395 protein-coding genes, 7 tRNA genes, 3 rRNA genes, 8 pseudogenes and 4 riboswitches (2 of these 417 only partly in view) are annotated in these 461,373 nt (G+C 64.9%); of the genes and pseudogenes, 243 read left to right on the top strand and 170 right to left on the bottom strand.

The window, feature by feature from the left end:
- A protein-coding gene (locus MUN23_RS05160) for a tyrosine-type recombinase/integrase (protein WP_248762592.1) crosses the window boundary here: on the top strand, positions 1-29 show its end. It extends 1,105 nt beyond the left edge of the window; 29 of the gene's 1,134 nt are visible here — the last part of the coding sequence; its start codon lies off the left edge, out of view; its stop codon occupies positions 27-29.
- 61 nt (positions 30-90) lie between these two features.
- On the opposite strand, the gene MUN23_RS05155 is transcribed toward MUN23_RS05160, so the two are convergent.
- Positions 91-180 (bottom strand) — tRNA-Ser (locus MUN23_RS05155).
- A gap of 236 nt (positions 181-416) precedes the next feature.
- Here MUN23_RS05155 and MUN23_RS05150 point away from each other — a divergent pair.
- The 5 genes from MUN23_RS05150 to MUN23_RS05130 all read left to right on the top strand — a co-directional run bounded on the left by MUN23_RS05150 (position 417) and on the right by MUN23_RS05130 (position 6,153).
- A complete protein-coding gene (locus MUN23_RS05150; protein WP_248762585.1) occupies positions 417-1,961 on the top strand; it encodes an HNH endonuclease signature motif containing protein in 1,545 nt (514 codons plus the stop codon).
- Between the two features lie 201 nt (positions 1,962-2,162).
- The gene (locus tag MUN23_RS05145) at positions 2,163-3,194 is read left to right on the top strand and encodes a zinc-binding alcohol dehydrogenase (RefSeq protein WP_248762583.1); all 1,032 of its coding nucleotides are present in this window, start codon (positions 2,163-2,165) and stop codon (positions 3,192-3,194) included.
- A 3-nt stretch (positions 3,195-3,197) separates the two neighbouring features.
- Positions 3,198-3,593, top strand: coding sequence for a 6-carboxytetrahydropterin synthase (locus tag MUN23_RS05140; RefSeq protein ID WP_248762581.1), 396 nt, complete (start codon positions 3,198-3,200; stop codon positions 3,591-3,593).
- A gap of 4 nt (positions 3,594-3,597) precedes the next feature.
- On the top strand, positions 3,598-4,851 hold the full coding sequence (locus MUN23_RS05135; RefSeq protein WP_248762579.1) for a glycosyltransferase family 4 protein: 1,254 nt from the start codon (positions 3,598-3,600) through the stop codon (positions 4,849-4,851).
- Positions 4,852-4,854: 3 nt separating this feature from the next.
- Complete coding sequence (locus tag MUN23_RS05130) at positions 4,855-6,153, top strand: DNA glycosylase AlkZ-like family protein (protein ID WP_248762577.1); 1,299 nt, start codon at positions 4,855-4,857, stop codon at positions 6,151-6,153.
- Between the two features lie 60 nt (positions 6,154-6,213).
- Here MUN23_RS05130 and tadA read toward each other — a convergent pair whose 3' ends face one another.
- Positions 6,214-6,720, bottom strand: a complete 507-nt coding sequence (tadA, locus tag MUN23_RS05125) for a tRNA adenosine(34) deaminase TadA (RefSeq protein WP_248762564.1) — start codon at positions 6,718-6,720, stop codon at positions 6,214-6,216.
- A gap of 123 nt (positions 6,721-6,843) precedes the next feature.
- On the opposite strand from tadA, the gene MUN23_RS05120 reads away from it, so the two are divergent.
- The 4 genes from MUN23_RS05120 (at position 6,844) to MUN23_RS05105 (ending at position 9,443) form a co-directional block, all read left to right on the top strand.
- Complete coding sequence (locus tag MUN23_RS05120; RefSeq protein ID WP_248763997.1) at positions 6,844-7,536, top strand: phosphatase PAP2 family protein; 693 nt, start codon at positions 6,844-6,846, stop codon at positions 7,534-7,536.
- Between the two features lie 42 nt (positions 7,537-7,578).
- On the top strand, positions 7,579-8,214 hold the full coding sequence (gene upp, locus MUN23_RS05115; protein ID WP_056342624.1) for a uracil phosphoribosyltransferase: 636 nt from the start codon (positions 7,579-7,581) through the stop codon (positions 8,212-8,214).
- Positions 8,215-8,276: 62 nt separating this feature from the next.
- The gene (locus tag MUN23_RS05110) at positions 8,277-8,651 is read left to right on the top strand and encodes a VOC family protein (protein WP_248762562.1); all 375 of its coding nucleotides are present in this window, start codon (positions 8,277-8,279) and stop codon (positions 8,649-8,651) included.
- A gap of 75 nt (positions 8,652-8,726) precedes the next feature.
- Positions 8,727-9,443, top strand: coding sequence for an HAD-IA family hydrolase (locus MUN23_RS05105; protein WP_248762560.1), 717 nt, complete (start codon positions 8,727-8,729; stop codon positions 9,441-9,443).
- A 70-nt stretch (positions 9,444-9,513) separates the two neighbouring features.
- Here MUN23_RS05105 and MUN23_RS05100 read toward each other — a convergent pair whose 3' ends face one another.
- The 4 genes from MUN23_RS05100 to MUN23_RS05085 form a co-directional block, all read right to left on the bottom strand.
- Complete coding sequence (locus tag MUN23_RS05100; RefSeq protein ID WP_248762516.1) at positions 9,514-10,248, bottom strand: hypothetical protein; 735 nt, start codon at positions 10,246-10,248, stop codon at positions 9,514-9,516.
- A gap of 5 nt (positions 10,249-10,253) precedes the next feature.
- Positions 10,254-10,430: riboswitch (cyclic di-AMP (ydaO/yuaA leader) on the bottom strand.
- A 76-nt stretch (positions 10,431-10,506) separates the two neighbouring features.
- Positions 10,507-12,060: a cell wall metabolism sensor histidine kinase WalK gene (locus MUN23_RS05095; RefSeq protein ID WP_248762509.1), complete on the bottom strand. Its 1,554-nt coding sequence runs from the start codon at positions 12,058-12,060 to the stop codon at positions 10,507-10,509.
- Positions 12,061-12,067: 7 nt separating this feature from the next.
- Complete coding sequence (locus tag MUN23_RS05090) at positions 12,068-12,808, bottom strand: response regulator transcription factor (RefSeq protein ID WP_248762502.1); 741 nt, start codon at positions 12,806-12,808, stop codon at positions 12,068-12,070.
- Between the two features lie 291 nt (positions 12,809-13,099).
- Positions 13,100-13,429 carry a hypothetical protein gene (locus MUN23_RS05085; protein WP_248762494.1) on the bottom strand — a complete coding sequence of 110 codons (330 nt, stop codon included), beginning with the start codon at positions 13,427-13,429 and terminating at the stop codon, positions 13,100-13,102.
- Between MUN23_RS05085 and MUN23_RS05080 the strand changes: the two genes are divergently transcribed.
- Together MUN23_RS05080 and MUN23_RS05075 are read left to right on the top strand one after the other, a co-directional pair.
- On the top strand, positions 13,428-14,294 hold the full coding sequence (locus MUN23_RS05080; RefSeq protein ID WP_248762486.1) for a winged helix-turn-helix domain-containing protein: 867 nt from the start codon (positions 13,428-13,430) through the stop codon (positions 14,292-14,294). The genes MUN23_RS05085 and MUN23_RS05080 overlap by 2 nt on opposite strands.
- 182 nt (positions 14,295-14,476) lie before the next feature.
- Positions 14,477-15,004 (top strand): histidine phosphatase family protein, encoded by a 528-nt coding sequence (locus MUN23_RS05075; protein ID WP_056342603.1) that lies wholly within the window; start codon positions 14,477-14,479, stop codon positions 15,002-15,004.
- Here the strand turns inward: MUN23_RS05075 and MUN23_RS05070 are convergent.
- On the bottom strand, positions 14,982-15,926 hold the full coding sequence (locus MUN23_RS05070; protein ID WP_248762473.1) for a LysR family transcriptional regulator: 945 nt from the start codon (positions 15,924-15,926) through the stop codon (positions 14,982-14,984). The two genes, MUN23_RS05075 and MUN23_RS05070, sit on opposite strands and share 23 nt — an antisense overlap.
- 72 nt (positions 15,927-15,998) lie before the next feature.
- Here MUN23_RS05070 and MUN23_RS05065 point away from each other — a divergent pair, with 72 nt between their 5' ends.
- Positions 15,999-17,027: an EamA family transporter gene (locus MUN23_RS05065; RefSeq protein WP_248762467.1), complete on the top strand. Its 1,029-nt coding sequence runs from the start codon at positions 15,999-16,001 to the stop codon at positions 17,025-17,027.
- 544 nt (positions 17,028-17,571) lie between these two features.
- Here the strand turns inward: MUN23_RS05065 and MUN23_RS05060 are convergent.
- The 5 genes from MUN23_RS05060 to MUN23_RS05040 all read right to left on the bottom strand — a co-directional run bounded on the left by MUN23_RS05060 (position 17,572) and on the right by MUN23_RS05040 (position 22,908).
- The gene (locus tag MUN23_RS05060) at positions 17,572-18,186 is read right to left on the bottom strand and encodes a TetR/AcrR family transcriptional regulator (protein ID WP_248763996.1); all 615 of its coding nucleotides are present in this window, start codon (positions 18,184-18,186) and stop codon (positions 17,572-17,574) included.
- A gap of 128 nt (positions 18,187-18,314) precedes the next feature.
- Entirely contained in the window at positions 18,315-20,351 is a 2,037-nt protein-coding gene (locus MUN23_RS05055; RefSeq protein WP_248762461.1) for a YhgE/Pip family protein, read from the bottom strand.
- Positions 20,348-21,055: an ABC transporter ATP-binding protein gene (locus MUN23_RS05050; RefSeq protein ID WP_248762459.1), complete on the bottom strand. Its 708-nt coding sequence runs from the start codon at positions 21,053-21,055 to the stop codon at positions 20,348-20,350. Before MUN23_RS05050 ends, MUN23_RS05055 begins: the two co-directional genes overlap by 4 nt.
- Before the next feature lie 139 nt (positions 21,056-21,194).
- Complete coding sequence (locus MUN23_RS05045; RefSeq protein ID WP_248762451.1) at positions 21,195-22,709, bottom strand: NAD(P)/FAD-dependent oxidoreductase; 1,515 nt, start codon at positions 22,707-22,709, stop codon at positions 21,195-21,197.
- A 125-nt stretch (positions 22,710-22,834) separates the two neighbouring features.
- Positions 22,835-22,908, bottom strand: a tRNA-Arg gene (locus tag MUN23_RS05040).
- 276 nt (positions 22,909-23,184) lie between these two features.
- Between MUN23_RS05040 and MUN23_RS05035 the strand changes: the two genes are divergently transcribed.
- Positions 23,185-25,011 (top strand): phosphoenolpyruvate carboxykinase (GTP), encoded by a 1,827-nt coding sequence (locus MUN23_RS05035; protein WP_248762444.1) that lies wholly within the window; start codon positions 23,185-23,187, stop codon positions 25,009-25,011.
- Between the two features lie 184 nt (positions 25,012-25,195).
- On the opposite strand, the gene MUN23_RS05030 is transcribed toward MUN23_RS05035, so the two are convergent.
- The 4 genes from MUN23_RS05030 to MUN23_RS05015 form a co-directional block, all read right to left on the bottom strand.
- Positions 25,196-26,356: a globin domain-containing protein gene (locus MUN23_RS05030; protein WP_248762442.1), complete on the bottom strand. Its 1,161-nt coding sequence runs from the start codon at positions 26,354-26,356 to the stop codon at positions 25,196-25,198.
- Positions 26,357-26,495: 139 nt separating this feature from the next.
- A complete protein-coding gene (locus MUN23_RS05025) occupies positions 26,496-26,945 on the bottom strand; it encodes an Rrf2 family transcriptional regulator (RefSeq protein ID WP_248762430.1) in 450 nt (149 codons plus the stop codon).
- Between the two features lie 17 nt (positions 26,946-26,962).
- Entirely contained in the window at positions 26,963-27,472 is a 510-nt protein-coding gene (locus MUN23_RS05020; RefSeq protein ID WP_248762428.1) for a hypothetical protein, read from the bottom strand.
- On the bottom strand, positions 27,459-28,877 hold the full coding sequence (locus tag MUN23_RS05015; protein ID WP_248762426.1) for a phosphomannomutase/phosphoglucomutase: 1,419 nt from the start codon (positions 28,875-28,877) through the stop codon (positions 27,459-27,461). The genes MUN23_RS05020 and MUN23_RS05015 overlap by 14 nt, the downstream gene beginning before the upstream one ends.
- A gap of 96 nt (positions 28,878-28,973) precedes the next feature.
- Here MUN23_RS05015 and MUN23_RS05010 point away from each other — a divergent pair, with 96 nt between their 5' ends.
- Positions 28,974-31,154 carry an ATP-dependent DNA helicase RecQ gene (locus MUN23_RS05010; RefSeq protein ID WP_248762425.1) on the top strand — a complete coding sequence of 727 codons (2,181 nt, stop codon included), beginning with the start codon at positions 28,974-28,976 and terminating at the stop codon, positions 31,152-31,154.
- Here MUN23_RS05010 and MUN23_RS05005 read toward each other — a convergent pair.
- The 3 genes from MUN23_RS05005 to MUN23_RS04995 form a co-directional block, all read right to left on the bottom strand.
- Positions 31,078-32,559, bottom strand: coding sequence for an MFS transporter (locus MUN23_RS05005; RefSeq protein ID WP_248762406.1), 1,482 nt, complete (start codon positions 32,557-32,559; stop codon positions 31,078-31,080). The genes MUN23_RS05010 and MUN23_RS05005 overlap by 77 nt on opposite strands.
- Before the next feature lie 249 nt (positions 32,560-32,808).
- A tRNA-Ser gene (locus tag MUN23_RS05000) sits at positions 32,809-32,896 on the bottom strand.
- 135 nt (positions 32,897-33,031) lie between these two features.
- Positions 33,032-35,302, bottom strand: coding sequence for a prolyl oligopeptidase family protein (locus MUN23_RS04995; RefSeq protein ID WP_248762396.1), 2,271 nt, complete (start codon positions 35,300-35,302; stop codon positions 33,032-33,034).
- Positions 35,303-35,376: 74 nt separating this feature from the next.
- Between MUN23_RS04995 and MUN23_RS04990 the strand changes: the two genes are divergently transcribed.
- The 6 genes from MUN23_RS04990 (at position 35,377) to MUN23_RS04965 (ending at position 43,055) form a co-directional block, all read left to right on the top strand.
- A complete protein-coding gene (locus tag MUN23_RS04990; protein WP_248762394.1) occupies positions 35,377-37,365 on the top strand; it encodes an FAD/NAD(P)-binding domain-containing protein in 1,989 nt (662 codons plus the stop codon).
- Between the two features lie 391 nt (positions 37,366-37,756).
- Positions 37,757-38,875 carry an ABC transporter substrate-binding protein gene (locus MUN23_RS04985; RefSeq protein ID WP_248762393.1) on the top strand — a complete coding sequence of 373 codons (1,119 nt, stop codon included), beginning with the start codon at positions 37,757-37,759 and terminating at the stop codon, positions 38,873-38,875.
- 3 nt (positions 38,876-38,878) lie between these two features.
- Positions 38,879-39,763, top strand: a complete 885-nt coding sequence (locus tag MUN23_RS04980; RefSeq protein ID WP_248762392.1) for an ABC transporter ATP-binding protein — start codon at positions 38,879-38,881, stop codon at positions 39,761-39,763.
- Positions 39,763-40,686: an ABC transporter permease gene (locus MUN23_RS04975; RefSeq protein ID WP_248762391.1), complete on the top strand. Its 924-nt coding sequence runs from the start codon at positions 39,763-39,765 to the stop codon at positions 40,684-40,686. The genes MUN23_RS04980 and MUN23_RS04975 overlap by 1 nt, the downstream gene beginning before the upstream one ends.
- A gap of 60 nt (positions 40,687-40,746) precedes the next feature.
- Positions 40,747-41,706, top strand: a complete 960-nt coding sequence (locus MUN23_RS04970; RefSeq protein ID WP_248762389.1) for a TauD/TfdA family dioxygenase — start codon at positions 40,747-40,749, stop codon at positions 41,704-41,706.
- Positions 41,703-43,055: an LLM class flavin-dependent oxidoreductase gene (locus MUN23_RS04965; RefSeq protein ID WP_371875981.1), complete on the top strand. Its 1,353-nt coding sequence runs from the start codon at positions 41,703-41,705 to the stop codon at positions 43,053-43,055. Before MUN23_RS04970 ends, MUN23_RS04965 begins: the two co-directional genes overlap by 4 nt.
- 87 nt (positions 43,056-43,142) lie before the next feature.
- Here the strand turns inward: MUN23_RS04965 and MUN23_RS04960 are convergent.
- The 3 genes and pseudogenes from MUN23_RS04960 to MUN23_RS04950 form a co-directional block, all read right to left on the bottom strand.
- A pseudogene (locus MUN23_RS04960) lies at positions 43,143-47,689 on the bottom strand (ExeM/NucH family extracellular endonuclease).
- A gap of 237 nt (positions 47,690-47,926) precedes the next feature.
- Complete coding sequence (locus tag MUN23_RS04955) at positions 47,927-48,694, bottom strand: VOC family protein (RefSeq protein WP_248762388.1); 768 nt, start codon at positions 48,692-48,694, stop codon at positions 47,927-47,929.
- A 148-nt stretch (positions 48,695-48,842) separates the two neighbouring features.
- Positions 48,843-48,930, bottom strand: a tRNA-Ser gene (locus MUN23_RS04950).
- A 109-nt stretch (positions 48,931-49,039) separates the two neighbouring features.
- Here MUN23_RS04950 and MUN23_RS04945 point away from each other — a divergent pair.
- From MUN23_RS04945 to MUN23_RS04905, 9 genes are all read left to right on the top strand, one after another.
- A complete protein-coding gene (locus tag MUN23_RS04945; protein WP_248762387.1) occupies positions 49,040-50,023 on the top strand; it encodes an NAD(P)H-quinone oxidoreductase in 984 nt (327 codons plus the stop codon).
- A 121-nt stretch (positions 50,024-50,144) separates the two neighbouring features.
- On the top strand, positions 50,145-50,756 hold the full coding sequence (locus tag MUN23_RS04940) for a PadR family transcriptional regulator (RefSeq protein ID WP_248762386.1): 612 nt from the start codon (positions 50,145-50,147) through the stop codon (positions 50,754-50,756).
- Entirely contained in the window at positions 50,753-51,490 is a 738-nt protein-coding gene (locus MUN23_RS04935; protein ID WP_104063317.1) for an ABC transporter ATP-binding protein, read from the top strand. Before MUN23_RS04940 ends, MUN23_RS04935 begins: the two co-directional genes overlap by 4 nt.
- A 1-nt stretch (position 51,491) precedes the next feature.
- The gene (locus tag MUN23_RS04930) at positions 51,492-54,389 is read left to right on the top strand and encodes a hypothetical protein (protein ID WP_248762385.1); all 2,898 of its coding nucleotides are present in this window, start codon (positions 51,492-51,494) and stop codon (positions 54,387-54,389) included.
- 139 nt (positions 54,390-54,528) lie between these two features.
- A complete protein-coding gene (locus MUN23_RS04925; protein ID WP_248762384.1) occupies positions 54,529-54,813 on the top strand; it encodes a DUF1540 domain-containing protein in 285 nt (94 codons plus the stop codon).
- Positions 54,814-55,013: 200 nt separating this feature from the next.
- A complete protein-coding gene (locus tag MUN23_RS04920) occupies positions 55,014-57,317 on the top strand; it encodes a carbon starvation CstA family protein (RefSeq protein WP_248762383.1) in 2,304 nt (767 codons plus the stop codon).
- Complete coding sequence (locus MUN23_RS04915; protein ID WP_248762382.1) at positions 57,314-57,517, top strand: YbdD/YjiX family protein; 204 nt, start codon at positions 57,314-57,316, stop codon at positions 57,515-57,517. Before MUN23_RS04920 ends, MUN23_RS04915 begins: the two co-directional genes overlap by 4 nt.
- A 99-nt stretch (positions 57,518-57,616) precedes the next feature.
- A complete protein-coding gene (locus MUN23_RS04910; protein ID WP_248762381.1) occupies positions 57,617-58,309 on the top strand; it encodes a bacterial proteasome activator family protein in 693 nt (230 codons plus the stop codon).
- A gap of 8 nt (positions 58,310-58,317) precedes the next feature.
- Entirely contained in the window at positions 58,318-58,797 is a 480-nt protein-coding gene (locus MUN23_RS04905) for a hypothetical protein (protein WP_058930047.1), read from the top strand.
- Between the two features lie 20 nt (positions 58,798-58,817).
- Here the strand turns inward: MUN23_RS04905 and MUN23_RS04900 are convergent, their stop codons facing one another.
- Positions 58,818-59,003 (bottom strand): hypothetical protein, encoded by a 186-nt coding sequence (locus MUN23_RS04900; protein ID WP_058930046.1) that lies wholly within the window; start codon positions 59,001-59,003, stop codon positions 58,818-58,820.
- A gap of 36 nt (positions 59,004-59,039) precedes the next feature.
- Complete coding sequence (locus MUN23_RS04895) at positions 59,040-60,023, bottom strand: hypothetical protein (protein WP_248762380.1); 984 nt, start codon at positions 60,021-60,023, stop codon at positions 59,040-59,042.
- 63 nt (positions 60,024-60,086) lie between these two features.
- On the opposite strand from MUN23_RS04895, the gene MUN23_RS04890 reads away from it, so the two are divergent.
- The 5 genes from MUN23_RS04890 to lepB all read left to right on the top strand — a co-directional run bounded on the left by MUN23_RS04890 (position 60,087) and on the right by lepB (position 64,090).
- On the top strand, positions 60,087-60,578 hold the full coding sequence (locus MUN23_RS04890) for a hypothetical protein (RefSeq protein WP_248762379.1): 492 nt from the start codon (positions 60,087-60,089) through the stop codon (positions 60,576-60,578).
- Positions 60,579-60,727: 149 nt separating this feature from the next.
- A complete protein-coding gene (locus MUN23_RS04885) occupies positions 60,728-61,249 on the top strand; it encodes an Hpt domain-containing protein (protein WP_248762378.1) in 522 nt (173 codons plus the stop codon).
- A 34-nt stretch (positions 61,250-61,283) separates the two neighbouring features.
- Positions 61,284-61,796, top strand: coding sequence for a hypothetical protein (locus MUN23_RS04880; RefSeq protein WP_248762377.1), 513 nt, complete (start codon positions 61,284-61,286; stop codon positions 61,794-61,796).
- A gap of 126 nt (positions 61,797-61,922) precedes the next feature.
- Entirely contained in the window at positions 61,923-63,533 is a 1,611-nt protein-coding gene (locus MUN23_RS04875; protein WP_248762376.1) for a multicopper oxidase family protein, read from the top strand.
- Between the two features lie 65 nt (positions 63,534-63,598).
- Positions 63,599-64,090: a signal peptidase I gene (gene lepB / locus MUN23_RS04870; protein WP_256468745.1), complete on the top strand. Its 492-nt coding sequence runs from the start codon at positions 63,599-63,601 to the stop codon at positions 64,088-64,090.
- Between the two features lie 761 nt (positions 64,091-64,851).
- On the opposite strand, the gene MUN23_RS04865 is transcribed toward lepB, so the two are convergent.
- The 4 genes from MUN23_RS04865 to MUN23_RS04850 form a co-directional block, all read right to left on the bottom strand.
- Entirely contained in the window at positions 64,852-69,870 is a 5,019-nt protein-coding gene (locus MUN23_RS04865) for a peroxidase family protein (protein ID WP_248762373.1), read from the bottom strand.
- Between the two features lie 114 nt (positions 69,871-69,984).
- Positions 69,985-70,428: a hypothetical protein gene (locus MUN23_RS04860; RefSeq protein WP_248762372.1), complete on the bottom strand. Its 444-nt coding sequence runs from the start codon at positions 70,426-70,428 to the stop codon at positions 69,985-69,987.
- Between the two features lie 78 nt (positions 70,429-70,506).
- Complete coding sequence (locus tag MUN23_RS04855; protein ID WP_248762371.1) at positions 70,507-71,205, bottom strand: response regulator transcription factor; 699 nt, start codon at positions 71,203-71,205, stop codon at positions 70,507-70,509.
- The gene (locus tag MUN23_RS04850) at positions 71,202-72,674 is read right to left on the bottom strand and encodes a HAMP domain-containing sensor histidine kinase (protein ID WP_248762370.1); all 1,473 of its coding nucleotides are present in this window, start codon (positions 72,672-72,674) and stop codon (positions 71,202-71,204) included. The genes MUN23_RS04855 and MUN23_RS04850 overlap by 4 nt, the downstream gene beginning before the upstream one ends.
- Positions 72,675-73,288: 614 nt before the next feature.
- Between MUN23_RS04850 and MUN23_RS04845 the strand changes: the two genes are divergently transcribed.
- Both MUN23_RS04845 and MUN23_RS04840 read left to right on the top strand, forming a co-directional pair.
- Complete coding sequence (locus MUN23_RS04845) at positions 73,289-74,461, top strand: response regulator (protein WP_248762369.1); 1,173 nt, start codon at positions 73,289-73,291, stop codon at positions 74,459-74,461.
- 2 nt (positions 74,462-74,463) lie between these two features.
- A complete protein-coding gene (locus tag MUN23_RS04840) occupies positions 74,464-75,876 on the top strand; it encodes a sensor histidine kinase (RefSeq protein ID WP_248762368.1) in 1,413 nt (470 codons plus the stop codon).
- A gap of 265 nt (positions 75,877-76,141) precedes the next feature.
- Here the strand turns inward: MUN23_RS04840 and MUN23_RS04835 are convergent, their stop codons facing one another.
- Positions 76,142-78,319: a fibronectin type III domain-containing protein gene (locus MUN23_RS04835; protein WP_248762367.1), complete on the bottom strand. Its 2,178-nt coding sequence runs from the start codon at positions 78,317-78,319 to the stop codon at positions 76,142-76,144.
- Positions 78,320-78,758: 439 nt separating this feature from the next.
- Between MUN23_RS04835 and MUN23_RS04830 the strand changes: the two genes are divergently transcribed.
- Complete coding sequence (locus MUN23_RS04830; protein WP_248762366.1) at positions 78,759-78,902, top strand: hypothetical protein; 144 nt, start codon at positions 78,759-78,761, stop codon at positions 78,900-78,902.
- A gap of 515 nt (positions 78,903-79,417) precedes the next feature.
- Here MUN23_RS04830 and MUN23_RS04825 read toward each other — a convergent pair.
- From MUN23_RS04825 to tmk, 4 genes are all read right to left on the bottom strand, one after another.
- Positions 79,418-79,490 (bottom strand) — tRNA-Thr (locus tag MUN23_RS04825).
- Between the two features lie 108 nt (positions 79,491-79,598).
- Positions 79,599-81,164 (bottom strand): alpha/beta hydrolase, encoded by a 1,566-nt coding sequence (locus MUN23_RS04820; RefSeq protein ID WP_248762365.1) that lies wholly within the window; start codon positions 81,162-81,164, stop codon positions 79,599-79,601.
- A 21-nt stretch (positions 81,165-81,185) separates the two neighbouring features.
- Positions 81,186-82,328: a DNA polymerase III subunit delta' gene (locus tag MUN23_RS04815; RefSeq protein WP_248762363.1), complete on the bottom strand. Its 1,143-nt coding sequence runs from the start codon at positions 82,326-82,328 to the stop codon at positions 81,186-81,188.
- Positions 82,325-82,981, bottom strand: coding sequence for a dTMP kinase (gene tmk / locus MUN23_RS04810; protein ID WP_248762362.1), 657 nt, complete (start codon positions 82,979-82,981; stop codon positions 82,325-82,327). Before tmk ends, MUN23_RS04815 begins: the two co-directional genes overlap by 4 nt.
- Before the next feature lie 53 nt (positions 82,982-83,034).
- Here tmk and MUN23_RS04805 point away from each other — a divergent pair, with 53 nt between their 5' ends.
- Positions 83,035-84,225, top strand: a complete 1,191-nt coding sequence (locus tag MUN23_RS04805; RefSeq protein WP_248762361.1) for a PLP-dependent aspartate aminotransferase family protein — start codon at positions 83,035-83,037, stop codon at positions 84,223-84,225.
- 9 nt (positions 84,226-84,234) lie between these two features.
- Positions 84,235-84,585: a DUF2516 family protein gene (locus MUN23_RS04800; RefSeq protein WP_248762360.1), complete on the top strand. Its 351-nt coding sequence runs from the start codon at positions 84,235-84,237 to the stop codon at positions 84,583-84,585.
- A 60-nt stretch (positions 84,586-84,645) separates the two neighbouring features.
- Here the strand turns inward: MUN23_RS04800 and MUN23_RS04795 are convergent, their stop codons facing one another.
- Entirely contained in the window at positions 84,646-85,470 is an 825-nt protein-coding gene (locus MUN23_RS04795; RefSeq protein WP_248762359.1) for a class I SAM-dependent methyltransferase, read from the bottom strand.
- 78 nt (positions 85,471-85,548) lie between these two features.
- Here MUN23_RS04795 and MUN23_RS04790 point away from each other — a divergent pair, with 78 nt between their 5' ends.
- Positions 85,549-86,295: a phosphoglyceromutase gene (locus tag MUN23_RS04790; protein ID WP_248762358.1), complete on the top strand. Its 747-nt coding sequence runs from the start codon at positions 85,549-85,551 to the stop codon at positions 86,293-86,295.
- Positions 86,296-86,371: 76 nt separating this feature from the next.
- Here the strand turns inward: MUN23_RS04790 and phoU are convergent, their stop codons facing one another.
- Complete coding sequence (phoU, locus tag MUN23_RS04785; RefSeq protein ID WP_056342485.1) at positions 86,372-87,025, bottom strand: phosphate signaling complex protein PhoU; 654 nt, start codon at positions 87,023-87,025, stop codon at positions 86,372-86,374.
- A gap of 202 nt (positions 87,026-87,227) precedes the next feature.
- Between phoU and MUN23_RS04780 the strand changes: the two genes are divergently transcribed.
- The gene (locus MUN23_RS04780; protein WP_248763994.1) at positions 87,228-88,436 is read left to right on the top strand and encodes a cell wall metabolism sensor histidine kinase WalK; all 1,209 of its coding nucleotides are present in this window, start codon (positions 87,228-87,230) and stop codon (positions 88,434-88,436) included.
- Positions 88,433-89,113, top strand: coding sequence for a response regulator transcription factor (locus tag MUN23_RS04775; protein ID WP_056342479.1), 681 nt, complete (start codon positions 88,433-88,435; stop codon positions 89,111-89,113). Before MUN23_RS04780 ends, MUN23_RS04775 begins: the two co-directional genes overlap by 4 nt.
- A gap of 104 nt (positions 89,114-89,217) precedes the next feature.
- On the opposite strand, the gene MUN23_RS04770 is transcribed toward MUN23_RS04775, so the two are convergent.
- Positions 89,218-89,763 (bottom strand): hypothetical protein, encoded by a 546-nt coding sequence (locus MUN23_RS04770; protein ID WP_248763993.1) that lies wholly within the window; start codon positions 89,761-89,763, stop codon positions 89,218-89,220.
- Positions 89,764-90,033: 270 nt separating this feature from the next.
- Here MUN23_RS04770 and MUN23_RS04765 point away from each other — a divergent pair, with 270 nt between their 5' ends.
- The 8 genes from MUN23_RS04765 to MUN23_RS04730 all read left to right on the top strand — a co-directional run bounded on the left by MUN23_RS04765 (position 90,034) and on the right by MUN23_RS04730 (position 97,804).
- A complete protein-coding gene (locus MUN23_RS04765; protein WP_026266570.1) occupies positions 90,034-90,516 on the top strand; it encodes a CarD family transcriptional regulator in 483 nt (160 codons plus the stop codon).
- 148 nt (positions 90,517-90,664) lie between these two features.
- Positions 90,665-91,471: a 2-C-methyl-D-erythritol 4-phosphate cytidylyltransferase gene (gene ispD / locus MUN23_RS04760; protein WP_248762357.1), complete on the top strand. Its 807-nt coding sequence runs from the start codon at positions 90,665-90,667 to the stop codon at positions 91,469-91,471.
- A 2-nt stretch (positions 91,472-91,473) separates the two neighbouring features.
- The gene (gene ispF, locus MUN23_RS04755) at positions 91,474-91,971 is read left to right on the top strand and encodes a 2-C-methyl-D-erythritol 2,4-cyclodiphosphate synthase (RefSeq protein WP_248762356.1); all 498 of its coding nucleotides are present in this window, start codon (positions 91,474-91,476) and stop codon (positions 91,969-91,971) included.
- Between the two features lie 85 nt (positions 91,972-92,056).
- On the top strand, positions 92,057-93,514 hold the full coding sequence (gene cysS / locus MUN23_RS04750; RefSeq protein ID WP_248762355.1) for a cysteine--tRNA ligase: 1,458 nt from the start codon (positions 92,057-92,059) through the stop codon (positions 93,512-93,514).
- 69 nt (positions 93,515-93,583) lie between these two features.
- The gene (gene rlmB / locus MUN23_RS04745; protein WP_248762354.1) at positions 93,584-94,573 is read left to right on the top strand and encodes a 23S rRNA (guanosine(2251)-2'-O)-methyltransferase RlmB; all 990 of its coding nucleotides are present in this window, start codon (positions 93,584-93,586) and stop codon (positions 94,571-94,573) included.
- A 250-nt stretch (positions 94,574-94,823) separates the two neighbouring features.
- Positions 94,824-96,935 (top strand): glycogen debranching protein GlgX, encoded by a 2,112-nt coding sequence (gene glgX / locus MUN23_RS04740; RefSeq protein WP_248762353.1) that lies wholly within the window; start codon positions 94,824-94,826, stop codon positions 96,933-96,935.
- Between the two features lie 18 nt (positions 96,936-96,953).
- Positions 96,954-97,439 carry a ribonuclease domain-containing protein gene (locus tag MUN23_RS04735; protein ID WP_248762352.1) on the top strand — a complete coding sequence of 162 codons (486 nt, stop codon included), beginning with the start codon at positions 96,954-96,956 and terminating at the stop codon, positions 97,437-97,439.
- A gap of 8 nt (positions 97,440-97,447) precedes the next feature.
- Positions 97,448-97,804 (top strand): barstar family protein, encoded by a 357-nt coding sequence (locus MUN23_RS04730; RefSeq protein ID WP_248762351.1) that lies wholly within the window; start codon positions 97,448-97,450, stop codon positions 97,802-97,804.
- A 56-nt stretch (positions 97,805-97,860) separates the two neighbouring features.
- Here the strand turns inward: MUN23_RS04730 and glgP are convergent, their stop codons facing one another.
- Complete coding sequence (gene glgP / locus MUN23_RS04725; protein WP_248762350.1) at positions 97,861-100,479, bottom strand: alpha-glucan family phosphorylase; 2,619 nt, start codon at positions 100,477-100,479, stop codon at positions 97,861-97,863.
- A gap of 152 nt (positions 100,480-100,631) precedes the next feature.
- On the opposite strand from glgP, the gene MUN23_RS04720 reads away from it, so the two are divergent.
- The 10 genes and pseudogenes from MUN23_RS04720 to MUN23_RS04675 all read left to right on the top strand — a co-directional run bounded on the left by MUN23_RS04720 (position 100,632) and on the right by MUN23_RS04675 (position 117,393).
- On the top strand, positions 100,632-102,713 hold the full coding sequence (locus MUN23_RS04720; RefSeq protein ID WP_305886579.1) for an alpha-1,4-glucan--maltose-1-phosphate maltosyltransferase: 2,082 nt from the start codon (positions 100,632-100,634) through the stop codon (positions 102,711-102,713).
- Positions 102,710-104,506: a maltose alpha-D-glucosyltransferase gene (gene treS / locus MUN23_RS04715; protein WP_058930028.1), complete on the top strand. Its 1,797-nt coding sequence runs from the start codon at positions 102,710-102,712 to the stop codon at positions 104,504-104,506. The genes MUN23_RS04720 and treS overlap by 4 nt, the downstream gene beginning before the upstream one ends.
- A 1-nt stretch (position 104,507) precedes the next feature.
- Entirely contained in the window at positions 104,508-108,215 is a 3,708-nt protein-coding gene (locus tag MUN23_RS04710) for a 1,4-alpha-glucan branching enzyme (protein ID WP_248762348.1), read from the top strand.
- Between the two features lie 465 nt (positions 108,216-108,680).
- Positions 108,681-110,206: ribosomal RNA gene (locus tag MUN23_RS04705) — 16S ribosomal RNA — on the top strand.
- Between the two features lie 61 nt (positions 110,207-110,267).
- Entirely contained in the window at positions 110,268-110,732 is a 465-nt protein-coding gene (locus tag MUN23_RS04700) for a hypothetical protein (protein ID WP_248761709.1), read from the top strand.
- Between the two features lie 22 nt (positions 110,733-110,754).
- Positions 110,755-113,890 (top strand): 23S ribosomal RNA (locus MUN23_RS04695).
- A gap of 233 nt (positions 113,891-114,123) precedes the next feature.
- A 5S ribosomal RNA gene (gene rrf, locus MUN23_RS04690) occupies positions 114,124-114,240 on the top strand.
- The 16S, 23S and 5S rRNA genes sit together here, the layout of an rRNA operon.
- Positions 114,241-114,451: 211 nt before the next feature.
- A pseudogene (locus tag MUN23_RS04685) lies at positions 114,452-114,817 on the top strand (hypothetical protein); the annotation flags it as partial.
- Positions 114,818-114,966: 149 nt separating this feature from the next.
- Positions 114,967-117,225, top strand: coding sequence for a putative transposase (locus tag MUN23_RS04680; protein ID WP_248762124.1), 2,259 nt, complete (start codon positions 114,967-114,969; stop codon positions 117,223-117,225).
- 21 nt (positions 117,226-117,246) lie between these two features.
- Positions 117,247-117,393 carry a hypothetical protein gene (locus MUN23_RS04675; protein ID WP_248764189.1) on the top strand — a complete coding sequence of 49 codons (147 nt, stop codon included), beginning with the start codon at positions 117,247-117,249 and terminating at the stop codon, positions 117,391-117,393.
- 66 nt (positions 117,394-117,459) lie between these two features.
- Here the strand turns inward: MUN23_RS04675 and MUN23_RS04670 are convergent, their stop codons facing one another.
- Positions 117,460-118,506, bottom strand: a complete 1,047-nt coding sequence (locus MUN23_RS04670; protein ID WP_248762347.1) for a LacI family DNA-binding transcriptional regulator — start codon at positions 118,504-118,506, stop codon at positions 117,460-117,462.
- On the bottom strand, positions 118,506-120,266 hold the full coding sequence (locus MUN23_RS04665) for a glycoside hydrolase family 13 protein (RefSeq protein WP_248762346.1): 1,761 nt from the start codon (positions 120,264-120,266) through the stop codon (positions 118,506-118,508). The genes MUN23_RS04670 and MUN23_RS04665 overlap by 1 nt, the downstream gene beginning before the upstream one ends.
- A 201-nt stretch (positions 120,267-120,467) precedes the next feature.
- Here MUN23_RS04665 and MUN23_RS04660 point away from each other — a divergent pair, with 201 nt between their 5' ends.
- The gene (locus MUN23_RS04660; protein ID WP_248762345.1) at positions 120,468-121,838 is read left to right on the top strand and encodes an FAD-binding oxidoreductase; all 1,371 of its coding nucleotides are present in this window, start codon (positions 120,468-120,470) and stop codon (positions 121,836-121,838) included.
- Positions 121,839-121,890: 52 nt separating this feature from the next.
- On the opposite strand, the gene MUN23_RS04655 is transcribed toward MUN23_RS04660, so the two are convergent.
- From MUN23_RS04655 to MUN23_RS04640, 4 genes are all read right to left on the bottom strand, one after another.
- Complete coding sequence (locus tag MUN23_RS04655) at positions 121,891-123,312, bottom strand: DUF4032 domain-containing protein (protein WP_248762344.1); 1,422 nt, start codon at positions 123,310-123,312, stop codon at positions 121,891-121,893.
- Between the two features lie 173 nt (positions 123,313-123,485).
- Complete coding sequence (locus tag MUN23_RS04650) at positions 123,486-124,568, bottom strand: ABC transporter ATP-binding protein (RefSeq protein ID WP_056346563.1); 1,083 nt, start codon at positions 124,566-124,568, stop codon at positions 123,486-123,488.
- Positions 124,569-124,803: 235 nt separating this feature from the next.
- Complete coding sequence (gene otsB / locus MUN23_RS04645; protein ID WP_248762343.1) at positions 124,804-125,634, bottom strand: trehalose-phosphatase; 831 nt, start codon at positions 125,632-125,634, stop codon at positions 124,804-124,806.
- Positions 125,624-127,126 (bottom strand): trehalose-6-phosphate synthase, encoded by a 1,503-nt coding sequence (locus tag MUN23_RS04640; RefSeq protein WP_305886578.1) that lies wholly within the window; start codon positions 127,124-127,126, stop codon positions 125,624-125,626. The genes otsB and MUN23_RS04640 overlap by 11 nt, the downstream gene beginning before the upstream one ends.
- 179 nt (positions 127,127-127,305) lie before the next feature.
- On the opposite strand from MUN23_RS04640, the gene MUN23_RS04635 reads away from it, so the two are divergent.
- Complete coding sequence (locus MUN23_RS04635) at positions 127,306-128,196, top strand: thioredoxin domain-containing protein (protein ID WP_248762341.1); 891 nt, start codon at positions 127,306-127,308, stop codon at positions 128,194-128,196.
- A 151-nt stretch (positions 128,197-128,347) separates the two neighbouring features.
- Positions 128,348-128,424: transfer RNA gene (locus tag MUN23_RS04630), tRNA-Thr, on the top strand.
- Positions 128,425-129,058: 634 nt separating this feature from the next.
- Here the strand turns inward: MUN23_RS04630 and MUN23_RS04625 are convergent.
- The 4 genes from MUN23_RS04625 to MUN23_RS04610 are packed head-to-tail and all read right to left on the bottom strand — an operon-like array spanning position 129,059 to position 133,958.
- Positions 129,059-130,426 (bottom strand): MFS transporter, encoded by a 1,368-nt coding sequence (locus MUN23_RS04625; protein ID WP_248762340.1) that lies wholly within the window; start codon positions 130,424-130,426, stop codon positions 129,059-129,061.
- Between the two features lie 60 nt (positions 130,427-130,486).
- On the bottom strand, positions 130,487-131,761 hold the full coding sequence (locus tag MUN23_RS04620) for a M20 family metallo-hydrolase (protein ID WP_248762339.1): 1,275 nt from the start codon (positions 131,759-131,761) through the stop codon (positions 130,487-130,489).
- A 2-nt stretch (positions 131,762-131,763) separates the two neighbouring features.
- A complete protein-coding gene (locus MUN23_RS04615) occupies positions 131,764-132,570 on the bottom strand; it encodes an IclR family transcriptional regulator (protein WP_248762338.1) in 807 nt (268 codons plus the stop codon).
- Between the two features lie 2 nt (positions 132,571-132,572).
- Entirely contained in the window at positions 132,573-133,958 is a 1,386-nt protein-coding gene (locus MUN23_RS04610) for a dihydroorotase family protein (protein WP_248762337.1), read from the bottom strand.
- Positions 133,959-134,540: 582 nt separating this feature from the next.
- On the opposite strand from MUN23_RS04610, the gene MUN23_RS04605 reads away from it, so the two are divergent.
- From MUN23_RS04605 to MUN23_RS04555, 11 genes are all read left to right on the top strand, one after another.
- Positions 134,541-135,688 (top strand): IS3 family transposase gene (locus MUN23_RS04605; protein ID WP_248762336.1). Its coding sequence is split into 2 segments (ribosomal slippage): positions 134,541-134,814 and positions 134,814-135,688, totalling 1,149 coding nucleotides; the frame shifts between segments, so codons are not numbered across the junction.
- 451 nt (positions 135,689-136,139) lie between these two features.
- Positions 136,140-137,321, top strand: coding sequence for a Fic family protein (locus tag MUN23_RS04600; protein ID WP_248762335.1), 1,182 nt, complete (start codon positions 136,140-136,142; stop codon positions 137,319-137,321).
- A 1,289-nt stretch (positions 137,322-138,610) separates the two neighbouring features.
- Positions 138,611-140,626, top strand: coding sequence for a hypothetical protein (locus tag MUN23_RS04595; protein ID WP_248762334.1), 2,016 nt, complete (start codon positions 138,611-138,613; stop codon positions 140,624-140,626).
- A 1,680-nt stretch (positions 140,627-142,306) separates the two neighbouring features.
- Positions 142,307-146,410, top strand: coding sequence for a family 43 glycosylhydrolase (locus tag MUN23_RS04590; protein ID WP_248762332.1), 4,104 nt, complete (start codon positions 142,307-142,309; stop codon positions 146,408-146,410).
- A gap of 104 nt (positions 146,411-146,514) precedes the next feature.
- The gene (locus MUN23_RS04585) at positions 146,515-146,742 is read left to right on the top strand and encodes a hypothetical protein (protein WP_248762331.1); all 228 of its coding nucleotides are present in this window, start codon (positions 146,515-146,517) and stop codon (positions 146,740-146,742) included.
- Between the two features lie 72 nt (positions 146,743-146,814).
- Positions 146,815-148,425, top strand: coding sequence for a hypothetical protein (locus MUN23_RS04580; RefSeq protein WP_248762330.1), 1,611 nt, complete (start codon positions 146,815-146,817; stop codon positions 148,423-148,425).
- Between the two features lie 88 nt (positions 148,426-148,513).
- On the top strand, positions 148,514-148,975 hold the full coding sequence (locus MUN23_RS04575) for a hypothetical protein (protein WP_248762329.1): 462 nt from the start codon (positions 148,514-148,516) through the stop codon (positions 148,973-148,975).
- Between the two features lie 24 nt (positions 148,976-148,999).
- Positions 149,000-150,073 (top strand): hypothetical protein, encoded by a 1,074-nt coding sequence (locus MUN23_RS04570; RefSeq protein WP_248762328.1) that lies wholly within the window; start codon positions 149,000-149,002, stop codon positions 150,071-150,073.
- Positions 150,074-150,316: 243 nt separating this feature from the next.
- Complete coding sequence (locus tag MUN23_RS04565; protein WP_248762327.1) at positions 150,317-151,633, top strand: ABC transporter substrate-binding protein; 1,317 nt, start codon at positions 150,317-150,319, stop codon at positions 151,631-151,633.
- A gap of 114 nt (positions 151,634-151,747) precedes the next feature.
- Positions 151,748-152,758 (top strand): carbohydrate ABC transporter permease, encoded by a 1,011-nt coding sequence (locus MUN23_RS04560; protein ID WP_248762326.1) that lies wholly within the window; start codon positions 151,748-151,750, stop codon positions 152,756-152,758.
- Positions 152,755-153,657: a carbohydrate ABC transporter permease gene (locus tag MUN23_RS04555; RefSeq protein WP_248762325.1), complete on the top strand. Its 903-nt coding sequence runs from the start codon at positions 152,755-152,757 to the stop codon at positions 153,655-153,657. Before MUN23_RS04560 ends, MUN23_RS04555 begins: the two co-directional genes overlap by 4 nt.
- 80 nt (positions 153,658-153,737) lie before the next feature.
- On the opposite strand, the gene MUN23_RS04550 is transcribed toward MUN23_RS04555, so the two are convergent.
- Positions 153,738-154,826 carry a LacI family DNA-binding transcriptional regulator gene (locus MUN23_RS04550; RefSeq protein WP_371876029.1) on the bottom strand — a complete coding sequence of 363 codons (1,089 nt, stop codon included), beginning with the start codon at positions 154,824-154,826 and terminating at the stop codon, positions 153,738-153,740.
- 69 nt (positions 154,827-154,895) lie between these two features.
- Here MUN23_RS04550 and MUN23_RS04545 point away from each other — a divergent pair, with 69 nt between their 5' ends.
- From MUN23_RS04545 to MUN23_RS04510, 9 genes and pseudogenes are all read left to right on the top strand, one after another.
- The gene (locus tag MUN23_RS04545; RefSeq protein WP_248762321.1) at positions 154,896-155,813 is read left to right on the top strand and encodes a carbohydrate ABC transporter permease; all 918 of its coding nucleotides are present in this window, start codon (positions 154,896-154,898) and stop codon (positions 155,811-155,813) included.
- Positions 155,814-155,815: 2 nt separating this feature from the next.
- The gene (locus MUN23_RS04540; RefSeq protein ID WP_371875980.1) at positions 155,816-156,769 is read left to right on the top strand and encodes a carbohydrate ABC transporter permease; all 954 of its coding nucleotides are present in this window, start codon (positions 155,816-155,818) and stop codon (positions 156,767-156,769) included.
- Between the two features lie 92 nt (positions 156,770-156,861).
- Positions 156,862-158,217 (top strand): ABC transporter substrate-binding protein, encoded by a 1,356-nt coding sequence (locus MUN23_RS04535; protein WP_248762320.1) that lies wholly within the window; start codon positions 156,862-156,864, stop codon positions 158,215-158,217.
- 75 nt (positions 158,218-158,292) lie between these two features.
- Positions 158,293-160,062, top strand: coding sequence for a beta-galactosidase family protein (locus tag MUN23_RS04530; RefSeq protein WP_248762319.1), 1,770 nt, complete (start codon positions 158,293-158,295; stop codon positions 160,060-160,062).
- A pseudogene (locus MUN23_RS23590) lies at positions 160,037-160,549 on the top strand (hypothetical protein); the annotation flags it as partial. The gene MUN23_RS04530 and the pseudogene MUN23_RS23590, both read left to right, overlap by 26 nt.
- Positions 160,550-160,595: 46 nt before the next feature.
- Positions 160,596-161,081: a hypothetical protein gene (locus MUN23_RS04525; protein WP_248762318.1), complete on the top strand. Its 486-nt coding sequence runs from the start codon at positions 160,596-160,598 to the stop codon at positions 161,079-161,081.
- A 2-nt stretch (positions 161,082-161,083) separates the two neighbouring features.
- Entirely contained in the window at positions 161,084-162,058 is a 975-nt protein-coding gene (gene galE / locus MUN23_RS04520; RefSeq protein ID WP_248762317.1) for a UDP-glucose 4-epimerase GalE, read from the top strand.
- A 35-nt stretch (positions 162,059-162,093) separates the two neighbouring features.
- Positions 162,094-162,309, top strand: a complete 216-nt coding sequence (locus MUN23_RS04515; protein WP_248762316.1) for a hypothetical protein — start codon at positions 162,094-162,096, stop codon at positions 162,307-162,309.
- Between the two features lie 3 nt (positions 162,310-162,312).
- On the top strand, positions 162,313-162,942 hold the full coding sequence (locus tag MUN23_RS04510; RefSeq protein WP_371875979.1) for a DUF1349 domain-containing protein: 630 nt from the start codon (positions 162,313-162,315) through the stop codon (positions 162,940-162,942).
- 93 nt (positions 162,943-163,035) lie between these two features.
- Here the strand turns inward: MUN23_RS04510 and MUN23_RS04505 are convergent, their stop codons facing one another.
- Positions 163,036-164,592: an alkaline phosphatase family protein gene (locus tag MUN23_RS04505; RefSeq protein ID WP_248762314.1), complete on the bottom strand. Its 1,557-nt coding sequence runs from the start codon at positions 164,590-164,592 to the stop codon at positions 163,036-163,038.
- A 563-nt stretch (positions 164,593-165,155) separates the two neighbouring features.
- On the opposite strand from MUN23_RS04505, the gene MUN23_RS04500 reads away from it, so the two are divergent.
- Together MUN23_RS04500 and MUN23_RS04495 are read left to right on the top strand one after the other, a co-directional pair.
- Entirely contained in the window at positions 165,156-165,476 is a 321-nt protein-coding gene (locus MUN23_RS04500; RefSeq protein ID WP_058930002.1) for a GYD domain-containing protein, read from the top strand.
- 186 nt (positions 165,477-165,662) lie between these two features.
- The gene (locus MUN23_RS04495) at positions 165,663-166,889 is read left to right on the top strand and encodes a glycosyl hydrolase (protein WP_248762313.1); all 1,227 of its coding nucleotides are present in this window, start codon (positions 165,663-165,665) and stop codon (positions 166,887-166,889) included.
- Between the two features lie 8 nt (positions 166,890-166,897).
- Here the strand turns inward: MUN23_RS04495 and MUN23_RS04490 are convergent, their stop codons facing one another.
- Both MUN23_RS04490 and MUN23_RS04485 read right to left on the bottom strand, forming a co-directional pair.
- A complete protein-coding gene (locus tag MUN23_RS04490) occupies positions 166,898-167,059 on the bottom strand; it encodes an LPXTG cell wall anchor domain-containing protein (protein ID WP_248762312.1) in 162 nt (53 codons plus the stop codon).
- 11 nt (positions 167,060-167,070) lie between these two features.
- Positions 167,071-168,165, bottom strand: coding sequence for a glycosyltransferase family 2 protein (locus tag MUN23_RS04485; RefSeq protein ID WP_248762311.1), 1,095 nt, complete (start codon positions 168,163-168,165; stop codon positions 167,071-167,073).
- Positions 168,166-168,405: 240 nt separating this feature from the next.
- Here MUN23_RS04485 and MUN23_RS04480 point away from each other — a divergent pair, with 240 nt between their 5' ends.
- Both MUN23_RS04480 and MUN23_RS04475 read left to right on the top strand, forming a co-directional pair.
- A complete protein-coding gene (locus tag MUN23_RS04480; RefSeq protein ID WP_248762310.1) occupies positions 168,406-168,708 on the top strand; it encodes a DUF4193 domain-containing protein in 303 nt (100 codons plus the stop codon).
- A 236-nt stretch (positions 168,709-168,944) separates the two neighbouring features.
- The gene (locus MUN23_RS04475) at positions 168,945-169,493 is read left to right on the top strand and encodes a hypothetical protein (RefSeq protein ID WP_111909547.1); all 549 of its coding nucleotides are present in this window, start codon (positions 168,945-168,947) and stop codon (positions 169,491-169,493) included.
- A gap of 112 nt (positions 169,494-169,605) precedes the next feature.
- On the opposite strand, the gene MUN23_RS04470 is transcribed toward MUN23_RS04475, so the two are convergent.
- The 3 genes from MUN23_RS04470 to MUN23_RS04460 are packed head-to-tail and all read right to left on the bottom strand — an operon-like array spanning position 169,606 to position 173,295.
- Complete coding sequence (locus tag MUN23_RS04470; RefSeq protein WP_248762309.1) at positions 169,606-171,168, bottom strand: APC family permease; 1,563 nt, start codon at positions 171,166-171,168, stop codon at positions 169,606-169,608.
- Between the two features lie 13 nt (positions 171,169-171,181).
- The gene (locus MUN23_RS04465) at positions 171,182-172,207 is read right to left on the bottom strand and encodes an agmatine/peptidylarginine deiminase (protein ID WP_248762308.1); all 1,026 of its coding nucleotides are present in this window, start codon (positions 172,205-172,207) and stop codon (positions 171,182-171,184) included.
- A complete protein-coding gene (locus MUN23_RS04460) occupies positions 172,204-173,295 on the bottom strand; it encodes a nitrilase-related carbon-nitrogen hydrolase (RefSeq protein ID WP_248762306.1) in 1,092 nt (363 codons plus the stop codon). Before MUN23_RS04460 ends, MUN23_RS04465 begins: the two co-directional genes overlap by 4 nt.
- 212 nt (positions 173,296-173,507) lie before the next feature.
- Between MUN23_RS04460 and MUN23_RS04455 the strand changes: the two genes are divergently transcribed.
- Complete coding sequence (locus MUN23_RS04455) at positions 173,508-173,987, top strand: Dps family protein (protein WP_248762304.1); 480 nt, start codon at positions 173,508-173,510, stop codon at positions 173,985-173,987.
- A gap of 95 nt (positions 173,988-174,082) precedes the next feature.
- On the opposite strand, the gene MUN23_RS04450 is transcribed toward MUN23_RS04455, so the two are convergent.
- Positions 174,083-175,669, bottom strand: a complete 1,587-nt coding sequence (locus MUN23_RS04450; RefSeq protein WP_248762303.1) for an MFS transporter — start codon at positions 175,667-175,669, stop codon at positions 174,083-174,085.
- Between the two features lie 66 nt (positions 175,670-175,735).
- Here MUN23_RS04450 and MUN23_RS04445 point away from each other — a divergent pair, with 66 nt between their 5' ends.
- The 5 genes from MUN23_RS04445 (at position 175,736) to MUN23_RS04425 (ending at position 183,858) form a co-directional block, all read left to right on the top strand.
- A complete protein-coding gene (locus MUN23_RS04445; protein ID WP_248762302.1) occupies positions 175,736-176,275 on the top strand; it encodes a TetR/AcrR family transcriptional regulator in 540 nt (179 codons plus the stop codon).
- Positions 176,276-176,368: 93 nt separating this feature from the next.
- Positions 176,369-176,466, top strand: a riboswitch (glycine riboswitch).
- 186 nt (positions 176,467-176,652) lie between these two features.
- Positions 176,653-179,529 (top strand): aminomethyl-transferring glycine dehydrogenase, encoded by a 2,877-nt coding sequence (gene gcvP, locus MUN23_RS04440; protein ID WP_371875978.1) that lies wholly within the window; start codon positions 176,653-176,655, stop codon positions 179,527-179,529.
- Between the two features lie 325 nt (positions 179,530-179,854).
- Positions 179,855-180,928 (top strand): peptidoglycan bridge formation glycyltransferase FemA/FemB family protein, encoded by a 1,074-nt coding sequence (locus MUN23_RS04435; protein WP_248762300.1) that lies wholly within the window; start codon positions 179,855-179,857, stop codon positions 180,926-180,928.
- A gap of 86 nt (positions 180,929-181,014) precedes the next feature.
- On the top strand, positions 181,015-182,331 hold the full coding sequence (locus MUN23_RS04430) for a peptidoglycan bridge formation glycyltransferase FemA/FemB family protein (RefSeq protein WP_248762299.1): 1,317 nt from the start codon (positions 181,015-181,017) through the stop codon (positions 182,329-182,331).
- Positions 182,332-182,370: 39 nt separating this feature from the next.
- Positions 182,371-183,858, top strand: a complete 1,488-nt coding sequence (locus MUN23_RS04425) for a threonine/serine exporter ThrE family protein (RefSeq protein WP_248762298.1) — start codon at positions 182,371-182,373, stop codon at positions 183,856-183,858.
- A 26-nt stretch (positions 183,859-183,884) separates the two neighbouring features.
- Here the strand turns inward: MUN23_RS04425 and MUN23_RS04420 are convergent, their stop codons facing one another.
- Both MUN23_RS04420 and MUN23_RS04415 read right to left on the bottom strand, forming a co-directional pair.
- On the bottom strand, positions 183,885-184,724 hold the full coding sequence (locus tag MUN23_RS04420) for a siderophore-interacting protein (RefSeq protein ID WP_248762297.1): 840 nt from the start codon (positions 184,722-184,724) through the stop codon (positions 183,885-183,887).
- A gap of 14 nt (positions 184,725-184,738) precedes the next feature.
- On the bottom strand, positions 184,739-185,509 hold the full coding sequence (locus MUN23_RS04415; RefSeq protein ID WP_248762296.1) for a uracil-DNA glycosylase: 771 nt from the start codon (positions 185,507-185,509) through the stop codon (positions 184,739-184,741).
- Positions 185,510-185,642: 133 nt separating this feature from the next.
- Between MUN23_RS04415 and MUN23_RS04410 the strand changes: the two genes are divergently transcribed.
- The 6 genes from MUN23_RS04410 to MUN23_RS04385 all read left to right on the top strand — a co-directional run bounded on the left by MUN23_RS04410 (position 185,643) and on the right by MUN23_RS04385 (position 191,461).
- Positions 185,643-185,972: a DUF3263 domain-containing protein gene (locus MUN23_RS04410; protein WP_058929987.1), complete on the top strand. Its 330-nt coding sequence runs from the start codon at positions 185,643-185,645 to the stop codon at positions 185,970-185,972.
- A 51-nt stretch (positions 185,973-186,023) separates the two neighbouring features.
- Complete coding sequence (locus MUN23_RS04405) at positions 186,024-186,641, top strand: LytR C-terminal domain-containing protein (protein ID WP_248762295.1); 618 nt, start codon at positions 186,024-186,026, stop codon at positions 186,639-186,641.
- 158 nt (positions 186,642-186,799) lie between these two features.
- Complete coding sequence (locus MUN23_RS04400) at positions 186,800-187,006, top strand: cold-shock protein (RefSeq protein ID WP_141139551.1); 207 nt, start codon at positions 186,800-186,802, stop codon at positions 187,004-187,006.
- On the top strand, positions 187,003-188,283 hold the full coding sequence (locus tag MUN23_RS04395; RefSeq protein WP_248762294.1) for an ABC transporter substrate-binding protein: 1,281 nt from the start codon (positions 187,003-187,005) through the stop codon (positions 188,281-188,283). The genes MUN23_RS04400 and MUN23_RS04395 overlap by 4 nt, the downstream gene beginning before the upstream one ends.
- Before the next feature lie 291 nt (positions 188,284-188,574).
- On the top strand, positions 188,575-190,203 hold the full coding sequence (gene groL / locus MUN23_RS04390) for a chaperonin GroEL (protein ID WP_248762293.1): 1,629 nt from the start codon (positions 188,575-188,577) through the stop codon (positions 190,201-190,203).
- Positions 190,204-190,402: 199 nt separating this feature from the next.
- Complete coding sequence (locus MUN23_RS04385) at positions 190,403-191,461, top strand: ribonuclease HI family protein (protein WP_248762292.1); 1,059 nt, start codon at positions 190,403-190,405, stop codon at positions 191,459-191,461.
- 20 nt (positions 191,462-191,481) lie between these two features.
- Here the strand turns inward: MUN23_RS04385 and MUN23_RS04380 are convergent, their stop codons facing one another.
- From MUN23_RS04380 to MUN23_RS04355, 6 genes are all read right to left on the bottom strand, one after another.
- Positions 191,482-191,769 (bottom strand): WXG100 family type VII secretion target, encoded by a 288-nt coding sequence (locus tag MUN23_RS04380; RefSeq protein ID WP_248762291.1) that lies wholly within the window; start codon positions 191,767-191,769, stop codon positions 191,482-191,484.
- A 109-nt stretch (positions 191,770-191,878) separates the two neighbouring features.
- On the bottom strand, positions 191,879-193,429 hold the full coding sequence (locus tag MUN23_RS04375; protein WP_248762289.1) for a HAMP domain-containing sensor histidine kinase: 1,551 nt from the start codon (positions 193,427-193,429) through the stop codon (positions 191,879-191,881).
- A 2-nt stretch (positions 193,430-193,431) separates the two neighbouring features.
- Complete coding sequence (locus MUN23_RS04370; protein ID WP_056346636.1) at positions 193,432-194,145, bottom strand: response regulator transcription factor; 714 nt, start codon at positions 194,143-194,145, stop codon at positions 193,432-193,434.
- Between the two features lie 114 nt (positions 194,146-194,259).
- Complete coding sequence (locus MUN23_RS04365; RefSeq protein WP_248762287.1) at positions 194,260-195,903, bottom strand: DNA repair helicase XPB; 1,644 nt, start codon at positions 195,901-195,903, stop codon at positions 194,260-194,262.
- 13 nt (positions 195,904-195,916) lie between these two features.
- A complete protein-coding gene (locus MUN23_RS04360; RefSeq protein ID WP_248762286.1) occupies positions 195,917-198,406 on the bottom strand; it encodes a helicase-associated domain-containing protein in 2,490 nt (829 codons plus the stop codon).
- A 10-nt stretch (positions 198,407-198,416) separates the two neighbouring features.
- The gene (locus MUN23_RS04355) at positions 198,417-198,650 is read right to left on the bottom strand and encodes a hypothetical protein (RefSeq protein WP_058932785.1); all 234 of its coding nucleotides are present in this window, start codon (positions 198,648-198,650) and stop codon (positions 198,417-198,419) included.
- Positions 198,651-198,896: 246 nt separating this feature from the next.
- On the opposite strand from MUN23_RS04355, the gene MUN23_RS04350 reads away from it, so the two are divergent.
- The 3 genes from MUN23_RS04350 to MUN23_RS04340 are packed head-to-tail and all read left to right on the top strand — an operon-like array spanning position 198,897 to position 201,188.
- Entirely contained in the window at positions 198,897-199,280 is a 384-nt protein-coding gene (locus MUN23_RS04350) for a cold-shock protein (protein ID WP_056347308.1), read from the top strand.
- Between the two features lie 9 nt (positions 199,281-199,289).
- Positions 199,290-199,844 carry a DUF3027 domain-containing protein gene (locus tag MUN23_RS04345; RefSeq protein ID WP_248762285.1) on the top strand — a complete coding sequence of 185 codons (555 nt, stop codon included), beginning with the start codon at positions 199,290-199,292 and terminating at the stop codon, positions 199,842-199,844.
- A gap of 45 nt (positions 199,845-199,889) precedes the next feature.
- Positions 199,890-201,188 (top strand): MFS transporter, encoded by a 1,299-nt coding sequence (locus tag MUN23_RS04340; protein WP_248762284.1) that lies wholly within the window; start codon positions 199,890-199,892, stop codon positions 201,186-201,188.
- An 86-nt stretch (positions 201,189-201,274) separates the two neighbouring features.
- Here the strand turns inward: MUN23_RS04340 and serC are convergent, their stop codons facing one another.
- On the bottom strand, positions 201,275-202,405 hold the full coding sequence (serC, locus tag MUN23_RS04335) for a phosphoserine transaminase (RefSeq protein ID WP_248762283.1): 1,131 nt from the start codon (positions 202,403-202,405) through the stop codon (positions 201,275-201,277).
- A gap of 275 nt (positions 202,406-202,680) precedes the next feature.
- On the opposite strand from serC, the gene MUN23_RS04330 reads away from it, so the two are divergent.
- From MUN23_RS04330 to MUN23_RS04285, 10 genes are all read left to right on the top strand, one after another.
- On the top strand, positions 202,681-203,376 hold the full coding sequence (locus MUN23_RS04330; RefSeq protein ID WP_058929975.1) for a metal-dependent transcriptional regulator: 696 nt from the start codon (positions 202,681-202,683) through the stop codon (positions 203,374-203,376).
- A gap of 141 nt (positions 203,377-203,517) precedes the next feature.
- Positions 203,518-203,761: riboswitch (cyclic di-AMP (ydaO/yuaA leader) on the top strand.
- Between the two features lie 3 nt (positions 203,762-203,764).
- Positions 203,765-204,589 carry a M23 family metallopeptidase gene (locus MUN23_RS04325; RefSeq protein ID WP_248762282.1) on the top strand — a complete coding sequence of 275 codons (825 nt, stop codon included), beginning with the start codon at positions 203,765-203,767 and terminating at the stop codon, positions 204,587-204,589.
- Positions 204,590-204,737: 148 nt separating this feature from the next.
- Positions 204,738-204,900, top strand: a riboswitch (cyclic di-AMP (ydaO/yuaA leader).
- A gap of 70 nt (positions 204,901-204,970) precedes the next feature.
- Complete coding sequence (locus MUN23_RS04320; protein WP_141141965.1) at positions 204,971-205,645, top strand: C40 family peptidase; 675 nt, start codon at positions 204,971-204,973, stop codon at positions 205,643-205,645.
- 171 nt (positions 205,646-205,816) lie between these two features.
- Positions 205,817-206,554 (top strand): C40 family peptidase, encoded by a 738-nt coding sequence (locus MUN23_RS04315; protein WP_248762281.1) that lies wholly within the window; start codon positions 205,817-205,819, stop codon positions 206,552-206,554.
- 236 nt (positions 206,555-206,790) lie between these two features.
- Positions 206,791-207,291, top strand: coding sequence for an HNH endonuclease (locus tag MUN23_RS04310; protein WP_248762280.1), 501 nt, complete (start codon positions 206,791-206,793; stop codon positions 207,289-207,291).
- 77 nt (positions 207,292-207,368) lie between these two features.
- Positions 207,369-208,079, top strand: coding sequence for a molybdenum cofactor guanylyltransferase (locus tag MUN23_RS04305; RefSeq protein WP_248762279.1), 711 nt, complete (start codon positions 207,369-207,371; stop codon positions 208,077-208,079).
- Entirely contained in the window at positions 208,076-208,369 is a 294-nt protein-coding gene (locus tag MUN23_RS04300; protein ID WP_056346664.1) for a DUF6457 domain-containing protein, read from the top strand. Before MUN23_RS04305 ends, MUN23_RS04300 begins: the two co-directional genes overlap by 4 nt.
- Complete coding sequence (locus MUN23_RS04295; protein ID WP_371875977.1) at positions 208,335-209,771, top strand: molybdopterin molybdotransferase MoeA; 1,437 nt, start codon at positions 208,335-208,337, stop codon at positions 209,769-209,771. Before MUN23_RS04300 ends, MUN23_RS04295 begins: the two co-directional genes overlap by 35 nt.
- Before the next feature lie 126 nt (positions 209,772-209,897).
- Positions 209,898-210,845, top strand: a complete 948-nt coding sequence (gene fdhD, locus MUN23_RS04290) for a formate dehydrogenase accessory sulfurtransferase FdhD (protein ID WP_248762277.1) — start codon at positions 209,898-209,900, stop codon at positions 210,843-210,845.
- Positions 210,846-210,982: 137 nt separating this feature from the next.
- Positions 210,983-214,018, top strand: coding sequence for a glycoside hydrolase family 38 C-terminal domain-containing protein (locus MUN23_RS04285; protein WP_248762276.1), 3,036 nt, complete (start codon positions 210,983-210,985; stop codon positions 214,016-214,018).
- Positions 214,019-214,265: 247 nt separating this feature from the next.
- On the opposite strand, the gene MUN23_RS04280 is transcribed toward MUN23_RS04285, so the two are convergent.
- Both MUN23_RS04280 and MUN23_RS04275 read right to left on the bottom strand, forming a co-directional pair.
- Positions 214,266-215,003 (bottom strand): hypothetical protein, encoded by a 738-nt coding sequence (locus tag MUN23_RS04280; protein WP_248762275.1) that lies wholly within the window; start codon positions 215,001-215,003, stop codon positions 214,266-214,268.
- The gene (locus MUN23_RS04275) at positions 215,000-215,758 is read right to left on the bottom strand and encodes a hypothetical protein (RefSeq protein ID WP_248762274.1); all 759 of its coding nucleotides are present in this window, start codon (positions 215,756-215,758) and stop codon (positions 215,000-215,002) included. The genes MUN23_RS04280 and MUN23_RS04275 overlap by 4 nt, the downstream gene beginning before the upstream one ends.
- A 252-nt stretch (positions 215,759-216,010) precedes the next feature.
- Here MUN23_RS04275 and MUN23_RS04270 point away from each other — a divergent pair, with 252 nt between their 5' ends.
- Together MUN23_RS04270 and MUN23_RS04265 are read left to right on the top strand one after the other, a co-directional pair.
- Positions 216,011-217,675, top strand: a complete 1,665-nt coding sequence (locus MUN23_RS04270; protein ID WP_248762273.1) for an ABC-F family ATP-binding cassette domain-containing protein — start codon at positions 216,011-216,013, stop codon at positions 217,673-217,675.
- Positions 217,672-219,585 (top strand): ABC transporter ATP-binding protein, encoded by a 1,914-nt coding sequence (locus MUN23_RS04265; protein ID WP_248762272.1) that lies wholly within the window; start codon positions 217,672-217,674, stop codon positions 219,583-219,585. The genes MUN23_RS04270 and MUN23_RS04265 overlap by 4 nt, the downstream gene beginning before the upstream one ends.
- Positions 219,586-219,668: 83 nt before the next feature.
- Here the strand turns inward: MUN23_RS04265 and MUN23_RS04260 are convergent, their stop codons facing one another.
- From MUN23_RS04260 to MUN23_RS04250, 3 genes are all read right to left on the bottom strand, one after another.
- Entirely contained in the window at positions 219,669-220,088 is a 420-nt protein-coding gene (locus MUN23_RS04260; RefSeq protein ID WP_248762271.1) for an NUDIX domain-containing protein, read from the bottom strand.
- Positions 220,089-220,135: 47 nt separating this feature from the next.
- A complete protein-coding gene (locus MUN23_RS04255) occupies positions 220,136-220,612 on the bottom strand; it encodes a DUF6314 family protein (RefSeq protein WP_248762270.1) in 477 nt (158 codons plus the stop codon).
- Position 220,613: 1 nt separating this feature from the next.
- A tRNA-Arg gene (locus tag MUN23_RS04250) sits at positions 220,614-220,686 on the bottom strand.
- Between the two features lie 83 nt (positions 220,687-220,769).
- Here MUN23_RS04250 and MUN23_RS04245 point away from each other — a divergent pair.
- Positions 220,770-221,537, top strand: a complete 768-nt coding sequence (locus MUN23_RS04245; RefSeq protein ID WP_248762269.1) for a DUF998 domain-containing protein — start codon at positions 220,770-220,772, stop codon at positions 221,535-221,537.
- Here MUN23_RS04245 and MUN23_RS04240 read toward each other — a convergent pair.
- Positions 221,534-222,160, bottom strand: a complete 627-nt coding sequence (locus MUN23_RS04240; protein WP_248762268.1) for a hypothetical protein — start codon at positions 222,158-222,160, stop codon at positions 221,534-221,536. The two genes, MUN23_RS04245 and MUN23_RS04240, sit on opposite strands and share 4 nt — an antisense overlap.
- Before the next feature lie 32 nt (positions 222,161-222,192).
- Here MUN23_RS04240 and MUN23_RS04235 point away from each other — a divergent pair, with 32 nt between their 5' ends.
- From MUN23_RS04235 to MUN23_RS04205, 7 genes are all read left to right on the top strand, one after another.
- Positions 222,193-223,038 (top strand): inositol monophosphatase family protein, encoded by an 846-nt coding sequence (locus MUN23_RS04235; RefSeq protein WP_248762267.1) that lies wholly within the window; start codon positions 222,193-222,195, stop codon positions 223,036-223,038.
- A gap of 98 nt (positions 223,039-223,136) precedes the next feature.
- Complete coding sequence (gene pcrA / locus MUN23_RS04230) at positions 223,137-225,704, top strand: DNA helicase PcrA (protein WP_248762265.1); 2,568 nt, start codon at positions 223,137-223,139, stop codon at positions 225,702-225,704.
- 118 nt (positions 225,705-225,822) lie between these two features.
- Positions 225,823-227,178: a glycosyltransferase gene (locus MUN23_RS04225; protein ID WP_248762264.1), complete on the top strand. Its 1,356-nt coding sequence runs from the start codon at positions 225,823-225,825 to the stop codon at positions 227,176-227,178.
- 18 nt (positions 227,179-227,196) lie between these two features.
- Positions 227,197-227,904 carry a hypothetical protein gene (locus MUN23_RS04220; protein ID WP_248762262.1) on the top strand — a complete coding sequence of 236 codons (708 nt, stop codon included), beginning with the start codon at positions 227,197-227,199 and terminating at the stop codon, positions 227,902-227,904.
- Between the two features lie 222 nt (positions 227,905-228,126).
- Positions 228,127-229,296: an ADP-forming succinate--CoA ligase subunit beta gene (gene sucC, locus MUN23_RS04215; RefSeq protein ID WP_104062812.1), complete on the top strand. Its 1,170-nt coding sequence runs from the start codon at positions 228,127-228,129 to the stop codon at positions 229,294-229,296.
- Between the two features lie 11 nt (positions 229,297-229,307).
- Complete coding sequence (gene sucD / locus MUN23_RS04210) at positions 229,308-230,210, top strand: succinate--CoA ligase subunit alpha (protein ID WP_248762261.1); 903 nt, start codon at positions 229,308-229,310, stop codon at positions 230,208-230,210.
- 220 nt (positions 230,211-230,430) lie between these two features.
- Complete coding sequence (locus tag MUN23_RS04205; protein WP_248762260.1) at positions 230,431-232,320, top strand: glycerophosphodiester phosphodiesterase family protein; 1,890 nt, start codon at positions 230,431-230,433, stop codon at positions 232,318-232,320.
- Between the two features lie 84 nt (positions 232,321-232,404).
- Here the strand turns inward: MUN23_RS04205 and MUN23_RS04200 are convergent, their stop codons facing one another.
- Positions 232,405-232,854 carry a MarR family winged helix-turn-helix transcriptional regulator gene (locus MUN23_RS04200; RefSeq protein WP_248762259.1) on the bottom strand — a complete coding sequence of 150 codons (450 nt, stop codon included), beginning with the start codon at positions 232,852-232,854 and terminating at the stop codon, positions 232,405-232,407.
- Positions 232,855-233,023: 169 nt separating this feature from the next.
- Here MUN23_RS04200 and MUN23_RS04195 point away from each other — a divergent pair, with 169 nt between their 5' ends.
- Together MUN23_RS04195 and MUN23_RS04190 are read left to right on the top strand one after the other, a co-directional pair.
- On the top strand, positions 233,024-234,256 hold the full coding sequence (locus MUN23_RS04195) for an MFS transporter (protein ID WP_248762258.1): 1,233 nt from the start codon (positions 233,024-233,026) through the stop codon (positions 234,254-234,256).
- Between the two features lie 40 nt (positions 234,257-234,296).
- A complete protein-coding gene (locus tag MUN23_RS04190; protein ID WP_248762257.1) occupies positions 234,297-235,142 on the top strand; it encodes an aldo/keto reductase in 846 nt (281 codons plus the stop codon).
- 108 nt (positions 235,143-235,250) lie between these two features.
- On the opposite strand, the gene MUN23_RS04185 is transcribed toward MUN23_RS04190, so the two are convergent.
- Positions 235,251-235,733, bottom strand: coding sequence for an SRPBCC family protein (locus MUN23_RS04185; RefSeq protein WP_248762256.1), 483 nt, complete (start codon positions 235,731-235,733; stop codon positions 235,251-235,253).
- Positions 235,730-236,089 (bottom strand): helix-turn-helix transcriptional regulator, encoded by a 360-nt coding sequence (locus tag MUN23_RS04180; protein ID WP_248763989.1) that lies wholly within the window; start codon positions 236,087-236,089, stop codon positions 235,730-235,732. Before MUN23_RS04180 ends, MUN23_RS04185 begins: the two co-directional genes overlap by 4 nt.
- Before the next feature lie 171 nt (positions 236,090-236,260).
- Between MUN23_RS04180 and MUN23_RS04175 the strand changes: the two genes are divergently transcribed.
- From MUN23_RS04175 to MUN23_RS04135, 9 genes are all read left to right on the top strand, one after another.
- Positions 236,261-236,665, top strand: coding sequence for a tautomerase family protein (locus tag MUN23_RS04175; RefSeq protein WP_248763988.1), 405 nt, complete (start codon positions 236,261-236,263; stop codon positions 236,663-236,665).
- Between the two features lie 187 nt (positions 236,666-236,852).
- Positions 236,853-237,887, top strand: a complete 1,035-nt coding sequence (iolC, locus tag MUN23_RS04170) for a 5-dehydro-2-deoxygluconokinase (protein WP_248762254.1) — start codon at positions 236,853-236,855, stop codon at positions 237,885-237,887.
- Positions 237,884-238,807, top strand: coding sequence for a deoxyribose-phosphate aldolase (locus MUN23_RS04165; RefSeq protein ID WP_248762253.1), 924 nt, complete (start codon positions 237,884-237,886; stop codon positions 238,805-238,807). The genes iolC and MUN23_RS04165 overlap by 4 nt, the downstream gene beginning before the upstream one ends.
- 19 nt (positions 238,808-238,826) lie before the next feature.
- Complete coding sequence (gene iolD / locus MUN23_RS04160) at positions 238,827-240,755, top strand: 3D-(3,5/4)-trihydroxycyclohexane-1,2-dione acylhydrolase (decyclizing) (protein ID WP_248763987.1); 1,929 nt, start codon at positions 238,827-238,829, stop codon at positions 240,753-240,755.
- A 34-nt stretch (positions 240,756-240,789) separates the two neighbouring features.
- Entirely contained in the window at positions 240,790-242,301 is a 1,512-nt protein-coding gene (locus MUN23_RS04155) for a CoA-acylating methylmalonate-semialdehyde dehydrogenase (protein ID WP_248762252.1), read from the top strand.
- Between the two features lie 72 nt (positions 242,302-242,373).
- Positions 242,374-243,285, top strand: coding sequence for a sugar phosphate isomerase/epimerase (locus tag MUN23_RS04150; RefSeq protein ID WP_248762251.1), 912 nt, complete (start codon positions 242,374-242,376; stop codon positions 243,283-243,285).
- Between the two features lie 38 nt (positions 243,286-243,323).
- A complete protein-coding gene (locus MUN23_RS04145) occupies positions 243,324-244,337 on the top strand; it encodes a Gfo/Idh/MocA family protein (RefSeq protein WP_248762250.1) in 1,014 nt (337 codons plus the stop codon).
- A 98-nt stretch (positions 244,338-244,435) separates the two neighbouring features.
- A complete protein-coding gene (locus MUN23_RS04140) occupies positions 244,436-245,308 on the top strand; it encodes a sugar phosphate isomerase/epimerase (RefSeq protein WP_248762249.1) in 873 nt (290 codons plus the stop codon).
- A 32-nt stretch (positions 245,309-245,340) separates the two neighbouring features.
- On the top strand, positions 245,341-246,783 hold the full coding sequence (locus MUN23_RS04135; protein WP_256468689.1) for a sugar porter family MFS transporter: 1,443 nt from the start codon (positions 245,341-245,343) through the stop codon (positions 246,781-246,783).
- A gap of 84 nt (positions 246,784-246,867) precedes the next feature.
- On the opposite strand, the gene MUN23_RS04130 is transcribed toward MUN23_RS04135, so the two are convergent.
- The 3 genes from MUN23_RS04130 to MUN23_RS04120 form a co-directional block, all read right to left on the bottom strand.
- Positions 246,868-247,890 (bottom strand): Gfo/Idh/MocA family oxidoreductase, encoded by a 1,023-nt coding sequence (locus MUN23_RS04130; RefSeq protein ID WP_248762248.1) that lies wholly within the window; start codon positions 247,888-247,890, stop codon positions 246,868-246,870.
- Positions 247,891-248,008: 118 nt separating this feature from the next.
- The gene (locus MUN23_RS04125; RefSeq protein ID WP_248762247.1) at positions 248,009-249,028 is read right to left on the bottom strand and encodes a sugar phosphate isomerase/epimerase; all 1,020 of its coding nucleotides are present in this window, start codon (positions 249,026-249,028) and stop codon (positions 248,009-248,011) included.
- Positions 249,025-250,212, bottom strand: coding sequence for a Gfo/Idh/MocA family protein (locus tag MUN23_RS04120; RefSeq protein ID WP_248762246.1), 1,188 nt, complete (start codon positions 250,210-250,212; stop codon positions 249,025-249,027). Before MUN23_RS04120 ends, MUN23_RS04125 begins: the two co-directional genes overlap by 4 nt.
- A 154-nt stretch (positions 250,213-250,366) precedes the next feature.
- Here MUN23_RS04120 and MUN23_RS04115 point away from each other — a divergent pair, with 154 nt between their 5' ends.
- The 7 genes from MUN23_RS04115 (at position 250,367) to MUN23_RS04085 (ending at position 257,487) form a co-directional block, all read left to right on the top strand.
- Positions 250,367-251,377 (top strand): LacI family DNA-binding transcriptional regulator, encoded by a 1,011-nt coding sequence (locus MUN23_RS04115; protein WP_248762245.1) that lies wholly within the window; start codon positions 250,367-250,369, stop codon positions 251,375-251,377.
- A gap of 149 nt (positions 251,378-251,526) precedes the next feature.
- Complete coding sequence (locus MUN23_RS04110; protein ID WP_248762244.1) at positions 251,527-252,519, top strand: substrate-binding domain-containing protein; 993 nt, start codon at positions 251,527-251,529, stop codon at positions 252,517-252,519.
- 52 nt (positions 252,520-252,571) lie between these two features.
- Positions 252,572-253,621, top strand: coding sequence for an ABC transporter permease (locus MUN23_RS04105; RefSeq protein ID WP_248762243.1), 1,050 nt, complete (start codon positions 252,572-252,574; stop codon positions 253,619-253,621).
- 12 nt (positions 253,622-253,633) lie between these two features.
- Entirely contained in the window at positions 253,634-254,551 is a 918-nt protein-coding gene (locus tag MUN23_RS04100) for an ATP-binding cassette domain-containing protein (protein WP_248762242.1), read from the top strand.
- A gap of 31 nt (positions 254,552-254,582) precedes the next feature.
- The gene (locus tag MUN23_RS04095) at positions 254,583-255,671 is read left to right on the top strand and encodes a Gfo/Idh/MocA family oxidoreductase (RefSeq protein WP_248762241.1); all 1,089 of its coding nucleotides are present in this window, start codon (positions 254,583-254,585) and stop codon (positions 255,669-255,671) included.
- Complete coding sequence (locus MUN23_RS04090; RefSeq protein WP_248762240.1) at positions 255,671-256,456, top strand: TIM barrel protein; 786 nt, start codon at positions 255,671-255,673, stop codon at positions 256,454-256,456. The genes MUN23_RS04095 and MUN23_RS04090 overlap by 1 nt, the downstream gene beginning before the upstream one ends.
- A complete protein-coding gene (locus MUN23_RS04085) occupies positions 256,453-257,487 on the top strand; it encodes a Gfo/Idh/MocA family oxidoreductase (protein WP_248762239.1) in 1,035 nt (344 codons plus the stop codon). Before MUN23_RS04090 ends, MUN23_RS04085 begins: the two co-directional genes overlap by 4 nt.
- 78 nt (positions 257,488-257,565) lie before the next feature.
- On the opposite strand, the gene iolB is transcribed toward MUN23_RS04085, so the two are convergent.
- Together iolB and MUN23_RS04075 are read right to left on the bottom strand one after the other, a co-directional pair.
- On the bottom strand, positions 257,566-258,459 hold the full coding sequence (iolB, locus tag MUN23_RS04080) for a 5-deoxy-glucuronate isomerase (RefSeq protein ID WP_248762238.1): 894 nt from the start codon (positions 258,457-258,459) through the stop codon (positions 257,566-257,568).
- A 16-nt stretch (positions 258,460-258,475) separates the two neighbouring features.
- A complete protein-coding gene (locus MUN23_RS04075; protein ID WP_058929925.1) occupies positions 258,476-259,216 on the bottom strand; it encodes a GntR family transcriptional regulator in 741 nt (246 codons plus the stop codon).
- Positions 259,217-259,400: 184 nt separating this feature from the next.
- Between MUN23_RS04075 and MUN23_RS04070 the strand changes: the two genes are divergently transcribed.
- From MUN23_RS04070 to MUN23_RS04050, 5 genes are all read left to right on the top strand, one after another.
- Positions 259,401-259,907 (top strand): SRPBCC family protein, encoded by a 507-nt coding sequence (locus tag MUN23_RS04070; protein ID WP_248762237.1) that lies wholly within the window; start codon positions 259,401-259,403, stop codon positions 259,905-259,907.
- A gap of 110 nt (positions 259,908-260,017) precedes the next feature.
- Positions 260,018-260,725 (top strand): FadR/GntR family transcriptional regulator, encoded by a 708-nt coding sequence (locus MUN23_RS04065; RefSeq protein ID WP_248762236.1) that lies wholly within the window; start codon positions 260,018-260,020, stop codon positions 260,723-260,725.
- 200 nt (positions 260,726-260,925) lie between these two features.
- Entirely contained in the window at positions 260,926-262,311 is a 1,386-nt protein-coding gene (locus MUN23_RS04060; RefSeq protein WP_248762235.1) for an MFS transporter, read from the top strand.
- 26 nt (positions 262,312-262,337) lie between these two features.
- The gene (locus MUN23_RS04055; RefSeq protein ID WP_248762234.1) at positions 262,338-263,111 is read left to right on the top strand and encodes an SDR family NAD(P)-dependent oxidoreductase; all 774 of its coding nucleotides are present in this window, start codon (positions 262,338-262,340) and stop codon (positions 263,109-263,111) included.
- A 105-nt stretch (positions 263,112-263,216) separates the two neighbouring features.
- On the top strand, positions 263,217-264,350 hold the full coding sequence (locus MUN23_RS04050) for an LOG family protein (protein WP_248762233.1): 1,134 nt from the start codon (positions 263,217-263,219) through the stop codon (positions 264,348-264,350).
- A 39-nt stretch (positions 264,351-264,389) separates the two neighbouring features.
- Here the strand turns inward: MUN23_RS04050 and MUN23_RS04045 are convergent, their stop codons facing one another.
- Positions 264,390-265,568 (bottom strand): VIT1/CCC1 transporter family protein, encoded by a 1,179-nt coding sequence (locus MUN23_RS04045; protein WP_371875976.1) that lies wholly within the window; start codon positions 265,566-265,568, stop codon positions 264,390-264,392.
- A 229-nt stretch (positions 265,569-265,797) separates the two neighbouring features.
- On the opposite strand from MUN23_RS04045, the gene MUN23_RS04040 reads away from it, so the two are divergent.
- On the top strand, positions 265,798-266,022 hold the full coding sequence (locus tag MUN23_RS04040) for a hypothetical protein (protein WP_248762231.1): 225 nt from the start codon (positions 265,798-265,800) through the stop codon (positions 266,020-266,022).
- A 135-nt stretch (positions 266,023-266,157) separates the two neighbouring features.
- Here MUN23_RS04040 and MUN23_RS04035 read toward each other — a convergent pair whose 3' ends face one another.
- Positions 266,158-267,699, bottom strand: a complete 1,542-nt coding sequence (locus MUN23_RS04035) for a sodium:solute symporter (protein ID WP_248762230.1) — start codon at positions 267,697-267,699, stop codon at positions 266,158-266,160.
- A gap of 284 nt (positions 267,700-267,983) precedes the next feature.
- On the opposite strand from MUN23_RS04035, the gene MUN23_RS04030 reads away from it, so the two are divergent.
- From MUN23_RS04030 to MUN23_RS03980, 11 genes are all read left to right on the top strand, one after another.
- Positions 267,984-268,559, top strand: coding sequence for a helix-turn-helix domain-containing protein (locus MUN23_RS04030; protein ID WP_058929916.1), 576 nt, complete (start codon positions 267,984-267,986; stop codon positions 268,557-268,559).
- A 172-nt stretch (positions 268,560-268,731) separates the two neighbouring features.
- A complete protein-coding gene (speB, locus tag MUN23_RS04025; RefSeq protein ID WP_248763985.1) occupies positions 268,732-269,796 on the top strand; it encodes an agmatinase in 1,065 nt (354 codons plus the stop codon).
- Positions 269,797-269,801: 5 nt separating this feature from the next.
- On the top strand, positions 269,802-271,496 hold the full coding sequence (locus MUN23_RS04020) for a thiamine pyrophosphate-binding protein (protein WP_248762229.1): 1,695 nt from the start codon (positions 269,802-269,804) through the stop codon (positions 271,494-271,496).
- A gap of 186 nt (positions 271,497-271,682) precedes the next feature.
- On the top strand, positions 271,683-272,189 hold the full coding sequence (locus MUN23_RS04015; RefSeq protein ID WP_248762228.1) for a MarR family winged helix-turn-helix transcriptional regulator: 507 nt from the start codon (positions 271,683-271,685) through the stop codon (positions 272,187-272,189).
- 1 nt (position 272,190) lies between these two features.
- Complete coding sequence (locus MUN23_RS04010; RefSeq protein WP_248762227.1) at positions 272,191-273,810, top strand: MFS transporter; 1,620 nt, start codon at positions 272,191-272,193, stop codon at positions 273,808-273,810.
- 231 nt (positions 273,811-274,041) lie between these two features.
- A complete protein-coding gene (locus tag MUN23_RS04005) occupies positions 274,042-275,775 on the top strand; it encodes an ABC transporter ATP-binding protein (protein ID WP_248762226.1) in 1,734 nt (577 codons plus the stop codon).
- Positions 275,772-277,856 (top strand): ABC transporter ATP-binding protein, encoded by a 2,085-nt coding sequence (locus MUN23_RS04000; RefSeq protein ID WP_371875975.1) that lies wholly within the window; start codon positions 275,772-275,774, stop codon positions 277,854-277,856. Before MUN23_RS04005 ends, MUN23_RS04000 begins: the two co-directional genes overlap by 4 nt.
- A gap of 47 nt (positions 277,857-277,903) precedes the next feature.
- Positions 277,904-278,320: a thioesterase family protein gene (locus MUN23_RS03995; protein ID WP_248762225.1), complete on the top strand. Its 417-nt coding sequence runs from the start codon at positions 277,904-277,906 to the stop codon at positions 278,318-278,320.
- Positions 278,321-278,451: 131 nt separating this feature from the next.
- On the top strand, positions 278,452-278,703 hold the full coding sequence (locus tag MUN23_RS03990) for a PLDc N-terminal domain-containing protein (RefSeq protein WP_141139620.1): 252 nt from the start codon (positions 278,452-278,454) through the stop codon (positions 278,701-278,703).
- Positions 278,704-278,772: 69 nt separating this feature from the next.
- On the top strand, positions 278,773-281,019 hold the full coding sequence (locus tag MUN23_RS03985; protein WP_248762224.1) for an McrB family protein: 2,247 nt from the start codon (positions 278,773-278,775) through the stop codon (positions 281,017-281,019).
- Positions 281,020-281,140: 121 nt separating this feature from the next.
- Positions 281,141-282,343 (top strand): McrC family protein, encoded by a 1,203-nt coding sequence (locus MUN23_RS03980; RefSeq protein WP_248763983.1) that lies wholly within the window; start codon positions 281,141-281,143, stop codon positions 282,341-282,343.
- Here the strand turns inward: MUN23_RS03980 and MUN23_RS03975 are convergent.
- Positions 282,340-283,995: a cell wall metabolism sensor histidine kinase WalK gene (locus tag MUN23_RS03975; RefSeq protein ID WP_248762223.1), complete on the bottom strand. Its 1,656-nt coding sequence runs from the start codon at positions 283,993-283,995 to the stop codon at positions 282,340-282,342. The genes MUN23_RS03980 and MUN23_RS03975 overlap by 4 nt on opposite strands.
- Positions 283,996-284,095: 100 nt before the next feature.
- Here MUN23_RS03975 and MUN23_RS03970 point away from each other — a divergent pair, with 100 nt between their 5' ends.
- Positions 284,096-284,866 carry a response regulator transcription factor gene (locus tag MUN23_RS03970; protein WP_248762222.1) on the top strand — a complete coding sequence of 257 codons (771 nt, stop codon included), beginning with the start codon at positions 284,096-284,098 and terminating at the stop codon, positions 284,864-284,866.
- Here MUN23_RS03970 and MUN23_RS03965 read toward each other — a convergent pair.
- The 3 genes from MUN23_RS03965 to MUN23_RS03955 form a co-directional block, all read right to left on the bottom strand.
- Entirely contained in the window at positions 284,839-285,249 is a 411-nt protein-coding gene (locus tag MUN23_RS03965; protein WP_248762220.1) for an Hpt domain-containing protein, read from the bottom strand. The two genes, MUN23_RS03970 and MUN23_RS03965, sit on opposite strands and share 28 nt — an antisense overlap.
- 249 nt (positions 285,250-285,498) lie before the next feature.
- Entirely contained in the window at positions 285,499-285,927 is a 429-nt protein-coding gene (locus tag MUN23_RS03960; RefSeq protein ID WP_248762218.1) for a very short patch repair endonuclease, read from the bottom strand.
- A 19-nt stretch (positions 285,928-285,946) separates the two neighbouring features.
- Entirely contained in the window at positions 285,947-286,381 is a 435-nt protein-coding gene (locus MUN23_RS03955; protein ID WP_248762217.1) for a pyridoxamine 5'-phosphate oxidase family protein, read from the bottom strand.
- Between the two features lie 233 nt (positions 286,382-286,614).
- Between MUN23_RS03955 and MUN23_RS03950 the strand changes: the two genes are divergently transcribed.
- The 3 genes from MUN23_RS03950 to MUN23_RS03940 all read left to right on the top strand — a co-directional run bounded on the left by MUN23_RS03950 (position 286,615) and on the right by MUN23_RS03940 (position 289,463).
- Positions 286,615-287,271 (top strand): DUF6318 family protein, encoded by a 657-nt coding sequence (locus MUN23_RS03950; RefSeq protein WP_248762216.1) that lies wholly within the window; start codon positions 286,615-286,617, stop codon positions 287,269-287,271.
- Between the two features lie 515 nt (positions 287,272-287,786).
- Complete coding sequence (locus MUN23_RS03945) at positions 287,787-288,239, top strand: PKD domain-containing protein (protein ID WP_248762215.1); 453 nt, start codon at positions 287,787-287,789, stop codon at positions 288,237-288,239.
- Between the two features lie 153 nt (positions 288,240-288,392).
- Positions 288,393-289,463, top strand: coding sequence for an alkene reductase (locus tag MUN23_RS03940; RefSeq protein ID WP_248762214.1), 1,071 nt, complete (start codon positions 288,393-288,395; stop codon positions 289,461-289,463).
- Positions 289,464-289,682: 219 nt separating this feature from the next.
- Here the strand turns inward: MUN23_RS03940 and MUN23_RS03935 are convergent, their stop codons facing one another.
- The gene (locus tag MUN23_RS03935) at positions 289,683-289,979 is read right to left on the bottom strand and encodes a hypothetical protein (RefSeq protein WP_056346782.1); all 297 of its coding nucleotides are present in this window, start codon (positions 289,977-289,979) and stop codon (positions 289,683-289,685) included.
- Positions 289,980-290,116: 137 nt separating this feature from the next.
- Between MUN23_RS03935 and MUN23_RS03930 the strand changes: the two genes are divergently transcribed.
- Entirely contained in the window at positions 290,117-292,615 is a 2,499-nt protein-coding gene (locus MUN23_RS03930) for a Tex family protein (protein WP_248762213.1), read from the top strand.
- Positions 292,616-292,728: 113 nt separating this feature from the next.
- A complete protein-coding gene (locus MUN23_RS03925) occupies positions 292,729-294,471 on the top strand; it encodes a phosphodiester glycosidase family protein (RefSeq protein WP_248762212.1) in 1,743 nt (580 codons plus the stop codon).
- Positions 294,472-294,586: 115 nt separating this feature from the next.
- Here MUN23_RS03925 and MUN23_RS23445 read toward each other — a convergent pair whose 3' ends face one another.
- Genes MUN23_RS23445 through MUN23_RS03915 form a run of 3 tightly spaced genes read right to left on the bottom strand, consistent with a single transcriptional unit; the run spans position 294,587 to position 296,543 of the window.
- Entirely contained in the window at positions 294,587-294,721 is a 135-nt protein-coding gene (locus MUN23_RS23445) for a hypothetical protein (RefSeq protein WP_256468758.1), read from the bottom strand.
- A gap of 42 nt (positions 294,722-294,763) precedes the next feature.
- On the bottom strand, positions 294,764-295,624 hold the full coding sequence (locus MUN23_RS03920) for an SDR family oxidoreductase (protein WP_248762210.1): 861 nt from the start codon (positions 295,622-295,624) through the stop codon (positions 294,764-294,766).
- A gap of 4 nt (positions 295,625-295,628) precedes the next feature.
- Complete coding sequence (locus tag MUN23_RS03915) at positions 295,629-296,543, bottom strand: MSMEG_6728 family protein (protein ID WP_248762209.1); 915 nt, start codon at positions 296,541-296,543, stop codon at positions 295,629-295,631.
- A gap of 190 nt (positions 296,544-296,733) precedes the next feature.
- Here MUN23_RS03915 and MUN23_RS03910 point away from each other — a divergent pair, with 190 nt between their 5' ends.
- The gene (locus MUN23_RS03910; RefSeq protein WP_248762208.1) at positions 296,734-297,336 is read left to right on the top strand and encodes a hypothetical protein; all 603 of its coding nucleotides are present in this window, start codon (positions 296,734-296,736) and stop codon (positions 297,334-297,336) included.
- Positions 297,337-297,488: 152 nt separating this feature from the next.
- On the opposite strand, the gene MUN23_RS03905 is transcribed toward MUN23_RS03910, so the two are convergent.
- Positions 297,489-298,163 carry a transglycosylase family protein gene (locus MUN23_RS03905; protein WP_248762207.1) on the bottom strand — a complete coding sequence of 225 codons (675 nt, stop codon included), beginning with the start codon at positions 298,161-298,163 and terminating at the stop codon, positions 297,489-297,491.
- Positions 298,164-298,454: 291 nt separating this feature from the next.
- On the opposite strand from MUN23_RS03905, the gene MUN23_RS03900 reads away from it, so the two are divergent.
- From MUN23_RS03900 to MUN23_RS03885, 4 genes are all read left to right on the top strand, one after another.
- The gene (locus MUN23_RS03900; protein ID WP_248762206.1) at positions 298,455-299,540 is read left to right on the top strand and encodes an adenosine deaminase; all 1,086 of its coding nucleotides are present in this window, start codon (positions 298,455-298,457) and stop codon (positions 299,538-299,540) included.
- A 240-nt stretch (positions 299,541-299,780) separates the two neighbouring features.
- The gene (locus tag MUN23_RS03895) at positions 299,781-300,680 is read left to right on the top strand and encodes a glycosidase (protein ID WP_248762205.1); all 900 of its coding nucleotides are present in this window, start codon (positions 299,781-299,783) and stop codon (positions 300,678-300,680) included.
- Between the two features lie 158 nt (positions 300,681-300,838).
- Complete coding sequence (locus MUN23_RS03890; RefSeq protein WP_248762204.1) at positions 300,839-301,384, top strand: YceI family protein; 546 nt, start codon at positions 300,839-300,841, stop codon at positions 301,382-301,384.
- A 5-nt stretch (positions 301,385-301,389) separates the two neighbouring features.
- Positions 301,390-301,749 (top strand): acylphosphatase, encoded by a 360-nt coding sequence (locus MUN23_RS03885; protein ID WP_371875974.1) that lies wholly within the window; start codon positions 301,390-301,392, stop codon positions 301,747-301,749.
- On the opposite strand, the pseudogene MUN23_RS03880 reads toward MUN23_RS03885, so the two are convergent.
- The 3 genes and pseudogenes from MUN23_RS03880 to MUN23_RS03870 all read right to left on the bottom strand — a co-directional run bounded on the left by MUN23_RS03880 (position 301,736) and on the right by MUN23_RS03870 (position 307,992).
- Positions 301,736-302,921, bottom strand: a pseudogene (locus MUN23_RS03880) (MFS transporter). The gene MUN23_RS03885 and the pseudogene MUN23_RS03880 sit on opposite strands and share 14 nt — an antisense overlap.
- Before the next feature lie 41 nt (positions 302,922-302,962).
- Entirely contained in the window at positions 302,963-306,637 is a 3,675-nt protein-coding gene (locus tag MUN23_RS03875) for a TM0106 family RecB-like putative nuclease (protein ID WP_248763981.1), read from the bottom strand.
- A gap of 158 nt (positions 306,638-306,795) precedes the next feature.
- Positions 306,796-307,992 carry a TerC family protein gene (locus MUN23_RS03870; RefSeq protein WP_248762202.1) on the bottom strand — a complete coding sequence of 399 codons (1,197 nt, stop codon included), beginning with the start codon at positions 307,990-307,992 and terminating at the stop codon, positions 306,796-306,798.
- 138 nt (positions 307,993-308,130) lie between these two features.
- Here MUN23_RS03870 and MUN23_RS03865 point away from each other — a divergent pair, with 138 nt between their 5' ends.
- Positions 308,131-310,440, top strand: a complete 2,310-nt coding sequence (locus MUN23_RS03865; RefSeq protein WP_248762201.1) for an FdhF/YdeP family oxidoreductase — start codon at positions 308,131-308,133, stop codon at positions 310,438-310,440.
- 33 nt (positions 310,441-310,473) lie between these two features.
- On the opposite strand, the gene MUN23_RS03860 is transcribed toward MUN23_RS03865, so the two are convergent.
- Positions 310,474-310,803: a DUF6457 domain-containing protein gene (locus MUN23_RS03860; RefSeq protein WP_248762200.1), complete on the bottom strand. Its 330-nt coding sequence runs from the start codon at positions 310,801-310,803 to the stop codon at positions 310,474-310,476.
- A gap of 211 nt (positions 310,804-311,014) precedes the next feature.
- Here MUN23_RS03860 and MUN23_RS03855 point away from each other — a divergent pair, with 211 nt between their 5' ends.
- The 3 genes from MUN23_RS03855 to MUN23_RS03845 all read left to right on the top strand — a co-directional run bounded on the left by MUN23_RS03855 (position 311,015) and on the right by MUN23_RS03845 (position 312,936).
- The gene (locus MUN23_RS03855; RefSeq protein ID WP_248762199.1) at positions 311,015-312,205 is read left to right on the top strand and encodes a serine hydrolase; all 1,191 of its coding nucleotides are present in this window, start codon (positions 311,015-311,017) and stop codon (positions 312,203-312,205) included.
- Between the two features lie 67 nt (positions 312,206-312,272).
- Positions 312,273-312,626: a GNAT family N-acetyltransferase gene (locus MUN23_RS03850; protein WP_248762198.1), complete on the top strand. Its 354-nt coding sequence runs from the start codon at positions 312,273-312,275 to the stop codon at positions 312,624-312,626.
- 94 nt (positions 312,627-312,720) lie between these two features.
- Positions 312,721-312,936 carry a hypothetical protein gene (locus MUN23_RS03845; RefSeq protein WP_248762197.1) on the top strand — a complete coding sequence of 72 codons (216 nt, stop codon included), beginning with the start codon at positions 312,721-312,723 and terminating at the stop codon, positions 312,934-312,936.
- Positions 312,937-313,013: 77 nt separating this feature from the next.
- Here the strand turns inward: MUN23_RS03845 and MUN23_RS03840 are convergent, their stop codons facing one another.
- Complete coding sequence (locus MUN23_RS03840; RefSeq protein WP_248762196.1) at positions 313,014-314,198, bottom strand: metallophosphoesterase family protein; 1,185 nt, start codon at positions 314,196-314,198, stop codon at positions 313,014-313,016.
- A 144-nt stretch (positions 314,199-314,342) separates the two neighbouring features.
- On the opposite strand from MUN23_RS03840, the gene MUN23_RS03835 reads away from it, so the two are divergent.
- Positions 314,343-314,810: an SRPBCC family protein gene (locus MUN23_RS03835; protein WP_248762195.1), complete on the top strand. Its 468-nt coding sequence runs from the start codon at positions 314,343-314,345 to the stop codon at positions 314,808-314,810.
- A 33-nt stretch (positions 314,811-314,843) separates the two neighbouring features.
- Here MUN23_RS03835 and MUN23_RS03830 read toward each other — a convergent pair whose 3' ends face one another.
- Positions 314,844-315,341 carry a DinB family protein gene (locus MUN23_RS03830; RefSeq protein WP_248762194.1) on the bottom strand — a complete coding sequence of 166 codons (498 nt, stop codon included), beginning with the start codon at positions 315,339-315,341 and terminating at the stop codon, positions 314,844-314,846.
- A gap of 117 nt (positions 315,342-315,458) precedes the next feature.
- Here MUN23_RS03830 and MUN23_RS03825 point away from each other — a divergent pair, with 117 nt between their 5' ends.
- Complete coding sequence (locus MUN23_RS03825; protein WP_248762193.1) at positions 315,459-315,782, top strand: hypothetical protein; 324 nt, start codon at positions 315,459-315,461, stop codon at positions 315,780-315,782.
- 73 nt (positions 315,783-315,855) lie between these two features.
- Here MUN23_RS03825 and MUN23_RS03820 read toward each other — a convergent pair whose 3' ends face one another.
- Genes MUN23_RS03820 through MUN23_RS03810 form a run of 3 tightly spaced genes read right to left on the bottom strand, consistent with a single transcriptional unit; the run spans position 315,856 to position 318,988 of the window.
- Positions 315,856-317,364, bottom strand: coding sequence for a tripartite tricarboxylate transporter permease (locus tag MUN23_RS03820; RefSeq protein ID WP_248762192.1), 1,509 nt, complete (start codon positions 317,362-317,364; stop codon positions 315,856-315,858).
- Positions 317,364-318,011 carry a tripartite tricarboxylate transporter TctB family protein gene (locus MUN23_RS03815; RefSeq protein ID WP_248762191.1) on the bottom strand — a complete coding sequence of 216 codons (648 nt, stop codon included), beginning with the start codon at positions 318,009-318,011 and terminating at the stop codon, positions 317,364-317,366. The genes MUN23_RS03820 and MUN23_RS03815 overlap by 1 nt, the downstream gene beginning before the upstream one ends.
- A complete protein-coding gene (locus MUN23_RS03810; RefSeq protein WP_248762190.1) occupies positions 318,008-318,988 on the bottom strand; it encodes a tripartite tricarboxylate transporter substrate binding protein in 981 nt (326 codons plus the stop codon). Before MUN23_RS03810 ends, MUN23_RS03815 begins: the two co-directional genes overlap by 4 nt.
- 196 nt (positions 318,989-319,184) lie before the next feature.
- Here MUN23_RS03810 and tcuA point away from each other — a divergent pair, with 196 nt between their 5' ends.
- Positions 319,185-320,678 carry an FAD-dependent tricarballylate dehydrogenase TcuA gene (gene tcuA, locus MUN23_RS03805; protein WP_248762188.1) on the top strand — a complete coding sequence of 498 codons (1,494 nt, stop codon included), beginning with the start codon at positions 319,185-319,187 and terminating at the stop codon, positions 320,676-320,678.
- A 51-nt stretch (positions 320,679-320,729) separates the two neighbouring features.
- A complete protein-coding gene (locus tag MUN23_RS03800; protein WP_248762186.1) occupies positions 320,730-321,419 on the top strand; it encodes a GntR family transcriptional regulator in 690 nt (229 codons plus the stop codon).
- A gap of 5 nt (positions 321,420-321,424) precedes the next feature.
- Here the strand turns inward: MUN23_RS03800 and MUN23_RS03795 are convergent, their stop codons facing one another.
- Positions 321,425-321,742, bottom strand: coding sequence for a hypothetical protein (locus MUN23_RS03795; RefSeq protein ID WP_141139649.1), 318 nt, complete (start codon positions 321,740-321,742; stop codon positions 321,425-321,427).
- Positions 321,743-321,877: 135 nt separating this feature from the next.
- Between MUN23_RS03795 and MUN23_RS03790 the strand changes: the two genes are divergently transcribed.
- Positions 321,878-323,065, top strand: a complete 1,188-nt coding sequence (locus MUN23_RS03790; RefSeq protein WP_371875902.1) for an IS30 family transposase — start codon at positions 321,878-321,880, stop codon at positions 323,063-323,065.
- Here the strand turns inward: MUN23_RS03790 and MUN23_RS03785 are convergent.
- Positions 322,951-324,249 carry a glutamate--cysteine ligase gene (locus tag MUN23_RS03785; protein WP_248762185.1) on the bottom strand — a complete coding sequence of 433 codons (1,299 nt, stop codon included), beginning with the start codon at positions 324,247-324,249 and terminating at the stop codon, positions 322,951-322,953. The genes MUN23_RS03790 and MUN23_RS03785 overlap by 115 nt on opposite strands.
- A 314-nt stretch (positions 324,250-324,563) precedes the next feature.
- Here MUN23_RS03785 and MUN23_RS03780 point away from each other — a divergent pair, with 314 nt between their 5' ends.
- Positions 324,564-324,944 carry a VOC family protein gene (locus MUN23_RS03780; protein WP_248762184.1) on the top strand — a complete coding sequence of 127 codons (381 nt, stop codon included), beginning with the start codon at positions 324,564-324,566 and terminating at the stop codon, positions 324,942-324,944.
- A gap of 113 nt (positions 324,945-325,057) precedes the next feature.
- On the top strand, positions 325,058-325,402 hold the full coding sequence (locus MUN23_RS03775) for an iron chaperone (protein WP_248762183.1): 345 nt from the start codon (positions 325,058-325,060) through the stop codon (positions 325,400-325,402).
- A gap of 12 nt (positions 325,403-325,414) precedes the next feature.
- Here MUN23_RS03775 and MUN23_RS03770 read toward each other — a convergent pair whose 3' ends face one another.
- Complete coding sequence (locus MUN23_RS03770; RefSeq protein WP_248762182.1) at positions 325,415-325,849, bottom strand: nuclear transport factor 2 family protein; 435 nt, start codon at positions 325,847-325,849, stop codon at positions 325,415-325,417.
- 157 nt (positions 325,850-326,006) lie between these two features.
- Here MUN23_RS03770 and MUN23_RS03765 point away from each other — a divergent pair, with 157 nt between their 5' ends.
- From MUN23_RS03765 to MUN23_RS03715, 11 genes are all read left to right on the top strand, one after another.
- The gene (locus tag MUN23_RS03765) at positions 326,007-326,894 is read left to right on the top strand and encodes an alpha/beta fold hydrolase (protein WP_248762181.1); all 888 of its coding nucleotides are present in this window, start codon (positions 326,007-326,009) and stop codon (positions 326,892-326,894) included.
- 13 nt (positions 326,895-326,907) lie between these two features.
- Positions 326,908-327,414: a GNAT family N-acetyltransferase gene (locus MUN23_RS03760; RefSeq protein ID WP_248762180.1), complete on the top strand. Its 507-nt coding sequence runs from the start codon at positions 326,908-326,910 to the stop codon at positions 327,412-327,414.
- A 2-nt stretch (positions 327,415-327,416) separates the two neighbouring features.
- Entirely contained in the window at positions 327,417-328,154 is a 738-nt protein-coding gene (locus tag MUN23_RS03755; protein ID WP_248762179.1) for a hypothetical protein, read from the top strand.
- 126 nt (positions 328,155-328,280) lie between these two features.
- Positions 328,281-329,471 carry a serine hydrolase gene (locus MUN23_RS03750; RefSeq protein ID WP_248762178.1) on the top strand — a complete coding sequence of 397 codons (1,191 nt, stop codon included), beginning with the start codon at positions 328,281-328,283 and terminating at the stop codon, positions 329,469-329,471.
- Positions 329,472-329,557: 86 nt separating this feature from the next.
- Entirely contained in the window at positions 329,558-329,893 is a 336-nt protein-coding gene (locus tag MUN23_RS03745) for a cupin domain-containing protein (RefSeq protein ID WP_248762177.1), read from the top strand.
- Between the two features lie 45 nt (positions 329,894-329,938).
- Positions 329,939-330,886, top strand: a complete 948-nt coding sequence (locus MUN23_RS03740; RefSeq protein ID WP_248762176.1) for a 2-hydroxyacid dehydrogenase — start codon at positions 329,939-329,941, stop codon at positions 330,884-330,886.
- Between the two features lie 281 nt (positions 330,887-331,167).
- Positions 331,168-332,070 carry an ABC transporter substrate-binding protein gene (locus MUN23_RS03735; protein ID WP_248762175.1) on the top strand — a complete coding sequence of 301 codons (903 nt, stop codon included), beginning with the start codon at positions 331,168-331,170 and terminating at the stop codon, positions 332,068-332,070.
- 6 nt (positions 332,071-332,076) lie between these two features.
- The gene (locus MUN23_RS03730) at positions 332,077-333,060 is read left to right on the top strand and encodes an amino acid ABC transporter permease (RefSeq protein WP_371875973.1); all 984 of its coding nucleotides are present in this window, start codon (positions 332,077-332,079) and stop codon (positions 333,058-333,060) included.
- Positions 333,057-333,824, top strand: coding sequence for an amino acid ABC transporter ATP-binding protein (locus MUN23_RS03725; RefSeq protein ID WP_058929857.1), 768 nt, complete (start codon positions 333,057-333,059; stop codon positions 333,822-333,824). The genes MUN23_RS03730 and MUN23_RS03725 overlap by 4 nt, the downstream gene beginning before the upstream one ends.
- A gap of 99 nt (positions 333,825-333,923) precedes the next feature.
- Positions 333,924-335,249, top strand: coding sequence for a hypothetical protein (locus MUN23_RS03720; protein WP_248762174.1), 1,326 nt, complete (start codon positions 333,924-333,926; stop codon positions 335,247-335,249).
- A gap of 57 nt (positions 335,250-335,306) precedes the next feature.
- Positions 335,307-335,573, top strand: a complete 267-nt coding sequence (locus MUN23_RS03715) for an iron chelate uptake ABC transporter family permease subunit (protein ID WP_256468688.1) — start codon at positions 335,307-335,309, stop codon at positions 335,571-335,573.
- 193 nt (positions 335,574-335,766) lie between these two features.
- Here MUN23_RS03715 and MUN23_RS03710 read toward each other — a convergent pair whose 3' ends face one another.
- Together MUN23_RS03710 and MUN23_RS03705 are read right to left on the bottom strand one after the other, a co-directional pair.
- A complete protein-coding gene (locus MUN23_RS03710; protein WP_248762172.1) occupies positions 335,767-336,657 on the bottom strand; it encodes a potassium channel family protein in 891 nt (296 codons plus the stop codon).
- A 109-nt stretch (positions 336,658-336,766) separates the two neighbouring features.
- Complete coding sequence (locus MUN23_RS03705) at positions 336,767-337,156, bottom strand: MerR family transcriptional regulator (RefSeq protein WP_248762170.1); 390 nt, start codon at positions 337,154-337,156, stop codon at positions 336,767-336,769.
- Positions 337,157-337,230: 74 nt separating this feature from the next.
- Here MUN23_RS03705 and MUN23_RS03700 point away from each other — a divergent pair, with 74 nt between their 5' ends.
- Positions 337,231-338,421, top strand: a complete 1,191-nt coding sequence (locus tag MUN23_RS03700; RefSeq protein WP_248762168.1) for an MFS transporter — start codon at positions 337,231-337,233, stop codon at positions 338,419-338,421.
- Positions 338,422-338,484: 63 nt separating this feature from the next.
- Here the strand turns inward: MUN23_RS03700 and MUN23_RS03695 are convergent, their stop codons facing one another.
- A complete protein-coding gene (locus MUN23_RS03695) occupies positions 338,485-338,730 on the bottom strand; it encodes a dihydrofolate reductase family protein (protein WP_371875972.1) in 246 nt (81 codons plus the stop codon).
- Here MUN23_RS03695 and MUN23_RS23585 point away from each other — a divergent pair.
- Positions 338,686-338,979, top strand: a complete 294-nt coding sequence (locus MUN23_RS23585; protein ID WP_371875971.1) for a hypothetical protein — start codon at positions 338,686-338,688, stop codon at positions 338,977-338,979. The genes MUN23_RS03695 and MUN23_RS23585 overlap by 45 nt on opposite strands.
- Here MUN23_RS23585 and MUN23_RS03690 read toward each other — a convergent pair.
- The gene (locus MUN23_RS03690) at positions 338,918-339,301 is read right to left on the bottom strand and encodes a hypothetical protein (RefSeq protein WP_248762167.1); all 384 of its coding nucleotides are present in this window, start codon (positions 339,299-339,301) and stop codon (positions 338,918-338,920) included. The two genes, MUN23_RS23585 and MUN23_RS03690, sit on opposite strands and share 62 nt — an antisense overlap.
- Positions 339,302-339,473: 172 nt before the next feature.
- Here MUN23_RS03690 and MUN23_RS03685 point away from each other — a divergent pair, with 172 nt between their 5' ends.
- Positions 339,474-340,367, top strand: a complete 894-nt coding sequence (locus tag MUN23_RS03685) for a hypothetical protein (protein WP_248762166.1) — start codon at positions 339,474-339,476, stop codon at positions 340,365-340,367.
- 28 nt (positions 340,368-340,395) lie between these two features.
- Here the strand turns inward: MUN23_RS03685 and MUN23_RS03680 are convergent, their stop codons facing one another.
- The 7 genes from MUN23_RS03680 to MUN23_RS03650 form a co-directional block, all read right to left on the bottom strand.
- Positions 340,396-341,157: a cation diffusion facilitator family transporter gene (locus MUN23_RS03680; RefSeq protein ID WP_248762165.1), complete on the bottom strand. Its 762-nt coding sequence runs from the start codon at positions 341,155-341,157 to the stop codon at positions 340,396-340,398.
- Entirely contained in the window at positions 341,154-341,480 is a 327-nt protein-coding gene (locus MUN23_RS03675; RefSeq protein ID WP_248762164.1) for a helix-turn-helix transcriptional regulator, read from the bottom strand. The genes MUN23_RS03680 and MUN23_RS03675 overlap by 4 nt, the downstream gene beginning before the upstream one ends.
- Before the next feature lie 263 nt (positions 341,481-341,743).
- Complete coding sequence (locus MUN23_RS03670; protein WP_248762163.1) at positions 341,744-342,079, bottom strand: hypothetical protein; 336 nt, start codon at positions 342,077-342,079, stop codon at positions 341,744-341,746.
- 43 nt (positions 342,080-342,122) lie between these two features.
- Positions 342,123-343,103 (bottom strand): TIGR03086 family metal-binding protein, encoded by a 981-nt coding sequence (locus MUN23_RS03665; protein ID WP_248762162.1) that lies wholly within the window; start codon positions 343,101-343,103, stop codon positions 342,123-342,125.
- 31 nt (positions 343,104-343,134) lie between these two features.
- Positions 343,135-343,488, bottom strand: coding sequence for a helix-turn-helix transcriptional regulator (locus MUN23_RS03660; protein WP_248762161.1), 354 nt, complete (start codon positions 343,486-343,488; stop codon positions 343,135-343,137).
- A 94-nt stretch (positions 343,489-343,582) separates the two neighbouring features.
- Positions 343,583-344,182: a dihydrofolate reductase family protein gene (locus tag MUN23_RS03655; protein ID WP_248762159.1), complete on the bottom strand. Its 600-nt coding sequence runs from the start codon at positions 344,180-344,182 to the stop codon at positions 343,583-343,585.
- 21 nt (positions 344,183-344,203) lie between these two features.
- A complete protein-coding gene (locus MUN23_RS03650) occupies positions 344,204-346,888 on the bottom strand; it encodes a PEP/pyruvate-binding domain-containing protein (RefSeq protein WP_248762158.1) in 2,685 nt (894 codons plus the stop codon).
- A gap of 141 nt (positions 346,889-347,029) precedes the next feature.
- Between MUN23_RS03650 and MUN23_RS03645 the strand changes: the two genes are divergently transcribed.
- Positions 347,030-347,173, top strand: coding sequence for a hypothetical protein (locus MUN23_RS03645; protein WP_156380336.1), 144 nt, complete (start codon positions 347,030-347,032; stop codon positions 347,171-347,173).
- Between the two features lie 400 nt (positions 347,174-347,573).
- Here the strand turns inward: MUN23_RS03645 and MUN23_RS03640 are convergent, their stop codons facing one another.
- A complete protein-coding gene (locus tag MUN23_RS03640; protein ID WP_248762157.1) occupies positions 347,574-348,272 on the bottom strand; it encodes a DUF2306 domain-containing protein in 699 nt (232 codons plus the stop codon).
- A gap of 575 nt (positions 348,273-348,847) precedes the next feature.
- On the opposite strand from MUN23_RS03640, the gene MUN23_RS03635 reads away from it, so the two are divergent.
- The 3 genes from MUN23_RS03635 to MUN23_RS03625 are packed head-to-tail and all read left to right on the top strand — an operon-like array spanning position 348,848 to position 351,095.
- Positions 348,848-350,107: a DUF1524 domain-containing protein gene (locus MUN23_RS03635; protein ID WP_248762156.1), complete on the top strand. Its 1,260-nt coding sequence runs from the start codon at positions 348,848-348,850 to the stop codon at positions 350,105-350,107.
- 48 nt (positions 350,108-350,155) lie between these two features.
- Positions 350,156-350,839, top strand: coding sequence for an excalibur calcium-binding domain-containing protein (locus MUN23_RS03630; RefSeq protein WP_248762155.1), 684 nt, complete (start codon positions 350,156-350,158; stop codon positions 350,837-350,839).
- 16 nt (positions 350,840-350,855) lie between these two features.
- A complete protein-coding gene (locus tag MUN23_RS03625) occupies positions 350,856-351,095 on the top strand; it encodes a hypothetical protein (protein ID WP_248762154.1) in 240 nt (79 codons plus the stop codon).
- Here MUN23_RS03625 and MUN23_RS03620 read toward each other — a convergent pair.
- The 3 genes from MUN23_RS03620 to MUN23_RS03610 all read right to left on the bottom strand — a co-directional run bounded on the left by MUN23_RS03620 (position 351,092) and on the right by MUN23_RS03610 (position 354,461).
- Positions 351,092-352,681 carry a serine hydrolase gene (locus MUN23_RS03620; RefSeq protein ID WP_248762152.1) on the bottom strand — a complete coding sequence of 530 codons (1,590 nt, stop codon included), beginning with the start codon at positions 352,679-352,681 and terminating at the stop codon, positions 351,092-351,094. The genes MUN23_RS03625 and MUN23_RS03620 overlap by 4 nt on opposite strands.
- Before the next feature lie 109 nt (positions 352,682-352,790).
- Positions 352,791-353,666 (bottom strand): ribokinase, encoded by an 876-nt coding sequence (locus tag MUN23_RS03615; protein ID WP_248762151.1) that lies wholly within the window; start codon positions 353,664-353,666, stop codon positions 352,791-352,793.
- A gap of 21 nt (positions 353,667-353,687) precedes the next feature.
- Entirely contained in the window at positions 353,688-354,461 is a 774-nt protein-coding gene (locus MUN23_RS03610; protein ID WP_248763979.1) for a GntR family transcriptional regulator, read from the bottom strand.
- Positions 354,462-354,596: 135 nt separating this feature from the next.
- Between MUN23_RS03610 and MUN23_RS03605 the strand changes: the two genes are divergently transcribed.
- The 7 genes from MUN23_RS03605 (at position 354,597) to MUN23_RS03575 (ending at position 361,877) form a co-directional block, all read left to right on the top strand.
- Positions 354,597-356,069 (top strand): MFS transporter, encoded by a 1,473-nt coding sequence (locus MUN23_RS03605; RefSeq protein ID WP_248762150.1) that lies wholly within the window; start codon positions 354,597-354,599, stop codon positions 356,067-356,069.
- Between the two features lie 78 nt (positions 356,070-356,147).
- Complete coding sequence (locus MUN23_RS03600) at positions 356,148-357,149, top strand: nucleoside hydrolase (protein ID WP_248762149.1); 1,002 nt, start codon at positions 356,148-356,150, stop codon at positions 357,147-357,149.
- A 340-nt stretch (positions 357,150-357,489) separates the two neighbouring features.
- Positions 357,490-358,590 carry a class I SAM-dependent methyltransferase gene (locus MUN23_RS03595; protein WP_248763978.1) on the top strand — a complete coding sequence of 367 codons (1,101 nt, stop codon included), beginning with the start codon at positions 357,490-357,492 and terminating at the stop codon, positions 358,588-358,590.
- Between the two features lie 330 nt (positions 358,591-358,920).
- Entirely contained in the window at positions 358,921-360,420 is a 1,500-nt protein-coding gene (locus MUN23_RS03590; protein WP_248762148.1) for an MFS transporter, read from the top strand.
- 185 nt (positions 360,421-360,605) lie between these two features.
- Positions 360,606-360,863 (top strand): helix-turn-helix transcriptional regulator, encoded by a 258-nt coding sequence (locus MUN23_RS03585; RefSeq protein WP_248762147.1) that lies wholly within the window; start codon positions 360,606-360,608, stop codon positions 360,861-360,863.
- Positions 360,860-361,045, top strand: coding sequence for a hypothetical protein (locus MUN23_RS03580; protein ID WP_248762146.1), 186 nt, complete (start codon positions 360,860-360,862; stop codon positions 361,043-361,045). The genes MUN23_RS03585 and MUN23_RS03580 overlap by 4 nt, the downstream gene beginning before the upstream one ends.
- Positions 360,975-361,877 carry a HipA domain-containing protein gene (locus tag MUN23_RS03575; protein WP_256468687.1) on the top strand — a complete coding sequence of 301 codons (903 nt, stop codon included), beginning with the start codon at positions 360,975-360,977 and terminating at the stop codon, positions 361,875-361,877. The genes MUN23_RS03580 and MUN23_RS03575 overlap by 71 nt, the downstream gene beginning before the upstream one ends.
- Positions 361,878-361,907: 30 nt before the next feature.
- On the opposite strand, the gene MUN23_RS03570 is transcribed toward MUN23_RS03575, so the two are convergent.
- Positions 361,908-362,663 (bottom strand): metalloregulator ArsR/SmtB family transcription factor, encoded by a 756-nt coding sequence (locus MUN23_RS03570; RefSeq protein WP_058932765.1) that lies wholly within the window; start codon positions 362,661-362,663, stop codon positions 361,908-361,910.
- Positions 362,664-362,780: 117 nt separating this feature from the next.
- On the opposite strand from MUN23_RS03570, the gene MUN23_RS03565 reads away from it, so the two are divergent.
- Together MUN23_RS03565 and MUN23_RS03560 are read left to right on the top strand one after the other, a co-directional pair.
- Positions 362,781-363,452, top strand: coding sequence for a hypothetical protein (locus MUN23_RS03565; RefSeq protein WP_248762144.1), 672 nt, complete (start codon positions 362,781-362,783; stop codon positions 363,450-363,452).
- A gap of 39 nt (positions 363,453-363,491) precedes the next feature.
- Complete coding sequence (locus tag MUN23_RS03560; RefSeq protein ID WP_248762143.1) at positions 363,492-364,856, top strand: MFS transporter; 1,365 nt, start codon at positions 363,492-363,494, stop codon at positions 364,854-364,856.
- A 171-nt stretch (positions 364,857-365,027) separates the two neighbouring features.
- Here MUN23_RS03560 and MUN23_RS03555 read toward each other — a convergent pair whose 3' ends face one another.
- The 7 genes and pseudogenes from MUN23_RS03555 to MUN23_RS03525 all read right to left on the bottom strand — a co-directional run.
- Entirely contained in the window at positions 365,028-365,588 is a 561-nt protein-coding gene (locus tag MUN23_RS03555) for a hypothetical protein (protein WP_248762142.1), read from the bottom strand.
- A gap of 2 nt (positions 365,589-365,590) precedes the next feature.
- A complete protein-coding gene (locus tag MUN23_RS03550) occupies positions 365,591-366,157 on the bottom strand; it encodes a hypothetical protein (protein ID WP_248762141.1) in 567 nt (188 codons plus the stop codon).
- A 4-nt stretch (positions 366,158-366,161) separates the two neighbouring features.
- On the bottom strand, positions 366,162-366,818 hold the full coding sequence (locus tag MUN23_RS03545) for a DUF6308 family protein (RefSeq protein WP_248762140.1): 657 nt from the start codon (positions 366,816-366,818) through the stop codon (positions 366,162-366,164).
- Between the two features lie 108 nt (positions 366,819-366,926).
- Positions 366,927-367,103 carry a hypothetical protein gene (locus tag MUN23_RS03540; protein ID WP_167349818.1) on the bottom strand — a complete coding sequence of 59 codons (177 nt, stop codon included), beginning with the start codon at positions 367,101-367,103 and terminating at the stop codon, positions 366,927-366,929.
- Positions 367,104-367,690: 587 nt separating this feature from the next.
- Complete coding sequence (locus MUN23_RS03535; protein ID WP_248762139.1) at positions 367,691-368,647, bottom strand: lipid kinase; 957 nt, start codon at positions 368,645-368,647, stop codon at positions 367,691-367,693.
- 236 nt (positions 368,648-368,883) lie between these two features.
- A complete protein-coding gene (locus MUN23_RS03530; protein WP_248762137.1) occupies positions 368,884-369,780 on the bottom strand; it encodes a ketopantoate reductase family protein in 897 nt (298 codons plus the stop codon).
- A gap of 166 nt (positions 369,781-369,946) precedes the next feature.
- Positions 369,947-370,394 (bottom strand): annotated as a pseudogene (locus MUN23_RS03525) (thiamine pyrophosphate-dependent enzyme); the annotation flags it as partial.
- A 268-nt stretch (positions 370,395-370,662) separates the two neighbouring features.
- On the opposite strand from MUN23_RS03525, the gene MUN23_RS03520 reads away from it, so the two are divergent.
- Positions 370,663-370,950, top strand: coding sequence for a hypothetical protein (locus MUN23_RS03520; protein ID WP_248762135.1), 288 nt, complete (start codon positions 370,663-370,665; stop codon positions 370,948-370,950).
- A 105-nt stretch (positions 370,951-371,055) separates the two neighbouring features.
- On the opposite strand, the gene MUN23_RS03515 is transcribed toward MUN23_RS03520, so the two are convergent.
- Positions 371,056-372,729, bottom strand: coding sequence for a thiamine pyrophosphate-binding protein (locus tag MUN23_RS03515; RefSeq protein ID WP_248762134.1), 1,674 nt, complete (start codon positions 372,727-372,729; stop codon positions 371,056-371,058).
- A 119-nt stretch (positions 372,730-372,848) separates the two neighbouring features.
- Positions 372,849-373,352, bottom strand: coding sequence for an Lrp/AsnC family transcriptional regulator (locus MUN23_RS03510; protein ID WP_248762133.1), 504 nt, complete (start codon positions 373,350-373,352; stop codon positions 372,849-372,851).
- 93 nt (positions 373,353-373,445) lie between these two features.
- Here MUN23_RS03510 and hisC point away from each other — a divergent pair, with 93 nt between their 5' ends.
- The 4 genes from hisC (at position 373,446) to MUN23_RS03490 (ending at position 377,591) form a co-directional block, all read left to right on the top strand.
- Positions 373,446-374,543: a histidinol-phosphate transaminase gene (gene hisC / locus MUN23_RS03505; RefSeq protein WP_248762132.1), complete on the top strand. Its 1,098-nt coding sequence runs from the start codon at positions 373,446-373,448 to the stop codon at positions 374,541-374,543.
- A 52-nt stretch (positions 374,544-374,595) separates the two neighbouring features.
- Positions 374,596-376,008, top strand: a complete 1,413-nt coding sequence (locus tag MUN23_RS03500; protein WP_248762131.1) for an amino acid permease — start codon at positions 374,596-374,598, stop codon at positions 376,006-376,008.
- A gap of 609 nt (positions 376,009-376,617) precedes the next feature.
- A complete protein-coding gene (locus MUN23_RS03495; protein ID WP_248762130.1) occupies positions 376,618-377,124 on the top strand; it encodes a hypothetical protein in 507 nt (168 codons plus the stop codon).
- Positions 377,121-377,591: a hypothetical protein gene (locus tag MUN23_RS03490; RefSeq protein WP_248762129.1), complete on the top strand. Its 471-nt coding sequence runs from the start codon at positions 377,121-377,123 to the stop codon at positions 377,589-377,591. The genes MUN23_RS03495 and MUN23_RS03490 overlap by 4 nt, the downstream gene beginning before the upstream one ends.
- Before the next feature lie 571 nt (positions 377,592-378,162).
- Here the strand turns inward: MUN23_RS03490 and MUN23_RS03485 are convergent.
- Both MUN23_RS03485 and MUN23_RS03480 read right to left on the bottom strand, forming a co-directional pair.
- A complete protein-coding gene (locus MUN23_RS03485; RefSeq protein ID WP_248762127.1) occupies positions 378,163-378,750 on the bottom strand; it encodes a hypothetical protein in 588 nt (195 codons plus the stop codon).
- 19 nt (positions 378,751-378,769) lie between these two features.
- Entirely contained in the window at positions 378,770-379,690 is a 921-nt protein-coding gene (locus MUN23_RS03480) for a hypothetical protein (protein WP_248762126.1), read from the bottom strand.
- Between the two features lie 299 nt (positions 379,691-379,989).
- Between MUN23_RS03480 and MUN23_RS03475 the strand changes: the two genes are divergently transcribed.
- Positions 379,990-382,395 (top strand): DEAD/DEAH box helicase family protein, encoded by a 2,406-nt coding sequence (locus MUN23_RS03475; RefSeq protein WP_248762125.1) that lies wholly within the window; start codon positions 379,990-379,992, stop codon positions 382,393-382,395.
- 16 nt (positions 382,396-382,411) lie between these two features.
- Here the strand turns inward: MUN23_RS03475 and MUN23_RS03470 are convergent, their stop codons facing one another.
- Positions 382,412-384,670: a putative transposase gene (locus MUN23_RS03470; protein WP_248762124.1), complete on the bottom strand. Its 2,259-nt coding sequence runs from the start codon at positions 384,668-384,670 to the stop codon at positions 382,412-382,414.
- Between the two features lie 157 nt (positions 384,671-384,827).
- Between MUN23_RS03470 and MUN23_RS03465 the strand changes: the two genes are divergently transcribed.
- The 6 genes from MUN23_RS03465 (at position 384,828) to MUN23_RS03440 (ending at position 391,904) form a co-directional block, all read left to right on the top strand.
- Entirely contained in the window at positions 384,828-385,595 is a 768-nt protein-coding gene (locus tag MUN23_RS03465) for a DUF3427 domain-containing protein (protein WP_248762123.1), read from the top strand.
- Positions 385,596-385,863: 268 nt separating this feature from the next.
- Positions 385,864-386,184: a nucleotide pyrophosphohydrolase gene (locus MUN23_RS03460; RefSeq protein ID WP_248762122.1), complete on the top strand. Its 321-nt coding sequence runs from the start codon at positions 385,864-385,866 to the stop codon at positions 386,182-386,184.
- Between the two features lie 40 nt (positions 386,185-386,224).
- Positions 386,225-387,922 (top strand): DNA/RNA helicase domain-containing protein, encoded by a 1,698-nt coding sequence (locus MUN23_RS03455; protein WP_371875970.1) that lies wholly within the window; start codon positions 386,225-386,227, stop codon positions 387,920-387,922.
- A gap of 1,063 nt (positions 387,923-388,985) precedes the next feature.
- Complete coding sequence (locus tag MUN23_RS03450; protein ID WP_248762120.1) at positions 388,986-389,918, top strand: HNH endonuclease; 933 nt, start codon at positions 388,986-388,988, stop codon at positions 389,916-389,918.
- Between the two features lie 131 nt (positions 389,919-390,049).
- Complete coding sequence (locus tag MUN23_RS03445) at positions 390,050-390,760, top strand: hypothetical protein (protein WP_248762119.1); 711 nt, start codon at positions 390,050-390,052, stop codon at positions 390,758-390,760.
- 46 nt (positions 390,761-390,806) lie between these two features.
- On the top strand, positions 390,807-391,904 hold the full coding sequence (locus MUN23_RS03440; RefSeq protein ID WP_248762118.1) for an XRE family transcriptional regulator: 1,098 nt from the start codon (positions 390,807-390,809) through the stop codon (positions 391,902-391,904).
- Between the two features lie 447 nt (positions 391,905-392,351).
- Here MUN23_RS03440 and MUN23_RS03435 read toward each other — a convergent pair whose 3' ends face one another.
- Positions 392,352-393,509, bottom strand: coding sequence for a DNA sulfur modification protein DndB (locus MUN23_RS03435; RefSeq protein ID WP_248762117.1), 1,158 nt, complete (start codon positions 393,507-393,509; stop codon positions 392,352-392,354).
- Between the two features lie 590 nt (positions 393,510-394,099).
- Positions 394,100-395,380, bottom strand: a complete 1,281-nt coding sequence (locus MUN23_RS03430; RefSeq protein ID WP_248762116.1) for a GAF domain-containing protein — start codon at positions 395,378-395,380, stop codon at positions 394,100-394,102.
- 296 nt (positions 395,381-395,676) lie between these two features.
- On the opposite strand from MUN23_RS03430, the gene MUN23_RS03425 reads away from it, so the two are divergent.
- The 6 genes from MUN23_RS03425 (at position 395,677) to MUN23_RS03390 (ending at position 402,091) form a co-directional block, all read left to right on the top strand.
- Positions 395,677-396,276, top strand: coding sequence for an OB-fold putative lipoprotein (locus MUN23_RS03425; RefSeq protein ID WP_248762115.1), 600 nt, complete (start codon positions 395,677-395,679; stop codon positions 396,274-396,276).
- Between the two features lie 650 nt (positions 396,277-396,926).
- Positions 396,927-397,940 carry a PASTA domain-containing protein gene (locus MUN23_RS03415; RefSeq protein ID WP_248762114.1) on the top strand — a complete coding sequence of 338 codons (1,014 nt, stop codon included), beginning with the start codon at positions 396,927-396,929 and terminating at the stop codon, positions 397,938-397,940.
- Positions 397,941-398,500: 560 nt separating this feature from the next.
- Positions 398,501-399,877 (top strand): hypothetical protein, encoded by a 1,377-nt coding sequence (locus MUN23_RS03405; protein WP_248762113.1) that lies wholly within the window; start codon positions 398,501-398,503, stop codon positions 399,875-399,877.
- 400 nt (positions 399,878-400,277) lie between these two features.
- Positions 400,278-401,015, top strand: a complete 738-nt coding sequence (locus tag MUN23_RS03400; protein WP_248762111.1) for a hypothetical protein — start codon at positions 400,278-400,280, stop codon at positions 401,013-401,015.
- Positions 401,016-401,075: 60 nt separating this feature from the next.
- The gene (locus tag MUN23_RS03395; protein ID WP_248762110.1) at positions 401,076-401,258 is read left to right on the top strand and encodes a hypothetical protein; all 183 of its coding nucleotides are present in this window, start codon (positions 401,076-401,078) and stop codon (positions 401,256-401,258) included.
- Positions 401,259-401,632: 374 nt separating this feature from the next.
- Complete coding sequence (locus tag MUN23_RS03390) at positions 401,633-402,091, top strand: DUF2231 domain-containing protein (RefSeq protein WP_248762108.1); 459 nt, start codon at positions 401,633-401,635, stop codon at positions 402,089-402,091.
- A 118-nt stretch (positions 402,092-402,209) separates the two neighbouring features.
- On the opposite strand, the gene MUN23_RS03385 is transcribed toward MUN23_RS03390, so the two are convergent.
- Positions 402,210-402,914 (bottom strand): hypothetical protein, encoded by a 705-nt coding sequence (locus tag MUN23_RS03385; RefSeq protein WP_248762107.1) that lies wholly within the window; start codon positions 402,912-402,914, stop codon positions 402,210-402,212.
- Positions 402,915-403,072: 158 nt separating this feature from the next.
- Here MUN23_RS03385 and MUN23_RS03380 point away from each other — a divergent pair, with 158 nt between their 5' ends.
- Positions 403,073-404,311: a S8 family peptidase gene (locus tag MUN23_RS03380; protein ID WP_248762106.1), complete on the top strand. Its 1,239-nt coding sequence runs from the start codon at positions 403,073-403,075 to the stop codon at positions 404,309-404,311.
- Between the two features lie 145 nt (positions 404,312-404,456).
- Here MUN23_RS03380 and MUN23_RS03375 read toward each other — a convergent pair whose 3' ends face one another.
- Positions 404,457-405,032 carry a hypothetical protein gene (locus tag MUN23_RS03375; protein WP_248762105.1) on the bottom strand — a complete coding sequence of 192 codons (576 nt, stop codon included), beginning with the start codon at positions 405,030-405,032 and terminating at the stop codon, positions 404,457-404,459.
- A gap of 2 nt (positions 405,033-405,034) precedes the next feature.
- On the bottom strand, positions 405,035-405,748 hold the full coding sequence (locus MUN23_RS03370; protein ID WP_248762104.1) for a hypothetical protein: 714 nt from the start codon (positions 405,746-405,748) through the stop codon (positions 405,035-405,037).
- Positions 405,749-405,950: 202 nt separating this feature from the next.
- Here MUN23_RS03370 and MUN23_RS23580 point away from each other — a divergent pair, with 202 nt between their 5' ends.
- Positions 405,951-406,091 (top strand): type II toxin-antitoxin system PemK/MazF family toxin, encoded by a 141-nt coding sequence (locus MUN23_RS23580; protein WP_371875969.1) that lies wholly within the window; start codon positions 405,951-405,953, stop codon positions 406,089-406,091.
- A 35-nt stretch (positions 406,092-406,126) separates the two neighbouring features.
- Here the strand turns inward: MUN23_RS23580 and MUN23_RS03365 are convergent, their stop codons facing one another.
- The 7 genes and pseudogenes from MUN23_RS03365 to MUN23_RS03340 form a co-directional block, all read right to left on the bottom strand.
- Entirely contained in the window at positions 406,127-406,540 is a 414-nt protein-coding gene (locus MUN23_RS03365) for an HNH endonuclease (RefSeq protein WP_248762103.1), read from the bottom strand.
- A 185-nt stretch (positions 406,541-406,725) separates the two neighbouring features.
- Positions 406,726-407,361 carry a hypothetical protein gene (locus tag MUN23_RS03360; RefSeq protein WP_248762102.1) on the bottom strand — a complete coding sequence of 212 codons (636 nt, stop codon included), beginning with the start codon at positions 407,359-407,361 and terminating at the stop codon, positions 406,726-406,728.
- Between the two features lie 377 nt (positions 407,362-407,738).
- A complete protein-coding gene (locus tag MUN23_RS03355) occupies positions 407,739-409,382 on the bottom strand; it encodes an Ig-like domain-containing protein (RefSeq protein ID WP_248762101.1) in 1,644 nt (547 codons plus the stop codon).
- A 127-nt stretch (positions 409,383-409,509) separates the two neighbouring features.
- A pseudogene (locus MUN23_RS23575) lies at positions 409,510-409,677 on the bottom strand (hypothetical protein); the annotation flags it as partial.
- Between the two features lie 91 nt (positions 409,678-409,768).
- Positions 409,769-411,496 (bottom strand): annotated as a pseudogene (locus tag MUN23_RS23570) (PKD domain-containing protein); the annotation flags it as partial.
- A 1,345-nt stretch (positions 411,497-412,841) separates the two neighbouring features.
- Positions 412,842-413,783 (bottom strand): hypothetical protein, encoded by a 942-nt coding sequence (locus MUN23_RS03345; protein WP_248762099.1) that lies wholly within the window; start codon positions 413,781-413,783, stop codon positions 412,842-412,844.
- A 49-nt stretch (positions 413,784-413,832) separates the two neighbouring features.
- On the bottom strand, positions 413,833-415,161 hold the full coding sequence (locus MUN23_RS03340) for a DUF4241 domain-containing protein (protein WP_248762098.1): 1,329 nt from the start codon (positions 415,159-415,161) through the stop codon (positions 413,833-413,835).
- 225 nt (positions 415,162-415,386) lie between these two features.
- Between MUN23_RS03340 and MUN23_RS03335 the strand changes: the two genes are divergently transcribed.
- Positions 415,387-416,124 carry a hypothetical protein gene (locus MUN23_RS03335; protein WP_248762097.1) on the top strand — a complete coding sequence of 246 codons (738 nt, stop codon included), beginning with the start codon at positions 415,387-415,389 and terminating at the stop codon, positions 416,122-416,124.
- 88 nt (positions 416,125-416,212) lie between these two features.
- Here MUN23_RS03335 and MUN23_RS03330 read toward each other — a convergent pair whose 3' ends face one another.
- Together MUN23_RS03330 and MUN23_RS03325 are read right to left on the bottom strand one after the other, a co-directional pair.
- A complete protein-coding gene (locus MUN23_RS03330; RefSeq protein ID WP_248762096.1) occupies positions 416,213-417,799 on the bottom strand; it encodes an alkaline phosphatase in 1,587 nt (528 codons plus the stop codon).
- A 92-nt stretch (positions 417,800-417,891) separates the two neighbouring features.
- Positions 417,892-418,278 carry a hypothetical protein gene (locus MUN23_RS03325; RefSeq protein ID WP_248762095.1) on the bottom strand — a complete coding sequence of 129 codons (387 nt, stop codon included), beginning with the start codon at positions 418,276-418,278 and terminating at the stop codon, positions 417,892-417,894.
- 265 nt (positions 418,279-418,543) lie between these two features.
- Between MUN23_RS03325 and MUN23_RS03320 the strand changes: the two genes are divergently transcribed.
- Both MUN23_RS03320 and MUN23_RS03315 read left to right on the top strand, forming a co-directional pair.
- The gene (locus MUN23_RS03320) at positions 418,544-418,801 is read left to right on the top strand and encodes a hypothetical protein (RefSeq protein WP_248762094.1); all 258 of its coding nucleotides are present in this window, start codon (positions 418,544-418,546) and stop codon (positions 418,799-418,801) included.
- A gap of 263 nt (positions 418,802-419,064) precedes the next feature.
- Entirely contained in the window at positions 419,065-419,247 is a 183-nt protein-coding gene (locus tag MUN23_RS03315; protein ID WP_371875968.1) for a YegP family protein, read from the top strand.
- Positions 419,248-419,446: 199 nt separating this feature from the next.
- On the opposite strand, the pseudogene MUN23_RS03310 reads toward MUN23_RS03315, so the two are convergent.
- The 9 genes and pseudogenes from MUN23_RS03310 to MUN23_RS03270 form a co-directional block, all read right to left on the bottom strand.
- Positions 419,447-420,112: pseudogene (locus MUN23_RS03310) on the bottom strand (DeoR/GlpR family DNA-binding transcription regulator); the annotation flags it as partial.
- Positions 420,113-420,301: 189 nt separating this feature from the next.
- Positions 420,302-420,781 (bottom strand): SRPBCC family protein, encoded by a 480-nt coding sequence (locus tag MUN23_RS03305; RefSeq protein ID WP_248762093.1) that lies wholly within the window; start codon positions 420,779-420,781, stop codon positions 420,302-420,304.
- Positions 420,778-421,119: a helix-turn-helix transcriptional regulator gene (locus tag MUN23_RS03300; protein WP_248762092.1), complete on the bottom strand. Its 342-nt coding sequence runs from the start codon at positions 421,117-421,119 to the stop codon at positions 420,778-420,780. The genes MUN23_RS03305 and MUN23_RS03300 overlap by 4 nt, the downstream gene beginning before the upstream one ends.
- A gap of 492 nt (positions 421,120-421,611) precedes the next feature.
- A complete protein-coding gene (locus MUN23_RS03295) occupies positions 421,612-422,154 on the bottom strand; it encodes a DUF6036 family nucleotidyltransferase (protein ID WP_248762091.1) in 543 nt (180 codons plus the stop codon).
- Positions 422,144-422,689 carry a hypothetical protein gene (locus MUN23_RS03290; RefSeq protein ID WP_248762090.1) on the bottom strand — a complete coding sequence of 182 codons (546 nt, stop codon included), beginning with the start codon at positions 422,687-422,689 and terminating at the stop codon, positions 422,144-422,146. The genes MUN23_RS03295 and MUN23_RS03290 overlap by 11 nt, the downstream gene beginning before the upstream one ends.
- A 73-nt stretch (positions 422,690-422,762) precedes the next feature.
- On the bottom strand, positions 422,763-423,542 hold the full coding sequence (locus MUN23_RS03285) for a DeoR/GlpR family DNA-binding transcription regulator (protein ID WP_248762089.1): 780 nt from the start codon (positions 423,540-423,542) through the stop codon (positions 422,763-422,765).
- 169 nt (positions 423,543-423,711) lie between these two features.
- The gene (gene pdxA, locus MUN23_RS03280; RefSeq protein WP_248762088.1) at positions 423,712-424,716 is read right to left on the bottom strand and encodes a 4-hydroxythreonine-4-phosphate dehydrogenase PdxA; all 1,005 of its coding nucleotides are present in this window, start codon (positions 424,714-424,716) and stop codon (positions 423,712-423,714) included.
- Positions 424,716-425,921 carry a four-carbon acid sugar kinase family protein gene (locus MUN23_RS03275; protein WP_248762087.1) on the bottom strand — a complete coding sequence of 402 codons (1,206 nt, stop codon included), beginning with the start codon at positions 425,919-425,921 and terminating at the stop codon, positions 424,716-424,718. The genes pdxA and MUN23_RS03275 overlap by 1 nt, the downstream gene beginning before the upstream one ends.
- 11 nt (positions 425,922-425,932) lie before the next feature.
- Complete coding sequence (locus MUN23_RS03270; protein ID WP_248762086.1) at positions 425,933-426,922, bottom strand: 2-keto-3-deoxygluconate permease; 990 nt, start codon at positions 426,920-426,922, stop codon at positions 425,933-425,935.
- Positions 426,923-427,379: 457 nt separating this feature from the next.
- Between MUN23_RS03270 and MUN23_RS03265 the strand changes: the two genes are divergently transcribed.
- Positions 427,380-427,652 carry a type II toxin-antitoxin system PemK/MazF family toxin gene (locus tag MUN23_RS03265; protein ID WP_248762085.1) on the top strand — a complete coding sequence of 91 codons (273 nt, stop codon included), beginning with the start codon at positions 427,380-427,382 and terminating at the stop codon, positions 427,650-427,652.
- A 38-nt stretch (positions 427,653-427,690) separates the two neighbouring features.
- Here MUN23_RS03265 and MUN23_RS03260 read toward each other — a convergent pair whose 3' ends face one another.
- Positions 427,691-429,037 carry a diguanylate cyclase domain-containing protein gene (locus tag MUN23_RS03260; RefSeq protein ID WP_248762084.1) on the bottom strand — a complete coding sequence of 449 codons (1,347 nt, stop codon included), beginning with the start codon at positions 429,035-429,037 and terminating at the stop codon, positions 427,691-427,693.
- A gap of 247 nt (positions 429,038-429,284) precedes the next feature.
- Between MUN23_RS03260 and MUN23_RS03255 the strand changes: the two genes are divergently transcribed.
- A complete protein-coding gene (locus MUN23_RS03255; RefSeq protein WP_248762083.1) occupies positions 429,285-429,476 on the top strand; it encodes a hypothetical protein in 192 nt (63 codons plus the stop codon).
- Positions 429,477-429,567: 91 nt separating this feature from the next.
- On the opposite strand, the gene MUN23_RS03250 is transcribed toward MUN23_RS03255, so the two are convergent.
- The 8 genes from MUN23_RS03250 to MUN23_RS03215 all read right to left on the bottom strand — a co-directional run bounded on the left by MUN23_RS03250 (position 429,568) and on the right by MUN23_RS03215 (position 438,760).
- Positions 429,568-429,918: a hypothetical protein gene (locus MUN23_RS03250; protein ID WP_248762082.1), complete on the bottom strand. Its 351-nt coding sequence runs from the start codon at positions 429,916-429,918 to the stop codon at positions 429,568-429,570.
- A 425-nt stretch (positions 429,919-430,343) separates the two neighbouring features.
- Complete coding sequence (locus MUN23_RS03245) at positions 430,344-431,621, bottom strand: Wadjet anti-phage system protein JetD domain-containing protein (protein ID WP_248762080.1); 1,278 nt, start codon at positions 431,619-431,621, stop codon at positions 430,344-430,346.
- The gene (locus tag MUN23_RS03240; protein WP_248762079.1) at positions 431,611-435,036 is read right to left on the bottom strand and encodes an ATP-binding protein; all 3,426 of its coding nucleotides are present in this window, start codon (positions 435,034-435,036) and stop codon (positions 431,611-431,613) included. Before MUN23_RS03240 ends, MUN23_RS03245 begins: the two co-directional genes overlap by 11 nt.
- A complete protein-coding gene (locus MUN23_RS03235) occupies positions 435,033-435,656 on the bottom strand; it encodes a DUF4194 domain-containing protein (protein WP_248762078.1) in 624 nt (207 codons plus the stop codon). The genes MUN23_RS03240 and MUN23_RS03235 overlap by 4 nt, the downstream gene beginning before the upstream one ends.
- The gene (locus MUN23_RS03230) at positions 435,653-437,095 is read right to left on the bottom strand and encodes a DUF3375 domain-containing protein (protein ID WP_248762077.1); all 1,443 of its coding nucleotides are present in this window, start codon (positions 437,093-437,095) and stop codon (positions 435,653-435,655) included. The genes MUN23_RS03235 and MUN23_RS03230 overlap by 4 nt, the downstream gene beginning before the upstream one ends.
- A gap of 128 nt (positions 437,096-437,223) precedes the next feature.
- Complete coding sequence (locus MUN23_RS03225) at positions 437,224-437,616, bottom strand: type II toxin-antitoxin system VapC family toxin (protein WP_248762076.1); 393 nt, start codon at positions 437,614-437,616, stop codon at positions 437,224-437,226.
- Positions 437,613-437,879, bottom strand: coding sequence for a type II toxin-antitoxin system Phd/YefM family antitoxin (locus MUN23_RS03220; RefSeq protein ID WP_141139769.1), 267 nt, complete (start codon positions 437,877-437,879; stop codon positions 437,613-437,615). The genes MUN23_RS03225 and MUN23_RS03220 overlap by 4 nt, the downstream gene beginning before the upstream one ends.
- 98 nt (positions 437,880-437,977) lie before the next feature.
- Positions 437,978-438,760, bottom strand: coding sequence for an alpha/beta fold hydrolase (locus MUN23_RS03215; RefSeq protein WP_248762075.1), 783 nt, complete (start codon positions 438,758-438,760; stop codon positions 437,978-437,980).
- Between the two features lie 165 nt (positions 438,761-438,925).
- On the opposite strand from MUN23_RS03215, the gene MUN23_RS03210 reads away from it, so the two are divergent.
- The 5 genes from MUN23_RS03210 to MUN23_RS03190 all read left to right on the top strand — a co-directional run bounded on the left by MUN23_RS03210 (position 438,926) and on the right by MUN23_RS03190 (position 442,800).
- Positions 438,926-439,663, top strand: coding sequence for a hypothetical protein (locus tag MUN23_RS03210; protein WP_248762074.1), 738 nt, complete (start codon positions 438,926-438,928; stop codon positions 439,661-439,663).
- Positions 439,554-440,144: a hypothetical protein gene (locus MUN23_RS03205; RefSeq protein ID WP_248762073.1), complete on the top strand. Its 591-nt coding sequence runs from the start codon at positions 439,554-439,556 to the stop codon at positions 440,142-440,144. The genes MUN23_RS03210 and MUN23_RS03205 overlap by 110 nt, the downstream gene beginning before the upstream one ends.
- 295 nt (positions 440,145-440,439) lie before the next feature.
- A complete protein-coding gene (locus tag MUN23_RS03200; protein WP_024365339.1) occupies positions 440,440-440,643 on the top strand; it encodes a cold-shock protein in 204 nt (67 codons plus the stop codon).
- A 193-nt stretch (positions 440,644-440,836) separates the two neighbouring features.
- Positions 440,837-441,517 carry a hypothetical protein gene (locus MUN23_RS03195; RefSeq protein WP_248762072.1) on the top strand — a complete coding sequence of 227 codons (681 nt, stop codon included), beginning with the start codon at positions 440,837-440,839 and terminating at the stop codon, positions 441,515-441,517.
- Positions 441,518-441,552: 35 nt separating this feature from the next.
- On the top strand, positions 441,553-442,800 hold the full coding sequence (locus MUN23_RS03190; protein ID WP_248762071.1) for a plasmid pRiA4b ORF-3 family protein: 1,248 nt from the start codon (positions 441,553-441,555) through the stop codon (positions 442,798-442,800).
- Positions 442,801-442,872: 72 nt separating this feature from the next.
- Here MUN23_RS03190 and ctaD read toward each other — a convergent pair whose 3' ends face one another.
- Together ctaD and MUN23_RS03180 are read right to left on the bottom strand one after the other, a co-directional pair.
- The gene (gene ctaD / locus MUN23_RS03185) at positions 442,873-444,627 is read right to left on the bottom strand and encodes a cytochrome c oxidase subunit I (protein ID WP_248762070.1); all 1,755 of its coding nucleotides are present in this window, start codon (positions 444,625-444,627) and stop codon (positions 442,873-442,875) included.
- 94 nt (positions 444,628-444,721) lie between these two features.
- Entirely contained in the window at positions 444,722-445,456 is a 735-nt protein-coding gene (locus tag MUN23_RS03180) for a FadR/GntR family transcriptional regulator (RefSeq protein WP_248762069.1), read from the bottom strand.
- A gap of 191 nt (positions 445,457-445,647) precedes the next feature.
- Between MUN23_RS03180 and MUN23_RS03175 the strand changes: the two genes are divergently transcribed.
- A complete protein-coding gene (locus MUN23_RS03175) occupies positions 445,648-446,211 on the top strand; it encodes a gluconokinase (RefSeq protein ID WP_248762068.1) in 564 nt (187 codons plus the stop codon).
- 94 nt (positions 446,212-446,305) lie between these two features.
- The gene (locus tag MUN23_RS03170) at positions 446,306-447,709 is read left to right on the top strand and encodes a GntP family permease (RefSeq protein WP_248762067.1); all 1,404 of its coding nucleotides are present in this window, start codon (positions 446,306-446,308) and stop codon (positions 447,707-447,709) included.
- Positions 447,710-447,803: 94 nt separating this feature from the next.
- Here MUN23_RS03170 and MUN23_RS03165 read toward each other — a convergent pair whose 3' ends face one another.
- Complete coding sequence (locus MUN23_RS03165; protein ID WP_248762066.1) at positions 447,804-448,181, bottom strand: TfoX/Sxy family protein; 378 nt, start codon at positions 448,179-448,181, stop codon at positions 447,804-447,806.
- 139 nt (positions 448,182-448,320) lie between these two features.
- Here MUN23_RS03165 and MUN23_RS03160 point away from each other — a divergent pair, with 139 nt between their 5' ends.
- Complete coding sequence (locus MUN23_RS03160; protein ID WP_248762064.1) at positions 448,321-449,139, top strand: SDR family NAD(P)-dependent oxidoreductase; 819 nt, start codon at positions 448,321-448,323, stop codon at positions 449,137-449,139.
- A 32-nt stretch (positions 449,140-449,171) separates the two neighbouring features.
- Here MUN23_RS03160 and MUN23_RS03155 read toward each other — a convergent pair whose 3' ends face one another.
- Positions 449,172-449,801 (bottom strand): FMN-binding negative transcriptional regulator, encoded by a 630-nt coding sequence (locus MUN23_RS03155; RefSeq protein ID WP_248762062.1) that lies wholly within the window; start codon positions 449,799-449,801, stop codon positions 449,172-449,174.
- A 4-nt stretch (positions 449,802-449,805) separates the two neighbouring features.
- Positions 449,806-450,798 carry a DMT family transporter gene (locus MUN23_RS03150; RefSeq protein WP_248762061.1) on the bottom strand — a complete coding sequence of 331 codons (993 nt, stop codon included), beginning with the start codon at positions 450,796-450,798 and terminating at the stop codon, positions 449,806-449,808.
- Here MUN23_RS03150 and MUN23_RS03145 point away from each other — a divergent pair.
- Complete coding sequence (locus MUN23_RS03145) at positions 450,797-452,209, top strand: PLP-dependent aminotransferase family protein (RefSeq protein WP_248762060.1); 1,413 nt, start codon at positions 450,797-450,799, stop codon at positions 452,207-452,209. The two genes, MUN23_RS03150 and MUN23_RS03145, sit on opposite strands and share 2 nt — an antisense overlap.
- Positions 452,210-452,212: 3 nt before the next feature.
- Here MUN23_RS03145 and MUN23_RS03140 read toward each other — a convergent pair whose 3' ends face one another.
- Positions 452,213-452,737, bottom strand: a complete 525-nt coding sequence (locus MUN23_RS03140) for a hypothetical protein (protein ID WP_248762059.1) — start codon at positions 452,735-452,737, stop codon at positions 452,213-452,215.
- Positions 452,738-452,999: 262 nt separating this feature from the next.
- On the opposite strand from MUN23_RS03140, the gene MUN23_RS03135 reads away from it, so the two are divergent.
- Positions 453,000-455,882, top strand: coding sequence for a BTAD domain-containing putative transcriptional regulator (locus tag MUN23_RS03135; protein ID WP_248762058.1), 2,883 nt, complete (start codon positions 453,000-453,002; stop codon positions 455,880-455,882).
- Between the two features lie 4 nt (positions 455,883-455,886).
- Here MUN23_RS03135 and MUN23_RS03130 read toward each other — a convergent pair whose 3' ends face one another.
- Positions 455,887-456,438: a dihydrofolate reductase family protein gene (locus tag MUN23_RS03130; RefSeq protein ID WP_248762057.1), complete on the bottom strand. Its 552-nt coding sequence runs from the start codon at positions 456,436-456,438 to the stop codon at positions 455,887-455,889.
- A 245-nt stretch (positions 456,439-456,683) separates the two neighbouring features.
- Here MUN23_RS03130 and MUN23_RS03125 point away from each other — a divergent pair, with 245 nt between their 5' ends.
- Positions 456,684-457,226, top strand: a complete 543-nt coding sequence (locus MUN23_RS03125) for a hypothetical protein (RefSeq protein ID WP_248762056.1) — start codon at positions 456,684-456,686, stop codon at positions 457,224-457,226.
- A gap of 30 nt (positions 457,227-457,256) precedes the next feature.
- Here MUN23_RS03125 and MUN23_RS03120 read toward each other — a convergent pair whose 3' ends face one another.
- Together MUN23_RS03120 and MUN23_RS03115 are read right to left on the bottom strand one after the other, a co-directional pair.
- On the bottom strand, positions 457,257-458,165 hold the full coding sequence (locus tag MUN23_RS03120; protein WP_248762055.1) for a diguanylate cyclase: 909 nt from the start codon (positions 458,163-458,165) through the stop codon (positions 457,257-457,259).
- On the bottom strand, positions 458,162-461,373 hold the 3' portion of the coding sequence (locus MUN23_RS03115; RefSeq protein WP_248762054.1) for a response regulator. The gene runs 325 nt beyond the window's last position; 3,212 of the gene's 3,537 nt are visible here — the last part of the coding sequence; its start codon lies off the right edge, out of view; the stop codon is at positions 458,162-458,164. Before MUN23_RS03115 ends, MUN23_RS03120 begins: the two co-directional genes overlap by 4 nt.

The following is a 461,373-nucleotide window of genomic DNA, read 5'->3' as shown; positions in this document are numbered from 1 at the left end:
ATGTGCCCAAAATGTGCCCACCGGCCTAGTTTTGAGAAAGCGAAAGGCCCTGATTCCCTTGCAAACAAAGGGAATCAGGGCCTTGCCAATTGGCGGTGACGGTGGGATTTGAACCCACGTTGGCTTTGACACCAAACAACATTTCGAGTGTTGCACCTTCGGCCGCTCGGACACGTCACCAACCTGAATAGGTTACCGGAGCATACCGCCCATCCACAAAACGGCAGGCATTCCGCCCCCGGATGGTGCAAAGGGACAGCTAAGCCCAGTCCAGCGCCCGCGCGACACTTGAGGCTCTCAACTGCAGTGTCGCGGCTGGCGGTTCGGGTGGCAACCTTGAGGTCGGGTGATCAGGGTTATGCACATAGCCCTTCAGCCTCGCCGTTATTGTCACACCCTCCGGGGATGATTTGAGTATGGATAGCAGAGCAGCGGTGGCGACGGCGGAGGCCCTTTCGGTGTCCTTCGCTGAGCTGGCGGTTGTGCTCCGTGAGGCTGTCGAAGCCCCGGGCCAGTGTGCTGACCCGATGCATCGGAGGGCCGAGCTCGCGCTGCGGACGCTGGCTGCCGTGGCCTGCGGGGAGGCGACGATGGCGGCCCTGAAAGTCCAGGCGGTCGCCGACTATGACGACGCTGCCCAAGCGCTGGCGGGTCCGGCCACGTCACCTGAGGACAACACCGGGCAAGAGATGGCCGTGGTCGCGGAGGTCGCGTGCGTGCTCACGGTGAGCGAACGGTCCGCTGGGGCGCTGTTGGCCGAGGCCCACCAACTCACCACCAGGCTGCCCCTGACCTTATCCGCGCTGCAGGCCGGGCAGATTTCCTGGCAGCACGCGAGGGTCATGGTCGACGAAACCACCAATCTTGACCGGCCGGCCGCTGCGGCGTTGGAGGCGCATTTCCTGGACCCCTTCGTCGTAAATCCGGCACGTGGGGGCCCGGTCGGTGAGCTCATCCCCGGCCGGTTCCGGCACAAGGCCCGGACGTGGCGGGAACGCCACCACCCGGTCAGCATCGAAAAGCGCCACATCAAGAGCGCAGCCGACCGGCGCCTGGAGTATGCCCCGGACCGTGATGGTATGGCCTGGCTCAGCGCGTATCTGCCCGCCGATCAGGCCGCGGGGATCTGGGACCGCACCACCGCCGCCGCGAGAGCGCTCCAAGGACCTCATGAGGACCGGACGCTCAGCCAGATCCGTGCCGACACCGTCGCCATCTGGCTCCTCGGCGGAACCGGTGACCGGGCAGATATCGACGGCGGCAGCGTGGCTGCTGGTGTTCCATCGCCGAGGGCGCAGGTTCTTGTCACCGTCCCGGTCCTCTCGCTGCTGGGTGTCACGGACGAGCCCGCCATGCTCGACGGATACGGGCCGATCCCACCATCCATGGCCCGCCAACTGATCGCCGACGGCGCCGAGTCCTTCCACAGCGTCCTGGTCGACCCGCGCGACGGTGCACCGCTCGAGATCGGGCGGACCAGCTACCGAGTGACGAAAGCCCAACGCCAATGGCTGCGAATGCGGGACGGGAAATGCCCGTTCCCCGGCTGCAGCAACCACTCCCTCGACAATGAAGCAGACCACGTCCTCGCCTGGGCCCGCGGCGGCGCCACCGGGATATCAAATCTCGGTCAGCCCTGTCACAAACACCACAGACTAAGACACACCACAGGCTGGAAACCAATGGGCGCCACCAAGAATGAACCGCCCGGCTGGATATCACCCACCGGACGCCACTACCAAAGCGAACACCCCGACTGGGAACCACCCCAGTGGCCAAAACCCTGGCCGAATGGTCCTGTTCCGGGGCCTCATCGGTCCGACCTTCATCTACCTGGCAATGAGCTGCCCGACTGTGGGCTGCCATCGGACGACATATTCCCAGACGACACGCCGCCCGACGGACCCGTGCCCGAAGACCCCTACCCGAACTGGGACTTCACTGCCCACAGCACTGTCTGACCGCCAGCCCCATGCGGCGGCAGGGCCGCCTTTGGTCTGAGGCAGAGTCGGGGCGGACAGAACAGGGCTGCCTCCCATCAACCGTGCGAACCATCAACGGCGCGAACGGACAGTTAGGGCCCCGATTCCAAGGGCTCCAAGTGTCCGTTCGCGCCGGGTGGGTGTCGCGGAGAGCGCCCGCGGACTAGATTCATAAGCAAGATGACCAAGTCACGCAAAGAAGCGCAGGCGACCGCATACTGGACCACGGGCCCGGAACACGGCGAGCTCCGCAACGAGGCACTGCCCGCTCCCGGGCCCGGCGAAGCCTTGGTCCGCACACTGTATTCAGGCATCAGCAAGGGCACGGAAATTGTGGTGCACAAAGGCTCCGTCCCGCCCCGCGTGGCTGCGGAAATGCGCGCCCCGCACCAGGAGGGTACCTTCCCGTCGCCCGTGAAGTTCGGATATCTCTCCGTGGGCGTCGTGGAGGAGGGGCCCGAAGGCTGGGCGAGCCAGAAAGTCTTCTGCCTCAATCCGCATCAGGACCGCTACGTCATTTCCACTGACGCCCTCACCAGGATTCCCGACGGCGTCCCCGCCCGCCGAGCCGTCCTCACCGGCACCGTGGAAACCGCCGTCAACGCCCTCTGGGAAGCCGGACCGAGGCTGGGGGACCGGATCGCCGTCGTCGGCGCGGGTCTGGTGGGTGGCATGGTGGCGACACTGCTGCGGACTTTCCCGCTGGCCCGCCTGCAACTCGTGGACGTGGACCCGGAACGGAAGCAGTTGGCGGACAGGCTCGGCGTGGAGTTCACCCGCCCGGATGATGCCAAACCCGACTGCGACATCGTGTTCCACTGCTCCGCTTCCCAGGAAGGCCTCGAACGCAGCCTGCAGCTGGCTGGCGATGAGGGGGAGATCATCGAGATGTCCTGGTATGCCAACCGCAAGGTCACGCTGCCGCTGGGTGAAGACTTTCACGCACGCAGACTCTCCATCCGGGCCAGCCAGGTGGGCGTGGTTGCCCGGGCACGGCGGCACCGCCGGACCACGGCCGAGCGCCTGGAATTGGCAGTTGAGCTCCTCAAGGACCCCATCTTCGATGCCTTCCTCACCGGCGCCTCGCCATTCACGGACCTGCCGGCCGTGGTGCAGAACCTCGCCGATGGCACGCTCGAAGCCCTGTGCTATGTGATCGAATACCCCAACGCAGACAGCCCCGCGGAAGCCGACCCCAAGGACAGGAAGTAGCAAGTGTTCAGCCTGACCGTCCGACGCCACTTTATGATCGCCCACAGCCTGCCGAGGGAGGCATTTGGCCCGGCCCAGGCCCTCCACGGGGCGACGTTCGTGGCGGAGGTGACGTTCCGCCGTCGTGCGCTGAACCAGGACTCGATCGTCCTGGACATCGGGGCCGCCGGCAGCATCATCGAGGACGTGCTGTCCGGCCTCAACTATAAAAACCTGGACGAGCACCCGGACTTCGATGGCAAGCTCAGCACCACCGAGGCGCTCGCGGAATACATCGCCCACGCCGTCGCAGCCAAGCTCACGGATGACGACGACGGCCGCGAGCTCGCGGGGATCGACGTCACCCTGCGCGAAAATCCGGACGCGTGGGCCACCTACACCCTCGACCTGTCCGCCTGATCCCATGTTGGTCAGGTTCCTGGTCCCCGCCAACATCCGCCACAGCTCCGGCGGCAATGTCTACAACGCACGGCTCACCCAAGGTCTGAGATCGTTGGGGGTTGCCGTGGAGATGCTGGCGGTGGACGGTTCGTGGCCTGACGCCAGCGCTAGGGACCGACGGCGGCTGGGCGGCCTGCTGGGCGCCTGGGACCCAAGGCCGGACTCACCGCAGGCGGACATCACCCCGGAAACGGTCACCCTCGTGGACGGGCTGATTGCGTGCGGTGCGCCTGACGAACTGGAGTACGCCGCGGCCGCCGGACAACACACGTGGGTCCTTCAACACATGCCTTCGCCCAGCCACCCCGACGGCGAAGGGCGGGCACTGCGGGCGGCCGCCGGAGTGATCTGCGCCAGTTCGTCCGCAGCGGCCTCGGCGGCAGAAAAGCACGGGCTCCGCGCCAGCCCGGTTGCCCTGCCCGGGACGGACCCTGCACCCGTGGCGTCGGGTTCGGACCCGCCCCACATCATTGCGGTGGCCGCGCTGCTGCCCAACAAGGACCAGCTGCTGACCGTGGCCGCGCTGGCCCGGCTCCGGGACCTCGCCTGGACAGCGTCCCTGGTGGGAACGGACGACGCCGATCCCGCCTATGCGGCACAGGTCCGGGCAGCCATTGCCTCCTCTGGAATGGAGGACAGGGTGCGCGTGACCGGCCAGCTCGCCGGGACCGAACTGGCGAACGAATGGAACCGGACAGACCTGAGCCTTCTCGTGTCGCGGGCCGAAGCCTTTGGGCTTGTGGTGACGGAATCGCTGGCCCACGGCATTCCCGTCATCGTGCGGGAGGGAACCGGCGCCGTGGACGCGTTGGGCCTCGCCGGGAGACTCGCCGGAAGACTTGCCGGCAGGCTCGCGGGAAGACCGGACGGCGAGCGTGGTGGTGAACGTGATGGCGGGACATATGCGGTGCCAGGTGCCGCCGTCGGACTCGCCGGACCCGAAGGCGACGCACCTCGTGGCAACGGACCTGAAGACCACCACGCGGACGTGCTCGCTGCCGTGATCCGGCAGTGGCTGGTGGACGAATCCCTCCGCGCCGGCTGGCGTGACGCTGCTCTGGCGGCGCGGGAGCAGCTGCCCGGCTGGGACTCCACCGCCCGGAACGTCCTGGAAATCCTCGGCACGCCTGCCAAAACGCCTGGTGAAGAATCGCCCGCTGAAGAAATCTCCGCCGAGGGGATGCCTACCGCTGCGCGTACGGCCGGTGGACAATAAGCCATGACCACGCTCCCGACGTCCGCCGCCGTATTGACCCCCCAAGCTGTGATCCCCCAAGCCGTGACCCCACAATCCTTCAGCCAAGATGCCCCGAGCCAAGATGCCCCGGATCCGCAGGTGCTCACTCCGGAGCTCCTCAGGGCATGGGCCTGGCACAAGCAGGGCCTCGACGGCACACTCCAGGGCGCGGATGCCGCCGACGTGTTTCGCAGAGCGGGCTGGGCCCGTTCCGTCGGCGGCGCCAACCCGTACCTCACGCTCTTTGCCCGCGCGGGCACTAGCCGTGCGCGGGCGGATGCCGACGTCCTGTCGCTGAAAATCCATGAGCTGCCCACCGCCCGCGGCTGCACCTATGTGCTGGGACAGGATGACTTTGCGTGGGGCCTCCAGATCGGCCGGGACGCCGCCGTGGCGCCGTTCCGTGTGCTGGCAAGAATGGGCGTCGAGCGCGGCGAGATCACGCTGCTGGAGGAGGAGATCCTCCACGCCCTCGCCGAGGCCGGCAACCCGCTGGATCCCAAACAGCTCAAGGATCTCCTGGGCGATTCGGTCCGGAACCTCGGCGAGGAGGGCAAAAAGAAGGGCGCGGCCACCACGTTGCCCACGGCCTTGGGCCTCCTCCAGGCGGACGGCCGGATCCGGCGCGTGCCCGCCAACGGCCGGCTGGATCAGCAGCGCTACGCCTACACACTGTGGGGGCTGCCGCCCACCGCCATGGACGACGACGCCGCCCGCAGCCTCCTGCTGCAGCGCTATCTCGGCTGGACTGGCGGCGCCACGGTCAAGCAGTCGCAATGGTTCACCGGGTTCACTCTGGCCCACACCAAGGCGGCGTTGGCCGCCACTGGGGCGGTGGAGGTTCCCACCGCCAACGGTGAGGTGCTGCGGATGATGCCCGACGACGTCGGGCGGCTTGCGTTGTTCGAGGCGCCGGCGGAGGAACAGATTCAGCTGCTGGCCGGCACGGATTCGTTGGTCCTGCTCCGCAGGAACTCGGGGGATCTGTTTGCCGAGCAGCACAAGGGTAAGCAGGTCCTGGGGTCCACGTTGGCGTTGCAGGCTGACTTGCAGGATCATCCCATCTTCGACCGCGGCCGGATCATCGGGCTGTGGCAATACGATCCAGGGAAATCACGGATTGCCTATTGGCTCTTTGAAGGGGCCACGCCCGTAGTATCCCGGCGCATCGCCGAGGTAGAGGCCTGGATCCGGGATGAGCTGGGGGACTTCCGCTCGTTCAGCCTGGACTCGCCGGCCTCGCGCCAGGACAGGATCGGCGCCCTGGATGCCGCAGGCTGAGAGTCGTGCAGGCAGGTGAGAGCGCTACAGCAGGCCCGAGACGAATTGCAGCCCCCTACGCTACAGCTGGCTCCGGTGCGCTGCGAAGAAGTCCCTGAGGACCGCTCCGCACTCCTCTTCCCTGACGCCGCCGTAGACCTCAACCCAGTGGTTGAGCCGGCGCTCGCGGAGGATATCGAACACCGAGCCCGCCGCTCCGGCTTTCTCATCCCAGGCCCCGAAGACCACGCGGGGAATCCTGGCCAGGACCACCGCGCCGGCGCACATGGCGCACGGCTCCAGAGTCACCACGAGCGTGCAGTCGGCCAGCCGCCAGCCGTCCCCGGTGCCGCCGTCGAGTTTGGACAAGGCACGCAACCGGTCAGCCGCCTGCCGGATGGCCACCACCTCCGCGTGGGCAGTGGGGTCTCCCAGCTCTTCCCGCTGGTTCCGTCCGGAACCCAGCACGGCGCCGTCGGGCCCAATCACCACGGCGCCGATGGGCACGTCCTCCGTGGCCAGCGCGCGCCGGGCTTCGTCCAGGGCAAGACCCATCCATTCGAGGTGGTTCGTTTCTGCGGCGACCATGGCTCAATGATAGTTTCGAAGGATATCCAGCCTGCAAAGCATTAACGCCGGGGAGGCATAGTGGACACGTTCAGTGGCCGTCTGGGCAAATGGTTCAAACCGTACGCCGCCCTGTGGATCACCATGCTGGTGGGCGGTGCCTTGGTGGTCACCATGGCGCTCCTGGGTGCCGAGGTCTACGACAATGTGGTGGATAAAGAGGGGCTGGCCGCCCTGGACCTGCCCGCGCTGGAGCTGTCCCAGGGCTTGCGAAACCCCGCACTGGATGCCGGGGTAACGGCTTTTACCAACATCGGCGGGGGCATCGGCATGCCCATCCTGGCAAGCATCCTGACGGGCTGGCTCACGTTCCTGAGCCGGACGTGGCGCCCCATCGTCCTGGTGGGCGGCGCCGCGGCCGTCTCCACGCTGGCAACCACGGTGGGCAAGCGGCTGGTGGGCCGCAACCGTCCGGACCACTCCGAAGCGGTCCCGCCGTACGAGACTTCGCCGTCCTTCCCCAGCGGCCACACCCTGAACACGACGGTGGTGATCGGTGTCCTGGTGTACGTCATGTGCCTCCAGTTCGAGATGCTGTGGGCGCGCATCACGGCGATCACCGCAGGGGTGATCTTTATCATCGCGATGGGCCTCAGCAGGGTGTTCCTGGGCCACCACTGGCTGACGGATGTCATGGCCGGCTGGTTCCTTGGCCTTGCCTGGGTGGGCATGGTGATCCTGGCGCACCGGCTGTTCCACGTGCTGCGGAAACGCGAGCACGCGGGCCCGGCCCCCACGTTCGAACACCCCGCCCTGCGGGACGATCCGTCGAGCTGATTCCCGGCCGGACGCTGCCCGCGCGGGTGATAGTTTTGACGCATGCGCACTCTCGTTGTGGACCACCCGCTGGTCGCCCATAAGCTCACCGTCCTGCGGGACAAGAACACTCCGTCACCGGTCTTCCGGCAGCTGACGGAAGAGCTGGTGACCCTCCTGGCCTACGAAGCCACCCGTGAGGTCCGCACCCAGCCGGTCACCATCGAGACGCCGGTCAGCACCACAGTGGGCACCGCTTTCACCAAGCCCACGCCTCTGGTGGTTCCCATCCTGCGCGCCGGGCTCGGCATGCTTGAGGGCATGACCAAGCTGGTCCCCACCGCTGAGGTGGGCTTCCTGGGCATGGCCCGCGATGAGGAAACCCTGGACATCATCACCTACGCGGAGCGGCTCCCGGAGGACCTGACGGACCGGCAGATCTTTGTGCTGGATCCCATGCTTGCCACCGGCGGAACACTGCGCGAAGCCATCAAGTTCCTGTTCAAGCGCGGCGCCTCCGACGTCACGTGCATTTGCCTCCTGGCCGCGCCGGAAGGCCTGGCAAAGCTCGAAGAGGAACTGGCCGAGGCCAATGTGACCATCGTGCTGGCCTCCATTGACGAACGGCTCGACGAGAAGTCCTACATCGTTCCCGGGCTGGGCGACGCCGGCGACCGCCTGTACGGCATCGCCGGCTAATTCTGGGCTGCTTCGGATTTCAGGTCTTCCGCTTTTCTGCCGGCGCCGTTAGCCTGTGGCGCATGGACTGGAAACTTGAACTCGTTTTTGTGCCCGTATCCGACGTGGACCGCGCCAAGGATTTCTACGTCAACAAAGTTGGATTCAACCCGGATTTCGACGAGCGGCCCATGGATGGCATCCGCTTCGTCCAGCTGACCCCGCCGGGATCCGCCTGCTCCATTTGTATTGGCGAGGGCCTCAATGACGCCCCTCCGGGTACGGCCCCAAGCCTGCAGATGGTGGTCAGCGACATCCAGGCTGCCCACGACCACCTCAAGGGCAACGGTGTGGAGGTCAGCGACATAGACATCCAGGACTGGGGGCACTTCGTCTATTTCGCCGATCCCGACGGCAACAAGTGGGCGGTGCAGTACATCCCGAGCCGTGACGCCTAAGGGCGTGATGCCTCGGATCGTAACGCCTAAGCCCGTGACACCTAAGCCGGTAACGCCTAAGGCAAAATAGGCAGCATGAACATCCCCACACCTGCCGCCACACGAACACCGGCTACACAAACGCTGACCTGCCGTGCCGTTCTTTTCGATATGGACGGCACACTGGTGGACTCCACGGCAGTGGTCGAAGAGGTCTGGGGAGAATTCGCGGCCCGGTACGGCCTGGACATCGCCGAAATCCTGCGCACTTCGCACGGCGTCCAGGCTGCCGATACCGTGCGCCGGTTCGCGCCGGAGGGAGCCGACGTCGTGGCGCTCACTGCGGAACTCGGCGCGATGGAACGGGTGCGGACTGCCGGTATCGTCGCGTTGCCGGGGGCTGCCCGCCTGCTTCGCAGCCTCCCGGCCCAGGCAGTTGCCCTGGTGACCTCAGCGGACAGGACCCTCGCGGACATCCGCATGCACGCCGCCGGACTGGCCATGCCGGCCACGGCCGTGACGGCGGACCTGGTCACACGGGGCAAGCCGCACCCGGAAGGCTATCTGATGGCCGCCGGTCTGCTGGGCGTCAATTCGGAGGACGCCGTGGTATTCGAGGATGCGCCCGCAGGAATCGCTGCAGGTGTTGCCGCAGGTATCCGTACGGTGGCGGTGGGTCCCAACACGGGCGAGCTGCCGGCAGGCGTGCTGCATGTCGCGGATTACCGTGCCGTGACCGCCTCCGTGGAAACGGACGCCGCGGGACGGCAGCTCATTTCTTTCCGGCTTGACGCCGGCGGATCACTTTCGTGATCCGCCACTTGTGATCCGCCGGCGCGGCGTGCAGCTCAGCGACGCCAACCGCCGGCGCCGCTCAGTCGGCCTAGTACCAGTTGTGCGACAGGTGGAAGTTCAGCGCGCCGCACGGTGACTGGTAGCGCTCCTGGATGTAGTTCAGGCCCCAGTTGATCTGCGTGCGGTAGTTGGTGACGTAGTCCGCGCCGGCGCTCGCCATCTTCTCAGCGGGCAATGACTGGACGATGCCGTACGCGCCGCTGCTGGCGTTGGTGGCCGTGGTGGTCCATTCGGATTCCTTGGTCCACAGCGTCTGCAGGCACTGCATCTGGTCAGCGGACCAGCCGTACGTCGCCAGCTGCCCGGCAGCGTAGGCCTGCGCTCCTGCGGGGTCGTTGACGGCCACAACAGGCGCGGGTGCAGGTTCCGGGGCCGGAGCAGGAGTGGCAGCGGGTTCGGGTGCCGGGGCGGGTGCCGGATCGGCGGCCTGGGGCGCGACGTTGATTTCAGCCGGAGCCGCTTCCGGAGTGGCCGGGGCCTGGATCTCAGCCGCTTCGAAGCTGAGCTTCGACTGGGCGTTCTCTTCTTCGGCGGCCTGGTTGGCGCTGGCCGCAAGCGAGGCCGACTCGGAAGCGTGTGCTGCGGCGCTTACACCGACCAACAGGGCGCACGCGGTGGCGAACACCGCGACGCGCTGGCCCACGGAGGGAATCCGGGCGGCCCTGGAGAGTGGGGACATAGCTGCGCCGAAGCGGGTCTGCTTGCGGTGGCTATTGGACTTGTTGTCGCCCTGCGGGCGCGGTTCTACCTTGAATTCAGACATGATGGATCGCCTCTCACACCTGCGGAGTTAGCTGTCGGGTTCGGATGAGGGCATCCGGCCACACGGCACAATCACGTGTTGGCTTAACCCCAAAGGGCACCTGGTGCCCGGGACGGTGGGTCCCCCGCCTCTGCCTCTGAAAACGGAATCCGGGAAGCGGCAGAGCTTGGCGTCATCCGGATATGCGGCCCAAACGGGAACCACACCATATCGACGGTACCGGAGCTGGCGGCTTAAGTCACATTTAGGTAACGAGAATCACGACGGCGGTGTGTCGCCTTGCTGTGCCCGGGTGTCTGATGATGATGCCAGGATGCCGGTCGGGAAAAGCAGCGCGAACTCTGTCCGCCCGGCCCGCGATGTCACTTCCACGCTCCCGCCGTGGGCCTCCATGATCGACTGGACAATGGACAGGCCCAGGCCGCTGGTGCCTTCGGACGCCCCGGCGCCCGAGGCCGGTGCCGTACCCTTGCGCGCCGCGTCTGCGCGGGCAAACCGGGAGAAAACGTGGTCCACGAATTCCGCAGGGATGCCCCCGCCGTCGTCCGTTACCGTCACCGCTGCGCCGCCATTGGCAGACTTCGTGACAGCGGTGACCACCGTGGTCCCCGGCTGCGTGTGCTTGCGCGCATTGGAGAGCAGGTTGACAAGCACCTGACGCAGTTGGGACGCATCACCCGTGATGGCGAGCGGCTCGTCAGGCAGTTCAAGGCGCCAGTGGTGGTCCGGGGCGATGACCTTCTCGTCACTGACGGTTTCGATCACGAGTTGTGTGAGGTCTACTTCGCTGAGCTTCAGGGGCTGGCCCTCATCGAGCCGGGCAAGTAGGAGCAGATCCTCCACCAGGGTGGTCATGCGTTCGGACTGGCTTTGGACCCGGGCCAGGGATTTCCGGCCGTCCGGCGTGAAGTCCTCGGTCATCCGCATCAGCTCCGTGTACCCGCGGATGGCGGTCAGCGGGGTGCGCAGCTCATGGGAAGCGTCGGCAACGAACTGCCGCACCTTGGTCTCGCTCCGCTGCCGCGCCTCGAGTGCGTTGGCGACGTTGTCCAGCATCAGATTGAGGGCGTGCCCTACGCTGCCCACTTCGGTTCCGGGATTGGAGTTCGACGGCGGGACGCGCACCGCGAGTGCCACCTCGCCCGCGTCCAGCGGGAGCCGGGCCACCCGGGTTGCAACCTCGGAAAGCTGCTCGAGCGGCTTCATGGTGCGCCGGATCAGCACGGTTCCCGCCAGTCCGATCAGCGCCAGGCCGCCCAAGGAGACAAAAACAAAGGTCCACACCAGCGATGCCAGCGTGCTCTCCTTGGCGGCGAGCGGAAGGCCCGTGACAAGGACATCGCCGTAGCCGGTTTGCACGGCCACAATCCGGTAATCCCCGTTGGACAGCGAGCGGTTCACGGGAAGGCCGTTCTGCGCCAGCGCCAGCAGGGTCTGCTTGTCTTCGGCGTCGAGGGGTAGGCGCGTGGTGTCCGAGTCCAGGAAACCGCCGCTGGGGATCTGGCCGTTCAGGATCCGCGCATTCAGCGTTCCCACGCTCTGTCCGCGGGAGTCAAGCGGGTCCGGCCTGCCGTTGAATCCGCCCAGGGGCGGGCGGCCCGGATCGTTCGACCGTTTGGCGGCCTGGCTCAGCTGTTCATCCAGCTGCCCGGTGAGAAAGGAATCCATGGAGGCGTAACTGAACAGCCCCACGGCTCCGCAGATGGCCACCAGCAGGGCCATGGCCAACAGGATCAGCCGTGTGCGCAGATGCCAGGTGTTCGGTTTCAGCAAGCTCCGGGCAGGTGCTGGAGTTAGTCGCGGCGAGGACATGGAAGTGTTACTCGGCCGGCTTGATGACGTAGCCGGCGCCCCGCACGGTATGGATCATGGGTGGGTGCACTGCATCAACTTTCTTGCGCAGGTAGGAGATGTAGAGCTCCACGATGTTGGCCTGGCCGCCGAAGTCATAGTTCCAGACGCGGTCCAGGATCTGGGCCTTGCTGATCACGCGTTTGGGGTTCTCCATGAGGTACCGGAGCAGTTCGAACTGGGTGGCCGTGAGCTGGAGGTTGTCGCCTGCACGGGTCACTTCGCGGGTGTCGATGTTGAGGACAAGATCGCCCACCACAAGTTCGGCAGTGTCCATCGCGGCAACGCCGGAGCGCTGGACCAGGCGGTGCAGTCGCAACAGGACCTCTTCCATGCTGAACGGCTTGGTTACGTAGTCGTCCCCGCCGGCCGCCAGGCCCACGATCCTGTCCTGGACAGCGTCCTTGGCAGTCAGGAAAAGCGCAGGTACCTCGGGCGCGAAGGCGCGGATCCTGCCCAGCAGCTCAACGCCGTCGAACCCTGGCAGCATCACGTCCAGCACCAGGACGTCCGGGCGGAACTCCTTGGCAAGCTTGACGGCCTCCGGGCCGTCCGAAGCCACGGCAACAGACCAGCCGGCCATGCGCAGCCCCATGCTCATGAGCTCGGAAAGGCTGGGTTCGTCGTCAACCACCAGGGCGCGGATGGGGGAGCCGTCCGGGTGGGTCAGTTGGGGAAGGTTGTTGGTCATGGAGTGCGAAGTGGCCATGGGACAACTCTCCGATCATTCGGTTAGCCCGCGCTATGGGGTTCCTGTGCGCACGCTGTGAATCCCAGCCTAGCGAGCTGGATGGGCGATCTGGGTGGCCGGGCGGGACGCCGACAATCCGCACGCGGCCGCCTTCTCCGTTGGACAGGCGGCAAAACCCGGCAGGGAATCTCGGCAAGTCATTGGCCGGTGAATTTCAAGGTCTTGGTATGGCGAAAGGGCGAACATTGTTCGCCGGAGAAGCCCATTTGCGCACCTTTGGCGGACAGCAACTCCTATTTTGCCGCCAAATCAGAATGGTGATCTGTAACACAAATACGCATTTTGTCTCAGTATGCGGAACGTTGCACCCATTGTTACTTGCAAGTTTTCATTGTTACGTTGCACACTTTCAATTGTGAACAAGAACTCAACAGCACCTGCAGCCGCAGAATATTGGCCCAGCACATCCGCTGCTGCCGACATGCGCTGTTGTCGAATGCACGCCTGATCTTCAGACCCCACGAAGTTCTTAGGCATTCGCCCCCAGCCCAGCGTAGGGCGCCATCCCCAGATTTCATTGCGGGGACAACCAGCATTCGAGCCGCGATGACGGCCATTCACATTGAGGTAAGCATTCATGTCAGTTGCATCCGGATACGTCCACATCTCCGTCCGTAACGCAGGCAAGGCCGGCCAGGCTTCCGGCCTCCGCCAGGGGTTCGGTGCCCGACCGGCGTTCGCCCCGGCTGCCCCCGGAGCCAGCTTTCCTGCCCCCGGCTACGCACCCCAGGGCTACAACCCCAGTTCCTACGGCCAGCTCCGCGCCGTCCAGCCTGCCGAAGCCGCGCCGCTGACCGCGCCCACTCCGGTGATCGCGGGACCCAACAATGTCCGCCCGGTCGCAAGTGACACCGTGGCCCGCGGATTTGTCCTTTACATGGGCATCGACGAGGAGACCGCAGCGGCTGCCGGAACCTCCATTGCCAAACTTGCCCAGGAAATCCGCGCTTACGCGCAGTCACTCGTGACCAGTGCCGAAAGCTACGCGGCCGTGGCCGTGGCGCCGGCCGGCACCCCCGGTTCCGCGCTCGACGTCGTCCGTTCCACCTTTGGTGACCCCACCGTGAACGCGCAGAAGCGCACCGAGACTGCCAGGCTGCAGCAGCCCCAGGACCCGCGCCCGTCCGGCGTCCTGATCGATCTTGCCCGCCGCGAAGTCCACCTTGACGGCGAATCCCTGAACCTGACCTTCAAGGAATTCGAACTCCTGAACTACCTGGTGGAAAACGGCACCCGCACGGTTGGCCGCGATGAACTGCTTGAGGGCCTGTGGCGCAACGCCGAGGAAGTCCCCAACGAGCGCACCATCGACGTCCACATCCGCCGCCTCCGCTCCAAGCTGGGCCGCCTCGCCAACACCGTCCGTACCGTCCGCGGCCAGGGCTACCGCTTCTACGAGCACCCCGAAGTGATTGTCTGGGCCGCTCCGGAATACTCGATCTAGTCCTTCAGCGACGCACGAAAGCGGTATTTCGCCGTGCCTTAGACACCTCCTTCGTTCCTCAGTCGGCGATGCGGCACTACGCGAAATGCCGCTTTTGTGCGTCAGGGCTCGCGGGTGTTGGCCTCCACGGCTAAATGTTCGGCGGCGGGGCGACTTACTTGTGTGGGCGTTAGGCTTGGGGGATGAGCGACCACCACATCAAACGCCTGGTGATCATGCGGCACGCCAAGTCCGACTGGCCCGGCGGCGTGGCGGATCATGAGCGGCCGCTGGAGGAACGGGGACACCGCGAGGCGCCCCTGGCCGGCAAGTGGCTGGTCAAACACGGCATCCTTCCGGACTTCATTCTGTGTTCCAGTGCGCTCCGCACCCGCCAGACCTGCACTTGGGTGTGCTCAGAACTGGGGGATAAGGCCCCGACGCCGAAACTTGAGGACGGACTCTACGCCGCCTCTGCGCTGCGGATGCTCGCCGTGGTCAACCACGTGCCTGACACCGTCACCACCCTGATGCTCATCTCGCACATGCCTGGCGTCCAGGACCTCGCCATGCACCTGGCCTCACGCGACTCAAACCACGACGCCTACATGGACGCCGCCACCCGCTACCCCACCAGCGCCCTCACGGTGCTGGAAACGGAAAAATCCTGGGCCGAGCTGGATGGGCAGGACGCCCGGCTGACCAAGTTCAAGGTCCCGCGAGCCCACTGACCCCACGGGATCCGCTGACCCCACGGGACCCGGCGACCTCCCGCAGCAGTCCGGCGACGTGCTGGATGCCCGGGCTGGCCGCCATGGTGCGGCGGTACACGATGCCCACCTGACTGACCTGCGTGGGGTTGACCAGGGGCAGGCCGACGACGTCCGCAGGCAGCGCGGGCCGGCCGAGGCGGGGGACCAGCGCCACCACGGCTCCCTGCTCCACCAGTGCGATGTGGGTTGCGAAGTCTGGATCGTAGACCCTAATGTCCGGCACCCGGCCAAGGTCGGCGAAGATCCTCAGTAGGGCCTCGTTGCAGATGGCTCCGTGCGGCGTGCTGATCCAGCGCTCGTCCACCAGATCCGCCGGTTCCACCTGGCCGCGTCCTGCCAGGAGATGGTCGCGGTGCACCAGGACGTCCGCTACGTCCTCGCACAACCACTCGAGTTTCATGTGCTCCGGTATGACCAGCGGGACGGAGTTCCAGTTGTGGACCACACCCAGGTCCGCCTCCCCGTTGGCCACCCGCGCCACGGCTTCCCGCGGGTCCTCGGCCAGCACGCTGAGGTCCAGGTCCGCTCCGGACGAGGCCAGCCGTCCCAGCAGCGGCCCCACGAGGCCCCTGCAGGCCGTGGAAAAGGCAACAACCTTGAGGTGCCCGGTAGGTTTGGCCGGATCCGCCAACAGGGTGGATTCCAGTTCCTCGAGCTCCGATAGGATGCGCCGGCCGTACGCTGCCAGCGTGAGCCCCCGCTCGGTCAGCAGCACGCCACGGCCGCGGCGCTCCAGGACGGGGAATCCGGTCTGTTTCTCCAGCTTCTTGATCTGCTGGGAGACTGCCGACGGACTGAAGCCAATTACCTCCGACGCCGCTATGACCGAACCGTGCTGTTCAATCGCCGCCAGGGCCCGCAGTGAGCCGATCTCAATCATGAAGCAAACGTACATGATTCGACGCAGAATTCAACGCTGGTGCTTCATCTGCCGGTCTGTAAGAGTGGGACCGTGAATCTCCGACACTCCCTCCTTGCTGCCTTGGTCGCCGTCCTCTGGGGCCTGAACTTCGTGGCCATCGACTTCGGCCTGCATGCGAACGGCCGTGAGGTTCCCCCGCTGCTGTTTGTGGCCATGCGCTTCCTCCTGGTGGTCTTCCCCTGGATCTTCTTCATCAGGAAGCCCGACGTCAGCTGGAAGGCGATCATCGGCGTCGGCGCCTTTATGAGCGCGGGCCAGTTCGGCCTCCTCTACCTGGCCATGGCACTGGGCATGCCGGCAGGCCTCGCCTCCCTGGTCCTCCAGGCGCAGGTGCTGCTCACCGTCCTCCTGGCCGCCGGGTTCCTGCGCGAGCGCCCCAGCCGGAGCCAACTGGCCGGCGTCGTTCTCGGCGTTGCGGGGCTGGCCGTGGTGGCCGTCGGCCGCAGTGCCGTGGCACCGGTGCTCCCGCTCATCATCGTCCTGGGAGCCGCGCTGTCCTGGGCGGCCGGTAACGTCGTTGCGCGGAAGGCCAAGGCCGCCTCCGGGCTGGGGCTGGTGGTCTGGTCCGGCGCAGTGGTGCCCGGGCCCCTCGCGGGACTGTCGCTGCTGGTGGACGGCCCGGATGCGGTGTTCGGCACGCTGGCAGACCTCCAGCCGGCCACGATCCTGAGCGCGCTGTACACGGCCATTTTCGCGTCGCTGGTGGGGTACGGGATCTGGAACCGGCTCCTGGCCAGCTATCCGTCGTCGGCCGTGGTCCCCTTTACGCTGCTGGTTCCCGTGGTGGGCATGAGCGCGGCCTGGCTGGCGTTGGGGGAGGTACCGACGCCGGCGGAACTGGCTGGCGGGTTGCTCCTCCTGGGCGGGGTGGCGACTGCCGTGCTCGCCGGCCGAGGCCGGCAGGTTCTGCGGCTGGGTCAGCGGCGGGGCGCCGGTTTGCCGCCCGTCTTGGTGCCCGGTTTGGGTGCCGGTTTGCGGACCGGGGAGGCGGACGACGACGGCCGCTTGGCTGCCGAGGCTGGCATCCGGGCGGGCGCGCGGGAGCCTGACGCACGCTGACCGGTGGCGGCAGCCCGGGGTGCCGCGCCCCGGGTCGCGGTGGCTCCGGTTGCCGGGCGCCGCGCAGCAGGGCGGCCAGTGCCGGAAGTGGGCCGCCGCTTGGCTGGCGAGGGCCTCCGTTTGGCAGTCCCCAACCGCCTGCCCGCCGGCCAGACTGCGCCAAGGAACAGGACCGCTAGCGTGGCCACCGCTGAGGCCCCACCCCAGTAGAAGTAGTTGTCCGGATCCCCGGTGGGGAGCGGTGTGCCGAAGATCGACGACTGCTCGGCGAAAGCCAGCTCCCAAGTGCTGACGAAGGCAAGGGAGAAGGCAAAGGTGAGGCTGGATCCCACAGCGGTGGCCACCAATACAAAGTGGCGCCCGCGAGCCAGGACCTCCGCCACGGCCGCAACATAGGCCAGCGCAACCAGGCCCAGGAACGTGACCATCACGGCCTCTTCCAGGGTGATGGCGGTGAGCACCAGCATGCCCAACGCGGCGACGGCCGCGATCACGGCGAACTTCCCGCTGTTACCCATGTGGCGCATGTGTCCAATCATCCCTGCTACTTCACGACATAGCCGCGCATGATTGCCATGATTGCTGCAACGCTTTGGTCACGGGTGCGTTCCGGGTTGTAGGTCTGCCGGTCAAGCCCCACCACAAAGCAGGCGCCAAAGATCGCCGTTTCGAGGCTGCCCCGCGAGACCGTTTCGTCCACCGGATAGACGGCAGCCACGTTCTCTATGGCCGCGCCGATGACCGCCAGGAGTTCAGACCGGAGCACCGCGAAAGTGTCCCGCCATTCGCTGGGAGTCCGCCAGTTTTCGCTCACCCACAAACGGGCGAATGACGGGTAATCGTCCATAAAATCCATGGCCTGGCCGATCATTGCCTCCATGGCCACCAATGGATCAGCCCCGGGCTGCCCGGCCTCGCTAAGCAGGCGTGTCTTCAGGATGTCCACGCCGTGCCGCAGCAGCTGCGCGATCAGGTCCGACTTGCTGCCGAAGTTGTAGTAGACAGTGCCCTTGGAGACGCCCGCCGCCGCGGCGATCTCGTCCACAGTGACACCCGCTGCGCCACGCTGGCCGATCAGCTCCATAGACGCGTCGAAGAGCTTCTGCCGGGTGGCATTGGTCCGGGCCGGGCGGAGTTTCTTCTCGGCGGGACCGTGCATGGCGGGATCGTGCCCCACGGGATCATGCACGGCCGGATCATGCACCCCAGGATCGTGCCCAACGGGATCAGGCACTCCAGGACCGTGCACGCCAGGATCGTGCACCCCAGATCCCGGCGCGGGCGGGCTCATACCGTGATCTCCGGTTTGAGCGTTTTGAGGGTCCAGTACTTGTGCTTCCGGACAGCAAACGTGGACATCGCCGCGCCCAGCAACGTGTAGCCGAGCAGCCCCAGGACAGTGGGCACGATCCCGGACAGGTCCGCGCCGTAGATGAGGTGCCGCATGCCCGTGACCACGTAGCCCATGGGCAGGATTTCGTGGACAACATGGAGCGGCTGCGGGGTGGTCTGCCAGGGGAACGTGCCGCCCGAGGACACCAGCTGGAGCACCAGCAGGATCAGCACCACCAGCTTGCCCGGTGACCCCAGCAGCGCCACGATGCCTTGGATGATGGCGCTGAAGGCCATGGCCGCGGCTAGCATAAACAGCCACATCAGCACCGGATGCGCGGGGTTGAGGCCCAGCGCCAGATTCACCACGAGGGTCAGCAGGCTCGCCTGCACCACCGAAACGGCCAGGAACGGAAGCCAGCCGCCGACGGCGATTTTCCAGGCCGGGGCGTTCGACGCCAGGGCCCGCTGGGTGATGGGCCGCATCGCCTGGACCAGCATAAAGATGCCGATCCACAAGGCTAGCGTCAGGAAGAACGGTGCCAGCCCCGCGCCGTAGGAGTCCGCCTTTGCCTGCGAGACGTTGCTGACCGCAACGGGATCGGCAATCACCTCGGAGAGGCTGCTCTTCTGCGAATCGTCCGGGTTGGGCACCTGCCCGGCGCCCTTGGAAATTTCGTCGGTCAGCGTCCGTGAGCCGTCAGCGGCGGTGCCGGCCCCGGCTTCCAGCTGCCCCGCACCGGCGTCGAGGGTTTGCGCCCCTTCCGCGAGGCGTCCGGCGCCGTCGAGCGCAGTCTGCTCTCCGGTGGCCAGCGTGGCCGCCCCGGTGTGGAGCTGGTCGGCGCCACCGGAAGCCTGAACAACGGCGTCCTTCAGCGCGGGGGTGGCCGTGGCCAGCTGGGCTGCGCCGACGCTCACGGCTTCGGAGCCGTCCGCGAGCTTCTGGATCTGGGTGGCGTCGGTCTGGATCCGGGTCTTCGCCGCGGCCACGGGGCTGGAGGCTGCCACCGTATCGAAGTCGGCCAGGATTTTGTCTGCCTGCACCTGGGTGATCACTTCGGAGGCGACCAGGCGGGCATTCGATTCGATCACGCGCGTCCGGAGTCCCTGGTCCGCGGCATCGAGTTGGGTGACTACGTCCTGGACCTTGGTGTTCAGCTGCGCGTTCCCCGCGGCCACCTGTGCCGCGCCGCTGGCCAGGGTCCGGGTGTCCGTGGGCAGGGTGGCGGTCTTGTCCTTCAGGACGGAGAGCCCGCCGCTGAGCTGCCCGGCGCCGTCGGTCAGCTGATTGGCTCCGTCACGCAGTTTCAGCTGCCCGTTGTACAGCTCGCCGGCTCCCGCGCTGAGCTCGCTGGTGCCCGTATGCAGGGTGACCGTCCCGTCGCGGAGGGTGGCCACGCCGTCCGCCAACTGCCCGGCGCCGTCTGCGGCCTTGAGCATCTGGGCGTGGATGGTGCCGAACCCGGTGAGCAGCTGGTTCGCCGTCTCTTCGCCCACTTCCTTGGCCACCGTTGTGTGCACCGCGGTGGTCAGCTTGTCCACGATGGTGCTCAGCAGGTAGTTGTTGGCATCGTTGGTGGTGACATTCAGCATCGCCTGGCTGGCCGAATCGAAGCTGCCGGGTGAGACGAGGTTCGTGGAGAATTCTGCCGGGATTTTCAGTGCAAACGCGTACTTGCCGCTGCTGACCCCTGCGTCGGCCTCGGCCGCCGAGGGGACCGCCTGCCAGTTGAAGACGTTCCCCTCCACCAGACCGTCCGCCACCTTCTTGCCCGCCTGGAGCTCGGTCCCGTCGCTGGACGTGGCGCCGGCGTCTTCAACCACCAGGGCGGCCTCGATCTGGTTCAGATTCCCATAGGGATTCCAGTTGGCGTACAGATACACGGCCCCGTACAGGAGCGGCACCATGATCAGGGCCAGGATGGTCAGCTTCGGCAGCAACCCACCGGTCATCCGCTTGAGTTCGGAACGGGCCAGCCGCAGCACGGTCACTTGGCATCCTCGGTTTCGAGTAAGAGGGATTCGGTTTCTTCGTCTGTGATCGGCGCCGCACCGGGCGCTTCGTCCACGTCCGGGACGGCGTTGCCGATCACTGTGGCCGGTCCGGTCCACCCTGCCGGGAGGGCAGCAACGGTGACGACGACGGCGAGCGGCCGGCCGGCGTCGTACGCCAGCTCCTCAAGCCGCGGGAGCCAGTCCGCAGCGTGGGCACCGTGCCTGTCGGGGGAGTCCACCACCAAAAGGTCCGTGTGCGGGTTGGCGAGGGCCAGGGCCGTCAGCAGTTCAATGCGCCGATCCGGCGCCAGCTGCTCCGTCCACAGGCCCGCGATGTCCTCGAAACTGTTGACTTTGAGCCAGGGCTTGCTCAGCAGCGCGCCCCGGTAGCGGCGGGGGATCAGGGCGAGGTCCTCGGTGACAAGGTCCCGGACACTGAGGTGCTGCTCGGGCTCATTCACGTTGGGGGAATCCACCAGGGCGCTCGCGAGGCGGAGGAATTTGGTGCGTTCGTTGGCGTCCCAGGACATCCGGCCGCCAGTGGGTTTCATACGCCCGCTGATGGTCAGGGCAAGGGCTGTCCGCTGGTCCTGGCGTTCGGCGGTGACGAGGAGGAGCTCACCCCGGCCGACCCGCAGAGAGGTGGGCGGAAGCAAATCGTCGCGCCGGCCCTTCACAAGGAGCTGCTGTACGGAGAGCAAAAATGGCCTTTCGACGGTGTATGTCCACCTCCAGCCTAACTGAACTGACTGGTCAGTTCAAATAGTGCGGGAGGAGAAGGCGCGGGTGGAGTAGACGCGGGTGGAATAGACCAGCGCCTCGCAGGCACTTGGGCCCCTCCTACAAGCCGTACTTCTCCAGGAGCCGCAGCCACACCTCGCTGACCGTGGGAAACGATGGCACCGCATGCCACAGCCGCTCCAGCGGGACCTCGCCCACCACTGCGATGGTGGCCGCGTGCAGCAGTTCGCCCACGTCCGGGCCCGCGAAGGTGGCGCCGAGCAGGACCCGCCGGTCCTCGTCGACCACCAGTTGCGCCCAGCCTTCGTAGTGTTCCGAATGCAGGGACGAACCCGACACTTGGATGGGCAGCTCCACGGACGACACGTTGTAGCCGTCCCGCTTTGCCTGCTCCACCGAGCGCCCAACGGCCGCCAGTTCGGGATCGGTGAACACCACGTTCGGGACAGCATGCTGGTTGGCGGTCTGGGCGTACCGGCTCCAGGCCGCGGGGACGCCGCTGAGCTCGCCCTTGGCTCGGGACGCGATCGCGTCGCCGGTGGCCCTGGCCTCGTATTTGCCCTGGTGCGTGAAGAAGTTTCTTCCTGCGGCGTCGCCAACAGCGTAAAGCCAGGGATTCTCGCCTTCCTCACCCTTCTCGCTCGGGGTACCCGCCGTGCCCGGGACGTCCGGGAGGCCCTGGACTAGTCCAGTGGAGTCGGTGGTGAGCTTCAGCGGCTGCCCGTCCTGCGCCTCGAAACCCAGCCTTTCCAGACCGAGGCCTTCGAGGGCGGGATGCCGGCCTGTTGAAACGAGGACCTTGTCCGCAATGACGGTGGTGCGGCCGTCCGCCGTCGGGTCCTGAAGTGTGAGGGTGAACGTGCCGTCGTCGTTTTCCCTGACACTTTCGGTGGACGTGTTGAGGCGGACCGCCACGCCGTCCGCGCGCAGCCCCGCGACCACAAGCTTGCTGGCCTCTGCGGGGAACGTGCCCAGCAGGCCGCTCCTGGCCACCAGCGTCACGTCCGAGCCCAGGCGTGCGAATGCCTGCGCCAGTTCGCTGCCCGCGACACCCCCGCCGATTACAGCCAGGCGCTCCGGCACCTCGTGGGCCGAGGTGGCTTCGCGTGTGCCCCAGACCTGCAGATCCGCCAACCCGTCGATGGGAGGTGTGGTGGGTGTGGAGCCGGTGGCGAGTACGACGGCGTGACGCGCCTTGAGTTGGTAAGTGTTGCCGTCCAGCCCGGCTACTTCAACGGTGCGCGGCTCGGTGATCCAGCCGTGGCCACGGATCAGCTCAATCCCGGTATTTTCCAACCACTTCACCTGGCTGTCGTCCTGCCAGTTTGCGGTGAAATAGTCCCGGCGCTTCAGGACTGCCGCTGCATCCAGTGTCAGCGTGACGGCTTCCGCTGCGCCGGGTACCGTCTGTGCGCCGTGCAGGGCTGTGCCGGGGCGGAGCAGGGCTTTGGATGGCATGCAGGCCCAATATGAGCATTCGCCGCCCACCAGTTCGGCTTCAACAAGGACAGCCGTCAGGCCGCCCTGGACCACCCGGTCGGCGACGTTTTCCCCCACGGCACCAGCGCCGATCACAATGACATCGAATTCACGTTGCAGCGTTTCAGGCGTCATTCGTCCAGCCTACGCCCGCCTCGTGGGAGGCGGGGAGCGCCGTCGTCGTCAATCAGGTGACTGCAGAACTGCGTAACTTAACGACAAAAGGCCCGTACCGGCGAACCGATACGGGCCTTTCTCTGTGCGCCCAGAGGGATTCGAACCCCCGGCCTTCTGTTCCGTAGACAGACGCTCTATCCAGCTGAGCTATGGGCGCATTTTGTGTTTCGCAGAGTTTCTTGCTCCCCGAACCTCGAATTACTTTACGCGAGGGTGGCCCGGAGTACCAAATCGAGAGGCATGTAATCTAGCTGACTAGACCGGTCTAGGTGACCTTCGTCACTTAAATGCAACCGTTTGTGCGCGGTTTTCCTTGAATTTGCGCGGTTTTCGGCTCCAACGATCACGAACGTGCACCGCTGACCTCCCATGACGCCCTTGGGCGGCCAATAGCATTTAGTCCACACCGATGACCCCGAGGAAGGGAACCGCAATGGGCGATCTCGCACGACTGCCGCTGCTTGAGAAAGCACCCACCACGCATGCTGGCCTGCTGGCATGGGTCGAAGAGGTTGCTGGACTCACGCAGCCGGACCGGATCCACTGGGTTGACGGTACCGAAGTGGAAAACACGCGTCTTACCGATGAACTCGTCGCGGCAGGAACGCTGACGCGCCTGAACCAGGAGCTCTTCCCCAACTCTTTCGCTGCATTCTCTGATCCCGCGGACGTAGCCCGTGTGGAAGAGCAGACCTTCATCTGCTCCGAGAAGGAGCACGACGCCGGCTTCACCAATAACTGGATGGCCCCGGTCGAGATGAAGGAAAAGCTGCGTGGGCTGTTTGCCGGCTCCATGCGCGGGCGCACCATGTACGTCATCCCGTTCGTCATGGGCCATCTGGATGCCGAAGATCCCAAGTTCGGCGTGGAGATCACCGACAGTGCCTACGTTGTTGCCTCGATGCGCATCATGGCCCGCATCGGCACCGACGTGCTGAACCGCATCACCGAGACCAACGCATTCTTCGTGCCGGCCCTGCACTCCCTGGGTGCGCCGCTCGAAGCAGGCCAGGCGGACGTGCCTTGGCCGTGCAACACGGACAAGTGGATCGTGCACTTCCCCGAGGAGCGCTCCATCTGGTCCTTCGGCTCCGGCTACGGCGGAAACGCGCTCCTGGGCAAGAAGTGCTACGCCCTGCGCATCGCTTCCGTCATGGCCCGCGACGAGGGCTGGCTGGCCGAGCACATGCTCATCCTGAAGCTGACCTCGCCCGAGCAGAAGACGTACTACGTCTCGGCTGCCTTCCCCTCCGCCTGCGGCAAGACCAACCTCGCGCTGCTCGATCCCACCATCGAAGGCTGGAAGGTGGAGACGCTCGGTGACGACATCACCTGGATGCGTTTCGGCAAGGAAGGCGAGCTCCGCGCCGTCAACCCCGAGGCGGGCCTCTTCGGCGTGGCTCCGGGCACCGGCTGGGGCACCAACCCCAACGCGATGCGCGCCATCGCCAAGGGCAACAGCATCTTCACCAACGTTGCACTGACCGACGACGGCGGCGTGTGGTGGGAGGGCATGACTGAGGACGTGCCTGCTCACCTGACCGATTGGCAGGGCAACTCCTGGACCTCGGATTCGGACAAGCCCGCAGCCCACCCGAACTCGCGCTTCTGCACGCCGATCGACCAGATCGACATGCTGGCCGAGGAGTACAACAACCCCGACGGCGTGGAGCTTTCCGCCATCCTGTTCGGCGGCCGGCGCAAGACCACCATCCCCCTGGTGACCGAGGCCCGCAGCTGGTCAAACGGCATCTTCATGGGTTCCACACTGTCCTCCGAGACCACTGCCGCGGCAGCCGGGGCGGTGGGCGTGGTTCGCCGCGATCCTATGGCCATGCTGCCGTTCATGGGCTACGACGCTGGCGACTACCTCAACCACTGGGTGAACCTGTCCGCCAAGGGCAACCCGGAGCGCCTGCCCAAGATCTTCCTGGTCAACTGGTTCCGCCGCACGGCCGAGGGTGGCTTTGCCTGGCCTGGCTTCGGCGACAACGCCCGTGTCCTCAAGTGGGCCATCGAGCGCCTGGAAGGCAAGGCGGACGCCGTCGAGACGCCGATCGGCTTTGTTCCCACCGGCGAATCCATCGACCTCAAGGGCCTGGACATGACGCCCGCCCAGGTCGAGGAAGCTGTCCGCGTTGACCCGGCCGAATGGGCCGCCGAGCTCGCGTCCATCGAGGAATGGTACGCCAACTTCGGCGATTCCCTCCCCGAGGCGCTGCAGTCCGAGCTTGCCGGCCTGAAGGCCCGCCTGGGCTAAACGTTCCAGAAAGTACGACGGCGGCCCCGCACCTTTGCAAGAAAGGTGCGGGGCCGCCGTCGTCCCCACCGGCCCCTAGCCTCGCAAGCTCGGCCAGGGAACCCTCCCCGCTACCTCCCCAATCTCGCAAGCTCGATTGGGGCCCCTCGGTAGCGTGGGCCCAGGCGTGGGCCCACCAATTGATTCAGCTGGCCAGCCAGATGTCCGGCCCGAAGACCTCGTAGTGGATGCGAGTGGCCGGGATGCCGGCGTTGATGGCCTCGTTGCGGATGTGCTTCATAAACGGCAGCGGTCCGCAAAGGTACAGCGACGCGTTGGCCGGCAGGTCCACTTCGCGCAGGGACATGAAACCCTCGTTGGCCCCGTCGTGTGGCTCTTCGAGCCACAGCTGGAGGTCGGCACCCGCCAGGCGTTCGACGTCGTCCGTCATCTGACCGCGCAGCGCCCAGCTGTTCAGGGTGCTTTCCGCGTGCAGCACCAGCACCTGCCGGTCGGAGCCCGACTCGGCGAGGGAGCGCAGGATCGACGCCGTCGGCGTGCAGCCGATGCCGGCCGAAGCCAGGACCACCGGACCGTCGCCGTCCTTGAGGGTGATCTCGCCGTACGGGTTGGAGATCTCCAGGATGTCGCCAACCTCGACGGCGTTGTGCAGCACGGGGGAGACCTCGCCGCCGTCGTCGAGCTTGGTGGTGAAGCTGCGGCTGGTGCCTGCATCGCCCGAAAGTGAGTACTGCCGGACCTGGCGCAGGCCGTCCGGCAGCTGGACCTTGACGCTGACGTACTGACCCGGCAGGGCAGCCGTGACGGGGGTATCGTCAGCGGGTTCGAGGGTGAAGGTCATGGAGCCGATGCCGGCAGGGATCTTGGCGGCGACCTTCCACGGGGTCCACATCTTGCTGTTGGCCTGTGCTGCGTAGAGGCCCTTTTCAAGCTTGATCAGGGCGTCGGCCATCAGCCAATAGACTTCGGTCCAGGCCTCGGCGATCTCCGGGGTGATGACCTCGGCCAGGTCCTCCGCGATGGCCGCGAAGAGGTGTTCGTAGACCACCTGGTACTGGGGCTCGGTGATGCCGAGCGACGCGTGCCGGTGGGCGATGCGGGAAAGCACGGTTTCGGGGAGGGTGCCCGGGTTGTTGACCAGGTGCGTGGCGAAAGCGGCGATGCTTCCGGCCAACGCCTGCTGCTGGTTGCCCGAGCGCTGGTTGGAGCGGCTGAACAGGCCATCCAACAGTTCCGGGTGGGCCGCGAACAGCCGTGCGTAGAACTTGGGAGTGATGGCGCCGATCCGGGAACCGACGAGCGGCAGTGTGGCCTCAATGACGGGGCGGGATTTGTCCGAGAGCATATGTACTCCTGCGATAGGGGACCGGGCTTTCGTCCGGTCAATGTGAATACTTACATTTGAAATGCGTATATTCGTACTTCAAGTTCTACACCCCGTAGAAGTTGAGATCAAATCGGTGGAGATGCGGGCGCGGCGCGGGCTATAGGCCGGGGCGCAGGCCGATCAGCTGGAAGACGGGTGCCATCTGCCGCGAGCCGGGAAGTTCGGCCACAACCACTCCATCAAGTTCCCGGTAAAACGCTTCACGGGCGCGGGCCAGCGCGGCGCGAAGCCTGCATTCATGGATCAGCGGGCATTCGCGGCCCGGCGCGATGCAGTCGGCGGCGTCCGTCCGGGTGTCCAGGTCCCGCAGGACCTGGCCCACCGTTGCCCGGCGGCCAACGGAGCTGAGCCGGGATCCGCCCGACCTGCCGCGCTCTACCTCGATCAGGCCCAGGCTGCGCAGCCTGGCCATCGCCTTGCTGACGTGGTTGTACGGCGTGCCCACGGCATCGGCGATGTTCTGCGTGGTCAGGAGGGTGGCCCCGGGCGCGGCGGCCAGAACCATCAGCGCCCGGAGGCTGACGTCTGCAAAGGCGTTGATTTTCATGGCAACCGGGGTGCGGTCTAGTCCACCCAGACCGTGGGTTCGCTGGTGTCAGCGGCGAGCTGGCCAAACTCCCATTCGTGGGTCCCGGTGTTGGCGGCGTAGGGGAGGACCGCGGCGAAAACGGATCCGTCGCGGTGTTCAGCAGCTACATGGATGGCATCTGTTTCTTCCTCGACCAGGAGGATGTCGCAGACAATTGCGGCCGCCCGGAAATCAGCACGGTTCTGACGGAGCAGTTCGGTGAGGTCGCTGATCATCGTGTCGGCGTCGAAGTCACCGTCAGAGCCGTCCTGGGCATCAGCCGGCGTGACAGCCACCAGCCGGACCTCGCCGTCATTCTCCACCACCAGTGCGAACGGCAGGAAGCCGCCGTTTCGCTCGAGCTGTTCCTGGGCTGCGCCGACGCCTGTGCCCAGCAGGTTCTCCAGGTCCGTGGCCGAGGCCTCCGGAACGGAATCCCGCCACGAAGCCACCGCAGCCGGGCCGTCCGTGGCTTCGTGGGCCACTTCCGGCTTAGCGCCGGACATTGGACAGCACGCGGTCGCGGACGCTTTCCATCAGGGTCCGGTCCGTTGCTTCCACGTTCAGGCGGAGGAAGGGCTCCGTGTTGGACGGGCGCAGGTTGAACCAGAAGCTGCCGTCATTTGCCGTGAAGGTGCTGCCGTCCATGGTGTCCACGGTGATGTCCTCGGCGGCAAAGTCTGCGCTGACGCGCTCCACGGCTCCCGCCTTGTCCTCGATTTCCGAGTTGATCTCGCCGGAAGAGACATAGGGCTCGTACTCGCGGCCGAGCTCGGACAGCGGACCGTCCTGCTCGCCGAGGGCTGCAAGCACGTGCATCGCCGCGAGCATCCCGGTGTCTGCATTCCAGAAGTCGCGGAAGTAGAAGTGGGCAGAGTGCTCGCCGCCGAACACAGCACCTTCCTCAGCCATGACTGCCTTGATGAACGAGTGGCCCACACGCGTGCGGACGGCGCGGCCGCCGTCGTGCTCTACCAGTTCCGGCACCGCACGGGAGGTGAGCAGATTGTGGATGACGGTGGGCGTGGCCTCGCCCTGCGCCTGGGCGCGGGCGATTTCGCGGCGTGCCACCATACCGGTGATGGCCGACGGCGAGACGGGCTCGCCCTTTTCGTCGATGACGAAGCAGCGGTCGGCGTCGCCGTCGAATGCCACGCCGATGTCCGCACCGTGCTGAACGACGGCGGCCTGCAGGTCGCGGAGGTTCTCCGGCTCGAGGGGGTTGGCCGGGTGGTTCGGGAAGGAACCGTCCAGTTCGAAGTACAGGGGAATGATCTCGAAGGGCAGCTTGGGCAGCAGGGCGTCGCCCAGCACCGCCGGGGTGGTGAGGCCGGCCATGCCGTTGCCTGCGTCCACAACCACCTTGAGCGGCCGGGAACCGGAGAGGTCCACCAGCTGGCGGAGGTACTCGGAGTAGTCCTTCAGGACGTCGTGGACGCCGATCAGGCCGCGCTTGGGGGCTGCCGGGATGGAGCCTTCGTTGAGGTATTTCTCGGCCAGGGCCTGGATCTCTTTGAGGCCAGATTCGGAGGAGATGGGCTGCGCGCCGGCCTTCGACATCTTGATGCCGTTGTATTCGGCAGGGTTGTGGCTGGCGGTGAACGTGGCGCCGGCGGCGTTGAGGGAGCCACAGGCGAAGTAGAGCTCATCGGTGGAGATCAGGTCAAGGAGCTTCACGTCGGCGCCGCGGGTGGCTGCGCCGTCAGCGAAAGCCTTGGCAAACTCGGGGGAGGAGGGACGCATGTCGCCGCCTACCAGGATCGTCTGGCCCTCCAGTTCCAGGACGTCAACGAACGCGGCGCCCACGGCTTCGACGATTTCAGCGGTGATGGATTCACCCACGATGCCCCGGACGTCGTAGGCCTTGAAGGATGCCGAGAGGTCAAAAGTCTTTGTCTGTTCGCTAGTCACGGGTTTTATCTTACGTGGAGCCGCGGACGTTCATGGTTGTCCACATACGGCAGTCCCGGCTTTTTGGGTGTGGGTGGGGGCTGGGATACTGAATCAATGGTCGATACCCAGAACGCCGCCCTTCTTTCCGTTTCCCCTGAGTTGCCGTCCGACACAAAAAGCCAGGCACTGGAGGTTCTCCGCGAACTCGTGGGGCATCCGGCGGCGGATTTCCATGACGGACAGTTTGAGGCGATTGAAGCACTGGTCGACGGCGGCCGGCGGGCTTTGGTGGTCCAGCGCACCGGTTGGGGAAAATCGGCCGTGTACTTTGTGGCGTCCCTGCTGCTCCGGCGCCGCGGCGCCGGACCCACCCTGATCGTTTCGCCGCTGCTCGCCCTGATGCGGGACCAGGTGGCTGCCGCCGCCCGCGCCGGAGTGCGTGCCGTGGCCATCAACTCGGCGAACCAGCTGGACTGGGACACCGTCCGGGAACAGCTCGCTGCCGATGAAGTCGACGTGCTGCTGGTTTCGCCGGAACGGCTCACCAACCCGTCCTTCCGCGAGAACCAGCTGCCGGAGCTCATCCGGCGGACAGGCCTGCTGGTGATTGACGAGGCACACTGTATTTCGGACTGGGGCCACGACTTCCGGCCGGACTACCGCCGGATCGCTGACCTGATCACCCAGCTGCCGGAGTCCGTGCCTGTCCTGGCCACCACCGCTACAGCCAACTCGCGCGTGGTCCACGACATCGAGGAACAGCTGGGCGCCGGCGTCCTCACCATCCGCGGAACCCTTGGCCGGGATTCCCTGCGCCTGGGTGTTCTGACCCTCCCGAATTCCCGCGAACGGCTGGGCTGGCTCCTGACGCACCTTGCCGATCTGCCCGGCAGCGGCATCATCTACACGCTTACAGTCTCCGCCGCGGAGGACACCGCCCGGCTTCTCGCCGAAGCCGGGCACACAGTTCAGGCCTACACCGGCAGAACCGATCCCGCGGACCGGGAGCGCGCAGAGCAGATGCTCAAGGACAACCAGGTCAAGGCTCTGGTGGCCACCTCGGCGCTCGGCATGGGCTTCGACAAACCGGACCTTGGCTTCGTCGTCCACCTCGGGGCACCGTCCTCCCCGGTGGCGTACTACCAGCAGGTGGGCCGCGCGGGCCGTGGCGCGGCGAACGCAGATGTGCTGTTGCTGCCGGGTTCTGAAGACCGGGATATCTGGCAGTACTTCGCCACCGCCTCCATGCCGTCCGAGGAGAAAGCCACAGCGGTGCTGACAGCGTTGGCTGAAGCCGGAACTGCCGTGTCAACGGTGGCGTTGGAGGCCCGGGTGGATCTCCGCCGCACCCCGCTGGAGCTGCTGTTGAAGGTCCTGGCCGTGGATGGCGCCGTGGAACGTGTTGGCGGCGGGTGGCGTTCCACCGGCCAGCCCTGGATCTACGATGCCGAGCGTTACCGCCGGATCGCCGAGGCCAGGGTGGACGAGCAGGACTCCATGGTGATCTACCAGGACACCGCAGGGTGCCGGATGGAATACATCACCTCGGTCCTCGATGACGAGACGGCGCATGCCTGCGGGAAGTGCGATAACTGCGCGGGCCGCTGGTTCCGGGCCGACATCGCCGAGGACGCCACGGCAGCGGCGGGTCAGACCCTCACCCGCGCCGGCGGTGTCCTGGAGGCACGACTGCAGTGGCCCAGCGGCATGGACCGCCTGGGCGTTCCGGTCAAGGGCAAGATCAAGCCTGACGAAGGACTGGCGGACGGCCGCGTGCTGGCCAGGCTTACCGATCTCGGCTGGGGCGGGGCGCTGCGGGAACTCTTTGCGGCCGGCGCCGCAGACCGTCCGGTGGATCCTGCCATGCTCCAGGCCTGTGTCCAGGTCCTGCGGGAATGGGCTACCGGTGACGGCCGGAACCCGGGCTGGAGCGGTGCAGGACGGCCGGCCGCGATCGTCAGCATGCCTTCCCGGAGCAAGCCTGAACTCGTCCGCTCCCTTGCCCAGGGAATTTCGGAAATCGGCAGGATCCCTTACCTCGGCGAGCTGGACCTGGGCCACGGCGGACCCACTGGAAGCCGTGGCGGCAACAGCGCGTACCGGTTGGCCGGTGTTTGGGACCGCGTCATGGTGGGCCCGGAGTTGGAGGCCGCCATGGCAACACTTGGCGGGCAGGGCGTGATGCTGATCGACGACCTCGTGGACAGCCGTTGGACCGTTACCGTGGCTGGACGCGCCCTGCGCCAGGCGGGGGCGGGGGCTGTTCTTCCGCTCGTGCTTGCCCAGGCCGGCTGACCTCCGCGCCGGCCTGCCGGTGCAGTGACAGGCTGTCCGCCGTACTGAAGAGCATCAGGACGGCCATGGTGAGGAAGGCTCCGCGGAAGGGGCCAGCGTGATCTGCTGGGAAGGCCGCCACGCCGTCGAAAACCCGGATCAGCAGGGCGCCAACGGCGATGCCGGCGCCCGCGGCGAGCTGCACCAGGGTCGCCGACACGGAGTTGGCCGAGGTCAGCTGGGAGGGTGCAATGTCCGCGTACTGCACCGACGCGTAGGCGGAGAAGCCAATGGAGCGGAAGGCCCCGCTGCACACCAGCAGGGCGAATATCAGGGCCTGTGGCGTGTCCGGCGTGAGCAGGGCGCACAGTGCGAAGGTCACAGCCGATGCCAGGGAGCCGAAGACCAGCATGGCCCGGAAACCGAAACGTCGGATCAGCGGCGTGGTGGCCGGTTTGATGCCGATGTTGCCGATGAACACGGCCGCCACCATAATTCCGGCGTGCAGCGGTGACCAGCCGAAACCGGTCTGGAACATCAGGGGCAGGAGGAACGGCACCGAACTGATGGTCAAGCGGTAGACGAACCCGCCGGTGGCCATGGCCCGGAAGGTGCGGGTGGAAAAAACACTGAGATCGAACAGAGGGTTCTTGGCCCGCCTCATCCACAGCACGGCGGCCGCGAGGGCGCATACCCCTGCAACCGCGCCGATAGCTGCCCATGGCCCGTCGGGGTGGGCGGTGGCCAGTTCCAGGCCAACCACCAGGGCACCTACGCCGGTGGTGGTGAGGAGCAGGCCCAGCCAGTCGAGCTGGCGGGCGCTGTCTCCGGCGCCGGCTGGTACCAGACTGAGTGCCGCGATGAAGGCGGCTGCGCCCAACGGCAGGTTGATGAGGAAGATCCAGTGCCACGACAGGTAGGTGGTCAAGGCGCCGCCCACCAGCGGTGCCAGTACGGGCGCCAGCAGCGCGGGCCACACCAGGAAGGCCGTGGCGCGCAGGAGCTCCGATTTGGGTGTGCCGCGCAGGACCAGGAGTGTGCCGACCGGAACCATCATGGCCCCGCCGGCGCCCTGCAGGATCCGGCTCAGCGTCAGCACGGTCAGGTCGGGGCTGACGGCGCAGGCCAATGAGGCGAGTGTGAAGAGGGCAATCGCGAAGCAGAATACCTTGCAGGCCCCCACGCGTTCGGCAAGCCAGCCGCTGAGCGGGATTCCCATGGCCACGGTCATGAGGTAGGCCGTCATGGTGATGTTTACGTCGGCGGCCGGAACACCAAAGTCGCTGGCGATGTTGGGGATGGCCGTGGTGAGGATGGTGCCGTCCAGGAACTCCATAAAGAATGTGGCAGCCACCAGTAGCGCCAGGCGGGGATTCCACGCCTGGCTTGTGCTGGTTTCCTCGCCCCGGGAATTGCTTACTGCCATTCCACCATCCTGCCACCGCCTGCACTCGTGGAGCCTTGTGCGTCCGCACCCCGGACCGCCAGCCCAGCCCACCCCACACCGGCCGGCTTCCGCCCGCGCCACACGCCCGGCTCCCGCCCATGTAGGTAGCAGTAACTGTCGTTATGAGCGCTCATGACGACAGTTACTGCTACCTAGTTCGGGTTTGGTGGCATCAAAGCACTTCCCATGGGAACGCAAAAGGCCCCGGTCCAGGACCGGGGCCAAACGCGGAGACGGGGGGATTTGAACCCCCGGTGGAGTTGTGCCCCACACTTCATTAGCAGTGAAGCCCATTCGGCCGCTCTGGCACGTCTCCAATGGCTATTACTAGCCCACCAAGGATACGCAGAACGGGGCACGCAGTGCAAAACGGCCACTGAACGCCTAGCTCAGCCCCGGCGCCCTGCCCCACGGTATGCTTCGCGCCGGGCCCAGGAACAGTGCCCTACGCTCAACCGCCTGCCAGCGTCCGCCATAGGAAGTGCTGGCTGCGGGCCTGTAGCGCGGCGGCCTGCCGGTTGTCCGAAGCTCCGGCGTGCCCGCCTTCCAGCGCTTCGTGGAACCAGACATTCGGGATGCCCATCGCCTGCATCCGGGCGGCCATTTTGCGGGCCTGGACCGGTCCCACCCTGTCATCCGACGTGGCCGTCCAGATGAATGTTTCGGGGTACTCCACGCCGTCCTTGAGCAGGTGGTACGGGGAGAAGGTCTTGATGTACTCCCATTCCGCCGCCACGTCCGGGTCGCCGTATTCTGCGATCCAGGAGTGCCCGGCGGAGAGCTTGGTGTAGCGCCTCATGTCGAGCAGCGGAACGCCGCAGGAGATAGCCCCGAAAAGTTCCGGGTAGGTGGTGAGCATGTTGCCCACCAGCAGTCCGCCGTTGGAACCGCCGACGCAGCCAAGCCGTTCCCGGGAGGTGACGCCACGGTGGACGAGGTGCTGCGCCACGGCGGCAAAGTCCTCGAAGGCGCGGTGCCGGTTTTCCTTGAGCGCGGCCCGGTGCCAGGACGGCCCGTATTCGCCGCCGCCCCGGATGTTGGCCACCACGTAGACACCGCCGCGGGAGTGCGCGGCCTCGCCGGGCCCGCCGGAGGTGGCGGTCCTGCGTTCCAGCCAAGCCCTGCCGACGGTTCCGCTGTACGCAGGGGTCCGGGAGACTTCGAAGCCGCCGTAGCCTGAGAGCTGCGTGGGGTTCTGCCCGTCCAGGACAAGGTCCCGCGAGGCCACCTGGAAGTAGGGGACGCGGGTGCCGTCTGCGGAGACGGCGAAGTGCTGCTGCACCTCGTACTGGTCGTCATTAAAGAACGACGGCGACGCCTTGACTGCCGCATGGCTGCTCACCACGCCAGCCGTCCCGGCAACGTCCCCGCCGGAGCCAGCGGTCCCGGCAGGATCCCGCGTGAGGCTTCCGCGCATCAGCGTGCTGGGGGTGGTGAATCCGGTGGCGACCAGCCAGAAGTCGTCGCCCGCACCGCCGCCGGCCGGTCCCTCATCTTCGTCGTCCACCGCGTAGGCGTTGACGTCGTGCAGCGGCGGGCAGGCATCCAGCAGCGACGAAGCCCAGGCGCCGCCGTCGGCCGCGCCCCCGTTGGCCGTACGCCCGTCGGCCGCAATGCCGGGAACAGAGGGATCCAGCACGCGGATCTCGGACGAGACGTCCCGCAACAGGTTCAGCAGCAGGAAATTCCGCGTCCAGCTCCACGACTGCAGCGAAGTGTGCGCATCCGGCGTAAACAGCACCAAGAGATCCCGCGCCCCGGCAAGGTAGTCCTCGAATTTCGCGGCCAACAAGGACCCGGCGGGGTACGTGTTGCCCTCAACGGACCAGTCCTGCTGCGGCCGGAACAGGAGCCATTCGCGGTGCGCGCTGAGGTTCACGTCTGTCGGCGCGTCGATCTCGAGCCAGGCGTCGTCCCAGCGGATGAACGTGCTGCGGTTGTAGAAATCGATGTAGTCCACGGCGAACGTGCGCTCAAAACCGGGAGTGGAATCGTGCGCCACCACGGCCATCATGTGGTCCTCCGGCACCTCAAAAAGCCGGGCAGCCGCGGAGAGGGCCTCGCCACGCCGCAGGGTGACAGCCGTCCGGGCGTACGAGGAGGCGGTCCGCGGCAGGTCCCCGGCCGTGGAGGCGACCAGCAGCGTGTCCGCGTCCAGCCACGAGACGTTCCCCTTCGCCGTCGGCAGGTCGAAGCCGCCGTCGGCCGGGTCAACAAAGGTGCGGGTCCCGACGTCGAACTCGCGGTAGCGGTTGGCGTCGCCGCCGTCGGGGGAGAGGGCCAGCAGCGCGAGGCGGTACGGCTCTCCCGCGGCGGGGCGCAGGAACGTGGCGCCGTGGAAGACCCACTCCTCACCTTCGGCGGCGGCGAGGGCATCCACGTCCAGCAGGACATCCCAGTCAGGGGAGTCCGTCAGGTAGCTTTCCCAGGTGGTGCGGCGCCACAGCCCCTTCGGGTTCGCCTGGTCCTTCCAGAAGTTGTAGTACCGCTCGCCGCGCTTGCCCACCATGGCGATCCGGTCCGTGGAGTCCAGCACCTCCAGGATGCTCCCTTCCAGGCCCACGTAATCGGCGTCCTCCAAAAGGTCCTCGGTGCGGGCGTTCTGCTCCCGGACCCAGGCAAGCGGTGCCTCGCCGTAGATCTCCTCCAGCCAGACGTTCTCATCAGTGGGTTCGGGGGCGGGCGATGAACCGGGCGCTTGATCAGCTGCAGTGGTGGTCATGCGCCCCATCCAAACAACATTTTTGCGCCGCAAGCAAGTCAAGTGCCTTGGGCTCATGCCGATACTCTGGATGCTTGGGTAAATCGAAGAGCATCCGGGCCGCCATCATCGGCGCCGGACCGCGGGGAACGAGTGTGCTGGAGCGTTTGCTCGCACACGCCGCCGCGTACGCCGCTGCCCACTCCGGCCCCGCATCCCTCCATATCGACGTCATCGACCCCTATCCGGCGGGTCCGGGGCACGTGTGGCAGCCAGGCCAGTCCCGGCTGTACCTTATGAACACCCAGTCCTTTTATCCCACCGTCATCCCTGAAGACCCCCGGCTGGCGCCGCCCGTCGCGGGCACCACGTTCGACCGCTGGCGGGCCCGGCAGCAGCGTGAGCCGATGCCGGCCCTGACGCTGGACGAGCGGTCCGAACTGGCTGCCTTGGGAACGCGGGACTTCCCCAGCCGGGCGCTGTACGGCCGCTACCTGCGCTGCACGCTCGACGAGCTGACGGCAAAACTGCCCGACGGCGTCACCGTCTGTTTCCACGAAACGACGGCCGTGTCGGTGCGCCCGTCGCGCGACGGAACGGCGGGGACACTGGGGGAGAGTGCCGCAGGCGGGACAGCCCCCAGTACGTTCGACGTCGGACTCGCCGGCGGCGGTTCGGTCACGGTCGATTCCGTGGTCCTGGCCCTGGGGCACCTTGCATCCCGGCTGAACCCGGAACAGCGGGAACTCCAGGCATCGGCCGCACAGCTGGGCCTGAGCTACTTCCCGCCGGCCGTCCCGGCGGACGTCGACTGGGCCGCGGTTCCGGCCGGCGAACCGGTCCTGGTCCGGGGGATGGGGCTGAACTTCTTCGACGCGATGGGCCAGCTCACGGAGGGCCGCGGCGGAAAGTTCATCGACGCCGGAACCCGGCTCGAGTATCAGCCGTCCGGCCAGGAACCGCTGATCATTGCCGCCTCCCGCCGCGGCACCCCGTACCGGGCCAAGGCCGCACTTGCCGGCTACTACCCGGCGTCGGTCACCCTGCGGTACCTGACCGATGCCGCGCTGGAACGGTTCGCGGCCACCGGGATCCGCCCGGGCTTCGACCATGATCTCTGGCCCCTGCTGCACCGCGACACCCTCTGGGCCTACTACTCCACCCTGGTGCGCTCGCAGCCCGCGGCCGTCCCCGACGCAGCCGAGTTCCTGCCCGCGCTGGATGAGGCGCTGCGCCCGCATGCCCACAGCGCCGCCAACTGGGAGGCCGCGGTGGAGAGTGTCCTGGCAGTGCACGTCGGGCCGCGGCACCGGCTGGATCTGCGGGGCCTCGCGTCTCCCTTGGCGGGCAGGTCCTTCGGATCGCGTGCTGAACTGGATGCCGCCGTCGTCGAGTACCTGCTCGATGACGCCCGCCGCTCCGCACTGGGCGAGGAGGATCCGGTGAAGATGGCCATCGGCGCGCTGCATCACGGGCGTGCGGTGCTGAAAACGGCAGTGGCCGACGGCGGCATCACGGATGAATCCTGGGTGGCCGGCCTGCGTGGCTGGTTTGAGTCGTTTGTGGAGGGCCTGGCCAGCGGACCGCCTGCGCTGCGCTCCGAACAACTGGCTGCCCTGGCGCGCGCCGGCGTGGTCAGTTTCGTGGGGCCGGACCCCCGGTTCAGTGTGGACCGCCGGTCAGGCCGCTTTACCGCCGTCTCGCCCTGGGTGAACGGTCCGCCGGTGGCGGCGAAGACCATGGTGGAGGCCCTCGCGCCGGCCAACCGCGTCTCTGCGAACGACTCACCGCTCCTGGAACAGCTTCTTGCGGACGGGATGGTGCGGCCCCGGCTGATGATGACGGCGGAAGGTGCGCCGGTGCAGGCCACCGGGCTGGACGTGGCGCCGCACCCGTACCGGCCGGTGGCGGCCAACGGCTCGGTCACCGATGGTCTCTACGTGCTGGGCCTGCAGCTTTCGGCCACCCAGTGGGGCACGGCCATCGCCGCGGAAGCGCTCCAGCCGGGCGGCGCCACGTACGCCAGCGGGCAGCGGACGCTCCGCGACGCGGACGAAATCGCACAGGGGATCCTCGGACACTGAGGATCCCGCCGCAGCGAAATATTCGTCCTCGCGTCCCTGGGTTTTTGTCCAGATAACGTCCCCTGAGCGTGCGGCAACGCCGATTATGTGGACAAAAACCCGGAGAATGTTAAGCCGCCGTGTCCTGGCGTTGCGGTTGATGACTTCGCGCAGCCTCGGTCCCGACGATCCCTGACGCAGTGTTGCGCCCTGTTGTGGAGGATGACGCGGCGTTGCCTCGTACGTCCGGATTGCCCCGTGCTACGCCCCATGGACGCCCGTGACCTGCGGTTTCCTCGTGTGAATGCCGCCCTTTTACCGCCCTTCCATCTCTGTTCTAGTGGTTGCCACAAGCCAGCCGGCCCGGACCCGCATCACCGGTTCCACACCTCCAGCGCAGAAAGATTCAGCCATGAGATTCCGAAAGCCATCCGCACGAACCGCCCCCGCTGCAGGCAGGGCTGCAGTCCCTGCTGCAAGGAAGGCAGCAGGCACTGTGGCCGCAGCCGCCGCAGCCATGGCGCTCTCGCTGGTGCTGACGGGTTGTGGCGGCGCAGCGACAGCCCAGTCCGGGGGCAGCGGCGCCGGCACCGAAGTGAAGACCATCCGCTACCAGGGTTCGCCCAACACCGTGGCGCTGGTGGAAGTGGCGGAGGACCTCGGCTACCTGGGCGACATCAAGCTCGAGTGGGTCAGCAACACCACCAGCGGGCCGCAGAGCATCCAGTCCGTGGCCACCGACCAGACCGACATCGGGGGAGCTTTCACCGGCGCCGTCATCAAGCTCATCGAAGCCGGCGCGCCCGTCCAGGCCGTCATCAACTACTACGGCGAGGACAAGGAAACGTTCACCGGCTACTACGTGGAAGAGGGCAGTCCCATCAAGACGGCCCGGGACCTGATCGGCAAAAAAGTCGCCGTGAACACCCTGGGCGCGCACCACGAAGCGATCATCAACACCCACCTGAAGAACAGCGGACTGACCCCGGACGAGATCAAGCAGGTCCAGCTGGTGGTGGTGCCGCCGAACGAAACCGAAGTGGCCCTCCGCAAGAAGCAGGTCGACGTCGGCACACTCGGCGGGGTGCTCCAGGACCGTGCGCTTGCCGAAGGCGGCGTACGGGCCCTGTTCACCGACGTCGGCGTGATCGGCGGCCCGTTCGACGCCGGCCAGTACGTCCTCCGCAAGGATTTCCTGGCCAAGAATCCGGAAACCAGCCGCACGTTGGTCACCGGAATCGCCAAGGCCATCGAGTGGGAGCGCACCACGCCGCGGGAGCAGGTGATCGCCAAGTTCGAGGAAATCATCACCAAGCGCGGCCGCAACGAGAGCACGGAGACGCTGAAGTACTGGAAGAGCGTGGGAGTGGCATCGCCGGGCGGCCGGCTCCAGGACCAGGACTTCACGCGCTGGTCCGATTACCTGAAGTCCGCCGGAATCATCACCGGCGACCTGGACACCAAGAAGCTCTACACCAATGAGTTCAACCTGCTGGAAACCCCGGCACCGGCAGCAACCTCGAAAGGATAGAAGATGACACCCAAGATCAGTCTCAGGAACGTCACCAAGGAATTCACTGTCCGGCCGGGCAAAGGGGCCGGCAGGAACGCCGGGACGGAAGCATCGGTCCTCACCGCGCTGGATGACCTCAGCCTGGACGTGGCCGCCGGTGAGTTCCTCACCCTGGTGGGCCCCAGCGGCTCCGGCAAGACCACGCTCCTGGATCTGCTGGCCGGCCTTTCCCGCCCCACCTCGGGAAAGGTCATGGTGGACGGCAAGGAAGTGACGGGGCCCGGCCAGGACAGGGCGGTTGTCTTCCAGCAGTACGCGCTGTTCCCCTGGCGTACGGCCTCGGCCAACGTCTCGATCGGCCTCGAGAACACGGGCCTGTCCAAGAAGGAACGGGCGGCGAAGGCCAGCGAATTCCTCGATCTGGTGGGCCTTGCCGGGTTCGAGGACCGCTATCCGCATGAACTGTCCGGCGGTATGAAGCAGCGCGTGGCCATTGCCAGAAGCCTCGCCTATGAGCCGGACGTTCTGCTGATGGACGAGCCCTTCGCCGCCCTGGACGCCCAGACCCGCGAACAGCTCCAGGACGAGCTCCTGCGGATCTGGAAGGCCACGGGTAAAACCATCGTCTTCATCACTCACGGGATCGACGAAGCGGTCTACCTCGGCCAGCGGGTGGCGGTGCTCAGCGCCCGCCCCGGCCGGCTCAAGGAAATAGTGGACATCAACATCCCCGACCGCGACGGCGACGCGGACATCCGCTCGCATCCGGCCTTTGTGGAACACCGGCACCGGGTCTGGTCCCTGCTGCATGACGAAGTCCGCCTGGCCCAGGACTCCGGCCACCGGAAGATCCTCCCGGACGGCACCGCCCCCGATGAACAACCCCTCGAAAGGAGTGCGGCCTGATGAGCACTGTGTTGACCCGACCGCAAGAGGCGGCTGCCGCCGTCGACCCTTCCCTAAAGCCCGGAGCCACGCAGCCCGGGACCTCCGGACCGTCCGGCCCGGAACGGGGGCAACGCCCGACGCCGGCAGCCAGGCTGGGTGCCGCAGCCCGCCTCGCGGGGCGAGCCGGGTGGAAATCGCTCGCCGTCATCCTGTTCCTCGCACTGTGGGAAGTGGGTCCGCTGTTCCTGGCCAGCCCGGCCACCCGGGTCTTCCTGCCGCCGCTGCACGAAGTCCTGGCGGCCGGAGCCAGGCTCCTGGAGAACGGCCAGCTCCAAAGCCACCTCCAGGCCAGCCTGACCCGTTCGGTGTCCGGGTTCGGCATCGCCGTGGTGTCCGCCGTCGTCCTGGGACTCCTGATTGCCTGGTACGGCTGGCTGAATTCGTTCCTCAACCCGCTGCTGGAGCTTTTCCGCAACACGGCAACCCTGGCTCTGCTGCCGGTGTTCACCCTGCTGCTGGGCATCGGGGAGGAATCGAAGATCACCATCGTGGCCTACGCCGCGTTCTTCCCGGTCCTGCTGAACACCATCGCCGGCGTCCGGACCGTGGACCCGCTGCTGATCCGGGCCGCGAAATCCCTGGGGCTGAACAGCTTCCGGCTCTTCCAGAAGGTGATCCTGCCGTCTGCGGTCCCCACGATCTTCACCGGCATCAGGATGGCCGGGACCTCCTCCATCCTGGTGCTCATCGCCGCCGAGATGGTGGGCGCCAAAGCCGGCCTGGGCTACCTGATCGTCAACGCGCAGAGCAGCTTCCTGATCCCGGACATGTACGCCGGCATCCTGACCGTCTCCGTCGTGGGACTGCTGGTCAACACCGTCCTCGTGGCACTGGAACGGCACTTCTCCCGCTGGCGCACTGCCGTCGGCTCCGACACCTGACCACTCCGCGCCTCAACCAATAAGCACCTAACTGCCCCTTCTGAACTGCAAAGGAACACCATGACCGTCATCACCGAAACCAAGCTCCAGTTCACCAAGCTCAGCTCCCGCATCGGCGCCGAAATCCGCGGCCTGGACCTCAGTGCAGACCTGTCGCCGGACACCGTGGCGCAGCTCCGGGACGCCTTGAACACGCACAAGGCCCTGGTCTTCCGGGAAGCGAACATCCGCACCGACGAGGACCAGGTGCGTTTCGCCAGCCGCTTCGGCCCGCTCACCAAGGCCCACCCCACGGTGGCCTCCGTGGACGGAAAGCCCGCGGTCCTGCCCGTGGACAGCGAAAACGGCAGTGCCAACAACTGGCACACCGACGTCACCTTTGTGGTGAACCCGCCGCAGGCCTCCACCCTGCGCAGCATCACCCTGCCGGGCTACGGCGGGGAAACCCTGATCGCGTCCTCGGCCGGGGCCTACCAGGACCTGCCGGAGGAGCTGCGGAACTTCGCCGACACCCTCTGGGCCATCCACACCAACGACTACGACTACTCCGTGCCCAAGAACCTGGAACACGCCAACGCAGACGAACGCCGCAAGGAGTTCACCCGGATCCACTTCGAATCCGCCCACCCCGTGGTGCGGGTCCACCCACTGACCGGCGAGCGCGGATTGTTCATTGGGGGCTTCGCGCAGCGGCTGCGGATCGTCGGCCTGTCCAACACGGAGTCCAAGGACATCCTGCGCCTCCTGCAGGCCTACATCACCCGCCCGGAGAACGTGGTGCGCGTGAACTGGGAACCGGACCAGCTGGTGCTGTTCGACAACCGCATCACCCAGCACTACGCCCCGGACAACTACGACGGCCAGCCCCGCCAGCTCAACCGCGTGACCATCGCCGGCGATCTTCCCCGCGGCGTGGACGGACGCAGGAGCACCTCCATCAAGGGCGACTCGTCCGCCTACTCCGAGACCGTCGTCGTTCCTGAAGCAGTTGCCCGCGATGCAGCCGGGGTTCGCGCGTGAGTGCCACGGTTGGCGGCGCCAGGCAGCTGCACCTGAACGCCTTCCTGATGAGCACCGGCCACCACGAGGCGTCGTGGCGGCTGCCGGAGAGCAACAGCTTCGCTGGCACGGACGTGGCCCACTTCCAGCGGCTGGCCCAGACGGCGGAGCGCGGCAAGCTGGACTCGATCTTTTTCGCCGATTCCCCGGTGCTGCACGGAAACGTGGCCCAGCGGCCCTACGGCAGCCTCGAACCCACTGTATTGCTAGCCGCCATTGCTGCCGTCACCGAGCGGATCGGGCTGATCGCCACCGCCTCGACGACGTACAACGAGCCGTACAACCTGGCGCGGCGCTTCGCCTCCGTGGACCACATCAGCGGCGGCAGGGCGGGCTGGAACGTGGTGACCACGGCGGGAGACGCGGCCGCCAGGAACTTCTCCCTCGCCGGCCAGCCGGCCCACTCGCAGCGGTACGAGCGGGCAGCTGAATTCCTGGATGTAGCCAAGAAGCTCTGGGACAGCTGGGAAGACGACGCCGTGGTGGCGGACAAGGACGCCGGCGTGTGGGCTGACAGTTCGCGCGTGCATCCGGTAGACCACCAGGGCCCGCATTTCCAGGTGGAGGGCGGCCTGGATGTGCCCAGGTCCGTCCAGGGGCACCCGGTGATTGTGCAGGCCGGGTCGTCCGAGAACGGCAAGGACTTCGCGGCGCGGCACGCGGAGGCGGTCTTCACGGCCCACCAGACGCTGGCGGATGCCCAGGACTTTTACGCCGACCTGAAAAGACGGACGACGGCGGCGGGCAGGGACCCGCAGTCCATCAAGATCCTGCCGGGCATCGTTCCCGTCATCGGCGCTACGGAGGCGGAGGCCCTCAAACTGGAGCGGGAACTGGACGAGCTGATCCTGCCGGAGCACGCGGTGCGGCAGCTGGCCAACCTGCTGCGCGTCCCGCCGGAATCCCTGAAACTGGACGGCCAGCTGCCGGCCGACCTCCCGTCGGAGGACGAGATCGAGGGTGCCAAGAGCCGTTACACCTTGATTGTGAACCTCGCCCGCAGCGAACACCTAACTGTCCGGCAGCTCATCGGGCGGCTTGGCGGGGGCCGCGGGCACCGTACCTTCGCAGGAACACCGGAGCAGGTGGCGGATGCCATCCAGCACTGGTTCCAGTCCGGTGCCGCGGACGGCTTCAACATCATGCCGCCCGTGCTGCCCTCCGGCCTGGACATCTTTGTGGACCAGGTGGTTCCCATCCTCCAGGACCGCGGGCTGTTCCGGCGCGAATACACCGGGCGTACGCTCCGCGAGCACTTTGGCCTGGCCGTCCCGGCCAACTCCTTTGAACGGGTGCCGCAGCCCGCCTGACACTCAGGCTGATGCAGAAACGCAAAAGTGCCCCTCCCCAACTGGTTCAGTCGGGGAGGGGCACCTCTGTTTAACGCTTGCCTGCTGCTAGCCGCGCAGGCACTGCTGGTACTGGATCCAGGCAACGCCGTATCGGATCCACCCCAGGACGTCGTACCACTTGGTGGGCGGTACCGGTGCCGTGCAGACCGGCGGAACGGGTCCGCTGGCAGCGACCTGGACAGCAGCCTTCACCACGGTGCCGGACTCGGCGGCCGTGAGCGTCAGGGTTCCGGTCCCCGCAGCAGCGCCAGCAGGAACGGCGAGATTCACGGCGGCAGCGCCCGCCGAAACCGGCACCGTGCCAAGATCCGTCACAGTCCCGGCGCTGTCGGTGAACACCGCAGCCAGCGACGTATTCACCGGGCTGCCCAGCGAGGTGAGGTCCAGTTTGGAAACCGCCAGCGTGATGGCATCCCCGGCCTTGACCTCGGCTGCAGTCGTGTTCACTGCGGCCACCGTCCGCCGGGCGAAGTCCGGCGACACGGGGTTGTGCGCCTGCAGGTACCTGATCCGGGCGTCCCGGTCCACCAGACCCGAATCCTTGGTGCCGGCGCCGTCCTTGAAGACCCGGAAGTTGTCGCCACCGGTGGCAAGGAAGCTGAACGTTCCGATCCGGTAGGACTTCGCCGGATCGAGCAGGGCACCGGCCACGCGGATGGAGGTGATCCGGTCACCGGCGGCGCGGGTGGCGTCGTAGGTGTAGTTGACGTTCCTGGACAGGCCCAGTTGCTGGTAGGCGCGGCTGGGGACCGTGCCGTCGGCGTTGGTCTGCCACTGCTGCTCCAGGAGTGCCTTGAACTGCGTGCCCGTCAGGGACGTGGTCCACAGGTTGTTCACAAACGGCAGGACCGAGTTGGCCTCCGCGTAGGTGATGGTGCCGTCCGGGGCGTAGTACAGCTCGTTGCGGAGGCCGCCGGGATTGACGACGCCGATTTCCGCGGCACCAAGCTCAGCCGGCTGGAGCGACGCCAACAGTGAGTCGGCCACCAGGTTGCCCAGCGTCGATTCGCTGGCACGGTCATCGCGCTTGGCAGGTCCGCCGGCAGGGTCCGCGGTGAACGCCGTGGTGATATCAGCGGTCAGCGCACCCACCGGCTGGTTGCCGATCGCGGCGGCGTCCGCCAGGGCTTTCTTCACAATGGCATCAACCGCTGCAACCCGCGGGTAAGCGGCTACGAGGCCGGCGGCGGCATCCGTGGTCCGCCTGACGTTCCCGGCCTTCGACGCGGTGACTTCCTTGGTGGCCGTATCCACCGTGAGCTGGATCTGGCCGATGTTCTCGCCGTAATTGCCGGTCTGGACAATTGGGCGGGTCTTGCCATCGGCGCCGGGGACCGGTGCGTTCCAGGCGTATTCCTTGTGCGTGTGGCCGGTGAAGATGGCGTCCACGTCGGCCGAGGTTTCGGTGACCAGCCTCGCGAACGGGCCGCCCGCTGCCACTTCCTGCTCGAGGGTGGCGCCGTCCGGCGTCCCGGACCCGGCGCCGTCGTGGTTTTCCGCGATGATCACGTCGGCGAGGTTCTCCGCCGTGATCTTGGCAGCCACGCGGTTGATGGCGTCCACGGGATCGCCGAAGTCAAGATCGGCGATGCCGGCGGGCGTCACCAGCGACGGGACTTCCTGGGTGACCGTGCCGATGACGGCAACCTTCACGCCATCCATGTCCAGCACCGTGTACTCCGGCAGGACCGGTTCGGTGGTTCCCTTTTTATAGACGTTCGCCCCGAGCAGCGGGAACGTGGCGTTGGTGCCGCCGGCGATGACGCGGTCGCGCAGGTCCGCCCAGCCGCCGTCGAACTCGTGGTTGCCCACGGCGGAAGCGTCCAGCTCCAGCGCGTTCAGCACGTCGATGGTGGGCTGGTCCTTGGCAACGGCCGAGGCGAACAGCGATGCCCCGATGTTGTCGCCCGCGGACAGGAAGGCCGTGGCCCCGGGTGCGGCGGCGCGCAGCTTCTCGATGGTGCCGGCAAACAGCACCGTGTTGGTGTCGATGCGGCCGTGGAAATCGTTGATGCCCAGGAAGTTCAGCTCAACGCTGGCCGGCGTGACCGGGCCGGCAGGCAGGTCCAGGCCCACCACCACGGGATCGTGGTCGCTGGCGCGGAACTGTTCCGGCGCATAGTAGTTGGTCACATTGTTGTTATACCTGCTGTACTCCAGCGCCACGGACTCCACGGAGTTGATGTTCCAGATGTCCGCGCCCGTGACCACTGCATCAGCGCCCGGGGAGGCCAGGATGTGGTCCAGCGAACCCACCAGGCCGCCGAAAAGGTAGGAGTGCTTCGCGGAGCCGTCCGCGTTCTTCGCCTTGCCGTCCTGGTTGACGTAGCCGGCGTCCGCGAAGACATTCATCGGGTCTTCCTGGGCGTAGGAGTTGAAGTCGCCGATCAGGAAAACCTTGTCCGTGCCCTTGGCTGCCTGCAGGCCGGTGGCGAAGTCCAGGAGCGACTTGGCCTGGGCGGTGCGGGCGAGGTTGGAAGCACCCTGGCCCTTGTCCGTGTCATCCGGCGTTGCTGCCGAACCCTTGGACTTGAAGTGGTTGGCGATGGCGATGAACTTTTTGTCGTCGCCGGCGCCCACCGGCTTGAACACCTGGGCCAGCGGCTTGCGGGCGTTGGCGAAGGCGACGGTGTCGTTGTGGATGATGGATTCTTCCACGGGTTCGGCTGCGGCCTTCTTGAAAATGAACGCGGTGCGGATCATGTCCTCGTCAGCCAGCGGGGGAGCGTTGGCGGGTGTCCGCACGTAGTCCCAGATGCCGGGGGTCGCGATGTTGAGGGCGTCCACCAGTTTGGCCAGGGCGTCGTCGCGATCCTTCCCGAACTGGGCGGAATTTTCAATTTCCATGAGGGACACCACGTCGGCGCCGGTCTTGGTGATCGCGGCGACGATCTTGTGCTGCTGGCGGAGAAAGTTCTCCGCGTTTGCTGCGCCGCGGGCGTCGCAGCCGCCCTGGACCGTGATGGGGTTGCCGTCGCGGTCCTTGTAGAAGGAACAGCCGGTGAGGGCGTCGCCCGTGGTGGGGAAGTAGTTCAGCACGTTGAAGGAGGCGATCTTCAGGTTGCCGCCCACGCTGGCGGGAGCTTCGGTGCGGGTGGCGCCGAAACTGGCCGGCTGGACCGTGCCCTTGTTGGCCTCGGTGAGATGGGTCAGCGGCTGGAACTTCCATGCGTTGTTGGCGTAGCTGAGCACCACGTTGGTAGCGAACGTCACCGGCGAGCCCACGCGGACCGGGTCCGTGGCCGTCAGGTACGGCAGCACCTGGGCCTTGGTGGTGGCGTCCTTGAGGAAGTTGGTGGTGGCGCCGTCGTCGAGCTTGATGCCGCGGGCTGCGTTGTCCGCCACGGCGGCCTGGTATTCGGCCGAGCCGTAGCGCGCGACGGCGGTGGGCTGCACCAGCGTGGTGGTCCCGCCCGAAAGGCCGATTTCGCCGTACTGGTTCAGCGAGTAGTTGTCGGTGACGGTGACCGGCCCTTGCGGTGCCAGCAGCATGCCCTCGAGCGCTCCCGGAAGGATTCGGCCGCCGGGAGCGTGAAGGCGGTGGCCTTCACTTCGGGGGTGGCGTCAGTGAGCTTGGCCAGCCCTGCGGCGTCCGCCAAGCTGACCTGGGTCATGCCGAAGAACTCGGAAACCGTGCCGGTGACCTCCACAAAGTCGCCGATCTGCACAGAGCCAGCAGTGGCCGGGGAGTAGACAAAAACAGCGTCCGACGCCGTGTGGCTGGCCGGGGTGAGGTCGCCGCCGGTTCCGGGGGTCTGGACGTAGTAGCCGGCGAAACCGCCGGTGGGGAAGGCCGCAGTGACTTTGCCGCGCGTTGTGACGGCAGTGCCGGCCAGCGGACTGGCGGTCCCGGTGCCCTGGATTTCGGCGATTGTTTTGGTGCCGGGCACCGGTGTCGGCGTTGGGTCGGGGTCCGGCGTGGGGTCAGGGGGCACTGTGCCGCCGGCCGCCGTCGGGGTTATCGCCGCGCTGAGCGCGAAGTCAGCGAGGTTGCTGTTGCTGTCTGCACCGGCGGCGCGGTTCAGACTTTTGACGTCGGTGTTGACCGCCGGTGACTTCGCGGCCTGGGTTTCGAACGTGTTGGAGGTGCCGTAGCCCAGCAGATCGGCGACGTTGGCGGGTTCAATGACGGATCCGGTGGCAAGCGCGACGGCGGTGGCCTGCTTTGCGAGCACGATGGTTCCGTTTTGACCCTGGAAGTTCAGGTTGGTGGCCACGACATCGGGGGCGGGCAGGTCTGCGCCGGCTGTGCCGTTGCTGCCGCCCTTGATGAGGTAGTGGCCCTTGGCAGGGATGGAACCGGTGAGGGCAGCCACGCTGGTGGGCGCCGCAGTTCCCGTGCCTGAACGGTACTGGACGGACCAGCCGGCCAGGGAGAACGCGGCGTCGGAGGTGTTGTAGAGCTCAACGAACTTACTCTTGTACGCTGCGCCGGCACTGCCGCCGCTCAGGTAGGCCTCGTTGATGACAACGGGTGAAGTGCCGGCTGGAGCTGCGTCGACGGCGAAGGCGGGGACCGCTGCCAACGGAGTGGCGATAAGCCCCGCAAACACCGCTGTTCCCAGCGCTAATTTCCAAGGTGAATGGTGCATCCGCTCTACTTTCATAGGGGCGTCCCGGTGGGGGCCCGATGGAGTGTGTCCGGGTTGTACCTACGGACAGTGTCCGGACTCCACGTTTGATCAGGTGGTGTCCGGCACAGCAACGCAGCGCCGCATGAACGCAGGGTTGATGGTGTGTGCATTTGGCGAAACGTCCGTGGGGCAAAACAATACCGGCCGGTAGCTTTAATGAAAGCTGCCGGCCGGTATTTCGTCGAAGGAATTTACTTATGCGATGATCTTGAACATGGCTCCGGTGGGGTCGGCCAGCGACGCGAGCCGGCCGAACGGAGAGTCCTCCGGCCCGTCAATGACGATGGCTCCGAGCGAAACGGCCTTCTCAATCGAAGCGTCCGCATCTTCGACGTTGAAGTAGACCTGCCAGTTGGACGGAACGTCAGCCGGCAGATACCCGGAGGCGTCCATGATGCCGGCCTTGGCGGAGTCCCCGGCGCCCAGGGTGGTGTACCGGAAGTCCGGTGCATCGCTCATAACATCCGTATCCCAGCCGAACACCTCCTCGTAGAACTTCACGGCGGCGTCGTAGTCCTTGGTGTGGAGCTCGTGCCATGCCGCAGCGCCGGGCTCGGCTACGAGCTCATATCCCTTCATCTCGCGCGGCTGCCATACGCCGATGGCCGCGCCGGCGGCGTCGCCGAAGATGGCCATGTGGCCCTGTTCCGGAACATCCATGGGCGGCATGTAGACCTGGCCGCCGTTGGCCGCGACGGCGGACGCGGTGGCCTCGGCGTCGTCCGAGCGCAGGTACGTGGACCAGACGTCAGGCATGCCGGCCTGGTCCTCATCCTTTTGCATGAGCCCGGCCACGGTCTTGCCGTTCTTCCGTGCGGTGGTGTAGCCGCCGTACTTCTCCTCGTCGCCGGTCTCGTACTCCCAGCCGAAGAGTTCGCCGTAGAACTCGCGGGCTTTGGTGATGTCTGAGGTCATGAGGTCGATCCAGCAGGGTGCGCCGGGGGTGATCTCGGGTGCAGGCATGATGAGCTCTTTCTGTCGATGGGTGGCAACAGGAACGACCCTATGTCCGGGCTCCGACAGTTTCAATGGTTTCGCCCTGGCGGCCCATGGGCCGGTTAAACGAAGAAGCCCCGGTCCGCCATCATGTGGCGTACCGGGGTTCCATTCGCGGAAGGTAAGAGATTCGAACTCTTGGTACGGGGTTACCGCACACTAGTTTTCAAGACTAGCTCCTTCGGCCGCTCGGACAACCTTCCCTAACGAGTAGTGTTTCATAGGCAGTTGGCTGCAACAAAACAGAGTCTGCCGTGCGTCCGGTGCACACTGGTTCTGGGGCACGAATCAGCTAGAAAACGGGAGTTCTCCATGAAAGCCGTCTACATTGCAGAACCCGGTGGTCCGGAGGTTCTGGAGGTCCGCGAAGTGGACGCGCCGGTGCCCGGGCAGGGCGAGGTGTTGATCGACGTTGTCGCCGCCGGCCTGAACCGGGCGGACGTGCAGCAGCGCAGGGGCTTCTACCCGCCGCCGCCCGGCGCGTCCGAGATCCCCGGGCTGGAAGTGTCCGGGCGGATCGCCGGCTTCGGTCCCGGCGTCACCAAGGCATTCTCCGTCGGTGACAAGGTGGTGGCGCTGCTGGCCGGCGGAGGCTATGCGGAGCAGGTTGCGGTGCCGGCGGAGCAGGTCCTGCGGATTCCCGACGGCGTTGATGTGGTCACCGCTGCGTCGCTGCCGGAAGTCGCAGCCACGGTCTACTCCAACCTGATCATGACGGCGCAGCTGCAGGCCGGCGAGACGGTCCTGATCCACGGCGCCACCGGCGGGATCGGCACCATGGCCATCCAGCTGGCCAAGGCCTTCGGAGCCAGAGTGGCCACCACCGCAGGAACAGCGGAAAAGGTGGGGACCGCGAAGGCTTTCCTGGGCGCGGACATCGCCATCAACTACACCGAAGAGGACTTTCCCGAAAGCCTGCGGCGGCAGAACGGCGGGAAGGGGGCCGACGTGATCCTCGACGTCGTCGGTGCCAAATACCTGGCGCAGAACGTTGATGCGCTCGCAGACTACGGCCGGCTCATTGTCATCGGCCTGCAGGGCGGGGCCAAGGGTGAGCTGGATCTTGGCCAGCTCCTGCGGAAGCGCGCGGCAGTGGTTGCCACGGCCCTGAGGCCACGCCCGGTGGCGGAAAAGGGCGCCATCATGAACGCCGTGCGCGAATCCGTGTGGCCCCTCATCACGGACGGCCGGATCCGCCCGCTGGTGGCCAAGACCTTCCCGCTGGACCAGGCCGCGGCCGCCCACCGCTACTTCGACAGCGGCGACCATGTGGGCAAAATCCTGCTTGTTATGTAACCGGGGTAGATACTGAGTATTGCTTTGCGCCGCGGACTGGGCTAGCCTCACTCTATACGCGGTATGCACGGGTCCTGGGGGTCCGTGCATACCCGACGCTGACGCCACCGCTAGGAGCATCATGTCCATCCGCCACAGCCTCCTTGCCCTGCTGCAGGACCAGCCGCGTTACGGCTACCAGCTCAGGGTTGAGTTCGAGAACCGCACCGGGTCCACCTGGCCCCTGAACATCGGGCAGGTGTACACCACGCTGGACAGGCTGGAACGCGACGGCCTGGTCAGCAATGACGGCAGTGACGGCGAAGGCCACGTGGTCTACAGCATCACCGCCGCCGGCACGGCGGAAGTGCAGAACTGGTTTGCCGCCCCCGTGGAGCGCAACAATCCGCCCCGGAACGAGCTGGCCATCAAGCTGGCGCTCGCGGTCACGCTGCCGGGCGTGGATGTGCAGGCCATCATCCAGGCCCAGCGCGTAGCGTCCATCCGGGCGCTGCAGGACTACACCAAGGCCCGCCGCGACACGGCCGCCAACCAGCGGGCGGCAGATACGGCCTGGCTGCTTGTGCTGGATTCGCTGATCTTCCAGACGGAAGCGGAGGTCCGCTGGCTGGATCTTTGCGAGGCTCGGATGCTGCAGCAGGCGCAGACCGCGGGCCAGGCCACCTCACGTAAATCGTCCAACGGGGTCACTGTGGAAGAGGCTGCCCCGCTCATCGCGGATATGCGCCGATGAGCGTCCAGGGGCCGCAGCAGGTCCTGGAGCTCGCCAAGGTCAGCAGGACGTTCGGTGAAGGCGCGACGGCGGTCGCCGCGCTGCGCGAGGTCGACCTCAGTATCAGAGCCGGCGAGTTCGTCGCCGTGATGGGTCCGTCAGGCTCCGGGAAATCCTCCCTCCTGGCGCTGGCCGGGGGACTTGACCGGCCGACGTCAGGCGGTGTCTTTGTGGAATCAACACCACTGGGCGGGCTGGGACTTAACGAACTCGCCCGGTTGCGCCGCCGCGCCGTCGGCTATGTCTTCCAGGACTTCAACCTGGTCCCCACCCTGACGGCTGCCGAGAATGTGGCGCTGCCGCTGGAGCTGGACGGGACGGCCACCCGGAAGGCCCAACGCCAGGCCCTCGATGCGCTGCGGCAGGTGGGCATCCCGGAACTCGCGGACCGCTTTATGGACCAGATGTCCGGCGGACAGCAGCAGCGCGTGGCCATCGCGCGGGCCATCGTGGGCGACCGCCGGCTGATCCTGGCCGACGAACCCACGGGAGCCCTGGATTCCACCACCGGCCACGGCGTGATGGAAGTGCTCCGCGGACGTGCCGATGCGGGTGCGGCCGTGATGCTGGTGACCCATGAGGCCCGGCATGCCGCGTGGGCTGACCGCGTGGTGTTCCTCCGGGACGGCCGGATCGTGGACCAGGCAGCGGCCATGCACGATCCCGCCATGCTCCTCACACAGGCCGGCCACTGACGTGGCACTCACCCTCGCACCGGCGCCCGGCGGGCGCCGGCAGGCTTTCCGCGTCGCCGTGCGGATGGCGCGGCGCGATATCCGCCGCCACAAAGGGCGCTCCCTGCTGATCATCCTGCTGATCATGCTCCCCGTGGCCGCAATGACGGGGGCGGTCACCCTGGTCCAGAGCACCCAGGAAACCGCCGCCGAGCGCGTGCAGTACGAGCTCGGCACCACGCAGGCGCGGTTTCGACCCATGCCTATGGCCAACGGGGTCATGGTCCAGCACCCCGTCGAAGAGCTGCAGATCACCACGAGCGACTGGGCCAACAACCCGGACTTCACGCCGACTGATCCGCAGGACGCGATTCCGGCAGGCTACGACGTCCTCACGGAATCCACCCTCGACCTCACCGCCGAGTCGGGGGCGGCGCACGTGCGTGTGGTGGGCCGGGCAGTGGACGCCATCGCGCCGGCATTTGCCGGAAAATACACGCTGCTGGACGGCAGAGCCCCAGGGTCTGACGCCGAGATGCTGGTGTCACCCGGGCTGCTGAAGCGGTTCGGACTGGGACTGGGGGAGGAACTGACGACGTCGGCCGGGACGTTTGTTGCGGTCGGAACCCTCCGCGATGCGGGCTATTCGGACAGCAACTCCATCGTTTACCTCAAGCCCGGGCAGGGCGACGTAAGTATTCCGGTTTCGTCACCTTCCGCGGCTCCGGCCGCTGCGGCGGCAACCGTCACGTCCACCATGTACTACCTGGTGGGCTCCAAGCCGGTGACCTGGAGCCAGATCCTGGCGGCCAACGCCGTGGGAGTCACCGTGCTGTCCAGGTCCGTGGTGCTGAATCCCCCGTCCCAAGACGAACGCTGGCCGGAAGGCGCAGGGACCTCGTCCAGCGAGTCGATCCCGCTCGCCACCTACGCGGCCGGGGCGCTCCTGGGCGCCCTCGCACTGCTGGAGGTGGGCCTGCTGGCGGGAGCCGCGTTTGCCGTGGGCGCCAAGGGGCAGGTCCGGGAGCTGGCCCTGCTCGCCGCGACCGGGGCCGAAAGCCCCACTATCCGCTCGGTGGTGATGGCGGCTGGCCTGTGGCTCGGCGGCCTTGGCGTGGCGGCCGGCGCCGCGGTGGGACTGGTAGCCGCCGCCGGGGTGGTGATCGTGGCACGCCTGAACGGATCGGTCCGTTTCCCGGGCTTCCATCCGGACGCTTTGTTGACGGTCCTGGTGATGGTCATGGGCTACGCGGCGTGCTTGCTGGCTGCCTTGGCCCCGGCACGGCAGGTGGCGCGCCAGGCCGTTCTGGGCGCGCTCAAATCTGGGCGGGCCCCGGCATCGGCCGGCAGGAAGTCCACCGTGGTGGGTGCTGTCCTGCTGGGCGTGGCCGCCGTGGCACTTGCCGTCGGCACGTGGCTCGCCGTCAGCAGCGAAGACCCCGACGTGTTCAGCTCAAGGACTCCAGTGATTGTCTGGTTCCTGATGGGCGGGGCGGTAGTGGGTGTTGCATCCTTGGTTCTCCTGACCGGCAAGGTAGTAGCATTCCTGGCCAAGCGTGCCGGACGCCTTCCGCTGGCCGCACGCATGGCCGCCCGGGACTCTTCGCGGAACCGCAGCCGGACTGTTCCTGCCGTTGCCGCCGTCCTTGCCGCGGCCACCCTGGCCAGTGCCGGCATGGTGCTGGCCGCCAGCCAGCAGGCGAACGAGCAGAAAAACCACTACTGGTCCGCGTTGCAGAACCAGGCGGTCCTGCCTTTGTTCGTGTGGCAGCCTTCCCTGGCTGACGGAACAGTGCCGGACCCGGTACGGATTGACCCTGCTGCGGTGGCGTCCGCCTTGGATGGGGCGGTGGACACCGTCGAATGGACCAGTGTCCTGCGCACGGCCAGCACCCGGAACTGCGATATGCGGCCGGAACTGGCCGACGCGTCACCCGCCCAGACGCCGACCGCGAGCTGCCTGCAATATTCGTTGGCCACACCGGAAGGCAACGCGTGTCCCGTGACGGCCGGCGGCCGTGTCCTGGCTCCGGAGGATTGGCGCTGCCAGGGAGCCATGCGTCCCTACGAGTCGCAGGGAAGTGTTAAATCCATCATCGTCGGAACTGCCGATGACGTGGAAAGGCTGTTCGGAACAGTGCCTACGGCCGAAGCCCGCGACGTGCTGGCGGCCGGTGGAATGGTGGTGACCAACCCTGTGTTCGTCCGTGACGGGCAGGCGTCCCTGGTGGCGCAGGACATGCGGAAGCCCGCTCCGGTCAATCCGGCCACGGGTGTCTTCCAGGGCTACGTGGAGACGGGGCGGACGGCGGTTGCTGCGGCCGTGCTGGAGCCGGCAGTTAAGGTGCAGTACTACGGCGTGGTGTCCCCGGAAGCTGCCGCGGCGGCCGGGATGCGCGTGGATGGCAGCTCTCTGCTGGTTCAGTTCAGCGCCTATCCTGATGCCGCCCAGATGGACAAAATGTCCGGAGCGCTTGGCACAATCTACAAGGACCGCTACGGGACTCCGCTTGTGGAGCGCGGACCTGCGCAGGACGACTCGCTGATCCTCTGGTCCATCGTGGGCCTGGGAGCGCTGATCACCCTCAGCGCAGCAGGGATCACCACGGGTCTGTCCATGGCGGACTCCCGGAAGGACCACGTGACCCTTGCCGGAGTGGGCGCCGCCCCACGGTTACGGAAGGCGCTCGCAGGTTCGCAGGCACTGATGACGGCGGGTCTCGGAACCGTGTTGGGCAGTGTTGCCGGGATAGTGCCGGCGGTGCTGATGGTGACCGCAACCGGGATGGGGCGGACCGCCGTCGTGCCCTGGCCCCAGCTCGTGGCGCTGCTGATCGCGGTGCCGCTCACAGGTGCGGCCCTGGCGTGGCTGTTTACCCGGGCCAGCCTTCCGGTGTCCCGCCGGGAGGTGGGTACCTGAGGGGTCTGCCGGGGCAGCTGAGCGGGGGAGCACCGGAATTAGGTCACACAGTTGGGTCTTTTTGATTGGGTCCAACAGGCCTACGGTGGGACCCAGGACGCCGTCCGTCCCGGACGGCCGAAGTACGGAGGAACCTCTTATGACAACACATGTTGCCGATTGCAGTGTTACCCGTTGCTCGTTTAATGACCACGAAGGCTGTACGGCCCACGCCATCACGGTTGGCGGAAGCAAAGACCACGCCAGCTGCGCCACGTTTATCGACACCGGCACACACGGCGGGCTGCCCAAGGTCCTGGCGGATGTCGGAGCCTGCCAGCGCTCCGAGTGCATCCACAACGACCACCTGATGTGCAACGCCTCCGAAGTCCATGTGGGCCCCGGCGCTGACAACGCGGACTGCCTCACTTACGCACACGCGTAGCCACGGCTCCCGCCCGGGATTAGTCACCAAGGCCTCCGTCCAGGAAACCCTGAACGGGGGCTTTTGTGCGCTCGGCGCCTCCCGCCCGCCGTTCACCGCAATGACACACGGCGCGGGCAGAATGCCGCCTCCTCGTTGGTGCGGCGTTGGTAGGGTGCCTTTGAGCAACTCACTGAAGCACCAATTCTCAAGGAGGAGACATGGCCAGCAGGCCTGACGAACCGGTACGTGCAGGGAAAGGAAGCGGCCCATTGACCGCGGATCCGAAGCTTCCGCCAACGGCAGTGGATGAGGCCGTCCGCGAGGCTGAGGACAAGAAATGGACCCCGGCCAAGATCGCCCTGTGGGCAGCCATCGCACTGCTGGGCGGCGTCGCCTGGTTCATGCTGGCCATCGTCCGGGGTGAAACCGTCAATGCGATCTGGTTCGTTTTTGCCTCGGTCTGTACCTACCTGATCGGTTACCGCTTCTACTCCAAGGTGATCGAACGCCTCATCACCAAGCCGGATGACCGCCGCGCCACGCCGGCGGAATACAAGGCTGACGGCAAGGACTATGTCCGCACGGACCGCAACGTGCTGTTCGGCCACCACTTCGCCGCCATCGCGGGTGCCGGCCCGCTGGTCGGACCCATCATCGCGGCCCAGATGGGCTACCTCCCCGGCACCATCTGGATCATCATCGGCGTTGTGCTCGCAGGTGCCGTCCAGGACTACCTGGTGATGTTCTTCTCCATGCGCCGCGGCGGCCGTTCCCTCGGCCAGATGGCCCGCGAAGAACTGGGCGTCATCGGCGGCACGGCAGCACTGATCGCCACGCTGCTCATCATGGTGATCATCGTGGCGATCCTCGCGCTCGTCGTCGTTAACGCCCTGGGCGAAAGCCCGTGGGGCGTGTTCTCGGTGGGTATGACCATCCCGATTGCGCTGTTTATGGGCGTCTACCTGCGCTACATCCGGCCGGGCAAGATCATGGAAGTCTCCCTGATCGGCTTTGTGCTGCTGATGGCCGCCATCATCGGCGGCGGCCTGGTGGCGGAGACCGAATGGGGCTCCGCGTTCTTCACCCTGGACAAGGTGACCATTGCCTGGGGCCTCATTGTCTACGGCTTCATCGCCGCGATCCTTCCGGTCTGGCTGCTCCTGGCCCCCCGCGATTACCTCTCCACGTTTATGAAGATCGGCGTGATCGTGATGCTGGCACTGGCCATCATCGTGGTCCGCCCGGAGATCACTGTCCCGGCCTTCAGCGAGTTCGCCAGCAGGGACAACGGGCCGGTCTTCCCCGGTGCCCTGTTCCCGTTCCTGTTTGTCACCATTGCCTGCGGGGCGCTATCCGGCTTCCATGCCCTGATCTCCTCGGGCACTACCCCGAAACTGATCGAGAAGGAACGCCAGACCCGCTTCATCGGGTACGGCGGCATGCTGATGGAGTCGTTTGTGGCCATCATGGCGCTGGTCGCGGCCATCTCCATCGACCGCGGGCTCTACTTCGCCATGAACGCCCCGGCCGCCCTGACCGGCGGCACGGTGGAAACCGCGGCCGCCTGGGTCAACAGCCTTGGCCTGTCCGGGGTCAACGTCAGCCCGGCCATGCTCGCGGAGACGGCAGCCAACGTCGGGGAGCAAAGCATTGTGTCCCGGACCGGCGGCGCGCCCACACTTGCCGTGGGCCTCGCCCACATCATGCAGCAGTTCATCGGCGGCACGGCCCTGATGGCGTTCTGGTACCACTTCGCCATCATGTTCGAGGCGCTGTTTATCCTCACCGCAGTGGACGCCGGTACACGCGTGGCGCGCTTTATGCTGCAGGATTCCATCGGCAACTTCATCCCGAAGTTCAAGGAGCACTCGTGGCGTCCGGGAGCCTGGCTGTGCACCGCCGTTATGGTGGCCGCCTGGGGTGCCGTGCTGCTCATGGGCGTGACCGATCCGCTGGGTGGCATCAACACGCTGTTCCCGTTGTTCGGCATCGCCAACCAGCTGCTGGCCGCGATCGCGCTGTCCGTGTGCCTGGCCATCGTCGCCAAGCGGGGGAGCTTCAAATACCTCTGGATCGTGGCTGTACCGCTGGCGTTCGCCGCCGTGGTGACTATCACCGCGAGCTATCAGAAGATCTTCTCGTCCACGCCGGCCGTCGGCTACTTTGCCAACAATGCCGCCTTCAGCAAGGCGCTCGCCGACGGCAAGACGGAGTTCGGCTCAGCCAAGAGTGTTGTCGCTATGGAAGCCGTGGTGCGCAACACCGCGATCCAGGGCTGGCTGTCCGTCATCTTTGTGGTGCTCAGCATTATCGTCATCGCCATGGCACTGGTGGCCACCATCAAGGCCTTCCGCAATCATTCCGCTGGGTTGCCGAACGTTGACAACGAGGACGAGGCCCGGCCCTCGAAGGTCTTCGCGCCCGCCGGGCTGATCCCCACACCCGCGGAACGTGAGCTGGAGGCCGAGTGGAACAAGCTGCCGGCCGATTTGCGCTTCGAAAGGGCAGGTCACCACAAATGAGCACCGGTCTGGCCGCGGTGGCAACAGGGTTCCGGGGTTTCGCCCGGTACCTCGGCGGCGTGCTCGGTGCTGATGCGTACGCCAAGTACCTGGACCACCACCACGCCGCCGGACATGGGGAGCCACCGCTGACGGAACGCGAGTTCTGGCGGGACCGGACGGACCGCCAGGACTCCAACCCGCAGGGCCGGTGCTGCTGACGCTGACGGCCGGCCAGCCTTCGTCGGCTGGCCGGCTTCATCTGCCGGGCCGCTTCATCGACTGGGCTGTCCGTCCTCCGCTCGTGAGAGTATGAACGCATGAGCGATCCGACAGACACTCAGCCTGATGATGTCCCCGTTGAGGGCAGGACCCTCGACAACGGCGAAACGGCCGTGCCGGCTGCGGCCAGCCCGGCTGGAGCCGGCACTGGCCCCGGTGCTGCTGGCCCGGTCACAACCGGCCCGGCGGCGTCGAGCACGTCACTCGGGGGCAAGGCCAAGGGCAGCAACCTGCAGGACCTTGTGGACGAGCCTGCGAAAGTCATGCGGATCGGCACCATGATCCGGCAGCTCCTGGCGGAGGTTAAGTCGGCTCCACTGGACGACGCCGCGCGCGAACGCCTGGCCGAGATCCACGAACGTTCCATCAAGGAGCTGGAGGACGGGCTGGCACCGGAGCTCGTTGAAGAACTGGAACGGATCAGCCTGCCCTTCCCGGAGAACACCACACCGTCCGACGCCGAGCTTCGGATCGCCCAGGCGCAGCTGGTGGGGTGGCTGGAAGGCCTCTTCCACGGGATCCAGACGGCCATCGCCGCCCAGCACGCCGCACGGGAGCAGGCCGCCTCGCAGCTGCACCTGAAGCAGCTTCCGCCGGGCACCATGATCGCCCCTGGTGTGGTTATCGGGGAGAACGGCGAGCCGCAGAGGGCCGCTGCCGGCCAGCATTCCGGTCCGGTGCCGTCAGGCCGGCCGGAGGACCCGGACCGCGGTCCCGGCCAGTACCTCTAGGTTCCTGCGTGGGATTCTTTACTGCCGCCCGCCAAGGGCGCAAGGACGATGCTGAGCTGGGCAAGGGCCTTTGGCGCCGCGCCCACGATCGTTTCCACCGTGGCCTGGACCGCTATCACCAGGTCCTCGAAGGTGTCGAAGACGAGCAGCTTTATGCGGAACTGGTGGAAGTCGCGAACGAGCTGGCGGGGCTTCTGGAACGTGTCCGTGTTGTCTGCGTCGAGGCCCAGCGACGTTCGCCCAGCGAGGGGCTGGACATTCCTGGGGACCTGGCCGGTGTGCACCGGTCGCTGTCGAAGGCAGGCAATTCACTGGCCACCACTGCCGAGGCAGCCGCCATGCTGCGGCTCGCCGTCGGTCCCGTCCCCGTGGGGGCGGCCTCGGTGCGCCGCCGCGCGGAATCAGTCTTTGAGCAGGTGGCCGACGCCGAACGCCGGCTCGCCGAGGATGCCGCCGCCGGCGGCCAGCCCGAAAGCCGTTCCGGCTGAGCGGTATTTCCGGCTGAGCCTCAGGCGGCGATCCTGGCCTGCCCCACGGCAACAGCGTCAATGACGGCCCACGATTCCTCGGTGCCGCAGTTCCGGCTGGCGAAACGCTCGGCTTCCCTCAGTGAGTCGAAGATTTCACTGCGGATCCGGCCACAATCGGCGTCGAAGTACGTGACGTGAAATTCCTGTGCAAGTTGGTTTTCCATAAATCCAGTCTGCAACCGGGGTCTGACAATAACCGTTCATGAGTCCCGCGTGTTGCCCAGGCGTAGCACGCGCTCCTGCGCGAGCATGGCCGAACGTTTGGCCTTATCGGCTGCCCGGGCCGCCTGCTTGGCTTCGGCGGCCGCCGTGCCCAGGTTTTTCCTGGCGCTGTCCAGCCGCTCCTCCGCGGCCTTGAGCCGGTCGCGGAGCTCACGTGTTTCGCGGGTCAGGTCCGCGACTTCGGCCTCCGTGTCCGCCAGTTGACTTTGCCGGTCCGCGGCCAGCCGGGCGAACTCCTCTTCGGCTGCCGTGGCCTCGCCCAAGGCAGCCTTGGCTTTCTCCAGCGCCGAGGGGGACGCCGGCCGCGGAGTCTCCCGGACAGCCTTGAGCCGCGGCTGGTCCGCTGGTCTGCGCGTGCCGGGTTCCGCCGTCGTCCGTTCTTCTTCTTCCGGCACGGTGGCCGGTGGCTGTTTGGGACGGCCCAGCGGCGTGGCGCGCGGCACCGCTACGGCCCCGGGCACCGCCACGGCCCCATCGAGATCAACCGTGTCCACGCCGTCGGCGGACAGCGCCTGGACCAGCAGTCCGCTCTGGACGGCGGCAGTGGCACCTTCGTCGGCGGTCATCGCCTGCAGGGTCCGCTCGACGTCGGCGGCGATGGTGGCGCTGATGCTGCGCCCCTGGCGTTCAGCAACAGCGCGGGCGGTGTCGACGGCGGTCCCCAGCAGGGTGCGGCGCTCCCGCGCCAGTTCCCGGAGGGCGGCGGCGTCGAGGGATGCCTGGGCCGACCGCATGCGTTGGCCGAGCTCGGAAAGCTGCGCGAGCACTCCTGGCTCATGGATGGCCAGCATGTTGACGGCCCAGGCCGCCGCTGACGGTTTTGGCAAGGCCTTGACGGCAGCCGGGAGCTCCTTCCCGGAACCGGCGGCTGCCTTGGCTGCGGCGGTCCGGGCAGCCACAAACTCCTCGAAAGGCAGGGCATACAGTTCGAACGCGATAGCCGTCAGCGCCTTGTCATCCATGCTCGCCATCATAGGGGGCGGGCTCCTGAGCCGAAGGGCATGTATGCCGCCTAGACTGGCCGCATGAGAAGAGTGTGGGGGCTCCTTGTCCGGCCGGCCGTTCTGATGTTGGCAGTCTGCATCCCGGTTGCCGGCTGCTCGAACGTCTGTCCGGCCATCGGGTGGGTCAACTCCATCACGGTTGAACTGGCGGGTGGCGTCTCGCGTGTGGATACCGTGCAGCTGTGCGCCGATGGCGCTTGTTCGGAGTTGCGACCGGAGCCTGGGACGGCAGCACCGCGCATTGTCATGACAACACCGCTGGATGCCAGGGCCTCGCCCACTCCGGAAGCCCAGCCGACCATGGCCCCGTTCTACGCTGAAAGGATCGACGCCGATACCTGGCGGTTCACCGTCAGCATGAGCTCCCCTGACCACGTGACCGCTAAAGCACTGTCTGCCACGGGCGAGGTCCTCGCCGAGAAGGAAGCCGACCTGGACTGGAAGCGGGTGGGCGTGTCGGCCCAGTGCGGCGGTCCCGTGGAAGCTTCGCCGGTGGAGCTTACGGTGCCCTAGAAAACAACGAAGCGGCGAGGGCGCCAGGCCAGTCCCTTGAGCGGCCGGGCCAGGTACACACCAGGCGTGCGGTCGACGTTGGACCACGCTAGGAAACCACAAGCCGGCCTGCAGGGTTCCCCCAACATCCACTCCGTACTGTCCGAAGCATGATTACTACCACCCCACATTACGAGATGGGTTGCTGCCAGGCAGGCGGGACATCACCCTCGACCAACCTCGACGAATCTGCGCAGCCCCTCTTGGACCATAAAGTGCTGGACAAGTTGCGCGAAGACCTCCACGAGTTCGAAGTGTGGAGAGTGTTTGTGCAGAACTTCATCACGGCTTTGCCTCTGAGGATCGAAAGTCTGCGTCTGGCGTTGACTACCGGGGATACGGTTGGCGCCATGGATGCGGTCCTCAGCCTCAAAAGCGCCAGCCAGATGGTGGGCGCCGGCCGCCTCGCGACCCTTGCCCACGGCCTTGAGGTGGCCCAACGTGAAGGTATCTGCGTCGCTGCTCCGTCTGTTGTCCTGCCCCGGCTCGCGGTGGACCATCTACAGCGAATCAAACAACGTGCCGTACAAACTTCCTTCGTTCTCGAGGCTCACCTCCACACAGCTAGGCGACCGCGGACGATCTTCGTTCCAACGCTGACCCTATCGGCTGGCTGTCCTGCCGGCTCCTAGGGATTCCCTAGGAGCCGGCAGGAGACTGGCCGGTATGGCATCGACAGCATTGCACAAGCGCACGAAGGTACTTGTTCCGGCAATTTTGCTAACCATCGTGGGGACCCTGATCGCCAGCATCCTGATGGCCGCGCCACGGACGCCCCCTGCCATGTTGGGCGCATCAGCCAGCCTCAACGGCGGACTCGCACGAATCCACGGAGTAATTCCTACCGAGGTCGACGGCTGGGTGCCCCCCGTCCAGTCCTCGGAGCTCGCCAGTCCACCCGGGGAAGAACTCCATCGCGTCCGCATACTGCTGGAGCTGACTGCAATGGACCAGGACGGCCTGGCTTTCGACCCGACCCAGTACGCCGTCTCAGCCCTGGGCACAGGGGAGTGGAAAGCGGTCTGGTTTTCACCTGCTCCTGCGGAGGCACGGCAAGGGGAAAGCATCAACGCCACGCTCGTGTTCGAGCTGCCGGACCGTGCCATCGATCTGACCCTGGAACTGCCCGGGGGACCCGGACTGTCCCTAGGCGCCGGACACCACCGGGGCGGCAAATAGCATGTCCGTTAGTTTCTGGGGATTTACAGACGCTTTCAGGGTTTCTCCAAGAATTGGGGAACCCTGCGCAGGAAATCTCCAAGCCGGTTACGGCACAGTCGGGGTACTGAACAAGGGAGAACGGCCATGTCAATTTCACGCCGCCAGGTTTTGTTGATCGGCGGACTCGGAGCCCTCGGAGCAAGCGCTGCCATGCTGCCGACGGGATCTGTGGAGGCCAAGTCTGCGAGCCGGCTCAGTGACAGTGAGATGCCGCGGCCATTCCAGGTCCCCTTCGTCCAGGCTCCCGTCCTTGAGCCGTATGCCACAGGCATGGATCCCACGGACGGCTTGCCCGTCAATTACTACCGGGTGACGGAGAAGGCCGCCATGGCAAGTATCCTGCCGCGGCTGAGCACACCCATCCTCGGCTACAACGGGTTGTTCCCGGGGCCGACGATCAGCCTGGACCAGGGCACAAAAGCCGTCGTGAGGGTTCGCAACAAGCTGCCGGCCAAGCATGCGCTGGACGGGCACGGCCTTTCCACGTCCACCCACCTGCATGGGTCCGCGTCGCTGCCGCAATATGACGGCTACGCCAGTGACATCACCCACCCGGGCTTCTACAAGGACTATAACTACCCCAACTTCCAGCCGGCCCGCACGCTGTGGTATCACGACCATGGCGTCCACTTCACGGCCCTGAACGCCTATTCCGGGCTCGCGGCGCAGTACCACCTGCACGATCCCATCGAACGGCAGCTGCTCCCGCAGGGCCGCTACGACGTCGCGGTGACCGTCAGTGATGCCATGTTCGCCGCGAACGGGTCCCTGGGCTATGACGACAACAGCCACTCGGGCCTCTGGGGGGACGTGATCCTGGTCAATGGAAAGCCCTGGCCCGTCATGAAGGTGCAGAAGCGCGTGTACCGCTTCCGGATCCTCAACGCTTCGATCTCCCGCTCCCTTCGGCCCGCGCTCAACACCGGCGATCCCCTGGTAGTGGTCGGCACCGATGGCGGCCTGGTCCCGGTGGCACAGAGCGTGGCGAACTACCGCCACGCCGGGTCGGAGCGCTACGAAGTCCTCATCGATTTCCGGAAGTACAAGACGGGGCAGCGGATCGAACTCCGGAATCTGTCCAACAAGAACAACGTGGACTACGACTACACCAACAGGATCATGGCGTTCGATGTCACGGATGAGCCGGTGGACACCTCGGACCCGACCTGGAACCGGATCCCCACCACGCTGGTCGGCAGCGAGCCCATGTCGCTGACCACAGGGCAATCCGTGAAAACACGCAGGTTCCGGGTCAAGCGGAACGACACCACCAACATGTGGACCATCAACGAAGACAGCTGGCAGGACGTCATCGCCAGCGGTTACAAAAGAGTCGTTGCTGAGCCCGCACTCAATTCGGTGGAAATTTGGGAAATCGAGAACAAGTCGGGCGGCTGGTTCCACCCGCTTCATATCCACCTGGTGGATTTCCAGATCCTCAGCCGCAACGGAAGGGCGCCCTTCGCCTACGAGCGTGGCCCGAAGGACGTGGTCTACGTCGGTGAGGACGAGACCGTCCGGCTCCTGATGAAGTTCACCCCCCACAAGGGCGTCTACATGATGCACTGTCACAACCTGCCGCACGAGGACCACGACATGATGGTCCAGTTCCGGGTGGGCCTGAAGCAGACCGACGTGGACCCCTACGATCCCATGACAGCGGCCAAGGCTGGATGGGACGACGAGAAGGATTGAAGACTGCACAAGTAGCGCGCCACGGCAGGCGGCGGCTCCCGGGCCGCCGCCTGCCGTGGCTAAAGGTGCGGTCGGATAACGGGCCGTGGCCCCGCCTCCTTGTGGTCGCGCTGATACCTGGCCTGGTGGTACTTGCCGCCCGCGCATGGGTGGTGGAACCTGTGATTGTTTCGTCGGACAGCATGGTGCCGACCATTTCCACGGGAGCCGTCGTGCTCCTCTACAAGCCGGCTGCCGCTTCGGGCCGGATCCGGAACGGCGTAGTGGTTGCCTTCACCAGCCCACTGGACGGCCACACAGCTATCAAGCGGGTCATAGCCGGGGAGGGGCAGACCGTTGCCATCCGCGATTCGGAACTGTACGTCGACGACGTCGCCGTGCCAGAGCCTTTTGTAGACCACAGCCGCATCGACGGCACCTACTTCGGGCCTGTGAAGGTGCCCGCGGGAAGGGTCTTTGTGCTGGGCGATAATCGCGGTGTGTCTATCGACTCCAGGGACTTCGGGGCCGTGCCTTTGACGGCGATCCAAGGCACTCTGTTGACGGGCCAGAAGTAGGGTTCAAGTGTCCACGCGGTGGCGCCGCCACCGGCGCGGAAGAGCCTGCGCCGCCACCGGCGCGGAAGAGCCTGCGCGGTCACCGGGCCAGGGCGAACTTGCGGAAACCTTGGTAACGGGGAGCGGTCCGGAATTTACGACGTCGGCCCTGCGGCGAAGGTGGCGACCTTCCGGGACGAATGTGCCGGACGCTTCCCGCAAGGTGGAGCCGAGGAGGCTCCGCCGCGAACCGTTAGGCTCAGCCACGGTCGCCATTGGCCGCGTCGATGAACGTGGACAACGTCCTTACCTCGGTCGGCATCAGGAAAACCTCAAAAGGCTTGATCTGGCCCGCAATGTCAAGGGTTAGAGTGAAGCCCTCAGACCCAACGCTTGGACGGGCGGACCAATGCTCGAGGAGTGGCGCCAGGTCCCGGCCCATGAGGACATTGCGCCCTTCCATGTCCCAGGGGGAGCCGGCTTCGATCAACGCTCTGTGCTCAGCACAGACGAAGGCCTCGTGATAACCAGCAGCTGCGTTTTGGCTACCTGCCATGAAGGCGGAGCCGGGATTCGTACACCGAAGGACTGAGCAAGTAAACATGCTGCGACGGTACTCAGTGGATGCTGGGGGAACCCTGTATATCGCACCTTGGGGTTTCCCAATTTCCAAGGTCAAGCCCGATGACAATGCCGGGGTGGCCTACGCCCCTAACTGGGGGTTGGCCACCCTTGGCATTGGCATTGGCATTGGCAGGACGCAGGGTGCGTACTCCAGGCACTCAGGCTTTTGTGGAACTCTTGGCTTCCTTGGACAGTGCCCTCCTGGCGTTGGACCGGGAACGGTACAGTTTGAACGCCAGCAAGCCGCAGGCAGCCAGCAGGCCACCGGTAGTGATGGCGAGGACCGCGGTGCCGGGATCGGTCAAAAGGTACCGGGCCAGTGCCGCCAACGTGATCGCCGTGGCGGTACCGAAGGGGCCCTCGAAAGGTGCTGCGCCGGGTACCTGTGCCAGCGGTTGCTCCGTCCCGGGTCCCGCCGCCAACGGCCCCGCCGTGCCCGGGTCCAAGGTGCGGCGCTGGTCCTCTGTGGCACCGGGAACAACGGGTTCGCTCAAATCGGAGAACTGGGGTTCGTTGCCGCCGCCGGCGGGGGCAACCTGGAACCGGTAGGCGGCACCGTTTTCCAGGCCGCGCACCACCATCCTGGTGGCACCACTTTCAGCCGTCTGGATGTCACCCACCTGGGCTCCCGTGGAATCGACGGTCCGGACGGAGAAGCCTCCGGGCGCTGGTACCGGGTCCGGGACGGGAGCCGGGGCTGGGGCGGGTGCAGGGTCCACTGGTGCGGGGACCGGGGCGGGCTCCGTGCCAGGCGTCGGCGGGACGATCACGGTCACCTCTCCATCGCCTGGAATGACCTCGTCGATCTCGTCGTCTTCGACCTCGTCGCCGATCCCGTCGTCGTTGCCCCCGCCGTTCCCGCCGGTCCCGTCCCCGAACACGAGCTGTTCGATGTTGTAGAGTGTGTCGGTCCCATCCTCTCCGTTGTTGTGCTGGACGGTCGTGACAGATTCGGGTGAGCCGATGGTGCCGTCTCCGCCGGTTGTGGTGATGGTGTAGTTGAACTCAAAGTCGGAGAAGACCGCGCTGTCCGTTCCTTCGGCGGAGGTGTGGATTTCCCGGACAACAATGATGTTGCCGGGGTCCACTGTGCCTGCGAACACGGCCTGTTGGAGCGTCGGTCCCGTGAGGCCGCCGTCGGCGTTCCGCTGGTACTGGGCCGTCATCGAGGTGGCGCTGCCGATTTCAGTGGACGGGTCGTTCGCGTCCCTGCGGACGCTGAGCCGGACGCTGAGGTAGCGGTCGCCGTCGATGATGTCGTTGCCGCCGCGGCCTTCGATGACGTCGCTGCCGCCGCCGCCCAGAAGGATGTTGCCTTCGCCCCACGCATGCGTTCCGGTCAGCACCGGGCATTCCTTGGATGCGGAGGCATTGACCACCTCATCGATGGGTGTCGGCAAGGACGGGATGAGTTCGTTGAGCCCGCTGATCCGCTCCACTCCGGCCTGGTCCAGGACATCGCAGCCGATGAAGCCGCCACCGCCCACAGTCCTGGGAATGAGGTCATCGCCCCGGATCACGTCATTGAACGGGCCGCCGGAGAGCGCTTCTACCTCGTTGTACCTGTCGCGGACGCCTACCTGCAGGATGTCCAGCGGCGCGATGGGGAGGGCAAGGTCGGCGTCCTGCGGCTGGGGATCGTAGAGGCCGATTTCCCAGTCATAGCCGGACGCGCCGGCCACTTTCTCGACGCCCGGACCGGCGAGGCCGATGTCGTCCCCGCCTTCCATGTCGTAGTCGTCGTCGCCGCCCTGGCCGATGTGCACATCGTTGCCGGGCTTCTGGGAGTCGTCCAGGAAGAACAGGTTGCTGGAGTCACCGATCAACAGGTCCGGGCTGTCGCCACCTTCCACCCAGTCGTTCCCGCCACCGCCGAACACGGCGTCCAACCCTTCACCGGCAATCACAAAGTCGTCGTCTTCACCGGCGAAGGTTTCATTCGAGTTCGCCCCGCCGTTGATGAAGTCCCTCCCGTCCCCGCCGATGAGGATGTCCAGGCCCGGGCCGCCGTCGATCGCGTCATTATCCGGCCCGCCCTTCAGGATGTCATCTCCGGCCAGGTCGGTGATGATGTCGTTTCCGTCGCCACCCAGGACGCTGTCGGCGCCGTCACCTCCCTCGATGACGTCGTTGCCCAAGCCGCCCCACATGGTGTCGTTGTCCACACCGCCGTGGATGCGGTCGGCATTGACGGATCCGTTGTACACGGCCTGGCCGTTGATTCCGGCCGGGTCCACTGAGTTGGAAGCGCGGTACTTGATGGTGCCGTCGGGCATGCGGATCAGCAGGGCAGACTCGTTGCACTCCGACGCGGGATCGTCCGCGACGGCGTTGCCGGCGGACGCGAAGGCTAGAGCCGTTCCGTGGAGGTTCTTCAGCTCGAACTTGCAGTCGGCAGTGGCGAAGGCGTCGGCCTTCAGCGACTGTGCGTTGGTGTTGCGCATCATCATCTCCGCGAAGGAGTTTCCTTCGAGCTGCGCCATCAGGTTCATCCCGGGTGTGCGCGCCAGGTAGTACAGCCGGTCACCGTTCTGCAGATCGGTCATCTGGCTTTCGAAGACGTAGTTGAACGTGCTGCCGAGCAGGCCCCCGAACAGATTGGTCCGTTCGGCGAGGCCGCCCATCCACAGGTCGATGTCGTCGAGGCCGGTGGTTGATGAGCTTCCAATGCTGGCCCAGCCGTCGATGCTGTTCATAAACGCCACGGCATCGTCGGGGGCAACCTCGCCGGCCAGAGCGTCCGGGCTGACGATCAGCCGGGCGGCTGTCCGCTTGGCCTCCAGGGTGGTGGCTGAGACGATCGAGGGGTGAGTGCCGTAGGCGGCCACGAAGTTGATCAGGGACTTCGGGTGCTTGATGTTTTCGCCGAAATCGATCCAGTTCGTGTACGGCTTGAGCTGGCTGTCGTTGGTTGCGCCGTGAAGTTCCCGGCGCAGCGCGTTCAGCGTGGGCAATCCTTCCGACCGGGCGCGCGTCAGGTTGATCGCGGCCAGATCCATGGGCAGCCCCAGCAGCTTGTTGCGGAGCGTGTCGGTGACGAACTCATCCAGTTCGCTGCCCACCTGGTCCGACATTCCCATGATGATGCTGCCTGCGGCCTCCTCCGAGGTCAGGGGTCCGGCGGGGCCGCCGTCGGTGTAGGCGGGCGGATTCAGGAACCCTTCCAGCAGCGACACATCGTTCTGCGAGCCTCTGACGTCGTCCGAGGTTCCCCACCCGCCGTCGGCTCCCGGACTGTCCTCGTTCCGGCGGGAGATGGTTTCCGTGAGCATCGAGTGGCCGAAGCGATATACGGCGTGGGCGAATTCCGCGTTCACCGCGGGATTGATGTCCGTCTGGGCGAAAGCGAAGGGCTCGAAGAGGTTAATGGCAGGCTGGATCTTCCGGGCGAACTCCTCAAACACCAGGTGCTGGTACTCCATTTCCGTGATGAACCGCGCGGCCTGGAAGAGCCGTTCGCCGTTCCAGCCGTCTGCGCCGTCGGCCAGCTTCCATTCGGCCAGGGCGGCAACGCCCCTGGCCGAGGTGTCGTTCCCGAGGACCCGCTTGATATCTGCGACAAGGCGGTCATGCTCGGAGTGGAAAACCTGGTGGATGGCGGTCAGCCCGATGTTCTCGTTGACCCTGCCGTCGCCGGCGATGAAGTGCGCGTTCAGCATCTCATCGTCGTAGGTGCCGGGGGCCTGGCTCGCGAAATCGGCGGAAGCAGTGTTGTTGGCGTCCGGGGCCGGGGGAACCGGCGGTGTGCCGGGATTGTGGTCGGTGTCCTGCGGTGACGGGTCGGCGTTGTGCGCGATGTCGGTCAGGAAGGGTGTGCTGAAGTACAGCACGTCCTGGGGCACCAGCGTTCCGCGCCCGTCGTTCGCGGTCCTGTCTGCCTCTACGAGGCCGGACTTCGTGACAAACTGCGGGAGCCCGTTCTCCGGTCCGGGGATGAACTTTCCGTAAGCATCGGCGGCGAGCATGGGGACGTTGAGGGCGTCCTTGTCCAGCAGCTGGATTCCGAGCATCTCCCGGGCCTGCTTTTTGGTGCCGTCCCAGGTGGCCATGCCGCCCGCCGCGGGCGTACCCGCAGGGCCGCCCAGCATCGAGCCCGTGGACACGGGGCGCCCTGACGGGTTGTTGGCGTACTCGCGCAGGAAGACCTGGTGCGAGGGGTGCGAGGAGTAGGTCTGGCTCTGGTCCACCCAGGGCGAGTTGGTGTTCAGGGCATCCTGGACATCGTCCGGGGTCCCCAAAACACCGTCCTGGCCGGGCTGGTTCTGACCACGCGTCAGGACCATAAAGCGCATGTACGGATTGAGGTCATCGGCGTTGCCGAAGACGTGGTCCGGTCCGGCGATCAGCGGGTCGTCGGCCTTGAGCGGAACATAGACAGTGCCGCCGCCCTTGACGGTCTGGTCGATGCCGTGGTCGAAGAACTGCCCGAAGAGGGTGAAGAGGGAGTTGTAGGGCGGTGAAAGTCCGACGTCGGTGGTCACGTTGGGAATGAACAGTGTGTTGTGCGATGGCACGCAGCCGTCCGGTGCGGCGGCGACAGGGGGAGCCACGTCAGGGTTGGGATCGGTGATGCAGGGCACCACGCCTTCGTTGCCTTGGGTCCGCGCCGGGAAGCCGGCCGCGGCCACGGCTGCCGGGTTGGTGGACGTCTGATCCGCGATCAGGTTGCTGATGGTGCGCGGCCGCGAATCGAAGACGCTGCCGGACTTCTGTGTGTAGCTCGTGGCTGCGGGCGGCCCGCCGAAGGATCCGCTCTCTGCGGCGTTGAAGGATTTGGATCCCAGGCGCGGGAACACCTGGTCTGACGCGCCAAAAGTCTCCTGGCCCGGCTGGAGGTTGTTGCAGCTTCCGTCAACCGTACGCAGGCCGTGGGACAGCAGCGGGCTGGCAAGCTGGTTGGGGCCGGTTCCCACCAGCGCCCCGCACGGCCCGGTTTCTGGCGTGGTGTTGGCTACGTGGGCCTCGGCGATCTTGATCTGCTTCAGAATGAAGGACAAGTCGGCAGGTGTCACGGTGAATCCCGCGCCTACCGGAGCTTGCACTGCGTTTGCCGCAACAGGCGGCAGGCCCAGGGAAGCGGCCAAAGCCAGTGCCCCTGATGCGGCCAGGACCCGAAGGCCCGCACCCGTGGTTTTCTTGTGGGCCGCGTGCGTCGACTTCCGCGAAAAGGCCTTCATCCTGAATCTGCTCCCCCAGTAGGGTCGACTCCCAGTCGAGTCGACGAAACAAGCCCATGGTGGAGGGGCCTCCTAGGGGCTTCCTAGGGAAAACCTTGGTGCGGACAAAAGGCGCTACCGTTTGCCGCCTTTATCGTCGCCGGGGCCGTCGTCGGAGACGCCTTCATCCCTGAGCCCGCCCTTGTCATCGAACTGGTCGTGAGTGGGGCCGTCGTCGGAAACGCCGGGAGCCCGGAGCCCGCCCTTGTCGTCGCCGAGGTCGTGCGTTGCGTCGGCGGTTGCCTGCACTGGCGCGTACGTTTGCAGTTCGGCCGGGATGAGTTGCGTCTGCGGGGCCGCATGGCCAGGCACGGCGGTGATACTGGCCGTGGGGGCTGGAGTGGGGAGCAGGGCCGGCGAGTCCTCGGTTTTGACAGTGCCGCTGCCGGACTTCACGTCGCCCACCACTACCACCCCAGGGGACACTGCCGGGGGCGGGCCTGCGTTGGCCTGGGCCCAGACGGTGAGACTCGCCGCACCCACTACGGCTGCGAGGGGGAGGTACCAAAGTGTTTTCATCGGTTCGCCTTTTCTTGGTTGTGCTTCCACTCTGCCGGGCCACGGTGAGAGGGGGTTGAGACTTTTATGAGAGAGCTCTCATGCACCGGATGAGGGTTGGGGCGCGGCAGCAGGGACGGCTACAAAGCGGTAGCCGGCGCCCCGGACAGCCAGAAATCTTTCCGGGCCAAGCTTGTTGCGCAGATACCCCACGTAGACGTCCACCACATTGGAGGACCCGTCAAAGTCGTAACCCCACACCCGGCTCAGCAGCTGTTCCCGGGTGAGCAGCCTGCCCTCGTTCTCCATGAACGCCCGGGCCATGGCGAATTCCCGGGCGGACAACGGCACGGTCCGGCCACGGACCTTGGCGCTGCGAAGATCGACATCCAAGGTGACGTCGCCGCTTGTGGGCACTGGTGCCCCCTGGAACCCAGGGGTGTCACGCAGCCGCAGGCGGATCCGTGAGAGCAGCTCCTCGAATCGGAAGGGTTTGGTCATGTAATCGTCCGCGCCGCCGTTGAGCGCAGCCAGCGTGTCCTGCAGGGAATCCTTGGCTGTCAGGACGATCACCGGAACCGTGCAGTGCATGGCACGCAACGCCGAAAGGACAGCGAAGCCATCCATCCTGGGCATGCCGATGTCCAGAATGAGCAGGTCGAACTCCCCGGAGCTGCCGTAGTCCAGCGCCCGGATGCCGTCCTCCACCGACGAGGTGGTGAACCCAGCCGCCGTGAGCCCTTTGGCGATGAAGCTCGCGATCCGTGGTTCGTCGTCGGCGATCAGTATCCGTGTCATGTGGTTCCTCCCGGCAGTGAGAGCACAAACCGGCTGCCTTCATTGACCCGCGACGTCACCCGAAGCGTTCCACTGTGTGCTTCGGCTATGGCCTTGACGATCGGCAGCCCCAGGCCCGATCCTTCTTTGCCCCGTGATACCCCGGCTCGGGCAAAACGGTCGAAGATCCGTTCCTGGTCCGCAGTGCTGATGCCACAACCGGAGTCAGCCACCCAGATCTCGACGCCGGCCCCCGAATGTTCGTGATGTCCGGGCGGCGCCGTGCCTCCCGGAGTCCCGGTCCAGGCTGCGCCAAGGGAAATGACGTCATGCCGCCGCGTGGACTGCACTGCATTAACCGCCAGCTGTTCCACCGCCTGGGTGAGGCGGTTGCGGTCCGCACGAAACCGCCCGCCGGGCATCTTGTCGATCTGCCACCGGCGGTCAGCCAGGACCTTGATCCTGTCCATGGCCGCTTCAAGGAAGGAGTCGGCGTCGATCCAGTCCAACCGGATGAAGTCCGGGCGGCCACTTTTTGCCAGCAACAGGAGCTCATCCACCAGAGACTGCATCCGGTCCAGTTCCTCCAGGAGCAGGACTTGGGTCTCGCTGACCTCCTGCGGGTCTCCTGCCTGGAGCAATTGGAGATGGCCGCCGATGATAGTCAGGGGTGTCCTTAGTTCATGGCTGGCGTCGTCCACAAACTGACGCTGGTCCGCGATGCCCGTTTCCAGCCTGTCCAGCATGCGGTTGAAGTCTGTTGCCAGCTGCGAAACGTCGTCGTCGCCGGGCGGGACGAGAACGCGGCTGCTCAGGTCCTCGAAGGTGATGGATTCGGTGGCCTGACGAAGGCGCCGGACCGGAACAAACAGCCGGCCCGTCACCGCGAAACCCACGGCTCCCGCCAGCAGCAGCGTGGCCAGCGAAGCCACTCCGAAGGTGCCGAAGGACGCTATCATCTGCTCCCGCTGCCGGCCGATTTCGTTCGCTGCCACCAAGATCCCGCTGTCGTTTCCGTCTTCCAGCGATACGGACGTGATGGCCAGGCGCACCGTCAGCCCGTCAAGCGTCATGTCATGGAAGACTGTTCGGTTCTCAACGTGCTCGGCGCGCGCTGTTTCGAGCAATTGGGGCGTAGCGAGATTGCTTGGCTGCTCGCCGGCAGGCAGGAAGGTGTTACCGCCCTTGACCGTGGCCATCACCGATTCGTACCTGCCCGGCGCGTCGCCCTGAAGGAAGACGGTGAACAGCCCGTCAAGGGAGGTATAGGACCCTCCGCCCGGAACACCTTGCTCCACGATGTTCCGGAGCCGTCCGGACTGAAGCAGGAGTTCCTCGCTGACGCTACTGTTGAGGTTGCGCAGGTCAAGGGCGAGCGTGGTGATGCCGGTGACCAACAGGCCGGCCGCCAAGAAAGCCAGGACCGTGGCCAGCACTCGAAAGCGGACAGTGCGCAGTTCCGCCCGAACGCCGTGCCAGCCCTCGCTCACCAACTTGGTGTGTAGCGCGGCGGAAACTTTTTGGGTGAATGCGGACCGCGGTTTCATCTGGTTCCCCGTCACATTGGTTGCCTGCACCAGAGCAGGTCACAAACCGCTGCTGTGCCTTGTTTTACACAAAATTAGGGGGACCGCCTTGGGGAATCCTTAGGCGACGGCGAGTCCTCCCGCGCCGCGCTACCTAAGGTATTCCCAACAGTTGGAAACTGATGGTGAATCTATGGGTTCACCAGCGCGAACGCTTCTCGCAGGTGGCTTCTCCCAACGGCATTGTTGGGTTTCCTCTGGCTGGGTTCTGCGTAGGGGCCCGCAGTACCAAGTGTTGACGATTCAACATGCGAGTACTCAGCACTGTTGTTCGCGTGTTTGCCCACCAGTTCAATGAGAACCACGCAGCACCGGACTACTTGGGGGATGCCTTCGTGATTACCTTGGAACTGCCAAATAACAGAGGCCAGGCAGGTCTCCTTCCTGGAGCGTCACCGCAAACGCCGGTGCTTCAGATTTCGGTTTTTGGCCCGTTGACGATTCGCCGCGGCAACTTACAGCTAAGCGCCAACGACCTTGGCGGACCCAAACCCCGACAGGTGCTCGAAATTCTTCTGATGAATTTTGGCTCGGCAGTGTCCAAGACCCGAATCATGGATTTGCTATGGGGTGGCAATCATCCGGCCGTTGCCCTGCCTACCCTTGAGAGTTATGTGAGCGTCCTGCGACGCCACCTGCAGGCCGGCACCGGGCGGACAGGCCCCCTCCGAACGGTCACTGGCGGCTATGCCATAGACCGGTCACTGGTGGATCTGGATCTGGACCGGTTCGAAACGTTGACTAAGGAGGCCAGCCACGCCGAGCCCCGTGCGGCGCTGGCACTGCTGACCGAGGCACTTGACCTGGCTTCCGCTCCGCTGCTCGGGGACGAGTTGCTGCCTGCCTGGGCAGAGGAGGAGCGGGCCGCACACGCAGCGCGCGTGGGCCTTACCCGCGTGGTTGCCGCGGAAACCGCGCTCTCCGTGGGCGAAGTAGGCATGGCAATTGCCTTGGGCGGTGCGGCGGCGAAGGAAGATCCCCTCAACGAACGGGCATGGACGGCCTTGGTCCTTGGGCTGGAGCAGAATGGGGAGAACACGGAAGCCCTGCGGGCTTTTGACCGCTGCCGCAGGATCATTGACCAGGACTTGGGCTGCGTCCCGGGTCCGGCGCTGAGAGAGGCACAGGCCAGGCTCCTGAGGAGCACAGCGGCAATTTCCGCGCCAGAAGACGCCCTTGGTCCCATCCACGTGGCCACGGAGCACCGTCCCATTGCTACGGTGACCAAACAGGAAACGGAACGCCTGCGAATCTTGATCGTTGATGACCACACGACGTTTTCCGACCTGTTGGCTGGGGCGCTGGACCGCGAACCCGACCTGAAAAGTGTAGGAGCCGCGAAGTCGGTGGCATCCGCCGTGACGATGCACCGGGACCTCCGGCCCGACGTCGTCATTATGGATCTGTATCTTCCTGACGGCTCCGGGCTCAAGGCTGCCGAGCGCATCCTTTCTGAAGCACCGGACACCCGGATCGTCATGCTGACGGGTAATCCGTCGCAGGAAGCTCTGCGTGAGGCCGCCCGCCTGGGTATCTGCGGATTCCTTCCGAAAGACGGCGCCCTGGGAGTCATGTTGGACACCCTGAGGCACGCCCATGCAGGCGGCATGATCGTTAATCCTTCCCTGGTGGCGAGGTGGGGCGCCGCCGCTTCTGCGCCGGAGCCTTCGGGAAGTGACCAGGCTTACTGACAATGCGCAGATTTCACACGAGGGAGGCCACCCGCACCGCCAACATGGGCCGTGACGCCGCTGAGCGGCGTGAGGTCAGGGATGCTGTGGCACGTTTTCTCACGGCCGGTCTAGTGGCTCTCGTCCTGGTGGCCACTCCCGTTGTCCTCTGGATTTGGGCCGAAGCGGAACGGCATGCCTTGGCAAATGCACGGGACATCACCCAGCGTTTGGCCGACAACGTCGTCGGGCCGTTGATAACAGGCCAGCTCCTTGCCCGCGAACCCGCTGCGCTGGAACTGCTCGATCAGCGGCTGGAGCCTTGGCTGGCGGAGAGCGGCGTGACGAGGATCAAAGTATGGGACGACCGCGGCCGGGTGGTCTACTCGGATGTCGCGACGCTCATCGGGCAGGATTTCGAACAGGAGGAATGGGCACGCCTGCTCCTTAACGGCGGGCCAGCGACGGCAACCTTTGAAACCCAGACGGCCGAAGAAAATGAGTTTGAGGCGAACTCCGGCGAACTCGTGGAGGTCTACGTCCGCTCCGCGTCCCAGAGCGGAGCGGCGATGATCTTCGAAACGTACTCTTCCGGCGACGGGGTGCGCCGTGAACAGCACGTAGTCCTCATGGGCATGATCCCGCCAATGGTGTTGGCGTTGGCCGTTCTTCAGCTGGCGCAACTCATTCCGGCCGTCCGCCTGGTAAGGAGGATCCAGGACCATCAGGCGGCCCGCAACGCATTGCTGCGGTGTGCGATAGAGGCATCAGACCAGGAGCGCCGACATATCGCCAGCGAACTCCACGACGAGGTGATCCAGGACTTGTCCGGGCTTGCGTATGCCTTGGAATCGGAGGAACGCCGCGGCCCACCGGCGCTACAACATGTATTTACGAATGCCCGGACGATGCTCCAGAACAACATCCGCACCCTGCGGGCAATGACCAGTGAACTCTATCCGCCCGACCTCGAGGAGCTCGGGCTCAAGGCTTCCCTCATGAGGCTGGAGGCGCCCCTGGTGGAGCGCGGCATAGGCTTGACTGTTGAGATCCCGGACAAGCTCGTGCTGGACCGGGACCGGGCCGTTCTGCTTTATCGTGTGGCGCGTGAAGCCCTGGTAAATATCAGCAAGCATTCCTCGGCGCAATCCGTTGGAATCCGGATCCGGCAGGCCGGCCAGCGCACCCAGATCACAGTTTCCGATGACGGCATCGGCTTCAACCCGAGCGAGCCACGTGCGGAAGGCCACCTTGGCCTGAGGATCCTTGGGGACACAATTCGGCAGGCCGGCGGCGCCTTTGAAGTCCGCTCCGCCCCGGGGGCCGGAACCTCCGTGACCGCGACGTTCGGTGTGGCCCCGCCTCCCGGCCGCTTCGCCGGCAGGCGTCCTGCCATGTCCTCGAGGCAAGACTTGGCCGTACCCACGGCTACCTGAGCCTTATTCAAACCACGGGGCTGCTGCGTTGGGCGAGGACAGCATGGGCTGCTCGTTGGCATTACTACGAAGAAGCGGCCTGATCTGAACAGCGAAGGCCATCGCGTGCTGCCCCGTACCCCCGGTACGTAAATATGAAGGACAGGTATGTGCTGCGCAGGCTGGTCAGCGCAGACAACCGCACGAAGTAGCGGAACGCACCGCGGCCCGGTGGCTTCCGGAACTTACCGGGAGCCACCGGGCCGTGGTGGTGAAAGCCTCCTGGTTATTTATTCACCACAGATACCGGTCCGGCAGTGCCTCCTACGGTGGATTCGATCCAGACAGTGCCGGGGTTGGCCGTGCCGGCGGCGGCATTGCGCAGCCGGAGGCTGTACACGCCGCCGGTCTCTGGGGCGGCTGCCGCCGTGACGTTTACTTGGCCCAGTACCCTACCGGTAGGACCGCCAACGCGGATTGTGACGATGCCGCCGACGACGCTGCTGGTGCCGCCAATCCTCAAATCACCGCTCTTCCATTGCGCCTGGGCGATGGTGACCCTGTCCGGAACGGGTGTCACCTTGACCTCGTCCGACCGTTCCGTCGTGCCGACTTTGACCGTCAGCTTGAAGGTGAGCGGGTTGTTGGTCATTGAGTTTTTGTAGACCGGCAGGCCGAAGGTTGGCGTCAGCGAGGTGTACGCGTTGAGTGTGACCGTGTCCGGATCTGTGGGTCCGGTCAGGATCTGCTCCCACGTGTACGTGGCACCGGCCGTCGTGGATCCAGTGCCGTCCAGACTGACCACGGTGGCCGTAGCTTTCCGGGCGATGGTCTGATCCGGTCCGGCAATCGCGACAACGGCACCCTGGACGGTGACGGGAGCGCTCTTCTCTGATTCGGGTCCGGCACCGTTGATGTTGGTGGCACTCACAGTGAACCAGTATTCAGTGTCGCCGTTCAGCCCGTCGTAGACCAGGGTGGTGACGTCCCCGCCCACTGTCTTGGGATTACCAAACAGCGTATTGCCAGCGGTGTAGGCCTGGACCGTGTAGCCGCTGATGGTGAGTCCCGCCGCTCCGGCGTCGGGCTTTGTCCAGGACACTTCCGCCGTTCCCATGCCTGCCTTCGGCACGCCGGTGATGGTCGGGGCGGCCGGTACAGGATCGTTGGTGATCTTGAATTCGACGGTGCCGTTCGCGGAGGCGTTGCCCGAGGGATCGACGGCGGCGAACGTGAAGGTGCTGTTTTGGGCGACGTTTATCGGCCCGGTGTATAGGGTTGAGCCGGGGACGCTGACGCCACCGGAAACGGGGTCTGTTCCATCTAGGGTGTAGTAGATGTCGCTGCCCTGTTCGCTGGCTTTCAGCGTCAGCTCCTGAGCGGTGGAGAAGGTTCCGCCGTTGGGCGAGGCCGTCACCGACGGGGAGGTGGTGTCCGTTTCCGGGATGGCATGGATGGCCGGGTACGTCTCACCGACGCCGCTGACGGACGCCACGTAGACGTCATATTCTTGTCCCGCTGCCAAACCCCTAATGGTGGTGCTGGAGGCCGTCTGATCGCTGATGCGCACGCCGGATTCGGCCCGCTCGTTTCCGGACCCGGTCTTGGCGACTGCCGACACACGGTAGCCGGTGATGGCCGGCGTTCCGGGGATGGCCTGGGCGGGCGTCCAGTTCACCTTGAGTTCGCCGTTGACTTTGGCCGCTTTTACGTCCGTTGGCCCGGCCGGGCCCGAATTCAGGGGCCCGTTCGGGCAGCCGCCCATTCCGGGACCGCCAAGCTCGCCGTACTCGGCAATGGTCAGGCCCTGCCGGTTGCCGTCCACATCCTGCTCTTGCCAGGCCATGGCGCGCGCACCGCCTGCGTTGGCCGCAAGCTCTGCGGCGGCGGTTTCGTCGAAGACGTAGGTGGCGGTGAAGGTGTTAGGGCCGTCGAGACCAAATTCAAGGCTGGACCGGTAGCCGACTTCCGCTGTCTGCGGTCCGGGGGCTGCACGGACGTCGCGGCGCCCTACAGCGGTGTCCTTAAGGGCGGGCTCGACAATACGTTGTTCCATCTGGTCCGTGTTGACTCCCGCCGCGACATGACCTTTCACGGTGACGGTGTTGCCGTTCCGGATAGAGGCGTCATTGACGTAGGTGTCCTGGACGGTGGTGGTTCCTGCCTCCTTGCCGTCGAAGTTGATGGACACGGAGTCACCGGGCTGAATGTCGGGGGTGACCTTCGGACCCGCCCCGGCGCCCCAGCAGACTCCGCCGGGGTGGTTGATTTCAAAGGCCACGTCTCCCGCCGCGACGATGGCCTGCGCGGAACCGACCACTCCGGCTCCGCGGCGGACCACCACCGTGGCGGTCTGGCCTACTCTGTCCTGGTAGCCCTCAATCGTGACGAAATCCCGATCCGGAAAGACCACCAGGTTGTTCGGAAACGCCGGGACGGCCGCATTGGCGGTGGGGATGGCCAAGAGGGAAGTGGCGCAGAGTACGGCGGTGACCGACCCAATAATCCCGGCCCTTCTATAACTTTGGACGCGGTATCTCGGCTCTCCTGGTTCGTGTAGTGCAGTTTTCATGACAACCTCACTGATCCTGAGTGCGTGCGCAAGGGTTCACGCACAATCACAACGTAGGAAGCCCACCTTGGGGAAACGCTGGCCACTATCCGGCAGAACAGGACCGCAAGCCCCGGCTGAGGACACGATGACTGGCTTTTCCCAAGGAACCGTCAAACCACTACCGACTCACGCACCTAGGGATTCCCTAGGAGCCGCCGGGAGCCTGGCCGTGGAGCATCGAGGTTTTCCCATGCACCCGCCGCTAGTCTCAAGCTGCGACTGGGGCCCATAAGGAACCGCTCTCGTGCCCACCGACCCCGCCCGGCAGTGCCCGCGAAAGGCGATAGTCATGAACACTATTATTCCCGCGCTGAAGGGCATTGCCGTCGTTGCAGCGACCGCCGGCCTGATGGTCTTCGGCGCCGATGCCGCGTCTGCACACACGTTCACGTTGACTCCGCGTCAACCGAGGCTGGCGGCTTCTCCGAACTGACCTTCCGGGTCCCCAATGAGGACCCACAGCCAAAACCACCACGGTTTCGGTCACATTGCGGGACTGTCGTCAACTGGAACGAGCCTGAAGTCGCGGGCAAGGAGGCGCCAAAAAAGCCGGCACCCTCGTTCGTGACCACCGCTGCCGGGCGTGGGCACGGCTCCGCACCCGCCGTGGAGACGGTCGCCGCCTCGGCAACGACCACCGCCGCCACTGACACCAGCGCCTTGGGCTGGACCGGTTTGGCAGCCGGGTTGCTGGGACTGGCAGCCGGCGTGACCGCCGTGATGCGCACCCGGAATACCGAAAAAACTGACCGCCGCGGAGATGATCACTCCGGGAGGGGACGACGCTCCAGCGGTGGGGCCTCAAGTGTCCGTTCGCGCGAGATACAGGGCTTCATGCGCGATTCCCGCCCAGCGGGTCCTTCAGGAGGATCCGGCTGACAGTCACGTATTGCAGCTTAACCAGCGAAAAACCCCCTAGAAACCTTGGTTTCTAGGGGGTTTATCCCGAGCTTCCTATCAGAATCGAACTGATGACCTTTTCATTACGAGTGAAACGCTCTACCGACTGAGCTAAGGAAGCACCGCACTATTCGCCCGGCGTAACCGGGCGGTTCATGCAAGAGTCAACTGTAATAGAGTCCCTGCGCCCGGGTCAAAATGGGCGCCCCAAACACCTCCGCAGAAGTCCTCAGCAGACGGTGTTGTCGGCGGGAACCGTTCCGTCCACAAGGTACTTGTCCACGGCGTCTTCGAGGCAGCTGTTGGCCCGGCCGTAGGCGGTGTGGCCCTCTCCCTGCCAGGTCAGCAGGGAGGCGTTGCCCAGTTGTTTGCGCAAGGATGCGGCCCATTCCACGGGGGTGGCAGGGTCGCCGGTGGTTCCGACAACCACGATGGGAGCGTCGCCGGTGTATTCCACCGGGGCGGGGGTCCGCAGGTTCTTGTACGGCCAGTCCACACAGTTGGTGCCGCCGTAGGCGAAGAAGTAGCCCAGGGTGGGGGAGGCCTCCATAAGCTGTTGCTGTTCCGCGCGCATGGCGGCAGTATCGGACACCATGGGGTAGTCCAGGCAGTTGATGGCGCCGAAGGCGAAGGTGGAGTTGGACGTGTACTTCCCATCGACGCCGCGGTCAGCGCCAAGGTCCGCCAGACGGAGCATCAGGCTGGCGTCACCATTCAGTGCAGCTTCGAGGGCCTGGGTCAGGGCGGGCCAGCTCTGGTCGTTATACAGCGGAGTGATGAGGCCGCTGACGAACATCGTGGCGTTCACCAGGCGGCCGTCCTTGGCCTGCCAAGGTGTGTTCTGGACGGCGGTGATGAGGTCGCGGATCTGCTGGACTCCGCTGTCCACGTTCCCGCTGAGCGGGCACGAGGATTCCTGCTGGCAACTGGCCACGTAGGCCCTGATGGCTTTTTCGAACGCCACGGCCTGGCCGCTGGTCAGCTCCTCGTTGCTGATGGACGGATCCAGGGCGCCATCCAGGACCATACGGCCCACGTTGTCCGGGAACAGCGAGGCGTAGGTTGAACCAAGGAACGTTCCGTAGGAGTACCCCAGGTAATTGAGCTTGGAGTCATTGACCACGGCCCGCAGGATGTCCAGGTCCTTGGCCGCGCTGACGGTGTCGACGTGGCCCAGTACAGGTCCGGTCTTTGCGGCGCACTGCTCGGCGATGGCCTTGTTGTCGGCCAACGCGGTGGCAAGCCCGGCGTCGGTATCCAGCGCGTAGACCTTTGCCCGGGACGCGTCCCGTTCGGCATCCGTCAGGCACGTAACAGGGGCGGAGCGCTTGACGCCGCGGGGATCAAAGCCCACCAGGTCGTAGTTGGCCCGGACAGACTGCGAGAAGTGCGTTCCGGCCGCATCCTTGACGAAGTCGTAGCCGGATCCGCCCGGACCGCCCGGGTTGACCAGGAGGCTGCCGGTTTTCTTGCCCGTGCTGGGAGCCTTCAGCGCGGCTATCTGGATCGTGTCGCCGTCCGGCTTCGCGTAGTCCATCGGCACGGTGACCTTGGCGCACTGGAAGCCGTTTTCGCAGGGCTCCCACACAACCTCCTGGGCGTAGAAGGTGTCCAGGCCGGCGGGCGCGGACGCCACGATGGCAGGGTCTGCCTTCGCCGTGGCGGGGGCCGCGTCCGGTGTGTTCCCGCCAAAGAGGCCGCACGAGGCCAGCGTCAGGGCCAGGATCAGGGCGCCGGCAGCCCGCAGCCCAATCACCAGGGATCGGGAGCGTGCGGGCAGGGGGCGTGCAGTCATCGAGCGGTCTCCTAGTAGTTGCTAGATCAGGCTGGCTGCCATGGACTCAATGGTCAACAGCGGTGCAACGTTGGTGGTGGTGATGCGTTGGCGGGCTTTGTTGATGGCGTCCATGCGGGCGAGGGTGGTTTCCGGGGCAGACCGGGCGGCGAATTCCTCCAGCTCACCCCTGAGCTCAACGTTTACCAGCTCCACGGCGTTCCCGAGCTGGATGATCAGCACATCCCGGTAGAACGACAGGAGGTCCGTAAGCGTCCGGTCCAGCGAGTCCGTAATGGATCGCTTGGCCCGTCGTTTCTGGTCGTCTTCCAGCTGCCTGACCTGGCTGCGCATGGTCGGCGGGAGCGTCCCTGACTCCGGGGCACCCAGGGTGGCCAGCAGCGCAGCCTTCTCGGCGGCGTCGCGCTCTTCATTGGAACTGTTGGCTTCAGCGGTGGCGATCTTCACCAGCTTGTCCGCCATCATCACCGCTGCGGTCACGCCGCGCAGACCCAGGGGGAACCTCACCGTTTCCAGCCGGCGTTCCCTCGCCTCGGGGTCCCGCGCCAGCCGGCGGGCGATCCCCACATGACTTTGCGCCGCGCGGGCAGCGCGTTCTGCGAGTACCGGGTCCACGCCGTCGCGCTTGACGAGCAAAGCGGCGACGTCGGCGGCCGGCGGCAGCCGCAGGGCCACGGCCCTGCAGCGCGAACGGATGGTCACCAGGACGTCAGCGGGAGACGGTGCGCACAGCATCCAGATGGTCCGCGGCGTGGGTTCCTCGATGGCCTTCAGCAGCACATTGGTGGTCCGCTCGGCCATGCGGTCGGCGTCTTCAACCACAATGATCCGCCAGCGCCCGGACGACGGCCGGTTGCCGGCCTTGGATACCAGGTCACGGGCTTCATCGATGGTGATGGTGACCTTCTCGGTCCTGACGTACGTCACGTCCGAATGGGTCTCGCCGAGGATGGTCAGGCAGGCGGGACACTCCCCGCAGCCGCGCCTGGCCACGTCGTCCTGATCGCAGTTGAGGGCTGCCGCGAAGGCCTTCGCGGCGTTGGAACGCCCGGATCCGGGCGGGCCCGTGAACAGCCAGGCATGGGTCAGTCCTTCGCCCCGCGAGGCAAGGCGGAGCTGTTCGACGACGGCGGGCTGGCCCTGAAGGTCGTCCCACACAGTCATGCGGCGCCCCGGCTTGCAGACGCGAGCAAGGCATCAACGCGGGTGAGGATCCGCGCGGCCAGTTCGTTGACGGGCAGATCCGCCGGCAGGACCAGATACGTATCCGGCCGGCTGGAGGCCAGTTCGAGGAACGCCCCGCGGATTGTTGAATGGAAATCATCGGCCTCTGACTCAAGGCGGTCTTCGGCGGCGTCGCCGGCTGTGCGGCGGCGGCGGCCGTCAGCGGGGTCCACGTCCAGCAACACCGTGAGGTCGGGCTGGAGCCCGGACGTCGCCCATTCGTTGAGGGTACGCACGGCGTCGGCACCCAGATCGCGGCCGGCCCCCTGGTACGCCACGGACGAATCAATGTAGCGGTCCGTCAGGACAACCTCGCCGCGTTCCAGCGCCGGGCGGATCACCTGGCTGGCATGCGCCGCGCGGGAGGCAGCAAAGATGAGTGCCTCGGTGTGGGCGTCGATGTGGCCATGGCCGTGGTCCAGGACCAGGGAACGCAGTTTTTCGCCAATGGGCGTCCCGCCGGGTTCGCGGGTCCGCAGGACCGTCAGGCCACGTGTTTCCAGAGCCTCGGCAAGACGGGCCGCCTGGGTGGACTTGCCGGCGCCGTCGCCGCCCTCGAAGGCGATGAAAAGTCCAGGGCTGTTGGTGGTCACTGGTCTAGACTACCGACTTCGGGAGCCACCGCACGTCCAAGTACGCTTTCTCCATGAGTCTCTCGGAACAGTACGCAGCTTCCCTGTCGGCCGAAACCGTGGTGGTTGCCGCCGGCCGGCCGCCGCGTGAGCGGAACGAGCCCGTCAACCCGCCCATCGTGCTGTCCTCGACGTACTTCGGGACGGGAGCGCTCGGTGACGGGGACCGGGGCTACGGCCGCTATTCCAATCCCACCTGGGATCCCTTTGAGGAGGCCCTGGGCCAGCTTGAAGGATCTGAACTGCCGGGCCTGCTCTACGCGTCTGGACTCGCGGCCGTCAGTTCGGCCCTGTCCCTGCTGCCCGCCGGAGGCGTCCTCGTGATGCCGTCGCACAGCTACGCGGGCTCCCTGGTGATGGCCACGGAGCTGGCGCAGAAGGGCTTCCTGGAACTGCGGACTGTGGACATCACGGACACTGCCGCAGTCAAAGCACAGCTCGCGCCGCAGGGACCGGACGCGAAAGCGGCCAGGATGCTGTGGCTCGAGAGCCCCACCAACCCGATGCTGGGCATCGCCGATATCCGCGAACTCACCGCGGCGGCCCACCGGGTGGGCGCCATTGTGGTGACGGACAATACGTTCTCCACGCCGTTGGTCCAGCAGCCACTGAGCTTGGGTTCCGACGTCGTTCTTCACTCGGTGACCAAATACCTGGCCGGACATTCCGACGTCGTCCTCGGCGCCTTGGTGACGTCCAACCCGGACATCAGGGCAGCGCTGCTGCACCACCGCATCATTCATGGCGGTATTGCCGGGCCGTTCGAGGCATGGCTGGCGCTGCGCGGGCTCCGGACCCTTGCGCTGCGTGTGGAACGGTCTCAGGCTTCTGCCGCGGTCCTGGCGGAGCGCCTGGGCAAGCACCCCCTGATCGAAAGCATCCGCTTCCCGGGCCTTCCCACGGACCCAGGCCACGAACGGGCGAAGACCCAGATGTCAGGCTTCGGTTCGATTGTGTGCGTGCAGATCACGCCGGTTGCCGGCCTGAGCGGAGCAGACGCCGCGGACAAACTGGTCCGCGCGCTGCAGCTGTGGCTGCCAGCCACCTCCCTGGGCGGGGTGGAATCGCTGATCGAACGGCGCCGCCGGCACGCCGCTGAGCCGCTGAGTGTCCCGGACAACCTGGTGCGGCTGAGCGTCGGCATTGAAAATATTGAGGACCTCTGGGCCGATTTGAAGCAGGCACTCGACTCGCTGGGCGGCTAGGCTTGGACGGTGGACGGTGAACTGATAATTCGGCCTGTAGAGCTGGCAGTGTATTTTATCCTTGCCCTGGTGGCATTCGGACTTGAAGTGTGGGCTCTGCTGGACTGCGTCAGGCACAAGTCCGCAGCCTTTGAAGCGACCGGAAAACGAACCAAGACCTTCTGGCTGGCACTGACCGGCGGCGCCACCCTGATCGGCGCCATCTCGCTCTTCAGCAGCGGCGGAATCTTCGGCACGCTTGGCCTCTTTGGGCTCGCGGCCGTGGTGGCAGCGTCCATTTACCTCGCAGACGTCCGGCCAGCCGTCAAGGACGCGGGTCGCGGCGGTAGCCGTAATACGGGGCCCTACGGCGGCTGGTAATCCCCACCGGCCCCTCAGCTCGCAAGCTCGCTCAGGGAACCCTGCCGGCGTGGGCACACACTAGACCGACGGCGCCACAGCTTCCCAGGCCACCGTTAACTCGCCCAGGCGCCACCGCGCCGGGCCGTCCTGAACCGGCCACCCGCCGTCGGACAGTGCTCTGCACATGGCGTGCCAGCGCTGCCTGTTGCCGAATGACGCCAGCGGCGCCGACTCCAGCCATGCCCGGTCCATGGCTTGCATCAGCCGGTGGACAGGCTCTCCCGGAACGTTGCGGTGGATCAGCGCCTTCGGCAGCCGCTCGGCAATTTCCGATGGCAGGTCAAAGCTGCCGAACCGCACGGACATGCTCAGTGACAACGGCCGCTCGGAGTCGAGGGCAACCCACGTCACCCGCCGCCCGATCTCATCGCAGGTACCGTCGATAAAGAGCCCGCCGGGGGCGAGCCGGCCCTGGACCAGTCGCCAGATCCCCGCCACATCGGCCTCTTCGTACTGCCGCAGGACGTTGAAGGCGCGGACCAGCACGGGGCGCCCGGGCAGCGGCAATTCGAAACCGCCCACCTGAAAGCTGAGCCCCGGCCGCTCGAGCGCGTTGGCGATCCGGACGCGTTCCGGCTCGATTTCGATTCCGCACACGCGGACGTCCGGGCGGACTGCGCGGAGACGTTCAAAGAGTTCGACGGCGGTGGCCGGCGTTGCGCCGTAGCCCAGGTCAACCACGAGGGGGTCAACGGCCGCGCGCAGGCGCCAGGCCTGGGGGCCGGTGAGCCAGCGGTCCACCCGCCGCATCCGGTTGGGATTCGTGGTGCCCCGCGTGACGTTTCCAACCGGCCTGCTGCTCCGGCCATGGGGAGCGCTCACGCGTTCAGCTTTTTGCACCACGGCCCAACCCTATCCTTGTAACGCGGGGCCCTTGTAACGCAAGGCGGGCGGCGCCGTGCCTCGGCTAGGATAAAAATCATGACTTACAAGCTGATTCTGCTGCGCCACGGCCACAGCGAATGGAACGCCAAGAACCTGTTCACCGGCTGGGTGGACGTTGACCTCAACGACCAGGGCCGCGAGGAAGCAGCACGCGGCGGCGAGCTCCTGGTTGAGAACGATCTTCTCCCGGATGTCCTCTACACCTCGCTCCTGAGGCGGGCCATCAACACGGCCAACATTTCCCTGGACAAGGCCGACCGCGGCTGGATCCCCGTCAAGCGGGACTGGCGCCTGAACGAACGCCACTACGGCGCCCTGCAGGGCAAGGACAAGGCGCAGACCCTGGCCGAATACGGCGAGGAGCAGTTCATGGAGTGGCGCCGGTCCTACGACACCCCGCCGCCGCCCCTGGCCGACGACTCCGAGTTCTCCCAGGCCCGCGACCCCCGTTACGCGGACCTCGGCGACGCTCTGCCCCGCACCGAGTGCCTCAAGGATGTCCTGGTCCGCCTGCTTCCTTACTGGGAGTCGGACATCAAGGAAGACCTCAAAACCGGCAAGACCGTCCTGGTCACCGCCCACGGCAACTCGCTGCGCGCCCTGGTCAAGCACCTGGACGGCATCAGCGACGACGCCATCGCCAGCCTGAATATCCCCACGGGCATCCCGCTGGTCTACGACCTGGACGAGGACTTCCAGCCGATCAAGCCGGGCGGCACCTACCTGGACCCGGACGCCGCCGCGGAAGCCATCCTGGCAGTGGCGAACCAGGGCAAGAAGTAAAGCAGTAGTTAACGTTCGACGGCGGGCCGGTCACCTGAGGTGACCGGCCCGCCGTCGTATGTGGTTTAGGGAGCGGCTAGAAGCCCTGCCCCTGCCATTCGCCGGTGACGAGGTAGGTGACCTTGCGGGCCACGGACACGCCGTGGTCAGCGAACCGTTCGAAGTAGCGGCTGGCCAGGGCCACGTCCACGGTGGTGGCGGGGGACTCGGCCCAGTCCGGGGCGGCGATCGCCTTGAATACGCTCAGGTGGAGATCGTCGATGGTGTTGTTGGCCTTGTGGATGTCGCGGGCCACTTCGAGGTCCCGGGATTCCAGTAGGACAATAAGCTTGTCGGCGATCAGTTGGTCCTGCTCGGCCATTTTGTTGAACGTTTCCGTCATGGATGCAGGGATCACGGTGGACGGGAAACGCAGCCGGGCCAGCTGGGCAATGTGGCGGGCCAGGTCCCCCATCCGCTCTAGGGAAGCGCTCATGCGCAGGGAACCCACGATCATCCGCAGATCGCTGGCCACCGGCCCCTGCAGGGCGAGGATGTCGATAGCGCGCTCATCCAGGCTGGTCTGCAAAAAGTCGATACGGGCGTCCGCGGCGATGACATCCTCTGCCAGATCAACGTCCGCAACCTGGAAGGACGTCGAGGCTTTCGCCAATGCCTCGCTGACCAACCGCGAAATCTCCACCAGCTGCTCACCCACCTGGGTCAGCTCTTCCTGAAAAACCTTACGCACGTGGGCGTCCTTTCTTTGGAACTCCGCCCCTCGGGTGGCAGACGGAACTCATGTCGCCATTCGGCACTCCAACATATAACTTTGTCAGCGTGCGGTAAACGATTGGTCGGTTGTAGATGAACGTTAGCTGAACCGTCCCCGTAATGGGCCATGACGCACCGTCTCGACAGGAACCACGGCCTAAGCTGGAGTTGTGGATCCTATGCTCATCGGTGTCATCGCCGGCCTGGTCGGCCTGTCGCTCGGCACTTTTGGCGTGCTCGCCTTCAGGATCAGTGAAAAGCAGCGAAAGCTTGTTGATGTCGACGTGGACGAACTCGCTTTGCCGGCCGGCGCCGCGGAGGTACTGGCCGTCGTCGGACGGGCTTTTGTTGTGGTTGACGCCGTGGACGGTGTGGTGCGCGCCAGCCCGGCAGCCTATGCATACGGACTGGTTCGCGGCCACACCGTGGTCCACAAGGAATTGCTGGACATGACGGCCGGCGTGCGGCGCGACGGCGTGATCCTGGAAAAACGGCTGGAGCTGCAGCGCGGTCCGCTGGGCCACGGCACCATCATCGTGCAGGTCCGGGCGGCCATGCTCGGCGAGGAATATATCGTGCTCCTGGCCGACGACCGCACCGAAATTACCCGCACGGAAGAGATCCGCAACGACTTCGTGGCCAACGTGTCCCACGAGCTGAAGACCCCGGTGGGCGCAATTTCCCTGCTGGCCGAGGCACTGGAGTCCTCGGCCGACGACGAACAAGCAGTCCGCCGGTTCGCCAAGCGCATGCACAAGGAATCAAGCCGGCTGGCCGCCCTGGTCCAGGACATCATCGAGCTGTCTCGCCTCCAAGGTGCCAGCGTCTCCCAGGAGGGCAAGGCCGTGGACATCAACACGGTCATCACTGAAGCGGTGGACCGTTCCCAGCTCCCTGCTGAAAGCAAGAACATCCGGATCGTGGTGGGGGAGCGGGTTGAGGCCACCGTTTTTGGTGACCGGGACCTGCTGGTTACCGCCCTGCGTAACCTGATCGACAACGCCATCCGCTACTCCCCGGAGAACACCAGGGTGGGCGTGGGCGTCCGGTCAAAGGACGGGCTGATCGCAGTGTCGGTCACGGATCAGGGCGAGGGGCTGACCCCGGAGGACCAGGAGCGCGTGTTTGAGCGCTTCTACCGGGTGGATGCGGCGCGTTCGCGCCACACGGGCGGAACAGGCCTGGGCCTTAGCATCGTCAAACACGTTGCCTCCAACCACGGCGGTGAAGTGACATTGTGGTCACGGCCTGGCCAGGGTTCCACTTTCACCCTGCGGCTGCCTGAGATGGAAAGCCAGGACGCACCGGATACCGCAGGTGTCAAAGAACCAGCCGTACCCGTGCGCAGAAAAGAACGCGGCGTACATGAGCAAGGAGCTAGCGCTTGAGCAGGATTTTGATTGTCGAAGACGAAGAATCGTTCAGTGATCCGTTGTCCTATCTACTGGGCAAGGAGGGGTTCGAGGTAGAAGTGGTGGACAACGGCCTCGACGCCATTACCGAATTCGACCGGAACGGGGCGGATCTGGTGCTGCTGGACCTGCAGCTCCCCGGCCTGTCGGGCACGGAGGTCTGCCGCCAGCTGCGGCAGCGCTCCAGCGTTCCGGTCATCATGCTGACGGCCAAGGACTCCGAGATTGACAAAGTGGTTGGCCTGGAGCTGGGCGCTGACGACTACGTCACCAAGCCCTATTCCTCCCGCGAGCTGGTGGCCCGCGTCCGGGCCGTACTCCGCCGGCAAGGTGAACCTGAGGAACTGATCTCGGCCACAGTCCAGGCCGGCCCTGTCCGGATGGACATCGAACGGCATGTGGTCAGCGTGGATGGCCAGCAGGTCCTGTTGCCGCTGAAGGAGTTCGAGTTGCTGGAAATGCTGCTGCGCAACTCCGGCCGCGTACTCACCCGCGGCCAGCTGATCGACCGGGTCTGGGGTTCGGACTACGTGGGGGACACCAAAACCCTGGACGTGCACGTCAAGCGGCTGCGCGGCAAGATCGAGCCCGACCCGTCCATACCGCGTTTCCTGGTAACCGTCCGCGGCCTGGGCTACAAGTTCGAGCCGTAGGCCACTCCGCCGTATGGCACGCCGGCATCAGGCGCACCAGACTTCAAGTGCACAAAAGGAGGGGCTCCCCGCGGGGAGCCCCTCCTTTTGTGCTTTGCTGCTGCTTAGTGGGCCGCACCAGTGCCGGTGGCCGACGGCGACGGGCTGGGTGTGGCGGATCCGGTCGGCTCGCTGCCGGCCGGCAGGTACTCCTTGTACTCCGCGAGGGAACCATCCAGGACAGGCACGCGGACAGTCTTGCTCACGTTGGTGCCGTCTTCGGTGATCTTCACATCGACGAGGGAGCCGGCGATGCCGCCGCTCGTGCTGAGGATGGCTTCATCCGTGGAGTCGTTGAGCAGGGTGTAGGAGTTGGCTTTCACCGGCACCTGCGTCTGTGAACCCTGGGCCCCGTTGACGGTGAGCTTGACGTCCTGTGAAGAGGAGTTGTAAACGGCGCCGAGCAGGCGGCCGGGCTTGTCTGCGCCGGCGGAGACAATCAGCATGTTGCGCAGCTGCAGCGGACCCAGGTCGGCGCGGATACCGTCCGACGCCGCGTACTGGTGAGAAGTCTGCTGGGGGTTGATGTAGCCACAGCCGGTCATCGTCGCCAGGGCGAGGGCCAGGGAACCTGCCGCCAGTGCCAGTTTGCCGCCCTGGGCCCGGTTCATCGCAGTGAAACGCACGTCACGCACTCCTCAAGAGTCTTGAAACATTATTCAGCCATAGCCTAGCGGCAAAGCGGCCCAAACGAGGATTCCGCACGGTCATATTGCCCTTGGCAGCAGGCCGCACATGCACTATTATCTGCATTCGTCAAGGGGGCGAAGGGGGTCTATTCTGCCCATTTTCCGCGTATTTCCGGGGTTCCGGGGCCGGTTCGAGGCCAGTCATATGCCTGAATCGTGATAAACTGGTCTGCGGGAAAGGGGAATGTCCACATGGTATTTGAGGTCGGCGAGACAGTAGTTTACCCTCACCACGGTGCTGCAAAAATTGAAGAAATCAAGATGCGCACTGTCAAGGGCGAAGAGAAAATGTATCTCAAGCTCAAGGTGGCTCAGGGTGATCTGACCATTGAAGTTCCAGCAGAGAACGTTGACCTTGTTGGGGTCCGTGACGTAGTGGGCAAGGAAGGTCTGGAGCACGTATTTGATGTTCTCCGGGCTGAGTTCACTGAAGAACCCACCAACTGGTCGCGCAGATACAAGGCAAATCTGGAGAAGCTTGCTTCCGGTGACGTCATCAAGGTAGCCGAGGTTGTTCGCGACCTCTGGCGCCGTGATCACGATCGGGGCCTTTCCGCAGGTGAGAAGCGCATGCTGGCCAAGGCCCGTCAGATTCTGATTTCAGAACTTGCACTGGCTGAAAAGACTGATGAAGAGAAGGCTGCAAGCGTTCTCGACGAGGTCCTGGCTTCCTAAGAATTGAGCCCCGGGGGTACGCAAGTGCCTCCGGGGTTTCTTTTTGCCCTTTTCGGGGCCACGTTTCCAGCCAAGTGTCCGCAGCGGCAGGCGCGTCGCGCGGGTGGGATTCGGCACGCCGGGCAGGCAGGCACGTAGGCTGGACCGCATGAACAACGGACTTCCCCGCCCCGTCACCGCCGTCGTCATTGTGGCCGCAGGTTCCGGTGAGCGGCTGGGTTACGGCATGCCCAAGGCGCGCGTGCCGCTGGGGAGTGACGCCATCCTTACGCATGCCCTCCGGGGCGTCGCTGCCGCCGGCGTCGCACGCCAGATCTGTGTGGCCCTGCCGCCCGGCGATACGGTCCTGCAGGAATTGTGCGCGGCCTTCGCCGAGGAACTCCGGGCGGGGCACGATGCCAACCAGGAGAACCCGCTTCCTGTGCTGACAACGGTCGACGGCGGCGCCACCCGTGCCGCTTCCGTCCGGTCAGCGTTGGCGGCCTTGCTGGACGGCACCGAAGCTGTGCTGGTCCACGACGCCGCCAGGGCGCTGACGCCCGAGTATGTCTTCCACCGTGTCGTCGATTCCCTGGCTGCCGGCGCCGTTGCAGTGATTCCTGCCGTACCGGTGGTGGATACGGTGAAGATGGTTACCCCCACGACCGGTGACGACAGCAGCATAGCCCCGGAACTCGTGACCGGGACCGCGCCGCGGGAGGAGCTCCGTGCGGTCCAGACGCCCCAAGGGTTCCGCCTGTCCACACTGATCCAGGCCCATCAGGCAGCCGCTGACTTTGACGAGAAACAGGCCGCGGCGGTCACCGACGACGCCATGCTGGTGGAACTCCTGGGAGTTCCCGTGCACGCCGTCCATGGCTCCACACAGTCATTGAAAATCACCACGCCACTGGACCTGATCATTGCCGAGGGACTGCTGGAAGGCCCGCTGGGCATCCGCTGGGTGGAGGGTTAGGCATGAGTGAAGCCAAGATGATCCTGCCGCGCACGGGCATCGGCCTGGATGTCCATGCCTACGCGTCCCCAGACCTTCCCCGTCCGCTCTGGCTGGGCGGGCTGTTCTGGGAAGGCGAGCGTGGACTGGCCGGGCATTCGGACGGGGACCCGGTGGCACACGCCGCCGCGGACGCCCTGTTCTCGGCCGCCGGCATCGGGGACCTCGGCACGCATTTCGGAACCGACCGTCCGGAGTTCGCCGGAGCCTCCGGCGTCACGCTCCTGACCGAGGCGGCGAGGATAGTCCGGGCGGCCGGCTTTGAGATCGGCAACGTGGCAGTGCAGTTCGTGGCTACGCGTCCCAAATTCGGCCCGCGGAGGGAAGAGTCCCAACGCGTGCTGAGCGAGGCGGCAGGGGCGCCGGTCAGTGTCACGGCCACCACCAGCGACGGACTCGGTTTCACCGGCAGGGGCGAGGGCATTTCCGCCGTCGCCACCGCTTTGGTCTATCCGCGTTGACTAACCCCGCGGATTCACGCCGGGCTGTTCAGGCCGGATAACGCGCGGGGGCCGGCACGCAGGCCTTTTCCGCTAATCTGGAGCGGTGACTCTCCGCTTCTATGACACCGCGTCCGCCGAAGTCCGTGACTTCGTTCCCCTCGTCCCGGGAAAAGCGAGCCTGTACTACTGCGGAGCCACCGTGCAGGGCATGCCCCACGTAGGCCACATCCGCTCGGCGATCGCCTTTGACCAGCTCACTCGCTGGCTTGAGTACCGGGGGCTGCGGGTCACCGCGGTCCGCAACGTCACGGACATCGACGACAAGATCCTCGCCAAGTCTGCCGAATCGTTCAGCCCGGACTTCGAAGCCGGACCGGACGCTGTCCGAGAGGAGGAGTGGTGGGCCCTGGCCTACCGCTACGAGCAGGCGTTCCTGCAGGCCTACGACACGCTCGGCGTTTCCCGGCCCACTTATGAGCCACGGGCAACCGGCCATATCCCCGAAATGCATGCGCTGATCCAGCAGCTGATCGACCGCAGCCACGCCTACGCGGCGCTGGACGATTCCGGCGACGTCTACTTCGACGTGCGGTCCTGGGACAAGTACGGGTCACTGACGCGCCAGAACATTGACGACATGCAGGGTGCCCCGGACGCGGACCCCCGGGGCAAGAAGGACCCCCGCGACTTTGCGCTGTGGAAGGGCTCCAAAGAAGGAGAGCCGACGACGGCGAGCTGGGCCTCGCCCTGGGGCGCCGGACGTCCGGGCTGGCACCTGGAATGCTCGGCCATGGTCACCAAGTACCTCGGCACCGAGTTTGATATCCACGGCGGCGGACTGGACCTGCGCTTCCCGCACCACGAAAACGAAATGGCGCAGTCCCAGGCCGCAGGGCACGGTTTCGCCAACTTCTGGATGCACAACGGCATGGTCACGTACCAGGGCGAGAAAATGTCCAAGTCCATCGGCAACACCATCAGCCCTTCGGAGATGCTGGACATCGCGTCGCCGCGGGTGGTCCGCTACTACCTCGGGCAGGCCCACTACCGGTCAGTGCTGGACTACCGCCCCACATCGCTCGACGAGGCCGCCGCCGCCGTCGAACGCATTGACGGCTTCATCAGCCGCGCCGTTCGGGCCCTCGCCGCCGGTGGGAACTACACTTTCGCCACCTATGGCAAGGTTCCCGAGGCGTTCGAGAGCGCCATGGATGACGATCTCAACGTGCCGCAGGCCCTCGCAGTGGTCCACGAAACAGTCCGTGCCGGCAACACTGCCTTGACGGAGGGGACGCTGGAGGACGCACAGCAGGCGCTGCACAGCGTTCATGACATGCTGCGGGTCCTGGGCCTGAATGCGGTGGCGTCCGGCCCGGCGTCGGACGCCCGGGAATCGGCCGCCCTCGACGTCCTGGTGGAAGCCCAGCTCGCTGCCCGCACCCAGGCCCGGGCCACCAAGGACTGGGCTGCCTCCGACGCCATCCGCGACACGCTGAAGGCGGCCGGCGTCGTCGTCGAAGATGGCCCAAATGGCGCTACCTGGAGCCTGCAACGGGACTGAACCGGCGATTTTACTTGATTCAGTAGACTGGTAAGCAGACTCAGTCAAACAATCAAGGGTGGAAAAATCATGGCCAACAACGGTCGCCGGTCGGTCAAAGCAAAGAAGGGGCCAACCATCGGAACCGGTGGTCATGGCCGTAAGGCCCTGGAAGGCAAGGGTCCCACACCCAAGGCGGAGGACCGCCCGTACCACAAGGCGCACAAGAGCAAGCAGCTGTCCGAGCGTTCGGCCGCCAAGCGCGGCACGGGTGCGCGCAGCGCCGGCGCTTCCCGCTCGGGCCCCAAAGGCCGCGCCACCGAGGAAGTTGTCACCGGCCGTAACTCGGTGGTCGAAGCCCTCCGCGCCGGGATCCCCGCGAAGGCCCTGCACATTGCCATCCGGATTGAAATGGATGACCGCGTCAAGGAGTCGCTGAAGATCGCGGCCGAACGCGGCATCCCGCTGCTTGAGACCGGCAAGGTCGAACTGGACCGCATGACGGAGGACGCGGTGCACCAGGGCCTGGTCCTGCAGATCCCGCCCTACGAGTACCAGGACGCGTATGACCTGGCCGAGGAAACCCTCGACCGCTGGAAGAAGGGCCACGTAGCCAACGCGCCGCTGTTTGTTGCCCTGGACGGCATCACGGACCCGCGCAACCTCGGCGCCATCATCCGCTCCGTCTCGGCCTTCAGCGGCCACGGCGTCATCGTCCCGGAACGCCGCTCCGTGGGCGTCACAGCCTCGGCCTGGAAGACCAGCGCCGGCGCGGCCGTTCGTGTCCCGGTGGCACGTGCGGGCAATCTGAACAGTGCCCTGAAGCAGTTCAAGAACATGGGCATCTTCGTCCTGGGGCTCGACGGCGACGGCGACGTATCGCTGCCTGCCCTCACCCTGGCCACGGAGCCCGTGTGCATTGTGGTCGGTTCCGAGGGCAAGGGCCTGAGCCGCCTGGTCCGCGAAAACTGCGACCAGATCGTCTCCATCCCGATCAACTCCGCCATGGAATCGCTCAACGCCTCCATGGCCGTTGGCATCTCCCTGTACGAGATCTCGAGGCAGCGCGCCGTCAAGTAACTCGCTGCGAGGCGGCGGCACAGCCGCCGTCCTCCGCGTGCTGCTCCTTCGTCGCTCTGACGCACGCTTCCGGACGCCGGCGGTGCCCCCGAAGCCCCTGGTCCCTCGGTGGTCGAGCCTGTCGAGACCCCTGATGCCACATCACGGCATGAGGGGTTTCGCTTTTTGGTTAAACCTCCGGGACCTTGCCAGATGTCGTCATAAAAGCACCGGTGCAGTTCAACAGCCGCTGGCCGCTACCATGGACGTGATGGTCATGCCGCTTTTCGATACCGCTTCCACCAGGGATGCCTCTTCGGCGTATCCGCTCGGTGTCAGCGTCCTGCGCCCGGGATCGGGAGCGGATTACGGCGTGCAGTCCAGCGCCAACGTGGCCGTGTACGCCCCGGCCGTGGAGAACCTTGAGATCGCCTACAAGGCCCCGGGCAGCGAGTGGCATCTGCAGACCCTGCCCAATGTCACGCACGGCGTGCACCACGGAATTGTTGAGGATTTCCCGTACGGATCGCTGTACGGTTTCCGCGCCACGTCCAAGGCGGACCCGTTGCCGCTGGCGGTCCCCATCGTGGACCTGGACGACGACGGCGGGCAGCCTCTTTTGCTCGATCCTTACGGCCGGGCGGTGGACCAGCGGGAGGGTTTCCTGACGAGCGTCCGGATGGCCGGCGATTTTGACTGGGGCACCGACGAACGGCCCCGGACGCAGTGGCGGAACACCATCATCTACGAGGCCCATGTCCGCGGCCAGAGCATGCTGCATCCCGATGTCCCCGAGGAGCTGCGCGGCACCTACGCCGGAATGGCCCATCCGGCCATCATCGAGCATTTCAAGAGCCTGGGCATTACCGCTGTCCACCTGCTCCCGGTGCACTTCCACCTCGATGAGCTGCACCTGCAGAACCTCGGCCTGACCAACTACTGGGGCTACAATACGGCCGCGTTTTTCGCACCGCACGCGGCCTATGCGACGCAGGCGGCTCGGGATGCCGGACCGCACGCCGTCCAGGACGAGTTCAAGGGAATGGTCAAGCTGCTCCACGCGGCAGGGCTGGAAGTGATTCTCGACGTCGTCTACAACCACACTGCCGAGGGCGGCCCGGACGGCCAGGCCATCAGCTTCCGCGGACTCGGTGAGGACACGTACTACCGAACGGATGGCCACGGGAAGTACATCGACACTACGGGCTGCGGCAACAGCCTGAATTTCGGCCAGCCCAGGGTGGTCCAGTTGGTGCTGGATTCCCTCCGGTATTGGGTGGACGAATTCCACATCGACGGCTTCCGTTTCGACCTGGCCGTGACGCTCTGCCGGAACGCGGACAACGAGTTTGATCCCCGCCACCCGTTCCTGGTGGCTGTCGCCGCCGATCCCGTGCTGTCCGACGTAAAACTGATCGCCGAGCCCTGGGACGTCGGCTACGGCGGCTGGCAGACGGGACGGTTCCCGGGCGGCTGGGTTGACTGGAACGACCACTTCCGGGACGGCGTCCGCTCCTTCTGGCTTGCCGACCGGGCGGCCATCGAAGCCGGCGGGCAGGGCGGGTCCGTGGCGCGGCTGGCTGATGCCCTGTCCGGGTCTGCCGGGCTCTTTGAAGCGTCGGGCCGTTCCAGGCTGGCGTCGGTCAACCTCATCACGGCACACGACGGCTTCACGCTCAACGACCTCGTGTCCTACGACCGTAAACACAACGAGGCCAACGGCGAGCAGAACCGGGACGGGCACGGGGACAACCGCAGCTACAACCACGGTTTCGAAGGCCGGAGCGAGGACGAGAGCATCCTGGCGCAGCGGTCGCAGTCCCGGCGGAACCTCATGGCGTCCCTGATGATTTCGCTCGGTGTGCCCATGATCACCGCCGGCGACGAGCTGGCACGCACGCAGCAGGGAAACAACAACGCCTACTGCCAGGACAACCCACTGGCATGGCTCGACTGGACGCGTACGCCGGAATCCGCAGAGATGCTCCGCAGCACCAAGCGCTACGTCCGGCTGCGCAAGGAGTTCCTGGCAAGCCAACCCCATGATTTTCCGGCTCGGGATGAGCAGTCCTATATCTACTGGTTTGATCACTCCGGACAGCCCATGTCCATGGATCAGTGGAATGATCCCCGGCACCGGGTCATGCAGCTCCTCCTTGGCTCGGATGACGGCACGCTGGCGGGCCTCGTGGTGGTCAACGGCAGCGACTCCGACGTGAATATCACCCTTCCGGAACTCAAGAACGACGACGGAACGCCCCACAGGATGTTCGAACTCCGGCTGACAACGTCGCCGCTTCACGAGCTTCGACAGGGCAGCCGCGTGGCGTCCGGCGAGACGGACAGCATCGAGGCGAACTCGATTAGCATCTACCGCACGTAACTGCGGAGGGGACCAAAATTGCGCAACCGCTCCATTGCCTTGCTGCTGACCGGGCTGCTGGCCATAGCGGTGTTCGCTTTCGGCGGCCCCGGGCTCCTGGAGACTCTAACGGGAAGTACGACGCCGGCAGCCAGTTCCAGCGCGGCCCCGGTCCCGGGTGCTCCCGTCCCGGGTCCTGCGGAGGTTCCGGCCCCGGCGGTAGTTCCCGCCAACCCGTCCGGGTTGCCCGCGATCAAGGAATCCCAGCTGCCGGCCGAAGCCCGGACTACCCTTGCCGCCATCCGTGCCGGCGGCCCCTACCGCTACAGCCAGGACAACAAGTCGTTCGGCAACTTCGAGCGCATTCTCCCGCGGCAGGGCTCAGGCTATTACCGCGAGTACACCGTGCCCACCCCGGGTGAATCCGACCGGGGAGCCCGCCGCATCGTCACCGGCTCCGAGGGCGAGAAGTACTACACGCAGGACCACCACGACTCGTTCAAATTCATCGCAGAAGGCAGCTGAACACCCTCATGAAAATTTACTCCGCCGACACCTGGACCATCGAAGAACTCAAGGAACAGGTCGCCGACGCCGGCCGCCGCAGCCTGGTGGTCCCCGCCGCCGACAGCAAGAAGGCTGTCCTGGAAACCTTCGGCGAAGTGCTCGCCTTCCCTGAGCACTACGGCGTGAACATGGACGCCCTGAACGATTCGCTGCACGATTTCGCGGACAGCATCGGCGAGAACGGCAGCGCCCCGGTCACGGTCCTATGGCAGGTGGCCGCAGCGTTCCGGGGGGACAGGTCCTTCGGGATCATCTGCGAGGTCCTCCAGGATGCCGAAAGCTACGCCGGCCGCGACCTAACGGTCACGGCCGTGCTGCTCTAGTTAAACCGATTGGCCCCCGCTGTCCGGAAGACGGCGGGGGCCAACAATTCGGCGGATCAGGCGTTGACGATCAGCCCCAGCTCGGCCTTGGAAGCCAGTGCCTCGTGCCGGGGCAGGACGCGGACGGTGTAGCCAAAGGGACCGGAACGGTCTATGACCAGCGAGCCGCTGAACAAGTGGCGCCCCTCGCCGAGGTCCTCCTTCGAGTTCAACTCCATCAGGGTGACGTCCGCCAGGGTGTCGCTTTCCTCGGCACGGCCATAAGCCACCTCCACGGACACGTCCTCCGGTGAGAGGGTGTGCAGCGCGATGTAGGCGTTCACCTGCAGGGTGTCCCCGATCTGCGGGTCCTCGGAAACGCCCACGGAGTCCACATGTTCGACGTGCAGCAGAGGCCACGCCGAACGTACCTTGGCAGTCCATGCCGCCAGCACACGGGCCTGGGCGTAGGAGTTGGCAACGGCCCTGCGTCCGGCCTCGGCGGCGGGCCGGTAGAGCACGTTGACGTAGTCGTGCAGCATTCGCTCCGCGGAAACGGCCGGTCCCAGGTGGGACAGCGTGTGCTTGATCATTGACACCCAGTGCGTCGGGACTTTCTCGGTGCCCGTGGTGGACGGTCCGGCAGCACCGGCGCTGTCAGACACGGTGTTCCCGTAGAAGCGTGGCGCCACCTGGGTTTCCAGGAGTTCGTACAGCGCCGCGGCCTCGATGTCGTCCCGCTCTTCGGGGGACGCGTCGTTGTTGGCGGTGGGGATCGCCCAGCCGTTCTCGCCGTCGTACATTTCATCCCACCAGCCGTCCATCACCGAAAGGTTCAGCGAACCGTTGATGGCGGCCTTCATGCCCGACGTGCCGCACGCCTCCAGGGGGCGGAGCGGGTTGTTGAGCCACACGTCGCAGCCCGGGAACAGCGTCCTGGCCATCGCGATGTCGTAGTTCGGCAGGAACGCGATGCGGTGGCGGACCTCGGGGTCGTCGGTGAAGCGGACCAGATCCTGGATCATCTTCTTCCCGGCATCATCTGCCGGGTGGGACTTGCCGGCGATCACCAGTTGGATCGGGTGTTCCGGATGCAGCAGCAGCGCCTTGAGCCGGTCCGGCTCGCGAAGCATCAGCGTCAGGCGCTTGTAGGTGGGGACGCGCCGGGCGAAGCCGATGGTCAGCACGTCGGGGTCCAGGACGCTGTCGGTCCAGCCCAGCTCGGCGTCGGCGGCGCCGCGCTTCTTCCACGCAGCCCGGAGCCGGCGGCGTACGTCCTCCACCAGGGCCGTGCGCATTTCACGGCGCAGCGCCCACACATCAGCATCGCTGACGTTGTAGGCAAGGTCCCAGCGGCCCAGGGCTTCGGCCTCGGTGCCGAACTGTTCCCGCGCCAGCCGGGAGATGCGGCCGTCGACCCAGGTGGGCACGTGGACGCCGTTGGTAACGGACGTGATGGGCACCTCGGAGTGGTCGAACCCCGGCCACAGGGCCGAGAACATCCCGCGGGATACCTCGCCATGGAGCTTGGCGACGCCGTTGGCCCGCTGTGCCAGCCGGAGGCCCATCACCGCCATGTTAAAGACTGACGGATTGCCGTCGGCGTAGTTTTCCCGGCCCAGTTCCAGGATCCGGTCCACGGGTACCGCGGGCGCCAGCCCGGCCTGGAAGAAGTGGTGGATCTGGGAAATCTCGAAACGGTCGATGCCGGCCGGAACGGGAGTGTGGGTGGTGAAGACCGTGGACGCCCGGCCGGCGGCGAGGGCTTCGTCGAAGCTGAGGGCGGCGTCGCCGGCCATCAGTTCCTGGATGCGCTCAACCCCCAGGAAGCCGGCATGGCCCTCGTTGGTGTGGAACACCTCGGGCGCCGCGGTTCCGGTCAGCTGCTGGTACGCGCGCAGCGCCTTGACTCCGCCCATGCCCAGCAGGAGCTCCTGCTGGAGCCGGTGGTCTCCGCCGCCGCCGTAGAGGCGGTCGGTGATGCCGCGCGCGGCGTCGTCGTTGCCGGGAACGTTGGAGTCCAGCAGCAAGAGGGGAACGCGTCCGACGTCGGCACGCCAGATGTGGGCCAGCAGCCGGCGCCCGTTGGGGAGCGGGAGTGAGATCTGCAAAGGCCGGCCGTTGCCGTCGGCGGACGGTTCGCGAAGCAGGGTGAGGGGGAGGCCGTCGGGGTCGAGCACCGGGTACGTTTCCTGCTGCCAGGCGTCGCGGGAGAGTGACTGCTTGAAGTAGCCGGCCTGATACAGCAGGCCAACTCCGATCAGGGGCACACCCAGGTCCGAGGCGGCCTTGAGGTGGTCGCCGGCCAGGATACCCAGGCCGCCGGAGTACTGCGGCAGGACTTCGGTGATGCCGAATTCGGGGGAGAAGTACGCGATGGCGGCCGGGGCATCCTCGCCGAGGCCCTGGTACCAGCGGGGCTGCTCAAGGTACCGGTCAAGGTCGTCGGCGGCGGCGCGGACCTGGTCCACAACCGACTGGTCGGCGGCGAGGCGCTGGAACTCTTCGCGGCTGACCCGGCCCAGGAAACTGATGGGATCCTGGTCGGATTCCTCCCAGATGCGAGGGTTCAGGCCAGCGAAAAGTTCACGGGTAGGCCGGTGCCAGGACCAGCGCAGGTTGGTGGCCAACCGGGCCAACGGCCTGATGGGTTCCGGGAGGACTGTTCTGACGGTAAATCTGCGGATTGCCTTCACCTGCGCCACACTAACCGACAACATCAACGTCTGGAACCGCTTTGGCTTTCTTTTAGGTAAATGACAGTTGGCGTGGCGGATAAGTCGAATCGCCGCGACAAAAAGCAGCGCAGGCTTAGCAATCTGGGCCATTTCTCGCTAACGTCGAGCCTGTGACGACTAACTCAGTAACCCCTGCCGCCTCAAAGAAAAAGCCGAAAGGCAAAATCACCGATGGGCTAAGATTTGGCCGTTTTCCGATCACCGCCGTGCAGCCTGTGGTGGAGTGTGGAAAGTATCCTGCCAAGGCCTTGCCGGGGGAGGGAATTGTGGTGGGCGCCACCGCTTTCCGGGAGGGGCATGACCAGCTGGGTGTCAGCGCGGTCCTACTGGATCCCCGCGGGAAGGAGCGCCAGCGCGTCAGGCTGGCGCCGCCCAAGGGGGAACGCGGCCTCGGTACCGACCGCTGGGAGGGCATCCTCACGCCGTCGGCCATTGGAAACTGGACCTTTTTCATTGAGGCCTGGCACGACCGCTACGGAACCTGGCACCACAACGCAGAGGTGAAGGTGGCGGCAGGCATCGACGTCGAGCTGATGCTCGCCGAAGGATCGGCGCTGCTCTCGGACGCGGCCGCCGACGCCTCCCGCAATGCGTCGGACCGGCGTACCCTGCGCATGGCGTCTTCCATTCTGGGCAACGGGTCCCTCACCGATGAGGAGCGTCTGGCAGCCGGCTTCGGCGCGGACGTCGCGGCCGTGGTGGGCCGCCAGCCGATCCGCGAACTGATCACCGTTTCCGAGCAGTTCCCGCTGCTGGTGGAGCGCGACCTCGCAGGCCGCGGAGCCTGGTACGAATTCTTCCCCCGGTCCGAAGGCGCCGTCAGGGACGCCACCACCGGGGCGTGGACATCCGGAAATTTCCGGACCGCGGCGAAGCGGCTGGACGCGGTGGCGGAAATGGGCTTCGATGTTCTCTATATGCCGCCGATCCACCCCATCGGTATCCAGCACCGCAAGGGCCCCAACAACACCCTGATTGCCGGCCCGCATGATCCCGGCTCGCCCTGGGCCATCGGCGCCAAGGAGGGCGGCCACGACGCCATCCACCCGGAACTGGGCACATTCGAGGACTTCGACGCCTTTGTTGCCCGCGCCAACGAACTGGGCCTGGAAGTCGCCCTGGACCTGGCGCTGCAGGCCGCGCCGGACCACCCCTGGGTGCAGTCCAACCCGGAATGGTTCACTACCCGGGTTGACGGGAGCATCGCGTACGCGGAAAACCCGCCCAAGAAATACCAGGACATTTTCCCGCTCAATTTCGACAATGACCCGGAAGGGCTTGCGAAGGAAATCCTGCGGGTCGTGTTGCTGTGGGTCAGCCATGGCGTGAAGATCTTCCGGGTGGATAATCCGCACACCAAACCGGTGTGGTTCTGGGAATGGCTCATTGGCCAGGTCAATAAAAAGACCCCTGGCGTCGTGTTCCTCGCGGAAGCGTTCACGCGCCCTGCCATGATGCACGCCCTGGGCCGGGCGGGCTTCCAGCAGTCCTACACCTACTTCACGTGGCGGAACACCAAAAAGGAACTCGAAACCTACTTCACGGAGGTCAGCCACGAGTCGCCGGCGTACTTCCGGCCCAACTTCTTTGTCAACACGCCGGACATCCTCACGGAATACCTGCAGTTCGGCGGTCCGGCGGCGTTCAAGATCCGTGCGGCGTTGGCCGCCACCGCCAGCCCCCTGTGGGGCGTTTATGCCGGCTACGAACTTTATGAGCATGTTGCCCGCCCCGGCGCGGAAGAGTACATCGACAACGAGAAATTCGAATACAAAGCCCGTGACTGGGACGCTGCCGCTGCCTCAGGCCGGACCCTGGCACCGTACCTGACCAGGCTCAACGCGATCAGGCACAACCACCCGGCGCTGCTGGACCTGCAGAATCTCACGGTCCACCACAGCACCGACGACGCCACGGTGGTGTACTCCAAGCACAAGACCCTGCCGGACGGCACCAAGGACACCATCATTGTGGTGGTCAACGTTGATCCGCACGGCATCAGGGAGAGCACCATTTCACTGGATCTGGCTGCGTTGGAACTGGACCCCGAGGATCTGTCGCCCAACGGCGGGTTCCGGGTGGAAGACCTCATTTCCGGCGAATCCTGGGAATGGGGCGAATACAACTACGTACGCCTGGACGCGCACGTTGAACCCGCCCACATCCTGAGCGTGAGGAGATTGCATCAGTGAGCTTTAACCCGCAGAGTTCCAGCCAGCATTTCACCCCCAAGAGCACGTTTGAGCTGAACGCCCCTGGCCTGGCCCACGATCCGCTCTGGTATCGGAAAGCTGTGTTCTATGAGGTGCTGGTGCGGGCCTTCGCGGATGCGAACGGCGACGGTTCGGGCGACTTTTCCGGCCTGATCGACCGGCTCGACTATCTGCAGTGGCTTGGCGTGGACTGCCTGTGGCTGCCGCCGTTCTTCCAGTCGCCGCTGCGTGACGGCGGCTATGACATTTCGGACTACAACTCCGTCCTGGATGAGTTCGGCACCATCAGCGACTTCAAGCGGCTGGTGGCCGAGTCCCATGCCCGCGGCGTCCGGGTCATCATTGACCTGCCGCTGAACCACACCTCGGACCAGCACCCCTGGTTCCAGGAATCGCGCAAGGACCCGGACGGTCCCTTTGGCGACTTTTACGTGTGGAGCGACACTGACGAGAAGTACCAGGACGCCCGCATCATCTTCGTGGACACGGAGGAGTCCAACTGGACCTTCGACCCCATCCGCCGGCAGTTCTTCTGGCACCGCTTCTTCAGCCACCAGCCTGACCTGAACTTTGAGAACCCCAAGGTCATCGAAGCGCTCTTTGACGTGGTCCGTTTCTGGCTGGACCAGGGCATCGATGGTTTCCGGGCGGACGCCATCCCGTACCTCTTCGAGGAAGAGGGGACCAACTGCGAAAACCTGCCGGCCACCCATGACTTCCTGCGCAAGCTGCGGGCCATGGTGGATGAAGGCTACCCGGGCCGCGTCATCATCGCCGAGGCCAACCAACCGCCCAACGAGGTAGTGGAGTACTTCGGAACAGCGGAAGAGCCCGAATGCCACATGGCCTTCCACTTCCCCATCATGCCGCGCCTCTACTACGCCCTGCGGGACCAGAAGGCCGCTCCGATCATCGAGACCATGCATGACACCCCGGAGATCCCCGAAGGGGCGCAGTGGGGGACGTTCCTGCGCAACCACGATGAACTGACGCTGGAGATGGTCACGGCCGACGAGCGTGCGGCGATGCTGGGCTGGTATGCCCCGGACCCCCGGATGCGCGCCAACATCGGGATCCGGCGCCGCCTTGCGCCGTTGCTGGACAATTCCCGGGCCGAGATCGAACTGATCAATGCCCTGCTGCTGTCGCTGCCGGGCAGCCCGTTCCTGTACTACGGGGACGAGATCGGCATGGGGGACAACATCTGGCTCGATGACCGCGATGCTGTGCGCACCCCCATGCAGTGGAACCCGGACCGGAACGCAGGATTCTCCAACGCCGATCCCGGCAAGCTCTACCTGCCGGTCATCCAGTCGCTGGTGTACAGCTACGGCATGGCCAATGTGGAAGCCGAGGCCGCCCACTCCGGATCCCTGCTCCGCTGGACCCGGCAGATCCTCAGCGTCCGCAAGAACCACCCTGCCTTCGGGCTGGGCGCGTTCAAACATGTCGAAGCCGACCACGACGCCGTGGTGGCGTATCTCCGGGAACTTTCGGAGGACAACACTGCGGGGCTACCCGGCGAAACCATTCTGTGCGCCTTTAACCTTTCGCAGCACCCCGTCGCGGCAAAACTGCGGATTCCCCAGTTTGCCGGCCGCGGGCTGCGCGATGTGTTCGGGGGTCAGCCGTTCCCCGGGATCGACGACGACGGATCACTGACGCTGACCCTGGGAAGCCATGATTTCTTCTGGCTGCGGGTCCGCTCGGCGACGTCCAATCCGGCCTCCCCGTACACGCAGGCACTGCCCATCCTGTCCATCGAGAACTGATATGGGCCAGCCCACCCTCACAGCCACACTGAGCGCTGTCCTCCACGAATGGCTTCCGCGTCAGCGGTGGTTCCCCGTGAAGACAGCCGATTTTTCGCTGGAGCAGGCAGGCAGCCTGAGCCTTGAAGATGCCGCCGGGCAGGCCCGGCTGGAGATCTTCCTGCTGGCTGTTTCCTCCCGGACGGCCGACGGCGGTCTCCGGACTGACGTGGTCCAGGTCCCGCTGAGTTACCGGGCAAGTCCGCTTGCCGGAGCGGAGCGGGCCCTGGTGGGCCAGGCTCCCGGGGCCGGCATGGCCTGGATCTATGACGCCGTGCATGATCCTTCCTTTGTGTCCTCCTGGCTGGAGCTGATCCGGTCCGAAGCGGGCTCGAGCACGGGTTCGGCGACGGGCCACCGCACCCGGTCGGAGCACCGGCTGCCTACCGCCCACGGAATGGTCAAAGTCCTGTCCGGCGAGCAGTCCAACAGCTCTGTCATTGTTGACGACGGCGAGTCCGCGGCGATCGTGAAATTCTTCCGCGTCCTCTCCGCAGGGATCAACCCTGAGGTCGAGGTAGGGGCGGCACTGACTGCCCAGGGCACCTTCGAGGTTCCGGCCACGCTGGGGTGGGTCCGCGGGGAATGGCAAGCGCCGGCGTCACCGGGGCTCCCGGCACGGACGTCATCGCAGGGCGAGCTTGCCGTAGTCCACGAATTCCTCGCCGGCGGCCGCGATGCGTGGCGCCTTGCCGTGGATGCCGCGCGCATCGGTGCCGATTTCACCGCCGAGGCGCATGCCCTGGGCGCTGCCACAGCAACGGTCCACCGGCGGCTGGCGGAAGCGCTCGGCACGGCGGTTGAACCGGCCCCGGGTCAGCTCATTGCGCCCGGAGTAGCCCAGCGGGTCCGGCAGGCATGGGCGGAAGCCGGTGCCGCCGTCGGGCCTTACGACGACGCGCTAGGGGCTCTGCTTGGCGAGCTCGATGGCGTGCCGGCAGGGCCGCTGCAGCGGATCCACGGCGATCTCCACCTCGGGCAGATCCTGCAGGTCCCCGGCCACGGCGGCCAGCCCGGCCGGTGGGCCATCCTTGATTTTGAAGGTGAGCCACTGCGGCCCATCGCCGAACGCAACTTCCCCGATGTTCCGCTCCGGGACGTGGTGGGGATGCTGCGTTCCTTCGACTACGCGGCAGGCGCGGCGGAACGCGAATATCAGGGTGCCCGTGTTCCGGCGTCCTGGGTCGATGATTGCGCGGACGCGTTCCTTGCCGGCTATGCCGCAGTCACACCCGGCACCATCGACCGGACTTCACCGCTCTTTGTGGCATTGTGGCTGGACAAGGCCCTTTACGAAGTCATATATGAATTGCGGAACAGACCTGACTGGCTGGCCATTCCAACGAATGCGTCCAGGCGGCTCCTCAGCGTTAAAGGCTCCGGCGATCAGGCCGGGGCAGCATCGGAAGGTATCAAAATGACAGGCTCAGCACGTACAGACCGGCCCCGGGTGCCTCTTCACGTGGACCCGGACACGTTGGCCCGCGTGGCGAACGGCGAACACCACGCACCCCACTCAGTGCTCGGCGCCCACCTGGACGACCACGGCCATGTGACGGTCCGGACGCTTAAGCACCTCGCGGAGGCGGTGAGCGTGGTGACTGCCGTGGGCTCAGTGCCCATGACCCACGAAAACAACGGGGTATGGGTGGCAGTCCTCGAACCGCTGCAGGCCGGCCACGTCCCCGACTACCGGCTGGAAGTCACCTACGCCGGTGCCGCGCCGCTGACGGTGGATGAGCCGTACCGTTACCTGCCCACGGTGGGTGAAGTGGACCTGCACCTGATCGGCGAGGGCCGGCACGAGAAACTCTGGGAAGTCCTGGGCGCGCACGTCCAGCACTACAAGTCCTCGCTCGGTGATGTTGACGGCGTCTCCTTTGCCGTCTGGGCACCGAACGCGCAGGCGGTCCGCGTCAAGGGCGATTTCAATGCCTGGGACGGCCGCGAAAATTCGCTCCGCTCGCTGGGGTCATCAGGCGTGTGGGAAGTCTTCCTTCCCGGCGTTTTAGCAGGGGCGTGCTACAAATTCGAGATCAAGTCCAAGAGCGGGCACTGGGTCGAAAAGGCGGACCCCCTGGCGTTCGGGACCGAAGTCCCGCCGCTGACGGCGTCTCGCGTAGTGGAACCGTCCTACGTTTTCAAGGACGCCGAATGGATGGCGGCACGCGCCCAGCGTGACCCGCACAATTCGCCGATGAGCGCCTACGAGGTCCACCTCGGATCCTGGCGCCTTGGCCTGGGCTACCGAGAGCTCGCCAAGGAGCTGGTGGAGTACGTCAAATGGCTGGGCTTCACGCACGTTGAGTTCATGCCCGTGGCCGAACATCCCTTCGGCGGCTCCTGGGGCTACCAGGTGACGTCCTACTTTGCGCCGACGTCCCGCTTTGGCCATCCGGATGAATTCCGGTTCCTGGTGGATTCCCTGCACCAGGCCGGAATCGGTGTTCTGCTGGACTGGGTCCCGGCGCACTTCCCCAAGGATGCCTGGGCACTGGCCCAGTTCGACGGCGAACCCCTGTACGAGCACGCCGACCCGAACCTGGGCGAGCACCCTGACTGGGGAACGCTGATCTTCGACTTCGGCCGCACCGAGGTGCGGAACTTCCTGGTGTCCAACGCGCTGTACTGGCTTGATGAGTTCCACATCGACGGACTCCGGGTTGATGCGGTGGCCTCGATGCTGTACCTGGACTATTCGCGCGAAGACGGGCAGTGGTCGCCCAACCGCTTTGGCGGACGCGAGAACCTGGAAGCCATTTCCTTCCTCCAGGAAGTCAACGCCACCGTCTACAAGACCCACCCGGGCGCGGTGATGATCGCCGAAGAGTCCACGGCTTTCCCCGGTGTCACCGCCCCCACAAGCCACGGTGGCCTCGGCTTCGGGCTCAAGTGGAACATGGGCTGGATGCACGACTCCCTCAAGTACGCCTCCGAGGACCCCGTCAACCGGAAGTGGCACCACGGTACGTTGACGTTTTCCATGGTCTACGCGTTCACCGAGAACTTCCTGCTCCCCATCAGCCACGACGAAGTAGTGCACGGCAAGGGCTCCATGCTCCGGAAGATGCCGGGGGACCGCTGGCAGCAACTGGCCAACCTGCGCGCCTTCTTTGCCTACCAGTGGGCGCACCCGGGAAAGCAGCTCATTTTTATGGGCACCGAATTCGGCCAGGAGGCTGAATGGTCCGAGCAGCACGGACTGGACTGGTACCTGGCCGACATTCCGGCGCACCGCGGATTGCAGCTCCTCACCAAGGACCTCAACGAGCTCTACAGCTCGACGCCGGCCCTCTACGCGCGGGACAACGAGCCCGGTGGTTTCCAATGGATCAACGGTGGGGACGCCGACCGCAATGTCCTGACGTTTGTCCGCTGGGACAAGGACGGCAATCCGTTGGTGTGCGCCGTCAACTTCTCCGGCGGGCCGCATGTGGGCTATGTCCTCGGCGTTCCCGCTGCCGGGGCCTGGACCGAAGTGCTCAACACTGATGCCGCGGCCTATGGCGGTTCAGGTGTTTTGAATGGCGGCGAGCTGATTGCCCTGGACGAAGGGCTTGATGGCCAGCCGGCATCGTTGACCGTGACGCTGCCGCCCCTGGGTGCGGCGTACTTCAAGCCCGTTCCCTTGGCGGCCAGCGGACCGAATAGTGTGAACCCGCTCTCTTAAGTGCGCGGCGAAAAGCCCGGAATTCCTTGAGATTCCGGGCTTTTTGCTGCCCTCGGGGTGGGGGTGCAGGGAGCTGTTCGGGGCTTGGTTGGCCATCCCGGCAAAGTGGTGGTAGAGTTTATTTCCGCGCTGCTCCACGGAGTCAGACCGAAAAAACCGACACGAAAGCCTCAGGCTGAGAACGTCGCGGATGCCGGTTTGACAAGAGTGAGACCAGCGGGTAAGTTTGAAAAGTTGCTCCGGAGCGATCCACGGCCGATTGGTTGTGGTGGTGCCGGGTGTGTCTGTTGTTTGAGAACTCAATAGTGTGCCAAGTTTGTTGATACCAATTTATTGTATTGAATTGGTTGAATTGACTGGATTATGCCACCCCGTGGTGTGGTCTGGTTTTTACAGCTGGTTTCAAATTTTGTGCAGCCATTTTATCCTGTTATTTCCGGGGTTGGTGGTTGTGTCTGTTTTACTTCAACGGAGAGTTTGATCCTGGCTCAGGATGAACGCTGGCGGCGTGCTTAACACATGCAAGTCGAACGATGACCCGGTGCTTGCACCGGTGATTAGTGGCGAACGGGTGAGTAACACGTGAGTAACCTGCCCTTAACTCTGGGATAAGCCTGGGAAACTGGGTCTAATACCGGATATGACTCCTCATCGCATGGTGGGGGGTGGAAAGCTTTATTGTGGTTTTGGATGGACTCGCGGCCTATCAGCTTGTTGGTGAGGTAATGGCTCACCAAGGCGACGACGGGTAGCCGGCCTGAGAGGGTGACCGGCCACACTGGGACTGAGACACGGCCCAGACTCCTACGGGAGGCAGCAGTGGGGAATATTGCACAATGGGCGAAAGCCTGATGCAGCGACGCCGCGTGAGGGATGACGGCCTTCGGGTTGTAAACCTCTTTCAGTAGGGAAGAAGCGAAAGTGACGGTACCTGCAGAAGAAGCGCCGGCTAACTACGTGCCAGCAGCCGCGGTAATACGTAGGGCGCAAGCGTTATCCGGAATTATTGGGCGTAAAGAGCTCGTAGGCGGTTTGTCGCGTCTGCCGTGAAAGTCCGGGGCTCAACTCCGGATCTGCGGTGGGTACGGGCAGACTAGAGTGATGTAGGGGAGACTGGAATTCCTGGTGTAGCGGTGAAATGCGCAGATATCAGGAGGAACACCGATGGCGAAGGCAGGTCTCTGGGCATTAACTGACGCTGAGGAGCGAAAGCATGGGGAGCGAACAGGATTAGATACCCTGGTAGTCCATGCCGTAAACGTTGGGCACTAGGTGTGGGGGACATTCCACGTTTTCCGCGCCGTAGCTAACGCATTAAGTGCCCCGCCTGGGGAGTACGGCCGCAAGGCTAAAACTCAAAGGAATTGACGGGGGCCCGCACAAGCGGCGGAGCATGCGGATTAATTCGATGCAACGCGAAGAACCTTACCAAGGCTTGACATGAACCGGAAATACCTGGAAACAGGTGCCCCGCTTGCGGTCGGTTTACAGGTGGTGCATGGTTGTCGTCAGCTCGTGTCGTGAGATGTTGGGTTAAGTCCCGCAACGAGCGCAACCCTCGTTCTATGTTGCCAGCGCGTTATGGCGGGGACTCATAGGAGACTGCCGGGGTCAACTCGGAGGAAGGTGGGGACGACGTCAAATCATCATGCCCCTTATGTCTTGGGCTTCACGCATGCTACAATGGCCGGTACAAAGGGTTGCGATACTGTGAGGTGGAGCTAATCCCAAAAAGCCGGTCTCAGTTCGGATTGGGGTCTGCAACTCGACCCCATGAAGTCGGAGTCGCTAGTAATCGCAGATCAGCAACGCTGCGGTGAATACGTTCCCGGGCCTTGTACACACCGCCCGTCAAGTCACGAAAGTTGGTAACACCCGAAGCCGGTGGCCTAACCCCTTGTGGGAGGGAGCTGTCGAAGGTGGGACTGGCGATTGGGACTAAGTCGTAACAAGGTAGCCGTACCGGAAGGTGCGGCTGGATCACCTCCTTTCTAAGGAGCACCTACGGATTGTTCATGCCATGTATGTGGTGTGGGGGTTTGTCAGGAGTATATGCCCGTTGCGCAGACGATTGTTCTGCGGCGGGTGCTCAAGGGTGGAATATCAACGAATAGGTGCCTGGTGGCACATGCCGGCAGCGAGTACGGATTCCTTCGGGGGTCCTGGAAAGCGGCGGGGATGGGTTGTTGGGTAGTGTTTGGCACACTGTTGGGTCCTGAGGCAACAGGGCCGGGAGGATGGGCTGCAGCTTACGGGTTGTGGTGTGTTTTGTCGGGTTTGTTTGTTTCTGGTTTCCTGGCTGCATCGATCATGCGCGTTTGGTTCTCCTTTTGTGGGGTGCTGGTGTGTGGGGTGTGTGGTTTGGGGTTGTTGTTTGAGAACTACATAGTGGACGCGAGCATCTTTTATAAGAAGCAATTTCCAAGAATTATGAACCTGGATCTGTCCGGGCGTCTGTTGCTGTGGCCTTCGGGTTGTGGTGGTGGTGTCCGGGTGGTTTTCGTGGTTCTCTCGTAAATTAGTTTTTTTGATCTTTTGTGGTCAAGTTTTTAAGAGCACACGGTGGATGCCTTGGCATTAGGAGCCGAAGAAGGACGTAGGAATCTGCGATAAGCCTGGGGGAGTCGATAACCGGACTGTGATCCCAGGGTGTCCGAATGGGGAAACCCCGCCAGGGGCGCGAGCTGCCTGGTGACCCGCATCTGAACACATAGGGTGCGTGGAGGGAACGCGGGGAAGTGAAACATCTCAGTACCCGCAGGAAGAGAAAACAATAGTGATTCCGTCAGTAGTGGCGAGCGAACGCGGATCAGGCTAAACCGTTCCATGTGTGATAGCCGGCGGGCGTTGCATGGTCGGGGTTGTGGGACTTTCCATACCAGTTCTGCCGGACTGGTGAGGTGTGATGTGCAGGCATAGGTGAACGGTCTTGAAAGGCCGGCCAGAGAGGGTGTGAGCCCCGTAACCGAAATGTTTTGTGCCGCCTGGAGAGTATCCCAAGTAGCACGGGGCCCGAGAAATCCCGTGTGAATCTGTCAGGACCACCTGATAAGCCTAAATACTCCCTAATGACCGATAGCGGACCAGTACCGTGAGGGAAAGGTGAAAAGTACCCCGGGAGGGGAGTGAAACAGTACCTGAAACCGTGTGCTTACAATCCGTCGGAGCAACCTTGTAGTTGTGACGGCGTGCCTTTTGAAGAATGAGCCTGCGAGTTAGTGTTACGTCGCGAGGTTAACCCGTGTGGGGAAGCCGTAGCGAAAGCGAGTCTGAATAGGGCGTTGCAGTGGCGTGATCTAGACCCGAAGCGAAGTGATCTACCCATGGCCAGGTTGAAGCGACGGTAAGACGTCGTGGAGGACCGAACCCACTTCAGTTGAAAATGGAGGGGATGAGCTGTGGGTAGGGGTGAAAGGCCAATCAAACTTCGTGATAGCTGGTTCTCCCCGAAATGCATTTAGGTGCAGCGTTGCGTGTTTCTTGCTGGAGGTAGAGCTACTGGATGGCTAATGGGCCCTACAAGGTTACTGACGTCAGCCAAACTCCGAATGCCGGTAAGTGAGAGCGCAGCAGTGAGACTGTGGGGGATAAGCTTCATAGTCGAGAGGGAAACAGCCCAGACCACCAACTAAGGCCCCTAAGCGTGTGCTAAGTGGGAAAGGATGTGGAGTTGCGAAGACAACCAGGAGGTTGGCTTAGAAGCAGCCATCCTTAAAAGAGTGCGTAATAGCTCACTGGTCAAGTGATTCCGCGCCGACAATGTAGCGGGGCTCAAGTACACCGCCGAAGTTGTGGATTTCAGATATTAGCTAAGCCGCCCCTTGTGGGTTGGTTCAGGCGTCTGGAGTGGTAGGGGAGCGTCGTGTGGGCAGTGAAGTCGCGGTGTAAACCAGCGGTGGAGCCTACACGAGTGAGAATGCAGGCATGAGTAGCGAAAGACGGGTGAGAAACCCGTCCGCCGAATGATCAAGGGTTCCAGGGTCAAGCTAATCTGCCCTGGGTAAGTCGGGACCTAAGGCGAGGCCGACAGGCGTAGTCGATGGACAACGGGTTGATATTCCCGTACCGGCGAAAAACCGTCCATGTTGAACAGGGGATACTAACCGCCCGATGCCTGCCCGCCCACCCTTCGGGGTGATGTGGGTTTTGGTGGAGCGCGGGACCTGATCCTGGGAGGCAAGCGTATTAACAGGTGTGACGCAGGAAGGTAGCCAAGCCGGGCGATGGTTGTCCCGGTCTAAGGATGTAGGGCGAACGGTAGGCAAATCCGCCGTTCATGATGCCTGAGATCTGATGGGACCCCCTCACGGGGGGATTTGGTGATCCTATGCTGCCGAGAAAAGCATCGACGCGAGGTTTTAGCCGCCCGTACCCCAAACCGACACAGGTGATCAGGTAGAGAATACTAAGGCGATCGAGAGAATTATGGTTAAGGAACTCGGCAAAATGCCCCCGTAACTTCGGGAGAAGGGGGGCCCCAACCTTGAACACCACTTGCTGGTGGGAGGGGATCGGGGCCGCAGAGACCAGGGGGAAGCGACTGTTTACTAAAAACACAGGTCCGTGCGAAGTCGCAAGACGATGTATACGGACTGACTCCTGCCCGGTGCTGGAAGGTTAAGAGGACCGGTTAGCCTTACGGCGAAGCTGAGAATTCAAGCCCCAGTAAACGGCGGTGGTAACTATAACCATCCTAAGGTAGCGAAATTCCTTGTCGGGTAAGTTCCGACCTGCACGAATGGAGTAACGACTTCCCCGCTGTCTCAACCATAAACTCGGCGAAATTGCAGTACGAGTAAAGATGCTCGTTACGCGCAGCAGGACGGAAAGACCCCGAGACCTTTACTATAGTTTGGTATTGGTGTTCGGAGTGGCTTGTGTAGGATAGGTGGGAGACGTTGAAGCCCGGACGCCAGTTCGGGTGGAGTCATCGTTGAAATACCACTCTGGTCACTTTGGACATCTAACTTCGGCCCGTAATCCGGGTCAGGGACAGTGCCTGATGGGTAGTTTAACTGGGGCGGTTGCCTCCTAAAAAGTAACGGAGGCGCCCAAAGGTTCCCTCAGCCTGGTTGGCAATCAGGTGTCGAGTGTAAGTGCACAAGGGAGCTTGACTGTGAGAGAGACATCTCGAGCAGGGACGAAAGTCGGGACTAGTGATCCGGCGGTACATTGTGGAATGGCCGTCGCTCAACGGATAAAAGGTACCTCGGGGATAACAGGCTGATCTTGCCCAAGAGTCCATATCGACGGCATGGTTTGGCACCTCGATGTCGGCTCGTCGCATCCTGGGGCTGGAGTAGGTCCCAAGGGTTGGGCTGTTCGCCCATTAAAGCGGTACGCGAGCTGGGTTTAGAACGTCGTGAGACAGTTCGGTCCCTATCCGCTGCGCGCGCAGGAAATTTGAGAAGGGCTGTCCTTAGTACGAGAGGACCGGGACGGACGAACCTCTGGTGTGTCAGTTGTACTGCCAAGTGCACCGCTGATTAGCTACGTTCGGATGGGATAACCGCTGAAAGCATCTAAGCGGGAAGCTCGCTTCGAGATGAGATTTCCATACACCTTGTGTGTGAGAGGCCCCCAGCCAGACCACTGGGTTGATAGGCCGGATGTGGAAGCGAGGACTAACGACTCGTGAAGCTGACCGGTACTAATAGGCCGATAACTTACACCACACACCACCCCGTAAACCTATTCAAAAGAGGTTTACACCCAGGGGTGGTACGAAGATAACAAGACTGCTTGCGTCCACTATGTGGTTCCCAAACAACAAACCCGACACCGGCTTGTTGCAGGGAACAAAAACACAACACAATAACAACACCACACCTGCCCTCACCGGCAGGAAGCATGTTGTAACCACAGATTTCCCACCCCACGGCACAGCCAACGGGTGCGGAGCAAGGGTTACGGCGGTCATAGCGTGGGGGAAACGCCCGGTCCCATTCCGAACCCGGAAGCTAAGACCCACAGCGCCGATGGTACTGCACCCGGGAGGGTGTGGGAGAGTAGGTCACCGCCGGAACATCATTACGGTCGAGAGCCCCCCAACCACCAGGTTGGGGGGCTCTCCCATTTAAACACCACCACACACCAGCCCGGGACGCCACCACACGCTCCGCCGTCGCGCACCACACAACCCGGCACCCGAACTGACAGAGCATCCGCCGGAAACCCGCAGAAACTGCGAGAGCATCGACTGTGGCGGATGCTGGAGCCGCGTAGAGTTGGCGTCCATGGAGAACCTTTTCAGCCACGCGGACGACGCCGTCCCCGCTTCAGTTGAGCCCGCAGAGAACCTTGAACCTGTCATCTGCACTGTCACAGTGCCGGGGCCGGTGGCGCAGGCGTTCGCCGGTTTCACGGATCACACGCACTTGTGGTGGCCACTGGATTCACACGGTGTGTACGGCGCAGGATCTTACGTTGAGTTTGAAGAGAACCTCATCGTGGAGACAGCTGACGACGGCAGGACCGCCGTCTGGGGTTCCATAGATGACTGGCAGCCGCCGCTTTCCTTCCACGCGTCCTGGCATCCCGGGACCACCGCTATCTGGTCCACCGAGCTGCGAGTCGCATTCAGGGCCGTGGAGTCCGGGACCAGGGCTCCTGACATGGCTGGGGGTCCGTGTGGGTGATTTGTTGAGTTTCCGGGGATTCTTGCGGGCCAAAGTCTTTTAATCATGCCCTCAATGTGAGATAATAAGAGTGTGACTATTTTGCTGGTGATGGAGGTGGGAAGATGGGTCTGATGCCAACCCAGATGCCCCTGCCGTTGATCGAGGACCTCGGTGCCGTGTTGATCGGATCCTCCGCGGCGTTGCTGGAAAATGAGACGCACGGCGGCAAGGTTTTCCTCAATGGCCAGTTGTGCTGGGTGTGGGATGCCGGCCAGGATGACCTGCGCCGCCTGGCCGCGGTGCAGTTGGTGCGGACCGGCGCCGCCCGGGTCAACGAGGTAGCGGCAGGCTTTGGCGTCACCCCGGAATCCTTGCGGCGCTGGCGGGTCAGTCTTACCGGCGAGGGCGTCTCCGCGTTGGCGCCGGTGAAGAAAGGCCCCAAGGGCCCGACGGTGCTGACCGGGGAGAAAGCGGCCGAGATCCGCCGCCTGCGTGCCGGTGGTGCGAGCCTGCGGGCAACGGCTGCAGCGGCCGGGGTCTCCACCGACACTGTCCGGCGCGCCCTCGCCGGCGATGAGTCAAACACCCCGGAAGCCGGCCAAATCAGCGCTAACAAAGGCGGATCAGCGCCCGGCGCATCAACGTCGCCGACCCAGCTGGTGTTGCCCGTGCTGCCGGAGCCGACGGATCGTTCCGGGGAACGGGCAGCAGCCCGTTCCGGGCTCCTCGAATGCGCGGTCCCGGTGTTTGCCCCGGCGGCCCGGGTGCCGTTGGCCGGGCTGTTTCTGGCCTTGCCGGCGCTGGAGGCCACCGGGCTGTTGGCCTGCGCGAAGGCAACGTTCTCGGCGTTGCCGGACGGGTTTTACGGGCTGGAAACCATGCTCCTTGACGCCGTGTTGCGGGCCCTGGCCGGGGAACCCCGTGCCGAAGGCGCCACCCGGATCGATCCCGTGGCCCTGGGCCGGGTGTTGGGCCTGGACCGGGCCCCGGAAGTAAAAACCATCCGCCGCAAAATCGGGTTCCTGGCCCAGACCGGTAAGGCCGGTGACCTGCTCACCGCCCTCGCCATCCACCACCTCCACCCAGGGGGCGATAGTGAGCGCGGTGGTGAGGGCGGGGATCTGGCTGCTGTTCTCTATGTTGACGGGCACGTCCGCGCCTACCAGGGCACCAAGAAAATCGGGAAGGTCCATTCCACGAGGCTGAAGTTCCCGGTCCCGGCGACCGAGGAAACCTGGGTCTCTGACGCGCACGGTTCCCCGGTGCTGGTCGTCATGGCCAAACCCGGCACCGCCCTGACCGGTGAACTGCGGGCCCTGCTGCCGCAGCTGCGCACCATCATCGGAGACTCCCGGCGGGTGCTGGTTGGTTTTGACCGGGGAGGCTGGTCACCGGCGCTCTTCAAGCACATGGACGAGGCCGGCTTCGACGTCCTGACCTGGCGCAAAGGCACCACGGCGGACATCCCCGAGGACAGCTTCACCGAGGTCGCCCATGTGGACACCCACGGGGAAACGAGGACCTGGAACGCGGCGGACACGGCCGTTGATCTGGCCCTGGCCACCACCGGGGAAGCGTTCCGGATGCGACAGATCAGCCGGATTGTCCCGGTCAGGGGCGGGGCAACCCGGCAGATCCACATCCTCACCACCGATCAGGGGACGCCTGCCGGTGAGGTGATCTACCGGATGGGGTCCCGCTGGCGGCAGGAAAACTACTTCCGCTACGCCCGCATCCATTTCGACCTGGACTCCCACGACGCCTACACCTCCACCGATGATGACCCCGAAAGGTCAGTGCCCAACCCGGACAAGAAAAAGGCCTACCAAAAAGTCGTCGCCGCCCGCGCCCACTACGACCAGGTCCTGGCCCGAACAGACGCCGCGATGCTCGCGCTGCGGACACCAGCCCCAGGCACCAACGAAGTCACCATCACCAACGCCATGCACAACCAGGTCACCGCGCCACTCTGGGCCGCGGAAACCGCTCTGGGCCAGGCAGAAACCGCCCACCAGAAGATCCCCGTCAGAGTTCCGTTGGGAGCACTCTCACCCGGCCAACAAATCCTCGACACCGAGACCAAACTCATCACCCACGCGATCAGGATGGCCGCATTCAACACCGCCACCACCCTCGCCCGGGAAATCCGGACCAACACCGGCTACGCCCGCGCCGCCGAAGAAGCCCACACACTGGCACGGCACGCGCTCACCGGCAGCGGCGATATCGACACCACCACCCCCGGCTACCTCACGATCCGGCTGGACCCACTCCCCACGGCGCGGGCCACGGCGGCAATCGGCGAGCTCTGCCAGCACCTCACCACCACCCAAACCCGCTACCCCGGCACCGGGCTAATTCTGCGCTACGAAATCAAAAACCACGCCTGACCCCACACGCAATAGCTCACCATGTCAGGAGCCCTGGGGACCGAGCTGCGCCTGGTCCACAACGGCTGGGAAGGTGCGGAGGATCCTGCCGCAGCTCGCGCCGACTATGCTGCCGGCTGGCCGAAGGTGCTGGACCGTTTCGTGAGGTTCATGGGCGGGGAAGCTTAGGCCTGACGGCCGGCCCTGAAGAGCAGCTTGGGACGGACCCAGCTCAGGATGGACTGAGGGGCACGGTCAGGCCGGCGGGACGGCCGTGCTGTTCCGGACGAGGAACTCCGTAGGGTACTCCCGGTCGGTGGCCGCTGCTGACGGTGGCGTGCCCTTGTCAGGCCGCTTCGCGCCGGCGTCGAGCGTTTCCAACAGCATGCGGGCCGCCAGGGCGCCCTGGCCGCGCGCATCCTGGTTGATGGTGGTCAGCCCAAAGACTTCGCCGAGTTCGTGTCCGTCCATGCCGATCACGGAGAGATCCTGTGGCACGCGCAGGCCGAAGTCGCGCGCGGCGAGGATGGCGCCGATGGCCATCTCATCGGAGGCGGCAAAAACTGCTGTGGGCCGCCCGGCCGGGGAGGCCAGGAGATTGCGGGCACTGGCGTAGGCGCCCTGGATGGTGAAGTCCGCGGACACTACCCATTCGGGGCGGACAGTGTGCCCCGCGGCCTGCATTGCTGCCTCAAAGCCCGCCCGGCGTATCCCCGGCAGTTTGAAGTCCTGGTTCAGTTCGGCCTCGCCGGTGATGTGTGCGATCCGGGTGTGGCCCAGCCCGAGGAGGTGCTCGGTGGCTGTCCGAGCCAGGCTGGCGTCATCAATCCTGATGGTGGAGGCGCCGGCCAGGGCGCCGCCGATGCCGACGATCGGGCGGTGGATTGCCAGGAGCTGGTTGATTTCGGTCTCGCTCAGGACCAGTGCCACAGCGATGACCGCATCCAGCCGCTTACGGAGCAGGAAGTCGTTGAGGACGCTGCGGCGGCGTTCCGGCCGGTCACCCACGTTGTAGAGGGTGAGGTCGTAGCCGGCGTCGAGCAAGGTGCCGGACACGCCCTCCACCACGGACGAGAAGTACCAGCGGTGGATGGACGGGACCACCAGACCCACGTTGTGGTTGCGGCCTGAGGCCAGGCTCGACGCATGGTATGACGGGACGAAGCCCAGTTCGTCGGCCGCTGCCTTTGCCAGCTGCCTGCTTTTGGCCGACACGTTCGCTTTGCCACTGAGCGCCCGCGACACAGTGGCGATCGACAGCCCGGCGCGGTCGGCAACGTCCTTGATGCCCGCAAGTCCCACTAGGCTGCGCCGTCTCCGCCAATCCGGAGCCACGCGGTTTCTCCGGATGCCAGGAAGTGGGCTGCGCGCGAGCCGGAGTCAGTGCCGGCGTCAGAGTCAGGGCCAGCGCTGCGGACCAGGACGTTGCCTGCCGGCATCTCCAGTGGTTCGTGGTTGAGGTTCATAAGCACCAGCGTATCGCCGTTCACATACGCCAGGGACGAGCCTGTGCACCAGTCGTCGGCCCAAGCCAGTGACCCCCTGCCCAGGTCAAGTTCGCGGCGCAGCGCCAGCATGTTCCGGTACAGGGAAAGATGCGACGACGGCGATGCGGCCTGTGCGTCCCGTGCCAGGTCCGCGAAGCTCGCCGGCAAGGGAAGCCAGGGATCCTGGCCAGAGCCAAAGCCCAGGTGCCGTTCTGTGCTGCGCCACGGGAGGGGAACCCGGCAGCCGTCGCGGCCCAGCCGGGCCCCTCCGGTGCGTGCGAACGTGGGATCCTGCCGCAGGTGCTCCGGAATATCGATGCCGTCCGGCAGGCCGAGCTCCTCACCCTGGTACAGGTAGGCGGCGCCGGGCAGTCCCAGCATAAACAGGGAGGCGGCGGCTGCACGCCGACGGCCCAGGGCTGTATCCGGCTGCGGATCGGCCGCACCGATGCCGTCGCCATCGCGCGGACCGGGCCCGTTGTAACCAAAGCGGCTGGAATGCCGGACCACGTCGTGGTTGGAGAGAACCCAGGTGCTGGGGGCTCCTACTGCGTCCAGGGCAGTCAGCGAGTCTGTAATAACACTGCGCATCCGGTTAACGTCCAGCCCGGCGTGCAGGTAGGGGAAGTTGAAGGCCTGGTGCATTTCATCGGACCGGACCCAGTCGGCGAGGCGGGGGAGTGGGTCAACGTTGGCTTCGGCACACAGAATGCGGTCCGGCCCGTACCCGTCCAGGATCAGGCGCCAGGCCCGGAAGATGTCGTGCAGGGCCGGCTGGCCGAACATCGGAGCCTCGTGGCCGGGGAAGCCGTCCGAGCTGCCGCCGTCGGCCCGGCCGCCCCAGGCCGGCAGCCCCGGGGCCTTGACCAAAGCGTGGGCGACGTCCACCCGGAAGCCGGAGACGCCGCGGTCCAGCCAGAAACGGAGCACCCGCTCAAATTCGGCGTGCACGGCCGGGTTGTCCCAGTTGAAGTCCGGCTGGGAGGAATCAAACAGGTGCAGGTACCACTGGTCCGGCTGGCCGTCCGGCCCCGTGACCCGGGTCCAGGCCGGACCGCCGAAATGGGACTGCCAGTTGTTGGGCGGTTCGTGGCCTTCAGGCCCCGCCCCGTCCCGGAAGATGAACATGTCGCGCTCCGGGCTCCCTGCTGGGGAGGCGAGGGCTGCCTGGAAAGCCGCGTGCTGGTCCGAGCAGTGGTTGGGAACCAGGTCCACGATGACCCGCAGCCCCAAGCGGTTGGCCTCGGCAATCATGACGTCGAAGTCGCCCAGGGTGCCGAAGATCGGATCCACGTCGCAGTAATCGCTGACGTCATAGCCTGCATCGCGCTGCGGCGATTTGTAGAAGGGGGACAGCCAGACAGCGTCCACATCCAGCTCTGCCAGTTGCGGCAGTTCCGCCGTAATCCCGGCGAGATCGCCGATGCCGTCGCCGTTGAGGTCCCGGAAAGACCGCGGGTACACCTGGTAGATGACGGCGGAGCGCCACCAGCCAGGGGCGTTGTCGGCATCGTGGATGAGGGTCAGCGGACCTGCCAGCGGAGCTGCGGTGGTGATCACGGAATCAACAGACATGCCGATCAGCCTAGTTGAGAAGCGTCATGATATGGAAACGCTTCCAGCATGTATGTGCTGATGCAATTCGGTGTTCTAGGAGAAATGGGTCTGACCTGTGGAAACGCTTGCAGCATCCCGGGATTGTGACGCGTTTGCGACGTCGTGGCCCGCCCTAGACTGGGGGAGAACGACGACAACGACGACAGAACGGGAGGCTGCGTGGGCAGCTTGGTTGAAGAGCTGGTGGGCGTCCTCGGGCCAGGGCGGGTCAGTACCGAAGAGGAGCTGCTCGCGAGATATGCCGTGGACCAGGCCCCCATCCTGGACTTCCAGCTCCCCGAGGCGGTGGTCTTCGCCGGGTCTGTGGCGGATGTGCAGGCTGTAGTCAGGCTGTGTGCGGCCCTCAACGTCGCCGTTGTGGCCCGCGGAGCCGGAACAGGCGTGTCCGGCGGTGCGCACGCGAGCAGGAATTGCGTAGTCGTGTCCCTGGAACGGATGAACCGCATTCTTGACCTCAACCCGGACGACGAGACCGCTGTCGTCGAACCCGGCGTGGTCAACGCCGCCCTCAACGAGGCCGCAGCAGTGCATGGCCTGATGTACGCGCCGGATCCGGCGAGCTTCCGTTCCTCCACGATCGGCGGCAACGTTGCCACGAATGCCGGGGGACTGCGCTGCGCCAAGTACGGCGTAACCCGGGACTCGGTGCTGGCGCTGGATGTGGTGCTGGCCGACGGGTCCCTCATCCACACCGGCCACCAGACATTCAAGGGCGTGGCGGGCTACGACCTGACGGGACTGTTTGTGGGCTCTGAGGGCACTCTGGGGATCGTGGTGGGGGCGACCGTCCGGCTCAAGTACCTGCCCCGTGACGTGCACACCATCGCCGCATTTTACCCGGACTTCAGGCAGGCCGCTGCCGGCGTCCTGGCGGTGGGCCGGGCCCGCGTGCAGCCGGCCATCATGGAACTGCTCGACGGCGGGACGCTGGCCCAGCTGGACGATCTCCACGGCTCCGACCTGAGCTCCCGCGGCCGTTCGCTGCTCCTGATCCAGACCGACGGGTTCGGGGCAGCGGCGGAGGCCGACGTCGTGCGTTCCGTTCTCGCGGCCGGCGGGGCAACGGTGAGCACGGAATCCACGGCGGAAGCCGAGCAGCTCGTGGAACTCCGCCGGAACAGCCGGGGCGTGGAGGTGGATGACGAATACCGTGTGGGCGAGGACGTGGCCGTGCCACGCTCACGCCTGGTGGATTACGTGGCGGCGTTGGAAGACCTCGCGGCAACACATGGCGTGAGCCTGAAGGTGGTGGCGCACGCCGGCGACGGCAACCTGCACCCCACGTTCTGGATAGACCGCCAGGACAACGCGGTGGACGCTGACGCCATGGCCCGGCTGAACCGTGCCCTGGACGCCTCCATCGATGCTGCCCTCGAAATGGGCGGCACCATCACCGGGGAGCACGGGATCGGCCAATACAAGCTGCGCTGGCTGGGCCTGGAGCAGCCGGAGCCAGTCAGGGAGCTCCAGCACAGGATCAAGGAACTCTTTGACCCGGCAGGGATTTTGAATCCGGGCAAGGCCATCTAAAGGCTGTTAGCTGTATTAACCCAACCGTGCTGCCGCCGAGGCCGGCCCCGCGTCAGTCGTCGACGTCAGGGTACTCTTCGATGGTTTCGTCGGCGCCATAGCGGGAGGACTCCTCGGTTTCCACTTCGAGGATCTTCAGCATCGCAGTATCCGGGTTGAGCATGATGGCGGCCTCGTCCCGGCGGTGGCGCAGGACGGACTCGATGTAGGACTGCACTGCCTCGGCGAGCGGAATGTGGCGGGCCTGCTCCTCGGACATGTACCAGCGGTGCTCCAGCACCTCGTGGACCGCCTCCGCCGGCTCCAGCTTGCGGGACAGGTCGCGGGGGATCGAACGCACAATCGGCTCGAAGACCTGGCTGACCCAGAGGTGCGCGCTGTATTCCTCGTCCATCCCCGGGTTGTTGTCCGCCCGGAAGGAGTCCATGTCATTGAGCAGGCGCCGGGCCTGGTTCTCCTGGGCGTCCAGTCCGGTCAGCCGCAGCAGCCGCCGCTGGTGGTGTCCGGCGTCGACCACCTTGGGCTGAAGCTGGATAGTGGAACCGTTCTGGGTGGTCTTGATGGCGTATTCCTCGACGTCGAACCCGAGCTCATTAAGCTTCCGGATCCGGGCGGCCACCCGCCAGCGTTCGCCGATTTCGAAGGATTCCTTCTCGGTCAGTTCCGTCCACAGGCGCCGGTAGCTCTCCATGATGAGTTCGCTGGTGGCCACCGGGTCCACCTTTTCCTCGATCAGGCCGCCGTCCAGGAGGTCCATCAGCTCGCCGGCGATGTTGACCCGGGCAATCTCGAGATCGTACTCGCGCTGGCCGGTGGAAAGATCGGGATACAGCTCGCCGGTTTCCGCGTCCACCAGGTAGGCGGCGAACGCGCCCGCGTCACGGCGGAAGAGCGTATTGGAGAGCGAGACGTCGCCCCAGTAGAAGCCGATGAGGTGCAGCCGGACCATCAGCAGGGCCTGGGCATCGATGAGCCTGGTCAGGGTGTCCTTGCGGAGCATCTGCGAGAACAGGGCCCGGTACGGCATGGAGAATTTCAGGTGGCGGGTGACCAGTACGGGGTTCAGCGGCCGCCCATCCAGGGTGGTCCGGCCCGTGATGACGGCTACCGGGACAACGCACGGGACGTCCAGGCGGGCCAGCTTGCGGAGCATGTGGTACTCGTGGCGGGCCACATGCTCGGACGTTTCCTTGATGGCGATGACGGAGCCGCCCAGGTGCGCGAAACGCACAATGTGCCGCGAGATGCCGCGGGGGAGCGCTGCGAGGTTCTCAGCCGGCCAGTCCTCCAGTGCGATGTGCCAGGGGAGGTCCAGGAGTTCGGGATCCGCGGACGCCGCCGTGATGTTCAGCGAGCTGGAAGCGGCAAGGACCTTGTCATCCTTGGCACTCGCTGCCTCGAACCGCGGCAGTTTGCCGACCTGCGCGTAGTCCGTGGGCTCGTCGTGCCACTGTGCACTGTTTTCGTCGGTCATGGGTCAATTCTTTCGTACAGAGGGGCGGCTGGCCTAAACCTCGGGCTTAAACGGCGACGGCGGCCCGTCCAGTAAGGAGGGCCGCCGTCGGTTAGATCTCGGCGCCGGTGGATGGGCCCACGCCGGCAGGGTTCCCTGGCCGAAGCGGAGCGAGGTTAGGGCGCCGGTGGGGACTAGTCGCCCAGGCGCAGACCGGTCTTGGTGTCGAACAGGTGCACGTGGCCCGACTGCGGACGGACGTAGATCGTGTCGCCCTTCAGCGGGGGACGGCGGCCGTCGACGCGTGCCACGATGTCGTGGTCCTTGCCGTCCAGCGTCGTGTGGCCGTAGACGTAGGCGTCGGCACCGAGTTCTTCAACAACGTCGACCTCGACCTGGAGACCTTCACCGTGAGAGGCCTGCTCGAGGTCCTCGGGGCGGCTGCCCAGGGTGACGGTGCTGCCGTGGGCCTCTTCGAGGATGTTGCGCGGCACGGGGTAAACCGTTCCGCCGAACTGGACGCCGCCGTCGACCACGGGCAGTTCGAGCAGGTTCATGGCGGGGGAACCGATGAAGCCGGCAACAAAGACGTTCTTGGGCTTGTCGTAGAGGTTGCGCGGGGTGTCAACCTGCATCAGCAGGCCGTCCTTCAGCACAGCCACGCGGTCACCCATGGTCATGGCCTCGACCTGGTCGTGGGTGACGTAAACGGTGGTGACGCCGAGGCGGCGGGTCAGGGATGCGATCTGCGTACGGGTCTGGACACGGAGCTTGGCGTCCAGGTTGGAAAGCGGCTCATCCATGAGGAACACCTGCGGGTTACGCACGATGGCGCGGCCCATGGCAACACGCTGGCGCTGACCGCCGGAGAGTGCCTTCGGCTTGCGGTCCAGGTACGGCTCGAGGTCAAGAAGCTTGGCGGCCTCACGGACGCGCTCGGCGCGCTCTTCCTTGGAAACGCCGGCGATCTTCAGCGCGAAGCCCATGTTGTCTGCAACCGTCATGTGCGGGTACAGCGCGTAGTTCTGGAAAACCATCGCGATGTCGCGGTCCTTCGGCGGAACATCGGTGACATCGCGGTCGCCAATAAGAATCCGGCCGGCATTGACGTCCTCAAGGCCTGCGAGCATGCGCAGGGAGGTGGACTTACCGCAACCGGAGGGTCCTACGAGGACCAGAAATTCGCCATCGGCGATTTCGATGTTGAGCTTGTCAACAGCGGGCTTCTCTGTGCCCGGGTACAGACGCGTAGCGTTATCAAAAGTAACTGTAGCCACAGTTATCAATCCCTTCACCGGCAGGTACGTGCCGGACGATCCGTTGTGAATGGTTCATGTAATTCAGTTATCCACGGCATTGCAGCCGTGTACTCCCCGGCCGAAGGCCGAGGAGTATCACGTGACGCCGCACGGTTCCTGTGCGCCACATCACAACCAAGAGTATGTCAGACGAATGGCTTATTCGTGCAAATGTTACGGAGGTCACATGTGAGGTTGGACATGTCGCCGACGTTCAGTCAGTGCCGGGCTCTTCTTCGGCCACCACCAGGCTCCGTTCCTGCAGGAGTGCTTCGAGCAGTTCCGCCACGTGGGCCGGCGCTTCCACCCGGAATTCGGCCTGGGTGAAGTCCAGGCCCACCTTGACGCCCACATCGCCGGATTCCAGGCGCGCCAGGGCGTCCTCGTCCGTGACGTCGTCGCCGGCGAAGAGGACCGCAGTGGCCCCGGTGATCTGGCGCAGGAACGTCAGGCCCTCGCCTTTGGAGGCGTTGACTACCGATGTTTCCAGGACGCGTTTGCCGTTCTTCAGGAAGACGCCTTTGCGGTCCTGGAGAACGGAACGGGCCGCAGCCACCGCGTCCTCGGCAACATCGTCCGTGGCCAGCCGGGTATGTAGGACTACGCCTGCGGGTTTGTCTTCGAGGAGGGTGCCCGGTGCCTGCTCGACGATTTCTTCGAGGACACCGCGGACTTCGGCCAGCAGCAGGCGCTGGGCTTCATCGAGTGTCAGCTCCGCGGAGCCGGGGCCCAGCCACGCCTCGGCGCCATGGCTGCCGATCAGCAGCGTGTCCACCGGGGGCGAGGCGGCCGCGCGCAGGCTGGCGAGGGCGCGCCCTGAGATGAGTGCCGTCGTCGTGCGTGGAAGGGCGGCGAGCCCAGCGAAAGCGGCGGCGGAGCGGGGAAGTGGGCGGGCGTCGTCGGCGCGGTCAACCAGCGGGGAAATCGTGCCGTCGAAGTCCATGGCCACCAGCAGGTGTTCCGTCTGGGCGATGCGCCGGGCGGCCTGCCGGAGTTCGGGGGACAAGGTGAGCGGGCCCTTGGCGGACCGGGCGTCAGGAGTCATCGCGCACAACTTTCTCGTTCAGGGCGGCCAGGAAGTCAGCTGACCAGTGGTCGACGTCGTGTTCCAGGATCTGCTTGCGCATTGACCGCATGCGGCGCGCGGCGTCTTTGGGAGGCAAATCGACGGCCCGCATGATGGTGTCCTTGAGGCCGTCGATGTCGTGCGGGTTCATCAGCAGCGCCTGCTTGAGCTGGTCCGCGGCGCCAGCGAATTCGCTGAGGACCAGGGCGCCGTCGTTGTCCTTGCGGGCGGTGACGTATTCCTTGGCCACGAGGTTCATGCCGTCCCGGAGCGCCGTCACGAGCATGACGTCGGCGGCGAGGTACAGCGCCACCATCTCCTCCACGGGGTAGCTGTGGTGCAGGTAGCGGACCGCGGTGTTCTGGATGGTGTCGTAGGTGCCGTTGATGTGGCCGACGGTACCTTCGATTTCCTCGCGCAGGAGGCGGTACTGCTCAACCCGTTCGCGGCTGGGGCTGGCAACCTGGATCAGCGTCGCGTCGCCGACCGTCAGCTTGCCTTCGTTCAGGAGTTCCTCGAAGGCCTTGAGCCGGTGCCGGATGCCCTTGGTGTAATCGAGCCGGTCCACGCCCAGGAGGATGGTCTTGGGGTTGCCGAGATCCTGGCGGATCTGGCGTGCACGCTCGATGATCTCGGGGTTGTGGGCCAGTCCGTTGATCTGGGCTACGTCGATGGAGATGGGGAAGGCTTGGGCCCTGGCGATGTGCGTGATTTCGCCGTCCTTACCCTTCACATGCACCTGCTGCTGCTTGACGCTGGCGCCGAGGAACCGGCGGGCGGAGCGCATGAAGTTGCCGGCGTCGCTGGGGCGCTGGAAGCCCACCAGGTCTGCACCCATCAGGCCGTCAATGATGGCATGCCGCCACGGCAGCTGGGCGAAGATTTCCGGCGGCGGGAAAGGGATGTGGTTGAAGAACCCGATCCGCAGGTCCGGCCGCGCCTGGCGCAGCAGCCGCGGCACCAGCTGCAGCTGGTAGTCCTGGACCCACACCGTGGCGCCCTGGCCGGCATGGCGTACGACGGCGTCGGCGAACCTTTGGTTGACCCTGCGGTAGGCGTCCCACCAGGTTCTGTGGAACTCCGGCGGCGCGATGACGTCGTGGTAGAGGGGCCACAGGGTGGCGTTGGAGAAACCCTCGTAGTAAAGCTCAACGTCGTCGTTGCTCAGCTGGACGGGCACGAGGTCCATGCCGCCGTGGCTGAAAGGCTCGACGGTTTCGTCAGGGGCGCCGTGCCAACCCACCCACGCGCCGTCGGTCTTGGTCATCATGGGTGCGAGGGCAGTCACCAGGCCGCCGGGGGAGCGACGCCAGCCGGAGCCGTCGTCGCCGCTCTCACCTGGCGCGCAGCGGTCAACGGGCAGCCTGTTGGAGACAACCATAAAATCGTACGTGGCGGCCGTGCTGTGGCTGCTCGCGGCGGCGCCGGTTGCGGGTACAGCTGTTGGTTTTTCTTGGACGGGTGTTTGCATTGCGGCCCCCTGGGGTTGCTTGTGCCTTTAAGCCACCTTAATAGGATGGAATCTTCGGGGCTATTCGTCCGTTGGTTATTCGGGCGGAATAGTTGAAAGCGCAAGCTCTCAGGTTTGTCCCCTAAAATGGTGGAGTCGCCACAGAGTGGTCCCCCTATGTCGATCGACCCAAGGAACACATGAGCCCCGCAAATGAAATACGCAAGTCCAAGGCTGAGCGAACCTCGGAGGCGCGCGAGAAGGCACGCCTGATCCGTGAGGCGCAGCTGACGAAGGACAAGCGCAACAAGCTGCTGATCGGCTGGGGCATTGTGGTGGCCGTCGTGGCCATCCTTGTGGTGGTGGGGCTGGTGGTGACCACAACGATGCGGCAGAACGCCCCGATCGCTGACCAGGGGCCGACGCCGGCCAACGGCAACGCCAACGGTGGCATCACCTTGCTGGCCAATACCGACGTCGCGAAGCTGGAAGCAGCCACCGTTGACGCAGCCTCCGTGGGGGAGCCCCCGAAAACCGCGCCGGCTGAAGTGGTTGCCCCCGGCGCCGAAGCTGAGGCCGGAAAGCCGGTCAAGGTGGTCCTATACGTTGACTTCATCTGCCCGGTTTGCAAGAACTTCGAGGCACAGTACAACGAGCAGCTGACGACGCTCCGCAACGAGGGCAAGATCACGGTGGAATACCGGGCGCTCGGATTCCTGGACAGCCGGTCCTCCACGAACTACTCCTCCCGTGCAGCCAACGCCGCCGCGTGTGTTGTGAATGAGTCTCCGGAGAAGTACGCGGAGTTTGTGGACTCGCTGTTCGCCAACCAGCCTGCCGAAGGTACCGCCGGTCTTTCCGACGACAGGCTCAAGACCATGGCCACGGACATCGGCGCCAAGAACATTGACACCTGCATCGACGAGAAGACCTACCGTCCGTACGTGAAGTTCACAACCAAGCAGGCCGCGGCGATCGGCGTCACCGGCACGCCTACGGTGTTTGTGGACGGCCAGCAGTGGGGCAAGGGTGCCAGTGCGCAGACCCCGTTCCCTGACTTCCTGCAGGCAGCGATCACCGCGAAGGGCTAAAGTCCTTCCACTCAGAGGACCTGCTTCCGGATCGATTCCGGAAGCAGGTCCTTTGTTTTGCTCCGGTTCGCCCCTGGCCGGCGTTTTTACGAGCGGGCGGACTTGGGCTAACCTTATCTAGCGCCTTGCGGCGCACGCCCCTCGGGGGCGCGCCTCCTTAGCTCAGTTGGCCAGAGCACCGCTCTTGTAAAGCGGGGGTCGTCGGTTCGACTCCGACAGGAGGCTCCAGTTGTGGCTTTGACCTGCGGTTTTATGTCGGAGCCCATGACCCGCAGGACCAGGTTTTGTGCAGGATCTGGAACGTTTATGACGGTTCCAACCCGTCCGTTGGGCTAGTAAATGGTCCTGACCAGCGATTTAAATCCAGATGCCGCTTACGCAGAGCGGGCGGATGAATTAGGAAGTACGGGCTAAATCTTCGGTTCGAATCCTCCGCCGACCCAACAGGGCGCTGACCTGCGGGGATACTGCCATTGGCAGTCGGGAGAAGGCGATGCCCCCACGCGACTCACCTTTTACTCACCCTAATCAGCGTCCGGGGGCTCCTCTCTCAACCCGAGATTGAGTGCGAGATTCATGTCCAGGTGCGTGAGTGGGGGCCGTAGGTCCCCGGCTACTCTTCACTCGCAGCGCCCGTTCGCGAATATTCCAGCTATTGGGTCACTCGACTTCAAGCGGAGGCGACATGGATTGGCCCGGCTGAGTGATCGGATCGCGTCAAGGCACTGCGCTCCGACAGTGGATACTCATTCCCGGACGCGCCAATGGGAACGAGTGACGCCAGTGGCTCGCCTTCGATAAGGCGAGCCACTGGCGTCGTGCGTCTACGGGCCCAGGTGCGCGTTACTCGGTCCGTCGAAACTCACCCGGTGGCGACTGCGGATTCCGCCTCCTGCTTGGCGATCAGCCGGAGGAAGGCCGGGAGTGTCGCGAGGGCCACGAGCCCGGCGAAGACCACGTAGATGCCCGTCGCGAACGATGTGATTTGCACGGCCCAGGTCATGAGCGCCGGGGTGAAGCCGGCGAAGAAGATCGCCGCGATGTTGTAGGAGAATGATGTTCCGGTCGAGCGGACCTTCGCTGGGAACACGCGGGCGAGGGCCGAGGGGATGATGCCCGCGAAGCCGGAGACCGCGATGCACAGCACGATGTGGACCACGATGAGCACCGGCAGCGTCGGGACGGCGTGCAGCACTACAAGGGCGGGCACGGGGACGGCGATGAGCACCCATGTCATCCACCGCAGGGTGCGTTCAGTGCCGAACCGGTCGGCGAGGCGGCCTGCGTAGACGCACGCGAACATCATGAACAAGTTCCCCACGAGCGAGGCCCAGAATGCCTCGTTCGGCGTGAACCCGAGGCCCACGGTCTTGGATGAGTAGTACGTGGGCGCGTAGATGACAAGTGCGTAGACACTCACGGTCCACAGGATGGCCATGAGCGCGGCCACGACGAGCTGCTTCGGGTAGTGCCGGAAGAGCTCGCGGATCGGTGAGCGCTTCTCCGCGCCCATCGACTCCTTCATGCTGAGGAATTCCTCGGTCTCGTCCAGTTGCTTGCGGATGTACACCGCGACCGGGACGATCAGGAGTCCGATGAAGAACGGAATGCGCCATGCCCACTCCGTGAGCTCGCTCTGGGAGAACGTGGATGTGATGACGACGCCGATGAGCGCCGACATTGCGTTGGCGAGGCCCATCGAGCCCTGCAGCCAGCCGGTCAGGCCGGCACGCCGCTCCACAGGGGCCTTCTCGACGAGGTACGCGGTAGCGCCGCCGATCTCGCCGCCCGCGGAGAAGCCCTGGAACAACCGCCCGACGAGCAGGAGGATGGGGGCGCCGATGCCGATCGCCCAGAACGGCGGGGCGAAGCCGATGATGAACGTGCCCACGGCCATCAGCGAAACCGTCAGGGTCAGTGTGGCCTTGCGGCCGTGCGTGTCGCCATAGGAGCCGAGGACGATCGCGCCGAGCGGGCGGGCGAGGAACCCGACCGCGAAGACGAGGAACGTCGCGATAAGGCCGGACGAGGAGTCGCCCTGCATGAAGAAGTTGACGCTGATGTAAGAGGCGAAGAACGCGTAGCTCGAGAAGTCGAACCACTCAAGGGCGTTGCCGGCGGCAGCGGCGATAACGACCTTGCGCAGTGGATCCTTGCCGGGCTTGGCGGAGCCCGCGGGCTTCGCCTGGCCTGCGGTGAGGTTTGCGTTAGACGGGAGTGTCTTGGACATGGGGGTCCTTTAGGGGATGTTATTAATCAGGATAGGGGAAATGGGGGTGACAGACGCCGCTCAGGCGGCGACGGTCTCGGCGCGGTCCAGCTCGGACAGGGTCTCTGCAAGGACGCGGATGCCGCGCACGATGTCGGCGGTGGGGGTGAATTCCTCGGCGCAGTGGCTGCGCCCGCCGGTGGAGGGGACGAAGATCATGCCCATGGGTCCTAGGTGGACCATGTGGGCCGCGTCGTGCCCGGCCCCGGACGGGACGGGCGCCCAGGTGTGGCCGAGTCGGTCGGCGCTGGTTGCGATGACGTCCCGGATCGCGGGCGCCGTGGGGACGGCGTCCTGGTCGGTGAGCCACTCGATCATGTGTGACACGCCGCGGCGGTCCGCTTCGAGGCCGATCTCCTGGGCGAGCCGACCCTTGGCCCCGGAAAGCCACTCCGAATCCGTGGAGCGGAGCTCGGCCCACAGTCGCGCCTCGGACGGGACTACGTTGAACGAGCCCGGATAGGATTCGATGCGACCTGTGGTCGCGACGCCGTGCACGGGCGCCCCGCAGCCCTCGCGCTCGATCGTGAGCACGGCCGCCGCGGCGGCCGTGAGCGCGTCGAGGCGCGCGTCCATTGGGGTCGCGCCCGCATGGTCGGAGCGGCCGATGAACTTCGCCATGAGCCGGTCGATGCCCGCGATCGCGGTCACGACTCCGATCTCGTGACCTGATTGCTCGAGCAGTGGCCCCTGCTCGATGTGCAGTTCGATGTACGCGTGCAGCGAGCCCGGCGCCCACGCGTTTTTAAGGGCAGCCTGCGGGTCGAGGCCTACGGCAGTAAGAGTGTTGCCCATGCTCTGCCCGCTCGCGCCGGTCATGTCCAGGTGCTCGGGAAGGAGGATGCCGGCGATCGAGCGGGAGCCGACGCAGGAGATGCCGAACTCGTTCGGCTCCTCGCCGAGGAAGTCCACCACGTAGAGGTCGCGGTTGAGGGCAACGCCTGCGCGGCGCAGTGCCTCGACGGCTTCGATCGCGCCGAGCACTCCGACGATCCCGTCGAACCGCCCGCCGCCGCGCACCGTGTCGGTGTGGGACCCGGTCATGATCGACTTGAGGGTCAGCCCGGCCGCTGATGCGCGGCCGGGGAGGCGACCCACGATGTTCCCGCCGGCATCGTGGGTGACCTCCAGGCCGGCGTCGTGCATCCGCTTGGCGACGAACTCGCGGGAGGCGCGATAGGGGTCGCTGAAGACCTGCCGCGTCCACCCGTCCTGGGCGGAGTCGACGTAGCCGGCGAGGTCGGCGATGGCCGCCTCGACGGATTGGGCGTCGGGCTCGATGAGCGTCTGGGTCATGATCAGTCTCCGGTTTCGGTGGGGTCGGTGGCGTTCCACGGCAGGCCATCTGACGACGCCGGGAGGTGCTTCGTGAGGTGTTCCGCGGCTTCGCGGAGGGTCGCCAGAAGGGGGTCGACGTCAGTGAACTGGGCGGAAGGCCCTGTGAGCGAGAGGCAGCAGAAGACGCTGCCCCGGTCGAACACGGGCAGGCCCAGGGCCGTCCATTGCGGCTGGATCTCACCGTGGGAGAGGTCGTAGCCGCGCTGGCGGATTTCGGCCAGCTTGGCCGGAAGAGCCTCCGCCGTTGGCGTCGCGGCGGTGTATCGCTTGATACCCGAGGCAAGAACATTGGCGACCACTGCAGGCGCCGCGAAGGCGAGCAGCGGCGTCGCGCTCGCCCCGGCATAGAGGGTCCGGGTCGCGCCGATCCGGAATACTGGGGCACCCGAGCTCCCCGCCGGGACAACATCGAGGCACAAAGCAAGGGTGTGGACGCGGACGGTGAGGACCGCCGTGATGCCCGTGGCCCTGGCCGCCCGGATAAGCGCCGGACGGGCGTAGTCCACGAGGTGGGGGCCCTCCGTGGAGGCCGGTGCCATGGCGGCGCCGGCGTGGATGCGGCCGTCGTACTCGACGACGAACCCGGCCTCGCGGAGCTGGTTCACGATCCGGTACGTTGTGGCCAGCGGCAGCCCTGCACGCTCGGAAAGCTCCTTCACGCTCGCTCCGCTCGAAGCGGCTACGAGGTGAAGGAATCCCAGGCCACGGGCCAGGATCGACGATCCCTCCTGGCCCGTCGCGAGAATCCTCTCCAGTTCGCTATCCATGGCTAGGCCCGCGTCACATGGCGGCCGTAGCCGGCCTGCCCGAGCTCGCCGCTGGCGGAATCCCAGATAAGGCGGCCGCGCAGGAACGTCTTCTCGACGAACCCGCCCGGGCGCATGCCGGAGTACGGGGTCCAGCCGGCGTTGGAGTGCATTGCGTCGTCTTCGACGGTGTAGCCGGCGTCGGGGCGGAATACCATGAGGTCCGCGTCGAAGCCCGGCTCGAGGCGGCCTTTGCGGTCGCCGATGCCGAACCGGTCCGCCGGTCCGGACGTGAGAGCGGCGACGGCGTTGTGGAAGTAGGTGGCAGGGTCCGGGCTCCGCTTGAGGGCCCCTCCGAGGGTGACGTTCACGAGGGTCTCGACGCCGGGAGCGCCCGAGGCATTCTCGAGGATGTGCTCGTGGGACTTCATCGACAGGGGCCACGGGGCGTGGTCAGAGGAGATGATGGGGACGAGCCCGTCGCCGATCCCTTGCCAGAGGCCCTCCACATGCTCACGGTCGCGCAACGGTGGGTTGATCTTGAGGCGGGCGCCCTGGGCGTGCATGTCGTCCGCCGTGAACGTGAGGTAGTGCGGGCACGTCTCCAGGGAGATGTCCGCGCCGTCCTCGTTCCACCAAGCCGCGAGCTTGACCGCGCGAGGGATGGACATGTGGCACAGGTGCAGGCGCGTGCCGCGATCATGGGCGATCTCCATGGCCGTCAGGACGCCGAGGGACTCGGAGACCGGCGGGCGGGTGCGCACATGGGTGAGCGGGTCGAGGGGGTTGGACTCGCGCTCGACGCGCTGGAGGTGCTGAACGATCTCGTTGTTCTCAGCGTGCACCGCCAGAGTCCGCTTGACGTCCGTGGTGGCAGCCATGATGTTGAGCAGTTCGGCGTCGTCGACGCGCGGGAAGCGGTTCGTGTCGGTGTGATACAGCGAGACCTTGTAGCCCACGACGCCGGCCTCCGCCATCGGCTCAGCCTCTCGCCACCCGCCGCCCGGCCAGAGCGTGCCCATGAGTGCCACGTCGGTGACCGCCTCGCGGGTGATGATCTCACTCTTTCGGTTGACGAGGTCCGCGTCCCGGACGGGGCCGGTCCGGTCGAACGGCATCTCGACAATGGTCGTGACTCCGCCCGCCGCGGCAGAGCGGGTCGCAGCGAGCATGCCCTCGCCCTCGTGGGAGTAGCAGTGCACGTGGGCGTCGATCGCGCCGGGGAGGACGTAGGCGTCGCCGACGTCGATGTGGCGGGCGCCGCCGAGTTCGGCTTCGCTCCTTGGGGAGCCGGAGGTGACGCGGTCAATGGTCTCGCCTGAGATCCATACCGAGCCCTGGCCGTAGCTGCCGTTGGGAAGGCGCAGCGTCCCGGTGACGACGAGCGTGGGGCGTGGTGAAGAATTCATGCTTCGAGTGTGACGGGGGCCTCTCTCTAATACCAAAGGGATTCCCGTAGATTGAGAATTCTGCCTGAATCGGGCCAGCAGTCGACGTGCGCATGGAACAGCAGGCAGGGGAGCCCTTGGCCGCAGTCCAAGAACAAGCTGCACCCGTTCTATGCGCCCTCGGCCTCAGCGGTTCGCCGAATAGGCCCGAGGTAGATTCTCGTACTGCGCCCAGACGGCCGTAGCACGGGCATAACCAGGGCCAGAAATGGGATCCCGTTCCCGTGTCACGTTGCGCCGGGTTGCATGCCCGAAGAGTAGGCACCGGCTGTACCGAGGTCATTCCGGCGCTATTGGTTGTTTTGGCTCTCGCGGAAAGACTGCCGCGCGTCAAAATTCCCCCGCGAAAGTGGAGGTGAAGTCTCACAGGGTGGGGGGAGTCGGCAGTTGTACTCAACGTACTCTCCCTGGCCACAAGTTTGATCGTTGTTGTATTCCAGTTCGAGAACGACTTCATGGGAGTTGGTTGGGTCCCCAGGTAGAAGTCCAGTGTTTGTGTGAGTTTCGTGTCCGAGAATGGACACAGGAGGAAATTCACGAATCATGGCACGCAGACACACCCCCGAGCAGGTCATCGCCAAAGTCCGGCAGGGCCAGAAAATGCTCAACGACGGACGACCGATGGTCGAGGTCATCAAGGAGCTCCAGGTCACTGAGGCGACCTGGTACCGGTGGTTGAACCAGTACGGCTCCGAGAAGAACGCCGAGGCGTCCAAGCGGACCAGGGAGCTGGAGAAGGAGAACGCCCGGCTTAAGCGGCTGCTGGCGGAGAAGGAACTGGCTATCGACATCCTCAACGAGGTGGCCAAGGGAAAATTCTGAGCCCCGAACCCCGCCGCCGTGCCGTGCGCATGGCGGTGGAGAAGTTCGGGGCGTCCGAACGCTTCGCCTGCGCGGTTCTGGGCCAGAACCGGTCCGCTTTCCGCAAGAAGAAACCCGAGATGGGCTTCGAGGAAGCCCAGCTCCGGGCTGCCCTGCGCGCCGTCGCCGGGAAGCACCCCTCCTGGGGCTGGCGGAAGGCCCGCTGGCACCTGCTGGCCCAGCCAGAGTGGGACGGCGTGGCGCTGAACAGGAAGCGGATCCGCCGGCTCTGGCGCGACGAAGGCCTGGCCTGTAAACCCAGGGCGCGGAAGAAGCGCCGCGCCGGGCCCGGCGCCGGGGAGCAGAAGCGGCTCACAGCCGAGTACCCGATGCACGTGGTCAGCTTCGACTTCCAGTCCGACGTGACCTCCTGCGGCCGGCACATCCGGTTCTTCAACGTCATCGACGAATACACCCGCACCGCGCTGGCGATCATCCCGCGCCGGTCGTTCAAAGCCACCGACGTCGTCGCGGTGCTGGAGAACATCATCGCCGAAACCGGCACCGCCCCGGCCTACGTCAGGTGTGACAACGGACCGGAATTCACCGCCGCGGCACTGCTCGAGTGGTGCAACACCGCCGGCGTCGACACCGCATTCATAGACCCGGGATCACCCTGGCAGAACGGCTTCATCGAATCCTTCAACGCCCAATTCAGAAGGGAACAACTCTCCGGAGAAATCATGGACACCATGGCCGAAGCGAAGTATTTGGCAGAGGAATGGAAAGCTATCTACAATCATGAACGGCCCCACGGATCCCTGGACGGCATGACGCCGAAACGCTACTGGGAAAACTGGACGCAAGAAAACCAATTAGCTATCGCATAAACGCTGGACTGCTAACGGGGGCCCAACCAGAGTAGTCGTCCTGGCCTCCGTTTTGTACTTATTAGGCGTCCTTGCCCTCCTCCTTGAGGGCAAATTCGGGCGGGAGACACCGTCGTGGTGGAAGCCTATGCTTCGGGAACCGGGGACCACGTATGAGGCATCGTGCTCCATCCGGGAGCCCTGCGCCCCAAGGCTGCGGTTGGAGCCGCTCACGTCGATGCATACACAGACGGGACGCACGGCGTGCTGGTGACGCGTCACGATTTTTGGCGTTGTTCCGTAGCTCTTTCCCCAAGCGTTCCGTTCGGACTCGGCCGCGTGGTTCCAGTTCTTCGAGACCGTGCCACGTGGGCACCCAAAAGAGGCGCCGATTCTAGTCAGCAGCCGTTTGACTAGAATGAGTGTTGTAGTCTTCAAGTCAGCGAGATTCGCTTCAGATTGAAGGCAGGTAATGGACGTCGAGAAGTTTCGTGAGAGCCCGATTGGAAGTTTGGTGCCGATTCGAGGCATGGACGGGCTGAAACGTGAGTACGACCATTTCTCGTACGTTCCCCACCCTTTAGGGAAGGAGCCAGAGCTCACTAACGCTGCCTGGCATGCTGTGAGTCGGGCTAACAGAGCTCTCGGTGCACTAGACAAGGCCAGCCGCCAAGTACCAAATCCTGCACTCATCCGCATGCCGATGATCAGGCGTGAGGCCCAAAGCACGTCAGCTTTGGAGGGTACTTATGCTCCTCTTGACCGAGTGCTTGCCGTTGATGATACGTCTGATAAACCGCGAAGTGCGGAGCTAGACGAAATAATGAACTATGTCGAGGTCGCGGATCGGGCCTTTGATTGGGTTCAGGCCGGTCGGCGGATTACCCCTGGTTTGCTCACTGACCTGCATCGAACTCTTGTGAGGGGGACTGCAGCAGACAACGCGGACGCCGGCGCTGTTAGGTCTGTCCAGGTCGTTATTGGAAGCCGCGGCGCTGATATCACGGACGCTCGTTTCATCCCGCAACCCCCAGGTATAGAGCTGGATGCGGCTATACGAGACCTGTTGGACTGGATAAACGAGGCCCCTGAAGGTGGGCGAGATCCTGTGATTGCTGCTGCCCTTGCGCATTACCAGTTTGAGACTATCCACCCTTTCAATGACGGGAACGGACGTCTAGGGCGGCTTCTAATTGTTCTTGGTCTTATGCGAGACGGCGTTGTAACCGAACCTTTGCTCAGTGTCTCGCCTTGGTTTGAGGCCAGACGAGATGTTTATCAGGACCAGCTTGCCCGGCTAAGTGAGACAGGCGACTGGTCCGGATGGGTGGAGTTCTTTGCAGAGGGCATTGCCGCGTCAGCCCAAGAGACTGCCACGCTCGTTGACGATCTCCTGGACGTCAGCCAGAAACACATGGATACGCTTCGAGAAGCTGGCGCCACCGGTGTGATCCTCGATGTGGCCGGCTCCCTCTTGGCGAGCCCAATCGTCACGAAAGCCAGGCTTGCGAAGAAGTTTGGAAAGAACTACCAGACGATCAGCAACGCTGTGGTGAAGTTGCAGCAACTCGGGATCCTGGAAGACTACCCTTTTGAGGCTTCGCAGAACACGTACATCGCGTCGGATATCTTCGGCATCCTGACTCGTCGGTGAGTTGCGCTCTAGCTGTAAGCGCTTCCACTAGAACACACGAGAAAGTATTCAAGTGGACTTGAATCAACTGGTTATGGTTCTAGTGAACCGCCTACTCACTAGAACGAGTAAGAATGGATTCGATAAGAATTGAATGACATGAAAATTTTTCTCTACCCGTGATCACAGAGTTGTGAGCATGCGCGCTACCACACGAGCGGGCGCTCCACGGAGGCGCCAAGCCAACGAATGCCTCGTTCTGCAGGCCTTGCCTTGGCCGTGACGTTGGGGTAATCATGCACTCGCGCACGCCTGGCAATGAAGGACTAAGTGGACTACTGAGGTCCCACGTGCGACAGCAAAGGAAGCTAGCTGGACCCTGTGTCGATTGCACGGTCACGGCGAGCCGGCCATTGCAACCGACTCACCTTTTACTCACCCCAATCAACGACAAGGGATAACTACTCATCAACCGTCGTTGACCGCAGAAAGCCCTAGAATCCGGGCAATGCGGGACCTTCGCTGCCCGCCGGCAAGCGTCTGGACCTAAAGCGGGGGTCGTCGGTTCGAATCCGACAGGAGGCTCCAATTGTGGCTTTGACCTGCGGTTTCGTTCCCGCGGATCCGGCCTGCGGGACCGATTTCAACTCCGGCGCACCATCAACTCACCAGATTCAGATTCGACAGAGTTCCCCTTCTCAGGTCCGGCCCGTGATTGCCTGGGACCCGTCAGTGTCCCGCGCTTTTCGCCCGCCGAATGGCCCTGACGCCGAGCCACTATATGCACTGCCGCAGCCTGAATCGTGCCAATCTGCAGGCCCCAGCGTTCGCAGCATTCAGGGAGAGCAGGCCGTCTCAGCCCATAGGACGATGCGACTGGCTTCCGTTGGACAGTCTGAAGGAAGCAGTTTCCATCGCGGAAGGCCGGATTGCGCCGCACGGTCAGGCCCGGTGTCTGACCCTTCGTACGAGATTGCGGCGTTCAAGGTCCGTTCATCCTCGGATTGCCGCTGTGATGTTCAGTTTTGTGCAGTCTGTTCACTGAGTACTTCGTCGGGGATATTGTTCTGATTCAAGACGTCCAAAGCAACTGAACCGTCACGGTCCCGTCCGGTTCTCACCCCGATCCAACCTCTGCTCCGCACGACGGTACCGCGGCGTTCCGGCCCCTGCGCAAGGAGCCGGTCAGCACCATCTCGGTCCCGACAACGGTTCGCGAGATGGCGCCTGGCATGCACGCATACGTCCGGAACAACACCTGCCCAAACCTGGATCAACCCCTGCCGGGGTACTCAATGAGGAGATTTTCCATGTCCAACTTCGCAATCAACCGTCGTCAGCTGCTGCAGGCCGGGGGCGTCGGGGGCCTCGCCGCCGCACTGGCAGCCATGTCACAGGGCGTCGCCGAGGCGGCCCCCAAACAACAGGGCGCAGGCGAGCCCATCATCACCGATCTCGGACCCGCGGTGGTCCAGTTTTCGCTGATGAGCTCGTTGCTGGTCGGTGACACCGTCTACATCGGCTCACGCAACCTGAACCCGGTCCGCATCATCGGCTTCCACCTCCCCACGCAAACCGTCACCTCCCGCACCGACCTCGGCTCGGGCTACAGCATCCAGGCCCTGGCGGCCGACGCCACCGGCCAATACTTGTACGCAGGCGTCCTCCGGGACGGGATCGACGGTAAGCCGAACATCTACCGCTGGGACCTGAGCACCCCCGGCCAGCCTGCGGTAGGAGTCGGCGAAACCGGCGACCGCGACATCCGCGCCCTGGCCGTGGCCCCCGACGGCAAGGTCTACGCTGCCGGCGGCGGGCAGACCACCAATGCCCCGTCACTGTGGGAATACGATCCCGCCACGAATGCCACCACCAGCTGGGGCGTGCCGGACCCCGGAGCCACCATCGCGCAGGCCATCGCCGCCACCGCCAGCACCGTGTACTTCGGCACGGGCAGCACGCTCGGCGGCGGAAACGGCTCCAGCCCTGCCCGGCTATTTGCCTTTGACCGGACCACGAAGACGTCCACCAACATCCTGCCGGCAGAGGTGGCGACGGGCGTGTCCGTGACCTCCCTCAGCGTGCTGGACGGACAACTTGGAGTCGGCGTCAAGGGTCCCGGGAAGTCCGTTCTGATCAACCTGGCCGATCACACCAAATATACGATCATCGCGAAGACCGGCGTCATGTTCCGGCAGCTCGGGAACCAGGTGTTCTTCGTCAAGGAACCCGGCGTCTGGGCCTACAACATGACGACTAAGAAGATCACGCAGATCCTCACCGAGGACGTGGGCGCCATGTGGGGCCTGGACGTCTACGGCAACAAGGCGATCACGGTGTCCTCCTACGACGTCATCGAGATTGATCCCCCGACGAAGACCGCCGTGAAGTACGACCTCACCCAGGCCGGAGCGCCGGGCGGACCACAGCTGTGCATGGGACTCGCTGCAGGCGCCGGCGATGTCTACGTGGGTGGCACCGGAACCATCGCCCGCCACCAACTGGCCTCGGGACAGGTGTCCTACCTCCGGGCCACCGGCGAGGCCAAGGACGCCATCGTGGTGGGCGGCATCCTCTACACCGGCCAGTACAACTCCAGGGGAATCTACTCCTACGACCCCAAGACCGGCCAGCTCCCCTACCAGGTCGCCGCGCTGCCCGCCGGGCAGAACCGGCCACTCGACGTCTGCTGGGATGCTGTCAACGGTCTCGTCATCGCAGGCGCGCAGAACGACACCGGCGGCGGCGGCTGCTTCGCCGCCTACAACCCGGTCACCAGCCAGGTCACCACCAAGGTCAACCCCATCGACAATCTCCAGATGGTGCGTGCTGTGGCCACGAAGGACGGCGTTGCCTACCTTGGCGGCGACAACATCTACGCCAGCGGCCCCCGCAGCACCATCGTCGCCTGGGATCCGATCGCCAACCAGGAACTGTGGCGCATCGATCCGGGGCAAACAGCCGGAGTGGCGGCCCTCGCCATTCACGGCCGCTACCTCTACGGCATGTCCCGCAGGGCCGCAGGGCTGTTCGTCATTGACCTGGATACCCGCCAGCTTGTCCACACAGGCGATCTGAGCAGCGTATGCACGGACTTCGGGGCCTTGACCGTCAGCCGGGGCATCATCTACGGCGTCTCGGACACCACGGTCTTCCGCATCGACCCCATCACTTTCGCCGTCTCGGTGGTCGTTGCCGGCATCAACGGCGGCTGGTACAGCGGCCCGCACATTGCAGTCGACGAAGACGGCCTGCTGTACACGACCCAGGGCACCAACCTCGTCCGGATAGATGACAAAGGAGCCATGCAGACCATGAGGCGCTAGCTGTAACACCCGCCGACGTTGTGAATGCGTTGTGAATGCGTTGGAGTGCGGCGGCGGGTGGCGGGGCAGCCGACACTGCGAACTCAAACACTCAGGCCCTGGGGGCAAGAACAGTAGACCCCCATGACTTCTACGGAATTCACCGTGAATGGCCACACTTAGAAGGTTGGCTCTGAGCCAGTCCTCGTAATTTGCATTGATGGCAGCGAACCCGAATGGCATGTGCGGCTATTAAGCGGGAAAAATGCCGTGGTTGACCGGAGTTCCCTCTGGTGGAGGATCCTCCTGGCCTGCCCATTGTGCTAGGCCCCGCGCTCCCGCATCGATGACGCAGGCGCTAAGCTCGGCGCCGCCGAGATCGTAGAGTCAGGTCCCTGTTGCCTCATTGAAAACCCTCCGGGTTTTCAGCTGTTCCAGGCCCTGTTGACGGGCTTGGCGGCGGCGGGTTGTTTTACCCGGGAGATCGTTTCGAGGTTAGCTGTGAGTGCCAGGATTTGGCGTGTGAGTGGGTCGGGTTTGATCTGTCTGAAGGCGGCGTTCATCCGGATGATCGGGCGTTTACCCATGGTTTCGTGGCGGATGGCCCGCTGGCGGGGAGTGGCAGGTGCGTCGTGTTTCTTTATCACTTTCGCGGCGTGCCGTTGCTTCTCGATGATTTTCTGCTGAGGCAGCAGACAGTTCGTGTAGACCCTGTCCAGCGGGGCGCCGTCGTTCTTGTTCCCGGGCCGGGACCGGGTGAACGCGATCTGGTAGGCGTGGCAGTAGGCGAGCAGGTGGTCATTGATAAACTCCGAGCCGTCGTCCGAATCGGTCCCGATGATCGGGAAGGGGAACGCCGCGGTGACCTGTTCGAGGGCCTAGAAGACCCATTTGGCAGCCCTGTTCCGCACGGACCTGTTCACCGTGGAAAACGTCGGTCACTGTCCGGGTGAAGCAGAATTCCCTGAAGCTGTTGCCGCCCTCGTGACCGACCAGTTCGATCTCCACGAATCCCGGGACGGCATCGTCCCACTGGGCCCAGGTCCGGACCGGGATCTGGGATTTCAGGAGTGTGTCTGGCTTCGTGTTTCACCTTGTCCCGCGGGAAGAGTTTTGCACGTTCGCCGGCAAGTTTGCGGTCGATGGTCGCCGCGCTCATGCGCATCAGCAGATCCGCTTGCGCGTTGGTGCTCAAGCTCCTTGTCCCGGCGCAGCAATGGCGCCAGGACCGGCAGCATCGGGGCCAGCAGATCATGGCCATAGGCCGGCGTCCTGCCCGATCAGCGCTCTTGTAGGCGAGGGCTTTCTTCTTTGTCACAGTCTGCTGCCGGGCCATCGTGAGCTCCATAAACGGGCATAATCCGCACCCGCTGCCACCACCTTGAGCCACGCCGCCGCTACGCGGAGGTTTTCTATGAGTCATCGCGAGGTCTTGACGCAACCCTTCTGCCAGCGCTATGTTTACGTAAACTCATATATGTTCACGTAAACATGAACGGATTGGATTAGACAATGTTGTCGACATCGAACGCATCGTCGCGTTATCGCATAGCAGCGGCAATCGCCGCCTCAACCCTCGCCCTGGCTACACTCCCACTCTTACCCCCGGCGGCATCAGCTGCAGACAATCCCGTTGTTCTGACACCGAACCCCGCACAGGCAGGACCGGCGTTCAAAGGATGGGGCACCAGCCTCGTCTGGATGGCCAATGCCACCGGACATTATCCGGAGGCCATCCGCAACGACCTCATAGACAAGGTCTTCGGCGACGACGGCCTGAACCTCAACATCGCCCGCTACAACATCGGCGGTGGCAACGCCACTGACATACCCGACTACCTACGTCCCGGTGGTGCCGTTCCCGGCTGGTGGAACCCGAATACTGGGCTCTCCGACCAAGCCGGGCCCATCACCACCAACTACGCTGACCGGGACCGCTTCCTCGCCGCATGGACGGGAGACAACGCCTCGGACTACAACCTTGACGCCGACGCTTCGCAGCGCGCTTGGATCGCGGCCATCAAGGACAAAGTGACCACCTGGGAGGCGTTCAGCAACTCTCCGCCCTATTTCATGACAGAGAGCGGCTACGTCAGCGGTGGCCTCGACCCGAATGCGGACCAGATCAAGCCCCAGGCAATCGGCAAGTTCGTCAATTACCTCAAGACCGCCGCGCAGCACGTCGAGCAGGCTGAGGGCATCAGTTTCGACACCATCAACCCCCTCAACGAGCCCAACACGAACTACTGGAAGACCACCATCGGCGGCAACGGCCTGCCGAATGGCGGAGGACAGGAAGGCGCCCACGCCGGCCCCGCCCTGCAGTCCCAGGTGCTGACGGCCATGGCTGCCGAACTCGCTGAGCAGGGCACTACCACCGAAGCCAAAGTGTCCGGTCCAGACGAGACGTCTCCTGGACGCTTTGTCGAAGACTGGAACGGGTGGACCCCGGAAACCAAGCAGGCCGTCAGCCAGCTCAATGTCCACACGTACTCCACCGGCGACCGTATGCAGGTCCGCGACATCGCCAAGGCCGCCGGCAAACCATTGTCCATGAGCGAAGTGGAAGGCAACTGGGGAGGCGATTCGTGGAACCCGGCCAGCATCGAAAACGGCCTCGGCATGGCGACACGCATCACCGACGACTTGCGCGAGCTCGACCCCGAATCCTGGGTACTGTGGCAGCCCGTTGAGGACCTCTACAACATGGAATTCGGCGAGAAGAAGAACTGGGGATCGGTCTTCATCGACTTCGACTGCAATGCCGACGGCGACTCCGCACGGCGCGTAGCTGACGGCGCCGCGGATCCTTCGTGCCGCACCGAAGTGAACTCGAAGTACAACACCATCCGGAACTTCACCCACTACATCGAACCTGGCGACCGGATCATTCCCACCAGCGACGGGAAGACGACGTCTGCACTGAAGAACGACGGTTCCGGGCTCGCTATGGTGCACACCAACGATTCCGACCAGGCTAAGACCGTCAGGCTGGACTTGTCCAAATTCGCGGCGATCGGCGCCGGTGCCACTGTTACTCCGGTGGTTACCACCCAGTCTCCGGCCGGCGATCCCACCGCCAACGCGCTGGTGAACGGCACCCCTGTTGCTATCGACGCCGGAACGCGCTCGGCAACGCTGACCGTGCCCGCCAAGTCAGTCACGACCTTCGTTGTCAACGGGGCAACCGGCGTCGCCGCCGATGCGCCGGTAGTACAGGACGGACAGTCCTACAGCTTCGTCGGAGTCCAGAGCGGCAGGGCCGTGACGGCCTCGGATGGAAGTCCGGCAACTGTGCTGGGCGACTCCGTCGCCTCACCCACTCAGCTCTGGAAGGCCACCCTCATCGCCGACGAAGACGGCACCACTCGTGACCGGTTCGTCCTGAGGCTCGCTGACGGCCGTGCTTTGGCCGCCGATGCCAACGGAACCGTCCTGCGCACTATCACCGACGACGAAGCGCTCGCAGACACCTCGGCCCAATGGCTCTTCAACACGACCGATGGTACGTCGTTCAGCCTCCTCAACGCCGGACGGGAACAGGTTTTGGATGTGTCCAACCAGTCCACGGCTTCTGGCTCCTGGATTGGGTTGTGGACCTCGAATGGTGGGGCGAACCAAGCGTTCACCCTGCGCAATGCGAACGAAGGCACGGGCTACACGAGCTTCAAGCCCGGCCAGGAATGGCGGGACGAATCGGGCAATGTGATCCAGGCCCACGGCGGCCAAGTTGTCTCCTCCAAGGACTCGGAAGGCCGCACCATCTACTACCTGTACGGGGAGGACCGCACTAACGGTTACCACTCCTCGCCTGGCGTGCATGCCTACAGCTCCTACGACCTCTACAACTGGACGGACCGCGGAGTAGCACTGAAGGCGATGTCCTCCCCGGACCAGTTCACCAACGATCCGTATTTCCAGGGCCTGTACTCGGGTTACACCACTGAGCAGACGAACGCTGTTTACCGAGACCTCGGAACGGTGTCCGTCAACGGTGAGGTCCCGGCCATCCTCGAACGGCCAAAGGTCATCTACAACGCGGCCACCAACAAGTGGGTCATGTGGGTCCATGCCGATGGCCCTTCCAGCTGGTCGGACGCACAGTATGCCAAGGCCAACGCCGGCGTCGCAGTATCCGATTCGCCGTTCGGGCCGTTCCGCTACATCGACAGCTACCGGCTCCACAAGGCGACTGCAGGCGATCCCACCAACCAGGCGCCGAACAACCCGGGCATGGCCAGGGACATGAACCTCTTCGTGGACGACGACGGTACCGGCTACATCATCTACTCCAGCGAAGAGAACAAGACGATGTTCATCTCGAAACTCAACGCTGACTACACCCACCTCTCTGCCTCGCCGGACGAAGCCGTGGAGGGCATCGACTTCCGGCGCGCCTTTGTCAACGACTCCCGCGAATCACCGGCCATCTTCAAGTACCAGGGCCGCTACTTCATCATCACCTCGGGAACCACTGGTTGGGCGGCCAACCCGGCCGAGTACGGCACGGCAACCAGCATCCTGGGCGATTGGACGGAGATGCCAAATCCGTTCAGCAGCGATGTTGCCTGGAATTCCAACAATTCGCAGCCTTCGTCCGTCATTCCGGTCGATGCCGCGAATGGCAAGTTCATCTACATGGGTGACCGCTGGAACAACGGGACAGACCTGGCAAACGCGCAGATGGTCTGGCTGCCCATCCAGATGGGCGAAGGCGGCAAGACCCTCAGCGTCCTGTCACCGTCCGAATGGCGCCTCGAGGACCTCGATGCCAACTCTGCGTGGAGCGTCACCGGAGTTCCTTCGAGCCTGGCTGTCGGTGAAGCCTTCAACGTCAACACCGTGACGGTCACGCAGAACGGGCAGACCTCTTCGCAGCCTGTCACCTGGCAGGTTACCGGCAGCACCAACACTGTGGGAGTCATTACCGCCACTGGCACGCTGTCCGGTTTCGGTGGCCGAACCTTCAGCCGCACCATCCCGGTTGTCCCGGAGGGCGTCCAGTACGCGGTGAACGCCGGCGGGAAACAAACAGCCGACTGGACCGCGCTGATGGAGGCCGCAACGCAGGATGGACCTGTCCTCAACAGCACGGCTGACCAGCCCTTCGGGGCAGACCCTGCCACTGGCAAAGCGTGGGGCTACGAGAGCGAAGGCAGCGGAGTTGAAGGCACCGCTGACGGCAACATCTTCACGACGCTCCGGTACGCCGCCGCTGGACGTGACCTGACCTACCGCTTCAGTGACCTGGCCCCGGGCACCTACACGGTCTACGCTGGCTACTACGATCCTTGGGCCCAGTGGGACGACCGCGGAGCCAAGGTAACCGTCAATGGTGCTGTGGTGGAGGCCGACCACGACTACAGCGGGGACTACCAGTCCGCGGCCTACCAGAACGTCACCGTGGGCACTGACGGGAAGCTCACCTTCGCGCTTAGCCCCACGAGGGGGCCGGACGTACAGCTCAGCTGGCTAATGATCGCGAACCCGGTTCCGACGCTCACCCCGTCGCCGGCCCTAAACGTATCCGCGGTAGCAAGCACCAAGTGCGTTTCCGGCAAGGTTGTGGTGAACGTCCAGGCGACGAACAATGAAGCCTCGTCGGTCCAGGTGAAGTTCACCTCGGCTTTCGGGACCAAGTCCTTCGCCCAGGTAAAGCCCACTAAGAACGCGGTGCATGCCTTCTCCACCCGCGCTGTGTCCGTCCAGGCCGGTGTGGTGTCCGTAGAAGCTACGGGCACGGTGAATGGCCAGCCCGTAACTGTAACCAAGGAAGCCGCATACAACGCAGCGACCTGTAACTGAGCCAATTCCGGCGGCCTGTTACTCGACGGGCCGCCGGCATGGCACTTTCCACGCATCACCGAACCACCCCGGCTGACGGCCGGAACTTACAGAGGATTTATCAGATGAACAGAATTGGATTCGCCGCACGGTGCTCCGCCGTTGCTGCAGGCACAGCACTGCTGCTTGGTGTCGCCGGGATGGCGATGGCTGAAGAGAACCACGGCGAGCAGGACGTGGATGTCAACGTTGGCATTACAGAACCAGCGGGGCTTCGCCCCAGCCCGACAAGGCATGTTGTCTCACCGTGGGTGGGGGGGCTCCGGTCGGGCAGGGTGATCCGTGACAGTTGAATTGTCGCGGGTGTATGACTGCCGTAGCAGTGGTGGGCCTTTCGGCCTCCTGATCACCGACCGGAGCTTGTGATGACGATAGCGCGCACCGTGGCAGATGTCTTGTCCGAGCATGTGAGGTTCGAAGTTGAGTGCATCGACCGGATGTACCTCAACGTGTATCAGCCCAAACTGCAGTATGCCGCCGGCCTGGTGGGCTATGTGCAGCGGCAGTTGGGTTTGCCGATCGCCTCCACGGCACCGTTGGCGAAGATCACCGACCGGTTCACCGCGGCGGTCCACGGCTTCGCCGAGGCGGAACATATCGAGTGGGTGGATTTCCTCAAGGGCCAACGCAAGGACGACGTGATGGCCAACCGGCTGGCGTCGTTCACCGCTCCGGAGGGGGTAGTGTTCATCGGCCGGGCTCAGGAGAAAACCCCGCTGTTCCGGACTGAGAAACGTCACCACGACGACGGGTTGTCCTACCCGTGGATCGTGAAGACCACCGGGGTGGTCAACCATTTCTACTTCTATTGTGTTGACGCCGATTTCGGGCCGTTCTTCCTCAAGTTCTGCTCCTACTTCCCCTATAACGCGAAGTTGTGCATCAACGGCCACCACTGGGCCCAGCGGCAGGCCGCTAAGGCGGGGATCGGTTACGTAGCGATGGATAACGCCTTCGCCGCGGTGGAGGACGTCCCGGGCCTGCAGGGAATCTGCGACCGTCTCGGACCGGAGCAGATCGACGCGCTGCTGCGCAAGTGGCTGGCCATCCTGCCCCACCCGTTTACCGCTGTCGACCGGGCCGCCGGGTACCGCTACGACGTCTCGGTGTTGCAGGCGGAGTTCTCCTTGACCCAAATGCTCGACAGCCCGGTGTCGGGGCGAGTGTTCTTCGAGAACGTGATCCGCGAGAACCTTGATACCGGCCGCCCGGACCAGGTCAGCCTGGTCTTCGGCCGCCGGTTGATGAAGACCGGGCCCCGGCCAACCCCGGGCCGGTTCAGGACCAGGGTGATCACAGACGGGGTCACCCCGAGCCTGCACGTGGACTATAAGAATGCCACGATCAAGCAGTACCACAAGGAAGGGAGGGCCCTGCGGACCGAGACAACAATCAACGACAGCTACGATTTTCGAATCGGCAAACGACTGACAAATCTGCCCGCACTGCGGGAGATCGGCTTCACTGCCAACAGGCGCCTGCTACGCGTCCAAAGAATCAGCCATGACCCGATCACCGGAACCCAGGCACTACACGCCATCACCGACCCAGTCATCACCGCCGCCGGCGCCCGGATTCCCGGACTGCGCCTCGGGCAACAACGAAGCCACGCACTCCTGTCCGCGTTGCCGGTGTTCAAACTGCAACCGGACGGGTTCGTCAACCGGGACCTGCGCTCACTCACCGCACAGCTACGTGGAACCGACCCCGGCACCGTTACCGTCGGACAGATGACCTATGATCTGCGCCGGCTTCGCCATCACGGCCTCATCGAACGCATCCCACACTCCCACCGCTACCGGGTCACCGACACTGGCCTTTCCACCGCCATGTTCATCAGCGCCGTTCACGACCGGCTGCTTCCCACCGGCCTGGCCGACCTGCAAACCCCGGTACCAACGAGGTTGCGAGCCGCCACGCGCTCCTACCAAAACGCGATCGACAACCTCACCCACATCACGGGACTGGCCGCTTAAACCCGAATCTGACCCAGCCACCAAAAACACGACCCAAAAATCACGGCTTCGCCGACTTAGCCTTCTAGCCGACGCCGGTGTGCTGGCTATGAGCATCGGGGGCACCACTACAACGCTCACCGAGGACGGGTCAACGTCCACCGTGCGGCAATTCAAAGGCTCTCTACCGACCGTGACGGTTACCGACACCCGCGCAGCGGATGAGATTCCTGCGGGTGCCGGTTGGTACGTGCTGGGATCGTCCACTGATTTCGCAGGAGACTCGGGTCAGCCGGCGATCAGTGCCTCACACTTGGGGTGGCAGCCGCAGCTCATCGACGGCGGGGAGTCGGGGCTGGTTGCAGAGGGCGATCAAGTGGGCACTGTGATGGACTCCGGACCACACGCGGTAGGCCTGGTTGACCAGGAGCTCCTCGCGTTGGCTCCAGATTCGGGTGCAATTGCTTCAGAGGGGCAGTGGACTGCGACCGCGGATCTCTTCCTGCGGACGTCGGCAACGGTCGCTCCGGGTGACTACACCGCGAAACTGACTATCTCGCTGTTCGAATAGTTGCAACGGAAGTATCGGCATCCCATGAGGCCCGTACTACTTATGCTGGCCCGCGCAGGACTCCTGCGTCGCTGCGCTGTCACTATGTTTGTCATGGCCGCGGTCTTCCTGGCAAACCTTCCCGCTGCGCCGGCAAGCTTTGGGACAACAAGCGGTCCTGACGGCAGCCCCGTCACGTGGGCCATGAGTCCATCGGACGCGGCGGGCCCTGACGGCCGCTCGTGGGTGGAACTGGAGCTCGATTCCGGGGCCAGCGTCGATGAGCATCTCGCCGTCAGGAACCTCGGCGACCGGGACGTTACCTTTTCGCTCACGGCAGCGGATGGCTATTTCACCTCGACTGGGCGCTTCAACATGCTGCCTGCCGACAAAACGTCGGTCGGCGCGGGTATGTGGATTTCGATGGACTATACCGTCACGGTGGTGGCAGGCGGCGCCGTCGTCGTGCCATTCACGGTGACGGTCCCCCAGAACGCAACACCCGGCGATCACGCCGCAGGCATCGCTGCGTCAATTCATTCCGAGGGTGCCAAGGACGGCACACGGCTGGGCGTGGAGAGCCGCGTCGGGTTCCGTGTCATGACCCGGGTGAAGGGGGAAGTTAAACCCGGACTAGGAATCCATGCAGCCGCCAGCTACGAGACGTCTTGGAACCCGGTCGAGCCAGGGTCTGCCGACATTACCGTTGACCTTGAGAACACGGGGAACGTCCGGCTATCCGTAGACGCTTCCATAACAGTGAACGGCGGGAGATCACCCGCCGCCGGGACGGAGGAAGCCCGCAGCCTTGAACTGCTGCCGGGTGACCGGAGAACGGTCCGCATCCACGTGCGGGACGTGTGGCCGCTAGGCATCATAACGTTGCCACTGACGGTTTCGCGAGGGGGCATTGCCCCGGATGGCGCGACCCAAGCTCTGGATCCGGCGCTGGAAAGTGTGACGCTATGGGCGATTCCGTGGCCTCAGCTCGCTATCCTCATTGCCTTGCTGCTTCTGTTTGGCGGTCTTTTCTGGGGTAGGCGGCGTCGGAAGACAGAGCTGCTTCGGCTGGTCGAAGAAGCCCGCGAAGCCGGCCGCCGGGAAGCGGGAGCACCCTGATCCACGGGTGCGGCCAAGAGGCAGGAAATTGTCGAAAATCGGGAATTTATGCTTGCCAAACCGCTCATGTTTACGTAAACTTCTTGCAACTTGATGTTTACGTGAACATTCACAAGAATATTGAACTGATCCAGCGGCTTTCTACTTCCACTACTACCCCACACTTGAGCTATTCGATAGTCGAAGCCAGAGCGCGCGGATGCGTGACAGGCTTATGAAGAACCACGATCCAAAGGAGTAATCATGGCTACAAATCTTGGCCCGTTCCAGGCGGCGGAAGGCGCCGGTCCAGGACGGCGGACCTTCCTTAAGACTCTGGGAATCGGCGCCGTCGGCGTGGCAGGCTTCCCACTGCTGACGGCCTGCACAGGTGGGTCTGGTCCGGCACCAGGTGCCGCATCGAAGAGCCTGACCTTTGGTTCCGGCTCATCCGATGAAGTTCCCCGGAACGCCTACAAGGCAGTCACGGACGCCTTTACCAAGAAGTCAGGCATCGACGTGGCAACAAATGTTGTCCCGCACAATGACTTCCAGAACAAGATCAACTCCTACCTTCAGGGCAGCCCAGATGACTCCTTCACCTGGTTTGCCGGCTACCGCATGCAGTACTACGCCGAGAAGGGTCTGTTGGCCCCCGTTGACGACGTCTGGGAGAAAATCGGCGGGAACTTCTCCGACGCCATCAAGAAGGCCTCCACCGGCCCCGACGGCAAGCTGTACTTGGTGCCCAACTACAACTACCCGTGGGGTTTCTTCTACCGGAAGAGCTTCTGGGCCGAAAAGGGCTATGCGGTCCCGGCCACCTTTGACGAGCTGACCACTCTTGCGGCAAAGATGAAGGCCGACGGCATCATTCCGATCGGCTTTGCCGACAAGGACGGCTGGCCTGCCATGGGCACGTTCGACTACATCAACATGCGCCTCAATGGGTACCAGTTCCACGTCGACCTGACTGCCCACAAGGAGAGCTGGGACCAAAAGAAGGTCAGCGACGTCTTCGACACCTGGAAGGCTCTCCTGCCCTTCCAGGATCCGGCGGCCCTCGGCCAGACCTGGCAGGATGCCGCCAAGGCGCTGGAAGCCAAGAAGACTGGCATGTACCTTCTGGGTTCATTCGTGACGCAGCAGTTCACGGATCCCGCAGTGCTCGCGGACATCGATTTCTTCCCCTTCCCCGAGATCGCAATGGAGGGAACCGACGCTGTGGAAGCTCCCATCGACGGTTTGCTGTTGTCCAAGAAGGGCGGCGACAACCAGGCCGCACGCGACTTCATGGCATTCATGGGCTCCGCGGAAGGGCAGAACGCCTATGCCGCTGTGGACTCATCGAACATAGCGACGGTCAAGGGTGCGGACACGTCCGCATTCTCTCCGTTGAACAAGAAGTGTGCTGACACCATTGCCAATGCGAAGTACATCAGCCAGTTCCTGGACCGCGATGCGTTGCCGGCTATGGCCAACAACGTGATGATTCCGGCCCTCCAGTCGTTCATCAAGGACGGAAGCGTCGACGTGAAGAATCTGGAAGCGCAGGCCAAGTCGCTCTACGCGGCCCAATAGCGTAGACCTGCCCTGGCTGCACGGTTGCTGGTCAACCGGCCAGGCTTCCCGAGCAGGGGTCGGCCGCGGATAACATCGCGGCCGGCCCCGGCGACGAATACCAAAGGAATTCCCATGAGTACCACAGCCGAAAAACCGGCCTCCCCGAACAGCGGTCCGCCCGCTGGCGGCGCCCATCGTGGGGCAGCCAGCGCCACGGTGGCGGGTGCCGGAAAAACGCGCACGAAGTCCAGACGGGTTCGCCGCCTGAGCCGCCGTGACAAGTTCGTCCTGGGGGTCATGGTTGGCCTCCCGACGCTCATTCAGTTGCTGTTCGTGTGGTTGCCGACCCTCTTTTCCATAGCACTCAGCTTTACCCGTTGGAACGGGCTGGACCTTGCGGACATCAAGCCAGCCGGTACGGACAACTACGAGTTCATCAGCCAGAACTACCCACCCTTCTGGCCGGCCATCCAGCACAACGTGCTTTGGCTGGCCTTCCTGGCACTCATTGCAACCCCACTGGGATTGCTGCTCGCTGTGTTGCTGGACCAGAAGATCCGGGGCAGCAAGATCTACCAGAGCATCTTCTTCACGCCCGTCATGCTATCCCTCGCGCTGATCGGCATCATTTGGCAACTTTTCTACAACCGCGACAGCGGACTGCTGAACTACTTGCTTGGCACAGCAGGCACACCGCAAGCGGTCGATTGGTTCGGTGACTCGAACGTCAACATCTGGGCCGCCATGATCGCCGCAACCTGGCGTCACGCAGGCTATGTCATGATCTTGTATTTGGCCGGCCTCAAAGGCGTGGACCCAACGCTCAGGGAAGCTGCGTCGATAGACGGAGCCAATGCCTTTCAGACATTCTTCCGAGTGGTCTTTCCGGCCATGCGCCCGGTCAACATCGTGATCGTGGTCATCACCATCATCGAGTCCCTGCGTGCCTTCGACATCGTCTACGTGATCAACCGTGGCACCAACGGGCTCGAACTGCTCAGCGCGCTGGTGATCCAAAACCTGATCGGTGAGGGCCAGGTGATCGGCGTCGGTTCTGCCCTAGCCGTCGTGCTCCTGGTGGTCTCTTTGGTACCGATTGTCTTCTACCTCATCCGCACCTTCGGCAAGGAGAAAGAGGCATGAGCACCATCGCCCGCACCCTTCCTGTCCAGACCGGCAAACCCGGCAAACCGGGCAAACGCCACTATGGCACGCACATCTTCCTTACCGTCATGGCTGCCATGTGGCTGATTCCGCTCGGCTGGTCGCTGTACACGGCGCTCCGGCCCAAAGCCGACACCGACAAGTACGGCTATTTCAGCTTCGGAGGCAGCTTCAATTTCGAGAACTTTGTTCAGGCATGGAACCAGGGGGGATTCTCCAAGTACTTCCTGAATTCCGTCCTGATCACAGTCCCAGCGGTCCTGCTGACTCTGCTCTTCGCGTCCATGATGGCCTTCGCGGTTTCACGCGTCAGTTGGAAATTCAACATCACCCTGCTGATCATGTTCACGGCCGGTAACCTCCTGCCCCCGCAGGTCCTCGCCGCGCCCCTGTTCGAGATGTTCAAGCATGTCGCCCTGCCATACTCGTTCAGCGATTCCGGAAACCTGCTCAACACGTACATCGGCGTCATCGCGGTGGACACCGCCTTCCAGATCGGCTTCTGCACTTTTGTGCTCTCCAACTACATGAAGGCGCTGTCGGCCGACCTGACGGAAGCTGCGCTGGTGGACGGTGCCGGTATCTGGCGGCAGTACTGGAACATCATTTTGCCCCTCTGCCGCCCTGCACTCGCAGCATTGGGGACCTTGGAAGTCATCTTCATCTACAACGACTTCTTCTGGCCCCTGCTGTTCATCCAGAGTGGTGACAGACTGCCAATCACCACAGCCATTAATAACCTTCAGGGTCAGTTCCTGAGCAACTACAACCTGATCGCGGCCGGCGCCATTATCACGCTCATTCCCACCCTGATCATCTACCTGGTCCTGCAGCGGCAATTCGTAGCTGGACTCACCTTGGGCTCCAGTAAGGGGTAGCCGCGGACATAGGCCAGCATGGAACGAGCTACGGACACGGCGACATCCCGCGTCCGTAGCTTCGCCATGCCGCGGGTACTTCAGCCGGCGGGAGCAGCCGTACTGTTGCGCACTATGAGTCGGGTGGGCACTTTAGTGGCCTCATTGATGGCGCCGTTCCCGGCCATCTGCTGAAGCAGGTTTTCGATGCTCAGGCGTCCTACTGCATGGAAGTCCTGATGGATGGTGGTGAGGGGCGGCCAGAACGAGGTGGACTCCTCGAGGTCGTCGAATCCAACAATGCTGACGTCCTGCGGAATGGCGCGGCCAAGCTCATGGAGTGCACGCATCGCTCCCAGCGCCATTTGGTCGTTGGCCGCAAAGATAGCAGTCACTTCGTGGTTGCGGCCGAGCTCCAGGCCGATTTGATACCCGGATTCGGTCGACCAATCGCCGTGCAGGACCGGTGGCGCATCGATGCCTGCGTCCTCCAGGGTCCGCTTCCAGGATTCCTCCCGGTGCAGGGCTGAGAAGGACGACGTGGGGCCGCCGATATGCCACACCTGCTGATGGCCCAGATCAAGAAGGTGCTTCGTGGCGGACCTGGCCCCTTCGGCTTGGTCCGTGTCCACCATCGAATAGCCGGAGCCGGCGTTGGAGTCGATCACGACGGCGGGGAGGTCCTCGGGCAGCGTGATGTCGGCATGGTCGAGCAAATGTGCCTCAAAGATGATAACGACGCCGTCAACCTCCTGCTCCCGTAGGCGATGGTATGCCCCGGATACGGTGCCGGTGGTGGGGTCCTGCAGGGGGATGAGGGTCACGGAGTAGCCGGCCTGTGAGGCGGCCGTTGCAATCGCGTCCAAGGTGCGCATGTTGCCAAAGCTTGAAAGCGTGAACATGATGACGCCGATGGACTTGAATTGTCCGCTCTTGAGTGCCCTTGCGGCCCTGTTGGGCCGGTACCCGAGCTCCTTCATGGCCTCCAGGACGCGGTTCTTAGTCTTTTCTTCGACGTTCGTGAGGCCGTTCGAAACCCGCGAGACGGTCTGCGATGAGACGCCGGCGGCCAAGGCGACGTCAGCTATCGACGGGCCTCTGGAACTGCGCGTCCTCCGGCGTGGTGGCGCGTCATGGGCCGTGTTGGGTTGGTCGGGGTTTGCAGTCGGTCGTCGGCTGTCCTCTTGCATGTTCACCTAAACATGCTACTGTCTTTACAAGAATGTTTGCGTAAACACAGCGAGAAGAGATCAAATATCATGACAACGACGTCGCCGGTGGCCGACGCTCCACCAACCCTGAGAATCCGGAAAAACGCTGGACGCTGGATGGGATGGGCGTTTGTAGGTCCGTTCATGCTCGTCTTCGTGCTGGTGTTCATCGCGCCGGTCCTGTACACCTTCTACCTGAGTCTTTTCCAGAACCAGATGGTGGGCGGCGACAAATTCGTTGGGGGCGCCAATTATCTCCAGGCAATGGCCGACCCGCAGTTTTGGGACTCCGTGATCAGGGTGGTCGTATTCCTGGTGGTCCAGGTCCCCATCATGTTGTTCCTGGCGCTGTTTGCCGCCCTGGCTCTGGACAGCGGCCGCCTGCGCGCGTCGTCGTTGTTCCGCATTTCGGTCTTCCTCCCGTACGCGGTGCCGGCCGTTGTGGCGACGCTGATGTGGGGATTCATCTACGGTCCACGATTCGGACTGTTCGGCAGCATCAACGACTTCTTCGGGCTGGACCTGCCGGAGCCGCTTTCCGCGAACTGGGTCCTCGTCGCCATCGGGAACATCAACACCTGGGAGTTCACCGGCTACAACATGCTGATCTTCTACTCGGCGCTCAAGGTCATTCCGGCAGAACTCTACGAGGCAGCCAACCTTGACGGAGCGGGCACGTTCCGGGTCATCCGGAGCATCAAGCTCCCGTCCATCCGCGGCGCCATCGGCATCGCGAGCATCTTCTCGGTCATCGGCAGCTTCCAGCTCTTCAACGAACCGAACATCCTCAAGGCACTGGCCCCGAACTCCATCAGCTCCTACTTCACGCCCAACATGTACGCGTTCAACCTCTCGTTTGCGGGCCAGCAGTTCAACTATGCCGCGGCGATCTCCATCATCATGGGCGTCCTCACGGTGATCGTGGCCTACATCGTCCAGATTTCCGGCTCACGAAAGGATGCTTAGCCATGTCCGAACGTTTGAGCCCAGCCCGGGCGGACGCGGTCTCCCCGTCACCGGCGTCGAAGTCGCCGAAGTTCCCGGCTCCGAAGTTCAGCCGGCGCCGCCGCGGGGGAGTGACCCGGAAACGCACGTCGATTCTCCTCACCATCCTGATGAGTGTCATGGCGGTGTACGCCCTCCTTCCGTTGTTCTGGCTTCTCGTCAATTCCACGAAGACCCAGTCATCGCTCTTCAGCTCGTTCGGTCTGTGGTTCTCCGGGGACTTCGCCCTGTGGGAGAACATCGCCGGCACCCTGACGTACAACGACGGCGAATTCCAGCGCTGGTTGGCGAATACCGTGCTCTACGTGGTGGTTGGTGCGGGTGGGGCAACGTTCCTTGCCACCCTGGCGGGCTATGGACTGGCCAAGTTTGATTTCCCGGGCAAGCGCGGCGTCTTCGCCGTCGTCCTCGGTGCGGTGGCGATTCCCGGGACTGCCCTGGCGGTCCCGACGTTCCTGATGTTCAGCCAGATGGGGCTCACCAACACCCCATGGTCGGTCATCATCCCGTCCCTGATCAGTCCGTTCGGGCTCTACCTGGTGTGGATCTACGCCCTCGACTCTGTGCCCACGGAAGTCCTGGAAGCAGCCCGAGTTGACGGGGCGGGGGAGTTCCGGACGTTCTTCACGATCTCGTTGAGGATGCTGGCTCCGGGTTTCATCACCGTCCTGTTGTTCAGCGTGGTGGCCACGTGGAACAACTACTTCCTTCCTTTGATCATGTTGAGCCAGTCAACCTGGTACCCGCTCACCGTCGGGCTCAACAGCTGGAACGCCCAGGCGACCACGGCAGGTGGCGAGGCCATCTACAACCTTGTGATCACCGGATCCCTGCTGACCATCGTGCCCATCGTGGGCGCATTCCTCTTCCTACAGCGCTTCTGGCAGTCAGGACTGGCCGCCGGAAGCGTGAAGTAAGCAGAACCGACGACGGCGACCTGCCGCCGTCGTCGAGCTTCCCCAACCGCATGACCCTCTTTATGGACAACGACGTGAAAGGCACCAATTCAATGAAGAACAACCATCGTTTCCGGCGGGTGGCCACTGCTGCCCTGGCAGCAAGCCTCCTGATGGGCGGCATGGCCGCCTGCGGCGGCTCCGGAACACCCGGAAACGCCGGCGCCGAAGGCGCAACTGCCGATGACATCGCCCAGGCGCTGCAAACCGAAACTACCCTCACCGTTTGGGGTTGGGCCCCGCAGCTCGAGCCGATCGTGGAGGCGTTCGAGGCGAAGTACCCTAAGGTCCACGTCAACCTGGAGAACGTCGGAACCGGCAACGCCCACTACACCAAGCTGCAGAACGCCGTGAAGGCCGGGTCCGGCGCTCCGGACGTGGCCCAGATCGAATACAACGCGCTGCCGCAGTTCGCCCTGTCCGATGCCCTGGTCGATTTGAAGGACTTCGGCGCCGAGGAGCTCAAGGACAACTACACGCCGTCGACATGGGGATCCGTGAACCTCAACGGCGGCGTCTACGCCCTCCCGCAGGACTCCGGACCGATGGCCATGTTCTACCGGGCCGATGTCTTCGAAAAGCACGGCATCAGCGTCCCAGCCACCTGGGATGAGTACGTTGCGGCGGCCAAGACCCTCCACGCCGCGGACCCCAAGTCGTACATCACGAGCGACACCGGGGATGCAGGCTTCGCTACAAGCATGATCTGGCAGGCCGGCGGAAAGCCGTACTCGCTTAACGAAGGCACAAACGTCAGCGTAGATCTCCAGGACGACGGCGCCAAGAAGTGGACCGGCACCTGGAACCAGTTGCTCAAGGACGACCTGTTGGCACCCGTCACCAGCTGGAGCGATGAATGGTACAAAGGCCTTTCGGACGGAAGCATTGCCACGCTGATCATCGGTGCATGGATGCCCGCCAACCTGGAATCGGGTGCTGAGGCCGGTAGAGGGAAGTGGCGCGTAGCTCCGATGCCGACGTACGAGAAAGGCACGGCAGCCGCGGCCGAGAACGGTGGCGGTGGCGACGCCGTGCTGAAGCAGAGCAAGAACAAGGCGGCCGCCTACGGCTTCCTGCAGTTCGCCAACGGCCCCGAAGGTTCAAAGATCCATGCCGCCAACGGCGGATTCCCTTCCACCACGGCAGACCTGCAGAGCGAGTCATTCCTGAACGCCGAAAGCGCCTACTTCGGTGGGCAGAAGATCAACGAGGTCCTTGTCCAGGCTTCGAAGGACGTTGTGCCGGGGTGGAGCTACCTTCCCTTCCAGACCTACGCCAACAGCATCTTCAGCGACACGGTCGGCCAAGCTTACGGCTCTCACGGAGACCTGAATGACGGGCTGAAGGCCTGGCAGGACGCCACCGCGAAGTACGGCCAGCAGCAAGGCTTCACCGTTTCCACCAAGTAGTACGTGGCGGGGGTCCAGGGCCGCACCCACACGGCCCTGGACTCCCGCTCCACCATTTCAGATTGGATTTCCCCTATGCCAACCTTCACCATCGGCGAGCAGGACTTCATGCTTGACGGTCAGCCCCATCGCATCCTCTCCGGCGCCCTGCACTACTTCCGCGTCCATCCGGATCAATGGGCGGACCGGATCCGGAAGGCCAGGCAGATGGGGCTGAATACGATTGAAACGTATATCCCTTGGAACGCCCATGCTCCGTCCCCGGGGACCTTTGAAACCACAGGTGGACTCGACTTGGGGCGCTTCCTCGATCTGGTCGCCGCGGAAGGCATGCACGCGATCGTGCGCCCGGGGCCTTACATCTGCGCGGAGTGGGACAATGGCGGACTGCCGGCCTGGCTGTTCGATCGAGGCGCTGCAGCGATACGGGCCGATGATCCCGTCTACATGGCGGCCGTCTCCCAGTACTTTGAGCAGCTCGCACCGATCCTTGTCTCCCGTCAGGTGGACGCCGGAGGTCCGATCATCCTGATCCAGATTGAGAACGAGTACGGCGCCTATGGCGCTGACCGCTTGTACTTGGAGAAGCTCGTGAAAATCAACCGCGAAATCGGCCTGACGGTTCCCTTCACCACGGTTGACCAGCCTCAGGACGACATGCTGGCCAACGGCAGCCTGCCGGAGCTGCACAAGACAGCGTCCTTCGGTTCGCGGGCCGCAGAACGGCTGGCGACACTTCGCCGCCACCAGCCCACGGGACCACTGATGTGTTCCGAATTCTGGGTGGGATGGTTCGATCACTGGGGTGCCCACCACCACACCACCACCGTGGAGCAATCCGCCCACGATCTCGATGAACTGCTGGGCCTGGGCGCATCGGTGAACGTCTACATGTTCCACGGCGGCACCAACTTTGGGCTCGCCAACGGTGCGAACGACAAGGGCGTCTACCAGCCCATCGTCACCAGTTATGACTATGACGCACCCTTGGACGAGACGGGTAATCCGACGCCGAAGTACTGGGCCTTCCGCGACATCATCTCCAAGTACACGGAACTCGACGACGACGATGTCCCGGCACGGCCGCTTTCGGGCGCCGCATTGACCGTTCCGCTGACCAAGTCGCTGCCGCTTTGGGAGTGCCTGGACCGTCTTGGGCACTGGACGTCCCACGAGGGGCTGCGCACCAACGACGAGCTCGGCCACTACTCGGGGTTCACTCTCTACCGAACCCGTATCCAAATATCAGGGGCGGCAGTACTGGATGTTGATGAGGTCCGGGACCGGGCACAGGTCTTCCTGGACAGGCAGCCCCTCGGAACCCTATCCCGGGACCACCACGAAACGTCCCTGGCGTTGCCCTCCAATGCCACTGGGACGTTGGAGATCCTGGTGGAGGACCAAGGGCGCGTGGATTATGGTACCCGGCTGGGAGAATCGAAGGGCCTGATCGGCAGCGCACGGATCAATGGCGACGTTCTGTGGGAGTGGGACGTTCTCCCCCTGACACTCCACGACGTCCGCCAGGTCACCGCAGCCCTTGAAGAAGAACCGTCGATCCCTGGTGCGCCGGTTTCCGGTCCGGTGTTCACCCACGGGACGTTTGACCTCGACAATCCCGCAGACCTCTTCCTGTCCACCGATGGCTGGACCAAGGGCGTCGTATGGATCAACGGCTTCTGCCTCGGCCGGTACTGGTCGCGCGGACCCCAGGCAACGCTCTACGTCCCCGGCCCACTCCTGCGAAAGCAGGGCAACGACATCACGATCCTTGAACTCCACGCAGCCAGCACCCGCGCTGTGTCCTTCGTTGCCTCCCATGACCTGGGCCATACCGACTTCTGACATGCGATTGACCGATACAGCAAAGGACCATCCGCCCATGAAGGATCTCTTGGTGAGTGAGCACGCGGCACCAACGGGCCGGCAGTTCCGGATTTCGTCGGACGAGGACGGCCACCGGGTCACGGCCGTGATCACGGAGATCGGCGGCACAGTCCGGAGGCTCACTGTGGACGGGGAGCCTCTCATCGAGGAGTTCCCGGAATCTGGACTCCCCAAACACTGTGAGGGAGCGATCCTCATCCCGTGGCCCAACAGGGTTCGGGACGGGCGGTGGGAGAATGCCGGTAAGCCGCTCCAGCTGGCCATCAACGAACCTGAGCGTGGCAACGCCATCCACGGCCTGACCCGCGATCTCCAGCACGTTGTTGTTCGTCGGTCCGCCACCGAACTTACGCTTCGCGCCCAGGTCTCCCCGAGCGAGGGCTACCCTTTCTCCCTGCAAGTCGAGACCACCTATTCGGTGTCTTCCGAAGGGCTGAAGGTAACTCATGAGTTGACCAACAACTCCACCCAGCCTGCCCCCGCGGCCATCGGTGCACACCCCTATCCGGGTTGGTGCCACGCCGACGGAGGAAGTCTCACTCACCGTCAACGCAGCTTCCTACGTGATGGTGGACGATCGATTGAACCCCGTAGGCTCCGGGCCGGTCTCCGGAACCACCTACGATCTCTCAACAGGGCCGAAGGTGGGCTGGCTCAAACTCGACACCGCATTTGCGGACCTCACGCCGTCGCGGGATGGGATGTACCGGCACACCCTTGAAGCGCCGAACGGAGACACCGTAACGGTCTGGGGCGACGGGAACTACCGGTACGCCCAGGTTTACACAACGAACATGTACCCGGCCGGTGGCCATCGAACCGCCGTTGCGGTGGAACCGATGACCGCTCCTCCCAACGCCTTCAACTCGGGGGAGGGCCTGCAGTGGCTTGATCCAGGCCAGAGCTGGATCTCATCGTGGGGAATCTCGCACACATTCATGCGCCCGCAGGGCGCCGACACAAGAGGAAAGGACTAGTCATGGCGTGGCTTGTAACAGGAGGGGCCGGATACATCGGCTCGCATGTGGCCCGGGCCCTGATGGCAGACGGGCACGAAGTGGTAATCGTCGATGACATGTCCAGCGGGCGGCGCGACTTCGTGCCCAGCGTGGCTGTTTTGGAGGAGGGCTCCCTAATGGATGCCGCTTTCCTCAAAGAGGTCTTTGCCCGTCATGACCTGGCCGGCGTGATCCACCTCGCGGGATTCAAATACGCCGGAGTCTCCGTGGAGTGGCCGCTCCACACGTACTTTCAGAACGTGACGGGGACGGGCAACCTGCTCGTAGCCATGGAAGCTGCATCCGTGGCGGCGATCGTTTTCTCCTCCAGCGCGGCCGTCTACGGAAACACCGCCGCAGAATTCGTGACCGAGTCCACCCCCACAAACCCGGAATCTCCCTATGGGGAATCCAAGCTGATTGGGGAATGGCTCATTGCCGACCAGGCCAGGGCGACCGGCCTCCGGCACACTTCCCTGCGATACTTCAATGTTGTTGGCTCCGGCACGCCGGACGTGCGCGACACGAGCCCGCACAACCTGTTCCCGCTAGTCTTTCACGCACTCAAGGAAGGGCTGACACCCAAGGTTTTCGGAACCACTTACCCCACGCCTGACGGCAGCTGCGTCCGGGACTACGTCCACGTCTCCGATGTCGCCGCTGCCCACGTGGCAGCAGCCCGCAGGATTCAGGACGGTGTGGAACTGGAGGCCGTCTACAACCTGGGCAGCGGTTCCGGGGCTTCAGTGCGCGAAATCATGACCGAAATGGCTGTGGTTACCGGCATACCGTTCAGTCCGCAAATTTGCGCAGCACGCCCCGGCGACCCGGCCCGCATCGTTGCCTCCGGAGTCTTGGCTCGACGCGACATTGACTGGGAGCCGAAGCATTCTCTCCGGGAGATGATCTTCAGCGCCTGGACTGCGGCATGCCAGGAAGTGCCCTCGTCCCTCTAGAAATCCCGTTACCAATCCACCTTTTGAGGAAAGACATGATCGATCAACCACAGCTTCTGGCCACCATCACCGCAACGAGCAAAACGACGATGGACCGCGACCTCGGGGCTGCCATCGAGGCAGCCGAGCAGCTGGCCTGCGACGAGGGGCGAAGGGGAATTTTGGTCAGGAGGCTGGGCTACGCCTCCTATACCGTTGAGCTGTCTCCGGACGTTCCTTACGGCATCACCTACGAGAAGCAAGAGTTCTGACCGGTGTTGTCGGGTGCAGGGAGAAGGAACGTAATCCCTGAAGTGACAGGGCTGCCTGCTTTGGCGTGGACATCCTCGCCGGGTCGAGTCGCATACGACGCGGCCGAGAACACCCTGACTCTTACAGCGGCGCCCGGCGTCGACTGGAGCAATGATTCACTCTGGGGAGGGCAGCAACACCGAGCTTCTGCCCTTGGGTTCACGGCGCCGCCGTCTTTTTCACTGTCGGCCCGGGTCATGGTTCTCTCGCCGCGGACGACGTTCGACGCAGGGGTCCTGAGCCTGTGGGCGGATACGGACCACTGGGCCAAGCTCTGCTTTGAATACTCGCCCCACGAAGAAGCGATGGTCGTCAGCGTTGTGACGAATACGTATTCCGACGACTCGAATGCCCATCTTGTCCCCGGCCCATGGACGTATCTTCGGGTCAGTCGAATTGGTCCTGCATGGGCCTTCCATTCATCGGCAAACGGCCTGTACTGGTGCTTCGTCCGACTCTTCCGGTTGCATACCCACAAACCCGTGCATGTGGGGTTCATGTCGCAAGCCCCCATGGGTGAAAGATGTGTGGCACGGTTTGACCGCATCGAATTCAGTGCGCGACCGCCCGCCGACCTACGGGACGGCAGTTGAGCGCGGCTGGCGGATCAGGACGAAGCGCCCGACGGCGACGCCTCCCGCGTTGGGAAGCGCCGCCGTCGTTGTTTGGTTAATGAGCGGGACGAATCAGCGGTCCAGCTGCACTTGGTCGACTGTCCAGAACGCGCTGTTGGTTCCCGTGTAGCGGAAGCTTACTTTGGCTTTCTTGGAGCCCTTGGGGACATCAAGCGAGAGGGACTCGAAGCCGTTGAAGTTCGCCGTGTAGGACTTCGCGAGGTGTGGTGTGCCGCCATCGTAGCTGACGAAGACCTCGCCGCTCTGGGGACCGTCAATCCTGTAGTTCGATGCGAAGGACAGCGTTGCGGTCTTGCCGCCCTTCACATTGAACTCCGGGCTGATGAGTGTGGAATCGAACTGTCCGGCCGCGTGTGCCTTGTCATCCCATTCGTCCGAGTCCGCCACGGCGAAGACGTTGCGGTTGCGGACACTGGTTTCGCGGCCCTGGTTCCGGTCCGCGTTGGTCCAGAACTCGTCAGTGGCGAAGGACCAGCCACGCCATTCGGTGACGCCGCCGGCGGGCATGGCCGAGTTGTCGATGGTCCAGCCTTGGGGTGCGGTGGTGGTCCAGCCCTTTACAGCTGCTCCCGGTGCAGTTTCATCCACGCGGGTCTGCAGGCTATCCCGGAGAGCATCGAAAGCATCCGGCTCAATGTCAGCGAACGCCTGACCGTCCAGGTTCCAAGCGTCTTCTGCTTTGACGCCCCCGTGCTTCAGGACCGACGGTGCAATGTCAGTGATCTTGACGTCGTTGCGGACGGTGCCGGCCTCGATGCCCTTGCCCTGTGCGATAACGAAGGTCTGCCGTTCGGCCGGAGTGTTGCCGCCGTGCCCGCCCCCGGGGGCATGGCCGTGGTCAGCTACAAGCACCGTCAGCCAATCTTCGGAGTTGTAGCCGGGGCGGTTCCTGACAGCGTTCAGGATCTCGCCCATCTGGCCGTCGGCTTTGCGGAGGGCGGCAAGGTATGCCCCGTGTTCAGTGCCGTAGTAGTGCCCCGCACCGTCCACCTCGTCGAGGTGGATGAACGTGCTGTCCGGGTTGCCGTTGGCCAGGTAATCAACTGCCTTGGCCGTGGTGCCCGCGTCGTCCCCGCCGGCGATCCTGAGGTCCACCTTCTCGCCGAACACTTTCTCTGGGATGGGCGACCAGGTGCCCACCACAAGCGTTGAGGTCTGCGACTTGGCGTCTTCGAGACGGCTCAGGTAGTCCGGGTACTGCGCGTAATTGGGTGCCGTGAAGTTGTTGTCCACCACGTTGTGCTTGTCAGGCCACACGCCCGTGCCGATGCTGGACCACCCCGGGCCGGAGCTGGTGGGCGCCATCGGGTACGCGTACAGGTTACTGGTGGCAGTCATGCCGGAGTCCATGAGGCCCTGGATGTTGGGCATGCCGGCCGCGCCGAACTTGGCGAACGTCGCTCCGTCGATGCCGATGACCAGGCTCTTCTTGCGCTTGGTGCCGTCGGGAAGGCCTGCGTGAGGTGCTTCAGCCGCGCGGCTTGCTGCCGCCGCGTCGGGTGCTTCCGTTGCGGTTGGTGCCGCGAAAGCGACGGAAGGAAGTATCACAGCGGCAGCCAGTGTTAGGGCGGTCGTTGCCAAGGCGGTGCGGAAGGGACGGTTGTCCAAGGTTTCTCCAATGTAGGTCTAGCTGGGGACCTGCAGGCAGGGCATCCCCAGGGGGTTGACATCTCAACCCTGCCGCAGTGCAGAGCCGGAAAACAAGCAAAAACACAGCTTGTATATACAAGTTAGCTGAGGGTTAATGCTCCGTTTTGCGGTTATTTGAGAACTCTCGGAGGCCGTGCATCGTCAGCTGCAAAGAAGGTGTTCATACATCTCTTGCAGGTTGATTCTCCTGCCGCAAGCGACGCGCGAGTACTTGGGACGTCGGGGGCCCTGGTCGCGGAGAATGGCCCGGCGCCATGGATCCTTACCTCACCCCGCTCATGACATGCGAGGATGTTGACGCAACTGTGGACAAGACGCCCGCATGCCGGCCCCCGCTCAGTAACGGCTTCCTGCTGTGTGTGGCTGAAAAGCAAAAACCGACCGTTGCCAGTTCCCGGGGGCGAGGCCTAGACTCGGCCCACAACCCCCTGCCGGGGAGAACTCCAGAGCCCCTCACTCATCCTCTGTTCTGGGCGTGCGGATAGGTTCGTGTTCTGGGCACAGCAGAACAGGAATCGGCCATGACTAAGTATCTTTTCCAAGCAAATTACGTGGGCCAGGGCATCAAAGGCCTGATGCAGGAGGGTGGGTCCAAGCGTCGGGACGCCGTTGTAAAGGCCTTGGAGTCGGTTGGGGGATCACTGGAATGCATCTACTACGCGTTCGGCGAGACGGATGTCCTGGGGGTCTTCGACGTTCCCGATCAGCCGAGTGCTGTTGCCCTATCCCTGATGATCAATTCCACAGGCGCCGTGGACCTTCACCTCACGCCGCTCATGACACCCGAGGATATTGACGCAGCCGTGGGCAAGACACCTGCCTACCGGGCCCCCGGTCAGTAACGGCTTCGACCGGGCTGCCTCGTGCAGCGCCAGTCGAACCTTCGGTCACCAGAGTTCCTTTCAAAGATTTCGAAAAAATCCGGTCTGGTTTCGGCGTCCAACCCTTAGGATCAGAAAAGTGCCGCTAGGCACCACCTGACCGGCGGTTTTCCAAACCGCCTTGCCGATTGCGGGGGACCGATCGCCATGCTCAGAACTTTGAAATCCATCGCGGTAGTGGTCGGCCTGGGTCTGGCTTTGGGACTGATGCAGGCCCAGGCAGCCCAGGCAGCGCCAGCCACAGGCCGGATTTCCCTCAGCCCGGCCACTGGAGCGGCAGGATCCGCCGTCACCGTCAGCGGAACGGGGTTCAAAGCCTCCACCACGGGGACGGTGATCGCCGGTGCCACGACTTTTCCCATGAAAACGGCAGCCTCGGGTGCCTTCAGCACCTCGATCACCATCCCTTCCGCAACCCCGGGATCGTTGACCATCACGGCCAAGACCTCGTCCATCCAGGCCTCGTCCGTGTTCACCGTGACCGCACCGGCGCCGATGCTCCCTCCGGTCAGCACCGCCGCACTTCGGTTCGGGGTGGCCACGGCCGGCGGCCCACTGGCCAGCGGGGAACTGGATGAAGTGGCGCAACTGGCCGGCGAAAGCCCGTCCACCATTCTCTTTTACAAGGACTTCCTCCAGGCTCCCCCCATCGCCGAGATGAACTCCGTCCGGGCACGCGGCGCCGTCCCGCTCATCACCTGGGAACCTTGGGCCTGGGGCGGCGGAATGGAACAGCCGGCCTACTCCCTGGACCGCATAGCCGCCGGCGACTTTGACGCCCACATCACACAGTGGGGCCAGTCACTTGCGGCCTGGGGCCAGCCGGTCCAGCTCAGATTCGCCCATGAGATGAATGGCAATTGGTACCCGTGGGCCGAAGGCGTCAACGGCAATCAGCCCGGTGACTACGAAGAGGCCTGGCGCCATGTTCACGACGTTGTTGCTGCCACCGGAGCCGGCAACGTGTCCTGGGTTTGGAGCCCGAATGTTCCCTACTACGGTTCCACCGATCTCGCCGGCCTCTTTCCCGGCGTCGGATACGTGGATGTTGTGGCCCTTGACGGGTATAACTGGGGCACTTCCGCCTCGTGGAGCGGCTGGATATCGCCGCAGGATCTCTTCGCTCCGGGGATAGCCCAGTTGCGTGCACTTGCACCCGGAGTTCCCATCCTGATCAGCGAGACGGCTTCCAGCGAAGCAGGGGGCAACAAGGCTGCCTGGAACACTGAGCTCGTGTCTTATTTGGCGGCCCAGCCTGATGTTATGGGCTTCGTGTGGTTCCACCTCCAGAAAGAAACCGACTGGCGCATCAACAGCAGTGCCACCTCCGCCTCAGCGTTCAAGTCGGCATTGCAGGCACGTCGGACTCCCTGATCCAGTAATTAGGGACGCGCCTTGCTGTCCCGGCGGACCAGCCCCAGCAAGGCCATACCTATGAGCATCACGCCAAGCGCGGTCAGCAGGGCGGCCATGACGTCCAGGCCGGTGTGCGCCAGCCCGGTGGCGCCCAAAGCGGCTCCGGAAGCGGGTAGGGCGGTGTTCATTCCGTACATTGTTAGTTGATTTCCTCTGCTGTGTATTGCGCTTCCCAGCGGTCTATCCGCCGCCGGGTGATCCTTGCGGTCAGGACAGCGCACCAGGATGCCAGAAACCACCCGGACCGCAGCCACATAAACAATTCCTGCGGGAAAAACGTGGCTGCCATCAGGACGTCCTTCCAGTCGCGGTGCGGAATCCGCAGGGCCCGCTTGATGTCCAGCGCCACGAACAGGATTGGCACCAGCCACCAGAACAGGACGACTCGAAACACTCCCAACGTGAGTGAGAGGGCAATGACGGCGATCCACAGCAGCTTCAGGAACACACCGAGCAGACCCATGGCCTGCTGGCCCCAGTCCCGCAGGGTCAGCCGGTTGATTCCAAGGTCCAGCAGGTCTTCCACGGTGCCGACCTGCCATTTCATCCGCTGGCCCCACAGTGCTTTGAGTGTCTTCATCGAGTCGGTGTAGGCGCGGACATCGGGGGAGACCTGGCAGATAAAGCCCAGTTCCCGGATGCGGTAGGTCAGTTCGAAGTCCTCGACCTGTGACGTGTAGACCCACGGCCCTTCCCGGTCGTCCCGGGCCGCGATCTGACGGAGGACGGCGTTATTGATGGCGCAGCCGGTTCCTGCCAGAACGCTGGTCCGGCCCCTCCTCAGGGCGGTATCGGTCCACGTGGCGAACTCAGCCTTCTGCAGCCGGCTCAGAAATCCGGGGTCCTGCATCGTAAATTTCGACGACGAGCCACCGAGGAGCGCGCCCGTTTCCGCGCTGAATTCCCGGGACCAGGCTTCGACGGCGTTCGGGGGCAGGACCGTATCCGCGTCGAGGCAGATGACCACGTCGGCGTCGAATGCGTACTTCGCCCAGGCCCGGTTCAGGGCTTCGGATTTGCGGTGTTGCAATCGGGGAAGCTCCATGGTGGTCACCGGGTACTTCCGCGCTTCCCAGGCCGTTGAATCGGTGCAGCCGTTGGGGATGACCACGATGAGGTCCGCGGGACGGGACTGGAGCATCAGGCCATGGAGGGTTGCCCCGATTGAGCCCGCCTCGTTGTACGCGGGCACCAGCACGACTATGCGCAGGCCCACCGAAGCTGCGGTATCCACGGCGGCCTCCTCGGGTGGGTTTTGCAGACCCCAGCGGCCTGCGAACCCATCCTGCAGGCGCCTTCTCAGATTTCGCCCCCGGATACCGTCAAGGTTGCATCAAGTACCCCGTCTGCAGAGGGCGAAGCGACGAAATCTGTCTGGTTGGCCACACTGTTGCCCAAGTAGCGGCATAATGACCTAAACTGCTTCACTGAGGCGCCTGAAATGGTGCCGTGCAGCGACGAAAGTGAACACGCCATGGCTACCGATTACGACGCTCCACGCAAGACTGACGACGAGGCTTCTGCCGAGTCGCTGGAGGCCCTGCAGGCATCCCGCAGCGGCAGTGCCCAGACCGCAGTCATCGACGTCGAGGAGACCGACACCGCCGAAGGCATCGACCTTCCCGGAGCCGATCTCTCGGGCGAAGAGTTGACCGTCATTGTTGTTCCCGAACAGTCCGATGAGTTCACCTGCTCATCCTGCTTCCTGGTCCGCCACCGGTCCCAGGTCGCACGCGAAAAGAACGGCCTGAAGTACTGCATCGAGTGCGAAGGCTGAACGCCCGACGCCGGCACTCCGGTGAGGCGCGCCAGCGTCGTTATTATGCATAACGGCAGGGTGCAGAAACGGCATTAATAGCGTTTCGATGGCCCCGAAAAGTGCTGAAGAATCACGCCCGCGTGACCGGAACCAAGGCCGATTAACGGTTCCGCGCCGAAGCGGCAACAACCCTTTTGAGTGGCCACGGAGGCTCCTACGCTTGAGCTACCTAATCACTCGAAGGGTGGCCCACAGTGAAAAAGATTCATACGTGGCTGACAGTCATTTTGATGGCTGTCGGATTGGGTTTCCTGGCTCCGGGGCCCGCCTCGGCAACCACATCGTATTGCGGACTCGTATGGGGATCGCTGGCTGAATCAGACCCGGCCATGAGCACCGCATCCGTCACCAACGTCCGGACAGGGCAGCACTACTGCTTTGACCGGATGGTGGTTGATCTCAACGGCCCTGTTGCCGGCTACACGGTTCAGTACGTTCCGACCGTGGTCCAGGACGGTTCAGGTTTTGAAATCCCACTGTTGGGCTCAGCATTCCTCCAGGTAACTGTGAACGCACCGTCCTATGACAGCAATTACAACGTCACCTACAGCCCGGCGGCAAAGGCCGAACTGTCCGACGTGTCGGGATACCAGACCTTCCGGCAGGTGGCCTACGCGGGCAGCTTCGAAGGCTATACCAGCATCGGACTGGGTGTCCGTGCCCGGCTCCCGTTCCGGGTCTTCACCCTGGACGGCCCGGGATCCGGATCGCGCATGGTGGTTGATGTAGCGCACTTCTGGTGACCCGCGGTTCGCTGCTGAACCGCCGTTGAGGCAAGATCAGGAAACCAAAACGGCGCCCTGCTCCGGAGACTTTCCGGGCAGGGCGCCGTTCTGTGTGCTGTGGGTGGAGCAACTACTCGGGGACTACCAGCGCAGGAGTGTCCCGGCGGATGGTTTCGCCGCGGAAGAACCCCGGACGGAGGCGTGCCATGATCACCATCAGCACAGCCCCGAGCGCCAGGATCCCGATGCCCAGGACAAACACCAGCCCAACCCCGAAGACCTCCGAACCGCTGCCGAACTCCGGCGCCCAGCTGTCGATGGCTGTCTGCAGGAAAACCACAAACAATCCGACGCCGCCCGCTACCGGGCAGAGCAGCCGCAGCATGAAGTTGCGGACACTGCTGAACACGCTGTTCCGGAAGTACCAGGCGCAGGCGATGGCGGTCAGGCCGTAGTAGAAGCAGATCATCAGGCCGAGGGCCAGGATCGTGTCGTTGAGGACGTTCTGGCTGATGACGTGCATGATCGCGTAGAAGCCCGCTGAAACGACGCCGGCCGCAATGGTGGCGAAGCCCGGCGTCGCGAACTTCCTGCTCATGGTAGCGAATGGCTTGGGCAGGGCGCCGTAGTGCGCCATGGCCAGCAGGCTGCGCGACGGCGAGGTGAAGGTCGACTGGAGCGAAGCCGCCGAGCTTGAGAGCACCGCGAGGGACATGAGGATGGCGAACGGTCCCATGACCGGGGACGCGAGTGCCGTGAAGATGTTGGCGCTGTTCTCCTCGTTGTTAAGGCCGATCCCGGTATCCCCGACACCTGCGAACATCATGGTGGCAATGGTGACCACCAGGTAGATGCCCAGGACCACGACGGCGGTCAGGGTGCCGGCGAGGCCCGCGGTCTTCTTGCCGTTGGCGGTTTCCTCGTTGACGGTCAGGCAGACATCCCAGCCCCAGTACACGAAGATCGAGAGGGAGATGCCGGCGGCGATCTGCCCGAAGGTCTCGATCTTGGTGACATCGAACCATTCCCAGCTGAACGGGATGGCGGTCTCGGACGTGGACCAGTTGGCGAAAGCCATGGCCACGAAGATTCCCAAAGCCACCAGCTGGAAGCCCACTAGCCCGTACTGGACGATCTTGGTGGTGTGCAGGCCCCGGTAGCTGACCCACACGGCCAGCGCCACGAACACGAAGCAGGTGGCCACGTTGAGCAGCGTGTTGGAGGCCAAATCTGCCAGTTCGGGGTTGCCGGTCAGCTGGGCAAGAAACAGATAGAAGAAGTCAACGGCGACGCCGGCCAGGTTGGACAGGACGATGATGTTGGCCGCGAGCAGCCCCCAGCCGCCCATCCAGCCCACCCATGGCCCGAACGCCTTGGTGACCCAGGTGAACGTGGTGCCGCTGTCCGGGGAATCGGCGTTGAGTTCCCGGTATGCGAGCGACACCAGGATCATGGGGATGAAACCGATGAGGAAAATGACGGGGACCTGAAGGCCGGCTTCGGCGATAGTCGGCCCCAGCGCGCCGGTCAGCGTGTAGGCCGGCGCGATGGTGGAAATGCCAAGAACGACGACGGCGACGAGGCCCAGTTGCCTGCCCTTCAGTCCTTTTGCGGTGATGCCGTGCGCCGAGCCGGCCGGGTCAGTCCCGGAAGGCTGGCCTGCGGCGGTGCTCGTGCGGGTGGTTTGGGTCATTGTCCAGCGCTTTCTACGAGGCAGCAGGCTGCTGTTGGGTGATGCAGTGGATGCCGCCGCCGCGGGCGAAGAGCTCACGGGCGTCAATGCCGACCACACGCCGGCCGGGGTAGGCCTCCGCCAGGATCTGCAGCGCCTTGTCATCGTTGGGGTCCCCGAAGGTACAGGCGATGACGCCGCCGTTGACCACGACGTGGTTGATGTAGCTGTAGTCGACAAAGCCTTCGTCATCCCAGAGCACTTCAGGGGCGGGGACTTCGATGATGGTCCACTCCCGTCCGGCCGCGTCCCTCGTGGTGCGCAGGTGCTCGATGATGTCGCGGCTTACCTGGAAGTCCGGGTGGCGGGGGTCCTGCTGGGAATGCACCAGCAGTGTGCCGGGGGAGGGGATGGCGGCCACGATGTCCACATGACCGCGCGTGCCGAACCGTTCCGAGTCGCGGGCCAGTCCGCGCGGGAGCCAGACCACCTGCGTGGCGCCGATGGTCCGGGCGAGCTCGGCTTCGACGTCGGCCCGGCTGAGTCCCGGGTTGCGGCCCGGATCCAGCTGCACGGTTTCGGTCACGAGGACGGTTCCCTGGCCGTCCACCTGGATGCCGCCGCCTTCGTTGACCAGCGCGGACACGATGTGCGTGGCCCCGGATCGGCCCGAGACTTCGCCGGCGATCAGCGCGTCCTTGTCCCAGCGCGCCCAGTCCTGGGCACCCCAGCCGTTGAAGATCCAGTCGACGGCGCCGAGGCTCCCGTCCTGGTCCAGCACGAACGTGGGGCCGATGTCCCGCATCCACGCATCGTTGAGCGGGGCGGCAAGTACCTCGACGTTCCGGTTCAGATAGCGGGCGGCGATGCCGACGTCGTCGGGGTCCACTACCACGGTAACCGGCTCAAATTCGACGGCGGCGTTGGCTACCGCTGCCCAGGTGGACCGGGCAGCGTGGGCATCTTCCTCCGTGTCGCCCAGCGTGTAGCCGCCGGTGGGAAAGGCCATCCACAGCCGCTCCTGCAGAGCGGTTTCGGCGGGCATGCGCCACGTGCTCATGCGGTCACCTGCTGACGGTTGATGGAGCCTGCGGGCCCGGTGATTGAGCCTCTATGCCCGGTGATTGAGCTTGTCGAAATCCCGACTTCTCCCTCTTCGCCGCCGAGCGGCTGGTCACGGCGTACGGGTTCCGTAAGCCGGCCGTAGGTATCGGGGCGGCGCGTGGACAGGAAGGGGAAGAGCGTCAGCCAGTCCCGCCGCTGGTCCAGGTCGAGGTCTGCCACCAGCACAGCGGAGGCGTCACGCGGGGCCTGCACGAGGACGCGGCCGTAGGGGTCGGAGATGAAGGAGGAGCCGTAGAAGTTCAGCGTTCCTTCACTGCCCCAGCGGTTGGGGGCGATCATAAAGAGCCCGTTGGCGATGCCGTTGCCCACAATGACCTGCTGCCACAACGGCTGGGTGTCGAACTCCGGGTGGTCCGGCTCGGAACCGATGGCGGTGGGGTAGACCAGGATCTCTGCGCCACCGAGGGAGTAGAGCCGGGCCACCTCCGGGAACCATTCGTCCCAGCAGGTGGGCATGCCCAGCCGGGCGCCGCCCAGTTCTGCCGGCGCGTGGACCTCGTAGGCATCCGCGGCCGCCGGCCCCTGGCGGAAGAACTTGTCTTCGTAGTAGCCCGCGGTGACCGGGATGTGGAGCTTGTGCGTGCGGGCGAGCAGTTCGCCCTCGGACGACACCAGGATAGCGGTGTTCAGCCCCAGGCCGTCGTCGCTGCCGTCCGGGTTCGGTGCCTGCTGGTAGAGCGAGGCATGGACAGCCACGCGGTGGCGGCGGGCCGACTCGGCAGCAAACCGGAACGTGGGTCCGGTGAGCAGGTCCTCAGCGATGTCCGACGGGCGGATGCCGGCGGCCGAATTGTTCTCGGGGCAGGTGTCTGCAGGGTAGCGGGAAAGCGTGAGTTCGGGCAGGAACACAACCGTGGCACCGAGCCTGGCGGCGCGGCCGATTCCTTCATCGAGTTCGGCCTGCAGGACGGCGGTGTCTGCATGCCAGCGGTGCTGCACAACGCCCACCCGAAGGGCAGGGCGGACGGACGGCGTTGTCCGGGCCAAGGACGTGGGTGAGTCGAGGCAGGAAATTTCAATCATGTGCTTACTTCCAGTGAGACGACCGTCACTAAATGAATGACGTTCATTTAGTATGGAGGATGGACGGCTTTCGCGCAATGATTTAAATGAATCCCATTCTTTTATCTCGCTCCGTGAGATTAGTAAGCTCACTGAGAAATTTGCTTCCGGCCTGCCGTGATCGATCCCGTGGCTGATAGCGTCGGGACTACTGGACCAATCGAGGAGGATTCATGAAAGCTTCGCCGACCCTGACCAATAACCTGCAGGCCGTACTTGCGGACCTGATTGAGCTGCACATCCAGGGCAAGCAGGCCCACTGGAACATCGTGGGGACCAACTTCCGGGACCTTCACCTGCAGCTGGACGAAATCGTGGATGCCGCCCGGCAGTTCGCGGACGATATGGCCGAGCGGATGCGCGCCCTGCATGCCCTGCCGGACGGCCGCAGTGCCACCGTGGCCAAGTCCACCAGCCTCGCGCAGTTCCCCGGAGGGCTCATCAACACGAAGGACGCCATCGAGCGGATCGTTGCCGCGCTTGAGGCTGCCGTGGGCACCATGCGCAAGGTCCATGACGAAGTGGACGAAGAGGATCCCACCACCGCGGACCTGCTCCACGAATTCATCGCCAAGCTGGAGCAGTACGCGTGGATGGTGAACGCCGAGACCATGAAGGCCTCGGCCAGCGTCACCGCCCCTGACGCCAAGTAAGAGTCGGCCCTAACGAGGCCACAAGCGCCCGGCGCCGGAAGGATTCCTTGCGCCGGGCGTTTTTGTGCGCTCGCCGGCTTGCCGGGGACGAGCGCCTAGTCCGCCGTCGGAACTTTCCGGAGTACGACGGCGGCAAGGACTGACGCGCTCGCCATCAGTACCAGCGCGATTGCCGCAGTGGTGTGGACGCCCGAATCAAACGCCAGGCGTGCTGCGCCGCGGAGCGCTTCGGCCAGCGGAGCAGGCAGGCCGGCGGCCAGCTCCACGGCGCCCGCCAGAGTTTCACCCGCCTGGTGTACTGCAGTGCCCGACGCCGTTTCCTCCACCCCGGCCGGAAGCCGGAGATTGCGCTGGTAGGAAGCGGTCAGGATGGAGCCCAGCACCGCCGTCCCCAGCAGGGACCCCACCTCATAGCCCGTTTCGGAGATGGCGGCCGCCGCTCCCGACTTCTCCGCTGGAACGGAGCCCAGGATGAGGTCATTGGAAATAGTTTCCGCTGTGCCCACGCCCAGGGCGAGGATCAGCAGCGCGGCCAGCAGGAGGGCCGGGCCGGAGCCGTGGTCACCGAAGACCACGATTCCATAGCCGGTGGCGCTCAGGGCCAGGCCACCCGCCACCACAAAGCCCGGACGCACCTTCCGGACCAGCGGCACCACTGCCAGCCCAGCCAGCACTGTGGCCACCAGGGCCGGGATCATGGCAATTCCGGCGGCCGACGGAGTCATTCCGTCCAGGAGCTGCAGGTGCTGGGCGAGGAACAGGATGAAGCCGTTGAAGGAGAACAGGGCCAGCACGTTTGCCGTGATGGCAGTGCTGAAGACCCGGTTGCCGAACAGGGACATGTCCAGCAGGGGGCAGGCCAGCCGCTGCTGGCGGCGGACAAAGACGACGCCCATGGCCAGGCCAAAGGCAACAAGACCCACAGGAGCGGCCCCGAAGCCATCGGTCGCCAGCTCCTTGATGCCATACACAACGGGCACCATTACCAGCAGGGACAGGACGATGCTGGGCACGTCCACCCGCCCCGGGCGCGGATCCTTTGATTCCGGGATGAACGCAGGGCCGAACGCCAGCAGGGGCAGCATGATGGGCACTGCGACCAGCAGGATGGCGCCCCACCAGAACTGCTCCACCAGCCACCCGCCGAATATGGGACCCAGGGCGGCGCCGCCGGAGAAGCCGGCAGCCCAGATGGCAACCGCCAGCCGACGCCGGTTTGGGTCCGGAAAAATGTTGCGGATCAGGGACAGGGTTGAGGGCATCAGCATGGCCCCGAAGAACCCCAGCATGGCCCGCCCCGCTATCAGCCACTCCGCGCTGGGAGCAAAGGCTGTTGCTGCTGATACCGCGGCGAAGCCAACACTGCCGGTCAGCAGCAGCCGGCGGCGCCCGATCCGGTCGCCCAGGCTGCCCATGGCAACAAGCAAACCTGCAAGCACCAGGGGGTAGGCGTCCACAATCCACAGCAGCTGGACTCCCGTTGTCTCCAGGCTGCTCGCGATGGCCGGAAGCGCGAACGTCAACGCAGTGTTGTCCACCGCAACCAGGAGCACCGGAAACATCAGCAGGGCCAGCGCGAGCCAATCGCGCCAGGGCGCCTTGGCGGGCCCTGACGGCCTGAAATCGGCAGCCGTGGTGGATGTGCTTCGGGTGTTCTGGTTGGACTGTGCGGACAACGTCATGCGATAACTATACCGTCCAGACGGTACAGTTAAGAAACGCGACCCGGAGCGTGCATGATTGAAGCCATGGCCAGAAATCCCGTCGCACGCGACGCAGTCCTCGACGCTTTTGAAGAACTCCTGATCGACGTGGGGGAGCGGGCTGCCACTTTGGATGCAGTGGCCAAGCGCGCAGGCGTGTCCAAGGGCGGGTTGCTCTATCACTTCCCCAACAAGGAAGCGCTGATCGCTGCGGTGCTGGAGCGGCTGGACCGACTGGCCGTCGAGGACCTCGCGCTGATGGCTGCAGCAGCCGAAGGTGCGGCGGCCTACTTCATCCGTTCCTCGCTCTGGTCCGACTCGCCCATGGACCGATCCTTCGTGGCCGCCACGCGGCTGGCTGAAGTGGCCCATGAAGAGGCCCGGCGCCGCTTTGCCGCCATCCAGCAGCAATGGTTGGACCTGATCGCGGCCGACGTCGGCACGGCCATGGCGAAAGCCGTGCTGTACATGGGGGACGGGCTGTATTTCAACGCCATGTGGGAAAGCGGCACCACCGGGGACGGCATGGGCAGGCATGGAGACATTGAGGAGCTCCTCGCTGCCGTGGAGCGGCTTCGCGGCTGAATCCGCGACCTCATTTGCCCGGCGGCCCGGGGCGTAGGAGAATTGGACGGCGTGGCGACCATCTGCGGCCGCCACAAAATCTGAATATGCCTTTGATCTGCGGCGGGAGAGTTCTGTTAGTGGGTACAACAGGCGCCCTAGGAGCAAATCCTCCCCAGGAATCTCTCAGGCCCACGTACCGCCGCGGCCAGGCAACTCTGGAAAGTGGCAGGCCGTCCGCCTGAAGCGTCCCGGATCACTCCGGAATGTCAGGACCGCTGTGCCCACCGACGGTGCAAGCGCAGCCTTGCGGAAGCAGGCTGCGCGGAAACTCTCAGGTCCCAGACAGAGCGGGGAGGAACCCGAGTCGATGTGGCGCACCCTGCGCCGCCTTAGTAATGGAGTTCCTTGTGAGTGTTAATTCGGCCTCGGCCACTTTCGTTGACCGGCATATTGGTGCCCGCCGCCAGGCCGATATCGACTCCATGCTCAAGGCCGTCGGCTACGGCACTGTGGACGCGCTGGTGGATACGGCCGTCCCCGACTCCATCCGCCAGGCCAAGCCGCTGGCCCTCAAGGACGCCCTCAGTGAGGTTGAGGTCCTTGCGGAGCTGCGGAAGCTCGCGGCGAAGAACAAGACTGCTGTGCAGATGATCGGGCAGGGCTACTACGACACCGTGACGCCGGCCGTGATCCGCCGGAACATCCTTGAAGCCCCGGCCTGGTATACCGCGTACACGCCGTACCAGCCCGAGATTTCCCAGGGCCGGCTCGAGGCTTTGCTGAACTTCCAGACCATGGTCCAGGACCTGGTGGGCCTGCCGATCGCGAACGCGTCGCTGCTGGATGAAGCCACCGCCGTCGCCGAGGCCGTGCTGATGATGCGCCGGGCCAACAAGAACAAGGGCGCCCGGGACGGCAAGACGGTCCTGGATGCCGACTGCCTGCCGCAGACCATTGCCATCGTGAAGGGCCGCGCCGAGGCCCTCGGCTTCGAGGTGGAGGTCGCTGACCTGTCCCAGGGCCTGCCCGACGGCGTCATCAACGGTGTTGTGCTGCAGCAGCCGGGTGTTTCCGGCCGGGTCTTCAACCACGCAGACGTGATCGCGGCTGCCAAGGAGCGCGGCGCGCTCGTGACCGTGGCCGCGGACCTGCTGGCCCTGACCCTGATCACGCCTCCGGGGGAGCAGGGCGCGGACATCGCCGTCGGCTCGACGCAGCGTTTTGGGGTGCCGTTGTTCTTCGGCGGCCCGCACGCGGCGTACATGGCGGTGGCGAAGGGGCTGGAGCGTTCCATGCCGGGCCGCCTGGTCGGGGTGTCCAAGGACGACGCCGGGACCCCCGCGTACCGTCTGGCGCTGCAGACCCGTGAGCAGCACATCCGCCGTGAGAAGGCCACGTCCAACATCTGCACCGCGCAGGCACTGCTGGCCATCGTCTCCTCGTTCTACGCCGTGTACCACGGCCCGGACGGCCTCAAGGCAATCGCCGAGACCACCCACAGCCACGCGGCAACCATCGCCGCGTCCCTGAAGGCGGCCGGCCTGGACGTTCTGCACACGAGCTTCTTCGATACCGTCACGGTTTCCGCGCCTGGCAAGGCTGCCGCCATTGTTGCCGCCGCAGAGGCCAAGGGCATCAACCTGCGCCACGTCGACGGCGACACCGTCGGCGTTTCCGCCGATGAAACCACCACCCAGGCCATCGTTGCCGGTGTGCTGGAAGCCTTTGGTGCCGCGGCGGTGGACGCGGCCGCCGGCACTGACAGTGGGTTCGCGCTGGATGCCGCCGTCGAGCGTTCCTCCGGTTACCTGCAGCACCCGGTGTTCAACACCCACCGTTCCGAGACCCAGCTGCTGCGCTACATCCGCCGGCTGAGTGACCGCGACCTCGCGCTGGACCGCACCATGATTCCGTTGGGTTCGTGCACGATGAAGCTGAACGCCACCGCGGAGATGGAAGCCATCTCGTGGCCGGAGTTCGCCTCGATCCACCCGTTCGCCCCGGATTCCCAGACCGTGGGCTGGCGCGAACTGATCACCGACCTCGAAGACCAGCTGACCGAGATCACGGGCTACGACCAGGTCTCCCTGCAGCCGAACGCCGGGTCCCAGGGTGAGCTCGCAGGCCTGCTGGCCATCCGTGGCTACCACCTCTCCCGCGGCGATGACCAGCGCACGGTCTGCCTGATCCCGGCTTCGGCCCACGGCACCAACGCCGCCTCGGCCGTCCTGGCCGGCATGAAGGTCGTAGTTGTGGCCACCGCGGCGGACGGCAGCATCGACCATGCGGATCTGAACGCCAAGATCGAGGCGAACAAGGACGTCCTCTCGGCGATCATGATCACCTACCCCTCCACGCACGGCGTGTACGACGCCGATGTCACCGAAATCTGCGACGCCGTGCACGCTGCCGGCGGCCAGGTGTACGTGGACGGCGCCAACCTGAACGCCCTCGTGGGCCTGGCGCAGCCGGGCAAGTTCGGCGGCGACGTCTCACACCTGAACCTGCACAAGACCTTCTGCATCCCGCACGGCGGCGGCGGCCCCGGCGTTGGCCCGGTCGCGGCCAAGGCCCACCTGGCACCGTTTATGCCCGGTGACGCCAACAAGGCAGCGCGCGAAGCGGGCCACGGCGTGGCCATCAGCGCATCCAACTACGGTTCCGCCGGTGTCCTGCCGATCTCCTGGGCCTATGTGAAGCTAATGGGTGCCGAGGGCCTGACCGAGGCCACGAAGTCGGCGCTGCTGGCGGCCAACTACGTTGCGGCCCGCCTGAACGAGTACTTCCCCGTCCTCTATACCGGTGAAGGCGGACTGGTGGCGCACGAGTGCATCCTGGACCTCCGCGACCTGACGGCGAAGACCGGCGTCACCGCGGAGGATGTGGCCAAGCGCCTCATCGACTACGGTTTCCACGCCCCCACCCTGGCGTTCCCGGTCGCGGGCACGCTGATGGTGGAGCCCACCGAGTCCGAGGACCTCGTGGAGATCGACCGGTTCATCGACGCCATGATCACCATCCGCAAGGAAATCGACCAGGTGGCCAACGGCGACTTCACCGTCGAGAACAGCCCGCTGCGCCACGCACCCCACACCGCGTCCGCCGTCGTATCCTCCGACTGGGCCCGTCAGTACCCGCGTGAGCAGGCCGCCTTCCCGGTCCACCACCTCAAGCAGGACAAGTACTTCCCGCCCGTCGGCCGCATCGACGGCGCAGCCGGGGACCGCAACCTGATCTGCTCCTGCCCGCCGCTGTCCGAGTTCGAAGACTAGAGTCCGGAAGTCGAAGTACAAGTCCGGACCCGGCAAGCCGGGCTTTTCACGCGTGCTGCTCCTTCGTCGCTCCGACGCACGCTTTCGAAAACCCCGTCCCGCCGGGTCCCGGGGGTCCCCGGTGTCCGGCAGCATGCTCCCCACCGTCCCCCTAACCTCGCAAGCTCGGTCAGGGAACCCGGACGGCGTGGGCCCAGCGCTGCAAGGATATCGGGGACCCCCGAGGGATCGACCCAACCGGAGGCTTTAGACTTGTGGCTACATGTCCGCACGTAACTACGAGTACAGAACCGCGCACAAACCCCTGAGATTGGACACGGCCCCCTTGCGAGAATTCACCGCCCGCTTTGCCACAGCGGAGGAAATTGAGAACTGGGACAAGCACGTCACGGCCAACCCGAACGGCGGCAACATGCTGCAGTCCGCTGCCTACGCGTCCGTGAAGAACGGCAGCGGCTGGACCGCCCGTTTCCTGGTCCTGGAGTCTGCCGGGACCGCCAGCTACAACCTGGTGCTGGAGAAGAAATTCCCGGTGCTGGGCCGCCTGTGGTACCTGATCAAAGGTCCAGACCTGGGTGCCGTCGAGGACCTGAAGCCGGCCCTGGACGCGTGCGCTGCATTCGTCCGGAGCCGGAAACTCAATGTCTTCACCATCAAGATTGAACCGGACATCGTGAGCACCCCGGAAGCCCGGGCACAGCTCGCCGTCGCCGGCCTGGTGAAGGCCCCGAACATCCAGTCCAACGACTCCACGGCACTCCTGGACATCGCGGCACCGGAGAACCAGGTGTTCCGGTCCATCTCCTCCCGCGCCCGCAACGCGATCCGCCGGGCAGAGCGCGAAGGCTGCACTGTGGTGCAGCAGGAGCCAAGCCCGGAAACGTACCGGGCGCTGTATGACCTGATGGCAGACACCGTGAACGCCAAGGGCTCCATGCCGTTGCGCAGCCTCGAGTACTACACGCGGTTCTGGGACGAATTCTGCACCCGCGGCCAGGGCAGCTTCTTCTTCGTTTACGAAGACGGCAAACCCAGTGTGGGCGCCTTTGTGATCAACTACGGATCCAAGGCAACCTACAAGGACGGCGGCTCCACCCAGAACAGGAAGCAGTACGGCGATTCGCACCTGGTCCAGTGGCAGGCCATCCGAAGAATGCAGGAACTCGGCTGCACCGAGTACGACTTCTGCGGCACGCCGCCGTCCGGCCTGATCAAGGACAAGACCCACCACCTGTACGGCATGGGCATGTTCAAAACGAGCTTCACCAAGACGGTGACGGACTTCGTCGGCTGCTACGACTACGTGCTGTCGCCCCTCAGGCACACCCTGTGGGTCAAGGCCGCGGAACGGGTCTTCCGCCGGCTTGAAACCGCACGCACCGGCCAGCAGTTCTACTGACCGCCCACCAGCCACTCTCACCATCCACACCACGAAGGCCAGCGCCTGCCCCAGCCGGCAGCCCAGCCATAGATGAGGTTATTTCTGTGAATCCAACCAAGGCCGGAGCCGGACTCGAGCTCAGCGTCCTCAGCGATGCCGAGTTTGAGTCCTTCTCCCTCAATCATCCGCAAAACAACTTCATCCAGTCCGCTGACTTCACCCGTTTCCAGCGCGCCCGCGGTCAGTCAGTGGAACTGTTCGGTGTCAGGCGCGACGGCGACCTGGTCGCTGCCGGGAAACTGAACTTCACCACCAACCGCTGGGGCTACACGGTGTGCGAGTGCGCCAAGGGCCCCCTCCTGGACTACACGGACGCTGCACTGGTGCGTGACGTCGTCGGACTCCTCAAGGAACGCGCCGCGGAACGCAAGGCTGCCGAACTCCGGATTTCCCCGAACCTGACGTACATCGCCCGCGATGCCGACGGCGCCGAACACCCCGAGATCGTGGACAACAGGCCGCTCGTGGCGGAACTGGCTGGACTGGGTCTTGAGCACCAGGGCTCGGACATGAACTTCGCCAACGTGAACTGGATGTTCATCAAGCAGCTCGGCGGCATCACGGACGCCGAGGAGCTCATCATGGGTACCAGCTACCGGACACGGAAGGCCATCCGGAAGGCTGAAAAGAACGGCGTGTTCCTGGAGCAGGCTACTTTGGAGACCCTTGACGAGTTCTATGACGCGCTGAGCACAGCCGGGGACGAGAAGGGCTTCTTCTACCGCGAACGCGAATACTACGACCAGCTCCTGCGAACCACCTCGGCCGAGTTCACCAAACTTATGATGGCCAAGATCGACATCCCCGCGTACCGGAAGTCCATCACCGAACGCCTGGAAGCGGAATCCGCGTCCGCAGCCGAACTCCGCCGTGAAGTCGAAGAGACCGGCAGCAAAAAGAAAGCCAACCGGCTCAAGGTTGTCCAGGACCTCGTGGACAGCTACGAGCGCAGCCTCAAGGACATCGAGCGGTTCCCGGACTCGGTGGGTGTGGCTACAGTGGCCGCCATCCACTTCGTCTGCTTCGGCGACGAGGTGGTCTGTGTTATCGGCGGCACCAAGCAGGACTACATCTACTTCAACGGCGCCACGTCCCTGTACTGGGGAATGATGCTGCACGGGCTGGACAAGGGCTACTCGCGCTACAACTTCTACGGCACCTTCGGCATCCAGGGACAGGACGAAGAAGGCCACGGCGGCTACGAGTTCAAGAAGGGCTTCGGCGGCGATGTGGTCCAGCTGCTGGGTGACTTCGTGATGCCGGTGCGGCCCGTAGCATTCCAGGCCAACCGCCTGGTCCGCGCGGCCATCGCGGCGGCCCGCACCCTGCTGGGCAAACTGCCGCTGAAGCGCCAGGCCTAACACCAAACCACGAACTGCCAGTAAGGGAGGAGCACCAAGGTGAACGATCGACCTGACAACCCAAGGCGCAGGCCTCCCACCGACGGCCTGCCCAAAACAGAGCCGCTCACCCCCTCCCAGCTCCGCCAGGATGCCGCGGCCAAGCGGATGCTGCGGCGCCTGGTGCGGGGGGAGAACCCGCCGACGGCGCCGCTGAGCATTGTGGACAGGCTCGCCGGAAGCCCCTACGCCAACCCCATGATCCAGGTGGGAGGCGTGGACACCTCCGCACGCAAGACCCTGGACTTTTCCCTGCACCTGGCCGAGACCATGTTCCGCTACGGGGCAGGCGCCCTGGAAGTGGAGACGAGCATTATTGCCGTCACCGCGGCGCTGGGGCTGAAAAACATCGAAGTGGACATCACCAACCAGTCCGTGGCCATCAACTATGCGCCCAAGGACCAGACGCCCATCTCGCTGCTTCGGGTGGTGCGGTCCTGGACCAACAACTATGCCGGGCTGGCCAAAGTACACCGGCTGGTGACGGAAATCGTGGCCGGGGGAGTGGGCCGCGATGAAGCCATCCGCCGGCTGGACGAGGCCATCACCAGCCCCAAACCGTTCCCTCGCTGGATGGTCACCATAGCCTTCGGCGTGTTCGCCGCAGTCTTTGTGGGTGTGCTCGGCGGCGGGCCGGTGTCCTCGGGCATTGCTTTCGTGGCCAACATCGGTGTCAGCCTGCTCGCCCGCCAGCTGGGCCGGTGGCGGGTTCCGGACTTCTTTACAACGGCGGCATGCTCGTTCGGCGTTACGCTCACCGCGCTGCTGTTGTGGCGCTTTGAACTCACCAACGCCCCGGCGATTGTGGTGGTGGGCGGCATCCTCCTGCTCCTCCCCACCGGGCGCCTGGTCTCCTCGGTGCAGGATGCCATCAACGGGTTCCCCGTGACCGCAGCGGGCCGGTTTCTGTCCACGCTGCTGACGTTCGGCGCGATCGTGGCCGGGATTGCGGTGGCCTTTGTGGTGGGCCAGATGACCGGAATGCAGCCCATCAGCGTTACCCAGACATTCCCGCCAGCCTACGACCTCTGGGTCCTGGTCATCTTTATCGCCGTCGCCGTGATGGCCATCGGCGTGACGGAGCAGACCTCCTGGGAGCTGCTGCTGCCTACCGCGGGCGTGGGCGTGGTGGGCTACCTTGTGCTGCTGGGTGCCGCGTCCCTCGGCGTCGGTGACCGGTTCTCCCCGGCGCTCGCCGCCGTCGTGATTGGCCTGCTGGCGCGCGTGGTGGCGTTGAAGATGGGCGCACCGCAGCTGGTGGTGGCCGTCCCCGCGGCCCTGATCCTGCTGCCCGGGCTGACCATTTTCCGGTCCATGTATGTGCTGACCATCGAAGAATCCGAAGTCCTCCTCGGCGCCGGCGGTATGCTCAACGCCGGCGCGATCGTCCTGGGCACAGCCGGCGGGATCGTCCTCGGCGACACCCTGGCCCGGCCGCTGACACGCAGCCTGGCCAGCAACGAACGCCGCCGCGCCCGTCGGCGCTAGCTAGCGCCGGCGTCGAAAAATGCCGGTCAGATCTTCCCTACGGGCAGTTTTTTCTCGGCCTGGAAGTCGTCCTCCACCCGGCCCTGGGCCCAGTAGCCGGACAGCGAAACCTGGCTCCGTTCCAGGCCGCGCCGGACGAAAAACACGTCCCGCAGGCTCTTCATGTAGCCGCGCTCGCCATGGGCAAACACGTCAACGCGGCCCGTGGGCCATTCGGCGTCGGCCACTGCTGAGACGAGGAGGTCCCCGGCGCCTACCGGCGCGCCGTGGCGGCGTAGCCAGGTCACCTTAACGCCCGCCGGGGACGCGAGGGGCTGGATGTCTGCGTCGCTGTCCACCTCGATATACGCCAGGCCGGTCGCTTCTGCCGGCAACGATTCGATGGCGGCGGCGATCGCAGGAAGTGCGGCTTCATCGCCGGCAAAGAGGTACCAGTCAGCGTCCGGCGCCGGGTTGTAGGCGCCGCCGGGGCCGGTGAAGGTGAAGGCGTCCCCGGGCTTGGCGGCAGCCGCCCAAGGGCCGGCCAGCCCTTCGTCGCCGTGGATCACAAAGTCGATGGCGAGTTCCTTGGCCTCGGTGTCCACCCAGCGGACCGTGTAGGTACGGGTGAAGGGCCACTGCTCGCGGGGCATGGTTTCGCGGATGGTCCACAGGTCCAGGGGCTGGGCATAGTCAACGCCGGGCTGCGGGAAGACGATTTTGATGTAGCGGTCCACGAAGGTGCTGTTCACGTAGGCGGCAAAACCTTCGCCGCCGGCCACGATCCTGACCATGTGTGGCGAGAGTTCTTCCCGTCGAATGACCGTGAGATCGATCTGCGGACGTGTTTTTTTCGTGGCATTGGTGGCGGCCGGAAGAGTGCTCATAAGGCAAGCCTAAGCTAAGGGACCGGGGGAAGTTCCCAAGTTACGCCAGGGCATCCCTGGTCCTGCAGCAGTTGGTTGATGGTGCTGAAGGGCCGGGAGCCGAAGAATCCGCGCGACGCCGACAACGGGCTGGGGTGGGCGCTGGACACGACCGCCGTGCCGGGCAGGAGGGGCCGGACGCTCTCCGCGTCCTTGCCCCACAGCAGCGCCACCAGCGGCGCCAGCCCGCCGTCGGAAGTGCGCCGGCTGGCCACCGCGGTGACTGCCGCCGTCGTGATGGCCTCCCAGCCTTTGCCCCGGTGGGAGCCGGCTGCCCCGGCGCGGACGCTCATGACCCGGTTCAGCAGCAGGACCCCTTGGCTGGCCCAGGCGGACAGGTCGCCGTGGACGCGCGCCGGAAGGCCGAGGTCGGACTCCAGTTCGCGGTAGATATTCGCCAGGCTCCGCGGGATGGGGCGGGTGCGCCCGTCAACGGCAAAGGACAGGCCGATCGCGTGGCCCGGCGTCGGGTACGGGTCCTGGCCCACTACCAGGACCTTCACGCCAGCCAGCGGCTGCCGGAAGGCGCGCAGAACGTTCGACGGCGCCGGCAGCACCCGGTGCCCCGCGGCAACTTCGGCGGCCAGGAAGCCCAGGACGCCGCGCAGCTCACTCTCTACGGGGCCCAGCGCCTCCGCCCAGTCGGCAGCCATCAGCTCACTGAGCGGCAGGGCGGCCATCTCGGCAAAGCCAACGGGATCCGCCGGGTCCGCTGCCAGTTCGAACAGCGCGTCAGATTCAAACACGCTCCCATTCTCGCAGGGTTGCCGGACGCTGCGGCCGGGGCGCAAATGACAACCGTGTTATTCACGCCGTAGCATGGGGAGGAGATTTTGTAACTTGACCGGTGATTCAGCGAGACCAGCGAAGGGGTATGCCGTGGCGGAACCTGCTCGGGAACATATGCCGGAGCCGGAGGAGCGCGGTTCTTTGCTGGCTGACTTTACCCTCCGCGACTCCCCGTTGAGCGAGCGCGACCAGCAGATGCTGGCACTGGAGCGGCAGTGGTGGAAGTACGCCGGGGCCAAGGAACAGGCCATCAGGGAGCTGTTCGACCTGTCCGCGACCCACTACTACCAGCTGCTCAACGCCCTCATCGACACCGAGGCTGCATTGGCCCACGACCCCATGTTGGTCAAGAGATTGCGTAGACTACGTACGTCGCGTCACCGGGCACGCACTGCACGACGCCTGGGTTCCGACGCCTGACCACGCTCGTGCTGAGCCATCAGCAGCAATCAACAAGGACGTCTCCCCACCATGACCAAATACGCTCGGGATGAATTCGACAAGGTTCCGGAGTCCGCCTCGCGGCAGGGCGTCCACCGTGCGGCCTCGGCGCCTGCCCGGCGGAAGCTGTGGCCCATCGTCGCGGTGGGGATTGTGGCATTGGCCATTGGAGTGGTGTCCTTCCTGATCCTTCCCAAGCTCGGGTTCACCCAGGCCGGCAGTGAAGCCTCCACCAGCCTGGAATCAACCGCTGCCCCTGAGGCAAGCGCGGCACCGTCGGCCACTGCTGAAGCCTCCACGGACCCGGAGCCCTCCAATAGCCCTGACGCGGAGCCCAGCGCTTCGCCCAGCAACATTCCCTCCGCGGTTGTGCTGGACAAGTCCCAGGGCGTGGCCATCTACAACGCCGCCGGGAAGGCCGGGCTCGCCGGACGCATCAGCTCGATGGTCCAGGCCGATGGCTGGACGCTGGGTCAGGTGGGGAACTGGGGCGGCGCTCCGCAGCAGACATCCGCAATCTTCTATGCAGGCCCGGCGCAGAAAGCCAACGCCGAAGCAGTCTCCAAACTCCTGAACATCCCTACCCTGGTGGAGACCCAGGAATTCCAGGTGCCCTTGGTTGTTGTCCTGGGGCCGGGCTACCAGTAGCGTCTCGCGGTCACGCCTGAATAACTTTTGGGCACCGGAGCGGCCGTGTGGTTCGGCCCGCCGGGAGGCTTGTCGCTAAAGTGATTTCAGGCTTCGGTCCGTAACAAGCGGCACACTTCCGACGGGGACCGACGGCACGACGGAAAAGAGCAGACATCATGGCATTGGGAACGGTTAAGTGGTTCAACGCCGAAAAGGGCTACGGCTTTATTACGGTGGACGGCTCCGGGGACGATGTCTTTGTGCACTGGTCGGCCATTGAGGGCGAAGGTTACCGGGCCCTGGATGAAGGCCAGCGCGTCGAGCTTGAAGTCGGCGAAGGCGAGAAAGGCCCGCAGGCAGAAAACGTCCGGCCCGCTCAGTGATCTCCCGCAGCCTGCGCTCAACAATCGTCCGCACAACTACAGGGGCGGCACTCCTGCTGGCCCTGGCCGGCTGCGCCGGGGCAGGCGGCAACGCCCGCGTTGAATCCGCTGAAGCATCCGGTGACGGCACGCTGCGGATCGGGCTGATCCAGGACAGCGCGGGGAAGCAGGCCTTCCTCAACGACTCGCAGCTCGCTGCGGCCCAACTGGCCATCAAGGAAATCAATGCGGCCGGGGGCCACAAGGGCAGGCCTGTAGATCTGGTGGTAGGCGCCGGTGATGGCGCCGACGCCCAGGCCAGGAATCTGGCCTCAGCCAAGGTTGATGCGGTCATTGGACCCACGGATTCGAGTCACGCCGCCGCCGCCATCGACGTCCTCTCGGCCGCCCGCGTCCCGCTCGTCTCGCCGGCCAACTCCGCCGCCGGCCTGTCCCGCTACAAGAGCGGCGGCTATTACTTCAGGACGGCCGCGGCGGACGTTGCCCAGGCCTCGGTGCTGGTGAAACTGGCCAAGGACGGCGGCGCCAAGAGCCTGGCCGTGGTCCACCAGGACTCTAGCTACGGAAAGGACGTAGCTGCCGCGGTGACCGGCGCCGCCAAGAACGCCGGCCTGGAAACTGTCTCCACCACCGCCTTCAAGCCCGGCGACGCCGGGAACGCCGCAGCTGCTGCCAAGGCCGCCACTCCTGACGCTGTCGTGCTGATCGCCAGGGACGACGCCCAGGGCGCCATCGCAGAGCTCAATAACGCGGGACTTTCGGGCAAGAGCATCATCCTGAGCGACGGCGCCTTCGCCCAGTACGGTTCGGGACTTGGATCCAAGGCGCTCGAAGGCGCCCGTGCAGTGGTGCCGGGCCTGTTGCCGTCTGCGGACTTCCAAGCCCGTCTTGTGTCGGTCAACCCCGCCCTGAAAGACCTTTCGTTCGCCGCGGAGACCTACGACGCCGTGAACCTGGCGGTCCTGGCGGCGGCGAAGGCTTACGACGATGCCGGCCGCTCCATCGCCGCCAACCTGATCGCCGTCTCCGGCGGGACAGCAGGCGGGCAGCCCGCCGCGCAGGCCTCGGGCCCGGCCACCAAGCCGTGCCTGTCCTACACCGACTGCCTCGCGGCCCTGAAGGCCGGGGCTGACATTAATTACGACGGCGAATCCGGGCCGGTTGCCTTCGACTCCAACGGTGACATCACCACGGCCAACTACATGGTGTTCACCTACGGCGCAGACAACAGGGCAGTGCTCAGCGGCCGTGAGGCGGCAGGCCGGGCCGCAGGCTGATCGCCGGTGGCGAACGGGCCGCCCTGACAGGGCGATTTGCGGGACCTTTCGCTTGCACTCTCACGTAGGGAGTGCTAATTATTGAGTTAGCACTCCTACGTACCGACTGCTAAAGCAACGTCCGGTTTGTCCGGCATCGGGGCTTGGCGGCGGTCGTGGAGCGAGAGAAATACCTAGCTGGAGTGAGATCCCCAGCCGCGGCATACAGAGGCCGCCGGTGAAGGATCGTCCGTCGCGGGCACCCCAGTGAGGTTCATTCTTAACGACTGTCCCGAAAGGACTACTGCCGTTATGGCCAAGATCATTGCATTTGATGAAGAGGCACGCCGCGGTCTTGAGCGGGGCCTGAACATCCTCGCCGACGCCGTCAAGGTCACCCTCGGCCCGCGTGGACGCAACGTCGTCCTCGAAAAGAAGTGGGGCGCCCCCACGATCACCAACGATGGTGTTTCCATCGCCAAGGAGATCGAGCTGGACGACCCTTACGAAAAGATCGGCGCCGAGCTGGTCAAGGAAGTTGCCAAGAAGACGGACGACGTCGCTGGCGACGGCACCACCACGGCTACCGTGCTGGCGCAGGCCCTGGTCAAGGAAGGCCTGCGCAACGTCGCGGCCGGCGCTGACCCGCTGTCCCTCAAGCGCGGTATCGAGAAGGCTGTAGCGGCCGTCACGGTTGAGCTGCTGGCCTCCGCCAAGGAAATCGAAACCAAGGAAGAGATTGCGGCTACTGCCTCCATCTCCGCCGGTGACGACGAAATTGGCGCCCTGATCGCTGAAGCCCTGGACAAGGTGGGCAAAGAAGGCGTCATCACCGTCGAGGAGTCCAACACCTTCGGCCTGGAGCTCGAGCTCACCGAAGGCATGCGCTTCGACAAGGGTTACATCTCCGCTTACTTCGTTACCGATACCGAGCGCCAGGAAACGGTCCTTGAGGACCCGTACATCCTGATCGTCAACTCCAAGATCTCCAACGTCAAGGAACTGGTTGCTGTCCTGGAAAAGGTCATGCAGTCCAACAAGCCGCTGCTGATCATTGCCGAGGACATCGAGGGCGAGGCCCTGGCCACCCTGATCGTCAACAAGATCCGTGGCACCTTCAAGTCCGTAGCCGTCAAGGCTCCGGGCTTCGGCGACCGCCGCAAGGCCCAGCTGGCCGACATCGCTGTACTCACCGGTGGCCAGGTCATCGCCGAGGAAGTCGGACTCAAGCTGGAGACCGCCGGACTGGAACTCCTGGGACGCGCCCGCAAGGTTGTTGTTACCAAGGACGAGACCACCATCGTTGAAGGTGCCGGCGACGCCGACCAGATCGCTGGCCGCGTTTCCCAGATCCGTGCCGAGATCGAAAACTCCGATTCGGACTACGACCGCGAGAAGCTGCAGGAACGCCTGGCCAAGCTGGCCGGCGGCGTTGCAGTCATCAAGGCCGGTGCCGCAACCGAGGTTGAGCTCAAAGAACGCAAGCACCGCATTGAGGACGCTGTCCGCAACGCGAAGGCTGCTGTTGAAGAAGGCATCGTCGCCGGTGGCGGCGTTGCGCTGATCCAGGCCGGCGCCAAGGCGTTCGCGAACCTGAACCTGACCGGTGACGAAGCAACGGGTGCGAACATCGTCCGCGTTGCCATCGACGCCCCGCTGAAGCAGATCGCCTTCAACGCCGGCCTTGAGCCTGGCGTTGTTGTCGACAAGGTCCGCGGCCTGCCTGCAGGCCACGGCCTGAACGCAGCAACCGGCGAGTACGTCGACCTGCTGGCTGCCGGCATCAACGACCCCGTCAAGGTAACCCGCTCTGCCCTGCAGAACGCGGCTTCCATTGCCGGTCTGTTCCTCACCACCGAGGCCGTTGTGGCCGACAAGCCGGAGAAGCACGCTCCGGCCATGGGTGGCGGCGACGACATGGGCGGTATGGGCGGCTTCTAGTCCCCATTTCCCCACAGTAAGACGCACGACGGCGGTCCTCACCAAACGGTGGGGGCCGCCGTCGGCGTTAACGCCTCCCGGGAACGCGTTGCTCTATCACTCTCGGTCCCTTGGAAGGCTTGTTGGGGACCAAAACTGATAGAGCATCGTGGGAGGACGTGCGCCAAGGTGCACACCGGAACTCTGGCAGGATGGTTAAGTGACAATTACTGCAGCGGCCGACGGTTCGGCTTTAGGAAATCCCGGCCCGGCCGGTTGGGCCTGGTATGTGAACGACGACTGCTGGCGTGCCGGGGGATGGCCGCACGGCACCAACAACCAGGGAGAGCTGATGGCCGTCCTGGATCTGTTCCGTGCCACCGCCCACGTCCCGGAGGAGGACCTGAGGGTCCTGTGCGACAGCCAGTACGTGATCAACTCCATCACAAAGTGGATGCCGGGCTGGAAACGCAAGGGGTGGCGGAAGGCCGACGGCAAACCCGTCCTGAACGTGGAGCTGCTCAAGGAACTTGACCGGGAAATCGCCGGCCGGAAATACACCTTCGAATGGGTCAAGGGCCACGCAGGCCACGACCTCAATGAGGCAGCCGATGTCCGCGCGCGTGCAGCGGCCACCGCGTACCAGCAGGGTGTGGCAGCGCGTTCAGGCCCGGGCTTCGCGGGAGCCCCGGCAGCGGTTGGCGCAGCAGTTGATAGCCGGGTTGCCGTCAGCCCTGGAGCAGGCACCGCACTGACCAGCCCCGACGCCGCCACTCCTGCCAGCCTCCAGGCCGCCACCACAGCCGACGGTGCTGGCTCCGACGGTCAGGGCTCGTACGGCCAGGACCTTTTCAACCAAGGCCCCTACGAGGAGCCAGACCTTTTCAGCGAACTGGAGAGCGACTCCTTCATCCCGTCGGAGTCCGCCGGGGCCGAGATGAGCCCCGAAGCGATCGTCGAGGCCCTCGAACGCGAGTTGTCGGGCCCCGATATCCGTGGCGACATAGGCCGCACCGGCGTCCTCCTGCACCCTGATTTTATGGAGATCGGAACCTCGGGCAGGGTATGGACCCGTGATGCCACGATGATGGCACTGGAAGAGGAATCGGGGCAGCACACTGAGCTGGAGATCCTGGGTGCGGACCGCATCGGCACCAGCGCGATCCTGCTGACGTGCCGAAGCTACTCGCGCTCAGGCACGGCTCTCCATAGTTCACTGTGGGTCTTGGACGGCAACAGATGGCGGCTCCGATTCCGCCAGGGCACGCCGGAGGCGTAAAAGCCATTTCGGCTGCGGACTCAGCTGAAGCGCTGCGTGTTGCCCTGCTCGGCCTGGGCGTACGTGGACGCTGCTGATGCCAGGGCCATATTGATGGATGCCAGCGATGCCTCCACCTTGCCCTGGGTGAGTGTCCACTCGGTCACCAGGGCCTGGAAGTTGTTGGCAGCCGAGCCCCGCCAGGTGGACTGCAGTTCGTCCAGGCCGCGCTTCATGGTCTGGACGTCCGAGCTGATCCGATCCACCGTTGCTTTGACGTTGGCCGACTTCTGCTGAAGGAGTTCGGTGTCGACGGAAATGATGCTCATGGCTTGCTGCCTCTCGAAGTAGTGGGACAGCATCTGCTGCCCGCCCGGCTGCTCCGGGTCACTACAGCGAGCCTACGGACGGGCACTGCCCGCACGCCACGCTCCATGGCTATATGTGGATAACCTTGCCATCTCCGTGGCCTCCGTCCACAGGATCGCCATCCTGCGTGGCCGTTGCGCCCGGGTGGGCTTCGCCCGCGTGGTCATCGCCGGAGTGAGCCTCGTCGGTGGCGTCGTCCCGGACCGGCAGGCTGACCACCAGCGTGGCCCCGCCGCCGTCGGTCTTTTCCACCCTGACGGACCCGCCGTGCGATCCCACGATGGCCGCGACAATCGCGAGCCCCAGGCCGCTGCCGCCGGTCTCACGCGTCCGGGACGTGTCCGCGCGGTAGAAACGCTCGAACACCTTGGACGCGTCCTCTTCTGAGATGCCAGGGCCGTGGTCCCGGACCTCAATCACCGCGAGCGGCTGCCCGCCGTCGGAGGTCCGGACCCCGACGGCTAGTTCGATCGGGCTGCCGTCCGGGGTGTAGCGCAGGGCGTTCCCCACGAGGTTCCCCACCACCTGCCGCAGTTTTGCTTCGTCACCGAGCACCGGCGCGGGGGCGGCCGGATCGTCACCAAGACCGGTCAGGGAGATGGGGCGCGAGCGGTCGCTTGCCTGCGTGTCCACCACCGCATCGTGGGCAATCAGCTGCAGGTCCACGGGCTTTTCCTGGAGCGGGCGCTGTTCGTCCAGGCGCGCCAGCAGGAGAAGGTCCTCCACCATAGAGCCCATCCGTTTGGCTTCGCTTTCGATCCGCCCCATGGCCGTGGCCACGTCCTCGTCGGTGGCCAGCGCGCCATGGCGGTAGAGCTCGGAGAAACCCCGGATGGTCACGAGCGGGGTTCGCAGCTCGTGGGAGGCGTCGGCCGCGAACCGGCGCATTCTGCCTTCCGAGGCTGTCCGGGCGGCGAAGGCCGTCTCGATATGCGCCAGCATGGCGTTCAGCGAGCTCCCGAGCCGCCCCACTTCAGTGCCGGGATTTTCAACGTCCACACGTCTGGAAAGGTCGCCCGCGGCGATGGCGGCTGCGGTCTTTTCCACCTTGGCCAGCGGACGGAATGACCGGGACACGGTCCAGCTGGCGATCAGGGAGGCCAGCAGCAGGGTGAGCAGGCCGACGCCGGTGACCACCAGGGTGGCGTGCTTGAGGACATCATCCACGCTTTGCAGCGGCAAGCCGATGACAACGACGGCGGGACGGCCGATATAGAGCACGGTCACCGCGACCACCCGCCAGTTCTGGCCGTCGGTGCCCCTGACCTGGTACGGGCGGGTGCCCCGGTTCTGGGCGTCCTCAACGGAGATGGTGGCGATGTCGGGGTGGTCATCCGGATCGCCGCCCAACAGCTGGGGGTCCTCACCAGGGGTGTAAAGGATCAGCGAGTAGTCAGTGGGGACCATCGGGTTGGTGGGTGCCTGCAGCTGGGTGAACGAGCGCTGCTTGCTGGCGAGGTCGACGGCGGCGTACAGCTTGTCATCCACCTGCGCCTGGAGGTAGCTGTGCAGCAGCGTGAGGGTGCCGGCGCCGGTTGAGGTCAGCGCAACAATCAGCAGTGCCATAATCATGGCCACCAGCTGGGACCTCAGCGAGGCCGATTTCCACCGCTGCAGCAAGGTCAGCGCTTCTCTGCCGTCCGGAGCACGTAACCGACTCCGCGTTTGGTCTGGATCAGTGCCGGTGCGTCCGGATCAATGTCCACCTTGCGCCGGAGGTACGAGATGTAGGACTCCACGATCGAGGCGTCGCCGTTGAAGTTGTACTCCCAGACGTGGTCCAGGATCTGGGATTTCGACAGCACCCGGTTGGGGTTCAGCATGAGGTACCGGAGGAGCTTGAATTCCGTGGGGGACAGTTCGATCACGGTGCCGCCGCGGCGCACTTCGTGGGCGTCGTCGTCGAGCTCCAGGTCGTCCACCCGGATCACGGCGTCGTCGTCGTCGAGCAGGGGCTGCGTGCGGCGCAGGACGGCACGGATGCGGGCCACTACCTCGTCCAGGCTGAACGGCTTGGTGACGTAGTCATCCCCGCCTACTGTGAGGCCGGTGACCTTGTCCTCCGTGTCGTCCTTCGCCGTGAGGAACAGGACCGGAAAGTGCTTCCCCGAAGCCCGCAGCTTGCGGGTGACGGTGAAGCCATCCATGTCCGGGAGCATCACGTCCAGCACCGCCAGATCGGGCGCGTGGAGCTCGGCGGCGGCCAGCGCGTCACGGCCGTTGGCGGCAGAGACCACCTCGAAGCCTGCGAAGCGGAGCGAGGTGGACAGCAGCTCGCGGATGTTGGGTTCGTCATCAACAACTAGCAGCTTGGCTTCTGGGCCGGTCTTCTTCATGCTCCCATCATGCTCCCAGAAACTGTGAGTTTTCTGGATGGATGGTGGGTGTTCCATGGGGAGCCTGCCGTGGCAGGGCCATCCCCATCGCCGGACACGAACACCGGGTGGCCGTTAGGCGGCGCCGACATCCTTGGCGTCCATGATCCGGTAGGCATAGCCCTGCTCTGCCAGGAAGCGCTGCCGCTTGGCCGCGAAATCCTGGTCCAGGGTGTCGCGGGCCACCAGAGAGTAGAAGCGGGCCGCCCGGCCGTCCTTCTTGGGGCGGAGCAACCGGCCCAGCCGCTGGGCTTCCTCCTGCCGCGACCCAAAGGAACCGGAGACCTGGATGGCCACCGAGGCCTCGGGCAGGTCGATGGAGAAGTTGGCCACCTTGGAAACCACCAACGTGTTCACGTCGCCGGCCCGGAATGCATCGAAGAGCTTCTGCCGTTCCTTGACGGACGTATCGCCCTTGATGACCGGGGCCTGCAGGCGCTCGCCGATCTCGTCCAGCTGGTCAATGTATTGCCCGATCACCAGCAGCTGCTCGCCCTGGTGCCGGGCCACCAGCTGTTCCACGATGAGGGTCTTGGACTCGGAGGTGGCGCACAGCCGGTACTTGTCCGCGTCCTCGGCCATGGCATAGGCCACGCGTTCGTCCCGGGGCAGGTCAATGCGGACCTCCACACAGTCCGCGGGGGCGATGTAGCCCTGGGCTTCGATGTCCTTCCAGGGCGCGTCGTACCGTTTGGGCCCGATCAGGCTGAAGACTTCGCCTTCGCGGCCGTCCTCGCGGACCAGGGTGGCGGTGAGGCCCAGCCGGCGGCGGGCCTGCAGGTCCGCCGTCATCCGGAAGATCGGCGCCGGCAGGAGGTGCACTTCGTCATAGATGATCAGGCCCCAGTCGTGGCCATCCAGTAGCTCCAGGTGCGCGTACAGGCCGCCGCGTTTGGTGGTGAGGACCTGGTACGTGGCGATGGTGACCGGGCGGACCTCTTTGATGGCGCCCGAGTACTCGCCGATTTCGTCCTCCGTCAGGGACGTCCGCTTGAGCAGCTCGTCCTTCCACTGCCGGGCTGCCACCGTGTTGGTGACCAGGATGAGGGTTGTGGTGGAGCTCGTGGCCATGGCCGCGGCACCCACCAGCGTCTTCCCGGCCCCGCAGGGCAGCACCACCACGCCGCTGCCGCCCGCCCAGAAATTCTCGGTGGCGAGCTGCTGGTACGGGCGGAGCTTCCAGCCGTTCTCGTTCAGGGCGATCAGGTGCGGTGTGCCGTCCACGTAGCCGGCCAGGTCCTCCGCCGGCCACCCGATTTTCAGGAGCAGCTGCTTGAGCTGGCCCCGCTGGGAGGAATGGACCACAATGGTTTCGCCGTCGATCCGCGGCCCCAGCAGGGGCTGGATCTTTTTGGCCCGGATGACCTCCTCCAACACGGGGTAGTCGTCCGTGCGCATCACCAGGCCGTGCTGGGGGTCCTTCTCCAGCCGCAGCCGCCCGTAGCGCGACATGGTCTCTTCGACGTCGATCAGCAGCGAATGCGGCACGGGGAACCGCGAGTATTTGAGCAGCGTGTCCAGGACCTTCTCCGCGTCCAGTCCGGCGGCGCGTGCGTTCCACAGGCCCAGGGGCGTCAGGCGGTAGCTGTGCATGTGCTCGGGGGCGCGTTCCAGTTCGGCGAAGGGGGCGATGGCGTGGCGCGCCTCGGTGGCCAGTTCGTGGTCCACTTCGAGCAGGATGGTTTTGTCACTTTGGACGATCAGCGGGCCGTCGTTCACGCGGGGCAGTCCTTCACTGGCGCAGTTCTTCTGCGGCCTCAATGTCGATAATGCGGTGGATGGAGAGCACTCGTTCGGTTTCCTTGGCAGGATCAAAGACTCTGACGCGTCCGCCGTTTACGGAGAGGGGAACAACTGTCTCCAGGCAGGAATTCCCCTGGCTGTCCACCACGTTCATGCTCACGCGCTGCTTGAGCCGGATAGCCCGTTGCAGCGTCTCCAGCCCAAGCTGGGTCGCAGCTTCGCCGGAGCCAGCCACGGGGCCTGCGTGGTTTCCGGAGGCTTCAGCCCGCCTGTTCCGCAGGACGGCCAGCTGCGCGGCGACGTCGTCCTCGGCGGGTGCGGTCCGCGGCGCCGTGTAGACGGGGCGGGCGCTGCCGTGAACATGGTTAGTGCGGCGGAGCCGGACCACTCCGGGCTCGGCCTGGTCCACCGACGGCGAGAGGCCCAGTCCGCGCAGGACCTGGGCTGTTTCCCGCGGCGGAGCGGTGGAGATCAGTACCGTCGGCGCAATGCGGGCCAGCCCCAGGCCGGCCGCTTTGGACTCCGCCGCCAGTTCCAGCACCGTTGCCTCATCATCGCTTTGAATAAAGCTGGCGGCCATTCCCACCCGGAGCCGGCCGTGCCGGGACGCGGTGTCCTCCACCAGGTATTCCAGGGGCTGGGGCACGGCCGTGGCCGAATGCTCACGCAGGAACTCCAGCAGGCTCGAGGCGTCATGCCCGGCATCCAGCGCCCGCCGGACCGAGTTGGCGGAGAACCGGTAGATAGTGGCGGGCCCGTGCCCCTCGGCGTCGGCCATCACCAGTAGCCTTTCGGCCAGCTCCGGAGCCAGGTAGCCCGGGGCAACTGCGGTCAGGTCCGCCTGAAGCAGGACGTGGTTCAGTGCCGCAGGCAGATGCTCGCCCAGGATGCCCAAGGCTTCGTCCGGGTTGTCTTCGGCAATGGCGCTGCCCAGCTGGCTCAACGCACCGGAGCCGATCAGTCCGAGCAGCTCCGCTTCCGCCAGCACACCCCTGATCAGGGAACTGAACCGGCGGGCCATCCGCGGCTGCGTCCATTCAGCCCGCTGGAGGACGGCCGCAGCATCCAGGACCGGTGCCGTGCCGTCCGCAGCGGCAGCCTCCTGGGTGAGTTCCTCCAGGATTTCCAGGATCCGCTTCCTGACCACCGGGGCGTCCGGCCGCTGCGCCTCTGCCGAAAGGGCGTTAACGGTGTTCCCGGCCAGGGCACGGTGCGCGGCGGGAGCGCCGCCGGGGCCGTTAGCGGGCTGACCCACCAGTGACGGCACACGCTCGCTCGCGAGCCAGGCATTGACCAGCCACAGCCACTGCTCCTGGCGGGGGAGGGCCAGCCACTCCAGCTGCGGGGGCTGCACCCACGAGGACGAGTCCACATCAAGGCGCAACAGGCCGGCGAGCGCGCTGACCTCCAGCAGCAGGCCCGCCCGGTGCTGGTCGATGCGAAGCGTCTCGGCCAGCCGCTTCATTTCCCGGACACCTACGCCGCCGCTGCGCAGCGTGGCCAGCGGCTGTTCGCGGACGGCGTGGAGGAGGTCACCCACCAGCCGGAGGGTTTCGGCGATGGCGCCCAGCGCCGCGTTCCGGCGAAGCGCAGCGGTGGTGCTGCCCAGCTCCGGAACCGGCGGGGACAGGCAGAAGTCATTGATGATGGCGCCGCCACGCAGCGACAATCCCACGCTATGCGGCAATTCCACGTGCGCGGCGTCCAGGGGGACCAGCAGGCCCCGGGCCAGGAGCCAGTCAACGGGCCCGACGTCGGCGCCCTGGTTCGAGACCGACGCTTTCCGTTGCGCCTGGGGTACGGCACCCATGGCCCAGTTGCGGAATTTGGCGAGCAACGCCGTCGTGCGTTCCGGGGCTCCGGCCAAAGCCTCGCCGAGTGCCTCGGGCGAGGATGTCCAATGCTGCAGCGCGAGGGCTGCCTCCATGGGGGTGGTGGCGTTCTGGATGGAGACGCCGCTGCGGTGCAGCTCGGCAACGAGCTGGACTGCCCGCTGGGCAAACGCGGGCTGGAGCCTGACCAGCTCGGTGTAGCTGCGCCCCAGCCCCGCAGGATAGATTCCCACCACGTCCTTGAGGCTTCCCACCGGCAGGTAGTAGCGCTGGCGGTGGCCAGAAACCGCCGTTCCATGCGGCGGCTCTGCCCGGTGCACCAAAGCCAGTTCCTGGAGCGAGGCCAGGATGCGTTCCAGCGCCGCTACCGTGGACCCTGCAATGAGTTTCCGGACGCCCGCCGCCGAGGCGCTGTGTTCGGTGTCCGTGTTGGTACAGAGATGCAGCGTTTCCAGCACCTGCATCTGTGGCCTGTTAAGCCGCTCGAGCGCGCGCTGGACGCTGACCCGCGCACTTGCCCGCGCGGCCAGGGCGGAAAAGTCAGGAACGGCGGGGGACATAAGGTCCGGCCGCGCTGCAAAGAGCGCCCGCAACGAGTCATCGCTGCGTGCTTCCAGTTCTTTGCTGAGTGCGCGAATAAGGGACATCAGTCCAACGTTACCGCCCGCCGGACTTTCCTGCCCGGCGCCGGCCCGCCACGCTATCCAGGACAAGGAAGAGCATCAGCAGGAACGCAACCGGCAACCCGTACAAGGCTGTGGCGGTGACCCAGGCCGGAGCAGCGGAGCCTGCGAAGGCCAGTGCCATGACGGCTCCCACCGCCACGAGGGAAAGCATGGCAACAACCGCTGCGCAGATCATCAGTGGGCGCCGGTATCGCGAGGGTGTCATGCAGGCAACGCTAACAGCCGGGCGGCCGGTGGTGGCGCCACAGGCGGCCGTGAGCGGCGGGCACACAGCCGCAGGCAGGCGGCAGGACGAAGGGTGCGTGAAAGCAGGATTCCGGCCGCCGGCAGGATAACCTTGAGGGACAGACCAACACGGTCCGTCGCTGTCATACCCTGAACCCGCACATCAGTGCGGATGCGGTGACTGCCGGCCGTGTCAGAAGACGTCAGAACGAAGAAGGTTGATTACGTGCCTACCGGCAAGGTCAAGTGGTATGACAAGGAAAAAGGTTTCGGATTCCTCGCAGGCGAGGACGGCCAGGAAGTCTTCCTGCCCAAATCATCGCTGCCCGAAGGCATCACGGAGCTGAAGGCCGGCACCCGGGTTGAGTTCGGCGTTGCCGACGGCCGCAAGGGTGCACAGGCCCTGGGCCTGCGCGTCCTGGACAAGACGCCGTCCATCGCCAAGGCCAAGCGGCCCAGCGCCCGGGACCTCGCGCCGTTGGTCCAGGACCTGGTCAGCGTGCTGGACAACCTCTCCGGAACCCTGTCCGCGGGCAAGTACCCGGAAGGCAACAAGGGCAAGGCCATCGCGGCTGCCCTGCGCAAGGTTGCCGACGAGCTGGACGTTTAGGTCTTGGCCATGAACGCGGAAGCTGAACAGCCGGACACCACAACAGCGGAGAAAGTAGGCGCCAAAGCCGAGGCCAAGCGCCGCGCAAGCGTGCCCGTGTGGCGTACCGGAAAGCCGGATGCCTTCCTCGCCGCTGCCGTTGGCGAGGCGCGAACCGCCATCGAAGGCATCGCGGCGGCGTCGGACATCGGTGCGCACCTGGCTGCCAAAAGTGAGGGCGACCGCCTGGTCACCCACCTCTTCGAATCAAGAATGGCCGGCTACCACGGCTGGCAGTGGTACGCGATCCTGACCAGGAACTCCCGCTCCAAGGTGGTCACGGTCAGCGAGCTTGGCCTCCTGCCGTCGGAGGACTCCATCCTCTCCCCGGAGTGGGTGCCGTGGGCAGAGCGCGTCCGCCCCGAGGACGCACAGGCGGCAGAGGAAGAGGAGCCGCGCGCTGCTGAGGCTTCCGCTGCGGAGCCGGCCGCATCGCAGGCCGAGGCTGACACCCCCGCGTCCGAGGACCGGGACGAAGAATCCGAAGACTCCGAAGACGACGACCCCGCCGGCGAGGCTGACTAAGCAGTTGCCAATGCGCAGGGTTGAGAACCAAGAAGGCCGGCACTGATGTCCACCTTCAAATCCCTGCACATCCTCAACTACCGGATCTGGTTCCTCGGCGCGCTGGTTTCCAACATCGGAACCTGGATGCAGCGGACGGCCCAGGACTGGCTGGTGTTTGACCACCTCACCGATCACGACGCCGGGGCCATGGGTATCACCATGGCGCTGCAGCTGGGGCCGCAGCTTTTCCTGGCGCCGGTCGCCGGCCTCGTGGCGGACCGGTACAGCCGCCGGCAGCTGCTCATCATCACCCAGTCAATGATGGCCCTCCTGAGCACCGGCCTGGGCATCCTCGTGGTGCTCGGCGCCGGCCAGCTGTGGCACGTCTACGGCTTCGCCCTGCTGCTGGGCATGGTCTCCGCCCTCGATGCCCCGGTGCGGCAGACCTTTGTTTCTGAACTGGTGCGGGACGACTACCTGCCCAACGCCGTGGCCCTGAACAGCGCCTCGTTCAATGTCGCCCGGATGATCGGGCCCGCCGTGGCCGGCGTCCTCACCGTGGCGGTGGGTCCCGGCTGGGTGTTCCTGATCAACACGTTCACGTTCCTGGCCATGCTCCTGAGCCTGTGGAAGATCCCCGCCGCGTCACTGCGCCAGCTTCCCCGGGCGGCTCCGGGCAAGGGCCGGATCCGGGAAGGGCTGCGCTATGTGCGGTTCCGGCCGGACATTGTGGTGGTCCTGGTGGCCGTGTTCATCGTGGGAACACTCGGCCTTAACTTCGTGCTGTTCATCGCCGCCATGGTGGGCACGGAATTCGGGCTGGACGCCAGCGCGTTCGGGCTCATGAATTCCATCATGGCCATCGGTTCCGTGGCAGGCGCGCTGCTCTCCGCCGGCCGCCGCAAGCCCCGCTTGCGGATGATCTTCGGCGCGGCGGCTGCCTTTGGGGTGACCTCGGGACTGGCCGCGCTTGCCCCGGACTACTTCTGGTTCGGCGTGGCGCTGGTGCCGGTGGGCCTGTTCGCAATCACCATGATGACCAGTGCCAACGGCTACATCCAGACCACCACCGATCCCGTCATGCGGGGCAGGGTCATGGCCCTGTACATGGCCATCTTTATGGGCGGCACACCCATCGGCGCCCCGTTGGTGGGATGGGTGGCCAACGTCGCCGGCCCCCGGTGGTCGCTTTCCGTTGCGGCCGCCTCCGGGATCATCGCCGCCGTGATCGGAATGATCTGGATCATCCGCGCTCAGCGGCTCCGGCTCACCTTCAACCGGCGCGCCCGCGGCCTGCGCTACTTCGGCGTCGTCTCCCACCTGGGCGTCCAACAACCGGGGGACGACGCCGTCGGACGCTGACAACTGGCCTCACCACAACACAGCGCGAACGGACACTTGGGGCCCCGGTTCCGTGGGCCCCAAGTGTCCGTTCGCGCGTGGGGGAGCTACTTGCGCAGCTCGCCCACCACGTAGTCGATGCTTGCCAGCAGCGCGGAGACGTCAGCCGGCTCGATGGCAACAAACGTGGCGATCCGGAGCTGGTTGCGGCCCAGCTTGCGGTACGGCTCGGTGTCCACGATCCCGTTCGCGCGGAGCACCTTGGCGATCGCGGCGGCGTCGATCGAGTCGTCGAAGTCGATGGTGGCGATGACGTTGGAACGGTCCTCCGCCTTGGCCACGAACGGGGTGGCGTACTCGGAGGCCTCGGCCCAGGAGTAGATCCGGCCGGCGGAGTCAGCGGTGCGGGCGGACGCGAAGTCCAGGCCGCCGTTGGCGTTCAGCCACTGCACCTGCGCGTCGAGGGTCACCAGGGTGGAGAGTGACGGCGTGTTGTACGTCTGGTTCAGCTTGGAGTTGTCGATGGCGGTCTGGAGGTCCAGGAAATCGGGGATCCAGCGACCACTGGCCTTGACCCGGGCGGCGCGTTCCAGCGCGGCGGGGGAGAAGAGACCCAGCCACAGGCCGCCGTCGGAGGCGAAGTTCTTCTGCGGGGCGAAGTAGTAGACATCGGCCTCGGAGACGTCCACGTGCAGGCCGCCGGCTGCGGAGGTGGCGTCCACCAGGACCAGGGAACCGGCGTCGGCGCCCGCGACGCGCTTGACCGGAGCCGCGACACCCGTGGAGGTTTCGTTCTGCGGCCAGGCGTAGACATCCACGCCAGCCTCGGCGGCCGATACCGGGCGGGTGCCGGGCTCGGACTTGATGATGGAGGAGGCGTCCAGGAACGGAGCCTTGTTGGTGGCTGAGGCGAACTTGGAGCCGAACTCGCCGAAGGACAGGTGCTGGGCCTTCTTTTCCACGAGGCCGAAGCTTGCAACATCCCAGAACGCCGTGGAACCGCCCACTCCGAGGACCACTTCGTAGCCTTCAGGGGCACGGAAGAACTGGCTGAGGCCTTCACGGACGGAGCCCACGAGGTTCTTGACCGGTGCCTGGCGGTGGGACGTGCCCAGGATGGTCTTGGACGCCGCTGAGAGCGCTTCGAGCTGCTCCGGCCTGACCTTGGAGGGTCCTGCGCCGAACCGTCCATCCTTTGGCAGGAGGTCGGCAGGAATAGTGATGCTGGTTTCGCTCACGGGGGCTCCAATTTCGGCATGGACGTGGCTCACGTCCGGACGGTGGGGTGGCCGGTAGTCGGCGGTGACTGCATAAGGACCTCCCTTATTCTGCCTGAACCCTCGATTCGGCGGGAACCGGCGCCGTCATAGTCCGGCCACTGAGACCGTTTGTCCCCGCCCGGCATTATCCAGACAAATTCAAAATAGGCTAAGCTTTTTAGCGGACCTCGCCGCTGAGCGGGACGCGATACGGTGGGACAACGCAAGGTACTGCGCTCGAGGAGCTGAGCTGGATGACGGATCTGATCGATACTACGGAGATGTATCTTCGGACCATTTTGGAGCTTGAAGAAGAGAACATCGTTGCTCTTCGCGCACGCATCGCCGAAAGGCTGCGCCATTCCGGACCCACGGTGTCCCAAACCATCGGACGGATGGAACGCGACGGACTGGTCGTGGTCTCCGGAGACCGCCACCTGGAGCTCACGGAAGCCGGGCGGAAACGCGCCACGGAAGTGATGCGCAAGCACAGGCTCGCGGAACGGCTCCTGGCGGATGTGATCGGCCTGGACTGGGCCTATGTCCACGATGAAGCGTGCCGCTGGGAGCATGTGATGAGCGAGCGCGTAGAGCAGCGCATCTACGAATTGCTCAACCACCCCACGGAGTCTCCTTACGGCAACCCCATCCCCGGGCTGGCTGCCCTGGGCGGACCGGCGCCCGCGCTCCCTGACGCCGGTGTGATTAATCTCCTTGATGCGATGCAGGGCTACGGGCCGGCGTCGAACGTGACAGTCAGCCGGCTGGCCGAGCCCATCCAGGTGGAACCTGAGCTGCTGGTCCAGCTGGATGAAGGCGGGATCAGGCCTGGTGCCACGGTGTCCCTGGAGCGCGTAGGGGAGTACATTTCCGTGCGCGTGCCGGGAATCGAAGGGGCGCTCGAGTTGCCCCCGGAAGTGGCATCCCACGTCTTCGTTTCCGTCAGCTGACGGGAAGGCGGTCCGCCGCGTGGGGCCGCGCGTGGGGCCGCGCCATAGCGCAGCGAGGCAAGGTTCCGCAAAGATAACGGAATTGTTACTGTCCAAGTTAATCACCTATAGTTGAAACTCAGCGTCGATACAAAAGCGTTACCTGATCCGGAGCCGAGCTCTGCCAGCGGATCAGGTGCATCAGTCACCAACTGGCAGAGGCGGGGGAACCACAACCGGCAGTCGTAAGACTGCCTTGGGGTTAAGTCCGTCAGCAGCAAGCCTCTTCCAGCGAAGGATCCTCACGGGATATCTCTGCGCCAAGTGCTTGTCACGGCGGACCGGGTCTTTGAACTCTCTGACCCGAATCCGACAGCTAACTTCGCAGGCTACCCAGAGAGGAACATTCTTGACCACGCAATACTCCAGGGGCCGCCGTCGCGCGGTGGGTCCCGCTTCGGCGCCCAGAGTGGCCGAGGATTTCAGCGCGGAGAGGCCCCGCGACCCACAGCGGGAAGCCCGCCGCCGCCGGGGACCCTTCCGGCAGATGACGGATTTCGCCGCCGCCAGTGGCCTCGGCCAGAAGGCCGGCATCGCCTTGGCAGCAACAGGCCTGGCTCTCACCGTGACGGTTCCTGTGACCGGCCCCGTGATGGCCACTCCGGCACCCGGCCAGGCTGCGTCGGCCGTTTCCGCTGCTCCGCAGCCCGAAGTGACCGCCGAAGCCGCCGCCCAAATTGATTTCAGCCGCTCGTCCGTGGTGACCCAGGGTGATCCCGACGGCAAACTGAAGCAGCTCCTGAGTGCCCAGTCCGCGGGATCCATTACCCGCGCCGCCTCTGCCGGAAGCCTCGGCTCGCCGCTCGCCCAGCTGGCTACGGCCTCACCCTTCGGATTCCGAGTCAGCCCGATTACCGGCGGCTCCGGCGACTTCCACCGTGGCCAGGACTTCGTGGCACAGTGCGGAACCTCTGTCCTGGCCGCTGCCAGCGGTACCGTCACCTTCGTTGGCTGGCACCAGTACGGCGGCGGCAACCGCGTGGTGGTGGATCACGGCAATGGCCTTGAAACCACTTACAACCACCTCTCCTCCGCCAGCGTCAGGGTAGGCCAGACAGTCAGCCGCGGCGACGTTGTTGCCCTCAGCGGCACCACGGGCGCGTCCACGGGCTGCCACCTCCACTTCGAGGTCCAGGTCAATGGCGAAGTCGTTGACCCCACCGGCTGGCTCTGACCCAAATGATGGCCAACTCTCGAATCGCGGCGACGTGCCGTGACCTGAATGTGACATTGGCTCGGAACTCCTGTAACGTCTAAAGCGCGTCAACTTTTCCGAAGTTGACGTTCTTGAGTGGATTGCCTAGCTCTGCCACCGCTCAAGGTCCGTTCGCATGACATCGTCTGGCAGGGGCGGGGGAACCAATTTTGGTCTTCGATTCTGAAGGCCTTGGGGTTAAGTCGCAAAGCTTCCACTGTGAAGCAGCGCGGCCGGGTGACTCCCATCCGAATCCGACAGCTCACCTCGCAGGCATTGGGAGAGGCTACCTTCGTGTCTTCACGCCATACTTCTGCGCGTCACCGCGCACAACCGGTTCGCACTAACCCCTTGGGCTCCGTGTCCAAGGCCGTCAGTGCCAATGCCGGGACCGTAGGTCGCCAGGCTGCTGTTATCGCAGCTGCATCAGGTCTGATCCTGAGCATGGGGCTTCCGGCCAACGCTGCGGATTCCACCGCCGGCGTTTCCGCCTCTACCGAGTCCGGTTCCGCGCAGACGGCACTTGCCGTAACTGCCGCGCCCACGGCTACCGTTTCCTTCGAACGCCCCGTCATCAAGACGACGCCGGCGCCGAAGGTTGAGAGGGTCCGTGCGCAGTCCACGGCCTCCGAAACCGGGGCTCAGGGTGCTGCCGCAACCGAGGCCGCGGCCTCCAAGCTCGCTGACACTGTCTCCTCCGCTGCCGCTTCGGGTCTGGCAGCACTTGCCTACACCGGTATCGGACACCCCTACCTCTGGGGCGGCACCACTCCCAACGGCTGGGACTGCTCCGGCTTCACGCAGTGGGTCTACGCCCAGGCCGGCATCAGCATTCCCCGCACCAATGCCTGGACGGCCATGCGGCCCACCGCCACACCGGCCCCCGGTGACCTGGTCATGCAGAATGGCGGCGCCCACGTTGGCATTTACGTCGGCAACGGCATGATGATCAGCGCACTGAACCCGTCACAGGGCACGCTGCTCCACTCGGTGGCATCCACGGGCGGCGGATCCTTCTTCACGCTGGCCCCGTAGTTCCTGCAACCCAGTAGTTCCCGCAGCCCCGTGCTGCCGGAGCCGTTCTTCGCTGGAACCTTTTCGCTAGATCCCCGTTCGGGGCGTGCCGGCGTACCCCCAAGATGCCGGCGCGTCCAAAGCCCTCAGGCTGCCCACGCGGTCCTGAGGAAAACGAAAGAGAGAAAATTAATGACTACACGTGCAACTGTTGCACGGCACCGCGCCGAGGTCGCCAAGACCAACTCGCTGGCTGTCATTGCCAAGGCTGTCGGCGACAACGCCGGCGGCATGGGCCGTCAGGCTGCGGTTATCGCTGCTGCTTCCGGCCTTGTCCTGACCAGTGGTATCGCTGCGAACGCGGCTGACACCGGCGTCCAGCGTGAAGCTGCGTCCGCTTCGAACCTTGAGGCTGAGGTTTCCGCCCCGGCCATCATTTCGGCTGCTTCCACCATTGCCATCTCCTACGAGAAGCCCGCAGTGACCACCACGCCGGCTCCCGTTGAGGCTCCCGCGCCTGTTGTTGAAGCTCCGGCTCCGGCCAAGGCCGCGGCCACCCTCACGGTAGCGTCGGCCGCTCCGAAGGCGCCGGTCTCCGCCAGCGGCAAGGGCCAGGCCATCCTGTCTGCAGCCTATGCACAGCTCGGCGTCAGCCAGGACTGCACCATGCTGGTGACCAACGCCCTGGCCGCCGTGGGCATCAACTACCACGGCTGGCCCGCAGGGTACCTGTCCCTGGGTCAGACCGTCAGCGCCGCCGAGGCCCAGCCCGGCGACCTGATCTATTACGCCGACGGCGGCGCGGGCATGGCCCACATTGCCGTATACGCCGGCAATGGCCAGGCAGTGCACGGCGGCTACAACGGCAACCAGACCGTTGTCTTCAGCGCCAACGTTGGCTCGGGACCGGTCTTCATCCGCGTGTCCTAGCAGCTGATTCAGCCTTCGAAGGACCCTCGCCACACGGCGGGGGTCCTTTGCTGTCTGCTGCCTGCTGCCCTGATCCGGTGAGGTGCACGAATCCGACACGTGACGGCGGCCGCTTCGGCGATTAGCTGATCCCGGGATTCTTTGTTTACTCTTGTGGTGTCGATCCATAGCCCGGACATGCCGGGGGCAGCCGGCCCTCGTGCCCCTGACGGGTGCGGCCACAAAGAGGTACGTGCATGCGCACTCTCGTTCTGAATGCTGGATATGAACCGCTGGCGGTAGTCACCTTCCGCCGGGCGCTGGTGCTTGTGCTCACGGGCAAGGCCAGTGTCATTGCCGAGGGTGATGATCCTGTGGTGGGACCGCAGGAGATACTGGGCCGACCGTCCGTGATTCTCCTGAACCGCTACATCCGCCCCAGATACAACCAGAGCAGCGCAGTCTCCCGCCGCGGAGTCCTGCGGCGGGACGGCCACCGGTGCGCGTATTGCGGCAAAGGTGCGCACACCATCGACCATGTGCAGCCCAAATCACGTGGCGGCGCCGACTCCTGGGAGAACCTGGTGGCCGCGTGCCTACGGTGCAACAACACCAAGGGTGACCACACGCCGGCCGAAATGGGCTGGAAGCTGAGGTTTGATCCGGAACCGCCGCATGGCACCATCTGGCAGATCAAGGAACTTGAGAAGCCTACTCCGGCCTGGGATCCGTTCCTGCTGCCTGAACGGGCCGCCTGAGCGGGCCGCCCTGTTCCGGTCCCCACGGTAGTTCCAGCCCCGCGCAGTATTCCAGCCCGCGCGGTTAAGCTGGGAGGGTGGACGCTGACCCTCTCGACTTCGATGCCGTCATCCTCGCCGGCGGCCGTTCGTCGCGGCTCGGTGGCGTGCCCAAGCAGAGTCTGACGTACGACGGCGACTCCCTGTTGCGCCGCTCCGCCGCCGCTGCGAGGGGAGCCCGGGCCGCCGTCGTGGTTGGTCCGGACACCGGGGACGGGCCGGCCGGCGAAATCCCTGCCGGATTTCTCCGTTGCCGTGAAGAACCCCCCTTTAGCGGACCCGCGGCCGCCATTGCGGCCGGGCTCGCGGCCCTGGCCGCTGCGGGCGGCAGACGCCCCGGGCTGACGCTGGTGCTGGCCTGCGACATGCCCAACGTGGGGCAGGCGGTGGCGGCGCTGAAGGCTACTTTGCGTGCGCGAGGACCCGCCGCCGGAGCGCCCGCGGGCTTGGGGCCGCACGGCGTGGTGGCCGTCTCGGAGGATGGCCTCCGTCAGCCGTTGGTCGGTTTTTATAGCACGGCTGCGCTACAACGTTCCGTGGCGGAACTGGAAAGCGCAGGACGCTTAATCAACGGTTCGGTGAGGGCACTCCTTGCTAGTCTGGACGTGCAGCTTGTCGCCGTTCCGGCCGGCTCCACGGCAGACGTGGACACCTGGGACGATGCCGCCGCACTTGGAGTGGCCGGTCCGGATCCCGTAACCGGGCTCCGGGGCAACACTGCCGCAGACGATTTGGGAGGCAGAGCGTGAAGAGCCAGGAAGAGACGCTGGAAGAATGGTGCAGGTCCTTGCTCCAGGCGTATGAACTGGAGGACGTCCAGATCGACGTCAACACCATCCTGTCGCTGGCCGGCGTGGCAGCCCACTCCGTGGTCCGCCCCGCCGCCCCGCTCACCACCTTTATTGCCGGCTTCGCCGCCGGCCTGGCTGCCGGAGCAGGGCAGGCCACCAACGCCGCCGCCATGACCGCTGCCATGGACCGTGCCCGCACCCTGGCTGCTGACTATGACGCCGAATCCGCCGGGACGCCCGTCGAATGACTCCCGTTCAGTGACCGCCGCCGCCGGCGACGTATCCGAAAACCCCGAGCAGGAAACAGCCCCGGCAAAGCACCTTGCCCACACCTGGGACGAGGCTCGCAAAGCCGCCTTTGACATCGCCACGCCGATTCCGCCGGGCCGGGTTCCGCTGAGCCAAGCCTTGGGCAGGGTCCTGGCCGAAGACATCACCGCGTTGCACGACATGCCGCACTACGCGTCGTCTGCGATGGACGGATGGGCCGTCAACGGCAGCGGTCCGTGGATCGTGGCGGAAGCCGGCCAGCGGCTGGCACCCCACCAGGGCAGCCCCATTGTCACCGGCGGACTGATCCCGCCCGGCGCCAAAGCGGTCCTGCGTAGCGAAAGTGCCGTGCTTGGAACGGACGACGACGGCCTGCCGCTCCTGATGACCGGCGGCACTGCGCGCCCCGGCGAACCCGGAAACGGCCAGCATATCCGCAGGGCTGGCGAGGAAGCGGCGGCGGGGGAGGTGCTGGTCAAGGCCGGTGTAACGCTGAACCCGGCCCATCTGGCGGTCGCGGCGCTTGCCGGGCACGATGACCTGCTCGTCCAGGGAAAGCCCGTCGTCAAACTACTACTGACCGGCTCCGAAGTTGTGTCCCGGGGGCTGCCGGTTCCGGGACAGGTCCGGGACACCTTTGGGCCGCAGCTCCCGGCCGTAGTGGAAATGCTCGGCGGTATTAACGGCGGCCAGGAACGGATCGGCGACTCCTATGCTGAGTGGCTGGACGGTCTGGCAGACCTCCCACCCGAGGTGCCGGACCCCTCCGCGCTGCCGGCCGACGTCGTTATCACCACGGGCGGTACGGGCCGCTCGGACACCGACCACCTTCGCCGGGCCGTGGCGGAACTGGGCGGGCGGCTGGTCATCGACGGCATCGCCATGCGCCCCGGCCATCCTGCTGTCCTGGCCGAGCTCCCCGACGGGCGCTTTGTCCTGGGGCTCCCCGGGAACCCGCTGGCCGCAATGATGGCCCTGTCCACGGTGGGCGAACCGCTGCTGGCGGCGCTGGGCCACGGCATCATGCCGCCGGTGCAGGAGGTCCCGTGCGGCACCACACTCGAACCGGAGCCGGGCCGGACCAGGCTGATGCCTTTCCGCCTGCTGTACGGGATGGCCTCACCGGCCAAGCACGCGGGGCCGGGGATGATGCGCGGGCTGGCGTCGGCACATGGGGTGATGGTTGTTCCGCCGCATGGCGTGCAGCTGGGTGAACCCGTCCCGGCGTTCGCCTTGCCGTGGGGGCCGCCGGTGCCCGCACCCGAGAAGCCGGGGAGCAAGCCCAAGGGCCGGCCCGCCGCCAAGGCAGCCACCCGGGCCGCCGGCAAGGACGCTGCGAAGCCCGCCGGCCCGGTGGACTGGAGTGCCCTGCTTGGGTAGGCGCCGGGCTGCTGTACCACGTACGCCACAGCCCGGCCAGTGGTGCAATGATGGACCTATGAACAGCGCCAGCCGGCAGGTCCGGAACGTCCACGGGGCCCTTCAAGACAGTCTGGCGGTTCGCTGATGGGGCGCGTGACGCAGCGCCGCAAGGTGCACAAGTATGTTTTGGATGGCTCGCCCAATGCCCTTGAGTTCCCGGTCCGCCACCGCGAGGACGTCCTCGCCGTCGAAGAGCCGCTGGAAATCCGGATCGGTGCACTGTCATTCTCGGTGACCATGCGGACGCCCGGGGACGACTTTGACCTGGTGGCCGGCTTCCTGGTGTCTGAGGGGATCATCTGGGCACCCGAGCAGCTGGTGTCGCTGCGCTTCTGCGCCGGCGAGGACGAAAACGGTGTCCAGACGTTCAACGTGGTGGAAGCCCAGCTGCGGCCCGACGTCGAACTCCCGGCGAAGGGTCGGAATGTCTTCACGTCGAGTTCCTGCGGTATCTGCGGCACGGACTCGATCGAGGCAGTGCGCAAGTCCTCCCATTTCAGCCCGGCGGCGGATCCCATGACCGTACCGGCCGACGTTTTGGCGTCCCTGCCCGGCCGGCTCCGCGAAGCCCAGGACGTTTTTGACGTCACCGGCGGAGTGCACGCCGCGGGCCTCTTCCGCATAACGGACGACGGCGGCGTGCAGCTCTTGTGCCTCCGCGAGGATGTGGGACGCCACAACGCCGTGGACAAGGTGGTGGGCTGGGCCCTGCGGGAGCGGCTGCTTCCGCTGGCCGGGCTGGTCCTGCAGGTCTCGGGCCGGGCCTCGTTTGAACTAGTCCAGAAAGCCGCGTTGGCCGGCATTCCCGTGCTGGCGGCGGTGAGTGCGCCGTCGAGCCTGGCCGTGGAGCTCGCGGAGGCCAGCGGCATGACCCTGGCAGGATTCAGTCGGGGCACCAGCCTGAATATCTACGCCGGACAGGGCAGGATCACGCTGCCCGCCACGGACGTTCCCGAGCCGGTTCCCACGCATGCTCCTGAGCCGGTTCCCGGGGAGGGCGTGGCCGAGTTAAGCGCGAACGCGCCGGGATAAAACGGCGCCAGCACCTTCGGCGAAGATTTCCGGTGACGCTTGGCTATTGTGCTACTAGCCGGTAGATTTTATCCATCGATTGGACGCGTTTGGTCCGGATTCGAGTACTCCAGTTCAAGCACCTAAGAGGGTTTACATTGCATGACGACCGCCGGATCACCGAAGTCCGCCTGGACCGGTTTGTCCGCGAGCGGATCATTCCCGCTGTTTACGCCCGCACTGTTCCGCTGAACCTGAGCAGCTGGGATGCGCCCGGCGAGTCTGTGTCAGTGATGGAAGCCCTGCGGAATCACTTCACGCCGCAGGAACACGGTGCTGCCTGGGGCCAGCCGTGGGGCACCAAGTGGCTGCGCCTGCAGGGCGACGTCCCGGAGGCCTGGGGCACCGGCCCGGACACCGCGGTGGAAATCGTGGTGGACCTTGGCTTCATCAACGAAGCCCCCGGATTCCAGTGCGAGGGAATCGCCTGGCGCCCGGACGGCACTATCATCAAAGCCATTTCGCCCCGCAACCAGTACATTCCCCTGAAGCTCCTGGGCAGCGGCATGTCCGTTGACTTCTATGTTGAAGCGGCCGCCAACCCGGACATGGCGCAGGGCTGGACCTTCGCCGCCACTCCCTACGGGGATAAGGAAACGGCAGGCACGGCGCCGCAGTACCGGCTGGGCAGGATCGCCATCGCCGAACTCAACCAGACGGTCTGGGAACTCCAGCAGGATATCTGGACCCTCGCCGGGCTGATGCACGAACTCCCTCCGGAGCAGCCGCGGCGCCATGAGATCCTCCGCGCGCTGGAGCGCATGATGGACCAGATGGATCCCGACGACGTCCCGGGCACCGCCGCAGCCGGGCGGGCAACCCTGGCCGAGGTCCTGTCCAGGCCCGCCTACGCTTCCGCCCACCAGCTGGTGGCTACGGGCCACGCCCACATCGATTCCGCCTGGCTCTGGCCGGTGCGCGAAACCATCCGCAAGTGTGCCCGGACGTTCTCCAACGTGGTGGCGCTGATGGATGAGGATCCGGGCTTTGTGTTCTCCTGCTCCTCGGCCCAGCAGCTGGCCTGGATGAAGGAGTTCTACCCCGAGCTTTTCGGCCGGATCCGGGAGAAGGTCAAGGCCGGGCAGTTCGTTCCGGTGGGCGGCATGTGGGTCGAGTCGGACACCAACATGCCCGGCGGCGAGGCAATGGCCCGGCAGTTCATTGAGGGCAAGAACTTCTTCCTCGACGAGTTCGGCGTCGAATGCCGCGAAGCCTGGCTCCCGGATTCCTTCGGCTACTCCGCGGCCCTGCCGCAGATCGTCAAGGCGGCGGGCAGCCGCTGGTTCCTCACGCAGAAGATCTCGTGGAACCAGGTCAACCGCATGCCGCACCATACCTTCAACTGGGAGGGCATCGACGGCACCCGGCTGTTCACGCACTTCCCGCCCGTTGACACCTACAACGCCGAGCTGAGCGGACGCGAACTGGCGCACGCCGAGCGGAACTTCCGCGACCACGGGCGCGGGAACACCTCGCTCGTCCCGTTCGGCTACGGCGACGGCGGGGGAGGGCCTACACGGGAAATGCTGGCTGCCGCCAGCCGCACCGCCGACCTCGAAGGCTCGCCCAAGGTCAGGGTGGGCTCCGCGGAGAGTTTCTTCGCGCAGGCGGAGCGCGAGTATTCCTCCCTGCCGGTCTGGGTGGGCGAGATGTACCTGGAACTCCACCGCGGCACCTACACCAGCCAGGCCCAGACCAAACGCGGCAACCGGCGCAGCGAACACCTGCTCCGCGAGGCCGAACTCTGGTGTGCCACCGCTGCTGTCCGCGGCGCCGGTTCCTTCGAGTACCCGGCAGCGGAGCTGAAGCGGCTCTGGCGGCTGGTGCTGCTGCAACAGTTCCACGACATCCTGCCCGGCAGCTCCATCGCCTGGGTCCACCAGGACGCGGAACGCAACTACGCCGCCATCAGCGTCAGCCTCGAAACCCTCATTGGGCAGGCAGCGGCCGTGCTCCTCGGCGAGGGGTCGCGGACGTTCCTGCTCAACGCCGCACCGCACACGCGCAACGGCGTTCCTGCCTTGGCTGCCGCGGAGCTTTCGGCGACCGGCCAGCCGGCCCAGGCAACCGCTCTGGATGGCGGTTACGTGCTGGACAACGGCATCATCCGGGCTGTCCTGGATGCCGATGGCCTGCTTGCGTCCCTCACCGACTACGCCACGGGACGGGAAGCCATCGCTCCCGGAGCCCGCGGCAACCTGCTGGAACTGCACCGGGACACCCCCAATGAGTGGGACGCCTGGGACATCGATGAGTTCTACCGTCGCAACGTCACCGCCCTCACGGCGGCGCAGGCCATCCGGCTGGAGCACGCCGGAACCAGCGCCGTTGTGGTGGTGGAAAGGATCGCTGGCTCGTCACCGCTCACCCAGCGGATCACGCTGGATGCCGGCAGCGGCTCCCTCACCATCACCACCACCGTTGAGTGGCAGGAGAGCGAGAAGCTGCTCAAGCTGGGCTTCCCGCTGGACGTCAGGGCGGACCGCTCCGCCTCGGAGACCCAGTTCGGCCATGTCTTCCGTCCCACCCACGTCAACACCTCGTGGGAGGCCGCCAAGTTCGAGATCTGCGCGCACCGCTGGATCCACGTGGCTGAGCCCGGCTACGGCGTCGCGATTTCCAATGCGGCCACCTACGGGCACGATGTCACCAGGAGCGTGCGGGATTCCGACGGCGGGACAACCACGTTGGTGCGCCTGTCCCTGTTGCGGGCGCCGAAGTTCCCGGACCCGAGGGCGGACCGGGGCCACCAGGAACTGACCGTGACCATCCGCCCCGGCGCCGGAATCGCCGAAGCTGTAGAGGAGGGGTACCGCACCAACCTTGCACCCCGGCTCGTGAAGGGCGCCCGCGGCGTGGAGCCGCTGTTCTCCGTGGACAACCCGGCCCTGGTTATCGAGGCGGTCAAGCTTGCCGAAGACGGCTCGGGCGATGTTGTGGTCCGCCTTTATGAGTCCCTGGGGCAGCGGTCCGCCGGCGTGCTCACGGCCAACTTCCCGGTCACGGCCGTCCTGGCCACGGACCTGCTGGAGCGCGCCACCGACGCGCCGGGCGTCAACACTGCCGCAGCAGAGCAGTCGGTGGAGCTTTCGCTGCGCCCGTTCCAGCTGGTCACCCTGAGGTTCACGCGCTAGGTGCGGCATGGATGCCAGCTGTCCGGTCACGGGTGGATCAGCACTCGGGCGGGGCGGGAACGGACCTGGCCGTTAAATGGCTGAGTGGGGGCGGTCCCCAACGGCCCGCCACCACTCATCCCCCCAAAGAATGCAAAGACCCAACGGGCCCGGCGTCCAGGAATCTATCCCCGTTCGCGAACACCGGCACCCAACTTCACACATTCATGATTGTGCCATGTCTAATGATTTTGTGAAAGTCTGAAGGCTACTTTGCAGTAGAAGTCTTTTGTCTCGGCTCATTCTGCCCGGACCGCAGCTTGGCTACCCAGATCAGCGCCAGCCCGATGACGAAACATAGGACGGCTGTGTAGTTGATGACAAACTCCACTGAACCCAACGCCGGTGGGAGCGCCGGGAACAACAGGCTGGCGCCAATGGCAACCGCTCCGAGGGCCAGCAGGAATGCCGCTACCCTGACCAGGACCGGAAAAGTGCTCCGGGACGCCCGCACCATGGCAGGCAGCAGGACCAGCGAAACGTACGCAGGGTAGGCGCGGCCTGCCGCACCGTAGTACTCAACCAGCAGTCCGTGCCGGGCGTCCTTGACTGACACCGAGCCCATGCCCGCGGAGGACCCCGCCGTGTCCATCATCAGGAACACAACCACCACCATCAGCGAGGTCAGGCCCAGCACAGCCATTCCGATCCGTCCGGTTAGCAGCCGGTAGGCGTCGTCGGCCCCGAAGCCCCGGGTGACGCGGATGCCTACAAAGAAAATGGCGGCGAAGATGACAAAGCGGAGCAGGAGGTTGGCCACATTAACACCGCCGAGCGCCTGGTCGATGGCAAGGTACGGTGCCTGGATGCTGAGCAGGATGGCGAGCGTCATCAGCGCAAAGATGTAGAAGAGTGTCCGGTTCCTCCCCCTCACGGCACTGGGAACCCTCGCGACGGCCACCAGGCCGCAGACAGTCAGCGTGGACCACTGCAGGATTTCGATCATCCCAGGTTCTCCCAGATCTTTTCGGTTTTCTCGTGGTCATGTTCCTGCCGGCGGAGGGCCCTGCCGAGAGTCTGCAGCCGGTCACCGGCCAAAGTGGTCAGCTCGCCGTCGGACAGGCTGTCCAGGGCGGCCTGCCGGGCTCCGGGAGGCCAGCCGGCCTCCGTCTCCGTGACCAGCCCGGTGGCCACCAGGCCGCTGGCCGGGGCGACGCCGGCGGCAACGGAGGTGGCAACCGCCAGCTCCGGAGCCAGCCGGTTTGCGGTCAGTTGCGCCGAATAGTTCTGCGGAGCGATTCCGGTGGCGGCGGATACCCGGTGCCTCAGTTCGCCGTCGTCGATGGCCTCCACCCAGTTCTTGACCGAGGTGGCGTGCGGGGCCGGCTCCAACGCCGGCGAACCGGCCGGCGAACCGGCCGGCGCGGCGGCCGCCGGCACGCCGCCCGGGTCCGCGGCGGAACGCGCCAAAACTGCCCGCAGGAGGTCCGGGGTGGAGATCTGGCTGACTAGTTCGGACCTGCTGGGCGGGCGCGTGTCGGTGAGCTGGCTGTAGGCGTCGAACGCCGCCAGCGCCGAAACGGGATTGACGTTGTACGCCCGGCTGATGCTCACCACCGTAGTCTCTGCCACCTTGCCCCGGACAAGCTGCTGGGCCAGGGTGGTCCGCTTGATGCCGGAGACGCGGCAGATATCGGACGTGCTCGTGTTGGGGGCGATGCCGTGCAGCCAGCGCTGGAACGCTTTGGCAGGAATTGGCATATCGGCTCTCTGCTGAACGGATGATTGCCTTTTGATTTTAGCCTGACCTTCCGGAGGCGGTTTGGTGCGGAGTGTTGAGTCGACTATGCTTGATGGTCGAGCCCGTTGGTCCGTACACCCCCCAAGTCCGGACCGGCGGGCTCTTTAGTGCCCCGGCACTTTTCGGGGCGGCACATTGCGGTTTCACCGCAGTTTCGGGCCGATTCAGGCGGGCTCCTCCGGCCGGGCTGCGGCGAGAGGATGGACCAACCTATGACTGCAACCCTTGTTGCCAAAGATCTTTCCGGCGGCCACGACCACCGGACGCTGTTCGACAAACTTTCCCTCACGGTGGCCCCCGGCGACGTGGTAGGTGTGGTGGGCGCCAACGGCGCCGGCAAGTCCACCCTGCTGCGCCTCCTGGCCGGCGTGGACCAGCCCCAAGGCGGCAGCGTCAGCCTCGCCCCCTCCGATGCCTTTGTGGGTTGGCTGCCGCAGGAACACGAGCGCGTCGCCGGAGAGACTGTGGCCGGCTACATCGCCCGCCGGACCGGCTGCGCCCAAGCCACCGTGGAGATGGAGTCCACCGCCGAGGCGTTGGGCTCCGGCGCACCGGGCGCCGATGACGCCTACTCGCTGGCCTTTGACCGCTGGATGGCTTCAGGCGCGGCAGACCTCGACGAACGCATCCCGCCCGTTCTTGCCGACCTCGGGCTGGACACCGGCGCGGACGCTCCCATGACCGGGCTCTCCGGCGGCCAGGCCGCCCGCGTGGCCCTCGCGGCGCTCCTGCTCAGCCGCTTCGATGTTGTGCTGCTGGACGAGCCCACCAACGACCTTGACCTGGCCGGCCTGGCCATACTGGAAGCGTTTGTCCAGGGCCTGCGCGGCGGTGTGGTGCTGGTGTCCCATGACCGCGAGTTCCTGGCCCGCTGCGTGACCACCATCGTGGAGCTGGATCTGGCGCAGAATTCCGTGGCGGTCTACGACGGCGGCTACGAGGCCTTCCTGGAGGAGCGCGCCGTGGCGCGGCGCCACGCGAGGGAAAAGTTCGAGGAGTTCGCGTCCACCAAGGCTGACCTGGTCTCCCGTGCCCGGACGCAGCGTGAGTGGAGCTCCCAGGGCGTGCGGAACGCCATGAAGAAAAGCCCGGACAATGACAAAATCCGCCGGGCCGCCAGCACCGAGTCATCGGAAAAGCAGGCCCAGAAGGTCCGGCAGATGGAATCCCGGATTGCCCGGCTGGACGTGGTGGAGGAGCCGCGGAAGGAATGGCAGCTGCAGTTCACCATTGGCCAGGCGCCCCGGTCCAGCGCGGTGGTGGCCACCTTGCGCGACGCCGTCGTGAAGCAGGGAAGCTTCACGCTGGGCCCGGTGAACCTGCAGCTCAACGCGGGGGAGCGGATCGGCATCACCGGCCCCAACGGAGCCGGCAAGTCGACGCTGCTGCGCCTGCTCCTGGGCGTGCAGGCGCCCGACGCCGGCAACGCCGCCATGGGCGCCTCGGTTGCCGTCGGCGAAATTGACCAGGCCCGCGGACTGCTGGCCGGCCATCTAAACCTTGCCGACGCCGTCGAAGCCGTGCTCACGGACCTGACTGCGGCGGAGGTCCGCACCCTGCTGGCCAAGTTCGGGCTGAAGGCGGACCACACCACCCGCCCCGTGGATTCCCTGTCGCCGGGCGAACGCACCCGCGCCGCGCTGGCGCTGCTGCAGGCCCGCGGGGTGAACCTGCTGGTCCTGGACGAACCCACCAACCACCTGGACCTGCCCGCAATCGAGCAGCTGGAAGAGGCGCTGGGAAGTTATGAGGGCGCTTTGCTGTTAGTAACCCATGACCGGAGGCTGCTCGAGAACGTGCGGCTGGATGTCCGGTGGAATGTGGACAACGGAACGGTAACTGAACTGATGGCAGACGCAACGGAGCAAAAGCGATGAGCATGGATGGCGTCGCCTGGCACTCCCTGTACAACATCTCCCGGGCCAAGAACGGCTCCCAGCCCTTCTCCAAGGCCACCCTGAAACGGGTCCTGGGCTTCGCCCGCCCGCACCGGACAAAGCTGATCGCGTTTGTGGCGCTGTCCATTGTGATGGCGTTCCTGGCCGTGGCCACGCCCGTGCTGGCCGGCCAGGTGGTTGATGCCATCGTGGCCAAGGCGGGTACAGACGACGTGATCCGGCTGGCGCTGCTGATCGCCGTGGTGGCCGTTGCCGAAGCCGGCCTGGGGCTCGTGAGCCGCTGGCTTTCGTCCAACATCGGCGAAGGCGTCATCGTGGACCTGCGCACCAGGGTCTTTGACCATGTGCAGAAGATGCCCATCGCATTCTTCACCCGCACCCGCACCGGCGCACTGGTCAGCCGCCTGAACAACGACGTCATCGGCGCGCAGTCCGCCTTCGCCGGCACGCTGTCCGGCGTGGTCAGCAACGTGGTGGCCCTGATCCTGACGCTGATCGTGATGCTCGGGACGTCCTGGCAGGTCACCGTGCTCGCCATGATCCTGCTGCCGATCTTCCTGATCCCTGCCCGTCGGATGGGCTCCAAGCTTGCGGACCTGCGGCGTGAGGCGGCAAACCACAACGCGGCCATGGGCACCCAGATGACCGAGCGGTTCTCCGCTCCGGGCGCCACGCTCGTCAAGCTCTTCGGCCGCCCGGACGAGGAATCCCGCGAGTTCGCGGTCCGGGCCGGCCGGGTCCGGGACATCGGCGTCCGCACCGCCATGCTGCAGTTCACCTTCGTCACCGCGCTGACGCTGGTGTCCGCGCTCGCCCTGGCCCTGGTCTACGGCCTGGGCGGCTGGCTGGCCATCGGCGGTCAGCTCGCCGCGGGCGACGTTGTGGTGCTGGCACTGCTGCTGACCCGCCTGTACGCCCCGCTCACCGCCCTGTCCAACGCCCGCGTGGAAATCATGAGCGCCCTGGTCAGCTTCGAGCGCGTTTTCGAGATCCTGGACCTCAAGCCGCTGATCCAGCAGAAGCCCGACGCCGTGGCCATCCCGCCGGGAAACGTGTCAGTGGAGTTCGACGACGTCCGTTTCGCCTACCCCTCCGCGGACAAGGTCTCGCTCGCCTCGCTCGAGGAAGTGTCCACGCTGGACACCCGTGGAGGGGAAGAGGTGCTGCACGGCATCAGTTTCCGCGTGGAACCCGGGCAGACCGTCGCCCTGGTGGGTTCCTCCGGTGCCGGAAAGTCCACTATCGCGCAGCTGCTGTCCCGGCTGTACGACGTCGATTCCGGCGCCGTGCGGCTCGGCGGCAGCCTGCCGGGCTCGGGGCTGGACGTCCGGGACGCCACCTTCGATTCCCTGCGGGATACGCTGGGCATGGTCACCCAGGACGGACACCTCTTCCACGAATCGATCGCTTCCAACCTCCGGCTTGCCCGGCCGGACGCCACCGAAGAGGACATGTGGGACGCCATCCGGCAGGCCCGCCTGGAAACCATGATCCGGTCCCTGCCCGACGGCCTGGACACCGTGGTGGGGGAGCGCGGCTACCGGCTCTCCGGCGGTGAACGCCAGCGCCTCACCATTGCGCGGCTGCTGATCTCCCAGCCCCGGGTGGTCATCCTCGACGAGGCCACCGCGGCACTCGACTCCACCAACGAAGCCGCCGTGCAGGCGGCCTTGGGCGCCGCGCTCGAGGGGCGCACCGCCGTCGTGATTGCCCACCGGCTGTCCACCATCCGTGCCGCCGACGTCATCCTTGTGGTCGAGGACGGGCGGATCGTGGAACGCGGGAACCATACCGATCTGCTCGCGGCCGAGGGCCGGTATGCCGAGCTCTACCAGACGCAGTTCGCCGAGGCCACGGCCGTGGCAGCGGAAGCCGTTCCGGAGTACTAGAGCTTTAGATTCCGCATTTCGAGGAGGGACATCTCGGTGCCAAGGCGGGCTCAAAGCGCCGAGATGTCGCCTTTGATGGCGGGTCAGCGGCGCAGCGCGGCAAGTTCCGGCAGGATGTGGTCCGTCAGGAGCGGGGCGAGGTCTGCTGGCAGCGGCGCGCCGCGGTCCAGCGCCGCCAGGTCCAGCCAGCGGATCTCGGCGATCTCAGCCGAGGGGTGCGCGGTCCAGGTTCCGGGTGCGGTAAACACCGTGGCTTCGATGTCCGTGGCGGCCTCGTTGGCGGCGTCGGCGATCCAGACGCCCATCGGCTCCAGCTCGCGCGGATCCACCACGATCCCCACTTCCTCCTGAAGTTCCCGCGCAGCGGCGTGCACGGCGGTTTCGCCGGCTTCGGGCTTGCCTCCCGGGTGCATAAACATGCTGGTGCCGCGCTTGCGGACGGTCAGGAGCCGGCCGGCGTCATCGAAGACACAAACGGCGGAGACAACAATGCGGGCTTTCACGGTTCCGAGCCTAGCGTGTTCAGTCTTGCCGCTTCAGACCACCCGCTTCAGACCTGACGCTTCAGGGCGGACGTCAGCAGCAGGTCCTTGCGCGGGCCGGTCACATCCCACGTGTAACTGAACGTGTCAGGGCCTTCGTAGGTGTAGGCCACGCGGTACGTATCGGGATCGCACCAGTGCTGGTCCAGGTTCGCCGCCGGTGCGAAGCTCATCCGGTGGAAGGGCCGCCCGTCGGCAAAAAACACGTCCAGGGCGTCGGGCCGGTCGGCGGGTTTCAGGAGGTATTCGCGGAAGGCAGGGCCGGTAAAGGTGGGCCAGCGCATGGTGCCTTCTTCACGGAAGGCCAGGCCGCCGTCGTCCGCGTGGGCAAAATGTACGACGCCGGAAAAGGTTCCGTGGGTGCCGGTGGACCGGTCCAGCAGCTGCCGTTCGACGGCCCAGTTTCCCTGGACGGGCAAGTTCCCGGCCTGCGAGGGGCCGAGCAGGTAGGCGCGGAGATCGAACTCCGGGGAAGGAAGATTCAAGTGCCCTCGATTGGAATCGAACCAACGACACCGGCTTTAGGAGAGCCGTGCTCTATCCACTGAGCTACGAGGGCGCGTGTCCGTTGTTCCGGCATGGCCGGTCCGTCCGGACACGGATACAAGCATACAAGGTGGGAGGCCGTACTACGCTCTTGGCATGAGATCAGCCCCGACGTCCACCCCCGCCGTGGCCTACCTCCCGGACACCGCCTCGACCCGCCAGTACGTCGGCGCCTGGTCCGTCCTGAGTGTCCTGCAGTATTTTGTGGCGGAAGCGGCCGTGATCGGCGCCTGGGGCGGGCCGCAGCCCTACGACCGCCGGACCGGATACATCAGCGACCTTGGCGCGCTTCACTGCGGGATCTACGACGGACGGGATGTGTGTTCGCCGCTGCATTGGCTGATGAACGCCTCGTTTGTGGTCCAGGGGCTGGGGATGCTGCTCGGTGCGCTGCTGCTGGGCTCGGGGCTGCTGTGTGTCGCCGCCAGGGCAGGGGCCAGGGTTCAACCTGGGCGCCGGAAACCCTGGCAGGCGGCGGTCGCCGTGCGGGTCCTGACCGGTACTGCCGGTGCGGGGACCATGATCGTGGGCCTGGTGCCGGAGGACGTCGGCTCCGGCTGGCACTTCGTCGGGGCCCTGATGTACTTCCTGGCCGGCGCGCTGGCGTTGCTACTGCTCGGGGCGTTATGGCTGCGGCAGACTCCGCTGGGGTGGTTCGTGCTGGTGTGCGGCGTCGTGTCCCTCGCCGCGCTGGTAACCGGCGGACTGACAGGCCTCGATGTTCCGGAGCCCGGCACCCTGGAGCGGCTGATGGGTTATCCGGTCACCGTGGGCGTGGCGGCGGCGGGCCTGGTGATCGCCCAACGTGTGTACCGGCACCGCAAGGAGGAGCGCAGCCGGGTTACTGGGGCGGCGCGGGCCTAGCCGGCTTTCGCGGGCTTCTTGCGCAGGAACACTGCCGCCGCCCCGGCCAGCAGGCTGACGACGAACAGCACCCACCCCGCAACGGTGAGCCCGGACGCCAAGGCGACCTGGCCGGCGTCGGCCGTTTCCGATCCCAGCGCGGTGTCGATGGCGACATTGCCCCACAGCCGGACCACCACGAACAGCAGCGGCACCGCCCAGAGTGCCCAGCGGAGCGTCTTCCTGGCGACGTTGGTCCCGATCAGGAGCAGCCAGGTGAAGCCGAAGATCAACGGGAAGAGGGTGCCGGCTGTCTTGTGGACGTAGTTGAGCTGGCCGCGGGCGTCGTTGTCCATGGCGGCGTTCAGTTGGCCAACGTAGCCGGCGTCAAAACCTCCCAGGAGGGAGTCGGGCATGGCCAGGCCGCCGGAGAGCTGGGTGAGCTGCTGGAGCGTGAGCAGGTGGACGTACCAGAACAGGAAAAGGCTGACCACGACTCCCGCGATGAGGATCAGGTTGGTGTTGCTCTGGGCCTTCTGCGGCGAACGGCTGGTGCTGGGGTTGATGACCGGCGGAAGGCTGTGCTGCGGAACAGCCGCCTTGGAGCCGTGCTTCTTGATCCGCTGCGCTGGGGTTTTGGCCATGGCACCATTATCCCGCCACCTAAACTGGGTCCATGACCACTGGCCGGCACAGCGCCCTTGAACTTGACCCCGCCCTGGACGACTATCAGCTGGCATCCGCGCTGGTGCGCGAAGCCGGGCAACTGGCGCTCCTGATGCGCATGGCCGGGCTGCAGTCCCAGCAGAAAACCTCCATCTCCGACGTGGTGACCGCCGCGGACCACGCTGCGGAAGCCTACGTGCTGGGGCAGTTGCAGCGCTGCCGGCCGGAGGACGGCATCCTCGGGGAGGAAGGCGCCTCTGTGGCCGGCACCAGCGGCCGTACCTGGGTGATCGACCCCGTGGACGGCACCTACAACTTCCTGCACGGATCCACATACTGGTGCTCTGCCCTCGCGCTGAAGGACTCGTCCGATGTGCTGCTCGGCGCGATCTTCCAGCCCGAGGAGGACAAGCTATGGCTGGGCGGCACGGCCCACGCGGCCACGCTGAATGGAGAGGTACTGACCGCCTACCGGGACACGGACGCTGTCCAGGACGGCGGGGCGCGCAACGCAACCGCGCTCGCCGAACTCGGCGCAGCCACCTACATCCACCCCACCTGGCTGATGGATCCGCTCTGCGCCATGCCCTGGCATGCTGCGGCTACCTCCGCCGCGGCGTTGCGGATGTTCGGCTCAGGGTCCTGCGACTTGGGCCGGGTGGCCGATGGCCAGCTGGGATGCTGGTTCCAGCACAGCTGCCCGGAATGGGACTGGCTGCCGGGCAAGGCAATCGTCCGCGCCGCCGGCGGCGCCACGGACACGGTCCGGATCAACGGCCTGGACTGGTTTATGGCGGGAGGCACGACGGCGGTGCGGGAGCTTCGTGCCGCCCTCGAGTCGGGCTCCATCGCCTGAGTCCGGGACCGCCTTTGCGCGCTTCCCGGGTGGGGAGCACGGTGTTATCCACAGGCTGGACCTGACTGTCAGCCCCACCGCCTAGACTTGTAGGCACCATGGATATGTTGTTTGACCCGTACTCTGACGGACCGTTCAAGGCCGCCGCGCCAGCCTCCGCCCGCACCAAGTCGCGCCCGGAAGGCCTTGCCGCGGCCGCCGAATTCGGCGGCGGCGGACCAGGCGGCGGGTCCGAACACGCAGCAGAACAGGGCGCCCAGCGCACGGGCGGCTGGGCCAACCAGCAGCCCTCTCATGACGGCAACGGCGAGCCGGCCCACCACCGGCCCAATGCCGACGAACTCCTGCAGGGGCTTAACCCGCAGCAGGAGGAGGCCGTCAAGCACGCCGGCGGCGCCCTGCTGATTGTGGCCGGCGCCGGCTCGGGAAAGACCCGCGTCCTCAGTAACCGGATCGCGTACCTCATTGCCACGCACCGCGCGCATCACGGTGAGATCCTGGCCATCACGTTCACCAACAAGGCCGCCGCCGAGATGCGGGAGCGCATCGCGGCGCTGGTGGGTGGACGGGCCAAGATCATGTGGATCTCCACGTTCCACTCTTCCTGCGTGCGTATTCTGCGCCAGGAGGCCGCCAACGTCGGCCGGAAGTCGAACTTCTCCATCTACGACTCCGCGGACTCGCTGCGGCTGGTCATCCAGGTCTCCAAGAGCCTGGACCTGGACCCCAAGAAGTTCGCGCCCAAGGCCATCCAGCACAAGATCTCCGCGCTCAAGAACGAGCTCATCGACGCAGATGCCTACGCGTCCTCCGCGAACTACAACGATCCCTTCGAGTCCGCTGTGGCTGACGTCTTCAAGGGCTACACGCAGCGGCTGCGCCAGGCCAACGCCATGGACTTCGATGACCTCATCGCCGAGACGGTCTACATGTTCCGCGCCTTCCCGGCCCTTGCCGATTCCTACCGGCGGCGGTTCCGGCACGTCCTCGTGGACGAATACCAGGACACCAACCACGCCCAGTACGCCCTGGTCCGTGAAATTGTGGGTGAGGGCCCCGGCGCGTCCGAGCTCACCGTCGTGGGCGACTCCGACCAATCCATCTACGCCTTCCGCGGCGCCGACATCCGTAACATCGTGGAGTTCGAAAAGGACTACCCGGACGCCCGCACCATCAAACTGGAGCAGAACTACCGCTCCACGCAGAACATCCTCAGCGCGGCCAACTCCGTGATCTCACGCAACCCCAACCGCCCCGACAAGCGGCTGTGGACCGCCGAGGGCGAGGGCCACAAGATCATCGGCTATGTGGGCGAGAACGAGCACGCCGAGGCCCAGTTCATTGCCAAGGAGATTGACCGGCTCCAGGACGAGGACAACCTCCGCCCCGGTGATGTTGCCATTTTCTACCGCACCAACGCGCAGTCCCGTTCCATTGAGGACGTGCTGGTCCGGGTAGGGCTGCCGTACAAGGTGGTGGGCGGCACCCGCTTCTACGACCGCAAGGAAATCAAGGATGCCCTCGCGTACCTCCGCGTTCTGGTGAACCCGGACGACGACGTCAACCTGCGCCGGGTGCTCAACGAACCCAAGCGCGGCATTGGTGACCGCGCCGAAGGTGCCGTGGCCGCACTGGCCGAGCGCGAACGGATGTCGTTCATGGCCGCCGCCCGGCGGGCTGAAGAAGCTCCCGGCATGGCCACCCGTTCCGTCAACGCCGTCCTCGGGTTTGTGAAACTGCTGGACGATCTCGCAGAGGTTGCCTCCGGTTCGGGTGCCGCCGCCGCGCTGGAGGCTGTCCTGGAACAGACCGGCTACCTTGCCGGGCTGCGTTCCAGCACTGATCCACAGGATGAGTCCCGCGTGGAGAACCTGGCGGAACTCGTCGCCGTCGTACGTGAATACGAACAGGAGAACCCGGAAGGGTCCCTGGGTGCGTTCCTGGAACAGGTGTCCCTGGTGGCAGACGCGGACCAGATCCCGGACGCCCCCGGCGCGGACATTGACGCCGCCGTCGCCGAAGCCAAACGCCTGGGCGTGGTCACGCTGATGACCCTCCACACCGCCAAGGGGCTCGAATTCCCGGTGGTGTTCCTGACCGGCATGGAACACGGGCTGTTCCCGCACCAGCGCTCGGCCACGGACCCCAAGGAACTCGCCGAGGAACGCCGGCTGGCCTACGTGGGCCTGACCCGCGCGCGCAAGCGCCTCTACGTCACCCGGTCAGAAGTCCGCAGCATGTGGGGCCAAAGCCAGTACAACCCGGCCAGCCAGTTCCTCGAGGAAATTCCCGCCGAGCTGCTGGACTGGAAACGCGAAGGCACCAGCCGGCAGTCCGGCGGCTGGGGGAGCAGCAGCGCGTCGATCGGTTCCAGCCGTTACGGCGGATCCTTCTGGGGCGCCGGAACGTCCCGCGGCGCGGCCGCCGATTCCTCGGCGGGCTTCAACGCGGACGTTCCCGCAGCGATCGCCAAGAACCGGGTCCAGCCGCAGAAGGAGATTGTGGCCGTCAGTGTGGGCGACAAGGTCAACCACACCAGCTTCGGCAACGGCACGGTGCTGGCGCTGGAAGGCGCGGGGGACAAGACGGTGGCCAAGGTGAAGTTCAGCGTCGGCGAGAAGCGTCTGCTGCTCCGCTACGCGCCGCTCACGAAGCTCGACGCCTGACCACGCTTGCCCTTGTCCGGGCACCCCGGCTGGCTTACAGTTCAGGAACGCGCGTACCCGGGAAACAGCCGGTAGCCGGGGAACCGGTGAAGCGCAGGCCACTTGAGCACAGCAGAACTTGAGCACCGCAGAACTTGAGCACAGCAGATTCGGGGGCACCACTGTGAAGATCCTGTTCGCCAGCCAGGCCATTGACGGCCATTTCAACCCCATGACGGGCGTGGCGATGCGGCTCAAGGACCGTGGCCACGAGGTGGCCTGGTACACGGGTCCGGTCTATGCGGACAGGCTCGGCGGCATGGGAATCCAGCACTTCCCCTTCCGCAGGGCCATCGAGCACCGCGCGGACAACCTCAATGAGCTCTATCCGGAGCGGGCCAAGCTTAAGGGCCCACGGGCCATCGGCTTCGACGGCGAGAAGATTTTCGCCAGCAACGTCAGCCACTTCTTCGAGGACATCCGCGAGGTCGCCCAGGAGAATCCCTTCGACGTTCTTGTAGCGGACAGTTCCATGTTCATTCACCGGCTCGTCTCCCACTTGATGGGCAAGCCGGTGGTGAATTTTGTTGCGATCCCCAACATGGAAAGCGACCCGCAGGTGCCGCCGCTTTTCTTCGGGTTCCGGCCGCCCCGTAATCCCGTGCAGAAGGCTATCCAGGGCATGGCCGGACTGCTGTCCGACAAGGTCATCCTTCGGCCGGCCAGCCAAAGCTACCGCCGGCAGCATGCCGCCTACGGCCAGGCTGTTCCGCGGGAAGGCCGGCTGACGGACGAACCCTATCGGTGCTCGGACGCCATTATCCAGACCGGCCCGGAATCCCTCGATTTCCCGCGGCGCCGGGTCAACCCCAAAGTGCACTATGTCGGTGCGCTCCTGCCGTACCGTGCGGCCGGGCAGGCCGGCACCGTGTCCGGCGGGTCCGGCGGGGACGGCGGCTTTCCCCGGTCCTATCCCGCAACACTCGTTGTCACCCAGGGAACGGTGGACAACCTTGACCAGGACAAACTCATCGTTCCGTCGCTTGAGGCGGTCAAGGACATGGATGCGTTGGTCATCGTGGCAACCGGCGGGCACGGCACCGAAGAGTTGAAAGCCCGGTACGCGCAGCCCAACGTGGTGGTCCAGGACTACGTGGACTTCGCGGAGGTCTTTGACTTCACGGATGTCTTTATCACCAACGGCGGATTCGGCGGTGTGCAGCTGAGCCTGTCCAAGGGGGTTCCCTTGGTGGTTTCGGGCATCAACGAGGGCAAAAGTGACGTCAACGCCCGGGTGGAACACGCCGGCGTCGGCATTAACCTCCGGACGGAGTCACCCAAGTCCGCGGACATAGCCGCTGCCGTTCGAAAGGTCCTGGCGGATCCCGGCTGGAAATCCCGTGCCCGGACGATGCAGGAGCAGTTCGACCGTGAGGATCCCGCCGAAGCTGCTGCCGCCGTCGTAGAGGCCGCCGGGACGCGCCCGACGGCCTGAGACCGCTGCCGGGGCATAATGGTTGCCATGCGACGGACTGTACTGGGGATCCTGGCCGCCTTCTTCCTGCTGGCAGGCACTGCCTGCAGCATCACCACCGAGGACCCGGGCTATGTGGCTCCGCCGCCGCTGCCGGCCATGGAACACCTGGAACAAGCAGCGCTGGCCGACCCCGCCGCGTTCAAGGCCGCCGGGGATGTCCTGTCCTTCATCACGGAGGACCGGAACATTGTGTGCTCCCTGACATCGGCCCGTGGGGAACACCTCAACCTGCCGTATGAGTCGAACAGCTTCAGTGATGCGGCCAACAACAAGCTCGCCACCGTCCCGGTGGCGCATTGCGAGCTTGCCGGTTACCCCAAGCCTGCCGCGGGCGACATCCAGGACGACTGCGCCGGCACCGGCCTGGGGTACCTCGGCGGAACGGCGCTGCTCAGCCCGGACAAGGCAACGTATGGGGAGTGCCGTTCCGGCGTCACACAAATGGAGGCAGCCTACGGACCCAAGGGAAACAAGAGCGGCCTGCTGACGGAACTGCTGGTCCTCGCCGAGGGCCAGAACCTGGAACGGAACGGGCTGCGCTGTTCGGCCCATAACGGCGGCGTGGCGTGCGGAAACGTCTCGGCCGGCGTCGGATTCTTTGTGGCCCGGGACCGCTACGAACTTATTTCCAAGGACGCGGCAACAGCCTCCCAGGCACCCGCGGAGGCCTCAAAAACCCCGTAATCTAGGCGTTTTTCTACGCTCCATAGAATAGTGTCGTTACTCACATAAGCGGTAGTGTGGAACGGGCCGGTCCTCTGAGAGGGCTAGAGTTCCGAATGGAGCATTGCGCTGTGGGGCCCGTTTCCGGACTGGTCGCAGGTGCAGGCAATCCGCAGCCCGGTCATCGTCTTCGGCGGTGCCCGACTGTACAGAAACTACTTCGACGTAGAAGGACACTAAACCGTGGACCTGTTTGAATACCAGGCGCGCGATATGTTCGAGGCGCACGGTGTACCCGTGCTTGCCGGCATCGTGGCGTACACCCCAGAAGAAGCAAAGGCAGCTGCCGAGAAAATCGGCGGCGTAACTGTCGTTAAGGCCCAGGTTAAGGCTGGTGGCCGCGGTAAGGCTGGCGGCGTCAAGGTTGCCAAGACCGCCGATGAGGCGTTTGAGCACTCCACCAACATCCTGGGCATGGACATCAAGGGCCACACCGTCAACAAGGTGATGATTGCCCAGGGTGCCGACATTGCCGAGGAGTACTACTTCTCCGTCCTGCTGGACCGGGCCAACCGCAACTACCTGGCCATGTGCTCGGTAGAAGGTGGCATGGAAATCGAACAGCTCGCCGTCGAACGCCCTGAGGCGCTCGCCAAGATCGCCATCGACCCCGCTGTGGGCATCGACCAGGCCAAGGCCGACGAAATCGTCGCAGCTGCAGGCTTCGATGAGGAACTGCGCGGCAAAGTCGCCGCCGTGATCCTCAAGCTCTGGGACGTTTTCAAGAAGGAAGACGCCACCCTGGTTGAGGTCAACCCGTTGGTCAAGACCGGCGCCGGCGACATCGTGGCACTGGACGGCAAGGTCTCCCTCGACGAGAACGCCGACTTCCGCCACGCCAAGCACGCCCTCCTTGAAGACAAGGACGCTGCAGATCCGCTCGAGGCCAAGGCCAAGGCGCAGGACCTGAACTACGTCAAGCTGGACGGCTCCGTGGGCATCATCGGCAACGGTGCAGGCCTGGTCATGTCCACCCTGGACGTTGTTGCCTACGCCGGTGAAAACCACGGCAACGTCAAGCCCGCCAACTTCCTGGACATCGGCGGTGGAGCTTCCGCCGAGGTCATGGCTGCTGGCCTCGACGTCATCCTGGGCGACCCGCAGGTCAAGTCCGTGTTCGTGAACGTCTTCGGTGGCATCACCGCGTGTGACGCCGTCGCCAAGGGCATCGTTGGCGCGCTGGCCGAGCTGGGCCACTCCGCGAACAAGCCGCTGGTAGTCCGCCTCGACGGCAACAACGTTGAAGAAGGCCGCCGCATCCTGGCCGAGGCCAACCACCCGCTGGTTACCCTGGCCGCCACCATGGACGAGGGCGCCGACAAGGCCGCCGAGCTCGCCAACGCAGCTAAGTAAAGGGACGCACCATGTCTATCTATCTGAACAAGGACTCCAAGGTCATCGTCCAGGGCATCACCGGCGGCGAAGGCACCAAGCACACCGCCCTGATGCTGAAGGCCGGCACCAACATTGTTGGTGGGGTCAACGCCCGTAAGGCCGGCACCACGGTCCTGCACGGCGACACCGAAATCACCGTTTTTGGCACCGTCAAGGAAGCCATGGCTGAAACCGGCGCCGACGTCTCCATCGTCTTCGTCCCGCCGGCATTCACCAAGAACGCCGTGGTTGAGGCCATCGAAGCAGGCATCGGCCTGGTCGTCGTCATTACCGAAGGCGTGCCGGTCCAGGATTCCGCCGAGTTCTGGGCACTGGCCCAGTCCACGGTTGACGCCGACGGCAAGCAGGTCACCCGCATCATCGGCCCGAACTGCCCCGGCATCATCACGCCGGGCGAAGCGCTGGTTGGCATCACGCCGGCCAACATCACGGGCAAGGGCCCCATCGGCCTGGTTTCCAAGTCGGGCACCCTGACCTACCAGATGATGTACGAGCTGCGCGACCTTGGCTTCTCCACCGCCATCGGCATCGGCGGCGACCCCGTCATCGGCACCACCCACATCGACGCCCTGGCCGCGTTCGAGGCTGACCCCGAGACCAAGGCGATCGTGATGATCGGCGAAATCGGCGGCGACGCTGAAGAGCGTGCTGCCGACTACATCAAGGCACACGTCACCAAGCCGGTTGTTGGCTACGTTGCCGGCTTCACCGCTCCCGAAGGCAAGACCATGGGCCACGCCGGCGCCATCGTCTCCGGTTCCGCCGGAACCGCCCAGGCCAAGAAGGAAGCCCTCGAGGCTGCAGGCGTGAAGGTCGGCAAGACGCCGTCCGAGACCGCCAAGCTGCTGCGCGAAGTTTTCGCAGCGCTCTAGTAGTTCTGTAAGAGCAACGCGGGGTCACTCCCTGCCCGTTCCAGAGGTTGGATCGGGCACGGAGTGACCCCGCGTTCTTGGTTAAGTACGACGCCGGACGCTCACCACCGCCGCGATGGTGCCCGCCCCCGGCAGTTGCCCAGAGCTTGTCCCGCCGGGTTCACGGGCCGTTCACTGCGGATATTCCTGGCTGCTATGAGACGCGCCTAGCGTCTTTCGGGTGAACATATCTCAACGGAGACGCACCGGCCTGGTCGCAGCAGCGCTGCTGGCCGCCGTCCTGCTGCCCTTGCCCGCCGCCCACGCATCCGCCGCCCAAGTTTCTCCCGGCACAGTGTTGACCGCCGCTGAACCGGAGCCCGCGTACAGCCAGGACTTTTCCGGCCCGGGGCTCCCCGAAGGATTCACCGCCGTGGATGGCGCGTGGAAGGTGGAAAACGGGCGCCTGTATGGAACCAGCACATCGTCCAGCCAGCTCTCACGGGTGACCTTCGGCCCCCACCTGCCCAACTACCGGTTCGAAGCGACGGTCCGGTTTGAGAACGTCCTCAACGCGGGCCGCTGGTCTGCCCTCGCCCTGGACATGAAGCCCGACGGCGGTGTCCCGTTCTGGATAGCGACGATGCGTTCCGGGACGAAGGCGACAAACGGGCTGGAGTTTGCCGAACGGACGGCCGCCAACGGCTGGAACGTCACGGAGACTGCCTCCACGCCGTCGGACGCCGGCACCGGAAACGACGTGCGCGTGGCGGTCGAGGTGCGCGGCAGGAACGCCGTCTGGTACTTCAACGGTCAGGAAATGATGGAGACCAACCGGCTGATCAGAACGGACAGCGGCATCCTGGGCCTGGTGGCCAACGGCGCCACCGTCTCCTATGACGACATCAAGGTCACCGAACTGCCCGCCACGGAATCGCTGCTCGTCAAGCCCGGGCAGCAGCCCGCCGTGATCGCCCACCGTGGTGAGTCCGCCATCATTCCGGAGAACACGCTGCAGGCGCTCCTCTCCGGCGGCCGGGCCGGCGCGGACTGGATCGAAATGGACGTCAACACGTCCAAGGACGGGGTGCCGGTGGTCATCCACGACAACACCGTGGACCGCGTCACTGCCGGAACGGGCGACGTCTCCACCCTCACCGCCGGCTACATCGCCGGACTCGAGGCAGGCTCCTGGTTTGCACCCGCCTATGCCGGGGCCAAGGTGCCCACCTTGGCGGAATTCCTGGACCAGACCAACACCGAAGGAACCGGCCTGCTCCTGGAGGTCAAGGGCCCGGAGACGCGCGAGGAAGTGCAGCGGACCGTCGAAATGCTCAAGGAACGGGGCATGCTGAACCAGACCATCCTGCAAAGCTTCGACACCAACGTGCTGCAGTACGCACGCGACTACGAACCTTCGCTGCGGCTGGGACTGCTCCGCGGCGCCTTGGACACGGACGTTGTGGCGGCGGCCAAGCAGTTCGGAGCCGTGACGTACAACCCCAGCTGGTCCGCGCTTGCTGCCCGTCCGGCGGCCATCAAGGAACTCCACGATGCAGGCATCGCCGTGATGCCTTACACCGTGGACAATCCCCGGCAGTGGAAGGACATGACCGACGCCGGCGTTGACGGCATCATCACCAACCGGGCCGGGGCCCTGGTGGGCTTCCAAAGCGCTCTTGGCACAGCACCCACACCGGCCGCGCCCACCGTACGCTTCGCCGGAAACCTGGACGGCGTCGTGCTTGGCCGTGCGGACACTGTGGCTCCCGCCGTCGAAACCTCGAATGTGGACCACGTGTCCATCCAGCTGGACGGCCAGCCCATTGCTGAGGGCGACCAGAAAAAGGCGGCCAGCCTGGCCCTGGGGGAGCATACCCTGACTGCCAAGGCCACGGGGCCGGGCGGCGAGGCCACGGCATCCCTGACGTTTACCGTGCAGGCGAGCAAGGCCGGTCTGTATACGCTGCTGGTCACTGCCGGCGTCGACAGTAACGTGCGGGACCGCTTAATGAAGAATGTTGACCGTGATCGCTGGCAGGATGTGGCGGCCGATGCCACTGCCGCCGCCGGCAAGGGCTTGCCGCCGGAGCTGGCAGCCATCATTGCGGGGGACGCCGCAGCCCTTTAGCAAAGGCGGTTTTGCGAGCTGTACGACGACGGATGCCCACCTTCTCGTGGAAGGTGGGCATCCGTCGTCGTACTCGGGCGGTGGCTAGGTGTTCGCGTGGAGCCGGGGGAGTGCGTCCACCAGCGCGGCCAGCTCGGGAATCTCCTGTGCCTCGGCCAGGGCGCGTTCCAGCGTGGCGTCATGGACCGGCCGGGTTTCCTCCAGCAGGGCGATGCCGCTGGGCGTGAGCTCGGTGTAGATGCCGCGGCGGTCGTCCGCACAGAGGATCCGGGTCAGCAGGGCGCGGTCCTCGAGCCTGTTGACCAGCCGGGTGGTGGCGCTGGCGCTGAGCGCTGTGGCGCGGGCGAGCTGCTGCATGCGCATGTGCCAGCCGTCCTGGCGGCTGAGCGCGTCCAGCACGGTGTACTCCACCACTGACAGCTTTGATTCGGCCTGCAGCGAGCGTTCCAGCTCACCCTCGATCAGGCCGTGCAGCGCCGCGAGCGTGCGCCAACCCTGTGCCCGGACCTCTACGGCGTCGTCCTTGATGCCCATCTGACTTTCCTCTCGCGGGTACTCCAGCCGCCTGGCGGCGTGAGGCGGAGCACAATCGATAATAGTTGCTTGCGCGGTGTATCTGCTTGTGCAACAATAAATAACGCGTCTGCAACTACTAGCTTACGCGTCCTATCTCATTCCGTACAGTTTTCAAAGGAGCATCCACATGCCCATTGGCCTGATAGCCCTCGCCCTCGGCGGGTTCGGCATCGGACTCACCGAGTTCGTGATCATGGGCCTGCTGCCCGAGGTTGCCGCCGACTTCCAGGTCAGCGAGGCCACGGCAGGCTGGCTGATCTCCGGATACGCCCTCGCCGTCGTGGTCGGCGCCTTGGTGCTGACCGCGGCGGTGACCCGCTTCGAACGCAAGCCCGTTCTCGCCGTCCTGCTGGTGCTGTTCATCGCAGGCAACCTGGTCTCCGCCATCGCACCCGATTACGGAATGATGATGGTCGGCCGGATCATCGCCGCCCTGGCGCACGGTGCGTTCTTCGGGATCGGTGCCGTAGTGGCCGCGGACATGGTGGCCCCCACCAAGAAGGCCGGCGCCATCGCCATCATGTTCACCGGACTCACCGCCGCCAACGTCCTGGGCGTGCCGTTCGGCACCATGCTGGGACAGGCCGCGGGCTGGCGCTCGACGTTCTGGGCCATCACCGTTATCGGAGTCATCGCCCTGGCGGGAATCCTGGCGCTCGTTCCGAAGACCGGCCACGGCGACACCACGCCCGGAACCCTGCGCAGTGAACTGCGCGCCTTCCGCTCCGGCCAGGTGTGGCTCTCCATCCTGGTCACGATCCTCGGCTACGGCGGGATGTTCGGCGCCTTCACCTATATCGCCTTCACGCTCACCGAGGTCTCCGGCTTCGCCGCCTCCACCGTTCCGTGGCTGCTGATCGTCTTCGGCGTAGGCCTCTTCATCGGCAACACCATCGGCGGCAAGGCGGCGGACCGCAACGTGGACCGCACGCTCGTCGTGGTGCTCTCCGTGCTGGTGGTTGTGCTCGTCGGCTTTGCCCTGACCGCTGGCAACCAGGTGCTCACCGTTGCCTCCATCGTCCTGATGGGCGGCTTCGGATTCGCCACCGTGCCGGGACTGCAGATGCGCGTGATGAAGTACGCCTCCAGCGCCCCCACCCTCGCCTCCGGCGCCAATATCGGTGCCTTCAACGTGGGCAACGCCCTCGGCGCCTGGCTCGGGGGAGTGACCATCACCGCCGGACTCGGCTACACCTCGCCCATCTGGGCCGGCGCCGGCATCACCCTGCTGGGGCTGGTGGTGATGATCATCGCCGCGGCCGGAGCCAAGCGGGCCGTCCGGCAGGCGGCGCCCGACGCCGACGCCTCCGTCGCTCCCGACGGCCGTGTGGCCGCCGAACCCGTAGCCGTCCTTCACTGAGCCTTCAACACCCAATCCTCAACCTGCAACAGGAGAACCCATGACTTCCACCCCCATCGCCACGTCCATCCCCGAGATCACCCTCAACAACGGCGTGCGGATGCCGCAGCTGGGGTTCGGCGTCTTCCAGGTGTCCGACGCCGACACCACCGCCGCGGTCAGCCACGCCCTTGCTGCCGGGTACCGGAGCATCGACACTGCGGCCATCTACGGCAACGAGGCGGGTACCGGGCGAGCCATCGCCGAGTCCGGCATCGACCGCGAAGAGCTATTCATTACGTCCAAGCTGTGGGTGGCCGACCTCGGCTACGACGCCACGCTGGCAGCGTTCGAGGCCAGCCTGGACAAGCTGGGACTGGACTACCTGGACCTCTACCTCATCCACTGGCCCGCGCCGGCAACCAACCTGTACCTCGAGTCCTGGCGGGCGCTGGAGCACCTGCTGGCCAGCGGCAAGGCTCGGGCCATCGGCGTCTCCAACTTCCTCCCCGAGCACCTGCAGAAGGTCATTGACCTGGGCGGCACGGTCCCGGCCATTAACCAGATTGAGCTCCACCCGGCCCTGCAGCAGCGGGACATCGCGGACTTCAATGCCGCGCACGGGATCGCCACGGAAGCCTGGAGCCCGCTCGCGCAGGGTGCCGTGCTGGCAGATCCGGCCGTTGTGGAGATCGCGGCAAAGCATGGCGTGAGTCCTGCCCAGGCCATCCTTCGCTGGCACCTGCAGCAGGGCCGGATCATCATCCCCAAGTCCGTCACCCCGCAGCGGATCCGGGAGAACCTGGACGTCTTCGGCTTCGACCTGACCACGGATGAACTGTCGGTTATCGACGGCCTGGAGCGCGACGGCCGCACCGGCCCGCACCCGGCGGAGTTCAACGGCTAGGAAAAGCCCACCCTCGGGCCTCGACAGGCTCGACAACGAGTACGACGGCGGCCGGTTACCTTCTCCAGGAAGGTGACCGGCCGCCGTCGTACGCGTTTAAGTTCTGTCCTAGACCTTGGCGCCGCTGAGCAGTTCGTCGAGCCGCTCGTAGCCCTCGGTCATGCCGCCTTCCATGCCGGACTGCGCCATCCCGTCGCGGGCCTCCTGCGTGGGGTAGACCGAGTGGCCCCGCAGGCGGGTGCGTCCGTTGCCGAGGTCCTCAAACGTCATGAATTCAAGGCTGACAACGTCCGGGTAGCCGCCGAACTCGAAGGTCTGGATGGCGAATTCGTTTTCCCGGACGGTGTGGAAGACCCCGCTGAACTCATAGGCGACGCCGTCCGGCCCCGTGTGCAGGTAGCTGTAGCTGCCGCCGGTGCGGAAATCGTAGTGGTCGATGTCCATCTTCAGTCCCCGCGGGCCGAGCCACTGGACGATCAGGTCCGGGTCCTTATGCGCGCGGAACACGTCCGCAACGGGGAAATCGAACTCACGCTCGTAGTCGATAAAAGGAAGGCCGTCGGGAACGCTGAGTTTCAGGGAATTGCTCATGATGACTCCTTAGCATTGCTCGCCGCTGGTGCGGCGCTGGATCGAAGCACGGCGTCCAGGCTGCGGAACTGCTCTTCGCGGACCAGCCGGTACTGGTCGATCCACGCTGTGAGTGCCTCCAGCCGTGCGGGATTCAGGTGGACGGGCCGGCGCTGGGCTTCCCTGCTGCGGGTGACGAGCCCTGCCTGCTCGAGGACCTGGATGTGCTTCGAGACCGCCTGTTTGGTGATCGCGAAGGGTTCCGCCAGTTCATTGACTGTTGCCTGCCCGCGGCTGAGCCGGGCGATGATCCGCCGCCGCACGGGGTCGGCCAGGGCCATAAAGGCCGAGTCCAGGGTGCCGTCGTCGGGGTCCATCGTGCTGCAGGCCTTTCTCGATCCATTAATCAACTGATTCATTGATCAACTATCTGGTTGTTTAACCATACTCCCGGCCCGGCCTGGGCGGAAGGGTGTTTCGGGAATTTCCTTGCAGGTCAATTCGAAAGTTTGTTAGTATGTCAGGACAAACTTCAGGGAGATGAAAAAATGCCGCTGGTACGAATCGATGTTAATCACGGGCGCACCGCTGAACAGTTGCAGCGCTTGAGCAGGGGCATCCACGATGCCATCCTGGCGGAGTATGCCATCCCGGAGCGCGATTACTTCCACGTTCTCACGGAGCATCCGCAGGGCCAGATTGTCGCCCAGGATGCGGGACTCGGATTCGAGCGCACCCCCGATGTGGTGATGATCCAGATCTTTACGCAGGGCGGCCGGAGCCAGGCGGCCAAGCAATCGCTGTTTGCGGCGATCGCCGACCGGCTGGCGGAACTTGATATTGCCGGCGAGGACGTGTTTATCGGATACGTGGAGAATGCGGCCGGCGACTGGTCGTTCGGCTTCGGGCGGGCGCAGTACGTCACGGGTGAACTGGCGGTCCCCCGGAAGTAGTCCCAGGGGTGTCAATTTCGTCACCTAATGCAGGTTGTAAATATGTCAGTACAAACCTTTGACAGGACAATGATTCTAGGGCAAGGTAGTGGTTGTGGCCCCGCTCACGGGGGCCCGGCCAGGAACCGGAGTTCTAGCTCTTGCTGTAGAGGGTATGGAGCTCAAACCAGAAAGGTCCGCGATTACCGTGACCCACGAACTGCTCACGATCGGGCGCATCAGTGTCGATATCTACCCGAACGACATCGGGGTGGATCTGGAGGATGTCACGTCCTTCGGAAAGTACCTCGGAGGTTCCCCCTCCAATGTGGCCGTGGCCGCGGCGCGGCATGGCCGCACTGCAGGCGTGATCACGCGCACCGGCGACGACGCCTTCGGGAAATACCTCCACCGCGAACTGCGCAAGTTCAACGTGGACGATACGTTCGTTACCCCGGTGAAGGAATGGCCCACCGCGGTGACGTTCTGCGCCATCATGCCGCCGGATGATTTTCCGCTCTACTTCTATGGGCGTTTCCCCACGGCGCCCGATCTGCAGATCAACGCCGCCGAGCTGGACCTGGCTGCCATCCGCGACGCCGGAATCTTCTGGTCGACGGTGACCGGCCTGTGCCAGGAACCCAGCCGCGAGGCCCACCTGGCCGCCCATGCTGCCCGTCCCCGGACCGGCCTCAAGGAAGGCCAGTACACCATCCTGGACCTGGACTACCGGCCCATGTTCTGGGCCTCCGAAGAGGACGCCCGGTCCGAGATTGCCAAGGTCCTGCCGCACGTCACGGTGGCCATCGGCAACGACAAGGAATGTGCCGTCGCCGTAGGTGAAGGAACCCCCGACGAGCAGGCCGACCGGCTGCTGGCCGCCGGCGTCGAGATCGCCGTCGTCAAGCTGGGACCCGAAGGCGTGATGGCGAAGACCCGCACCGAACGCGTTGTCTCCGCGCCGGTCCCGGTGGAAACCCTCAACGGCCTCGGTGCCGGCGACTCGTTCGGCGGGGCCTTCTGCCACGGACTGCTGTCCGGCTGGCCGCTGGCCCAGGTCCTCGACTACGCCAACGCCGCCGGCGCCATTGTGGCCTCCCGGCTCTCCTGCGCCGACGCCATGCCGACGCCGGACGAGGTCACCTCGCTGCTCGCCGAACGCGGCCGCCTGGCACCCGCCCTGGCCGGTGCTGCCGCCTCACGCCCGTCCCACACCACAGTTTCCGAAGGAGCAGCGTCTTGAGCGCCAACGACGATCCCCGCCGCTACCAGCACCTGAGCGCCCTCCGGCTCGAAGACCCCGACGCCGTTGCCCGCGCGGCAGCCGCACGCCGGCGCCATCCGGGGCTGAAGTACGGTGTGCAGAACTTCATTGTTGCCGCCGACCACCCCGCCCGCGGAGCCCTCTCCGTGGGGAACGATCCGGTGGCCATGGCGGACCGCCGCGATTTGTTGGACCGCCTGCAGATCGCCCTGGCGAATCCCGCCGTCGACGGTGTCCTCGCGTCGCCGGACATCATGGACGACCTGCTCCTGCTGGGGGCGCTCGAAGGCAAGCTGGTCTTCGGCTCGATGAACCGCGGTGGCCTGGCCGGGCTCGTCAACGAAATCGATGACCGTTTCACCGGCCACACGGCCGCAGCCCTGGAAGCCCTGGGAGCCGACGGCGGCAAGATGCTGACCCGCATCTGCCTTGGCGACCCGGACACCGCCTCCGCCCTGGAAGCCACGGCGCGGGCCGTCGACTCGCTCGCCGCGCGCAAGCTGATCGCCATGGTGGAACCGTTCCTCTCGGTCTGGCAGAACGGCAAGGTCCGCAACGACCTCAGCCCGGACGCCGTCATCAAGTCCATTGCGATCGCCCAGGGCCTGGGCTCCACGAGCGCCTACACGTGGATGAAGCTGCCCGTGGTGGCCGAGATGGAACGCGTCATGGCGGCCACTACGCTGCCCACTGTGCTCCTCGGCGGGGACCCGGAAGGTACCCAGGATGAGGTCTTCGCCAGCTGGCAGGCCGCACTGGCCCTGCCCGGGGTCCAGGGCCTCACCGTGGGCCGGACCCTGCTGTACCCGGCCGACGGCGATGTGGCCGGGGCCGTAGCCACCGCCGCCTCGCTGCTCCAGACGCCCGTGCTGCAGTCATCAGTGAAAGGACCGGAGTAACTTCATGGCAACACGCAGAATGACGGTGGCCCAGGCCGTCGTCGAGTACCTTTCCAAGCAGTACACGGTGGACCGCATCGGCACCGAGGAGTATCGCGAACGCCTGATTCCGGGGACGTTCGGGATCTTCGGCCACGGGAACGTTGCCGGCGTCGGCCAGGCCTTGAAGCAATACCAGCAGCTCGATCCGGCCATCATGCCGTACTATCAGGGCCGCAACGAACAGGCCCAGTCCCACCAGGCTGTGGGCTACGCCCGCCACACCCGGCGCCGCCAGACGTTCGCCATCAGCACCTCGATCGGGCCCGGTTCCTCGAACCTCCTCACGGGCGCCGCTTTGGCGACGACGAACCGTTTGCCGGTGCTGCTGCTGCCCAGTGACACCTTCGCCACGCGCGCCGCGGACCCGGTGCTGCAGCAGCTCGAGCAGCCGTACGCCTACGACATCACGGTCAACGACGCGTTCCGGCCGCTGTCCAAGTTCTTCGACCGCGTCAACCGCCCGGAGCAGTTGTTCTCGGCGTTCCACCACGGCCTGCGGGTCCTGACGGATCCGGCCGAAACCGGTGCAGTCACCATCTCGCTGCCGCAGGATGTCCAGGCCGAGGCCTTCGACGTGCCTGAGGAGTTCCTGGCCGAACGCGAGTGGCGCATCCGCCGCCCCGAGGCCGACGACGAGGACATCCGCGGCGCCGCCGAGGCCATCCGTGCCGCGAAGCGCCCGCTGATCATCGCCGGCGGCGGCGTCCTCTACGCTTTCGCCAACGAGGAGCTCGCGGCATTTGCTGAGCTGACGGGCATCCCGGTGGGCAACACCCAGGCCGGCGTCGGCGTCCTGCCGTGGGACCACAAGTTCTCGCTCGGCGCGATCGGCTCCACCGGTACGACGGCGGCGAACGCCATCGCTGCCGAGGCGGACCTGATCATCGGCATCGGCACCCGGTATGAGGACTTCACCACGGCGTCGCGGACAGCCTTCCAGAACCCGGACGTCAAGTTCATCAACATCAATGTCGCCGCCATTGACGCGTACAAGCACGGCACCACGCTGCCCATCGTGGCCGACGCCCGCAAGGCCCTGGTCAAACTCAACGCAGCCCTCGGCGGCTACCGCGTCGGCGCGGACCTCGAACAGCAGATCGCCGCGGAGAAGAAGCGCTGGGACGCCACCGTGGACGAAGCCTTCGACACCCGCTTCACCCCGCTGCCGGCCCAGAACGAGATCATCGGCGCCACATCACGGGCCATGGACGCTCAGGATGTTGTCATCTGCGCGGCAGGCTCCCTGCCCGGTGACCTGCACAAGATGTGGCGCGTCCGGGACCCCTTCGGCTACCACGTGGAATATGCGTACTCCTGCATGGGCTACGAAATCCCCGGCGGGCTCGGCGTCAAGCGCGCCGCGCTGGCAGAAGCCAACCGTGGCGGCCAGCAGCGCGACGTTGTGGTCATGGTGGGGGACGGCTCCTACCTGATGATGCACACCGAACTGGTCACCGCCGTCGCCGAACGCATCAAGCTGATCGTGGTCCTGATCCAGAACCACGGCTATGCCTCCATCGGCTCGCTGTCCGAGTCCCTCGGTTCACAGCGGTTCGGCACCCAGTACCGGGCGCTGAACGAGGAACAGCACAGCTTCGACGAAGGCGAAACCCTGCCCGTGGACCTGGCCCTGAACGCCGAAAGCCTCGGCGTGAAGGTGATCCGGATCGAACCGGGGGAGAAGGTCATCGCCGAACTCGAGCAGGCCATCCGCGACGCCAAGGCCGCACCGGAGCGCGGCGGGCCCATCCTGATCCACGTTGAATCCGACCCCCTGCTGGACGCCCCGAGCTCCGAATCATGGTGGGACGTTCCCGTCTCCCAGGTCTCGGACCTCGACTCCACGCAGCAGGCCTTCAAGACCTATACCGACCACAAGAACCGCCAGCGCAAACTGCTCGGCTAGAACTCCCCCACAGACCAAAAGGAAGTCCAACACCATGTCAACGACGACCGTCACCACCACCATCAACCACTTCATCAACGGGGCAGAAACCGCCGGCGAGGGCACCCGCACCCAGCCGGTCTACAACCCGGCCACCGGCGCCGTCTCCGCTGAACTGCGGCTGGCGAATCGTGCGGACCTGGATGCCACCGTGGCCGCCGCCCGCGCCGCCGCCGACATCTGGGGCGACATCTCCCTGGCCAAGCGCACCAATGTGCTGTTCAAGTTCCGCGAGCTGGTTGCCGCGCACGTGGACGAGTTGGCGGAACTGATCACCGCCGAGCACGGCAAGGTCCTCTCCGATGCCAAGGGCGAGATCGGCCGCGGCCTCGAGGTCATCGAGTTCGCCTGCGGCATCCCGACCCTCCTCAAGGGCGACTACTCGGACCAGGTCTCCACCGGGATCGATGTCTTCTCCTTCCGGGAGCCGCTGGGCGTGGTCGCCGGAATCACGCCGTTCAACTTCCCCGTGATGGTGCCCCTGTGGATGGCCCCGATGGCCATCGCCGCCGGCAATACCTTCATCCTCAAGCCCTCCGAGCGTGACCCGTCCGCCTCGATGCTGCTGGCCAAGCTGTGGAAGCAGGCCGGCCTGCCGGACGGCGTGTTCCAGGTTCTGCACGGCGACAAGGAAACCGTGGAGGGGCTCCTGACCCACCCGGACGTGGACGGCATTTCCTTCGTCGGGTCCACCCCGATCGCCCAGTACGTCCACGAGACCGCCACCAAGCACGGCAAGCGCGTCCAGGCCCTGGGCGGTGCGAAGAACCACGCGATCATCATGCCCGATGCCGACCTGGACAACGCGGCAGACCACCTGGCCGCCGCCGCGTTCGGCTCCGCGGGGGAGCGGTGCATGGCGATTTCCGTCGCAGTCGCCGTCGGCGACGCCGCGGACCTGATCGTCAAGAAGGTCGAAGAGCGTGCCCTGGCCGTGAAGGTCAACAACGGCACCGTGCCCGACGCCGAAATGGGACCGGTCATCACGCCCGCGTCCAAGGAACGCATCGTGAAGATCGTCACCGAAGCGGAAGCTGCCGGCGCGGCGATGGTGGTGGACGGCCGCGACCTGGTGGTCCCCGGCCACGAGGACGGCTTCTGGGTGGGCCCCACCGTCATCGACCACGTCAAAACCGAAATGACCGCCTACACCGAGGAAATCTTCGGACCCGTGCTCGTTGTGGTCCGCGTTGACACCCTGGAAGACGGCATCAACCTGATCAACTCGAACCCGTACGGCAACGGCACCGCCATCTTCACCTCCTCCGGTGCGAACGCCCGCAAGTTCCAGCGCTCGGTGACCGTGGGCATGATCGGCATCAACGTGCCGCTGCCCGTGCCTGTGGCGTACCACTCCTTCGGCGGCTGGAAGGCCTCGCTGTTCGGCGACAAGCACATCTACGGCCCGGAAGGCGTGTCCTTCTACACCCGTGGCAAAGTGGTCACGTCCCGCTGGCCGGAACCCACCCATGCCTCGGGTGCCTCCTACAACTTCCCGTCCAACTGACGCCCCTAAAACCGTAGTTTCGACGGGCTCAACCACCGGTGGTTGAGCCTGTCGAAACCAGAAGGAACAGCAATGACTGAGAACAAGCTGATCATCGGAACCGCTCCGGACTCGTGGGGCGTGTGGTTCGCGGATGACCCCCAACAGACTCCGTGGGAACGCTTCCTCGACGAAGTGGCCGAGTCCGGCTACAAGTGGATCGAACTCGGTCCGTACGGTTACCTGCCGAACGATCCAACGCGGTTGGCCGAGGAACTCAAGGCGCGCGACCTGAAAGTCACAGCCGGGACGGTCTTCACGGCTTTCCACCGCGGCGCCAGGCAATACGATGAAGCTTGGGAGCCGGCCCGCAAGGTGGCCGAACTGACGGCCGCCATGGGCGGCGAGCACATCGTGGTCATTCCGGCCATGTGGCGCGACGACGTCACCGGTGAGGCAGTGGAAAGCGGTGAGCTCTCACAGGAACAGTGGGGGGACCTTTTCGCCGGCCACAACCGCATGGGCAAGGTCCTGCTGGAAGACTTCGGCCTGAAGCAGCAGTTCCACTCACACGCCGATTCGCACGTTGGTGCGCAGCAGGACATCGAGACCCTGCTGGCCTCAACGGACCCCGAATACCTGAATCTGTGCCTGGACACCGGCCACGCCGAGTACTGCGGTGCGTCCAGCCTGGAGCTGATCAAGAACTACCCGGACCGCATCGGCTACCTGCACCTGAAGCAGATCAACCCGGACGTCCTGAAAAAGGTCAACGAAGAAAACATGACCTGGGCAGCCGCAAACCTCGCCGGCGTTATGACCGAGCCGCCGAACGGGCTGCCGGACCTCCGCGCCGTGATCGAAGCAGTGGAGGCACTTAACCGCCCGATCTTCGGCATCGTGGAGCAGGACATGTATCCGGTGGCGTTCGACGTGCCGATGCCCATCGCCAAGCGAACCCGCAACTACCTCCTCTCCTGCGGCTCCCGCACCACCGTCAGCTAACCCCCGATACCCAGCACCCCGATACTAAGGACAGAACAATGACTGACATTCTCCGCGTTGCCGTCATCGGCGCAGGCCGCATGGGTGCGGACCACATCAAGCGCCTCAGCACGCGCATCCACGGCGCCGAAGTGGCCGCCGTCGTCGACGTCGACCTCTCCCGGGCCCAGGCCGCCATCGAAGGGATCGACGGCGCCGTGGCCCTGGCCAGCGCCGACGAAGCGCTCAACAACGGCGACGTCAACGCCGTGCTGATCGCCACACCGGGCTTCCTCCACGAGGAAATCCTCTACAAGGCACTGGAAAAAGGCTTTCCCATCCTCTGCGAGAAGCCCCTCACCCCGGACGCCGAAAGCGCGTGGAACGTTGTCCAGGCCGAAACGGCGCTGGGGCACAAGCGCATCCAGGTGGGCTTCATGCGCCGCTTCGACGCCGAATACGCCGCCCTGGGCTCCGTCATCCGCGACGGCGAACTGGGCGAGCTGCTGATGCTGCACCACCAGCACCGCAACCCCACCACACCGGCCGGCTTCACCAACGAGATGCTGATCAACGACTCCGTGGTCCACGAGTTCGATGCCATCCGCTTCTTCACCGGTGAGGAAATCACGTCCGTGCAGGTCCGCCTGGGCAAGGCCACCCGCAACGCCCCGAACGGCCAGCACGATCCACAGCACGTCCTGCTCGAAACCGAATCGGGTGTCCTGGCCGACGTCGAGATCTACGTCAACGCCAAGTTCGGCTACCAGGTCGCCACGCAGGCGTCGTTCGAGGACGGCATCGTGAGCATCGGCGGCGACGCCGGACCGTACGTCCAGTCAGCCGGCCGTTGGGGCGGCAAGGTCACCCCCGGCTTCGAGGAACGCTTCGGTGCCGCGTACGACGTCGAGATCCAGGCTTGGGTGGACGCTGCCCGTCGCGGCGAAATCGGCGGTCCCACAGCCTGGGACGGTTACGCCACCGCAGCCTGCTGCGAGGCCGGCGTTGAGGCCCAGAAGTCGGGCGAGAAGGTAAAGGTCCAGCTCAACGCCAAGCCGGACCTCTACAACTAGCAGCCCCTGCAAACCAGAAGGCGGCCTGTCGGCAGCAGACCGGCGGGCCGCCTTCTTTGCTCGCACCATCGAAGTTTTCCAAACACAAAGGAGTGACCATGAAAATCGCCCTGGACCCCACCCCGTTCCACCACAGCCACAGCCTGCTGGAATTTCCGCGCGTGGCCGCCGATCTCGGTTACAAGTACCTGCAGCTGACTCCGCACGCGGACATGATCCCCTTCTACAACCACCCCAAAGCCGACGATGAGCTTGTGGCCCAGATGAACAAGGCCTGCAAGGATGCCGGCGTCGAAATCGCGTCCGTCCTGCCGGTGCTGCGCTGGTCCGGCCCGGATGAGGATGCCCGCGAAGCAGCGGTCCGCTACTGGAAGCGTGCCATCCAAATTGCCGTGGACCTTGGCGTCAGCACCATGAACACCGAATTCAGCGGGCGCCCCGAAAAAGCCGAAGAATCCGAGCGCGCCTTCTACCGCTCCATGGAAGAGCTGCTGCCCATCATCGAGCGTGAGGGCCTTGATGTCCTGATCGACCCGCACCCGGACGACTTCGTCGAAGACGGCGTCGCCGCCATCCGTGTCATCCGCGGCATCAACTCGCCCAACATCGGCATGGTCTACGTGGCCTCGCATTCCTTCCACATGGGCAACAAGCCGCTGGAGATCATGCGGGCAGCGGGGGACAAGCTGCGCCTGGTCCACGTCTCGGACACCATGGACCACCATGCCTCCCACGGCCTGCGCTACATCACCAACCCGCCCGGAAACGCGGTGCGGGTGCACCAGCACCTGAAAATCGGCGACGGCGACGTGAACTGGGATGAGTTCTTCGGCGGGCTCAAGGAAATCGGCTTCCTGGACAAGGACAACACCGTGATGGTGTCCAGTGTCTTCGCCGAGGACGACAACGCCGAGGACGTGTCCCGCTACCAGCTGGAGACGATGCGCAACTACGTCGCCCAGGCCAAGTAGTGGTGGGGAAGACGGACCAAAGCAACGGAACCATGACGAATCCCGGCACAGTCCAGTCCGATGCGCCCGGCAGCACCAAGCCGAACAACCCGGCCAAGCCAGCCAATCCGAAGAAGTTCATGCGCAAGGTGGCGCTGTTCTCCACATTCGGCGGACTGCTGTTCGGCTACGACACCGGTGTCATCAACGGCGCCCTGCCGTTTATGCAGCGGGACCTCGGACTGACGCCGCTCACCGAGGGGCTGGTCACGTCCACGCTCCTGTTCGGCGCGGCCTTCGGCGCCATCAGCGCAGGCCGGCTCTCGGACCGCTTCGGCCGGCGCAAGACCATCATGGGACTGGCCCTGATCTTCGTCGTGGCCACCATCGCCTGCACCCTCTCACCAAGCACTGAACTGCTCATCGCGGCGCGCACTCTGCTGGGCCTGGCAGTGGGCGGCGCCTCCGTGATTGTCCCCGTGTACCTCGCGGAAATGTCGCCGGCGGCCCAACGCGGCCGCATCGTCACGCAAAACGAACTGATGATCGTCACCGGCCAGTTCCTGGCCTTCACCTTCAACGCCGTACTGGGCAACCTCTTCCCCGAAGAAACGCACGTCTGGCGCTGGATGCTGGTGATCGCCACGCTCCCGGCCGTCATCCTGTGGTTCGGGATGCTGGTCCTGCCGGAGAGCCCGCGCTGGCTGGCGTCGGCCGGCCGCTTCGGGGCCGTCCTCGAGGTGCTGCGCTCCACCCGCGCCGCCGGCGACGTCTCAGCGGAGTTCGACGAGGTGAGGCAGGCAGCCCGGGAGGATTACCAGGCCAGGATGGGCACATTCAAGGACCTCACCGTTCCGTGGATCCGCAGGATCTTCGTGGTGGGCCTGGGCATGGCCATCATCAACCAGATCAGCGGCGTCAACGCCATCATGTACTACGGGACGTCCATCCTGTCCTCGTCCGGATTCGGCGACCAGGGCGCCCTGATCGCCAACGTCCTCAACGGCGTCACGTCCGTGGCGGCCGTGATCGTCGGCATGTATCTGATGACGCGCGTTCCCCGCAAGCCCATGCTGATCGTGGGACTCTGCGGGACAGCCTCTTCCCTGACGGCCATCGCGCTCGTCTCCATGCTTCTGCCGGAGAGCACGTTGCGCGGCTACCTTGTGCTGCTGTTCATGGTGACATTCCTGGCTTCAATGCAGGGTTGCATTGGCACCGTCACATGGTTGACCATGTCGGAGATCTTCCCCATGCACGTCCGCGGTATCGCCATGGGCATCTGCGTCTTTGTGCTGTGGATGATCAACTTCCTGATCGGGTTCTTCTTCCCGCAGATGGTCTCCTGGATCGGTGTTTCAGCGACGTTCTTCATCTTCGTGGCACTGCAGCTGGGTGCCATTGTCTGGGTCAAGCGCGTCGTTCCGGAGACCAAGGACAAATCCCTGGAGGAGCTGGAGCACCTGTTCAAGCAGCGCTCAGGCGTGTCCGCCTAAGGCGACGCAAAAACCAAGGTGACGCAAGAACGCCCGACGCCGGCCGGCGTCGGGCGTTTTTGCGTCCCCTTTTGGGGGGACTTCTCAGAGCGCGATCACCGCGTTCTCCAGCGCACTGCGGCGGGCCGCATCCAGCACCTCCAGCGTCCGGATTCCTTCCGTTGCCGGTACGGGTTCAGGGCCGTCGCCGCGGACCGCGCGGGCGAACTCTGTATAGAAGCCGGCATAGTTCCCCTGCGCCGAGGCAATGGCCCCGCGGCCGTCCTTCGTGGACACGGTGCCCCAGTTTTCGGCCGCGTCGATGCCCCACGTTGCCGGTTCCTCAACCGGACGGCGGCCCGACATCACGGCGTCCGCCTGAACGTCGGCGCCGGAGGCGATGTAGCTGCCCCTGCTGCCGTAGGCCCGCAGCTCCCGCGTGGTGGAATGGTTGAGTTTGCTGGCGGACACCGAGGAGACGGTTCCCGACGCATGCGTCATGGTGACAACAAAGCCGCAGTCCGTCCGTTCGCCGAAACGGTCCGTCCAGTCCAGGCTCGCGTGAACGTGGCTCGCCGGTCCCAGCAGCCACAGCATCTGGTCAACCAGGTGGCTGCCCAGGTCCCGCAGGAGTCCGCCGCTGGCACCAAGTTCAAGGCTGCCAGCGTTGTCCTGGTCCATGGTCGAATGCACCCGCCACGTCGCACCCAGTTCCCCTGAGGCCAGCACGTTGGCGAGCGTGAGGATATCCGCGTCGCGGCGCCGGTTGTGGTAGACGTTCAGGACAACACCTGCCCGTGCGGCGGCCTCGGCGAGTTCCCGCGCAGCCTCCGCATTCGGGGCGAAGGGTTTGTCGGCCACAACGTGCACTCCTGCTTCGATGGCTTCCATGACCAGGTCATGGCGGGTGTGTGGCGGCGTGGTGATGGTCACCGCGTCCACGCCGGCGTCCAGCAGCTCGGCCAGGCTCGCATAAACGGGCACCTCCGGGAAGTCCGCGTCCGCCTGCGCCCTCTTGGTTTCCGAGCGGGCCACAATGCCAACCAGTTCGATGCCGTCCGCCGCTTCAATGAACGGGGCATGGAAGTACCTGCCGCCTGCTCCGTATCCGACAATGCCAATACGCATGTTTCGCCTCCTTCTGTCTTAGGGCCGGCCTCGGGGACAGCAAGGGGGCGACGCATGTGCGCCGCCCCCTTGCTGTCCACAGGCCCATGCCTGACTGATTGCCTGTCTGGTTGGTTGACTAAGCGGTCACGTTCAACGAAGACCTGAGCGCAGCGTCAGCATCCCGCAGCACCTTGGATGCCACCTGCAGGCCCTCGATCCGGCCGAGTGAAACGTCCTCGTGCTCGATGTTGACCAGCATCTCCGGGTCCACCTCGTGCAGGGCCCGGAGGAACTCCGTCCAATAGGCGGTGTTGTGCCCGCGGCCCAGGGCCACGAAGTCCCAGGCGGAATTCTTGGGCCACTCGTTGGCCCACTCGTTGCCGCCGAGGTTGGTGCGGTTTTCTTCCGGCGCAAGCCGGCGGAAGCTGTTGTCCAGCACGCCATAGAGCGCGGCGTTTTCGGTGTTGACCCGGACGTCCTTCGCCGCTGCCTGGAAGACGAGCGGTCCGAGTTCGCGCACCACGGCGACCGGATCCATCTGCTGCCAGAACAGGTGGGAGGCATCCAGCTCGACGCCGACATGCGTGGCGTTGGTCAGCTCGATCAGCTTGCGGACGTCGGCGGTGTTGAAGACGAGGTTCTGCGGGTGGAGTTCGAGAGCCACCTTGACGTCGTGGTCAGCCGCCAGGCGGTCGGTTTCCTTCCAGAATTCCGCGGCCACGCCCCACTGGTAGTCCAAGACGTCCAGTGCTGCAGAGTTCCAGGCGTTGACCACCCAGTTGACGGTGGTGGCTCCGGGCTCTCCGCCGGGCAGGCCGGACATGGTGACCACCCGGTCCTGGCCGAGGCGGCTGGCCAGCCGGATGGAGCGGCGGATGTCCTCGGCGTGCTTCTCGCCGATCTCACGGTTGGGGTGCAGCGGGTTGCCGTTGCAGTTGAGGCCCGCGATGGAAACGCCGGTCCCCTCGAAGACCGCCAGGTAGTCATCGCGTGCGGCATCGCTTTCCAGGATCTGGTCCATGGTGGGGACGTGCACGGCGGGGAGGAACCCGCCGGTGTTGATCTCGATGCCGGTGAGGCCAAGCTCGGCAATGACCTTCAGTGCTTCGGGAAGCGGCCGGTCGTGCAGGACCGCGTTGTAGACGCCGAGCCTCATAGCGTGATCTTCTTTCCGTTGTTCAGGGCGGATTCGGTGACGGCGCCGAGCAGTTCCATGTTGCGCACGCCTTCGTCGAACGTGGCGCAGCGGGGGAGGGACTCTTCCTCGCTGAGGCCGGCAACCTCTTCGAGGAATGCTCGGGCCTGGTAGCCGAACGCGTCGTTCTGGCCGAAGCCGACTTCGGGGGCGTCCATGGCGAGGCCACCGGCGATGTAGGGGTGTCCCGGGCCGAGGATGACCTGGCGGTAGCCGTTCTCGTTGCCGGAGCCGTCGTTGAGGAACAGCTGGATTTCGGCGGGGCGGCGCTGGTCAAACTTGGCGGCACCGTTCTCGCAGAACACCTCGAACTGGAGGCTATTGGCATGGCCGGCTGCAACCCGGGAGACTTCAAAGCTGCCGGCGCCCGTGCCGAACTCCGCGTTGAATGCTGCGTAGTCGTCGTTCTCGACGGCTTCGAAGGTATCGCTGACCGCAACGTGGTCGTGGCCCATGACGGCCGCGAGCGGCAGGGGCCGCTTGTCGATCACCGTGCTGAGGCTGCCGCCGGTGACCGACTTGATGTCGCCACAGAGGAACTCGGAGATGTACGTCAGGTGGCTTCCGACGTCGGCGAGCGCACCGGAGCCGGGGCCACCCTTGTAGCGCCAGCTCATGGGTGCGGCGGGGCTGAAGCCGTAGTCGGTCCAGTAGCGGCCGCTGAAGTGCAGGACGTTGCCGAGCACGCCGTTGCGGATCAGGTCCCGGATGTAGGCGATGCCGGGGGTGCGGCGGAAGGTGAAGCCAATGCGGGCGATCGTGCCGCCGGCCTCAGCGGCGCGGGCTACCTCGGCCATGGCGCGGGCGTCTGCCAGGGAGTCGCTCAGCGGCTTTTCGCACAAAACGTGCTTGCCGGCAGCGAGCAGGCCCTCCACCACTTCGCGGTGGAGCGAGTTGGCGATGACCACGCTGACGACGTCGATGTCATCGGCCTCGGCGATAGCCTGCCATGACGTGTCGTTGCGCTCGTATCCGAAACGGCGGGCGGCCAATGAGCCGAATTCGGCGTTGACGTCGCCGATCGAGACCAGGCGCACCGGGGGAAGTGCCGGGCTGTAGAGGGCAGACGCGGTGCGGTACGCGGCAGCGTGGGCCTTGCCGGCCATGCCTGCACCGATGACGGCGACGCCTAGGCTTTCAGCCATTGATTTCTCCTTTGAAATTCAGCCGCGGCGGGAAGGTCCAACGGCATTCTGTAGCGCTACAATTTAGTGCACTGGATCTGAGCGTATCCATGTATGTATGTCCTGTCAATCATCCTGCGGATATCCTCAAGGGCAGATACGAAAGGCACCTCCGATGACGTTGCACAGCCCCAAGACCCGACGCCCGACGATCTATGACGTGGCCAAGCAGGCGGGCGTCTCGCCGTCGTTGGTGTCACTCGTCCTGCAGAACCCCGCACGGGTGAGCGACAAGCGCCGGGAAGCCGTCCAGGCGGCCATCTCGGACCTGGGGTACCGCCCCAGCCGCGCCGCCACCACGCTTGCCAGCAGCCGGACGAAGAGCATCGGGCTGGTGATCGACGACTACCGGAACCTGTGGTTCGTCGATCTGCTGCGGGGGATGGAATCGGTCCTCTCGGACCTTGGTTACCAGGTGATGCTGGCCGACTCCCGTCCCGGCGAAAACCGCATCAAGGAAGCCACGGATGGGTTGCTGGCCATGCATGTCGACGCACTGGTGATTGCGGCGGAACCCAGTGAATCCATGCTCGCCAAAACCTGGGTTCCCACGGTGGTGGCCGGGTGGCGCAAAGGCGTCCCTGCTGGCGCCGATCTGATAACCAACGACGACGACGGTGGGGGCGCCATGGCCGCCAGCCACCTACTGGGGCTCGGCCATACCCGCATCGGCCACCTGTCAGGGTCCGACGGCGCATCAGCCCACAGGCGCTTCGGTTTCCGGCGGCGGATGGAGGAGGCCGGCGTCGACGTTCTGATCGCGGAGACCGGCGGCACGTCCGAGGAGGACGGCTACACCTCGGCATGCTGGCTCCTCGACCACCACCCGGAGACCACGGCCATCTTCGCAGCCAACGACACCATGGCGTTGGGTGCTTTGGCTGCGATCAAATCGAGGGGACTCTCGGTGCCTGGGGACATCTCCGTGATCGGCTACGACAATTCGCCGCTTGCCAAGTCCCGCTACCTAGACCTGACCTCGGTGGACAACCGAAGCGACGTGGTGGGCGTCGACGCCGCCCGAACATTGCTGGCACGCATTCAGGACCCCGCGATTGGACCTCAGCAGAAGCTGATCGAGCCTGTCCTGGTTGTCCGCGGAACCACGGCCCCGCCGGCATCTTAGGGCGGCCCCAGGAGATTCTTTACGTTAAAACATCCTAATGTCAGGACAAACTATTGACAAAGTGTGAGCTGATTCACCATGATCTGAGTAGAGGGCCTTGAGCTCCTGCAGAGTGGCAGGGCCGGAACCCTTATCAAAGGAGATAAATCGTGAAGAACTTTTCCTGGCGGAAGACGGCCGTGGTAGCGGCTGTTGTTCCCCTGCTGGCGCTCAGTGCCTGCTCAAGCACGGGCGGCAGGCCGGCGGATACCGGCAACGTGGGCGGCGGACAGGTCGCCACCACGGACCGGATCAAGATTGCCCTGATCGCCCATGCCCCCGCTGGCGACACGTTCTGGGATACCGTCCGCAAGGGCGCCGAGGAGGCTGCGGCGAAGGACAACGTCGAGCTGCTGTACACCTCCGATCCGGAGGCCGGCCGGCAGGCCCAGCTGATCGAGCAGGCCGTGGACCAGAAGGTGGACGGCATCGCCGTGACCCTTGCCACGCCTGAGGCTTTGAAGGGTGCGCTGAAGAAGGCCGCCGACGCGGGCATTCCGATTGTCAGCTTCAACGCCGGCGAATCGGCCTCCGCGCAGCTCGGAGCGTTCACCCACTTCGGTTCCAACGAACAGCTCGCCGGCCAGGCCGTGGGCACAAAGCTCGCCGAGGGTGGGTTCAAGCACCCGGTCTGCGTGATCCAGGCGCAGGGGCACGTGGGACTCGAAGCCCGCTGTGCCGGTGTGAAGGCCAAGGTGCCCGGGACGGAAATCCTGTACGTCAACGGCGCCGACATGACGTCCGTTGAATCAACGGCGACGGCCAAGCTGCAGGCTTCCAAAGACGCCGACGTGATCATCGGCCTGGGTGCCCCTATCACGCTGACCCTCCTGAAGTCCGTTTCCACCGCCGGAAGCGCCGCCAAGGTTGCCAGCTTCGACCTGAACAAGGAACTGGCCCAAAAGGTCTCCGACGGCAGCGTGCTGTTCACCGTTGACCAGCAGCCATGGCTGCAGGGCTACAGCGCCGTGGATGCGCTGTGGCAAAACAAGCGCGGCGGATTCAAGCTCGGCGGCGGCCAGTCGGTCCTGACCGGCCCGGCCATCATCGACCAGTCCAACGCGGCCGAAGTCCTGAAGTTCGCCGAACAGGGTATCCGCTAACAGCCCGCTGGCCGGGCCGGCCAACGCCGGCCCGGCAGCAAGGAGAATCATCATGACCATGACCCAGCCCAAGCTCAAATTACCGGCGATTGATGAACGCGTCGCCAAACGCAGCCCGTTGCAGAAACTCCTCAGCCGGCCCGAGGTCGGTGCCCTCGTGGGCGCAATCGTCCTTTTCGTCTTCTTCGCGTTGGTTTCCCCGACGTTTACCCAGCCCAACGCCCTGGCCACCATCCTGTACGGCAGCTCCACCATCGGCATCATGGCCGTGGGGGTGTCCTTGCTGATGATCGGCGGGGAGTTCGACCTCTCCACCGGTGTCGCCGTGATCTCGTCGGCGCTGACCGCCTCGATGTTCAGCTGGTACTTCACCACGAATGTCTGGGTCGGGGTGCTGCTGGCCCTGCTGGTCTCTTTGGCCATCGGCTACATCAACGGCTGGATCCTGATGAAGACCAAACTTCCCAGCTTCATCGTCACCCTGGCCACCTTCCTGATGCTGACCGGCCTGAACCTGGGCCTGACCCGCTTGATCGGCGGCTCCGTGTCATCGCCGTCCATCTCTGTCATGGACGGCTTCGACTCCGCCCGCGCAGTGTTTGCCTCCTCCGTCACCATCGGCGGCATCGACGTCAAAATCACGGTCTTCATCTGGATCGCCCTCGTCGCCGTGGCCACCTGGGTGCTCATGCGGACCCGGGTGGGCAACTGGATCTTCGCCGTCGGCGGGGATGAGAACGCGGCCCGCGCCGTGGGCGTCCCGGTCAAGGCCACCAAGATCGGGCTCTTCATGGGAGTGGGTTTCTGCGGCTGGATCCTGGGCATGCACAACCTCTTCGCCTTCGACACCGTGCAGTCCGGTGAAGGCGTGGGCAACGAGTTCCTCTACATCATCGCCGCGGTCATCGGCGGCTGCCTCCTGACCGGCGGCTACGGCTCGGCCATCGGCGGGGCCATCGGCGCGTTCATCTTCGGGATGGCCAACAAGGGCATCGTCTATGCGCAGTGGAACCCGGACTGGTTCAAGTTCTTCCTGGGCCTGATGCTGCTGCTGGCCACCATCGTCAACCTCATCGTCAAACGCCGCGCGGAACTCAAGTAAGGGGCCGGAGAAATGAACGCCAAGGAAATCGACCAGCAAACGCTGCTCCAGAACGAGACAGATCCCCTCACCCACACCCCCGTCCACCTGCTGTCCCTCGAGGGAGTCGGCAAGCACTACGGCAACATCATCGCCCTCTCCGATGTCACCATGGCCGTGGACAACGGCCGGGTCACCTGCGTCCTGGGCGACAACGGCGCCGGTAAGTCCACGCTGATCAAGATCATTGCCGGGCTGCACCAGCACGACGCCGGAGTCCTGAACATCATGGGCGAGGAACGCAAATTCACCTCGCCCCGCGACGCGCTCGACGCCGGGATCGCCACGGTCTACCAGGACCTCGCGGTGGTCCCGCTGATGCCGATCTGGCGGAACTTCTTCCTCGGTTCCGAGCTGACCAGTGGTTTTGGCCCGTTCAAGAGCCTGGACGTCGAGAAGATGAAAGCCATCACGCTCAAGGAACTCGCCGAGATGGGCATCGACCTCCGCGACGTGGAGCAGCCCATCGGGCAGCTCTCCGGCGGTGAACGCCAGTGTGTCGCGATCGCCCGCGCGGTCTACTTCGGTGCCAAGGTGCTGATCCTGGACGAGCCGACGGCGGCACTCGGGGTGAAGCAGTCCGGTGTGGTTTTGCGGTACATACTGCAGGCCCGCGACCGCGGCCTGGGCGTCATCTTCATCACGCACAACCCGCACCACGCCTTCCCGGTCGGGGACCGGTTCCTGCTGCTCAAGCGCGGCAAGTCAATCGGCTACTACGACAAGAAGGACATCACCCTCGACGAGCTCACCGCCCAGATGGCCGGCGGCGCCGAACTCGCCGAACTCGCCCACGAACTCGAACAGCTCGGCGGCCACAGCGACATCGTCAAGGAAGTCAAGAGCGAAGTGGCCGGGGTGGCACAGACCGCCGGCACTCCCCGCCACTAACTGCCGTCCCCATTCCTGAAAGGACAAGCCCTTGGCTTATCTGAACCGCAACCCGTCCGGCGTCGCCCTTCCCGTCCGGATCGGACTCATCGGCTCCGGCTGGATGGGGGCGTTCCATGCCGACAGCATCGCCCGCCGCGTCCCGGGCGCCGTCCTGGCGGCCATCGCCGACCCCAACGTGGAATCCGCGCAGGCCCTGGCCCAGTCGCTGGGGACGGCCAAGGTGACGGCCAACGCAGAAGACATCCTGGCGGATCCGGAGATCGACGCCGTCGTGATCGCCAGCCCGGCACGCTTCCACTCGTCACTGATTGCCCAGGCCGCTGCCGCGGGCAAGCACGTCTTCTGCGAAAAGCCGGCAGGCCAGGGGCTCGACGAGCTCGATGCCGCGCTTGCGGCCGTTGAAGAAGCCGGCGTGCATTTCCAGATCGGCTTCAACCGGCGCTACGCCGATGACTTCCTGGCCGCCAAGAAGGACCTGGCCGCAGGCATCGCCGGAACGCCGCAGCTCCTGCGCTCCCTGACGCGCGATCCCGGGACCGGAAGCATCCCGAACGCGGCCAGGGTCCCGGCCTGGACCATCTTCCTGGAGACGCTCATCCACGACTTCGACACCCTCAACTGGTTCAACGAAGGTGCCGAGCCCGTGGAGGTCTACGCTGTGGCGGACGCCCTGGTGGAACCCTCCCTGCGCGACCAGGGGTTCCTGGACACCGCGGTGGTGACCATCCGCTACAGCAATGGTGCGGTGGCCGTGGCCGAGGCAAACTTCAGCGCCCTGTACGGGTACGACATCCGCGGCGAAGTCTTTGGTTCCAAAGGGATGGTCCAGGCGGGCCGCGCCACGGAAACGGCGGCCCGGCGCTACACCGCGGAGGGACTCTCCGCCGATACCCCGCGGCTCAACGTTGAACTGTTCCGGCAGGCCTACACGGACGAACTCGCCGACTTCGCCGGTATGGTGCGGGCGCGGCGCGACGGCATGCCGCCGTCGTCGTCCGACTTCACCCTCACGCCGGGTGGCGCCGATGCCCGCCGTGCGCTGGCCATGGCACTGGCGTGCATCGAATCGGTTAAGCGCCGCGCCCCGGTGGCGGTCAAAGAGACGGCAGCCGTCTGATGCGCCTGGCAGTCTGCGCGGAGATGGTCTTTACCGACCTTCCGTTTGTGGAACGCGTGCGCCGGATCCACGAGTCCGGTTTCGACGTCGAACTGTGGGATTCGCGGGGCAAGGACATCCGTGCGCTCAAGGCCACCGGCGCAGTGTTTTCCTCCATGACGGGCTACACCGCAGGCAGCCTGGTGGACCCGGACTCGGCCGATGAGGTGGTGAGGACTGCGGAATCGCTGATCCCCACCGCCCTGGAACTCGGCGTCAGCCGCATGGTGGTGCACCCGGCAGAACTCATCGACGGCCAGGCCGCCCGCCCTGTCTACCGGCCCACCGGCCGCATGTGGAGCACCGGCGCGCGGACGCTGGAACGCCTCGGCAGGCTGGGGGAGAAGTACGGCGTGACCTTCTGCCTGGAGAACCTCAACACCATCCTTGACCACCCCGGCATCCCGCTGGCACGCGCAAAGGACACCCTGGCACTGGTGGAGGCTGCCGGCCACCCCCACGCCAAACTGATGCTGGACCTGTACCACGCCCAGTTGGGGGAGGGAAACCTCATTGAGCTGGTGCGGACGGCCCTGCCCTACATCGGCGAGATCCAGGTGGCTGACGTCCCGGGGCGGTGCGAACCCGGAACAGGGGAAATCAACTACGCGGCCGTCGCCAGGGCGCTCGCGGAGGCCGGCTACGAGGGAACGGTGGGCATGGAAGCGTGGGCCCAGGGCGACAGCGATGCTGCCCTGGACGCCTTCCGGTCCGCATTCACTGTCTATGGAGAGGAAAAACTATGAAGGACGTCATTCTCGGTCTGGTCGGGGTGGGGCGCATCGGCGTGATGCACGCGAACAACATCGCCGCGCTCAACGGAGTTCTCAACCCGGAGGGCGTAAACGTCAGGCTGATGCTCACCGACGTCGCCGAGGACCACGCCAAGGGCATTGCTGCCGGCCTCGGTGCCGGCTTCCTGCCTTCGGTGGCGGAACTCATCGCCGCCGGCGTGGACGGACTGGTCATCGCCACGGGGACCGGTACCCACCCCGAACTGATCAAGGCGGGCGTGGACGCCGGAATCCCCGTCTTCTGCGAAAAACCGGTGGCCATGAACGTGGCGGACGCCCTGCCCGTGCTGGACTACATCCGCGACAACAACGGCGTGGTGCAGATCGGCCACCAGCGCCGCTTTGACCACGGCTACCTTGAGGCCAAGCGTGCCTACCAAGCGGGCGAGCTGGGCTGGATCCACTCCCTGCGTGCCGTCACCTGCGACATGGCGCCGCCGCCCGTGGAGTTCCTCGCCAGTTCCGGCGGCCTGTTCCGCGACTGCTCCGTCCACGACTTCGACATCCTCCGCTGGCTGACCGGCCGCGAGATCGTGGAGGTCTACGCCAAGGGCTCCAACAACGGCGACCCGGCCATCGGCGCCGTCGGAGACGTGGACACGGCGCTGGCACTGATCACGTTCGACGACGGCACAGTCGGCACCGTGTCAGCCACCCGCTACAACGGGGCCGGCCACGACGTCCGCCTGGAAATCCAGGGATCCCAACGGTCGCTGATGGTTGGCCTCGATGAGCAAACGGCCATGGCGTCGGCCGAAGCCGGGATCGACTTCCCCGCCGGGGAACCCCACAGGACCTTCGCCGAGCGCTTTGACCAGGCGTACCGCTCCGAAATGGCCGCGTTTGTGGAGCTGATCCTGGGCCGGCGGGAGAATCCCTGCACCCCGGAGGACGCCGTGGCGGCTTCCCGCGTGGCTGACGCCGCCCAGGAATCACTGGCTACGGGCGTCCCGGTCAAGGTGGCCATCAGCGTAGCCAGGTGAGCTAACGGCAGCCATGAAAATTGCCCCTCCGGAATCCGTTCCGGAGGGGCATTTTTTTGACCTCTAAACCCGTGGTCTCTACGCCGTGAACGGCAGCCGGGGATCGATGTCCTGGCCGTCCCAGCTTTGGCGGACCCAGCCGTGGTGCGGGTCGTCGCTGATGAGCCATTCACGGACGGGACCGGGGCCGGCCATCACGTTCAGGTAGTACAGGTCGTAGCCCGGCGCCGCCATGGCGGGGCCGTGCCAACCGTAGGGGACCAGCACAACGTCGCCCGTGCGGACCTCGGCTGCCACGTCGATGGGACGTTCATCCGAGGCGTAGACGCGCTGGTAGCCGATGGCGTCGGCGTCGGCGGGTGCGCCGGAGCCCGCAGCCACCTGCGTCTCGAAGTAATAGATCTCCTCGAGGTTCGTTTCGCCGTCCTTTTCCTCATCGTGCTTGTGCGGAGGGTAGGAGGACCAGTTCCCGGCGGGGGTGAGGACTTCACACACGATGAAACGGTCAGCCTCGAGGGCCGCAGGCGTGCCGAAGTTATGGACCTGGCGGGAACAGTTGCCGGCCCCGCGCAGTTCCACGGGTGTCTCCGCCGCCGTGACCAGGCGGGTGGGATAGGCGGCCTTTGCCGGTGCGGTTGCGACCGCCACCCGTCCGCCGTCGGACGAGCTGATGGTGACGGTCCGGCCCGTGCCCGAGTACAGCACGTCGCTGGGGCCGTGGAACACGGACGCCCGGCCCGCCAGGACATAGTCTTCACCGTCGACGGAGACGGTGAAGGAGCCGTTGAGGGGAACCACAATCCGCTCCTCGTCCGCTGCCGGGAGAACGACGTCGGCCCCTGCAGTTAAGGTGGCCACCTTCAGGCCCGTATGGGCCCAGCCGTCCACGGCCAGGTTTGAATCGGAGGTTCCGAGCGAGATGTCCCAGCCGCCGTCGGCGGCGCTGCCCAGGGGATAGACCCAGTTAGTCATTGATGTATTCCTTGCGCTATCGCTGTACGAGTGTCATTTCAAAGCTGTACGAATCCGCCCGGTACACATGGTGTCCGGTTTCCACGCGGCGGCCGGCGTCGTCCGTTGCGGTGCGCTCCATGGTGACCAGGGCGGAGTTGACCTCGGCCTCCAGCAGGCGCGCCTGGTAGTCGTTGGCGATCATCGCGCCGATCCGTTGCGAGGCCAGGCGGAAGTTGACGCCGCCGCGGCGGAGAATGGCGTAGAGGCCCTCAGAGGCCAGCATGGCTTCGTCCATGGTGGCGATGTCGTCCCGGACCCAGTTCTCCATCAGGGCCAGGGGCTTGCCGCCCACTTTCCGCAGGCGGGTGAAGTGGTACACCTTGGAGCCGGCCGGCAGTTCGAGGGTGGCGAGCGTCGCAGCGTCGGCTTCCATGTGGGAGAAGGTCAGCACCTGGGTGGTGGGTTTCTTGCCGTTGTTGGAGAGGTCATCAAACAGGCTGGAGAGCTCCAGGGGGCGGCGGACCTGGCTGGAGACCACCTGGGTACCCACGCCGCGCTTGCGGACCAGCAGCCCCGAGCGGACCAGTTCGTCCATGGCTTTGCGCATGGTGGGCCGGGAGAGGTTCAGCTGGGCCGCGAGATCGATTTCGTTCTCCAGCCGGCTGCCGGGTTCCAGGATTCCGCTGTGTATGGCGGCCTCGATGCCCTGTACCACCTGGTGGTACAGGGGTACGGGCGAGGAGCGGTCGATGATGAGACCAAGTTGATTCGCCACTGGATATTCCTCGTTCCATGCCGGAAGCTGGTGCCCGCCCGAGGCCCGGGAGGGAATCCATGTCCTACTATGTTCGCTTGATAGGACATACTGCCTTTGTTGATAATATCAGCCGAACTTTGGCGGTCAAGGCTGACACTGGCGGGCGCACCGCCATTCGTGCACATAGTCCTAGGCTGGGGGGATGAACAACCGATACCTCGTGTCCCGCGAACGCTTCATCGCTGCCCCGCCCGAAATGATCTTTGAAGTCCTGGCCACTCCGGCGCTGCACAGTGCGATCGACGGTTCCGGCACCGTGAAGGGCGCCCAGCCGCGCGGCCCGGAACGGCTGAGCCTCGGAGCCCGCTTTGGCATGGAAATGAACATGGCCGTGGACTACAAAATCCTGAACACGGTCTCCGAATTCGAGGAAGGCAGGCGCATTGCCTGGCGCCATTTCTACGGCCACATCTGGCGCTACATCCTGGAACCGGCCACCGGCGCCGACGGTACTGCCGGCACGCGCGTGACCGAACAATGGGACGCCACTTCGGTCCGTGGGAAGTTTTTCCTTCGGCTGGCAGGTTACCTGCGCCGCCACCCCGTCAGCATCGAAAAGACACTAACCAATCTTGAGGCCTACCTTGCGGCCTCCGGTCGGCGCGAGGCCGGCAATACGGGATTTCCTGAGACGCCGTTTCTTTCCTGAGACGCAGCTTCAACGGGCGGTGAGGCTGGCGGGCGTCCCGGTCCATACGGCGGCTTCTGTAATGTGGATGGCACCCGGAGTACGGGGTAAGACTAAAGGTGGGAAGCACGATGGGCCGCAGGACACTTGTTGACGACCTTGTCGACGGCCTGCTCGAAGACATCCTGGACGGCAAACTGCAGCCCCACGCAGCCTTACCGCCCGAAGCCGACATCGCCAAAGCCTACGACGTCAGCCGCCTCACAGTGCGCGAGGCACTCAAGGCCCTGCGGGCACAGAACATCCTCTACGTTAAAGCCGGCCGCGGGACCTTCGTCAACCCGACCGACAACTGGACCGGCCTGGATGCGATCTTCAAGGCCGCTTCGCACGACAATGGGGCGGAGCAGGTCGCAGTGGGGTTGATCGAGATGCGGCGCATGGTGGAAACCGGGGCCGCTGCGCTCGCGGCCAAACGCCATACACCCGAGCATGCGCAGCAGATGCGCGAGTGCATTGCGGACATGAAGCGCTTCCATGATTCCGGCGACCTCGAAGCCTTCGTGGCGGCGGACATCGCCTTCCACGACGCAGTGTTGAAGGCCTCCGGCAATCCATTTGTCCGGGCGCTTTTCGCGCAGCTGGGTCAGCTCCTTTACGTGAAACGGCGAGAAACGTCCGCCGTCGAAGAGATCCAAATGCACGCCATTGAGTACCACCAAAAGGTCATGGAAAGCATCCTCAGCGGCGAGGCCGAGTTGGCCCGCCGCACCATGGACGAGCATATGGACCAGACATACCGGGACTACGAACGCTACGTGCACCACGCGGCATCCTGACGTTGCAGGCCGCACCAAACAGGTCTTGACGTAATCCGCATCACTAACCTAAGCTTTTTCTCAGTTGCTCGATCAGATGTCTGACATCTGACTGAAATCGCATCGGATCCCGTTCCCATCGAACAGGGGCCCTCCAAGATATCCGCACGGATTCCCGCCACCACCGCCGGTGCAGGACTCCGTTAGACAGAAGGTCGAAGATGACTTCACTCTCCTTAAAATCCGCAGGGCTCGGCGAGCTTGGCGAGCGTACGCTCCGCAAGGTCCGCCGCCGCGTTATGCCACTGATAGTCCTCCTCTATTTCGTTGCCTACCTTGACCGCAACAACGTGGGCTTCGCCAAGCTCACCATGAGCGAGGACATCGGCCTGAATGCCGCAGCCTACGGGCTCGGCGCCGGCATCTTCTTCCTCGGCTATGCGCTCCTCGAGGTGCCCAGCAACGCAGGCATGTACCGGTTCGGCGCACGCAAGTGGCTGGCCCGGATCCTTATTACGTGGGGCATCTTCGCCACGGCCATGTGCCTCGTGAACGGCGAAACGACCTACTACGTCATCCGGTTCCTGCTGGGGGCGGCAGAGGCCGGGTTCTTCCCGGCCATCCTTTTCTACCTGACGCTGTGGTTCCCTGCCGCTCAGCGCGTCACGGTACTGGGCATCTTCATCCTCGCCCAGCCCATCTCCAACGCCCTCGGCGCCCCGGTCTCCGGCCTGCTGCTCCAGATGGACGGCATCATGGGTCTTCATGGATGGCAGTGGCTGTACATCATCGAAGGTATCCCGGCCATCATCCTGGGCCTGCTCACCCCCATCCTCATGACCGACCGCCCGCGGGATGCCAAGTGGCTCAACCCGGACGAGCGCGAATGGCTTGCCACCACCATGGACAAAGAACTGGCCGTCAAGTCCAGTTCCGGCAGCCACAACTTCCTGTCCGGGCTCAAGGACAAGCGGACCCTGACCTACTCGGCCCTGTACTTCGGCCTGGTCTGCGGCATCTACGGACTGGGTCTCTGGATGCCCACCATCGTCGCCGCCCTGGGCAAGTTCTCCACCGCCCAGGTCGGGTTCATCGTTCTCATTCCCTACTCCGTGGCCGCAGTCTTTGTGTTCTTCTGGAGCAAGCGTGCGGACAAGACCGGAAAGCGGGCCTGGCACAGTGCGGTCAGCATGGTCCTTGCCGGCATGGGCCTCCTTGCTGCAGGCTACCTGCTCCCGGTCAACCCCGTACTGGCCCTCATTGCCCTGACCGCCGCGGCCATGGGTATCTACGGCGCCATCGCCCCGTTCCTGTCTATGCCGTCCGCCGCGCTCACCGGGGCAGCTGCTGCTTCCGGCCTCGCCCTGATCAACTCACTGGGCAACCTCGGCGGTTTTGTGGCCCCCTACGCTGTCGGCCTGCTGAACGACGCCACGGGCAACAACCAGAGCGGCCTGCTGTTCCTGTCCTTCTGCCTCTGCGTCACGGCGGTTGCCACCTACCTTTACGCACGCAAGCGCCCCGAAGGCGATGCCGCGCTGGATCCCGCAGTTGCCGCGACTGCCGCCGTGACCCCTGATTCCACGCACGCCACCAAAATCTCCTGATCCCGAAATCACTGAAGGAAAACCCCATGACTACCAGCACTTTCCCCTCCGAACGCACGGTTGTCCTGACCGGCGCCGCATCGGCCCGCGGCATCGGGCGCGCCGCCGCTGACCGGATGGCCAGCGAGGGATGGTCAATCGCCATCCTCGACATCAATGCGGAGGACGCCAAGGCCGCCGCCGCGGAGATCGGCTCCAACCGTGCGGTCAAGGCCATTGGCGTTGGAGCCGACGTGTCCGACGAGGCGTCCGTTGACCGGGCCATCACCGAGATCGAAGACGCGCTTCCCCCGATTGTTGCGCTCGCCAACCTCGCCGGGATCAGCTCCCCAACGACGTTCATGGAAACCACCGTGGCGGAGTGGGACAACGTCTTCGCCATCAACATGCGCGGTACGTTCATCGTTTCCCAGCGGGTCCTCAAGGGCATGATCGAGCGCAAGCTCGGGCGCATCGTGAGCATCTCATCCATCTCCGCCCAGCGCGGCGGCGGAACGTTCTCGAAGGTTGCCTACAGCGCCACCAAAGCCGGAATCCTCGGGTTTACCCGCGCCCTGGCCCGGGAAGTCGGCGAGTTCGGCATCACGGTCAATGCGATTGCCCCCGGCCCGATCGACACCGACATCATGGGTGGAACCCTCACCGATGAGCGCAAAGCGCAGCTGTCCGAGGGCATCATGATGGGCCGCGTGGGCACCCGCGAGGAAGTGGCAGCCTTGATCGCCTTCCTGTTGGGCCAGGACTCGGGCTACATCACCGCCGCCACCTACGACATCAACGGCGGCCTCCAGGTTTCCTGACCGGGAACCGGACCAGGCACGGGCACCCCCTCCGGTTTTCCGGCGGGGGTGCCCGTGCCAGTGCAGTGCCGTGCCGGAGCCTCGGCCGAAGTCTAGGCTGGCACTATGAACCCCTCCGGCGGCCTGGTCCCCAGCCCGCGGACCCTCGAGGTTGAGAGCCTGGACGCCTTCGACCGGCTGGTCGCCGCCGGCGCGGTGGCCATGCACGGCTGGCACGCCCAGTCCCTGGACCTGCGCGGCCGCAAGGCAGCGCTTGAGGCGCTGGACGTGGAAGGCGCCATTTTCCTGGGCTGCACGTTCGACCAGGGCGTTGAAGACGGGCTTCGCCGCCGCGGCGCACTGATCTTCCCCAGGCTGCAGGGTGTGCCGTTCGATCCCTACCGGGCCCGGCTCTATACACCGCAGGAACTGTACGCCGGCCTGGAAAACTCACCCTATGAGGAGCTGCCTGACGCCCTGGTGTACCAGTGGAGCATCCGCCCGGGGCAACGCAACCGGCTGGACGCCACCCTGGCCTCGGCGCTGCATGACCACGCCATCGGCGACGCCCTGGACGAGTTCACTCACTCGGACCCCTACGCCGGCCGCACCACCGTGGGCGTGATGGGCGGGCATGCCGCCCTGCGGGGCACCCCGGACTTCGCTCAGGCAGCCGAGCTGGGCAGGCTCCTGGCGCAGAGCGGGCGGATCGTGGCAACCGGCGGCGGCCCGGGTGCCATGGAAGCGGCAAACCTCGGCGCGTATCTGAGCCAAGTTCCGCACGCCGAGTTCACGGCGGCGCTCGCCGGCCTTGGAGCCGTCCCCGGCTTCCGCCCCTCGGTGGCCGCGTGGGCACGCGAGGCGGCCGCCGTCGTCGAACGCCATCCGGGCGGAACGCCGTCCCTGGGGATCCCCACCTGGTTCTACGGGCATGAGCCGCCGAACTACTTTGCCACGCACATCGCCAAGTACTTCGCCAACGCCATCCGGGAGGCGATCCTGCTGGAACTGTGCGACGGCGGCGTCATCTTCCTCCCGGGAGCGGCCGGTACCGTGCAGGAAAATTTCCAGGACGCCTGCGAGAACTACTACAGCGCCCGCGAAGCCGTGACGCCGATGGTGCTGGTGGGACGGCAGCACTGGGAGCACGAGTATCCCGCGTGGCCCATGCTCCAGCGGCTCGCTGCCGGACGGGCCATGGAGGACCGGATCTTCCTGGTGGACAGTGTGGACCAGGCGCTCGCGGTGCTGGGCGGCTAGCACTTTCCAAGCAGGTGGCTCGTCGCCCGTGCTCGGCGGTTAACCCACCACGGTGCCGAAGGCCAGCCCCAGTACGTAGGTCACGGCGGCGGCGCCCAGGCCGATGCCCAGCTGGCGCAGCCCGCGCGTCAGCGGCGACGTCCCGGACAGCAGGCCCACGATTCCGCCGGTGGCCAGCAGCGCCAGCCCCACCAGCACTGCTGCCACCACCAGTGCGGTCACCCCGGTCAGGCCGAACAGGAACGGCAGGATGGGGACCACGGCGCCGGATGCGAAAAAGCAGAAGCTGGACAGCGCCGCGCCCCACGCGGTGCCCACAGCCTCGTGCTGGTCCTCCGCCTCCGGCAGCTCCGGCTGGAGCGACAGGCTGGGATCGCAGTCGCAGCTCAGCAGCCCCATGCGTTCGGCCACACGGTGTTCGGCCGCTTCGTGGGACATCCCGCGCGCCAGGTAGACGAGCATCAGTTCGTTGTGTTCGATGTCCAGTTTCGGGGCGGCCGCGAGGGTGATCTGGGTGGGACGCGTGGCTGCCAGGAGCTCGCGCTGGGACCGCACGGAGACAAACTCGCCCGCGGCCATGGACATGGCACCGGCGAGGAGCCCTGCCACGCCGCTGAGCAGCACCACGCCGCTCGCCACTCCGGAAGCGGCCATGCCCACCACGAGCGAAAGGTTGCTGACCAGGCCATCATTGGCGCCAAAAACGGCGGCACGGAACGTCCCGGCAAGCCGGTTGCGGCCACGGGTTGCCAGGCCTCGGACTACTTCTTCATGGATCTGTTCGTCCGCTGCCATGGCGTCCGTGGCATTGGGATCCAGGGCGTAGGGGGAGCGGCCTTCAGCGCGCTGGGCCAGGGCCAGGACGAAAACGGAGCCGAAATGGCGGGCCAGGAAGCCCAGGAACTGGCTGCGGAGGGACGCCGGCCGGGACTTTTGGGCGTGGTCGCCGAGGAGCCGCAGCCAGTGGGCCTCGTGCCGCCCCTCGGCTTCGGCGAGGGCCAGCAGGATGGCACGTTCTTCGCCGTCGCGGTTTTGGGCGAGATCGCGGTAGACGGCGGCCTCTGCCCGTTCGTCTGCCAGGTACTGCCGCCACCGGCGGATGTCGGCGGGCGTGGGCTGCGGCGCGGATGGAATGGATTCCGCGGGCCGGGCTTGGCTGGGATTGGGGTGCTGAGACACACAAGGCTCCTGTGCTGGATGGGCATGGTTCGGCCCCATTGCACCGCCCAGCTTACCGCGGAATTCCGCGGATTTTCGGCTGGCTGCCCTCACTGCGGAGTTTAGGTTTCCCTCAAAATACGACGGTCCGCCGGAGGTGTCCGGAGGGGTTGCTGCGGCTCTTGACCGGGCCCACCGGCGGTGCTGTGATGAAGGAGTGGTGACTGCCTGTGCCCACCGGCGGCGCCCATCAACAGAGCACGTCAGGCGAACAATCGGAGGTCGAACCATGAGCACCACCGGACAGCACCCGGACATGCCGCACCTGGAATCCGTCGAATCGGATCCCGCTTATGACTACGCCGAGGACGTACCGGCCCGCGCAGACGACTGGGACTCCGAAGACGAATTCCTGGACGCCGAAAAGGTGGTGGTTCCCACGGTCCCGGTGGCAGTCGACGCCGAGGAGCGCGTGGTTCCACTCGATGAGGACGAGTTCCGCGGAACCGAATAGAACGTACGACGGCGGCACTCCGGTTCGCGGTGAAGCGAAGGGGAGTGCCGCCGTCGTACTTAACTCAGTGAAGCTGCGGGCTCAGTGGCCGCCGGTGATCGGGCCTGTTATCTCCGGTGATCGAGCCTGTCGAGATTAGTGGCTCGGGTGGCTGGCGACCGGGTGGGCCTCCATGGGCAGCTCTTCGGTGACCGCTCCCGCGACCCGCTTCTCCCAGGCCTCGCGGACCTCGGGGTCCGTGGGGGGCGTGAGCAGCGAGATCACGATGTAGGAAACCAGCGAGGCGCCGAGGCCCCAGTAGATGGGTTCGTTGGCGTAGACGCCGTCAACGCTGGGGATGACCCCGACGGCGTACATGATCAGCAGTGCCAGGGTCAGGACCGAGCCAACGGCCATGGACCAGGCGGCTGCGATGCCGGTGCCGCGCTTCCAGACCAGGCCGCCGAGGATGGCCACCAGCAGGCCGCCCACCAGGATGTCGTAGGCGATGGTCAGTGCCACCACGACGTCCTGCGCCGCCATGGAGATCAGCACGGCCACGATGCCCAGGCCCAGGACCCAGTAGCGGTTGGCCTTGACGTCGTGCTCGGGGTTTTCGGTGTCGTCGGTGTTGATCGTCTTGCCGAACCAGCTGGCCACGAACGGCACCACGTCGGCGCGGGCCACCGTGGCGGCTGCGATGAGGGCGCCGGAGGCGGTGGACATCATGGCGGCGACTGCGGCGGCCATGACCAGGCCGCCGATGCCGATCGGCAGGATCTGGGTGGCGACCTCGGCGTAGACAACGTCCTTGCCGAGGTTGGCGACGTCGATGTCGGGCAGGGCCACGCGGGCGGCCAGGCCGATCAGGGCACCGGCGACGCCGTACAGGATGCAGTAGACGCCGGCCGTTGCGCCGCCCCAGCGTGCCACGGTGGGGGTCTTGGCGGTGAAGACGCGCTGCCAAATGTCCTGGCCGATCAGGAGGCCCAGGGTGTAGACCACGAAGTACGTGATGATGGTCTGCATGCCGATGCCATCAAGCTGGAAGAAGCTGGCGTCAACGCGGCTGCGGATGCCGTCGAAGCCGCCGGCGGCGTTGAGCGTGAACGGCAGCATCAGGGCGAAGATGCCCACGGTCTTGATGATGAACTGCACCTGGTCGGCCAGGGTGATGGACCACATGCCGCCGATGGTGGAGTAGACCAGGACGATGGCGCCGCCGACTGCGATGGCGAGCCAACGCTCCCAGTCGAACAGGACCACGAAGATGGTGGCGTAGGCGCCGGTGGAGGTGGCGCAGAGCATCAGTGTGTAGGCCAGCATCACGATGCCGGAGGTCTGCGTGGCGCGCTGGCCGTAGCGCAGGCTGAGCATCTGGGAGACCGTGTAGATCTTCAGCCGCTGGATGGTGCCGGCGAAGAGCAGGCTCAGGAGGAGCACACCCGCGCCGATGGCGACCACCAGCCACATGCCGGAGATGCCGAACTTGTAGCCCAGGCCGACGCCGCCGACGGTGGAGGCACCGCCCAGGACGACGGCGGCCATGGTGCCGGTGTAGAGCAGGGGGCCGAGGCGGCGGCCGGCCACCAGGAAGTCGCTGTTGTTCTTGGTGCGGGACTTGCCCCACCAGCCGAAGGCCAGCATGGCGATGAGGTACACCACCACGATGGCGATGTTGACGAAGTTAGCGTCCATTTGGGGCTCCTTGGAGCTGATCTGCAGTGTTTCTGGAATCCCGGCGGCGCTGCTGGGGAGGCCGGTTTTCCGCTGCTCTTGTGGAATTGGGAGGAAGAGTTCCTCAAATATTGCCTCAGAGACAACACTTGTTGCCCAAAAGCGTATGCTGTGACCGACGCAACAGTCAAGGTCGGCCGTACTGTCTGCTGTTCGACGCGGCGTCCGCCACGTCACACGGGCCGGCTGGCCATTAGGATTGCTCCAGAGATGGGGCCGCACCGCCGGCCACGAAAGGTCCGCACATGAAGGCACTGCCAGTTGAGCCGAGCAACGTTCCCGTTGCCATCGGTTCCCGAATCCGTGCCGCCCGGCAGTCGCAGCGGCTGACCATCGAGCAGGTTGCCGACGCCACCGGCCTGACCAAGGGCTTCCTCAGCCGCGTGGAACGTGACCTTACGTCGCCGTCTGTCGCGTCGCTGGTGACCCTGTGCCAGGTCTTGTCCATCTCGATCGGCGACTTGTTTGTGGCCCCGGAAACCCACCTGACCAAGAGGGACGAAGGCCCACGGATCTCCCTGGGCGGCGAGGGCATCGTGGAGCGGCTGCTGACTGCCCGTTCCGAACGGCGCATCCAGATCATCCAGGCCGTCATTGAGCCGCACGGCCGCGGCGAAGCTGAGCTGTACGCCGTGGACTGCGACGTGGATGTGCTCCATGTGATCAAGGGACGCATCCGGCTGATCCTGACCAACGAGGAATACGAGCTCAGCACCGGCGACACCGTCACCTTCCCGGGCCGCGAACCGCACACGTGGGTCAATCCCACGGACGAGGCCGTCGAGGTTCTCTGGGTCCTGGTCCCTGCGGCCAGCCGGTAGGTTGCCGCTCCCCGCTCGCTAGCGTTGCTGCGTTCCTTCCCGGTTTGTGCCCGGGGGCGGCCGGCGTGAGCTTGGCCAATGGTGGTTTTGTAAACAACTGATGCGCATTAGAAAACTTCAGGCTATGATGGCTGTCACACCCGCCGATCAATCCTCGAAGGAGAGGCTCATTTTGAAAGAGCTGCGCATCGAAGCCAACGGCAACCTTGGCCCCATCGATTCATCCCGTATCCCGCGCTATGCCGGCGCTGCAACCTACGCCCGCCTGCCGCGTCTGGACCAGGTGGCCAAGGCCGACGTGACGGTGGTGGGCGTGCCCTTCGACTCGGGTGTTTCGTACCGCCCGGGCGCCCGTTTCGGCTCCAACCACATCCGCGAGGCCAGCCGCCTGCTCCGCCCGTACAACCCCGCCTGGGACGTCAGCCCGTTCGAAAACATCCAGGTGGCCGACGCCGGAGACATGGCCGTCAACCCGTTCAACATCAACGAAGCCATCGAAACCATCCAGCAGAACGCCCTGGACCTCACGGCGGCCGGCAGCAAACTGGTGACCCTCGGCGGGGACCACACCATCGCCCTGCCGTTGCTCCGTGCGGCCGCCGAGCGCGCCGGCGGACCTGTCGCCATGCTGCACTTTGACGCCCACCTCGATACCTGGGACACCTACTTCGGTGCCGAATACACCCACGGCACCCCGTTCCGCCGGGCCGTTGAAGAAGGCATCCTGGACACCGAAGCCATCAGCCACATCGGCACGCGCGGCCCGCTCTACGGCAAAAAGGATCTCGACGACGACCACCGCTTCGGGTTCGGCATCGTCACCTCCGCCGATGTCTACTACCAGGGCGTCCTGGAGACGGTGGCCAAGGTCCGCGACCGGATCGGCAACCGTCCGCTCTACATCTCCGTGGACATCGACGTCCTGGACCCCGCGCACGCTCCGGGCACCGGAACCCCTGAGGCCGGTGGCATCACCAGCCGCGAACTCCTGGAGATCATCCGCGGCTTCCGCGGCATGAACCTGGTGGGCGCCGACATCGTCGAGGTTGCTCCGGCCTACGACCACGCTGAAATCACCGGCGTGGCAGCCAGCCATGTGGCCTATGAACTGGTCACGCTGATGGCGGACAATGCTGTTGAAGGTGACCGGTTCGGGACAGCCAACGGCTACGCCGCCCAGGCTCTCGGCCAAGAAGCCCGCCAACCTGCCGGTTTCGCCGCCGGAACCAAGGAGTAGCCACCATGATTGATTTCGATCCGGGCACAGCAGCCCCTACCAAGGGGACCAGCCAGCGCAACGGCGGGGACCTCGTCGTCGAAACCCTTGAAGCGCTCGGCGCGAAGACCGTCTTCGGCATCCCGGGCCAGCACGCGCTCGGCCTGTTTGACGCCATGGGCCGCGGCAACCTTCACTTTGTGTCCTCCCGCGTGGAGAACAACAGCGCTTTCGCCGCGGACGGGTACTCCCGCGCCACCGGTGAAGTGGGCGTGCTGTTCCTGTCCACCGGACCCGGGGCGCTGACGTCCCTCGCCGGCCTGCAGGAGGCCTACGCCACGGGTGTGCCCATGGTGGTGGTGGCCAGCCAGATCCCGCTCGACGGACTGGGCGCCCGCCGCAAGGGCATGCTGCACCAGCTCGACGACCAGAAGGCCTCGGCCGCGAACGTCACCAAGAGCCAGCGCCTGATCCAGCACGCGTCGGGCATCCCGTCGGCCATCCAGGATGCCTGGACCGAAGCCATCTCCTCGCCGCAGGGCCCGGTCTGGCTGGAAATCCCGCAGAACGTGCTGCTGGATCCCATCATGGTGCCCCCGGTGGAGGACGCCCTCGCCGAAGCAGCGGACAACCCGCCCCGCGTGGAGCTGGTCCGGGAAGCGGTGAAATGGCTGTCGACGGCGGAACGTCCCGCCATCATCGCCGGTGGCGGTACCCGGCGTGGCCGGGCGGAAAAGTCGCTGCTCTCGATTGCCGAGAAGCTGCGGGCGCCGGTCATCTGCACGCCCGGCGGCAACGGCGCCTTCCCGTGGACCCATGAGCTTTCGCTGCAGTCCTGGATCGAGGACCGCCACATGACGGACCTCCTGGAGGATGCCGACGTCCTGATTGTCATCGGCTCGTCCCTCGGTGAAGTCACGTCCAACTACTTCACGTTCGCGCCCCGCGGCCGCATCATCCAGATCGACGCCGAACCGCGCGTCCTCGAATCGAACAGCCCCGGCCTGGGCATCCGCGCCGACGCCGGCCAGGCGCTCAGCGCACTCGACGACGCCCTGGCAGCGCCCGTCGACGCCACCCGCAGCTGGCACGGGACCACCCCCGAGGACCTGGTGAAGGACTCCCTCGCCAAGGTCAAGGCGCGGCTCGAATCCCAGGACCTGGGCAAAGAGCTGAAGTTTATGTCCGACATCCGCGAAGCCGTCCCCGCGGACATGCAGACCTTCTGGGACATGACCATTTCCGCGTACTGGGGCTGGAGCTGCTGGGATGCCCGGCAGGGCCAGTTCCACTCCGCCCAGGGTGCCGGCGGCCTGGGCTACGGCTTCCCGGCAGCCATCGGCGGCGCCGTCGGGCTGGAAACAGTCGGCAAGCCGGGCCGTGTGCTTGCCGTGTCCGGTGACGGTTCATCCATGTACTCCATTTCCGAACTCGCCACCGCCAAGCAGCACAACGTCCCGGTCACCTGGCTGATCGTTGACGACGGCGGCTACGGCATCCTGCGCGAATACATGGTGGGCGCGTTCGGCAAGGCCACGGCCACCGAGCTTGCGCGCCCCGACTTCGTCAAGCTCGCCGAAGCATTCGGCGTGCCGGCCACGCGGGTGGCCCCCGAGGACGTCGGGAACGCGCTCAGGGCGGGCTTCGCGGCGGACGGACCCAACGTCGTCGTCGTCGAAACGCTCCTCAAGATGTTCGGACCCACCCACCTGGACGACTGAACACCCAGCTCTCCCCACGCGCGAACTGGCAGCTAATACCTTCCTCAAGCAAATTTGAGGGTATTAGCTGCCGGTTCGCGCTTGGCGTTTAAGGGCTCCTGAACCCGACCATCTCTTCTTTAGTTTCCCAAAGCAACCATTTAGGGATATAGTTGCCTTAGGCAAACAAAAGAGGAGAGCTCAACCATGGCAGTCGCCCCGGACACCGCAGCGGACCTTGTCTACCGCATCTTCGACCTCCAACGGGTGGTCCGATGCGTCGCCGCCGCGAGCTTCCGCGGACAGGACACCGGGGTTGCGCTGCAGGGCGTGCTCAGGTTCGTGGGGGAGGGGGAATCTCGCGCCACCCAGCTGGCGGAGCGGCTCGGTGTCAGCGCCCCCGTCCTCAGCCGCCATATCGCGGACCTTGAGGAGCAGGGTTTCGTCATCCGGCGGCAGGATCCCGACGACGGCCGCGCCCAGCTGGTTGCCCTCTCGCCGTCCGGCGTGGACAAGCTCCGCGAGATCGGGGAAAGCCGCACGGCCACGCTGCAGGAGTACCTCAGCGATTGGAGCCAGGAGGATGCCGAAGACACGGCACGGATCCTGACAAAACTCTCGGAGTCCCTCAAGCATTCAGCCCGGGCACATGCACTCCCGGCACATTCAACCGCGGCATCAGCCACCGCACCCCAGAACCTCCAGGAGCACTGATATGTCGAGCCAACCCGCCGCACCGCCCTTGGCGATGACCCACCGCCAGATCATGGAAGCCCTGACCGGGCTCCTCGCGGCGTTCTTCACCGCCATCCTCAGCAGCACCATCGTGGCCAACGCGTTGCCCACCATCATGTCCGATCTGCACGGCACCCAGACCGATTTCGCCTGGGTGATCACCGCCGCCCTGCTGGCCAACGCCGTCACCACCCCCATCTGGGGCAAGCTGTCCGACCTCTTCAACAAGAAGCTGCTGGTCCAGCTGAGCATCGTCATCTTCGTGGCTGGCTCCGTTATGGCCGGACTCTCCGAGACCATCCCGCTGCTGCTCACCGCCCGCGTTATCCAGGGCGTGGCCATGGGCGGGCTCACCGCGTTGGCGCAGGCCATCATCGGCACCATGATCCCGCCCCGGGACCGCGGCAAATACTCCGGCTACATGGGCGCCGTGATGGCGGTAGGCACTGCCGGCGGCCCGCTGCTGGGCGGATTCATCGTGGACAGCCCGCTGGGTTGGCGCTGGACCTTCTTCGTCTGCGTGCCGCTCGCCGTCGTCGCCCTTATCCTGCTCCAGATCACTCTGAAAATCGAGCACATCAAGCGCCACGTCAAGATCGACTGGCTTGGCTCCATCCTGCTGACCTCCGGCGTCAGCCTGCTCCTGATCTGGGTTTCCTTCGCCGGCAACCCCGCCTACTACGACTGGGTTTCCTGGCAGTCGGCCGCCATGGTGGGCGGCGGCGTGGTGCTGTTGGCCCTGCTGGTGCTGGTGGAGTCCAAGGTGGAGCAGCCCATCATCCCGCTGAAGATCATCTCCGAACGCACCACCGCGTTGGCCATCATCGCTTCAGTGGCGGTGGGCATCGCGATGTTCGGTTCAACCACGTTCCTGGGCCAGTACTTCCAGGTGGCCCGCGGCGCCACGCCTACCGAAGCCGGGCTCCTGACGCTGCCGATGATCGCCGGCAACCTGACCGGTTCGGTCGTTTCCGGTCTGCTCATCAGCAGCACCGGCAAGTGGAAGGGTTACCTGATCGGCGGGTCCATCCTGCTGATCGGCGGCCTCGGCCTGGCCGGCACCATGGACCACACCACCGAACTGTGGCAGGCCGGGATCTTCACGGCCATCCTGGGCGTGGGCCTCGGCATGCTGATGCAGAACCTGGTCCTGGCGGTGCAGAACACAGTCCGGGCGTCAGATATCGGCTCAGCCAGCGCGTCTGTGGCCTTCTTCCGTTCAGTGGGCGGCGCGATCGGTGTGTCCGTGCTCGGCGCCGTCCTCAGCAGCCGGGTCAGCGAACTCGCCACGCAGGGCCTGGCTGCGGCCGGTATCCCAGTGGCGGGCGGGTCGGCCGGAGCCAGCATGGACCTCGTTGACATGCCCGCACCGGTCCGCGAGATCATGCGCGCCGCTTACGGCGACGCCACCGCCGAGGTCTTCCTGATCTCCGCCGGCGTTGCGGTGGTAGCCCTGATCTCGGTCCTGTTCATCAAGGAACGCCCGCTGCGGCGCACCGTTGACATCCAGCCGGAGACCGAACCGGGGGCGGGGACCGGCGCCGAGGCAAACGCCAACGCTGAAAGCACGACGCCGGAACTCGCCTCCGCCGGCCGCTGACCTGAGCGCGAACGGACACTTAAGGCCCCACGGATCCGGGGCCGCAAGTGTCCGTTCGCGCAGGTGAGTGGTGGAGGAACGTGTGGAGGAGTACGCCGATCGGATGATATTTACCGTAGATGTTTCGCCCGGGCAACGGATTTCGTAGAGTGGGTAGGCTGAGAAATGTCAGCCCCGTCTGTTACTACTTATCCTCATCATTTCGCGCTCTCTTCCTAAGGATTCACGGGCATGCTCCTCACCCTCATACGGCGCTACTCCAAACCGTACATGCCATACATCGTGGCCGTCGTTGTGTTCCAACTGGCGTCCACCATCGCAGCGCTCTACCTTCCCAGCCTCAACGCCCAGATCATCGACGAAGGCGTTTCCCGCGGGGATACGGATTTCATTTGGCGGACCGGGTCCGTGATGCTGCTGGTGGCCATTGTCCAAGTGGGCACCGCCATCGCCGGCGTCTACTACGGCTCCAAAACGGCCATGGCCGTGGGCCGCGATCTGCGCCGCGGGGTGTTCCGCAAGGTCACCAGTTTCTCCGCCAAGGACGTGAACACGTTCGGCGCCCCCACCCTCATCACCCGCGGCACCAACGACGTCCAGCAGGTCCAGATGCTCGTGCTGATGGGACTGAACTTCATGGTGGCCACCCCCATCATGTGCATCGGCGGCATCATCATGGCGCTGCGCGAGGACATCAGCCTGTCCTGGCTGGTCTGGGTCTCCGTGCCCGTGCTGATCGTGGTGGTGGGCTACCTGGTGGTCCGGCTGATGCCCCTGTTCCGTTCCATGCAGAAGAAGATCGACCGCATCAACGCCGTCCTTCGCGAGCAGATCATCGGCATCCGCGTAGTCCGCGCCTTTGTCCGCGAACCCTATGAAACCGAGCGTTTCGGCGTGGCCAACAAGGACCTGACCGACGTCTCCCTGAAAATCGGGGCCCTGTTTGTCCTGATGTTCCCGGCCATCGGCATGATCCTGCACCTGTCCACGGCCGCGGTGCTGTGGTTCGGCGGCCAGCGCGTGGATTCGGGCGAAATGCAGGTGGGCGCCCTGACCGCCTTCCTGCAGTACCTGCTCCAGATCCTGATCGCCGTCATGATGGGCACGTTTATGGCCATGATGATCCCGCGCGCCTCCGTCTGCGCGGACCGCATCGGTGAAGTGCTCGACGTCGAACCCTCCATCCACGATCCCGAACGTCCTGAGACGCCCGCCACGCTGGCCGGGGTAGTGGAATACCGGAACGTCACCTTCGCCTACCCCGGTGCCGAGACGCCGGTGCTGAGCAACATCAGCTTCACCGCCAAACCGGGCGAGACCGTTGCCATCATCGGTTCCACCGGTGCAGGCAAAACCTCGCTGCTGGCCCTGCTGCCGCGCCTGTACGACATCGCCGAGGGCGAAGTCCTCCTGGACGGCGTCTCCGTCAGCAACCTGGACCGTGCCGAGATCACCAAGCGCGTGGCCCTGGTCCCGCAGCGGCCGTACCTCTTCTCGGGCACCATCGAGCACAACCTGCGCTTCGGCAAGACCGAGGCCACGGACCAGGAACTCTGGGACGCGCTGCAGATCGCCCAGGGCGAGGGCTTTGTCCGCGACAAGAAGAACGGACTGAACGCCCGCATCGCGCAGGGCGGCACCAACGTCTCCGGCGGCCAGCGGCAGCGGCTCTGCATCGCCCGCGCGTTGATCACCAAACCCAAGGTCTACCTCTTTGACGATTCGTTCTCGGCGCTGGACGTCGCAACCGATGCCAGGCTCCGCGCCGCGCTGAAACAGACCACCGCCGACGCCACGGTCATCATCGTGGCCCAACGGATCTCCACCATCACCGATGCAGACCAGATCCTGGTCCTGGACAACGGCCGGATCGTGGACCGCGGAACGCATGAGGAGCTCCTGGAAACCTCACCCACCTACCAGGAAATTGTTGAATCCCAGCTGAGCGTGGAGGAACTGGCATGAGCGCCGCCAAGAAGGTCTCGACAGGCTCGACCACCGAAACGACAGGCTCGACCACCGCAACGAACCCGGATTCCGTAACTCCGGAAGACCTCCTGGAGGACGACGATTTCTTCGAGGAGGAATACAAGCCCTCCGAGGCCGACGGCGACATGTTCGGCGGCATGCCCGCCAAGAAGGCCGAGCACTTCTGGCCCTCGGCGAAGCGCCTGCTGGGGCTCCTGAAGCCTGAGGCTGTGGGCATCTACGCCGTGGTGGCCCTGGTGGTGGTCTCGGTGGTCCTGAACGTCATCGCCCCCAAGATCCTGGGCCAGGCCATGGACGTCATCTTCGGCGGCGTCGTTGGCAAGCAACTGCCCGCCGGCGCCAGCAAGGACGAGTTCGTGGAAGGCCTGCGCCAGCAGGGGCAGGATAACTTCGCGGACATGGTGTCGCGGATGGAGCTGGTGCCCGGCACCGGGATCAACTTCCAGAAACTCTCAGTCCTGATCGCCATCGTGCTGCTGATGTACTTTGTGGCCAACATCTTCCTGTGGCTGCAGGGCTACGTGCTGAACCGCATCGTGATGAAGGTGATCCGCCGGCTCCGGGACGACACCGAAAAGAAGCTGAACCGGCTCCCGCTGAACTACTTCGACACCCGCCAGCGCGGCGACGTCCTCTCCCGGGTGACGAACGACGTCGACAACGTCCAGCAGGCGCTGCAGCAGGCGTTCGCACAGCTGATCAGCTCGCTGCTTACAGTGATCGGCATCGTCATCATGATGTTCATCGTCTCCTGGCAGCTCGCTCTTATCGCCCTCGTTGCGCTGCCGCTGTCCGGCGTGGCTGCCGGCCTGATCGGTTCGCGCAGCCAGAAGCTCTTCGCCGCCCAATGGAAGAACACGGGTGAGCTGAACGGCCAGATCGAGGAATCCTTCTCCGGGCACGATCTGGTGCGGGTCTTCGGCCGTGACGCTGACATGCTGGAACGCTTCGAAGAGCGGAACGAGGCCCTCTACAAGGCCAGCTTCGGAGCCCAGTTCGTCTCCGGCATGATCTTCCCGGTCATGCAGTTCGTTTCCTACCTCAGCTATGTGGGCATCGCCGTCGTGGGTGGCCTCCGGGTGGCCTCGGGCTCGATGTCCCTGGGCGACGCCACCGCCTTCATCCAGTACTCGCGCGAGTTCACGCAGCCGCTGGGCCAGATGGCCGGCATGGCCAACATGCTGCAGTCCGGCGTGGCGTCCTCGGAGCGGGTCTTTGAATTCCTCGACGCCGATGAGCAGGACTCCGAGACCGCCACCGAGCACCTGCCGGCCAAGACCGACGGGCATGTGGAGTTCAAGGACGTCACGTTCAGCTACTCCGAGGACAGGCCGCTGATCGAAAACCTGTCCTTCACGGCGGAACCGGGGCACACCGTGGCAATTGTTGGTCCCACGGGGGCCGGCAAAACCACCCTGGTGAACCTCGTGATGCGCTTCTACGAGCTCAATTCGGGGTCCATCACCCTGGACGGCGTGGATGTCACGCACCTGAGCCGGTCCGAGCTGCGGTCCAAGGTGGGCATGGTGCTCCAGGACGCGTGGCTGTTTGGCGGGTCCATTTACGACAACATCCGGTACGGCAACCTGGACGCCACCGAGGAGCAGGTCATGGCAGCCGCCAAGGCCACCTTCGTGGACCGCTTTGTGCGCGCCCTGCCGGAGGGCTACGACACCGTGATCGATGAGGAAGGCAACAACGTCAGCGCCGGTGAAAAGCAGCTGATCACCATCGCCCGCGCGTTTGTGGCCAATCCGTCGCTGCTCATCCTGGATGAGGCCACCAGCTCCGTGGATACACGCACCGAGCTGCTGGTCCAGAAGGCCATGGCGGCGCTTCGGACGGACCGCACCAGCTTTGTGATCGCCCACCGGCTCTCCACGATCCGCGACGCCGACACCATCCTGGTGATGGAGAACGGCAAGATCGTGGAGCAGGGCAACCACAAGACCCTGCTGGCGGCTGAGGGTGCCTACTACCGGCTGTACATGTCCCAGTTCGCCGGCTCTGACGTTGAAGAATCCGTTGTGGACGATTCGACGGCGGTCCACAGCTGAGCGCGCTGGGAACCGGAGCCGCCCGGCGCATCGAGGTCCTGGTCCCGATGCGCTGGGGCGACATGGACGCCTATGGGCACATCAACAACGTCCAGATTGTCAGGATGCTTGAGGAGGCCCGTATCGCAGCGTTCGGGCCTCCCCGGGGTGCCGGCCTGCCCGGCATCGAACCGGAAGTGTCGCTCTTCAACGACGTTCCGGAGGGAACTCTGGCGCTGGTGGTGGACCACAAGATCCGCTACGTCAGGACGTTGGAATACCGCAATGTCCCGGCAGTGGTCCAGGTGTGGATCGGCGCGGTGAAGGGCGCCAGTTTCGACATCCACTACGTGGTGCAGGACCCGGTCACGCGGGAGGAGTGCGTCCGGGCCAGCAGCCATCTGGCGTTTGTGGATGAGGCTTCCGGCCGCGTCCTGCGCCTGACGCCGGAGCAGAAGGAGCGGCTCGCGCCGTTCACTCTTTGAACCGTCACGTCTTAAGCCGGTCACGTTTTGAACCGGTCACGTTTTGAACCGTACGGCGCCGTGCCTGCACATCCGTTGCGCACGCACGGCGCACACCGGAAACTGGTAATACCCACTAAGGAGCGTTGACCATGGCCAAGAAAAACAAAAAGACCTGGAAAGAGATGTCACCGGCGGCACGGGCGGGATTCGTGGTCATCGGGATAGGGCAGGTGGCGCTGATGCTGGCCGCCCAGCGTGACATCTCCAAGCGTCCGGCGGCGCAAATCAACGGGCCAAAGGCAGCCTGGCGGGTGGCCGCCCTGATCAATTTCATCGGGCCGATGGGCTACTTCATTCTGGGCCGCAAGCGGCCAGGAGCCGGACTCGGGGCAGTTAAGTAGCAGGCCTCGGATCTGCACACCCAGGGTCTTCGGAGCAGGCATCCAGTTTGAGCCTGTAAATTTGAACCCATGACCCCAAATCCCAAGACTGCCATGCACCGCGCCCTCGGTGTCTCAAAGGAGATCGAGGACGCGGCCTGGTTTGTGCTGGGACCGGGCCTGCAGGGCAAGCCGTCGGCCCTGGACGGGAAGACCCTGACCTGGACAGCGGAGGCTGCGGCGGAGCTGCTGGAGCGCCTGGACCGGGGAGCCGCGGATGCCAAGGCGCCCATGATGACCAACCTCCGGCAGAACCTCGAGGACGCCTCCCGGGAGGCCAAGCAGCTGGCCGTGGAGCTGCTTTTCCTGCAGTCGCTGCCCCTGGCGCACGAGGTCAAGTCGCTCAAGGTCAAGCGTGCCCGCGTGGCGGAGGCCGCGTCCTGGCTGGAGACAGCGCTGGAGCCGCCGCTGGAGCTGCCCGAGGAACTCTACAAGGGCATGACGGACCACGGCGTGATCAGGGACCGCACCGCCGAATTCAACTGGACCATCTGGGACCACCTGAAGTGGCTCTGCCGGTTTGTGCAGCATGTGGACCAGCAGGTTCCGGTGGCCATCGCCAAGGCGCTGAAGGACCCGCTGAAGTTCCACGAGCTCGCCGCGGGCACCCCGGCGGACCAGCCCGCCATCCGCCGCAGCATCGAGTACCTGGCCTGGCCCAGCTACTTCGAGCCCGTAGTGGCGGACGTGGAGCGGCAGGAAATCCGCGACGCCTTCGCCTCGCTGGTGGGCGGGGCCAAGGGCGATTCCGACGAGGAAATCACCGCGGACATTAACCGCATCCGCCTGCACCTGGATGAACAGGCTGGCCAGCGGATCGACTGGTACGCCCGCCAGCTGGTCAGCCAGTGGCGCAAAGTGGGGGACCCCGGCCGACGCGCGTGGCTGCTGCGTACCCACAGCGACAACGCCGACCTCCTCACCGCATGGCAGGACGAGGAGAAGGTGACGCTCGACGTCGAACATCTCCGCCACCTGGACCCCGGCGTAACCGCGGGGCTGGTGCAGCACGCCGTGGACGAGGACTACAAGCACCTCGGCTACGTGGAGCGCGAGGACACCAAAACGGCGGTGTTTGCCTTCCTGACCGTCATGAAGCCGGGCGACCTGGTTCTGTTCCAGCACGCCGGCACCGTGCGGCTGGGCGTGGTGCTGGGCGAGCCTGAGCACAACGACGACAACCGCCGCCTGCGGCGCAAGGTGCGCTGGCTGGACGACGACGGCCACGCCGCCGCGGACCTGCCCCGCCACGTCCAGCGCCAGCTGGCCACCTCGGGGATCGTTGTTGACGTGACCAGGGTGGTGCAGGCGCTCCAGGCGCTAGTGCCGGCCGAGGCGGAACCGGAGGACGACGACGCCGACGCACCGGCCGCCGTCGTGCCCCCTGTGCAGGAAGGCTTCCGCCCGCTGAGCCGCGACTTCGCGGATTCGCTGCACATGGACCTGGAGCCGCTGCAGGAGATCGCGGAACTGCTGGAGGAGAACCGCCAGCTGGTCCTGTACGGGCCGCCCGGAACGGGCAAGACGTACCTGGCCAAGCATCTCGCGGCGGAGCTGGCCCAGGACAGCACGGACGAGCGGGTGAAGCTGGTGCAGTTCCACCCGTCGTACGCGTATGAGGACTTTTTCGAGGGTTACCGGCCGGACAAGACCGACGAGGGCCAGGTGTCCTTCAAGCTCGTGGCGGGGCCGCTGCGCCGGCTGGCCGAGGAAGCCGCCAAGCCCGGGAACGAAAAGAAGCCCTACTTCCTGATCATTGACGAGATGAACCGCGCCAACCTGGCCAAGGTGTTCGGCGAGCTCTATTTCCTGCTGGAGTACCGCGATGACCGGATCTACCTGCAGTACAGCCCCAACGAGCCGTTTACGCTGCCGGACAACCTGTACATCATCGGCACTATGAACACCGCGGACCGGTCCATCGCCATGATGGATGCCGCCATCCGACGCCGGTTCGCGTTCATCGAGCTGCACCCGCAGACGGAGCCTGTGAAGGGGTCGCTGCTGCGGTTCCTGCAGGTGCGGGACCTGGACACCACACCGGCGCTGCTGCTCGATGCGCTGAACACCGCCATCGACGAGTGGGACCGGGACCTGATGATCGGCCCGTCGTACTTTATGAAGACGGCCGCCCAGACGCCGGCCGGGCTGCGCCGGATCTGGAAGTACGAGCTGATGCCGCTGCTGGAGGAGCACTACCACGGCCAGCTGACCCGGGTGCAGCTGGAGGAGCGGTTCGGGCTGGAGCAGCTGCTGGGACGCCTTGTTACCAGCTAAGCCAACCCACACTCCGGCCCACGGCGGCGCGGCCCACGGCGGCGCGGTGCACGGCAGCGCCGCGCCGGGCGCGGCCCACGGCGGAGCAGCCCAGCGCGGCCGTGCACCGGCCGCGCGCCATCTGGTCCTCGACGAGCTGTCCAAAGGCACCGTGGAACGCCTGGATGCCGCCAGTGCGGCCTTCGTGAACGCCAGCGGGCTGGCCAAGGCGTCGCCGATGGGCATGGGCTTGTACCGGATCGAGCCCGCGGGCAAGGTGGGGTCCGTCCGCACGGCCGCGCTGCAGCTCGATGTGCGCCCCAAGGACCGGCTGGGGCTGAGCCGGCTCCTGTTCCTCCTCAGCTATGCCGGTAATCAGGGCTTCCGGGCCGATTCCGTGGCGGCTGCCGAGGACCGCGAACTCTGGAGCGCGCTGGCCGAATCCCTCGCCCAAATGGCGGAGCGGGCGCTTGGACGCGGAGTCTTGCAGGGCTACCGCACCGTTGACGAGTCCCTCCGCACGGTCAAGGGCCGCATCCGGATTTCCGACCAGATCTCACGGCGCCCCGGCATGCTGGTGCCGCTGGAAGTGTCCTACGACGAATTCACTGAGGACATCGCCGAAAACCGGATCCTGCGGGCTGCGCTGGAGCGGATGGGACAGGTTCCGCGCGTCCGGCCTGAGGTGCTGAGCCGCCTGCGTCAGCTGAAGGGAAAGCTCGACGCCGTCACCCGCCTTCCAGCCGGCGCGCCCCTGCCGCCGTGGACCCCCAGCAGGATGAACGTCCGCTACCAGTCAGTGCTGCGCCTGGCTGAGCTGATCCTGCGGAATGCCTCCGCAGAGGCTGGGGAGGGGAAGCAGCAGACGGCGTCGTTTGTGGTGGACATGGCCCAGGTGTTCGAGGATTTTGTGGGCACGGCGCTCCGCGAGGCGATGGCTGCGTATCCGGGGGAGATGCGGCTGAAGTACAACGCTCTCCTCAGCGAGGCTGTCCACGATTCCGACAGGCTGTCCGTGAGTCCGGATGCGGTGCACCTGCTGGGCGGACGCCCCGTGGTGGCCTACAACGCGAAGTACAAGGCCGCCGCTGACCTTGGGGCGTCCCTGACCGCCGACCACTACCAAATGCTTGCCCACTGCACCGCCCTGGGTGTGCCCACCGCCTGGCTGGTCTATGCAGGCGCGGGCGAGATGAAACTACGGCGGATCCTTAACACTGACATCGACATTGTTGAGTTTCCGCTGGATCTGTCGCAGCCGCCGTCGGACATTCTGGCAGCTGTGGCCGACCTGGCGCGGCAGTCCTGGGGCGAAGTGGTCCGGACTGCCCGCGCGGGAGGCTAAACCGGCACCCGGAACGTGAAGGTGGTGCCCTGGCCCAGTTGGCTTTCCACCTGGATGGTTCCGCCGTGGGCCTCCACGATTGCCTTGCTGATGGGCAGGCCCAGGCCCACGCCGGGAATAGATGTCCGGCGGACGTTGCTGGTCCGGAAGAACTTGGCGAACACGTGGGCCTGGTCGTCGGCGCTCATGCCCATGCCGGTATCGCTGACGCGGCAGGCGACGTGGCCGCCGTCGTGCTCCAACGACACCAGGACGTTGCCGCCGTCGGGCGAGTATTTGATCGCGTTGGAGACCAGATTGTCCAGCACCTGGGAGATGCGGGGCCCGTCCACATGGGCCTCCAGCCTTGCTGGTGTATCGGCTTTCAGCGCCACGCGGGAGGCATCAGCCCGGGGCATCGCGGCGGACACGCTGGCCCGCACAAGTTCAGCGACGTCCACGGCGTGGGGGGTCACGATCAGTTGCCCGTTCCTTGTGGCGAGGAGGTCGGACACCAACGTGAGGAGCCGTTCTGAATTGCGCTTGATAATGTTCAGCGGTTCCAGTTGGTCGTTGCCGGGAGCGTCCTCCAGGAGAAGTTCCACGTAGCCCAGGATGGAGGTCAGGGGAGTCCGGAATTCGTGGGACACGCTGGAGACGAAATCATCCTTGGCGGCCAGGGCATCCACCAGGTCTGTCACATCACTGAACACAATCACCGAGCCGGCGAACGTCCCGTCCGGGTCCTTCATGGCCCGGGCGCTGGTGGTGATAGCCCGCTGCTTCTTGCCTTCGCCCAGCCAGACCAGGTAGTCGGTGAATGTTTCGCCGAGGACGGCCCTCCGCACGGGGCGCTCCGCCACCGGGACTGGGGTGGTACGGTCTGGGGCGAAGACCAGCAGTTGGGACTCGTTCGGATCGTCGATGTCCTTCGGGCGGGCCAGTTCGTGGTTGGCGCGCTGCTTCCGGTTCATCAGAATGTCGTGTCCGTCTGCGTCGACGGCGAGGACGCCCAGGTGCACAGTTTCAAGAACGGAGTTGAGCAAGGCTTCCTGCCGCTTTGTGCTGAGCAGGCTGGCTTGGAGCTGTTCGTCCTTCTTCTCCAGGTTCCGCTGCTGACGTCTCAGGCTGAGCGTCAGCATGGTGACAGATACTCCGATCCCCAGCATCATGACGGGGACGAGTAGGGATTTGGCCAAGCTGGGGCCCGATACATCCCCGCGAATCAGCAGCGGAACCCAGATGATGGCCAAGGGCCCGAAGAACGATAACCACAGGGAGGCCCGCGGATAATAGCCTGAGGCGCACAGCCAGATGACGGGGAAAACCGCCAGCAGGCTGATGCCGGTCAGGCCCTCTTGCCCGCCCTCCCTGCCTAGGGCGATGGAGACAAAGTCGAGGAGCGGAATGACCAGGAAGCTGGTGTGGGGCAGGCGGTCCCACGGCACGAAGTAACACAGAGCCATGATGGCCAGCTGGGAAACGAGGAAGGCCACGAAGAGTGGGTTGTCCATCGTCCCCGGGAAAAACGCCCACATCAGCAATGCCGTCAGGATGGTGGTGACGAACAGCGGCGTCTGGCTGAGGACAACCCTGTCCGTCAGCCGGTATTCATGGAAGGGCCGCCGGAAAAACTTGAAGCGACCCGTGGCCCACGTTACGGGTTCACTCATGAACGGCGGCCTGAAGTGGGAGTATAGGGGAATGCATACCAGCAGGATATCGGCAGCGGGCTATACTTCTCACGTTGTCAAGCTGGCGGAGGGGGCTGGTATGAGTGAAGCGCGAGTGGGTCTGGTCATCGAGGATGATCAGGATATCCGCGAGTTGGTACGCACGGTTCTGACTCAGGCGGGGTTTGATGTCACTGTCGCGGGCAGCGGATCCGAAGGGGTTAAGGCTGCGAGAATCTTGAATCCTGACGTTATAACGCTTGATTTGGGGCTGCCGGATATTGACGGGTTTGAGGTCTCCCGCCAGATCCGCGAGTTTTCAGATGCTTACATCGTGATGCTCACGGCACGGGCTGAAGAACTGGATACTTTGATTGGTCTCGAGTCCGGTGCAGACGACTACCTCACCAAGCCCTTCCGCCCCCGCGAACTCCGCGCGCGGATAGCGGCGATGATGCGCCGGCCCCGGTCGGTTCCGGACGCGGGGGAGAGTGCTCCCGTTTCTGATCGCCCGGCGGACGCCGTTAGTGACAGCGGAAACGGTCATTACAGCCACAACGGACTGGAGCTGAGTTACGCCTCACGGTCGGTCAGCGTGGACGGCCAGGAGCTCAACCTGACTCGGACCGAGTTTGAACTCCTGTATGCCCTGCTCGAGGCGGGACGGACTGTCCGGACCAAATCGGATTTGGTGCGTCGGCTCCGGGACGAGGATTACGACGTCGGAAGTTACATCAGCGAGGCGGACGAACGTTCCGTGGAGGTGCACATGGGCAACCTCCGGAAGAAACTCGGTGATTCACCGCAGCAACCGCGCTGGCTGCAGACGGTCCGCGGCGTGGGCTACCGGTTGGCGCCTGGCGGGCGCTGAGCCTGGAGCCTGTGCAGGGTCTGGCGGCTGCACAGGTTGATGGGCCGGAGGTAGTTGACGGCAAGCTGCGGCAGCGCAACGGAAGGTTCCGCACTCGGTGACTCGTCCCGGATTGAACGTTCAAGGTCCATGGCCAGGCCCGCCAGCCGTTCCGCGCCCACCATCTGGCTCGATGTCTTGAGGCTAAGGATCGCGTCCACGGCCCCATCCAGGTCTCCGGTAGTCAAGGCCAGCCGCAGCTTGCCGATCCGGACCGGTAGGCAGTCGATGAAGTTCCCGACGAAGACGCTGCAATAGCCCTCGTCCTCGTCGAGTTCGACCCGCAGCCGGTCAAGTACAGAGGGATCTACCAAGGGGCGCCCTGCGTCATCGGATGGTGCCATTTCCGTCCTTTCCGCTCGCGCCTGCCGCCCCCATAGCGGGATATGACTTGGTTTTGTATCCACTTTCAGAGTAAATCTGTTACTTGGGGATGCAGCCGTTCGGGAAAAGGACTGCGGGATTCCTGAGGAGACTGCGGGTTTTTCATAGGAGTTCATCTTTGCTGGCGCCGATCAATTCGGGAGGCGGCAAAGGCTCAAGTTTGACTCAAGTTCCGGCTGGCGTTTCTTGCCAGCCGCCGGCTTGCCGGGCTATTTGCTGGCGCCGAGGAACTCCACCAGGTGGGCTTCGAGGGCGGAGCCGTCCTTCAACTCGCACTCCCACACGGTGAGCACCTCCCAGCCGGCGGCCATTAACTGCTGGCGCTGGTCGGCGTCGCGGTCTTTGGTGCGCTTGCGCTTGGCCTCCCAAAAGGCGGCATTCGCCTTGGGCGCGTGCTGGCCTACCCGGCAGTCGTGGAAGTGCCAGAAGCAGCCGTTGATGAAGATGACCTTTCGCCGGCCGGCGAATACCAGGTCCGGGCGGCCGGGCAGGCGGCTTTTGCCGGCGGTGCCGTGCAAGCGGTAGCGGTAGCCTTTGGCATGGAGGAGGCGGCGCACCAGCAGTTCCGGCTTGGTGTTCTTGCCTCTGATGCGGGACATGTTCCAGCTGCGCTGCTCGGGAGTGAGCCTATCCGCCATTATTCCAGCCTACGGGCTCCTAGATTTCGTGCTCCGGCTGGTCGCCCAGCTCGAAATGGCGGCCGCTGACGGACGTGGGCACGATCTCCACGTAGAAATCCTTCAGCGTCGGCACCCAAGATTTCAGGCCGAGCTCTTCGACGACGGCGAGTTCGGCTGAGTTGGTGAGGACGCGCGCCGTTCCCCGCAGCACCACGGACCAGGCTTCGTCCGAGAGGATGCCGTCCGTTTCAAGCAGCACCCTGGAGTTGATGGTGAGCTGGGCGAGCTTGTTGCCCGGTGCGGTGCGGAGGTAGATTTTCCGGTCCGAGGTGAGGTAGTTGACGGGGAATATATCCGGTTCGCCGGCAACGGAAACCACCAGCCGGCCGTGGCGGGTAGCTTCCAGGAGTTTCCAGGATTGCTCGTCGTCGAGCTCCAGAACGGGGTTGCCATCGGCGTGCGTAAACATCATGAAGCCTATTCTTCTACGTTCGGTAGAAGAATTCTAGGGGTTGCGCGTGGGAATCCGGTTCGCAAGGGGCTGGGAGGGCGATTATCCGTGTGACTTTTTATTGGTCCTTCGCGGTGGTAGAACCGAGGGCGGGTGGCTGTGGATAACTTTCATCGCTCAAATGTGTGCTGGGCTACCCTTAAGGTCATTGTTCGGAGCGAGGCGTCTTGAAACTATCGGGGGATTAGCTGCCCATGACATCGCACATCACTTCCACTACTTCGCGGCCTTCGCGCCTGCACTTTGTTGCTGCTGTTGCCGCTTCTGTTTTGCTTTTGACCGGTTGCAACGCGGGTGGCGATCCTGGGGGCACCTCGTCCGCGTCTCCGACTTCGACGGCCAGCCCAAGCGCAACGCCAGCCCCGACGCCGACTCCCGCCTACGTGCCCGCCTCGGCTAGCGGCCGTGCTCAGAACGTCCCGGTGCCGGTGCTTCCTGAGGTTGCCAAGACGGAGACGAAGGAGGGGCTCGAGGCGTTCGCGGCGTACTGGTTTCAACTATTGAGCTATGGCTATGAAACCGGCGACACAGCCCAGATTTCCGCGATCACAAGTAGCGACTGCACCATGTGTGAACGAGCGAAGGAAGTCCAGCAGGGGTGGCACAGTGATGGCCGATGGTTGGAGGGCGGCCGAGTAAATACACCCGCCGTCACCACAAATTTTCGCGTTTCGGCTGATGGTAACTACCAAGTTGCAGTGCAGGTTTCTCAGGAAGCCGTGTCCTACCACAATGTAGATGGTTCTGTGGATAGCTCAGATCCGAAAATGGCGGACTCTGGAAGCCTTATGCTCGTGGTCTTCAAGAATGGATCATGGTTTGTGAACACCATCGAGCCGATCGTTGGCTGACAGTGGTCTTCTCACGGTGTCGCATTGGTCTGGGTGTACTCGCGGTGTTCCTTTTGACAAGCGCTTCAGTCTCAGCAGCGCTAGCAGACGGTCCAAGTGATTTCGCGCCCGCGGCCGCTGAAAAGCCGCCACCCGTCAAAGGGCAATGGGGGTCCAATGCAGCGGAATTCGATGGCTGGGTTTTGGATCCGGCAAGCGGAAACTTCTCCAGGCCGGAGCCCGGGGCACCAATTTTGGATCCCAACAACTACAAGTACGAACTCCAGTGCCACCTTGGCGGGGGCGACTTCGATTCTGTGTGCTTACGTGATCAGGTTGAGTGCACGAACGGACCGGACGGCGAAGACGGAATCCCGGTCATCTGGTATTCCATGCCGAGAGGCGTTCCTGGAGCCGTCTGGGCAATCCATTCGGGGCCAACTTGTCTCTACGATGCTCGGCCCGAGGACCTCCTTCCGCGCATAGCCGCCCAGATACAGCGGCAGTTCGAGAGCCTGCCTATCAACGCGGGAGCGGTGGTCGCGCAGCCCAGCCCCAACACGCTCCGCGGGGCCGAAACCAATTTCTACGCAGACGCGTCCGAGCAACAGTTTGACGTGACGATGCTGGGGCAGCAGGTGCATGTTGTCGCGACGCCGGTTCAGTACACCTGGAATTACGGCGACGGAACTGTCTTCGGCCCACAACCTTCCATGGGCGGGCCGCTGCCACAGGATCGCTGGGGTGAAAAGACCCGAACGAGTCACGTCTACGCAGACACAGGCGATTTCCAGGTTGTCCTCACTACGTCCTTTCAAGGCACGTATTCCGTGAACAGCGGGCCGCCGCTGCCCATACCGGCCCAGGGCCAGTTCAGCGCGCCGCCTCAGTCCATCAGCGTCTGGCGGTCCATCACCCGGAACTACGCCGACGACTGCAACCAGAACCCGCAGGGACAAGGTTGCCCCGGCGTGGCATCGTCCCGGTAGGAAGCATCAGACGACGCGTATATGAGGGCAGGCAACGCCTGGAACCCAAGCCGAGCCACCGCCGCAGAGAGTGATCCCCGCCTCAAGCGGAATACTTGCACGCGCCGCGCAGTTGGGCACAGCAGTACCAATTCACCTCGAAAGGAACTGCGCATGCTGTTTTCCCCCTTGACTCTTGGCGAGCTTGAACTTCCCAACCGCCTGGTAATGGCGCCCCTGACCCGTCTCCGCTCAGGCGAGGACGGTGTTCCGGGTCCTTTGGTTGTGGAGCACTACCGGCAGCGCGCGTCCCTGGGACTCATCGTCAGCGAAGGCATCTACCCCAGCCCCGCTGGACGCTCCTACCCGGGTCAGCCCGGTCTCGTCACCGCGGAGCAGATTGCCGCCTGGAAGAAGGTCACCGACGCGGTGCACGCTGAAGGCGGCCGGATCTTCGCCCAGATCATGCACGGCGGACGGGTTTCCCATGCGGACATCACCGGCGGCCATACCATCGTTGGTCCGAGCGCCGTCGCCATCGAGGGCGAGGTCCGCACCCAGTCCGGCAAGCAGCCGTATCCCGTCCCGCACGCACTGACCATCGGCGAACTGCCCGTCGTCATGCAGGAAATCGTCACCGGCTCGATCAACGCCATTGAAGCGGGATTCGACGGCGTGGAGCTGCACTCGGCCAACGGCTACCTTCTCCACGAATTCCTTGCCCCGAACTCCAATGTCCGCGACGACAGCTACGGCGGCTCGCCGGAGAACCGGGCCCGCTTTGTGATCGAAACGGTCAACGCCGCGGTGGCCGCGGTGGGTTCGAGCCGCGTGGGCATCCGCATCTCGCCGGAGCACAGCGTCCAGGGCATCGCCGAAACGGATGCGGCCGATGTCCGCGCCACCTACGAGGTGCTGGTGGACAGCATTGCCCCGCTCAACCTCGCCTACGTCAGCATCCTGCACCACGAGCCCACGAGTGAGCTGGTCCAGGATCTCCGGGCGCGCTTCAACGGCACGTTCCTGGTGAACACCGGCTTCGGCACTATGACCACTCGGGAGGAAGCAACCGCCTTGGTGGCCGACGGCCATGCAGATGCGGTGGTGGTGGGGCGCCCCGCCATTGCCAACCCGGACCTCGCACGCCGCTGGAAGGAAAGCCTTCCGCTGAACGAACCGGACCCGTCCACCTTTTATGCAGACGGCTCCATAGGCTACACGGACTACCCCGCGTATTCGGCTTAGCGGTCAATGCTGGCCTCGGCCAGAGATTAACGACGACGGCGGCACCCGGCTTGGGTGCCGCCGTCGTTGGCTGCTCGGTGTGCTGTCCCGGCAGCGCGCGCCAATTAGCCATCCGACGGCTGTTTTGGCTCATCTTTCAACGTTGGCCCGCCCAGGTTCACAAGTGCTGAGCGGTAGACACCAGAATACTCCAGTGAATGGATTATTGCTAGGGAAAAGCTAAAGATATGCTTCCCGGCCCGTTCCTTCGCGCATCACCAGCTTGTCGTCCTCGATGGAGACGAGCAGGCTTTTGGGCTTTCCGCTGACTTTGGTAATGGCTTTCAGGCCGCGGTTGGTGACTTCCACTCCCACCTGCGCCCCTTTCGCGGGCAGCTCCACGGACGTTTCGTAGGCTTCTCCCAGCAGCGGGTTGGTGGACACGCCCATGTCGCGGCGGACCTCCTTGCCGTTGACCATGACGGTGATGTTGGCCTCGTCGAATCCTTCCTGAAAGACGATGAGCAGTTCACGCATGGTGGCCCTCTTCCTCGAAGTGATTGCCTGTGACGGCATATCAACTACAGCACTTCACGGCCCGGAGCGGAATACCCGGCCAGCTGCCCGGCCGGGCGGCGCTGGAGACCACCAGGCCCGTAGGGCAAAATGTTCAGGTGACCCAACTCCCGCACGTCCCGTCCGCCCCCACGTCTGCCCCAACTCCGGACAGCGCCATTCACGCCCAGATCGCCGACGAGCTTGGCGTAAAGACCTGGCAGGTCAAGGCTGCAGTGGACCTGCTCGACGGCGGGTCCACCGTTCCGTTCATCGCCCGGTACCGCAAGGAAGCCACCGGGACGCTGGATGACACGCAGCTGCGCGAGCTCGACGAGCGCCTGCGCTACCTCCGCGAACTTGAGGACCGCCGTCGTTCTATCCTCGAAGCGATTGCCGCGCAGGGGCAGCTCACCCCCGAGCTGCAGGCAGCGATCCTCGCCGCGGATACCAAGTCCCGGCTGGAGGATATCTACCTGCCGTTCAAGTCCAAGCGCCGAACCAAGGCCCAGATCGCCCGTGAAGCCGGGTTGGAGCCGCTCGCCGATGTGCTGCTGAAGCGGCCCGACCTGGACCCGGAACGCGAGGCTGCCAGGTACCTGAACGCCGAACACTCCATTGATGACGCGGCCGCCGCGCTCGCTGGCGCCCGTTCCATCCTGGTCGAGCGGGTTGCGCAGGATCCGGACCTCGCCGCAACCCTGCGCGAGCGGCTCTGGACGCAGGGGCGGATGGTGTCTCGGGTCAAGAAGGGCAAGGAGGCCGACGGGCAGAAGTTCGCCGATTACTTTGAGTTCGCCCAGGCGCCCACCGGGATGCCCTCGCACCGCGTGCTTGCGCTGTTGCGCGGTGAGAAGGACGGCGTCCTGGAGCTGGATCTCGCCGAGGCGGATCCGAACGACGACGACGCCCTGGCCGCCGCGCGTTCCCGTTACGAATCCGCTGTGGCCAAGTGCCTCGGGGTCGCCGACCGCGGCCGTCCCGCCGATTCGTGGCTGATCCAGACCGCGCAGCTTGCCTGGCGCTCGCGCGTGCTGGCCCGGCTGACCGCCGACCTCCGCGGACGGCTGTTCACCGACGCAGAGGACGAGGCTGTCCGGGTGTTCGCCGCCAACCTCCGCGACGTCCTCCTGGCCGCACCCGCCGGAAACCGCGCCACTCTTGGGCTGGACCCGGGACTGCGGACCGGCGTGAAAGTTGCCGTTGTGGATGGGACTGGCAAGGTGGTTGCCACCGACACCGTGTACCCGCACGCGCCTGCCCGGAAGTGGGACGAGGCCCTCGCCACCTTGGTGCGGCTGGCCCGGAAGCACAACGTGGAGCTGGTGGCCATCGGCAACGGAACCGCGTCCCGGGAGACGGACAAGCTTGCCGCGGAACTGATCAAGCTGCTGCCAGCTGCGGAGACGAAACCGCAGAAACTGGTGGTTTCCGAGGCCGGGGCGTCGGTGTATTCCGCGTCGGCGCTGGCCTCGGCGGAGCTGCCGGGCATGGACGTTTCCCTGCGCGGAGCCGTTTCCATTGCGCGGCGGCTTCAGGATCCGCTGGCGGAATTGGTGAAGATCGATCCCAAGTCCATCGGCGTGGGGCAGTACCAGCACGACGTCACGGCGTCGAAGCTGGACCGCAGCCTGGATGCGGTGGTCGAGGACTGCGTGAACGCAGTGGGCGTTGACGTGAACACGGCGTCGCCCGCGCTGCTGAGCCGGGTGGCCGGCGTCGGGCCTTTGCTGAGCGAAAACATTGTGGCGTACCGGAACGAACACGGGCCGTTTGCCAAGCGAAGCGAGCTCAAGAAGGTGCCCCGCCTGGGTGCGAAGGCGTTTGAGCAGTGCGCCGGCTTCCTGCGGATCACCGGCGGAGCAGAGCCGCTGGACGCATCGAGCGTGCACCCCGAGGCGTATCCGATTGCCCGGAAAATCCTGGTGGCCGCCGGCTCGGCGCTGGCGTCGTCCCTCGATCCCCGCGCTTTCGTCGACGGCACTTTTGGCCTGCCCACGGTCCAGGACATCCTGGCGGAACTGGACAAACCCGGCCGCGATCCCCGACCCGCCTTTGCCGCGGCGACGTTCTCCGAAGGCATCGAGAAGATCTCCGACCTCAAGCCCGGCATGGTGCTTGAGGGGACCGTCACCAATGTGGCCGCGTTCGGCGCGTTTGTGGACGTTGGAGTGCACCAGGATGGGCTGGTTCACGTGTCTGCGCTGGCCAACCGCTTTGTCTCCGACCCCCGTGAGGTGGTGAAGTCCGGGCAGGTTGTCCGTGTGAAGGTTCTGGAAGCCGATCCGGAGCGGAAGCGGATTTCGCTCACACTGAGGCTCGACGACGAGCCGTCGCCTTCGGGTGGGCGGCAGCCCGCGACCGGGGGCCGTCCGGCACGAGCGGCTGATGGCGCAGGCGCACGAGTAGGCACGGGCGACCGCACAAGCTCGGGAGCCCGCACAGGCACCGGCTCAGGCGCCCGCGGCCCCCGTCCGGAGTCCAGCGGACGCAACGCCGCACCGGCGGCCAAAGCAGCACAGGCACGCAAAGCCGCGCCGGATACGAAAATTGCCCCGGCGAACCCGCCGAACACCGCCCTGGCCGAAGCGCTGCGGAAGGCGGGCCTCGCTAAGTAGGTAAACTTGGAGCGCCGCGGCCCCCGGCCATTTCGGTGAACACTGCGCCAAATCTCTCCAAACTGGCCAATTTCCGGAGGAATCGGTCCAACGGCGCCGATACTTTGGTCCGTATGGAATCTACGCTGCTGAAATCCGCGCTGAAGAAAAACCGGTCCCTGTCGGCCGCTGCGGCCTTGGCTGCGCTGGCCCTCTTGGCTCCGGCAGGTCCCGCGGGGGCTGCCGCCGGACCGATGCCGTCAGCCGCGTCAAAAGCCGGCTCTGTGAATCAAGGCCACGCTGCTGGCCTGGTCCTTGGGGTGCTGCCACGTGATGCGGCTAAGCCTGCCCCGACGCTGGATCTGGGGGCCGCCGACTTGCCGGAAAGCCGTTCCGTCACCACGCTTGCACCTGGCGTGACCCGGACGTCAATTTCGCGTGGAGCAGCCAACCCCGCTCTGTCCTGGACGGCGGAGGTTACCATTCCATCGTCGGATCCGGCGGTGTCCGCATCGGCCCTGTCCGATGAGCCGACGGCCCGCAGCGTGGCTGCCCAGCTGACCGCCGCGGGAGTTGCGGCCCGTATGGAACGCGTCATGTCCCCGGAACTGGCGGATGCCGGGGGCGACCTTGGCTTCCGTGTGCGGGCCGGCGAGTTCGGCAGCCGGGAAGCCGCAGCCGACACTGTGGCGCGCATCAAGACGAGCGGGTACTCGTCGTCCGTCTGGTACACGGGCTGGGACGGCGACGCCGGCAGCGTCGACCAGTCACGCGGCCCCTGGAACTTGGAAGTGCTGACCATCGATCCGAAGGAGTTCGACGGCGAACTCGCGGCGACGTTCGGCGCTGACCTTGAGAAGCGGGAGACCACCAGCCAGCTCGCCGCGGCCTCGGGTGCTCTGGCCGCCGTCAACGCGGGCTTCTTTGTTTTCGATCCAAAGGCCGGTGCCGAGGGCGACCCCGCAGGCGCAGGAGTTTACTCCGGGCAGGTCCTCAGTGAAGCCGTGGGTGACCGCCCGGCACTGGTGATTGACGGGAAGAAAGCGGAGGCCGACGTCGAACGCCTCACCTGGCGGGGGACGGTGTCCGCAGGCGGCGACGTCCTTCCGCTCGACGGCATCAATCGCGTCCCTGGCCTCATCCGCAACTGCGGTGGCACGCCGGATGACGTGGTGACCTCACGTCCGCTGCACGATGTGACGTGCACCGACGCGGACGAGATCGTTTCGTTTTCGCCGGAGTTCGGCGCCACCACACCTGCCGGGCCTGGTATGGAAGTTGTGCTTGATGCTAGCGGTCACGTGACGGCGGTGAACGGCAGCCGCGGAACCTCGGTGCCGGCCGGCGGCGCCAGCATCCAGGCCATCGGGGCCGAAATCGAACGGCTCTCCGCGCTCGCCAAGCCAGGGGCCACGCTGAAGGTGACGTCCGATCTCGTCGACGCGGATGGAAAGCAGCTCATGCCCGGTTCAAGTTCGCATGTGGTTAACGGTGGACCGATGCTTGTCCGGAACGGCGGCATGGAGGTGACGGCGCAGCGCGACGGCATGGTCCACCAAACCAATCCCGGGATGTTCTACGGCTGGGCGCACAAGCGCAATCCCCGAACCATTGCGGGCACAGATGCTGCGGGCCGAGTGGTTTTGGTGACGGCGGATGGGCGGCAGACAGATTCGCTCGGGCTGAGCCTGCAGGAGTCGGCCCAGGTGGCGAAGTCGCTCGGATTGACTGACGCGATCAACCTGGACGGCGGCGGGTCCACCACGATGGTGGCCAAAGGGGCCGTAGTGAATACGCCGTCCAATACCGGCAGCGTGGAGCGCGCGGTAGGCGACGCAATCGTGGTGCTGCCATCACGGAAGACGTTCGAGCGTTAGACGGTGGCCGCGGAAGCCGCCAGGCTCCGGCCCTACGCGAGCGACAAGGCGAAGGCCAAACGAACCCGGCGGCGGTGCTAGGCGCCAGGGCAGCGAGGTCGCTTCCGGGTCGGTTCTAGCTCGATGCCGCCGACGACACCGCCGCGGCATCGGATGACCCCGTGGAGACCACCGCGCCGATCACCATCACGGCCACTCCCGCGAAGTCCATGAACCTGCCCACGGTCTCAATGATGTGCTGAAAATCCATGCTTCCCCTGACGTGCTGTGCTCACGTCGTAACCGGTCAAGACTACTTGTGGCGGACACCTGTCCGCCCAAGCACCTCGCGGTAGCCTTCGCGGAAGGACGGGTACATGAATTGGAAGCCCGTGCTCCGAAGCAAAGCGTTGCTGCAGCGTTTATTGCCGCCGCGGGCCTCGCCGGCTGGTCCGACCGGCGGTGCCGGATAGCCCATTTCGGCGGCCAGGAACCGCAGTACGTCCCCAAGTTCAGCGGGAGAGTTGTCCACACCGACATATACCGGCGCAGGCATAGCTTCCATAGTGGCCAACTGGACGATCGTCGCAGCGGCGTCGTCCCGGTGGATCCGGTTAGTAAAGCGTGGTTCATCAGGAACCACGGCATTCCCGCTGCGGACCTGGTCAATCAGCCGAGTTCGGCCCGGACCGTAGATCCCGCCAAGCCGCAGCACAACAGGCGAGGTACCAGTGCCGCGCAGCCGCGAAACCAGGAGTTCCTCCGCCTCGAGGAGGATCCGCCCCGAGAAACCGCCAGGAACCGCCGTCGAACTCTCATCAACCCAGCCACCGCCAGCGTCCCCGTAGACAGCGGTGGAGGACACATAAAGCACCCGCCGCGGCGTCACGCCGTCGCGCTCCAGGGCGTCCAGGACATGCGCCAGACCGTCCACGTACGCGGCCCGGTAGGCCGCTTCCGTGGGTGAATCGGCCGCAACCGCCACGACGATGGCGGTGGTGTCCGCCGGGACAGGGGGCAGGTCCGTGGAGCCCAGGTCCGCCGCCACACCTTCGATCGCAGAGGGCAGTTTTTCGGGCGAACGCCGCCAGCCCACCACCCGGTGTCCGGCCGCGGCGAAGCGCAGGCCCGCTTCGGTGCCAAGATCGCCACAGCCGGCCAGGAGGATGGTCACGGACTCAGGGAGCGGGAACCGGGAAGAACACCCGGGGGTCCTGCAGGAGCGCGGGGTAATCGAACGCGGACCGGTCGATCACCTCGGTGACGGTAAACGTGCGGCCGAACCGGCCGTCGTCGAGCGTGATGGGGCGGCCCAGCACCTGCCCGACGGCGAACTTGTTGCCGTCCTCAAATGAAACGGCAACGGTGGTCTTGCCGGGGAGGGTGGCGAATGCTTCCTCCTGCGCCAGACGCTTCCGGGTGGGCTTCTTCACGAGCTGCTTGGGCGGCAGCTTGCGCGGCTGCTTGGACGGGCGGCGGGAGCCGTCGTCGACGTACACGGGGGAGTAGCCATCCTCAGGTGCGGCGGGTGCAACAGCCCCGGCGCGGCGGATCGGAGGCAGTGCCACGGTATCCAGCGTCTGCGGATCGATTTCGGTGTGCGGGTCGCGGAGGATCCAGAGGATATCGCCCTCGGGTTCTGCCGGATAGAACTCGTGCTTGGGCTCAGGCCAAATGAAGTCCAGGTCCAGGTCGGCGTCGGGGAACACCGTCTTGTAGAACTTCGGTTCCTTGCGGAGCAGCTTGGCGCGGTGGCTCAGGTGGAAATCAGGATTTCCGAGCCACTCCGGCAGCGGGATCTTGGCCGCGTAGTCCGGGTGTGCTGCCTGGGGCGCGAACTCGGTGATGTTGGCGCGCGTGTTGTCTTCATGGCCGCGGTTGGTCCATTCGTCCACCATCGCCAGTCCGTACATGGTAAGCGCCGGAACGTGGCCCATCCACATGCGGACGGCGGGATGGTCCAGCCAGCCGTACTCGGGAATCACCAGAGCCCGGAGGGTCTGCAGCGCCTCGACACGCTGCTTGCCAAGCCTGGCGGTGTCCAGTGCTGCGGCGCTCTGCCGGAAATCGGGATACGGAAGGAAGGTTTGCATCCCTTCAGTCTGACGGCATGCGGCGGATGTGCCAATTGCAGTGCCCGGCGCCACATGAACGGGATCCGGCGACAGCGCCCCTCAACCGCGACAGGGCCACGGAATATTTCACATAGTGGACCGATGCATACAGCGCGTGCCGCTAACCACTAAGATCACCGAAACGCCCCACCGTCCCGGAAGCCCCCTCATGACAATTTCACCTGAAGTGACCGCCGGTTCAACGCAGCTGTTTGTGCCCAAGTTCGGGCAGATGCTTGATCCGGAGGCCAAGGGCATCCTGGTCCTTGATGAATTTACCCTTGACCCGGCCGCGGCACGCCACGAGCAGCACGGCTTTCGTGCCGCTATGGCCTCAGTGGCCCTGACCCTTCGCCGGATCGTCGCGCTGCGGATCGTGATCGCGCTCGTGGCGATCGGCAACCTGCCCCTGTTCCTGATGTCCAGCGGCTGGTGGATCTACGCTGTCTCCCTCGCGCTGGTAGTTGGTGTGCACCTCGCCGTCTCCTGGCTCAACAAGCACGAGCCCAAAGTGCGCCAGCGCCAGATGCTGGAACTGCACCTGCACCGCGAGAAGAGCGCCAACTACCGCAAGGTCCGCGACGCCGTGAAGTACATGATCGACACCCCCAGCCGCATGAACGAGCACCTCTACCTTGAACTGCTGGCGGCCAAGCGTGTGGCACTGAACCTCGCCCACGGCACGGTGGCCCTGCTGGACACCAGCGACGACGCCGCGTGGAAGGTCCGCATCATCCGCGAGATTCCGGCCGCGGCCAAGGCAGCAGCCTAAGCACGAAGAACATAAAACGGACGACGCCGGAGCTCCCCAGCGAGGGGATCTCCGGCGTCGCTGTTTCCCGGGGTTGTTGCTGCCGGGTTTTTATTGTTGCCGCGGGCCGTCGTTCTGGGGGAAAGGGGCGGCTCCGCGGAAAGTGTTGAGGCTTAGGCGGGAAGCTGCAGAACCTGCCCGGAGAATACGAGGTCCGGGTTGGCAATGGTGTCCAGATTGGCGTCCGCCAGGCTCTGCCAGCCGCCCTCAACGCCAAGCTTGTCGGCGACGGTGCTCAGGGTGTCGCCGGGCTCAAGCGTGTAGGTCTCGCCGCTCAGTTCCATAGGCGCGGCGTGCTGTGGAGCCGACACGGCATCCGCCGCGGTTGGCACGGCTGGTGCCTGCTCCACAGGCGCCTGGACTGGCACGCTCTCCACAGGCACCTGGACCGGCGCACTCTGGACTGGCGCGCTCTGGGGAGTCACCGCCGTCGTACCCCCTCCGCCGCTCAGGCCAAGCTCCGCGGCACAGGACGGCCACGCTCCCCAGCCCTGCGATGCCTGGACCTGTTCGGCCACGGCGATCTGCTGCTCGCGGCTGGCGTCGGCCGCGGAACCGGTGCCGCCGTAGGCAGCCCACGTGCTGGCGCTGAACTGGAGGCCGCCCGAGTAGCCGTTGCCGGTGTTCGTGGCCCAGTTTCCGCCGCTTTCACACTGCGCCAGTGCGTCCCAGGTTGCGCCGTCGGTGGCCGCGTTTGCTGCAGTGACGGAGAGTGCAAGGCCGGCTGCGGAAATGGCGGCGACGGCTACTCCACGGCGTGCGGCAGTACGAATGGTGGTGTTGTTCATGGTGTGATGCTCCTGAAGGCCACCAGCGCTCGGTCCGTCCCCGGAGGTTATTGCGCCACTGCCCGCCCCTGACGATATAGAGGTCAATTTTCGGTGTCTGCCGGCCGGGCAGTTCTGGTGGAGGCAGCACCGGGCATTCATGTCGCCCGAAGAACGGGCTTGCATTTCACGCTAGGACATCAGGAGGCCGTTATCAAACCGAGATGATTTTCTGGTGGTCAGCTGGTGAGGTCCTGATGGAACTGGTCTGCTGAGGGGGCGAGGGCCGGCTGGCAGGCATATCCTGACCGGATGAATATCTTTGCGGACGGAACCGCGGTGCCCGAAACTGAAGCTGCCGCCACTGAAACTGAAGCTGCCGCGGCAGAAACGGAAACAGACCTGCAGGAAGAAGCGGCGCAGCTGGTGCCTTTGGCGGAACTGCACCTGCACATTGAGGGCACACTGCAGCCGGAGCTGATCCTCGAACTGGCCGAACGCAACGGCATCACCCTCCCGTACTCCGGCCTGGAGGAGCTCCGGGGACTGTACGAGTTCACGGACCTGCAGTCCTTCCTGGACCTGTACTACGCCAACATGGCGGTGCTGCAGACCGAGCGGGACTTCGCCGATATGACCCGCGCCTACCTCGCCCGCGCCGCCGCCGCGGGGGTCCGGCACGCGGAGATCATGATGGACCCGCAGGCCCACCTGTCCCGCGGCGTCAGCCTGGAAACCTGCGTCAAAGGCGTGGCGTTGGCGCTGGCCACCTCCCAGGAGGACTTCGGCATGTCCACCCTGCTGATTGCCGCATTCCTGCGGGACCAGTCCGAGGAATCCGCGCTGGAGGTCCTGGACGGACTGCTGGCCATGAATGCCCCCATCGCGGCCATCGGCCTGGATTCGGCCGAGGTGGGCAACCCTCCGGCCAAGTTTGAGCGGCTGTTCGCCAAAGCCCGCGAAGCGGGCCTGCGGCTGACCGCGCACGCAGGCGAGGAGGGACCGCCGTCGTACATTATCGAAGCGCTGGACATCCTGGGAGTGGAACGGATTGACCACGGCATCCGCTGCATGGAGGACCCGGACCTAGTGGAGCGGCTGGTGGCGGACCGGATTCCGCTGACGGTCTGCCCGCTGTCAAACGTCCGGTTGCGTACCGTGGACACCCTGGCGGACCATCCCTTGCCGGCCATGCTCGCCGCCGGGCTCAACATCTCCGTGAACTCGGATGATCCGGCCTACTTCGGTGGGTACGTGGACGACAACTTTTCCCAGCTGAAGGCCGTTTTTGACCTTTCAGACTTCGACAGGTCACGGCTCGCGGCCAATTCCATCCATTCGTCGTTCGCCTCCGAGGAGCGAAAAGCAGAGCTTCTGGACGAACTGAATCGCGGGTAGCTCCGCTCGTTCCCACTCGCTACACTGGTGCGCGAGCGCGTGCGGGAAGAGTTCGGCGATACCCGGGATTTGTGCGCCAGGGTTGAGAAAACAGCCCCCTAGCCGAGACTCCTGCCTCACTTTTGCTGTAATCCGCGTCATAGTCGGTCATGACACGGAGAGTTAACCAATTCAAGTCGCGCGATTTAACAGGGTCTTGGCAGGATGCCTAGTGACAGATCGCATTACGCAAGGGGAATCATGGCCAAGTCCATCGCAGATAACACCGACCTTCGACTCAAGACCGTGCTGCACGTCCTGACCGAAGGCGTATGGTCCGGCGGTTCACTCAATGCCGGCGAGGTTCTGGCGGAAGCCACCTCGCGCGTGCCGTTCAGTGATCACGAGGCCACACTGCTCAGCGGCGGCATTCCGCGCGGGCACAAGACGCTCACGTCCGCTACGGCCAAGCTCGTCAAGGCCGGCTGGCTTGTCAAGGGCCGTTCCGGGTGGACCATCACCGATGACGGCATGCGCGCTACGGTCGCGTTCCCCGATGCGGATTCCTTCGCCACAGCGCTCGACGCCGGCACTCCGGTTCCTGCCGACGTCGCCATTCCGCCGGCACCCGCACCGGCAGCGGCAGTCAAGGCGGCTCCCGCCAAGAAGGCCCCGGCAAAGCGGACTCCCGCTAAGAAGGCCGCCGACGCCGTCGGGAAGGCCGCCAAGGCAATCGAGGACGCCATCGAGGACGCAGTGGAGCCCGTGGTCAAGGCCGTCCGCTCACGCAAGGCAGCACCCAAATCTGCGACTAAGGCTGCGCCCAAGGCAAAGGCCGAAGCGCCTGCTGTGGAGACTTTCCCGCAGCCCGAGGCCGTTGCGGTTGCCGGTGACTTCAACACCATCCTGGGCGCGCCGGAAAACTGGGCCCCGCAGTACGACGAGGCCCAGCTGACGCTCGATGCCCTGGACCAGCTGTGGAAGATCAGCGCCGACCTGCCCGCCGGCTCGTACACCTTCAAGATCGCCCTGAACCGGTCGTGGGACGAGAACTATGGCGCGTTCGGGACGTTCGATGGCCCCAACCACGAACTGCACCACGACGGCGGCACGGTCACCATCCGCTACGACCACCGCACGCGGGACATCACCATCAACTGACCGGGCCCGCCCAGCCCGCCGAGTTTTCGTCCAGATAACGGCATCTGGGGGCTGATTTAGGGTCAGTATCTGGACAAAAACTCCGGAGTGAAGCAGTGTGGAAACCGGTCGTCCTGGCCGGTTTCCACAGCACTGTTTCCCACAAAGGAGATGCAAAAGTGACCCTACCTTCAGGCCTTACCTCGGGCGTCTGGACCCTGGACATGTCGCACAGCGAGATTGGCTTCACTGTCCGGCACGCGGGCATCAGCAAGGTCCGCGGACGTTTCACTGACGCCTCGGCCGAAGCCCGCGTTGGCGCATCCCTCGCCGACGCTTCGCTTCACGCCACGGTCAAAACGGCCAGCTTCGATTCCGGCGACGCCAACCGCGACGGGCACGTGAAGGGGGCGGACTTCTTCGATGTGGAGGAGTACCCCGAGATGACATTCCGGGCCACCTCGGTGGAGGGCGACGGCGAGGATTACACGCTTACGGGCGATCTCACCATCCGCGGAATCACCAAGCCTGTGGAGCTGGAGGTCGAGTTCACCGGGGTGGCAGTGGACCCCTTTGGTGCCACCCGCGCAGGATTCTCCGCGGAGTGCGAGATCAGCCGCAAGGAGTTCGGCCTGACCTGGAACGCCGCACTGGAAGCCGGCGGCCTGCTGGTCAGCGACAAGGTCAAGATCAACGTCGAAGCGGCGCTGGTCAAGCAGTCCTGACGGCCATGAGGTTTTCCGGGCGCCGGCGTGACTCCGGTCGGGATATCCCTGACCGGGACATCCCAGGCCGCGAGAACTCTGTCCGAGAGACCGGCGATATCCGGCTCTCTGCCCGCGTCTTTGGCGTGGTGCAGGGGGTCGGATTCCGTTTCTGGACGATGGGCAAAGCCGACGAACTGGCGCTTAAGGGCGTGGTGAGGAACGTCGACGACGGCTCGGTGTCCATCGAGGCCGAAGGCCCGGAGCAGCAGGTCCAAAAGCTCCTGGACTGGCTGAGATCGGCGAACGCGCCCGGCCGCGTGGAACGGGTGGAGGAGACCATCTCCGCGGCCGACGGATCGTTCCGGGATTTCAGGGCCCGGTGACGCGTTCCTTCGGCCCTGGCGGATAGGCGTGCCGCCGTCCGGCAAGGATCAGCACAAACGCGACGACGGCGGGGATTGCGGCGGCGATCGGGATCAGGAGCGGCCCCGCGATGGTGAGGGCGGCGGCGCCGAACATCGCGCCGATCATGATCCCTATCTGGATGGTCAGTACCGTAAGGCCGTTGGCGGCGTCCCTGTACTCGCCGCCTGCCCGGAGGATGGCGGACTGGTTGTAGATCCCCATCGCGCCGATGCCTGTGCCCCAGACCAGCATCAGGACCAGCGTGACCGGCAGCGCCAAGGCCGGCAGGACGCTTCCCACCAGCGGGAGCAAGGCCACGGACACTACAACGCCGGCGACGGTGATCAGGAGCCAGCGCCGCGGACGGGAATCCACGGTGATGCCGGCGATCCAGATGCCCACCAACCCGGCAACACCGAGAACACTGATGGACAGCGGGATGCTGAAGTCGGGCAGCCGGACCTCGCGCAGGAACGGCGCAATGTAGGTGAACAAGGCGAAATGGGCCATAAGCATCAGCGGCCAGCCAACGGCGACAGTTTTCACTCCCGGCTGGCCGATCGCCTTGCGGATGGATGCGCCGCACCGGGGGAAGCAGCCACACGGCAAGGAGCGCCAGCACCACCCCGGAGACGGCCAGGACCAGGAACGCCGCCCGCCAGCCGACGATGTTGCCCAGGGCGGTGCCCACCGGGGCGCCGATGGCCAGTCCCAGGCTGTTGCCGCTGAACACGATGGCCAGTGCCTTGCCCACTTTGTGGGCGGGGACGATCCGCGCCACAAACGGGGCCATGGCGGACCACAGCAGGCCGTGCGCGATGCCGCCCACCACACGTGAACCCATGGCCGCGCCGAAATCGGAGACGATGGCCACTAGGGCGTTGCTGGCCGCGAAGAACAGGATCAACGCGATGAGCAGGTGGTGCCGCGGGACCCGCGACAGCAGCAGGGACAAAGGGATAACGGTGACCACGATGATGGCCGCGTAACCGGCCGTCAGGTAGCCGGCGGTCGCCTCGGAGACCCGGAAGTCGGCGCTGATCTGGGGCAGCAGGCCGGAGGGAAGGAGTTCGGTGGTGATGGCGGTGAAGCCGATGGCGGCAAGGACTATCAGGGCGCCGACAGGCAACCTGTTGCTCTGGGAGGTCACCCCACGAACTTACCTTGATTCAGCGGTGAGAACACGGTTTCTCAGAGTGTTGCGCGGCTGTGCGTAAGCGCACTGTGGATACCAGTGCTGAGGCCGATGAAAGCGCCAAGTTCCTCAAGCACCGCCGGCTTGGCCGGCATGTAATTCGTGAGCTCGGGGGAGCGGATGATCACCGCCCGCCACTGGCCCCGTGACACAGCCACGTTGATCCGGTTCCGGTTCAAGAGGAATTCGGCCCCGCGGGGAGCCTCGGCAACCGCCGAGCAGGCCATGGAGACTATGACCACCGGCGCCTCCTGGCCCTGGAACTTGTCCACCGTGCCCACCCGGACACCCGGCAGCCCGGCGTCGTGCAGGGCCTGCCGGATCAGCTGGACCTGGGCGTTGTAGGCGGCCACCACCAGGATATCTTCCGGGTTCAGGGGCCTGGCCGGCTTGTCGTCGCCGGGAAGCCATTTCAGCCCGATGTGCCGCTGGGCCTGACGGACCACCTCGGCAGCTTCCTCGGCGGAGGACTTGGTGTTCCCGCTGTGGTCCACAAAGACTGTTTCCACCCCCGCCGGCAGTTCCGCGAGGCTGCGGAGGGATGCCGCAGGCGCAGCTTCGAGTTTTCCGTCGTAGCTGAGGACGGACACGGCCCGGCACAGGTCCGGGTGCATGCGCCAACTGTCCGCCAGGAAGTAGCCCAGTTCGCCGGGGAGGGTGGCGTGCCCGGCAGCGAGCCAGCCCAGGGCGGACTCGTCCACGGGCTCCGGGTGCGAGCCCTGAGTGACCTGCGGCAGCTGCTGCGGGTCACCGAGGAGCAGGAGCCGCTTGGTTGCGCGGGCCACGGCCAGGGTGTTGGCCAGAGAGAACTGGCCGGCCTCGTCGATGACCAATAGGTCCAAGGCTCCGGCGGGGACGGACCTGCCCGTCATGGTCCAGGCGGTGCCGCCCACCAGGCAGCCGCCGGGGGAGGCGAGCAGCACGGCGACGTCGTCGTCGGACGTGCGGTGCCACAGCACGGGGTGCGGGGCTGCCAGCTTCTTCGCCACCCGCGCCGGATCCACACCGGCTGTTTCGATCGCGGTGCACAGCATGTTCTCCACCACTGCGTGGGACTGCCCCACCACGCCGATCTTCCAGCCCTGCTTCACCAGCCGGGCAATGACATGCGAGCCGACGTAGGTCTTGCCTGTCCCTGGAGGACCCTGCACGGCAAGGTACGAATGATCGAGGTCCAGCAGCGTGGCGGTGATCGCCGAGACGTAGTCCGCTGCACCGCCGGCGTCCTTGCCGACGGCGGCGGGACCCGGCATCGATTGGAACCGCGGCGGCACCTTGCGCAGGATGTCGACGCCGGGGTGTTCCGGAAGGACGGGGACCGAGGCGCCGACACTCTGGGCCAGCTCGGCCAGGGCGGCTTCGATGCTGGCGGTGCGGATCGGCTGGTCCTCGGTGAGCGCCACCGGAATATGCGGATAGGCGGGGACCCTGCCTGTTTCCCGCTCCTCGATAGTGATCATCGTCTGGCCGGCAACCCGCGGGTGGTCCTCCACAGCGGTCACCAGCGTGCCAAAGGTGAACCCGCGGCCCGTGGTGGTTCCCAGCGGATCGTCCAGGCCGTCAGGGACAGGGGAATCGTAGACCCGGCACCAGGTGCTCCCGGGCTTGAACTCCGACCCTTCGCTCATGACTCCGGTCAGCCTCAGCGTGCGGGTGCGCATCCGGGCCGTGGGCTTTGCGAGCTCCCAGTCCGTGAGTATTTCCGCGGTATCCACCACAAACACGTTGCGGTGCTCGGACCAGTGGTCGATCTCGGACTCGGTGCGGTCGAAGTGTTCCCACCAGAACTGCTTGCGCTCGCGGCGGTGGTACCCGGTGGCGGCGGCCACCATGGCGATGGCCCGTTCGTCGTTGGTCCACGGCCGGTTGTCCGGGAGGCCGGCCAGGTAGGCCTGCAGGCGGCGCTCCTCCGGTGTTGGTTCGGGTTCCGGAATTGGTGGCGGGGCAACAGCTGCGGCCGACGACGGCGCCGGCCGCCCGCCGTCGGACGTTCCCACCGTCGCCGCACCTGGGACAGCCGTTCCCCGGAGCTGGAGCAGCCAGTCGCGGAGGCGGAGGGTGGAGAGGCAGTCGTACTCGTTGTAGTCGGAGATGGAGGCCAGGATGTGGGCGGCCGCGGCGGCGTCGCCGTCGTCCCTGGTGGCGCAGTAACCGGCATACGCCACCACGGAGGCTCCGGCGTCCTTGACGTCCCCGGAGCGGAGGTTGCTGCCCATGTACAGGGGCTCGAGCTTCTTGATGGAGTAGGACGGCTCGGAGATCCGCAGCGAATGCCGGGCGGTGGCGTAGAGGTCCACAAGGAGGCCGTCGCGGAGCCAGTTGTCCACGATGTCCTCGCCGGCGAGGTGCGTGACGGACAGGTTCCGCAGCGCCGATTTTTCGTAGGCGGCGTAATGGTAGACATGCATGTCCGGGTGCCTGGCGCGGCGCTCTTCCACGTAGGCGAGGAAGTCCAGGAAGGCCTGCCGCTCCTCGTTGCGCGAATGCGCCCAGAACGGCCGGAACACGGGCTTGTCCGCTGCGAGCGCGTCAGCAGCGTCACCGTCAAACACAGGCGCCTCGATGACGCCGAACAGGTACTCCAGCCCCCACTTGCCGGTGGCGGGGTCCTGCCAGAGCGGATCGCCCTCGAAGTCGAAGAAGATGTCGCCGGGACTGGGCCGGGGTATCTCTGCCAGGGCGTTCTCGGGCAGCACCTTGAAGGTGACGGTATGCTCCTCGCCGTCCTTGGCGAAGGTGCGCGAACCGTCCGGAACGTCCCGGCCCAGCTGCATCCTGGCCTGGTCGCGGAGCCGGGCCACCGAGCCGGTGGCCTTGCTGAGCGGGAGATCCGCCAGTGCGTCGATGGTGGTGATGTGATCGACGATGAGCTTCTTCCGCCGGAGGGTGGTCATGCCGCCGACCATCAGGAGGTCGCGGTGGGACTGGACCTGTTCGGCGCAGTAGTTGCACCGCCCGCAGTATGCGACGCCGGGCTGTTGCCACTGCACCGCCGAACCGGCCTCCCGGTGGGCGCCGGTCAGGGCGCGGAAGCGGTCGCGGCGCTCGCGGAAGACCGGCAGCAGGTCCGGCAGCGAGTGGTGGCTGCGGACGTAATCGCCGTCCACCACGGCGCCCAGCACCAGCGTGACCCGGGGCGACGGGTCCAGGCCCATGCCAATCAGCTGGTCTCCATAGGCGGCGAGCTGCAGGAGCGCACCCACCTTGGCGTGCCGTGCCAGCTTGGTGTCCCACACCTCGTAGCGTCCAGGATTGCCGGTGCCGGCAGCCTCGTTGACGATGAAGTCCGCATAGCCCAGGAATTCTCCGTCGAAAAAAGTTGCCTGGAAGACGACGTCGGCCCCGGCACGGAGCGCCAGTTCCGTTTCCGCGTGCTTGGCCAGCAGCTCGCCGCGCGTGTTTTCCCCGCGCTCGATCGAGTACACCCCGGCCCCGCGGCCGGCGTCCCAAGCGCCGTAATGCGCGACCAGGCCGGCCAGGACCTTGGCCTCGTGCTTGTCACCGAGCGCCCCGGCACGGCGCTGCATTTCGTCGTCGGGAAACTGCGCCTTCGGGGTCCGGCCCAGTTTTTCGTCCAGGATGCGGAGCGTGCGGTACTCACATTCGCTGGCGGCCACCAGGTCGCTGGCGGAAAACACGAGGTCCTGCGGCGCGCTGGAGCCGGATTCCACGCTGCGGGGATCAGCGAGGCGCGGATCAACAATACCGGGATCAGCGCTGGCTGGATCGAGCAGAAACACGGGGCCTCCCCATTGACGTGCCTGGCCGGAGGACAGTTCCCCTGACGCTGGTTTGAATCTAGCAAGAGGGGCTGACAATCAGGCCCCGGCTACTCCTGCGCTGCCCGCACCTGCGCTTGGTCGTGCTCGGTGTGGGCTTTGCGGAGGAGGTCCAGGAATTCGGTTTCGTTGCGGATGAGCCGTTTGTACTTCTCCGGAAGCTTGCGGATCTGGTCTTCCTCGCGGACCATCCGGGTGAACAGCTTGTCCCGCTCCGCCATGTCCGTTTCGTAGTTGAGGTCCAGGTATTCGGTGGCGTGCCGTTTGGCGCCGGAAACCGCGTTCTTGGCCTTGCCCTTGGGGCTGAAGATCGAGGCCAGGACGGTGACCGCCAGGACGCCCAGGATCACGGTCAGGGACACGCCGGTGCTGACTTCGATGACGTTGACGTGCTCGCCGTCATTGATGAACGGCAGGTTGTTCTCGTGCAGGGCATGGAGGATGAGCTTGACGCCGATGAAGCCGAGGATGGCGGCGAGACCGTAGGCAAGGAAGATCAGCCGGTCCAGCAGTCCGTCGATCAGGAAGAAGAGCTGGCGCAGGCCCATGAGCGAGAACGCGGTGGCCGTGAAGACGATGAAGACGTTCTGCGTGAGGCCGAAGATGGCGGGGATGGAGTCCAGTGCAAACAGGATGTCGGTGCCGCCAATGGCCACCATCACCAGGAGCATCGGGGTGAGGACGCGTTTGCCGTTCTCCTGGGTGAAGAGTTTGTCGCCATCGTAATGGGCCGACGCCGGGAGGTACTTTTTGGCGAGCCTGACCACCAGGCCTTCGGCGTCTTCGTCGTGGCCGTCCGGCTTGATCAGGTTTCCCGCGGTGATCAGCAGGATCAGGCCGAAGATGTAGAACACCCACGCGAAACTGTTGATCAGCGCGGCGCCGAGGAAAATGAACGCAGTCCGGGCGATCAGCGAGAAGACGATGCCGAAGAGCAGCACCTTCTGCTGGTCCGCGCGGGGGACCTTGAAGCTGGCCATGATGATCAGGAACACAAAGAGGTTGTCCACGGACAGGGCCTTCTCCGTGATGTACCCCGCGAAGTACTCGGTGCCCATGGTGGTGCCGCCGAACAACAGCACGCCCAGGCCAAAGAGGAGGGCGATCCCCACATAGATGGAGGACCAGATGGCCGATTCCTTGAGGGTGGGGGTGTGGGCCTTCCGGACATGGAAGAAGAAATCGAAGGCCAGCAGGCCGACAATTCCCGCGATGGTCAGGGTCCAGACAAAGGGAGGGACGTCCATCAGTCCACCCTACCTAGGCGTTTGCCGTTAGTCCTGCTTGACTTGGATGACCCCCTCAATAAGGGTGGACTGGGACCGTCACACCGAGCTGAAAACCGGTGCGCTGCCGGTGTGAGCTTGAACCAAGGAGAGTGCAACGTGGCACGCAAGAACCCGCACGTGGAAGAGGCCAACGAGGCTGATATCGAGGTCAGCGGCCACCCGAAAACGTGGGCCGCCGGCGTCCCGGGCGTCTACCACTCGTTGGAGCCGGCCGTGCAGCACATGGGCCTGGTCAGGACCGGGAAAACCCTGCTTGCCCTGAACCAGAAGGACGGCTTCGACTGCATGAGCTGCGCGTGGCCGGACCCGGGGCACCGCAAGACGTTCGAGTTCTGCGAAAACGGCGCCAAGGCTGTCACCTGGGAGGCCACTCCGGTGGTGATCGGCTCCGAATTCTGGGCCGAGAACCCGGTCAGTGACCTGCGGCAGCGGTCCGAGTACTGGCTGGGGATGCAGGGGCGCCTCACCGAGCCTGTCCACAAGCCGGCGGGGGAGGACCACTACCGGCCGGTCAGCTGGGAGCAGGCGTTCACCATCGTCGCCGACAAGCTCAAGGGGCTGCCGAGCCCGGACCAGACCGCCTTCTACACCAGCGGCCGGACCTCCAACGAGGCCGCGTTCCTCTACCAGCTGTTTGTCCGGGCCTACGGGACCAACAACCTGCCGGACTGCTCCAACATGTGCCACGAGTCCTCTGGCTGGGCCATGGGCCAGACCATCGGCATCGGCAAGGCCACCATCTCCTACGATGACTTCGCCAAGGCGGACCTGATCATCGTGATGGGCCAGAACCCGGGCACCAACCACCCGCGCATGCTGACCGCCCTGGAGGAAGCCAAGGAGGCGGGAGCCAGCATTGTGGCCGTGAATCCGCTGCCGGAAGCGGGCCTGATGCGCTACAAGAACCCGCAGAAGGTCAAGGGGATCATTGGCCGCGGCACGGAGATCGCCGACCAGTTCCTGCAGGTCCGCATCGGCGGGGACATGGCCCTGCTCCAGGCCGTCTCCAAGCGGGTCCTGGACGAGGAAGCGGCGAATCCGGGCACGGTGCTGGACCACGCGTTCCTCGCCGAACACTGCCAAGGTCTGGAGGAGCTTCGCGAGCACCTTTCCCAGCTGGACGAGGCTGCCGTGCTGGCGGCCACCGGCCTGCGGACCGAGGATATCGACGAGCTCGCGGACCGTTATCTCAGGGCGGAGAAGGTGATCATCACCTGGGCCATGGGCATCACCCAGCACAAGAAGGGCGTGGCCACCATCAAGGAGATCATCAACCTCCTGCTGCTCCGGGGCAACATCGGCAAGCCCGGCGCCGGAGCCTCTCCCATCCGCGGTCACAGCAACGTCCAGGGCGACCGCACCATGGGCATCTGGGAGCAGATGCCGCCGGCATTCCTGGACGCCCTCGGCAAGGAATTCAGCTTCGAACCGCCACGCGAACACGGCGTCGATTCCGTCGAAACCATCAGGCAAATGCGCGACGGCGGCATCAAGGTTTTCGTGGCCATGGGCGGTAACTTCGTGGGAGCCATTTCGGACACCCACGCGGCGTTCGCGGCGATGGAGAACACCGAGCTCTCGGTCCAGATTTCCACCAAACTCAACCGCTCGCACACGGTCACCGGCGCCGAGGCGCTGATCCTGCCCACGATGGGCCGCACGGAGATCGACATGCAGGAATCCGGTCCGCAGTTTGTGTCCGTGGAGGACACGGTCTGCGCCGTGCATGCCTCACACGGGACGGTGGAGCCGGTGGCGCCGGGCCTGCTGTCCGAAGTGGCAATCGTCAGCAGGCTGGCCCAAAAAGTGGTGGGTGACTCCGTGCAGGCGGACTGGGCCGGGTTCGAGAAGAACTACGACCTCATCCGGGACCACATCTCGCACGTGGTCAGCGGCTGCGAGGACTACAACCGGAAGATCCGGCAGGACGGCGGTTTTGTGCTCCCGAACGGGCCCCGGGATTCCCGGACGTTCACCACCCCGACGGGCAAGGCCATGCTCACCGTCAACGAGCTCGAACATATGGAGCGGCCGGCCGGAACGCTGATCCTGCAGAGCATGCGCTCGCACGACCAGTTCAACACCACCATCTACGGCAACAACGACCGCTACCGGGGCATCAAGAAGGGCCGCGAAGTGGTGTTTGTCAGCCCCGGGGACCTCGCCGAACTGGGACTCAGCGACGGGCAGCACGTGGATATCCACGGCGTGTACCAGGACAACGTGGAGCGGGTGCTGCGGAACTTCCGGGTGGTCTCCTACCCCACGGCGGCCGGCTGCGCGGCAGCCTACTACCCTGAGGCCAACGTGCTGGTGCCGCTGGACAGTGTGGCCGAGGGCAGCCAGACGCCGGCGTCGAAGGAAGTGATCGTCCGCTTGTCGTTGGTTGAGCCTGTCGAAACCTAAGATTTCGACGGGCTCAATCACCGGGGTTACCCGCTACTGGCCGGTGTCCGCCCAGCCCCCAGCCGCCGGGCCGCCGTCGTGCCCGTCCTCGCACAGCCGGAAGGCGACGTCGGCCGCCTGGGTGACTGCCGCCGTCGACTTTTCCTTGGATCCGGCGCTGCCGTTGCCGGCGGCGAGCCCTGCGGCGTAACCCACCAGGAACGTCGTGACAGGCGCAGCCGCATGGATCACCGAGCCGGCAGACTTCCTGGCAAGGTCAAGGAGGAGTTCCTGATCCACCTCCAGGTCCAGGATCTGCAGTGCCTGCGCCAGTCGCTGGGTCCACTGGTCCAGGACCTGGGCTTCGTTCTCGTCAACAGTCATGTTCGCTCCTAAGTTGCCGGTTCGCTGCTGGTGGGCGGCAGGGGGAGTCCTTGCCCATTGCCCACGACACTACAAGGCCTGGGCGGCTGCGTCACCGGGCTGCGGCAGCGTCCTTGACACTCCGTTTTGCCCTGAGGAACATCGAAGGTGCCGGGCAGCTGACGGTCTCTTGGGAGTTCAGTTGCTGACCGGCCCCGTGAAGGGACGTGGGATGCAGTCAGCCGTTCATGGTTTCAGCTCCTCCGGCCTTGCGGTCGCCGTGGCAGCGGCCGCGCTGGTGGCCTCGCTCGCAGGCTGCACCAGCGCCCCGGATCCGCCAGATCAGCTGTCCCCGACGGTTCAATCCACGACGGCGGCGTCCGCCACTGCCCCGGCGCCGCGGGCTTTTGTGGGAGTGCTGGAAAAGTACAGCGCGGACATGCGCGCAGGGGGAGCGACGGCCGTCATCATCCAGCTGAAGTCAAGGCTGGGCGAACGGTCCTCGGCCGAAGGCGTCCGTAGCCTTGAAACCCAGGAACCCGTGCAGTTGAGCGACCAGACCCATATCGGCGACATCACCACCACCATGGTGGCGGTGTCCGTCATGAAGCTGGTGGAGGAGGGAAAAGTCCAGCTGGATGACCCTATCCAGAAGTACCTGCCGGACTTCGAGAACATCATCAAGCCGCCTGGACCCATCACCATACGCAGCCTCCTCAGCCACCGGTCCGGGATGCCCGACTATTGGCTATCGCCCATCCACATGGGTGACGGGCCCTTCACCCATGACCAACGTGTGTCGTTCGTTGCGGGCATGCCCTGGACCGGCGGATCGGGCAGCCTGTACAGCTACTCCGCCACAAATTATTCGGCGTTAGCCCTCCTCGTCGAGAAGCTGCGGGGCAAGGACATCGGAGCGGTCATTCACGACGACAACGTGGTGCCCTTGGCGCTGCAGGACACGCTGATGACGGGGGATGGGCCGGGCCCGCAGCGGATGCTCCACGGCTACACCCGGACGGAAACCGGCGAGCTGGAGGACAAGGCTCTAGTTCCATTCCACAACGGTTCCCCCGACACCGGGATGATTTCCACCGTCCCGGAACTCAACACCTATTTCGCCGCCCTGCAGAAAGGGACCCTGCTGACGCTCCAAAGCGTGCAGGAGATGCATCATCCAAAGTACGAAACATTCGGCCTTGGCCTCGTCAGGCAGTACGACGAGTGCTCCAACAATGACTATTTCGGCCATGTCGGCGTGGTGCGGGGATACGCGGCACTCGCGCTGATCAGCGCAGACGGGTCCCGGCAGGTGGCCATGGCGGTGGCCCGTGAACCCGTCCCGGACCCCGTTGGTTTCGAAGACTGGCGGTCGCTCGAGATGGCCGAAGCAGCCGTGAACGCGCTCAATCTGGCCTGTTAGCGGGAGACGAAATAAGGGCGGGGGTACCGAGGTTAGGCTGTACAGGAAGCCGAACCGAGGAGATCCCGTGCACGATGTCACTATCCGCCACAACCCGGAGCGCCAGCGCTTCGAAGTGCTGACCGGCGGGAACGTCATTGGTAAAGCCATGTACAAGGAGTACGACGACGGCGGCTCGCCGCAGCGGATTTTCTACCACACGGTGATCAATGAGGAATACGGCGGCCAGGGACTTGCGGGCAAGCTCGCCAAGGTGGCGCTCAATGAAACGGTTGACGAGGGCCGCGCCATCGTCCCGGTCTGCCCTTTCATCAAGAAGTACGTTCGCAAGCACCCGGATTATGCGGCGGCCGCGGTGGCCATCACGCCGGCGCACCTGGAATTCCTGAACACCGCCTTGGCCCCGCGGGCCCGGGCGTAGCGGTCAGTTGCCGGCTGCGCTCAGCCGAGCCGGGCGTTGCGGACCAGGAATAGCGCACGGGGTGCGATGCCGCCGCCGGGCTTATCGTGGAGGTATGGACTCGCCAAAGGTGCAGCTGTACTTGGATATCACCGCTAAAGGCCTGTGCCTGCTGGGCGTCGCGCTGATGATCTTCGGCCAGGGTGGATGGTTCTACGTGGGTGTCGCCACCGTGGTCCTGGGCGTGCTGTTCATCGGCGTCTCGCTGGTGGCCACCCGCAACCTGCGGCACAGGGGATGGGACGGCAGGAACCGGCCAACAGCCGGATAGCCCGCCCCCCACCCCCTCGTCCGCCAGCCCCGCCGGAGCCACACGGAGCGGCAACCTAGTCCTGGCCGACGCTAACGTCAGGCCTGTGCCGGGTCCAGCGGCTGGGGAACGATCGGCTGGTCGTTGGCGGTCAGGTCGATGCCCATGTCCTTGGCGAAGACCACCCGGGTGTCCTTGTAGATTCCGGGGTGGTTCTCATCCAGCTCAAAGACCCGGGCACCACGCAGGCGGTTCCGCTCAGCGCCGGGGAGCCCATACGCGCCGAATCCGGTTCCGGGGGCGTAGCCGAGCTGCACCCCGTAGTAGTTGCCCACGTAGGTGTTCACGTGATCGTGGCCCACAAAGTAGCCGAGCACATCCCCGCGCTCCAGGAAGGCGCTGAACAGGCCGGAGTTGATGGGACCGGGGCACTCGTCCTCGTTCCGTTCGCCGACGATGTTGTGCTTCGTGAGGGCCCGGGTGTGATCGACGTCCGTCCGCGAGTCGAGGCTGGCGAACCACATGTTGCGGTGCTCGTGGAGCGCAATGTGGCCCCACATCAGGGAGGGGACCTTCTTGCCGTACTTCTGCTCGGTGGCGATGGACAGGTTGCGGTACCAGGTGACCTGGTCCATGCGTACCCAGTCCCAGTCGGGGTAGCCGTCGAAGTCCTGTCCATTGATGGCGTCCGGGGCATATCGGCCCGTGTCGATGAGCCACAGGCCAAAGGCCGGCTCCTTGGACTTGGCCGACTGCACCAGCAGCATCGAGTTCGACGTCCCGGTGAGCCCCGGCGTGGAGTCGCCGTTCATGTTGAATTCGTAGGTCTGCAGGAACTGCAGCATTTTGGCCTCGGTCATGCCTGTCCGCGCCACGGAATCCTCGTCGTGGTTGCCGAACGTGACGGCCCACGGGATCTGCCGGCGCTCCATGGGCTGGACCACGTGGTTGAGTGCCTGCTTGACCTCCAGCTCAGAGTCGCAGCCGCCATTGATCACATCGCCGTTGATCACCACGAAGTCCGGCTTCTCCGCGTCCAGGGTCTTGTCCATGAGCTCGATCGTGCGGCGGTCCGTTTGCTCGTCGTCCTGGGTGTCGTTGAACTGGATCACTTTGAAGCCGCCGTCTGGGCGGAATGCGAGGGTGGGCTTGGGTGCCTTCGCCCCCGGTGCCGCGTAGCTTCCGGTTGCTGCGGCCACTGTCAGTCCCAGCGCGCCAAGGGTTCCGGCGGCGGCCAGCGCGGCCCGCCGGCTGAGGGTGGGCTGGTGGATTCCGGTGGTCATCGTTGCCTCTTTCACTGATGCGGCCGTACTTCCGGCCGTCGTTCCTGTGACGGTACGCAAGGGAGGTATCGGGTTCCGGAACACTTGGTGAACGCCACATGCGGGACTGGCTGCATATCGGCTGCCTCCACCTATGATTGCGGCATGTCATCTTACGAAGTCACTCGCAGCGCCCTTATTCCTGCCCCCGCGGAAGACGTGTTTCCGCTGGTCAACAGCTTCCTGGAGTGGACCAAATGGTCGCCCTGGGAGAACGTGGACCCGGAGCTTAACCGCTCGTATTCGGGCAGTGACGCCGGTGTCGGGGCCAAGTATGCCTGGAGCGGCAACCGCAAAGCAGGCAGCGGAAACATGGAGATCGTCGAGTCCGATGCTCCCAGGAGCATCAAGGTCCGCCTGGAGTTCACAAAGCCGTTCAAGGCTGTGAATCCCACCACGTTTACGTTCACACCGGCCGACGGCGGGACTCAGGTCACGTGGCGGATGACCGGCGAGAACAAGGGGCTCGCGAAGATTTTTGCCATGATCGTGAACATGGACAAGATGGTCGGCGGCGACTTCGAGCGAGGGCTGGCTGCGCTCTCGGCCGCCGCGACGGCCAACAAGGCCTGACCCTGCGCTGCTGACGCCGGCGCTTGCCCGGCGTCAGCCGTTGAGGATCTGCTCGCGCAGAATATCGGCGTGTCCGCAATGCTGGGCGAACTCCCGCAGCACGTGCAGGTACACCCAATGCAGCGGGAGCGGGCCGCGGCGGTTGCCGGGGAGCACGTCGTCGAGCTCCAACAGCGACGTCGCCTGGCGCGATGCCTCGCAAGCCTCCCGGTGGGCCTGCCGGACGCTGGCTATGGTGTCCTGGTCCGTGAGGATGAACGACTCGTCGGGCGTTGCCGGAATGCCGATCTCGGTGCGCGGCCGGCAGGTGATGGCCTCGTCGAACCAGACCTTCTCCACGAACGCCGCGTGCTTCACCAGGCCCAGCAGAGTGGTGCGGGATGCCACCAGCGGCCGGCGCGCCTGCTCCTCGGTGAGGCCGTCCATGCAGGCGTTGAGCATGTTCCGGTGGTCATCGATGAAGGCCTCGAACTGGGCGCGCACGGGCTGGCGGATGGCGTTCTCGGCGAACGCGGCTGAAGAAGCAGACATCCCCGAAGTATTGCAACCTATGGGCCCCGCGGCAATGCGCGGCCCGGCTCTCGGTGAGGGCCCGACGTCGGCCGCTCACCCATGGTGATCGCCGCGCCGCGCGCCTATGGTGAAGCCATGTCTGATTCCTTTTCGTCCTTCGTGGACACCTTCAAAAACATCGGCGTCACCAAGGCTTATGGCCCGGCCGTCCAGGTGGGCGGGGAAGAAATCATCCCGGTTGCCCTGGTGTCCTTCGGCTTCGGGGGAGGCGGCGAAGCCGGTGACGGTGCCTCCGGCGGGGGTGGCGGCGGGATGGTGCTGCCGCTGGGTGTGTACCGGACCGTCGGCGGCCGCGCGGCGTTCCGCCCCAACACCGTGGTCACCCTGCTGTGTTTGGTCCCGGTGATCCTGGCCGCCGGCGCCGCTGGGGCCCGGGCTATTCGCGCCGCGCGGTCCTAGCGGGAGCGAGCCCCTGCCTCCACTGCCCGGTGGGCACCGGAGGCAGGGGCTCCCTTATGGTTAGGTCCCGCAATCAGGCTTTCCGGCTGGCCCGGTGGCGGAGATGTTGGACGGCGCTGAGGGCGAGGGCGCCGGCGAGTACCAGATACAAAGTCACGGTGATGGGGCTGTCCACCAGGATGCCCAGGTTCCCCTCGGAGACGGCCAGCGCGCGGCGCAGTTCGGTCTCCGCCATCGGCCCCAGAATCACGGCGATCAACACTGGTGCCAGCGGGATGTTGTAGCGGCGCATCAGGAATCCGGTGAGTCCGATCGCGATCAGCAGCCAGAGGTCCAGCACCGCGGAGCTCACTGCGTAGACACCGAGCATCGAGAAGACGGTGATGCCGGCGTAGAGGTAATGCTTGGGGATGCTCAACAGCCTGGCCCAGACGGACGCGAACGGAATGTTGATCATCACCAGGATCACCAGGCCGATGAACAGCGAGGCCAGCAGCGCCCAGACCAGGTCGCCGCTTCGTTCGAAGAGCAGGGGGCCGGGCTGCATGCCGTACTGCTGGAAGGCCGCGAGCATGATGGCCGCGGTGGCCGACGTCGGAAGTCCCAATGCGAGCAGGGCACCCATGGCAGTGCCGGCCGTGGCGTTGGCTGCGGCTTCGGGAGCGGCCAGGCCGCGGATGGAACCGGTGGTGCCGAACTCGGGATCGTTCCGGCGCCTGGCCAGCTGCTTCTCGGTGCCGTAGGCCAGGAAGGTGGGTACTTCAGCGCCGCCGGCGGGGATCAGCCCGAACGGGGCGCCGAACGCGGTGCCGCGGAGCCAGGCGGGCAATGCCTTCTTGAAATCAGCGAGCGTAAGCCGTGCCCGGCCCTTGGTTTCGATTTGCGTGGCAACGGGGTCGCGGTGGATGCGGGAGGCGATGTGGAACACCTCGCCGAGGGCCAGCAGCCCCACCGTGATGACGATGACAGAGATCCCGTCGAAGAGCTGGGGCATGCCCAGGGTGAACCGGGCCGTGCCGCTGGGACCGTCGATTCCCACGAGGGCGAGGGCCAGCCCGATCCCCAGGGCCGCGATGCCGCGGATAACTGATTCAGAGACGACGGCGGAAATGGCCAGGAACGCGAACACTGCCAGGGCGAAGTACTCTGCCGGGCCGAAGACGGTGGCCATTTTGACCAGGGTCGGCGCGAAGAACACCACCAGGGTTGTGGCGATCAGGCCGCCGATGAAGGCGCCGATGGCGCACGTGGCCAGGGCTTTGGCGGCGTGACCGTTCTTGGCCATCCGGTGGCCCTCGAAGGTGGACGCGATGGCGGACGAGTGGCCCGGCGTGTTAAGCAGGATTCCGGAGGTGGAGTCACCGAAAAGGCCGCCGAAATAGATGCCGGCGAACATGATGAACGCTGCCGTCGGTTCCAGTGAAAACGTCACGGGCAGCAGCAGTGCCACCGCCATGGCGGAACCAAGCCCGGGAAGGACGCCGACGGCGGTGCCCAGGATTGCGCCGATCAGCACCCACAGGAGGTTGATGGGGGTCAGGGCGCTGGCGAAGCCGCCCATCAGGAGTTCGAGTTGTTCCATTAGAAGATCCCTCCCACGATGCCGGACGGCAGGCTGAGGCCCAGCCCGGCGCCAAAGGCCAGTTGCGTAATTGAGGAAAAGAGCAGGCCAACGCCGATGTCGAAGACCTGGCGGCGGCTGCCCAGGGCGTAGGCAACAACCCAGAACAGCATTGCGGCGCTGATGATCCAGCCCAGTGGGTTGAGCAGCAGGACAAAAGCAACGACGCCGGCCAGCAGCAGGCCAACCGTCCGCCAGTCCGAGTAGGTCTTCCAGGTTTTTGCCGGCGCCAGGGATTCCGTCTCTTCGCGGGCTTCATCCTCTTCCTTCCCGAGATGGCCAAGGTCGTGAAGCATGTCCGCGGAGAACTGCCCGCTCCCGGGATGGATGGCATTGTCCGGGACCTTCGGTGAACGAATGATCTGGACCGCCAGGAGGGTGGCCACCAAGTACAGGACTATGCACACCAGAATGGGGAAGAATTGCGGTCCGGGAGCTGACTTGCCCTGCACATTCATGGTCGCAGTGCCCACGGTGAGGAAGATGGCCACTGCGTACAGCACGGCGACCACAACGAATTCACTGCGGCCGGTCCCGAAGCCTGCTTTTGGTTGGCTTTGCGGCTCCGTAGCGGATCCTGTTTCTTGCTGGTGCTGGGTGAGGCTCATAGGCCGAGGTCCTTTACGATTTCTTGGGCCGTTGCAACTTCGTTGTTGATGAACTGCTCGAACTCTTCGCCGGTTGAGAAGGTGTCCCTCCAGTTGTTGCGCTTCAGGGCTTCCTGCCAGTGGGCGCTGCTGCGCATCTCGGTGACGATCGCGATAAATTCCGCTTTCACTTCGTCCGTTGTGCCGGGCGCGGCCACAAACCCACGCCAGTTGGACATGGCTGCGTCCACGCCCTGTTCCTTGAAGGTGGGAACGTCCACGCCCGCCAGCCGCTCCTCCGAAGAGATTGCCAGGGCGCGCAGCGTTCCCGCCTCGATTTGGTCGCTGACCTCGTTGTAGCCGGACATGCCGGCGGACGTGGTGTGGGACAGGAGGGAGGTCAGGGCCTCCCCGCCTCCGGAGTACGCAATGTAGTTCACATCTTGGGGATCCACGCCTACGGTTTTGGCTACCATCGCGCTAAGCAGGTGGTCGATGGAGCCCAGGGAGCCGCCGCCGATCGAGGTTCCACCGGGATCCTTCTTCCAGGCGGCCAGGAAATCATCGAGGGTTTTGAACTCGGAATCGGCAGGTACCACCAGTGCCGCATAGTCATCGGCCAGCCGCGCGATGGGAACAACGTCAGCCATGGACTCCGGATTGTCGCCGAGTTCGATGGCCCCCACCATCACGCCACCGGTCGCCAGAAGGGCGTCTTCGCGCCCCGGAGTCTGAACGAACTGGCTCAGGCCGATTGTCCCGCCGGCCCCGGGCACGTTGACTACCTGGGCGTTATTGACGACGCCGCCGCTCTTGAGCGCCTGCTGTCCTTCGCGGGCAAATCCGTCCCAACCGCCGCCCGGGGCCGCGGGAGCGATCAGAGTGAGTTTGTTCCTGGCCGTGCTCGTTCCACCGGCGGTGCCGGCATTCACGAACGCAAGCGCGGCGATGACGGCCACAACCAGGCCGAACACGGCATTGCGTAGGGGATTTTTCATGGTTCTCGTTCCGTAACGACGTTGTTGGGCGGGGCGAAAGTACTAGGGTCCATATCGGATACCGTTGTACACAATGAAATACAGTTATACCTGTGATGGCAGTCACCGGCAAGTTTTCGAGACGTAGAAACCATTTGCGCCGGTTGCATACCGTTGTATACAGTTGGATTCACTAACCCTAGTGAGAGGACAGTCAATGTCTATCGGTAATGGAGCCGGACCCCGGAGTGCGGACAGTGTTGACGTAATTGTGGTGGGCGGCGGAAATGCTGGTTTCACTGCTGCGCATGCCGCGGCGGAACGTGGGCGGCGCGTTGTGCTGCTGGAAAAGGGTGAGAAGGAGATGGCCGGGGGTAACAGCTTTTATACCGCTGGCGCCACCCGGATCGTTCACAACGGGCTGGACGACCTGCAGGGCCTCGTGGAACCGGATGAGCGTCACAGCTGCACCGTGGTTCCCCCCTACAGCGCTGAGGAATATGCATCGGACCTGGAAAAGGTCACTGAGGGCCGGAATGATCCCGCGCTGACGGAGGTTCTCATCGCCGAGAGCCAGTCCACCTTGCGGTGGCTCAAGGGCCTGGGCCTGAAGTACCGCCTGATGTACGAGCGTCAGGCGTATGAGCGCGCGGATGGATCCTACCTCTTCTGGGGCGGACTGCATGTGGGGAACGTGGGTGGCGGCGAAGGCCTGATCGAGGACCATACCCGGGTTGCTGCCGAACTGGGCATCGATGTCCGCTACGGCCACGCGGCGCAAAGCCTCATCGTGGAAAACGGGCGAGTTGCCGGCGTCGTCGTCAATACTGCGGAAGGCGAGCTGCGTCTCAGGGCGGAATCCGTGATCCTCACCGCGGGCGGCTTCGAGTCCGACCCCCAGTGGCGCCGGGAGCACCTGGGCGAGGGCTGGGAAAACGCCAAGGTCCGGGGGACTCCGTACAACACCGGCGACATGATCGCCGCGGCTCTGGAGATCGGGGCCACCAAGGGCGGGGACTGGGGCACCTGCCACAGCGTTCAGTGGGATGCCTTCACAGCCACTAACGAGAGCAACCGTGAACTCACCAATCGGCTGACCCGGCAGAGCTACCCGCTGGGCATTATCGTGAACACGGATGGCAAGCGTTTCCTCGACGAGGGCGCAGACTTCCGTAATTACACCTACGCCAAGTACGGCAAGGAAATCCTGAAGCAGCCCGGATCGGTGGCGTACCAGATCTTCGATGCAAGCCTTCGCCCTATGCTGCGCAGCGAGGAATACGACATGCCCGGTATCTCCGTACAGGTGGCTGACACCCTTGAGGACCTGGCGGCACAAATCGGCCTGGACCCGGAGAATCTGGCCAAGACCGTGACGGACTTCAACAACTCGATCGATCGGTCCATCCCGTTCGATCCCACCGTCAAGGACGGCCGGATGGCGGCCACGGAACCGGTCAAGAGCAACTGGGCCGCCCCCATCGAAACCGGGCCCTTCTACGCCTACGGGGTTACCTGCGGCATCACCTTCACGTTCGGAGGCATCAAGTCGGACACCCACGGCCGCGTCCTGGACGCCGGCGGCGAGCATATCGAAGGACTGTTCGTGGCGGGTGAAATGCTGGGCGGACTCTTCAGCACCAACTATCCGGGCGGTACCGGACTGGCTGCAGGGTGCGTCTTCGGCCGACGGGCAGGCGTTCTGGCGTAAAGTTCCTTTCGAACAAGCACCAATCACCCCCAGGCATCAAGGACCACTCAAGTGACGGAAACAGCAACCCCACGCATTGACGGAGAGAGCATCTTCCGGACCCTGCGCAGCGAAATCCTGTCCGGTGTGCACCAGCCTGGGACCGCTATTCGAGAGACGTCACTTGCCACCCGTTTTGGCGTCTCCCGGACACCCGTCCGGGAGGCGCTGTCCCGCCTGCAGCAGGAAGGGCTCCTGGAGCGCGTGGCCCGGGGCCTGCAGGTTCCCCAGGTTGACCCGCAGCAGGTCATCCAGATCTACGACATGCGCATCCTCCTCGAGGAAGAGGCCGCGCGCCAGGCGGCACGGTCCCGGCAGTTCCCGGACCTGATGCGGCTTGAGGCTTTGCTCCAGCGGGACCGGGAACTCCAGGAACCGGATGACCACACCCGCATCACTACCAACCTGGAGTTCCACGCCGCCGTCTGGAACTGCGCGCACAACCCAGTCCTGAGGGACCTACTGGACCGGCTCTCGACCCACCTCATCCACGCACCCCGGTCCACGCTCTCCACCGGGAACCGCTGGGCCGAATCGCTGGATGAGCACGAGGCCCTGGTCCATGCCATCGAGCGGCAGGACAGCGGTGCCGCCGGAAAAATTGCCCGGAGCCACATGGAAACGGCGCGGACCCTTCGTCTGCAGCTGCTCCGGGAGACGGCCCTGCAGCAACCTCTGAGCACGAGCAGTACCCGCCGCTAAGGCACCTACCCGGAGACTCGGCGGTCGCGCGCCTGGCGTGCCAGCCGGATGAATCCATAGACAAAGACGGCCTCGATCAGCACCATCAGCCCGAGCAGCAGCCACTGCCCCTGCGCGATGAAGACCACCGCGCCGGTGAGGACCAGCATGGTTCCCAGCGCCAGCGCGTACACGGCGAAGCCGAGGGCCACTTTGGCGCTGCGCACACCCGTCCGGAAGCCAAAGCCCACCGGTTCGCCGCCGGGATAGCCGGCCACACGGTCCGGGACTGCGGGCTTGAGCCTGTCGAATTCCGCCCAGGGATCCGGGTCCTGATTGCTCATGCTTCCATTATCCCGCGGTTCCCGGCCCACCCGACGCGAGAACCAGGCGCGCGGGGTTGCTCTATCAGGTTTGGTGGCTAAACCACCGGCAGAGTCATACGGTCGTAGCAACGCTCTGATTGATGGAGCGTTTTCATGGCCAGATCATTTCCTCCGAATACCCGCACCGAGTTCGTTGACATGGTGTGTGGCGGGATGTCGATTGTCGCTGCCGCGCGGCGTGTCGGAGTCACGCATGGGGCTGGGAGGAACTGGTGGGCCCAGTCTGGCCACATGATGACTGTGAACATGGGCGCTGTTGGGGGTCTTTCGGATCCGGCACCGACGGCGGACGGTCCGGGTGGCCGGGCGTTGAACTTGGCTGATCGGGGGATGATCCAGATGGGTCGGCGGAAGGGACTCAGCTATGCCGACATTGGTGAGGCGATTGGTCGGGACAAGTCGGTGGTCTGGCGGGAGGTGAACCGGAACGCCAGCGCGGACGGGGTGTATTACGCCTCGGTCGCCCATACGAGGGCGCATCAGGCCAGGCGCCGGCCCAAGGCGTTGAAGCTGGTCGAGGACGAGGATCTGTGCCGGCTGATCGGCGTGTGGATGGATGACGGGTGGAGTCCGAAACTGATCTCGGCGATGTTGGCGTTTTACTTCGCCGGTGATCACACTATGCAGGTGAGCCACGAGACGATCTACCAGGCGCTGTATGTTCAATCCCGCGGAAGTCTGCGGGCAGATCTGGCCGAGAAGCTCAGCCTGAAGCGGAAGCAGCGCGTTCCCCACGCCGCGGACCGGCACAAGAACAGCCCTTACAAGGAGGCGTTCAAGATCAGTGCGCGCCCGGCCGAGGTCCAGGACCGGGCGGTGCCGGGGCATTGGGAAGGTGACCTCATCATCGGCTGCGACGGGACCGCGATCGGAACACTCGTGGAACGCTCGACCAGGTTCACGATCCTCCTCCACCTCGCCGGGGACCACACCGCTGAGACTGTCGCCGCCGCGATGATCCGGGAGATGGGCCAGCTCCCGGATCACCTGCGACGGTCGATCACCTGGGACCGCGGCACGGAACTGGCCGAATACGCCCAAATCCAGACCGCACTCGAGACCACGCTCTACTTCTGCGACCCGCACTCACCCTGGCAGCGCGGGACCAACGAGAACACCAACCGGCTCCTGCGGTTCTGGTTCGAGAAAGGCTCTGACCTCTCCGTTCACACCCCGGAGGACCTCCGCCGGGTCGCCGCGAAACTCAACCGCCGGCCCCGGCCCACCCTTAACCTCGAGACCCCAGCCAACCGGCTGAACCAGCTGCTACACGCGGCATAAACCCCCGCGTTGCTCCGACTACTTGACTTTGCCACCGGGTTGGGGACCAGAAGTGATAGGTCAACCGGGGTGAGCGGCTCGTAGATGGCGGGTTCCTGGTGGGTAACCACGACGGCGTCGCTCACCACGTCTGCCAGCCGGCCGTGGCGCGCGTAGGCCTGCCGCTGCAGCCTGGCGCCGGTTCCGTTGGCGAAGATCCGGTGCAGGGATTCCTCGACGTAGGCTGCGTCGCCCGCCTCGACCAAGGCGTCGCGGACATGGTCATGGAGCGCGGCGATGACATTGCGCGCCGACTCCGGCTTGTGGGTCAGCGGGTGGAGCAGCTCGCCCTGGATGCCCCACCGGCTGGCCAGCCAGGCCCCCTGGCGCAGGATGATGGCCGAAACCGTGTCCGCCGCCTGCCCGGATTTCCATTCCCGGGCAGCTGTCTCCACCAGCCCCCGCACCAGGGAGGCGATCAGGACGGTGTCGCGGGGATCGAGACAAACATCGGATACCCGGATCTCCACGGTGGGGTGGCGGGCGGAGAGGCGGGCGTCAAAATCAGGGTTGTTGACTACGCCCGTGGCAGCCAGGTCCGCCACACGCTGGTGGTAGGCCTGCGCCGAGCCGAAGATTTCCGTCGGCCCGGCCGAGGACCAGCGATTCCAGGCCTGGGTGCGGAAGCTCGCATAGCCGCTGTCAGCGCCGTCCCAGAACGGGGAATTGGAGCTCAACGCCATCAGCGGCGGCAGCCAGGACCTGATGCGGTCCAGGATTGCGACGCCTTCCTCATCGGAATCGACGGAGACATGGATGTGGCATCCGCAGGTCAGCTGCTCACGGGCCACCACGGCGAACTTTTCCAGCAGCGCGTCATAGCGGGGGTTGCTGGTGGAATGGGGTGTCACCGCCAGCGGGGACGTGGCAAGCGCGGCGATCCTGGCGCCGACTTTTCGGGCGAGTGAGTCCGCGTAGGCGCGGCCTGACAGGATCTCGGCGGAGAGTCCGCTCAGGCTGCTGTGCGGGTGGGTGATCACTTCGAGCTGTTCCTGGTGAAGCTCGACGGCGAGCATCGGGTGCGTGGAAAGGTCCGCCGGTTCGCCCGGGTCCTGGAGGCGCAGCAGGTCTGCTGCCAGAGGCAGGGGACTGCCGTTGGAGGGATCAACGATCAGGAATTCTTCTTCAACACCAAAAGTACGCACTAGCTAAGTGTGCGCCAACAAAAGCGGCTCCAAATGCCACAGCTGTTCCCTGAAACCGTGGAGGCTTCCGGGAGGGCCGCCTGAAGCGGTTAAAATCCCCTATCCTCGGATGCCCTTTCAGTTCCATAATGGCCACGTAGGCTTCGGGGACCCTCGCACCGATGATGGCTGGCGCGGCGCAGGAGAGTCCCAGGTGGCCGCTCCGGCACTTGGCGCAACGGGCGGCCACGCGGCACCGGACAACGTGGTTCCGGATCCGCCACCGGGGGAGAGCATCGCCACCAACGCGAAAGCAAGGCACAAAGGAAATCATCATGCTCAAGGATCGAACCATCATGGCTGTTCTCGCTGCGAAGGACATCAACAGGGCGAAGGATTTCTATCGGGACAAGCTGGGCCTGGAACCGTCCGATTCCATGGAGGACGACAGCCTGTTTTACAGCGGCGGCAACGGAACGGGTTTCCTGATTTACCAGACAGAGAATGCCGGGACGGCCAAGAACACCCAGATGGGGTGGGAAACGGACAACCTCGAAGCCGAAATGGAGGAACTGCGGGGCCGCGGGGTCGTCTTTGAAGACTACGATTTCCCCGGCCTGAAGACGGAGAACGGCGTTGCTGATAACGACTGGGGGAAGTCCGCCTGGTTCCTGGACAGCGAAGGGAACATTCTCAACATCTCCCAGCGCAAGTAGCAAGCCGCAGGGCTGATTGCCGGACGAAGGGGCCGCACTTGCCGCGAAGGCAGGTGCGGCCCCTCGCCCATGCTCAGGTATAGCGCGCCACGCCCAGGAATAGAATGGGCGCCATGGGCACCGTTGACGATTCCTTGGCCGAACTTCCTGAGCCGGACCGCGGGTGCCTGCAACATGTGATCGACATTGCAAGGGCCGTTGTGCCGGAGGCCGAGCAGGGGATGAGCTACGGGATGCCCGCCCTGAAACTTGAGGGAAAGCCACTCGTGGGCGTCGTCCGGGCAGCCAAGCACCTCTCCGTCTTCCCGTTTTCCCCGGCGGTGATTGACGCCGTCGCCGGACGGCTTGAAGGGTACCCCCTGTCCAAAGGGACCATCCGGTTCACGCCGGCGCATCCCCTCCCCGACGACGTACTGGAGGACATCGTCAGGCTGCGCCGTGCCGAGATCCTCAAGTAGGGCCGGCGTCGGTCAGTGTTTGGACATTTCCGGAAGCAGTCCGAGCTGTCCCAAGAAGTCCATCTGGTCGAAGTAGAAGTGGTGCGAGGTGATCAGGCCGCCCTCGACCCTGGCGATGTCGCAGCTTCTGACTCTGACGTGTTTGCCGGTGGCTGGGAGCGTTTGGCCGGAAGGCAGGCTCAACGGCCCGGTGTTCGTTCCGGTGACGAAACCCTCATCGATAGCCACATTCCCGGCCTCATGTTTATCGGCGTACTCATACGTGACGTCCGGCAGCGCTTCCCAGAAATGGAAGAGGTAGTTGGTGATTCCCTCCCGCCCGGTGAGCTCGCCTTCATCAGGGGTGAAGGCCACGGCGTCCTCGGCGTAGCACCCCGCTAGTGTCTCTTTGTCCTTTGCTGCCATGGCCGTGGTTAAGCGGTCCATGACCTCGCGTGCCTGTCCCATTTCGACCTCCATGTGTTGAGGGCGGCCGCACGGAAGCGTGGGCCGCTTCGTGATTTGGCCCTGCATGCGCAGACGCCAATTTAAGTACACGTCCGCTGTAGAGGAGTGTCAACGAACGGGGATACCCTCTGTGAATACCGCGGAGGAAGAAGAATCCATGGGCACAAGAACAGACACAAAAACAGTTGAGGCAGTTCTCCATGACGGCTCAACCATCCCCGTTACGGTTCAGGGAGACGGACCCGGTGTCCTCCTGCCGGTCAGCCTGGCCCTGCACACGACGGCGGAAGCGGAGACGCTGCGCCAGTGGGGCGGGGACCCGGCCCTGGGACCAAACCTCATCAACGGGCTGGCACCAACCAACCGGGTTATAGCCGCGGACTACGAAGCGCACCGTATGGCCCACCCGGCGCCGCAGACGCTCAGCCCGGGGAACATCGCGAAGGATCTGCTGGCAATTGCCGATGCCGCCGGCGTCGACCGCTTTGCCTACTACGGTTACTCCTGGCTGGCGCTGAGCGGCCTGCAACTGGCACTCCGCACCGACCGTCTGCGGGCGCTCGCCATGGGCGGGTTCCCGCCGCTCGAGGGCCCGTACCGGAGCATGCTGGCTGTCACCCGCGCCGCGCATGCCATGTCCGTGGAAAAGGCCGGCGAACCGGCCGGCGAACCGGCAGGCCCGGTCCAGGAACCTGAGCCGGGCGACTGGGATTCGGTGTCGGTCCGGACCACCGAGGCGCAGACGCAGCAGTTCGTCACCCTGTACGAAGCGCTGCAGGACTTTGACGATTCCGTCGCAGTGCTCCCGGCGGACCTGCCCAAACTCGCGTTCGCTGGCTCCGAGGACCAGATCGACTACAAACCGGTCTGGGGCGGCGTGCGGGTGTCCATCGGGGAGCCCCTGGCGAGGCATCAAGCGGCCCTGACCAAGGCCGGGTGGGACGTCCGCGTCCTGCCGGGCCTGGATCACCTGGGTGCAATGCACAGTACCGTGGCACTGCCCATCCTGGCCGGCTGGCTGCAGAAGACCGGGTGGGTGAAGTAGCTAGGCTGGGGCCATGGACTTTCTCATCAGGCAGGCCACTCCCGAGGACGCTGAAGCCGTGGTGCAGATGCACACCCTGGCCCACGAGGAGACCTATGGTGACCGGCTGTCAGCGGACTTCTTCCGCACGCGGAGGGCCAGCATTCCCGAACGCGTGGAACGCCGTCGGCCATTCCTGGCCGGCAGCGACCCGCGGATCATTGCCGTGGACGCCAACCACGACGTGGTGGGTCTCGCCGACTCGGGTCCCGCACGGGATGAGGACGGCCCGGAGGCGCTGGAACTGTATTCGCTGTACACACTCCGGCGGACGCACGGCAGCGGGCTGGGGGCCGCGTTGCTGAGCGCGGCCATCGGTGAAAGCCCGGCGTATCTCTGGGTGCTGGAGAACAATCCCCGGGCGCAGGCCTTCTACGTCAAACACGGCTTTCGCCCTGACGGCACGCGCGGCCAGCTGCCACCCGAGTGGGAAGAACTGCCCGAAATCCGCATGGTCCGTCCGGTGCGGGCCCGGTCATGATCATGCGGACAGGATCCTTGCCCGATAAGGCGTCACTACCGCGCTGGGCCAGGATCGCCGTCGCCTTATATCTGTCCGTGACGGTTGCCATTGTTGGCGTGGCGCTCCTCGCCGGATCCTTCGACCTTGATCTGGATGAGACGGTCCGGGAGTGGCTGATGCGGTCCTTGGTGTTCCTGACGCTGCCCGTTTCGGCGGCGTATTTCGCCGTGGTCTTCTTCCTTGATTCCTCGGGTCCGCCGCCGCCGGGCGGGTTGAGGCCGACGACGGTTATCTACTACCTGGGATTCCTCGCCCTTGCGGTGGTCAACGCAGCGCTCTTCCGGTGGATGGTCCTGAGCATCCGGAAGCCGGTTCCAGCCGCCGCCACGTCCGCCGCCACGCCTGTGGCTGTGCCTGCCGCTGTGCCTCAGGTTCTGGTCGTGACATTTCACGGGGTGGTCACCCGGAACGTCCGGCACCTCTGGTGGACCGTGCCTCTCGCTGTCCTGCTGAGCTTTCCGCAGTGGCTCGTGGCGGGTCTTGCCTGGTGCGGGATCAGCGGCTGCAGCGGTGGAGGCTTCGGCGTGTCCACCGGGACCGAATGGTTGGCGGTCACCATGAGCGTGGTGAACGGGTTGATTCTCGCGGTGGCTGTTTTTGCAGTGCGCTGGTTGTATCCCACGCGGAGGCGCGCCCTCGTTGCCCTGGCGGCCGGAACGCTGTTTGGGCTTCTGGGGGCTGCAGTCACGCACGGCTGAGGACGGCGTTCACCGGGGCGCGGGTTTGCCTTGACGCTCCCCGAGGGGTTGAGGAACATGGGCGGTATCGGCGCAGCCTGCCCGTCCGAGCTCACGCGCCTCCCGACCCACAAGGGACGTGCTGACATGTCGGAACCCGCCAAACCCGGTTCAGTGAAACGCCTGCCGCCGCCCCGGCGCTTGCTGGTCCTGGCCGCCATCCTCGCTGTGATGCTGACCGGCTGCACCGGATCCCCAACCGCGCCGGTGCAGACCACCCAGGCGGCCGTGAAGTACAGGACCGGCCTGGAGGATTTCAGCAGGCGGATGCTGGACCTCGGGGCTCCGGCCGTCCTGATCGAGGCGCGGATCAACGGCGATGTCTGGTCACACGCCGGTGGGGTCCGCAGCCTGGGCAGCGCAGCACCGGCTGAAGCCTCGGATTCCACGCATATCGGCAGCGTCACGAAATCTATGGTGGCGGTTTCGGTGCTCAAGCTCGTGGAGGAAGGCCTCGTGCAGTTGGACGATGCGGTGGCGAACCACCTCCCCGAATTCGACAGCCTGGTGAATCCCCGGGGCGCCGTCACGGTGGCACATCTCCTGCGGCACGAAAGTGGAATCCCCAGCTACGAGGAGGAACTGTTCAGCTCCCGGCCCATCCGCCAGGCGTTGACGCAGAAGTTGTCGCTTGGTGAGAGCCTGGCCTTGTCAAAAGCCATGCCATGGGTGCGGACGCCCGGCAGCGGCGCGGACTACTCAAACTCGAACTACCTCGTGCTCGGCCTCATGCTGGAGCGCCTTCACGGCCGGCCTCTGGCCGAGATCCTGCGAAACGATGTGTTTGAACCACTGGGAATGAAGGACACGCATCTGACAGGCACCGGCACGCCTCCGTCCACCATGATCCACGGCCAACTAGAAGTTGACGGCGAAGGGCTGGACTCGGCCTATTTGGGTGCAATCGTGGGCAACCCCGCGGGCGGCGTAGTCTCGACTGTCGGTGACCTGAACACGTTCTACGCCTCGCTCATGGAGGGGCGGCTCCTGAAACCGGCCACCGTCCAGCAGATGCAGCTGGCCCCTTTCGGCTTCTTCGGAATGGGCCTGCTGCGATGGAAGGACGTCTGCGGTGGCTCCTACTACTACGGGCACGGCGGCGAGTGGGCCGGGTACCGGACCACGGTGGTTACCAGCGCGGACGCCAAACGGCAGGTGGCAATTGCCATTACGTACCCGCCGGAATCGTGGGACCCCGCGGCATACAATCCCGACAATCCTCTCGGACCGGACGCGCTGTACAGGGCCGCGCGGACGGCACTCGATGTCAAATGCTAGTGCGGTGACCTTAGGCATAAGCCATGGGCTAAAACGGCGGCTGAACGGCCCTCGGCAACGCCCGCAATCGTAGGTACGGTTGCGTCATGCAAAAGATATCGATTGAGGCTTTGGCCCGCCAGCAGATCACTGCCGCTGTTGCGGCGCCCAGCGGGCGGGCAGCCGATACAGCCTTCGGCGGGCATGAGAAGAGACTGCGCCAGACTGTTATGGCATTCCGTGCCGGCACGCAGCTCAGCGAGCACCAGAACCCGGGCGAGGCCACGGTCTACGTGCTGAAGGGATCGGTCTGGCTGCGGGCTGGCGGGGAGTCGTGGCAGGGCAAGGCAGGGGATCTCCTGATCGTGCCGGACGGGCTGCACAGCCTGGAAGCGGAAGAGGACTCGGCGGTGCTGTTCACGGTGGTCAAGACCGACCGGTAGCGCGGGGCTGGTTTACTGGCAGGTGAGTCGAGAGAAGGAGCACCCATGTCCGGTTTGCCCGCATCACCGAAATTACGGGTGAGTCTGCCCAGCCAGAACCTGGTGGACGCGCTCGAGCCGTCCGCCGGCGTCGAACTCTTCCTGTGGGACCTGACCGGCCCGGCGCCGGCGGAGTACCTCGACATTGTGGTGCCGCCCTACATGGGCGGGGTAGGGGCGCTGGCTGCGCTGGGCTCCGTGGACGTCCGTCTGGTGCAGAGCCAGCTGATCGGGTACGACGGCGTCGCGGCGGTTCTGCCCGCGGGGTGCCTTTTCGCCAACGCAGCCGGAGTGCATGAGACGTCGACGGCGGAACTTGCGTTGGGCATGATCATCGCCAGCCAGCGGGGAATCCCGGACTTTGTGCGGCATGCGGCGACGGGAACCTGGGACCACCGCGAGCGCCCCAGCCTGGCCGACAGGCGGGTACTACTGGTGGGTTATGGGGGAGTGGGGAAAGCGATTGAGGCCCGGCTGCTGCCGTTCGAGACCGAGGTGACGCGGCTGGCCAGCCGCGGCCGCGACGATGAGCGCGGCAGGATCCACGGGATTGATTCCCTGTATGAGCAGCTGCCGCTGCACGACATTGTGGTGGTCAGCGTTCCGCTGTGCGAGCAGACCCGGCACCTGGTTGACACCCGCTTCCTGGCGGCGATGCCCGACGGCGCGCTCCTCGTGAACGTGGCCCGCGGGCCGGTGGCGGATACCGAGGCCCTGCTGCGCGAGACGTCGTCCGGCAGGCTCCGGGCCGCCCTGGACGTGACGGACCCGGAACCGCTGCCGCGCGATCATCCGCTGTGGACCGTGCCGGGTGTACTCATCACCCCGCACGTGGGCGGGGCGAGCTCGGCCATGCTGCCGCGGGTGGCGCGGCTGATCCGGAAGCAGATCGGGTTGCTGCAGGCCGGGCAGCAACCGGTGAACGTGGTGCTGGGCGGGGCCGCCGGGCGGTAGCTGCCCTGGGGCCTCAAGTGTCCGTTCGCGCGAGACGACATCGGGGGCGAGCCGTGTCTTTGGCCTTTTCTCCAACGAATTGCGCCTAGCATGACGCTGGTAGGCGCATCCACTATCTCCGAGTTGAAGGCCAGAGGCCCGGATATCCGTGACTTACGGAATGCGGTCCGATTGACGGGTGCCATGCCGCCCCACTGAATTCCTCACTGATTTCGCAATCCCGAGGAATCGCACAAATTTCGCGGTGCCGGACCTTCATCTTCAAAACACCTAAGGATCCAATGCGCAACCGCTATCTAATCCCTGCCCTGACCGCCGCAACAGCACTTATGCTGTCGGGTTGTGTGGACAACAGCGCCCCGGCGGCGGCGGATAAAGCGTCTTCTTCCGCGGACACCGCAGTCCAGAAGAATGAGGAACTTGCGGTTTTGCTGCCGGAGAAAATGAAGTCCGCGGGCGTCCTGAACGTGGGCATGGCCAACAATTACCCGCCCAACGAATTCAAGGACGGCAACGGCGCCCCTGCAGGCTGGTCGGTGGACCTCACCAATGCGTTGGGTGCCTCGCTCGGGCTGAAGGTCAACTTTGATATCGGCACGTTCGACAACATCCTCCCGTCCGTCAAGGCGGGCAAGGACGACATGGGCATGTCGTCGTTCACCGACACGCTGGAACGCGAAAAGCAGGTGGATTTTGTGAACTATTATTCGGCGGGCATCCAGTGGGCGGCGCCGAAGGGCAAGACCGTGGACCCGGACAACGCCTGCGGACTCAAGGTTGCCGTCCAGGCCACCACGTATGAGGACACCCACGAGGTGCCGGCCAAGTCCAAGGCGTGCACGGACGCGGGCAAACCCGCCATTGAAATCTTCAAGTACGACGCGCAGGACCAGGCGACCAACGCACTGGTGGTGGGCCAGGTGGACGCCATGAGTGCCGATTCGCCGGTGACCCTGTACGCAATCTCGCAGACGAAGGAGAAGCTGCAGACCGCCGGGGATGCCTTTGAAGTGGCGCCCTACGGGATCCCGGTGGACAAGGGGAGCGAGTTCACCCCGGTGCTGCAGAAAGCACTGCAGGCACTGATCGACGACGGCACCTACAACAGGATCCTGTCCAAGTGGGGCGTGGAAAGCGGCGGCGTGAAGACGGCGGCGCTCAACGTGGCGTCGTCGGCCAAGTAACCAGCCGTGACTCTTCCCAAACATGCCGCCGTGGCGCGGCCCAACCCCGCAACCGGCGGAACTGAAGCGCAGGGGGACGCCATTGTGGCGGTTCCCCTGCGCCACCCCTGGCGGATCTCGATCGCCGTCGTCCTCGTGTTCCTCCTGGCGCTGTTCATCGTGGATGCCTCGCAGCGGCCGGACTACGGCTGGGCGGAGGTGGGCAAGTACCTCTTCGACCGCCGGATCAGCCAGGCGGCCTGGGTGACCCTGACGCTCACCATCTACGCCATGGCCGGCGCCATCGTCCTGGGGCTGCTCCTGGCCATCATGCGGCTCTCGCCGAACCCGGTGGTCAAGAGCATCGCCTGGCTGTACCTGTGGATCTTCCGCGGGACCCCGGTCTACGTCCAGCTGGTGTTCTGGGGCATCGTGGCGCTTATCTACCCCGTGTTCACCATCGGGATACCGTTCATGACGCCGTGGATCACCATTCCCAACGACGTGTTCGCCAACCTCTACGTCACCGCGGTGATCGGACTGGCGCTGAATGAGGCCGCCTACATGTCCGAGATTGTCCGCGCGGGGCTGCTGTCCGTGGATGAGGGCCAGGAGGAGGCGTCGACGGCGCTCGCCATGTCGTGGGGCCAGACCATGCGTTACGTGGTGGTTCCGCAGGCCATGAAGATCATCATTCCGCCCACGGGCAATGAGGTGATCTCCATGCTCAAGACCACCTCGCTGGTGGCGGCCATTCCGCTCAGCATCGACCTCTACGGGGTGTCCCGCGGCATCTCCGCCGTGACGTTCACACCGGTTCCTCTGCTCATCGTGGCGTCGATCTGGTACCTCCTGTTCACGTCCGTCCTGATGGTGGGGCAGCACTTCATCGAGAAGCGTTTCTCCCGCGGTACCGGACGGCGGCAGGCGGGACCGGCGTCGGAAAGTGATCCTGGGGCGGCGGCAGCGACTGCTGCGCCACTGGGCAATGATTTGGGAGGCAGGGGATGAGCGCTACTCCGATGGTGACCGCGGACCGGATCTCCAAGAGCTTCGGTTCCAACAACGTGCTCCGCAGCATCAGCCTGGAAGTCCAGGCCGGCGAAGTGCTGTGCATCGTGGGGCCCAGCGGCTCCGGCAAGTCCACGTTCCTCCGCTGTATCAACCACCTTGAAAAGATCGACGCCGGCCGCCTCTTCGTGGAGGGGCAGCTGGTGGGTTACCGGCAAAAGGGCGACAAGCTTCATGAGCTCAAGCCCAAGGAGGCAGCGCTCCAGCGCCGCGACATCGGCATGGTGTTCCAGCGGTTTAATCTCTTTCCGCACATGACGGCGCTGGAAAACATCATCCAGGCGCCGATGCGGGTCAAGCGCATTCCGAAGGCCAAAGCCACCCTGCGCGCGAGGGAGCTGATGGAGCGCGTCGGGCTGGGGGACAAGGCGGATCACTACCCGGCGCACCTGTCCGGCGGGCAGCAGCAGCGAGTGGCCATCGCCCGGGCGCTGGCCATGGATCCGAAGCTGATGCTCTTCGATGAACCGACCAGTGCCCTGGACCCGGAGCTGGTGGGCGAGGTGCTGGACGTTATGAAGGAACTGGCCACGAGCGGCATGACCATGATCGTGGTGACCCACGAGATGGGCTTCGCCCGCGAAGTGGCGGACTCCATCGCCTTTATGGACGGCGGCGTGGTGGTTGAGTCGGGCCCGCCCCGCGAGCTGCTGGGCAATCCCCAGCAGGACCGGACCAAGGCGTTCCTCTCAAAGGTGCTGTAGGCGCCGGGCCGCGACGGCAGCCGGAAGACCCCGCGGGGCTTACGCCGGCAGGTAGGATCGGAACACTGCCGCAGGGCAGCCAAGGTTTTGGGGGAACCTGTGAAGAACTTTCTGATGCACCGCGCCGCCGGCGATCCGCGAGATCCGCGAGATCCGGGCGAACCGGGCGGGAACGCGAAAACTTTTCTGCGCGCAGGGGTGGCGTTGCTGGCCGCGGCCGGGCTCCTGCTGGGCCCCGCCGTCGTCGCTGTTCCGGCGTCCGCTGAAGACGCGACGGCGACTGGCCCGGCGGTGACTGCCCCGACCGTCACCGACTCAACCGTGATCGACGCCGGCATCCAGCCTTTGGGCGTGGCGGCCGCGCCGGACGGCACCCTGTACGTCAGCGATTACCACTGGGCGGGCGGCATCAGCGTCTTCCAGCCCGGCGAAACACGCGCCTCCCGCACTATCAAGGTGGGAGGTTTTCCCTCGTCGCTGGCGGTGACGCCGGACGGGACCCTGTATGTGCGCCAGTCGACCGAGTCCGGGCAGGCACAAATCGGCGTGGTGGCCCCCGGGGCGGCCGAAGCGGGCTTTGCGATCGCGGTGAGCCCGGGCGCTCACTGGCTGACGGCGGGACCGGACGGATCGCTCTACGCGACCAACCCGGCTGAAGGGACCGTGTCGGTGGTGCCGCCCGGCGGTGTGTGGACGGAGCGCTCCATCCTGGCGGGGCCTTACCCGGTGGAGGTGGCCCTGGCGAAGGACGGAACGGCGTACGCCACCAACGAGTACGAGGGCACTGTCACCGTGGTGCCTGCCGGTTCGCCGAGCCCCTCCCACACCATCACCGTGGGCGCGAAGGACCACCCGCACGGGATTGCTGCTGCGCCGGACGGAACCGTCTATGTGGCAAACATCCTCAGGAATGACGTGGCGGTCATCGAACCAGGCGGCACCACGGTGGCTCGCCGGATCCCGGTAGGAGAGGCGCCGCAGGAGGTGGTGGCCGGTCCGGACGGCACGGTCTACGTGACCAATAGTGTTGACAACACCGTCTCGGTCATCCCTCCGGGCGCCTCGGCCGCGGCGGAAACAATTCCCACCGGTGAGGACCCCGGCCGCATGGCTGTCCGGGCCGACGGCTCAGTAGTGGTGGTCAACAGGGGCGGCAGGTCCCTGACGGTGATTGCCGCTTCCGGCGCGGGTGCGCCCGCGCCCGGTGCCGGAATGTCCGACGGCGGGGAGTCCCGCGCGGAGTCCCCGCGGTCCGGCGGAGGTTCTTCAGCCGGCGGTACCACTGGCGGAGCCTCCGGGCCCGGACTTCCGGCCATTGCCGCCGGGGCGGCGGCGCTGTTGCTGGGCGGTGCCGGTGCCCTGATCGTAGTGCTGCGGCGACGACGACGGGGCAGTACCGAGACGCCTGCCTGGACCTTCAACTAGCGTCCGGTTGAGGTCGGCCTGCATGACGCCGGCCTGGATGACGCCGGTCCGGACACCTTGGCGCTGGTCAGTGCGGTGACCGCAGTGGCCGGCCTCATCGCCTTCATCGCCCTTGCGGCTCCCCAGATCACCCGGCGGCTGGCCCGCACCGCCAGCATGCCGCTGGGCACCACCGGTGTGGTGGGCGGGGCGCTCCTGCTGGCCGCGGACCTCGTCTCCCAGCACGTGGTGCCCTTCACCGTTCCGGTGGGCGTGGTGACCGTGGTGATGGGCGGGGCCAACCTGGTGTGGCTCCTCCTGCACGAATCCCGGCGGTGCCGCTGAGCTGGTGACTGGATACGCGCGGGAGGCGAGGAACGCCGACCGTTTCACTCCGCAGAATCTCTCCGATACGAAGAACCTGGGAGTAACTCCGGCGTCCGCGGACGGACGGACGCGGAGGGGTAAGGCCATTCTGGTTCATGACGACCAGACTTCCCGACTCACCTCCCAGCAAGTCTCCGCGAACCACTCCCGGCTATCTGTCCGGTTCCTCTGGCCGCCGGTGTCTGTGGTGCAGCTCGTAGCTGTCGAACACCGCGGAAGACGTTGTTCCTGAATGGCCGAATTTGCCGCGAAGGACCTCCGCGAGGTCGTCCAGCGCCGCGTGCAGCATCCGCCCGGCGAACTGGAGTTCAGGGCTTTCGCTGCGTTGGGCCTCGGACGCCAGATGGTGGGCGTAGGCAACCGTGGCCGGCAGGGAACCCCGCTGCTCCACTTCGTGGAAGTAATAGGTTTCATGGAACGAAAGCAGGTCTATGCTCACGGAAGCCACGTTTCCGGCCATGGATTCCAGCAGCCCGGCCGCGTGCCCGGGATCCAGCGAAGATACGCCCGCCGAACCTGCCGCCTCCCTGAACAGGTTCAGCTCGTGGGCAAGGGCCCGGCGGCGGCTGAGGGCCGGGTAGGTCTGCAGGATCCAGGAGACCGTTGCGGTCAGCAACCCGAATCCGGTGACAGCCTGCAGGGCGACCACCAGCCTGAGCATCGGATGCCCCGGCACGATTTCACCGAACCCCACAGTGGAAAGAGTGACAAGGGAGATGTAGAGCGCTTCGGCAAAGTCGCCCCGCTGGGGAACGTCCACTCCGTAAACAAAGCCTTCCGGCAGATGAGGGAGGTACAGCAGCGCCCAGCCGATGGCCGCCAAGCCGGCCCAGGCGCCTATGACAGCGGCCATGGCCAAGGGTGCTGCGATGGTGGAGCCCCGGCCCCGGAGCCTTTTCGACAGCAGCCAGAATCCCCGCATGATTGTCCGGCCCACAGGACCGGAACCGTGCGGATAGAGGAGTGTGTGAAAGACGTCGACGAGCATCAGCAGAATCAGCCCGGCACCCAATACCGTCCAGAGCGCGTCCTCGAAGTCCATGCCTCATCTTAGGGGCGGCACTGCTCCGAACGGGGACGCTCAGGCGTCCTTCGGTTGGCCGCTCACCGGAGACTCGCAGGGGAGTATGGCGGCGGCACGCCGGATGTGGCTACGCAGCGCTGGAAGCGCTTGACTTCGTGACGGTATCGCTGACGACGGCGATGTAGTTGTTGATGGCGTCGCGGTTGCGGGTGAGGCAGTCGATTCGTTGACTCATCCGGTCACGCTGTCCTTGTAGGACGGCCAGCAGTTCGGGGGTGGCGTCGCCCGGGTGGATCGTCGGTGTTTTGTCGACGCAAGGCAGGATCTGTTTGATGATTTTGGTGGGGAGCCCGCTGTCGATCAGTCCGCGGATCTGGTTCACCCGGTTGATCAGGTACTCATCGTATTCGCGGTAGCCGTTGGACAGGCGCCTCGGAATGAGCAGTTCCTGTTCTTCGTAATAGCGCAAAGACCGCGCAGGGGTGTCCGTCACCTTCGCGAGCTCTCCGATGCGCATGTATACCCCTTGCTTCCGCAGATCCAGAATGGAATTTGACCTTCACACTAGTGTCAACCATTCACAGTAAGGTTATGACACAAACTCAACCCTACGCCCCGGGCCGAACCAAACGCTCCGGCAGCCTTCCGCTGGCGGGTCTGCTGGCCCTCGCAGCAGCCGGATTCATCACCATCATGCTTGAGACGCTGCCAGCTGGAATCCTTCCGGCCATGAGCAGTGACCTCGGGGTCTCCGAATCGGCGGTCGGCCAAACCGTCACCGTCTTCGCAATCGGATCCATTGCAGGCGCCATTCCGCTCATCAGCGCAACCATGGGGTGGCAACGCCGGAAACTGCTGCTTCTGGCCATCACCGGATACGCCCTGACCAGCATCGCCACGGCCATCTCGGACAATTTCGTCCTGACGTTGGTAATCCGGTTCATCGCCGGCGTTTTCGCCGGGGTGTTGTGGGGAATCCTGGCCGCATATGCACGGCGCATGGTCACGCCTGAGCACTATGGACGGGCTATCACCATCGCCTTGGCCGGGACCCCGGTAGCCCTCGCCATCGGCACACCTGCCGGAACCCTTCTCGCCGGCCTCATCGGGTGGCGGTTCACGTTCGGCGTCATGGCCCTGGCCGCCGTCGCGTTGATCGTCTGGGTACTCGTCGCCGTGCCGGACTTCGCCGGCCAGTCCAAAGGCGAACGGACTCCCGTTGGCCGCGTCTTCTCAGTACCCGGCGTCGTGCCCGTCATCATCGTGACACTCCTGTACGTGATGGCACACAACGTCCTCTACACCTACATCGCATCCTTTCTGGCACCTGTGGGAATGAGCGACAGCGTCAGTGCCGTGCTGCTCGTCTTTGGCGTCGCATCTCTTATCAGTATCTGGATCACCGGCATCCTCATCGACAGGCACTTGCGGGTCCTCCTGATCGCCAGCTCCGCTCTGTTCGCCCTGGCTGTGCTCGCCCTCGGAGTCCTGGCGGCGCTGCCGGTGGCCGTCTTCATCAGCGCAGGGCTGTGGGGCCTCGCGTTCGGCGGAGCGGCGAGCCTGCTGCAGACCGCGGCCGCCGACGCGGCGGGACCCGCCGTGGACTTGGTCCAGTCGGTTATGGTGACCGGCTGGAACATCGGCATCGCTGGCGGAGGGATCATCGGCGGGCTCCTGCTCGGCGGTTTGGGAGCCTCTTCGCTGGGGTGGGCAACCTTCGCACTCCTGATCGCAGCACTCATCATGGTGGTCACCGCACGCAAGCACGCCTTCCCCGCATAGCGCCATATTTGTCGTTTCAATCCCGGGAGCGCCGCACCGGTGCTCCCGGGCAAGTGCAAGCTTTCAGCGGGTTTCCCGATAGCGCACGCGGGTGACGAGGCTGGTGCCGCTCACTTCCGTCGGCTCGAGCGTGAGGTTCGCGACGCCGTCGAGCAGCCGTTCGCCCGCGCCCAGAATCAGGGGCGCGGTGTGGAGCCGCAGCTCATCGATCAGCCCCGCCGATAGGTATTGCTGGGCGGTCTTCGCTCCGCCGGCGATGGCCACGTGCGGGCGGCCGAAGGCCAGGAGGTCTGGAACCAGACCCTGCAATGGTTGCTCGGCGACGACCTACTGGTTCCCCCGGTAACCCGGGAGGGGTCGCGGTCCTGGGCAACCTACCTTCCGGCCGGCGACTGGCTGCCTGGAGGGCTGTGGGCGACGGTCGCAAACTGCCGGAGGGAAACGTACGACGGCCGGCACTTGCCGTTGCGATCCCCTCGCCGGGGTTTTCGTCGTCTCAGTTGCCGGGGCGCGCCCTTCGGCGCAGTGCGTCGATGGTGGTCTCCGGCGAGGTGTTGAAGCAGGACACGATGCCGGGGACTAGCTCGTTTAGCAGGTTGACGAGGTGCTCGAACAGCAGGGTATGCTCCCCGGCCATTCGCACACCCGCGCCGATCATCGCCACCTGGACCGGTCGGACGGCGAGGCATTCGCGGACCATCTTTTCGGCCTCATCGGGGTCGGCTGAAACCTGGCACGGCACGATGTCGAACCCCGCCTCGCGCATGGCCGCCTCGCCCGCCGCGATCCGGGTCGACAGCATCTCCTGGGTGATCTCCGGGTAGCGGCTGAGGTCGACAGCGCTCGGATGCAGACCGAGCGACAAAACAGTGTCCCCCATCGATTTACCTTTCGTCGTGGAATGGCTCCACCCTATCTCCAGGTCCGCAGGGCGTGGGTTACCATGTGGTGGTTTCGCCCTGCATGATTTGCCCAACGTTGCTCAACCGGACTCCGCGCTGACAGCGTTGAAGACGAACCACCCACACCTCATCGTGAAACGAGACGCTTGCATGGGACTGTTCTCCAGGAAAACCACCACCGATCCATACCTGCCCGAGCTGAGTGTCAAACAGGCTGACAAGCTGCGCGAGCTGTCGATCGCCGTGCTAGGCCGGCTGGGTGTCTCCGGGGCAGCGGAAGGGGATCACCTTTCCGTGACAGAAGACCGCAAGTACGGACTTTTTGCCGTGGCACGGAAGGCCGCGGCGCTTCCCGAACGGGATTGGAAGGGCATGGTCGAGCAGCACTTCAGCGCAGTCATCAGCGGTGACGCTGGCGGTTCCGACGTAACAGCAGAGGAACTGCTGGGCCGGGTCTACCCCAAAATCATCTCCACTGAAACTCTGGCCCGTTCACAACAGAATGATCCCGCCCGTTACGCCTACGCCCGAGACGTGGCCATGGTCTCCCTCCTAGTGGCGCTGGACTCCCCGGAGTCCGTCACCTACTTGGGCGCACCCCAGATCGAAGCTGCCGGCGGGGCAGATATCGTGTGGGACGCTGCGCTGCAGAATCTGATCGCCCAGGGGCCAGGCCAGCCAGCAGACATGAGCCTCGACGAAGGATCCTTCCTGATCTTTGAAACAGAATCGGTCTACCAGGCATCATGGCTGGCCTACCCGGACAGGCTGGTTGAACTGCTCGGCTACAAGGCCGGACCGCTCGGGGCGTTGCTGAGCATCCCGGCCACCAACATCCTTTGCCTTCATTTGGTCACCGAGGCCACGAGCATCACGGACATTTCGGCGATGATCAAGGTCACGGGAATCATTCAGTCCCAGCATCCGTCCGCGCTCAGCCCGCCGCTGTACTGGTGGGATTGCACTACCGTGCAGCCCATTTCCGGTCACGACGGTGAAAGCGTCCACCTGTTCGTCCCGGAGGAACTCGCCAGCATCCTCTAGCTACGCTGGCGAAACTCGGAATCGGACTTTAGGCGCAAGACCTATCGGCCTGACTTGACATACCAATAGGGGAGCCATCTCCTTCTGGGCAGCACGTGTCGACGGCACTGATGCCGCAGCATTCGTCGGGGTCGCTTGCCGCGTCCACGCCCTGGCCGGCATGACTGACGACGCAACACACGTCTCCGCGCCAGGCATTGATGCCTTCCCGGACGGCGATGGCGGCGATGACCAGCGCGGCCCCGGCGTCGGCCCACCACCAGCCCAAAGTGCTGTTCAGGACCAGCCCCACCAGCAGGACCGCTGAGAGGTACGTGCACAGAAGCGTCTGCTTTGAGTCGGCCACCGCGGTCCGGGAGCCCAGCTCGCGCCCCGCGCGGCGCTGGAGCCAGGACAAGACGGGCATGATGGCGAGGCTCAGGGCAGCGATAACGATCCCCGGCGTTGAGTGCTGTGCTTCCCCGCCGCCCGTGAGGGCCCGGACGGCATCAACGGCGACGAACGCGGCGAGGGCGAAGAAGGACACCGCGATGATCCGCAGGGTCAGGTGCTCCCGGCGTTCCGGGTCGTTGGCGGAGAACTGCCAGGACAACGCCAGGGCGGAGGCCACCTCGATGACTGAATCCAGCCCGAACCCGATCAACGCCGAGGAATCCGCGACACCGCCGGCCCAGAGGGCTACGACCGCTTCAATGAGGTTGTACGTGATCGTCGCCGCGGCGAACAGCCGGATCCGCCGAGTCAGGACCGCACGGCGCTCCGGCGCCAGCGGGTTCAGTAGCGCCGTCATGCCAGGCACGTTCCGTCCGGCGCGCAGCAGGCCGGATCCACGGCGAGGACCACTCCGATCAGATCCCTGACCGCGTGGCCCAACCGGGCATCCACAAGCTCGTACCGGCTTCGCCGCCCGTCAGGGACAGCGACCACCAGACCGCAGCCGCGCAGGCACGTCAGGTGGTTGGACATGCTCTGCCGCGAAACTTCCAAAGTGTCGGCAAGATCGGACGGGTAGGCCGGCGCGTCAGCAAGGGCCAGCAGAATCCGGGCCCGCGTTGGGTCCGAGACTGCGTAACCGAACCGTGCCAGTACCGGTGCATGAGCGAGCGTTTCCATACGAATAAAGTACATCCAAGGATGTATTCACGCAATTGTGTACTGAGCCGGTTCCGACACCAGGCAGGGTCGTCTTCGAATCCACCGCCGGACCGGCGCTGAGTGGCCGTATTTTTGATCCCGGAGCGATGTCATCCTGGACGGACACGATGGTCGAATTCCAGTCCGCGTACGTTGCTGGGAATTCCAATCTGCGCGTCGCACTGTGCCCGCCGCTGCGTGAAGCGGCGGCGGACACCGGACTGATCTATTAGGAGTTGGGCCTACATGCCGGGGATGTGCTGGGCCTCGTGGACCTCGATTTCGCTGCCCGGCATGTTCAGGTGCGGGTGCTGCTTGGCGAGTTCCAGGGCTGCCTCAGCAGTCTCGGCTTCGATGAGGCTGTATCCGGAGACCTCGAGCTGGCTCGGCGCGGTGGCTCCGCCGGGCGAAACGCGGACGCCGTTGGCCAACGGGGTTCCGAAGTCGATCAGCCCGTCGCCCACTTTGGCACCCCAGGCGTTCCATTCCCCCATGGCGGCTTCCATGTCTTCCGGTGCCGGCGGCGCGGCCTCGGCGGGTGTCATCGGGGAGTGGTAGATGAAGAGAAACTTGGACATTTTCGTTCCTTCTTTCGTGATTGTTGTTTTGTTGTTGCGGGGATCAGGCGGTGACAGTCCGGCCGGTGAACGCAATGAGTCGCTCGAGGCTGCCGGCGGTCTCCGCCACAGGCTGGGCGGGCGCGAAGCTGCCGCCGGAGCGGACCTGCTCGGAGATGGTCACCACGGCCAGGCCCTCTACATAGTCCGTGACGACGTCGGACACTGCCAGGTTCTGGCCGCTTGCCTTCGCGAAGTCCCACGCGTGGACCAGCAGCTCCAGGTTCAGGATGCTGGCCACCATGGTGGCGGGGAGTTCGGCGAAACCCATGTCGATGGTGCCGTCAACGCCGCGGCGGGCGAACGCTTCCAGCGTGGGCTGGGCAAGTTCGGCGATGCGGACCTCGGGGGCCGCATCGGCGCGGTCCGTAACGTCGGCACCGAGGGCAGTTCCGATGTTCTTCAGCGACCCGGCCAGGTGCTCAAGGAGTTCGTGGGCAGTGAAGTCCTCACACGGCGTCGGCTTCTCACGGTCTTCCGGGGTGAGCTTGCGCAGGACACCCAGGAGGACTGCAAGCGACGCGTCGGCGGAGATGAGGTGGTCGATGGGGTCCGGAGCGGCCGACCATTCGTCCGGGCCCGCACCGGCATCCGACGACGCCTCGGCGACCAGACGTCCCAGGAAGTGGTTCCAGCCTTCGGCGTGTGCTGCGGACTGCTCGGGCGTGAGGCCCTCATGCACCAGACGCAACGACGTGCCGCCGTCGACGGGCTCCAGAGTAATGGTGACCGTGGACGCACCAGGCGGCAGGTCCGTGGCGGACTCCCAGCCCCAGGTGAACACGATGCGCTTGCCCGGCTCGATCTCCTGGAACGTCCCCGCGGCGTGGTGGCCCGGGACGATGGTCCAGCGGTACTCGCCGCCGACCCGAAGGTCCACCCGGGCGGCCACAGTCTTCCAGCGGCGCAGGCGTTCCGGCTGCGTGATCAGGGCGAAGGCCTCGTCAGCGTCGACGGGAAGGTGGATGGTTTTATCGAAGCTCATCTGAGCGGTCCTTTGTCTTGAAGCGAAATACCTATTGGGGTGGTGCAGAGTCCGGCCGGTTGAGGTTCCCGGCCAGCTCGGCGGCGTCCGCCGCCAGCAGATCCAGTTCGTCCGTCCAGAACTGCTCGACCAGCGCACGGAGCCGGCCCATGCCCTCGGGATCGAGCCTGTAGTACCGGTTCCGCCCTTCCTTGCGGGCAGCCACCAAGCCTGCCTGCTCCAGCAACAGCAGATGCTGGGAGACGGCGGAACGGCTGACCGTGAAGTGGGCGGCCAGCTCTCCCACCGACTGTTCCTGGCCAGCCAGGAGGTGCAAAAGCCGACGCCGGTTCGGCTCCGCAGCGACCTCCAAGGCATCCAACACACCTAATACGTTAGTAGTCACTAACGCATTCGGCAAGTAGCTCGGCAAGACGTTTTACTTCGCTGGTTGCGATAGTTAGTTACCGCTACTGCGGCCGCGCTGCCGTGAAGAGTACTTAGCTGCGGACCACCCGGTAGCGCACGTGGGTGACGAGGCCGGTACCGCTGACTTCCGTCGGCTCAAGCGTGACGTTCGCGACGCCGTCGAGCAGCCGTTCGCCCGCACCCAGGAGCATGGGAGATATGTGGAGCCGCAGCTCGTCGATCAGTCCCGCCGAGAGGAATTGCTGGACGGTTTTCGCTCCGCCGGCAACGGCCACATCCTTGCTGCCGGCAGCCTCCCGCGCCTGGGCCAATGCCGCTTCGATGCCGTCGGTCACGAAGTTGAACGTGGTGCCGCCCTGCATCTCCAAGGGCTTGCGTGCATGATGGGTGAGCACGAATACGGGTGCGTGATACGGCGGCTCTTCACCCCACCAGCCCCGCCAGTCCGCATCCCACGCCCCGGGGCCCGGCCCCGCGAACATGTTCCGTCCCATGATGTAGGCGCCGGAAGCGAGGATGCCGTCGATCGCGGCCGCGTTGGCATCGGGTTCCTCGAACATCCACCGGTGCAGGAGTTCGCCGTTCTCGCCCAGCGGCTCCGCAGGGCTTTGGTTCGGGCCGGCGACGAAGCCGTCGAGGGAGATGGTCAGGTCGCACGTGACTCGGCTCATGCGCCCCATCATGCCACCGGGTCATGGCCCTTGAGTAGGGCTCGGCTGCTCGATGGTGACGGTGCCGGCGTCGCCATCCACGCGGATCTGTAGGCCGCTGGTGAGCCGCTGGGTGGCAACGCCGGTGCCGAGCACGGCCGGGATGCCGTACTCCCGGGCCACGATGGAGCTGTGGCTCAACGGGCCGCCCACATCGGTCACCACGGCGGAGGCCATCGCGAACAGCGAGGTCCAGGCGGGAGTGGTGATGCGGGCGACGAGGACCTCTCCGGGTTCCATCAGGGCGAAATCCTGGGGCCCCCGCAGGACGCGGGCCGGGGCGGTGACCCGGCCCGAGCTCGCGCCCGTGCCCTTGATGATGTCGCCGCGTTGGTGCTGCGAGCCCGCGGGCATCATGGACCCGAAGGCCTTTTCCATCCACCGGCTCTCCGGGAGCAGTTGCGGGGCAGCGGCCTTCACCTGGCCGCGCCACAGCATCTTGCGCTCCTCGACGGCGGCGGCGCGGACGGGCCGGTCCGCTCCGGTTATGGCCACGGCCGCCGGTGCGCCCGGCGCGGCCAGGCCGAACTCGACGGCGCTGCGCAGCTCCTGGTGCCGCAGCCAGAACACGTCGGCGGGCTCGGCGATGACAGCGGAGTCCACCAGCCGCCGTCCTAGTTCCAGCAGCATCCGCCGCAGCAGCGGCCACGCGAGGCCGACGTCGGCCAGCGCATCCTCGCGGATCGGCGCGGTGTTCTGTGCCCACCGGAGCAAACGGAGGAACGCGGCCCGGCGGCGCGGCCCGAGCCGGGTGAAGATCCGGCTGGTGGCGATCTCCCTGCGGTCGGACGACAGCCGCTGCCGCTCGTGCGGGTCAGTGCCCTGCCCCCGCAGGTAGAACTTCACCGCGCCCAGCAACGCTGACGGATCGTCGGCCGGCACCGGGCTGGCGAAGTCCAGGTTGTAGACCGCATGGCCGAACCGGCCGAGGTGGTCCTGGAAACGAAGACGCCACAACTGCCACAACGGCTCACTGAACCCGGCAGGGGGGAACCCCGTGCGCTGGGACTCGGCCAACGCCGTCGTCGGTTCATGGAGGATCGCCGCGGCGAGCCCGGGGACGCCGCGGGCCCAGGCTGCGAGATCGTACAGCGACTTCTCCGCGCGGATGGGTTCGCTGTCGTAGCCGAGGATGAACGTCAGGGCGGGGGGATCCCCCTCGCGCCGGACGAACTTGTCGTAATACGCACTGAAGGAGATTTCGCTGGTGGCGGCGAGCGGAATGACTGACTGCACGGCGGTGTAGTACACGGTGCCGGCGTCCAGCAGCGCCCGAACACCGTCCAGCAGTTCCGCACCGGAGAGCTCCGCAACGGGCTTGGCGGACCAGTCTTTGATCACCCGTTCGTAGCGGGGATGCGAAAATTCGCGCCAGCCGGCCACTCCCATGTGCGCCTGGCCGCGGGCCAGTGCGCGTACCGCCGTCAGCGCCTTGCCCATCACCCGCCACATCCCCGAGGTGCGGTAGTAGTAATACGCGTAGCCGTTGATGGTGGGCAGTCCCACGTCGTCCTCGCGGATGACATTCGTGCCCACGGCCTCGTTCATCAAGGCTCGCAGCGACCTGGACACCGAGCCGTCAATGAGGTCGGCAAACAGCGGCGAGAGCGGGTCGGGCAGCTGTTCCACGATGCTCGCGCGGAAGTAGAGACCCTTCGGATAGGGCACGGGCCAGGTATCCGGGGTGTCGGCCGCCGGTTCGGGGAGCGCGGTGATGGGCCGGGATTGCAGGATGAAAAACTCGCCCCCGGCCCGCGCCCACTCGATGTCCTGCGGTGCCCCGAAATGATCCGCACTCCGCGTTCCGTAGCGGGCCAGTTCGGCGGCGGGCCTATCGTCAAGTACGGGCGCACGACGGCGGGCTGCCGCCACCGGCTGCTCCCGAGTGCCGTGCTCGGCGTAGACAGTCATGACGGCCTTGTCAGCGGTGCGTCGCGACAGCACGGCGCCCGTCCCGGCGTCGACAACGACGTCATCCGTGGTGACCGTCCCGCTGACCACGGACTCGCCCAGGCCCCATGCGGCACTGATCACTGTCTGGTCGCGGCGCCCGTTGGCCGGATTGGCGGTGAACATCACCCCGGCGGCCTCGGCCTCGACCATCCGCTGGACCACCACGGCGAGGCGCACCGAGTCCGGTCCGATGCCTGCGCGGGCCCGGTAGGCCATGGCACGCGCCGTCCACAGGGAAGCCCAGCAATCGATCACGGCCGCGGCCAGCGCCTCGGCCCCGCGGACATTCAGGTAGGTTTCCTGTTGCCCGGCGAAGCTGGCGTCGGCGAGGTCCTCGGCCGTGGCGGAGGAGCGCACCGCAACGGCTGTTTCCCCGCCGTTGTCGAGACGCGCGTCACTGAGACGCCCGTAGGCGGCGCCGAGTTCCGCTGCGATGTCGGCCGGCAAAGTGCCGGCCGTGAATAGGGTTCGGATCCGCTCCGAGGCGTCCGCATAGTCCTGGGGCGAGGACTGCGGCGACAGGGTGGCCAGTTCCTGTATGCGGGTCTCGAGGTGGTTGGCCTCCACAAAGTGCGAATAGGCGGCGGTGTTGAGCACGAACCCCGGGGGGACCGGCAGCCCGGCCCGGATGAGGCCGCCCAGTCCCACGGCCTTGCCGCCGGCCATGGCGATGTCGGCTGCTCCCACATCGGCCAAACTGTTGGCGTAGGTCATGACCGCGCGTCCTTACTGCCCGGTTATGGGGCGCCTGCAGCGAACCTGATTCTCCACATACTGGCACTGCCGCAGACAAGAGGCCATAGCTCACGCGTGTCTTAGGATTCACTCCCGCCGTGGCGCACATAAGCTCGATACATGGGCAAGAACCAGCACAGCGAGTTGGAAGGGCAGACCTCCATCAACGAGCTGCTCGACAAGCCCATCGGCGACACCCACATCCAGCTGGTGCTGCCCATCCACGTCCAGCTCCGGCCGGGGGAATTCCGCCGGGTGTCCTGACGGTTTCGGTGGTTGAGCCTGTTGCCGGTGGTTGAGCCTGTCGAAACCGCGGCTTCAACAGGCTCAACCATCAGGCCTTAATGGCGGACCTTCCTGACTCTCAGGCCGCGTCGTCTCGACGGAGTTCCGGTGTTCTGGTCCGCGATCCGGCGGAGGCGGCGCCAGCGGATGCCGTTACGAAGGTGAGCCTGGTCAGTGGGATGCGCCGGATGCAACGGCCTCGATCCACTCCTACGGTGCCGAGTCCGGAGGATAACCACTAGCGTCACGCCCAGCCAGGCAAACGCTGCCCCTATGACGAGGAAAACCGCCGGGATCGTGTCCATGATTAAGTTTAGATCCCAACCCGTAAGCGCACTTACTAAACCTTAGGCACCTGGCCAGCGGCCGCCGTCGGGAATTACGACGACGGCGCACGGCTTGGGAGCGCCGCTCGCGTTGGTATTTGGGCGCGCCGGTGGATGAAGTATTCGGCCACCGCCAGGCTGAGTACCCATGATGCGCCAATCAGAAGCGCCCGGGTCAGTTCGTCAACCGGTCCCACCAGGAGAATCCACGGAATGGTCACCACAACAATGGTTCCCTGGGCGATGCCGATGGCGTACGCCCGGGACATCCACTCGCTGTGCCGGACGTAGTTCCGGCGCCGCACCGCAATGAATCCAAGAACAATGAATGCCACCATGGCGGACCCGAAGGCCAGCCGAAGGACAAGTAGAAGCGGCCCGTCCAGGGGCGGGAGATCGTAGAAAACTGCCATCCACAAACCCGACAGGGCGGCGAGCAGGCCGGTGGGGGCAAGAATGCGTCCCGCGATTTTGTGCCAGCTGGCCCTGCCGGGCTTGCCCCGTCGAAGCGAGGGAACGAACTGAAACGCCCCCAGCACCAGGTAAACCGTGACGGTGGGGATATGGATCAGCACGGGGACTGGCGAATCGAAGAACCGCGCGTTATCCGGCGTGATCTGACCTCCCGAGAGCTCGGTCAGGCGCACGGCCCCGGCGATGACCGGGACGAGGCTGAGGAGGATCAGGACGGCGGGTACAAGCCACCGGGTCCGGGGGCTTTGACGGGAGCGGGGAAGGGTTGCAGATTTCATGAGTTCGCTTCTCTGGTCTGTGCGCTCCACACTCGCCCGGGGCTGGGTTAGTCCAGGAACCCCCAGCCTTATGCGCAAATCGAAGTTTCCGAGAGTTGGCGGCCGGAATAACGGTGCCCAACAGCACCCTATTCGCACGGCGTAGGCCCAACGTACTGCAGTGAGTTCGAAATAGCGATAAGAGGTGGAAATCCACGCGCCATCGATAATTTACGACGGCGGTGCGCGGCTTGGGCAGCACCTGTCACCTTCGGGATTTATGTCGTGGTTTTCAGCTAATGCGTCTGAAATGATCTCGTACGGCAGTGCTCCGATCAAGATCGGCTCAAGACTCAATCAACGTTGTGCGAGGTTCGTCGAAGTTTCGGTTTCCCCAGCTCCCCAAGAAATAGGCTCGGCATTTACGTGAAGTTTCAAGGAATGGGTCAGGCTAAGCACCCGGCCGTATTGGGGAAAGAATGTCGAACTATCAGACCCTTTTCGGGTCAGCACCATCTGCTCCTGCGCCCGGACCTAATCCGCCCCGCAGGCCACGCGCTTCGACGTTCGTCGTCGGCGGCATCACAGTCCTCTTCATGATTATTGGTGCCTTCAGCGGCGGGTTCGGGGGCGCCCTGGTTGTCCTGGCCATCTCGGCAGCCATCACTGGCCTGTATGTCATGGCGACTGGACGCCGTTCCTGGGCGTGGCTCCCGGCCAAGCGGAAGGCAGGGGCCATCGCCCTGGGGGTTTCCTTTGCTCTCTTCATCGGCGGTGCCGCCGCGTTGCCGCGGACGAATGCGGAGGACCTTCAGGCAGCCTCCTCGGACTGGAATGCCTCGCCGGGAACCGCCACAGCGAGCGCATCTGCAAAAGCCACGCCGACGCCGTCGTCCGTTCCAACCGCACAGGCGACGGGCGCCCCGCTCGATCCTGAGACTCCAAGCTTCGTTGCGAACGACGTCACGGCGCCGAAGACGCAGCCGGCCTTTGCTACCAAGGCGATCGACCTGCTGGCCACCCTTCCCATCAAGGGCCGGGCGCCCAAGACGGGCTATGACCGCGCGCTGTTCGGGCAGGCCTGGATGGACGTTGACCGCAATGGCTGTGACACCCGGAATGACATGCTCAAGCGCGACCTCACGGCGATCACCTACACCAACAGCGTGCCCTGCAAGGTTCAGTCCGGCATGCTGGCGGACCCCTACACGGGTACGAGCATCAGCTTCCTGCGGGGGAGCGCTACGAGCAGCGCCGTCCAGATCGACCATGTTGTTGCCCTCAGCGACGCCTGGCAGAAGGGCGCGCAGCAGCTGACCACGGAGCAGCGGACAGCCTTCGCGAATGACTCTCTGAACCTCCAGTCCACGGATGGTCCCACCAACATGAAAAAGGGCGACGGCGACGCAGCCACCTGGTTGCCGCCGAACAAGGGCTTCCGGTGCGAATACGTGGCCCGGCAGATTTCGGTGAAGGCAACGTACAGCCTGTGGGTCACCCAGGCGGAGCACGACGCGATGGCCAGGATCCTGGCCGACTGCTCCGGCCAGCTCGCACCAACTAACCAGCAGGCACCAGTCGCCGCGACGCAGGCGCCGGCCGCGGCACCTGCACCGGCGGGGGCAGCTGCTCCTGTAGTTCCTGCTCCGGCCCCGGCGGCTGTGGCACCCGCCCCTGTCCCGGTTGCTCCCGTGCCGGTTGTGCCGGCACCTGCACCTGTTCCGGCAGCTCCGGCCGCTTACTACGCCAACTGCACGGCCGCCAAGGCCGCCGGCGCCGCTCCGATCTATGCCGGCCAGGCCGGTTATCGGGCCGGGCTGGACCGCGATTCCGACGGTGTGGCCTGCGAGAGCTAGCCACGCCCAATCACTCCACCAATTCAGAAAATTTTCCAAGGGGGAAAAATGAAGAAGACACTGACATTAATTGTGCTGACCGGCCTCATGATGACGGGATGCAGTGGCAAGCAGGCTTCAGCAACTTCAAGCGCTGATGCAGTGGCTGCAGATGCGGCCACGGTTCCAGACGTGATGAGCCTGACTCTAGATAAGGCCACGGATCAACTGGAAGATCTCGGGTTCAAGGTCGAGGCTGTGGACACCGTCGACGGCAAGACGATCATTTCAAAGAAGAACTGGCAGGTGACGTCCCAAGACCCAACGGGAGGTGCACAGTTGGCAAAGGGCTCCACCGTTCACCTCGGCGTCAAGAACCTTGAGAAGGCTGCGGCGGAAAAGGCCGCGGCGGATAAGGCCGCCGCCGACAAGGTGGCAGCAGAGACGGCTGCTGCAGCAAAGGTTGTGGCGGACAAGGCTGCGGCCGAGAAAGCTGCGGCAGATCAGGCAGCCGCGCAGGCCGCGAAGCCAGCTCCAGTAGTCCCCGCACCCGCACCCGCACCCGCACCCGCACCCGCACCCGCACCCGCACCTGCACCTGCACCAGCCCCGGCAGTCAAGGCGCCTGCAGCCGTGTACTACGCAAACTGCACTGCGGCACGCGCAGCAGGTGCGGCGCCCATCTATGCCGGAACACCGGGATATGGGACGCACCTCGACAGAGACCGCGACGGAATCGGGTGCGACAAGTAAGCGAATCGGACGATTAATGCCGCGGATACCTTTCCTCTGGAAGGTGTCCGCGGCTGTCGGCTTTAGTGCTGATCCAGGCCAGGGAGTGCTGAGCACGTTCAGCGGCATCACCGCGCTGGACTTCCCCGTAACTGCACGAGTAGCCGAACTGGGGCACTTTGACATGGACACGCCGCGGTTTGAGCCGTTTCGGGGCCGGGTCACCGTCAAAGTGGCCCACGACGGCGCCCCGCTGACGGCGAACGCTGCACTCTAGGCCACGCCGCGCCAGCCGGAGCCTGAACGGGCTAGTTGCGGGCGGGATCCCACCCACAGTGTTGCAAGCAGCCACACCGTCCGCGGGATAGGCCAGGCAATGGCCAGCACGAGCACCGGCATCAGCGAGATGCCGACGTCGGGAAACTGGCGGATGATCACGAACAGGTGGGTATCGAACCGGGCCGGGGCGTAGCTGAGGCACAGCCACAGGGCAAACCCGTCCAGCGCGAGAGCCGCAACGCCCCACGCCAGAGGCACCCACCGTTTCTGGGATGCGGCCCGCCGCCGGAGCAGGAACCGCAGCGCCAGCCACAGGCTCACCAGCTCCGCCAGCAGCAGGGCGAAGGACACGGCCCAGCTGTAACGCTGCAGCCAGTCCTCGAAGACAACCGCGGGAACCGGGGACTGCCCGTGGAGGATCCGCAGGACGTTGGTGTCAATGGCCTTCAGCCGTGACGGGGCGGCGGTGTCATTGCCGTTGATGACCAGGGCGACGCCAAGGCCGGACTCTGGAACCATCGCCAGGTAGGTGTGGCTGTTGCCCCATTCGCCCTGATGCTCCAGGAGCAGCGGCAAGTCCTGCTCGGGGACGGGCTGTGCTGCGGGATCGGCGGACTCCGCGAGCGGCCGGGTGAACCACCCCATCGCGTACCCCTTGGACCCGTCCACCTGCACAAGAGGCTCGAACATCGCCGCCGCGCTCTCGGGCCGGAGGATACGGGCATCGCCGTACCGTCCGCCGTCGAGCAGTGCAATCAGCTGATGGCCGAGGTCCTCGGCCGAGGCGTACAGGGTGGACGACGGCATGCCGGTGGTAGGTGCGGGCACGTCGGTCTGGCGCCAGAACGAGCCGAACCAGAGCGAGTAGCCGGCGGCCGCATTGTCCGCGCGTGCGGCAGCCTGCGTGGGATGGCTGTGGGCCATCTGCAGCGGCCCGAAGACGTGCTGCTCCAGGTACTCCCCGAAAGGCTGGCCGGAGACTGTCTGCACCAGGAGGCCCAGGATGTTGAAGTTGGCGCTGGCGTAGTGGAAGGCCTCGCCCGGTTCACCGGCCAGCGCGGAGCCCGACAGGGCGCGGACCCCTTCTTCGAGAGCCTCCGGGCCCTGCGCGTCTGAGGCTTCGAAGGCCGTGTCCTTGGACGACATGCCGCTGGCCTGGTGGAGCAGGTGGCGGACTGTGATGGCTTGCGAGCGGCTGTCGTCCAGCGTGAACCAGGGTAGGTAGGTCTGCACCGGCTCATCCAGCAGCAGGCGGCCGGCCTCCACCTGCTGCATCACGGCGATGGCTGTGAGGGACTTGCTTGTGGAAGCCAGCAGCACCGGCGTCTGGGCGGTCATCGGCCGCCCGGAGTCGTCGGCGCGTCCAAATGCGGCGGAGTGCACCTGGACGCCGTCCCGGACGACGGCAATGGCGGTGCCCGGAATCCCGAGGGTGTCGATCTGCTGTTGCAGGAAAGAGTCCAGCGTTGCGTAAGTCTGCTCGGGACTCGCTTGTACTGTGGCCGGAGGGTTGGCGCCGCCGAGGATTCCCGCGGCCAGGAAGCACAGCAGGAGGCAGCGCACTGACCAGGAAATTGCTCGCATGCCCGCACCTGCACTTCGGCTGACCCTCCCTTCACGGTATGGCCTGGCAGCGTCCTAAACAATGCACGCCGCTGGATGGGGGAGTTAGACGGCGGCGCGTCGGCTGGGTTCAGGCCGCGGGGCGCGTCGCCTCGATGTAGTGCGCCAACGTCTGCAGGGCCGGCTGGGAGGAAGCGTCCCGGACGGCGTCGGCGCCCACTGCGTTCGCGACGGCCAAGGCATGGCTGTGCTCGAGCCCGGCACGAAGCGCTAGGACCAACGCCGCGCAGAAGGCGTCGCCGGCGCCGATCGTGTTGGCGATGTCCGTAACGCGAACGGCGGGAGCCTCGGCCACCCGTACTCCGTTCTCGAAGATCGCCGAGCCGTCGCCACCGTAGGTGACGGCCACGAGCGGGGCGTACTTCAAAGCGGGGATCAGGGCGTATTCGCTTTCGTTGACGATCACAAGGTCGCACCGCTCCAGGAGTTCCGGGATCAGCGGCGCGGCCGGGGCGGCGTTCAGCGCAAAGAAGCCCTGCGTGCGGCGGGCAGTTTCCAGCACCAGTTCCTGCTCAATTTCGAGCTGGCAGAGGACCGCTTCGTCGGCGCCGAACGGGACGCCGCCAACGGACACTTCGCCGTTGGCGCCCGGGCACACCACGATCTGGTTCTCGCCGTCGCTGTCCACCAGGACCAGCGCCGTGCCGGTGGCCGCGTCAACCGTGGCGATGTCGCGGGTGTCGACGCCGGCCTCCGCCATGGCGGTGAGCAGGCTTCGTCCGGCTTCGTCCCGGCCCACGGCGCCCACCATGCGGGAGCTGCCACCCAGGCGGGCAGCGGCGACGGCCTGGTTGGCGCCCTTGCCGCCGGGCTGCTGGCGGAGGACTCCGCCGCCGACGGTTTCACCCGGCGTCGGGAGCCTGCCGGCGGTGGCCGTGATGTCCAGGTTGATGCTGCCCACGACGGTGAGCGCCGGGCGCAGGGCAGGGGAGGGTGACGAGCTCATGAGAGTACCTTTTCGGAAGAATCAGGCGGACTGGATAACGGAGAGGTGGCCGGCCTTGGCCGCCACCAGGCATTTTGCGAGGTAGAAGGGTGCGCCGTTCCGGCGGACAACCTGGGTCAGGACCAGCACGGGTTCCGAGGGGCGGAGGTCCAGCAGTTTGGCGCGACTGGGGCCCACCGTGCTCAGGCTGATGTCGCATTCCCCGGGGCCAAGGGACGCTCCGGGCAGTCCGCCAAGAACGTCGAGCAGCGTGGATGCGGGGAGCATGGTGGTTTCGGCCGCCGCCGCCAAAGCGTCGGCCTCGGCTGTGGCTGCGGGAACATTTTCCTGAAGGTGTGCCACGGGTTCACCGTTCCTGATGAGCACGCTTTCCCAGAACCAGCAATCCTCGCCGGGCTGGACGCCGATTCCGGGTGCCACGAACTCCGACGCGGGTTGCCGGACGGTTGCGACGCGCTTGACCTGAATGTTCTGCTCCGGGCCGCCCAGGAGCTGGTCGAACGGGCGGATGTGCTCGATCCCGATGCGGGGGAGCGAATCCGTCACAAAACGTCCAACTCCGCGCCGCGCCCTGGTCAGTCCGTCTTCCTCCAGCAGCATCAGCGCTTCCCGGATCACGGTGCGGCTGACGTCCATCATGGCGCCCAGCTCAGTCTCGGTAGGGAGCAGCGAGCCGGGAGGGAGAACCTTGGTCCTGATTGCCTCGGCGATGCGGGAGTAGGCCGCGACGCGCAGGGGCTGCCCCGGCTGGGACGCAATGGGTCGGGACAGGAACTGGACGGCGTTTTCGGTCAAGGGGGCCTCGCTCAAGATCGGATACGCACACTGTACCGGACGGATGTGATGGGTTGCACAAGCTCGTAATACATGCTTGTATAACAACTCACATCTCGTGGCGCCACCTTGCGCCCCTGAACAAAGGAGTTTGATGTGAACATCCCCAACACCGCGGTGGAGCCGCAGCCGGCAGGTCCGGCCGCCGGTACAGGAGTCGGTACAGGAACCACAGGGGCAGGAACCGCAGAAACTGCAGACGCCCGGCCTGGTGGGCGGGCCGCGGCCCTCCTGATCACCACGCTGGTTCTCGCAGTCCTGTCGTTCCAGCTCAACGCCAGCATGATCACACCGGCGCTTCCGCACATTGGTTCGTTCTTTGGCGAGACTCCGGAAGCCGTGGCGCAGGTCCAGTCGATGTTCTTCCTGGCCGGCGCCATTTCCGGCCCGGTCATTGGGCGCTGGAGTGACTTCATCGGCCGCCGCACCGCGCTGCTGTTGGTCCTGTCCATCATGGCCGCGGGAACCGTGCTGTGCATCTTTGCGCCCAGCCTGCCGCTGCTGGTTGCCGGCCGCTTCATGCAGGGTGTATCCAGCGCCATCTTCGCGCTCTCCTACATCGTCCTCAACGAACACTTGCCCGCCCGGCTGTTCGGAACGTCCATCGGCATCATCGCCGCGATCAACGGCGGCATCGGCGGGGTGGACGGCTACTTCGGCGGACTCATGGCCGAGACCCTCGGCTTCCAGTCCATTTTCGTAGCCGTCCTCGTCCTGGCCGCGATCGCCGCCATCTGCGTCATCAAGGTCGTTCCTAAGGGACGGTCCACCACCGCGCCGGGACGCATGGACTGGTGGGGCGCCGGGTCGCTGTCCGTGTTCCTGGTCTTCATTACGTACTTTGTGTCCGCCGGTTCCTCGGCGGGCTGGACCTCGCCGTCCGCGCTTGGCCTGCTGGCCGGAAGCATCGCCTCGTTCACGGCGTTCTGGCTGATCGAGAAGAAGCGCTCCACGCCGCTGGTCGCCGTCCACCACCTCCGCTCCCGGCAGGTGTGGCCGGTCATCGCCACCACCATCCTGACGCTGGCCGGCATCTTCGCCATCATCAACTTCACCGTGGTGCTCCTCAGCCAGGACACCAAGAACGGTTTCGGCCTCACGGCGTCGATCTCGGCCCTGCTGTTCCTCACCCCGGCCGCGCTCATCGGCGTGTTCGCCGCCCCGCTGGCAGGCTGGATCGCCGACCGCCGCGGCTGGATCAAGACGGTCCGCGTCGGCACCGCCACGAGCCTCGCCTGCGCAATTGCCGCGGCCCTCTTTGCCGACAACCAGGTGGCGGTCCTCATCGCCATCGCGTCCCTGGGCATCTTCTACAACGGCTTCTTCCTCACCGCCATCAACGGCCTGTCCGTCCTCCTCTCGCCCAAGGAAGCTCCGGCCGCATTGCCGGGAATCAACGGCGCCGGCTTCGGGATCGGGGCGAGCCTCGGCGTCGTGGTTGTGGCACCGTTCGCAGGCCAGGGCACCGCGGCCGGGTACTCCGCGGCCCTCTGGATTTCGGTGTCCATCACCGTCCTCGCCTTCATCGCCAGCCTGTTCATTGCGGCACCCAAGGGCGAAAAGATCTAATGCCCGACGCCGGTGGGCGGCACCGCGTGCCGCCCACCGAATCGACCACCACCCCTCACCAGAATGAGAGACCATCCCATGACTGACCGCACAGCCGCCCACTTCTATCTCGACTGCGACACCGGCATCGACGACGCCCTCGCCCTCGCGTACCTCCTCGCCACCCCGCGCGCGGAGCTCGTCGGCATCGGCACTGTCAGCGGCAATGTCAGCGCCGCGGGAGGCGCCCGGAACACCCTCGACCTGCTCCAGCTGGCCGGGCACCCGGACATTCCCGTGGCAGTGGGCGCGCACCACCCGCAGGCGGGCACGTTCCACGGGGGAGCACCGCACGTCCACGGCAGCAACGGCATCGGCGGCGTGGAGCTGCCGCGCTCGGACCGTGAGCCCATCCAGGCGACGGCGGCCGAACTCCTCGTCCAGCTCGCGCACCAGCACGCCGGGGAGCTGCGCGTTGTGGCGATCGGTCCGCTGACCAACATTGCGGCGGCCCTGCGCCTGGAACCGAAGCTGCCGGAACTCGTCGCCGAAATCACCATCATGGGCGGGGCCGCACTGGCCCCAGGAAACATCACCGCCGTCGCCGAGGCCAACATCGCCAACGATCCCGAGGCAGCCGCGGAGGTCCTCGCCGCCGCGTGGAACGTGACGCTCGTACCCTTGGACGTCACCATGAGCAACGTTTTGGAAGAACGCCACCGGCAGGAGCTGCTCGCCACGGACCACCCCGTTTCCCAGGCCCTGGGCGACATGCTGGGATACTACTTTGGCTTCTACGTGGACATCTTTGGCCGCGCCTGTTCCGCCATGCACGATCCCCTGGCCGCCGCGATCGCCGTCCAGGGAGTGGAGCTGACAGTGGCTCCCACCGTCCGCGTGGAGGTGGACACCACCAGCGGTCCGGGCCGCGGCCAGACGGTGTGCGACCTCCGCGGGCAGTACCTCGGGTTCCCGGACCAGCGTGGCGCGCGTTGCCGCGTGGTGCTGGAACTCGGCGAGGACTTCGCCTCGCACCTGCTCGGCACCATGCAGGCAGCCTGGCTGGCCGAGGATTCCCTCGACGCGGCGCCCGTCGCCTGAGCCGGGGACGACACCCAGTGGCGACGACGACGGCGGATGCGACCCGTCGTCGTCGGCTAACCGCTCAAACGGACGACCATGGCACCTGTATCCTGACAATGCAGGTTGAATGGCTCCAGCGGCCATCAACCACGCTCGGTTCGCGGCCGGATGACGGTCCGGAATCCTTGGGCCGTCGCCTTCCACGTCGTGGAATCACCGCCGCAAATCGTCAGTCGCCGATCGGCCCCTCGAAATCTTGGAATGGATCCAAATCACTACCGACTCGCCAGCTCCCGTGGGAATCCCGACGCCGGACCTCAATCCCGCGCGCACAGCTGCGGTGGATGATGCCGCCGTCGTGACCTGGGTCGAGGCTGGTGAGAGCAAGACCGCGCGCTGGCGTTCGGCGAACGGCAGGCCGGCGCCGACGCGCGTCGAAGTGGTCACAGACTCCCTCACGGCCGATGAGGCGAACCGGATGGCGTCACAGGGGATCGCGATGCTCTGGCATGGTGACTTCCACAACGCACGGCAGATCCTCAACGCCATGGACCGGCGGGTAGGCGCCGGAAAGAAGATCGCAGGGACTCCGGCCGAAAAGTTCTATCGGCATCGCCAGTCCCGCTCGCACCGTGCGCGCATTCTCGGCCTGCTGCTGATTCCCCTTGATCCGGGCCCGGTGGTGCCGCTGCGCCGCGCACCGGATATCCGGGAGGCCGCCGCTGAAGCGTACGGCGATATCGGCGAATCTTCCGCTGTGTCCCTGCATGAGCTTGTCGGTGCAATTGGCGCCCACGAGTGGCGACGGAACGGCGTCTACGTCGATGCCCTGCAGGGCCGCATCCACCCGCACTATGGCACGTTCTTCCCCACCCGGAGTGAGTATGTGGAGCTCGTGGCCGCCGCGCCGCTGCCCGCCGACACGCTGGCGTTCGACGTCGGAACCGGCACCGGGGTGCTCGCTGCCGTCCTCGCGCGCCGTGGCGTCCACCGTGTGGTCGCGACGGACAATGAACCCCGTGCCATCGCCTGCGCCGGTGAGAATTTCCGGAACCTCGGTGTCCAGGACCGTGCCGAGGCCGTCCTGACCGACATGTTCCCGCCCGGACGGGCGCCGCTCGTGGTGTGCAACCCGCCCTGGATTCCGGCCACACCGCATTCCATCCTGGACAATGCCGTCTACGATCCCGGCAGCAGGATGCTGTTCCGCTTCCTGAACGAACTCTCCCACCATCTGGAGCCGGGCGGTGAGGGCTGGCTTGTCCTCTCCGACCTTGCCGAGCACCTTGGCCTGCGGACGCGTGACGATCTGCTGGCCGCCATCAACGCCGCCGGGCTGAAGGTGATGGATCGGCTCGACACCAAGCCAACGCATCCGAAGGCATCGGACCGCGACGATCCGCTGTTCGAGGCGCGCGCGGCCGAGGTCACGTCCCTGTGGCGGCTTGTTCCCCGGTAGTCACGCGCCCGGAACAGCCCCCTGATGAACGGGGTTTCTCACCGAATTTCATTGATGTGAGGGGGCGGCGGTGCAAAAATGGTCGGAGCACCACAATTGAGCCGACATGACCCATTGGGACAGGGCTGAACCCAGCGTTCATTCCCCACGATCGGACCTTCGGCTCTTCTCGACAGCCCGACACGATTGCCGGACACCTGGGCTTCGCCATCGCGGTGAGTCCAGCGCCAAGAACGGCGCCATCCGTCGGTGGCGTGTGACCTCCATTGGAGGAACCAAAGTGCGGGTATGCCAGCTTATGCGCCATTTCAATTTGGAGGTGGGGCGACCATGACCCAGCAACCTCTCAAGAAACGCCGTCTCCGCGTTTCAGACGTCAATGTTGTTAACCATCGGACCCTCAGGAAAGCGCTCGGCGGGACCATCGTCGGCAACACGATGGAATGGTACGACGTCGGTGTGTTCGGATATCTGATCACCACCATGGGGCCGGTGTTCCTGCCGGAAGCAGACAAAGCCGTGCAGAACCTGTTCCTGCTGGGAACCTTCGGAGCAACGTTTATCGCCCGCCCCCTGGGTGGCGTCTTTTTCGGCTGGCTTGGCGATAAGATCGGCCGCCAGAAGGTCCTGGCGATGACCTTGATGCTCATGGCCGCGGCGACCTTCGCCGTCGGTCTCCTCCCGGGGTACTCGGTGCTGGGCATCTGGGCTGCCGTGCTGCTGGTGATCACCAAGCTGGTGCAGGGCTTTTCCACCGGTGGCGAGTACGCAGGCGCCACGACGTTCGTCAGTGAGCACTCCCCGGACCACCGCCGCGGCTTCTTCGCCAGCTTCCTGGACATGGGCAGCTATCTGGGCTTTGCCATAGGTGCCGGGCTGGTGTCCGGTCTCCAGCTAACCCTGGGCCAGGCCGAGATGGAGGCCTGGGGCTGGCGCATTCCGTTCCTGATCGCCGGGCCCCTCGGCATCATCGCGATCTACTTCCGGATTAAAATTGAGGAATCGCCCGCGTTCCAGGCAACCCTCGAGGCCGAGGCCGAAGTCGCCAGGCATCCCGAAACCGGTGAGGTGCTCGGCCCCATGGGCCCGGTGGGAATCTTCAAGGCCTACTGGCAGCGGATAGTGCTGGCCATGATCCTCGTGGCCGCTGCCAATACGGTGGGCTACGCCCTGACGTCCTACATGCCCACGTACCTGACCACCAACAAGGGGTACGACGAGATCAACGGGACTCTCCTGACCATCCCGGTCCTGGTGGCCATGTCCCTGTGCATCCCACTGACAGGTCATCTCTCGGACCGGATCGGCCGTCGCCCCGTGCTGTGGATCGGAGCCATCAGTACGGTGGTCCTGTCGCTCCCCGCCTTCATTCTGATCGATATCGGGACCATCCCGGCCACGCTCACCGGCCTGGCCCTGGTCGCCTTCCCTGTCACGTTCTACGTTGCCAATCTCGCCTCGGCGCTGCCGGCACTGTTCCCCACGGCCCACCGCTACGGGGCCATGGGTATCGCCTACAACTTCGCCGTGGCGATTTTCGGAGGCACCACGCCGTTCATTATCGCGAGCCTGATCCAGGTGACGGGCAACGACATGATGCCCGCTTACTACCTCATGGCCACCTCCGCAATCGCTGCGGTCACCATCTACTTCCTGCCGGAATCCGCCCGGAGGCACCTGCCAGGGTCAATGCCCAGCGTGGATTCGGAGAAAGCTGCCCGCGAACTGGTGGCAACCCAGGACGATAACCCCATGCTGGACATGGACACGCTGCCCTTCGGCTCCAGCTATGAGGCCGCTAGGGCGGCGCACGCGGGACCTGAAAAGTAGCGCGGGGGAGTACGACGGCGGCGCCCGGGTTGGGCGCCGCGGGTCGCCTCAGGTGTACATGAGTGAGCCGGGGGTGGTGAGCTTTTCGCCGGTGCGTGGCGGGTGAAGATCGTGAACATATCAGAAATAGCTACGAATGTTCACTATCTTCACCATTTGTTTCACATGCCTGTCATGGTGAATATATGGAACATCCGGCTGAAACTCCGTTCTTCCGCGCCATGGATTCGAAATCCTTTGGCGCTGCGGTACGTAGCGCCCGTCAGGAGCGGAAGCTGACGCAGAGCGGCTTGGCCGAGCTCATCAATGCGAGCCGTCACACCATCGTCCGCCTGGAACAGGGCGAGAATGTTTCTTTGGAGACGGCCATCGCGGCGGTGCGGGCCCTTGAGCGGGACATTGCCCTTATTCCGCGGTTTTCACGTTTGGACGTCAAACAGTGAGGCGGAATGAGCGGCTGGCCGTCTGGCTGCATGGCCGGCGGATTGCCTGGCTCACGGGAACGTCGTTGCGTCCGCGGCTTGAATACCTCCCGGACCTTGTAGCTGAGTACGGTGCCGGCGCTGCCCTGCTCTCGTTGTCCTTGCCGTTGCAGTCCAAAGCCATCAACTTGGGACCTCCCTGAGGACTTCGCCATCACCACGTCCCTTGGCGGTGTCCAATCCAAGGTCCTGTTGTCCAGCAGCTTGTCGCCAGGCGACAGCGGCTGGTATTGGCCGGCCCGCGGCGCCGCCTCCACGCACATCATCAAACCCGACCCGCTTGATTCACCGATTCCGGACTTGCTGGCGGCCGAACATTGGGCGCTTGAGCTGGCCAGGGCCGCAGGCCTACGTGCGGCACGGACACGGATGGAGACCTTCGGCACCCGGGATGCCCTGGTAGTGGAACGCTATGACCGAACCGGGGACCACAAACGGATTCATCAGGAAGACTTCACGCAGGTTCTGGGGATTGCGTCTGCGGCAAAGTACGATCAGTCGACCGCGGCACCGTCACGCCTCGCTCAAGTGGCGGCGATCGCGTCGCCGCACAGCCGAAATGCTGCGGCTTTCAAGAGTGAGTTGTTGAAGGCTGTGGCTTTCAATGTCCTTATCGGCAACGGTGACGCCCATTCCAAGAACTACTCGGTGCTTATCCGGGAAACGGGCGAGGTGCAGTTAGCGCCCCTGTATGACGTCGCGCCAACGCTGCTGCTATATGCGCGCAGCTCCAATGCAGGGCATTCAGTGGCCGGTCAGGCCCGGCTGAACTACATCACCCTGGACCATCTTGTGAGGGAGGCTGGCAGTTGGGGGATGGACGTCGAGGAAGCCCGCTCCGGCGTGACGGGCATCCTCGTTGCGGCGGCGGAGGCTCATACGTCCGTCCCCCAGCGCCTCGCGCACCTGCCCGCCCTCGTGGCTGCTCGTGCAGAAGATCTCATTGCCGGAAGCGCGGCGCGCAGGCAGCTGTAACCGGACCAGGTGGCGCCGGCCGGAGTCGCCTCAGGTGTACATGAGTGAGCCGGGGGTGGTGAGCTTTTCGCCGGTTTCGAGCCAGGTCTTCAGGCCGGAGAGGATCATAGGCCAGCCGCCGTAGAGCTGGTCGTTAGCGCCTTCGCGGAGCTGGTCGTGGGTGACGGTGAGATGGCAGGAATCGCCCACCGGTTCGATCTCCCAGGTGATGCGTGAGGTGCCTTCGGCCTTCACGTCTTCGCCCCACAGGGCACGCATGGTCTGGACCAGGCGGCGCGGGGGATCGACTTCGATGTTTTCACCCTCGCCCAGGAGGGCTCCGTCGGCCTTCGGGTTGCCCATCTCGAAGCGGCTGCCCGTGGTCCAGTCCGATTTGATGCTGTTGCCGAACTGGTACTTGCTTCGGATATCGCTGTCCGTGATGGCTTCCCAGAGCCGCTCCGGGGTGGTCTTGATGTAGATTTCGAAGATCTTTTCCATGGGACTTTCCAATCTGGTTTTGAGGTCGCTGAGGGCAGCGGCCCATGGTTGTGCATATTTGCTGACCCAGCGGTCGTGGATCAGGCGGATGGGCACCGGATTGAGGAAATGGAGTTTCTCGCGGCCCCGACGGCGGGTGACCACCAGTCCGGCCTCCTCCAGCAGCTTGAGGTGCTTCATGACCCCGTAGCGGGTCATCTCGAAGCGGGCCTCGAGCGCGTGCAGGGTCTGCCCGTCCTCCCGGAAGAGCTCATCGAGCAGGTCCCGGCGGGTGGGGTCGGCGAGGGCCTTGAATACGGCGTCCACCGTTTAAGAATAGGTGACCATTTAGTCACATGTCAACGGGTTTTGGATGCCCTTCCCACCAAGACCTGACCCGGGAAATTCGTGTCAGTGGGCCGGCGCAGGTGGGACGATGAATCTGTGGATCCCTTCTTCGATTTTGTCGCCCACTACTGGTGGCTTGTCTTTCCGCTGAGCGCAGTGATGGGTGGGTGGGCCCGGCAGTGGTCCAAGGCCAGCGAACGCCGCCACCGCCGCCGGGTGGAGCTGTACAAACTCAAGAACCAGGCGGTGCAGGCCGAACAGGCCAGCCAGGCTGCTGTCCTCTCGCTGGTGGCAGCGCACGACGCCGTGAACCGGCGGTGGCTGGACTACGAGCTTGACGTGGGGAAACTCATCGACTTTCCGGTCATGACGGATGTGCGCGAACCCCTCACGGTGGCCTTCCTCCGGGCGAAGAAAGCGGCGGACGGTTTGCGGCCGGACGCCCCGGGCGACATTACGACGGCGGCCCGGCTGGCGGAATACCGGACGGCCGTGCACAGCTTCGAGCTGGCGTTCGACGTCGCGGAGCGGGAAGCCAAGCGGATCAAAGACAGCAAGTTTACGGGTCCCGAACGCCAGCGGCTGGCAACGGCCAGGAAGCTACTCAACATCGCCCTGGACAATGCCGCCACGCCGGCGGAGCGGCAGACGGCGTACAGGCGCGCCCGGCGCGAGCTGGATGGGCTGATCGTTCTGCCCGAAGCGACGCTGGCCGCTTTGGAGGAGAAGATCGCCGGCGAGCTCGACTCGCCGCGCGCCCCCGAGTAGGTTCGTGACCCAAGGCAACGATGCACCAGACTTAGGGGCGTGACGAACAAACCCCGCCCCGGCCTCGCGATCGCCGCGCTCAGCCTCGGCACTTCCCTGAACCCGCTGAACTCGTCCATGATCGCCGTCGCCTTGGTGGTTCTGCGGGAGGACTTCGCGCTCGACGTCGCCACCGTCACCTGGGTGATCACCTCGTTCTACCTGGCGTCCGCGGCCGGACAGCCGCTCATGGGCAGGCTCGCGGACCGCTTCGGGCCGCGCCGCCTCTTCACGTTCGGAATGGCCTTAGTTGCGGTGACCTGTGCGCTGGCGCCATTCGCGCCCAACTTCGCGCTGGTCTGCGTGGCGCGAGCGCTCATGGCTGTGGGGACGGCGACGGCGTACCCGTCCGCCGTCGTGATGGTCACCGAACTGAGCCGGCTGGCGAAGCTGCCGTCCACCCGCCCGCTGGGCCGGATCCAGATGGCGAACACGTCGGCGGCAGCGGTGGGACCCGTCGTCGGCGGTTTGTTGGTGAGCCTGCTGGGCTGGCAGGCGCTGTTCGCCGTCAACGTGCCGCTCGCGCTGCTGGCGCTGATTGTGGTGCACCGGGCGGCGCCGGCCGATTCCGGGCGCGAAACCGGGAAGCTCGCAACACTGATCCGTGACTCCGACATCCCCGGCATCCTGGCCTTCGTCGCCTCGCTGATGCTCGCCATGATGGCGCTGCTGAACGTGATGCCGGGATACCGCTGGTGGCTCCTGGGCGCGGCGACCGTCATTGCCGCGCTGTTCGCGTGGCGGGAGCTGCGTTTCCGTCCGCCGTTCCTGGACCTGCGGCTGCTGGGCCGGAACCGGCCGCTGCTGCTGGTGTATCTGGTGTTCGTCGTCTTCAGCGGCGTCTACTACTTTGCGTTCTTCGGCCTGCCGCAGCTTCTGCAGGAGGCAGGACACTACGACGCCGGACTGGTGGGCCTGCTGATGTTCCCCCTGGCGGCAATGTCCGTGCTGGTCACCCCGGTGACGGTCCGGCTGATTGATTGGTTCGGCGTGCGTTCGGTGATGATCGCCGGCGTGCTGATCCTGCTGGTGGCCTCGGGCGCACTGGGGGCGTTGACGTTGTCCCTGTGGCCGCCCATGGTGTTTGTGCTGACCGCGTTGATGGGTGTGCCGTACGGGGTGGTGAGCACGGCGTCGAACCAGGGCCTGTACGTGTCCGCCCGGCCGGAGGAGAGGGGAGTGGCGGCCGGCATTTTCCAGACCTGCCGCTACCTCGGCGCCATCACAGCGACGGTGCTGATCGGTGTGCTGTACGGGCCCGGCGTGAACCAGGCGAACTGGGGACTGATGGTCCTGGTGATGCTGGGGCTGGGCGCCGTGGTGCTCGGGTTGGCGGTGGCGTGGAAGCGGAAGCCGGGGGTTTAGGTGCGGTGTGATGTGGTCGGCGTCCAGGCCTGCGTCCGCGAAAATGCGGCCTTCAGCTTCCGGCCCTCAACTTCCTCAAGCAACGCGGAATCGCCGTTGGGACGCCTGCCAGCGGGGCGCCTTCTCGCCGCGTTCCTCCATGAGCGTGCGCAGGCGGGGTTGTCGCTCCTGTCAGGCTGCGTCGAGTGTGGTCTGAAGCAGCTGGTCGAAGCTGGCGGTGCCATAATCGGGTGCAGTAGCAGTGACAATAACTTTTGTTGTCCGTATCCTGTCGTCCGTTCGGGCTATCGCTGCTATGCGCTCGGCACCTGGTCTGTCGCTGACGACGCGCAAATTTAGACCTGATACGCCGTTGACCGGCAACGGAATATCCCGGTCGGAACCCCGCAGAGCCACCAGATCTTTCACGGACAGCCTTGCATCCGCGTTGTCGGTGAGCTCAACAACGGTGTCATTCACCTCTGCGATGAGGTCGCTCATAAACGCCTGTTGGGGCGAAAGCTTTCCCGTTGACCTGATCATCGCTATGACTAAGCCGATGAATGCAAGAACGATCACCACCGTCCCGAAAACTCCGAGGTTGCAGAGGATGACGAAGGCTATGATGCCAGTCAACAGCCGCTTCCCCCGGAATTTGGCAAAGACGTTCACGGGTTTGGGCATGCTACTGCCATCCCACTGCGCAGAGGTGAAACTTCTGATGACGATCTTCTCCGACTGCGTTTGTGTCACCGTCATTTCCCTTTCAGTTCCAGTAGCGCTTCGGCCAGGATCATAGCCCTACGGGCCTCGTTGAGGTCATCTCGAAGGCCCGGATCGGATGATGCCGCGTTCGCTCCCTGGGGTGTCCCGGCAACACCCGCGACGGCCTCGTTGAGCTTCTCGCGATCGCGCATTGTCATCCGGGACGAAAGGAGATTGAGCTTGCTTCTGTCCAGATCGAGAAGCGACTTGTTGATTTCATCAACATGGCTGCTAACAGCTGATTTTTTCTCGTCGATGCGCTGGCTGCGGAGCAGGAACATTGATTCCATCCTGAGGGCAACGTCATGGAGCTCGCGCAGCGAGTTTGCCGTGTCCAGCGAATTGGCATCTTTCGCAACTAACTTGCTGAGCTTGATGCGTCGTTCTTCCCAAAGTCTGAGACCGAGCACGTTCTGTTTGAACAGCAAAGTGATTATTTCAAGTGTCCGGTTCAGTGAGTCATGACGTGCCTGTAGCTTTTTCGAAGCGGCCGCCAGCTGCTCGACGAACTGTGCATAGTTGTCCGTGAGCTCCGGCCCTTGCCTGGTCCTTTTCACGAGGCTACGTCTCCTTTCCGTACATCCAGAGAACGATGTCCATGACACGAATGTCGGAAATCGGATCGGAAATTCCAGAGAGCCTTCGAATTTCTTGAAGCCGGTGAGTGAGGCCTGTGCCGTCAGTTAAGGCCGTGTGCCATTTCTTCCACTGACCCACGGAGTTCTTGGGCAGCCCCATTAGCGGACCCACGATTGAATCGTAGATTGGGATTAGCTGGGGGCGCTTTCGGGCCATGATCTTACTGGCCTTAGTTTCGCCGATACCCCATCGTCCGGTTGTCGTCGCCCTGAGCACGTGCCATAGGCACATTCCGGGGCTACCCGCACCCAGGTACTTGTCGAACTCGGCAGGAGTCAGATCCGCCAGGTCGACGTTATATGGCAGGTGCTTGAGGTTCTTTGAAATCTCCGGAGCATGCGTTTCAAGTATGCCGACAGCGGCCCGGGCCGGAATCTTGACCGACAGGAATGAGACTGCGACAAGATCATCGGCGACCACTCGGTTGGCCACGCCCGCCGCGTCACCACCACCGGCCCAGCTATCGAAGCGGCTTCCGGTTCTCGGCATCACTGATGCGAAAAGATCATCGTAGTAAGCGCGCAGCAGTTTGGCTGCGGCATCGATATGGTCTTCATCCAAAATGTTCGGAATTGTCATTTGTCCCCCAATAGTTGCGCTTGACGTCGAGCCGGCGTCCTGGCACGTCGCCGAGAGTACCAAGTCCCCAAGGCAGCGCACGGTGGGTACCTTGGGGACGAGCGGCCACTACTTCGTTACGTGAACTACTACTGCCTTGTCGACAGCCTGCTCTGCCCCGGCGTTGTCTATCCCTGTAACCGTCCAGTTGCTGAGCAGCAGCACGGTCTTGCCAGTATCAGCGTTGTAGACGACTTTCTTGAAGCCCAGAGCGGACAGATCGTCGTCGAGCGCCTCTGCATTCATTCCGGCAACGTTGCCAGGAATAATCGCAGTCGTTGGAGCCGCCGGAGCCGGAGCCGGGGCCGCCACTACGACGGGTGCAACAGGCTCGGCTATGGCGGTTGCCGTCACGGTTGCTGTAGCCGTCTGTGTAACGGTGTGCGTTACGGCCGGAACTGATTGCGGCGATCCCGCAGCACAGCTCGAAAGGGCCAGGCACAAGAGTGCGCCGCTGGCCAGAGTTGTTGTGAGCTTCAAACTATTTCCCCCTTGATGAATTCAGTTCGGCAAGGTTGGATGCGTCATCCAGCCTGCCTGATGACCCAATTCTTCACGGGGATAAGGTGCGCACAAGTACGTTCTCCGATTGCTCGGTGAAAGTTGCGTAGACCTTGAGCAGCCCTTGATTAAATCTGCATTGGATCTCCTTGGCTTTACTGCGGTCTGGGGACAGGCACGTAAACGGTTTACGTAAACGTTTACGTGACTTGCCTCATCAACAGTAAGGGGGGAGGTGCCGGAGGCGTGAGTGTTTCGGAAACAACGCCGGAAGGACGGGCCGACTGGCCACAGAAAGAAACCGTGCTGTGTGCCGGTGAGCTAATGAGCTTTCAAATGGACGACCAGTCCGCGGCGCCCGGTCCGTCGAACAGCGCGCTGGTGCTGCTTTGAGGCACCACCACGTGGACGGCGTTGCGCTGGACGGTGAAGTCGGTCGGCGTGGTCGTCGCGATCTCGCCGTCGAGGTTCACCGGCAGCGGCTGGTCGGTGACCAGCCGGACAGCTCGGCTGGTCAGGTGGTACACCCGGTCGTGTTTGATGAAGCTTCCGTCCTTGAGCAACCGCGCGATACTCACATGCTCCCGGAGTGGCCCCGCCAGGATCGCGTAGATGTCGAGGGTGTGGTCGTCGATCCCTGCCGTGGGGGAGACCGTGTTGCCGCCGCCGTAATGCCGGCCGTTGCCGACGGCCACCTGAAGCAGGCTGTCGAGTTCCATCGGTTCGTGGTCCCCGTCGGGGAACTCGAGACGGGCCCGGAACGCCTTGTGCCCGGCATAAGCGCGCAGGGTGGCAATGCCGTAGGCCAATGGCCCGATGTACCGCTTCAGACGGGGGCTGAGAGCTTCGGTGACAGCCACCGACAGGCCAACGGACGCGACGTTGAGGAATGGCTCGCCGTTGGCCCGGCCAAGGTCGATGTCCACTACTTTCCCGTCTGCGATGGTGGCGCAGGCCTCGGCAAGATTGTTCGGTATCTCCAGCGTGCGGGCGAAGTCGTTGGCGGTGCCCAGCGGCAGAACGCCGAGCACAACGTTTGTGCCGGCAACGCGACCGGCGGCGTAGGACACAGTCCCGTCGCCGCCGCCGACAACCACCAGGTCGTGCCCGTCCGCAAGCACCCGATCAAGCGTCCCGGCCAGGTCTGCCCCGGACAGCACGTGGTGCACGGCGGAGATGGGCACACCCGCCTTCCGCATCGTGTCCACGGCAAGTTCGTGTGCCGCCCCCCGGCGTGATCCGGCGTTGATCACAACGGCGGCAGAGCGGGCGTCCCGGGCAGCTTTCATGTGGGCCATCGTAGGGCGTCGACCTGTGAATGCCCCTAGCCCGCCACCGCAGCCTTCGCCTTCGCCGCCTTCGAGGCCTGCATCCACTCGCTCAGCCACGGGGCCAGGACGGTCGACGTGATCCGGCAGTCTTGTCCGGTCTTTCGGTGCAGCGGGAAGAGCACGGCGTCGCCTGTTGATCAGCTCGCCCGCTCCAGCACGCTGGCTCCGCCGCCTGCTGGCCGCGCCGGAGTGGTTCAGGTTGGCAGGCCGGCCCTGATCTGGATGAGGGTGAGCTCCAACAGAGGCGTAGGGACGTTGCGGCTGCGGGCTCTGCCGGCAAGGTCGCCGAGGATGTGCTCGGCCTCCGATGGGAGCCCTGCGCTGAGGTCCCGGTACAGGGAGGAAGTGAACGCCGATCCCGGTTGAGTCAGTATGCCGATCGCTTGTGCATGACCGGCGTCGGAAACAGGATGTCCTGCCGCCGCCGCCACCGCTTCGGTTTCACTGATGGCCTCCAGGATCCTGGCCTCGCCGCCGGCCTCGATGATCCGTCCAACCGGCGCCCGGAACAGGCAGTTGACGATTCCTGCGGCAGCGATGAATACCCATTTCTCCCACAGGGCGCCGGCCACGTCGTCCACTACCGAGAAGTCGACGCCGGGCACGTCCAGAGCCTCGGAAACATCCGTAGGTACAGGGTTTCCGTTGAGCCCGCCCACGGTGAGGGAAGTGAGGGGCATCTGCTGGCGGACCACATCGCCGTCGAGAGTGGCGACGATCCGGGCCAGGCCGCCGAGCACCTGGCCCGGGTACAGCTGCTCAAGCCGGTCCACATGGGCCATGCCGTTGAGGATGGGAATGATGCTGGTTCCAACCCCCAGAAAAGCGCCAATCTCGCCGAGTACGCCCTCGAACGCGGTGGCTTTGACCGTGACGAGGATCAGATCGAAGGCCTCTGACCCGTCCGGTGCCGTGATGGTTTTTACCGGGTGCGTCCGGTCAGCGGTGGGGGAGATGAAGCGTAACCCGTCGCGGCGAAGGATCTCCTGCTTGCGCGGCCGCACCAAATAGGTGACATCCCGTCCCGCTTCCTGCAGGAGCGTACCGAACGCCCCGCCTGTGGCTCCGGCTCCGACGACGAGTATCCGCATGGCTGCATACCTTCCGGGGTGGTTTTCAACGATTGACCGGACACAGGAGCCTGGGAACAGCAGATGAGGCTTTGTATCCGATGTTCCAAGGCTAGGGGTTTCAACGGGATGGTGCGGGTGACATTCGCCTGGCATGCCTAATCAGTTCCGTTACCGCCTGGGTTATCTACCCCGCCACCGCCGCCTTCGCCTCCTGCTTGGCCTCCATCCATTCGCTCAGCCACGGGGCCCGGACGCTCGACGTGATCCGGTAGTCGGCCACGAAAGTTCCCTTCGCGCCGGCGTCGGTCCAGTCCGTGAGCGCGGCAAGGTCCGCCAGTGAGCGGATGATCGCCGACTCGGCACCGAGCGCCCGGGCGATGCCGCTGAAGTCCACCTCGGGGATCAGCATGGGCTTTTCGGTCAGGCCCATCAGGAAACCGCCGTCGCCGGAGGCCAGCACCAGGGTGCGGCCGTCCTCCACTGCGCGGGCTGCCCCGACGGTGCTGCCAAGGCCGAGCCCGATGGCCTGGTAGGCGGTTCCCCACCATGACCAGGTCCTGGGGCCTGGGGATACGCCAGGACATGGGCGCCCAGCCTACGAAGTGCCCTCCATCTTGGACAACGGTGCGGCGTCAGTTGGGCGGCTATGTGGTGCTGGCGCTGGGGCAGGAATGACGTAGTCATCCGTAGCCGCCTGGCGTATAACGTGAGCCTTCCCACCTTATTCTGAGTAGCTCACATTAAGCCTGTAAAGTTAGGTACAGGCCACCGTAGCCCTTGAGTACCGCACCGGTGAACATACCCGGGCCAGCGGGGCAAGCGATATAACGCGCAACCGCCCTCCTGCTTGAGCGGCACAAGAACCTGTATGGCACTCATCCCGAAACCCCAAGGAGAACCATGACTTTCCTGACCGAACGCCCCGAAACCTCCTCATCCATCACCGAAACCACCCTTCAGGCCGCTACCGCTAGCGCTGTCCCTGACGCCGCAGTGCGCGGCGGCAGCTACGTGACTCTCCCCGCCGGCAGCGTCTCCGTCGGCGTCGAGGGCAGCTATGTCACCGTCGCTGGCGGCCGAAACCTGCGCCCCGTCACTCGTGGCAGCTATGTCACAGTAGACGGCACACCCGTTGTTGCCGCCAGTGTCATCGAGGGCAACTACGTAACGCTTCCAACAGCGGCCTAGGGTCCAGCGCCCTGCGGGGGATAGCACCACCGCGCGGGCAAAAGAGGAGGCCGACGGCGACACTGGGTGTCGTCGTCGGCCTCCTTTTTCGTGCCATCCGGGCAGTTAGCCCGCCACCGCCGCCTTCGCAGCCTGCGAGGCCTGCATCCACTCGCTCAGCCACGGGGCCCGGACGCTCGACGTGATCCGGCAGTCGGCCACGAAGGTTCCCTTTGCGCCGGCGTCGATCCAATCCTCGAGCGCGGAAAGGTCCGCCAGTGAGCGGATGATCGCCGACTCGGCGCCGAGCGCGCGGGCGATGCCGCTAAAGTCCACCTCGGGGATCAGCATGGGCTTTTCGGTCAGGCCCTGGGAGCCGTACTGGTGGATCTCGGCGCCGTAGGCGGCATCGTTGTAGATCACCACGACGGCGCTGCTGGCAGCACCAATCAGCGATTCGAGGTCGGCCAGGCCCATCAGGAAACCACCGTCGCCGGAGGCCAGCACCAGGGTGCGGCCGTCCTCCACTGCGCGGGCTGCCCCGACGGCGCTGGCAAGGCCCAGCCCGATGGCCTGGTAGGCGGTCCCCACCATGACCAGGTCCTGGGGCCTGGGGATGCGCCAGTACATGGGTGCCCAGCCGACGAAGTGCCCGCCGTCCTGGACCACCGTGCGGCGCTCCGGCAGCACCGCATCCAGTGCCGTGGCCAGGGAGCGCGGGTCCAGCCGGCCGTCCGGGGTCTCGTCGGAGCCCGGGTGATGGGCCGGTCCCTCGGCCAGGCGCCTTCGGGCTTCCGCACGCCAGGCTTCGGCGCGGCTGGCGTCCGGCGAGGCCGGGCCGTCCAGCATCCTCAGGAGGTGTCCCGCCGCAGACTTCACGTCCGCGCTGACGAACATATCCACCCGGGGGTGCGTCGGCTGCAGGGCGGTGTCGATCTGGATGACGGTGCTGTCCGGGCCGAGCAGGTGCCCGAACCGCATGGTGAAGGGGCTCAGGCTCGCCCCGGCCACCAGGACCACATCGGCCTCACCCATGAGCCCGGCCGCGGTGTCCGTGCCGAAACCGCCGGCGACGCCCAAGTACCCCTCGCCTTTGAGGAGGTTGAGCGCCAGGGCGGTTCCGGCGGTCAGTGCGCCGAGGCGGTCGGCGAGCTCCCGGAGCTCCGGGCCGGCTCCGGCGAGATGCGCACCGCGGCCGGCGAGGATCAGCGGCCGCTTCGCCCCGGCGAGCAGGCGGGCTACCTGCCCAAGGCCGCCGTCGACGTCGTCCATCACCTGAGGTGCCAACGGCGCCGGAAGCTCTTCGTCCGCAGCCTCAAGTGCCGCGAGGTCGTAGGGGATCGCAATCACGACGGCGGTGCGCTTGGTCAGCGCGTACTCCACCGCCTGCCGTGTGATGGAGCCCGCGGCTTCGCGGGTGACGGTGAAAGTGGCCGCGCCGAGGCCGGCGGCGATGGCCGCCTGGTCCACGTCCTGCGGCCGGGCGCCAGTGCTCGGAGCGTCCCCGGTGACCAGCACGACGGGGATTTGCGCCTGGACCGCCTCGGCGAGGGCGGTGAGTGCATTGGTGTAGCCGGGGCCGTAGGTGGTGGTGCCCGCGGCGAGACGTCCTGACGTCCGGTAGTAGGCGTCGGCCGCGGCGATGGCGGCGCCTTCATGGCGGACGGGGGAGAAACGGAGGCCCAGCTTTTCCGCGGCGTCCAGGAAGTAGACGTTTCCGTTGCCCATAACGCCGAAGACATCGCTGAGGTAGCTGCTGAGAACCTGTGCCACGTGGCCGGAGACGGTAAGTGAAGTCATGCAGGAAGCTTGTGGGCTGGTGCACAGATAGGCAAGAGAGTCGAGTTCGATTGGGATATTTGGCAGGAGTAGACAGGAGAAGTGAAAATATGCGCACTTGTGGCGTGCATCACGAGTGTTTACTCGGAGGAGCGGGATTCCTGTTCCGTCAGCCGGCTCAGGAGGCCGTCATAGCGGGGCGGCATAAGTTCAACCACCGAGATGGCCGTGCTGGTCCGCTGGATCCCGTCGATTGCCAGGATCTGGTTGGTGATGCGGTAGAGATCGGCCGTGCTCCGGGCCACCACCTTGGCCATCAGGTCCGCGTCGCCGGTTGTGGCGTGCACCTCGATGACCTCCGGGATGGCCGCGAGCCCGTTTTCCACCGCTCCCGCCCGCGTCTGGCTGATGGCCAGTGAGAGGAAGGCCATCAGGTCATAGCCAAGTGCGGCGGGGTCCAGCCTGCGGCTGAAGGAGCGGAGGGCACCGCTGCGCTCGAGCCGTGAAAGCCGGGCGTGGACCGTGTTCCGCGCGACGCCGAGCGTCCGCGAAAGGGCCAGGGCGCTGGCTTCCGGATCCTCGTCCAGGGCAAGGATGATCCGGCCGTCAAGGGAATCCAGGGTGCGAGAGCTCGCGATGGTCATATTTTCACCACAGTCAGTAGAAGTTGAGCAGAAGTCCCAATGGGTTGAGCGTATCTTGCATTGTGGGCCGGGTCACAACCATGATCGGTGCTCATGACCCGTGATCAACTCCTGACTGCACCGGACGCCGCGCTTCCCACCCTTCGCGGCGCGGTGGCCGGTCTTCCGCCCTACGTCCCGGGCCGGCGCAGCGCCGGCACGGACATTGCGGCCCTCGCCAGCAACGAAAGCCACTACGAGCCACTGCCCGCTGCCGCCGCCGCGGTGGCCGCAGCGGCCTGCACCATGAACCGCTACCCGGACAGTGCCGCCGTAGAACTCCGTGAACGGATTGCCCGCCACCTCGGCGTCACGGTCGGAGAGGTCGCGGTGGGACCCGGCAGCGTCGGCGTCCTCCAGCAGATCATCACTGGACTGTGCGACGCCGGCGATGAAGTGATCTTCGCGTGGCGCTCTTTCGAGGCGTACCCCATCCTGGTTGAGCTGGCAGGTGCCCGGCCGGTCCGCATCCCGCTGGACGGCGCTGAGGGCCACGACCTCGATGCCATGGCCGCGGCCGTCACTGCCCGCACGAAGGTGATCCTGCTCTGCACCCCCAACAATCCGACCGGTGTGCCGATCAGCCACAAACGCCTCGAGGCGTTCCTGCAAGCCGTCCGCTCCGACGTCCTCGTGGTGATCGACGAGGCCTACGTGGAATACGCCGAAGCGGGCAGCGGCCCCGATTCCCTGAGCCTCTACCGCCAGTACCCGAACGTCTGCATCCTGCGCACCTTCTCGAAGGCGTACGGCCTCGCCGGCCTGCGCGTGGGCTACGCCGTGGCGGCGCCGGGCATCGCTGAGGGACTGCGCCGGACCGCCCTTCCCTTCTCGGTGAGCGCGCTGGCCCAGAAGGCGGCCATCGCGTCGCTGGACGCCGGGGAGGAGATGGAAGCGCGGGTCGCCGCGGTCAGGCAGGAGCGCGAACGGATGGCCGCGCAGCTGGAAGCCCAGGGCTGGAAACTGCAGGCGAGCCAGGGCAACTTCCTGTGGATCCGTGCGGATGACGATCTCTGCGCGAGGCTGGTGGACGCGTTTGACCGCGCGAGCATCCTGGTCCGGGCGTACCAGGGGGACGGTGTGCGGATCACCGTGGCCGCCCCCGCCTCAAACGATCGCGTGCTCCGGCTTCTGCAAGCCCACGCAGCCTAAAACCGACTGACCTGAAACCCAATCCGTTCCACCTACAACCAGAGGACTCCCCATGGAACAACAGACAATGACGTCTGGCCGCGCACTGGGCGCCGCACTCAAACCCCGACAGCTCACGATGATGGGGCTCGGAAGCGCCATCGGCGCGGGCCTCTTCATCGGCTCCGGCGCCGGCATCCAGGCTGCAGGCCCGGCCGTGCTGATCGCGTACCTCGTGGCCGGTACGCTCATCATCCTGGTGATGTGGGCCCTCGGCGAGATGGCCGCCGCCAACCCGGACAGCGGCGCCTTCTCCGTCTATACCGCCAAGGCCTACGGGCCGGTGGCCGGTGCCACGGTGGGCTGGCTCTGGTGGCTGCAGCTCGTGGTGGTCATCGCGGCCGAAGCGCTTGGTGCGGCAGGCCTGCTGGCCACCATCTTCCCGGCGCTGCCGGTGTGGCTGATGGCCTTCGTGTTCATCGTGGTGCTCACCGCCGTGAATCTGACCAGCGTGAAGAACTTCGGCGAGTTCGAGTTCTGGTTCGCGCTGCTCAAGGTGGCGGCCATCGTGGGGTTCCTCCTGGTGGGCGCGGCCCTGCTCTTCGGCTGGCTGCCCGGCGTGCAGTCGCCGGGCCTGGCCAACTTCACCGGCGCCGGATTCGCACCCAGCGGTTTCGCCGGTATCGCCACGGCACTCTTCGTGGTGGCCTTTGCATTCGGCGGCACCGAGATCGTGTCCGTGGCCGCAGCCGAGACCGCAGAGCCGGCCCGCAGCGTGAAGACAGCAGTCCGGACGGTGCTGTGGCGCATCCTGGTCTTCTACATCGGTGCGATCTTCGTCATCGCCGCAGTGGTTCCCGTGGGCTCGGCGGGGCTGAAGAGCCCGTTCGCCGCAGTGCTGGATGCGGCCGGCATGCCCGGCGCGGCTACCGCCATCACCCTGGTGGCCGTGGCAGCACTGCTCTCGGCCCTCAACGCCAACCTCTACGGCGCGTCCCGGATGGCGTACTCGCTCGCCGAGCGGGGAGAAGCACCGCGTCTGCTCGCTTCTGTTTCCAAGGCCCGGGTCCCGGTTGTCGCCGTCCTGGCCAGCGTCGCTTTCGGCGTTGTCACGGTTGTGCTGGAGCTGGTTTTCCCCGAGAAGGTCCTTTCCATCCTGCTCAACATCGTGGGTTCGACGTGTCTGTTGGTGTGGACGTCCGCGCTCCTGGCCCAGCTTGCGCTGCGCCTCCGCGCCGACCGCGAGGGAACGGAGCTCCCCCTGCGGATGCCCGGATTCCCGTGGCTAACGTGCTTTGGCCTGCTCATCCTCGCGGCGATCTTCACGGTGGGCTTCATCGGTGAGGATTCCCGGCCCCAGCTCCTGAGCACTTTCGCGCTCGTGGCGCTGCTGGCGCTGGCGAACTGGCTGCACCACCGGAGCGGGAAGGTTGCGCCGCTTGTCGAGTCTTCGGATGGTGCCAAGCAGTCGGTGCTCATCGACTGAATCAAGTGCTGCGGACCACTTGGCTGTTCAGTTCCCAGGAAGGGCGCGCCCGGTCTGGCCGGGCGCGCCCTCCGCAATGCTTTGTCGGTACCGCCAGCTTCACCACCACATTTCCGCCGGCGCGCCATCGCCGCTTACTCGTTCCTGAAGGTTCGACGCCGTCACCACCCTCACCGAGGAAACTGTCGAACCCGCAGGACCGTGCCCGCGCCATCGTGCTCGTGGCGCTGATCGGCGGCGGCATCTTCGCTGCGGTCTCTCCGTGACCCAGCTGGTTCACTCCGGCGGCGCGTTCGAGGACCCGGTGTCCGCTGCCAGCTCGATCGCCCTGCAGATCGGCGGGCGGCTGTCCGGCGTGGTGTTGCCGTCGTAGTCGGTATTTCGTCGATGACTAGCCGGTCCGCGCAGCGAGGGTTGGCCAGTGGCATCTGGCCGCAGGCATGTCGGACCATCTCGCCGCCTTCTAAACCCTTCGTTGGCACGCAGCATTTCATTGGCACGCAGGATTCTTGAAAGGCACGGCGTCGAGCGACGATGGTGCGCAGTGCTGAAATAACTTACGCCAAGGTCAGTGCAGAACGCCGGAAGGTGACCTAATAGGATGAACACATGACAAGCACGGGTTTCGGCGCAGGGCCACGAGTTCCCGACGAAGGTTCTTCGCACAATGACGACTGGCAATTCCGGGAGAGCTACGCTCGACGGCGGCTTGTCATTGAGAAACTGAGGTCCCTGGACGCGCATGAAATGCAGCGTGAGAAGACCCTAATTAGGTTCAGCGCAGTTGCAGCTGTGATCTCGACAATTAGCCTACTGATCCTCACCGTATTCGCTTACTCGTCAGTGTTCCTCAGCGACGGCAGTGGCGTCGAGTCATGGACGGTCTTCCTCACTGTGGGTTCAGCTCTCATGACTGCTAGTGGCGCCATTGTTCAACTGCGAAGCGGAATCAGGGCGCGTCGTTCGGCCTATGAGACTGCGGCGTCGACGTTCCAGCGGGAACTTACGGAAGCTTGGGATGACGTCGACATTGCCCGGACCGAACTCGATGGCCTCCAGCCGCGTATGGGTGCAGTCAACCCCGCGGCCGGTCCAGCTATGGGGGATCAGAATTGACGGCTGCCCAGTCAACGAAGTCCGTCGGGAAATCGACACCTCCGCAGGAGGGCGGCAAACCAGGTTTCCCGCGAAGGCAGACGCAGCTCACGTCTGGCGCTCAGGCCGAACTCGATAAAGTGGTCGGCGACTTCGAAGGGCAGCTCGAAGCTCTGGCGCGGGAGAAATCTCGCGGACTAGACGATGTGCAAACGGTAAACATCAGGGATGCTCGGGCTGAGTTGCTGGTCACGAGGCTCGACGAACTCGCCAATGTAGGCGTCGTCATCATGCTGCCGATCGGACTTTTCCTCCTAGGTCTGTCCGGAAACGCCGTCATCGGGGCATGGACCGGCACTCCCGCCCATTGGTCGTTCTGCGTCATCGCGGCTGCTGGTGGCGTGATTTCTGGTTTGTCACTTGGTGTCTACTTCACAAGGGGCACGCTCAAGAGACTATTTGCCCGCGGGGCGAAGTCGTCGAATTAGGTCGGCAGACTTCGAACGTTGGCATGGACCGCGAGCCCCCGAGAGGCCAGCTTGCTGTAGTTTCGTTCCAGCAGTGGATGAAGGTCAGGATCGCGGTGGTGAAGACGTTCGGCGCGGCGAGCGGGAGCAGGACCCTGCGGAACGCCTGCCACTAGGTGCAGCCGTCGATCATAGCGGCTTCCTCGAGGTCGAACGGCAGGGCCTTCATGAAGGTGTGAGGTTCCAGACCGCCAGCGTGATCGCGGAGGGGACAGGCTCGGGACGATCATCCCCTGGTAGACGTTGATCCAACCGATGTCCGTGAAAAGGCGCAGCAGCGGCACCGCCACGGAGACGCCGGGGAGCATCGACGTCGCGATGATGACGCCCAGGATCACCGACTGAAAATGTCTGCGGTGCGGTGCGGTGGAGACCGGAAACCGGTATCCAGTGGATCGGCCCCAGGCATTTGGCGACGCACAGCAGGACATTTACGCCCGGTGGGTGGACACTTCAAATACTCCGATAACCCCGTGGTCGGTTCCAATACTTGAAGGCTTCGACCTGGTTGCCGGTGTCCTGAAAGGACGCGTCAGCCGACTTTGTCCATTGCATCGTTGTTTGTCAAGTTGGTCGGGGTTGTACGCAAGAAGTCCCCACGGAATACGTTGTAGTACACCCCGAAAAGCCGCCGAAGAACGGTAAGGAAATTTACGCCCAGATGTGCGAGTCCGGCCACAATCAAGGCCGTGCCACCAACGCGTAACCATTCCCATCGAATTCCTGACGGTGCCGCCAGGCCAGCAGCCAACGAGGCAGCGATCCCCAGGGCTAGTCCGGCGCAATAGAGGCATGCGACGGCCGTTTCGCTCGTGAGGAGGCTCATTTGGCGTCGTATCTTGAGCGTTTCGCTTTCAGAGATTTTGATTCGCAAGTTTGCCAAGAAAATGAAGGCCGTAACCATGGCTCCAACGAGCAGGCCTGAAGTCGTCAGCAGAGCCGTGGCTCCATTCCTGTCCAAACGAAAACCGGCCACAGCCCCTAATCCCGCAGCGACCACGGGAAAAACGAAAAGCAGGATTTTGGAAGATAGGCTAATCCTTGTCGCATTGTCCGTGCGGAGGCTCGCGAAGTGATTCACCACGATGGGCTTCAGACTGAACCTGGTCACGTCTGACATAACTTCCTCCTTCTTCAGTTCAAGTCGCTAGAGGCCACCACTTGCCTGTCGGCTGAATGCCTGCCCCTAGCATCACATCAAAAGCGGCAGTTTGCGCGCCGTTGAGGAAATCCTCCTCCGAGGGTCTGACAGTTTCAGAGAGGCGATATACGAACCGTGGCCAGCCGTGTGTCACGTCGAGCACTCGACTCTTCCCATCTTGAACCGTAATGATTTTCTCTTCGTCGAAGTCGCCTTCAGTACGGCCCTTGATCCCAACAAGGCCCACGAGATTCATCGGAGAATGGTGACGCCCGACAAGCTGCTTCAACGCGGCGGCGATATTCCGCGCTTTCATACTGCCGGTTTCGATGCCGACGTACATCTTCACGGTCGAGACGCCCGACGGATCATCGAAGCTGGTCCGGTCGACCGAGTCTTTCTGTACGAGCTCGATTCCCTGGATTCCAACGTCCGGTCGACTGAGGTAGTCATTCCAAGCTACAGAATCCGCGATGGCATTGTCCACGTGTATTTTCAGGCCATGGGCGTTCAGCCGTCGGTCAAGTTGGTTGACAAAGGGTGTGAGTAGGCTTGCATTCCCCTGTACTTCCGAAATGATTAGACCTTCAATCCCGGAAGGAGGGACTAGCACAACGAGGCGGGAATCGCGCAGGACTGCTTCGTCCGCTGTGATGTCCTTCGTTACCTGACCAGTCCCGACATCAACCGCGCGAGCGGGGGACCCAAAGTCCCCTCCTGATGCGTGAGCGACGAAGCCCCAATTGCTCTGTCTGAATGCGTCCACCGTGAAGAAGGTCGACTTGCGCTTGTCGGCTTCGCCGCGATCGACCATATCCTTCAGAGTCTCCGCGATCAGGCGAGGAGCGTCGAACGGAAGTGTGGGGTCGTCAAACTCGAGGGAAACTTGAGGACGTCCTTTCCACGCGAGTCTGAACAAGCTTATCCGATACCCGTACGCCGACAATGAAGACCCCCATAGAGCTGTTGCGGCCGATAAACTGTTTGTCGGCCGCAACAGTCTATACTGCGTCGGCGCTCCGGCGATCGACTCGGAATTGCACGAAATTCGACTCTGGGTCTTTTAAGCGGGGGAAGTTTTAGTTGACCAATCCCACTTCCCTTTGCGGGCTACTACTTCATGTTGGAAGGCGGCCAGTCAAAAGAAGGCGCGGCCTTGTATGCCGGGTCAGTGTTTGTACGTTAGTCAATTGTCAGTCCCTCCAATACCCTGGCGAAGTGACTAATTTCATTGGGGGAGTGGCGGCGGAGCAGCTAACCGAGGGCTTGTACGAACTACTCAGCACAGACCTACTCGGCACCCGCCTGGACCAGGCAGCAGAGCTACAGCCGGTCTTCCGTGACGTCGAAGACGAAGAAAGCTCGGACATCCTCTCCCGTCATGTAGCCGACGCCGTTCGCCAGGCGCTGGCGGCAGCCAAGCCGACGGAACGCGTGGCGCTCGCAAACAAGCTCCTCCAAGAGCTTCACCACACCGACCGCATAGCCGAAGGCCCTACGCAACTCCAGTCACTCCACCGTCCGGACACCCTAAAGCGCCGACAACTCCGCCGACCCGCCACCAGGCTGAGTGACTCAGCGCTGCTGACCAACAGCAAGGACGAGCCCAATCTCGCCGCGGAGCTCCGGGCCGAGATCGAGTCCGCCGACACCGTCGACCTGCTCTGCGCCTTCGTCCGGTGGACGGGCCTCCGGCTGCTCGAGCCTGCCCTCGAGCGGCTCCAGGAGCGGGGAGCCCGTGTGAGAGTTCTCACCACCACGTACATGGGCGCCACGGAACGGCGCGCCATCGACGAGCTCGTCACGCGGTACGGCGCTGAAGTGAAGATCAACTACGAAACCCAAGCCACGCGCCTGCACGCCAAAGCTTGGCTGTTCCGCCGCAACTCCGGCTTCGACACCGCCTACGTCGGGAGTTCCAACCTCAGCCAGGCTGCCTTGCTGGATGGCCTGGAATGGAACGTTAAGCTCAGCTCAGTTGGCACTCCCACTCTCCTGCAGAAGTTCGAGGTCACCTTCGAGAGCTACTGGGAGCAGCGGGCATTCCAGAGCTACGATCCGGAACGCGACGGCGAAAAGCTGGACGCCGCCCTGGAACGTAACGGTGGTCGCTGTACCGCGGCCCCAGATGCCACCACCGGCCTCGAAGTACAGCCCTTCCTCCACCAGGAGGAGATGCTCGAAGAACTGGAGGCGGAGCGCCTCAAGGGCTTCAACCACAACCTCTTAGTGGCAGCCACCGGCACCGGCAAGACTGTCATCGCCGCCCTGGACTACAAAAGCCTCTGCGAGGCGGCCGGCCGCGATCTCAAGCTGCTCTTCGTCGCCCATCGGCAGGAGATCCTCAAACAGGCTATGCGGACGTACCGTGACGTCCTGCAGGACGGTGCCTTCGGCGAACTCTATGTGGGGGACAACAAGCCGAAGGAATGGAAGCACCTCTTCGCCTCCGTCCAGTCGCTGTCCTCGCTCGGCATCGAACAGCTGGAGCCCGACTTCTTCGACGTCGTCGTCATCGATGAATTCCACCACGCCATGGCGCCCACCTACCGGCGCCTGCTGGAGCACTTGCAGCCAAAGCAACTTCTCGGACTCACTGCGACACCGGAACGCGGCGACGGGGTCGACGTCGCCAAGCAGTTCTTCGACGGGCGCACCGCCAGTGAGCTCAGGCTGTGGGACGCCCTGGACGCTGACCTGCTGGTGCCGTTCCACTACTTCGGCGTCTCGGACGACGTCGACCTGAGCCAGCTGGAATGGAAGCGCGGCAACTACGACACCACCCAACTCAGCAACCTCTACACCGGCAACGACGCCCGCGCTGCCAAGGTGATCCGCGAACTACGCGACAAGGTCACCAGTACCGACCAGATGCGGGCAATCGGTTTCTGCGTATCGGTCCAGCATGCCCACTACATGGCCGAGGTGTTCAACGGCGCCGGCATTGCCTCCGTCGCCGTTGATGGCAGCACCAACGACGCCGACCGTGCTGCTGCGCTGGAGCGCCTCCGCCGGCGGGAGATCAACTGCATCTTCGCCGTAGACCTCTTCAACGAAGGCCTGGACCTGCCGCAGGTGGACACCATCCTGCTCCTCAGGCCCACACAGAGCGCCACGATCTTCCTCCAACAGCTGGGGCGGGGGCTGCGCCGGGCCGAGGGCAAGGCGGTTCTGACGATCATGGACTTCATCGGCCAGCAACGGCGTGAGTTCCGCTTCGATCTGCGGTACCGGGCGCTCACCGGCTACGGACGCCAGGAGCTGGAGAAGGCCGTCGAGGACGACTTCCCCTACCTGCCATCGGGCTCCCAGATTGTGTTAGACAGGGTGGCGCAGCAGGTGGTGCTGGACAACATCAAGGCACAGCTACGGTTCAACCGGGCGGAACTCGTTCGAGACATTGGTTCATATGCGGAGACCGAGCTGGACGCCTACCTGGAGCGGTCTGGAAACGATGTGAAGTCGATCTACCGGTCGACCAGGGATTCCTGGACCGGTTACCTTCGCCAGGCCGGGTTGATCGAGGGGTTCTCGCCGGTGGAGACGGCGCTCCGCGGCAAGATCGAGGATCTGAAGGATGCCGATGAGAAGAAGCTCCTGGGCCCAGGGCTCCTGACATGGTGAGCTATTGCGTGTGGGGTCAGGCGTGGTTTTTGATTTCGTAGCGCAGAATTAGCCCGGTGCCGGGGTAGCGGGTTTGGGTGGTGGTGAGGTGCTGGCAGAGCTCGCCGATTGCCGCCGTGGCCCGCGCCGTGGGGAGTGGGTCCAGCCGGATCGTGAGGTAGCCGGGGGTGGTGGTGTCGATATCGCCGCTGCCGGTGAGCGCGTGCCGTGCCAGTGTGTGGGCTTCTTCGGCGGCGCGGGCGTAGCCGGTGTTGGTCCGGATTTCCCGGGCGAGGGTGGTGGCGGTGTTGAATGCGGCCATCCTGATCGCGTGGGTGATGAGTTTGGTCTCGGTGTCGAGGATTTGTTGGCCGGGTGAGAGTGCTCCCAACGGAACTCTGACGGGGATCTTCTGGTGGGCGGTTTCTGCCTGGCCCAGAGCGGTTTCCGCGGCCCAGAGTGGCGCGGTGACCTGGTTGTGCATGGCGTTGGTGATGGTGACTTCGTTGGTGCCTGGGGCTGGTGTCCGCAGCGCGAGCATCGCGGCGTCTGTTCGGGCCAGGACCTGGTCGTAGTGGGCGCGGGCGGCGACGACTTTTTGGTAGGCCTTTTTCTTGTCCGGGTTGGGCACTGACCTTTCGGGGTCATCATCGGTGGAGGTGTAGGCGTCGTGGGAGTCCAGGTCGAAATGGATGCGGGCGTAGCGGAAGTAGTTTTCCTGCCGCCAGCGGGACCCCATCCGGTAGATCACCTCACCGGCAGGCGTCCCCTGATCGGTGGTGAGGATGTGGATCTGCCGGGTTGCCCCGCCCCTGACCGGGACAATCCGGCTGATCTGTCGCATCCGGAACGCTTCCCCGGTGGTGGCCAGGGCCAGATCAACGGCCGTGTCCGCCGCGTTCCAGGTCCTCGTTTCCCCGTGGGTGTCCACATGGGCGACCTCGGTGAAGCTGTCCTCGGGGATGTCCGCCGTGGTGCCTTTGCGCCAGGTCAGGACGTCGAAGCCGGCCTCGTCCATGTGCTTGAAGAGCGCCGGTGACCAGCCTCCCCGGTCAAAACCAACCAGCACCCGCCGGGAGTCTCCGATGATGGTGCGCAGCTGCGGCAGCAGGGCCCGCAGTTCACCGGTCAGGGCGGTGCCGGGTTTGGCCATGACGACCAGCACCGGGGAACCGTGCGCGTCAGAGACCCAGGTTTCCTCGGTCGCCGGGACCGGGAACTTCAGCCTCGTGGAATGGACCTTCCCGATTTTCTTGGTGCCCTGGTAGGCGCGGACGTGCCCGTCAACATAGAGAACAGCAGCCAGATCCCCGCCCTCACCACCGCGCTCACTATCGCCCCCTGGGTGGAGGTGGTGGATGGCGAGGGCGGTGAGCAGGTCACCGGCCTTACCGGTCTGGGCCAGGAACCCGATTTTGCGGCGGATGGTTTTTACTTCCGGGGCCCGGTCCAGGCCCAACACCCGGCCCAGGGCCACGGGATCGATCCGGGTGGCGCCTTCGGCACGGGGTTCCCCGGCCAGGGCCCGCAACACGGCGTCAAGGAGCATGGTTTCCAGCCCGTAAAACCCGTCCGGCAACGCCGAGAACGTTGCCTTCGCGCAGGCCAACAGCCCGGTGGCCTCCAGCGCCGGCAAGGCCAGAAACAGCCCGGCCAACGGCACCCGGGCCGCCGGGGCAAACACCGGGACCGCGCATTCGAGGAGCCCGGAACGGGCTGCTGCCCGTTCCCCGGAACGATCCGTCGGCTCCGGCAGCACGGGCAACACCAGCTGGGTCGGCGACGTTGATGCGCCGGGCGCTGATCCGCCTTTGTTAGCGCTGATTTGGCCGGCTTCCGGGGTGTTTGACTCATCGCCGGCGAGGGCGCGCCGGACAGTGTCGGTGGAGACCCCGGCCGCTGCAGCCGTTGCCCGCAGGCTCGCACCACCGGCACGCAGGCGGCGGATCTCGGCCGCTTTCTCCCCGGTCAGCACCGTCGGGCCCTTGGGGCCTTTCTTCACCGGCGCCAACGCGGAGACGCCCTCGCCGGTAAGACTGACCCGCCAGCGCCGCAAGGATTCCGGGGTGACGCCAAAGCCTGCCGCTACCTCGTTGACCCGGGCGGCGCCGGTCCGCACCAACTGCACCGCGGCCAGGCGGCGCAGGTCATCCTGGCCGGCATCCCACACCCAGCACAACTGGCCATTGAGGAAAACCTTGCCGCCGTGCGTCTCATTTTCCAGCAACGCCGCGGAGGATCCGATCAACACGGCACCGAGGTCCTCGATCAACGGCAGGGGCATCTGGGTTGGCATCAGACCCATCTTCCCACCTCCATCACCAGCAAAATAGTCACACTCTTATTATCTCACATTGAGGGCATGATTAAAAGACTTTGGCCCGCAAGAATCCCCGGAAACTCAACAAATCACCCACACGGACCCCCAGCCATGTCAGGAGCCCTGGGGCCGGATGGCTGCGCTAATCCATGTCGATGATCCGGAACGCGCCGAGGCGTACTCGATGCTGGTGGGCCCAGATGCGCCCCGCTACGCGGAGCTTGGGATGCGCGAGCAGACTTTCGCCCGGATGCTGTTCTACACGTTGTGGGACGACGGCGGCGGTTTTCAAGAGTACGACGCCGGACTGGATTACCTGCGCGGGTACCAGTTTGTGTGCAGCGAGATTCGCCAGGTCGTGACGCTTGGAGTGGCCGCTTCCAAACACGCAGCGAAGAGTCTCGGGGCCGGACTGCAGCACGTTCCGCTGCTCTCGCACGCTACCTACAGGCGAGAGGAGATACTGGCAGCATTGCAGTATGGTTCGCTGGAGCAGGGCAAGAACGTCCAGCACCGCGAGGGGGTCGCTTGGTGTCCGGCGACTTCGACGGACGCCTTCTTTGTCACCTTGAATAAGGATGACAAGAAACACTCGGCCACAACGATGTATAAGGACTATGCCATCAGCCCTGAGCTGTTCCATTGGGAATCGCAGAACGCGACCTCACCCACCAGCCCGACAGGACGCCGATACCTGGACCGAGCTGCGCATGGTACGAAGGTTCTGATCTTCACGAGGGACACAGCGGACGATGAGACTGGCCTGACAGTTCCCTACACCTGCCTGGGGCAGGTGGAGTACGTACAGCACGCAGGAGAGAGGCCCATTGCCATCACGTGGAAGCTGCACCGCCCCATGCCCGCGGATGTGTATGCAACGGCTGCTGCAGTGGCGCAGTAGTAGTCCCGTATGACGCGAGGTGAGCTCGTGACTTTTTTATAGGCGGCCATAGGTGGTGCAGAATTCCTCGAACTTTAGGGAAGGTTGACGGTCAGTGAATGGATAATTCGTGACTAGGGACCTACCCGCTGTGTTTGCGTCCGCGCGGTTGCCCGATAGGCGGAGTTACCGAGGAGCTTTCGCACCACCGTTGGGAACGAGTGCCGGCGACTGAACAAAAATACGGACGCTCGGGCTTGCTTCATTCGGTGCATGTTACGGTGAAATCATGTCTGATAATTCTGTAGTTCGGTTGCTCCGAGAGTTCGTTGCGGAGCGTGAGTGGAGTCAATTCCACAGCAGCTCGAATTTGGCGAAATCGATCTCAATTGAGGCGGGCGAGCTCTTGGAATGCTTCCAGTGGGGCGAAGAAGCTGAACCGATGCGAGTTCAGTCAGAACTTGCTGATGTATTGACATATGCCTATTTATTGGCTGATCGTCTAGGCCTTGATCCTGACACGATTGTGGCCGAAAAACTGGAAGAGACCAGGACTAAGTACCCGATAGAGAAGGCTCGGGGGCGGAGTTCGAAGTATGACGAGCTTTAGGATTGAACGACGGAATTTTTCGGCTAACGAGATTGAGCTGTTGAGCCGCAGCGGCGACCAATTCACCAACTGGCCAGTTGTCTACACGTTGAATGACTCAAGAGACGTGTACGTCGGCGAGTCGAGAAGTGTAACTTCTCGCATGCGACAGCATTTGAAGACGCGCGAAAAGAGTGGCTTGCAAAGGATGCATCTTGTCATCGATGATACTTTTCATAAGTCCGCCTGCCTTGATCTAGAGTCGTTCCTAATTAGACTTTTCGCTGGTGAAGGGCGCTATCAGGTACTGAATGGAAATGCTGGGGTCAGCGATTCGGACTACTACGATCGCGCAAAGTACACAACGTCTTTTGAGCAAATATTCCAGGAACTGCGAGCAGAAGGAATGTTTGAACGCTCGATCCCCGAGATCGAAAACAGCGATCTCTTCAAGTTTTCGCCGTTTAAAGCTCTTAACCACGATCAGGCGGGTGCAGTCGGAGAGATCCTGGATGGCCTGCTCGGTGATATAGAGCGTGGAGAGCCAAGTACCAGCGTCATTCAGGGAGATCCGGGCACTGGAAAAACAATAATTGCAATATATCTAATGAAGCTGCTCCGCGATATTCAGCTTTCTCAAGAAGGTGAAAGTTTCGATAGTGACTCAATCTTTTCGGATTACTTTGTAGAAGGCAACCGTGATCTCATTGCCAATCTCAAGGTTGGCCTAGTCGTCCCGCAGCAGTCACTACGTTCAACCATCAAAAAGGTTTTCAACAAGACGCCTTCTCTTGAGCCCGGCATGGTCCTGAGTCCATTTGACCTCTCACCATCCGAAGAGCCCTACGATTTGCTGATAGTGGACGAAGCGCATAGGCTCAGCCAACGCGCAAACCAGCCGTCCGGCCCTCAAAACAAGAAATATCGTGAGATTACCGAAGCCCTATTTGGCGTAGATAACCTGTCGATCACGCAGCTGGACTGGGTTCGTGAGAGCAGCAAGCACCAGATTCTGCTAGTGGACGCTGAACAAAGCGTTAGGCCCGCGGACTTGCCGAAGGACTTAGTCCAATCCCTCATACTTCATTCGCAAGTTGAGAAAAAGTTTTACCGTTTGCATTCACAGATGCGCGTCCAGGGCGGGACGGACTACATCAAATATATTCGTAAAATTTTTTCGTCGGAACCTCCTGTTCATACGCCGATCGAGAATTACGATTTTCGATTCTTTGATGATGTCAGGGATATGCACGATGCCATCCGTAGGCGAGAGTCAGAGGTACAACTTGCGCGACTTGTCGCAGGCTTCGCGTGGCCCTGGAAAACAAAGACCGATCCTAATGCTTTTGACATCGAGATTGATGGACATCGTCTTCGCTGGAACCAAACCCAAACTGACTGGATCAACTCAAAGAATTCAATAGATGAGGTTGGCTCTATACATACAGTCCAGGGATACGATCTAAATTATGCAGGTGTCATTATCGGACCTGATCTCCGCTTTGATCTGGAGGCTCAAGCTATCGCTGTCGATCGAGCTAGCTACTTCGATAAAAAAGGCAAAGAAAACAACCCCAAACTTGGGCTCGTGTACACCGACAGTGACTTGCTCAGATACATCACAAATATATATGCCGTACTCATGACGAGAGGCATGCATGGGACTTACGTTTACGTGCATGACAAAGCACTCCGGGAATACCTGCGCCATTTTATTCCTCAGGGAACTGGGCGAAGTCGCAATGATATTTCCGGATGATTGTCTCTTGCGGCGAGAGGCTTCTGTTCTTTTCTAGAACCGCCCTTCTAATGGTGGGCATGGTCTATGCAGCCACGACTTTTGCCGCCATCCTTGACAGTCAGAACGAGATGGCAAGGAAGCCAAGCGCTGGATTGCACGTGAAGTTCTTCGGGTCATCCGCCACCCAAGATTCCGTGCCTTGCCAGACCCAACTAGTCTCGGAGTGGGAGGGGCGTGAGTGGTGGCCGGGGTTGGATGCCCTCTAAGCAGCCGTCGTATCCGCCAGGCTGAACGGGCGTAAGGCGGACGGGTTGATCGGTTCCTCAACGGGGCTGGCTAATACAAACTTGGTACCGCAGCCAAATGTGGGCGGGTAACTACGGTGCCTTCTGGGAATTCGTCTACTCGGATATATTCCTAATCAAGGGCTGGGCCCGAGCGCAGTCAGGCGTATGCGGATCCCCGCACGGTCGCATGGATCGTTGTGAAGACTTATGACCAGGAAACCGCGAACGGTCACACTGCGGTAGTTAGGCTCCTGTCGCCCACAGTGCTTGAGAAGTTACGGCGCCTAGCAATCCACCAAGCCCTATTCCCGGTCAGGAGATTGTTTCCCCGGCACCACGGGATCGCCAATTTGAAACGGCTGCGGCGTGAATGTGATTCTTCAACGGGTCTAGGAAATCATCGCGGAATTGGGGCGGTTTATAGACCCTCATCCAGCGCGTGGCCCAGCATTGAGAATCCGCTCTCGCTAAATGTTTGAGTGCTTTCCGCTCGACTATGAGACTAGACGCTTGTGCCAAGCCTGCTGAGGTCGTGCGAAACAAAAAGCCCGTCCACGCTTCGGGCGCGATCGTCACCGGGTGGGCGCGCATCAGGCGAACACCAATTGTGGCGTGACGCGGTCCCTAAAGGATCGTGTCGAGCGTGACATCCATATCCGATCTGGGGGTTGTCGTGACGCCTGCCGGCCCAGGGTGGATGGCGCCGCGTACGAGCTAGAGTGTGGCTGGCGTCGGCGACCCGGACTGCACGCGTCGCCGACAGCTGGGTGCGTTCATACAGCTATCCTGGGCAGATGGTCGAAATTGGGGAAACCGGCACGGACAGTTTTGATTCAAGGCTGCGGCGAGAAGCGATGGCGTGGCTCACGGTTCGTACAAACGACGGTCAAGATTGGCTCACAAGGGAAGACATCCAGGATTTCGCTCTCGATGGTGATTCAAGACGGTTGCAGGCCACGCAGACCGGCATTTGGAAGCCACGCGACCTCTCCGCCGCTCTCTCCATCCAGACGGTCTACAGAGCTCCCGGCAAGGAACGCCCTTACAACGACAATGTTGGGCCAGATGGACTCCTTCGTTACGCCTGGAGAGGCGATGACCCCGAGCACCCTGATAACAGGGCTCTTCGTTCTGCAATGGAGCAGAAGCTGCCTCTCATTTGGTTCTTCGGCGTCGGCATGGGCCCAGCGGTTTTCCAACCAGTTTTTCCGGTATACCTACTTTGGGAAGAGCCTGAGCTCAAGCAATTCGTCATTGACCCGAATGTGGGCAGGGGTTTGGTGAGCGAAGGAAGTCCGTTGGAGGAGCCTCTACGTCGGTACCTCATGGTGGAGACTAAACGACGGCTGCATCAACCGGTATTTCGATCAACTGTGCTGCGGGCGTACAGAAGCAGATGCGCCGTATGTTCACTGGCGCACAAGGAGTTACTTGATGCCGCCCACATTGTGCCCGACAGCTCGGAACTTGGCATTGCTTCTGTCGTCAACGGAATGGCATTGTGCAAAATACATCATGCCGCTTTTGACGCCCATATCCTGGGAATTCGTCCTGATTTCGTGGTCGAGGTTCGCGAAGATATTTTGGCGGAGATTGATGGCCCGATGCTGAAGCACGGCATCCAGGCAAGGCACGGGCAGCGACTAATGGAGCTACCTCAAAACCGGCGGGAGTATCCCCGACGACAGTTGCTGGAGTCTGCTTACGAGTCGTTCAGGAGCGCTTGAACAGGCGAACCCACTGCTGTCGTTGCGTGGATTCTTTGGCGAAGGTCCTGCGCCCAGCCCGAAACTGTGCAGTTTGTAGACTTTTCTAAAGTGCCAGGGTATGGTTCTTGTACTTATCTATAGGAGACCATGTGGAACTTGTAGTCGATATCGCGTGGGCATTTCAGCGGTTCGGGGTAATTGGAAAATCGCTTCCCACCCTACTCACTGAAGCGCTGATTAGTTGTCATGATGAGCACGCCGACGCTCAGTCGATGATTCGTTCTTCGAACAAAAGAGCCTATGGGACGGTGAGTTATACCGTACAGGAACGGCTTTATGAAGCTTTGGCAGGCAAAGAGGACGTTGAATACAAGAGTCCCGGCAAGGGTAAGCCAAAGGTACTCGTGATCAATGGAACGGCGCTCGTTCAGTGGCGCTACTCAAAGTCGTCGGCTACGGACTTGTTGATGAAGAAGTACGCCACCTCGGATTCTCGCGTTGGCACGTTTACCATCCCGGTCGGGGCGACGCAGGGGATGCTCGATTTGGGGGATGGTGCCCGGGCGTCGCTCAGTGAAGAAGAACTTCAGCTCGTGGAATCCTTGAGGGTCCTGGTCGACTCCGAGCCCCGTGAGCACCACCGCGTCGTTGTCGTCGCGTATGCAAGTAGCTCCAAAGCGCTGCACCATGCGGTTTGGGCAGATGCCAAGCTTAATGATGACGGGACTCTCCTCTTGGAGAACGTCCAGATGCTGCATGCTGCCGACACCGCGGAGATGACTGAGTCTTCTGAGTCGAAGCGCTTCGATGGCCAACCCCGGCGCGACTTCGGTTTGTTGCCCAAGCGAGTAAGTGGTTAAGAAGCTGAATACACGCCAGCTCACTCTGTTCTCGTCCGAGGAGCTCATGTCAACGCGTGCCGTGCGAAATTCGTTCGATCCGGCACGCTTGACCCAGGCCCGTCAACTAGCGGGAGTTACCAAACATGCCTTAGGGGATGCCGTCGGTGTCACAGGCGCAGCCATCGGGCAATACGAAGCGGGGGTAACTCCACGCCCGGAAATGATTCGTCTGATGGCCGACGAGTTGAACCAGCCCGTGGCCTTCTTCGCAACAGGGCGGCCTATCGGCAAGGTGGATGTGTCGCAGGCGCATTTCCGGAGCCTTCGCTCAACTCGGTCCTATGAACGGCTTAAGGCGACAACGTTTGTAGAACAGGTTTGGGAGCTCACGTTCGCCCTTGAGAAGCGAGTTGAATTGCCGGAGGCTAATGTTCCGAATCTTGATGGCCTTCATGACACTATGACTCCGGTAGAAGCGGCAAGGGCTCTTCGCGCCTACTGGGAATTGCCTGAAGGGCCTGTGGCCAACCTTGTGGAGCTCATGGAACGAAACGGAATAGTGGTCTCGTTCCTGGCTATGGTCGGTGAACCAGATGCGGCCGCACGGGTCGACGCGTTTTCAACGTCAGCACTGGAGCGCCCGATAGTCGTGGTGACACCGGAGAAGGCCAAATCCGTCTACAGGTATCGCTTCACCTGTGCCCATGAAATCGGACACCTGATCCTTCATCGGGATGTTGCAGTAGGGGATCCCCTTCAAGAAAGGGAAGCCGACGCATTTGCTGCCGAGTTTCTGATGCCTCGAACCGAGATTGAGCCACTCCTGCCGAGTACTATGAATCTCCCGAAGCTCAGTAGGATCAGCCAGCAGTGGGGCGTTTCGCCCGAGGCTCTTGTATATCGGATGCAAGAGCTGAAAGGGGCCTCTGACGTCTCCGTTCGTCGCGCGTATCAAAAGTTGCGCACTGGCATTCGCCAGGAAGCGTCTGTATTGGACTATCCAGGGGAAATGCCAATGCTTCTGAAGGACGCAATGAAAGTTGCTGAAAAGTATGGGTTTTCAATTGTTGACTTGTCGAATGAGCTTCAGTGGGCTCCCGAGCGGGTGCGCCAAGTGCTCGGGAATGTCGTTGAGCGACCGGCATTGAGAGTCGTTCTCTAGCTAGAGCCTGATTACTCCTGGCGCGTTCGACCAGGATTGAACTATAGGAAGGCTCGGTGGCGGGACTAGTCCCTGGGCAGACGCTTGCTGGACAAAATACGCTGGGAATGTCAGGGGAACACTGCCGCCCGCCAACGCTGACGGAACCGTCGGATGCGACGTAGACTCCCAATCGTCGTTCCATCCGTCACTGTTGGCCTGGCGAAGGAATCCTCGCGGCAATTTTTCGCCTGGCACCATAGGTGCATCATCATCCAACGGTCACAGGAATGCCGTCGTCGTGTCGTTCAGGGCCAGCCACTACTTGGGCTGTGATCGCCGGGGTGGCGTCTCCTTGGACTCGGCGGCGAAGTTGTTGAAGGCAATGGCCACTCATGCGAAGAGGTGACCACCGCCGGCAGCGGCATAAGCACCAGTTAGGCTGGACCGAGAGTTCCTTCGCCGGCCTCAGTTCGTTGTTTGGTGCTCGGGCGTTATGTTCGAGAAGATGGCCTCGGCTGCAGCTTCCCAAGCCGGCCGACCTGAACCAACCTTTCCCGTTCTTGGGTCAACGAGATTCCCCGCGAAGATCGTGTCTCTCGGAGTAAGAGAGCGCTCTTCCGTCGGTTGTGCTCGCCCGAAGTCGAGAGCCTTCATCGATTCAAGTGCCCGGTCGACGGGCTGGCCGGCCTCGCGCGCCTTGTAGACAGCGAAGGCCAAAGCGTAAAGGATCCCAGCGCTGCCCAGATAAGTCTTCTCCCGCAGGTCTGCCGCAGTGCGTATTCCCTCGGTCACTGCCGCGACGTCTGGAAGCGCGCCAACGCCCTTCCAGAAAGCCTCAATCAGCTCTCGAGCACCGTGCTGGTCATGCTCAACCATTCGGTCAACGGCCTTGTCCCAGCCGCCCGTCGTCCGCTGGGAAGTACCGATGAGCATGGTGCCGGTCATGTACCGGATCGTCTTGAAAGAGAAGAGCTTGGCACTGAATTTGCCCGGTGAGTCGGACAGGAACTCGACGCGGCTTGCACCTTCTCCGAAGATCCGCAGTTCAGGGTTCTGTACGGTGCTAATCAGCACGACATTGACGATCTGACGTCGGTCCATGCTCATTGCGAGACTGCGCGTCTGCGGCTTCGTGTTGCGCTGCAAGTCGGTGAAGTCCTGCGCCCGGTGTAGCGGGTTGTCGTCGATGACGATGATCACGGGTTGTCCGCTGCGGCGAAGACGCCGACGGACGGGATCGTCTTCTTCGGGGTGCTCGGCCATGACATCGGAGTACGCGGCAATGCGATGCTGGCCGTCACCGACGTCTAGTTGCGCACCGTATGCAAGGTAGAGTGTGCCGCCGCGCCCTGGACCGCCATGGTCGATTTCGGGTTCGAAGCGGGCTTCCTCCGGCTTCGCGTAAAGGACGACTCCGACGAAGTCCTCCACCGTTTCGAGGTAGTCAGCGATGCGGCGCCGGTGCGGTCTATCCACGGGGCGGTTCCCGTGTGGCTGCTCGCCTACGGGATTCCATACGTCGGGTGGTGTCACCGTCTTTACGAGTGAGATCGGGTCCATCGCGGTAGCGATCATCTGCCGGTCGCCCTGCTTGTAGCCGATCCCCTTGAGCTGCAATTCCATTTGTTGCCGCCTCCTTAGCTCAAGTTGACATTCACAAGAATATCACGTAGGCCTCGTCGATTTCCATCGATGAGCGTCCATTATTTCGCGTAGGTGGGCCGAGATTCCACGTAGGAAGCGCGATGGTATATTTCTGCTCGAAGGCCCCATGGTGGGCTGCCGCGGCGACGCAGCCGTGTGGGCGACCGTAGCCGTGGCACCGCAGGCACGATCGGAACACGCCCGAAAACTCGCCCGTTGCGCTTAAGGATCCAGCGCGCCGAGACGGGAAATCTGTTTGCGGCTTACGCACCCCAAAGTCTTTGCCGCGCTCCGACCAGGTTCTGCAAATATGGCCGCCACATCAGGGGCCTCGTATTTCACTTGGCGATTCCAGAATTGGCGCCCGCCTGGGTAAGTGAGCGTCGGGAAGACCCATCGCACGCATCCAGTGGCGGGCGTTGATTTCCGTCGTTTGCCAGAGCTGACCTGCCGACGTGAGGGGTAGTTCATCCGAACGCTCCCCAACTTCGAGGGCCCGTAGTTATGTCCGATGTCATCTTCTGATATCCCAAATGCAGATATGCCTCTTCTGCCGTGTTTAGATCACCTCAATCTCCGAAGCACGCCCGGAACGCCAGATACCGCGCGTCCCCGCGTCCCACCAGCCGTCCCAGCGCTTCGACCGCCTCGAAATCCGCGGCGCCCATATCCGTCGACAGCCACCGGACCAGAAGCCCGGCGTTGCCGCTGGAACGCACGGCCGACCCCACAGCCAGATCCAGCTGATCTCGGAGCAGCTGCACGGCCAGGGCCCCCGAGCGGCTGAGTAGGGGAGCGCAGTATGCCTTGAGTGCCTCGGCCACGAGCCCCTCGCGCAGCAACCGCAGCACCCGCACCGAATCAGACCGTCCGGTCAGGCCTGCGACGAAACGGTATGGGTTCGACTCCACAGCATCGCCCACCATGGACCGGACACGGAACATCTCCGTGCGGATGGCCGCCGTAGTGCCTGTGTCGCCGTAGAGCTCATAGGCGAGTTCCTCGGCGGTCCAGCCCTGGGCACGTGAATCCAGCAGCGCGAGAATTTCCGCCCGGCGCAGCGTCAGCGGCACCCGGCTGCCGTCCCGGAACACCGCGGCAGGTTTGTCCCCGAGGAGTTCCAGTGACTCGACGGCAGAGACCGGCCGGCGGACGGATGGCCGGGACGCGCGAACGGGAGCTGAGGCACTCACGGACGTCCCGCCGTCGGGCGTTCCCAACAGGGACTCCGCCAGGCGGACCGCGCACCGCACCATCCGCAGCGTGTCCGCGCTGATGGTGTCCAGCGGTCCGGAGACGTCGAGCACGCCCAGCAGCCGTCCCGTGGCCGGGTCCGTGATGGGCGCCGCCGTGCAGGCCCACTCATGGTGGGTGCGGACCAGGTGCTCGGCGGAGAACAGCTGGACCGGCCGGCCCGTGACCAGCGCCTCGCTGATGGCGTTGGTGCCGATGCCGGCCTCGGACCAGTCGGCCCCTTCGGAGAACTCCAGCCGGTCCGCGCGCCGCAGCACCTCCGGGCTGCCCACCCGCCATAGGATCTCGCCGCGGGCGTCGGTGAGCACCAGCAGGTGCCGGCCGGAACTGGAGTCGTCGGCCAGCAGGTCGTTGAGCGCCGGCATGACCTGGTGCAGCCGGTGCTCCCGCCGCAGCTCCAGGACGTCAGCGGCGTCGTGCAGGTGCCGCGGGCTGTGCTGGTCCGGGCTGATGCCCAGGGCCATGGAGCGGCGCCACGAATCCGCCAGGTCGTTGGGGATCTCCGGGCGCGGGACACCGGAGATGACCAGTTCGTGGTCGCGGCGCAGGGCGCGCGAGTACTTCGCCGGGTCCGAAAACCTCAGCCCGTAGTCCAAACAGTGTCCTCCTCACCGGCGGCGTCCTTGCCGGCAGTGACCGTGTAACGCGGTTTGTATCTGTTCCGAGAACCACATCCGTGCGGAATTTCCGGAGGCGGTGACGGCGTCGTCCAATAGCAAACTGCCAGACGCCATACAGTCATGTCTCAGCAAATACTCAGCTTGGAGTTTTTCGTGGCTATAGTTTGTTCGGGGGCCGAATCTGTCATCTCTGATGCAGGCTTTATCTCAGCAATTCCGTAGGCAGACAAGCCACCCAGAGAAGTTAACCAACGAGTTAGACAGGATCTGCAATGACTGAGAACACAACATTGCCGGAGGCTAAGCGTGACGGCAAAGCCCAAGCGGCAGCCGATAAGGCATACCGCAAGGCATCTCGCCCCTGGTTCAAGAAGAAGCGTTTCATACTCCCGCTTGCCCTTGTATTGATTATGATCATTTCGTCGATTGCAAACGGCGGCAAGAAGGATAATTCTTCAGCTACAGTCGCTCCTGCAGCGGACGCGTCGGCAGCGGCACCAGGTGCGGCGCCAGCGCCAGCAGCAACAGAGGCCCCGGCAAAGGCGGCGGCTCCCGAGGTAGTGTCAGTTGATGCCGCACAGCTACTCGCGGACTTCAAGGGCAACGAGGCCGCTGCCGACGCGAAGTACAAGGGAAAAGTTCTGCAGGTGACCGGCAGCGTCGACAAGGTTGACACTGAGTTGCTTGATAAGGACCAGTACATCGTGAGGCTCGACAACGGCGACCAGTTCAGCTTCCTGCATGTCAACTGCAGTGACATAGCGGCGGCGAAGGCAGCCACGATTGTGCCCGAAAGCGCGATCACGGTCCGGGGCACGTTCCAGGATGGCGGGGACCTCGGCGTCGAGCTGAAGGCTTGCGAAGTTCTCTGATCAAACACTTCTAGTCTGGGCGGTCCATGTCCGTGCCTTTATGCAGGCACGGACTTGGGCCGTTTTACTTCAGCTGAGAATAATCCGCTTCGCTAAAAGCTCATCCGCTCTAGGGCGGCTTCGGCCAGAGGTTCGATGAAGCATCGGCTCGAGCTCCGCAGCCGGCCGCCCAGGCAGACCACGTCGATTCCTCAGACTCGGCCAGTTCCTGCATGGTGTTGATGCCTGCGTGGTCACGGACAGCTTCTCGACGCCGCGTAGTTCGTGGGCCGGAGCACCCCTCGGCGGAGCCGGCGTCTAGCAGGATGTTTCTCCCAGGCAAGATCACGGACGCGCCCCAGCCGACGATGGCGTGTTTCTGTCAGCCAGATGGGCACACTAGGAGCCTGGACGGAACACAGCAAGATAGCAGGGACATTTTCAGCTTCAGCGGGCACTACCATCTCAACAGCGGCCTGAGCGTAACCTAAAGAGGGCGAAAACCGACCGTTACCGCCGGTCCGCATTTATGGGTCGGCCCCCCAGGCCAGAATTGTCTCGACGCATGGTATTTCACGCTGAAGTTCAGTCAATAATTGTGACACATTCATTTGGTTCAAACTCTGGGTTCTCTGAACCAGATGAAGCACCCCAAAAGGAAAATTCGGGAAATGAAGCTTCAATTCTCTGCCGTTTTGGCAGCCACCATTCTTATGGCCCTCACCGCATGTGGGGCAGGGGAGCAGGCCAGCGACACCGCATCACCTTCGGTCTCCGCTTCCGCCTCCCCGAAAGCAACCGCAAAGCCGGTCCCCGACGTCGTGGGCAAAACGTACATCGAAGCCAGGGCCTTGCTGAACAAGAGCGACTACTACGCCCGCCTCGTCGGCAAAGACGGCAAAAACTGGACAACGAACATCGTGCCGGACGCATCCGTCATGGCTGTCTCCACGAACCCGGCCGCTGGCAAGACGTCCAAGGACGGCTACGTCCACATCATGGTGAATATGACGGAGGCCGAGTTCATAGCTGCCGGAAAGGTCAAGGCTGAAGCGGCCAAGGTTGCCGCCGAGGAAGCGAAGATCGCCACGCGCTACACCTTCACCTGCGGCAGCTACAGCAGCACGCAACCCACCTACAAGTCCTACAAGGAGGTTTGGGCCAGCCCTGACTACACGTGGGGCAGCACCTGCTCAGTGAAAATCGGCGGCTCTCACCCAAGCGATAAGCCCACACTCCTTCCAAGTGAACAGAAGCTCGTCGACTTCGTCGCGTCAAAGGGAGCAAACGTCAGCGGCCCTGGTTACACGGTCGGCAACATCATGAACCTTTGCGCCAAAGTCGACACCACTTACGCTGATCAGGAATCGACTCCCGCGCGGAAAGCCGAGGCGGAAGCCGCTCTCACTGTTTGCCCGGACGCTCCGCACGCGGCTCTCCTCCAAGAGACAGTAACCGCGACCAAGATGGGCGATGGCGACAAAGTCGTCGGTCAAACAATGGAGCCCGGTACCTGGAAAACAAAGCCAGGCACCAAGGACTGCTACTGGTCCCGGAATACCGGCGGCGGTGACATCATCGCTAACGACTTCGTCGGCTTCGCACCCAACGGCGTCACGGTGACGGTCTACCCTGGCGAAGGATTTGAATCATCTCGTTGCGGCATCTGGACAAAAATCGGGTGAAAACGCTGACAGAGGCGGGCGGAGACTTCCTGCCTGCCTCTGGGCTGCCTTGGCCCATTGCCGTGCAAGGTGTCTTATCCCCCAGCAGGCGCTTTCGGGTATCAGAGACTGCTTCAGCGGGAAAGTAGATCGTACAGCCAGTGGAGCTTGGTTCGACAGTCTCGCTCTTGACAGGCGCAACTAGCAGGTTCTACGTCGACAGGCTCGACCGCCGGGTAGGGCGGCGCCCACATCAACCCCTGCGTCCCGGAACTTCTGCACCTGGTTGGGGGGGGCGTCGTCCGTCACCAGTGTCCACGGCCGCGCGAGCCGCGCCCAGGCGTGGATATGCCGGAGGCCGAGCTTGACGAGTCCGCCAGGACGTAGACGCACCGGGCGATGAGCTCTTGTCTCCGGATGCTCGCCGCAGACCATCGCGCGGCAGTCGGACTCGATCAGAGTACTGATCCCTGTAGTCTCCACACTGGTCCCGCCAAGTCGAGTCGTGAAATCAACCTCGCTGGCCTTCGGCGAGCACTCTTGCCCCTACAGATTGTCGGCGCCAGGTGGGATCATGCAGCATGGCACGTAAACGTCGTCGCTCACGTAGCGCTGGTGCCGGTGGGCTTGGCCCCTTCGGCATCTTCCTCGCTCTCGCCGCGATCGGGGTCCTCATCAAGTACTGGTGGGTTCTCCTGATCGTTCTCGGTGTGGTTGGGCTGACCGTGGCAATCGTCCACTTCGCCAGGACCCCGACCCTTCCGGTCATGGCGCGCTCGCCCAAGCCGGCCCGTCCAGTCGAGCCCCCACCGGTCATGGCCCCGCGCAGCCCGGCCCTCGCCAGTGAAGATCTCGCGGACCAGATGCGCGCCACCAGACAAGTCCGCCACATACGAGACATGCAGGAATGGGACTACGAGTGGATCCGGCTGACCCACCCAGAAAAGAGCAGCCGCGAACTCAGTGAAATCGCCAACACCCACTTCGCGCGCGGGCGGTCGGTCGGCGTCAACTACGAGTGGGCCAGCCTTCTTGATTCCGGATCAGACCAGCCAGCTGAGGGCGTTGGCGTGAGTCCGGAGGCCCCCAAGCGCGTCCCCCCAGACACGGACCACACGGCGCAAGCCGAGCCAGGGGAGCTTCTCGCACGCGACCCACGCACCATGTGGGCGTGGGCCGACTATCTGGAGGGGCGGCTCTCCCTGCCTGTCAGCGACGAGGACGCGCGGCATGTCCTGGCAGCGATCCCGCCCGGCGACCACGTCGAGATCTTTGGTGCGGCCGCCATCGGGGCAGGCCTTCTCGGGGCCACGGACACGCTCCCGCACGAGGCCAGATTCGCAGCGAGGACATTCGACCGCTGGATCCTGCCGTATTCGGGGCATCCGGCCGAGATTATCCCCGCCTCCAGTACTAGGCACTACGCGACGGCCAAGCCGGTCTATGTGGCCCGCTGGATGGCACAGAGCAACTTCGCCGTGGCCGATGGCCGACACCTGCGGGCCTACTCCGACCGGATACGCGTCGATCGGTTCGACGAGGGCGCCGGGCGGTGCATCCTTAGGCTTCCCGACAACCCCTTCGCGCCAGTCCCGCCAGGGCTCGGCACAGGAGGCGAGGACGCCCTTGTGGCGGACTACATCAAATCCGTCACCCACCGCGTCCGCAAGGCGCAAGCCAACTACGGCGCCAACGACGCGAGGCTGGCCCTGCATGAAACATACGGGGAGAACAAAGACAGGCTCTCACGGGCCGAAAACTACTTGAAGTGTGCGGTAGACGACATAAAGCGACACCCCCGAATCGGAGCCGAGACTCACAAGGCTGTCGTCAGCCACTTCCGCAACGCCGACCTGAAGGCTGCCTTCTTTTGCCTTGCCCTCGGCCTGCCCTATCCCGGAGACAAACCGCTAAGCAGGGTCCTCAAACGCCCCCCTACGCCAGCCGACTTCTACTGACCCGTGGGGTGCGAAGCGCCGCGCGGCCCCGCATCGTTCTGCAGGGCAGCCATGTTGACGGCCGCACGGCGGGTGCGGACCATCTAACGGCTTTAGGGCTCGGCTTGAGGAATATCTACGGTTCCGAATAACGGACTCCACCCGGCGTCCGTCCGGAACCAAGTCCCAAGTCTCCTCACACGCAAGCGGAGTGAGGAAGGTCCTTAGCGACCCGCGGCGCCGCTACGTGCTAACGAGCGTTGCGGCCTTGGGTGCCGGGGGCCTCGTCAAAGGTATCGTTGCGGAGGAGCGGCCGTACCCGGTCAAGTCCTATACCGGTGTTTGGGTTGACCGCGGCCCAGGCCGCGGAGCAACAGTTCGTCGCCGGTGTCGTCGTCATAATGAATAAGGAGCGTGACTGGTGAGCAACGCCAGTGACTGGGCTGTCAGGCTCAAATCATTCCACGAGAAGCAACTGGATCGTCCCCGCCGTGTTTACCGGCTCGGCCGCACCAAGATCATCTTTTCAGGTGGCCATGCCGCATGCACTGTGGGTGCAGCAGTCGCGGCGTCAATGTTGGATTTTCCTACGTGGGCGTTCTGGATTGCCGTCGCCATCGGGTTTGTCGTCGGAAAGTACCTCTACCCGGTCCCTCGCAGCAGCGTAGCGAGCCGATACGGGTCCAGAGAGGTCGCCAGGAAATCTCCCAGCGATCTGGACAATATGACGCCAGCGGAGATTCGGGCCTACCAGTACAACGTCCAGTTCACCGACAAGAGCGTTACCCCTTTGGCCCTGGGGACCGAAGAAGCTCTTGGCCGCCAAACTGAGACAGTCCGGACGGTGTCCCTGGCTGCAGGCGCTGACGCAGGTTTATTGGCGCACCTGTCCCTCGAGGATGTCAAGGAATACAAAAGGACCGCCGACCGTCACGATCTGCTCAAACGGCGATGGCTTACATACGAGATGGACCCTCGGTTGCAGTTCGATTTCCCCGCCATGTCTGATGTCTCATTACCCTCGACCGCGACCATGATTAGGGCTATGCACACCGCCGATCACGAGAGAACCACAGGTAATGCGGCCGACTACAGGCTGGCAGTGGACAGGTTTTCGCAGACCTTGGCAGCGGCGGAATCGGCGGCCGGAGTTCCGTAGAAGGCGCGGCCCGATAGGTGGTCGCCAGGCGTGGTCACGCCACGGCCTACACTCAGATTCGTGACTACCTACGAACCTGCCCAACTCGCTCGAGAACTCGGTTATACCAACGAGCAACGACCGGGGAAGGTCGTCCGGGATTATCTACGCAGGAAATACCTGGACCACACCAAGTACCAGCGGTGGGTGCTCGATGAAGTCCAGGCCGCTGACGTTCGCCTCAACGTCCCTCCTAATCTCTGAATCTCCACCCCTGATGGTTGATTCCGGCAGGCTTAATCCATCTCGTCTGGACTGCCGGAAGGGACTACTGGTTCGAGGCCGTCACAATAACCCCCTCGGGAAAGTGCGCGGACGACGGCGGGCACGCGCCCGCCGTCGTCCGCGTTCCTAAAAAGGCGGTGCAATGAGGACGCCCCAAGAGTATTTTGTGCTGCATGCACTCAACACCCAGCGCACCTGGTGATTCACAGTCGACCGGCCGGTCCTTGCATGCCAATACCGGCGGCAGCGGCCGCTATGCACAGTTCCTTGGCTTGCTTGAAGGGGCAAAGCCCCTGGGACCTGTCGTCAAAATAATTGAACCCTATGCCGCCCGCCTTACGGCCCGTCCGGGAATGCGGGGTTTCTTTCGCGGAGATGCCACCGGCATCCCCCTGCATGGCATCCTGACCGACGGTCCTTTTGGCGCCTGGTGGTCGGCGATATTCCTCGATTTCTACAAGGACGACAGCTCCCGGCTCGCGGCGAAACGGCTGGTGGCCCTGGGCGTCGTGGCAGCAGTTCCCACCGCTGTCTCCGGCTGGGCGCAGTGGTCCATGAAGGACCACGGCACGAAACGCGTAGGCATCGTCCACGCCACCATCAGTGCCGCGGCCACCCTTGTATACCTCGCCTCCTGGGCCGCCCGTGAACGCGGCCGCCACGAGCTCGGCATCGGCCTGTCACGGGCCGGAGCAGTGCTGCTGCTGGCCAGCGGCTTCCTCGGTGGCCACCTGCGCAGCGGCCGGCCACACCGTGTGGCAAGGCGTCCCCGGGGCGGAAGCGACAGGGAAACGGCACACACTGAAAGGTGAGCCTCGGACGGGGTTTCGACAGGCTCAACCACCGAGTCCACCGGGACGCTGATGCTCAGGTAGGCCGGGCTCTTGGAATCGATCGACAGGGTGGCGCGGGCGGCATCGGTGCTGCGTTTCACAGGTCGTGTGGACAAATTTCAGTGCCCGCCAGCCCAGGCGTCCCTTGTCCGAATGCGGGCTCGTCGTGGCTTCCGGCCCAGACGATACCGCCTCCAGGGCAGGGCATCACCTCGAACGCAAGGCCCTCATGGTGGGCCCGCAGGTGGCGCCCGTCATCCTCAACCACTTCCCAGCCCGCCTTCGGCAGCGCTGAACGATAGTGCTGCAACACATCGACGTCTCCTGAGATCGCAAACCCGCGGCTACAGCCGCCCACACCACTCATGCCGCCACCGCTGTAAAGGCCAATGTGTTCGATGGAGTCGAACGCCCGCTGGGACAGTCGGTCTGCACTGGCCATGGGCTCATCCGTACCCTCGATCACGCACTGAGGAGAGGAGTCGTACTTGCCGATCTTCTGCCCCAGGGCCAAGGGGGTGACAGCGAGCATCACGAGCAGCATGAGGACCGGGATGGCCACGGCCGTCAGTCGCATCCACAGTCGTGGCGAGAGGACCAAACCGACCACGGCAACCACCGCGACCAGACCGAGCGCCATTCCGGAAGGACCTGCCGTCAACGCCCAGGTGAGTCCTTCGAACGCGGTATCGGCAACACGGCCGTACACCGCCATGAAACCGCTATGGACCAGCACAGCCAGCAGTGCCAGAACTGCCTCAAGGACGAGCAGCACTGCACCAGAGACAGCTCGGCCGGTCATGGGCATGGCTCATTGTAGGTTCCGCATGACCCGCTGTACATGGGACGACGCTCGCAGAGCCCGCGGCCGCCGGGCCCGGTGGCGCGTCCCGCCGTCGGCCGCCCCCTATCGTGCGGAAGGCACTATCTCGCCGGGGGAATGAGGCGCAAAATGGCTGGATGAAAAAGTCAGTGGTAGTTGGTCTTGCAGCAATGGTCATGGCGTTTGGCGGAATCACCCTGGCGGCCCCGGGCGCTGCCGCAGCGGAGCCGTCCCAGATTACGGGGCAGATCCTGGTCAAGTTCCGCGACACCGGCGCGGCCGAGGGTGTGCTGCGCGGTCACGGTCTCACTGAGGGCCCCGGAATCGGCAGCACCGGCGCCCACCTGATCAGGGTTCCCGAGGGCAAGGAACTGAAGCTCATCGAGGCGCTCAGCCGGAACCCCGCCGTTGAGTACGCCGAGCCGGACGAGGTGGTTACTCCTGCTACGGATGACCAGTATTTCCAGCGCCAGTACGCACTGCACAATGTTGGCCAGTCCTTCACGAACACTGCCGGCACGCTGACCATCGCCGCGGGGAAGCCGGACGCCGATGTGGACGCCGTGGAAGCGTGGAGCACCACGCCGGGGACTGGCATCAAAGTTGCCGTGCTCGACTCAGGCGTGGCAAACGACAACCCCGACATCAACACGAAAGTTGTTGCGCGGGCCAACTTCACCAACGGGGAAACCGGGGACGACAACTACGGCCACGGCACCCACGTGGCCGGCATCGTCGCCGCCAGCCACGACACCGTGGGGGTGGCCGGGACGTGCCCGGGGTGCACCATTCTGGACGGAAAGGTGCTGAACGACAGCGGGATCGGATCCAGCTCAAGCCTTGCGAACGGCATCAACTGGGCGGTCAGCAATGGCGCGAAGGTGATCAACATGAGCCTTGGAGTGCGGGCGTCACGCACCCTCGAAACTGCCGTCAACAACGCATGGGCCCGGGGCGTGGTTCTCGTCGCCGCGGCAGGCAACGGCGGTAACCAGACCAAGATCTACCCGGGCGCATACCCCAACGTCATCGCCGTGGCCGCTACCGACAACTTTGACGCCAAAGCATCGTTCTCCACCTACGGCGCCAGCTGGGTGGACATCGCAGCGCCCGGAGTCAACGTCTACTCGACGTTCCCCAACCACAAGTTCGTCCTTGAGGGGCAGTACAACCGGTCACGGGGTTACGACGTCGGCAACGGCACCTCGATGTCCTCACCGATCGTCGCTGCCACTGCCGCCCTTGTGTGGAGCAGGAACACTGGCGCTACCAGTGCGGTGGTCCGGGACAAGGTCGAATTGACGGCGGATGCTATTTCTGGCACCGGAACGTACTGGAAATATGGCCGCGTGAACGCTGACAAGGCTGTCCGGTAGTCATTGTTCGGGGGTCGCGTACCGCGTCTTGCGGAAGCGTTAAGGGCAGGCTCACCCGGGCCGGCCGCATCATGGATCATGTCAAAGGCGTTCGCCTGTCGAGGCCTGTAATGCTCATATGACGTGATGCAGGGGTGGGTGAGGCTCAGCTCCGAGGGGAAGCGCCAGGGTCTGCGGTGACTGCCTCGAGCAGACGGTCGAAGCTTTCCACTCCGTAATCGGGCGGCGTGGCTGCCAGCACGACGTATGTGGTGGTGATGGGTTTCATGATGGGTTTTGGATGCTTCGAGGGCTTCGGTGAAGTATTCCGAATGACTTTGAGCTCCAGACCAGCTACCCCGTTCACTGACAGCGGCCTGGTTTTGCCAGTGACGAGCAGCAAGCGCAAATCGTCAGCCCCGAGTTGGGCACCGCTGCCGACGGAGAGTTCGTGGAGTACTTCGTTCACAGACGCGGTCACCCCCTGGAGAAATGCCCGCTCTCGAGAACTCCTGGCGAGGATGCTCAGTGCCGTGAAAGTGGTTGCAAACATAGCCACGAACAACACCACGGCGGACACGTCCCTCAGGCCAGGAATCAGGAGCATCAGGAGGAAGCACAGGGCGAGTCCCACAACCGATAACTTGCCGAATAAAGCACCCGCTCCATCGTCTGGCCTCCCAGTCCACTCCCTGTCAGTGAAACTGCAGACGACCCGGTGCTTAGTATGTGGGTTCTTCATGATCAGTTCCCTTTCACCTCGAGCAGGGCCTCGGCAAGAAGAATGGCCTCCCGGGCCTCACGGAGGCTGTCACGAAGGCCGGGGTCGGGGACGCCGAAGCTGAGATTGTCGGCCGAGACGGACAGGTCCGCGGCGATTTTGCTGAGATGCTCCCGCTCCTGGGCGATCCTTCTCGATGACGCTAATTTGACCGTGCTCTTGTCCAGTTCAACAAGCGCCGCGTTGATGTGGTCCCGGCGCGCCCGGATCCCGCTGCACACCTGCTGGAGCCGCTGCGCGCGATTGCTGAACATCTGCTCCATCTTCAGGGCAACCTCATGGAGTTCGCTGAGGCTCCGGTAGGTCCGGGCCTGCTGCTTTGCGGCTTGGAGGTTGAGGAGCTGACGGACTCGAGTGCGTCGCTGACCCCAAAACTCGACGCCTGCGTTGTTCTGGTCCAAGAGGAGTCCGGCGGCGTCCAGGGCCGCGCTCAGGGCATCGCGACGGGGAGTGAGCTTGGCGGCCGCTGATTTCAACCGGCCGATGAACTCGCCATAGTTGTCGAGCGGTACCGCAACCGCGTCGTCCCTGCCGGCCAACTGAACGGAGGGGCTGGCCAGGGGTTCATTTGCGGGCGTTGGAGTTCCCTCCGCTGCTCCGATCCTGGGCGGGTTGGCAGGCCTCCGCGGCGGGACAGGTCGTGGGTCGCGACCGGACTCAGGTGCGCTGTTGCTCATGAGTAGCCATCCCATTCATGATCAATCACGGAGCAGGGGCGTGATGCGCGCGCCTACTTGTGAATAGTCATTCTAAAGCTCGAGGCTGCCGTTGTCTCCGGCAGGGGATTGACAGCCCAGCCGCCGGGTTTCGACGGGCTCAAGGACGCAGCCGCGACTGTCGTCAGGGCCGTTGTACTTTTGATTAGAGCGGACGCGTCACATGTGCGAAAGCCAGATCATGGTGGACAAGCTGACCACCGTTCGACGCGCTAATCTTGGGCAGCGATTAGGGCAAATAGACGCCAAGACGATGACTGCGGTCGAACAGTCCCCTGCCGTCTTTCTGGGCCTAGGGCGCTGAGCTGAGCCTAAGCAACGGCAATAACGGCGGGGCGGTCAGCGAAGCGGCTGCCGCTCGCCGACGCTAAGGGGACCGTTGGGCGTAACGTTGTCCCGCCGTCGTCGTTCTATCCGTTCCTGTTGGCCCGGGGAAGGAATCCTGGCGCCCTTTGCCCGGTTGCACCTGGCGCAGGCGGCGACGAAGTTCTGCAGGCTGGTGGATCCGCCCTTGGACCAGGGGTAGAAATGGTCGCCGTGCTCAGCGGGCCGGGAGCAACGGCGCCGGAATCCTGCCTCCATTTCACACAGATTGGCAGCTCGGGCCATGCCTTCGCGGCGCTGCTGGCGCGTGAAACGTCTTACCGGGTCCCGGCGTCGGACGTCTTGGCTGTGGACGACGGCAGCAACGATGACCAGGCCCACAAGAATTGCGCCGGGCAGGGCAGCCGCAGCCAGAACGCTTTCAAGCATTCCGCGCAGGACCTCGGTCGCCACGGAAAGACCAGTCCCGGAAACTACTTTCGGCTTTGGCATTAGGGCCAGGAAAACTGAGATTCCTAGCCACATCATTACGGCCGCGTATGCCAAACGCAAAGCCTTACGGCCCCAGTAGACGCGTTTCAATTCCACCATCGAGTTGTCCGCAACCTCGCTGGTTACCCTTCGCACCCAACACCGTCCCCGTCGCGGTCCAGACCATAGATGTCGGATCCAACGACCGTGACGGGTCCTCGCACATACGCAGGACCGTTGGCGCTCCCTCCGGCGCAATCGACGTCAGATGCAATGGGCACACACGCTCCCGCGTAGTTCGAGTCGCATCCGGACGGCGCTGCGGGGGCGGCAGGCCGCACGGGCGCCGGGACTTTTGCCGCTGCCGCGGCGGCTGCTGCTGCAGCAGCGGCTTGCTGCTGGCGGGCCGCTTCTGCGGCAGCAGCTTCCTGACGGGCCGCCTCCGCAGCGGCCTGCTCTGCGGCTGCCTTTGCAGCAGCGTCTTGCGCTGCTTTGTCAGCGGCGGCCTTCTCAGCCGCGGCCTTCGCCGCCGCTGCCGTTCGCGCGTCCGTTACCCGCTTCGATTCCGACTGCTCCATCCACTGCAGTTTTCCGGCGTCGGTCTTGGTGCAGATGAAGATCTTCGGCAGGTACTTTTCAGTCGCATTCTCGGTGAGGCAGGCGGAAGAAGCCGGCGCGGTTGGAGTGGGCGTTGCCGTCGCGGATGCGGACTCACTGGCAAGTGGAGTACTGATAGAGGCCGCCGATTGACCGCCGCAGGCCGTTGCTGAAATGACCACGGCGACCGCCAGAGCCCCGGCAGCCACTCGCCGTCGGGAAATCCATGATCCCGGTGAAGTCCGGATCACATGGCCAACTTCATTGTTGACCGGCTCTCGTGCTTCATTGTGTCGAAAAAGTGCATTCATCTATTGCCCCCATAAATTGATGACGCGAAATTGCTCGCCGAACGAAACCACGTAGCCTGCAGCAAAAAGGCAGGGCGATGGAGGCAATTCTGACCACCCCGCGTCAAGGCCTCCGCAAGTTCTTCCCAGCTTTGGCGCAGGAACAGCCCTCACGGTGTCGAGGAACTTTTACTTCAGGTCTCGTGCCGGTGGAACGCCGGACGCTGGCCGCCCCTGCATCCGCACCATCGAACCGCGCAATGCGAGGATCAGAAGCGCGACGCAGTCCCGGAGCTGGAGGGATTGCGTCCGAGCGGGACTCCGCTCGTGTCCGTCGCGATGCCCAATTGCCCGCTCGCTGTCCCCTGGTAGGTGGGGGTGCCGGCGATGACGCCCGTGGCCCGGGTGCCGCTCTTGAAGGCTCCGAGGGTGATCGTGAGGGTCTTGCCGTCCGCGCTCAGCGAGACGGAGGACCGTGGGAGGGTGCTGGTGCCCTTGAAGGTGAGGTTTCCGCCGGTGCTGGTGGTGTAGCGGGCGCCGAGGTTGACGGTGCCGAAGTTGTTGGTCGTGCAACCCGTCGAGAGGGTCAGGGTGTCGTTGGGGGCCGAGGTGTTGCGGCTGATCAGCACGCTGACGCTGCTGCTACTCTGGGTCCACGGCCCCGTGGTGCTCGTCCAGGTGTTGCAGAACGAGCCCGGGCTCATCGGCTCGTTGAACGCGACCACGACCTTGTCGTTGGTGTCCGCTTTGCCGGCGGTTCCGCCGTTCTGGAGCGTGACGGACACGACCCTCGGGCCGATGCGGCTCGTCGCCGTCGTCACCGTGCTGATGTTGCCGTAGGTGTCGGTGGCTTGGGCCGAGAACGTGACCGGTCCCGAGTTGAGGGTGCTGAGGTTCATCGTCGCGGACCAGTTTCCCGAGCCGTTCGCGGTTGCCGTGGCCGTTAGGCTGTGATTCCCCGAATCGGTGGCCGTGAGCGCCACGGCTGCCCCCGGATCGGAGGTCCCCGCGAATGGCACGGCCGTCACTGTGTCGCCCGTGATCTGGGACGGCACGCTCGTGAACTGCGGTGCCGTTGAGGTCGTCTTCTTCGTTCCGGTCTGCGCTGCGGACGCGCCCGTGTTGCCGGACGTGTCCCTCGCGGTGGCCGTGTATGTGAGCTGACCGTCGCTCAGGCTCGTCAGGTTCAGTGGCGTTATGGACCAATTCCCGGTTCCGTCTGCGGTCGCGGTCGCCGTGACGGTGTGAACGGCGTTGGCGTCCGTGACGTTGAGCGTGACGGTTGCGCCGGCCTCCGCGCTGCCGCTGACCGTCACGGACGTGACGGTCGCGGCGGTGACTGTGGCGGGGGCCGTCAGCGTGGGCGCGGCGGGGGGCGCGGTGTCTTTGGGGGCCGTTGCCGTCGTCGCGGGGCTGACGTTGCCCGCCGTATCGGTCGCGGTTGCGGTGTATGTGAGCTGGCCGTCGCTCAGGCTCGTCAGGTTCAGTGGCGTTATGGACCAATTCCCGGTTCCGTCCGCGGTCGCGGTCGCGGTGACGGTGTGAACGGCGTTGGCGTCCGTGACGTTGAGCGTGACGGTCGTTCCGGCCTCGGCGCTGCCGCTGACCGTCACGGACGTGACGGTCGCGGCGGTGACTGTGGCGGGGGCCGTCAGTGTCGGCGCGGCGGGGGGCGCGGTGTCTTTGGGGACCGTTGCCGTCGTCGCCGGGCTGACGTTGCCCGCCGTATCGGTTGCGGTTGCGGTTGCGGTCAGCGTCACCGTGCCGTCGTTGAGGCTCGAGAGGTTGAGTGTCGGAAGGGACCAGGCCCCCGTCGAGCTGGCCGTGGCCGTTCCGCTCACGGCATTGCCCGCGCTGTCGGACGCTGTGACACTCACGGTGCCCCCGTCCCCGGCGATGCCGGAGACGGGCACGGCATCGACGTTGGCCAAGTTGACGACGGAGGGTGCGTCCAGCGTGGGCGCCGCGGGGGGGCACGGTGTCCTTGGGGACCGTTGCCGTCGTCGCCGGGCTGACGTTGCCCGCCGTATCGGTCGCGGTGGCAGTCAGGGTCACGGTGCCGTCGTTGAGGCTCGAGAGGTTCAGTGCCTGAAGGGACCAGGCTCCGGTCGGGCTGGCCGTGGCCGTTCCGCTTACGGCATTGCCCGTGCCGTCGGACGCTGTGACACTCACGGTGCCCGCGTCCTCGGCGATGCCGGAGACGAGCACGGCATCGACGTTGGCCACGTTGACGACGGAGGGTGCGTCCAACGTGGGCGTGGCGGGGGGGCACGGTGTCCTTGGGGACCATTGCCGTCGTCGCCGGGCTGACGTTGCCCGCCGTATCGGTCGCGGTTGCGGTCAGGGTCACGGTGCCGTCGTTGAGGCTCGTCAGGTTGAGTGTCGGAAGGGACCAGGCTCCGGTCGAGCTGGCCGTGGCCGTTCCGCTCACGGCATTGCCCGCGCCGTCGGACGCTGTGACACTCACGGTGTCCGCGGGCCTGGCCCTGGCGGTGCCGGAGACGGGCACGGCATCGACGTTGGCAATGTTGACGGTGGAGGGTGCGTCCAACGTGGGCGCACCGGGGGGCGGTGCCGGGCTGACCGTGATGGTCGAGGTGGTTGAACTTGAGCCGGTGTCGTTGGTGGCGGTCAGGGTCGCGGTGTAGGTTCCGGCGGCGGTGTAGGTGTGGGCCGGGTTCTGCGCGGTGGACGTGTCGCCGTCGCCGAAGGCCCAGGACCACGACGTCGGCGAGTCGGTGGAGGTATCGGTGAAGGCCACGTCCAGGGGCGCGGTGCCGGAAGTGGGGGTGGCCGTGAAGGAGGCAACGGGGGGCGGTGCCGGGCTGACCGTGATGGTCGAGGTGGTTGAACTTGAGCCGGTGTCGTTGGTGGCGGTCAGGGTCGCGGTGTAGGTTCCGGCGGCTGTGTAGGTGTGGGCCGGGTTCTGCGCGGTGGACGTGTCCCCGTCGCCGAAGGCCCAGGACCACGACGTCGGCGAGTCGGTGGAGGTATCGGTGAAGGCCACGTCCAGGGGCGCGGTGCCGGAAGTGGGGGTGGCCGTGAAGGAGGCAACGGGCGGCGGTGCCGGGCTGACCGTGATGGTCGAGGTGGTTGAACTTGAGCCGGTGTCGTTGGTGGCGGTCAGGGTCGCGGCGTAGGTTCCGGCGGCGGTGTAGGTGTGGGCCGGGTTCTGCGCGGTGGACGTGTCGCCGTCGCCGAAGGCCCAGGACCACGACGTCGGCGAGTCGGTGGAGGTATCGGTGAAGGCCACGTCCAGGGGCGCGGTGCCGGAAGTGGGGGTGGCCGTGAAGGAGGCAACGGGGGGCGGTGCCGGGCTGACCGTGATGGTCGAGGTGGTTGAACTTGAGCCGGTGTCGTTGCTGGCGGTCAGGGTCGCGGTGTAGGTTCCGGCGGCTGTGTAGGTGTGGGCCGGGTTCTGCGCGGTGGACGTGTCGCCGTCGCCGAAGGCCCAGGACCACGACGTCGGCGAGTCGGTGGAGGTATCGGTGAAGGCCACGTCCAGCGGCGCGGTGCCGGAAGTGGGGGTGGCCGTGAAGGAGGCAACGGGCGCCCGGTCGTAAAAGTGCCAGTACCGGCTGGTGGCGTTCACATCGGCGAGCACCAGCAGACCGCTGTTGGCCGTGCCCCGCGCCGCGCTGTTGAGGTTCTGCTTCGTTGACGTCACGTTGTGGACATACTGGTCGGAGTCCACGATACGAGCCGTCTTCGTCGCGGTGGTGAAGTTGATGGTGTCCAGCGGCGAGGACTTCTCGTAGATCGCACCCCCCGAGTTAGAGCAGACACCAGCGTTCGTCGTGCCACTCGGCTTCGGATAGGTGGCGAAGGTTCGCAGTCTCTGCGTGCTCTCATCAATTAGGACGATCACCCGGTTCGGGCACTCCGACACAGTCGCGATCGTGTGCGCTGACCACGTCGTGCCATTCAATGCCAACAGCTGGATCAGCGGCTGGGGCGCGGACGTGAAGGACGTCTTGACAGCGGCGAAAACCCGACCGCCCGAGGAGTCCAGCCACTTCAAATTCATGTGGTCATCGCTGCTGGCCGGCCCCGACACCGCCGCCACAGGTGCGCTCCAGTCGGTGTTCGACGCTCCATCGACGTGGTAGCTCCAGTACATGCCGTCCGTGGCGTCACCGACCTCCCGGCTCCACATCAGACCCATCTTGCCGGGTCCGAACGTGATCACAGCCGACGTGTCGTCCACAGACACATTGCTCAACGACGCAGGGTGCGGGAACGGCGTGGTGCCCCATGTTGTGCCGTCCGTGCCAGTGACGTTCAGATAGATCTTGTTTCCCTGCTGCCACGTGGCCCACACCCGACCCGTCGAGTCTTTATCGATGGTCAGGGTCTCAACCTTGTAGTTGTTGATGTTTGTAGAGGACAGCAGCGAGTAAGACTTGGTACTCGAGTTGTAGCTGTAGCGCCGCATCGTCGTCGGGAAGTTCGGCTCAGCCGGCAGGTTGTCGGCGACGAACCGATAGCTCGCCACGTACAACGTCGTCCCGTCCCACAACACGTCATGATGGGTGCTCGCCCGCGTCTCCGTCGCCACGCCCGTATCGACCCACGAGCTCGACGCGGCATTGAACCGGAAGATATGAAAATCCGAGCTGGCAGTGTCCCACAGGTTCCCCCACCAGAGCCCGTCGTTGAACCACAGCGAACTCGTCGCCCGCTTCGTACCCGTCGGCGTCCCCGTTCCCGAATGTGACGGACCCTCAACCCCAACATCACCCTCAGCAGCCGACGCTGCAACCGGCACCACCAGAACACCACCCAGCGCAAGCAGCAGCGCTGTCAGCAGTGCAGGGAGCCGCAGATTCCGCGACCCGCGTGGATGAAGACCAGCCGGGCGACCACCTCCCCGCTTTACGCCAAGCCAGGAAGTCCTGCGACCTCTACCACGCCCGCCCATGTGGGCAAATGCATCGTCCAGCAACGTTGCTCCCCGGAGTTGAACGACGATCCCCAGGGCGAATGCCGTGATGAACGCGAGCAGGGTCTTTCTCATGGTCTCTTCCAATCAAGAGCCGAAGCGGACGCCGGTAGTTTGTTGTGTGGCGACGGTGAGACCAAGCCGCTCCGGTGCAGGGCTGTCCCGGCGGATATTAGATTCTTCGGTTGCCGCCGCTGTCACCGGCGACGGGCATCAGGTTCCGTGAGTCGCGCCTCCCCTCGTGTGATCGCTGTTTCCCGAGGCGAAGGTTTCTTCACAACTCTTCTCCCTTCGATTCTTGTCAGGCGTCGCGGCAGGCGTCTGGTCAGTGTATGCCCGGGTCAGGAGGCCAACCAGCGTGGTGAGGGGCTTCCCTGTACTCGTATTTCTCGCAGGCGCTACCCGTCTTTCAGCCCGGACTACCCGGCTTTTACGGTGCGGAACGCGTACCTGCGTCCGTGCCCGACCCCGACGTTGGAACGAAGTTCCAGTCGAAAGACCCGTTGTCTCGAAGTGTCATCCGAAGGAACCCGTGGGTGTCGCTGAACCGCTTCACGATGTACGACGGACTGCTAGTGAAGGAGCGGAGATCGATACCTCCCGTGGAAACCTGGAACGCTGTCATCCCGTCACTAACGCACTGGTCAGCGTTGTTCACGGGACATGACCGTTCGTAGTTGTGCTGTGACCCTGACAGGGTCAGGCGGACCCGGTGCTTCCACATCACGTCGATCCACGGCTTGTGGTCAGCGGCCCGCTCATGTTCGTTCGTGTTCGACGTGAAGTACGGTTCGTGGTACACGACTGCCAGGTGCTTACCCGCCGCCTTGGCCGCAGCGAGGTCGTTGTCCAGCCACGTCGTCAACGCCAGCGCCTGCGTGGGGTCGTACCGCCAGTGCGCCGACGACAGGAACGCGAAGTGCCAGTTCCCGAAGTCCTTCGAGTACGGTTCCCCGTTCCCGATGAACCCACGCTCCTGGTTGATCGCAGCCTTCGCCGGAGAGCCCGGGCATTGGCCATCCATGAACTTGTCGAGGTCTTCGTTGCGGCCGGGTTGCCAGTCGTGGTTGGGGGCGGACACCCAGTACAACTTGGGCTTCGTGCCACCCCACAGCCGCGTCCAGTAGTTCACGTAGTCCGCGCAATACGCGGTGTCGTACTGGAAGTCCCCGAGCCCTAGGAACGCGTCAATCTCGTTGTTCTGCACGAGCCGGGTGATCGCCGCACCGTTCCGACCGGAAGGGCTATCAGGCGCATAGGTCTCGACGCCGTTCATGTCACCGACAGCAGCGATCCGAACATCAGGCGGCTCTTGAGCGCTGGTGCAACCCGCGGCAGAGACCGCCAGAAGGGCTGCGGCGGTTGCGGCCACGCTCCGGAAGGGTCTGAAACGAGTGAGCGCTGACTTCATCCGATAACCCTCAGATGTGTCGGTACCCGAGGTACTCGGTGACCTCGAGGACGGAGCCGGGCGGAGGAGGCGCGTCCGGGTTCCACGTCCTGCTGGAGATGCCTCCGGTGATAAAGGTGCCCAGATGGTCTCCGTCCAGAAGGAGCGCGCCGTCCGGTGCCAGCACACGGAGGCCGGTGATGTCCTCACCCCTGCTGCTGACGACGAACGACCCGTCATCCGCGGTGATCTGCAGTTCGTGACCGGCGAGTTCCGGGGTGCTGACGGGGCCGGGTTGGAACGGCACGCGGCTGGTGCGGAGGATGTTCTCTGCGAGCACCCGGAAATCGACAACGAGCGAGGTGAGGCTGCCGTCGGCGGCCAAACCCCAGTAGCACGGGTAAGTCCCGTCGCCGTACCCGCTCGAGACCATGACCGCGTCCACCACCTCGCCGGCGAGGCCGAACATTGTGCCCGGTGTTTCCATGAGCCGTTCCACGTGCTCTTGAAACATCGCCTCGACGCGCTGGGCTTGGCACTCCACCAGCGACCCGACGTCAAGGAGGGCGACGTTTCCGGCGTCGACCCCTACCCCGGGCCTGCCGTCGGTGAACTCGGCGGGGTGCCAGCTGACCGCCGGCGCCGCGGAGAGCAGCAGCCGTACTGCGACCGTCATTTCCGCCGCCGTGGCGACTTCGACGGAATACGTCCCCGGCATGATCCGCCGCGCCAAGGGGACGAAGTGGGCGTCAACCGAACCCAAGTCCAAGACCGTGAGCACCCCGGAGGCGCAAGTGAGCTTGCCGAGGTGGTGGACCTCGAGCGGCGTCGGTTCGCCGAACGGTGCCACCACCCGGCCCGCGGTAAACAATCCCGGTATGTCGAGCTCCAGCTGGGCTGGTAGGTCGGGCAGGGCGGCATCGGGTGCTGCACTCTGCAAGAGTGCCTCGGCCCGGGCCGGATCGATCAACCGTGTGCCGGGCGCGTCGAGGAAGGTCGAGAGATGGGAGATCCGCCAGCCGTCATCGCCTCGCAGCAGCTGGTACTCGTAGTAGAAGGTGGTGCTCCCCGCCGTGTGGATGACCGAGCGGACCGTCGCCGTGTCCTCGTCGACCTCGACGTCGGTGATCTGCTCGGCGGACGGGTCGTGCGCGGGGCTGGAGGACAACGCACCTTCCGCGCCGGTGCGGACTCCCGGGGTGCAATGCGTCTCGACCAGGTCCGCCAACTCGTCGGCCCAGGCTTCGAACACCCCAGGATCGAAAGCGAACATGCCCGGCGATGTGCCTGACCGCTGCCACCTCGTGCGGAAATCGGCCACGAAGGCCTCGATTCTGGCGCGAACCTTGTCCTGAGTCATGCGACACATCCTACGGCCACACTATGACCCTTCTTCCTAAGCCGGACGAGCGTGCCGTGGGTCCGCCGGTCGCCGTTCATGGGGCAGTGCCCTGTCCATACGGAGTGTTCGTACAGGGGGTTCAGGTTCACGACGGACTGCACTACCTTTCTCCTATGGCCATGGGCAAGCAAGGGTGCTCTGACCCCCTACAGGAATTTCTACTCAGAAGGAGTGGGATAGGTCATGAATCAACGAACCAAAATATTCTTTGCTCTCGTCGTCCTGTTGCTTGTTGTTGGCGGGGCGGCACTTTTTGTCGTCGACAACACAAAAAGGAGCAGGGCCGCGGAGTACGATCCGCAGATCAACCCGGCCGATTTCACCACCAAAATTACCAATCAATATTTCGCCCTCCCCGTCGGCAAGAAAATGCCTTACGAAACGACCGAGCAAGGACGCGTCACCGAGAGGATTGAAATCGAAATCCTGCAGGAGACCAAGACCATAGAGGGCGTTGAGACGGCCATCTACCTGGACAAGGAATACAAGAACGGGCAGCTCGTAGAGGAAACCCGGGATTACCTGGCACAACACAAGAACGGTGACGTGTGGTACTTCGGCGAGGACGTGAACAACTATTGGTACGGGATGTTGCTGGACCACGCCGGCAGCTTTGTGCACGGAAAAGATGGCGCAAAAGCCGGCATCTGGATGAAGGCCGAGCAGCGCACCGGCGATTCCTATAGGCAGGAATTTTACGTTGGTCATGCAGAGGACATGCGGGACACCGTCGCGACCGGCGAGACCGTCTCCACGAAAACCCGCACCTACACCGGCTGCATCAAGGTTTATGACTGGACGCCGCTTGAAAAGAATTCCCGGGAGCATAAATATCACTGCCCCGAGGTCGGTGCGCTGGTCCTGACCGAGGACCTGCAGACCGGAAAACGGTCAGAACTCGTGAATGTTGTCCAGCCCTAGCCTTCCCACGCCGCACGGCGGAACGTCCGGCCGGTGTGCCCCGGCCGGACGTTCTAGTTGTGGGGCCTACCCCTGGGTTTCGACAGGCTCAACCACCGACCAGTCCCGGCACCCCGTCCTTAATTGCGAAGGAGGCCTTCGTGCTGACGGGGGATCCCGGCGTCGTGACGTAGTCCAGTACCCGGAAGTCGGCGGTGAGTGCGTCCTTGGTGATGCGGGTGTTCACGTAGCCGCGGTTGTCGTTGTAGAACTTCAGGTGCGGGTTCCAGGCCATCACGGGATCCACCGTTGAGCCGGTGCCGTTGCCGGTGGAGCTGATGGACGTGCACACCAGTTCGGAGCCGACTACGGGGGAGGCGGGGTCCCTGTAGTCGACCTTGATGTCGTTGGCCCAGTTGCGGTGGACGTCGCCGGTGAGGACCACGGCGTTGCGGACGTTCGCGTCCACCCAGCCCTGGGTGATGCGGCGGCGGGAGGCGGCGTAGCCGTCCCACCCGTCCATGGAGACGTCGTCGATCTCCGGGGCCTGGTTGCGGTCCTTTTCGGCGAAGAACACCTGCTGGCCCAGGATGTCCCAGCGCTGGGTGGAGTTCTTGAAGCCGTCCAGCAGCCATTTCTCCTGGTCGGCGCCGGTGATGGTGCGGTCCTCGGCGAGGCGTTCGGTGACGTTCTTCTTCCAGCCGTCGCCGGCGAGCTGGTCGTCGCGGTACTGCCGGGTGTCCATCATGTGGAAGTTGGCCAGCTGGCCCCACTGGATGGTGCGGTAGATCTTCATGTCGAACCCGGCAGGCACTGACGAGGCCCGCAGGGGCATGTTCTCGTAGTACGCCTGGAACGCGGCGGTCCGGCGCTGCCGGAAACGCTCGGTGGTGTCGTTCAGCTGGCTGGCGTCCTTGTTCTCGGGGATCTCGTCCGCCCAGTTGTTGTCCACCTCGTGGTCATCCCACACCACCAGCCACGGCGCGATCGCGTGCGCGGCCTGCAGGTCGGCGTCGGACTTGTACTGCGCGTGCCGCTGCCGGTACCCGGCCAGGCTGGAAGTCTCGGGGCCCTGGTGGTCACGCGGGTTGCCGCCGCCGATCACGTAGCTGCCCTTCTTGTACTCGTACATGTAGTCACCCAGGTGCAGCACCAGGTCCGGGTGGTCCTGCGCCAGCCGCGAGTACGCGGTGAAGTAGCCGTGCTCGTACTGCGAGAAGCTGGCGAATGCCATGGCCAGCGCCGCCGGCGTCTCGTGCGGCGCCGGGCTGGTGAGGGTGCGGCCCACCACGCTGACGTGCCGGCCGGTGCGGAACCGGTAGAAGTATTCGCGCCCCGGGCGGAGGCCCTTGAGTTCGACGTGCACCGAGTGCGCGGTTTCGATCCGGGCATGCTCGACGCCGCGGGCTACTACGGTGCGCATGCCGGCGTCCTCAGCCACTTCCCACGCCACCGCGACATTGCGGGAGGGCATGCCGCCCAGGCCGTCCTCGGCAACAGGGTCCAGTGACAGCCGGGTCCAGATCACAAAGCCGTCCGGCCACGGCTCGCCGGAGGCGATGCCCAGCACGAACGGATCGGTGCGGAGACCGGCGTCGTCCGCTGTTGAAACGGCGACGGCGGCACCCGGCCAGGCGGCGACGAGCCCGGCCCCGAGGCCGGCGGAAAGGAGGGATCTGCGTGAAATGTTGTCCATGGGTTCGACCGTACGGAGGCCGGTTGGACAGTTTGTAAGGGAGGCGTGAATGCGTGGTTAACGGCGTGACAAGACCTGTCGACTTGCAGTTTCTACTTCCTGGAGTTCAGCGCGTCGAACTGCTCCTGCCAGAGAGTCAACTCCTGGTCCACGTAGCGGCGGTAGGCCGGGGTCCATTTGGGCCAGATGTCGGACGAGGCCGGGGCTGGTGCTGGGGCGCGTGCCGGCCGCGGTGCCGTGTGGCGAACGGGCAGCGCTGCGGGGGATGCTGCCCGCGGCCGAGCCGGTGCCGGGGCGGGGCGTTGGAGCCGGGGTGGGGTGCGCCTGGTGCCGGTAACCTTCTTCTGTCTTGGCCGCTCTATGAGAGTCAGGATCCCGAGCACCAGCTGGCAGAAGACCCAGAGGATGCCGCTGACGACTAGAACGGCAAAAAGGAAGGCAATCCAAAGCAGGAGTCCGATGGCTGGGAAGACCAACATGGTCTATTTTAGCGTCCGGACCCTCGATTTGATCAGGTCGCTTCTGTGCTGGATTCGACAGGCTCGACCACCAGGATCCGGCAGGTCTGCAGCGAAGCAAGTCGGCTGGCTCGCGGCGGCGTCACCCGGGCCAGGTCTGAGGCGGTTCCGTGCCGGGCGGCCCCTGTCCTTTGCTAGCTGGCGCGCGTACGCTGAGCGCACACTTGGTTACCGACGTGATGCCGGGGCCCGTCAATACGCGCGTTCGCTTGGGAAGGCAGCATTCATGGGGATGAACATCAAGGACCAATGGGACCGTCTCGATCACACCACACAGCAGTGGCTCATCGACAACCCGGGGTGCCTGATCCTGCCAAGGACTATCACGGCGATCATCTGCAAGGAGACTGGCGGGACGAACGCGGGTGACCGGCACGGCGAGAGCGAACCCTCCCAGGAAGACCGCGACTTCATCCAGGCCAAGGCGCACGAGGCCCGGACCGCTCCGCCGGAATACCGGTTCTTTGACTCCGTCCAACCGTGAACAGCCGGCACTGAGTACATCCAGTGCACCGCAATTCGCTGAAGATTCCCGGGAACCCGCCAACATGTGGCCCTTGTTGAAGCCTGAACCGCATGGTTGGATGAGGAGTGGTGACGGCAAAGGGTCACCACTTCTTTTTTACGGACCAATTCCGACGCACCGCCGCGTTCGAGTAGTCCGGATCCGTCCAGCAGCAGGCGGTTTCGCAGGCCCTTTACCGAGGGCTGTTGGGCGGGGTGCTCCCCGTCTTCAGGGGGAACACTATGGCTGGCCGTTTTGAGTTATTCGTTGATGCGAAATCGCAGTTCAGGTTCCGGCTCCTCGATGGCAGAGGATTGGTATTGGCCCTGTCGTCCGGTTTCGATGACAAGTTAGCAGCGGTCGCCGGAATCGATGCCGTACGAGAATGCGCGGGCACAGGCCTGATCGCCGACCTCTCGGACTAGGCTCCAGGCAGGACACTTCGGACATTCCGTGCCGGCGACGGAAGAATGACAGGGACCGGAGGAACGCTGCGAGTTGGCGATTCTCATAACTTTGTGTCGAAACCCTGTGCTTGAATCGCGGTATTAGCCATTAGTCACGGGACACTTGGAGCGTCCTGACGAAGCTGACCGGATACGCGCGGGTATCGTCTCGACAGGCTCAACCGCCGGGCAGTACCTCAGCCACCTCAACCTCGACTCCGGCGTCCCGGAACTTCTGCACCTGGGCCGGGTCGGCGCCGTCGTCCGTCACTAACGTCCACGGCAACGCCAGACGTGCCCAGGCGTGGAAGGGCCGCAGCCCCAGCTTGGACGAGTCCGCCAACACATACACAAGATTGCCGCGCCGGGCCATGAGCTCCTTGAGCCTGGTCTGGGCATGGTCGGCCTCGCAGATGCCGTCCTCGGCGGTGACGGCGTCGGCGCCGAGGAACACCCGGTCAAAGCTCATCCGTTCCAGGGTCGCCTCGGCGAGCGGGCCCACGAAGCTCTGGCTCAGGCTCCGCAGCCGGCCGCCCAGGCAGTCCACTTCGACGCCGTCGGACTCGGCCAGTTCCTGCATGGTGTTGATGCCCGGCGTGGTCACGGACAGCTTGTCGAAACCGCGCAGTTCGTGGGCGAGGGCACCCACGGTGGAGCCGGCGTCGAGCAGGATGTTCTCTCCGGGCCGGATCACGGACGCCGCCCAGCGGGCGATGGCGTGCTTCTGCTCAAAAGCCTGGCCGGTGCGCTGCCGCAGCGACGCCTCCGGGTGGGCGCCCAGGGCCATTGCGCCGCCGTACGTGCGGGCCAGGCGGCCCTGCCCGTTCAGGAGCGCCAGATCGCGACTGGAACAACAGGGGCGGGGCGGTCAGCAGAAATACTGTCCGCCTCGCCCAGCATGCGGAAGTCGGCGGTGGGGGCGTCCTTGGTGATCTTTGTGTTCACGTACCCTTCGATTGTCGTTTAACTGCGTGACAAGACCTGTCGATGGGATTCGAAAAGGTCGGTTTCGATGGGCTCAACCACCGGCGTCCTACAGCGCCTGTTGCTCTGCGAGTTTGGCGAGTTGCCTCGTGACGGTGCCCCACCCGTCATAGAAGCCCATCTCTTCATGCATGTTTCGATCTGCGTTGTTGCGGTGCATCACGTTGGCGACGTATTCGGTACCTTCCGGGTGGTCCGTCAGCGAGATGATCGCGGTCATGAATGGCTCTTCAGCCGGTCGCCAGCCACCGACCAGGGAATTCGTGAAGACGATTCGCTCGAGTTCATCGATTGCGAGAAAGCAGCCCCTCATGTGCGGCATGAACTCGCCGCCGTTCTCGCTGATCTGGGTGAGGAATGATCCACCGGGCCGGAGATCCATTTCCAGGACCTTGCAGGCGGCAGGTGCAGGCACCCACCATTGCTCGAAGCTCGCCCTGTCCGTCCATGCCCCCCAAACGACGGAGCGGGGCGGGCTGATGATTCGCGAAATTGTCAGATCGAGATCCGGGTGTGTGGCTGAGTTCATTGTTCCTGTTCCTTTTCATGGGTGGTGGTGACGAAGTGCTCGAGCCGGTCAGTGCGGCTTTCCCAGATGTCGCGTTGTTCGGACAGCCATGCCTCGACCACGGCGAATGATTTCTTCTCGATGACGCAAGTGCGCACCCGACCCTCCTTGCGCGTCTGGATCCATCCGCTCTCCTCAAGAAAGTGGATGTGCTTCATGAACGAGGGCAACGCCATATCGAAAGGCTTCGCCAACTCACTGATGCTTGCAGGGCCTTGACCCAGCCGCCCCAGCACGGCGCGGCGAGTGGGGTCGGCCAGCGCCTGGAAGACGATATTCAGCTGCGGATACTTAGCCATAAGGCAAAGTATCACGAGGGAACACTAAGTGCATTGGCTAAGTGATTCAAGGAATGTGTCGGGCTCGTTTTCGGAAGGCTCAACCAGCGGCCGACGTGCTATGCCACTGCCCGCTGCTATCCCGTCATTTTCTTCTACGACCTACTACCGCAGAAGACCAGCAACCTTCCCGAACCACCCGTTCCAGCTGGGCATGCAGAACGGCCGCTCTCAGGGTTATGACGTCGCCAGCGGTACGTCGATGGCCTCATCATGGTCGCTGGCATTGCCGCGCTTGCTGGGAGCTCCATGCTGGCGGCACGGACACGTCAGTCCGTTCAAATGTCGAATCATCTGCCGACAGGATTTCGGGCACTGGCACTTTCTGGGCACATGGCCGCGTGAACGCATGCAAGGCCGTGGGTAGTCACTGCCCGCTGGGTTACTGACAGGCTCAACCAGGGTGAGGCTCTACAGATCTCATATGAACGGAGCAGTTACGTGGCCTGCCGGTCAGATCTGGGATGCGCTCCGGACTAACGAAAGCGCCCGGTCCCGACGGACGTCGTCGTTGGAGACGGTCAGCAGCCGTTGGGCGATGATCTCCCGGCTAACAAGGCCGTGTTTGAGGAGTGCGCCGACAAACAGATGGTCCTTCGCCCTGCCGGCGATGAGTTTGGCGACGCAAAGATCGTGGGGCTCCAGACATAACCCGGTTCGGCCGCGGGTGTTAGCGTTACTGACCTTGACCAGACGGTCCGCCCAGCCAGCCGGTAGCACCGCCGTGTCCCGGCCGACGCCCTGGACGTAAAAGCCGTGAGTCTCATGGAAGTGGGACATTTCGCCGATGGTGGCGTCCAATTCCGTAGCCAGTGACTGGGCGTCATCATCCTGCATGGGAGCGATGTCGACTTCTTCGGACCGCGTTGCCTCGGCAGGCAACTCGTCCTCCGTGAAGGACCCAAGAATGGCTTGGCTGCCGATGATGAAGACAGCATCCTGGTGGATGATTTCTGTCGCCGCGCGGATCGCGTGCTCGAGTTCGCTACGGCGCACGCGCTGCCTTATGTATGGCGACCAGCCGCTCCTTCTGGGAGAGTACGCCAGCGAACGGCGTCATCTGGCGAAGGTCGATTCCGCGTTCGTCCGGACGCAGCATGGCATCCACGAGTCGGTTGAGATCAGCGCCGTTGACGAGCGCGGTCCACTCGGCAACCCAGCCTCGGGCGTGAGCATCGCCGGCGCGAGACGCCATCTTCTGCAGATTGGTTCTTGCTTTGCTGAGTACCGGCTGGGGATCCTCGCGAACTTTTTCGGCCACGGCACGGTGCAGCTCGTATGACACTCGTTCTTCACGCCGGGTTAGGTGCGGCCGGCTTTCCTTGGCTTTTTCGAGCAGGCGCTGGCTCACCGACGGGCTTACGCCGATGACCTCTGCGATCTTACGAACAGACATCCCCTGAGCCGAGAGCGCGAACACCGCTTCGGCCCGGCGGCCGGAGGCCGCAAGCATCTCAAGACGGGCCTCTTCAGCCGCCAGGGCAGCATCCTTGGCTATGCGGATGAGCTCATCCGTCAACGTTGTTGACATGTTTGTATCCTACCCCCATACATCGGCCGCGGGAAGGTCAGGCTCACGGGCCAACCGGTTGGCTTCGACGAGCTCAACCGCCGGGCAGTACCTCAGCCACCTCAACCTCGACCCCTGTATCCCGGAACTTCTGCACCTGGGCGGGGTCGGCGCCGTCGTCCGTTACCAGGGTCCATGGCAGCGAGAGGCGTGCCCAGGCGTGGAAGGGCCGCAGGCCCAGCTTGGACGAGTCGGCCAGGACATACACAAGATTGCCGCGCCGGGCCATGAGTTCCTTGAGGCGGGTCTGGGAGTGGTCGGCTTCGCAGATGCCGTCCTCGGCGGTGACGGCGTCTGCGCCGAGGAACACGCGGTCAAAGGTCATCCGCTCCAGGGTCGCTTCGGCGAGCGGTCCCACGAAACTCTGTGAAAGGCTCCGCAGCCGGCCGCCTAGGCAGTCCACCTCGATGCCGTCGGACTCGGCGAGTTCCTGCATGGTGTTGATGCCTGGCGTGGTCACGGATAACCGATCAAAACCGCGCAATTCGTGGGCCAGGGCACCCACGGTGGAGCCGGCGTCGAGCAGGATGTTCTCCCCGGGCAGGATCACGGACGCCGCCCAGCGGGCAATGGCCTGTTTCTGCTCGAATGCCTCGCCGGTGCGCTGCCGCAGCGACGCCTCCGGGTGGGCACCCAGCGCCATGGCGCCGCCGTACGTGCGGGCAAGCCGGCCCTGCCCGTTCAGGAGCGCCAGGTCGCGGCGGATGGTGGAGGCCGTGACCTCGAACCGGGCGGACAGTTCCTCCACGGAGGCCAGGCCGGTGGTGACGGCGAGGTGGTAGATCTCCTCGCGCCTGGCATTTGCCGACAGCATTCCCGGTTTTCCTTCCCGTGGGCGTGGTTACCATGCTAGTTCCGGTCCCCGCCAACTCCCCGCAGTATCGCCCTGCGCGGAATGCGCAACGGCCGGTCAGCAAGCTTAGCTGACCGGCCGTTCAGAGGGCCGCCGTCCCGATTTTGGGTCGTCCGTCCCTCAGGTTCTCTTAGAGATCCTCTTCGCGCGACGGCGCCAGGTCCACTGCCTGCCGCAATGCCTCAAGTAGGGACTCGTGGTCGGCGATGTTCTTGCCCGCGATGTCGAAGGCCGTGCCGTGGTCAACGGATGTGCGCACCACGGGGAGGCCTACGGTGATGTTGACGCCGTTCTCCAGACCAAGTACCTTGACCGGGCCGTGGCCCTGGTCATGGTACTGGGCCACCACCAGGTCGAAGTCGCCGCGGCCGGCAAGGAAGAACAGGGTGTCGGCCGGGAGCGGGCCGAAGGCGTCGATACCGTCAGCCTGGGCCTTCTCGATGCCCGGCTGGATCTTTTCCGCCTCTTCGCCGTAGCCGAACAGCCCGTTCTCCCCAGCGTGCGGGTTGATGGCGCAGACGGCGATCCGCGGGTTTTCGATGCCGGAGGCGCGCAGAAGCTCATACCCGCGCTTGATGGTCCGGTAGACCAGGTCCCCGTTGATCTTGGCGATCGCATCAATGAGGCCGATGTGGGTAGTCACGTGGATGACGCGCATCTTGGGAGCGGTCAGCATCATGGAAACCTCCTCGGTGCCCGTCAGCTCGGCGAGGAGTTCGGTGTGGCCGGGGTACTTGTGGCCGGCTGCGTGCAGGGCTGCTTTGTTCAGCGGCCCGGTGCAGATCGCATCCACCTGGCGGTCCATAGCCAGTGCCACGGCCTTTTCGATGAAGAGGAATGAGCCGTGCCCGGCCGCGGCCGAGAGTTCACCCCAGGCGAGGCCCTCCGGGATGCAGTCGATGTCCAGCACGTCGATGGTGCCTTCCTCGAACAGGGCCTCCGACGGCGCCGCGACCTTGCGCAGGGCCAGCGGGCTGGCGACGATGTCCGCGGCGAGCCGCAGCCGGCGAAGATCGCCAACGACGAGCATGCGGGCCTTCGACCGGAGTTCCGCGTCAGCCAGGGCTTTGACGATGATTTCCGGGCCAATGCCGGCAGCATCGCCCATGGTGATGGCAACAATCGGGCGTCCCATTATTTGATACTCATTTCAGTCGTTGTGCCAGTGAGAAATTGTATGGTCCGGGCCAGCGTTCCGGCGTCCCCGAAGGCGCCGGCCTTCGTGACGAGCAGGGGGAGAGGTTCGGGCAACAGGCTCATGACGACGCCGGGTTCAATCTCGCCGAGGACGGTGAAGCTGCCGGCGCCGAGTGCCCTCAAGACCGCCGTGGCCGTCTCGCCGCCCGTCATGACCAGGGCGTCACAGTGCCCAATGCCCGCGGCGGTGGCGCGGGCCAAAGCCTCTGCCACCACCAGTGCCTGTGACTTGTCGACGATTCCCATCGGATCCGGCGTCAACACCACATCATTCCGGGTCATCGCCTGTTCAACCTCGCGGGCAACCGCCGGCTCGTCCAGGGCGGCGTGGTCCAGCGTGATGTGTTGGGCGCCCGCCGCGACGAGTGCCTCAGTTTGCTGCCGCGCAAGGCTGGAGTAGCTGCCGATCACGGTCAAGGTCCGGTTGACGTGCCGCGCCTGCGCATTCCGCGCACCTGCTTTTTCGTCACGCGCCACGATGTGCCCCGCCAGTCCGCCCGAGCCCACCAGGAGCGTCGGAAAGTCCAGTAAGTCCGCGGCGGCCGCGATGATCCTGAGGTCGTCGTCGTGCCTTGCATCAAGTACGACGGCGTCACTCCCGCGTTGCTGCGCGTCCCGCAGGTGCGACGCCAGTTCCTCGGGCGTGCGTCCGGATTGTCCGCCAACCACTTTGACGGCGAGGCCACCCGCTTCCAGTGCCCTGGCGATGTCGCCGCCGAAGTTTCCTTCAGTGTTCGGAACGCCGCCCACGTGGACGACGCCGCCGTCGGTGGTCCTTCCCGTGGCCGGAAAGGCCGGAGCGGCAATGGCGAGACTCTTCCCGTGGCCCTGGGTGATTCCCGCCAATGTGGCCGCGACTTCCGCCCCAACATTGCCCCTGAGCAACGAATCGATTTTTTTGAAGACCCGGCGGCGCTGCCCCAGGGCGTACCCGACGGCGGCCGTGACGGCCGCGGCGGCCTCCGCCTCGGGCAGGTAGCGGCTTTCCGTGTTGATCGACAGGATCTCGGCGTCGGGCCAGGCGGACTCAAGGTCAAGGACCACGGAGCTGGTGTGCGTGGGGCCATACGCGGCGGCCGCATCTGCGGCCCCCGTCAGGTCATCCGCGATGATTGCCCAGGGCGTGGTTGCGTCGGTGTTCATTTGGTGGGTGTTCATACTGCGTGTGAGACCTCGGGGGATGCCGCAGCCTCTTTGTTCTTGAGCCGCTTGGCGTACCAGGCAACCATCAGGGGGCAGCCGATGGCGGTGACCACCACGGACGCGGCAACCAGAACTGTGGCTGGTCCCGCTGCGGGCAGGTACGCAGGATTGGCTGCGGCTACCAGCATGGGGACTGTGGCAGCGTTGCCCGCGGTGGTGGCTGCAGCCAGGCCGGCAATGCCGGTACCGCCGCTCAGCTTGTCAGCGAAGAAGAGCACGGCGCCGCCGACGATCAGCACGAACAGGCCAAGCGCGATACCCAGCAGGCCGGCACTGAGCACCTTTTCGAGGTTCAGGCCGAAGCCAAGGGCGAGGGCGAAGAACGGAATAAGAACGGGGGCCGCGGACGAAAGGAACTTGCGCATGGCCGGGTCGAGGGTGCCCAGCAGAACTCCAAGGAGCAGGGGGATGATGGCGCCTACCAGTGCCTGCCACGGGAAGGCCGACAGGCCGGCCACGCCCAGGGTGAGCATGGTCAGGAAGGGGCCGGATTCGAGCGTCATGACGGAGTAAGCAGCAACGTCCTTGGGCTTGCCGTACTGGCCCATAAGGGCCATGTACATTCCGCCGTTGGTGTCATTGAGGGCTGCCAGGATGGCAAGGACCGAGAGGCCTGTCAGCAGTCCGCCGTCGATGGGAAGTTCGCCCAGGAACCTGCCGGCGATAACGCCGATGATGACCGCAAACAGGACCTTGGCGCCGAAGAGGACGCCGCCCTTTTTCAGGATGTAGGGCGTGGCCTTTATGTCGATGCTTGCACCCATGCACACGTAGAACACGGCGAGGATTGTGGTGCCCCCGGTGAACAGGGCGCCGGTAAACGAGCCGAAGAATTTGGCGGAGTCCGGTGCGAACGTGGCCAGCAGAGCGCCGATGAGCAGCGGAATCAGCATCATGCCGCCCGGAACTTTTTCCATGGTGGCCTTGATTGGAACAGACATCTAGCAACCTCATTGTTGTGGGGGACTGGGGGATCGAGCCGCCCTGGCTCCGATCATGATTAAGATCATAGAATGGTTGCGCGTTTAGCGCAAGGCCAATTGCGCGAAATGCGCAAATGAGTTTTTCCGGGCGTTTGGTGTCGTTGACGAGGTCCTCGCCTTTCCCAATCAACAAAGCAGCGAAGACCGTCCCGACGCTCGTGCCCGCGGGCGGCATCGATCCCATCACCAGACCCGAGCTCTGCCGGGCCGTGGCGGACGGCATTTGTGGTGTGCGGCATGGGGGTTGCACCAAGTGGGAAACCGTAGTGCCCGGATCCCGCCGCCACTTGGTCGACGGCGAGCATTGCGCTCGCCAAAGAATGCGCCGGTGAGCGACCTGACCTAAGTCGATCCAGCGCGCTGCGGGAGCCTGAGTCGACACGCGTAACCACTGGCCCCCGTCCCCCAGTGACACGTGGAACGGGTTACATGCAACATTCATCCATTTGCAGCATCGGAGTCGATCACCCTTCTACCACTGACGTCCCACCTGACTGATGCTCCGTTGCTGCGGCTGACGGTGGAACCCGGGCAGTTGACCGGGCTGGAGCGAGTTAGCCAGGTCATGATCGACAAGCTCACAACGGTGCGTCGTATCAACCTGGGGCAACGGATAGGTCGCATTGATTCCAAGACAATGCTTGCGGTTGAGCAGTCGCTGGCCGTCTTTCTCGGTCTGGGCCGCTGACGGCTCCGTAACCTCAACCGCTGGGGGTTTCGACAGGCTCAACCACCGGTTCCGCTTTCGACAGGCTCAATGACCGGCGTTGCCCCGCCGTGGATCTCGTACCGGGCCTTGCCGCCGAGCTTGGCCCGGTACATGGCCGAATCCGCCTGCCGCAACAGCTCCGTCACGTCCGCGGTGTCCGCGGTGCGCTGCGCGACCCCCATGCTCAGTGACACCCGCAACGAGCGGTCACCAATCACGAACGGCTCGCTAAGAGCCTCATAGATCCGCTCGGCGACGGGCCCCGTTGCCGGAGTGCCGTCGTCGTTATCCAAAACGACGACGGCGAACTCGTCGCCTCCCAGCCGGGCCACCAGATCGTGGCTGCGGACGCTGGCCCGCAGCCGCTCGGCCAGCTGGGCCAGCAGCGCGTCGCCGCCCTCATGGCCCAAGGAATCGTTGACGTCCTTGAAATCGTCGATGTCGATGAACAGCAGGCCCTCGTGCCGTGTCCGGCGGTCGCTGTCCGGCTCGAAGGACGCCAGCAGACGCTCGGCCAGGGCCGCACGGTTGGCGAGCCCGGTGAGGTCATCGTGCGTGGCCCGGTACGTCAGGGCTTTATGGCTGTCCTGCAGCGCAGTGGCCATCCCGTTGAACGCCACAGCCACCTCGCCCAGCTCGTCGCGCCGGGCCACGTCCAGGCGGTGGCTGTAGTCGCCGGACTGCAGTTTCAGGACGCCCCGGCGGAGGCTGTTGACGGGACGCATCAGGTCCTTGGCCACCCGGCGGCGGAAGTACAGGGTGGCGCCGATGGCCGCCACGAACAGCCCGAACCGGCCAACCACCAGGAGGGTTTCGAGCTCGCGCGTGTCCACGAGCCCCCTGTTCAGCGCCTGGAGGGAGGACTGCTGGATGGCGGCCAGCTGCGTCCGGACGGACGAGCTGGCAGCGGCGAAGGCAGGGGCGTTAGCCGCACTGTTTCCCGTGAGCTCCAGAACGTCGGAACTCCAGAGGCCACCGTTCTCCAGGCCGGCCTGCCAGTCCTCCTGTGCCGCGGACAGGGCCCCGGGCCGGCCTTCGTCCGCAGCCTCGGCTGCGGCGGCCGCCCGGAAGAGCTCCTCGATGTCCTTTTGTTCCAGGACAAATGCCTCCCGGTTCACGGGTGCCGCCGCGAGCAACTGGTGTCCCAGCTGCTCATGCGTCTCAAGGGCTGCGGCCAGCTCTGCGACGCTGCCGTACTCGGCCTGAAGCCGGCCAGTGGCAGCTTCCATCTCGTTCACCACAAACCGGACTCCCACGACGGTGACCGCCGCGCCGATGAACAGCGCGATCAGCATGAGCGTGAATGCCCGGGACCATTCACGCTGCAGGCTAAAGGAGCGCAGCGTAGTGGGGGCTCTGTTCATGGGCGTCCTCGGACCGGGGTGATGTTATGCCTAAATTACACGGCACATGCTCCAATCGGGCCGCGACAGGCGCGGTTTCGACGGTCTCGGCCACCGGGTTTCGACACGCTCAAACGCCATCCAGCTGGGACTTGGCGTTTTCCCTGCGCCGCACGATCTCCAGTTGAGACCCAATCGAGGTCTCGCACTCTTCAGATTCTGGTTTGCCCTGCTCGGATTCGTGGCCATATTTTGTCAGCTGACACCCTTGCTCCAGAATGTTCCCGGCGCCTCTGCGGCGAACTTCTTCAGATACTTCACTATCGTCAGTGGCTACGGAACTGTCGCCGTCATGGCGCTGGCCATCGCGGTGGCAGTATTCCTCTTCGCCCTCATCGCCGCGTTCTCCACGCGGCTGCACATCGCCCCCGCGCTACCGGAGCGGGCGAGCGCCGCTTAAGGCGCTGTCAGCGCCGGTGATCGCGCTTGTCGAGACCGAGCAGGGCGGCGTGGGGGCGAACGGTGATTGTTCCGGGGACCACCCAGAGCGCCTAACTGGCGAGCTTCTTGTGGTGTTCCAGCAATAGATGCACAGCTTCGCGAACCAGCTCGGACTGCGGCTTACCAAGTTCCGTCACCAGTTCCATAAAAGCACGGTATTCAACATCGCCGATCCGCCCACGTACGGTGGCGGATTCGCCCGGTGTCGAGTCCCCGACGCGGGGCCGGCCACGGCGTATGGCACGCCTGATGGCAGCATCACCGCCATACTCTCGCAACAGGAACTCGCGCCCAGATGCAGCGGCGTCGCTGCCAAGTTGTACCGCAGCCGCCTCCAGGGGCGAGTCCCCGGTCAACCGATCGGCCAGTGCATCGTAGTCTGGTTCCCTCTGATTAGTCATGGCTGGTACTCCTCCCGGAATCGCTTGAATTTTGGACCGAGGGTCATTGCGTGGAACACGACAGCGTCTTTCCCTGTGCCCGGAAAATCGTTCACAAGGATCTCTAATTCACGATCAGTCTGCTGGTGTGCCCGTCCAATGAACAGCATAATCCGGCCCTCTTGCGCCTCGCCCACTAGCTCGGCCTCAAATGTGGCATTTAGGATGGCGTAGATTTGGTCAGCTCTAGGAATCCCGTGTCTCTCACTTGAACCCACCCACTTCGGCGCCATTGGCTCATGCTAACATTTTGTAGCCGATAATTGTAGCCGGATTTATCCATGCTCACTTCATCGGTCAGAATCCGGTGTGGATTCTGACATTTCGATCGTGAAATGTTGGCAGACCGGGTACCGACGGGCTCAACTCCACGGTTTTCGTTAGGCTCAACCACCAAGTCGGCCCAGCGCCCAGTCCCAGCGGATCAGCTCCTGCTCCAGCCTGACAGCCGTCCCGAAGGCGTCATCGCGGAGGCCTTCGTACAGGGCGGACTCATCAGGTGTCAGCCTGCTAAGCGAAGCCTTCGACGGCGACGGCTCGGTAACCCATGCATCGCGGTGGGCCAGCAGCGTGGCCTCGTCCATCATCACGCTCATCACATGCGGGTGGACCGCACGCAGCTGGTCCAGGATCCGGAACCCGTGGGTGTCCAGATCGCCCCAGTACAGGACCTTGCGGTCGCGCAGCCACCCTGCATCCTGCAGCGACGAGAAACCATAACCGCCGCCATAAATAGCCAGCGTGTCCTGCCTGTCGGGGAGGGCCAGGAAGTTGACGAGGTTTTCCGTAATCAGCACTTTGGTGACCGGCAGGCTCAGCGTACTGAAGGCTTCAGCGGTCACGGTCAGATCGCGTGCCCGGCCCAGCAGTGGCACGGCAGGATCCAGCAGGCGGAACCTGACCAGCTCCGGCGGATGCAGGAAGCCGTGGCCCGCGGCAAAGCGCGCCGCCGGCGTCCGGGCCGGCGTTAGACCCAGCAGCGAACCGGGCTCAGCGGGAAAGTCCGGAAGCGAGTCCTCGTCCGGCTCAATCTCGGCGCGCACGGAATCAGCCCGCAGCACCATGGCCAGCCCGCTGATCACCGCCCTGTGGTTCTCGATGAACTTGGTGTGCACACCGGGAAGGCTCAGCTGCCTCACGTAGATGCCGGGCTCGGGATTGTCCTCCAGCCACAGGGCCACCCGGGCCGCTGTCAGCGCGTCAGCCCCGAGTTCCAGCAGCTTGAGCGGCCGCTTCAGCGCCCAACCGCGGAACAAGGAGTGCAGCGAGGCCAGACTCCCGGCAAGCTCCACGAACCGGGCTGCATCCCTCGCCTTACCCACAAAGCGGATCTCGGCCTCGGCGTGTGCAAAGACCGCCGCCGCCGGAAGCTGGTTGGCCCCCACCGTGGTGCGCCCCACCTCTGCGGTTTCCAGGCTGAACGGACCCACGGCGGCGAACAACTCAGCCGCCCACGCACTCGCCGCCGCGTAGTCAGTCCGGAGCGTCGCCGCCGTCGGACGTTTCAACGGACGACGGCGGGGGTGGAGTCCGCTGGGTTCCAGTACCTCGCGGAGCAACGCACCGCTGCCCCAGGCCTTAAGTGACTGCGCGCGCAGGTCCGCCAGTGTGGTCCAGCCCTGCGCCCGGCCAGGAGCGGAAGCCGAAAGCCGGTCACCCGGCACGCCGGGCCCGCTCGTCCCGGTACTCCTGGATGGTCATGTTCCGCAACTGCGAATCGTCGCCGTTGGTGTTGGCCACGAACCCCACATGGGAGACAAAGGGCTCGATCACATGGATCTTCTGCAGGGGAGTGACAATCAGCAGCTGCAGCTTCATCCGCTGGAACAGCTCCAGCCCGTACCGGGCCGACTCGTCGGAGCCGCGGCCGAACGCCTCATCAATGACCACGAACCGGAAACTGCGGCCACTGCCGGCGTTTTTACCGGCGCCCTTGCCGGACGCCAGCCCGAACTGGAACGCCAGGGCGGCGGCGAGAATCGTGTAGGCGAGCTTCTCCTTCTGCCCGCCGGACTTGCCGCCCGAATCCGTGAAGTGTTCAAATTCCTCGCCGGTTTCGGTCCATTTTTCCGAGGCGGAGAACGTAAACCAGTTCCGGACGTCCGTGACCTTGGCGGTCCAGCGCTCGTCGAGGGTGGTGTAGCCGTCCCGGCCCCGGAACCGCTCGATCAGGCGCGCCACCTGCAGGTACTTCTGCTCGGAGTACTGATCATCGTCGCCAATGGTCCCCTCCGAACAGGCCCGCAGGTCCAGGCCGAACTGCCGCACGTCGAGGTCGGTGCTGTTCTGGTGCTCCAGCTGGATGTGCCGGCCGGTGTTGTACTCAATCCCGGCCAGGGACAGGTTGATTTCGCCGATCCGGTTCACGATGTCCTGCCGGCGGCTGTCCAGGAACGCGTTGAACGCCACCACCTCGTGAATGGTGTTTTGGTTCAGGGACTCCTTGAAGTGGGCCTCAAAGCGCGGGAGATCGTTGCTGACCAGCTGCTCCAGCAGCTTGCCGAACTCGCCGGCGGACTCCAGGGCGGCGTCAATCTCCGTGGTCTCGTTCGGGTACTTGTTCCGGAACTCGGCCATGAGCCGGACGGTCTTCTCGGCGGCCCGGGCGATCTGTTTGGACAGTGCGTCGATGGTGTCTGTCAGCCCGGACCGGACGGAGCTTTCGACGGTGCCGGTGTTTTTGTAGGTGAGCGGTTTGCCGGCGAGTTCCGCCGCGGCGAGCCTTGCGACGGCGGCCAGCACGCCGCCGTCGTCCGTCAACGGGGTCTCCCGCAGGACGTCGCGGCAGTCCTCGATCGCCTCCACGATGTCCTTGGCGGCGCCCTCGTTGGAGCCGATCCGCCGCTGGACATCATCGGCCCGCACCTGCAGGCGATCCAGCTTTCCGGTGAGCTCGGCTTCCTTCGCCGTCAGCTGCCGCAGCACATCGCTGGTGGACTCCAGCTGGGCCTTCTCCGCCTTGAGCTCCTCGATGCGGCGTGCGGTGAGCTGCCAGCTGAGCTCGGCGAAGTCCGACACCGCCCCGATGATGCCCAGCTGCTGGTTCTGCCGGCCGATGGCGCCCAGGGAATCGTTGACCCTGGACAGCTGGCCGGCCACCACGCTGAGCTGGCCCTGGACCTCGTCCTGCTCGGTACGGAAACGGCTGATCTTGTCCAGGTTGTCCCAGCCCAGGACGTAGTTCCGGCGGTCCGAGAGCTCCTGCCGGTCATCCTTCTCGTGCCGGCCGCGGCCGCCCTTGAGCTGGCCGTTGGCGGTCAGCGCCTTGGAACGGCGGCGGAAGTCCTCCAGGGTGTCACAGCAGAAATAGTCGAAGCGGCTGCTGAGCTCATCGAGCAGGAAATTGCGGAACGGCGTCCCCTGCTTGATGGCGATCTTCGCCGCCAGTGTGCCCGCCTCGGCCGGCTTCGGCGTGTACGATTCGCCGATCTTGAGGTACACCAGCCGGCCGCGCAGGTTGTTGCCGTCCACCCAGCCGCTCACCGCAGCGTAGTGCTCCGACGGCACCAGCAGCGACAGTGCAAAGCCGCGAAGGGTGCGTTCTGCGGCGCCTTCCCAGGCCGCTTCGCCGTCGCGGACGCGCAGCAGCTCACCGGCGTACGGCAGCTCTGATTCCTGGATGCCGGTACCGTCGCACAGCCGACGGCGGAGCTCCACCTGGGGGCGCGGCAACAGGTTGGGACGCGCCTGCAGGCTGGTCAGCTCCGCGGCGATGTCGCTGGCGCGGCCGGTGAGTACCGTGCGTGTCATGGTCAGTTCGGTGCGGGTGTCCTGCACTTCGTTGGCTGTGGCGGCGAGGTCCTTTTCGACGTCGGCGAGCCGGGCCCGGTTGGCGTCGAACTGGACGCGGTCCGCCGGGGCCTGAAGACCAAGCTCTGCCGCGGCTTCGGCGTACTTTTCGAAGCGAACCCGCTGCGACCGGGACTCCTCGCCCAGCCGTGCGGCCTCCGCTTCGATGGCGGCCAGCCGGCCGCCGCCGTTGCTGCGGATATCTTCCTTCACGGCGGCCAGGTCCAGGCGGAGCTGGGTGATTTCGGTGGCCAGTTTGCCGCTGTCCTCCTGCAGCCGGAGGCCGGTGTTCTGCAGTTCCGTCTGGTGTTCGATGCTCAGCTGCAGTTTCCGGTCCGTGAACCAGGGATGCAGCTGGTCCCGCTGTTGGCGGGCGAATTCGTCGTCCCGGCTCAGGGCGGTGTGCTGGGCGGCGCCCTCGGTGATGGGGGTGAGCAGGGCGATCTGGTCCTTGGCCCGGAGGACGGCGTCGTGGGCCTTCTTCAGGTCGTCGAAGTGGTGGATGAGGTTGCCGATCCGGGCCTCGACGTCGTCTTCCTCAAGCATGTTGGTGCGCACGAAGTTGGTGATGTTCTCCACCTGCTTCATGGACACCGTGCGATGGAACAGCTCCATGGCCTGGTTTCCGCTGATGCCGAACTGCCGCTTGAACGCCGCCGCATAGGGCTCGAACGTTTCATGGAGGGACGCACCCGCGGCCCGGAGCTGCTTCTTCAGCTTCGCGGGGTCCTGGCCGAAGTTGGCGAAGTCCCCGGCGATGGACTGCTCGCCCTCCGCCAGCGAGTAGAAGCGGTTGGGCTGGCCAGCCTCCTGGGTGGCCCAGAGGGTGATGGCCAGGGTGATGGATTTGCCCAGGACGGCGTTGTGGAACACGCCCAGGACCACGGTGAGCTTGCCGGTGCCACGCAGCGCCACGGGCTTGGAGTATTCGCCGCCGGCGCTCCGGGTGCTCTTGTGGAAACCCCGCACGTACGACATCAGGGTGCGTTCCTTCTTCTGCGCGCCCGCCGCCTTGTTGTACTCGATCCTGTTGGCCGGCAGCAGCAAGGTGGTGATCGCATCCACTACTGTCGACTTCCCGGAGCCGATGTCACCGGTCAGCAGGCTGTTGGAGCCGTCCAGCCGGAACGCCCGCACCTCCTGGTGGAACGTGCCCCAATTGAGCAGCTCCAGACGGTGCAGCCGGAAGCCCGGGGGAGTACCGGCGTCGTCCGCTTTTTCATCCAGGCTGAACAGCATCTCCTGCTCGTCTGTCCCGCCTTTAACTGCGGTGGCCGTCTCGGTGGTCATGTGCGGTCCTCTTCCTTGCTGCCGGTGACGGCTCCGGTGAGCGAGGCGCGGTAGTCGGCCAGCCGCGCGTCGAATTCCTCCAGCCACTGGGCATCCACGTAGGCCTTCAGGATCCGGGCGACCTCGTACGTGCCCGCCTGGCCGCGCAGTTTCCGCAGGAAGCCCAGCTCCACCACCTTCTTGATGTTGGTGCCGAGCTGGTCCAGAATCCGCGCCTCGTTGCTGGATTCGGGCAGGAAAACGGCCACCATGTCCGCGATGTCCTGCTCGGTCATGATGAGGCGCAGTTCGCTGCTGTTGGTATCGAATTCGAGCATCCGGCCGCGGAGCAGCGCCAGGAGGAGGCTGACGTTGAAGGTGAGCGGGCGGCGGGGGATCAGCCGCGGCAGCGTGCCGTCCGGATCCTCGCGGGATTTCAGGAACGCGTAGCCCTCGGACTCGTCCAGGATCAGGTCAAGGCCCAGGACGGCCACGTAGTCGCGGACGTGGGAGGACAGGCCCAGCAGCGACTGCCAGATCTTCTCGTCCGTCTCGGCGTAGACCACGCCCTTGAAGAGCTTGGTGACGACGCCGGGAAGTTCCTCCGGCGTGTGTGTTTCAGGTGCGTCTGTGGTGGTCATGCCGGCCTCACGAAGATGATCTGTTCGACAGTGGCTTCCCGGATGCTGCCGTCCGGGAGCTGCCAGGACAACTGCTGTGATTCGTCCGGGTTGATGGACGCCCAGTCCGATTCGGTGGCGAGCTGGTAGTAGGCCACGAGCTCCGCCAGTCCCTGCGACAGAGGGTGAGCGGCCGCTACTTCGCCGAGGGTGGCCTGCTCGGCGCCGGCCAGGACGTCGTCGATATTGGACTTCAGCCGCTCCGTGTCCACATGGAACTGGCTGAAGAGGGCGCCGGCATCCACTTCTGCATCGTTTGCCGCCACCACGACGTCGTCCACCATGATCCGCCGGCTCGGCTCATACAGCGGCCGTTCGAACGGAAGCGCGACCTCGACGGACTGAGCCGCGATCTCCATAAAGACGCCCGACGGCGGCACCTCCCGGGTGCCCAGCGCACCGGATTCGATGCTCCGGACGAGCTGCATGATGCGCTTGTTTTCCAGGAACACCTTGTCGTCCAGGAGCCGGCGCATCTGCTGCGAGAGCTGCCGGACTGTGGCCTGGGTCTGCTCGACGGCGGGCAGCCAGTCCTGGTGCAGGTTGGTCACGGCGTGCAGGTTGTCGAGTTTGGCGAGGGCGTCGATCTGGGTGGCCCGCTGCAGCAGGTCCCGCAGTTCGGTGCGCAGCTGCGGGGACATCAGGTAGTCCCAGAAGCCCTGGAACGTTCGGCCCTGGAGGGAGCCGCTGATGTCCTGCTGGTTCGCGAAGATGGAGGCCAGCAGCTCGCCCTGGGTGCCGTCCCAGGTGGCGATCTGTTCACGGACCTGCCGGTCCAGCTTCCGGAAGTTCTGCTCCACCTCACGGAAATCGGAGAGCAGGTCCTTGGCCAGGGTGGTCAGCTGCTGGAAGTGGTCCAGGGCTTCCGGTGCGGTCATCACGCGGATGTTGCCGGCCTTGATCCGCTGCATCTCGGCGTCGATCCCGTCCCGCTGGCGCTGGAGCTCGGCGAGCCTTACCTCCGGGTCGGTCTCGGACTGCTGGACCAGGGCCTTCAGGACGGCGAAGATGCTGGTCAGCCTGGACTGCGTGGCCACGAAGTCCCGCCCGCTCAGGCTCTCCACCCAGCGGACCACGTCCTCGGCGGCGGCCGTGAGATCGTAGCGCGGCTCGTCCTGGCCGGGCACGTAGTATTTCCGCAGCCACGCCCGTTCCGGGGCCGCCCACTCATCCAGGTACTCACCGGCCGGCCTAGGGTACTTGTCCTCGCCGAAGACTTCACGGAGGCCGAACAGGACATCATCGAGGTGGTCAATGAGCTCCTGCCGGCCGATGTCCCGTTGGTTGGGTCCGGTGAAGGCCTTGATGAAGAAGCTGACGGCCAGCGGGGCGTTCTGTGCGCGGAGCAGGGACCAGCCGGCGTGGTTCTCACGCAGTGCGTTGATGGCGTAGAAATCCATGGCGTCCTCATGCAGGGTGCTGTTATTCCTAAGCTACACGGGGACGGTGACAGTGATCGAACTTGTCGTCCCCGGCGATCGAGCCTGTCGAGATCCAGGGTTTCGACGGGCTCAACCACCGGGCGCACTCAACCGCCGGGGCATAGGACGTTCAGGCCTGCCTCGACGGCGGCAGCCAGGAGCTCGGCGTCATACGCCACCATTACATCGGACTGCAGCCGGATGGCTGCGGCCAGATGCATGGCGTCGGCGCTTCGGAGCTTGCCGGGCAGGGCCGCCGCGTACATAAGGTCCGAACGGGCAAGGTCGACCAGGTTAATGGCTCCCAGGACCGTATTGACGGGCTCGCCGGGAAATCCGCGGCGATGGGCCGCGCAATGAAGTTCCGTATAGAGGAGCATCGAAGCCACCAGCTGGTGGCCCTGGGCTGCCGCGGTTGAGACGTAGTGGGCGGCCGCGGATGATTCTGCCTCTTCGACCACCAGCTTGAGGACAGCCGACGTGTCCAGGTAGATGATCACCGGTCCCCGCGGAGGTCAGCCAGGATCTCAGCAGTGCCGGCTTCTGACGGGACGCGCGGCAGCGTCTGGAAATCGACCGGCCCCTTGGCGGCTGGGCGGACCTGGCCCGCCAGCAGCAGCCGCTCAAAGGGTGACGCCGACGGCGGGATCAAGGTAGCGGCTATTTCGCCGTTGTTCGTGACGTCGATGGTTTCGCCGTTCTTGACGCGCTCCAGGATTTTGCTGCTCTGGTTGCGCAGTTCCCGGTGTGGGATTGTCGCCATGGTTACCTCCGTAGCAAGCGTAGCAACGGCTGCGTCTGAGGGTAAGGCTCAACCACCGCGGGTTTCGACAGGCTCAACCACCGCGGGTTTCGACAGGCTCAACCACCGCGGGTTTCGACAGGCTCAACCACCGCCCGCTCCCAGTGCCGCCGGAGCAATTCAGCCAGTCGCTCGGGCTCGATCCGGTGTGGCGGATCGAAATGGTGGCGCTTGGGGAACACTTCCAGGTGGAAGTCCGGGAAGAAGACCCTGGACAGCCGGCTGGCGATATCGCCGTAGTCATGGGGATTGCTCAGGCCGCCCAAGGCGAAGTAGACGGGCTGGCGAAAGGCAGCCAAGCGCGCCCTCTCCAGGTCATAGTTTTTGAAGGTCCGCAGGAACGCCCTGATACCCGCCGGCCGGTTGGCCATCCACGGCGGCGGGGGATCCGGCGGCGGCGGAAGGACGACGTCGGGCTTAACTCCCAGCCTCATGAAGGCGGACATGAACTGTTCCGGCGGGAGTGTTTCCAGCTGCTCGTACTTCTTCCGGAGCTCCGTGTACGCAGGGCTCCAGTCCCAGTTCCCGGCCCAGGCAGGTTCCAGCAGCGCCAGGCTCAGCAGCCTGCCCGGGTGCTTGGCAGCGAACACCAGCGCCGCCGCGCCGCCACCTGAATAGCCCGTTAAGTGGAACGTCTCCCATCCCCGGGTATCGGCTTCGCGCAACACGCCGTCGATCTCTGTGTCCAGGCTCCAATCCGCCGGCGGCCCATCTTCCGCGTAGAGCTCGAGATCCTTGGCGAATGCCTGGACGTCCGGCCCGAGGGCTGCGATGAGTCCGCCGAAGGCGGCCTGGGCGGGGAGTACAGCGCCCGGTAGAAGAATGGCCCGAATTGGTCCCATGGGAAGAACGGTACGCCTGGGTTTCGCTCCCCACCAGCTCCCGCGTTGACTCATCAAAGATGCCCGCGTAGCTGCTATCGAAGAATCATTTGGTAATGCCCGCGTAGCGGCGCGTCTGCTGGGGTGGTATCCGCTGGCCCGGCACTGTGAGCCATGGAGCTTTCGATGAGCGAACGCAAGGCCGTCACGAAGACCACTGCCCTCCGATATGCCCGGTCGGACCGTGCGGCCAAGAAGACCATCCTGGACGAGCTGTGCGCCCTGACGCTTTGGCACCGGGACCATGCGCGGAAGGCCCTGCGGCAGGCCTTGGTGCTCAGACAGGTCAAGGCCCGGCCGCTCAGGGCCCCGGTCTACGGCGAAGACGTGATCGAGGCGTTGCGGTTCTGCTGGGCCGTCCAGGGCACCCCGTGCGGGCGTCTGCTGGCAGCAGCGCTGCCGGATTTGGTTCCGCGGCTGCGCCGGTTCAAGGAGCTGAGTATCGAGGACGGGACGGCGGCGTTGTTGCTGAAGATCGCCCCGGCCACCATCGACCGCCGGCTCAAGGCAGACCGGGGGAAACTCGACCCAAGGGGCCGTTCCCACACCAAGCCCGGAACACTGCTCAAGGACTCCATCCCGATGCGGACCTGGGCTGAGTGGGACGATGCGGTGCCCGGTTTTGTGGAGATTGATCTGGTCGGCCACGAGGGCGGCAATTCCTTGGGTGAGTTCTGCTTCACCCTGACAATCACTGACATTTGCACCGGGGTGGACCGAGACCCGGTCGGTGAGGAACAAGGCCCAGAAATGGGTGTTCGCCGCGATCAAGGAAGCCACCGCGGCGTTCCCGTTCCCGATCGTCGGGATCGATTCGGACAACGGGAGCGAGTTCATCAATTGGGAGCTGCTGCGGTGGTGTGAGCAGGAGCAACTGACCTTCACCCGGTCCAGGCCCGGGAACAAAAATGACGGCGCCCATGTGGAACAGAAGAACTGGCATGTTGTCCGGCAAACCGTCGGATATCACCGCTACGACACGGCGGCGGAGCTGGAGCTGCTGAGCCGGATCTGGGCGTTGCAAGGGCAGCTGACCAACCACTTTGGACCCCAGCAGAAACTCGTCCAGAAGATCCGAACCGGCCCAAAGATCACCAAGAAGTATGACCTGCCGGCGACCCCATACGAACGGGTCCTGGCCGACGAGGGCACCGTCCGGCAAGTCGTGAAGGCCAAGCTGAAGAGGGAGAACAAGCCCTTGAATCCAGCCGCAATCCAACGTCAAGTTCAAGCCCTCTGCTCCGAGCTGCTCACCTTGACCACGGCAAAGCAAGGCCCTAAAAGCCAACCGACCATCCGGGCACAATCAAATGATTCTTCGATAAGGGCTACGCGGGCATCTTGACATGATTCCCCGGGGCTCCCTAACCTCGCAAGCTCGGCCAGGGAACCCTGCGGTCGTGGGCCCAGGCTCAACCACCGGTTCGTGGAGGCTCAACCACCCGTCTCGTTGGCCGGTGGTAAATGGTTCGGAAAATCTCCTGTAGTGTTGATCCTGTTGTTGTGTTTATGCAGTTGGTAGTTCAGGCAGTACGCGCGGTCGAAAGTCCGCGTCTTTCTGAAGTAGCGGTTTTGAACACCCCACACCGGAGGACCCGAAAGTCGGGACTTTTCCTCCACCTTCACGAAGGACAAAAATAATGGCTACTGGTACCGTCAAATGGTTTAACGCTGAAAAGGGCTTCGGCTTCATTTCCCCCGATGACTCCTCACAGGACGTTTTCGCTCACTACTCCGCGATCGCCTCTTCCGGCTTCCGCTCACTCGAAGAGAACCAGAAGGTTTCCTTCGAAACCGAGCAGGGCCCCAAGGGTCCCCAGGCCGTCAACATCCAGGCACTCTAATTCTTTAGAGATTCTGGGGCCTTAGGGTTTCATTTTCAAAGCAGGGCCGGTCATTAGACCGGCCCTGCTTTTTGTTAACCCGGATGTGCTTCAAAGCGCCCGACTGGCAACTTGCGAGAAACCCCTTCAAGATAGTCAGTGGGCAAGCAGGGGGGATCGAGTCCATCCCGCCGCACAGAGAGGCCCGCACTTCGTGCCAATACCAAAACGTCAACTCAGTCCGCTCATCCGCAAGTACGTCAACGGCAGCCGCCCCGCCCAGGTAGAGACCAGAGGCCTCGGCGAGCTCAAGCCGGTGGAGCCCGCCGCCCGCCGGGAGGGGGTGCCCGTACTGGGCGATGACCAGGTCTATGTGATGAAATACGGGACGGTCTATCACCCGGCGTGGTGTCCGGTGGTGGCCGACAGCTGGGACCACGCCCCCAGAAGACTGCTAGTGACCCTATTGGCCGCTGTGGGGGAGCGAACCCGGTGCGCGGAATGCAACCGGCACGCCAAGGCAGCCAGGGCGTCAGCTGCGCAGGAATACCACCAGCAAGCCCGGCCCACCCCCGAACCCCCACCGCCTGACGCCGTGGTCCCGCTGAAAGTCATTGGGCTGGCCCATGGGATACTCTTCCTGGCCGCAGGGCAGGAGTATCGGGAACGTTTTAAGGAAACCGCCGTGGAACCGGCTACCCCGCTGTTGGTGGACGGGCGGCGCGACGGCATGGTGGTGCGACTGGACTCCGCCAGTGACGAACCACTCGTGCTTGTCCAGTTGGACCCCCGCGCCACGTTCCGGAACGGTCCGTACCAGGTGCGCCTGCGTCATCCGCTGCGGCGGTCGGCCACCAAACCCTATGCAGTTGAGTCCGTTGAGCCTGCACCATAACCGATCCCCGGCCGCACTCTGGAAGGATTGCCTCCATGCAACTTTCCGTTCCCGCCTTCGACCTCCGGATCAGCATCACGGACACCGAACCGTTGATCTGGCGAAGGCTGCAGGTCCCCGTGACGCTGACGGTTCCCGAGTTCCACCTCGCTGTCCAGGCCGCCTTCGGCTGGGAAAACAGCCACCTCTACGCCGTCCGCTGCGTGGACCGCGCCGGAAAGCCGCGGGAGATTGTGGGTCCCCAGGACCTCACGGAAGATCTGGACGCAGAGCCGGCCTCCGGCGTCGTCCTTTCCGAACTGCTGGATGCCCAAAAGCCGGGAAGCGCGCTGGAGTACGAATACGACTTTGGCGACAGCTGGACGCATCACGTGGAGGTGTTTGGTTCGGCGGACCTGCCGGCCGGGGAACTGCTGTGCGTCGATGGCGCCACCCGCGGACCCGTGGAGGACTCCGGCGGGCCCCACGGTTACCAGCGACTGCTGCAAATCGTCGCGGACCCGGAGCATCCGGAACACGCGGATGCGACGTCCTGGATCTTCGGCGCCACGGGCGAGTACGGCAGCCACTTCGCCCCCGCAACGTTCGACCCTCAGGCCGCCAACCGCAAACTCCGGCTGCTCAGCCTCCAATGGTGGCCGCAGCCACTCGCCGACGAGGAGCGTGACGCCGTGCTGCTGCCGGTCCGCTGGCTGTTGGAAAACGCCGCTCCGGACGGCCTGGAACTCACGAAGGACGGCTACCTGAAGCCCGCCATGGTCAAGCGCGCCATGGACGAGCTCGGCTGGAGCGATCCCATCATGGGCAAGGGAAACCGCGAGACGCACGCACGGCCGGTTCTCGAGCTCCGGCTGCACCTCATCGACTGGAAGCTCCTTCGGAAGTTCAAGGGCAGGCTGGTGCTCACGCCGCGCGGCAAACGCTGCCTGGAACGGCCCGCGGAGCTCTGGGACTACCTCGTGGATGCCGTCGGCCGTCAGGAACACGACGCTGTCCGGCTGGTCACCCGCGTCCACACGGACTGGCACCTCAGTGGCATCGCGCCCACCTGGAACCGTGAGAGGGAGGCGATCCGCGGCGCCATGCTGGCCGCCGGGTTTGTCACCCGCTCCGGCCATCCCATCCCGGACGAGTGGGTTAGCGACATCAACCGTGTGGTGCGTTGGAACTTCGAGTGCCTGCACCTGACGGCGCCCAAAGTGGCGCCTCTTGACAGGGCACTGCTAACCGACGGCGGCGTGAAGTTCCTGCTGGCGGCCCAGGCTGTGGGCCGCTCGGTTTAGTCCCCACCCGCCCCCTAACCTCGCAAGCTCGGCCAGGGAACCAGGCGGGCGTGGGCCCAGACCCCCGCGCGGTCACTCGTCCGGGTTCGGATTGCGTACATCCTTTTCGCCGATATCCGCAGCACCCAGAGCGGCCGCGGCAGGGCTGTGGGAGGTGTCATGTAAATGCTGTGCGAGTTCCGGATGGTGAAGGTCCAGGGCGGGACGCTCCGAACGGATGCGGGGCAACGAGGTGAAGTTGTGGCGCGGCGGCGGGCAGGAGGTGGCCCATTCGAGCGAGGCGCCAAAGCCCCACGGGTCATCCACCTCAACGCGCTCCCTGCTGCGCCACGTGATGTAGACGTTCCAGAAGAAGGGAATGGTCGAGGCGCCCAGAAGGTATGACGAGATGGTGGAGAACTGGTTCATCCACGTGAAGTTGTCCTCCACCAGGTAGTCGGCGTAGCGGCGGGGCATGCCCTTGACCCCCAGCCAGTGCTGGATCAGGAACGTGCCGTGGAAGCCCAGGAACAGCATCCAGAAGTGGATCTTTCCGAGGCGCTCGTTGAGCATCCTGCCGGTGAATTTTGGCCACCAGAAGTAGAAGCCTGCGAACATTGCGAACACCACGGTGCCGAACACCACGTAGTGGAAGTGCGCCACCACGAAGTAGGAATCAGATACGTGGAAGTCCAGCGGCGGCGAAGCCAGGATGATCCCGGTCAGACCGCCGAAAAGGAACGTGATGAGGAAGCCGAGGCTCCACAGCATGGGAGCCTCGAACGTCAGGGATCCCCGCCACATGGTGCCGATCCAGTTGAAGAACTTCACGCCGGTAGGTACTGCGATGAGCATGGTCATGAAGGCGAAGAACGGCAGCAGCACCGAACCGGTCACGTACATGTGGTGCGCCCACACGGTCATGGACAGCGCGGCGATGGCGATGGTGGCGTAGACCAGGCCCTTGTAGCCGAAGATCGGTTTGCGGCTGAAGACCGGGAAGATCTCGGACACAATGCCGAAGAACGGCAGCGCAATGATGTACACCTCGGGGTGGCCGAAGAACCAGAACAAGTGCTGCCACAGGACCGCGCCGCCGTTCTCCGGATCATAGATGTGGGCGCCGAACTTGCGGTCGGCCCCTAGGGCAAACAGTGCCGCGGCGAGCGGCGGGAATGCCATGATCACCAGGATGGACGTCACCAGGGCGTTCCAGGTGAAGATGGGCATCCGCCACATGGTCAGGCCCGGGGCGCGCATGCAGATGATGGTGGTGATGAAGTTGACCGCACCCAGGATGGTGCCGAAGCCGGACAGCGCCAGGCCGAAGACCCACAGGTCACCGCCCACGCCGGGGGTGAAGGTGGTGTTGTTCAGTGGCGCGTAGGCGAACCAGCCGAACGATGCCGCGCCCTGCGGGGTGATGAAGCCCGCGACGGCGATGGTGGATCCGAAGAGGAAGAACCAGAAGGCCAGGGCGTTCAGCCGCGGGAACGCGACGTCGGGGGCACCGATCTGCAGCGGCATGATGAAGTTGGTGAAGCCGGCGAACAGCGGTGTGGCGAACATCAGCAGCATCATGGTGCCGTGCATCGTGAAGAGCTGGTTGTACTGCTCCTTGGTCTGCAGGACCTGCATGCCCGGTTCGAACAGTTCAGCCCGGATCAGCAGGGCCATAACTCCGGCCATCAGGAAGAACACAAACGAGGCGATCAGGTACATATACCCGATGACTTTGTGGTCGGTGGAGGTGAGCCAGCCGACCACCATGGAGCCTTTACGCAGGGGTACCACCGGGGGAGCAGCGGTTGAGGCAGTCCCTATTCGTGAATGTCCGGTGATGGCCATTTTTCACCTCACAGATACTTCTGCATGACAGCTATGGGCCCTTTGCATGAGCCCCTAATTGCAGGCTACTCACTAACGCGGCATCCCGAAAGAGTCAGTGCAGGCCCATCGCGTTCCGGACCTCGTCCAGGATGTGGTGGACGGCGGTCTCCGCCCCCACCGCGTCTCCACGGGCCACCGCCGCCGCAGCATCCTCGTGGGCCTGTAAGGCTTCGTTCCGCGGTTTGAAGGGCATCAGGCCCTGCTGGGTCCGGCTGGTGAGCACCTCGGCCACCATGCCTTCCAAAGCTGTGAACATCTCATTGCCGCAGCTTTGGAGCAACAGGCAGTGGAACTCGATGTCCACCGCCAGGAACGCCTCAAGTTCTCCGGCTTCGCCCAGCCGCCGCAGCTCCGCAGCCAGGGCAACCAGCCTGGCCCGTTCCGCGGCGCTCGCCCGGCGGGCAGCACCTGCGGCCGCAATAGGCTCGACGGCGATGCGCAGCTCCGTGAGGCTGCTGTACTGGATATCGCGCCGGACTGAGCCCAGGCGCCAGCGCACCAGCTTGGGATCGAAGACGTTCCACAGCCTGCGCTCCTGGACCACGATGCCCACCCGCCGGCGCGAATACACCAGGTTCATGGACTCCAGGACCTTCATGCTGTCCCGCGCAACGGTGCGGGAGATGCCGTACTCCTGCTGGAGGCCCTCAAGGGTCAGCCGGCTGCCCGGAGGAAGGCTCCCTGCCGCGATGGCAGAGCCAACCGCCTCGAGGACGCGTTCATGCATGGCGGGGGAGGCCCCGCCGTCGTGCGCGTCATCCGCGTCTGGTGGTGTCGCCGTCGACATCTTTCCCGCTTTCCTCTGCGCCTGTGCGCCCTCCAATGGTACCGACAAAGTCCCAAAGGTATGACTTGTGACACCAAAAGATAGTATCAATGGCCATAAATGGTGATACCTTATCTCCCGGCGCAGTTCCCTGTGAGATGCGCAATGAGCTTTCTTCATTTAGCCAACGGCGTCTTCTTCGGAGGTAAAACATGCAGTATCCAGCCACGCACCTGGTGGTGATGGGCGTTGCCGGTTCCGGCAAGTCCACCATTGCGGCAGCGCTTTCCCAGCAGCTTGGCTGGGCCTGCGCCGAAGCGGACGAGTTCCACCCCCAGTCCAACATCGACAAGATGACCCAGGGCATTCCCCTGCAGGACGGGGACCGCTGGCCCTGGCTGCGGGAAATCCAGGACTGGATGACCGCAAATGCCGCTGCCGGGAAGAGCACAGTGCTCACCTGCTCCGCACTTAAGCAGAGCTACCGGCAGCTGCTCGCCGACGCGCAGGGCCGGGTCCTGTTCATCCACCTCGACGGGGGCGCCGACCTGATCGGCCAGCGCATGCAGGGCCGCGAAGGCCACTTCATGCCGTCCACGCTCCTGCCCAGCCAGCTGGCCACCCTGGAACCGCTGACCGGCAACGAACTCGCCGCCGGCAGCCGCCGCCTGGACATCTCCAACTCCCCGGAGGAGATCGTCGCCGCCGTGCTGGCTGGCCTCGCGCTTCCCGCGGGTTCGGCACCGATCGCCCGCCTGGAGCCCAGCGCCAGCTGAGCTCAGCGCCTGCTGGGCCGGGCGCCTGGGCCGGGCCGCTGAGCCCGTCAAATTTTCCCCAATATTTCATTAGTTTCTGTTTCAAAGGAGAACCATGGTCATCGAAGGATGGACCCAGACGCTGGGCGCAGGCCCCCTGCTGCTCATCGCCGCGGCAGCGATCGTCGCGTTGCTGTTCCTGATCATCAAGCTGCGGATGCACGCCCTCGTGGCACTGATCGTGATCAGCCTCGCGACCGCATTCGCCACCGGAATCCCCGCCAACAAGGTGGTGCCGGTGCTGATCGACGGCTTCGGGACCACCCTGGGCACCGTGGCGCTCCTCGTGGGCCTGGGCGCCATGCTCGGCCGCATCGTGGAGACCAGCGGCGGCGCCAAGGTGCTGGCCGACTACCTGATCGGCGTGTTCGGCGAAAAGCGTGCCCCCTTCGCCCTGGGCCTCGCCTCCCTGATCTTCGGCTTCCCCATCTTCTTCGACGCCGGCCTGGTGGTTATGCTGCCCGTCGTCTTCGCCGTGGCCCACCGCCTGGGCGGGGGAGTGCTGCGCTACGGCCTCCCCGCCGCCGGTGCGTTCTCCGTGATGCACATCTTCCTGCCGCCGCACCCGGGCCCGGTCTCCGCTGCCGCCTTCTTTGACGCCAATATTGGCCTGGTCCTCATCGCCGGCCTCATCACCGCCATCCCCACCTGGTACGTCACCGCCTACCTGTTCGGGCTGTGGACCGGCAAGAAGCTGGTCCTGCCGGTGCCGGAAATCCTGGGCCACGCCAGCGCCGAGGCCGAGTCCCACCCGCCGCGCTTCCGCACCATCATCGGCCTGCTGCTCCTGCCGCTCGTCCTGATCTTCATCAACACCGGCCTGAACACCCTCGCCTCGTCCGGAGCACTCTCTGAAGAAGTCAAGGGCGAGCAGTGGTTCCAGGTCCTGCGCACCATCGGCGAAACCCCGGTGGCCCTGCTGATCGCAGTCCTGGTGGCCGTGTTTGTCCTGGGCGCCCGCCGCGGCAAGGACGCCGGCGCTATCGAGAAGCTGCTCGAATCCTCGCTGGGCCCGGTCTGTTCGGTCATCCTGATCACCGGCGCCGGCGGCATGTTCGGCGGCGTGCTCCGCGCCTCCGGCATCGGCGCGGCACTTGCCGACGTCCTGGGCAACCTGGGCATCCCGCTGATCCTGGCAGGCTTCCTGATCTCCGCCATCCTGCGTATCGCCCAGGGTTCTGCCACCGTGGCACTGACCACCACCGCTGGCCTCATCGCCCCGGCCGTGGCCACCGCCGGCCTGACCGGCATGCAGGTCGCCGCCCTGGTTATCGCCGTGGCTGCCGGCTCCGTGGTGGTCTCCCACGTCAACGACTCCGGCTTCTGGCTGGTGGGCCGCTTCTTCGGCATGGACGTCAAGACCACCCTGCGGACCTGGACCGTCATGGAAACCCTCATCGGTGTCATGGGCTTCGCCATCGCGGCGGTCCTCTTCCTGCTCGCCGGCGTGGCGGGTTAGCGATCTGACTCCAGCCACGGCTGACTGAAGTACGACGGCGGGGTGTCCAGGGAAATTCTGGCCGCCCCGCCGTCGTCGTACTCCTGGTGCGCCGCTACTTGCGGGGTTTGGCTGCCTTGGGCGCTTTCGGCGGGAGCCCCGCGACGTACTCGAAGGCCTTCTCCACCCAGGCGCTGGCCCGCGCGTCGTCACCGTCGCCTTCGGCGTTCCACACCTCCGGCAGCCCGGTGTATCCGCCCATGGGCCGCTCCGCCGGGCCGAACGGGACGGTCCGCTCGGTGCTTTCGAGCACCTGCCGGTCTGCGTCGGAGAGCTTCACGCCGATCGTGGAACCGAACAGTCCGGCGAACATGTTGCCGTTGACGAAGGCGCCCAGGTTGCCGAACATCGGCTTGACCACCACCTCGGGGCTGTCCGGCACTACTGAGCGGAAGCCCTCCTTGGCTTCGTCGGACGCTTTGGCCATCTCCATGTCGCTCTCTCCCAGGGTTGCGGTGTGATTCCTTCTGCAGCTTATGCCCGCCGGTGCGCCGGGGACAGAATTGCCGTACCGATAGGCTGGCAGGAGTCCGCACTCTCCACCCAGGTTCCACCCAACCGAAGGACACCCCTTGACCCAACGCACCATTGTGATCACCGGCGCCAGCGACGGCATTGGCGCGGCAGCCGCGCGGACGCTGACGCAGGCAGGCGACCGGGTGGTCGTCGTCGGCCGTTCCGAGGAGAAGACGCAGGCCATCGCCAAGGAACTCAACGCCGACTACTTCGTCAGCGACTTCGCCGAGCTGGACCAGGTCCGCACGCTCGCCGCGCAGCTGAGGGACGACTACGACCGGATCGATGTCCTGGCCAACAACGCCGGCGGCATCATGGGCAAACACCAGCTCACCGTGGACGGCAACGAGTCCACCTTCCAGATCAACCACCTGGCGCCGTTCCTGCTCACCACCGAGCTGATGGACGTGCTCACCGCCAGCAACGCCAAGGTCATCAACACCGCCAGCGCGGCCAACGGCTTCGGCAAAATGGACCTCTTCGACCTCAAATCGGAGCACACCTACTCCACCAACCGCGCCTACGGCACCGCCAAACTCGCCAACATCCTCTTCACGTCCGAGCTGCACCGCCGCTTCGGCGACCAGGGAATCACGACGGCGGCGTTCCACCCGGGCGTGGTCCGCACCAACTTCGCGGCAGAGTCCACCAGCCCCATGCGGCACGCCTACAAGACGTTGCTCAACCGCTTTATGCTCACCCCGGACCAGGGCGCCGACACCCTCCTCTGGCTCAGCAACGGCACCGCCGGCACCGACTGGATCTCCGGCGCCTACTACGCCAAGCGCGCCCTGGCCAAGGCCAACGCCCAGGCCTACGACGCCGAGCTGGCGCAGGGTTTGTGGGCGGCCAGCGAGGCGCTCGTCGCGCGCTGAGCCGTTTTCGGGGGTCCGGTCCAGCATCCCAACTAGGTGATGCGGGGTCGGGCTTGCTCGACGTCGGCGGCGCTTTCCGTCGCGCCGCGGGCGCTGAGCCCGGCCACGACGCCGTCGACGTCCGCCGCGGACCGGTTCTGGCTCAGCTTGGTCTTCGCCTCGATCCTGGTGATGACCAGTTCGATGCCCACAATGGCGCGCAGCTGACCCGAAATGTAGCGTTCCGGCGCGTCAACGACGCTCCACGGGTGCTCGAAGTCCGCTTCGTTGACGTCGGTCAGCCGCCTGACCTGGCCGGCGAGCCAGGCCGGGTCGTCATGGATCACGAGTTGGCCGTACACGTGCGCCGTGGAGTAGTTCCACGTGGGCACAACGCGGCCGTGCTCGGCCTTGGACGCATACCAGGACGGCGAAATGTAGGCGTCCGCGCCCTGGACGATCATGAGTGATTCCCCGATGGCCGGTTCGGACCACTGGGGGTTGTTCCTGGCGACGTGCGTGTGCAGGGCTCCGTGTTCGCCCACCGAGGGGTCGTAGACGAACGGCAGCAGCGAGGCGAGCAGGCCTCCTGACGTCGTAGTGACCAGGTTCGCTGCGCCCGGCCGGGTCAGCAGTTCCCGGATGGCGTCGGGGCCGGCTTCAAAATGGGCTGGCGTGTACATGGGACTAATCCTTTACGGTCTCGAGGTGCTTTGTCGCGAGAGGTTCGGCAGGCTGGCGGACGGCGGGCTGAGGGGGCGCCGGCTTCAGCCGGACCCGGACCGCGGCGCCCGCGCAGAGGATGACGGCCAGGCCGCCCACAATGGTGCTCCACGTCAGCGACTCACCGAGCAGGAGGCCCGCCCAGCAGATGCTCAGCACGGGCTGGACAAGCTGGATCTGGCTGACCTGCGCCATGGGGCCGATGGCAAGGCCGCGGTACCAGGCGAAGAAGCCCAGGAACATGCTGACCACGCCGAGGTACGCAAAGGCCATCCACTGGACCGGTGTACCCGACGGCGGCTGCTGCGCCACGGACACGGCCACCAGGAACACCATCAGCGGCGACGCCAGCACGAGCGCCCACGACACGGTCTGCCAGGAGCCCAGCTCGCGGGCCAGCAGGCCGCCTTCCGCATAGCCGATGGCCGCGGCCACCACCGCGCCCAGGAGCAGCAGGTCCGCCGACTGCAGCTGCCCGAATCCGCCGGACTGCATGGAGGCGAAGGCGATGGCCGCCAACGCCCCTACGCCGGTGATGAGCCAGAATGCCAGGCGTGGACGCTCGCGCCCCCGAAGAACTGCAGCCACTGCCGTCGCGGCGGGCAACAGGGCGATCACTACGGCGCCGTGACTGGCCGGTGTGGTGGTGAGTGCGAAGGAGGTAAGCAGGGGAAACCCGACGACGATGCCGCCGGCCACCACCGCGAGGCGGACCCACTGCGTGCCGCGGGGGAGCCGCTGCCGGGTGAGGGCGAGCGCGAAGGCGGCGAGGATGGCGGCTACCACCGCACGGCCTGAGCCGATAAACAGCGGGGACAGGGACTCGACGGCCACCTTCGTGAAAGGAACCGTGAAGGAGAAGGCCGCTACTCCCGCGAGACCCCACCAGAGTCCGATGGGCTGGCGGGACGGTATCACTGGCGGTAAAAGCGTAGTAGCGCTACTATTGACTCTCATGAACAACGATAGCAGTTCCAGGATTGTGGCGCACCTGAAGAAATGGATTTCTTCGGCCGCGCCCGGTGCCAAGCTGCCGTCCACGCGGTCGCTGGTGGCCGAGTACCAGGCCAGTCCCGTCACGGTGCAGAAGGCGCTGCAGACGCTCACGGCACAGGGACTGATCGAGAGCCGGCCCGGCGTCGGGACCTTCGTGCGCGCCGTCCGGAGCGCCCGTCCCTCCGACTACGGCTGGCAGACGGCGGCCCTCCGTTCCCCGCTGGCGCCCCCGCCCCCGGCCTCCAGCACCATGCGCAACGTGGCCAACGATGCCATCTCCTTCCATTCCGGCTACCCGGACCGCGAACTCCTGCCCGAGCGGCTGGTGCGGGCCGCTATTGCCCGGGCAGCCCGCGGTGACGCTGCCTTGTTCCGTCCGCCCGCGGCCGGAATGCCCGAACTTCAGTCGTGGTTCGCGCACGAACTCGGTGCCTCCACGCCGGCCGGGACCACTCCGCCGAACCCGAGTGACGTCGTCGTACTCCCCGGAAGCCAAAGCGGGCTGAGCTCCATCTTCAGCGCGCTCGCCGGCCGCGGACAGCCGCTGCTGATGGAATCGCCGTCCTACTGGGGCGCCATCCTGGCCGCAGCGCAGGCCGGCGTGCGCGTTGTCCCGGTGCCCAGCGGACCGGACGGACCGGACCCGGCGGAGCTGGCCCGCGCCTTTGAGGAGTCCGGCGCGCGGCTGTTCTATGCGCAGCCCAACTACGCCAACCCCACGGGCGCGCAGTGGTCTGCCGAACGGCGTGAACAGGTCCTGGACGTGGTCCGCGCGAAGGGGGCGTTCCTTGTGGAGGACGACTGGGCGCACGATTTCGGCATCACCTCCAACCCCGTGCCCGTCGCCTCCCGCGACGACTCCGGCCATGTGGTCTACCTGCGCTCGCTGACCAAGAGCGTGTCACCGTCCATCCGCGTCGCCGCGGTCATCGCGCGCGGCCCGGCGCGGGAGCGCATCCTGGCGGACCGGGCAGCCGAATCGATGTACGTCAGCGGGCTGCTCCAGGCGGCAGCGCTCGACGTCGTCACGCAGCCCGGGTGGCAGACGCACCTTCGCAGCCTCCGCCACCAGCTCGAGTCCCGCCGGGACCTGCTGGTCACCAGCCTGCGCCAGCACGCCCCGCAGGCTCATATCGAGCAGGTGCCCAAGGGCGGCCTGAACCTGTGGGCGCGGCTGCCCGACGGGACGGACCTGGAGCGGCTGACCCGCGACTGTGAAGCCGCCGGGGTGATCATCGCCGGCGGCAACGAATGGTTCCCGGCCGAGCCGGCGGGGCCGTTCATCCGGCTCAACTACTCGGGGGCGAATCCGGGCGCCTTTCCGGAGGGCGCCCGGATTATCGGCCAGGCGATAGAGCGGAACGGGGCGTAGGCCTCAGTTGGCCAGTTTGGCGCAGACGTCAACCGCCGATCCCCTGGTGCTAACCAGCGTGAATACGCCGGTAGCCAGATCGACGTCGAAGACGATCCTTCCGATGTACTGAGTGGTAGACGGGCCCGCGGGCACATCGCTGGGATACATGATCAGCCCGAAATGCCCCGTAGTTGTGTAGGTCAGGGTATCGTCCGGGTTGACCTTGATTGACGTCACGGATCCGTCCGTGCGGATGGAAACAGACTTGCCTGCGACCCGATTCAAAGGGTCCGGTCCATAATTTGTGTACGTGTTGAGGGTGCCCTTGCCGGCAGTGAGTATCCGAACGACGTTTCCGTTCCTGTCCTTGAATTCCTTGGTGTGAAGGATTCCCCCCGTTGGCAGAAATCCGAGGACAAAATCTGGACACGCCACATCCGGGTCAAAGAATTGCTCCTCGGCGGCTAGAGCCGGCTGAGCCGGAGCCAAGGCGGCTGCGGCGAGAGCCGAGACTGCCAGGACGCGAGTAATGCTGCTGGTTTTCATGGGATTTCCTTTCGGACGTACATGGATGGGTGACTCAACCGTGGCGCGAAGGCCTTAACCGGTCCTTAATCGCTTCGGCAGCAGTCCACGCGAAAGACTGGCCCTCTGCCTGCCGCGGGAGCATGATGGGGGTTGATGTGTCCCGAATTCCAGGTCGCATCGCGTGTCAGGGCGGGCGCAATGGGGTCGCTGGTCGATGAGTTCCGCAGTACCGGGCCGACCAGGTCCGGGCCAGCGGCCGGTCGGTGAGGGGTGCTTGGCGATGGGCGCACTGTGGATCAGGACCTTGGGCCCGCTGGAAGTCGTTGCCGACGGGGCGCCGGTCATTGTGGGCAGCGGGAAGCTGCGGATCGTCCTGGAATGCCTGGCCCTGCGGGCAAACTCGGTGGTCTCCACTGACTTTCTTGCCGAAGCCGTCTGGGACGGCCGCCCGCCCGCGCAGCCGGTCCCGCAGCTGCAGGTGTACGTCGCCAACCTGCGACGTCTGCTCCAACCGGACCGGTCTAAGGGGATTGCTGCCCAACGGCTGGCCAGCAGGCCGGGCGGCTACCTGCTGACAGCCGCCGAGGACGAGCTCGACCTGCTGCAGTTTCGCGAACACGTCACCGCCGGTGAACTGGCGGTGCAGGCAGGGGATCTGGCCGGAGGCACCGAATTTCTGCGCCAGGCTGTAGAGCTCTTCAAAGGGGCCGCCTTTCCGGACCTTGCCGACGTCGAGCTTCTGCGCCCGGACCTGGACGCACTGGAGGAAGCCCGGCTGGACGCGCACCAGGACCTCATCGACGTCGACCTTGCCCTGGGCCGGCACGGCACGTTGGTGGGGGAGCTGCAGCAGCTGGTGTCCCGGCATCCATACCGGGAACGGCTGTGGGCTTCGCTCGTGCTCGCCTTGTACCGTTCCGACCGGCAGGCGGATGCTTTGGCTGCGTGCAGAGAAGCGCGGAGCACCTTCGTCGAGGAGCTGGGTATTGCGCCCGGTACGCGCCTGCAGGAACTGGAAACGCTGGTGCTGCGGCAGGATGGGTCGCTCGCTGCCCCCGCCGCCGACGGGCACCGCAGGATCAGGCAACGGCTGGACAACCTGCCGGCCGAACTTACGCCGATGGTTGGCCGGGAAGCAGAGCTGGGGGAGGTCTGCTCCCTGTACCGCTCGGAGGGCTGCCGGCTGTTGACGGTCACCGGTCCGGGCGGCACGGGAAAGACCCGCCTCGCGTTGGCGGCCGCCGCCCGGCTCCGTGAGCGGATGGCCGACGGCGTGGGCTGGGTTAATCTGGCCCCGCTCACCCAGGTGCAGCAAGTTCCAGGCGCCATCGCCGCGGCTCTTGGCCTGGAGGACTGGGGCGGTGAAGATCCGTTGAAGGTCGCGTCCCGCTTCCTGCGTAGCCGCCGGCTGCTGTTGGTCCTGGACAACTTCGAGCATCTGGAGGGGGCCTGGCCGGTGGTGCTGGATATGCTCACCGCAGCCCCCGACCTCCTGATCCTAGCCACCAGCCGGAGACGCCTCGGGCTGCGCGCAGAGTACGAATATGAGCTCGCGCCACTGGCCCTGCCACCGCTCGAGATGCCCCTGCCTCCGCGGCTGTTACGGGAGGTTCCGGCCGTGAAACTGCTCCTGGCCCGCGGCCGGGCGGTCCGTCCGCATTTCGACGTCGACGATGGCAACGCGGCCGTGCTCACCCGGCTGTGCCACCGACTGGACGGCCTGCCGCTGGCCATCGAGCTGGCGGCCGCGCAGTTGCGGCACCGCAGCGAGGGTGCCCTCCTCGAGGACCTTGAGGTTAGCCTCGCCGCGTTGCCTGCAGCGTTCCGCGACCTTCCGGCCCGCCAGCGGACGCTGACGGCCACGATCGCGTGGAGCTACGAACTGCTGGGCGGGGCGGAGCGAGAGCTTTTCGACCAGCTCGGCGTCTTCGCAGCGGACCCGACATTGGCGGCGGTCAGCAGCATCTGTAGGGTGCCGGCAGATACGGAGCCTGTGCGCGAAGGCTTACAGACGGATGACCTGCTGACCGCGCTCGCACGGCACAGCCTGCTGCGTCGCTACACGGATCCCTCAGGACAAAGCCGGGCGTCGACGCTGGATTCGATCCGCGAGTTTGCCCGCGACCGGCTGTGCGTGCTCGACAACCCTGCGACGGTTCGACGGCGGCACGCCGAGTACTACCTCGGCCTCGCCGAGGCCGTCGGCCCCCGGTTGTGGGGGCACGACCAAGTGGAAGCCTTCCGGCTGTTGCAGTCCGATGCCCTCGACCTCCGAGCGGCGTTGCTGTGGGCGGCCGGTCCGGATGGTTCAACGGAACTGGCACTCAGGTTTATCGGGCAGCTTTGGCATTTTTGGCAGCTAACAGAAGACGTGACGGAGCAGTGCGGGATCGCTCTAAGGCTGATTGAGCAGGCTTCGGATGTTCGCTTGGACCTCCAGGGCCCCGCATTCAGTGGAACTGCCACCTTCTGCTGGATGACCGGCAGTAATGGAATGGCGAAGCGGCTCCATCAGCGAGCTCTGGAAGCCTTCCGACTCGCCGGTAACGAAGAAGGTGTCGCCTGGAGCCTGTCGTGCCTGGCAGTTCAGGCCATGCAAGATGACGACTTTGGGGCGGGACAGCAATTTGCGGAAGCGGCCGTACGGTCACCCAACGCCAGCCCACGAATCAAGGCGGCTGCCCTCACCAACCTTGGTCTGGCTTCGTTCTATGCCGGCGACTACACACAGGCAATTGATTCCTGCCAACGGAGCCTTGAGCTTGCGCGGCCACTTGGGGACAGATGGCTGCTTGGCATAGCGCTGGTTAATCTGGCCGACAGCACCCGTCAGGCTGGAGACGTCAACGCTGCGGAGCGGCTCTTGAACGAGGCAGTACGTTCTGTCGTCGAGCTTGGTGCAGAGACCAACATTGCGACGTTCCTTGAATCACTTGCAGACGTCTACGTTGAGCAGGGCCGTCATGAGCGGGCGATCCGAGTTCTGGCTGCCGTCCACGCCTACCGTGGAGACCGTGGGCTGGTGCTCAGCGCTCCGGAACAGCGTCGAGTGGAAGGGATCATCAGCCGCGCCCGATCTCAGGCCGGCCCCATCCCGTTCGGTCTCTCTTGGGCGCGAGGCCAGTCGATGACTCTGACTCAAGTCGTCCAGGAAGTTCTTTAGAGCGTTATTCGCCCAACAGCCCGTAGGTGCTGACGACGTTGCCCTTCGTGGTCCGGTACTGATCCTTCAGGCCGAGCCGCGTCACGGGGTCGCCGTCCTGGAACAGCTTCCTGCCGCTGCCGGCCACCACGGGGTGGGTGATCAGGGTCAGCTCATCCAGCAGCCCGGCGAACAGCAATTGCCGCACCACGGAAATGCTGCCAGTGACGGCGATCTCGCCACCGTCGCGCTCCTTCAGGCCGGCCACGAAGTCCTCCAGCGGTCCCTCGATCAGGTGGGAGTTCTGCCACTCAAGCGGTTCCGTCAGCGTCCGGGAGGCCACGAACTTCTCCACCGGGTTGATGAAGCCGGCGAAGTCCTCGTCCACGGACGCTGTGGGCCAGTACCCAGCCCATTCCTGGTAGCTCACCCGGCCAAGCAGCACGGTGTCCACGCTTTCCATCATGCGGGTAAGGGCCTTGCCGAGGTCGTCGTCGAAGCTGTCGAATTGCCAGAGGAACGGGTCTGAGACCACGCCGTCAACGGAGTGGAACAGGCCGGACGTAACTTTGCGCATGAGGTCCTCCAAGGTCAGGGGCGGTTGGCATCCACGCTATTGGCTGCGCCCTCAGCAGGGAAGCCCCGACCGGTGGTTGAGCCCGTCGAAACCTGGATCTCGACGGGCCCGATCACCGCTCTCGACCGGGCCGTAGTTAGGTTCGTCACCACCGCCTGCGTGTTGCGCGAATCCGGGGGCCTGCAGCCGCATACTGGTGTTCATGCGGCCTCTCACCGCACCCCGGCCAGGCAGGAGGAAAATGCATGGAATCCCTGAAGAAGATCGTACGCAACCAGTACTTCCCCGCGGCCGCGGTGCTGACGGCGGTGTTGCTTTTCTGGATCATCGCCATGTTCGGCGGGCTCTCCCTGCTGAACAACAACCAGCCCCCGATGGCCACCCTGACGTGGATGCTGTTCGTCTATGCCGCAGCTGTCCTGACGCCGCTGGCAGGCATCCTGGCCGGTGTGGACCTGGTCCGCCGCTGGCGCCGCAGCCGCATGTACGCGTTGGTTGAGCTGGAACGGGACGGGACCGCCGAGTACGAGGCCGCGCAGGAAGAAACGCTGCAGGACGCAGAACCAGCGGACGAGCAGGTTCAGGAGCCCACAACGCAGGCTCAGGCCCCGGCACAGCCCGCCGAGCCCGAAGCCCCAAAGCAGTCCGCACTGAAACACCCCGCACAGCACCGCCCGGTAACTCAGCAGCAGCCCGTCAAGCGCTATCCGGTGCAGCAGCAGCCTGCTCAGCAGCAGACCGCGAAGAAGCAGCCGGGTCAGACCAAGCAGCGCAAAAAAGCCGCGTAGCCACCGGCCGATACAGGCTAAGGCTAAACGCTACAGCGCCAGCTCCACTCGGTTCCGGCCGGCCGCCTTCGCGGCGTAGAGGGCGGCATCAGCTTCACCCAGGAGGGTGTCGGCGTCGGCACGGTGCTCGGAAGTGAAGGCGGAAATCCCGGCGCTCAGCGTCAACTGCCCCAGCGGATCCCCGGAGTGGACAATCTGCAGCCCGCGCACGGTATTCAGCGCCCGCTCCATAAATGCCTTGGCGCTCAGCTGGGACTGGTTCGGCAGGACCAGCAGGAATTCCTCGCCGCCGTACCGGTACACGCCGTCGCTCTTGCGCGCCGAGCCCACCAGCGCCTCCGCCACGGCCCGCAGCGCGAGATCGCCCGCCTGGTGCCCGTAGATGTCGTTGTAACTCTTGAAGTTGTCCACATCGCACATGGCCACGCAATACCCCTCCGTGTACCGCTGGCTGCGCGCATGCAGCTGCTCAAGGTCCTCGGAGAGCTTGAGCCGGTTGTGCAAGCCGGTGAGCGGATCGGTCCGCGCCTGCTGCGAGAGCACCTTCCGGTAGTGCGCCAGGTCCGCGTGCAACGTGGTCACCCGCAGCGCCACCAGCAGCCGCGCATGCAGGACAAACGGGTCCAGCGGCTTGGTGACGTAGTCGTCCGCCCCGGCCGCGAGCCCGGCGAGCACATCGTCCCGCGAGCCCTGCGACGTGAGCAGCACGATGTACGTGTACAGGTCCGCCCCGCGCGCCCGGATGGCCCGGCACAGCGCCAGCCCGTCCATCCCCGGCATCATCCAGTCCGTGACCACAACATCGGGCTGGTGTTCCAGGTAGAGCGCCCACGCCTCGTCACCGTCCGCCGCCGTCAGGCAGTCATGCCCGTAGAGTTCGACGGCGGCGCGGGCCACCAGGAGCGAGCCCGGATCGTCATCCGCCACCAGGACTTTCACTGTGCCACCTCCAGCGCTAGATCAAGTTCAAAGTCCACACGCACAAGCTCGGCTTCCAGCCGGCTGAGCAGCTGCGGGCCGCCGTCGAGCCTTCCGCTGCGTCCCATGTCCTCCAGCTCGCCGCACAGGCTTGCGACGGCCGTAGCTCCGATGTTGGCCGCCGCACCCTTCAGGGCGTGCGCGGCCTGCGACAGGGCCGGCCCGCCACCGTTGGTCACCGCTTCGCGCAGTGCTGCGAGCCGCGCGGGAACGTCCTTCCGGAACGCCTCCGTCGTTGCGGGCAGCAGGCCTAGGCCGTCCTCGGGGCCGAGGCCGCGCAGCATAGTCAGCCGGTCCGCATCCAGCGCCGGCGGACGTCCACCGGTGACGGCCAGCAGCTGTGGAGCCTGCTGCTGGGGAGATTCGTGCTGGGGAGCCTCCTCCCACTGAGGCGCCGCCGGCTCCGGCGGCGCAGAACGCTCCGTGACCTGCTCGGGGACCCAGCGGGCCAGGGCCGCTTCAAGCTCGGCGGCGTCCACCGGTTTGGAGAGGTAATCGTCCATGCCGGCGGCGAGGCAGCGCTCCCGGTCCCCGTCCAAGGCGCCGGCGGTCATCGCGATGATCGGGAGATGGCTGGCCCCGTCGTCGCGCTGGCGGATGACCCGCGTGGCCTCGAAACCGTCCATCACCGGCATGTGGCAGTCCATCAGGACGGCGGCATACCGTGTGCTGGCGGTGGCGGCCACGGCCTCGGCGCCATCGGCAACCACGTCCACCGCGTAGCCGAACTTGATCACCGTGGCGCGGGCCACCAACTGGTTCACCTCGTTGTCCTCCACCACCAGGATGCGACCCCGCGATGCGCCCCGAAGGGACGACGCATCGGACGAATCAGCGGACGACTCCGGGAAGGACCCGAGGGAGGAACCGGACGACTCAGCCGACGGCTCAGCGTCGGAAGGCCGGCCGGACCCAGAACGGGCCGGGGCATGGTGTTCACTCGTGGACATCAGCCGGATCAGGCGGTTGTAGAACTCGGAGCTTCGGACCGGTTTCATAAGCCATTCGCGGACTCCGGCGTCGGCGATCTCGGCGGCGTTGACCTGCATGGTGGACGTGAGCACGATCAGTTCGATGTTCGCCAGTGCGGCGTCGGCCTTGAGTTCGCGGGCGAGCTCCAGGCCATCGGTATCCGGCATGCAGAGGTCCAGCACGGCCAAGTGGAAGGGCAATCCGGCCGCTGCGGCTTCGTGGGCGCGGGCCAACGCGGCGCGGGCATCCGGCACGGCCTCCGGCTGCAGCTTCCAGCCGCGCAGTTGGGATTCCAGCACCAGGCGGTTGGTGGCGTTGTCGTCCACCACCAGAACGCGCAGCCCGGTGAGGAACCCGGCGGCCGGCACGGGATCCGTGGACGGCGGTGCCACAGGCACGGGGATGCGGAACCAGAACGTGCTGCCTTCGCCCAGAGCGCTGTCCAGCCCGATCTCGCCGTCCATGGCCTCAGTGAGCCGGCTGCAAATGGCCAGGCCCAGGCCGGTGCCGCCGTAGCGCCGGGTGGTGGAAGCGTCCGCCTGCGAGAAGGATTCGAACAGGCGCACGTGGTGCGAAGGGTCGATCCCGATGCCCGTATCGCGGATCTCGAAGCAAACCATGGCGGTGGCCCCGGGTTTCGCGTCCGGCGTCTCCGTCGTCACGCGGATGGACACCTCCCCGGCCGCTGTGAACTTCACGGCGTTGGAGGCCAGGTTCAGCAGGATCTGGCGGATCCGGCCGGAATCACCGTGCAGCCTGGCCGGAACGTCCGGTTCGCAGTAGGCGATCAGCTCAAGGTTCTTGGCCTGCGCGGGCTCGGTCAGCAGGCCGGCCACTTCTTCCACAAGGGCGCGGGGATCGAAGGCGCGGATGTCCAGGTCAACCTTGCCGGCTTCCAGTTTGGAGAAGTCCAGGATGTCGTTGATGAGGGACAGGAGCGCCTCGCCGGCGCCTTTGACGCCCTGGGCGTATTGCTTCTGCGTCTGGTCCAGCGGCGTCTCCAGCAGCAGTGCGGTCAGCCCCACCACGCCGTTCATGGGGGTGCGGATTTCATGGCTCATGGTGGCCAGGAACTCGGACTTGAGCCGGCTGGATTCCAGCGCCGCTTCCCGGGCCGCCTTCAGCTCCAGTTCGGCGGCCCGGCGCAGGGTGATGTCCCTGGCGATGGTGCCCAACCCGCTGAGCCGGCCGGTATCGTCCCGGATGGGGGAGACGGTCATCGACACGGGAATGACGGCGCTGTCCTTCGTCAGGTGCTCCATCTCGAAGCTCATCGCTTTGCCGCTGGCGCGGATCTGCTCGAACACCTTGGCGGCACCGGCGATACCGCCCGGCGGCAGCAGGAAACGCGCGTCACGGCCGATCGCTTCCGCGGCCGTATAGCCGTACTGATGTTGCGCCCCAGGGTTCCAGCTGGTGATGATGCCGTCGGGTGTGGTGCTCAGGATGGCGTCGGTGGAGGAGTTTACGATCGCGCCCAGGCCCTCCAGCTCAGCCGTCCTGGCCGCCACTTCCTGCTCCAGCCCGCTGGTGAGGGTGATGTTTTCGATGATGATCAGGACCTGGCGGACCAGGATAAGGACAACAGTGGTCCTGGCCACTACCAGCAGGAATGCACTCATTTCGCTGGTGTGCGGGGCGGCAACAGTTACCACTGCCACCAGGATGGGTGCGTAGGGAAGCATCTCCAGGGCCAGCACGTAGGCTTTGCGGTCCGGCCGCGGCTTCTCGGCGTAAGGGAGCAGCGGCGCCAGGGCAACCAGGAGGAAGGCGCCGATCCAGCCTACGGCGAGGGGGGACCCTGTGATGCCCGTGACGCCCTCGAAAGTCAGCTTTACATAGGTGCTGTCCGTGATGGTAAGGACCAGCAGGCCGCCGCCGAAACACAGCCACGGCAGCCGTTCGCCAGGCTGCCGGCGCATCCCGAGCACCAGCACCAGCGACGTCATGGTCACGTCCACCACCGGGTAGGCGATGGTGGTGAGGCGGGTCAACACGTCGCCGTCCGAGCTGAACGCCGGGCCCAGCGCGGTGAACCAGCTGACCACCAGCGCCGAACCGGCAATCACCGCGGCGTCCAGTGCGGTCCGGACCAGCCCCACACGGGTAGTGCCCCCAGGCCGTTTGAAGCTGAAAAGTGCGACGGCGGCGGGCACTGAGTAGGCCAGGAACCCGGCATCCGCCAACGACGGGAACG

This window comes from Pseudarthrobacter sp. SSS035 (genome assembly GCF_023273875.1).
Taxonomy (GTDB): domain Bacteria; phylum Actinomycetota; class Actinomycetes; order Actinomycetales; family Micrococcaceae; genus Arthrobacter.
Note: the sequence above shows the minus strand (reverse complement) of the source record. Positions and strands in the feature narration are given on the sequence as shown.

Excerpts from the sequence above, each read along its gene's own strand:
- MUN23_RS03465 (WP_248762123.1), top strand. The coding sequence starts at position 384,828 with ATGGCTGCGCTAATCCATGTCGATGATCCGGAACGCGCCGAGGCGTAC.
- MUN23_RS03915 (WP_248762209.1), bottom strand. The coding sequence starts at position 296,543 with ATGCAAACCTTCCTTCCGTATCCCGATTTCCGGCAGAGCGCCGCAGCA.
- MUN23_RS05090 (WP_248762502.1), bottom strand. The coding sequence starts at position 12,808 with ATGGCCACTTCGCACTCCATGACCAACAACCTTCCCCAACTGACCCAC.
- MUN23_RS05045 (WP_248762451.1), bottom strand. The coding sequence starts at position 22,709 with ATGACGCCTGAAACGCTGCAACGTGAATTCGATGTCATTGTGATCGGC.
- MUN23_RS04570 (WP_248762328.1), top strand. The coding sequence starts at position 149,000 with ATGAGGCCCGTACTACTTATGCTGGCCCGCGCAGGACTCCTGCGTCGC.
- MUN23_RS03375 (WP_248762105.1), bottom strand. The coding sequence starts at position 405,032 with ATGAAGAACCCACATACTAAGCACCGGGTCGTCTGCAGTTTCACTGAC.
- MUN23_RS03545 (WP_248762140.1), bottom strand. The coding sequence starts at position 366,818 with ATGACAATTCCGAACATTTTGGATGAAGACCATATCGATGCCGCAGCC.
- MUN23_RS03260 (WP_248762084.1), bottom strand. The coding sequence starts at position 429,037 with ATGAACAGAGCCCCCACTACGCTGCGCTCCTTTAGCCTGCAGCGTGAA.
- MUN23_RS04610 (WP_248762337.1), bottom strand. The coding sequence starts at position 133,958 with ATGAATTCTTCACCACGCCCCACGCTCGTCGTCACCGGGACGCTGCGC.
- MUN23_RS04900 (WP_058930046.1), bottom strand. The coding sequence starts at position 59,003 with ATGGAAAACCAACTTGCACAGGAATTTCACGTCACGTACTTCGACGCC.
- MUN23_RS03235 (WP_248762078.1), bottom strand. The coding sequence starts at position 435,656 with ATGACCACCACAGACGCACCTGAAACACACACGCCGGAGGAACTTCCC.
- MUN23_RS04150 (WP_248762251.1), top strand. The coding sequence starts at position 242,374 with ATGACTGAGAACAAGCTGATCATCGGAACCGCTCCGGACTCGTGGGGC.
- MUN23_RS04380 (WP_248762291.1), bottom strand. The coding sequence starts at position 191,769 with ATGAGCATCATTTCCGTCGACACCGAACTCCTTCAGCAGAAGTCGGCC.
- MUN23_RS03450 (WP_248762120.1), top strand. The coding sequence starts at position 388,986 with ATGGTCGAAATTGGGGAAACCGGCACGGACAGTTTTGATTCAAGGCTG.
- MUN23_RS03155 (WP_248762062.1), bottom strand. The coding sequence starts at position 449,801 with ATGTACACGCCAGCCCATTTTGAAGCCGGCCCCGACGCCATCCGGGAA.
- MUN23_RS03905 (WP_248762207.1), bottom strand. The coding sequence starts at position 298,163 with ATGAACAACACCACCATTCGTACTGCCGCACGCCGTGGAGTAGCCGTC.
- MUN23_RS03910 (WP_248762208.1), top strand. The coding sequence starts at position 296,734 with ATGACAATTTCACCTGAAGTGACCGCCGGTTCAACGCAGCTGTTTGTG.
- upp (WP_056342624.1), top strand. The coding sequence starts at position 7,579 with ATGCGCACTCTCGTTGTGGACCACCCGCTGGTCGCCCATAAGCTCACC.
- fdhD (WP_248762277.1), top strand. The coding sequence starts at position 209,898 with ATGGGGCGCGTGACGCAGCGCCGCAAGGTGCACAAGTATGTTTTGGAT.
- MUN23_RS04245 (WP_248762269.1), top strand. The coding sequence starts at position 220,770 with ATGAGATCAGCCCCGACGTCCACCCCCGCCGTGGCCTACCTCCCGGAC.
- MUN23_RS04100 (WP_248762242.1), top strand. The coding sequence starts at position 253,634 with ATGAACGCCAAGGAAATCGACCAGCAAACGCTGCTCCAGAACGAGACA.
- MUN23_RS05145 (WP_248762583.1), top strand. The coding sequence starts at position 2,163 with ATGACCAAGTCACGCAAAGAAGCGCAGGCGACCGCATACTGGACCACG.
- MUN23_RS04200 (WP_248762259.1), bottom strand. The coding sequence starts at position 232,854 with ATGGGCATCAAGGACGACGCCGTAGAGGTCCGGGCACAGGGTTGGCGC.
- MUN23_RS04820 (WP_248762365.1), bottom strand. The coding sequence starts at position 81,164 with ATGACTGCACGCCCCCTGCCCGCACGCTCCCGATCCCTGGTGATTGGG.
- MUN23_RS04460 (WP_248762306.1), bottom strand. The coding sequence starts at position 173,295 with ATGATTGAAATTTCCTGCCTCGACTCACCCACGTCCTTGGCCCGGACA.
- MUN23_RS04765 (WP_026266570.1), top strand. The coding sequence starts at position 90,034 with ATGGTATTTGAGGTCGGCGAGACAGTAGTTTACCCTCACCACGGTGCT.
- MUN23_RS03530 (WP_248762137.1), bottom strand. The coding sequence starts at position 369,780 with ATGCGGATACTCGTCGTCGGAGCCGGAGCCACAGGCGGGGCGTTCGGT.
- MUN23_RS03200 (WP_024365339.1), top strand. The coding sequence starts at position 440,440 with ATGGCTACTGGTACCGTCAAATGGTTTAACGCTGAAAAGGGCTTCGGC.
- MUN23_RS04155 (WP_248762252.1), top strand. The coding sequence starts at position 240,790 with ATGTCAACGACGACCGTCACCACCACCATCAACCACTTCATCAACGGG.
- MUN23_RS03745 (WP_248762177.1), top strand. The coding sequence starts at position 329,558 with ATGCAAAAGATATCGATTGAGGCTTTGGCCCGCCAGCAGATCACTGCC.
- MUN23_RS03600 (WP_248762149.1), top strand. The coding sequence starts at position 356,148 with ATGACTGACCGCACAGCCGCCCACTTCTATCTCGACTGCGACACCGGC.
- MUN23_RS04120 (WP_248762246.1), bottom strand. The coding sequence starts at position 250,212 with ATGGCTGAAAGCCTAGGCGTCGCCGTCATCGGTGCAGGCATGGCCGGC.
- MUN23_RS04590 (WP_248762332.1), top strand. The coding sequence starts at position 142,307 with ATGGCCAATGCCACCGGACATTATCCGGAGGCCATCCGCAACGACCTC.
- MUN23_RS05010 (WP_248762425.1), top strand. The coding sequence starts at position 28,974 with ATGGTCGATACCCAGAACGCCGCCCTTCTTTCCGTTTCCCCTGAGTTG.
- MUN23_RS04625 (WP_248762340.1), bottom strand. The coding sequence starts at position 130,426 with ATGTCCAAGACACTCCCGTCTAACGCAAACCTCACCGCAGGCCAGGCG.
- MUN23_RS04535 (WP_248762320.1), top strand. The coding sequence starts at position 156,862 with ATGAAGAACAACCATCGTTTCCGGCGGGTGGCCACTGCTGCCCTGGCA.
- MUN23_RS03170 (WP_248762067.1), top strand. The coding sequence starts at position 446,306 with ATGGTCATCGAAGGATGGACCCAGACGCTGGGCGCAGGCCCCCTGCTG.
- MUN23_RS04420 (WP_248762297.1), bottom strand. The coding sequence starts at position 184,724 with ATGAGCACTCTTCCGGCCGCCACCAATGCCACGAAAAAAACACGTCCG.
- MUN23_RS03630 (WP_248762155.1), top strand. The coding sequence starts at position 350,156 with ATGAAGAAGACACTGACATTAATTGTGCTGACCGGCCTCATGATGACG.
- pdxA (WP_248762088.1), bottom strand. The coding sequence starts at position 424,716 with ATGGGACGCCCGATTGTTGCCATCACCATGGGCGATGCTGCCGGCATT.
- MUN23_RS05025 (WP_248762430.1), bottom strand. The coding sequence starts at position 26,945 with ATGAAAATCAACGCCTTTGCAGACGTCAGCCTCCGGGCGCTGATGGTT.
- MUN23_RS03665 (WP_248762162.1), bottom strand. The coding sequence starts at position 343,103 with ATGAGCTTCGATAAAACCATCCACCTTCCCGTCGACGCTGACGAGGCC.
- MUN23_RS04910 (WP_248762381.1), top strand. The coding sequence starts at position 57,617 with ATGAGCGATCCGACAGACACTCAGCCTGATGATGTCCCCGTTGAGGGC.
- MUN23_RS04545 (WP_248762321.1), top strand. The coding sequence starts at position 154,896 with ATGACAACGACGTCGCCGGTGGCCGACGCTCCACCAACCCTGAGAATC.
- hisC (WP_248762132.1), top strand. The coding sequence starts at position 373,446 with ATGACCCGTGATCAACTCCTGACTGCACCGGACGCCGCGCTTCCCACC.
- MUN23_RS04020 (WP_248762229.1), top strand. The coding sequence starts at position 269,802 with ATGATTGATTTCGATCCGGGCACAGCAGCCCCTACCAAGGGGACCAGC.
- MUN23_RS03390 (WP_248762108.1), top strand. The coding sequence starts at position 401,633 with ATGCGGGGTTTCTTTCGCGGAGATGCCACCGGCATCCCCCTGCATGGC.
- MUN23_RS03845 (WP_248762197.1), top strand. The coding sequence starts at position 312,721 with ATGGACTCGCCAAAGGTGCAGCTGTACTTGGATATCACCGCTAAAGGC.
- MUN23_RS04730 (WP_248762351.1), top strand. The coding sequence starts at position 97,448 with ATGAAAATTTACTCCGCCGACACCTGGACCATCGAAGAACTCAAGGAA.
- MUN23_RS04550 (WP_371876029.1), bottom strand. The coding sequence starts at position 154,826 with ATGCAAGAGGACAGCCGACGACCGACTGCAAACCCCGACCAACCCAAC.
- MUN23_RS04055 (WP_248762234.1), top strand. The coding sequence starts at position 262,338 with ATGACTACCAGCACTTTCCCCTCCGAACGCACGGTTGTCCTGACCGGC.
- MUN23_RS03625 (WP_248762154.1), top strand. The coding sequence starts at position 350,856 with ATGCCGCGGATACCTTTCCTCTGGAAGGTGTCCGCGGCTGTCGGCTTT.
- MUN23_RS03230 (WP_248762077.1), bottom strand. The coding sequence starts at position 437,095 with ATGGATTTCTACGCCATCAACGCACTGCGTGAGAACCACGCCGGCTGG.
- MUN23_RS05075 (WP_056342603.1), top strand. The coding sequence starts at position 14,477 with ATGAGCGACCACCACATCAAACGCCTGGTGATCATGCGGCACGCCAAG.
- MUN23_RS03315 (WP_371875968.1), top strand. The coding sequence starts at position 419,065 with ATGGCTGGCCGTTTTGAGTTATTCGTTGATGCGAAATCGCAGTTCAGG.
- MUN23_RS03955 (WP_248762217.1), bottom strand. The coding sequence starts at position 286,381 with ATGATGTTTACGCACGCCGATGGCAACCCCGTTCTGGAGCTCGACGAC.
- MUN23_RS03150 (WP_248762061.1), bottom strand. The coding sequence starts at position 450,798 with ATGAGAGTCAATAGTAGCGCTACTACGCTTTTACCGCCAGTGATACCG.
- ctaD (WP_248762070.1), bottom strand. The coding sequence starts at position 444,627 with ATGGCCATCACCGGACATTCACGAATAGGGACTGCCTCAACCGCTGCT.
- MUN23_RS04640 (WP_305886578.1), bottom strand. The coding sequence starts at position 127,126 with ATGCAAACACCCGTCCAAGAAAAACCAACAGCTGTACCCGCAACCGGC.
- MUN23_RS04355 (WP_058932785.1), bottom strand. The coding sequence starts at position 198,650 with ATGACACCCTCGCGATACCGGCGCCCACTGATGATCTGCGCAGCGGTT.
- ispF (WP_248762356.1), top strand. The coding sequence starts at position 91,474 with ATGAGTGAAGCCAAGATGATCCTGCCGCGCACGGGCATCGGCCTGGAT.
- MUN23_RS03750 (WP_248762178.1), top strand. The coding sequence starts at position 328,281 with ATGTCGGAACCCGCCAAACCCGGTTCAGTGAAACGCCTGCCGCCGCCC.
- MUN23_RS04105 (WP_248762243.1), top strand. The coding sequence starts at position 252,572 with ATGACCATGACCCAGCCCAAGCTCAAATTACCGGCGATTGATGAACGC.
- MUN23_RS04180 (WP_248763989.1), bottom strand. The coding sequence starts at position 236,089 with ATGGACCCCGACGACGGCACCCTGGACTCGGCCTTTATGGCCCTGGCC.
- MUN23_RS04620 (WP_248762339.1), bottom strand. The coding sequence starts at position 131,761 with ATGACCCAGACGCTCATCGAGCCCGACGCCCAATCCGTCGAGGCGGCC.
- MUN23_RS04490 (WP_248762312.1), bottom strand. The coding sequence starts at position 167,059 with ATGAACACCGCCCTACCCGCTTCCGGAGCCGCTTTGGGCGCCACCGGG.
- gcvP (WP_371875978.1), top strand. The coding sequence starts at position 176,653 with ATGGAGTTCCTTGTGAGTGTTAATTCGGCCTCGGCCACTTTCGTTGAC.
- MUN23_RS04675 (WP_248764189.1), top strand. The coding sequence starts at position 117,247 with ATGTCAGGAGCCCTGGGGACCGAGCTGCGCCTGGTCCACAACGGCTGG.
- MUN23_RS04585 (WP_248762331.1), top strand. The coding sequence starts at position 146,515 with ATGAACAGAATTGGATTCGCCGCACGGTGCTCCGCCGTTGCTGCAGGC.
- MUN23_RS03770 (WP_248762182.1), bottom strand. The coding sequence starts at position 325,849 with ATGGGACAGGCACGCGAGGTCATGGACCGCTTAACCACGGCCATGGCA.
- MUN23_RS03240 (WP_248762079.1), bottom strand. The coding sequence starts at position 435,036 with ATGACCACCGAGACGGCCACCGCAGTTAAAGGCGGGACAGACGAGCAG.
- MUN23_RS04600 (WP_248762335.1), top strand. The coding sequence starts at position 136,140 with ATGGACGTCGAGAAGTTTCGTGAGAGCCCGATTGGAAGTTTGGTGCCG.
- MUN23_RS03650 (WP_248762158.1), bottom strand. The coding sequence starts at position 346,888 with ATGACCTACGCCAACAGTTTGGCCGATGTGGGAGCAGCCGACATCGCC.
- MUN23_RS03590 (WP_248762148.1), top strand. The coding sequence starts at position 358,921 with ATGACCCAGCAACCTCTCAAGAAACGCCGTCTCCGCGTTTCAGACGTC.
- MUN23_RS04000 (WP_371875975.1), top strand. The coding sequence starts at position 275,772 with ATGAGCGCCGCCAAGAAGGTCTCGACAGGCTCGACCACCGAAACGACA.
- MUN23_RS03330 (WP_248762096.1), bottom strand. The coding sequence starts at position 417,799 with ATGGACAACATTTCACGCAGATCCCTCCTTTCCGCCGGCCTCGGGGCC.
- MUN23_RS03440 (WP_248762118.1), top strand. The coding sequence starts at position 390,807 with ATGTCAACGCGTGCCGTGCGAAATTCGTTCGATCCGGCACGCTTGACC.
- MUN23_RS04470 (WP_248762309.1), bottom strand. The coding sequence starts at position 171,168 with ATGACCCAAACCACCCGCACGAGCACCGCCGCAGGCCAGCCTTCCGGG.
- MUN23_RS03275 (WP_248762087.1), bottom strand. The coding sequence starts at position 425,921 with ATGAACACCGACGCAACCACGCCCTGGGCAATCATCGCGGATGACCTG.
- MUN23_RS04125 (WP_248762247.1), bottom strand. The coding sequence starts at position 249,028 with ATGAGGCTCGGCGTCTACAACGCGGTCCTGCACGACCGGCCGCTTCCC.
- tadA (WP_248762564.1), bottom strand. The coding sequence starts at position 6,720 with ATGGTCGCCGCAGAAACGAACCACCTCGAATGGATGGGTCTTGCCCTG.
- iolB (WP_248762238.1), bottom strand. The coding sequence starts at position 258,459 with ATGACTAACTGGGTCTATCCCCTGGGCAGCGCCGCCGACGGCGGCTGG.
- MUN23_RS03130 (WP_248762057.1), bottom strand. The coding sequence starts at position 456,438 with ATGCGCAAAGTTACGTCCGGCCTGTTCCACTCCGTTGACGGCGTGGTC.
- MUN23_RS03995 (WP_248762225.1), top strand. The coding sequence starts at position 277,904 with ATGCGCTGGGGCGACATGGACGCCTATGGGCACATCAACAACGTCCAG.
- MUN23_RS04895 (WP_248762380.1), bottom strand. The coding sequence starts at position 60,023 with ATGGATGACAAGGCGCTGACGGCTATCGCGTTCGAACTGTATGCCCTG.
- MUN23_RS04185 (WP_248762256.1), bottom strand. The coding sequence starts at position 235,733 with ATGAGCAATTCCCTGAAACTCAGCGTTCCCGACGGCCTTCCTTTTATC.
- MUN23_RS05060 (WP_248763996.1), bottom strand. The coding sequence starts at position 18,186 with ATGCACGGTCCCGCCGAGAAGAAACTCCGCCCGGCCCGGACCAATGCC.
- MUN23_RS03290 (WP_248762090.1), bottom strand. The coding sequence starts at position 422,689 with ATGTCAACAACGTTGACGGATGAGCTCATCCGCATAGCCAAGGATGCT.
- MUN23_RS03535 (WP_248762139.1), bottom strand. The coding sequence starts at position 368,647 with ATGAAAGCTGCCCGGGACGCCCGCTCTGCCGCCGTTGTGATCAACGCC.
- MUN23_RS03340 (WP_248762098.1), bottom strand. The coding sequence starts at position 415,161 with ATGACTCAGGACAAGGTTCGCGCCAGAATCGAGGCCTTCGTGGCCGAT.
- MUN23_RS03325 (WP_248762095.1), bottom strand. The coding sequence starts at position 418,278 with ATGTTGGTCTTCCCAGCCATCGGACTCCTGCTTTGGATTGCCTTCCTT.
- MUN23_RS03640 (WP_248762157.1), bottom strand. The coding sequence starts at position 348,272 with ATGAAATCTGCAACCCTTCCCCGCTCCCGTCAAAGCCCCCGGACCCGG.
- MUN23_RS03470 (WP_248762124.1), bottom strand. The coding sequence starts at position 384,670 with ATGCCAACCCAGATGCCCCTGCCGTTGATCGAGGACCTCGGTGCCGTG.
- MUN23_RS03210 (WP_248762074.1), top strand. The coding sequence starts at position 438,926 with ATGAGCGAACGCAAGGCCGTCACGAAGACCACTGCCCTCCGATATGCC.
- MUN23_RS03500 (WP_248762131.1), top strand. The coding sequence starts at position 374,596 with ATGGAACAACAGACAATGACGTCTGGCCGCGCACTGGGCGCCGCACTC.
- MUN23_RS03835 (WP_248762195.1), top strand. The coding sequence starts at position 314,343 with ATGTCATCTTACGAAGTCACTCGCAGCGCCCTTATTCCTGCCCCCGCG.
- MUN23_RS04295 (WP_371875977.1), top strand. The coding sequence starts at position 208,335 with ATGACGCCGAATCCGCCGGGACGCCCGTCGAATGACTCCCGTTCAGTG.
- MUN23_RS03985 (WP_248762224.1), top strand. The coding sequence starts at position 278,773 with ATGACCCCAAATCCCAAGACTGCCATGCACCGCGCCCTCGGTGTCTCA.
- MUN23_RS03125 (WP_248762056.1), top strand. The coding sequence starts at position 456,684 with ATGGAATCCCTGAAGAAGATCGTACGCAACCAGTACTTCCCCGCGGCC.
- MUN23_RS04115 (WP_248762245.1), top strand. The coding sequence starts at position 250,367 with ATGACGTTGCACAGCCCCAAGACCCGACGCCCGACGATCTATGACGTG.
- MUN23_RS03900 (WP_248762206.1), top strand. The coding sequence starts at position 298,455 with ATGAATATCTTTGCGGACGGAACCGCGGTGCCCGAAACTGAAGCTGCC.
- MUN23_RS04865 (WP_248762373.1), bottom strand. The coding sequence starts at position 69,870 with ATGAAGGCCTTTTCGCGGAAGTCGACGCACGCGGCCCACAAGAAAACC.
- MUN23_RS04345 (WP_248762285.1), top strand. The coding sequence starts at position 199,290 with ATGAACGCGGAAGCTGAACAGCCGGACACCACAACAGCGGAGAAAGTA.
- MUN23_RS04975 (WP_248762391.1), top strand. The coding sequence starts at position 39,763 with ATGAGCACTGTGTTGACCCGACCGCAAGAGGCGGCTGCCGCCGTCGAC.
- MUN23_RS04280 (WP_248762275.1), bottom strand. The coding sequence starts at position 215,003 with ATGATCGAAATCCTGCAGTGGTCCACGCTGACTGTCTGCGGCCTGGTG.
- MUN23_RS04090 (WP_248762240.1), top strand. The coding sequence starts at position 255,671 with ATGCGCCTGGCAGTCTGCGCGGAGATGGTCTTTACCGACCTTCCGTTT.
- MUN23_RS04515 (WP_248762316.1), top strand. The coding sequence starts at position 162,094 with ATGATCGATCAACCACAGCTTCTGGCCACCATCACCGCAACGAGCAAA.
- MUN23_RS03810 (WP_248762190.1), bottom strand. The coding sequence starts at position 318,988 with ATGAAAAATCCCCTACGCAATGCCGTGTTCGGCCTGGTTGTGGCCGTC.
- MUN23_RS03820 (WP_248762192.1), bottom strand. The coding sequence starts at position 317,364 with ATGGAACAACTCGAACTCCTGATGGGCGGCTTCGCCAGCGCCCTGACC.
- MUN23_RS03925 (WP_248762212.1), top strand. The coding sequence starts at position 292,729 with ATGGAATCTACGCTGCTGAAATCCGCGCTGAAGAAAAACCGGTCCCTG.
- MUN23_RS04265 (WP_248762272.1), top strand. The coding sequence starts at position 217,672 with ATGAGCATGGATGGCGTCGCCTGGCACTCCCTGTACAACATCTCCCGG.
- MUN23_RS04015 (WP_248762228.1), top strand. The coding sequence starts at position 271,683 with ATGGCAGTCGCCCCGGACACCGCAGCGGACCTTGTCTACCGCATCTTC.
- MUN23_RS04680 (WP_248762124.1), top strand. The coding sequence starts at position 114,967 with ATGCCAACCCAGATGCCCCTGCCGTTGATCGAGGACCTCGGTGCCGTG.
- MUN23_RS04235 (WP_248762267.1), top strand. The coding sequence starts at position 222,193 with ATGACCACTGGCCGGCACAGCGCCCTTGAACTTGACCCCGCCCTGGAC.
- MUN23_RS03970 (WP_248762222.1), top strand. The coding sequence starts at position 284,096 with ATGAGTGAAGCGCGAGTGGGTCTGGTCATCGAGGATGATCAGGATATC.
- MUN23_RS03990 (WP_141139620.1), top strand. The coding sequence starts at position 278,452 with ATGGCCAAGAAAAACAAAAAGACCTGGAAAGAGATGTCACCGGCGGCA.
- MUN23_RS03760 (WP_248762180.1), top strand. The coding sequence starts at position 326,908 with ATGGACTTTCTCATCAGGCAGGCCACTCCCGAGGACGCTGAAGCCGTG.
- MUN23_RS03385 (WP_248762107.1), bottom strand. The coding sequence starts at position 402,914 with ATGACCGGCCGAGCTGTCTCTGGTGCAGTGCTGCTCGTCCTTGAGGCA.
- MUN23_RS03435 (WP_248762117.1), bottom strand. The coding sequence starts at position 393,509 with ATGGAATTGCAGCTCAAGGGGATCGGCTACAAGCAGGGCGACCGGCAG.
- MUN23_RS04045 (WP_371875976.1), bottom strand. The coding sequence starts at position 265,568 with ATGGGGCCGAACCATGCCCATCCAGCACAGGAGCCTTGTGTGTCTCAG.
- MUN23_RS03425 (WP_248762115.1), top strand. The coding sequence starts at position 395,677 with ATGACTGAGAACACAACATTGCCGGAGGCTAAGCGTGACGGCAAAGCC.
- MUN23_RS03485 (WP_248762127.1), bottom strand. The coding sequence starts at position 378,750 with ATGTCAGACGTGACCAGGTTCAGTCTGAAGCCCATCGTGGTGAATCAC.
- MUN23_RS04465 (WP_248762308.1), bottom strand. The coding sequence starts at position 172,207 with ATGAGCACGTGGCGCATGCCCGCCGAAACCGCTCTGCAGGAGCGGCTG.
- MUN23_RS03540 (WP_167349818.1), bottom strand. The coding sequence starts at position 367,103 with ATGAATGCAGAGGCGCTCGACGACGATCTGTCCGCTCTGGGCTTCAAG.
- MUN23_RS04580 (WP_248762330.1), top strand. The coding sequence starts at position 146,815 with ATGACGATAGCGCGCACCGTGGCAGATGTCTTGTCCGAGCATGTGAGG.
- MUN23_RS03825 (WP_248762193.1), top strand. The coding sequence starts at position 315,459 with ATGTCTGATTCCTTTTCGTCCTTCGTGGACACCTTCAAAAACATCGGC.
- MUN23_RS03830 (WP_248762194.1), bottom strand. The coding sequence starts at position 315,341 with ATGTCTGCTTCTTCAGCCGCGTTCGCCGAGAACGCCATCCGCCAGCCC.
- MUN23_RS04890 (WP_248762379.1), top strand. The coding sequence starts at position 60,087 with ATGAGAAGAGTGTGGGGGCTCCTTGTCCGGCCGGCCGTTCTGATGTTG.
- MUN23_RS04770 (WP_248763993.1), bottom strand. The coding sequence starts at position 89,763 with ATGAACCGGGCCCAGGGCGGCAAACTGGCACTGGCGGCAGGTTCCCTG.
- MUN23_RS04035 (WP_248762230.1), bottom strand. The coding sequence starts at position 267,699 with ATGGACGCTAACTTCGTCAACATCGCCATCGTGGTGGTGTACCTCATC.
- ispD (WP_248762357.1), top strand. The coding sequence starts at position 90,665 with ATGAACAACGGACTTCCCCGCCCCGTCACCGCCGTCGTCATTGTGGCC.
- MUN23_RS04635 (WP_248762341.1), top strand. The coding sequence starts at position 127,306 with ATGAGCCCCGCAAATGAAATACGCAAGTCCAAGGCTGAGCGAACCTCG.
- MUN23_RS04995 (WP_248762396.1), bottom strand. The coding sequence starts at position 35,302 with ATGACCACCACTGCAGCTGATCAAGCGCCCGGTTCATCGCCCGCCCCC.
- MUN23_RS03145 (WP_248762060.1), top strand. The coding sequence starts at position 450,797 with ATGAACAACGATAGCAGTTCCAGGATTGTGGCGCACCTGAAGAAATGG.
- MUN23_RS03370 (WP_248762104.1), bottom strand. The coding sequence starts at position 405,748 with ATGAGCAACAGCGCACCTGAGTCCGGTCGCGACCCACGACCTGTCCCG.
- MUN23_RS03520 (WP_248762135.1), top strand. The coding sequence starts at position 370,663 with ATGACTTTCCTGACCGAACGCCCCGAAACCTCCTCATCCATCACCGAA.
- MUN23_RS04885 (WP_248762378.1), top strand. The coding sequence starts at position 60,728 with ATGATTACTACCACCCCACATTACGAGATGGGTTGCTGCCAGGCAGGC.
- MUN23_RS03815 (WP_248762191.1), bottom strand. The coding sequence starts at position 318,011 with ATGAGCCTCACCCAGCACCAGCAAGAAACAGGATCCGCTACGGAGCCG.
- MUN23_RS03270 (WP_248762086.1), bottom strand. The coding sequence starts at position 426,922 with ATGTCTGTTCCAATCAAGGCCACCATGGAAAAAGTTCCGGGCGGCATG.
- MUN23_RS04040 (WP_248762231.1), top strand. The coding sequence starts at position 265,798 with ATGAGCACCACCGGACAGCACCCGGACATGCCGCACCTGGAATCCGTC.
- MUN23_RS05100 (WP_248762516.1), bottom strand. The coding sequence starts at position 10,248 with ATGTCTGAATTCAAGGTAGAACCGCGCCCGCAGGGCGACAACAAGTCC.
- MUN23_RS04615 (WP_248762338.1), bottom strand. The coding sequence starts at position 132,570 with ATGGATAGCGAACTGGAGAGGATTCTCGCGACGGGCCAGGAGGGATCG.
- MUN23_RS03495 (WP_248762130.1), top strand. The coding sequence starts at position 376,618 with ATGACAAGCACGGGTTTCGGCGCAGGGCCACGAGTTCCCGACGAAGGT.
- MUN23_RS04370 (WP_056346636.1), bottom strand. The coding sequence starts at position 194,145 with ATGAAGAAGACCGGCCCAGAAGCCAAGCTGCTAGTTGTTGATGACGAA.
- glgX (WP_248762353.1), top strand. The coding sequence starts at position 94,824 with ATGGTCATGCCGCTTTTCGATACCGCTTCCACCAGGGATGCCTCTTCG.
- MUN23_RS03870 (WP_248762202.1), bottom strand. The coding sequence starts at position 307,992 with ATGGACGTCCCTCCCTTTGTCTGGACCCTGACCATCGCGGGAATTGTC.
- MUN23_RS04220 (WP_248762262.1), top strand. The coding sequence starts at position 227,197 with ATGGTTGCCATGCGACGGACTGTACTGGGGATCCTGGCCGCCTTCTTC.
- tcuA (WP_248762188.1), top strand. The coding sequence starts at position 319,185 with ATGTCTATCGGTAATGGAGCCGGACCCCGGAGTGCGGACAGTGTTGAC.
- MUN23_RS04005 (WP_248762226.1), top strand. The coding sequence starts at position 274,042 with ATGCTCCTCACCCTCATACGGCGCTACTCCAAACCGTACATGCCATAC.
- MUN23_RS04700 (WP_248761709.1), top strand. The coding sequence starts at position 110,268 with ATGCCCGTTGCGCAGACGATTGTTCTGCGGCGGGTGCTCAAGGGTGGA.
- MUN23_RS04980 (WP_248762392.1), top strand. The coding sequence starts at position 38,879 with ATGACACCCAAGATCAGTCTCAGGAACGTCACCAAGGAATTCACTGTC.
- MUN23_RS05085 (WP_248762494.1), bottom strand. The coding sequence starts at position 13,429 with ATGAATGCTTACCTCAATGTGAATGGCCGTCATCGCGGCTCGAATGCT.
- MUN23_RS03795 (WP_141139649.1), bottom strand. The coding sequence starts at position 321,742 with ATGAGCAATCAGGACCCGGATCCCTGGGCGGAATTCGACAGGCTCAAG.
- MUN23_RS05135 (WP_248762579.1), top strand. The coding sequence starts at position 3,598 with ATGTTGGTCAGGTTCCTGGTCCCCGCCAACATCCGCCACAGCTCCGGC.
- MUN23_RS03755 (WP_248762179.1), top strand. The coding sequence starts at position 327,417 with ATGCGGACAGGATCCTTGCCCGATAAGGCGTCACTACCGCGCTGGGCC.
- MUN23_RS03735 (WP_248762175.1), top strand. The coding sequence starts at position 331,168 with ATGCGCAACCGCTATCTAATCCCTGCCCTGACCGCCGCAACAGCACTT.
- MUN23_RS04405 (WP_248762295.1), top strand. The coding sequence starts at position 186,024 with ATGACCAAATACGCTCGGGATGAATTCGACAAGGTTCCGGAGTCCGCC.
- MUN23_RS04855 (WP_248762371.1), bottom strand. The coding sequence starts at position 71,205 with ATGACACGGATACTGATCGCCGACGACGAACCACGGATCGCGAGCTTC.
- MUN23_RS05110 (WP_248762562.1), top strand. The coding sequence starts at position 8,277 with ATGGACTGGAAACTTGAACTCGTTTTTGTGCCCGTATCCGACGTGGAC.
- MUN23_RS05020 (WP_248762428.1), bottom strand. The coding sequence starts at position 27,472 with ATGTCCGGCGCTAAGCCGGAAGTGGCCCACGAAGCCACGGACGGCCCG.
- MUN23_RS04495 (WP_248762313.1), top strand. The coding sequence starts at position 165,663 with ATGCTCAGAACTTTGAAATCCATCGCGGTAGTGGTCGGCCTGGGTCTG.
- MUN23_RS04400 (WP_141139551.1), top strand. The coding sequence starts at position 186,800 with ATGGCATTGGGAACGGTTAAGTGGTTCAACGCCGAAAAGGGCTACGGC.
- MUN23_RS05130 (WP_248762577.1), top strand. The coding sequence starts at position 4,855 with ATGACCACGCTCCCGACGTCCGCCGCCGTATTGACCCCCCAAGCTGTG.
- sucD (WP_248762261.1), top strand. The coding sequence starts at position 229,308 with ATGTCTATCTATCTGAACAAGGACTCCAAGGTCATCGTCCAGGGCATC.
- MUN23_RS04565 (WP_248762327.1), top strand. The coding sequence starts at position 150,317 with ATGGCTACAAATCTTGGCCCGTTCCAGGCGGCGGAAGGCGCCGGTCCA.
- MUN23_RS03380 (WP_248762106.1), top strand. The coding sequence starts at position 403,073 with ATGAAAAAGTCAGTGGTAGTTGGTCTTGCAGCAATGGTCATGGCGTTT.
- otsB (WP_248762343.1), bottom strand. The coding sequence starts at position 125,634 with ATGACTCCTGACGCCCGGTCCGCCAAGGGCCCGCTCACCTTGTCCCCC.
- MUN23_RS23580 (WP_371875969.1), top strand. The coding sequence starts at position 405,951 with ATGTGCGAAAGCCAGATCATGGTGGACAAGCTGACCACCGTTCGACGC.
- MUN23_RS04655 (WP_248762344.1), bottom strand. The coding sequence starts at position 123,312 with ATGACCGACGAAAACAGTGCACAGTGGCACGACGAGCCCACGGACTAC.
- MUN23_RS04130 (WP_248762248.1), bottom strand. The coding sequence starts at position 247,890 with ATGCGTATTGGCATTGTCGGATACGGAGCAGGCGGCAGGTACTTCCAT.
- MUN23_RS03895 (WP_248762205.1), top strand. The coding sequence starts at position 299,781 with ATGGCCAAGTCCATCGCAGATAACACCGACCTTCGACTCAAGACCGTG.
- MUN23_RS05095 (WP_248762509.1), bottom strand. The coding sequence starts at position 12,060 with ATGTCCTCGCCGCGACTAACTCCAGCACCTGCCCGGAGCTTGCTGAAA.
- MUN23_RS03365 (WP_248762103.1), bottom strand. The coding sequence starts at position 406,540 with ATGCTTGAAAGCGTTCTGGCTGCGGCTGCCCTGCCCGGCGCAATTCTT.
- MUN23_RS03940 (WP_248762214.1), top strand. The coding sequence starts at position 288,393 with ATGCTGTTTTCCCCCTTGACTCTTGGCGAGCTTGAACTTCCCAACCGC.
- MUN23_RS04065 (WP_248762236.1), top strand. The coding sequence starts at position 260,018 with ATGGGCCGCAGGACACTTGTTGACGACCTTGTCGACGGCCTGCTCGAA.
- MUN23_RS03405 (WP_248762113.1), top strand. The coding sequence starts at position 398,501 with ATGGCACGTAAACGTCGTCGCTCACGTAGCGCTGGTGCCGGTGGGCTT.
- MUN23_RS03305 (WP_248762093.1), bottom strand. The coding sequence starts at position 420,781 with ATGAACTCAGCCACACACCCGGATCTCGATCTGACAATTTCGCGAATC.
- MUN23_RS03740 (WP_248762176.1), top strand. The coding sequence starts at position 329,939 with ATGTCCGGTTTGCCCGCATCACCGAAATTACGGGTGAGTCTGCCCAGC.
- MUN23_RS04315 (WP_248762281.1), top strand. The coding sequence starts at position 205,817 with ATGACTACACGTGCAACTGTTGCACGGCACCGCGCCGAGGTCGCCAAG.
- MUN23_RS03885 (WP_371875974.1), top strand. The coding sequence starts at position 301,390 with ATGAGGTTTTCCGGGCGCCGGCGTGACTCCGGTCGGGATATCCCTGAC.
- pcrA (WP_248762265.1), top strand. The coding sequence starts at position 223,137 with ATGGATATGTTGTTTGACCCGTACTCTGACGGACCGTTCAAGGCCGCC.
- MUN23_RS03215 (WP_248762075.1), bottom strand. The coding sequence starts at position 438,760 with ATGGGACCAATTCGGGCCATTCTTCTACCGGGCGCTGTACTCCCCGCC.
- MUN23_RS05035 (WP_248762444.1), top strand. The coding sequence starts at position 23,185 with ATGGGCGATCTCGCACGACTGCCGCTGCTTGAGAAAGCACCCACCACG.
- MUN23_RS04860 (WP_248762372.1), bottom strand. The coding sequence starts at position 70,428 with ATGAAAACACTTTGGTACCTCCCCCTCGCAGCCGTAGTGGGTGCGGCG.
- MUN23_RS04330 (WP_058929975.1), top strand. The coding sequence starts at position 202,681 with ATGACGGATCTGATCGATACTACGGAGATGTATCTTCGGACCATTTTG.
- MUN23_RS04875 (WP_248762376.1), top strand. The coding sequence starts at position 61,923 with ATGTCAATTTCACGCCGCCAGGTTTTGTTGATCGGCGGACTCGGAGCC.
- MUN23_RS04840 (WP_248762368.1), top strand. The coding sequence starts at position 74,464 with ATGCGCAGATTTCACACGAGGGAGGCCACCCGCACCGCCAACATGGGC.
- MUN23_RS04030 (WP_058929916.1), top strand. The coding sequence starts at position 267,984 with ATGAAGGCACTGCCAGTTGAGCCGAGCAACGTTCCCGTTGCCATCGGT.
- MUN23_RS04880 (WP_248762377.1), top strand. The coding sequence starts at position 61,284 with ATGGCATCGACAGCATTGCACAAGCGCACGAAGGTACTTGTTCCGGCA.
- MUN23_RS03285 (WP_248762089.1), bottom strand. The coding sequence starts at position 423,542 with ATGCTGTCGGCAAATGCCAGGCGCGAGGAGATCTACCACCTCGCCGTC.
- MUN23_RS04310 (WP_248762280.1), top strand. The coding sequence starts at position 206,791 with ATGCGCACTCTCGTTCTGAATGCTGGATATGAACCGCTGGCGGTAGTC.
- MUN23_RS04240 (WP_248762268.1), bottom strand. The coding sequence starts at position 222,160 with ATGGCCAAAACCCCAGCGCAGCGGATCAAGAAGCACGGCTCCAAGGCG.
- MUN23_RS04925 (WP_248762384.1), top strand. The coding sequence starts at position 54,529 with ATGACAACACATGTTGCCGATTGCAGTGTTACCCGTTGCTCGTTTAAT.
- MUN23_RS03635 (WP_248762156.1), top strand. The coding sequence starts at position 348,848 with ATGATTATTGGTGCCTTCAGCGGCGGGTTCGGGGGCGCCCTGGTTGTC.
- MUN23_RS04340 (WP_248762284.1), top strand. The coding sequence starts at position 199,890 with ATGTCCACCTTCAAATCCCTGCACATCCTCAACTACCGGATCTGGTTC.
- MUN23_RS03585 (WP_248762147.1), top strand. The coding sequence starts at position 360,606 with ATGGAACATCCGGCTGAAACTCCGTTCTTCCGCGCCATGGATTCGAAA.
- MUN23_RS03515 (WP_248762134.1), bottom strand. The coding sequence starts at position 372,729 with ATGACTTCACTTACCGTCTCCGGCCACGTGGCACAGGTTCTCAGCAGC.
- MUN23_RS03190 (WP_248762071.1), top strand. The coding sequence starts at position 441,553 with ATGCAACTTTCCGTTCCCGCCTTCGACCTCCGGATCAGCATCACGGAC.
- MUN23_RS03950 (WP_248762216.1), top strand. The coding sequence starts at position 286,615 with ATGACATCGCACATCACTTCCACTACTTCGCGGCCTTCGCGCCTGCAC.
- MUN23_RS03855 (WP_248762199.1), top strand. The coding sequence starts at position 311,015 with ATGCAGTCAGCCGTTCATGGTTTCAGCTCCTCCGGCCTTGCGGTCGCC.
- MUN23_RS04010 (WP_248762227.1), top strand. The coding sequence starts at position 272,191 with ATGTCGAGCCAACCCGCCGCACCGCCCTTGGCGATGACCCACCGCCAG.
- MUN23_RS04450 (WP_248762303.1), bottom strand. The coding sequence starts at position 175,669 with ATGACGTTGTCCGCACAGTCCAACCAGAACACCCGAAGCACATCCACC.
- MUN23_RS03175 (WP_248762068.1), top strand. The coding sequence starts at position 445,648 with ATGCAGTATCCAGCCACGCACCTGGTGGTGATGGGCGTTGCCGGTTCC.
- MUN23_RS04915 (WP_248762382.1), top strand. The coding sequence starts at position 57,314 with ATGAGCACCGGTCTGGCCGCGGTGGCAACAGGGTTCCGGGGTTTCGCC.
- MUN23_RS04710 (WP_248762348.1), top strand. The coding sequence starts at position 104,508 with ATGGGCCAGCCCACCCTCACAGCCACACTGAGCGCTGTCCTCCACGAA.
- MUN23_RS05105 (WP_248762560.1), top strand. The coding sequence starts at position 8,727 with ATGAACATCCCCACACCTGCCGCCACACGAACACCGGCTACACAAACG.
- MUN23_RS04085 (WP_248762239.1), top strand. The coding sequence starts at position 256,453 with ATGAAGGACGTCATTCTCGGTCTGGTCGGGGTGGGGCGCATCGGCGTG.
- MUN23_RS05120 (WP_248763997.1), top strand. The coding sequence starts at position 6,844 with ATGCTGGTGGGCGGTGCCTTGGTGGTCACCATGGCGCTCCTGGGTGCC.
- MUN23_RS03165 (WP_248762066.1), bottom strand. The coding sequence starts at position 448,181 with ATGGAGATGGCCAAAGCGTCCGACGAAGCCAAGGAGGGCTTCCGCTCA.
- MUN23_RS03780 (WP_248762184.1), top strand. The coding sequence starts at position 324,564 with ATGCTCAAGGATCGAACCATCATGGCTGTTCTCGCTGCGAAGGACATC.
- MUN23_RS04275 (WP_248762274.1), bottom strand. The coding sequence starts at position 215,758 with ATGCCAATTCCTGCCAAAGCGTTCCAGCGCTGGCTGCACGGCATCGCC.
- MUN23_RS03860 (WP_248762200.1), bottom strand. The coding sequence starts at position 310,803 with ATGACTGTTGACGAGAACGAAGCCCAGGTCCTGGACCAGTGGACCCAG.
- MUN23_RS04945 (WP_248762387.1), top strand. The coding sequence starts at position 49,040 with ATGAAAGCCGTCTACATTGCAGAACCCGGTGGTCCGGAGGTTCTGGAG.
- MUN23_RS04845 (WP_248762369.1), top strand. The coding sequence starts at position 73,289 with ATGAATTTTGGCTCGGCAGTGTCCAAGACCCGAATCATGGATTTGCTA.
- MUN23_RS04445 (WP_248762302.1), top strand. The coding sequence starts at position 175,736 with ATGGCCAGAAATCCCGTCGCACGCGACGCAGTCCTCGACGCTTTTGAA.
- MUN23_RS04780 (WP_248763994.1), top strand. The coding sequence starts at position 87,228 with ATGCTCATCGGTGTCATCGCCGGCCTGGTCGGCCTGTCGCTCGGCACT.
- MUN23_RS04060 (WP_248762235.1), top strand. The coding sequence starts at position 260,926 with ATGACTTCACTCTCCTTAAAATCCGCAGGGCTCGGCGAGCTTGGCGAG.
- MUN23_RS05080 (WP_248762486.1), top strand. The coding sequence starts at position 13,428 with ATGTCAGTTGCATCCGGATACGTCCACATCTCCGTCCGTAACGCAGGC.
- MUN23_RS03700 (WP_248762168.1), top strand. The coding sequence starts at position 337,231 with ATGACACAAACTCAACCCTACGCCCCGGGCCGAACCAAACGCTCCGGC.
- MUN23_RS04270 (WP_248762273.1), top strand. The coding sequence starts at position 216,011 with ATGACTGCAACCCTTGTTGCCAAAGATCTTTCCGGCGGCCACGACCAC.
- MUN23_RS03675 (WP_248762164.1), bottom strand. The coding sequence starts at position 341,480 with ATGGAAACGCTCGCTCATGCACCGGTACTGGCACGGTTCGGTTACGCA.
- MUN23_RS04530 (WP_248762319.1), top strand. The coding sequence starts at position 158,293 with ATGCCAACCTTCACCATCGGCGAGCAGGACTTCATGCTTGACGGTCAG.
- MUN23_RS04135 (WP_256468689.1), top strand. The coding sequence starts at position 245,341 with ATGACGAATCCCGGCACAGTCCAGTCCGATGCGCCCGGCAGCACCAAG.
- MUN23_RS04050 (WP_248762233.1), top strand. The coding sequence starts at position 263,217 with ATGAACCCCTCCGGCGGCCTGGTCCCCAGCCCGCGGACCCTCGAGGTT.
- MUN23_RS04595 (WP_248762334.1), top strand. The coding sequence starts at position 138,611 with ATGTCCAACTTCGCAATCAACCGTCGTCAGCTGCTGCAGGCCGGGGGC.
- MUN23_RS04560 (WP_248762326.1), top strand. The coding sequence starts at position 151,748 with ATGAGTACCACAGCCGAAAAACCGGCCTCCCCGAACAGCGGTCCGCCC.
- MUN23_RS03685 (WP_248762166.1), top strand. The coding sequence starts at position 339,474 with ATGGGACTGTTCTCCAGGAAAACCACCACCGATCCATACCTGCCCGAG.
- MUN23_RS05030 (WP_248762442.1), bottom strand. The coding sequence starts at position 26,356 with ATGCTCTCGGACAAATCCCGCCCCGTCATTGAGGCCACACTGCCGCTC.
- MUN23_RS03840 (WP_248762196.1), bottom strand. The coding sequence starts at position 314,198 with ATGACCACCGGAATCCACCAGCCCACCCTCAGCCGGCGGGCCGCGCTG.
- MUN23_RS04195 (WP_248762258.1), top strand. The coding sequence starts at position 233,024 with ATGCCCATTGGCCTGATAGCCCTCGCCCTCGGCGGGTTCGGCATCGGA.
- MUN23_RS04970 (WP_248762389.1), top strand. The coding sequence starts at position 40,747 with ATGACCGTCATCACCGAAACCAAGCTCCAGTTCACCAAGCTCAGCTCC.
- MUN23_RS03620 (WP_248762152.1), bottom strand. The coding sequence starts at position 352,681 with ATGCGAGCAATTTCCTGGTCAGTGCGCTGCCTCCTGCTGTGCTTCCTG.
- MUN23_RS23445 (WP_256468758.1), bottom strand. The coding sequence starts at position 294,721 with ATGGATTTTCAGCACATCATTGAGACCGTGGGCAGGTTCATGGACTTC.
- MUN23_RS03615 (WP_248762151.1), bottom strand. The coding sequence starts at position 353,666 with ATGAGCTCGTCACCCTCCCCTGCCCTGCGCCCGGCGCTCACCGTCGTG.
- MUN23_RS04540 (WP_371875980.1), top strand. The coding sequence starts at position 155,816 with ATGTCCGAACGTTTGAGCCCAGCCCGGGCGGACGCGGTCTCCCCGTCA.
- MUN23_RS04455 (WP_248762304.1), top strand. The coding sequence starts at position 173,508 with ATGAAAGCTTCGCCGACCCTGACCAATAACCTGCAGGCCGTACTTGCG.
- MUN23_RS03460 (WP_248762122.1), top strand. The coding sequence starts at position 385,864 with ATGTCTGATAATTCTGTAGTTCGGTTGCTCCGAGAGTTCGTTGCGGAG.
- MUN23_RS04935 (WP_104063317.1), top strand. The coding sequence starts at position 50,753 with ATGAGCGTCCAGGGGCCGCAGCAGGTCCTGGAGCTCGCCAAGGTCAGC.
- MUN23_RS04500 (WP_058930002.1), top strand. The coding sequence starts at position 165,156 with ATGACTAAGTATCTTTTCCAAGCAAATTACGTGGGCCAGGGCATCAAA.
- MUN23_RS03965 (WP_248762220.1), bottom strand. The coding sequence starts at position 285,249 with ATGGCACCATCCGATGACGCAGGGCGCCCCTTGGTAGATCCCTCTGTA.
- MUN23_RS03705 (WP_248762170.1), bottom strand. The coding sequence starts at position 337,156 with ATGCGCATCGGAGAGCTCGCGAAGGTGACGGACACCCCTGCGCGGTCT.
- MUN23_RS03935 (WP_056346782.1), bottom strand. The coding sequence starts at position 289,979 with ATGCGTGAACTGCTCATCGTCTTTCAGGAAGGATTCGACGAGGCCAAC.
- galE (WP_248762317.1), top strand. The coding sequence starts at position 161,084 with ATGGCGTGGCTTGTAACAGGAGGGGCCGGATACATCGGCTCGCATGTG.
- MUN23_RS04920 (WP_248762383.1), top strand. The coding sequence starts at position 55,014 with ATGGCCAGCAGGCCTGACGAACCGGTACGTGCAGGGAAAGGAAGCGGC.
- MUN23_RS03510 (WP_248762133.1), bottom strand. The coding sequence starts at position 373,352 with ATGACCATCGCGAGCTCTCGCACCCTGGATTCCCTTGACGGCCGGATC.
- MUN23_RS05070 (WP_248762473.1), bottom strand. The coding sequence starts at position 15,926 with ATGATTGAGATCGGCTCACTGCGGGCCCTGGCGGCGATTGAACAGCAC.
- iolD (WP_248763987.1), top strand. The coding sequence starts at position 238,827 with ATGACGGTGGCCCAGGCCGTCGTCGAGTACCTTTCCAAGCAGTACACG.
- MUN23_RS04955 (WP_248762388.1), bottom strand. The coding sequence starts at position 48,694 with ATGCCTGCACCCGAGATCACCCCCGGCGCACCCTGCTGGATCGACCTC.
- MUN23_RS03790 (WP_371875902.1), top strand. The coding sequence starts at position 321,878 with ATGGCCAGATCATTTCCTCCGAATACCCGCACCGAGTTCGTTGACATG.
- MUN23_RS04175 (WP_248763988.1), top strand. The coding sequence starts at position 236,261 with ATGCCGCTGGTACGAATCGATGTTAATCACGGGCGCACCGCTGAACAG.
- MUN23_RS03320 (WP_248762094.1), top strand. The coding sequence starts at position 418,544 with ATGGGGATGAACATCAAGGACCAATGGGACCGTCTCGATCACACCACA.
- MUN23_RS03655 (WP_248762159.1), bottom strand. The coding sequence starts at position 344,182 with ATGAGCCGAGTCACGTGCGACCTGACCATCTCCCTCGACGGCTTCGTC.
- MUN23_RS03415 (WP_248762114.1), top strand. The coding sequence starts at position 396,927 with ATGAAGCTTCAATTCTCTGCCGTTTTGGCAGCCACCATTCTTATGGCC.
- MUN23_RS03220 (WP_141139769.1), bottom strand. The coding sequence starts at position 437,879 with ATGGCGACAATCCCACACCGGGAACTGCGCAACCAGAGCAGCAAAATC.
- MUN23_RS04360 (WP_248762286.1), bottom strand. The coding sequence starts at position 198,406 with ATGTCCCTTATTCGCGCACTCAGCAAAGAACTGGAAGCACGCAGCGAT.
- MUN23_RS05005 (WP_248762406.1), bottom strand. The coding sequence starts at position 32,559 with ATGGCAGTAAGCAATTCCCGGGGCGAGGAAACCAGCACAAGCCAGGCG.
- MUN23_RS04140 (WP_248762249.1), top strand. The coding sequence starts at position 244,436 with ATGAAAATCGCCCTGGACCCCACCCCGTTCCACCACAGCCACAGCCTG.
- MUN23_RS03725 (WP_058929857.1), top strand. The coding sequence starts at position 333,057 with ATGAGCGCTACTCCGATGGTGACCGCGGACCGGATCTCCAAGAGCTTC.
- MUN23_RS03135 (WP_248762058.1), top strand. The coding sequence starts at position 453,000 with ATGGGCGCACTGTGGATCAGGACCTTGGGCCCGCTGGAAGTCGTTGCC.
- MUN23_RS03765 (WP_248762181.1), top strand. The coding sequence starts at position 326,007 with ATGGGCACAAGAACAGACACAAAAACAGTTGAGGCAGTTCTCCATGAC.
- MUN23_RS04940 (WP_248762386.1), top strand. The coding sequence starts at position 50,145 with ATGTCCATCCGCCACAGCCTCCTTGCCCTGCTGCAGGACCAGCCGCGT.
- groL (WP_248762293.1), top strand. The coding sequence starts at position 188,575 with ATGGCCAAGATCATTGCATTTGATGAAGAGGCACGCCGCGGTCTTGAG.
- MUN23_RS04480 (WP_248762310.1), top strand. The coding sequence starts at position 168,406 with ATGGCTACCGATTACGACGCTCCACGCAAGACTGACGACGAGGCTTCT.
- MUN23_RS04805 (WP_248762361.1), top strand. The coding sequence starts at position 83,035 with ATGAGTCTCTCGGAACAGTACGCAGCTTCCCTGTCGGCCGAAACCGTG.
- MUN23_RS04555 (WP_248762325.1), top strand. The coding sequence starts at position 152,755 with ATGAGCACCATCGCCCGCACCCTTCCTGTCCAGACCGGCAAACCCGGC.
- MUN23_RS03335 (WP_248762097.1), top strand. The coding sequence starts at position 415,387 with ATGAATCAACGAACCAAAATATTCTTTGCTCTCGTCGTCCTGTTGCTT.
- MUN23_RS04985 (WP_248762393.1), top strand. The coding sequence starts at position 37,757 with ATGAGATTCCGAAAGCCATCCGCACGAACCGCCCCCGCTGCAGGCAGG.
- MUN23_RS04070 (WP_248762237.1), top strand. The coding sequence starts at position 259,401 with ATGAACAACCGATACCTCGTGTCCCGCGAACGCTTCATCGCTGCCCCG.
- MUN23_RS03250 (WP_248762082.1), bottom strand. The coding sequence starts at position 429,918 with ATGACTAATCAGAGGGAACCAGACTACGATGCACTGGCCGATCGGTTG.
- MUN23_RS03645 (WP_156380336.1), top strand. The coding sequence starts at position 347,030 with ATGGGCAAGAACCAGCACAGCGAGTTGGAAGGGCAGACCTCCATCAAC.
- MUN23_RS03140 (WP_248762059.1), bottom strand. The coding sequence starts at position 452,737 with ATGAAAACCAGCAGCATTACTCGCGTCCTGGCAGTCTCGGCTCTCGCC.
- MUN23_RS03960 (WP_248762218.1), bottom strand. The coding sequence starts at position 285,927 with ATGGCGGATAGGCTCACTCCCGAGCAGCGCAGCTGGAACATGTCCCGC.
- MUN23_RS03300 (WP_248762092.1), bottom strand. The coding sequence starts at position 421,119 with ATGGCTAAGTATCCGCAGCTGAATATCGTCTTCCAGGCGCTGGCCGAC.
- MUN23_RS03690 (WP_248762167.1), bottom strand. The coding sequence starts at position 339,301 with ATGGGGGACACTGTTTTGTCGCTCGGTCTGCATCCGAGCGCTGTCGAC.
- MUN23_RS05150 (WP_248762585.1), top strand. The coding sequence starts at position 417 with ATGGATAGCAGAGCAGCGGTGGCGACGGCGGAGGCCCTTTCGGTGTCC.
- MUN23_RS03710 (WP_248762172.1), bottom strand. The coding sequence starts at position 336,657 with ATGGACTTCGAGGACGCGCTCTGGACGGTATTGGGTGCCGGGCTGATT.
- rlmB (WP_248762354.1), top strand. The coding sequence starts at position 93,584 with ATGGCCAACAACGGTCGCCGGTCGGTCAAAGCAAAGAAGGGGCCAACC.
- MUN23_RS04190 (WP_248762257.1), top strand. The coding sequence starts at position 234,297 with ATGACTTCCACCCCCATCGCCACGTCCATCCCCGAGATCACCCTCAAC.
- MUN23_RS03180 (WP_248762069.1), bottom strand. The coding sequence starts at position 445,456 with ATGTCGACGGCGACACCACCAGACGCGGATGACGCGCACGACGGCGGG.
- MUN23_RS03670 (WP_248762163.1), bottom strand. The coding sequence starts at position 342,079 with ATGTCCAAGTTTCTCTTCATCTACCACTCCCCGATGACACCCGCCGAG.
- MUN23_RS03680 (WP_248762165.1), bottom strand. The coding sequence starts at position 341,157 with ATGACGGCGCTACTGAACCCGCTGGCGCCGGAGCGCCGTGCGGTCCTG.
- MUN23_RS04665 (WP_248762346.1), bottom strand. The coding sequence starts at position 120,266 with ATGTCTGTTGATTCCGTGATCACCACCGCAGCTCCGCTGGCAGGTCCG.
- MUN23_RS03975 (WP_248762223.1), bottom strand. The coding sequence starts at position 283,995 with ATGAGTGAACCCGTAACGTGGGCCACGGGTCGCTTCAAGTTTTTCCGG.
- MUN23_RS04145 (WP_248762250.1), top strand. The coding sequence starts at position 243,324 with ATGACTGACATTCTCCGCGTTGCCGTCATCGGCGCAGGCCGCATGGGT.
- MUN23_RS03775 (WP_248762183.1), top strand. The coding sequence starts at position 325,058 with ATGGGCACCGTTGACGATTCCTTGGCCGAACTTCCTGAGCCGGACCGC.
- MUN23_RS04790 (WP_248762358.1), top strand. The coding sequence starts at position 85,549 with ATGACTTACAAGCTGATTCTGCTGCGCCACGGCCACAGCGAATGGAAC.
- MUN23_RS04575 (WP_248762329.1), top strand. The coding sequence starts at position 148,514 with ATGAGCATCGGGGGCACCACTACAACGCTCACCGAGGACGGGTCAACG.
- MUN23_RS04830 (WP_248762366.1), top strand. The coding sequence starts at position 78,759 with ATGAACACTATTATTCCCGCGCTGAAGGGCATTGCCGTCGTTGCAGCG.
- MUN23_RS04815 (WP_248762363.1), bottom strand. The coding sequence starts at position 82,328 with ATGACTGTGTGGGACGACCTTCAGGGCCAGCCCGCCGTCGTCGAACAG.